This is a genomic window from Bradyrhizobium barranii subsp. apii (genome assembly GCF_011516635.5).
Taxonomy (GTDB): Bacteria; Pseudomonadota; Alphaproteobacteria; order Rhizobiales; family Xanthobacteraceae; genus Bradyrhizobium; species Bradyrhizobium barranii.
The window spans coordinates 2,008,795-2,464,426 of sequence record NZ_CP096255.1; the positions used below are offsets into that span (position 1 = coordinate 2,008,795).

At 63.4% G+C, this 455,632-nt stretch carries 414 protein-coding genes, 26 pseudogenes and 1 riboswitch (2 of these 441 running past the window's edge); of the genes and pseudogenes, 257 read left to right on the forward strand and 183 right to left on the reverse strand.

The genetic code is table 11. From position 1 onward, the window contains the following. The 4 genes from istB (HAP41_RS09630) to HAP41_RS09645 form a co-directional block, all read right to left on the reverse strand. Nucleotides 1-449, reverse strand: the 5' portion of a protein-coding gene (gene istB, locus HAP41_RS09630) for an IS21-like element helper ATPase IstB (RefSeq protein ID WP_166057122.1). The gene continues 304 nt to the left of window position 1, outside the view; 449 of the gene's 753 nt are visible here — the first part of the coding sequence; its start codon is at nt 447-449; its stop codon lies beyond the left edge, outside the window. 14 nt (nt 450-463) lie between these two features. Continuing rightward, the gene (gene istA / locus HAP41_RS09635) at nt 464-1,975 is read right to left on the reverse strand and encodes an IS21 family transposase (RefSeq protein WP_166105319.1); all 1,512 of its coding nucleotides are present in this window, start codon (nt 1,973-1,975) and stop codon (nt 464-466) included. Nucleotides 1,976-2,154: 179 nt separating this feature from the next. Then, complete coding sequence (locus HAP41_RS09640) at nt 2,155-3,279, reverse strand: MgtC/SapB family protein (protein ID WP_166103114.1); 1,125 nt, start codon at nt 3,277-3,279, stop codon at nt 2,155-2,157. Beyond that, nucleotides 3,276-4,301: an AI-2E family transporter gene (locus tag HAP41_RS09645; protein WP_166103108.1), complete on the reverse strand. Its 1,026-nt coding sequence runs from the start codon at nt 4,299-4,301 to the stop codon at nt 3,276-3,278. The genes HAP41_RS09640 and HAP41_RS09645 overlap by 4 nt, the downstream gene beginning before the upstream one ends. Before the next feature lie 312 nt (nt 4,302-4,613). Between HAP41_RS09645 and HAP41_RS09650 the strand changes: the two genes are divergently transcribed. From HAP41_RS09650 to HAP41_RS09685, 7 genes and pseudogenes are all read left to right on the forward strand, one after another. Further along, nucleotides 4,614-5,435 carry a universal stress protein gene (locus HAP41_RS09650; protein WP_166103104.1) on the forward strand — a complete coding sequence of 274 codons (822 nt, stop codon included), beginning with the start codon at nt 4,614-4,616 and terminating at the stop codon, nt 5,433-5,435. Nucleotides 5,436-5,582: 147 nt separating this feature from the next. Beyond that, nucleotides 5,583-6,419: a universal stress protein gene (locus HAP41_RS09655; protein WP_166103101.1), complete on the forward strand. Its 837-nt coding sequence runs from the start codon at nt 5,583-5,585 to the stop codon at nt 6,417-6,419. A 67-nt stretch (nt 6,420-6,486) separates the two neighbouring features. Further along, nucleotides 6,487-7,219, forward strand: a pseudogene (locus HAP41_RS09660) (ABC transporter ATP-binding protein). Next, on the forward strand, nt 7,216-9,579 hold the full coding sequence (locus HAP41_RS09665) for an ABC transporter permease (RefSeq protein WP_176400453.1): 2,364 nt from the start codon (nt 7,216-7,218) through the stop codon (nt 9,577-9,579). The pseudogene HAP41_RS09660 and the gene HAP41_RS09665 overlap by 4 nt, the downstream one beginning before the upstream one ends. Nucleotides 9,580-9,581: 2 nt before the next feature. Beyond that, nucleotides 9,582-10,781, forward strand: coding sequence for an efflux RND transporter periplasmic adaptor subunit (locus HAP41_RS09670; protein ID WP_166106109.1), 1,200 nt, complete (start codon nt 9,582-9,584; stop codon nt 10,779-10,781). 440 nt (nt 10,782-11,221) lie between these two features. Further along, nucleotides 11,222-12,056 (forward strand): annotated as a pseudogene (locus tag HAP41_RS50005) (IS5 family transposase). Nucleotides 12,057-12,222: 166 nt separating this feature from the next. Further along, nucleotides 12,223-14,520 carry a heavy metal translocating P-type ATPase gene (locus HAP41_RS09685; protein ID WP_166103092.1) on the forward strand — a complete coding sequence of 766 codons (2,298 nt, stop codon included), beginning with the start codon at nt 12,223-12,225 and terminating at the stop codon, nt 14,518-14,520. 38 nt (nt 14,521-14,558) lie between these two features. Here HAP41_RS09685 and HAP41_RS09690 read toward each other — a convergent pair whose 3' ends face one another. Further along, nucleotides 14,559-15,140 carry a hypothetical protein gene (locus tag HAP41_RS09690; protein WP_166103089.1) on the reverse strand — a complete coding sequence of 194 codons (582 nt, stop codon included), beginning with the start codon at nt 15,138-15,140 and terminating at the stop codon, nt 14,559-14,561. Between the two features lie 197 nt (nt 15,141-15,337). On the opposite strand from HAP41_RS09690, the gene HAP41_RS09695 reads away from it, so the two are divergent. Continuing rightward, nucleotides 15,338-17,932: a cation-translocating P-type ATPase gene (locus HAP41_RS09695; RefSeq protein WP_321576674.1), complete on the forward strand. Its 2,595-nt coding sequence runs from the start codon at nt 15,338-15,340 to the stop codon at nt 17,930-17,932. A 323-nt stretch (nt 17,933-18,255) separates the two neighbouring features. On the opposite strand, the gene HAP41_RS09700 is transcribed toward HAP41_RS09695, so the two are convergent. From HAP41_RS09700 to HAP41_RS09710, 3 genes are read right to left on the reverse strand one after another with little or no spacing between them, the layout of a single operon-like run. Further along, the gene (locus HAP41_RS09700; RefSeq protein ID WP_166103085.1) at nt 18,256-18,951 is read right to left on the reverse strand and encodes a VIT1/CCC1 transporter family protein; all 696 of its coding nucleotides are present in this window, start codon (nt 18,949-18,951) and stop codon (nt 18,256-18,258) included. 40 nt (nt 18,952-18,991) lie between these two features. Continuing rightward, nucleotides 18,992-19,558, reverse strand: coding sequence for a cytochrome b/b6 domain-containing protein (locus tag HAP41_RS09705; RefSeq protein ID WP_166103080.1), 567 nt, complete (start codon nt 19,556-19,558; stop codon nt 18,992-18,994). A 10-nt stretch (nt 19,559-19,568) separates the two neighbouring features. After that, nucleotides 19,569-19,841, reverse strand: a complete 273-nt coding sequence (locus tag HAP41_RS09710; protein WP_166103077.1) for a PepSY domain-containing protein — start codon at nt 19,839-19,841, stop codon at nt 19,569-19,571. Nucleotides 19,842-19,987: 146 nt separating this feature from the next. Between HAP41_RS09710 and HAP41_RS09715 the strand changes: the two genes are divergently transcribed. The 8 genes and pseudogenes from HAP41_RS09715 to HAP41_RS09750 form a co-directional block, all read left to right on the forward strand. Continuing rightward, nucleotides 19,988-20,299 (forward strand): PepSY domain-containing protein, encoded by a 312-nt coding sequence (locus HAP41_RS09715; RefSeq protein WP_166103072.1) that lies wholly within the window; start codon nt 19,988-19,990, stop codon nt 20,297-20,299. Then, nucleotides 20,299-20,964: a response regulator transcription factor gene (locus HAP41_RS09720; RefSeq protein ID WP_166106105.1), complete on the forward strand. Its 666-nt coding sequence runs from the start codon at nt 20,299-20,301 to the stop codon at nt 20,962-20,964. The genes HAP41_RS09715 and HAP41_RS09720 overlap by 1 nt, the downstream gene beginning before the upstream one ends. After that, nucleotides 20,961-22,379, forward strand: coding sequence for a sensor histidine kinase (locus HAP41_RS09725; RefSeq protein WP_166103067.1), 1,419 nt, complete (start codon nt 20,961-20,963; stop codon nt 22,377-22,379). The genes HAP41_RS09720 and HAP41_RS09725 overlap by 4 nt, the downstream gene beginning before the upstream one ends. A gap of 1,169 nt (nt 22,380-23,548) precedes the next feature. Further along, a complete protein-coding gene (locus HAP41_RS09730; RefSeq protein ID WP_166103064.1) occupies nt 23,549-24,673 on the forward strand; it encodes an efflux RND transporter periplasmic adaptor subunit in 1,125 nt (374 codons plus the stop codon). A gap of 2 nt (nt 24,674-24,675) precedes the next feature. Then, nucleotides 24,676-27,753, forward strand: coding sequence for an efflux RND transporter permease subunit (locus HAP41_RS09735; RefSeq protein ID WP_166103059.1), 3,078 nt, complete (start codon nt 24,676-24,678; stop codon nt 27,751-27,753). Further along, nucleotides 27,750-27,866 carry a DUF3240 family protein gene (locus HAP41_RS09740; RefSeq protein WP_224580904.1) on the forward strand — a complete coding sequence of 39 codons (117 nt, stop codon included), beginning with the start codon at nt 27,750-27,752 and terminating at the stop codon, nt 27,864-27,866. Before HAP41_RS09735 ends, HAP41_RS09740 begins: the two co-directional genes overlap by 4 nt. Nucleotides 27,867-27,902: 36 nt before the next feature. Next, nucleotides 27,903-28,745, forward strand: a complete 843-nt coding sequence (locus HAP41_RS09745) for an IS5 family transposase (protein ID WP_166060442.1) — start codon at nt 27,903-27,905, stop codon at nt 28,743-28,745. An 8-nt stretch (nt 28,746-28,753) separates the two neighbouring features. Then, nucleotides 28,754-29,008: pseudogene (locus tag HAP41_RS09750) on the forward strand (DUF3240 family protein); the annotation flags it as partial. A 45-nt stretch (nt 29,009-29,053) separates the two neighbouring features. Here the strand turns inward: HAP41_RS09750 and HAP41_RS09755 are convergent. Together HAP41_RS09755 and HAP41_RS09760 are read right to left on the reverse strand one after the other, a co-directional pair. Then, nucleotides 29,054-29,521 carry a tetratricopeptide repeat protein gene (locus HAP41_RS09755; RefSeq protein WP_224580903.1) on the reverse strand — a complete coding sequence of 156 codons (468 nt, stop codon included), beginning with the start codon at nt 29,519-29,521 and terminating at the stop codon, nt 29,054-29,056. 948 nt (nt 29,522-30,469) lie between these two features. Continuing rightward, a complete protein-coding gene (locus tag HAP41_RS09760; RefSeq protein WP_166103056.1) occupies nt 30,470-30,859 on the reverse strand; it encodes a hypothetical protein in 390 nt (129 codons plus the stop codon). A 409-nt stretch (nt 30,860-31,268) separates the two neighbouring features. On the opposite strand from HAP41_RS09760, the gene HAP41_RS09765 reads away from it, so the two are divergent. From HAP41_RS09765 to HAP41_RS50715, 12 genes and pseudogenes are all read left to right on the forward strand, one after another. Beyond that, nucleotides 31,269-31,475, forward strand: a complete 207-nt coding sequence (locus HAP41_RS09765) for a hypothetical protein (protein WP_166103053.1) — start codon at nt 31,269-31,271, stop codon at nt 31,473-31,475. 328 nt (nt 31,476-31,803) lie between these two features. After that, a pseudogene (locus tag HAP41_RS09770) lies at nt 31,804-32,639 on the forward strand (IS5 family transposase). 227 nt (nt 32,640-32,866) lie between these two features. Continuing rightward, complete coding sequence (locus HAP41_RS09775) at nt 32,867-33,460, forward strand: cobalamin-dependent protein (RefSeq protein ID WP_166103048.1); 594 nt, start codon at nt 32,867-32,869, stop codon at nt 33,458-33,460. Beyond that, complete coding sequence (locus HAP41_RS09780) at nt 33,447-34,805, forward strand: B12-binding domain-containing radical SAM protein (protein ID WP_166103043.1); 1,359 nt, start codon at nt 33,447-33,449, stop codon at nt 34,803-34,805. The genes HAP41_RS09775 and HAP41_RS09780 overlap by 14 nt, the downstream gene beginning before the upstream one ends. A gap of 28 nt (nt 34,806-34,833) precedes the next feature. Beyond that, on the forward strand, nt 34,834-35,367 hold the full coding sequence (locus tag HAP41_RS09785) for an FKBP-type peptidyl-prolyl cis-trans isomerase (RefSeq protein ID WP_166103040.1): 534 nt from the start codon (nt 34,834-34,836) through the stop codon (nt 35,365-35,367). A gap of 38 nt (nt 35,368-35,405) precedes the next feature. Continuing rightward, on the forward strand, nt 35,406-35,714 hold the full coding sequence (locus HAP41_RS09790; RefSeq protein ID WP_166103035.1) for a hypothetical protein: 309 nt from the start codon (nt 35,406-35,408) through the stop codon (nt 35,712-35,714). A 150-nt stretch (nt 35,715-35,864) separates the two neighbouring features. After that, the gene (locus HAP41_RS09795; RefSeq protein WP_166064748.1) at nt 35,865-37,139 is read left to right on the forward strand and encodes an IS256 family transposase; all 1,275 of its coding nucleotides are present in this window, start codon (nt 35,865-35,867) and stop codon (nt 37,137-37,139) included. 60 nt (nt 37,140-37,199) lie between these two features. Beyond that, a pseudogene (locus tag HAP41_RS09800) lies at nt 37,200-37,838 on the forward strand (IS5 family transposase); the annotation flags it as partial. Between the two features lie 173 nt (nt 37,839-38,011). After that, the gene (gene istA / locus HAP41_RS09805) at nt 38,012-39,553 is read left to right on the forward strand and encodes an IS21 family transposase (RefSeq protein WP_166063394.1); all 1,542 of its coding nucleotides are present in this window, start codon (nt 38,012-38,014) and stop codon (nt 39,551-39,553) included. A gap of 16 nt (nt 39,554-39,569) precedes the next feature. Beyond that, nucleotides 39,570-40,331 carry an IS21-like element helper ATPase IstB gene (istB, locus tag HAP41_RS09810; RefSeq protein WP_166063422.1) on the forward strand — a complete coding sequence of 254 codons (762 nt, stop codon included), beginning with the start codon at nt 39,570-39,572 and terminating at the stop codon, nt 40,329-40,331. A 100-nt stretch (nt 40,332-40,431) separates the two neighbouring features. Next, nucleotides 40,432-40,629, forward strand: a pseudogene (locus tag HAP41_RS09815) (transposase); the annotation flags it as partial. Nucleotides 40,630-40,681: 52 nt separating this feature from the next. Beyond that, nucleotides 40,682-41,650 carry a B12-binding domain-containing radical SAM protein gene (locus HAP41_RS50715; RefSeq protein WP_224580902.1) on the forward strand — a complete coding sequence of 323 codons (969 nt, stop codon included), beginning with the start codon at nt 40,682-40,684 and terminating at the stop codon, nt 41,648-41,650. A gap of 121 nt (nt 41,651-41,771) precedes the next feature. Here the strand turns inward: HAP41_RS50715 and HAP41_RS09820 are convergent, their stop codons facing one another. Further along, on the reverse strand, nt 41,772-43,076 hold the full coding sequence (locus HAP41_RS09820) for an IS701 family transposase (RefSeq protein WP_166065882.1): 1,305 nt from the start codon (nt 43,074-43,076) through the stop codon (nt 41,772-41,774). A gap of 105 nt (nt 43,077-43,181) precedes the next feature. Continuing rightward, nucleotides 43,182-44,017 (reverse strand): annotated as a pseudogene (locus HAP41_RS09825) (IS5 family transposase). 166 nt (nt 44,018-44,183) lie between these two features. On the opposite strand from HAP41_RS09825, the gene HAP41_RS09830 reads away from it, so the two are divergent. From HAP41_RS09830 to tnpA (HAP41_RS09885), 13 genes are all read left to right on the forward strand, one after another. Further along, entirely contained in the window at nt 44,184-45,026 is an 843-nt protein-coding gene (locus tag HAP41_RS09830) for an IS5 family transposase (RefSeq protein WP_166073871.1), read from the forward strand. Nucleotides 45,027-45,042: 16 nt separating this feature from the next. After that, entirely contained in the window at nt 45,043-46,062 is a 1,020-nt protein-coding gene (locus tag HAP41_RS09835) for a hypothetical protein (protein ID WP_166103027.1), read from the forward strand. 324 nt (nt 46,063-46,386) lie between these two features. Next, complete coding sequence (locus HAP41_RS09840) at nt 46,387-47,661, forward strand: IS256 family transposase (protein WP_166064748.1); 1,275 nt, start codon at nt 46,387-46,389, stop codon at nt 47,659-47,661. Nucleotides 47,662-47,750: 89 nt separating this feature from the next. Continuing rightward, entirely contained in the window at nt 47,751-48,353 is a 603-nt protein-coding gene (locus HAP41_RS50720) for a phytanoyl-CoA dioxygenase family protein (protein WP_414643368.1), read from the forward strand. A 144-nt stretch (nt 48,354-48,497) separates the two neighbouring features. Continuing rightward, complete coding sequence (locus HAP41_RS09845; RefSeq protein ID WP_166103021.1) at nt 48,498-48,785, forward strand: hypothetical protein; 288 nt, start codon at nt 48,498-48,500, stop codon at nt 48,783-48,785. A 181-nt stretch (nt 48,786-48,966) separates the two neighbouring features. Next, nucleotides 48,967-49,575: a class I SAM-dependent DNA methyltransferase gene (locus HAP41_RS09850; RefSeq protein ID WP_166103018.1), complete on the forward strand. Its 609-nt coding sequence runs from the start codon at nt 48,967-48,969 to the stop codon at nt 49,573-49,575. A 553-nt stretch (nt 49,576-50,128) separates the two neighbouring features. After that, a complete protein-coding gene (locus HAP41_RS09855; protein WP_166103015.1) occupies nt 50,129-50,437 on the forward strand; it encodes a hypothetical protein in 309 nt (102 codons plus the stop codon). 24 nt (nt 50,438-50,461) lie between these two features. Further along, nucleotides 50,462-51,490 carry a cupin-like domain-containing protein gene (locus HAP41_RS09860; protein WP_166103012.1) on the forward strand — a complete coding sequence of 343 codons (1,029 nt, stop codon included), beginning with the start codon at nt 50,462-50,464 and terminating at the stop codon, nt 51,488-51,490. A gap of 100 nt (nt 51,491-51,590) precedes the next feature. Further along, complete coding sequence (locus HAP41_RS09865) at nt 51,591-53,483, forward strand: LodA/GoxA family CTQ-dependent oxidase (RefSeq protein WP_206706221.1); 1,893 nt, start codon at nt 51,591-51,593, stop codon at nt 53,481-53,483. A 3-nt stretch (nt 53,484-53,486) separates the two neighbouring features. Next, on the forward strand, nt 53,487-54,596 hold the full coding sequence (locus HAP41_RS09870) for a tryptophan 7-halogenase (protein ID WP_166103005.1): 1,110 nt from the start codon (nt 53,487-53,489) through the stop codon (nt 54,594-54,596). Nucleotides 54,597-54,611: 15 nt separating this feature from the next. Then, nucleotides 54,612-56,396 carry a tetratricopeptide repeat protein gene (locus HAP41_RS09875; protein ID WP_166103000.1) on the forward strand — a complete coding sequence of 595 codons (1,785 nt, stop codon included), beginning with the start codon at nt 54,612-54,614 and terminating at the stop codon, nt 56,394-56,396. A gap of 207 nt (nt 56,397-56,603) precedes the next feature. Then, the gene (locus HAP41_RS09880) at nt 56,604-57,284 is read left to right on the forward strand and encodes an NAD(P)-binding protein (protein WP_166102995.1); all 681 of its coding nucleotides are present in this window, start codon (nt 56,604-56,606) and stop codon (nt 57,282-57,284) included. A gap of 41 nt (nt 57,285-57,325) precedes the next feature. Beyond that, complete coding sequence (gene tnpA, locus HAP41_RS09885; RefSeq protein WP_166055731.1) at nt 57,326-57,748, forward strand: IS66-like element accessory protein TnpA; 423 nt, start codon at nt 57,326-57,328, stop codon at nt 57,746-57,748. A gap of 89 nt (nt 57,749-57,837) precedes the next feature. Here tnpA (HAP41_RS09885) and HAP41_RS09890 read toward each other — a convergent pair whose 3' ends face one another. Genes HAP41_RS09890 through tnpB (HAP41_RS09900) form a run of 3 tightly spaced genes read right to left on the reverse strand, consistent with a single transcriptional unit; the run spans nt 57,838 to nt 60,332 of the window. Next, nucleotides 57,838-58,440, reverse strand: coding sequence for a plasmid pRiA4b ORF-3 family protein (locus tag HAP41_RS09890; protein WP_166055583.1), 603 nt, complete (start codon nt 58,438-58,440; stop codon nt 57,838-57,840). Then, nucleotides 58,437-60,002, reverse strand: coding sequence for an IS66 family transposase (gene tnpC / locus HAP41_RS09895; protein WP_166055670.1), 1,566 nt, complete (start codon nt 60,000-60,002; stop codon nt 58,437-58,439). The genes HAP41_RS09890 and tnpC (HAP41_RS09895) overlap by 4 nt, the downstream gene beginning before the upstream one ends. A gap of 51 nt (nt 60,003-60,053) precedes the next feature. Then, complete coding sequence (gene tnpB, locus HAP41_RS09900) at nt 60,054-60,332, reverse strand: IS66 family insertion sequence element accessory protein TnpB (protein WP_166102990.1); 279 nt, start codon at nt 60,330-60,332, stop codon at nt 60,054-60,056. Between the two features lie 116 nt (nt 60,333-60,448). Between tnpB (HAP41_RS09900) and tnpA (HAP41_RS09905) the strand changes: the two genes are divergently transcribed. Genes tnpA (HAP41_RS09905) through HAP41_RS09920 form a run of 4 tightly spaced genes read left to right on the forward strand, consistent with a single transcriptional unit; the run spans nt 60,449 to nt 63,434 of the window. Further along, nucleotides 60,449-60,871, forward strand: a complete 423-nt coding sequence (gene tnpA, locus HAP41_RS09905; protein ID WP_166055731.1) for an IS66-like element accessory protein TnpA — start codon at nt 60,449-60,451, stop codon at nt 60,869-60,871. Beyond that, nucleotides 60,865-61,218, forward strand: coding sequence for an IS66 family insertion sequence element accessory protein TnpB (tnpB, locus tag HAP41_RS09910; protein WP_166065968.1), 354 nt, complete (start codon nt 60,865-60,867; stop codon nt 61,216-61,218). Before tnpA (HAP41_RS09905) ends, tnpB (HAP41_RS09910) begins: the two co-directional genes overlap by 7 nt. Nucleotides 61,219-61,269: 51 nt before the next feature. Continuing rightward, nucleotides 61,270-62,835 carry an IS66 family transposase gene (tnpC, locus tag HAP41_RS09915; protein ID WP_166055670.1) on the forward strand — a complete coding sequence of 522 codons (1,566 nt, stop codon included), beginning with the start codon at nt 61,270-61,272 and terminating at the stop codon, nt 62,833-62,835. Next, entirely contained in the window at nt 62,832-63,434 is a 603-nt protein-coding gene (locus HAP41_RS09920) for a plasmid pRiA4b ORF-3 family protein (protein WP_166055583.1), read from the forward strand. Before tnpC (HAP41_RS09915) ends, HAP41_RS09920 begins: the two co-directional genes overlap by 4 nt. Before the next feature lie 3 nt (nt 63,435-63,437). On the opposite strand, the gene HAP41_RS09925 is transcribed toward HAP41_RS09920, so the two are convergent. The 4 genes from HAP41_RS09925 to HAP41_RS09940 form a co-directional block, all read right to left on the reverse strand. Then, nucleotides 63,438-63,854 carry an AAA family ATPase gene (locus HAP41_RS09925; RefSeq protein WP_166102982.1) on the reverse strand — a complete coding sequence of 139 codons (417 nt, stop codon included), beginning with the start codon at nt 63,852-63,854 and terminating at the stop codon, nt 63,438-63,440. Further along, nucleotides 63,851-64,153: a hypothetical protein gene (locus tag HAP41_RS09930; protein ID WP_166102979.1), complete on the reverse strand. Its 303-nt coding sequence runs from the start codon at nt 64,151-64,153 to the stop codon at nt 63,851-63,853. Before HAP41_RS09930 ends, HAP41_RS09925 begins: the two co-directional genes overlap by 4 nt. Nucleotides 64,154-64,354: 201 nt before the next feature. Next, the gene (locus HAP41_RS09935; RefSeq protein ID WP_248577192.1) at nt 64,355-64,870 is read right to left on the reverse strand and encodes a hypothetical protein; all 516 of its coding nucleotides are present in this window, start codon (nt 64,868-64,870) and stop codon (nt 64,355-64,357) included. 266 nt (nt 64,871-65,136) lie between these two features. After that, entirely contained in the window at nt 65,137-66,939 is a 1,803-nt protein-coding gene (locus HAP41_RS09940; protein WP_166102974.1) for a flavin-containing monooxygenase, read from the reverse strand. A 374-nt stretch (nt 66,940-67,313) separates the two neighbouring features. Between HAP41_RS09940 and HAP41_RS09945 the strand changes: the two genes are divergently transcribed. Then, entirely contained in the window at nt 67,314-67,691 is a 378-nt protein-coding gene (locus HAP41_RS09945) for a hypothetical protein (RefSeq protein ID WP_166102969.1), read from the forward strand. A 442-nt stretch (nt 67,692-68,133) separates the two neighbouring features. Here the strand turns inward: HAP41_RS09945 and HAP41_RS09950 are convergent. Further along, a pseudogene (locus tag HAP41_RS09950) lies at nt 68,134-68,969 on the reverse strand (IS5 family transposase). Nucleotides 68,970-69,178: 209 nt separating this feature from the next. Next, nucleotides 69,179-69,466, reverse strand: a complete 288-nt coding sequence (locus HAP41_RS09955; protein ID WP_166106103.1) for a PilZ domain-containing protein — start codon at nt 69,464-69,466, stop codon at nt 69,179-69,181. Between the two features lie 191 nt (nt 69,467-69,657). Here HAP41_RS09955 and HAP41_RS09960 point away from each other — a divergent pair, with 191 nt between their 5' ends. The 3 genes and pseudogenes from HAP41_RS09960 to HAP41_RS09970 all read left to right on the forward strand — a co-directional run bounded on the left by HAP41_RS09960 (nt 69,658) and on the right by HAP41_RS09970 (nt 72,944). Continuing rightward, complete coding sequence (locus tag HAP41_RS09960) at nt 69,658-69,873, forward strand: hypothetical protein (RefSeq protein ID WP_166102966.1); 216 nt, start codon at nt 69,658-69,660, stop codon at nt 69,871-69,873. A gap of 756 nt (nt 69,874-70,629) precedes the next feature. Next, nucleotides 70,630-71,465, forward strand: a pseudogene (locus HAP41_RS09965) (IS5 family transposase). Nucleotides 71,466-71,669: 204 nt separating this feature from the next. Then, a complete protein-coding gene (locus HAP41_RS09970) occupies nt 71,670-72,944 on the forward strand; it encodes an IS256 family transposase (protein WP_166064748.1) in 1,275 nt (424 codons plus the stop codon). Between the two features lie 3 nt (nt 72,945-72,947). Here the strand turns inward: HAP41_RS09970 and HAP41_RS09975 are convergent, their stop codons facing one another. Then, entirely contained in the window at nt 72,948-73,373 is a 426-nt protein-coding gene (locus tag HAP41_RS09975) for a hypothetical protein (protein ID WP_166102961.1), read from the reverse strand. Nucleotides 73,374-74,154: 781 nt separating this feature from the next. Here HAP41_RS09975 and HAP41_RS09980 point away from each other — a divergent pair. From HAP41_RS09980 to HAP41_RS10050, 15 genes are all read left to right on the forward strand, one after another. After that, nucleotides 74,155-76,725, forward strand: a complete 2,571-nt coding sequence (locus HAP41_RS09980; RefSeq protein ID WP_166102958.1) for an ATP-binding protein — start codon at nt 74,155-74,157, stop codon at nt 76,723-76,725. 426 nt (nt 76,726-77,151) lie between these two features. After that, a complete protein-coding gene (locus HAP41_RS09985) occupies nt 77,152-78,498 on the forward strand; it encodes an ABC transporter substrate-binding protein (protein WP_166102954.1) in 1,347 nt (448 codons plus the stop codon). Between the two features lie 103 nt (nt 78,499-78,601). Continuing rightward, nucleotides 78,602-79,561 (forward strand): carbohydrate ABC transporter permease, encoded by a 960-nt coding sequence (locus HAP41_RS09990; RefSeq protein WP_166102951.1) that lies wholly within the window; start codon nt 78,602-78,604, stop codon nt 79,559-79,561. Next, the gene (locus tag HAP41_RS09995) at nt 79,558-80,511 is read left to right on the forward strand and encodes a carbohydrate ABC transporter permease (RefSeq protein WP_028150087.1); all 954 of its coding nucleotides are present in this window, start codon (nt 79,558-79,560) and stop codon (nt 80,509-80,511) included. Before HAP41_RS09990 ends, HAP41_RS09995 begins: the two co-directional genes overlap by 4 nt. Continuing rightward, on the forward strand, nt 80,508-80,720 hold the full coding sequence (locus HAP41_RS10000) for a hypothetical protein (protein WP_166102948.1): 213 nt from the start codon (nt 80,508-80,510) through the stop codon (nt 80,718-80,720). The genes HAP41_RS09995 and HAP41_RS10000 overlap by 4 nt, the downstream gene beginning before the upstream one ends. Nucleotides 80,721-80,726: 6 nt before the next feature. Beyond that, nucleotides 80,727-81,824 carry an ABC transporter ATP-binding protein gene (locus tag HAP41_RS10005; protein WP_166102945.1) on the forward strand — a complete coding sequence of 366 codons (1,098 nt, stop codon included), beginning with the start codon at nt 80,727-80,729 and terminating at the stop codon, nt 81,822-81,824. Beyond that, nucleotides 81,817-82,824, forward strand: coding sequence for an ABC transporter ATP-binding protein (locus HAP41_RS10010; protein WP_166102941.1), 1,008 nt, complete (start codon nt 81,817-81,819; stop codon nt 82,822-82,824). The genes HAP41_RS10005 and HAP41_RS10010 overlap by 8 nt, the downstream gene beginning before the upstream one ends. Further along, the gene (dhaL, locus tag HAP41_RS10015) at nt 82,821-83,435 is read left to right on the forward strand and encodes a dihydroxyacetone kinase subunit DhaL (protein ID WP_063981217.1); all 615 of its coding nucleotides are present in this window, start codon (nt 82,821-82,823) and stop codon (nt 83,433-83,435) included. Before HAP41_RS10010 ends, dhaL begins: the two co-directional genes overlap by 4 nt. Further along, nucleotides 83,432-83,833 (forward strand): dihydroxyacetone kinase phosphoryl donor subunit DhaM, encoded by a 402-nt coding sequence (dhaM, locus tag HAP41_RS10020; RefSeq protein ID WP_028150082.1) that lies wholly within the window; start codon nt 83,432-83,434, stop codon nt 83,831-83,833. The genes dhaL and dhaM overlap by 4 nt, the downstream gene beginning before the upstream one ends. Further along, entirely contained in the window at nt 83,826-84,140 is a 315-nt protein-coding gene (locus tag HAP41_RS10025; protein WP_028150081.1) for an HPr family phosphocarrier protein, read from the forward strand. The genes dhaM and HAP41_RS10025 overlap by 8 nt, the downstream gene beginning before the upstream one ends. Nucleotides 84,141-84,145: 5 nt before the next feature. Further along, a complete protein-coding gene (ptsP, locus tag HAP41_RS10030) occupies nt 84,146-85,744 on the forward strand; it encodes a phosphoenolpyruvate--protein phosphotransferase (RefSeq protein WP_166102936.1) in 1,599 nt (532 codons plus the stop codon). Further along, nucleotides 85,741-86,166, forward strand: a complete 426-nt coding sequence (locus HAP41_RS10035) for a hypothetical protein (protein WP_166102933.1) — start codon at nt 85,741-85,743, stop codon at nt 86,164-86,166. Before ptsP ends, HAP41_RS10035 begins: the two co-directional genes overlap by 4 nt. Before the next feature lie 39 nt (nt 86,167-86,205). Further along, complete coding sequence (gene dhaK, locus HAP41_RS10040; protein ID WP_028150078.1) at nt 86,206-87,195, forward strand: dihydroxyacetone kinase subunit DhaK; 990 nt, start codon at nt 86,206-86,208, stop codon at nt 87,193-87,195. A 253-nt stretch (nt 87,196-87,448) separates the two neighbouring features. Next, the gene (locus HAP41_RS10045) at nt 87,449-87,979 is read left to right on the forward strand and encodes a DUF1269 domain-containing protein (RefSeq protein WP_166102930.1); all 531 of its coding nucleotides are present in this window, start codon (nt 87,449-87,451) and stop codon (nt 87,977-87,979) included. 359 nt (nt 87,980-88,338) lie between these two features. Next, nucleotides 88,339-88,527: a hypothetical protein gene (locus HAP41_RS10050; RefSeq protein ID WP_223153873.1), complete on the forward strand. Its 189-nt coding sequence runs from the start codon at nt 88,339-88,341 to the stop codon at nt 88,525-88,527. Between the two features lie 514 nt (nt 88,528-89,041). Here HAP41_RS10050 and HAP41_RS10055 read toward each other — a convergent pair. Then, entirely contained in the window at nt 89,042-89,233 is a 192-nt protein-coding gene (locus HAP41_RS10055) for a ParB N-terminal domain-containing protein (RefSeq protein WP_028150075.1), read from the reverse strand. Between the two features lie 1,077 nt (nt 89,234-90,310). Between HAP41_RS10055 and HAP41_RS10060 the strand changes: the two genes are divergently transcribed. Then, nucleotides 90,311-90,496, forward strand: coding sequence for a hypothetical protein (locus tag HAP41_RS10060; protein WP_166102926.1), 186 nt, complete (start codon nt 90,311-90,313; stop codon nt 90,494-90,496). A gap of 1,746 nt (nt 90,497-92,242) precedes the next feature. Here the strand turns inward: HAP41_RS10060 and HAP41_RS10065 are convergent. Both HAP41_RS10065 and HAP41_RS50315 read right to left on the reverse strand, forming a co-directional pair. Next, nucleotides 92,243-93,874 carry a winged helix-turn-helix domain-containing tetratricopeptide repeat protein gene (locus HAP41_RS10065; protein ID WP_166102923.1) on the reverse strand — a complete coding sequence of 544 codons (1,632 nt, stop codon included), beginning with the start codon at nt 93,872-93,874 and terminating at the stop codon, nt 92,243-92,245. Between the two features lie 193 nt (nt 93,875-94,067). Next, nucleotides 94,068-94,823: a hypothetical protein gene (locus HAP41_RS50315; RefSeq protein ID WP_166102917.1), complete on the reverse strand. Its 756-nt coding sequence runs from the start codon at nt 94,821-94,823 to the stop codon at nt 94,068-94,070. A gap of 113 nt (nt 94,824-94,936) precedes the next feature. Between HAP41_RS50315 and HAP41_RS10075 the strand changes: the two genes are divergently transcribed. Beyond that, a complete protein-coding gene (locus HAP41_RS10075; RefSeq protein ID WP_166102914.1) occupies nt 94,937-95,776 on the forward strand; it encodes a DUF1194 domain-containing protein in 840 nt (279 codons plus the stop codon). A gap of 427 nt (nt 95,777-96,203) precedes the next feature. Continuing rightward, entirely contained in the window at nt 96,204-96,380 is a 177-nt protein-coding gene (locus tag HAP41_RS10080; protein ID WP_166102911.1) for a hypothetical protein, read from the forward strand. A gap of 85 nt (nt 96,381-96,465) precedes the next feature. On the opposite strand, the gene HAP41_RS10085 is transcribed toward HAP41_RS10080, so the two are convergent. From HAP41_RS10085 to HAP41_RS10125, 9 genes and pseudogenes are all read right to left on the reverse strand, one after another. Continuing rightward, nucleotides 96,466-97,179: a class II aldolase/adducin family protein gene (locus HAP41_RS10085; protein WP_166102908.1), complete on the reverse strand. Its 714-nt coding sequence runs from the start codon at nt 97,177-97,179 to the stop codon at nt 96,466-96,468. After that, nucleotides 97,176-98,591, reverse strand: coding sequence for an acetate and sugar kinases/Hsc70/actin family protein (locus HAP41_RS10090; protein ID WP_166102904.1), 1,416 nt, complete (start codon nt 98,589-98,591; stop codon nt 97,176-97,178). Before HAP41_RS10090 ends, HAP41_RS10085 begins: the two co-directional genes overlap by 4 nt. 6 nt (nt 98,592-98,597) lie before the next feature. After that, entirely contained in the window at nt 98,598-99,605 is a 1,008-nt protein-coding gene (locus tag HAP41_RS10095) for an ABC transporter permease (protein ID WP_028150070.1), read from the reverse strand. Further along, nucleotides 99,602-100,606: an ABC transporter permease gene (locus HAP41_RS10100; protein WP_028150069.1), complete on the reverse strand. Its 1,005-nt coding sequence runs from the start codon at nt 100,604-100,606 to the stop codon at nt 99,602-99,604. Before HAP41_RS10100 ends, HAP41_RS10095 begins: the two co-directional genes overlap by 4 nt. Continuing rightward, a complete protein-coding gene (locus tag HAP41_RS10105) occupies nt 100,599-102,083 on the reverse strand; it encodes a sugar ABC transporter ATP-binding protein (protein ID WP_166102899.1) in 1,485 nt (494 codons plus the stop codon). Before HAP41_RS10105 ends, HAP41_RS10100 begins: the two co-directional genes overlap by 8 nt. 112 nt (nt 102,084-102,195) lie before the next feature. Then, entirely contained in the window at nt 102,196-103,197 is a 1,002-nt protein-coding gene (locus HAP41_RS10110) for an autoinducer 2 ABC transporter substrate-binding protein (protein ID WP_028150067.1), read from the reverse strand. A 286-nt stretch (nt 103,198-103,483) separates the two neighbouring features. Further along, nucleotides 103,484-104,084: pseudogene (locus HAP41_RS10115) on the reverse strand (transposase); the annotation flags it as partial. Nucleotides 104,085-104,221: 137 nt separating this feature from the next. Next, the gene (locus tag HAP41_RS10120; protein WP_166102895.1) at nt 104,222-104,644 is read right to left on the reverse strand and encodes an SseB family protein; all 423 of its coding nucleotides are present in this window, start codon (nt 104,642-104,644) and stop codon (nt 104,222-104,224) included. Between the two features lie 98 nt (nt 104,645-104,742). Next, nucleotides 104,743-106,620 carry a sigma-54-dependent Fis family transcriptional regulator gene (locus HAP41_RS10125; RefSeq protein ID WP_166102891.1) on the reverse strand — a complete coding sequence of 626 codons (1,878 nt, stop codon included), beginning with the start codon at nt 106,618-106,620 and terminating at the stop codon, nt 104,743-104,745. A gap of 337 nt (nt 106,621-106,957) precedes the next feature. Here HAP41_RS10125 and HAP41_RS10130 point away from each other — a divergent pair, with 337 nt between their 5' ends. The 10 genes from HAP41_RS10130 to groEL all read left to right on the forward strand — a co-directional run bounded on the left by HAP41_RS10130 (nt 106,958) and on the right by groEL (nt 116,872). Next, nucleotides 106,958-108,001 (forward strand): NAD(P)-dependent alcohol dehydrogenase, encoded by a 1,044-nt coding sequence (locus HAP41_RS10130; RefSeq protein ID WP_135215639.1) that lies wholly within the window; start codon nt 106,958-106,960, stop codon nt 107,999-108,001. Between the two features lie 57 nt (nt 108,002-108,058). Continuing rightward, nucleotides 108,059-108,430, forward strand: coding sequence for a hypothetical protein (locus tag HAP41_RS10135; RefSeq protein WP_166102888.1), 372 nt, complete (start codon nt 108,059-108,061; stop codon nt 108,428-108,430). Beyond that, nucleotides 108,430-108,696, forward strand: coding sequence for a hypothetical protein (locus HAP41_RS10140; RefSeq protein WP_224580897.1), 267 nt, complete (start codon nt 108,430-108,432; stop codon nt 108,694-108,696). The genes HAP41_RS10135 and HAP41_RS10140 overlap by 1 nt, the downstream gene beginning before the upstream one ends. A gap of 150 nt (nt 108,697-108,846) precedes the next feature. Further along, nucleotides 108,847-110,517, forward strand: a complete 1,671-nt coding sequence (locus HAP41_RS10145; RefSeq protein WP_166102885.1) for an aromatic/alkene/methane monooxygenase hydroxylase/oxygenase subunit alpha — start codon at nt 108,847-108,849, stop codon at nt 110,515-110,517. Between the two features lie 104 nt (nt 110,518-110,621). Then, a complete protein-coding gene (locus HAP41_RS10150; RefSeq protein WP_166102880.1) occupies nt 110,622-111,662 on the forward strand; it encodes a 2Fe-2S iron-sulfur cluster-binding protein in 1,041 nt (346 codons plus the stop codon). Nucleotides 111,663-111,711: 49 nt separating this feature from the next. Then, on the forward strand, nt 111,712-112,815 hold the full coding sequence (locus HAP41_RS10155; RefSeq protein ID WP_166102877.1) for an aromatic/alkene monooxygenase hydroxylase subunit beta: 1,104 nt from the start codon (nt 111,712-111,714) through the stop codon (nt 112,813-112,815). A 46-nt stretch (nt 112,816-112,861) separates the two neighbouring features. Continuing rightward, a complete protein-coding gene (locus tag HAP41_RS10160; RefSeq protein ID WP_028150059.1) occupies nt 112,862-113,218 on the forward strand; it encodes an MmoB/DmpM family protein in 357 nt (118 codons plus the stop codon). Between the two features lie 109 nt (nt 113,219-113,327). Continuing rightward, the gene (locus HAP41_RS10165; protein ID WP_166102874.1) at nt 113,328-114,371 is read left to right on the forward strand and encodes an amidohydrolase family protein; all 1,044 of its coding nucleotides are present in this window, start codon (nt 113,328-113,330) and stop codon (nt 114,369-114,371) included. Next, on the forward strand, nt 114,371-115,165 hold the full coding sequence (locus HAP41_RS10170; RefSeq protein ID WP_166102867.1) for a metal-sulfur cluster assembly factor: 795 nt from the start codon (nt 114,371-114,373) through the stop codon (nt 115,163-115,165). Before HAP41_RS10165 ends, HAP41_RS10170 begins: the two co-directional genes overlap by 1 nt. 78 nt (nt 115,166-115,243) lie before the next feature. Next, complete coding sequence (groEL, locus tag HAP41_RS10175; RefSeq protein WP_166102860.1) at nt 115,244-116,872, forward strand: molecular chaperone GroEL; 1,629 nt, start codon at nt 115,244-115,246, stop codon at nt 116,870-116,872. 95 nt (nt 116,873-116,967) lie between these two features. Here the strand turns inward: groEL and HAP41_RS10180 are convergent, their stop codons facing one another. Further along, nucleotides 116,968-118,893, reverse strand: a complete 1,926-nt coding sequence (locus HAP41_RS10180) for a sigma-54-dependent Fis family transcriptional regulator (RefSeq protein ID WP_166106101.1) — start codon at nt 118,891-118,893, stop codon at nt 116,968-116,970. Nucleotides 118,894-119,336: 443 nt separating this feature from the next. Between HAP41_RS10180 and HAP41_RS50010 the strand changes: the two are divergent. Continuing rightward, nucleotides 119,337-119,471: pseudogene (locus HAP41_RS50010) on the forward strand (hypothetical protein); the annotation flags it as partial. 115 nt (nt 119,472-119,586) lie between these two features. Here HAP41_RS50010 and HAP41_RS10185 read toward each other — a convergent pair. Continuing rightward, entirely contained in the window at nt 119,587-120,570 is a 984-nt protein-coding gene (locus HAP41_RS10185) for an HlyD family secretion protein (protein WP_166102857.1), read from the reverse strand. Further along, the gene (locus tag HAP41_RS10190) at nt 120,557-122,122 is read right to left on the reverse strand and encodes an ABC transporter permease (RefSeq protein ID WP_224580894.1); all 1,566 of its coding nucleotides are present in this window, start codon (nt 122,120-122,122) and stop codon (nt 120,557-120,559) included. Before HAP41_RS10190 ends, HAP41_RS10185 begins: the two co-directional genes overlap by 14 nt. A gap of 148 nt (nt 122,123-122,270) precedes the next feature. Here HAP41_RS10190 and HAP41_RS10195 point away from each other — a divergent pair, with 148 nt between their 5' ends. The 3 genes from HAP41_RS10195 (at nt 122,271) to HAP41_RS10205 (ending at nt 125,743) form a co-directional block, all read left to right on the forward strand. Further along, entirely contained in the window at nt 122,271-123,131 is an 861-nt protein-coding gene (locus HAP41_RS10195) for a tyrosine-type recombinase/integrase (RefSeq protein WP_029085027.1), read from the forward strand. Between the two features lie 20 nt (nt 123,132-123,151). Next, nucleotides 123,152-124,378 carry an IS91 family transposase gene (locus tag HAP41_RS10200; protein ID WP_166053869.1) on the forward strand — a complete coding sequence of 409 codons (1,227 nt, stop codon included), beginning with the start codon at nt 123,152-123,154 and terminating at the stop codon, nt 124,376-124,378. A gap of 418 nt (nt 124,379-124,796) precedes the next feature. Next, nucleotides 124,797-125,743 (forward strand): IS630 family transposase gene (locus HAP41_RS10205; RefSeq protein WP_166063836.1). Its coding sequence is split into 2 segments (ribosomal slippage): nt 124,797-125,136 and nt 125,136-125,743, totalling 948 coding nucleotides; the frame shifts between segments, so codons are not numbered across the junction. Here the strand turns inward: HAP41_RS10205 and HAP41_RS10210 are convergent. The 6 genes from HAP41_RS10210 to soxC all read right to left on the reverse strand — a co-directional run bounded on the left by HAP41_RS10210 (nt 125,679) and on the right by soxC (nt 130,378). After that, nucleotides 125,679-126,515, reverse strand: a complete 837-nt coding sequence (locus tag HAP41_RS10210; protein ID WP_224580893.1) for an ABC transporter permease — start codon at nt 126,513-126,515, stop codon at nt 125,679-125,681. The genes HAP41_RS10205 and HAP41_RS10210 overlap by 65 nt on opposite strands. After that, entirely contained in the window at nt 126,512-127,573 is a 1,062-nt protein-coding gene (locus tag HAP41_RS10215; RefSeq protein WP_166102850.1) for an HlyD family secretion protein, read from the reverse strand. Before HAP41_RS10215 ends, HAP41_RS10210 begins: the two co-directional genes overlap by 4 nt. Before the next feature lie 171 nt (nt 127,574-127,744). Next, nucleotides 127,745-128,062, reverse strand: a complete 318-nt coding sequence (locus tag HAP41_RS10220; protein WP_166102847.1) for a hypothetical protein — start codon at nt 128,060-128,062, stop codon at nt 127,745-127,747. A 32-nt stretch (nt 128,063-128,094) separates the two neighbouring features. Beyond that, entirely contained in the window at nt 128,095-128,562 is a 468-nt protein-coding gene (locus HAP41_RS10225; RefSeq protein ID WP_166102843.1) for a DUF302 domain-containing protein, read from the reverse strand. A gap of 9 nt (nt 128,563-128,571) precedes the next feature. Then, on the reverse strand, nt 128,572-129,120 hold the full coding sequence (locus HAP41_RS10230; protein WP_166102840.1) for a c-type cytochrome: 549 nt from the start codon (nt 129,118-129,120) through the stop codon (nt 128,572-128,574). Beyond that, entirely contained in the window at nt 129,107-130,378 is a 1,272-nt protein-coding gene (soxC, locus tag HAP41_RS10235; protein ID WP_166102837.1) for a sulfite dehydrogenase, read from the reverse strand. Before soxC ends, HAP41_RS10230 begins: the two co-directional genes overlap by 14 nt. Before the next feature lie 257 nt (nt 130,379-130,635). Between soxC and HAP41_RS10240 the strand changes: the two genes are divergently transcribed. Then, nucleotides 130,636-131,577 carry an AraC family transcriptional regulator gene (locus tag HAP41_RS10240; protein ID WP_166102831.1) on the forward strand — a complete coding sequence of 314 codons (942 nt, stop codon included), beginning with the start codon at nt 130,636-130,638 and terminating at the stop codon, nt 131,575-131,577. Here HAP41_RS10240 and HAP41_RS10245 read toward each other — a convergent pair. After that, complete coding sequence (locus HAP41_RS10245; protein ID WP_166102828.1) at nt 131,540-133,327, reverse strand: peptide ABC transporter substrate-binding protein; 1,788 nt, start codon at nt 133,325-133,327, stop codon at nt 131,540-131,542. The two genes, HAP41_RS10240 and HAP41_RS10245, sit on opposite strands and share 38 nt — an antisense overlap. A gap of 263 nt (nt 133,328-133,590) precedes the next feature. On the opposite strand from HAP41_RS10245, the gene HAP41_RS10250 reads away from it, so the two are divergent. Continuing rightward, on the forward strand, nt 133,591-134,148 hold the full coding sequence (locus HAP41_RS10250) for a hypothetical protein (RefSeq protein ID WP_166102825.1): 558 nt from the start codon (nt 133,591-133,593) through the stop codon (nt 134,146-134,148). A gap of 23 nt (nt 134,149-134,171) precedes the next feature. On the opposite strand, the gene HAP41_RS10255 is transcribed toward HAP41_RS10250, so the two are convergent. After that, a complete protein-coding gene (locus tag HAP41_RS10255; protein WP_166102822.1) occupies nt 134,172-134,750 on the reverse strand; it encodes a TetR family transcriptional regulator in 579 nt (192 codons plus the stop codon). 142 nt (nt 134,751-134,892) lie between these two features. Here HAP41_RS10255 and HAP41_RS10260 point away from each other — a divergent pair, with 142 nt between their 5' ends. Further along, a complete protein-coding gene (locus HAP41_RS10260; RefSeq protein WP_166102819.1) occupies nt 134,893-136,338 on the forward strand; it encodes an MATE family efflux transporter in 1,446 nt (481 codons plus the stop codon). Here HAP41_RS10260 and HAP41_RS10265 read toward each other — a convergent pair. Next, entirely contained in the window at nt 136,312-136,677 is a 366-nt protein-coding gene (locus tag HAP41_RS10265; RefSeq protein WP_166051235.1) for a hypothetical protein, read from the reverse strand. The genes HAP41_RS10260 and HAP41_RS10265 overlap by 27 nt on opposite strands. A 71-nt stretch (nt 136,678-136,748) precedes the next feature. On the opposite strand from HAP41_RS10265, the gene HAP41_RS10270 reads away from it, so the two are divergent. The 11 genes and pseudogenes from HAP41_RS10270 (at nt 136,749) to HAP41_RS10320 (ending at nt 149,032) form a co-directional block, all read left to right on the forward strand. Further along, a complete protein-coding gene (locus HAP41_RS10270) occupies nt 136,749-137,543 on the forward strand; it encodes a MetQ/NlpA family ABC transporter substrate-binding protein (protein WP_166106098.1) in 795 nt (264 codons plus the stop codon). Between the two features lie 123 nt (nt 137,544-137,666). Further along, nucleotides 137,667-138,701 (forward strand): putative FMN-dependent luciferase-like monooxygenase, encoded by a 1,035-nt coding sequence (locus HAP41_RS10275; protein WP_166102816.1) that lies wholly within the window; start codon nt 137,667-137,669, stop codon nt 138,699-138,701. 37 nt (nt 138,702-138,738) lie between these two features. Further along, nucleotides 138,739-139,362 (forward strand): CMD domain protein, encoded by a 624-nt coding sequence (locus HAP41_RS10280; protein ID WP_166102811.1) that lies wholly within the window; start codon nt 138,739-138,741, stop codon nt 139,360-139,362. A 12-nt stretch (nt 139,363-139,374) separates the two neighbouring features. Continuing rightward, nucleotides 139,375-139,947, forward strand: a pseudogene (locus tag HAP41_RS10285) (alkylhydroperoxidase domain protein); the annotation flags it as partial. Beyond that, nucleotides 139,927-140,979, forward strand: a complete 1,053-nt coding sequence (locus HAP41_RS10290; protein ID WP_349770487.1) for an ABC transporter substrate-binding protein — start codon at nt 139,927-139,929, stop codon at nt 140,977-140,979. The pseudogene HAP41_RS10285 and the gene HAP41_RS10290, both read left to right, overlap by 21 nt. A gap of 56 nt (nt 140,980-141,035) precedes the next feature. Next, nucleotides 141,036-142,859: an ABC transporter permease gene (locus tag HAP41_RS10295; protein WP_166102801.1), complete on the forward strand. Its 1,824-nt coding sequence runs from the start codon at nt 141,036-141,038 to the stop codon at nt 142,857-142,859. Then, entirely contained in the window at nt 142,859-143,707 is an 849-nt protein-coding gene (locus tag HAP41_RS10300) for an ABC transporter ATP-binding protein (RefSeq protein ID WP_166102797.1), read from the forward strand. Before HAP41_RS10295 ends, HAP41_RS10300 begins: the two co-directional genes overlap by 1 nt. Continuing rightward, nucleotides 143,704-144,444 carry an ABC transporter ATP-binding protein gene (locus HAP41_RS10305; RefSeq protein WP_166102794.1) on the forward strand — a complete coding sequence of 247 codons (741 nt, stop codon included), beginning with the start codon at nt 143,704-143,706 and terminating at the stop codon, nt 144,442-144,444. The genes HAP41_RS10300 and HAP41_RS10305 overlap by 4 nt, the downstream gene beginning before the upstream one ends. A gap of 180 nt (nt 144,445-144,624) precedes the next feature. Then, on the forward strand, nt 144,625-145,698 hold the full coding sequence (locus HAP41_RS10310; RefSeq protein WP_166102792.1) for a HoxN/HupN/NixA family nickel/cobalt transporter: 1,074 nt from the start codon (nt 144,625-144,627) through the stop codon (nt 145,696-145,698). Next, nucleotides 145,679-147,994 (forward strand): TonB-dependent receptor, encoded by a 2,316-nt coding sequence (locus HAP41_RS10315; protein WP_166102790.1) that lies wholly within the window; start codon nt 145,679-145,681, stop codon nt 147,992-147,994. The genes HAP41_RS10310 and HAP41_RS10315 overlap by 20 nt, the downstream gene beginning before the upstream one ends. 91 nt (nt 147,995-148,085) lie before the next feature. After that, nucleotides 148,086-149,032, forward strand: a protein-coding gene (locus HAP41_RS10320) for an IS630 family transposase (RefSeq protein ID WP_479686367.1) whose coding sequence is annotated in 2 segments (ribosomal slippage) — nt 148,086-148,434 and nt 148,434-149,032 — 948 coding nt in all. Because the reading frame shifts where the segments join, the coding sequence is not laid out codon by codon here. Between the two features lie 22 nt (nt 149,033-149,054). Here HAP41_RS10320 and HAP41_RS10325 read toward each other — a convergent pair. The 7 genes from HAP41_RS10325 to HAP41_RS10355 all read right to left on the reverse strand — a co-directional run bounded on the left by HAP41_RS10325 (nt 149,055) and on the right by HAP41_RS10355 (nt 158,549). After that, nucleotides 149,055-150,566 (reverse strand): helicase HerA domain-containing protein, encoded by a 1,512-nt coding sequence (locus HAP41_RS10325; protein ID WP_166102786.1) that lies wholly within the window; start codon nt 150,564-150,566, stop codon nt 149,055-149,057. A gap of 105 nt (nt 150,567-150,671) precedes the next feature. Continuing rightward, nucleotides 150,672-151,490, reverse strand: coding sequence for a YkgJ family cysteine cluster protein (locus HAP41_RS10330; protein WP_063981257.1), 819 nt, complete (start codon nt 151,488-151,490; stop codon nt 150,672-150,674). Nucleotides 151,491-151,732: 242 nt separating this feature from the next. Continuing rightward, on the reverse strand, nt 151,733-152,797 hold the full coding sequence (locus HAP41_RS10335; RefSeq protein ID WP_166102784.1) for a ketopantoate reductase family protein: 1,065 nt from the start codon (nt 152,795-152,797) through the stop codon (nt 151,733-151,735). A gap of 1,369 nt (nt 152,798-154,166) precedes the next feature. Continuing rightward, entirely contained in the window at nt 154,167-154,802 is a 636-nt protein-coding gene (locus HAP41_RS10340; protein WP_166102782.1) for a MarR family winged helix-turn-helix transcriptional regulator, read from the reverse strand. Between the two features lie 852 nt (nt 154,803-155,654). Continuing rightward, nucleotides 155,655-156,980 (reverse strand): flagellar protein export ATPase FliI, encoded by a 1,326-nt coding sequence (gene fliI, locus HAP41_RS10345; RefSeq protein ID WP_063981292.1) that lies wholly within the window; start codon nt 156,978-156,980, stop codon nt 155,655-155,657. Between the two features lie 36 nt (nt 156,981-157,016). Further along, entirely contained in the window at nt 157,017-157,745 is a 729-nt protein-coding gene (gene flgF / locus HAP41_RS10350; RefSeq protein WP_166102780.1) for a flagellar basal-body rod protein FlgF, read from the reverse strand. 3 nt (nt 157,746-157,748) lie between these two features. After that, on the reverse strand, nt 157,749-158,549 hold the full coding sequence (locus tag HAP41_RS10355) for a DUF1217 domain-containing protein (RefSeq protein ID WP_166102776.1): 801 nt from the start codon (nt 158,547-158,549) through the stop codon (nt 157,749-157,751). A 142-nt stretch (nt 158,550-158,691) separates the two neighbouring features. Here HAP41_RS10355 and motA point away from each other — a divergent pair. The 38 genes and pseudogenes from motA to HAP41_RS50325 all read left to right on the forward strand — a co-directional run bounded on the left by motA (nt 158,692) and on the right by HAP41_RS50325 (nt 190,603). After that, nucleotides 158,692-159,587: pseudogene (gene motA / locus HAP41_RS10360) on the forward strand (flagellar motor stator protein MotA). After that, nucleotides 159,584-160,525, forward strand: coding sequence for a flagellar motor switch protein FliM (locus tag HAP41_RS10365; RefSeq protein ID WP_028153460.1), 942 nt, complete (start codon nt 159,584-159,586; stop codon nt 160,523-160,525). The pseudogene motA and the gene HAP41_RS10365 overlap by 4 nt, the downstream one beginning before the upstream one ends. Then, the gene (locus HAP41_RS10370; RefSeq protein ID WP_063981296.1) at nt 160,506-160,820 is read left to right on the forward strand and encodes a hypothetical protein; all 315 of its coding nucleotides are present in this window, start codon (nt 160,506-160,508) and stop codon (nt 160,818-160,820) included. Before HAP41_RS10365 ends, HAP41_RS10370 begins: the two co-directional genes overlap by 20 nt. Nucleotides 160,821-160,896: 76 nt before the next feature. Next, on the forward strand, nt 160,897-161,271 hold the full coding sequence (gene fliN / locus HAP41_RS10375) for a flagellar motor switch protein FliN (protein ID WP_014492655.1): 375 nt from the start codon (nt 160,897-160,899) through the stop codon (nt 161,269-161,271). A gap of 2 nt (nt 161,272-161,273) precedes the next feature. Further along, the gene (locus HAP41_RS10380) at nt 161,274-162,314 is read left to right on the forward strand and encodes a flagellar motor switch protein FliG (protein WP_014492656.1); all 1,041 of its coding nucleotides are present in this window, start codon (nt 161,274-161,276) and stop codon (nt 162,312-162,314) included. Between the two features lie 13 nt (nt 162,315-162,327). Further along, the gene (gene flhB, locus HAP41_RS10385; RefSeq protein ID WP_039153365.1) at nt 162,328-163,413 is read left to right on the forward strand and encodes a flagellar biosynthesis protein FlhB; all 1,086 of its coding nucleotides are present in this window, start codon (nt 162,328-162,330) and stop codon (nt 163,411-163,413) included. An 85-nt stretch (nt 163,414-163,498) separates the two neighbouring features. After that, a complete protein-coding gene (flgB, locus tag HAP41_RS10390) occupies nt 163,499-163,879 on the forward strand; it encodes a flagellar basal body rod protein FlgB (protein ID WP_014492658.1) in 381 nt (126 codons plus the stop codon). A gap of 11 nt (nt 163,880-163,890) precedes the next feature. Next, complete coding sequence (gene flgC / locus HAP41_RS10395) at nt 163,891-164,307, forward strand: flagellar basal body rod protein FlgC (RefSeq protein WP_014492659.1); 417 nt, start codon at nt 163,891-163,893, stop codon at nt 164,305-164,307. A gap of 2 nt (nt 164,308-164,309) precedes the next feature. After that, the gene (gene fliE, locus HAP41_RS10400) at nt 164,310-164,639 is read left to right on the forward strand and encodes a flagellar hook-basal body complex protein FliE (RefSeq protein ID WP_014492660.1); all 330 of its coding nucleotides are present in this window, start codon (nt 164,310-164,312) and stop codon (nt 164,637-164,639) included. A 17-nt stretch (nt 164,640-164,656) separates the two neighbouring features. Next, nucleotides 164,657-165,445, forward strand: coding sequence for a flagellar basal-body rod protein FlgG (gene flgG, locus HAP41_RS10405; RefSeq protein WP_063981298.1), 789 nt, complete (start codon nt 164,657-164,659; stop codon nt 165,443-165,445). Between the two features lie 35 nt (nt 165,446-165,480). Then, nucleotides 165,481-165,936 (forward strand): flagellar basal body P-ring formation chaperone FlgA, encoded by a 456-nt coding sequence (gene flgA, locus HAP41_RS10410; RefSeq protein ID WP_063986113.1) that lies wholly within the window; start codon nt 165,481-165,483, stop codon nt 165,934-165,936. Beyond that, nucleotides 165,933-167,063, forward strand: a complete 1,131-nt coding sequence (flgI, locus tag HAP41_RS10415) for a flagellar basal body P-ring protein FlgI (RefSeq protein WP_135216095.1) — start codon at nt 165,933-165,935, stop codon at nt 167,061-167,063. Before flgA ends, flgI begins: the two co-directional genes overlap by 4 nt. 67 nt (nt 167,064-167,130) lie before the next feature. Then, nucleotides 167,131-167,901, forward strand: a complete 771-nt coding sequence (locus HAP41_RS10420) for a MotE family protein (RefSeq protein ID WP_166102756.1) — start codon at nt 167,131-167,133, stop codon at nt 167,899-167,901. Further along, on the forward strand, nt 167,902-168,597 hold the full coding sequence (gene flgH / locus HAP41_RS10425; protein ID WP_028153467.1) for a flagellar basal body L-ring protein FlgH: 696 nt from the start codon (nt 167,902-167,904) through the stop codon (nt 168,595-168,597). It abuts the gene before it with no gap. 42 nt (nt 168,598-168,639) lie between these two features. After that, complete coding sequence (locus HAP41_RS10430) at nt 168,640-169,083, forward strand: flagellar basal body-associated FliL family protein (protein WP_014492666.1); 444 nt, start codon at nt 168,640-168,642, stop codon at nt 169,081-169,083. After that, nucleotides 169,080-169,820, forward strand: coding sequence for a flagellar type III secretion system pore protein FliP (gene fliP, locus HAP41_RS10435; RefSeq protein ID WP_071909955.1), 741 nt, complete (start codon nt 169,080-169,082; stop codon nt 169,818-169,820). Before HAP41_RS10430 ends, fliP begins: the two co-directional genes overlap by 4 nt. Before the next feature lie 261 nt (nt 169,821-170,081). Then, complete coding sequence (locus HAP41_RS10440; protein WP_071909957.1) at nt 170,082-170,987, forward strand: flagellin N-terminal helical domain-containing protein; 906 nt, start codon at nt 170,082-170,084, stop codon at nt 170,985-170,987. Nucleotides 170,988-171,255: 268 nt separating this feature from the next. Next, nucleotides 171,256-172,174 (forward strand): annotated as a pseudogene (locus HAP41_RS10445) (flagellin N-terminal helical domain-containing protein). Between the two features lie 273 nt (nt 172,175-172,447). Next, entirely contained in the window at nt 172,448-173,356 is a 909-nt protein-coding gene (locus HAP41_RS10450; protein ID WP_166102753.1) for a flagellin N-terminal helical domain-containing protein, read from the forward strand. 308 nt (nt 173,357-173,664) lie between these two features. Then, nucleotides 173,665-175,293, forward strand: coding sequence for a flagellar basal-body MS-ring/collar protein FliF (gene fliF / locus HAP41_RS10455; protein ID WP_063981305.1), 1,629 nt, complete (start codon nt 173,665-173,667; stop codon nt 175,291-175,293). Next, a complete protein-coding gene (locus HAP41_RS10460) occupies nt 175,290-175,991 on the forward strand; it encodes a hypothetical protein (protein ID WP_135216099.1) in 702 nt (233 codons plus the stop codon). The genes fliF and HAP41_RS10460 overlap by 4 nt, the downstream gene beginning before the upstream one ends. A 6-nt stretch (nt 175,992-175,997) precedes the next feature. Then, nucleotides 175,998-177,338, forward strand: a complete 1,341-nt coding sequence (locus tag HAP41_RS10465) for a MotB family protein (RefSeq protein ID WP_166102747.1) — start codon at nt 175,998-176,000, stop codon at nt 177,336-177,338. After that, on the forward strand, nt 177,335-178,519 hold the full coding sequence (locus HAP41_RS10470) for a chemotaxis protein (RefSeq protein WP_135216101.1): 1,185 nt from the start codon (nt 177,335-177,337) through the stop codon (nt 178,517-178,519). The genes HAP41_RS10465 and HAP41_RS10470 overlap by 4 nt, the downstream gene beginning before the upstream one ends. Beyond that, entirely contained in the window at nt 178,516-179,841 is a 1,326-nt protein-coding gene (gene fliK / locus HAP41_RS10475) for a flagellar hook-length control protein FliK (RefSeq protein ID WP_166102741.1), read from the forward strand. The genes HAP41_RS10470 and fliK overlap by 4 nt, the downstream gene beginning before the upstream one ends. Further along, a complete protein-coding gene (locus tag HAP41_RS10480; RefSeq protein WP_135216103.1) occupies nt 179,792-180,373 on the forward strand; it encodes a transglycosylase SLT domain-containing protein in 582 nt (193 codons plus the stop codon). The genes fliK and HAP41_RS10480 overlap by 50 nt, the downstream gene beginning before the upstream one ends. A gap of 97 nt (nt 180,374-180,470) precedes the next feature. Beyond that, on the forward strand, nt 180,471-181,703 hold the full coding sequence (locus tag HAP41_RS10485) for a flagellar hook protein FlgE (protein ID WP_166102736.1): 1,233 nt from the start codon (nt 180,471-180,473) through the stop codon (nt 181,701-181,703). 34 nt (nt 181,704-181,737) lie between these two features. Next, on the forward strand, nt 181,738-183,213 hold the full coding sequence (gene flgK, locus HAP41_RS10490) for a flagellar hook-associated protein FlgK (RefSeq protein WP_166102732.1): 1,476 nt from the start codon (nt 181,738-181,740) through the stop codon (nt 183,211-183,213). A 3-nt stretch (nt 183,214-183,216) separates the two neighbouring features. Beyond that, entirely contained in the window at nt 183,217-184,263 is a 1,047-nt protein-coding gene (locus HAP41_RS10495) for a flagellar hook-associated family protein (protein ID WP_085405302.1), read from the forward strand. A 53-nt stretch (nt 184,264-184,316) separates the two neighbouring features. Further along, nucleotides 184,317-184,661: a flagellar biosynthesis regulator FlaF gene (gene flaF / locus HAP41_RS10500; protein ID WP_166102727.1), complete on the forward strand. Its 345-nt coding sequence runs from the start codon at nt 184,317-184,319 to the stop codon at nt 184,659-184,661. Beyond that, the gene (flbT, locus tag HAP41_RS10505) at nt 184,661-185,080 is read left to right on the forward strand and encodes a flagellar biosynthesis repressor FlbT (protein WP_063981315.1); all 420 of its coding nucleotides are present in this window, start codon (nt 184,661-184,663) and stop codon (nt 185,078-185,080) included. The genes flaF and flbT overlap by 1 nt, the downstream gene beginning before the upstream one ends. A gap of 15 nt (nt 185,081-185,095) precedes the next feature. After that, a complete protein-coding gene (flgD, locus tag HAP41_RS10510; protein ID WP_071909979.1) occupies nt 185,096-185,515 on the forward strand; it encodes a flagellar hook assembly protein FlgD in 420 nt (139 codons plus the stop codon). Continuing rightward, nucleotides 185,512-185,778 (forward strand): flagellar biosynthesis protein FliQ, encoded by a 267-nt coding sequence (fliQ, locus tag HAP41_RS10515; RefSeq protein ID WP_014492683.1) that lies wholly within the window; start codon nt 185,512-185,514, stop codon nt 185,776-185,778. The genes flgD and fliQ overlap by 4 nt, the downstream gene beginning before the upstream one ends. Nucleotides 185,779-185,854: 76 nt before the next feature. Next, nucleotides 185,855-187,936: a flagellar biosynthesis protein FlhA gene (gene flhA / locus HAP41_RS10520; protein WP_071909981.1), complete on the forward strand. Its 2,082-nt coding sequence runs from the start codon at nt 185,855-185,857 to the stop codon at nt 187,934-187,936. Further along, nucleotides 187,933-188,685 (forward strand): flagellar biosynthesis protein FliR, encoded by a 753-nt coding sequence (fliR, locus tag HAP41_RS10525; RefSeq protein ID WP_063981318.1) that lies wholly within the window; start codon nt 187,933-187,935, stop codon nt 188,683-188,685. The genes flhA and fliR overlap by 4 nt, the downstream gene beginning before the upstream one ends. A 5-nt stretch (nt 188,686-188,690) precedes the next feature. Further along, a complete protein-coding gene (locus HAP41_RS10530; RefSeq protein ID WP_166102722.1) occupies nt 188,691-189,110 on the forward strand; it encodes a hypothetical protein in 420 nt (139 codons plus the stop codon). After that, complete coding sequence (locus HAP41_RS10535; protein ID WP_166102719.1) at nt 189,107-189,598, forward strand: rod-binding protein; 492 nt, start codon at nt 189,107-189,109, stop codon at nt 189,596-189,598. Before HAP41_RS10530 ends, HAP41_RS10535 begins: the two co-directional genes overlap by 4 nt. A gap of 39 nt (nt 189,599-189,637) precedes the next feature. Further along, a pseudogene (locus HAP41_RS50320) lies at nt 189,638-190,148 on the forward strand (flagellar biosynthesis protein FlgN). Next, the gene (locus tag HAP41_RS50325; RefSeq protein WP_014492689.1) at nt 190,145-190,603 is read left to right on the forward strand and encodes a hypothetical protein; all 459 of its coding nucleotides are present in this window, start codon (nt 190,145-190,147) and stop codon (nt 190,601-190,603) included. The pseudogene HAP41_RS50320 and the gene HAP41_RS50325 overlap by 4 nt, the downstream one beginning before the upstream one ends. Before the next feature lie 122 nt (nt 190,604-190,725). Here HAP41_RS50325 and HAP41_RS10545 read toward each other — a convergent pair whose 3' ends face one another. Beyond that, entirely contained in the window at nt 190,726-191,496 is a 771-nt protein-coding gene (locus tag HAP41_RS10545) for a response regulator transcription factor (RefSeq protein WP_028147148.1), read from the reverse strand. A gap of 374 nt (nt 191,497-191,870) precedes the next feature. On the opposite strand from HAP41_RS10545, the pseudogene HAP41_RS10550 reads away from it, so the two are divergent. Together HAP41_RS10550 and HAP41_RS10555 are read left to right on the forward strand one after the other, a co-directional pair. Further along, a pseudogene (locus tag HAP41_RS10550) lies at nt 191,871-193,182 on the forward strand (IS1380 family transposase). A gap of 735 nt (nt 193,183-193,917) precedes the next feature. Beyond that, a complete protein-coding gene (locus HAP41_RS10555) occupies nt 193,918-194,850 on the forward strand; it encodes a hypothetical protein (RefSeq protein ID WP_166102716.1) in 933 nt (310 codons plus the stop codon). Nucleotides 194,851-194,863: 13 nt separating this feature from the next. Here the strand turns inward: HAP41_RS10555 and HAP41_RS10560 are convergent, their stop codons facing one another. Continuing rightward, nucleotides 194,864-195,445: a MarR family winged helix-turn-helix transcriptional regulator gene (locus HAP41_RS10560; RefSeq protein ID WP_166102713.1), complete on the reverse strand. Its 582-nt coding sequence runs from the start codon at nt 195,443-195,445 to the stop codon at nt 194,864-194,866. Nucleotides 195,446-195,990: 545 nt separating this feature from the next. On the opposite strand from HAP41_RS10560, the gene HAP41_RS10565 reads away from it, so the two are divergent. Continuing rightward, a complete protein-coding gene (locus HAP41_RS10565) occupies nt 195,991-197,217 on the forward strand; it encodes an MFS transporter (RefSeq protein ID WP_248577229.1) in 1,227 nt (408 codons plus the stop codon). A gap of 101 nt (nt 197,218-197,318) precedes the next feature. Then, nucleotides 197,319-198,206 carry a dienelactone hydrolase family protein gene (locus HAP41_RS10570; RefSeq protein WP_166102705.1) on the forward strand — a complete coding sequence of 296 codons (888 nt, stop codon included), beginning with the start codon at nt 197,319-197,321 and terminating at the stop codon, nt 198,204-198,206. A 58-nt stretch (nt 198,207-198,264) separates the two neighbouring features. Here the strand turns inward: HAP41_RS10570 and HAP41_RS10575 are convergent, their stop codons facing one another. Together HAP41_RS10575 and HAP41_RS10580 are read right to left on the reverse strand one after the other, a co-directional pair. Then, on the reverse strand, nt 198,265-199,533 hold the full coding sequence (locus tag HAP41_RS10575; protein WP_166102700.1) for a serine hydrolase domain-containing protein: 1,269 nt from the start codon (nt 199,531-199,533) through the stop codon (nt 198,265-198,267). Nucleotides 199,534-199,653: 120 nt separating this feature from the next. After that, nucleotides 199,654-200,502, reverse strand: coding sequence for an NAD-dependent epimerase/dehydratase family protein (locus tag HAP41_RS10580; protein ID WP_166102695.1), 849 nt, complete (start codon nt 200,500-200,502; stop codon nt 199,654-199,656). A gap of 142 nt (nt 200,503-200,644) precedes the next feature. Between HAP41_RS10580 and HAP41_RS10585 the strand changes: the two genes are divergently transcribed. Further along, on the forward strand, nt 200,645-201,400 hold the full coding sequence (locus HAP41_RS10585) for an HAD family hydrolase (protein ID WP_166106096.1): 756 nt from the start codon (nt 200,645-200,647) through the stop codon (nt 201,398-201,400). A 24-nt stretch (nt 201,401-201,424) separates the two neighbouring features. Here the strand turns inward: HAP41_RS10585 and HAP41_RS10590 are convergent, their stop codons facing one another. Then, nucleotides 201,425-201,832, reverse strand: coding sequence for a nuclear transport factor 2 family protein (locus HAP41_RS10590; RefSeq protein ID WP_014492699.1), 408 nt, complete (start codon nt 201,830-201,832; stop codon nt 201,425-201,427). A gap of 98 nt (nt 201,833-201,930) precedes the next feature. Continuing rightward, on the reverse strand, nt 201,931-203,415 hold the full coding sequence (locus HAP41_RS10595; protein WP_166102690.1) for a mannitol dehydrogenase family protein: 1,485 nt from the start codon (nt 203,413-203,415) through the stop codon (nt 201,931-201,933). 145 nt (nt 203,416-203,560) lie between these two features. On the opposite strand from HAP41_RS10595, the gene HAP41_RS10600 reads away from it, so the two are divergent. The 7 genes from HAP41_RS10600 to HAP41_RS10630 all read left to right on the forward strand — a co-directional run bounded on the left by HAP41_RS10600 (nt 203,561) and on the right by HAP41_RS10630 (nt 211,219). Then, entirely contained in the window at nt 203,561-204,370 is an 810-nt protein-coding gene (locus HAP41_RS10600) for a FadR/GntR family transcriptional regulator (RefSeq protein WP_071910006.1), read from the forward strand. A gap of 90 nt (nt 204,371-204,460) precedes the next feature. Continuing rightward, on the forward strand, nt 204,461-205,420 hold the full coding sequence (locus tag HAP41_RS10605) for a sialic acid TRAP transporter substrate-binding protein SiaP (protein ID WP_071917185.1): 960 nt from the start codon (nt 204,461-204,463) through the stop codon (nt 205,418-205,420). Nucleotides 205,421-205,653: 233 nt separating this feature from the next. After that, nucleotides 205,654-206,232: a TRAP transporter small permease gene (locus tag HAP41_RS10610; RefSeq protein ID WP_166102683.1), complete on the forward strand. Its 579-nt coding sequence runs from the start codon at nt 205,654-205,656 to the stop codon at nt 206,230-206,232. A 4-nt stretch (nt 206,233-206,236) separates the two neighbouring features. Next, a complete protein-coding gene (locus HAP41_RS10615) occupies nt 206,237-207,643 on the forward strand; it encodes a TRAP transporter large permease (RefSeq protein WP_085405292.1) in 1,407 nt (468 codons plus the stop codon). Continuing rightward, nucleotides 207,640-208,689, forward strand: a complete 1,050-nt coding sequence (locus HAP41_RS10620) for an L-idonate 5-dehydrogenase (RefSeq protein WP_166102680.1) — start codon at nt 207,640-207,642, stop codon at nt 208,687-208,689. Before HAP41_RS10615 ends, HAP41_RS10620 begins: the two co-directional genes overlap by 4 nt. 73 nt (nt 208,690-208,762) lie before the next feature. Beyond that, nucleotides 208,763-209,953 carry a mannonate dehydratase gene (uxuA, locus tag HAP41_RS10625; protein WP_166102678.1) on the forward strand — a complete coding sequence of 397 codons (1,191 nt, stop codon included), beginning with the start codon at nt 208,763-208,765 and terminating at the stop codon, nt 209,951-209,953. Nucleotides 209,954-210,067: 114 nt separating this feature from the next. Continuing rightward, the gene (locus HAP41_RS10630) at nt 210,068-211,219 is read left to right on the forward strand and encodes an alpha-hydroxy acid oxidase (RefSeq protein ID WP_063981332.1); all 1,152 of its coding nucleotides are present in this window, start codon (nt 210,068-210,070) and stop codon (nt 211,217-211,219) included. Nucleotides 211,220-211,239: 20 nt separating this feature from the next. Here the strand turns inward: HAP41_RS10630 and HAP41_RS10635 are convergent, their stop codons facing one another. Then, nucleotides 211,240-212,178, reverse strand: a complete 939-nt coding sequence (locus tag HAP41_RS10635) for a LysR family transcriptional regulator (protein ID WP_028160735.1) — start codon at nt 212,176-212,178, stop codon at nt 211,240-211,242. Between the two features lie 212 nt (nt 212,179-212,390). Here HAP41_RS10635 and HAP41_RS10640 point away from each other — a divergent pair, with 212 nt between their 5' ends. From HAP41_RS10640 to HAP41_RS10665, 6 genes and pseudogenes are all read left to right on the forward strand, one after another. Continuing rightward, a complete protein-coding gene (locus HAP41_RS10640; RefSeq protein WP_166102673.1) occupies nt 212,391-213,473 on the forward strand; it encodes an ABC transporter ATP-binding protein in 1,083 nt (360 codons plus the stop codon). A gap of 36 nt (nt 213,474-213,509) precedes the next feature. Continuing rightward, a complete protein-coding gene (locus HAP41_RS10645; RefSeq protein WP_166102669.1) occupies nt 213,510-214,226 on the forward strand; it encodes an HAD family hydrolase in 717 nt (238 codons plus the stop codon). A 15-nt stretch (nt 214,227-214,241) separates the two neighbouring features. Continuing rightward, nucleotides 214,242-215,549 carry an NAD(P)/FAD-dependent oxidoreductase gene (locus HAP41_RS10650; RefSeq protein WP_166102666.1) on the forward strand — a complete coding sequence of 436 codons (1,308 nt, stop codon included), beginning with the start codon at nt 214,242-214,244 and terminating at the stop codon, nt 215,547-215,549. Nucleotides 215,550-215,576: 27 nt separating this feature from the next. After that, nucleotides 215,577-216,623: an ABC transporter substrate-binding protein gene (locus tag HAP41_RS10655; RefSeq protein ID WP_166102663.1), complete on the forward strand. Its 1,047-nt coding sequence runs from the start codon at nt 215,577-215,579 to the stop codon at nt 216,621-216,623. A 68-nt stretch (nt 216,624-216,691) separates the two neighbouring features. Then, nucleotides 216,692-217,503: pseudogene (locus HAP41_RS10660) on the forward strand (ABC transporter permease). After that, nucleotides 217,500-218,276 (forward strand): ABC transporter permease, encoded by a 777-nt coding sequence (locus HAP41_RS10665; RefSeq protein ID WP_166102660.1) that lies wholly within the window; start codon nt 217,500-217,502, stop codon nt 218,274-218,276. Before HAP41_RS10660 ends, HAP41_RS10665 begins: the two are co-directional and overlap by 4 nt. Before the next feature lie 198 nt (nt 218,277-218,474). Here HAP41_RS10665 and HAP41_RS10670 read toward each other — a convergent pair whose 3' ends face one another. Continuing rightward, nucleotides 218,475-219,125, reverse strand: coding sequence for a TetR/AcrR family transcriptional regulator (locus HAP41_RS10670; RefSeq protein ID WP_063981336.1), 651 nt, complete (start codon nt 219,123-219,125; stop codon nt 218,475-218,477). A gap of 209 nt (nt 219,126-219,334) precedes the next feature. On the opposite strand from HAP41_RS10670, the pseudogene HAP41_RS10675 reads away from it, so the two are divergent. Both HAP41_RS10675 and HAP41_RS10680 read left to right on the forward strand, forming a co-directional pair. Then, nucleotides 219,335-220,676, forward strand: a pseudogene (locus HAP41_RS10675) (MFS transporter). A gap of 21 nt (nt 220,677-220,697) precedes the next feature. Further along, entirely contained in the window at nt 220,698-222,197 is a 1,500-nt protein-coding gene (locus HAP41_RS10680; RefSeq protein ID WP_166102656.1) for a carboxylesterase/lipase family protein, read from the forward strand. Here the strand turns inward: HAP41_RS10680 and HAP41_RS10685 are convergent. Next, complete coding sequence (locus HAP41_RS10685) at nt 222,166-222,627, reverse strand: GNAT family N-acetyltransferase (protein ID WP_166106094.1); 462 nt, start codon at nt 222,625-222,627, stop codon at nt 222,166-222,168. The genes HAP41_RS10680 and HAP41_RS10685 overlap by 32 nt on opposite strands. 32 nt (nt 222,628-222,659) lie before the next feature. Then, nucleotides 222,660-224,357, reverse strand: a complete 1,698-nt coding sequence (locus HAP41_RS10690; protein ID WP_166102651.1) for a GMC family oxidoreductase — start codon at nt 224,355-224,357, stop codon at nt 222,660-222,662. A gap of 267 nt (nt 224,358-224,624) precedes the next feature. Here HAP41_RS10690 and HAP41_RS10695 point away from each other — a divergent pair, with 267 nt between their 5' ends. After that, nucleotides 224,625-225,389 (forward strand): metallophosphoesterase family protein, encoded by a 765-nt coding sequence (locus HAP41_RS10695; protein ID WP_166106092.1) that lies wholly within the window; start codon nt 224,625-224,627, stop codon nt 225,387-225,389. Between the two features lie 42 nt (nt 225,390-225,431). On the opposite strand, the gene HAP41_RS10700 is transcribed toward HAP41_RS10695, so the two are convergent. The 4 genes from HAP41_RS10700 to HAP41_RS10715 are packed head-to-tail and all read right to left on the reverse strand — an operon-like array spanning nt 225,432 to nt 228,464. Continuing rightward, nucleotides 225,432-226,160 (reverse strand): aspartate/glutamate racemase family protein, encoded by a 729-nt coding sequence (locus HAP41_RS10700; RefSeq protein WP_166102647.1) that lies wholly within the window; start codon nt 226,158-226,160, stop codon nt 225,432-225,434. Between the two features lie 39 nt (nt 226,161-226,199). Beyond that, nucleotides 226,200-226,958: an amino acid ABC transporter ATP-binding protein gene (locus HAP41_RS10705; protein WP_166102644.1), complete on the reverse strand. Its 759-nt coding sequence runs from the start codon at nt 226,956-226,958 to the stop codon at nt 226,200-226,202. After that, nucleotides 226,955-227,617 carry an amino acid ABC transporter permease gene (locus HAP41_RS10710; RefSeq protein ID WP_166102640.1) on the reverse strand — a complete coding sequence of 221 codons (663 nt, stop codon included), beginning with the start codon at nt 227,615-227,617 and terminating at the stop codon, nt 226,955-226,957. The genes HAP41_RS10705 and HAP41_RS10710 overlap by 4 nt, the downstream gene beginning before the upstream one ends. Before the next feature lie 10 nt (nt 227,618-227,627). Next, entirely contained in the window at nt 227,628-228,464 is an 837-nt protein-coding gene (locus tag HAP41_RS10715) for a transporter substrate-binding domain-containing protein (protein WP_135216109.1), read from the reverse strand. 237 nt (nt 228,465-228,701) lie between these two features. Here HAP41_RS10715 and HAP41_RS10720 point away from each other — a divergent pair, with 237 nt between their 5' ends. From HAP41_RS10720 to HAP41_RS10765, 10 genes are all read left to right on the forward strand, one after another. After that, on the forward strand, nt 228,702-229,619 hold the full coding sequence (locus HAP41_RS10720; protein ID WP_166102635.1) for an NAD(P)-dependent oxidoreductase: 918 nt from the start codon (nt 228,702-228,704) through the stop codon (nt 229,617-229,619). Nucleotides 229,620-229,634: 15 nt separating this feature from the next. Continuing rightward, a complete protein-coding gene (locus HAP41_RS10725; protein ID WP_063981348.1) occupies nt 229,635-229,988 on the forward strand; it encodes a RidA family protein in 354 nt (117 codons plus the stop codon). Between the two features lie 9 nt (nt 229,989-229,997). Then, on the forward strand, nt 229,998-231,224 hold the full coding sequence (locus HAP41_RS10730; RefSeq protein WP_166102630.1) for a pyridoxal phosphate-dependent aminotransferase: 1,227 nt from the start codon (nt 229,998-230,000) through the stop codon (nt 231,222-231,224). Further along, on the forward strand, nt 231,221-232,882 hold the full coding sequence (locus HAP41_RS10735) for a thiamine pyrophosphate-binding protein (protein WP_166102627.1): 1,662 nt from the start codon (nt 231,221-231,223) through the stop codon (nt 232,880-232,882). Before HAP41_RS10730 ends, HAP41_RS10735 begins: the two co-directional genes overlap by 4 nt. A gap of 3 nt (nt 232,883-232,885) precedes the next feature. After that, nucleotides 232,886-234,151: an NAD(P)/FAD-dependent oxidoreductase gene (locus HAP41_RS10740; protein WP_176400454.1), complete on the forward strand. Its 1,266-nt coding sequence runs from the start codon at nt 232,886-232,888 to the stop codon at nt 234,149-234,151. 9 nt (nt 234,152-234,160) lie between these two features. Then, on the forward strand, nt 234,161-234,904 hold the full coding sequence (locus HAP41_RS10745) for an aspartate/glutamate racemase family protein (protein ID WP_014492734.1): 744 nt from the start codon (nt 234,161-234,163) through the stop codon (nt 234,902-234,904). A 108-nt stretch (nt 234,905-235,012) separates the two neighbouring features. Further along, complete coding sequence (locus HAP41_RS10750) at nt 235,013-235,717, forward strand: GntR family transcriptional regulator (protein ID WP_224580889.1); 705 nt, start codon at nt 235,013-235,015, stop codon at nt 235,715-235,717. Between the two features lie 327 nt (nt 235,718-236,044). After that, a complete protein-coding gene (locus tag HAP41_RS10755; RefSeq protein ID WP_166102618.1) occupies nt 236,045-236,587 on the forward strand; it encodes a thiamine pyrophosphate-binding protein in 543 nt (180 codons plus the stop codon). Next, complete coding sequence (locus tag HAP41_RS10760) at nt 236,587-237,177, forward strand: thiamine pyrophosphate-dependent enzyme (protein WP_166102615.1); 591 nt, start codon at nt 236,587-236,589, stop codon at nt 237,175-237,177. Before HAP41_RS10755 ends, HAP41_RS10760 begins: the two co-directional genes overlap by 1 nt. Nucleotides 237,178-237,234: 57 nt before the next feature. Next, on the forward strand, nt 237,235-238,014 hold the full coding sequence (locus HAP41_RS10765; protein WP_038934859.1) for an SDR family NAD(P)-dependent oxidoreductase: 780 nt from the start codon (nt 237,235-237,237) through the stop codon (nt 238,012-238,014). Between the two features lie 4 nt (nt 238,015-238,018). Here the strand turns inward: HAP41_RS10765 and HAP41_RS10770 are convergent, their stop codons facing one another. From HAP41_RS10770 to HAP41_RS10780, 3 genes are read right to left on the reverse strand one after another with little or no spacing between them, the layout of a single operon-like run. Further along, nucleotides 238,019-238,846 carry a carbohydrate ABC transporter permease gene (locus tag HAP41_RS10770; protein WP_166102610.1) on the reverse strand — a complete coding sequence of 276 codons (828 nt, stop codon included), beginning with the start codon at nt 238,844-238,846 and terminating at the stop codon, nt 238,019-238,021. Beyond that, nucleotides 238,843-239,691 (reverse strand): carbohydrate ABC transporter permease, encoded by an 849-nt coding sequence (locus tag HAP41_RS10775; RefSeq protein WP_166102607.1) that lies wholly within the window; start codon nt 239,689-239,691, stop codon nt 238,843-238,845. Before HAP41_RS10775 ends, HAP41_RS10770 begins: the two co-directional genes overlap by 4 nt. Before the next feature lie 6 nt (nt 239,692-239,697). Beyond that, nucleotides 239,698-241,038 (reverse strand): ABC transporter substrate-binding protein, encoded by a 1,341-nt coding sequence (locus tag HAP41_RS10780; protein ID WP_166102598.1) that lies wholly within the window; start codon nt 241,036-241,038, stop codon nt 239,698-239,700. 77 nt (nt 241,039-241,115) lie between these two features. Here HAP41_RS10780 and HAP41_RS10785 point away from each other — a divergent pair, with 77 nt between their 5' ends. Further along, the gene (locus HAP41_RS10785) at nt 241,116-242,171 is read left to right on the forward strand and encodes a LacI family DNA-binding transcriptional regulator (RefSeq protein ID WP_166102594.1); all 1,056 of its coding nucleotides are present in this window, start codon (nt 241,116-241,118) and stop codon (nt 242,169-242,171) included. A gap of 36 nt (nt 242,172-242,207) precedes the next feature. Further along, on the forward strand, nt 242,208-244,358 hold the full coding sequence (locus tag HAP41_RS10790; protein ID WP_166102588.1) for an ADP-ribosylglycohydrolase family protein: 2,151 nt from the start codon (nt 242,208-242,210) through the stop codon (nt 244,356-244,358). Between the two features lie 6 nt (nt 244,359-244,364). Here the strand turns inward: HAP41_RS10790 and HAP41_RS10795 are convergent. The 3 genes and pseudogenes from HAP41_RS10795 to HAP41_RS10805 form a co-directional block, all read right to left on the reverse strand. Then, nucleotides 244,365-245,158: pseudogene (locus tag HAP41_RS10795) on the reverse strand (IclR family transcriptional regulator). A 19-nt stretch (nt 245,159-245,177) separates the two neighbouring features. Further along, nucleotides 245,178-246,911, reverse strand: a complete 1,734-nt coding sequence (locus tag HAP41_RS10800) for an FAD-dependent oxidoreductase (RefSeq protein ID WP_166102583.1) — start codon at nt 246,909-246,911, stop codon at nt 245,178-245,180. Nucleotides 246,912-246,918: 7 nt separating this feature from the next. Further along, nucleotides 246,919-248,133, reverse strand: a complete 1,215-nt coding sequence (locus HAP41_RS10805; RefSeq protein WP_135214840.1) for an ABC transporter substrate-binding protein — start codon at nt 248,131-248,133, stop codon at nt 246,919-246,921. A gap of 371 nt (nt 248,134-248,504) precedes the next feature. On the opposite strand from HAP41_RS10805, the gene HAP41_RS10810 reads away from it, so the two are divergent. After that, complete coding sequence (locus tag HAP41_RS10810; protein WP_166102576.1) at nt 248,505-249,806, forward strand: MFS transporter; 1,302 nt, start codon at nt 248,505-248,507, stop codon at nt 249,804-249,806. A gap of 6 nt (nt 249,807-249,812) precedes the next feature. Here HAP41_RS10810 and HAP41_RS10815 read toward each other — a convergent pair whose 3' ends face one another. Then, nucleotides 249,813-250,469 carry a hypothetical protein gene (locus HAP41_RS10815; RefSeq protein ID WP_248577193.1) on the reverse strand — a complete coding sequence of 219 codons (657 nt, stop codon included), beginning with the start codon at nt 250,467-250,469 and terminating at the stop codon, nt 249,813-249,815. 2 nt (nt 250,470-250,471) lie between these two features. On the opposite strand from HAP41_RS10815, the gene HAP41_RS10820 reads away from it, so the two are divergent. Then, a protein-coding gene (locus tag HAP41_RS10820; protein ID WP_166063836.1) for an IS630 family transposase occupies nt 250,472-251,418 on the forward strand; the annotation gives its coding sequence in 2 pieces (ribosomal slippage) (nt 250,472-250,811 and nt 250,811-251,418; 948 coding nt in all). Here the strand turns inward: HAP41_RS10820 and HAP41_RS10825 are convergent. Both HAP41_RS10825 and HAP41_RS10830 read right to left on the reverse strand, forming a co-directional pair. Beyond that, complete coding sequence (locus HAP41_RS10825; RefSeq protein WP_224580887.1) at nt 251,365-252,399, reverse strand: hypothetical protein; 1,035 nt, start codon at nt 252,397-252,399, stop codon at nt 251,365-251,367. The genes HAP41_RS10820 and HAP41_RS10825 overlap by 54 nt on opposite strands. A 2-nt stretch (nt 252,400-252,401) precedes the next feature. After that, entirely contained in the window at nt 252,402-253,370 is a 969-nt protein-coding gene (locus tag HAP41_RS10830) for a LysR family transcriptional regulator (RefSeq protein WP_166102573.1), read from the reverse strand. A 136-nt stretch (nt 253,371-253,506) separates the two neighbouring features. Here HAP41_RS10830 and HAP41_RS10835 point away from each other — a divergent pair, with 136 nt between their 5' ends. The 10 genes from HAP41_RS10835 to HAP41_RS10880 all read left to right on the forward strand — a co-directional run bounded on the left by HAP41_RS10835 (nt 253,507) and on the right by HAP41_RS10880 (nt 263,674). Next, nucleotides 253,507-254,835 carry a cation:dicarboxylate symporter family transporter gene (locus HAP41_RS10835; RefSeq protein ID WP_166102571.1) on the forward strand — a complete coding sequence of 443 codons (1,329 nt, stop codon included), beginning with the start codon at nt 253,507-253,509 and terminating at the stop codon, nt 254,833-254,835. 18 nt (nt 254,836-254,853) lie between these two features. Then, complete coding sequence (locus HAP41_RS10840; protein ID WP_166102568.1) at nt 254,854-255,888, forward strand: PdxA family dehydrogenase; 1,035 nt, start codon at nt 254,854-254,856, stop codon at nt 255,886-255,888. Next, nucleotides 255,878-257,332, forward strand: a complete 1,455-nt coding sequence (locus tag HAP41_RS10845; protein ID WP_166102566.1) for an MmgE/PrpD family protein — start codon at nt 255,878-255,880, stop codon at nt 257,330-257,332. The genes HAP41_RS10840 and HAP41_RS10845 overlap by 11 nt, the downstream gene beginning before the upstream one ends. 17 nt (nt 257,333-257,349) lie before the next feature. After that, nucleotides 257,350-258,786, forward strand: coding sequence for an MmgE/PrpD family protein (locus HAP41_RS10850; protein WP_166102564.1), 1,437 nt, complete (start codon nt 257,350-257,352; stop codon nt 258,784-258,786). 40 nt (nt 258,787-258,826) lie between these two features. Next, the gene (locus HAP41_RS10855) at nt 258,827-259,798 is read left to right on the forward strand and encodes a Bug family tripartite tricarboxylate transporter substrate binding protein (RefSeq protein WP_166102560.1); all 972 of its coding nucleotides are present in this window, start codon (nt 258,827-258,829) and stop codon (nt 259,796-259,798) included. Between the two features lie 9 nt (nt 259,799-259,807). After that, on the forward strand, nt 259,808-260,596 hold the full coding sequence (locus tag HAP41_RS10860) for an SDR family NAD(P)-dependent oxidoreductase (RefSeq protein ID WP_166102557.1): 789 nt from the start codon (nt 259,808-259,810) through the stop codon (nt 260,594-260,596). Next, complete coding sequence (locus HAP41_RS10865; protein ID WP_166102554.1) at nt 260,596-261,414, forward strand: alpha/beta fold hydrolase; 819 nt, start codon at nt 260,596-260,598, stop codon at nt 261,412-261,414. The genes HAP41_RS10860 and HAP41_RS10865 overlap by 1 nt, the downstream gene beginning before the upstream one ends. Before the next feature lie 88 nt (nt 261,415-261,502). Further along, the gene (locus HAP41_RS10870; RefSeq protein ID WP_166102551.1) at nt 261,503-262,294 is read left to right on the forward strand and encodes a fumarylacetoacetate hydrolase family protein; all 792 of its coding nucleotides are present in this window, start codon (nt 261,503-261,505) and stop codon (nt 262,292-262,294) included. A gap of 37 nt (nt 262,295-262,331) precedes the next feature. Next, nucleotides 262,332-263,114 (forward strand): transporter substrate-binding domain-containing protein, encoded by a 783-nt coding sequence (locus HAP41_RS10875; RefSeq protein ID WP_166102548.1) that lies wholly within the window; start codon nt 262,332-262,334, stop codon nt 263,112-263,114. Between the two features lie 143 nt (nt 263,115-263,257). Continuing rightward, on the forward strand, nt 263,258-263,674 hold the full coding sequence (locus tag HAP41_RS10880; RefSeq protein WP_224580886.1) for a hypothetical protein: 417 nt from the start codon (nt 263,258-263,260) through the stop codon (nt 263,672-263,674). Between the two features lie 10 nt (nt 263,675-263,684). Here the strand turns inward: HAP41_RS10880 and HAP41_RS10885 are convergent, their stop codons facing one another. Genes HAP41_RS10885 through HAP41_RS10900 form a run of 4 tightly spaced genes read right to left on the reverse strand, consistent with a single transcriptional unit; the run spans nt 263,685 to nt 266,992 of the window. Then, on the reverse strand, nt 263,685-264,422 hold the full coding sequence (locus HAP41_RS10885; protein ID WP_166102545.1) for an IclR family transcriptional regulator: 738 nt from the start codon (nt 264,420-264,422) through the stop codon (nt 263,685-263,687). Between the two features lie 17 nt (nt 264,423-264,439). Further along, nucleotides 264,440-265,291 (reverse strand): HpcH/HpaI aldolase/citrate lyase family protein, encoded by an 852-nt coding sequence (locus HAP41_RS10890; protein ID WP_166102542.1) that lies wholly within the window; start codon nt 265,289-265,291, stop codon nt 264,440-264,442. Beyond that, complete coding sequence (locus HAP41_RS10895; protein ID WP_028160689.1) at nt 265,291-265,743, reverse strand: MaoC family dehydratase; 453 nt, start codon at nt 265,741-265,743, stop codon at nt 265,291-265,293. The genes HAP41_RS10890 and HAP41_RS10895 overlap by 1 nt, the downstream gene beginning before the upstream one ends. A gap of 46 nt (nt 265,744-265,789) precedes the next feature. Continuing rightward, nucleotides 265,790-266,992, reverse strand: a complete 1,203-nt coding sequence (locus tag HAP41_RS10900; protein ID WP_166102539.1) for a CaiB/BaiF CoA transferase family protein — start codon at nt 266,990-266,992, stop codon at nt 265,790-265,792. 225 nt (nt 266,993-267,217) lie between these two features. On the opposite strand from HAP41_RS10900, the pseudogene HAP41_RS50330 reads away from it, so the two are divergent. The 5 genes and pseudogenes from HAP41_RS50330 (at nt 267,218) to HAP41_RS10925 (ending at nt 272,610) form a co-directional block, all read left to right on the forward strand. After that, nucleotides 267,218-268,247 (forward strand): annotated as a pseudogene (locus HAP41_RS50330) (TRAP transporter substrate-binding protein). A 38-nt stretch (nt 268,248-268,285) separates the two neighbouring features. After that, a complete protein-coding gene (locus HAP41_RS10910; RefSeq protein WP_176400455.1) occupies nt 268,286-268,840 on the forward strand; it encodes a TRAP transporter small permease in 555 nt (184 codons plus the stop codon). A 12-nt stretch (nt 268,841-268,852) separates the two neighbouring features. Continuing rightward, nucleotides 268,853-270,166: a TRAP transporter large permease gene (locus tag HAP41_RS10915; protein WP_166102536.1), complete on the forward strand. Its 1,314-nt coding sequence runs from the start codon at nt 268,853-268,855 to the stop codon at nt 270,164-270,166. A gap of 13 nt (nt 270,167-270,179) precedes the next feature. After that, complete coding sequence (locus HAP41_RS10920; RefSeq protein WP_166102533.1) at nt 270,180-271,346, forward strand: acyl-CoA dehydrogenase family protein; 1,167 nt, start codon at nt 270,180-270,182, stop codon at nt 271,344-271,346. A gap of 31 nt (nt 271,347-271,377) precedes the next feature. Then, nucleotides 271,378-272,610, forward strand: coding sequence for an acetyl-CoA hydrolase/transferase family protein (locus HAP41_RS10925; RefSeq protein ID WP_166102530.1), 1,233 nt, complete (start codon nt 271,378-271,380; stop codon nt 272,608-272,610). A gap of 30 nt (nt 272,611-272,640) precedes the next feature. On the opposite strand, the gene HAP41_RS10930 is transcribed toward HAP41_RS10925, so the two are convergent. The 5 genes from HAP41_RS10930 to HAP41_RS10945 all read right to left on the reverse strand — a co-directional run bounded on the left by HAP41_RS10930 (nt 272,641) and on the right by HAP41_RS10945 (nt 275,866). After that, nucleotides 272,641-274,212 (reverse strand): AMP-binding protein, encoded by a 1,572-nt coding sequence (locus HAP41_RS10930; protein WP_166102525.1) that lies wholly within the window; start codon nt 274,210-274,212, stop codon nt 272,641-272,643. A 33-nt stretch (nt 274,213-274,245) separates the two neighbouring features. Then, a complete protein-coding gene (gene upp / locus HAP41_RS10935) occupies nt 274,246-274,881 on the reverse strand; it encodes a uracil phosphoribosyltransferase (protein ID WP_085405247.1) in 636 nt (211 codons plus the stop codon). 158 nt (nt 274,882-275,039) lie between these two features. Beyond that, nucleotides 275,040-275,168 carry a hypothetical protein gene (locus HAP41_RS50025; protein WP_256478590.1) on the reverse strand — a complete coding sequence of 43 codons (129 nt, stop codon included), beginning with the start codon at nt 275,166-275,168 and terminating at the stop codon, nt 275,040-275,042. Between the two features lie 90 nt (nt 275,169-275,258). Then, nucleotides 275,259-275,657 carry a hypothetical protein gene (locus HAP41_RS10940; RefSeq protein ID WP_166102521.1) on the reverse strand — a complete coding sequence of 133 codons (399 nt, stop codon included), beginning with the start codon at nt 275,655-275,657 and terminating at the stop codon, nt 275,259-275,261. Between the two features lie 17 nt (nt 275,658-275,674). Continuing rightward, the gene (locus tag HAP41_RS10945; RefSeq protein ID WP_063981384.1) at nt 275,675-275,866 is read right to left on the reverse strand and encodes a hypothetical protein; all 192 of its coding nucleotides are present in this window, start codon (nt 275,864-275,866) and stop codon (nt 275,675-275,677) included. A 201-nt stretch (nt 275,867-276,067) separates the two neighbouring features. Here HAP41_RS10945 and HAP41_RS10950 point away from each other — a divergent pair, with 201 nt between their 5' ends. Beyond that, nucleotides 276,068-276,361: a hypothetical protein gene (locus tag HAP41_RS10950; protein ID WP_166102518.1), complete on the forward strand. Its 294-nt coding sequence runs from the start codon at nt 276,068-276,070 to the stop codon at nt 276,359-276,361. A gap of 36 nt (nt 276,362-276,397) precedes the next feature. Here the strand turns inward: HAP41_RS10950 and dapA are convergent, their stop codons facing one another. The 4 genes from dapA to HAP41_RS10970 all read right to left on the reverse strand — a co-directional run bounded on the left by dapA (nt 276,398) and on the right by HAP41_RS10970 (nt 278,488). Further along, nucleotides 276,398-277,315 carry a 4-hydroxy-tetrahydrodipicolinate synthase gene (gene dapA, locus HAP41_RS10955; RefSeq protein WP_166102514.1) on the reverse strand — a complete coding sequence of 306 codons (918 nt, stop codon included), beginning with the start codon at nt 277,313-277,315 and terminating at the stop codon, nt 276,398-276,400. A gap of 18 nt (nt 277,316-277,333) precedes the next feature. Further along, the gene (locus tag HAP41_RS10960) at nt 277,334-277,588 is read right to left on the reverse strand and encodes a hypothetical protein (RefSeq protein WP_063981387.1); all 255 of its coding nucleotides are present in this window, start codon (nt 277,586-277,588) and stop codon (nt 277,334-277,336) included. 133 nt (nt 277,589-277,721) lie between these two features. Next, complete coding sequence (locus HAP41_RS10965; RefSeq protein ID WP_224580885.1) at nt 277,722-278,000, reverse strand: hypothetical protein; 279 nt, start codon at nt 277,998-278,000, stop codon at nt 277,722-277,724. Between the two features lie 20 nt (nt 278,001-278,020). After that, a complete protein-coding gene (locus HAP41_RS10970; RefSeq protein ID WP_166102507.1) occupies nt 278,021-278,488 on the reverse strand; it encodes a hypothetical protein in 468 nt (155 codons plus the stop codon). A gap of 380 nt (nt 278,489-278,868) precedes the next feature. Between HAP41_RS10970 and HAP41_RS10975 the strand changes: the two genes are divergently transcribed. The 7 genes from HAP41_RS10975 (at nt 278,869) to HAP41_RS11005 (ending at nt 287,256) form a co-directional block, all read left to right on the forward strand. After that, a complete protein-coding gene (locus HAP41_RS10975; protein ID WP_085965673.1) occupies nt 278,869-279,093 on the forward strand; it encodes a hypothetical protein in 225 nt (74 codons plus the stop codon). Between the two features lie 11 nt (nt 279,094-279,104). Further along, entirely contained in the window at nt 279,105-279,194 is a 90-nt protein-coding gene (locus HAP41_RS10980; RefSeq protein WP_041953522.1) for a K(+)-transporting ATPase subunit F, read from the forward strand. Between the two features lie 112 nt (nt 279,195-279,306). Beyond that, nucleotides 279,307-281,010, forward strand: a complete 1,704-nt coding sequence (gene kdpA, locus HAP41_RS10985) for a potassium-transporting ATPase subunit KdpA (RefSeq protein ID WP_166102503.1) — start codon at nt 279,307-279,309, stop codon at nt 281,008-281,010. A gap of 18 nt (nt 281,011-281,028) precedes the next feature. Continuing rightward, nucleotides 281,029-283,143, forward strand: a complete 2,115-nt coding sequence (kdpB, locus tag HAP41_RS10990) for a potassium-transporting ATPase subunit KdpB (protein WP_166102500.1) — start codon at nt 281,029-281,031, stop codon at nt 283,141-283,143. A gap of 57 nt (nt 283,144-283,200) precedes the next feature. Further along, a complete protein-coding gene (locus HAP41_RS10995; RefSeq protein WP_166102497.1) occupies nt 283,201-283,806 on the forward strand; it encodes a K(+)-transporting ATPase subunit C in 606 nt (201 codons plus the stop codon). A 40-nt stretch (nt 283,807-283,846) separates the two neighbouring features. Continuing rightward, complete coding sequence (locus tag HAP41_RS11000) at nt 283,847-286,570, forward strand: sensor histidine kinase (RefSeq protein ID WP_166102493.1); 2,724 nt, start codon at nt 283,847-283,849, stop codon at nt 286,568-286,570. Then, nucleotides 286,567-287,256 carry a response regulator gene (locus tag HAP41_RS11005; protein ID WP_166102490.1) on the forward strand — a complete coding sequence of 230 codons (690 nt, stop codon included), beginning with the start codon at nt 286,567-286,569 and terminating at the stop codon, nt 287,254-287,256. The genes HAP41_RS11000 and HAP41_RS11005 overlap by 4 nt, the downstream gene beginning before the upstream one ends. A 140-nt stretch (nt 287,257-287,396) precedes the next feature. Here HAP41_RS11005 and ku read toward each other — a convergent pair whose 3' ends face one another. After that, nucleotides 287,397-288,281: a non-homologous end joining protein Ku gene (ku, locus tag HAP41_RS11010; RefSeq protein ID WP_166102488.1), complete on the reverse strand. Its 885-nt coding sequence runs from the start codon at nt 288,279-288,281 to the stop codon at nt 287,397-287,399. Nucleotides 288,282-288,398: 117 nt separating this feature from the next. Here ku and ligD point away from each other — a divergent pair, with 117 nt between their 5' ends. Further along, nucleotides 288,399-291,065 (forward strand): DNA ligase D, encoded by a 2,667-nt coding sequence (gene ligD / locus HAP41_RS11015; RefSeq protein ID WP_166102485.1) that lies wholly within the window; start codon nt 288,399-288,401, stop codon nt 291,063-291,065. Nucleotides 291,066-291,171: 106 nt separating this feature from the next. Here ligD and HAP41_RS11020 read toward each other — a convergent pair whose 3' ends face one another. After that, nucleotides 291,172-291,336, reverse strand: coding sequence for a DUF3309 family protein (locus HAP41_RS11020; protein ID WP_007595743.1), 165 nt, complete (start codon nt 291,334-291,336; stop codon nt 291,172-291,174). 182 nt (nt 291,337-291,518) lie between these two features. Between HAP41_RS11020 and HAP41_RS11025 the strand changes: the two genes are divergently transcribed. Continuing rightward, nucleotides 291,519-291,836 carry a polyhydroxyalkanoic acid system family protein gene (locus HAP41_RS11025; protein WP_166102482.1) on the forward strand — a complete coding sequence of 106 codons (318 nt, stop codon included), beginning with the start codon at nt 291,519-291,521 and terminating at the stop codon, nt 291,834-291,836. Between the two features lie 3 nt (nt 291,837-291,839). Here HAP41_RS11025 and treY read toward each other — a convergent pair whose 3' ends face one another. From treY to HAP41_RS11055, 6 genes are read right to left on the reverse strand one after another with little or no spacing between them, the layout of a single operon-like run. Continuing rightward, the gene (gene treY, locus HAP41_RS11030) at nt 291,840-294,626 is read right to left on the reverse strand and encodes a malto-oligosyltrehalose synthase (RefSeq protein ID WP_166102480.1); all 2,787 of its coding nucleotides are present in this window, start codon (nt 294,624-294,626) and stop codon (nt 291,840-291,842) included. 1 nt (nt 294,627) lies between these two features. Continuing rightward, complete coding sequence (treZ, locus tag HAP41_RS11035) at nt 294,628-296,382, reverse strand: malto-oligosyltrehalose trehalohydrolase (protein WP_166102476.1); 1,755 nt, start codon at nt 296,380-296,382, stop codon at nt 294,628-294,630. Continuing rightward, complete coding sequence (gene glgX / locus HAP41_RS11040) at nt 296,379-298,457, reverse strand: glycogen debranching protein GlgX (protein ID WP_071910126.1); 2,079 nt, start codon at nt 298,455-298,457, stop codon at nt 296,379-296,381. Before glgX ends, treZ begins: the two co-directional genes overlap by 4 nt. A 3-nt stretch (nt 298,458-298,460) precedes the next feature. Further along, the gene (gene glgB / locus HAP41_RS11045; RefSeq protein ID WP_166102472.1) at nt 298,461-300,608 is read right to left on the reverse strand and encodes a 1,4-alpha-glucan branching protein GlgB; all 2,148 of its coding nucleotides are present in this window, start codon (nt 300,606-300,608) and stop codon (nt 298,461-298,463) included. Then, a complete protein-coding gene (gene treS, locus HAP41_RS11050) occupies nt 300,601-303,891 on the reverse strand; it encodes a maltose alpha-D-glucosyltransferase (protein ID WP_166102467.1) in 3,291 nt (1,096 codons plus the stop codon). The genes glgB and treS overlap by 8 nt, the downstream gene beginning before the upstream one ends. 10 nt (nt 303,892-303,901) lie before the next feature. Next, nucleotides 303,902-305,848, reverse strand: a complete 1,947-nt coding sequence (locus HAP41_RS11055) for a maltotransferase domain-containing protein (protein WP_166102463.1) — start codon at nt 305,846-305,848, stop codon at nt 303,902-303,904. Between the two features lie 204 nt (nt 305,849-306,052). Between HAP41_RS11055 and malQ the strand changes: the two are divergent. Together malQ and HAP41_RS11065 are read left to right on the forward strand one after the other, a co-directional pair. After that, nucleotides 306,053-308,013: pseudogene (malQ, locus tag HAP41_RS11060) on the forward strand (4-alpha-glucanotransferase). Between the two features lie 30 nt (nt 308,014-308,043). Further along, nucleotides 308,044-309,851 (forward strand): annotated as a pseudogene (locus HAP41_RS11065) (glycoside hydrolase family 15 protein). 56 nt (nt 309,852-309,907) lie between these two features. Here HAP41_RS11065 and HAP41_RS11070 read toward each other — a convergent pair. The 6 genes from HAP41_RS11070 to HAP41_RS11095 are packed head-to-tail and all read right to left on the reverse strand — an operon-like array spanning nt 309,908 to nt 317,423. Next, nucleotides 309,908-310,720 (reverse strand): HAD family hydrolase, encoded by an 813-nt coding sequence (locus tag HAP41_RS11070; RefSeq protein ID WP_166102449.1) that lies wholly within the window; start codon nt 310,718-310,720, stop codon nt 309,908-309,910. Nucleotides 310,721-310,745: 25 nt separating this feature from the next. Then, the gene (locus HAP41_RS11075) at nt 310,746-311,276 is read right to left on the reverse strand and encodes a gluconokinase (protein WP_166102445.1); all 531 of its coding nucleotides are present in this window, start codon (nt 311,274-311,276) and stop codon (nt 310,746-310,748) included. Then, nucleotides 311,263-312,012, reverse strand: coding sequence for a 6-phosphogluconolactonase (gene pgl, locus HAP41_RS11080; RefSeq protein ID WP_166102439.1), 750 nt, complete (start codon nt 312,010-312,012; stop codon nt 311,263-311,265). Before pgl ends, HAP41_RS11075 begins: the two co-directional genes overlap by 14 nt. Continuing rightward, complete coding sequence (zwf, locus tag HAP41_RS11085; RefSeq protein WP_166102436.1) at nt 312,012-313,523, reverse strand: glucose-6-phosphate dehydrogenase; 1,512 nt, start codon at nt 313,521-313,523, stop codon at nt 312,012-312,014. Before zwf ends, pgl begins: the two co-directional genes overlap by 1 nt. A 40-nt stretch (nt 313,524-313,563) precedes the next feature. Further along, nucleotides 313,564-314,562 carry a phosphogluconate dehydrogenase (NAD(+)-dependent, decarboxylating) gene (gnd, locus tag HAP41_RS11090; protein WP_166102432.1) on the reverse strand — a complete coding sequence of 333 codons (999 nt, stop codon included), beginning with the start codon at nt 314,560-314,562 and terminating at the stop codon, nt 313,564-313,566. Nucleotides 314,563-314,573: 11 nt separating this feature from the next. Next, a complete protein-coding gene (locus HAP41_RS11095) occupies nt 314,574-317,423 on the reverse strand; it encodes a bifunctional transaldolase/phosoglucose isomerase (protein ID WP_166102430.1) in 2,850 nt (949 codons plus the stop codon). A 304-nt stretch (nt 317,424-317,727) separates the two neighbouring features. Between HAP41_RS11095 and HAP41_RS11100 the strand changes: the two genes are divergently transcribed. From HAP41_RS11100 to HAP41_RS11115, 4 genes and pseudogenes are all read left to right on the forward strand, one after another. After that, a complete protein-coding gene (locus tag HAP41_RS11100) occupies nt 317,728-318,390 on the forward strand; it encodes an STM3941 family protein (RefSeq protein WP_166102428.1) in 663 nt (220 codons plus the stop codon). Between the two features lie 299 nt (nt 318,391-318,689). Continuing rightward, nucleotides 318,690-320,633 (forward strand): PrkA family serine protein kinase, encoded by a 1,944-nt coding sequence (locus tag HAP41_RS11105; RefSeq protein ID WP_063981411.1) that lies wholly within the window; start codon nt 318,690-318,692, stop codon nt 320,631-320,633. 28 nt (nt 320,634-320,661) lie between these two features. After that, nucleotides 320,662-321,939 carry a YeaH/YhbH family protein gene (locus HAP41_RS11110; RefSeq protein ID WP_176400485.1) on the forward strand — a complete coding sequence of 426 codons (1,278 nt, stop codon included), beginning with the start codon at nt 320,662-320,664 and terminating at the stop codon, nt 321,937-321,939. After that, nucleotides 321,936-323,469 (forward strand): annotated as a pseudogene (locus HAP41_RS11115) (SpoVR family protein). The gene HAP41_RS11110 and the pseudogene HAP41_RS11115 overlap by 4 nt, the downstream one beginning before the upstream one ends. Nucleotides 323,470-323,700: 231 nt before the next feature. On the opposite strand, the gene HAP41_RS11120 reads toward HAP41_RS11115, so the two are convergent. The 5 genes from HAP41_RS11120 to HAP41_RS11140 form a co-directional block, all read right to left on the reverse strand. Further along, entirely contained in the window at nt 323,701-324,141 is a 441-nt protein-coding gene (locus HAP41_RS11120; RefSeq protein ID WP_166102421.1) for a DUF1801 domain-containing protein, read from the reverse strand. A 2-nt stretch (nt 324,142-324,143) separates the two neighbouring features. Further along, on the reverse strand, nt 324,144-324,362 hold the full coding sequence (locus HAP41_RS11125; protein ID WP_166102418.1) for a hypothetical protein: 219 nt from the start codon (nt 324,360-324,362) through the stop codon (nt 324,144-324,146). 44 nt (nt 324,363-324,406) lie between these two features. Further along, on the reverse strand, nt 324,407-324,838 hold the full coding sequence (locus HAP41_RS11130; RefSeq protein WP_166102416.1) for an SRPBCC family protein: 432 nt from the start codon (nt 324,836-324,838) through the stop codon (nt 324,407-324,409). After that, nucleotides 324,835-325,158, reverse strand: a complete 324-nt coding sequence (locus HAP41_RS11135; RefSeq protein ID WP_028147048.1) for an ArsR/SmtB family transcription factor — start codon at nt 325,156-325,158, stop codon at nt 324,835-324,837. The genes HAP41_RS11130 and HAP41_RS11135 overlap by 4 nt, the downstream gene beginning before the upstream one ends. A gap of 218 nt (nt 325,159-325,376) precedes the next feature. Then, nucleotides 325,377-325,808 carry a DsrE family protein gene (locus tag HAP41_RS11140; RefSeq protein ID WP_175618536.1) on the reverse strand — a complete coding sequence of 144 codons (432 nt, stop codon included), beginning with the start codon at nt 325,806-325,808 and terminating at the stop codon, nt 325,377-325,379. A 231-nt stretch (nt 325,809-326,039) separates the two neighbouring features. On the opposite strand from HAP41_RS11140, the gene HAP41_RS11145 reads away from it, so the two are divergent. From HAP41_RS11145 to HAP41_RS11155, 3 genes are all read left to right on the forward strand, one after another. Continuing rightward, nucleotides 326,040-326,486 (forward strand): STM3941 family protein, encoded by a 447-nt coding sequence (locus HAP41_RS11145; RefSeq protein WP_224580884.1) that lies wholly within the window; start codon nt 326,040-326,042, stop codon nt 326,484-326,486. 399 nt (nt 326,487-326,885) lie between these two features. Next, on the forward strand, nt 326,886-328,472 hold the full coding sequence (locus HAP41_RS11150) for an SUMF1/EgtB/PvdO family nonheme iron enzyme (protein ID WP_166102399.1): 1,587 nt from the start codon (nt 326,886-326,888) through the stop codon (nt 328,470-328,472). A gap of 17 nt (nt 328,473-328,489) precedes the next feature. Next, nucleotides 328,490-328,936, forward strand: coding sequence for a DUF4399 domain-containing protein (locus HAP41_RS11155; protein WP_166102381.1), 447 nt, complete (start codon nt 328,490-328,492; stop codon nt 328,934-328,936). On the opposite strand, the gene HAP41_RS11160 is transcribed toward HAP41_RS11155, so the two are convergent. From HAP41_RS11160 to pqqA, 10 genes are all read right to left on the reverse strand, one after another. After that, on the reverse strand, nt 328,937-329,992 hold the full coding sequence (locus HAP41_RS11160; protein ID WP_014492810.1) for a 2-oxoacid:ferredoxin oxidoreductase subunit beta: 1,056 nt from the start codon (nt 329,990-329,992) through the stop codon (nt 328,937-328,939). Then, nucleotides 329,989-331,836 (reverse strand): 2-oxoacid:acceptor oxidoreductase subunit alpha, encoded by a 1,848-nt coding sequence (locus HAP41_RS11165; RefSeq protein ID WP_166102378.1) that lies wholly within the window; start codon nt 331,834-331,836, stop codon nt 329,989-329,991. Before HAP41_RS11165 ends, HAP41_RS11160 begins: the two co-directional genes overlap by 4 nt. Next, entirely contained in the window at nt 331,806-333,605 is a 1,800-nt protein-coding gene (locus tag HAP41_RS11170) for an FAD-dependent oxidoreductase (RefSeq protein WP_166102372.1), read from the reverse strand. The genes HAP41_RS11165 and HAP41_RS11170 overlap by 31 nt, the downstream gene beginning before the upstream one ends. Nucleotides 333,606-333,840: 235 nt before the next feature. Further along, nucleotides 333,841-334,518, reverse strand: a complete 678-nt coding sequence (locus tag HAP41_RS11175) for a DUF4286 family protein (protein WP_166102369.1) — start codon at nt 334,516-334,518, stop codon at nt 333,841-333,843. A 142-nt stretch (nt 334,519-334,660) separates the two neighbouring features. Continuing rightward, the gene (gene pip / locus HAP41_RS11180) at nt 334,661-335,647 is read right to left on the reverse strand and encodes a prolyl aminopeptidase (protein ID WP_166102366.1); all 987 of its coding nucleotides are present in this window, start codon (nt 335,645-335,647) and stop codon (nt 334,661-334,663) included. Then, nucleotides 335,637-336,830, reverse strand: coding sequence for a pyrroloquinoline quinone biosynthesis protein PqqE (gene pqqE / locus HAP41_RS11185; protein WP_166102362.1), 1,194 nt, complete (start codon nt 336,828-336,830; stop codon nt 335,637-335,639). The genes pip and pqqE overlap by 11 nt, the downstream gene beginning before the upstream one ends. Beyond that, a complete protein-coding gene (gene pqqD, locus HAP41_RS11190; protein WP_166102358.1) occupies nt 336,827-337,138 on the reverse strand; it encodes a pyrroloquinoline quinone biosynthesis peptide chaperone PqqD in 312 nt (103 codons plus the stop codon). The genes pqqE and pqqD overlap by 4 nt, the downstream gene beginning before the upstream one ends. A gap of 12 nt (nt 337,139-337,150) precedes the next feature. Then, nucleotides 337,151-337,906 (reverse strand): pyrroloquinoline-quinone synthase PqqC, encoded by a 756-nt coding sequence (gene pqqC / locus HAP41_RS11195; protein ID WP_175618535.1) that lies wholly within the window; start codon nt 337,904-337,906, stop codon nt 337,151-337,153. Nucleotides 337,907-337,926: 20 nt separating this feature from the next. Further along, a complete protein-coding gene (gene pqqB / locus HAP41_RS11200) occupies nt 337,927-338,856 on the reverse strand; it encodes a pyrroloquinoline quinone biosynthesis protein PqqB (RefSeq protein WP_166102354.1) in 930 nt (309 codons plus the stop codon). A 124-nt stretch (nt 338,857-338,980) separates the two neighbouring features. Next, entirely contained in the window at nt 338,981-339,061 is an 81-nt protein-coding gene (gene pqqA, locus HAP41_RS11205; protein ID WP_007595659.1) for a pyrroloquinoline quinone precursor peptide PqqA, read from the reverse strand. 248 nt (nt 339,062-339,309) lie between these two features. Here pqqA and HAP41_RS11210 point away from each other — a divergent pair, with 248 nt between their 5' ends. The 5 genes from HAP41_RS11210 (at nt 339,310) to tarD (ending at nt 343,267) form a co-directional block, all read left to right on the forward strand. Beyond that, nucleotides 339,310-339,567 (forward strand): DUF6894 family protein, encoded by a 258-nt coding sequence (locus HAP41_RS11210; protein WP_063981427.1) that lies wholly within the window; start codon nt 339,310-339,312, stop codon nt 339,565-339,567. Between the two features lie 211 nt (nt 339,568-339,778). Then, nucleotides 339,779-341,179, forward strand: coding sequence for an amidase family protein (locus HAP41_RS11215; RefSeq protein ID WP_166102347.1), 1,401 nt, complete (start codon nt 339,779-339,781; stop codon nt 341,177-341,179). 2 nt (nt 341,180-341,181) lie between these two features. After that, the gene (locus HAP41_RS11220) at nt 341,182-341,658 is read left to right on the forward strand and encodes a glutathione peroxidase (protein ID WP_166102344.1); all 477 of its coding nucleotides are present in this window, start codon (nt 341,182-341,184) and stop codon (nt 341,656-341,658) included. Then, nucleotides 341,655-341,912 carry a DUF3297 family protein gene (locus HAP41_RS11225; RefSeq protein WP_015684132.1) on the forward strand — a complete coding sequence of 86 codons (258 nt, stop codon included), beginning with the start codon at nt 341,655-341,657 and terminating at the stop codon, nt 341,910-341,912. The genes HAP41_RS11220 and HAP41_RS11225 overlap by 4 nt, the downstream gene beginning before the upstream one ends. Nucleotides 341,913-342,097: 185 nt before the next feature. Next, nucleotides 342,098-343,267 carry a D(-)-tartrate dehydratase gene (gene tarD, locus HAP41_RS11230; protein WP_166102341.1) on the forward strand — a complete coding sequence of 390 codons (1,170 nt, stop codon included), beginning with the start codon at nt 342,098-342,100 and terminating at the stop codon, nt 343,265-343,267. Between the two features lie 123 nt (nt 343,268-343,390). On the opposite strand, the gene HAP41_RS11235 is transcribed toward tarD, so the two are convergent. The 4 genes from HAP41_RS11235 to HAP41_RS11250 form a co-directional block, all read right to left on the reverse strand. Further along, nucleotides 343,391-344,326 (reverse strand): DUF418 domain-containing protein, encoded by a 936-nt coding sequence (locus HAP41_RS11235; RefSeq protein WP_248577194.1) that lies wholly within the window; start codon nt 344,324-344,326, stop codon nt 343,391-343,393. Between the two features lie 399 nt (nt 344,327-344,725). Beyond that, nucleotides 344,726-346,174, reverse strand: a complete 1,449-nt coding sequence (locus HAP41_RS11240; RefSeq protein ID WP_166102332.1) for an MmgE/PrpD family protein — start codon at nt 346,172-346,174, stop codon at nt 344,726-344,728. A 230-nt stretch (nt 346,175-346,404) separates the two neighbouring features. Then, nucleotides 346,405-347,757, reverse strand: a complete 1,353-nt coding sequence (locus HAP41_RS11245) for a malonyl-CoA decarboxylase (RefSeq protein WP_166102326.1) — start codon at nt 347,755-347,757, stop codon at nt 346,405-346,407. A 252-nt stretch (nt 347,758-348,009) separates the two neighbouring features. Further along, the gene (locus HAP41_RS11250; RefSeq protein WP_414643371.1) at nt 348,010-348,816 is read right to left on the reverse strand and encodes an AraC family transcriptional regulator; all 807 of its coding nucleotides are present in this window, start codon (nt 348,814-348,816) and stop codon (nt 348,010-348,012) included. 53 nt (nt 348,817-348,869) lie between these two features. Between HAP41_RS11250 and HAP41_RS11255 the strand changes: the two genes are divergently transcribed. Further along, on the forward strand, nt 348,870-350,042 hold the full coding sequence (locus HAP41_RS11255; RefSeq protein ID WP_166102319.1) for an MFS transporter: 1,173 nt from the start codon (nt 348,870-348,872) through the stop codon (nt 350,040-350,042). Between the two features lie 281 nt (nt 350,043-350,323). On the opposite strand, the gene HAP41_RS11260 is transcribed toward HAP41_RS11255, so the two are convergent. Beyond that, nucleotides 350,324-353,482: an efflux RND transporter permease subunit gene (locus HAP41_RS11260; protein ID WP_166102316.1), complete on the reverse strand. Its 3,159-nt coding sequence runs from the start codon at nt 353,480-353,482 to the stop codon at nt 350,324-350,326. A 13-nt stretch (nt 353,483-353,495) separates the two neighbouring features. After that, nucleotides 353,496-354,689 (reverse strand): efflux RND transporter periplasmic adaptor subunit, encoded by a 1,194-nt coding sequence (locus tag HAP41_RS11265; protein ID WP_166102313.1) that lies wholly within the window; start codon nt 354,687-354,689, stop codon nt 353,496-353,498. Nucleotides 354,690-354,929: 240 nt separating this feature from the next. Between HAP41_RS11265 and HAP41_RS11270 the strand changes: the two genes are divergently transcribed. Both HAP41_RS11270 and HAP41_RS11275 read left to right on the forward strand, forming a co-directional pair. Continuing rightward, nucleotides 354,930-355,721 carry an ABC transporter substrate-binding protein gene (locus tag HAP41_RS11270; RefSeq protein WP_166102309.1) on the forward strand — a complete coding sequence of 264 codons (792 nt, stop codon included), beginning with the start codon at nt 354,930-354,932 and terminating at the stop codon, nt 355,719-355,721. Nucleotides 355,722-355,827: 106 nt separating this feature from the next. Further along, nucleotides 355,828-356,253: a GNAT family N-acetyltransferase gene (locus HAP41_RS11275; RefSeq protein ID WP_224581043.1), complete on the forward strand. Its 426-nt coding sequence runs from the start codon at nt 355,828-355,830 to the stop codon at nt 356,251-356,253. Between the two features lie 38 nt (nt 356,254-356,291). Here the strand turns inward: HAP41_RS11275 and HAP41_RS11280 are convergent, their stop codons facing one another. Next, a complete protein-coding gene (locus HAP41_RS11280; protein WP_166102306.1) occupies nt 356,292-357,467 on the reverse strand; it encodes a lactonase family protein in 1,176 nt (391 codons plus the stop codon). Nucleotides 357,468-357,736: 269 nt separating this feature from the next. On the opposite strand from HAP41_RS11280, the gene HAP41_RS11285 reads away from it, so the two are divergent. Both HAP41_RS11285 and HAP41_RS11290 read left to right on the forward strand, forming a co-directional pair. Then, nucleotides 357,737-359,476: a phospholipase C gene (locus tag HAP41_RS11285; protein ID WP_166102303.1), complete on the forward strand. Its 1,740-nt coding sequence runs from the start codon at nt 357,737-357,739 to the stop codon at nt 359,474-359,476. Nucleotides 359,477-359,492: 16 nt separating this feature from the next. Then, nucleotides 359,493-360,836: a cytochrome-c peroxidase gene (locus HAP41_RS11290; protein WP_166102299.1), complete on the forward strand. Its 1,344-nt coding sequence runs from the start codon at nt 359,493-359,495 to the stop codon at nt 360,834-360,836. Between the two features lie 80 nt (nt 360,837-360,916). Here HAP41_RS11290 and HAP41_RS11295 read toward each other — a convergent pair whose 3' ends face one another. From HAP41_RS11295 to HAP41_RS11305, 3 genes are all read right to left on the reverse strand, one after another. Then, on the reverse strand, nt 360,917-361,990 hold the full coding sequence (locus HAP41_RS11295; RefSeq protein WP_166102295.1) for a hypothetical protein: 1,074 nt from the start codon (nt 361,988-361,990) through the stop codon (nt 360,917-360,919). Between the two features lie 102 nt (nt 361,991-362,092). After that, nucleotides 362,093-363,586, reverse strand: coding sequence for a flavin-containing monooxygenase (locus tag HAP41_RS11300; RefSeq protein WP_166102290.1), 1,494 nt, complete (start codon nt 363,584-363,586; stop codon nt 362,093-362,095). A gap of 106 nt (nt 363,587-363,692) precedes the next feature. Further along, nucleotides 363,693-364,142, reverse strand: coding sequence for a cupin domain-containing protein (locus HAP41_RS11305; RefSeq protein ID WP_063981444.1), 450 nt, complete (start codon nt 364,140-364,142; stop codon nt 363,693-363,695). A 186-nt stretch (nt 364,143-364,328) separates the two neighbouring features. Between HAP41_RS11305 and HAP41_RS11310 the strand changes: the two genes are divergently transcribed. Beyond that, the gene (locus tag HAP41_RS11310) at nt 364,329-365,354 is read left to right on the forward strand and encodes an AraC family transcriptional regulator (protein WP_166106084.1); all 1,026 of its coding nucleotides are present in this window, start codon (nt 364,329-364,331) and stop codon (nt 365,352-365,354) included. A gap of 11 nt (nt 365,355-365,365) precedes the next feature. Here HAP41_RS11310 and HAP41_RS11315 read toward each other — a convergent pair whose 3' ends face one another. Both HAP41_RS11315 and HAP41_RS11320 read right to left on the reverse strand, forming a co-directional pair. Beyond that, the gene (locus tag HAP41_RS11315; protein ID WP_166102286.1) at nt 365,366-367,222 is read right to left on the reverse strand and encodes an ATP-binding protein; all 1,857 of its coding nucleotides are present in this window, start codon (nt 367,220-367,222) and stop codon (nt 365,366-365,368) included. Nucleotides 367,223-367,356: 134 nt separating this feature from the next. Next, nucleotides 367,357-367,989 (reverse strand): cupin domain-containing protein, encoded by a 633-nt coding sequence (locus HAP41_RS11320; protein WP_166102283.1) that lies wholly within the window; start codon nt 367,987-367,989, stop codon nt 367,357-367,359. A 203-nt stretch (nt 367,990-368,192) separates the two neighbouring features. Here HAP41_RS11320 and HAP41_RS11325 point away from each other — a divergent pair, with 203 nt between their 5' ends. The 7 genes from HAP41_RS11325 (at nt 368,193) to HAP41_RS11355 (ending at nt 377,136) form a co-directional block, all read left to right on the forward strand. Further along, entirely contained in the window at nt 368,193-369,884 is a 1,692-nt protein-coding gene (locus HAP41_RS11325) for a peptide ABC transporter substrate-binding protein (protein WP_166102280.1), read from the forward strand. A gap of 27 nt (nt 369,885-369,911) precedes the next feature. After that, nucleotides 369,912-370,862, forward strand: a complete 951-nt coding sequence (locus HAP41_RS11330) for an ABC transporter permease (RefSeq protein ID WP_166102277.1) — start codon at nt 369,912-369,914, stop codon at nt 370,860-370,862. Further along, nucleotides 370,862-371,737, forward strand: coding sequence for an ABC transporter permease (locus HAP41_RS11335; RefSeq protein WP_071910219.1), 876 nt, complete (start codon nt 370,862-370,864; stop codon nt 371,735-371,737). The genes HAP41_RS11330 and HAP41_RS11335 overlap by 1 nt, the downstream gene beginning before the upstream one ends. Nucleotides 371,738-371,792: 55 nt before the next feature. After that, a complete protein-coding gene (locus HAP41_RS11340; protein WP_166102270.1) occupies nt 371,793-373,121 on the forward strand; it encodes an NAD(P)/FAD-dependent oxidoreductase in 1,329 nt (442 codons plus the stop codon). Between the two features lie 13 nt (nt 373,122-373,134). Beyond that, a complete protein-coding gene (locus HAP41_RS11345; RefSeq protein ID WP_166102267.1) occupies nt 373,135-374,061 on the forward strand; it encodes a 2-hydroxyacid dehydrogenase in 927 nt (308 codons plus the stop codon). 9 nt (nt 374,062-374,070) lie between these two features. Continuing rightward, nucleotides 374,071-375,939, forward strand: a complete 1,869-nt coding sequence (locus HAP41_RS11350) for an ABC transporter ATP-binding protein (protein ID WP_175618144.1) — start codon at nt 374,071-374,073, stop codon at nt 375,937-375,939. 273 nt (nt 375,940-376,212) lie between these two features. Then, nucleotides 376,213-377,136 carry a helix-turn-helix domain-containing protein gene (locus tag HAP41_RS11355; RefSeq protein WP_166102265.1) on the forward strand — a complete coding sequence of 308 codons (924 nt, stop codon included), beginning with the start codon at nt 376,213-376,215 and terminating at the stop codon, nt 377,134-377,136. Between the two features lie 120 nt (nt 377,137-377,256). On the opposite strand, the gene HAP41_RS11360 is transcribed toward HAP41_RS11355, so the two are convergent. Further along, nucleotides 377,257-377,496: a hypothetical protein gene (locus HAP41_RS11360; RefSeq protein ID WP_175618143.1), complete on the reverse strand. Its 240-nt coding sequence runs from the start codon at nt 377,494-377,496 to the stop codon at nt 377,257-377,259. Between the two features lie 254 nt (nt 377,497-377,750). On the opposite strand from HAP41_RS11360, the gene HAP41_RS11365 reads away from it, so the two are divergent. Both HAP41_RS11365 and HAP41_RS11370 read left to right on the forward strand, forming a co-directional pair. Continuing rightward, a complete protein-coding gene (locus HAP41_RS11365) occupies nt 377,751-378,266 on the forward strand; it encodes a hypothetical protein (RefSeq protein WP_166102263.1) in 516 nt (171 codons plus the stop codon). 313 nt (nt 378,267-378,579) lie between these two features. Beyond that, entirely contained in the window at nt 378,580-381,909 is a 3,330-nt protein-coding gene (locus HAP41_RS11370) for an adenylate/guanylate cyclase domain-containing protein (protein ID WP_166102260.1), read from the forward strand. 42 nt (nt 381,910-381,951) lie between these two features. Here the strand turns inward: HAP41_RS11370 and HAP41_RS11375 are convergent, their stop codons facing one another. Beyond that, nucleotides 381,952-383,175 carry a polyhydroxyalkanoate depolymerase gene (locus tag HAP41_RS11375; protein WP_175618534.1) on the reverse strand — a complete coding sequence of 408 codons (1,224 nt, stop codon included), beginning with the start codon at nt 383,173-383,175 and terminating at the stop codon, nt 381,952-381,954. Between the two features lie 169 nt (nt 383,176-383,344). Here HAP41_RS11375 and HAP41_RS11380 point away from each other — a divergent pair, with 169 nt between their 5' ends. Then, nucleotides 383,345-384,001, forward strand: a complete 657-nt coding sequence (locus HAP41_RS11380) for a glutathione S-transferase family protein (RefSeq protein ID WP_166102253.1) — start codon at nt 383,345-383,347, stop codon at nt 383,999-384,001. A 280-nt stretch (nt 384,002-384,281) separates the two neighbouring features. Here the strand turns inward: HAP41_RS11380 and HAP41_RS11385 are convergent, their stop codons facing one another. After that, on the reverse strand, nt 384,282-384,506 hold the full coding sequence (locus HAP41_RS11385; RefSeq protein ID WP_041953164.1) for a hypothetical protein: 225 nt from the start codon (nt 384,504-384,506) through the stop codon (nt 384,282-384,284). Nucleotides 384,507-384,691: 185 nt separating this feature from the next. Between HAP41_RS11385 and HAP41_RS11390 the strand changes: the two genes are divergently transcribed. After that, on the forward strand, nt 384,692-385,048 hold the full coding sequence (locus tag HAP41_RS11390) for a hypothetical protein (protein ID WP_166102249.1): 357 nt from the start codon (nt 384,692-384,694) through the stop codon (nt 385,046-385,048). Nucleotides 385,049-385,057: 9 nt separating this feature from the next. Here HAP41_RS11390 and HAP41_RS11395 read toward each other — a convergent pair whose 3' ends face one another. Continuing rightward, nucleotides 385,058-386,161: a mandelate racemase/muconate lactonizing enzyme family protein gene (locus HAP41_RS11395; protein WP_166102245.1), complete on the reverse strand. Its 1,104-nt coding sequence runs from the start codon at nt 386,159-386,161 to the stop codon at nt 385,058-385,060. Between the two features lie 170 nt (nt 386,162-386,331). Here HAP41_RS11395 and HAP41_RS11400 point away from each other — a divergent pair, with 170 nt between their 5' ends. The 4 genes from HAP41_RS11400 (at nt 386,332) to HAP41_RS11415 (ending at nt 390,756) form a co-directional block, all read left to right on the forward strand. Beyond that, nucleotides 386,332-387,177, forward strand: a complete 846-nt coding sequence (locus HAP41_RS11400) for an AraC family transcriptional regulator (RefSeq protein WP_063981459.1) — start codon at nt 386,332-386,334, stop codon at nt 387,175-387,177. 240 nt (nt 387,178-387,417) lie between these two features. Further along, complete coding sequence (locus tag HAP41_RS11405) at nt 387,418-388,344, forward strand: SMP-30/gluconolactonase/LRE family protein (RefSeq protein ID WP_166102241.1); 927 nt, start codon at nt 387,418-387,420, stop codon at nt 388,342-388,344. A 157-nt stretch (nt 388,345-388,501) separates the two neighbouring features. Continuing rightward, entirely contained in the window at nt 388,502-389,095 is a 594-nt protein-coding gene (locus tag HAP41_RS11410) for a GNAT family N-acetyltransferase (protein ID WP_071910241.1), read from the forward strand. A 14-nt stretch (nt 389,096-389,109) separates the two neighbouring features. Beyond that, nucleotides 389,110-390,756: a GMC family oxidoreductase gene (locus tag HAP41_RS11415; protein WP_166102237.1), complete on the forward strand. Its 1,647-nt coding sequence runs from the start codon at nt 389,110-389,112 to the stop codon at nt 390,754-390,756. 421 nt (nt 390,757-391,177) lie between these two features. Here the strand turns inward: HAP41_RS11415 and HAP41_RS11420 are convergent, their stop codons facing one another. Together HAP41_RS11420 and HAP41_RS11425 are read right to left on the reverse strand one after the other, a co-directional pair. Further along, nucleotides 391,178-391,648: a Cif family virulence factor gene (locus tag HAP41_RS11420; RefSeq protein ID WP_166102234.1), complete on the reverse strand. Its 471-nt coding sequence runs from the start codon at nt 391,646-391,648 to the stop codon at nt 391,178-391,180. A 282-nt stretch (nt 391,649-391,930) separates the two neighbouring features. Continuing rightward, on the reverse strand, nt 391,931-392,281 hold the full coding sequence (locus HAP41_RS11425; protein ID WP_224580882.1) for a site-specific integrase: 351 nt from the start codon (nt 392,279-392,281) through the stop codon (nt 391,931-391,933). A gap of 392 nt (nt 392,282-392,673) precedes the next feature. On the opposite strand from HAP41_RS11425, the gene HAP41_RS11430 reads away from it, so the two are divergent. Continuing rightward, the gene (locus HAP41_RS11430; protein ID WP_166102232.1) at nt 392,674-394,845 is read left to right on the forward strand and encodes a hypothetical protein; all 2,172 of its coding nucleotides are present in this window, start codon (nt 392,674-392,676) and stop codon (nt 394,843-394,845) included. Between the two features lie 66 nt (nt 394,846-394,911). Here HAP41_RS11430 and HAP41_RS11435 read toward each other — a convergent pair whose 3' ends face one another. Both HAP41_RS11435 and HAP41_RS11440 read right to left on the reverse strand, forming a co-directional pair. Continuing rightward, on the reverse strand, nt 394,912-395,754 hold the full coding sequence (locus HAP41_RS11435) for an AAA family ATPase (protein ID WP_063981465.1): 843 nt from the start codon (nt 395,752-395,754) through the stop codon (nt 394,912-394,914). A gap of 92 nt (nt 395,755-395,846) precedes the next feature. Next, nucleotides 395,847-396,092, reverse strand: coding sequence for a GlsB/YeaQ/YmgE family stress response membrane protein (locus HAP41_RS11440; RefSeq protein ID WP_028152331.1), 246 nt, complete (start codon nt 396,090-396,092; stop codon nt 395,847-395,849). Between the two features lie 123 nt (nt 396,093-396,215). Between HAP41_RS11440 and HAP41_RS11445 the strand changes: the two genes are divergently transcribed. The 3 genes from HAP41_RS11445 (at nt 396,216) to sseA (ending at nt 398,902) form a co-directional block, all read left to right on the forward strand. After that, nucleotides 396,216-397,391: a vWA domain-containing protein gene (locus tag HAP41_RS11445; protein WP_028156289.1), complete on the forward strand. Its 1,176-nt coding sequence runs from the start codon at nt 396,216-396,218 to the stop codon at nt 397,389-397,391. A gap of 56 nt (nt 397,392-397,447) precedes the next feature. Further along, nucleotides 397,448-397,861, forward strand: coding sequence for a rhodanese-like domain-containing protein (locus HAP41_RS11450; RefSeq protein WP_166102229.1), 414 nt, complete (start codon nt 397,448-397,450; stop codon nt 397,859-397,861). 186 nt (nt 397,862-398,047) lie between these two features. Then, complete coding sequence (gene sseA, locus HAP41_RS11455) at nt 398,048-398,902, forward strand: 3-mercaptopyruvate sulfurtransferase (protein WP_166102227.1); 855 nt, start codon at nt 398,048-398,050, stop codon at nt 398,900-398,902. Nucleotides 398,903-398,904: 2 nt separating this feature from the next. Here sseA and HAP41_RS11460 read toward each other — a convergent pair whose 3' ends face one another. Further along, a complete protein-coding gene (locus HAP41_RS11460) occupies nt 398,905-399,675 on the reverse strand; it encodes a hypothetical protein (RefSeq protein WP_166102225.1) in 771 nt (256 codons plus the stop codon). A gap of 366 nt (nt 399,676-400,041) precedes the next feature. Between HAP41_RS11460 and HAP41_RS11465 the strand changes: the two genes are divergently transcribed. Further along, nucleotides 400,042-401,238: a L,D-transpeptidase family protein gene (locus tag HAP41_RS11465; protein ID WP_166102223.1), complete on the forward strand. Its 1,197-nt coding sequence runs from the start codon at nt 400,042-400,044 to the stop codon at nt 401,236-401,238. Nucleotides 401,239-401,294: 56 nt separating this feature from the next. Here the strand turns inward: HAP41_RS11465 and HAP41_RS11470 are convergent, their stop codons facing one another. Beyond that, nucleotides 401,295-402,257, reverse strand: coding sequence for a D-2-hydroxyacid dehydrogenase family protein (locus HAP41_RS11470; protein WP_166102219.1), 963 nt, complete (start codon nt 402,255-402,257; stop codon nt 401,295-401,297). Between the two features lie 133 nt (nt 402,258-402,390). Continuing rightward, on the reverse strand, nt 402,391-402,606 hold the full coding sequence (locus HAP41_RS11475; RefSeq protein WP_166102217.1) for a hypothetical protein: 216 nt from the start codon (nt 402,604-402,606) through the stop codon (nt 402,391-402,393). A gap of 236 nt (nt 402,607-402,842) precedes the next feature. Between HAP41_RS11475 and ettA the strand changes: the two genes are divergently transcribed. Next, nucleotides 402,843-404,492 (forward strand): energy-dependent translational throttle protein EttA, encoded by a 1,650-nt coding sequence (ettA, locus tag HAP41_RS11480; RefSeq protein ID WP_166102215.1) that lies wholly within the window; start codon nt 402,843-402,845, stop codon nt 404,490-404,492. 7 nt (nt 404,493-404,499) lie between these two features. Further along, entirely contained in the window at nt 404,500-405,726 is a 1,227-nt protein-coding gene (locus tag HAP41_RS11485) for a lytic murein transglycosylase (protein WP_166102212.1), read from the forward strand. Nucleotides 405,727-405,826: 100 nt separating this feature from the next. Here the strand turns inward: HAP41_RS11485 and HAP41_RS11490 are convergent, their stop codons facing one another. Then, nucleotides 405,827-406,108 carry a hypothetical protein gene (locus HAP41_RS11490; RefSeq protein WP_071910256.1) on the reverse strand — a complete coding sequence of 94 codons (282 nt, stop codon included), beginning with the start codon at nt 406,106-406,108 and terminating at the stop codon, nt 405,827-405,829. A gap of 211 nt (nt 406,109-406,319) precedes the next feature. Continuing rightward, complete coding sequence (locus HAP41_RS11495) at nt 406,320-406,646, reverse strand: hypothetical protein (protein WP_166102207.1); 327 nt, start codon at nt 406,644-406,646, stop codon at nt 406,320-406,322. Nucleotides 406,647-406,781: 135 nt separating this feature from the next. On the opposite strand from HAP41_RS11495, the gene HAP41_RS11500 reads away from it, so the two are divergent. The 3 genes from HAP41_RS11500 (at nt 406,782) to bfr (ending at nt 408,132) form a co-directional block, all read left to right on the forward strand. Further along, entirely contained in the window at nt 406,782-407,078 is a 297-nt protein-coding gene (locus HAP41_RS11500; RefSeq protein WP_224580881.1) for a hypothetical protein, read from the forward strand. Nucleotides 407,079-407,239: 161 nt separating this feature from the next. Next, the gene (locus tag HAP41_RS11505; protein ID WP_166102202.1) at nt 407,240-407,512 is read left to right on the forward strand and encodes a (2Fe-2S)-binding protein; all 273 of its coding nucleotides are present in this window, start codon (nt 407,240-407,242) and stop codon (nt 407,510-407,512) included. Between the two features lie 131 nt (nt 407,513-407,643). Then, nucleotides 407,644-408,132, forward strand: coding sequence for a bacterioferritin (gene bfr / locus HAP41_RS11510; RefSeq protein ID WP_014492874.1), 489 nt, complete (start codon nt 407,644-407,646; stop codon nt 408,130-408,132). 177 nt (nt 408,133-408,309) lie between these two features. Here bfr and HAP41_RS11515 read toward each other — a convergent pair whose 3' ends face one another. Then, the gene (locus HAP41_RS11515; protein ID WP_166102198.1) at nt 408,310-408,912 is read right to left on the reverse strand and encodes a pyridoxamine 5'-phosphate oxidase family protein; all 603 of its coding nucleotides are present in this window, start codon (nt 408,910-408,912) and stop codon (nt 408,310-408,312) included. 171 nt (nt 408,913-409,083) lie between these two features. Between HAP41_RS11515 and HAP41_RS11520 the strand changes: the two genes are divergently transcribed. Together HAP41_RS11520 and HAP41_RS11525 are read left to right on the forward strand one after the other, a co-directional pair. After that, entirely contained in the window at nt 409,084-410,508 is a 1,425-nt protein-coding gene (locus HAP41_RS11520) for a S8 family peptidase (protein ID WP_166102193.1), read from the forward strand. 45 nt (nt 410,509-410,553) lie between these two features. Continuing rightward, nucleotides 410,554-410,796: a hypothetical protein gene (locus HAP41_RS11525; RefSeq protein ID WP_085405162.1), complete on the forward strand. Its 243-nt coding sequence runs from the start codon at nt 410,554-410,556 to the stop codon at nt 410,794-410,796. 5 nt (nt 410,797-410,801) lie between these two features. On the opposite strand, the gene HAP41_RS11530 is transcribed toward HAP41_RS11525, so the two are convergent. From HAP41_RS11530 to HAP41_RS11540, 3 genes are all read right to left on the reverse strand, one after another. Further along, nucleotides 410,802-411,155 (reverse strand): hypothetical protein, encoded by a 354-nt coding sequence (locus HAP41_RS11530; protein ID WP_028152315.1) that lies wholly within the window; start codon nt 411,153-411,155, stop codon nt 410,802-410,804. 165 nt (nt 411,156-411,320) lie between these two features. After that, nucleotides 411,321-411,662, reverse strand: a complete 342-nt coding sequence (locus HAP41_RS11535; RefSeq protein WP_166102188.1) for an MmcQ/YjbR family DNA-binding protein — start codon at nt 411,660-411,662, stop codon at nt 411,321-411,323. 18 nt (nt 411,663-411,680) lie between these two features. Further along, nucleotides 411,681-412,742, reverse strand: coding sequence for an alpha/beta fold hydrolase (locus HAP41_RS11540; RefSeq protein ID WP_166102179.1), 1,062 nt, complete (start codon nt 412,740-412,742; stop codon nt 411,681-411,683). A 242-nt stretch (nt 412,743-412,984) separates the two neighbouring features. Between HAP41_RS11540 and HAP41_RS11545 the strand changes: the two genes are divergently transcribed. Next, entirely contained in the window at nt 412,985-413,251 is a 267-nt protein-coding gene (locus tag HAP41_RS11545; RefSeq protein ID WP_028152312.1) for a DUF2277 domain-containing protein, read from the forward strand. 96 nt (nt 413,252-413,347) lie between these two features. Continuing rightward, nucleotides 413,348-413,587 (forward strand): hypothetical protein, encoded by a 240-nt coding sequence (locus HAP41_RS11550; RefSeq protein WP_028152311.1) that lies wholly within the window; start codon nt 413,348-413,350, stop codon nt 413,585-413,587. Here the strand turns inward: HAP41_RS11550 and HAP41_RS11555 are convergent. The 4 genes from HAP41_RS11555 to HAP41_RS11570 all read right to left on the reverse strand — a co-directional run bounded on the left by HAP41_RS11555 (nt 413,584) and on the right by HAP41_RS11570 (nt 415,655). After that, a complete protein-coding gene (locus HAP41_RS11555) occupies nt 413,584-414,039 on the reverse strand; it encodes a collagen-like protein (RefSeq protein WP_166102172.1) in 456 nt (151 codons plus the stop codon). The genes HAP41_RS11550 and HAP41_RS11555 overlap by 4 nt on opposite strands. A gap of 175 nt (nt 414,040-414,214) precedes the next feature. Next, a complete protein-coding gene (locus tag HAP41_RS11560) occupies nt 414,215-414,418 on the reverse strand; it encodes a hypothetical protein (RefSeq protein WP_166102168.1) in 204 nt (67 codons plus the stop codon). A gap of 16 nt (nt 414,419-414,434) precedes the next feature. Continuing rightward, nucleotides 414,435-414,683: a helix-turn-helix domain-containing protein gene (locus tag HAP41_RS11565; protein WP_071910270.1), complete on the reverse strand. Its 249-nt coding sequence runs from the start codon at nt 414,681-414,683 to the stop codon at nt 414,435-414,437. Nucleotides 414,684-414,887: 204 nt separating this feature from the next. Beyond that, entirely contained in the window at nt 414,888-415,655 is a 768-nt protein-coding gene (locus HAP41_RS11570) for an SDR family NAD(P)-dependent oxidoreductase (protein WP_166102164.1), read from the reverse strand. 111 nt (nt 415,656-415,766) lie between these two features. Between HAP41_RS11570 and HAP41_RS11575 the strand changes: the two genes are divergently transcribed. Then, entirely contained in the window at nt 415,767-416,252 is a 486-nt protein-coding gene (locus tag HAP41_RS11575; protein ID WP_166102157.1) for a J domain-containing protein, read from the forward strand. Nucleotides 416,253-416,358: 106 nt separating this feature from the next. On the opposite strand, the gene HAP41_RS11580 is transcribed toward HAP41_RS11575, so the two are convergent. The 3 genes from HAP41_RS11580 to HAP41_RS11590 form a co-directional block, all read right to left on the reverse strand. Continuing rightward, nucleotides 416,359-416,610, reverse strand: coding sequence for a hypothetical protein (locus HAP41_RS11580; RefSeq protein WP_166102154.1), 252 nt, complete (start codon nt 416,608-416,610; stop codon nt 416,359-416,361). 241 nt (nt 416,611-416,851) lie between these two features. Further along, complete coding sequence (locus tag HAP41_RS11585) at nt 416,852-417,112, reverse strand: hypothetical protein (RefSeq protein WP_028152305.1); 261 nt, start codon at nt 417,110-417,112, stop codon at nt 416,852-416,854. Between the two features lie 185 nt (nt 417,113-417,297). Next, nucleotides 417,298-417,681, reverse strand: coding sequence for a RidA family protein (locus tag HAP41_RS11590; protein WP_166102151.1), 384 nt, complete (start codon nt 417,679-417,681; stop codon nt 417,298-417,300). A 506-nt stretch (nt 417,682-418,187) separates the two neighbouring features. On the opposite strand from HAP41_RS11590, the gene HAP41_RS11595 reads away from it, so the two are divergent. Then, entirely contained in the window at nt 418,188-418,622 is a 435-nt protein-coding gene (locus tag HAP41_RS11595; RefSeq protein ID WP_166102148.1) for a hypothetical protein, read from the forward strand. 126 nt (nt 418,623-418,748) lie between these two features. Here HAP41_RS11595 and HAP41_RS11600 read toward each other — a convergent pair whose 3' ends face one another. The 3 genes from HAP41_RS11600 to HAP41_RS11610 all read right to left on the reverse strand — a co-directional run bounded on the left by HAP41_RS11600 (nt 418,749) and on the right by HAP41_RS11610 (nt 420,696). Next, a complete protein-coding gene (locus tag HAP41_RS11600) occupies nt 418,749-419,450 on the reverse strand; it encodes a glutathione S-transferase family protein (protein WP_166102144.1) in 702 nt (233 codons plus the stop codon). Between the two features lie 11 nt (nt 419,451-419,461). Then, entirely contained in the window at nt 419,462-419,854 is a 393-nt protein-coding gene (locus HAP41_RS11605; RefSeq protein WP_166102139.1) for a hypothetical protein, read from the reverse strand. 191 nt (nt 419,855-420,045) lie between these two features. Further along, nucleotides 420,046-420,696, reverse strand: a complete 651-nt coding sequence (locus HAP41_RS11610) for a glutathione S-transferase family protein (protein ID WP_166102135.1) — start codon at nt 420,694-420,696, stop codon at nt 420,046-420,048. Nucleotides 420,697-420,863: 167 nt separating this feature from the next. Here HAP41_RS11610 and HAP41_RS11615 point away from each other — a divergent pair, with 167 nt between their 5' ends. After that, nucleotides 420,864-421,301, forward strand: a complete 438-nt coding sequence (locus HAP41_RS11615; RefSeq protein WP_166102132.1) for a VOC family protein — start codon at nt 420,864-420,866, stop codon at nt 421,299-421,301. A gap of 190 nt (nt 421,302-421,491) precedes the next feature. Then, on the forward strand, nt 421,492-422,220 hold the full coding sequence (locus HAP41_RS11620) for an SDR family oxidoreductase (protein ID WP_166102129.1): 729 nt from the start codon (nt 421,492-421,494) through the stop codon (nt 422,218-422,220). A 95-nt stretch (nt 422,221-422,315) separates the two neighbouring features. Here HAP41_RS11620 and HAP41_RS11625 read toward each other — a convergent pair whose 3' ends face one another. From HAP41_RS11625 to HAP41_RS11660, 8 genes are all read right to left on the reverse strand, one after another. Further along, on the reverse strand, nt 422,316-422,828 hold the full coding sequence (locus HAP41_RS11625; protein WP_166102125.1) for a mismatch-specific DNA-glycosylase: 513 nt from the start codon (nt 422,826-422,828) through the stop codon (nt 422,316-422,318). Nucleotides 422,829-422,831: 3 nt separating this feature from the next. Beyond that, entirely contained in the window at nt 422,832-423,095 is a 264-nt protein-coding gene (locus HAP41_RS11630) for a peptidoglycan-binding domain-containing protein (protein WP_166102119.1), read from the reverse strand. Between the two features lie 830 nt (nt 423,096-423,925). Further along, nucleotides 423,926-425,824, reverse strand: coding sequence for a phosphomethylpyrimidine synthase ThiC (thiC, locus tag HAP41_RS11635; protein ID WP_166102115.1), 1,899 nt, complete (start codon nt 425,822-425,824; stop codon nt 423,926-423,928). Between the two features lie 182 nt (nt 425,825-426,006). Beyond that, complete coding sequence (locus HAP41_RS11640; protein ID WP_166102111.1) at nt 426,007-426,615, reverse strand: thiamine phosphate synthase; 609 nt, start codon at nt 426,613-426,615, stop codon at nt 426,007-426,009. Then, complete coding sequence (locus HAP41_RS11645) at nt 426,602-427,384, reverse strand: thiazole synthase (protein WP_166102107.1); 783 nt, start codon at nt 427,382-427,384, stop codon at nt 426,602-426,604. The genes HAP41_RS11640 and HAP41_RS11645 overlap by 14 nt, the downstream gene beginning before the upstream one ends. 156 nt (nt 427,385-427,540) lie before the next feature. Next, nucleotides 427,541-427,738 carry a sulfur carrier protein ThiS gene (gene thiS / locus HAP41_RS11650; RefSeq protein WP_028153774.1) on the reverse strand — a complete coding sequence of 66 codons (198 nt, stop codon included), beginning with the start codon at nt 427,736-427,738 and terminating at the stop codon, nt 427,541-427,543. Continuing rightward, on the reverse strand, nt 427,729-428,739 hold the full coding sequence (locus tag HAP41_RS11655; protein ID WP_166102103.1) for an FAD-dependent oxidoreductase: 1,011 nt from the start codon (nt 428,737-428,739) through the stop codon (nt 427,729-427,731). Before HAP41_RS11655 ends, thiS begins: the two co-directional genes overlap by 10 nt. Next, nucleotides 428,727-428,855, reverse strand: a riboswitch (TPP riboswitch). Its footprint overlaps the gene before it by 13 nt. A gap of 156 nt (nt 428,856-429,011) precedes the next feature. After that, complete coding sequence (locus HAP41_RS11660) at nt 429,012-429,548, reverse strand: lytic transglycosylase domain-containing protein (protein ID WP_071910304.1); 537 nt, start codon at nt 429,546-429,548, stop codon at nt 429,012-429,014. A 224-nt stretch (nt 429,549-429,772) separates the two neighbouring features. On the opposite strand from HAP41_RS11660, the gene HAP41_RS11665 reads away from it, so the two are divergent. Next, nucleotides 429,773-429,973, forward strand: coding sequence for a hypothetical protein (locus HAP41_RS11665; RefSeq protein WP_028153771.1), 201 nt, complete (start codon nt 429,773-429,775; stop codon nt 429,971-429,973). A gap of 8 nt (nt 429,974-429,981) precedes the next feature. On the opposite strand, the gene HAP41_RS11670 is transcribed toward HAP41_RS11665, so the two are convergent. Both HAP41_RS11670 and HAP41_RS11675 read right to left on the reverse strand, forming a co-directional pair. Further along, nucleotides 429,982-431,310: an ATP-binding protein gene (locus tag HAP41_RS11670; protein ID WP_166102098.1), complete on the reverse strand. Its 1,329-nt coding sequence runs from the start codon at nt 431,308-431,310 to the stop codon at nt 429,982-429,984. Nucleotides 431,311-431,323: 13 nt separating this feature from the next. Next, nucleotides 431,324-432,089 (reverse strand): annotated as a pseudogene (locus HAP41_RS11675) (response regulator). Nucleotides 432,090-432,269: 180 nt separating this feature from the next. Between HAP41_RS11675 and HAP41_RS11680 the strand changes: the two are divergent. Together HAP41_RS11680 and HAP41_RS11685 are read left to right on the forward strand one after the other, a co-directional pair. Beyond that, nucleotides 432,270-432,848 (forward strand): hypothetical protein, encoded by a 579-nt coding sequence (locus HAP41_RS11680; RefSeq protein WP_166102094.1) that lies wholly within the window; start codon nt 432,270-432,272, stop codon nt 432,846-432,848. 237 nt (nt 432,849-433,085) lie between these two features. Further along, entirely contained in the window at nt 433,086-433,610 is a 525-nt protein-coding gene (locus HAP41_RS11685; protein WP_166102091.1) for a PRC-barrel domain-containing protein, read from the forward strand. A gap of 107 nt (nt 433,611-433,717) precedes the next feature. Here HAP41_RS11685 and HAP41_RS11690 read toward each other — a convergent pair whose 3' ends face one another. The 3 genes from HAP41_RS11690 to HAP41_RS11700 all read right to left on the reverse strand — a co-directional run bounded on the left by HAP41_RS11690 (nt 433,718) and on the right by HAP41_RS11700 (nt 436,411). Next, the gene (locus HAP41_RS11690) at nt 433,718-434,926 is read right to left on the reverse strand and encodes an ABC transporter substrate-binding protein (protein ID WP_166106079.1); all 1,209 of its coding nucleotides are present in this window, start codon (nt 434,924-434,926) and stop codon (nt 433,718-433,720) included. Nucleotides 434,927-435,134: 208 nt separating this feature from the next. Further along, nucleotides 435,135-435,983: a hypothetical protein gene (locus HAP41_RS11695; protein ID WP_206706222.1), complete on the reverse strand. Its 849-nt coding sequence runs from the start codon at nt 435,981-435,983 to the stop codon at nt 435,135-435,137. Between the two features lie 101 nt (nt 435,984-436,084). Next, complete coding sequence (locus HAP41_RS11700) at nt 436,085-436,411, reverse strand: GIY-YIG nuclease family protein (RefSeq protein WP_166102086.1); 327 nt, start codon at nt 436,409-436,411, stop codon at nt 436,085-436,087. 265 nt (nt 436,412-436,676) lie between these two features. On the opposite strand from HAP41_RS11700, the gene HAP41_RS11705 reads away from it, so the two are divergent. Next, nucleotides 436,677-438,020: an IS1380 family transposase gene (locus HAP41_RS11705; RefSeq protein ID WP_166053720.1), complete on the forward strand. Its 1,344-nt coding sequence runs from the start codon at nt 436,677-436,679 to the stop codon at nt 438,018-438,020. 304 nt (nt 438,021-438,324) lie between these two features. Here the strand turns inward: HAP41_RS11705 and HAP41_RS11710 are convergent, their stop codons facing one another. Then, complete coding sequence (locus HAP41_RS11710; protein ID WP_176400456.1) at nt 438,325-438,501, reverse strand: hypothetical protein; 177 nt, start codon at nt 438,499-438,501, stop codon at nt 438,325-438,327. A 227-nt stretch (nt 438,502-438,728) separates the two neighbouring features. Here HAP41_RS11710 and HAP41_RS11715 point away from each other — a divergent pair, with 227 nt between their 5' ends. After that, nucleotides 438,729-438,947, forward strand: coding sequence for a hypothetical protein (locus HAP41_RS11715; RefSeq protein WP_166102079.1), 219 nt, complete (start codon nt 438,729-438,731; stop codon nt 438,945-438,947). Nucleotides 438,948-439,115: 168 nt separating this feature from the next. Here HAP41_RS11715 and HAP41_RS11720 read toward each other — a convergent pair whose 3' ends face one another. The 7 genes and pseudogenes from HAP41_RS11720 to HAP41_RS11750 form a co-directional block, all read right to left on the reverse strand. Then, a complete protein-coding gene (locus HAP41_RS11720) occupies nt 439,116-439,946 on the reverse strand; it encodes an ABC transporter permease (RefSeq protein WP_063981501.1) in 831 nt (276 codons plus the stop codon). Beyond that, nucleotides 439,943-441,204, reverse strand: a pseudogene (locus HAP41_RS11725) (ABC transporter permease). The gene HAP41_RS11720 and the pseudogene HAP41_RS11725 overlap by 4 nt, the downstream one beginning before the upstream one ends. A gap of 22 nt (nt 441,205-441,226) precedes the next feature. Then, the gene (locus tag HAP41_RS11730) at nt 441,227-442,285 is read right to left on the reverse strand and encodes an ABC transporter substrate-binding protein (protein ID WP_166102074.1); all 1,059 of its coding nucleotides are present in this window, start codon (nt 442,283-442,285) and stop codon (nt 441,227-441,229) included. A 56-nt stretch (nt 442,286-442,341) separates the two neighbouring features. Next, a pseudogene (locus HAP41_RS11735) lies at nt 442,342-443,467 on the reverse strand (ABC transporter ATP-binding protein). Nucleotides 443,468-443,596: 129 nt separating this feature from the next. Further along, nucleotides 443,597-445,165: a DUF4403 family protein gene (locus HAP41_RS11740; protein ID WP_166102068.1), complete on the reverse strand. Its 1,569-nt coding sequence runs from the start codon at nt 445,163-445,165 to the stop codon at nt 443,597-443,599. 137 nt (nt 445,166-445,302) lie between these two features. Continuing rightward, the gene (locus HAP41_RS11745) at nt 445,303-445,941 is read right to left on the reverse strand and encodes a Vgb family protein (protein ID WP_166102064.1); all 639 of its coding nucleotides are present in this window, start codon (nt 445,939-445,941) and stop codon (nt 445,303-445,305) included. Between the two features lie 28 nt (nt 445,942-445,969). Then, a complete protein-coding gene (locus HAP41_RS11750; protein ID WP_166102061.1) occupies nt 445,970-447,190 on the reverse strand; it encodes a helix-turn-helix domain-containing protein in 1,221 nt (406 codons plus the stop codon). Between the two features lie 150 nt (nt 447,191-447,340). On the opposite strand from HAP41_RS11750, the gene HAP41_RS11755 reads away from it, so the two are divergent. Both HAP41_RS11755 and HAP41_RS11760 read left to right on the forward strand, forming a co-directional pair. Then, entirely contained in the window at nt 447,341-448,135 is a 795-nt protein-coding gene (locus tag HAP41_RS11755; protein ID WP_166102054.1) for a DUF899 domain-containing protein, read from the forward strand. Beyond that, nucleotides 448,128-448,424 (forward strand): hypothetical protein, encoded by a 297-nt coding sequence (locus tag HAP41_RS11760; RefSeq protein ID WP_085405128.1) that lies wholly within the window; start codon nt 448,128-448,130, stop codon nt 448,422-448,424. Before HAP41_RS11755 ends, HAP41_RS11760 begins: the two co-directional genes overlap by 8 nt. On the opposite strand, the gene HAP41_RS11765 is transcribed toward HAP41_RS11760, so the two are convergent. After that, a complete protein-coding gene (locus tag HAP41_RS11765; RefSeq protein ID WP_166102049.1) occupies nt 448,418-448,915 on the reverse strand; it encodes a GNAT family N-acetyltransferase in 498 nt (165 codons plus the stop codon). The two genes, HAP41_RS11760 and HAP41_RS11765, sit on opposite strands and share 7 nt — an antisense overlap. 2 nt (nt 448,916-448,917) lie before the next feature. After that, the gene (locus HAP41_RS11770; protein ID WP_166102046.1) at nt 448,918-449,397 is read right to left on the reverse strand and encodes an Lrp/AsnC family transcriptional regulator; all 480 of its coding nucleotides are present in this window, start codon (nt 449,395-449,397) and stop codon (nt 448,918-448,920) included. A 132-nt stretch (nt 449,398-449,529) separates the two neighbouring features. Here HAP41_RS11770 and HAP41_RS11775 point away from each other — a divergent pair, with 132 nt between their 5' ends. Next, nucleotides 449,530-449,925 carry a nuclear transport factor 2 family protein gene (locus tag HAP41_RS11775; protein WP_166102041.1) on the forward strand — a complete coding sequence of 132 codons (396 nt, stop codon included), beginning with the start codon at nt 449,530-449,532 and terminating at the stop codon, nt 449,923-449,925. Between the two features lie 13 nt (nt 449,926-449,938). Here the strand turns inward: HAP41_RS11775 and HAP41_RS11780 are convergent, their stop codons facing one another. Continuing rightward, nucleotides 449,939-450,358 carry a c-type cytochrome gene (locus HAP41_RS11780; RefSeq protein ID WP_166102038.1) on the reverse strand — a complete coding sequence of 140 codons (420 nt, stop codon included), beginning with the start codon at nt 450,356-450,358 and terminating at the stop codon, nt 449,939-449,941. Between the two features lie 110 nt (nt 450,359-450,468). Next, the gene (locus tag HAP41_RS11785) at nt 450,469-451,176 is read right to left on the reverse strand and encodes a L,D-transpeptidase (RefSeq protein ID WP_166102033.1); all 708 of its coding nucleotides are present in this window, start codon (nt 451,174-451,176) and stop codon (nt 450,469-450,471) included. 275 nt (nt 451,177-451,451) lie between these two features. Between HAP41_RS11785 and HAP41_RS11790 the strand changes: the two genes are divergently transcribed. From HAP41_RS11790 to HAP41_RS11800, 3 genes are all read left to right on the forward strand, one after another. Continuing rightward, complete coding sequence (locus tag HAP41_RS11790) at nt 451,452-452,504, forward strand: glycosyltransferase family 4 protein (RefSeq protein WP_085405124.1); 1,053 nt, start codon at nt 451,452-451,454, stop codon at nt 452,502-452,504. Nucleotides 452,505-452,539: 35 nt separating this feature from the next. Continuing rightward, entirely contained in the window at nt 452,540-453,229 is a 690-nt protein-coding gene (locus HAP41_RS11795) for a class I SAM-dependent methyltransferase (RefSeq protein WP_166102030.1), read from the forward strand. Between the two features lie 238 nt (nt 453,230-453,467). After that, a complete protein-coding gene (locus tag HAP41_RS11800) occupies nt 453,468-454,127 on the forward strand; it encodes a hypothetical protein (RefSeq protein WP_166102027.1) in 660 nt (219 codons plus the stop codon). A gap of 376 nt (nt 454,128-454,503) precedes the next feature. On the opposite strand, the gene HAP41_RS11805 is transcribed toward HAP41_RS11800, so the two are convergent. Beyond that, nucleotides 454,504-455,632 carry the 3' portion of an aminotransferase class III-fold pyridoxal phosphate-dependent enzyme gene (locus tag HAP41_RS11805; RefSeq protein WP_166102022.1) on the reverse strand. 536 nt of this gene lie beyond the right edge of the window, so the window shows 1,129 of its 1,665 coding nt (coding positions 537-1,665); the start codon falls outside the window, past its right edge — the gene reads right to left on this strand; it ends in the stop codon at nt 454,504-454,506.

The following is a 455,632-nucleotide window of genomic DNA, read 5'->3' on the forward strand; positions in this document are numbered from 1 at the left end:
CGGCCATCGGCGCGGCCGAGTGCGAGAGCGGCGAAGAGACGCGGCACACGATGGTAGGCAACTGAGAAGTCGTCTCGGCAAGCCTTGTTGCCGAGGGCACAAGCGAGCCAGCTCTTGCCGACGCCGCACGGCCCGGTAACAAGGAGATTATGTCGTGCCCGGATCCAGTCGCCAGCGGCGAGTTTTAGAAAGAGCGTGCGGTCGAGGCCGCGGATAGCGCGGTAATCGACATCCTCGACGCAGGCGGCATGACGCAGCTTGGCGGCTCGAGCTCTGCTTTCGAACCGCTTTTGCTGGCGCAGCGTTTTCTCGTGTTCCAGGAGCAACGCCAGCCATTCGGCGTGTTCGAGGCTGCGCGCTTCGGACTGGGCATCGAGGTCCTTGAAGCCTTTGGCCATACCGTGGAGACCAAGGCTATGCAGCAGGTCGAGGGTGGGATGGGTGAGCATGCTGGATAATCCTTTCAATGGAAGTAACCGGGGCCGCGCAGATTGGGATGTTCGATGATCGCGTCCTCGGTATCGCGAGAACTGCGTTCGAGCTTGTTGGCGATGATGGAGGCGATGCTCTTGTAGGTCAGTGCGCTGACCGCGACCGCGCGGGCCGCGATCAGCTCGGCGCGTTCGGGATCAATATCCTTGAACAGCCGAAGCACGCCGAGACAGGTCCGGAATCCCTGTTCGGGATGAGGCCGATTGGCCAGGATGGCGAGAACGAGCCCCTCGGTGTTGGGCCCGATCGACCGCCCCCAGCGCCGGAATCGATCGGGAGTCCACTCGGCGTAACGCCGATGCGCACTGGGCATGTGATCGGGATCAGTGCCGTGCCGGCGGCCGCCATAACGGCGCTGGTGAGCAGCAACACGCAAACCCCGATGGAACAACTCGATGGTCCGGGTGGTGGCGCGAACGTCGACCTGCTCCCGGATCAGGCCGTGTGGAACTGAGTAGAAGAAGCCGTCGACCTCGACGTGATAATCGAGCGAGACGCGGGCCAGGAGCCATTCCGCGAACTGATAGTCGGCATCCGGCAACGGCGCCAGGACAGGCATCTCGACGGTCTCGAACAATTGTCGGCGGCTGACGCCGATCCGGCGCATGACGTGGGCGTTGATGCGCTCCAGCGCGGCGGCGATTGCCGCATTCGCCTCAGCCAGCGAGAAGAAGGTCTGCCGGCGAAGCCGCCCGAGGATATAGGTCTGGGCAAAACGCACTCCGGCTTCCACTTTTGCCTTATCCCGGGGCTTTCTTGGCCGTGCCGGAAGGATGCCAACGCCGTAATGGGACGCCATCATCCCGTAGCTGCGATTGATTTCGGGGTCGTAGAACGACGCCCGGTGCACGCCGGACTTCAGATTGTCAGGGACGACGAGGCGTGGCACCCCGCCAAAGAACCGGAACATTCGGACATGAGCCTCGATCCAGTCCGGAAGTGTCTGCGTCCAGGTCGCCTCGGCGTAGGTGTAATTCGAGGCGCCAAGCACGGCGACGAAGATCTCCGCGTCGCGCACAACCCCGGTTGCGCGATCAACGATCATGATCTTCTTGCCGGAGTAATCGACAAAGACCTTGTCGCCGGCCGGATGGTCCTGCCGCATCGTCGGAGACAGCCGCCGCTCGAATTCCCGGAATAAATCGCAGAACCGGCTGTAGCCATAACCTTCCGGATGGACCGCCCGGTACTCCTCCCACAGCACCATCAGATTGACGCCAGGCCGCTTCAGCTCACAGGCCAGCGAGGCCCAATCCGGCTCCCGGCGCCGGCGGAAGCCGCGCCTGACGCCGGCATGGGCAAACAGACGTTGTTCAAGAACGGCGTCGGTCAGATCGCCCGCCAAAGGCCACGCCAGCCCGGCAGTCGAGGCACGCTTGAGATTGTCCTGGATCGTGCTGCGCGCCACCCCGAGCGTGCGCCCGATCTCCCGGGCGCTCACCCCATCACGGGCAAGCCGCAGCATCTGTCGTATCTGTCGCATGGTCAGTTCTCTCTTGGCCGGCATCCGCTTCCCCTCGTGGATCAACGAGGGACTTGATGCCTGAAGGACTGACCCAAACGAAAACGCCGACTTCCAAAACCCGGCCGGCTTCAAATCGGAATGCCGGCCGGTTTCATTTCGGAATCGTGGCCGGCTTCAAATCGGAACGATGGCCGGCTTCAAGTCGGAATACCCGGCCGGAATAAATCGGAATCCGCAATCTTGGCGGAGGCAGCGAGGGTGGCTGCGGCCACGGCGGGCGAATGCGTATCAACGAGACCGGCCACAGCCGCGCTGACCACCAGGCCAATTTCCCCAAACGTCTCTCGCAAGCTGGCGGAAAGCAGGAGAACTCCAGAGAGCGTCAATGCCAGCAACACGGCCGACGGAAGGCTGAAAGCACGTCCGGGCTGCAGCTCGGCTGCAGGCGTCTCCCGCATGCCCTTGAGCGTGAAGATCGCGCCATAGATCGTCGCCGCCGCACCGGCGCAAAGCAACGGAACCAGTAGACTTTGCAGCGTAGACAGATTCGTTGCTGCGAGCACCGCGAAGAGCTGAACGATCGTTGCGACCGTCGAAAGCGTGGCGCCGGCGGTGGCAGCTCCCAGCAGTTCCGGCGCGCTGCGCGTACGGGCTCCCATTGCTCCGATCGTGGCTGTACTGGAGACGAAGCCCGAGGCAAAGCCAGAGATCGCGAGCCCACCTCTAGCCCCGAGCAGCCGTACCGAAACGTGCCCGACGGCGCCGATCGCCATTACCAGGATGACGATAATCCAGATTGCGCGCGGGTTGAGCGCGCCAAAGGGGCCGACCGGCTGGTTAGGAAGCAGGGGTAAGACAACGAGCGTGGCGGCAGCAAAGATCAGGCCGTCCTTTACCTCGTTGTCGCTGAGCACCGTGCGGACGAAGTCGTGCGAAGCCGCACGCGATGCAAGCAGAATGGCTAGGATGACGGCAACACCTGCGGCCAAAACGGGACGCTGGGTGGCTAGTCCGCCAAGCAGAACTGTCAGGATGAGTGCGGTTTCCGAAGTCAAGCCAGGGTCGTCGCTCTTGGACCGCAGATAGGCGGTCGCAGTCAGGACCATGATTCCGGCAGTTACAAGCGTCAGCAGGCCCTTGCCGCCGACCATCACGCTGACGGCGCCGGCGAGCGATGCTGCGGCAAACGTCCGAAGCCCGGCAGGCGAACGCCCCGGTCCCTCGCCCTTACGGCGTTCTCGCTCGAGACCGATCAGGAGCCCGATGCCGAGTGCAACGACGATGGAGATGACCTCGGGACTTCGGTTCAAAAAATCCATCATGGACACTGTACTGGGTCACGCTGCTTCGGAGGCGCTGCGATTGCTGCTGCCCGATCGCGCCAGATTTGCACCAGTGTCAGGGTGACCGCGAGCAGCAGCGGACCAAGCACCACGCCCGGCGCTCCGAGAAGAACCAGTCCGCCGACGACCGCTATGAACGACAGCACCGTATGCATGCGAAGCTTGTTGCCGACCAGGATCGGATAGACCACGTTGTCGACGAGACCAACGACGAGAGTGCCCCAGATCGTCAATACGATTGCGGACGTGTAGGCGCCGCTCAGCGCGAGAAAGACAGCGGCGGGCGCCCAAATCACGAAGGCGCCGAGAAACGGAACAATCGCGAGAAAAGCCATCAATACGCCCCAGAAGACAGGGGCGGGCAACCCCAGCCACCAGAACATAAGGCCGCCAAGCCCGCCCTGCAGCGCCGCGACGGCGACGGTGCCAAATACGGTGGCGAAGATCGTATCAATCACGCGGCGGGTGAGTTGCGAGAACTCCGGCTCCGACAGTGGCAAGTGGAGCTGCGCGGCCTCCGTTATCTGTTCCCGATCGCGCAGCAGGTAGAACAGGAAGTAGAAGGTCAGCAGCAAGTTGGCCACTCCCGAAAACGACGCGCGCAGCGCGGAGCCGCTCCATGTGGCGAGCGCCGAAGTCGCCGTTCGCATAACATCCGGAAAATCCACCTTGTCATGGATCCATTGTAACGCGGGGGCGAGCCAAGGATGCTCGCCCACAAAACGCATCCAGTCGTCTGAGTCGAACATTGGTACGACGAGCGCTGCGCTCCGGACGGCTTCGTTGAGCAAAGTCCCCGCTATAAGGATTGCAGGAACGACCACAATGCAGGCGGTGACCATAGTCGTGATCAGCGCCGAAAGGCTGCGGGACCGGAGACGCTTGCTAATGGCTAAATCGAGTGGAGCGAACAAGACTGCAAGCGTCGTCGACCAAACGAGAGCGCCCAGAAAAGGCTTCGCCATGAACGCGCAGAGAGTGACGCCCGACAGGATGACCACGGCGAGCGTGGTCGGAGCCGGCCTTCGACCGGAAAATTGCGGAGCATGAAGCATTGGCTGAGGTTGACTACCCTGTTACATCGGTCTTGCTATCGCGTGAAAAGCGTGGTGCCCGTCATCAGCACGCATGTACAAGGCCGCTGCCCCAGACACGGTCTGATCTTGTGGCACAGTCTCCATTATCATCAAGCGACGACCAAATGCTTGGAGGTCTTATCGGCGAGCCTGACGCGCAGCCTCTTGATTTGGGTCAATCGGGCACGCGCAGGAGGTGCCAAAATTAAAGGTGCGTCAACTAGCGGAGCTATGCCGATGACGATCGCGACCGTGATGGTCTACGTTGATCCCGAACAGCAGGCGGAACGTCAGGTACGCATCGCGCGGGATGCTGCAAACAAGTTCGGGGCCGCGCTGATCGGCATTTCCGCCTTCGCGGTCGAGCCTCCCTTTGTGGCGGAGGGCGTCATAATTCAGGAAACGACTGCGGATGACCTGAAGCGGATGAAGTCGGCGCTCGCGGATAAGGAGCAATGGTTTCGCAGCGTCGCCGGACTGCCGAAAGAACGGGTTGAGTGGCGCTGCAGCGTAGACTACCCCACCGCCTTCCTGACCAACGAAGCGCGATCAGCCGACTTGGTGGTGATCAGGCGCACTCAGGAAAAAATGGACCAATTCCATTTCATCGATCCGGCCGAGGCGATGATGCGGATGGGAAGGCCGACGTTGCTGGTGCCCGACCACGTTCCGGCGCTGAATGCCGATCACGTTCTGGTCGGATGGAAAGACACTCGCGAAGCAAGAATTGCTGTGCGAGATGCGCTGCCGTTCCTCTCGAAGGCTTCGCAGGTCACGGTCGTCGAGATCTGTACGTCGAATGAACAGGACGCGGCGCGGCGGCGTGTCCGCGATGTCGCGAAGTATCTGCAGGCCCATGCCGTTAAATGCCAGGTCGATGTGCGCGTGCACATGGCCGAGCCCGATGCGCACCAGCTTGTTCGCGTGGCCAAGGACGAGGGCGCTGATCTGATCGCAACCGGAGGCTATGGCCACAGTCGGCTCGGCGAGTGGATGTTCGGGGGTATGACTCGCGGTCTGCTGAACGAGGCGCCAGTCTGCGTGATGATGTCGCACTAGGATGCTACGTTGGGAGCGCGTTGCTCGCAAGTTTGTCGTCTGTTTCCGTCCGTAGGAGCGCTGGTGGCGGGGATATGAGCTAGATCAAGTGGTCCAGACCTCTCGCGGCTACCTTCGAGGAAGAAATCGCATCTCCGGAGGACTCCGATGGCCATCAGGGACGTTTTGCTCGCGCTCACCAGCTATCCGGATCCGACGCCGGTTTCAGTGATCGATCGCGCCGTCTCGCTGGCCTCAGCTTTCGGCGCCCGCATTGTGGCGATCTCATGTGAAGCTCATGTGCAGGTTCCCGGAAGCTTTCTGGGCGGCGCTGGCAATCTCGGGTCAATCGTGGCCAACGAGGCGCACAAGAGCAGAAAGAACGCGCAGGACCTGCTTGCGGCGTTTGAGGCGGCCGCTCGGAAATTCGGCGTGCTGCACGAGATTGTTCTCGAGCGTTGCCTGACGTCTGAAGTGCCGAACCTGCTGGTGGAATATGCGCGGTTGCGCGACCTCACCATCGTGTCGGTGCCAGAATCCTACGATCAATGGTATGCCGAAGCCATCATCTTCGGGTCGGGACGACCAACCTTGGTGGTCCCGGAAGCCCCGTCGTCCAGGGCGGTCGACCTGAATAAGGTGGTCGTCGCGTGGGACTTTAGCCGCGCGGCCGCACGCGCGGTTTCCGATGCCATTCCGATCATGGAGAAGGCGCGCGAGGTGTGCATCCTCACGGTGACCAACGAGAAAGCGATTCCAAGCAAGCGATCGTCATCCGAACTCGCCAAGAATCTTTCTCGGCATGGAATCGATGTGGTGATCGAGGAGGTAGATGCCGCCGGACGGGCCATCGGCGACGTTCTCGCAGCGCAGATCGAGTCCCGCAGAGCAGATCTTCTTGTCATGGGAGCCTATGGCCATTCGCGCCTCCGTGAGTTCATATTGGGAGGTGCAACCCGAAGCATCCTCACGAAGCCACCGATTCCCGTGTTGTTTTCCCACTGAACGGTGGGAGGCCGACAACGGCAGGCCGCAAGCGCCGCGTCATACTTCGCCCTTAAGCCCATGCGACGTGCATGCGCTTCGCGACGTCGATCTCGACATCTTCGAAGGCGAGTTCGTCGTCCTCCTCGGGCCGTCGGGGTCGGGCAAGTCGACCCTGCTGAACATTTTGGGAGGCCTGGATAGCCCGACTTCGGGCGAGGCTCATTGGCGGGACCATAACCTGGGACGCCAATCCACTGAAGGAGGATCGTACGAAGGCTCCGGTGTTTCACGCCCGGGGGCTTTCGAAGACCTATCGGATGGGAGAGATCGTCGGCGCGACAGACGCAGAACTGACCCGATACCGGCGCGAACACGTGGGCTTTGTCTTCCAGTTCTACAATCTCATCCCCAGCCTCACGGTTCTGGAGAACGTTGCGTTGGTGAACGAGATCGCCGAGAGGCCGCTCGACCCATTGGAGGTGCTCGCGCTCGTCGGGCTCGAAAAGCGGATCGACCACTTCCCCTCGCAACTATCCGGCGGCGAGCAGCAACGCGTCGCGGTCGCCCGCGCCATCGTCAAGTCGCCGGATGTGCTCTTGTGCGACGAGCCGACCGGGGCGCTGGATTACGAGACCGGCAAGGTGGTGCTGGAAGCGATCGCGCGAGCCAATGAGCGTCTCGGCACCACGACGATCATCATCACGCACAATGCTGCGATCGCGGGCATGGCAGACCGCGTGCTGCGGCTCGGTGGCGGACGGATCGTCAGCGAGGAGCGCAATGCACATCGGCTCTCGGCAGACGAGGTGCATTGGTGAGTTTGCTTGATCGCAAACTGTTGCGCGACATCAAGGCCATGCGAGGCCAAGTGCTCACGATCGCCTTGCTCGTTGCCGCCGGCGTCGCTGTCTTCGTCGGCTCGGTCTCGACCTACGATTCGCTCAACACGGCCGTGGAGCGCTTCTACGCGACTGCGCGATTTCCGCAGGTTTTCGTGGCGCTCAAACGTGCGCCGCTGTCGATCGTTCCGCAGCTCAACGCAATTCCCGGCGTTGCCACGGTCGAGCCGCGCATCGTTCGCGAGGTCATCGTGGACTGGCCGGCCGCTTCGCAGCCGGTCTCGGCCCGCATGGTGTCGCTGAACCAGGCGGGCGATGAAAGGCTCGCTCGCCTGCATCTGCGCCGCGGTAGGGCGCCCGAGCCGGGCTCGGCAAGGAGCGCGGCGATCAACGAGGCGTTTGCCGAGGCCAACGGCGTGAGCCCCGGTGACGACATCCGCGTGCTGCTCAACGGCAAGGTGGAAGCCTTTCACGTGTCCGGTGTCGCGCTCTCGCCGGAATATGTCTACGCCGTCAAGCGGGGCCTGCCCATTCCGGACGATCGGCTATATGCCATTCTCTGGGTCGACCGCAGTGCGGCGGAAGCCGCCTTCGACATGAAAGCGGCTTTCAACGATGCCGTCATTTCGTTGGCGCCAGGCATCGATCCGAAACCGGTGATCAACGAGCTGGATCGTCTGCTTGAACCGTATGGATCGGTCGGCGCTGTCGAACGGCGGGATCAGCCATCCAATCGCTTTCTCGAGGATGAGCTGAACCAGCAAAAGGTAATGTCGACCACGATTCCGTTCATCTTCTTCGGCGTTGCGGCGTTCTTGCTCAATAGCGCATTGGCCAGGCTGGTAGCGGCCCAACGCGAGCAGATTGCTGCGTTGAAGGCGCTCGGCTTTCCAACCGCGGCTCTGATCCTGCACTATCTGAAGCTGATCCTCGTCATCGTGCTGATCGGGTCGGCGCTGGGAATTGCGGCCGGCTGGGGCTTTGGAGAAGCGATGATCGCAAGTTATCAAGGGTTCTTTCGTCTGCCCGACCTGCCGTTCCAACTCACGCCTTGGTCGGCGGCGCTGGGTATTGCGATCAGCCTCGTCGCGGCCTCCCTCGGCGTCTTAACCGCATTGCGGCAGGTCGTCCGCTTACCGCCTGCAGTCGCGATGCGGCCGGCCGCGCCGCTCGGCTTTCGACGCTCCTGGATCGAGGCGCTCCTGCCACACAATGCCGCGAGATCACGCCGGATGATGATCCTTCGGAATACCGCGGGACGTCCGTTTCGTTCGTTGCTGACCGTGGCCGGGGTAGCCTTCGCTGTCCCAATGATGGTGCTGGGGATCTTTTGGCGCGACGCCATCAACGAGATGATCGACCTGCAGTTCAACCTGGTGGAGCGTGGCAACACGACGGTGACGTTTCCGCACCCCATGGATCGTTCGATCATGCGCGATCTGGCGCGCGAGCCTGGCGTCCTGGTGGCGGAAGGGCAACGCATCGTGCCGGTGCGCCTTCGCGCCGGACAGCGCAGCTACTTGACGTCCGTGATCGGCCTCTCCGTCGGGGATGAGTTGCGCAGGCCGCATGATACAAGGCTGCGCCCAATAGCGGCCGCGCCCGACGGGATCACGCTTAGCCGGCGCCTTGCCGAACGGCTCGAGGTGGAGGCCGGCGACGTCATTGCGGTCGAGGCGATGGAGGGTCGCCGGCGGAAGCGTGATCTCCCGGTCAGCGCCATCGTCGACGAGTCGATCGGAATGGCATCCTATATGGAGATCGAAACCCTGAACCGCTTCACCGACGAGGGAGCCGTAATTTCGGCTGCGAGCCTGTATGTCGAGCCGACAGCGATGCCGGCCTTGGGGCGAAAGTTCAAGAACCTCCCGACCATCGAGTCCGTGACGATGAAGGCGTATACGCTCTCGTCCTTCATGGAAAAGATCGCTGGTCTCGTCTTCGTAACGGCCGGCATCCTCGCCGCCTTCGCTACGATCATTACGGTCGGAGTCGTCTACAATAGTGCGCGCATCGGCCTGCAGGAGCGCGCATGGGAATTGGCCAGCCTGCGGGTGCTGGGCTTTACCCGCGGCGAGGTTGCGGGCATCCTGTTCGGCGAGTTCGCCATCGAGATCGCGTTGGGGATTCTAATTGGCCTGCCGTTGTCCCACGCGGTCATCGAGCTGATCGCTAGATTTCATTCGAACGAGAGCTTTCAGATACCTGCAGTGATCGCGCCGCAAACTTATTTCATCGCAGCCGGCGTGGTGCTGGCCGCTGCCGCAGCCAGTGCGTACATCGTCAAATGGCGTGTCGATGCACTCGATCTGGTCGCAGCTCTCAAGACCAGGGAATGAGCATGCGAATCACGGGCCGCCACTTGGGAATTGCTGCGGGACTTTTGGCAGGCGCGGGAATCGTGGCCTGGCTCTTGATCCCGGCGCCGGTGGCGGTCGAGACTGCCGCGGTGACGAAGGGAAAGTTCGTCGCCAGCGTGGATGAGGACGGCAAGACCCGGGTGCGCGAGCGATACGTGGTCGCCTCGCCGCTTGCGGGCCGGCTGAGCCGAATCCGATCCAAGGTCGGCGATCAAGTCCAGGTCGACGATGCCGTCGCGACAATCACCCCATCCCCGGCTCCGCTGATGGACCTCCGGACCCGCCGCGAACTCGAGGAAAGCCTGGGAACGGCCGAAGCCAATCTGGAGCGCGCCAAGGCGGTCGTCGAGCGGGCGCGGGCTCAGAACGATCAGGCCAACACCGACTTGGCGCGGACTCGAACCTTGGCCCAGCAGGGGGCCGCAACGGCGCAGGCCCTTGAACGTGCGGAACTTGCGGCGCGCCTTGCCGACCGAGACCTGCGTGCGGCGGAGTTTCAGGATCACGCCGCCGAGCATGAGATCAGCCAACTGCGCGCACTGTTGGCGCGATACGGAAATGACAGCAGCGGGCAACCGGAAAGCTGGGGTGTTACAGCGCCAGTTGCAGGTGTGGTGCTGAAGGTCGCTCAGGAAAGCGAGACGATCGTCCAGCCGGGCACACCGCTACTGGATATTGGCGACGGCAGGGATCTCGAGATCGTAGTCGACGTCCTGAGCACTGACGCCGTTGAGATCCGTCCTGGAGCCGATGTCACGATCGACCATTGGGGCGGGGAGGGAAAGCTGAAGGGCCGGGTTCGCCGGGTCGAGCCGGCAGCTTTCACCAAGATCTCGACGCTCGGCGTCGAGGAGCAAAGGGTCAATGTTCTCGTCGACATCCTGTCGCCACCGGAGCAGTGGGCGCGACTTGGTGACGCTTATCAGGTGGACGTGCAGATCACGGTCTTCGCGCGCGACGAGACAAATATCATTCCCGCCGGCGCGCTGTTCCGTCGCGAAGAAAGCTGGAACGTCTATGCCGTTAAGGATGGACGTGCCGAATTGCGCCAGATCGAACTCCTACGCCGGTCCGGCCGCCTTGCAGCCATCACTTCCGGCCTCGCTCCCGGGGAACAGGTGATTATCTATCCCAGCGACCGAGTTGCGCCGGGTATACGGGTTGCGCAACGATCGCGTTGAGACCGCAAATATTTCGTCCAGTGCGCTATGCCGAAGAACCTAGGCGTTGCGGTCCTTTAGTGACCTAGATTCTCGCTGTTGCTCCGCATCCGCCAGTCGCGGCCTGCTTTGCGGTGATCCCAGTCCCGCTGGTCCATCATTTGGTCCAGGCGATGAGTGTCATTTCGCCTTTGGTTCGTCGCTTTTGGCTGACCTTCTTCAAGCTCCTGCGAGCGCGTAGTCAGAGCTGGCGAGGAGTGTTCGGTCTTCCCCTTCTCGTTAGCGAAGCATGGCACGCCAGATGACAGGAGAGAAATCACCGCTACGGCTTGAGCTAGAGTACGCATGATAGCCTCCTAGAGAGAAGTATCTGCCTAAGTGTCTGTTCCAAAACATGTTGAGTCGAATGAATCGGTTGTGATTCAAGGTGAGCGGCCTGATTCGATGGGGACGCGCCGCCAATGTGGACTACCGAGAACCGTGCACGCTACGACCGCAGCCGCCTGCGCTATCCGAGCGACTTGACCGACGAGGAGTGGGCGCTGATCGCGCCTCGCATCCCGCCGGCCAAGCGCGGCGGCAACAAGCGTACGGTGGACCTGCGCGAGATTGCCAACGGGCTGATGTACATCCTGAGCACAGGTTGCCAGTGGCGCGCGATCCCCAAGGACCTGCCGCCGCGCTCGACGCTGTATGGCTACTTCGATCTGTGGAGCTGGAACGGCACGCTCGATAAAATTCATCACGCCCTCTATGTCGAATGTCGCGAAAGGGCCGAGCGCGAGGCTTCTCCCACCGCCGCCATCATCGATAGCCAGAGCGTGAAAAGCGCTGAAAAAGGGGGCCTCATGATCTCCATGGCTACGACGCGGGCAAGAAGATCAAGGGCAAGAAGCGGCACATTCTCGTCGACACGCAAGGCCTCTTGATGCACGCCATCGTGCATGCGGCGGACATCCAGGATCGCGACGGCGGCGTGCTCCTGATGGCAACGTTGTTCGGCCTCTATCCCTTTCTTCTGAAGCTCTACGCGACGGCGGATATCAAGGGCCACATTTCCAGAAGGGGCTGCGTAGCGCTCTGAAGCGCGTGAACCTCGAAATCGTCAAACGCTCCGATCAGGCTCACCGTTTCGTCGTCTTGCCCAAACGCTGGATCGTCGAGCGTACCTTTGCCTGGCTCGGGCGATGCCGAAGACTGTCCAAAGATTGGGAATGCTTCAATCACAGGGCGCTCGCCTTTCTCAAGCTGGCCTCCATCCGACTCATGCTGCGAAAGCTATGCAATCCAAGGTAATCTTTCCGGACAGACTCTAACGCTCGTACAGATGTTGATCCAGGTCATGGCCGGCTGTGAAGTAACCCCTTCTGTATCAGCGTTCTTCATCTCGGCGGTTGATTTTGCTCAACAACAACGCTGGTATCGGAGGACAGTGACGTTCGTGTAGCTGTGGAACCAAACCATGTCGTTTGAGCGGGTCCTGCGATGGACCCTGGTCGTGATTGCGATCGCCGGCTTGACGGCGGGCATTTTAGCGCGAGCCGCAGGCCGGCCTGATCTGGCCGATCTTGCTTGGGAGCTTGGCACCGCGCCCGTGATCGGAGGACTGGCGGTCTCGATCGTCAGGGATCTTCTGAGCGGCCGCCTCGGAGTGGACGCGATTGCGCTGCTGTCGATGAGCGCGGCATTGGCGCTTGGCCAACCCCTTGCCGGGGCGGTGGTCGCGTTGATGTATTCCGGCGGCAATGTGCTGGAGGACATCGCGATCGCGCGGGCGGAGCGCGACTTGCGATCCCTGGTTGATCGGGCACCGCGGCAGGCCCATCGCAAGACTGGCGAGCAGATCGAGGAAGTTCCGATCGAGGCAGTCTCGGTCGGCGAGGAACTCCTGGTCAGGGCCGGCGAGATCGTTCCGGTCGATGGTATCGTTGGTTCGGCCTCGGCCACCATCGACGAGTCCGCGGTGACCGGTGAACCCATTCCGGTGGAGAAGACACGCGGCAGCGCAGTTCTTTCCGGGTCGCTCAATGCCGGTGAGACCTTCGAGTTGACCGTGACCGCGCCGGCCGGCGAGAGCACCTACGCCGGCATCGTGCGCATGGTGACGGCGGCGCAAACAGCGAAGGCTCCCTTCGTACGGCTGGCCGATCGCTTTGCGCTGATCCTCCTGCCGGTCACGCTCGTCGTCGCCTTCGTGGCGTGGTGGATCTCCGGTGATCTGACCCGTAGCCTCGCTGTGCTGGTGGCGGCGACGCCTTGTCCCCTGATTCTGGCCGCGCCCGTCGCATTCATAGCGGGCGTGGCGCAAGCTGCGCGCCGCGGCATCCTGGCCAAAGGCGGAGGGGCGCTGGAGGCGCTGGCTCGGGCGCATACAGTGTTGTTCGACAAGACCGGCACCCTGACGGTGGGAGGGGCGCGGTTGCTTTCGGTTGAGGTCGCTCCGGGGGAAGACCCGGATGAGGTCCTCAGGCTTGGGGCATCGCTCGAGCAGGCCTCGCATCACGTGCTTGCCAAAACCGTCGTTGCCGCGGCCATCGAGCGCGGCCTGAAGCTGAAAGCGCCCGAACAAGTCAAGGAAACCATGGGCACTGGCTTGTGCGGCCTGATCGAGGGGCGCCTGGTCGCCGCGGGCTCGCGAGAGATGATTCTCTCACATGCCGAGCTGTCGCCTTGGGAGCTGAGGGCGATCCGGCGCGCCTCGTGGCGCTCGGCGTTGATCGTCTTTGTCGCCGTGGACGGGCGTCCGATCGGTGCGTTGTTGCTGGCCGACGAACTGCGGGCGGATACGCCGCGTGCGATCCGGCTGCTGCGCGATGCGGGCATCGCGCGAATGGTGATGGTCACAGGCGATCGCGCGGCGGCAGCGCACGCCATCGGTGCAGCGCTCGACCTCGACGCCGTGCTGGCCGACCGCGTTCCTTCGGACAAGGTCGAGGCGGTACGCACCGAACAGCGGTTGCATCCCACGATCATGGTCGGTGATGGCATCAATGACGCTCCGGCGCTGGCCGTGGCCGATATCGGAGTGGCGCTCGGCGCGCGCGGCGCCAGCGCCTCGTCCGAAGCGGCCGATGTGGTGATCTTGGCCGACCGGCTCGATCGCGTCGGCGAAGCGATCATCATCGCGCAGCGGGCGCGGCAGATCGCTATGCAAAGCATTGTTGTCGGAATGGGATTGTCGTTGGTGGCAATGATAGCTGCCACTGTTGGTTGGCTTGATCCGGTGCCGGCGGCGATCGTGCAGGAGGTGATCGATGTCGCCGTCATCCTGAACGCGCTGCGGGCGCTCACTCCGGCCCTCGGCACGGGCGGCCCGCGGATCACCGCAGAGCAGGGGCTGATCTTGCATCACGATCATCTGACCCTGTTCAAGGACCTCGACCGCTTGCGCAAGATCGTCGATGCGTTGGACGATGCGACGCCCGAGTCCGCCGCGGCGTTGATCGGGGAAGCTCAGCGCCTTGTTCAGAGTAGCGTGGTGAAGCACGAGCGCCAGGATGAGGACAGCGTCTATCCGAAGCTTGCGGAGGTGCTGCGCGACCGCCACGGCCTCGCTGCGATGAGCCGTGCCCATCGGGAAATACTGCACCTTGCTCGCCTGCTCGCTCGGATCGTGGAGGATCTGCCCTCAGAGAAGGTCGACCGCTACCTTGTCCGGGACGCCCAGCGGGTGATCGAGGCGATCGAAACACTGGTGCGCATGCACACAGCCCAGGAGGAGGATATCTACGAAGCCGTGGCGGCCCAAGCGGCGGCTTAGCCTTAAGATCCGCGCGCCTCTTACCGCTTGTAACGGCACTATTTGTCCTGGCAGGCTGCTACACCGGCTTCGCTCTGAGCGACGGCCCGAGTTTCGATAATGGCCTTTGAAATCCGTCGGTACAGATCGCGCCGGCGAACGAGCGGCCACCAGTCATAGAGAAAGATCTCCAGCGGGCGCCAGTTCGCAACCCACCCCAGGATCAAGAGACTCTCCTCCAGAAGACGCCGCAACGGGTTGGCGAACAGCGCACCAACGACGACGTGCGCAAAGAGCAGGCACGTGATCAGAATGGCGAGTCCGATGGCCAGCGACCAGCGGCCAATTCTGAACAGCTCGTTGAGGTCTCCTTGAGTTGCGTTCGCCCGATCTGAAAAATAGTGACCGAAGGCTTCGCGGAGCTCCAGCGCTGCTTTCGCTTGCGCATCAGTATCAGGATGTTGAACGCGAATCCGGATCGCTTGCCGGCCCGAGAGCTCTCGCGCCCAGCCGACAATGTAGTCTTCCGCCTCTTTGTCGAGGTCTCGCTCTCGAAACGGGAATGGGTCGAGCGTATGAAAGAGCTGGGCGATGTCGTCGACCCGAAGCTCAATCGTCTCTTCGGATGCCTGGGCAATCATCGGCTTTCATCGCTCCGGAGTCTCGTGGGCCTCGCTTGCTCCAAGTCAAGACCGGTTATCGAGGCCCGTCTATCTTAAGGGCCTGTTTTTCGGCGTAAAGGAGGCTTGCCATCGAAAGACACGCAATTGCCGAACAGGTCATTCTGCCGGAAAATCCGCATGTCCTGCCTGTCGCCGAACTGCTTCGGCAGTTGCGCGTGGCCGCTTCCGATGGCCTCTCCGAGGCTGAGGTCGAAGCGCGCCGCAAGCGCTTCGGTGCCAACACGATCAGTTCGCGCCGCCCCACCCGGGTGATGAGCCTGCTGTTGCACCAGTTCAAGAGTTCGGTCGTTTATCTCTTGAGCGTTGCGGCGGGGCTGGCGTTCTATTTCGGCGAACTGGAGGAAGGCAGCGCCATCCTTGCGGTCCTTGCCATCAACGCGCTGATCGGCTTCGTGACCGAGCTGAAGGCGGCGCGATCGATTGAGGCTTTGCGAGCGCTTGGAACGCGCAGCGCCCGCGTCCGACGCGGGGGGCGCGTTCGTGTCGTGCCGGCCGAGGAGCTCGTTCCGGGCGATATCGTCGTCCTGGACGCTGGCGATGTCGTGTCGGCCGACCTCCGCCTCATCGAGACGTCCCGTCTGTCCGCAGACGAATCGACGCTGACCGGCGAATCGGTCGCCGTCGACAAGCAGACGCGCCCGGTCGGCGCAGACACGCGTCTCGGCGATCGCGCGTCCATGGCGTTCAAGGGCACCGCCATCACGCGGGGGACGGGCACCGGGGTCGTCGTGGCGACCGGCCTCGGCACGGAGCTAGGCCGCGTGACGAGGCTCGTTCTCGAAGCCGACCCGGGCAGTTCGCCTCTCGAACGCAAGCTCGGGCGTCTGTCAACGCAGCTCGTCCTGGCGACCATCGCCGTCGCCGTTGCCATCGGCGTCGCCGGCCTGATCGGAGGTGAAGATCCCCTCGTGATGGTCGAGGCGGCGATCGCGCTCGCCGTGGCCGCGATTCCCGAGGGCCTCCCGGTCGTCGCGACGCTTGCGCTCGCCCGTGGCATGTGGCGCATGGCGCGGCAGAATGCGCTGATCGAGCGTCTTTCCGCGGTCGAGACGCTCGGGGCTACCACCGTCATCCTCACCGACAAAACCGGCACCTTGACCGAAAACCGGATGACGGTGCGGCGGCTCTGCACGGCCTCTGGTGAGATCTCGCTCGAGACGGAAGCGCCAAAGGAGGGGGAGCGCCTGCAACTCGCCGGCGACCGATCGGCCGCCGAACTGCTCCGCATCGCCGTTCTTTGCAACGATGCCCATCTCGACCGCGCGGACGAAGGCGGCGGCGGCGACCCGATGGAAATCGCACTTTTGCGCGCCGGATTCCACGCGGGCTTGAGACGAACGTCCTTGCTGGATGGGCACCGCATCGTTCGCAAGCATGCCTTCGATCCTGCCGCCAAGATGATGGCAACGGTGCACGAATGGGGAGACGGCGTGCTGGTGGCGGTGAAGGGAGCGCCGGAAGCGGTCCTGGCGGTGGCGACGCGCGCAACCACCGGGCATGGCGAGATCGCCCTTGACGACCACACACGAGCGGAGTGGCTGGGCCGGGCCGATCGGCTCGGCCATAGCGGCCTGCGCGTACTCGCCTGCGCGACGAAGAAGGACGAGCTGTCCGATGCCTCGCCATACGAGGGATTGGTCCTGGTCGGCCTTATCGGTCTGGAAGACCCCGCGCGTGCCGACGTGCCGCAGGCGGTTCAGGACTGCCAGAAAGCGGGAATTCGCGTCGTCATGGTCACTGGCGACCATCTCGTGACGGCGCGAAGTATCGGTCGCGCGGTCGGTCTCGGGGAGAGCATCGCGAACGTCATGGAGGGCAAGAAGATCGCTGAGGTGATCGAGACCGGGCAGCCTGCGCTCCGCGACGTCGGGATCTTCGCGAGAGTGAACCCCGACGAGAAGCTTGCCCTGGTCAGGGCCTATCAGGCCGCCGGCGAGATCGTCGCTATGACGGGTGACGGGGTCAACGACGCGCCGGCCCTGCGGCAGGCCGATATCGGCGTGGCGATGGGCCTGCGGGGCACCGATGTCGCGCGCGAAGCGGCCGCCATGATCCTGCTCGACGACGCGTTCCCGACCATCGTTGGGGCGATACGCGAAGGCCGCATCATCTTCGCCAATATCCGCCGTTTCGTCGCCTATCTCTTGTCCTGCAATCTCAGCGAGGTGATGGTGGTCGGACTAGCCGTGTTGTCGGCGCTCCCTCTGCCGCTGCTGCCGCTGCAGATTCTGTATCTCAATCTCGTGACAGACGTGTTTCCGGCCTTCGCACTGGCCATGGGCGAAGGTGAATCCGGTATCCTTAAGCATCCGCCGCGCGATCCAGGAGAGCCCATTTTGGGCCGTGGGCAATGGATCACAATAATCCTGCATGCCGGAGCGTTGAGCGCCGGCACGTTCGGGGCGCTGGCTGCGTCGTATCGGCTCGGTCTCGATGCCAGAGCGACGGTGACCGTCACGTTCCTCACTCTTGGATTCGCGCAGCTCTGGCACACGTTCAGCATGAGCGATCCGCAATCGCCGCTCATCGTCAACGAGATCACGCGAAATGGTTGGCTTTGGAGCGCGCTCATGCTTTGTGCAACACTCCTTGCCGTGCCGCCTTACCTGCCGCCGGCAGCGCTTCTATTGCACCTTGCTCCCCCCACCGCCGACATGTGGTCAGTCGTTCTTCTCTTTAGTTTGGCGCCGATGATCGTCACGCAGGTAGTCAGCGCTGTCGTCAGAGTATGGCATGCGAGGGTGCGATGACGACGAGGGCAGCTATTGTCTTTCTTGTTCCCAGTGCTTCTTCTGCCGTTCGGAGGCGTACAATTCCTCGCCGCATGCATCCCACTGCGGCGGGGCCGCACGGTCAAGGTTTAACCCTGATGCGGCCCCCCGTGCCAGTTGGCAGCCGAAGCGGCAAAAACAGAAACGGTCGGGGAGGTTGAGGTGAGGACGTTACTAACCTTTATGCTGCCTTACATCATTGGCATCATCTGCATCGGCGCTATCCTCTGGCTCATAAGCTACTGATAAGGTGCAGAGGCGCAGCATGACTGACCTCCTAGAGGGGGGTATGGGCACACGCCTTATCCGAACAAATGCGCGAGCCAATACGCTGCCCCGGCTGCCAATCCGCCAACCAGCAACGTTTGCAGCGCCGACTTGATCTTGTTGACGCCTGTGAAGTGCCCTTTGACGGCTCCGAAGCAGATCAGGGCCAGGCCGGTCGCAGCCACCGAAATCTGTAGGGCCGTCCCGATGTTCTGGGTAAACATGTATGGCACGAGTGGGATCAGACCACCGATCACATAAGAGCCTCCGATTGTCGCGGCGCTGATCGGCGCCCGTTTCGGATCCGGACGCTCCAATCCCAGTTCGAAGCGCATCATGAAATCGACCCATCGCTGCCTGTTCGAAGCGATCGCACCAACGACGGACTTCAGCGCGTCTCCTTCGAGGCCGTACTCGCGGAAGATCTGCTCCACTTCTTCAACCTCCCGTTCGTGCAGGTGATCGATTTCGTGGTGCTCGCGCTGCTCTTCGGCGGCGTAGTGCTCCGCGTCCGTGCGGGCCGCGAGATACCCGCCGAGCCCCATCGCGATGGCGCCGGCGACGACCTCGGCGAGCCCGGCCGTGACGATCACGTCCGTGTTGGCGACGGCCGCGGAAAGACCGGCTGCCAGCGCGAACGGGACGGTCAAACCGTCGGCCATCCCGATTACGACGTCCCGGACGCTTTCGGAGGAGGTGAAGTGCTTTTCGACGTGTGGGGTGGCGGGCACAGGACGCTCCTGTTTGCGGTTAAGGTTCGAAGAGGGCGGCCTAGTCAGCAGCCCTCTTGCGGCCGGAGATCATGGACGCGATCAGGTTCTCGCGATGCTCGAAGCTCGCGATCAACACGCCGAGGACATGCGCCACGACCAAGCCGACGGTCAGGTTGGCCAGGAATTCGTGGACGTGTTCGATCAGCTTGGAGCCCCAGTAGGCATCCGTGGTGATCATGTAGCCCGTAGCGCACGTGCCGGCCAGCGCGACGAGGAGCGCGATGATCATGGCACCGCCCGCCGGGTTGTGCCCGATGTAGCGCGGAGCTCTGAGCAGCGTGACGTCGCGGATATAGGCCAGCACCTCGCGCGGCGGCCGAACGAAGCTCGAAAAGCGCGCATGCCGCGGGCCGACGAAGCCCCAGACCATGCGGATCCCGAGGAGGCCGGCGATCGTGTAGCCGGCCCCGACGTGCACCCGTTCGATCTCGTCGCCGGTCGCGTAGGCGATCACGAAGGTGGCTACCAGCGACCAATGGAAGATCCGGACGAACGGATCCCAGACCTTGACCGTGGCCGGCGGCATCGCGCCGCCGGCTCCAATCGTGTTGCTCGAAGGTCTCATTTGCGCACCGTCACATCTGGCCGACGATCTGGCCGTTGGTCGGGTCCACGAATAGCTCGACCCGGTTGCCGTTCTTGTCGAGCGTGTAGAGCTCGCCGCAGGCGTTCTTGAGCTTGGCCTTCTGGACCTTGTAGCCCTTGGCCTCGACCTTGGCCTGCAACTGCGCCACCGGCAGCCACTGGGCCTCGGGGGCCGAGGTGCACGGCTTGCCGAGGCTGCCGGCCTGGGCGGAGGCCGCCCCGAGGGTCACGGCGGCGAGGGTAAGAATGGCAATCTTGCGCATAGGTATCTCCTGACGGTGGCCGGCCGCACCATGCGGCGGCGTGCGGGGCAACCTGCCAGAAGCGGCCTGACTGACGCCTGTTGAGCCAAGTCAGCTATTTGTCAGGTGATATCTGGCATCCATATCTCCGGGATGACGAGTTGCTCATGGATTTACCTCTGCACCCGGTTCGCGCCCTGATCCTTGCCGCCGTCCTGTTGGTCGCGGGCGGGGCGCCAGCGCTCGCCCGCGATCATGACGACGCGCGACGGGCCGTAGAGGCCGGCGAGATACGTCCGCTTGCCGATATTTTGAACAAGGTCAAGGGCAAGCTTCCGGGCGAGGTTGTTGGCGTGAAGCTCGAACGAGAGGCCGGTGCCTGGATGTACGAATTCCGGGTGGTCGACGAGAAGGGGCGGTTGTTCGAGATCCACGTCGATGCCCGCAGCGGCGAAGTCGAACGGGCCAAGGAGAAGTGATGCGCGTGCTTGTTGTCGAGGACGACCAGCGGATCGCGTCGGATGTCTCGCGCACACTCGAAGCATCCGGGTACGTAGTCGAAACGGTTGCCAACGGCGAGGATGCCTGGTTCCTTGGTGACACCGAGGATTACGGCGCCATCATTCTCGACCTGGGTTTGCCCGGCATGGATGGCCTTGCGGTCCTGAAACGCTGGCGCGCCAACGGTCGCCACATGCCGGTTCTCATCCTCACCGCACGAGGCAGTTGGGCCGAGCGCGTGGACGGCATCGATGCCAGCGCGGACGACTACCTGCCGAAGCCGTTCCGGATGGAGGAGCTGCTGGCCCGGCTGCGGTCAATCGTGCGCCGCTCGGCGGGACACGGCTCCTCACTCATCACGGCGGGTGAGATCACGCTTGACGAGCGGCAGATGAAGGTGACCCGCCGCGGCGTGCCAGTTGCACTCACACCGCTCGAATACAGGCTCGTTGCCCATCTCCTCCGGAATCGCGGGCGGGTCGTCTCGCAGCAGGAGATCGACGAGAACGTCTACGGCCACGGCGAAGACCACGATTCCAATACACTCGAGGTGCTGGTTGGCCGCGTGCGCAAAAAGCTGGGCGCCGACGCCATCGAGACGCGGCGTGGGTTCGGCTATCTGATGCCGGACGACCCCGAATGAAACGTCATTCGCTCAGACTAAGACTTGTCGCCGGCGGCATCGTCGCAATCCTGATTGCGCTTGGGCTCGCCGGCGGGGCGCTCGTCGTCGTCTTCGAGCGCCACGTCTCGCGTACCCTGGCTCAAGATCTCGACGTCCATCTGAAGCAGCTTCTCGCGAATATCGACGTCGACCCCCAGGGTAAGCTGGTTTTGATGCAGCCCCCCGTCGATCCACGCTTCGCGGATCCGCTCTCCGGACTGTATTGGCAGGTCGGCGATGACCACGGGCAGTTGTTTCGTTCGCGCTCGCTGTGGGATTCGGCCATGGAGCTCCCGGCGGATCGGCTGAGCCCTGGCGAAACGCACCAGCACGAAGCTTCCGGCCCCGGCGGCCAGCGCGTGTTGGTAGCCGAGCGCGCAGTCACGCTTTCCGCGGCTGGGAAGCCAGTAATCGTCCGCCTTGCCGTCGCCGAGGACTTGGCGAGGGTGTCGGACGCAAGCTCAGCGTTTGCCAAGGATCTCTCGATCGCGCTCGTCCTTCTTGGCTGCGTATTGACCCTCGCGACCTGGATCCAGGTCGGCGTCGGTTTGCGTCCACTGGTCGTACTTCGCCGCGGAGTGGCCGATATCAGAGCGGGACGAACCGGGTATTTGCCATCCTCGGTCCCGACCGAAGTCCATCCCCTTGTCGAGGAAGTCAACGCACTCATCGAGGCGCAGGAACACGAAATCGAACGGTCACGCGGTCGCGCTGCGGACCTGGCGCACGGGCTGAAGACGCCGCTTGCTGCTCTTGCCGCCGATGCCTTGCGCCTCCGGGAGCGGGGCGAGCACGACATTGCGCGAGACATCGACGCCGTAGGCGAAACTATGGGCCGCCACGTGGACCGCGAGCTCGCGCGCGCCAGGGTTCGCGGGCGGGCCAGAGGCGGCGCAGCAATATCCGCTGCCGTGAAGCCGCTCGTGGGGGCTATCCTCGCAACTCTGTCGCGCACTCCCGAGGGCGCGCATGTGAGATTCGAGAACCTTGTCGCCGATGATCTATGTGTCTCGCTCGACAGGACCGACCTTGCAGAAGTCCTCGGCAATCTGATCGAGAACGCTGCGCGCCATGCTGCCGGAATCGTTCGCATCACTGCCGATGACAGCCGGCCCTCCCTCGTCGTGGAAGACGACGGCAAAGGCATCGAACCGACCCACCTGTTACGCGTGCTCGAGCGCGGTACCCGACTCGACGAGCGAGGTGGAGCAGCCGGTCTGGGTCTTGCCATCGTCCAGGACGTCCTGGACGCGTACGACTGGAAACTGGAACTCTCGAACTCAGAGCTCGGCGGGCTGAAGGCGACAATTGCTCCGAGATCCGTGGTCCCTAAGCTTCCGAGCCCTTCCGCAGAAAAATCGACTGCGACTTCGACTACGCCGCAGCGAGCCTGACGCCTCGCCACGGGCGCCAGCGGCGCGAGAGCGCGACCTTGTCGGTTGCGCATGCGGTAGACGCCGCGTCGCCAAAACGAGATACTGACTTTTCGGCCATTCCCTGTACAACAGCCGCACACATGATAACACCCGCAATTGATCAAGTCCGAGAGAGCCAGTCAGACAGTCCCCGGTTGGATCCAATCACCTGTTTTGGCTGAACGGGATTTATTGTCCCAGCGGAAATACGAAAGGCACGATCGAGGATCATCCGCGCGAATGCCTTTGCTTCAGCTTCGTTAGGAAAGGTCCTGGTTTCGCGACGATAAATCCGGTCTGTTTCGCGGCTTGCGGGTTCGAAGGAGATGTACCACTTCGGCTTCATAGCCACTTCACCGAGCATCAATAATCGAACTTACCGGTTCTCAGTCCCAGCCCGGGGCACGAAGCGCGACCCATTCCAGCGCAGGAGCCGTCGCGCTCCGCTCGATTGGTCCTGTATCTCCAAAAAGGCGGTGTCTTGCTCACGCACTAAGCGGACATCCTGAGCGCGCAGAGCAAGTACCTTCCGGTACCGTCCTCCCACTTTCACGTACACTTCGTGCAGACATCCTGATGCGTCGCAAACGACCCCTCTGTTGCGGCACTGGAAATCGTCGAAGTGAAGAGCAACGAATTGAGTGCCAGGAGTCGTGAGGTAAAGTGCAAATCGTTGTGCCACAGCGATCGAGGCGCCACACGCAGCTTCCCACTTTTTCGCTTGGACTCGGATCTCCGAAGGCAAATTCGTTAGATGCGCGGGATTCCATGGATCTTGCGCTATCCCTCCGTGTGAGGACGCGGATTGGGGTAAACCTAATAAACAGAAAGCGAATGCAGTCGCCGCAAGAGCGCATTTCTTCAGCAGCACGGCGGGTCTCCCAAATACCTAACCGCCATCGCACAAGCGCGATCAGCAATTCATGATCGCACATCCGACCTTACAACTTGCTGACATGGATCAACAGCTTGCGGTCAGTGACGGTGCATCATGATGCAGCTGTGTAAAAGCACTCTGCTCCGCGTCGCCCGTCAGCGTCAGACTGGTGACGGGATTGATGAGCGTCAACCGCTGACCTGCAGAGCGGCAATATTCGGTCATAACGGTCAAAATCCTCAGTTTCGGTCGCTGCAATGGGATCTTTGCAATGTATCTGAGTTCATCAGCGCCCCCATGGCTGAACTGGACGCGCGTCCTGATCGCACTGGCGTTCCTGACCCTGCCGTCCAAATCGGTGGCCGAGGACCAGTTAAAGCTCAGCCCTGAGCAGGCAACGAGCCTGGGCATCCGCGTAGTTCATCCCGTTGCGAGCCCGACCGACAAGACGCTGCCCTATCCCGCCCAGATCGTCATTCCTACCCCGCAATTGTGGGTCGTTAGCGCTCCTGTGGCCGGCATGGTGACCAATCTTTCAGTGGCGCGGGGTGACCGTGTTGTCGCTGGACAGCCGCTCGCCACGATGGAGAGCCCAAGCTTCGTGTCGCAGCAGCGCGATTATCTGCATGCCGTTGCACAGGAAGTCCTCGCCGCCCAGCAACTCAACCGTAACAACCAGTTGTTTCAAGGTAACGCGGTGCCACAGCGCGTTCTCGAGGGGAGCCAGGCGGAGGCTCGGCAGGCGGCCATTGCAGTCGCGGAGCGTCGTCAGATGCTCCGACTCAGCGGTCTTTCCGAGGAGACAATCTCGAAACTGACAAGCGAAGCAGCGATAAGCGCGACCCTTAGGGTTGCAGCACCACGGCCGGCGACTGTCATCGATATTGCCGTATCTCCCGGCCAGCGCGTGGAGCAATCGGCCCCGCTGATCAAGCTCGCGCAGCTTTCTCCGCTGTGGGTCGAGATCGCGGTTCCGGCGTCGAACATCAAAGCTATTCGACAGGGCGTGAAAGTGGAGATCGACGGTTACGAGAGTCCGGGCCAGGTCGTGCTGGTCTCTGAAACGACCGATCCGGCCACACAAACCGTGCTAGTCCGGGCAGAGGTACAGAACTCCGGCGAACTGCGACCAGGGCAGACTGCCGCCGCTCGCATCTCCTTCACTTCCAAACGGGAAAGCGCCTGGGAACTCCCTTACAGTGCGCTGATCAGACGCGGCGAACAAGCGTCTGTATTCGTCTCGACGCAGGATGGCTTTCGTCTGATCCCGGTTACGCTCCTTGAGGAGGACCAGGACCATGTCGTGGTCTCCGGCACCCTCACGGATAAGGACGAAGTGGCGGTCAGCGGTATCTCCGCGCTCCGCGGAATCCTGCTGAAGCTGGGGGCGGGCTAGTCATGCTCGAACGCCTTGTCGCATTTGCGCTTTCCCAGCGGCTGTTCGTCGCTCTCGGCGTGCTCCTGTTGATCGGCGCCGGCCTCGTTATGTTGCCAAGCCTACCGATCGACGCTTTTCCGGATGTCTCGCCCGTCCAGGTCAAAGTCATCATGAAGGCGCCGGGCCTCACACCGGAGGAGGTGGAACAGCGGGTCACCGTGCCGATCGAACTCGAACTGCTCGGGTTACCAAACAAGAAGATCCTGCGCTCGACCACCAAATACGCGCTGGCCGACGTCACAGTCGATTTCGAGGATGGCACCGACATCTACTGGGCGCGCAACCAAGTGTCCGAACGCCTGGCCAACATTAGTCGCGACCTGCCAGAAGGGGTTGCCGGCGGACTAGCGCCGATCACCAGTCCGCTCGGCGAAATGTTCATGTTCACCATTGAAAGTGCGGATCTCTCGCTGGCCGAGCGACGAAGTCTGCTTGATTGGGTGATCCGTCCAGCGCTGCGGACAGTGCCGGGAGTGGCCGACGTTAACGCGCTCGGGGGATATGTTCGGGCGTTCGAGATCGTTCCGCTCAACGATGCGCTTGCAGCGCGCGGCATTTCCTACGAGATGTTTCGGCGTGCCATCGAGACGAACAGCCGCAATGACGGCGCCGGTCGTGTCAATCAGGGTGAAGACAGCGCTCTCGTGCGCATCGAAGGCAGCATTCGGACGATCGACGACATCAGACAGATCGTCGTCGATACCAAGGACGGCGTTCCGATCCGTGTCAAGGACATTGCCCGTGTCCAGTTGGGCTCGCTGACGCGATACGGCGCGGTCACCGCGGATGGTCACGGCGAAACGGTGGAAGGCCTTGTTCTTGGTCTGCGAGGTGCCAATGCGCGCCAACTCGTGGCTGACGTCCAGGCTCGCCTTGACGAGATCAAGCAATCGCTCCCTCGGAGCGTCAGCATCCAGGTGTTTTACGATCGCGGCCGGCTGGTCGACCGCGCGGTTGGCACCGTTGTCCGCGCGCTTGGCGAAGCAACGGTGCTAGTGGTCGTCCTTCTTCTGCTGTTTCTTGGCAATTGGCGAGCCTCCCTGGTGATTGCCCTGAGCCTGCCGCTTGCGATCGTCATTGCGCTAGTTGTCATGCGCATCGTCGGCATGTCGGCAAACCTGATGAGCCTGGGCGGCCTTGCCATCGCTATCGGCATGCTGATCGACGCGTTGGTGGTGGTGGTCGAGAACGTCGTAGGGAATCTCAGCAAGGAACCTCAGGGAAAGGCCGCCCCGCTCGTCCATACCATCTACCGGTCTGTGTGCGAGGTGCTCCAGCCGGTCGCATCGGGCGTACTGATCATCATGATCGTATTCGTGCCGCTGTTGACGCTGGAGGGGCTGGAAGGGAAGTTGTTCATCCCCGTGGCGCTCGCGATCATATTCGCGCTCGGCGGCTCGCTGCTCCTGGCGCTCACGGTCATCCCCGTGGCAACTTCGTTTCTGCTCAAGAACACGTCGCACCACGAACCATGGTTGATCAGAATTGCGTCTCGGCTCTACGCACCTGCACTTGATTGGGCTCTGCGCAACGAGCGTAAGGTCATCATCGCGGCCATTGCGGCCCTCGTCGCTGCCGGCTATGCCTACACCCAGCTCGGCAAGACCTTTATGCCGACCATGGACGAAGGCGACATCATTGTCAGCGTCGAGGCTCTGCCATCTATCAACCTCGATGAGATGATCGCAATCAATGCCAGACTTCAGTCGGCCATCCTCGCGAAAGTTCCCGACATCAAAAGCATCGTGGCCCGGAGCGGCTCCGACGAGCTGGGGCTTGACCCGATGGGACCCAACCAGACCGATACGTTTCTGGTTCTGAAGCCGGCAGAGGAGCGGAAATCGGTCGACAAATCTGCCCTGATTGAAGAGCTGCGGCAGGTCCTCGGCAATTTCCCGGGACTATCGCTCAGCTTCACCCAGCCGATTGATATGCGCGTTCAAGAAATGATCAGCGGCGTACGCGGCGATGTCGCAGTGAAGATCTTTGGACCTGATATCGCCAAGCTGAATGACATTGCGAGCAAGCTGTCCGCCATTTTGTCCAGCATCGCAGGCGCCGAGGACGTTTACACCACTCTCAACGAGGGCGCACAATATTACACGGTCGCGGTAAACCGGATGGAGGCCGGACGCCTCGGCCTGACCGTGGACGCTATCTCCAACTCGTTGCGTACCCAGATCGAGGGCCGCACGATCGGCACAGTGCTCGAAGAAGGGCGCCGCACACCGATCCTCGTTCGCGGCAGCGAAACCACCCGCGAAGCTCCGACACTGCTCGCAAGCTTGCCCCTGACTCTGGCCTCCGGTCAGCATGTGGCGCTCTCGCAAGTGGCCCGCATTCAACGGGTGGATGGTCCCGTCGTGGTCAATCGCGAGAACGGGAATCGGATGAGCGTCGTGCGCGCCAACGTTCGCGGCCGCGATATGGTCGGATTCGTTGATGCAGCCCGGCAGAAAGTCGCGGCGGAGTTACCTCTGCCGCAAGGCTACAGGCTAACTTGGGGCGGTCAGTTCGAAAATCAGCAACGCGCGGCCGCACGCCTTTCGATCGTGGTGCCGGTGGCGATCGGCCTTATCTTTGTGCTGCTGTTCACGACCTTCGGTTCGATCCGACAGGCGCTGTTGGTCTTGGTCAATATCCCGTTCGCCGTGATTGGTGGCGTCTTTGCGTTGGTGCTTAGCGGCGAATACCTCTCGGTGCCGGCATCTGTTGGGTTCATTGCGCTGCTCGGGATCGCGGTGCTGAACGGTGTCGTACTGGTCTCATACTTCAATCAGCTCCGCGCCCACGGCGTACCGGAAGGTCGCATCGTCGTGGATGGCGCCCAGCGCAGGCTAAGACCGGTCCTGATGACGGCGAGTATCACAGCCTTGGGTCTGATCCCCCTCTTGTTTGCGACCGGCCCAGGATCAGAGATCCAGCGCCCGCTCGCGATCGTGGTGATTGGCGGCCTAGTCTCATCGACTGCTTTGACGCTGATCCTTCTACCGATCCTTTATCGCCGGTTTGGCGGCATTGTGAAGGGGGCCAAATGAGTGCCGAATTCGTCTGCCTCACGCTGATCGCCGGCCGCTCGCTCCGCGACGAGCTGTTCGATTATCTAAGTGTCCGACCGAAAAATAAGTTGAGTGATATCAGCGAGTTCTGATTCCATCGGTGTTGCGAAGCATCAAAGGGATCGAGAATGTGGACTGATATCACCCGGGCACAGTTTGCCCGAGAGGAGCTGCGTTTGCCAAGCGACTTGACGGATGCGGAATGGGGCGTGCTGGAGAGGTTGCTTCCTGTGCGGGCCAAGCGCGGGCGGCGCCCGAAATGGAGCTATCGCGACATCGTCGAGGCAGTACTCTATCTGCTGCGCGGCGGATTGCCGTGGCGCATGCTGCCGCCCACTCTGTTTCCACCAATGACCACGGTGCAGTACTATTTCTACCAATGGCGCGACAGCGGATTGTGGCAATCGATCAACCACGCACTCCTGATGCTGGCGCGCGAGGCGATCGGCCGGGAGGCCTCGCCGACGGCCGGCGTGATCGACAGCCAATCGGTCAAGACCACGGAAAGTGGCGGCCCTCGCGGCTACGACGCGGGAAAGAAGATCAAGGGTCGAAAGCGCCACATCGTCACCGACACCCAAGGGCTCCTGGTCGGAGCGATCGTTCACGCTGCCGACGTCCAGGATCGTGACGGCACGCCAGATGTCCTGTGCAGCATTCGCTACCGCTTCCCCTGGCTGCGCCATATCTTCGCCGATGGCGGCTATGCCGGCGAAAAGCTCAAGGCGGTGCTGGAAAAGATCGGCCGGTGGACTGTCGAGATCATCAAGCGCTCCGATGCCGCACAGGGCTTCGAGGTGCTTCCGCGCCGCTGGGTGGTCGAACGAACCTTCGCCTGGCTCGGCCGCAACCGCAGATTGGCCAAGGACTTCGAGCGAACCATCGAAAGCGCAACTGCCTGGCTCTTCCTCGCCTCTGTCCAACTCATGACAAGGCGCATCGCAGCGATAAAAACAGCAATGCAATTTTGAGTCAGGCTCTAAGCGAACAGCGGGATCTCGTTTCCGGCTTTACGGCCTCTGACGCTGCGGGACACGGTCCCGACGTCCGATTGCAGACATCGGCCGAGCGGGTCAAAGGCCACGCCGACGAGTTGATGGTGCGCACGATTCTTCAGGTGCAAGAAGCGGCGCAGTTGCTCGAACGGCTAAAAGCGACCTTCGCCGGATCCAGGATCGTCTATTGGATCATGCCTGTCTCAGAATTTGGCGTGATCGATGTCCCCAACCTATGAGGCTTCCGCGATCTTCTGAGACTACGCTTCAGATCGGTGTGACTATCATCTGGGACGCTCTTGCGCGGCACCGCCGGAGGTAAGCGCCTCGGCCCGGCGAAAATCAGCTTCCGCGCCGGCCGCGTCGCCCATTTTGGCCTTCATCGTTCCGCGCTCGCGAATAGGAGCCGGATCCGTTGGAACAGCTTTGATAACCACATCGAGGTCAGCGATGGCTCGCTCGAACAAGCTCTTCCGGCGATGAGCCTCCGCTCGAGCGCCGAACGCTGCGAGGTAGTCCGACCTCAGTCGAATGGCACGATCAAAATCCGTGATTGCGCGATCCAGCTCGCCCTTGGCCATCAATGCCACGCCGCGGTTGCCGATGGCGACATGATGGTCGGGCATCAGGCGAATGGCCTGGTCATAATCCTCTATCGCGCGGTCCAGGTCTCCATTTGCCCTGAAAGCAAGGCCCCGATTGTTGTACGCTGCGACCAATTGGGCGAGAATTCGCTCGCCTGCCTTGATCACCGCAGTGCAACCCCTGATCGGACGATCGGACGATCGGACGACAGTTCGGCGGGACGCGCGCACGAATCCCAGTCTTCGTCGCTCAGGGCGGATGCCGGGGACGCGTGAGACGCAACCAGCAACGCAGTCACAGCTGCGGCTGCCAGACCGGCTCTGAGCGTTTTCCCGCGGGTAACTCTGGCCGAGGACTCCTTCAGTGCCTGCATTCTTTCCATTTGGGCGGGCGGCGCACCGGTAGAATTTGACGACACAAGCGCCCCCATAAAGCGCGGCTTCGATGACTTCGACGTCGCTCCAATATGGCGGGTGATAGCTGACATTTGACTGACATGGATCAAGCCGCATTGTCATCCGCCTTCCCTGCTGCAGGTGAAGACCGACCGAAAGGGGGGCGCGTGATGCGCGCAACAGGAACGCGATGCCGCCCAGGATCATGTTCGCGCCGAGCAAGAGTCCTGGAGCCCAAAGCGCGGTGTCCGGGAGATCGGTGAACATCCATGCCGCAAGCGCGAGATCGACGACGCCGCTTAAGCGAATCCGAAGGGCAGCTGCGTTGCTTGATCGATCGCTCGCTGCCCCATTTTCATTTGGAAACAGAAGCCAACCTATTGAAATTACTGGAGCGTGTTTCGACGATTTATTCCAAATATGCCTTGAAATCATTGAGTAATTAAGCGGATTTTGATTCCGCCATTCTGGCGTTCGCTCAGGGCAGACGTTCGTGCGGAACTCCTGGACTTAGCGCTCCAACCGGCTGTTCATTTGGAAACTAGGCATTTGGAGAGGCGCCGCCTTGCCGGCGGCCAGGACCCAGTCTCAGCCCGCATCCAACTATCTCAGATCGCCGATAACATCCGGGCCTCGGTGCGCTTGGCGTATCCCGCATAGCTCTCCCGGGTGCGGTGTGCAGATAGGGCACGTCCTTGGCCCTCGGTCAGTTCCGCCTCCTCAAGCTCGGTCATACCCTTGTGACGGCAGGCGCCCAGGGTGAACTCCTTCGGCAGGCCAATTGCCTTTCTCATGCGCCGGACAACCTTTTTGCATACCAGAGAAGGAGTAAGGCTTGGAAACTCCTTCCTCGACTTTCCGCAGAATCATGGGTGCGCCGCGACGTACGAGCGTCGCCAGCACCGCCTCGGCTTCCTCATAGAATTTGACAATCTCGCCGGTTGGCAGTCGCTCTTCCAGCGGATGGTCGATGACGGCTCCGGTCTTGTGGCGTTCGATTCGAATCGTTGGCTTTTGCCCGGCCCAGTAACCGGTCCATTTGATGTGGCCGGCAATTACATCTCCGGGCGCATCAACCACTCGAAACAGATGACCGCTGCAGCGCAACACTCCGGCTCGCCGTGCTCCACGCAACCGTGCGCGACCGGCGAACGTGGTGAACTCCCCCTGGCTACACCACGCAACGGGACACGATCGGCAAGTTGCAGAACACGATCAACGCTGAGAGTGGTGTAGAGGTTTTTCAGCCTGCTCACGGAGGCTCACATAATCCCGATAGGGCGGGTCTTCCGAGCCGGTCTAGTGCCTGTATCGGTGCGGCTCGCTGCCGGCCTTCAAGCGAGCGGCAGAATTTGAACTCGACCTTTTCGCTAAATCGGATCGTTAGGTATCGTGGCCAACTTCAGCCTACCCGGCAATCCCAACCGCGCCTGTTCTCAATCTGTGTTAGAAGCAATCTCTTGACTATCGGGATAATGGTGTTGGAAGATAATGGCGCAAATGGCGGAGGGAGAGGGGCATGCCAAAGAAGGCAGCAAAGGAAATAGCTTTCTCGATCAAGCTTGTTGGCTTTGATCTCAATAGCAAGCAGATCCAAGCCTTGAACGAAGTGGTTCGCAGTGCTGTAATGGTCGAAATTTCAAAAATGAATTTCCGTTCTTCAGACAAGATCACTTTTCGTGGCCCCGGTCCTCTGCCTGGTATTGAGGCTTCCGTGGAAGAATGAAGATGGCCGAGAGCGCGGGTCTTCTTTGTCCGAGTTCAGAGCCCGTTCCGGGCGCACTTCTCGTCGGTGTAGTACGGGGCCCCCGTGAAGTAGACATAGTTCCTGCAGTCGCCGTTGATGAACTATTTGTCGCCGAAGGCTCCACCGCTGGTCCATTAGACGACCGGTTTAGATTCGCAAATGGGTGTGTGAAAGAGAAGTGCAACAAGTGGTTTGAGGGACGGTGTAGGCTGATTGAAGTCTTAGTGTCTGTTCCAAAACATGTTGAGTCGAATGAATCGGTTGTGATTCAAGGTGAGCGGCCTGATTCGATGGGGACGCGCCGCCAATGTGGACTACCGAGAACCGTGCACGCTACGACCGCAGCCGCCTGCGCTATCCGAGCGACTTGACCGACGAGGAGTGGGCGCTGATCGCGCCTCGCATCCCGCCGGCCAAGCGCGGCGGCAACAAGCGTACGGTGGACCTGCGCGAGATTGCCAACGGGCTGATGTACATCCTGAGCACAGGTTGCCAGTGGCGCGCGATCCCCAAGGACCTGCCGCCGCGCTCGACGCTGTATGGCTACTTCGATCTGTGGAGCTGGAACGGCACGCTCGATAAAATTCATCACGCCCTCTATGTCGAATGTCGCGAAAGGGCCGAGCGCGAGGCTTCTCCCACCGCCGCCATCATCGATAGCCAGAGCGTGAAAAGCGCTGAAAAAGGGGGCCTCATGATCTCCATGGCTACGACGCGGGCAAGAAGATCAAGGGCAAGAAGCGGCACATTCTCGTCGACACGCAAGGCCTCTTGATGCACGCCATCGTGCATGCGGCGGACATCCAGGATCGCGACGGCGGCGTGCTCCTGATGGCAACGTTGTTCGGCCTCTATCCCTTTCTTCTGAAGCTCTACGCCGACGGCGGATATCAAGGGCCACATTTCCAGAAGGGGCTGCGTAGCGCTCTGAAGCGCGTGAACCTCGAAATCGTCAAACGCTCCGATCAGGCTCACCGTTTCGTCGTCTTGCCCAAACGCTGGATCGTCGAGCGTACCTTTGCCTGGCTCGGGCGATGCCGAAGACTGTCCAAAGATTGGGAATGCTTCAATCACAGGGCGCTCGCCTTTCTCAAGCTGGCCTCCATCCGACTCATGCTGCGAAAGCTATGCAATCCAAGGTAATCTTTCCGGACAGACTCTTAGCTGATCAACCAGAATTTCGACGAACGCCGCAATACTGTTCGATAAGGGGGTCTTGCCGATGGCACTCACAAGTTGGGGCGAGAGCTTGCACCGTTTGTCCCGCCGTTGTTCGGCAACAGCCGTTGAACGAAACGTTAGATACTTTCCGTGCGACAGGCTCGGCTTTTGAGACTCAAAAGCGAGAGTGACAACTGGGCCCGAGGTTCATGAGGATCAGCCCGACCCCATCCAAATCAAAGCTGTGCGCGCTGCTCGTGGAGTGTGCGCCGCAAGAGCCGACTGGTTACGCTATTAATTTGTTGAAGGCGGCTGCTCTAAGTAACCCGTCTGTCGCATCCGACTGGCAGATTGATTGCTTGACCCTCCGGGTCAAGGATTTTTCTGAAGTAGACGATGAGCGGCTTCGATCTCGCAAGCATCTTAGCGTTGTCAGTGAAATCGTGGCGCGAAACCCGTCTCTTGTGGGGTTCTCCGTATTTGTTTGGAACGTCTCAATAACAACTGCTCTGACACGGATGCTTAAACTCGCCCGTCCCGAAATCAGGGTGATATGGGGAGGCAAGCTGGTCGAGAACGATTGGCGGAGATTGGCCGAGTCTTGCTCTGAGATAGATTGTTTTTGCATCGGCGACGGAGAGGCAGTCTTCCCGGCAATTTTAGAGTCGAATTCGGGGAGCGACAATCAGGTGCCCGGCACCGTGATCCGGCGAAACGGCTCTCTAATCGAATTGCTGCCAACCGGCAGTCGGCAGTCGGCAGCAGACTGCGCCACCAAATCCCTACTTGATGGGATTGATTGACCCGCGAGTAACCCGTACCGCATTCATCGAAACCATAAGGGGGTGCAGATTCAACTGTTCTTTTTGTGATTGGGGCGGGAAGCAACGCATCTTATTCGACAATGAGCATGTTAAGTCCATTATCAAGAAATGCCTAGATGACGGCTTTCCGCTTATAGCGTTCCTCGACTCAATTTTTGGCGACAAGGCCGAGCGGCAGGCTGAGTTGCTTCGCTATTTGGTGGAGCATGTCACGGAGGACACGAAATTTGCTTTCGAGATTTATCTCGAGATGATGGACTCTGAATGCATCAAGCAAATGAGGAATCTAGCCCAGAGGGGGGCGGTCGCAAAGATCGAGATCGGACTTCAAAGTGCCGACTCACAAACCGTTCGGCGATCAAATCGGCCGCAAAACCTAAAAAAATTCGTTCAGCGGTATCACGCATTGGTCGAGTATTTGCCTAAGATCCGTGATGTCGTCCAAATTGACTTGATTATCGGCCTTCCTGACGAAACGATGGAATCGTTCGGTAGGGGCCTCAACTTGGTTTACTCCCTAGATCCCGGCGTGATTTCCGTTTTCCCACTTGATGTCTTCCCAGGGTCGGACCTGTGGTCTCAAAAGTCCCTCCTTTCGATCACAGCGTTCGATCAGCCCCCCTACAATTTGATATCAACACCGACGATGTCGCTGCACGAGATCGAGTTTCTGACGAGATTGGCTTGGTCTCTGCAAGATCTCCGTCTGCAGTTTCGGGATACTATATCGGTCTTGAATCACGTAGTAGATGGCGGAATTTTTCAGTTCATGTGCGATTATCTCAAGCACTCGAAGATGGCGTATTCGGCATACGATCCGAAGTTAATTGGAATTGAGCAATTTCTTGACTTTGCCCAGTTCGCTGCGGATCGTTCAACCCGGTTCGCTGTCTCCGATCAGTTGGCGGTCAAGCAGCATTTGCTATTTGATCTTGCTCCGGCTGCGCTCCTAAGCGGGCGTTTGCGCGAAATCGAATATTTGTTTGCTAGCGATAGTTGTGGTGCTTGGAGCCAGCTTGCCCATAGAAACGAGTTGCTAGTTGAATTCGACTCGCTTCTCGATGTTGATTCAGTGCGTCAAACAGCATCAACATGCGGCCGCCGCGCACTTCATCGTGGCGCGCTTTCGGTCGTCCTACAGGCACAGCGCGTTGGTTGTAAGCGGACTGTCCTTGATCGTGACGGCGCGCTGGCCGTCACGCGGGCATTCCCATCTTTCCCCATGCTTCGGGCCTGGGGAATGGAACGTCAGCCAAGTGGCGATCGAGCTGGCATAGAAGCAGGTTGCGCTGATAGCGAACAGGAGGCTCGGTGTGTCAGCTGAGTGCTCCTGCCTGGCTCTGCAGAACACGGTGGTTCGCCTGGGCGTTGAGTTTTCCATTGGCGGATTCACCTTTAAGCGCTTCACGGTAAATTCTCCCTTGGACTACCTCCATAGGATTGAGGCACCGATACTTGGTTTGGCGCAGGCTATCGATGGAAAGTCTGCTGGATTTTCGTTCCAGCAAAAGATCGCTCCCAAATTTGCCTTCGGCGAAGTCGATCCAGCTTTAGATCTCTGCATGAGCATCGGCCAGTTTCCAACTGGAGTGCGAAGCTCGCTAAAAGTCGGCTTCCAATTTGAGAGCGAGATACCGAACTCCGGCAAGTTGAGACAGTTTTCCGTAGTGAGAATCGCTGGGAGCACCGTCTTGGCAACCGGCAATCATCCACTCGCTGGAAAGGTCGTCGATATTGCGGGCGCGATACTATCCGTAAGGCATGCCGATGAACTGGAGCTACAGCACCAGCATGCCCATGGCCCTTTCACCCGCGTCCATGGGATAATTCCGTCGCAAGCCCCGACAAAACTTCAACAACATCCGTGCGAAACAGGATCAGAGTGATACGACGCAACTAGTATACACAACAGGAGAAAATCGGCATGTCTAACGAAGCGCCTGACGAAAGATTGTTGAATACAGAGGATGCCGTCCGACTGGCGGATATTCTCTCAGCTCATGTGATTGATGTTCAGCAGCTGAATACTCCACGGGAGCTTCCTGAGGGTGATGGACCAGAAACTCGCGTCTATCAGCTGCTGCAATCGCCGTGCTCTTTGCCTGGAAAGGTGCCGGTTGGCAGCAGCCCCGTCGAGGAAGCAGTTTTAAACGATCAGTTCCTGGAGGAAGCAGCGCGCAGAATCCTTAGTGTCCGACCGAAAAATAAGTTGAGTGATATCAGCGAGTTCTGATTCCATAGGTGTTGCGAAGCATCAAAGGGATCGAGAATGTGGACTGATATCGGGGATGTCCCGGGTTCTGTTGAATTTCTGAAGAGGTCGGCGTTGCCCACCTTGAGCCGGTAGGCTCGGGGTGCTGATTCCACAAAGGAGAGCAACGCCATGACGAGAGATATCACACCGGCTGGTTGGCCGGCGACCGGGGCTGTGGAGAAATCATTTGCGGAAGTGCGAGCGAGCTTCGATCGGTTCTGCCTTGCGGCAGGAATCGAGGCGCTCGGCACGATGATGGAGGCGGATGTGACAGCGGCCTGCGGGCCGCGCCACGGTCGTGATGCGGCGCGGCGGGCGCACCGTTGGGGCCGAACGCGGGGGCGGATCGGTTTCCACGGCGGCAAGATCGAGGTCGATCGCCCGCGGGTCCGGGGCATGGACGGCCGCGAGGTCACGATCCCGAGCTGGGAAACGGCGGCGCAGGAGGACTGGCTCGGTCGCTGGGCGATGAACCTGATGCTGATCAATGTGTCGACGCGCCGGTTCGGCCGCGCCGTCCGGCTGCCCGAGGGTGACGTGCCGGCACCGCCCGGATCGGGGATTTCGAAGTCGGCGGCCTCGCGGAGGTTCGTGGCTCTGTCGGCGGCGCGGCTGGCCGACTTCATGGCTGCCGATCTGTCCGCGCTCGACCTTCTGGTGGTCCAAATCGACGGGCTGCATCTCGACGACGATCTCGTGCTGGTGGCCGCGATCGGGGTTGACGGCGAAGGCAACAAGCATCCGCTGGCGCTGGTGGAAGGGGCGACCGAGAATGCAGCAACGGTTCAGGCCCTGCTGGACAACCTGGTCTCGCGCGGGCTCGACCCGACGGTGCCAAGACTGTTCATCGCCGACGGCGCGAAGGCGTTGTCGAAGGCGATCCGCCGCACCTTCGGTTCGGCCGCTGCGATCCAGCGCTGCCAGATCCACAAGGCGCGCAACATCATGGAACGCCTGCCGAAAGAGCATCATGCGGCCACCCGCCGGGTGCTGCGCCAGGCCTGGGAGCTCGATGACGCCGACAAGGCTGAAAAATTGATCCGCAATCTCGCGCGTCGACTCGACCAGCAATGGCCCGGCGTTGCGGCCAGTATCCTCGAAGGCCTCGACGAAATCCTGACTGTCGTCCGGTTGAAGTTGCCGAAGGAGCTTCGCCGATCGCTCGCCTGTACCAATATCGCCGAGAACATGATGGGCACCATTCGCCGCGTCACGCGCAACGTTAAACGCTGGCGGGATGCCGGTATGGCCTTGCGATGGGTCGCGGCCGGTATGATCGAGGCCAACAAGGGCTTCCGACGATTGAAGGCGCATAAGCAATTGTCGGTTCTGCGTGCGGCCCTTCAAGCTCACCACGATCGCATGACAATCAAGTCCGTTGCCCACGTCACGAGGGCTGCGTAATATTCATTCCGGCAACGTCGACCCGACGTAGTTCAACAGCGATCGGGACATCCCCCTGATATCACCCGGGCACAGTTTGCCCGAGAGGAGCTGCGTTTGCCAAGCGACTTGACGGATGCGGAATGGGGCGTGCTGGAGAGGTTGCTTCCTGTGCGGGCCAATCGCGGGCGGCGCCCGAAATGGAGCTATCGCGACATCGTCGAGGCAGTACTCTATCTGCTGCGCGGCGGATTGCCGTGGCGCATGCTGCCGCCCACTCTGTTTCCACCAATGACCACGGTGCAGTACTATTTCTACCAATGGCGCGACAGCGGATTGTGGCAATCGATCAACCACGCACTCCTGATGCTGGCGCGCGAGGCGATCGGCCGGGAGGCCTCGCCGACGGCCGGCGTGATCGACAGCCAATCGGTCAAGACCACGGAAAGTGGCGGCCCTCGCGGCTACGACGCGGGAAAGAAGATCAAGGGTCGAAAGCGCCACATCGTCACCGACACCCAAGGGCTCCTGGTCGGAGCGATCGTTCACGCTGCCGACGTCCAGGATCGTGACGGCACGCCAGATGTCCTGTGCAGCATTCGCTACCGCTTCCCCTGGCTGCGCCATATCTTCGCCGATGGCGGCTATGCCGGCGAAAAGCTCAAGGCGGTGCTGGAAAAGATCGGCCGGTGGACTGTCGAGATCATCAAGCGCTCCGATTGCATGTTTCGCGGGATCGTGAGCACGGATTTCAGGGGATCGTGAGCAGAGATTTCAGACGATCGTGAGCACGGATTTCGCGGGATCGTGAGCAGCTTTTCAGCAACTCAGCCCGCTTCGGCCGACAACTCAACCGGCTTAGGAACTGCCTCGTCAGTGAACGAGGAAGGCCGATGCCCACCCAGAGATTGTCGATGCGCCGGATCAAAGAGGTTCTCCGCTTAAAACATGTTCAAGGCTTGCCGGAGCGAGCCATCGCGCGCACCTTGGGCATCAGCAACGGCGCCGTGCACAGCTATCTACGCCGAGCCGGGGCTGCCGGGCTGAAGTGGCCGTTGCCGGCCGGAATGAGCGACGAGGACCTGGAGCTGCTGCTTTTCCCGGCGCCGAGGCCTGCGTCGCAGAGCCCCCAGCGGGCCGTTCCCGACTGGGGCTATGTCGACAAGGAGCTGCGCCGACGCAACGTGACCCGTCGGCTGCTGTGGGACGAGTATCGCGCCACCCATCCCGATGGCTTCGGCTACACCTGGTTCTGCACGACGTACGAGGCCTGGAAGGGGCGAGCCCGGCCTTCGATGCGGCAGACGCATCTGGGCGGCGAGAAGGTTTTCGTGGATTTCGCCGGCGACACCATCGACGTCATCGATCCCTCAAACGGGGAAGTGCAGTCGATGAAGCTGTTCGTCGCGGCGATGGGCGCCTCCAACTATACCTATGCCGAGGCCTGTCCAAGCGAGGGGCTCGCCGACTGGATCCGGGTCCACATCAATCTTTTCGCCTTCCTCGGCGGCGTGCCGACATTCGTAGTCTGCGACAATCTCAAGGCCGCCGTCACCAATCCCGACCGCCACGATCCCGGCCTCAACCGAACCTATGCCGAGATGGCGAGCCATTACGGCACGGCCATTCTCGCAGCCCGGCCGCGGCGCCCAAAAGATAAGGCAAAGGTCGAAGTTGCGGTGCAAGTCGCCCAGCGATGGATTCTGGCGCGGCTGCGCAACCAACGCTTCTTTTCGTTGGCGGAGCTGAACGCAGCCATCAAAACACTCGTCGTCGAACTCAATGCAAGGCAGATGCGCGACTTTGGCGCCAGTCGCGCCGAACTGTTCGCCGAGCTCGACAAGCCCAAGCTTACAAAGCTGCCGGACCAGGCTTACGCTTTCGCACGCTGGAAGCGATGCCGGATCGGCCCCGACTATCATATCGAGATCGATGGACACTGGTATTCCGCGCCGTATCGGCTCATCCGTGAGCTTGTCGACGCACGCATCGATGACAGAACGGTCGAGATCTTCCACAACGGCCGCAGGATCGCCAGCCACGCCCGCGCGCCCAACCGGCGGGGCCACACCACCATCGCCGACCATATGCCCAGCGCCCATCGGCGCTACGGTCAATGGACGCCCGCCGGAGTGATCGTCGCCGGCGAGCGGATCGGTCCGTCGACCGCCGCCTTCTTCCAGGCCGTGATCGCGGCCCGGCCGCATCCCGAGCAAGGCTTTCGCACCTGCCTCGGCATTCTGTCACTGGTCAAAAGCTACAGCGCGGAGCGCGTCGAAGCGGCCTGCCGGCGCGGCATTCTGATCAAGGCGCGATCCGTCGCCTCGATCCGCTCCATCCTCCAGAACGGTCTGGATCGTACCTTTCTCGACGAGCCCTCCGAACACCAACCCCTGCGCCACGGCAACATCCGCGGCCGCGATTATTTTCACTGAAGCCAAGGAGACCTGTATGCTCAACCATCCCACCCACGAACGCCTGATCGAGCTCGGCTTGAGCGGCATGGCCAAGGCCTTCGAGGAGCAGCGACGATCGCCTGATCTCGAAGCCTTGCCGTTCGAAGATCGCATCGGCCTGCTGGTCGACCGGGAAGCGGCGGAACGCGACACCAGGCGGCTCACCACGCGCCTCAAGCTGGCCTCGCTCCGCCAGAATGCCTGCGTGGAGGACGTCGATTTGCGCACGCCGCGGGGTATCGACCGGGCCGTCTTCGCCAAGCTCGCCAGCGGCGACTGGATCGATCGCCACGAGAATTTGCTCATAACCGGGGCGACCGGATTGGGCAAAAGTTGGTTAGCCTGTGCCCTCGGCCACAAGGCCTGCCGAGATAATCGCTCGGTCCTCTATCACCGCGTCCCAAGATTGTTCGAAGCGTTGGGGCTCGCGCGGGGCGATGGACGTTATGCCCGCTTGCTCAAAACCCTTGGCCGCGCCCAGGTTCTGATTTTGGATGATTGGGGATTGTCGGTGCTCACCGCTGCCGAGCGGCGCGATCTACTGGAAATCCTTGACGATCGCCATGGCCGCTCCTCCACCATCGTAACCAGCCAACTCCCTGTGGACACATGGCACGAAGTTATCGGAGATCCCACGCTAGGCGACGCGATTCTGGATCGCCTCGTCCACAACGCTCACCGCCTCCAGCTTGCTGGCGAAAGCATGCGAAAACGCAACGCCAAAACCATCACCCTTGACGAGCAGCCAGAACGCTGACCCTATCACCGCCTCGGCCGGAGCGAGGCTGCTCACGATCGTCTGAATTCGGCGCTCATGATCGCGCGAAATCGCTGCTCACGATCACTGAAATATGCACTCCGATGCCGCACAGGGCTTCGAGGTGCTTCCGCGCCGCTGGGTGGTCGAACGAACCTTCGCCTGGCTCGGCCGCAACCGCAGATTGGCCAAGGACTTCGAGCGAACCATCGAAAGCGCAACTGCCTGGCTCTTCCTCGCCTCTGTCCAACTCATGACAAGGCGCATCGCAGCGATAAAAACAGCAATGCAATTTTGAGTCAGGCTCTTAGGAATGTGGGAGAGCCGTAAGCGGGAGTTTGGGCGATCCGATGCTCCGGTCAGCGACATTAATCTCATACCCCGTGGGGACCGATCAGGGAGGTGATACGAGAACCGTTTCGTATCGCCCTCCCCTTGGCCTGCTGTTGGTTGCTGATCGGCTGGAAGCTTTGAACGTCAAGGTGAGGATCGTAGACCTCGCCTTGGAATGGGTTAAGTATCAAGACCTTTCTCAGAGAGAGCTCTCGTTTGCGGCGACTATTGCAGAGTCGCTAGCTCAGCACGACTCCGCCTTTTTCGGGTTCAGCAGTATAGCAGGCACGATGCCTCTCAGCGTTCGAATTGCTCAACTGCTTCGACCGCACATTCGAAAACGAGCGCAGATTGGATTTGGCGGTCCGGGGGCATCCTCTGTTGCGACAGAGTTGTTGCGGTACGTTGAGGAGATCGATTTTGTCCTATCTGGGGAAGTTGAAGGATCACTAGCGGAATTTGTTCGCCTATACGGGACGCCCGAGCTGCAACAATGTCCTAATCTGGTGTGGCGCGACCAAAGGGACGGGCGTAACGAGATCATTTGCAATCAAAGCGCGCCTTTACCGGACGACTTTCCTCAGCCGAATTTGAAACGGTGGTCATACGATGTAGGTTTGCCGGTTCTGCCGATTGAGCTTGGACGCGGATGCCCGTACGCTTGTCAGTTTTGTTCGACAAAGGATTTTTTTGGACGAGCTTACCGGCTAAAGCCGGTATCGACCTTACTCTCTGAGCTGAAGTCGTTGCTTGGTGACTCCTCGTCACCTATCGGGCTCGAGTTTGTCCATGACCTGTTTACGGTGAACCGCAAACTGGTTCTAAACATATGCAACGCCATTATATCCAGCGGACTACAATTTTCATGGAGCTGCTCTTCTCATATAAACTGCTCATCACCTGAGCTCATTGAGCACATGGCCAGGGCAGGGTGCCGGTCTATTTTCTTTGGAATCGAGTCTGGTTCTAATCTTACTGCGTCATAAATTTCGATAGCCACTTTGACTTGAGAGTGCCCTGATGCAACAAGGGCATCGAGATAGTGTGACGACGAGCGCAGCGCTCAATCTTCGTCGGACGGTCGCAATCGAATTCGGAACGTGTCGTTCAGGCCGCAATGGCGGATCCCCTCGGCCGATAGGTTGCGGGAATAGCAGCTTCCTTGAAGATTTTGGTGGAGGCTGCTTCTGAGGGGGGAATCGTCTCTCGCTCGGAGACTAGAAAACCGTAGGCGGCAATGCACAATGTTGCGTGGTGGTGGAAGCCACGCCAGCTTCGTCCCTCGAAGTGACCAAGGCCAACCTCCTGTTTGAGTTCGTGGTAGTCGCGCTCGATGCGCCAGCGCAGCTTGGCAATATCGACCAGCTGACGAAATCCAATGTTGGCTGCAAGCGTTGAAAACCAATATTTGGTTGGTGCTGCCTCGCCCTCTGGCCACTCGATCAGCAGCCATTCCTCGGGCCGGCTTTCGGCGAGCCAGTAATCTCGATGTGCCGGACGGACGCGCACACGGGCAAACCGCGAAGACAACGGTTCTGCCGTACCCTCACGCCACGTGATCTTGTGCCAAGCATGTGCTGGCAGACCGATCGCAAGCTTCTTGACCGAAATCGGTCGGTGTTTGCTGTCACGCCGTAGCAGTTTCGGAGGTCGTCCGTTCCCCGACCATGCCTTCGGCGGCCGCGGTCCGGTTCCGGGCGCCCATACCGAGGTTTGTGGCAAGATGCCGGCCACGTAGCTCAGGCCCAGTTCGGTAATACTCCCACGCAGAGCGGTGTCGGTGCCGTAGCCGGCGTCCATCAGGACCACGCCGCGCGGCAAGCCCACCGCACAGGCCCAGCGCAAATGATCAAGTGCAATTGCCGGCTTGGTCTTGAAGGTGATTTCCTTGGGGACTCCGGCTTTGCGCCGACGTGTACGGTCCGTCACCCACTCCTTTGGGAGATAGAGCCGATAGGCCACCGGCAAGCTCGCATGATGGTTCGCAAGCGAAAGAGATACGGCCACCTGACAATTGTCTTGCTTGCCCAACTGGCCGCAATATTGCCGCGCAACGCCGACTGAATGCCGCCCCTTCTTGGGAAAGCCCGTATCATCAATGATCCACGCTTCGATCGGCCCGCAGCGTTCGATGCCCGGCAGCACTAACTCACGGACCTTGGCCAACACCTGCTGATCCGACCAGTCACCTTGACCGACTAAATGCAACAACGACTGATGTTGCGCTGCTGTCCGCTCAGGTGCCGTGATTGCCGCCATCGGCTCGACGCTCTTGCGATCGCATGGCATCATCAGCCCGGTACAGTAGTCGCGCAGCGGTTTGGCGCGTCCTGCATGGCCGATCACACTCGCAAGGCCCTCAATATATGCCGAAAACCGCGACGCTACGTCTCCCGATTTTGTCAGACTCATCTCAGCCCCCGCATGACGAAAAGTGAGTCTTCTCAAATATATGATTCCTGTCGACAAGGGCCGCGACACTCTGACTCAGTAAGACTAAGAGTCTGTCCGGAAAGATTACCTTGGATTGCATAGCTTTCGCAGCATGAGTCGGATGGAGGCCAGCTTGAGAAAGGCGAGCGCCCTGTGATTGAAGCATTCCCAATCTTTGGACAGTCTTCGGCATCGCCCGAGCCAGGCAAAGGTACGCTCGACGATCCAGCGTTTGGGCAAGACGACGAAACGGTGAGCCTGATCGGAGCGTTTGACGATTTCGAGGTTCACGCGCTTCAGAGCGCTACGCAGCCCCTTCTGGAAATGTGGCCCTTGATATCCGCCGTCGGCGTAGAGCTTCAGAAGAAAGGGATAGAGGCCGAACAACGTTGCCATCAGGAGCACGCCGCCGTCGCGATCCTGGATGTCCGCCGCATGCACGATGGCGTGCATCAAGAGGCCTTGCGTGTCGACGAGAATGTGCCGCTTCTTGCCCTTGATCTTCTTGCCCGCGTCGTAGCCATGGAGATCATGAGGCCCCCTTTTTCAGCGCTTTTCACGCTCTGGCTATCGATGATGGCGGCGGTGGGAGAAGCCTCGCGCTCGGCCCTTTCGCGACATTCGACATAGAGGGCGTGATGAATTTTATCGAGCGTGCCGTTCCAGCTCCACAGATCGAAGTAGCCATACAGCGTCGAGCGCGGCGGCAGGTCCTTGGGGATCGCGCGCCACTGGCAACCTGTGCTCAGGATGTACATCAGCCCGTTGGCAATCTCGCGCAGGTCCACCGTACGCTTGTTGCCGCCGCGCTTGGCCGGCGGGATGCGAGGCGCGATCAGCGCCCACTCCTCGTCGGTCAAGTCGCTCGGATAGCGCAGGCGGCTGCGGTCGTAGCGTGCACGGTTCTCGGTAGTCCACATTGGCGGCGCGTCCCCATCGAATCAGGCCGCTCACCTTGAATCACAACCGATTCATTCGACTCAACATGTTTTGGAACAGGCACTAAGTGTCCGACCGAAAAATAAGTTGAGTGATATCAGCGAGTTCTGATTCCATCGGTGTTGCGAAGCATCAAAGGGATCGAGAATGTGGACTGATATCACCCGGGCACAGTTTGCCCGAGAGGAGCTGCGTTTGCCAAGCGACTTGACGGATGCGGAATGGGGCGTGCTGGAGAGGTTGCTTCCTGTGCGGGCCAAGCGCGGGCGGCGCCCGAAATGGAGCTATCGCGACATCGTCGAGGCAATACTCTATCTGCTGCGCGGCGGATTGCCGTGGCGCATGCTGCCGCCCACTCTGTTTCCACCAATGACCACGGTGCAGTACTATTTCTACCAATGGCGCGACAGCGGATTGTGGCAATCGATCAACCACGCACTCCTGATGCTGGCGCGCGAGGCGATCGGCCGGGAGGCCTCGCCGACGGCCGGCGTGATCGACAGCCAATCGGTCAAGACCACGGAAAGTGGCGGCCCTCGCGGCTACGACGCGGGAAAGAAGATCAAGGGTCGAAAGCGCCACATCGTCACCGACACCCAAGGGCTCCTGGTCGGAGCGATCGTTCACGCTGCCGACGTCCAGGATCGTGACGGCACGCCAGATGTCCTGTGCAGCATTCGCTACCGCTTCCCCTGGCTGCGCCATATCTTCGCCGATGGCGGCTATGCCGGCGAAAAGCTCAAGGCGGTGCTGGAAAAGATCGGCCGGTGGACTGTCGAGATCATCAAGCGCTCCGATGCCGCACAGGGCTTCGAGGTGCTTCCGCGCCGCTGGGTGGTCGAACGAACCTTCGCCTGGCTCGGCCGCAACCGCAGATTGGCCAAGGACTTCGAGCGAACCATCGAAAGCGCAACTGCCTGGCTCTTCCTCGCCTCTGTCCAACTCATGACAAGGCGCATCGCAGCGATAAAAACAGCAATGCAATTTTGAGTCAGGCTCTAAGAAGATGCAGCGGCAAATTCGGAAGAACATTGACCTCGACAAAGTGTTGCCGACGGCCTTCGAATGCGCAAAGAACGGAATATCGTTCAACTATGGTGTCATTATCGGATTCCCAGAAGAGCGCTACGAGGATCTTCGAGACACCATAAACTTGATGGTTGATCTTCTTTCAGTTCAAGAAACTCTCCCTGCGATAGGAATACTTTCGCCGCTTGGTGGTACAGAATATAGCCAGAAATATTCAGCCGAACTTCAGTTAGACACCATTCCCACCAAGGTGGCGTTTCAGGGTTCGGAATATCGAAAGGACGAATTTGATCTAATCCAGGAATACCCTTCGGTATTTCCTGAGTTCTATCATTTTCCATCGAAGAGTATTCCTCGTGAAGAGCTAAAATATCTGGAAGATTTCTTTACTGGTGCGCATCAGCGCGTCCGTTTTGCACTCGTAGCCATAAGACGTGTAGTTCCGGACTTCCTAGCATTCTGCCGGGACTGGTTCGCTTACGTTGGAAGAGCAAAGCTCAACCGTGCGCGGGCGGGCTATTACACTACCTGGCAATTCAAAGAGGAGTTTGTTTCATTTTGCCGAGAGCATCTCGCGGGTAAAGTGATGGAGTCTGGCGAGCGACGGTTCATTGAAGGGGTCCTCCAGTGTTACGATGGTCCCCTTGACGCGCTGCGGCGCCAATCCTCAAGTGAAATGCCAGTGCTCGCGTCGGGTGTAGCCGTGCGTCACGCTCCGATCTCGCTTCGTCGCTTCCCGCTCTTTCTCGACCGACGGCTTCCGATACCCGAAGAGGTGTTCAAGGAGGTCGCATATCTTCACGTTGTGAAAGACGATAAATTCAAAATGATAGAAATTCCCGAGTTGGCGGCCAGAGTGTTGGACGCGTGCAACGGGAAAAATCCCGAACTTAAGATCATCGAAGAGTGCTCCTCTGATCTGACGCCGCCGGATGTAAGCGCGGTAATAACGCATTATAGCCGCCTGGGAATTGTCCAAACGCGCGTTCTCCAATAGCGAAGACGAAAATGGTTGGCTCAGAGCTAGTTACGGATGCGATAAAGAATGCCTACCTGGAGCTTGGGTATTTTGTCTTCGATAGATGCCTTTGCGAGGCTGCGGTCAAAGATCTGCTTCGCAAGATTGATGATCTTGCGGGGGCCCAGCGTGCTGGAGGCTCATCGATGCTGAGGGCCATTCATCAAATTCACTTAGCGAGCGACGATATGGTGGAGACTTGCAGGGGATGTCCCGGGTTCTGTTGAATTTCTGAAGAGGTCGGCGTTGCCCACCTTGAGCCGGTAGGCTCGGGGTGCTGATTCCACAAAGGAGAGCAACGCCATGACGAGAGATATCACACCGGCTGGTTGGCCGGCGACCGGGGCTGTGGAGAAATCATTTGCGGAAGTGCGAGCGAGCTTCGATCGGTTCTGCCTTGCGGCAGGAATCGAGGCGCTCGGCACGATGATGGAGGCGGATGTGACAGCGGCCTGCGGGCCGCGCCACGGTCGTGATGCGGCGCGGCGGGCGCACCGTTGGGGCCGAACGCGGGGGCGGATCGGTTTCCACGGCGGCAAGATCGAGGTCGATCGCCCGCGGGTCCGGGGCATGGACGGCCGCGAGGTCACGATCCCGAGCTGGGAAACGGCGGCGCAGGAGGACTGGCTCGGTCGCTGGGCGATGAACCTGATGCTGATCAATGTGTCGACGCGCCGGTTCGGCCGCGCCGTCCGGCTGCCCGAGGGTGACGTGCCGGCACCGCCCGGATCGGGGATTTCGAAGTCGGCGGCCTCGCGGAGGTTCGTGGCTCTGTCGGCGGCGCGGCTGGCCGACTTCATGGCTGCCGATCTGTCCGCGCTCGACCTTCTGGTGGTCCAAATCGACGGGCTGCATCTCGACGACGATCTCGTGCTGGTGGCCGCGATCGGGGTTGACGGCGAAGGCAACAAGCATCCGCTGGCGCTGGTGGAAGGGGCGACCGAGAATGCAGCAACGGTTCAGGCCCTGCTGGACAACCTGGTCTCGCGCGGGCTCGACCCGACGGTGCCAAGACTGTTCATCGCCGACGGCGCGAAGGCGTTGTCGAAGGCGATCCGCCGCACCTTCGGTTCGGCCGCTGCGATCCAGCGCTGCCAGATCCACAAGGCGCGCAACATCATGGAACGCCTGCCGAAAGAGCATCATGCGGCCACCCGCCGGGTGCTGCGCCAGGCCTGGGAGCTCGATGACGCCGACAAGGCTGAAAAATTGATCCGCAATCTCGCGCGTCGACTCGACCAGCAATGGCCCGGCGTTGCGGCCAGTATCCTCGAAGGCCTCGACGAAATCCTGACTGTCGTCCGGTTGAAGTTGCCGAAGGAGCTTCGCCGATCGCTCGCCTGTACCAATATCGCCGAGAACATGATGGGCACCATTCGCCGCGTCACGCGCAACGTTAAACGCTGGCGGGATGCCGGTATGGCCTTGCGATGGGTCGCGGCCGGTATGATCGAGGCCAACAAGGGCTTCCGACGATTGAAGGCGCATAAGCAATTGTCGGTTCTGCGTGCGGCCCTTCAAGCTCACCACGATCGCATGACAATCAAGTCCGTTGCCCACGTCACGAGGGCTGCGTAATATTCATTCCGGCAACGTCGACCCGACGTAGTTCAACAGCGATCGGGACATCCCCGACTTGCAAGCAGCCCCCGTTTTCTGAATTGCTGATGAGGTTGGTGGGAGCGCATCTGCCTTATTGGGATGGCAGTACCAAGCTGATGCAATCGACTTATTGGACGAAAGTCCCGGGAGAAGCCGGTTATGCGTGGCACCAGGATGAGAGTTATGTACCCACGCGAGATAAGTCTCTCACAAGCATTTGGGTGGCACTCGAAGATGCTACACTGGAGAACGGTTGCTTATGGGTCGTGCCTGGATCTCATCGCATGGGATTTATGTATCCTAGCCGACGGACACAGAGTCCGAAGTTTCAGTCACATCATCCGGAATGCTACGGCTTCGATCTGGACAAGGCTGTTCCATTGGAAGTGACAACTGGAACAGTAGTTGTTTTCAATGGATATCTACTTCACTCCTCAGGAATGAACGCCTCGACTCGAACCCGAAAGAGCTTCGGCCTCCATCTGTGCAATAGCTGGTGCGTGTTGCCCTGGCGGATTGAAGGAGGGACGCATGCTTGGGCTGACGACCGGGGGATCGTGTCGGTCTCGGGGATCGATCCGTACTTCTGGAAGGGGAGCCGGAAAATGGGGAGCCCAATTTTTGTTTGGAGCGACAGTGATCTAGGTGCAAGCGACGCTATCCATTAGTCGAGCGTTCGAAAGGGAGGCAGCGGTGAGCGAAGAAGTGACAAATGACGCGACCAAGATCGACGGAAAGAATCGAGCGGGAGGCAACTACCTCTACCAAGGCGGATTTTGCATCCTGGCGGGCAAGTACGATGAGTTCGCGAAGTGGTGCAAAAAGAACGGCCAGGGGCTAAAGAAAGCCTGTCCGATGGGCATTTTGTGGGCATCTTCATGGTGCGCCAAACGTCGGAGAAAGAAGCAGGAGACTACCGCATCGTGTGGAGGCTCGATAATTACGCTTCCCTGGATACGTTCCAGACCGCAACTCAACCAGCGGGTCCACTGCATCAGCTCCTGACCGAACTCGGATCGTTTTCTGATCGAGGTGCTAATTGGTCGCAAATAATGATGCAAGACATGGAAAACGTTGTGTCGGGCCTCTTCTATGATTAGACGCTAAAATTGAGATGACTCGGGATCCTCAGGTCGGGGTGTAACCCTACATGAAGGCGGCCTGAATTCATATGACGGCTTCTCCTGGTTCTATGACACCTATTTCGCCCTTCCCATTATCGAGCCGCTGTGGAAGTTCATTGAGAACAAGTGTGTCAGGCGGCTGGCGTCGAAAGAGCTGGTGATTGACCTCTGCTGCGGCACGGGGCGATTGGCGAATAAGTTCCTGAGCGGTGGGTGGCTTTCGGTCATATGTATCGATCTATCGACGGACCAGTTAGCATTCGCACGTTGCGTCGCTCCCGATGCGACGTTTTCTTGCCAGGACGCCAGAAGCTTTAGTTGGCACGAGCAAGCCAATCTTGTTGTCTCCATGTGCGACAGCCTGGCTCATATGTGCTCGACAGACGATTTGCTCGCGGTATTCAAAAGCGTATGTCGTGCCCTAAAGCCCGGAGGCTTGTTTATTTTTGACCTTAACGATGACCAAGGATTTTCAGAGAGAAGGAATGGGCCATTTAATATTGCAAGATCCGATCATGTCGCGACAGGAATGTCAGTGTACAATTATGAGACGCGTAGAACAAATCTCAACGTGACATTGTGTTCGCTTGCCGATGAGAGATGGATCCGAGCTGATTTTGCGTTCGAGCAGACGTATTACGAGCGTCCTCTGGTTGAAAAGCTTCTGCGCGATGCCGGACTGTCTCTCGTGGATTGTTTTGATACCAAGCTTGATTTGAAGTTTGATTTCGAACTGGGGCGCCGAATGTACGTTGCGACCCGTTGACGTAAAACTGATGTTTGTCATCGCGGCGGACCGCAGCCGTCATTGAGTCGATTGCGACGACGTGTGGATACTGTCACTCATCCCAAAGCCAACCGCTGACTACGACAAGCAGTTCCAGCGAAATACTAAGTGACCCCGGTGTCCGATTTGCTAGGCGGTGGTAGTGCCAGCATCTGGCGCGGAGCCCTTGGAATAGTGCAGCGCTAGATCGCGGCGCGCCGGCGCGGGTAGCAGTCCGCCAACATCTGAGCGGAACGCGGCCCTGGGCCAACGTACGCATCCGGTGTAGCCCCCAGGCTGGTTGAATCATTCCCTTGCCGGCACGACGGGGTCGATGGCACAGCCGAAGCGTCCGATAGCTGATCTGGATCGGGCGCTATTGCCGCGGCTATGTCGACCAAACGACTCCTCAACAGATCACAGGTAGAAAGTTATTGACATGCAATCTTAATTGCGATGCTATCGATAAAGAAGATTTCAAAAAATGAATTTCATCGCGGCACGTCGCGCAAACCCCGCTTGTGCGTCCCGACGAAGATTGGAGCATTAAGGCATGCCAGTTGAGTCTAATCCGCCGAGAAAAACCGACGCGACTCCCGAAGACGCACTTTTGCCGACCTCGGCGAAGCCAGACGGCAATCCTGAGAAAGCGCTGCTCCCGACTGCGGCCAAACCGGATGCCAATCCTGAGGACGCGCTGCTTCCGACAGCGGCGAAACCGGATGCCGATCCGGAGTCCGCATTGCTGCCGACGGCCGCGCGCGCGGACGCGCCTCCCGAGGATGCCCTGTTGCCGACCTCTGCGCCGAAGGGAAAACCGGACGCGGCGCCCGAGGATGCGTTGTTGCCGACCAAGACTTGAGCCATAGCGGCAACGTGCTCAGACATGAAGCAGATGAGCTCGTTACAGCAAGAAGAGTGGATTGCCTGGATCGCTCGTAACTTGCTTCGCGGCGTTTCGAAATCGGAGATCGGAACGGTGATGACTGAAAAGGGGTTCAGCTCGACCCAGGCGGAGGATCTCGTTCATCGTGTCACGAACGATCCGATCTTCCGCGGCGTCGAGCCGCTCGGCCGCCGCGTTGGAAATCTCGAAGCACTTCTGGATGTCAGGCGTGCCCTTTCTCGCCAGGATCCCACGAACTCCTCGATTGAACGGCGCCGCAATCTGTCGCGTGAAGAGTTTCATCTGGAATATTATTGCCGCAACAGGCCGGTCATCATCACCGATCTGGTCGAGCGTTGGCCGGCGTTCGGTCTGTGGACTCCCGACTATTTCAGAAAGCAGTACGGCGACGTCATTGTGGAAATCCAGTCGAACCGGAAGACACATCCGGTCTATGAAGTGTTCTTGAAGGGCCACACGAAGAGGGTTCGGTTTGCCGAATATGTCGACCTGCTTGAGAAGGGCGGCGAGACAAATCAATATTATCTGACGGCGAACGATCGCTTGCTCGATAACGAGCAGATCCGTCCGCTGCTAAAGGATTTCTGGCCATTCCCCGAATACTTCTGCGAGGGTGATCGAGAGCAAAAGCAATTCTTGTGGTTGGGACCCAAGGGCGCGGTCTCGCCGCTTCATCGGGACCGGCTAAACGTATTCATGACCCAAGTTTATGGCCGCAAACGCGTCAAGATGATCTCCAGCGACGCGCTGCATCTGGTCTATAATTTCGAGAGCTTCTTTAGCGAGGTCGATGCCGAAGAGCCGGATCTGCAAAACCATCCGCGATTCGCCGAGGCCGAGATCATCGACGTCGTGCTCGAGCCGGGCGAGGCGCTCTTGATACCGGTGGGATGGTGGCACCACGTGCGTTCGCTCGACATCAGCATCAATGTCTCGCTCACCAATTTTCTCTTTGGGAATGATTTCGAGAATCTCTACCCGAAATCCAATCAAGGCAGGGTGGGTTAGAACGACCATTCGAGCGTGTTATGTGATCGGCGCAACGACCGATCCAGTGCGGGCGTACCAGATCGAGCTCTTCTTTTCGCGCATTCCGGGGAGACAATTCATGACCGACAGCGCAGCAGTAGATCAGATCGTCCGTGCAGTCATCTATCCTGCGATCGGTGTCGCACGCGTCGGAAACAGCGAGTATGAATATGTCGTCGGTCCCGAAGTGCCCGATCCTCCGCGGCTTCCAGCCGGCAGCTATCGCGACAAGGCCGGCGCGCTAAAGCGCCAAGCTGCCCGCTTTCGAATTTACGGTGTCAACGCCGCGGGCGAGATCGTTCGTGAATTGAGCGGCGAAGGCACCGGCGCAAAAATCACCTGGCATGTCGAACTCGCCAATGCGAAGGCGGCCTGGTACACGTTCCAACTGGCGCTCGATATTCCGGAGGCGGCATCCGCTCCAACGACCACGCTCCGCAATCCCACGGTCGCGGATCGCAGCAAGCTTTCGATTCTGCCCGGGCCGAGATCTGTGGCCGGTGCGAACGCCAAACCGGCGCTTTTCGACAACGGCGCGTTCATGGGCAGGACGGTCTATCTCGGCGAGATCTTCACCGATGCCGCCGGCCGCCTGCTGGTGCTCGGCGGGCGCGGCGTATCGGCCTCGCATGACGGCAGTGCGGCAAAGGACTTCGCCAATAATGACGGCTGGTTCGACGATACCTCGGACGGGCCCGTCACCGCCGAAGTCAGCCTAGACGGCAAGCCGCTCGACGTCACGCCGGCATGGGTCGTGGTTACGCCGCCCAATTATGGCCCGCGGCGGAAATCGGTGCGTACGATGTGGGATCTGATGCGCGACGTCGCGGTCAAGTCCAACAGCCTGGCGGTGCCCGAACGTCCATCGTTCATGCAGGACATCCTGCCGATCTTTCAACGTCTCGCCGGCCTGCAATGGGTCAATGCCGGCTTCGCCGCCGGCTTCGGCTGGAAGGGCGTGTTCGATCTGACCTCGTCCGAAGCGCTCTCGCGCCTTTCCAGTGCGGCACCGGAACATGCGCAAGAGCGGCAGACGATCTCCAACGCGTTCCGGCGCTTCGATGTCGATTCGTGGTCGCCGAAGCCGTGGCCGTGGATGTATGGCGATGCCATGAACATTCCGGCTGCGCCGACACCCCGTCAGAACGCAGCGCTCAGCGATCTGCAACTGTTCATGCTTGCGCAGTGGGCGAAGGGAAGCTTCGGGGCCGACTACGATCCGCACCATCGGCCGCCAGCGGTTATCGAGGATGTCCCGGTCAAGCAACAGGGCGACGTTCTGACCCGCGCGGCGCTCGAATTCTGCCTCGCCGACGCGTTTCATCCCGGCTGCGAGATGACATGGCCGATGAGGACCGCGTCGATGTACATGGCGCCGTTCCGCATTCTGCATGCGCCAAAGGGCTGGACATCTCCGAAGCCCCGCGGGAGGCTGACGAGCGAAAGTGTCAAGACACCCAACGGTCCGCTCTGGCAACAGCAGGCTGGCGGCATCACTCGTTGGATGGCGGTGCCGTGGCAAACCGATACGGCCAGTTGCCTCGGGGGATATGACAAATCCTACGATCCCTATGCCCCGACGTTCTGGCCTGCCCGGGTCCCAAATGAAGTCGTGAGCCAGGCAGACTACAAAATCATCGTGAACCCGAAGGAAAGCCTCGACGCCCGCAAGGCCGCCTTCGCCAAGCGCGCGAGCTGGATCGAACCGATCGACAATCCGGACTATCTCGTCAGGATCAACAACATGGTCGGCGAATTCGGCAAGCTGGGTGTCGTCGAGGAGCTCGACGGACCGACCGACACCGATGCGTTCCCACGTCTGATCGAGGTGGAAGACCAGCACATCACGCCTGCAACCGTGCAGGCCGCGGCGGGCGCTGCCCGCGTTGCCCCTGCCGCAACGCGAACGGATCAATCCGAGATCGTGAAGCTGCGCCGCTTCCCGCACGGACTGCCGGTCCAGGTCAGATAAGTCTTGGAATTCGATGTCATCATCATCGGCGCTGGAACGGCCGGGTCGGTTGCGGCCCTCAACCTGGCGCCATTCCGGCGCGTGCTCCTGCTCGAGGCCAATGCAGCGCCGGGCTGGCGCATTGGCGAGTCGCTGCCGGGCGCCGCCCGGCGCCTGCTCTCCGACATGGGCTTGCTCGACGCATTCGTGAGCGGCGGACATCTTCCCAGGCATGCGCTGTGTAGCGCGTGGGGAGGGACGGAGCCTGAGATTCGCGACGCACTGGCGAGTCCCGACGGTCACGGTTGGCAGATCGATCGCGTTGTATTCGAGCGGCAAATGCGCGATGAGGCCTCGCGGCGCGGCGCGGCGCTGTTGTCACCGGCGAAGGTGGTGCGCGTCGAGCGCGCGGGAGAAGGCTGGCGGGTGACGTTCGAACGACAGGGCGAGACATACCGCGCCGAGAGCCGTCTCCTGATCGATGCGGCCGGACGCGGGTCGCGCCACCTCACTGGGGTCACCGGTCCTCGTCATGTCGACGACAAGCTTGTTTGCGCGTGGATCCGAGCGCGAAATGTCGCGCTCCCGGCCGGCTGCGTTCAGGTTGAAACAGAGGCCGACGGATGGTGGTACGCTGCGCCGCTACCGGAGAAGGCGGGAATTCTGGCCTTCCATACTGATGCCGATTTGCCAGCCGCTCGGGACGGCCGGACGATCCCGATGCTGCTTGCGCGGGCGCGACGATTGCCGATGCTCGGAGGCCTGTTGCTTGATCCCAACTGGGACCAGGGCGAACGTGGCTATTGCGGGGCACAGGGCGCCTGGCTCGAAACGGCCGCCGGCGAAAACTGGCTAGCTGCGGGCGATGCCGCGCTCGCGTTTGATCCAATCGCAGCGCAAGGCCTGTTCAACGCGCTGTATCTCGGCCTTGCCGCTGCTGAGGCGGCGCAGCGCTGGTTCGAGGGGGAAAGTGATGCGCTCTCGGAATACGCCGGCGAGGTCGGTCGTATTCGGGACACTTATGTCAATCATCGCGCGGCCTTCTATCGACAGGAAATCCGATGGGTCAATTGTCGTTTCTGGGCGAATCGGCACCGGCATTCGAACGATCGGCATGTTGTTCTGCGTGGGTAGCAAAGGATAGGCCTCATGAACACGACAGCACCGCCCGACTCCCATAGGCTGAATAGCCTATTTGCGTTAGTCGCTTTGATCGTGCTGTTCGTTCTCGCGCACTGGATGCTTTGGTACTATTTGGAACTAGATTTCGATGCTCAGAAGATACTTGCGGAGACCGCGACGGGCGGCGTCATTGGCGTGATTTATGGTGTTCTTCCCTCGCTCAACAAGCGTTTCCTGCAACTCAGAACTCGTCGACTTCTGGCAAGCCCGCGCTCCCTGAAGACGGTCGTTGCGCTTTGCGCTGCAGTCTTCTTGGGCGGCATTCTGGTTAATCGCACTCAAATAAGATGGCCAGCTGGGCAAACAGAGATTGAAGTAAATGGCAAACCAATCGGATCGGATAGTTGGACCGAAACCGCCGCCAACTCAACCTCGGTCTATGGAATCATTTTTCAGTCGAAATCCCTTCGGGTCGGCGATTATTCCCAGGCTCTCCGGTTTCGACCCTTAGTGCCGCTAACCTACGATGTGCCGGAGACCGCCGTCTTTTCGTCGAAGCCCGAATATCAGCAAATCGTAACGCTCCTTGCGCTCGCATTCTTCCAGTCGACAGAGAACAAGTTCCTCACCGAAGCAAAGGGAAAGTTCGACTCCGATCAGACCAAAAAATTCGTGGACCTTAACGCGGTCTACCAGATCTTGAAGCTGTGCTTCACGGAAAACGACATTGCACGCATCGGTGACAAGACCTTGATAACGTTTCAACAGCAACGACCGAACTCCACGTGGATACCCCTTCTTAGATCCTGTCAGCATTACTCGCGAGCCGAGTTCGATCAGGCCGTGTCTGACATCGAGAAGGTCCCGGCGAACACGCGATCACCCCTTGTCGATGCATATGCGTTCTTTCGCGGCGTAAACTATCTAAAGAGCTTTATCTTGCTGTCGAACAGTGCGGGCCGACGGGATACGAATTTGCTGCAGAAGGCCCGAGCGAACTTCGTCTTGGCCGACAAAACATCCCAAATGTCGAATGACGAATACTTTCAGCAGATCGCGCGTCGCAGCGCTCAGATATTTCAGGGAATAACGTTTGTGTACGAACACGATAATGACAAAGCTTTCGATGCATTCAAGGAGGCTGCTAAGAGTACCTATCCTGAACTGCGGGCACGCGCGCTGAGCGACTTAGGCTATGTCTCGCTGCTGCGCGGGAATCTACCTGATGCAAAGGCATATTTTGTGAGTGCGTTAGAGGCCGATCCGAGTTTTCCGTACGCCGAGACTAACCTCGGGTATGCCTATCTTTCTGAGGGGCGTTACGATGCTGCTCGGGATCTCTTCGCTCGCCTAGCAAAAGACGAGAACCTCAAGAAGAACAGCGCCCGAGACGTCATCTTGTCCGAACTGGCCATCGCACATATCGATGCCGAGAAGGACGCGCTCCATGCGCCGAATCCCAACGCCTATTCCGCACCGCTGAAAGAGATGGGCATTTTCGACTACGAAGGCTTGGATCCACCGTTACTACGATTGGCAACGATACGCCTTGCACTGGCTGACCGCATCTATATGAGCCACGATTACTACGGACTGGAAATGTTCGCGCTCGCTATGTACGCCCGGGCTTACACGGAAGCGTTCAGCTTGAAAGGCAGCCAGCAGGCCGCTTTAGTCGCGCAAAAATCCTTGGCCTCATTTAAGACCGTGGCGCAAACCATCGATCCAAGATGCTTCATCTTTCATACTAACGAAGGAGTCTTTAAGCCGGTCGCGATTCTGGCGGCGGAGGAGGGACTTACCACGCGGTGAGAGAAATCAGGCTGACGGCGTGAATTGAAGGGCGACGTAGAATTAACTACAGAGTCGTGCCGCCCCTGTTTCCGAGAGTCGCGCCGGCAATCAGGCTGAAGCCACCGTCATAGGACAAGTACAGGGACCCTTGTGTCCATGTTACAGCTTCGGCTAGCATCATCCGCTTGTGCAGCAACCCCGGACCTCGCGTTCAGGAGCAGCGGCATGAAATTTAATGACGAAAGACAGCGGCAGCGCCGGGCATACGCGCGGTTGGTCCGGGCCGAACACAGCCGCAAGTTCGGAAAGAGCTTTTGCGAACTCACCCTGCGGGCCGCGGACGGCGCGACATCTCACATATATTCCGCGACCTTTTTTTCCCGATACAACATCTCGATTCCGGATCAGCAGTACCGGTCTCTGCGACTCTGTCACGCCTTGTGCGCCACAGGAACTGTCACGCATGACAAGAAGGTGGCCATCGTGGGAGCCGGCATCTCCGGGATGACGTGCGCTGTGGCGCTGTCTGCCCGAAGCGATTGCATCGTTCATATATTCGAATCGGACCATCTTCTGCTGCGCCGCTTCCGGGAAGCGCCATTCCGATATCTGCACCCGGACCTGAATCAATGGGCAGTCGAAAGCCCTATCAATCGGTATAATCCGACCAGGCGCACTCTGTTTCCCTTCATGAATTGGTCGGGCGGCTACGCCCCCATTGTTGCCGAGCAACTCGCCGGCGCTTTTCATCACTATAGATCCTGCCTGGGGATCGCTCTCTGTTTAGATCAGCCTGCGTTCCAGGTGTTTGGACGAGGCGGCAAGCCGATGCTTGTTCTGGACTCACCATCGTTTCAGGGTAAGCGTAGCGCCGAGGCCCGTCTGATTGTTTGTGCGGAGTCTTGAGAGCACCGTTAGAAGAGTCATCTTCTGGAAGGGTGCTCACAATGGACGACCATTCTGACGACATAAGACGACCGTTGTCACCGCGTATTGAAGTGTTCGCTGGCGCAGGTCGAAAGCGCTGGCCGGATGATTTGAAGGCGCAGATTGCGGCGGAAAGCCTCGAACCGGGGGCGGTTGTAACAGACGTCGCTCGTCGCCATGGCTGCCGGCCCCAGCAGGTGCATGATTGGCGGCGCCGGGCGCGTTTGGGCCAGTTGGTATTGCCGGCGTCGGCGGACACGCTGTCGTTCGTGCCGGTGGTGTCGGAATTAGCGTTGCCTGCGGCCGCAGAGCCCTCCGGTTCGCCGGAAGCAGCCATTGTTACGGTTGAGTTCCAGGGCGCGCGCGTGGAGGTGCGCGGGGCGCCTGGCCTTGCTGCGTTGAGCGATGTGTTCATTGCGCTGCGACGGACACGTTCATGCTGACGATGCCGGCGAGCCTCATGATCTACGTGGCGACGCAACCTGTGGACTGTAAGCGTAGCTCTGCGGCCCTTTTGAATGGCGCTTGACGCCTATTTTGTTCGCGTGGCGCGTCGCCGCGGCTTCCTTGTGTCGGACAACGCGTTGACGGCGGCTTCGAGTGCCTTCCGGTCGACGACGTTGGGATCGAACCGCTCCGGGCCCCAGAGGCGCATGTGTCCGTGCTCGGGATGGGCGGGGTCGCTGATGGCGGCGAGGTATTCGGCATAGCCTGGCGCACCGCCGACGTCTTCCGGAGGACAACGACCGGCGGCCTCGAGCAGGAAGGGAAGCCCCTCCGTCGTGGTGTTCTCGAACCATTTTTCGAGCTTGATCACATGGTCCCAGCTGTCGCCGAAGTCATAGAGATAGTGGATCGTCTTGGCGCCGGTCTCGCGAACGATATCGCACAGCCGCGCTTTGCGGGCATCCATGGGCTGGTGACCGTAATCATTGTCGGGGTCGGGAATCCCCCAATGTGCCTCACCAGCAAAGAACTCGAAGAGGTGACTGTTCGTCCAGCCGAATGCCTCCTGAAGCGTCAGATGCAGCCGATCAAGGCGCAGGGTGACGGGTACGACAAGGCGACGCATCACCTCCGGCTTCACATCCTTGAGGGTCACCTTGATCCGGACCGCGGTCGTGTTCAGGCTCATGCCGCCAGCCTCGGATCGCGTGTATGCATCGTATAGGTCGACGCCCAGGGAAGCAGTTCGTCCAGTCGCGCTGCAGGCCAACCATTGACGAGCTTGGCGAGAACGTCAGCGAGCCAGTGCTCGGCACTGACGCCATTGAGCTTACAGGTCTCAATGAGCGAAGCCAGCAATGCCCAATTCCCGGCGCCTTCGTCGCAACCGGCAAAAAGAGAGTTCTTGGCGTTGAGCTTGATCGGTCGCATCGCACGCTCGACAGCATTCGTGTCCATTTCGATGCGCCCATCATCAAGATAGAGCGTCAGGCCGTCCCAATGACGTAGTGCATAGCGCAAAGCCTTCGCCGTGTCGCTCTTCTGCGCAAGGTGATCGAGCTTGGCCTCAAACCACTGCTTCAAGGCTGCAACCAGAGGCCGGGTATGCGCTTGTCGGCCAGCACGGCGCTCGTCCGCAGATCGGCCGCGGAGGGCCTTCTCGACCGCGTAAAGCTGGGCGATGCGCTCAAGAGCCTCGCGGGCAACCGGAGCTGGCGCAGGCGCAGCCTCCCGCTCGATCTTCACAAACTGGCGCCGCAGATGCGACCAGCAGAAGGCGAGCGTCCCGGACAGGGCGTCCGCACGCGTCTCTCGGGTCATGGTCTTGTAAGCCTGATAGCCGTCGCAGTGGATGATGCCGCGATAGCCCTCCAGCAGCCGCAAGCCATGAACGGCGCCGCGGCCCGGTGCATAGGCATAGACTACCCCAGGCGGATCAGGTCCGGCCCAAGGCCTGTCATCGCGTGACAGCGCCCAGAAGTAGCCGGTTTTTGTTCTGCCGCGCCCCGGATCCAGCACCGGCGCCGGGGTCTCATCGACACAGAGCTTCGAGGAGGCGAGCAGAAGCTGGCGCAGACGATGCCACACGGGCTTCAATTCCTGGGCGGCATAGCCGACCCAGAAGGCGAGCGTGGAACGATCCAGCGCTATTCCGTGCGTCGCCAGCATCTGCGCCTGGCGGTAAAGCGGCAAATGCCAGTGATACTTGGCATCGATCACATGCGCGACCAGCCGCTCGGTGGGCAATCCTCCCCTGATCAATCGCTCGGGAGCCGCGTGCTGCAGGACGACGCCATGACAGGCGCGGCAGGCCAGCTTGGGACGGCGGGTGATGATGACGCGATACTGCGCCGGAACGACGTCGAGCCTCTGGCTCTCATCCTGACCAATCTCGAAGAGGTTGCCCTTACAAGACGGGCAGCAGCTCTCGGCCGGCATCATAGTCTCGATGACGCGCGGCAAATGCTCCGGCAGCTGACCACGGTTGGCTCTGCGCGCGGCAGCTCTCTTCTCGCCTGTTTTGGGATTGGCACGATTCTCGGCGGCTTCGAGAGCCGCAACGGCCTGATCGATATCCTCCAGAACAAGCTGCAGCTGATCAGCGTCCAGCTTTTCCGAGGACCGACCGAACTGCGCATCTTTCGCAAGCTTGAGCAACCGCTCGAGCCGGGCGCAGCGATCCAGCAGAGCCGCGGCAAAGGCACGCAACTCGGCTGGATCGCTCGGTAGCTCATCAGGCAAATCACTCATTGGCCCGAGCTTGCCATGCTTCGCGTCACGATGCAGCGATGATTTGCATTTTTACGCAAGCGCTTTCGGCTGCGGGATCCGAGGCGCGTGCATGCGCGTCCAATCCATGCCGGCCAGCAGTGCTGACAGCTGGGCCCCATTCATCCGCATCACACCGGCCACGATGGGTGGCCATTTGAAGCCGCTGCCATCGAGCCGCTTCCAGTACATCACAAGGCCGCTGCCATCCCAGACGACGATCTTCACCCGATCGGCGCGCTTCGCACGGAACACCACCGCCACGCCCTTCATCGGGTCATGGCCCAGCGTATCCTTCGCCAGCAGCGCCAAGCCCTCTGCACCCTTCCTGAAGTCCACAGTAAGCGTAGCGCCGAGGCCCGTCTGATTGTTTGTGCGGAGTCTTGAGAGCACCGTTAGAAGAGTCATCTTCTGGAAGGGTGCTCACAATGGACGACCATTCTGACGACATAAGACGACCGTTGTCACCGCGTATTGAAGTGTTCGCTGGCGCAGGTCGAAAGCGCTGGCCGGATGATTTGAAGGCGCAGATTGCGGCGGAAAGCCTCGAACCGGGGGCGGTTGTAACAGACGTCGCTCGTCGCCATGGCTGCCGGCCCCAGCAGGTGCATGATTGGCGGCGCCGGGCGCGTTTGGGCCAGTTGGTATTGCCGGCGTCGGCGGACACGCTGTCGTTCGTGCCGGTGGTGTCGGAATTAGCGTTGCCTGCGGCCGCAGAGCCCTCCGGTTCGCCGGAAGCAGCCATTGTTACGGTTGAGTTCCAGGGCGCGCGCGTGGAGGTGCGCGGGGCGCCTGGCCTTGCTGCGTTGAGCGATGTGTTCATTGCGCTGCGACGGACACGTTCATGCTGACGATGCCGGCGAGCCTCATGATCTACGTGGCGACGCAACCTGTGGACTTCAGGAAGGGTGCAGAGGGCTTGGCGCTGCTGGCGAAGGATACGCTGGGCCATGACCCGATGAAGGGCGTGGCGGTGGTGTTCCGTGCGAAGCGCGCCGATCGGGTGAAGATCGTCGTCTGGGATGGCAGCGGCCTTGTGATGTACTGGAAGCGGCTCGATGGCAGCGGCTTCAAATGGCCACCCATCGTGGCCGGTGTGATGCGGATGAATGGGGCCCAGCTGTCAGCACTGCTGGCCGGCATGGATTGGACGCGCATGCACGCGCCTCGGATCCCGCAGCCGAAAGCGCTTGCGTAAAAATGCAAATCATCGCTGCATCGTGACGCGAAGCATGGCAAGCTCGGGCCAATGAGTGATTTGCCTGATGAGCTACCGAGCGATCCAGCCGAGTTGCGTGCCTTTGCCGCGGCTCTGCTGGATCGCTGCGCCCGGCTCGAGCGGTTGCTCAAGCTTGCGAAAGATGCGCAGTTCGGTCGGTCCTCGGAAAAGCTGGACGCTGATCAGCTGCAGCTTGTTCTGGAGGATATCGATCAGGCCGTTGCGGCTCTCGAAGCCGCCGAGAATCGTGCCAATCCCAAAACAGGCGAGAAGAGAGCTGCCGCGCGCAGAGCCAACCGTGGTCAGCTGCCGGAGCATTTGCCGCGCGTCATCGAGACTATGATGCCGGCCGAGAGCTGCTGCCCGTCTTGTAAGGGCAACCTCTTCGAGATTGGTCAGGATGAGAGCCAGAGGCTCGACGTCGTTCCGGCGCAGTATCGCGTCATCATCACCCGCCGTCCCAAGCTGGCCTGCCGCGCCTGTCATGGCGTCGTCCTGCAGCACGCGGCTCCCGAGCGATTGATCAGGGGAGGATTGCCCACCGAGCGGCTGGTCGCGCATGTGATCGATGCCAAGTATCACTGGCATTTGCCGCTTTACCGCCAGGCGCAGATGCTGGCGACGCACGGAATAGCGCTGGATCGTTCCACGCTCGCCTTCTGGGTCGGCTATGCCGCCCAGGAATTGAAGCCCGTGTGGCATCGTCTGCGCCAGCTTCTGCTCGCCTCCTCGAAGCTCTGTGTCGATGAGACCCCGGCGCCGGTGCTGGATCCGGGGCGCGGCAGAACAAAAACCGGCTACTTCTGGGCGCTGTCACGCGATGACAGGCCTTGGGCCGGACCTGATCCGCCTGGGGTAGTCTATGCCTATGCACCGGGCCGCGGCGCCGTTCATGGCTTGCGGCTGCTGGAGGGCTATCGCGGCATCATCCACTGCGACGGCTATCAGGCTTACAAGACCATGACCCGAGAGACGCGTGCGGACGCCCTGTCCGGGACGCTCGCCTTCTGCTGGTCGCATCTGCGGCGCCAGTTTGTGAAGATCGAGCGGGAGGCTGCGCCTGCGCCAGCTCCGGTTGCCCGCGAGGCTCTTGAGCGCATCGCCCAGCTTTACGCGGTCGAGAAGGCCCTCCGCGGCCGATCTGCGGACGAGCGCCGTGCTGGCCGACAAGCGCATACCCGGCCTCTGGTTGCAGCCTTGAAGCAGTGGTTTGAGGCCAAGCTCGATCACCTTGCGCAGAAGAGCGACACGGCGAAGGCTTTGCGCTATGCACTACGTCATTGGGACGGCCTGACGCTCTATCTTGATGATGGGCGCATCGAAATGGACACGAATGCTGTCGAGCGTGCGATGCGACCGATCAAGCTCAACGCCAAGAACTCTCTTTTTGCCGGTTGCGACGAAGGCGCCGGGAATTGGGCATTGCTGGCTTCGCTCATTGAGACCTGTAAGCTCAATGGCGTCAGTGCCGAGCACTGGCTCGCTGACGTTCTCGCCAAGCTCGTCAATGGTTGGCCTGCAGCGCGACTGGACGAACTGCTTCCCTGGGCGTCGACCTATACGATGCATACACGCGATCCGAGGCTGGCGGCATGAGCCTGAACACGACCGCGGTCCGGATCAAGGTGACCCTCAAGGATGTGAAGCCGGAGGTGATGCGTCGCCTTGTCGTACCCGTCACCCTGCGCCTTGATCGGCTGCATCTGACGCTTCAGGAGGCATTCGGCTGGACGAACAGTCACCTCTTCGAGTTCTTTGCTGGTGAGGCACATTGGGGGATTCCCGACCCCGACAATGATTACGGTCACCAGCCCATGGATGCCCGCAAAGCGCGGCTGTGCGATATCGTTCGCGAGACCGGCGCCAAGACGATCCACTATCTCTATGACTTCGGCGACAGCTGGGACCATGTGATCAAGCTCGAAAAATGGTTCGAGAACACCACGACGGAGGGGCTTCCCTTCCTGCTCGAGGCCGCCGGTCGTTGTCCTCCGGAAGACGTCGGCGGTGCGCCAGGCTATGCCGAATACCTCGCCGCCATCAGCGACCCCGCCCATCCCGAGCACGGACACATGCGCCTCTGGGGCCCGGAGCGGTTCGATCCCAACGTCGTCGACCGGAAGGCACTCGAAGCCGCCGTCAACGCGTTGTCCGACACAAGGAAGCCGCGGCGACGCGCCACGCGAACAAAATAGGCGTCAAGCGCCATTCAAAAGGGCCGCAGAGCTACGCTTACGGTCTAACCCTGCCATGGGTATCACCTGCACCCCTTCAAGGTCGCGCAACTGGTGGCCGCTCTGAGCGATGATAGCGGCGAAACGGCGGTGCAATTCGTCGGCCTCATCTTCGGCAGTGTAGAGCAAGGTGGGACCGGGCTTTTCCACCGATCTGCCGAACCAATCGAGCTTCAGGGCGGTTGCCGCAATCAACTGCATCGCGGTCAGGGTTTTGCCGGTGCCACCGTCGCCGTAGTAGAGCGTGACCACCCGCATGGGGACTAGACCATCAACCAGCCAGTCGCGGGTCGGTACCGGCTTGTCCTGCCAGTCGCGAGGGTCGATCACCGGCAAGGGGTTGCGGGTGAGTTCAGCGGTAAGGAATTGGTCCCAATTCATTGCGGAGCACCGATCAGGCGTTGCGCGTATGCATCGAAGCTATCAAGACCCGGCCGGATGCCAACCGCGCGGCTGGTATCGGACAGGACATCATTCCAGCGCTCGCGATCGTCGAAATGGGGAGCGAGGGCGGCGCAGTGTTCGCCTGACAGGGAGACCTGTCCCGCTAGATCGCCAAGCCGCTCAGCGGCTGCAAGGTTGCGGGGATCGTTAGGAAAGCGTTGGGCGACGGCTCGGCGCCAACGCGCGGTTCTCTTGAGGCTGGCGAAAATCGCCGCCTCGATTTCGGTTCTAGTCATTGTTTCCGTTGAAATGAGCCGGAAGCACCCGGCCGGTGGCGCACGAAAAGAAAAACCCGCCGTGCGCGGCGGGTTTGGGGTTAGACAGAGGTCGGCATCAGGTATTCAGCGATACCGCTTCGATCCGAGACCGGGTCCACGTCCCAAGATCAACGATTCCAGTGGGATTTTGTCGGCTATCGCGACCAAGACGCCCTCCCGCTACCATCTTTCCCCACACCCCTTTGACTTGGTTTGGGAAAGCTTTTCCCCCAACAGGGCGTTTAACCGGCCTAATATCTCCACCGTTACGCCACCGATGCGTGATGGATCTCGGAACACGGTGACAGTGTCGATCAGGTCTCTGATGGCTTCGGCGGCCTCTCCGTCGCCCGAACTGATACCCTTCGTTAGCGCCTCCTCGAGCCGACCTAGCTGTTCTTCATATCGCTTGAGAATAGTTGGATGCAGCGCGACCTCTTTTGCGGCCGGCGGTTCACTCCGCAACTCTTCAGATATTCGCTCGCGTTCGGCGCCGAGGGCGGTCGATCGCGGACCGAGAATGGATGGATCGCCGTGCCCTTTTGCGATCGCATCCACCAGTCGTTCGATTTCTCGATTCAACTGTCTAAGCTGTTGTTCGAGGCGCTGCCTTTTTCCATTCGATGTGATTGCGAGGCGCTTTCGCTCTTCGAGATAAGTACGCACGTACTCCGCAATAACTTTCGGCGCGCTCAATTCAGCCCGCAAACCACTGAGAACTGCGCTCTCAACCGTGTCTAAATAGAAGGTCCAATTCCACTGGCGAGGGGAATTCTCTAGAACCGGTGACCTCCCTGTCACCAGCTTTGATGACACCCGGAGAGTGCAGAGGCACTTGGCCTAACCATTCCCGAGCCCTTTCTGCTGCGCGCTGACAAGGCGGCCATTGCGCTGGCGAGTGCGGAGACCCGGAAATGGCATGGGGCTCGCAATCCGCGAGCCCCGCTGTGCGCTCGGCAATTTCAGGCCTTGTGATGGACAGTCTGCAGGCCGTAGACCGGCGTCGGGATGCTCTCGTAGCGCGCCTTCAACTGCAGGGAAAGGAATTGCGAGTAATGTCGCGACTGATGCAGATTGCCGCCGTGGAACCATAGGCCTTCCTGCTGCGTCGGCTTCCACATGTTGCGCTGCTCACCTTCCCATGGGCCGGGGTCCTTTGTCGTATTCGAGCCGAGGCCCCAGACCTTGCCGACTTTGTCGGCCATTTCCGGACTCACGAGATCGGCGACAAAGCCGTTCATCGAGCTGTAGCCGGTGGCATAGACGATCACGTCCGCCGGCAATTCCTTGCCGTTGTCGAGCTTGACGCCGTTGGGCGTGATTTCCTCGACCTGTCCAGCGAACAGTTTGATTTTGCCGTCAATGATAAGCTGTGAGGCGCCGACGTCGATGTAATAGCCCGAGCCGCGGCGCAGATATTTCATGAATAGCCCGGAATCGTCGTCACCGAAGTCGAGCCTGAAGCCGGCCTTCTCCAGCCCGGCATAGAAAGCGGCGTCGTCCTGACGGATCTTGTCGTAGACCGGCTTTTGAAACTGATTCAAGATCCGGTAGGGCAGTGAAGCGAAGATCAGATCGGCCTTTGCCGTCGTCATTCCGCCGCGGACGGCGCGTTCGGAGTAAAGATCGCCGATACTCTCCATCAGCGAATCCGAGCGCACAATGTGCGTCGTTGAACGCTGCACCATCGTTACGTCGACGCCGGCCTCGTACAGCGCAGCGCAGATGTCATGGGCCGAATTGTTCGAGCCGATCACCGCCACCTTCTTGTTCTTGCCTTTGTAGCCGCCGGAGCCGGGATGGCGTGAGGAATGGTGTTGCTCGCCCTTGAACGTTTCCATGCCTTTGATTTTCGGCATGTTCGGCTTGGCCGACATGCCGGTCGCGAACACAAGCTGCCTGGGCCGCAGAGTAATCTCCTTGCCATCGCGTTCGACGATGACGGTCCATTCCTTCTTGGTGTCGTCCCAACTGGCGTGTTTGGCCGTGGTGTTCGACCAGTAGTTCAGCTCCATGACCTTGGTGTACATTTCCAGCCAGTCGCCGATTTTGTCCTTGGGCGAGAACACAGGCCAGTTCTTGGGGAAATCGATGTAGGGCAAGTGATCGTACCAGACGGGGTCGTGCAGGCAGAGCGACTTGTAGCGGTTGCGCCAGGAATCGCCGGCGCGTGCGTTCTTTTCGACGATGATCGTCGGCACACCGAGTTGGCGCAGCCGGGCCCCGAGCGCAATGCCTCCCTGTCCGCCGCCGATGACAAGCACGTAGGGCTGGCTCTTGAAACCAAGTTGCTCGACTTCCTCGTCACGCAGTTCCTTCCAGGTCTTGGCGCCGGGATTGACGCCATGCCTGGCGCCGAGCGGTCGGCTGAAGCCAGCCTTTTCCTCATGGGCCTTCAGTTCGGCCATGGTTGTCAAGAGCGTCCAGATCTGACCATTCTGCAGGCGGATGAGTCCATATCCGCGCGCGACCTCGGTTTCGAACGTGATCCAAGATTCGGTCACGCCGCCGGCCTCGGTTGGCGTTTCACCCTCGGCGATTTTCCAGTTGCGCGGCTTCACATGCGCGAGGCAATGCGCGAGCATGTCGCGGACCTGATCGCGGCCTTCCATGGTCTTGATGTTCCAGGTGAAGGTAACGAGGTCGCGCCAGTAGCATTCCGGAGCGAACATTCCTACGGCGGCGTCGAGATCGCCCGCCGCAAGCGCGGCTTCAAACTTGTCGAGGAAAACCTGGACGCGCGCGCTAAGCGTGGTGTCGAGCATCACTTCCTCCCGGGTGTTGTTTGCAATTTTTCTACGCAGGCAGCGTAACCTTACCCCAACCATCGCGGGAATCCAGACTCGCGCGGCAGGGTTCCCGGTCGGCTTCAGCGCCTCTCAGCGCTCGCCTGCAACAACGCCGCTTCGCCCACCGACGATGGGGTAGACTAAGAGCTCTATTTGCTGCGGTGCATGCGTCCGGAATTTGGCCCGCAGGCTCCTGTAACGGAGGGGCGGAGCATGTCCGCTCTACCCCGGACAGCTCACGACCGCCATGATTCGGCGGACTGCAACCCGATGCCAGTCCCCCACTGAAATCAACGAAACTACTGCTCACCGATTCGCGCTAAGCTGCGGCATGATCCGGGAGATCAACGATGCGATTGTCTAGCCTTGCCACTCTGGCGCTTGTCGCGGGAGCTTCCAGCCCAACTTATGTTTCTATCGTCCTGGCGGCTTCGGAATGTTCCAGATCAATGGAATTGGCGGATTGGGGCGAGAACTCGACCGGCGACATCAGCGTCGCGTCTGGGGACAGTTGCATCTTCCCGATCACGTTGCGCGGCGCGGCGAGTAGCTCGGAAATCTCGCAAAAGCCAGCACACGGCAAACTGAAGAAGCTCGACGTTGCGACTTACGAGTACAGGACGAAGGCGAGATACAAAGGAAGTGACACCTTTGCCATCAAAGCAACCGGCAAGGGGCCGAAGGCTTCTGGCACATCGGTCATCACAGTGCACGCGACGATCAAGTAGGCGGGTCGAGCATTGGCGTGACGCCGAGTTGATGCGCGTCGCGTGAGGGCAGGGAGCAATAAGCGTGCCTCAACCCGTCCGAGACGCTCCCAGAACAGCACCCGGTGGCGGATCGTGATCAGGGCCTGGTTGAGAACGTAAGCCAACAGCATCGGCGGAAGTGATTTGAAGGCAGGATCCGGAGTGGCCTCAATGCGATTGCGGTCTCGCGGGGGATGCTCCATCCGCAACTCCGCGAGCTGCTTAAGCGGGTTGGGCCCAGACGCAAACTTGGTTTTGTCGGTATTGCAGCTAAGCTGCTCTCCGCTATGCCCAGAAAGACCCAGCCTCGGAGAGTTGGTTTTCGTTTAGCCAGAGGAGTGCCTGACGAAGACTCAATGGGACCAGTCGCTCCCTACCAAGAGGCGGTGGGGCTCCATCTGTTAGAGTCTGTCCGGAAAGATTACCTTGGATTGCATAGCTTTCGCAGCATGAGTCGGATGGAGGCCAGCTTGAGAAAGGCGAGCGCCCTGTGATTGAAGCATTCCCAATCTTTGGACAGTCTTCGGCATCGCCCGAGCCAGGCAAAGGTACGCTCGACGATCCAGCGTTTGGGCAAGACGACGAAACGGTGAGCCTGATCGGAGCGTTTGACGATTTCGAGGTTCACGCGCTTCAGAGCGCTACGCAGCCCCTTCTGGAAATGTGGCCCTTGATATCCGCCGTCGGCGTAGAGCTTCAGAAGAAAGGGATAGAGGCCGAACAACGTTGCCATCAGGAGCACGCCGCCGTCGCGATCCTGGATGTCCGCCGCATGCACGATGGCGTGCATCAAGAGGCCTTGCGTGTCGACGAGAATGTGCCGCTTCTTGCCCTTGATCTTCTTGCCCGCGTCGTAGCCATGGAGATCATGAGGCCCCCTTTTTCAGCGCTTTTCACGCTCTGGCTATCGATGATGGCGGCGGTGGGAGAAGCCTCGCGCTCGGCCCTTTCGCGACATTCGACATAGAGGGCGTGATGAATTTTATCGAGCGTGCCGTTCCAGCTCCACAGATCGAAGTAGCCATACAGCGTCGAGCGCGGCGGCAGGTCCTTGGGGATCGCGCGCCACTGGCAACCTGTGCTCAGGATGTACATCAGCCCGTTGGCAATCTCGCGCAGGTCCACCGTACGCTTGTTGCCGCCGCGCTTGGCCGGCGGGATGCGAGGCGCGATCAGCGCCCACTCCTCGTCGGTCAAGTCGCTCGGATAGCGCAGGCGGCTGCGGTCGTAGCGTGCACGGTTCTCGGTAGTCCACATTGGCGGCGCGTCCCCATCGAATCAGGCCGCTCACCTTGAATCACAACCGATTCATTCGACTCAACATGTTTTGGAACAGACACTTAGATAGAGCATAAAGCCGTCTTTGCTTCGGAAAAGTGCTTCTTTCGCCTCACAACATTCAAGGGACTCTACGTCAAGAGTAGGCAAGCTGCGCTGGACGATCAGCTCCATGTTTTGCATGGCGCTCACGACGCAGACTTCCTCTTATCGTGGATGAAATGCACGCCAGCGGCTGGTCCATCCAACCAGACCGACTGACAGCGACGAAATGCGAGGCCCGTTGACGATAGAACTAGGAAGAACTTTCGCGAGGTTAGGACGTCAGTCGAGCCCTCAACCTCTAGCTTTGCCCCCGTTACTGAAATGTCTTTGAGAACGCAGACTCGGCTCCAAGTGCCATCCACAGCCATCAAGTTGACGGCGTGCTGATGGGCAAATTGAACACGGTCCGATTTTCTTCGACCAAAGGCCATGCGCGGCAAAAAAATAGAAGTATGAAATATCTGACGTAGAGCGTGTGCCCCAATGATTAACAAGAGTTAGCGATTCGCGCTTTGCAGCTCGACTAATCGCTAGCGAAAATTGGCGAACTTCAGTGAGACAGTGCGTGCCGCCAAAAACGGTCGGAGCCATCGCATCCTCTGGCGGAGCCAGGAGGCGAACGATGCGATCAGTCATTGCCATTGTTGTAGCGGTGGGGGCGTCCTCGCCTGTGTTCGCCCTGACGCAGGGGGAGATTGAGGCCAAGCTACCTGCCGCGGGCTATTCGCAGATTCAGGAGGTCCCGAGCGGCAAGATCAAGACCTACCGAGCAATCAAGGAGGGTACGGAGCGGTCGCTCATCGTCGACAGCACCGGCCACATCAAGGAGCTTCGGTAGCGCTCTCGCTGGGTGGCCAGTGTTCGGTCAGGGACGCTGCCGAATACTCGCGCCAGGCGGCCCGCCTACCATTTGTATCGGTTCACCTGCCGCACGGTCCAGCGGCGGGTGTGGCCTAGCGAGGCCTACCGTTCCGGGAGCTGCGTCGTTGCTGGCCGTACGAGTATCGAGGCGCTCTGACGTGATTGCCGATCCAATGGCGATGGCCAGAGCGATAGCAGATAGGAGTAAAGCTGCTCGATTCGGGTCCATCATTAGACCTCCGCGAAACGGCTCCATAGTGCCGGGATAACGCCGATCTGGTGATTTGGTTCTTAGGTTCGCCCACAAAGGTATCCGAACAACACTCGCGCAATTACGTGTTGGTCGGATAGCGAGGCACAACGATAACGATTGATCAAAAGTCGGAAGCGGTTTTGTGGGTCGACCGCGCAACAGTGTTGCACCGATTTGGAGTTCAGCGATGAGAGACGTACCGCATCCAACAATCACGACCCGTCGCTCGCTGCGTCTTTCGACCGCTGCCCTTGTCGTTACGACGGCTGACGCGCCCGCAGACGGTCATCTTCGGAGAGCGGGGAATATTCGAGGGAGTACATCGCCGTTACGAGGCCATCGCGCGCCTTCTCGCCCCACTGACCAACCGTAGGGCTGAGGAGGTCGATCCGTCTTAGTGTCTGTTCCAAAACATGTTGAGTCGAATGAATCGGTTGTGATTCAAGGTGAGCGGCCTGATTCGATGGGGACGCGCCGCCAATGTGGACTACCGAGAACCGTGCACGCTACGACCGCAGCCGCCTGCGCTATCCGAGCGACTTGACCGACGAGGAGTGGGCGCTGATCGCGCCTCGCATCCCGCCGGCCAAGCGCGGCGGCAACAAGCGTACGGTGGACCTGCGCGAGATTGCCAACGGGCTGATGTACATCCTGAGCACAGGTTGCCAGTGGCGCGCGATCCCCAAGGACCTGCCGCCGCGCTCGACGCTGTATGGCTACTTCGATCTGTGGAGCTGGAACGGCACGCTCGATAAAATTCATCACGCCCTCTATGTCGAATGTCGCGAAAGGGCCGAGCGCGAGGCTTCTCCCACCGCCGCCATCATCGATAGCCAGAGCGTGAAAAGCGCTGAAAAAGGGGGCCTCATGATCTCCATGGCTACGACGCGGGCAAGAAGATCAAGGGCAAGAAGCGGCACATTCTCGTCGACACGCAAGGCCTCTTGATGCACGCCATCGTGCATGCGGCGGACATCCAGGATCGCGACGGCGGCGTGCTCCTGATGGCAACGTTGTTCGGCCTCTATCCCTTTCTTCTGAAGCTCTACGCCGACGGCGGATATCAAGGGCCACATTTCCAGAAGGGGCTGCGTAGCGCTCTGAAGCGCGTGAACCTCGAAATCGTCAAACGCTCCGATCAGGCTCACCGTTTCGTCGTCTTGCCCAAACGCTGGATCGTCGAGCGTACCTTTGCCTGGCTCGGGCGATGCCGAAGACTGTCCAAAGATTGGGAATGCTTCAATCACAGGGCGCTCGCCTTTCTCAAGCTGGCCTCCATCCGACTCATGCTGCGAAAGCTATGCAATCCAAGGTAATCTTTCCGGACAGACTCTTAGACCGAACCGATCTAAGATTCCGCCGACTTAAGCCGATCGTTTGCGATGGTTCTTGCGGTGTTTGCCTTGGGGGCGCCCGTGCGAGGGGATGTCCCGGGTTCTGTTGAATTTCTGAAGAGGTCGGCGTTGCCCACCTTGAGCCGGTAGGCTCGGGGTGCTGATTCCACAAAGGAGAGCAACGCCATGACGAGAGATATCACACCGGCTGGTTGGCCGGCGACCGGGGCTGTGGAGAAATCATTTGCGGAAGTGCGAGCGAGCTTCGATCGGTTCTGCCTTGCGGCAGGAATCGAGGCGCTCGGCACGATGATGGAGGCGGATGTGACAGCGGCCTGCGGGCCGCGCCACGGTCGTGATGCGGCGCGGCGGGCGCACCGTTGGGGCCGAACGCGGGGGCGGATCGGTTTCCACGGCGGCAAGATCGAGGTCGATCGCCCGCGGGTCCGGGGCATGGACGGCCGCGAGGTCACGATCCCGAGCTGGGAAACGGCGGCGCAGGAGGACTGGCTCGGTCGCTGGGCGATGAACCTGATGCTGATCAATGTGTCGACGCGCCGGTTCGGCCGCGCCGTCCGGCTGCCCGAGGGTGACGTGCCGGCACCGCCCGGATCGGGGATTTCGAAGTCGGCGGCCTCGCGGAGGTTCGTGGCTCTGTCGGCGGCGCGGCTGGCCGACTTCATGGCTGCCGATCTGTCCGCGCTCGACCTTCTGGTGGTCCAAATCGACGGGCTGCATCTCGACGACGATCTCGTGCTGGTGGCCGCGATCGGGGTTGACGGCGAAGGCAACAAGCATCCGCTGGCGCTGGTGGAAGGGGCGACCGAGAATGCAGCAACGGTTCAGGCCCTGCTGGACAACCTGGTCTCGCGCGGGCTCGACCCGACGGTGCCAAGACTGTTCATCGCCGACGGCGCGAAGGCGTTGTCGAAGGCGATCCGCCGCACCTTCGGTTCGGCCGCTGCGATCCAGCGCTGCCAGATCCACAAGGCGCGCAACATCATGGAACGCCTGCCGAAAGAGCATCATGCGGCCACCCGCCGGGTGCTGCGCCAGGCCTGGGAGCTCGATGACGCCGACAAGGCTGAAAAATTGATCCGCAATCTCGCGCGTCGACTCGACCAGCAATGGCCCGGCGTTGCGGCCAGTATCCTCGAAGGCCTCGACGAAATCCTGACTGTCGTCCGGTTGAAGTTGCCGAAGGAGCTTCGCCGATCGCTCGCCTGTACCAATATCGCCGAGAACATGATGGGCACCATTCGCCGCGTCACGCGCAACGTTAAACGCTGGCGGGATGCCGGTATGGCCTTGCGATGGGTCGCGGCCGGTATGATCGAGGCCAACAAGGGCTTCCGACGATTGAAGGCGCATAAGCAATTGTCGGTTCTGCGTGCGGCCCTTCAAGCTCACCACGATCGCATGACAATCAAGTCCGTTGCCCACGTCACGAGGGCTGCGTAATATTCATTCCGGCAACGTCGACCCGACGTAGTTCAACAGCGATCGGGACATCCCCCCGTGCGATCGCTCCAGTACTTTCGGCAGAGAAGCCGCCGCTGGCGGAGCTATTGGCGAGGCTTGCTCGACCTCAACCGGCTCGGCTGGGTCGGGGGGCCGTATGGCTGGCGTTGCACCCAAGGCAGCCTCCTCGAGTTTGGCAAGGAAGTCGCGTCCTTGGTTCGTGATAGTCCATGCGCCGCGTTCACGAGTGATGAGTCCTTGGCTGAACGCATCAAGATCCGGCGCAAGTTCCGCGAGACGCTTCATACGCAACGTCCATTCAGGGCCGCTCGTATAGAAAACCGCGAGATGCAGCTTGATAAGCTCAAGGTTTCCCCGGCCGTCTGGCTGCCCTGCCAAAATCTTCAATATGGAAAGCTGAAAACTCACGCGCGCCACTCGAACGCAACGACTCAATCCTTACAATCTATCGGTTCTGGCCAACGGCTCATAGATCGGCCGTCAAGCTTCTCGCGGAGATGCTTGCTCGGTAAGCCTAACCGCCAAGGTTAATCGTGCCTGGAGGGTCAAAGGCAGACTTCGACAAGATAAAGGCGCTTGTAACGGAACCGATCCAGGTGGCCCCTTCCGTTACCGAAACACATCCGCCGATTCGTTAGACCATAACTCCATCACCGCCAGCTTTTCCAGGATGGTTGGGCCATGAAGTACCGGCGCTTGCCGGTATCGCTGGCGTGGTCCAGATCGGATCTGTGATCGCCTGGCATTTCATGAGCGATGATGAGCAAGGCGATGCTTTAAGCAAAGTAGGTTTGGTCTTACCGACGCAATACTCCGACGCCGCGGCGCGATCGCGCCCGACGCATTCGAACCGTCGTGCCACAGGTCGAAGTTACATCCGAGTTGCCGTTGGTCTTGGCAGATAGATGCGCGATGCCCGCTCAAAAAAAACAGTACCAAGATTGTCGATTTTGGCTGTACCACCGCGCGATGTCATGGCGCTCGCGAGTAGGGCGGGATTGCAGGGGCGAACATGCAGCATGTGTCATTTGAATGCGGGTGCGGATGAAGCTTGCGCCGCCGCGCATGTTCAACGAGCGGTCACTCGTGGTTCTCACGATCGTGATTGGAATAACGAACGCCTATAAGCGTATGGCCATTGGGATTGAAATGCACAGCAAGCTCCAGGACGATTTGAATACGGCAGAGAATGACCATCTTGTCGCGCCTGTTGGCGCTTGTCGCAGTCGCGTTATTGCCCGCTATCTCGATTCAGGCGTACAACGAAGTTAACCTTCGACGCGCGCGCCAGGTGGACGTACAGAATCAGGCGCTCGGTCTCGCTAAGCTCGCCGCCGAACAGCAGCAACAGATCGTTCAGGGCATTCGGCAGGTCCTGATTGCGCTGTCCGAACTCCCTGCGATAAAGGCGAAAGATAGCAAGGGGTGCAATGCGGCGATGGCAGGGATGAGGTCCCGGTTTCCGGCTTTCCTCACTTTCGTCGCTACCGATCTGAGTGGCCAGCCCTTCTGCGATACAAACACGGATCGCAAGCCGGTGAATGTCTCCGGGCGTCCCTACTTTGCGGACGCGTTGAAGACGGGCGCGTTTACGGTGGGACAATTCTCGATCGGTCTGTCCGTCGATCGGAAACTCATTCAGTTCGCGCTGCCTTTCTACGGAGATGATGGTCAGCCAGGGGGCGTCATCATTGCGCCTCTCGGCCTGGACTGGTTAGCGGACTACATCGCGCGCGCGGGTGTTCCGGCGGGAGACGCGCTGGCCATCACGGATCGCAACGGCACCTACCTTGCCCGCTATCCGGACAATGACCGATTTGTCGGTAAGAAATTGGTTCGCGCTGGTGATGAGAGGCAGTATGGCGACGGTCTCGCAGCCGACCTGGTTGATGTCGACGGCGTCGAGAGGATCGTGGGTTTCTCGGCTCTCGGGCCCGATTCCGGGGGACTTCGCGTCAGCTTCGGCCTCGACAAGGCGAACGCCTTTGCCGAGATCCAGAGCCGGACCCGACACGACATCTTCCTCATCGCCCTCAGCGCCATGATGGTGCTGGGCCTGACGCTGCTCGGCGCCCGGCAATTCATCCATCGGCCGCTCGGGCTATTAGTTGACGCCGCGAATCGATGGCGCCTCGGCGACTATGCTCGCCGGGTGAACATCCGCGGCAGTTCTGAAATCGCAGGCGTAGCCGGCGCCTTCAACACCATGGCCGATGCGCTGGATCGCCGCGAGCAGGAATTGTCCGATGCAAAAGAGAAGGCCGAGGACGCCGCGGCCCGGCTTACGATGCTCTTCGAAAGCACGACAGACAGCGTCGTGATCGTCGACCACGATTGGCGGATCAGCTTCTTCAACCAGAGGGCCTGGTCTCAGATCGCTCAGGGGCGTGATCTGATTGGAATGCACCTGCAGGCGTCGCTTCTGGATGCCCGCGATACGGGAATCGTCGAGCAGCTTCGGGAAGTCATGTCGAACCGCCGTCCGGTTTCGTTCGAAGCGCACTGTCCTCGTCGTGCCGCATGGTATGCGATCAACGCGTTTCCTTCTGGCGAAGGGATCGCGATCTTCTTTCGAGACGTCACCGAGCAAAAGCATGCTGTGGAGGCGCGCCAGCGCATCGAAGAGCAGCTTCATCAGAGCCAGAAGATGGAGTCCGTCGGACAGCTCACGGGCGGTGTTGCCCATGACTTCAACAACCTGCTTGCCGTCGTTTCGGGAAACCTTGATCTCATCGAGCGCGCGGCAAATGACGGCAAGATCCGGCGCTTCGCCGCGACTGCGCGGCGTGCCGCCGACCGGGGGGCGAAGCTCACCGCACAGCTCCTCGCTTTCTCTCGACGGCAAAAGCTCAACCCTAAACTGATCAATGCCAACGAGCTGATCTCCAACTTCCAGGGGCTCGTCCGTCAGGCGGTCGGCGCAGAATGCGAGGTCAGGCTGAAGATCGACGAGCGATTGTGGCTCTGTCAGGTGGATCCATCCCTGCTGGAGACTGCCCTTCTCAATCTAGCGCTGAACGGCCGCGATGCGATGCCGGGCGGCGGAGTGCTCGAGATCGAGGCGCGGAACGTCGTTCTGGATGGGGAAGCCGTCGCTGGATGTCCGGCCGGATCATATGTGAGGCTGTCCGTCTCGGATACGGGGCAGGGGATGTCTCCCGAGGTGCGAGACCGGATTTTCGAGCCCTTCTTCACTACCAAGGAAGTTGGCAAGGGCACTGGCCTCGGTCTCAGCATGGTGTATGGCTTTGTCCGGCAATCCGGTGGCTATATTTCAGTCGAAAGTGCCCCTAACGCCGGCACCACGATCTCACTGTACCTGCCGAGAGCCAATCAGGAGGCTCGCGACGAGGTGGAAACCGAACAGACCCGGGCTATGCCGGGAGGCTCCGAGCGAATTCTTTTGGTCGAGGACAATGAAGATCTGTTGGAAGTCGTGTCTGCAATGCTGACGAGCTTTGGCTATCGGATTCGCCTTGCTCACAACGGTACCGAAGCCATCCGAATTCTCGACAGCGATCAGGGGTTCGATCTTCTGTTCAGCGATGTCGTCATGCCGAATGGTCCCAATGGCGTCGAGCTTGCTCGCGAAGCAAAGCGGCGGAACAGCAGGATCAAGATATTACTTACGTCGGGCTACGTGGGAGACGTGCTCGCGCGTCACGGGGCGACAGACGAGTTCCCGATTATTCACAAGCCCTTTGGCGTGGCCGAACTCGCTCAACGTCTGCATTCTCTTCTTCAGAAAGAAGATAGTTAGTTAGGCAGGCACGAAGCCAGACGGCATCGCCGTCCATAGCGACAATGCGTATTCGTCTCTAGAGCCAGCCATCTCGCGGTTCTTGCAGATCAGGTCGAGGCAGCCGTGCGCGAACGCAAAGTCCCTGATGTAACTTAAGGTGGCGCAGATCGCATAGCCAGCACCGGTTGAGCGCATGGTCGCTGCCTCAATTTCGCGAGGGGCACCATGACCGAGCGACTTAAGAGCGTGCTTGCAATGTTTAGTATATAGTGTTTCACTAAACAAATCGAGCTTGGCTGAATCCCTAAGAATCCAGGCAGGCGCGAGGAAACGTCCGTTTAGTCGTTCAGCCCGTGAAGGACTGTATCGCTCTGCTCGAAGCATTCGAGCGGGTTGGAGAGTCGCGCCATGTCGATGGCCGGCCCCACTGGGAGGGAAAGCGTTATGAAACAGACAGTAAAGGCGCTTCTTACTACGTTCGGAGTTCTCGCATCCGCGCTCGGTGTCGGAGTGGGGACTACTCCTGCGCATGCGCAGGCCAAGACCATCACGCTGTGCTGGGCCGCGTGGGATCCTGCCAACGCCCTGGTCGAACTGTCGAAGGATTTCACCGCCAAGACCGGCGTCGGCATGAAGTTCGAGTTCGTGCCGTGGACCAACTATGCCGACCGCTTCCTGAACGAGCTCAATTCGCATGGCTCGCTGTGCGATCTCATCATCGGGGATTCGCAATGGATCGGGGGCGCCGCCGAGAACGGTCAGTACGTCAAGCTCAACGATTTCTTCACAAAGGAAGGAATCAGCATGGACGACTACATGCCGGCGACAGTGGTCGGCTATTCCGAGTGGCCGAAGAACAGCCCGAACTATTGGGCGCTGCCCGCCATGGGTGACGCGGTGGGCTGGACCTATCGCAAAGACTGGTTTGCGCGGCCTGAGATCCAGGCCGATTTCAAGGCCAAGTACGGCCGCGATCTCGCCGTGCCGAAGACGCTCGATGAACTGCGCGACATCGCAAAATTCTTCCAGGGCCGCGAGATCGACGGCAAGAAGGTCTATGGCGCTTCGATCTATACCGAGCGGGGCTCGGAAGGCATCACCATGGGCGTGTCGAACTACCTCTATGATTACGGCTTCCAGTATCAGGATCCGAAGAAGCCGTATTCAATGGACGGGTTCGTCAACTCGCCCGGCGCCGTGAAGGGGCTCGAGGCCTACAAGGAGCTCTACAAGTGCTGTACGCCCCCCGGAGCATCCAACTCCTACATGTCCGAAGGGCTTGATGCGTTCAAGTCGGGGCAAGTCGCGCTGCAGATGAACTTCTTCGCCTTCTTCCCGGGCCTCTACAAAGATCCGAACGTCGGTGGGGACAGGATCGGCTTCTTCAGCAATCCCGCCGGCCCCGCGACCCGGGCGACGCAGCTCGGTGGGCAGGGCATCTCGGTCGTTTCTTACTCCAAGAACCAGGCCGAGGCGCTGCAATATATCAAATGGTTCTCCGGTGGAGATGTGCAGAAGAAGTGGTGGGCGCTGGGCGGCTATTCCTGCGCCAAGTCAGTGTTGAACGATCCGGGCTTCCCGAACAGCGCGCCGTTTGCCGGCGAGTTTTTGAAGTCGATGGGAATGGTCGTCGACTTCTGGGCCGAGCCTTCCTATGCCCAACTCCTGCAAGCCGAACAGAAGCGCGTGCATGACTACGTGGTGGCGGACAAGGGCACGGCGCAGGAAGCGCTCGATGGCCTGGTAAAGGACTGGAAGGCGATCTTCAAGGAAGAAGGCAAGAAGTTCTAGGGCAAACGCCTGGAGCGCACGCCGAGCGCGCTCCAGGCTCTCTTCGGTAGAACCCGCAGGCGTCGCATAGTCGACCATCGCGACGCCAGGATTGACCAGGGCCATGAACGATTTGAGCACTTCGTCGCAGATCACCTACCGGGCCGTCCCGATCCGACCAGGCGTGATACGTCGTATCCGCGGCCTTTCGGACCAGGCGCTCGCATGGCTCTTCATCACACCGACGATCGTGCTGCTGCTGGCGATCAATATCTTCCCGCTGGTATGGACGATCTACCTGTCATTTACCAACTACCGCGCCAATCGGCCGAACGCGCCGACGCTATGGCTGGGGACCGATTGGTACCAGTCGATCCTGGCCGATCCGGATATCTGGGCGGCAATGCAGGTCACGGCGCATTTCGTGGTTTGGACCGTGCTGATCGAGACTGTGCTCGGATTCGGCCTTGCGTTCCTGATCGACAAGAAATTCCGTGGCCATGGCCTGTGGACCACGATCATTCTGTTGCCGATGATGCTCTCACCAGCGGTTGTCGGCAATTTCTGGACCTTCCTCTATCAGCCGCAGATCGGGCTGTTCAACTACGTGGTCGCCTTCTTCACGGGGCGCGGCGCTTCGTCGTTCCAGATGCTGGGAGACGTGACCCTCAGCCCGTGGGCCATCGTCATCGTCGACGCCTGGATGTGGACGCCTTACGTGATGCTGATTTGCCTGGCGGGGCTGCGGTCGATCCCGGATTACATTTATGAGGCGGCGGAGGTCGACCGCGCGTCGAATTGGCGGCAGTTCTGGTCGATCACGCTGCCGATGGCTCTGCCGTTCATCATGCTCGCGGTGCTCTTTCGCGGGATCGAGAATTTCAAGATGTTCGACATGGTCAACCTCCTGACCGGAGGAGGGCCGGGCTCGACCACGGAAGTCGCTTCGATCACACTGAAGCGCGCGGCCTTTGAGAGTTGGCGAACCGGCTATTCCTCGGCCTTCGCGATCATTCTGTTCGTGACAGTGTTTGGCCTTGCCAACATCTACGTCAAGGCGCTGAACCGGGTGAAAAGCAGATGAGCGCCTCAAATGCAGCCCACTCAGTTGTCGAACCGTCGACTGGTACTCGCCGCTTTGCCGGCCTGCTCGTCATACTCTATGCCATCATAACGATGGTTCCGCTGATATGGATCGTGCTCACCTCGTTCAAGTCGCCTGACGATGCGATCTCCTATCCGCCGAAGGTCCTCTTCAAGCCCTCCCTTGAAGGCTATTGCAATGTCTTCACAACACGCTCGCGTCAGACTCAGGAGTTTATCCAGACGCTGGGGCCGCCGCAGGGGCTTTGTGACAACATCGCGCGCAGCCGCAACATGGTTGTCGCCGGGCCGTCGAACTACGTGCCGCGCTTCATCAACTCGCTGATCATCGCCTTTGGCTCGACGGTGCTTGCCGTCGCGCTCGGTACGCTCTCGGCTTATGGTTTTTCGCGCTTCCGCGTGCCTCTCAAGGACGACCTCCTGTTCTTCATTCTGTCGACCAGAATGATGCCGCCAATCGCGGTCGCGATCCCGATCTACCTGATGTACCGGACCGTCGGGCTATCGGATACCCGTCTCGGGATGATCCTGCTCTACACGTCGGTGAACGTCTCGCTCGCCGTCTGGCTACTCAAGGGCTTCATCGACGAAATCCCGCGTGAATACGAAGAAGCGGCAATGATCGATGGCTATACGCGCTTTCAGGCGTTCGTGAAGGTGGTTCTACCGCAGGCGACGACGGGGATCGCGGCGACGGCGATTTTCTGCCTTATTTTTGCGTGGAACGAATACGCCTTTGCTGTGCTTCTGACCTCTGGCAACGCTCAGACCGCGCCCCCATTCATTCCGATCATCATTGGCGAAGGCGGCCAGGATTGGCCGGCCGTAGCCGCCGGCACGACGATCTTTCTTGTGCCGATCGTCGTGTTCACGGTGCTGCTTCGCAAGCATCTTCTGCGCGGGATTACCTTTGGGGCCGTTCGCAAATGAACCTTGATGTGAACACGTCAACGCCGAACGTTAGCCTGACGAGCAGAATGTTGCGGCGCGGTCCGCTGGAGGCCATCGCGACGGCGATCATTGCCGCAGGCGTGGTCATGCTGATGCAGCCGTTTTTTCTAACGCTTTATTCCTGGTCTTTCGCGGTCACTCTCTTTGGGACGGTGATGTTCATGATCGTCTCGAAGGTCCGGGAGTAGCGCTCGATGGCACAGATCAGGGTCGAAGCGCTCAACAAATCCTTTGGAGAGTTTCACGCAGTCAAGGGCGCGAGCTTTACGGTGGATGACGGACAGTTCCTTTGTCTGCTTGGGCCGTCCGGCTGCGGCAAAACGACAACGCTACGGATGATTGCAGGACTGGAATTGCCGACATCCGGCACGATCAGGCTCGACGGTGAGGACGTGACGATGAACCGTGCCTCCGCGCGAGATATCGCCTTCGTCTTCCAGCTGTTTGCGCTCTATCCGCACATGAATGTCCGGCGCAATATCGGCTTTCCGCTTAAATGCGAGGGCATCGGAGCCGCGGAGTGCGACCGGCGCGTGGTGGAGGCCGCTCGGATCCTGCGTATCTCCCACCTCGTTGATCGGTCGGTTTCGACCCTCACCGGCGGCGACCGTCAGCGCGTCGCGCTTGGGCGGGCGATCGTCCGCAAGCCGAAGTGCTTCCTGATGGACGAGCCGCTCGGAGCGCTCGATACCGAGATGCGCGAGGCGATGATCCAGGAATTGCGCGCGCTGCATGACCGGCTTGGCGCGACCACCGTTTACGTCACGCATGATCAACTGGAGGCCATGGCAATGGCGGACCTGATTGCGGTGATGAACAACGGCGTGGTCGAGCAGATTGCGAGTCCGCGCGACATTTATGACCGGCCTGTTTCGCTCTTCGTCGCGGACTTCATCGGTTCTCCAGCGATGAATTTCCTGCCGTTTCGCGGCAGCCTGCAAGCCGGGGCGCAGGCGATCCGGCTCGGGGATCGCGACGTTGCGATACCCACCGCACGCGAGGCTCTGGTGGAGAGCGACCTTGTCCTGGGCGTCAGACCCGAGCATGTGCGTTTTTCCGATAGCGGCATGGTGCGGGGCGAGATCTATGGGTCGGAATATCTCGGCACGACGCAGATCGTGACGGTGACGACGCCTTACGGCGCTCTCAAGGCCCGCTCGCCCGCCAGCATGCCCTTTCGGATTGGGATGAATGTCGGGCTCGATTTTCGGCCCGATACGTTGTCGCTCTTCGACCAGGGGTCGGGACGGGCAATACGCACCGCATTGCACGAGGGAGGCAAGCATGGCTGAAGTCGAGATCGGGGCGGTCTCCAAGGCGTTTGGCAAGACGCAAGCCGTCGTCGATCTGTCCCTCACCATTGGAGATGGCGAATTCGTTGCGTTGCTGGGGCCGACCGGCGCCGGCAAGACAACCACGCTGCGTCTCGTTGCCGGATTAGAGGCGCCCGACAGCGGCTCGGTCCGCATCGACGGACGCGATGTGACCAGTGATGCGCCGGCGGATCGTGACGTCGCCTTCGTATTCCAGCAATATTCGTTGTACCCGCATCTGACCGTGTTCGAGAACATGGCCTTTGCGCTACGCGCGCCGACTCGGCGCCTGTCGGATGCCGAAATTCGCGCAAAGGTCGAACAGGTTGCGCGTCTTCTCCATATCGAGGCCAAGCTCCACAGCAAGGCGACCCAGCTATCGGGCGGGCAGATGCAGCGCGTTGCAATTGGCCGCGCTCTGGTGCGCTCGCCCTCGATCTACCTGATGGACGAGCCGCTTTCTTCGCTCGATGCCAAGCTGCGCGGTGAAATGCGCCTGGAGCTTAAGCGGATCCAGATCGATCTCGGCGCGACGATCCTCTACGTCACCCACGATCAAACCGAGGCTATGACCATGGCATCGCGCATCGGCGTGATGGAGGCCGGGCGGCTGATGCAGATCGGCACGCCGCGCGAGATTTACGAGAACCCGGTCAACGCCTATGTCGCTGCCCGGCTCGGCCAGCCGATGATCAACCTGCTGCCGGCAACTCTATTTGCCGGCGTTCCGCCCGGCGTTAAGACGATTGGCGCTCGTACCGAGCACCTGGCAATCGCACGCAGCGGCGGGGACGTGTCGGCCACCGTCACGCGGGTCGAACATCTCGGCGACCAGAGCCATGTCCATCTCGATCTCGGCGGCCAACCTGTCGTGACGTTGGCGGACCCTGAGGCGAGGTTAGACGTTGGCGACGTCGTGTCGCTACGCCTTAACAGGCCGCTGTTCTTCGATGCGGCCGGCGGGAGGGTCGCGGCATGAGTCTCGATCGAACCTCTAGGGAGAATCTGGTGCGGGCGCTTGCGGAATCGGTGATCCAGCACGCCGACGAACTGACCAGCCTCGACCAGGCGATCGGTGACGGCGATCATGGGCTGAACATGAAACGCGGCTTCGAGGCCGTGCTCGCGACGTTGCCCGGCCTTGCGGACAAGTCTCTGCCAGAAATGCTGAAGTCGATCGGAATGACGCTGGTCATGAAGGTCGGCGGGGCTTCTGGGCCGCTGGTTGGCACCTTCTTCATGGAGTTGGGCAAGGCGCTTCCAGAGCAGCCAACACGCGCGGAGTTTGTCGCGGCTACGGATATGGCAATCAATGCCGTAAAGGCGCGCGGACGCTCGGAGGCAGGACAGAAAACCTTGCTGGATGTCCTGGTGCCCGTGCAAGCGGTATTGGCTGCAGGCGGCGACGCGCGGGCGATTGCGTTAGAAGCGGTGCAGGCGGCAGATCGCACGACGCCGATGCTCGCTATTCGCGGCAGGGCTTCTTTTCTCGGCGAACGCTCCATTGGTCACATGGACCCCGGTTCGCGCTCAACGTCCCTGTTGATCGGGGCTGCAGTCAAAGTATTGGAATTCGAGGCAAGGTCATGAACAATCCAAATGGCGGCAATGTCGGAATCGTTATCGTTTCACATTCGCCCAAGATAGCGGAAGGCGCGGCAGATATGGTGCGCCAGATGGTGGGCAATGCGGTGCCGCTCGCCTGGACCGGCGGCGATGTCGATGGAGGGCTCGGCACGAATGTTGCTGGAATCCTGGAGGCGATCGAGGCGGCGTGGTCCGCAGCAGGTGTGGCTGTGCTCGTTGATCTCGGTGGAGCGGAGACAAATTCCGAGATGGCGGTGGAAATGTTGGCTGAAGATCGAAGGGCGCGCGTCGTCGTCTGCAATGCTCCGGTGGTCGAAGGAGCGGTGATTGCAGCGACGGAATCCTCGGGTGGCTCATCGCTCGCAGCCGTCAAGCGTAGCGCGGAGGAATTCTATGCATGATGCCCACGCCAGCCGGGCAGGTGAGACGTCGGTGCCGCTGACCGCCTCGGCGGTTCTCGTCAACAAGGTCGGACTTCATGCGCGGCCGTCGGTCAAGCTCACGCAGTGTGCGAAGAGGTTTGCCGCAAAGATCGAACTCGCCCTCTCTGGAGACGGGCCTTGGACGGATGCCAAGAGTCCGGTGAAGGTGATGCGTGTGAAGGCCCCACAAGGGGCGACGCTGCATTTCCGGGTCGCCGGACCGGACGGAGAGGTGGCGCTTGCTGCCATGCTTGCACTTGTGCATGACGGTTTTGGTGAGGCTTAACGGCAGTGGCAGAGATCCAGCTTATCGGCCGTGCCGCATCGCCTGGCCTCGCGTTCGGGCCGGTCGCCGTGCTGACTGCGGCCGTGGCCGGGCGAATGGCGAGCGAGGATCCGGAGCAGGAGGCTGCAGCGCTGCGGGCGGCGATTGGGGGGGCGAGGGCGCAACTCGCCGAGCAGATCAAGACGATTCAGAGTGAGGCGGCAGACATTCTGGAGTTCCAGGCCGCCATGTTGGAAGACGATGCACTAACAGATACGGCATATGAACTTATCGCGATCGGGATCGCTGCCGACCATGCCTGGCGCCGGGCGCTCGACCTAGAGATCGCCGGCTATCGCGCGGCTGAAGATGAATATTTCCGTGCCCGGGCCGTTGATATCGTTGACATCCGCGATCGCGTGCTTGCGCATCTGGGCGGTGTGGACGTTGTCGCCGGAATCGCGGGCGGTTCGATTGTTGCGGCTGAAGATATCACGCCTTCGACCTTTCTTGCGACTGACTGGTCGCAAGGCGGCGCGATCGCGCTGGCCAGTGGCTCACCTTCCTCGCATGTCGCGATGTTGGCGCGTGCGCGCGGGGCGCCGATGGTCGTTGGATTAGGTCCGTTGTCGTGGCATGGACAGCCACCAGTCTTGGCGCTGGTAGACGGCGACGCCGGAAGGGTCATCTTCGATCCGGAGCCGGAGACCATCCGTCTCTTTGAGCTGCGTATGGCGGCTGCGAAGGCCGAACTGGCTGTCGTCGAGGCGACCAGCCTTGCGCCTGCCTTCGTCGCCAATGGTCGGCGGATAGCGGTTCTGCTCAATGTCGCCGGGCCTGAAGACCTTGCAAACCTTGATTCCGCAATTTGCGACGGCATCGGCCTTGTACGCACGGAATTCCTGTTCGAGGCGGCCCACGGTCTGCCGGACGAGGAAACGCAATACAGGGTCTATCGAGACATTCTCGTCTGGGCCCAAGATAAGCCGGTGACGATCCGGACCTTGGATGCAGGCGGAGACAAGCAGGTTCCCGGTTTGACGGTCGAAGGTGAGAGCAATCCGTTTCTCGGCCTCCGCGGTATCCGCCTCTCGCTCGCGCGGCCGGAGGTGTTTCGCATGCAGCTCCGCGCGCTCTGCCGTGCGGCTGTCCATGGCACGCTGAAAGTGATGTTGCCCATGGTTGCGGTCCCGTCGGAATTGGACCGCGCGAACGAAATACTTGACGCGGAGTTCACTGCCCTCCAAGCGAAAGGAGTTGCCTGTGCTCGCCCGCCGCTCGGCATTATGGTCGAGGTTCCAGCGGCGGCGCTCTGTGCAGCGGATTTTGGCGCTGCATTCTATTCCATCGGTTCGAACGATCTCACCCAGTACACCATGGCGGCGGCGCGCGACATCGGCGCAGTCGCTGACCTCAATGATACCAGCAATCCGGCTGTGCTGGCACTGATAGCCGCGACCGTCGAGGCCGGGCTAAAGCGTGGCGTCGAGGTTTCGCTCTGTGGCGACGCCGCGGCCAACACTCACCTCACGGCGGCGCTGCTCGCGACCGGATTGACAACTCTCTCTGTGTCGCCGATTGCCGTCGCACGGCTCAAGGCCGCAATCGCAAAGGTGAGTTCATGAAGGACGATGTCGGCAAGGACACGCCCGGTGACAAGAATGTCGCAGAATACAAAATAATCCTGCGAAAGGTACTCGACAATCGGCCCTCGGGGACGCGCCTGAAGCTTGCGGCGGCGCTGGGCAAGAATCGTTCATTCGTGAGTCAAATCACGAATCCGGCTTATCTGGTGCCGATCCCGGCGAAGCATGTCGCGGTCATCTTCGACGTCTGCCATCTGTCCAGCGCCGAGCGTGCGGCATTTCTCGATGCGTATGGCCGCGCGCACCCCGGAAGACTGCGCGCACCCCACCGCGAAGCGCGCACGCGTGTCATTGCGGTGACCGTTCCTGAACTTGGTGACGACAAGAAGAATCGTGCGCTCGAGCAGCTCATCGTGGATTTAGCCGCGCAGCTCGCGCGCTTTGCGGAAAGCGTCGGTTAGCCATTGAATCGAACTTTAGACCGGACTGGGAGAACGCTCATGAAAAAGCTGATCAACAGCGCCGATACTGTACTCGAAGAAAGTCTTGACGGCCTCGCCGCAGCGCACGCCGATATCCTGCTTCTCGGCGCCGAGCGCAAATTTGTGCGCCGTCGCACGTTGAAACCAGGCAAGGTCGCGCTGATTTCGGGAGGCGGCTCGGGACATGAGCCGCTGCATGCGGGCTTTGTCGGCCTGGGCATGCTCGACGCGGCTTGTCCTGGCCAGGTCTTCACCTCGCCGACGCCAGATCAGATGATCGAGGCTGCGGAGGCCGTCGACACCGGCGCAGGTGTGCTGTTCATCGTCAAAAACTACGAAGGCGATGTGATGAATTTCACCATGGCAGCGGAGATGGCCGGCCGAGAAGTCGCAAGCGTGGTGACGAACGACGACGTGGCGGTCGAAAAGTCGACCTACACGACCGGTCGTCGCGGTGTCGCTGGAACGTTGATCGTGGAAAAAATGGTCGGCGCCGCTGCCGAGACCGGAATGCCGCTTGCCGCGCTCAAGGCGCTCGGCGATGAAGTCAACCGGCGTACGCGCTCGATGGGGGTAGCTCTATTGCCATGCACTGTGCCGGCCGCCGGACGGCCAAATTTCACGTTGGCCGACGATGAAATGGAAATGGGCGTCGGCATTCATGGCGAGCCTGGCCGGCGCAGGGTACCGTTGGCTTCCGCCGATGCGATCGCCGCCGAGGTGCTCGACGCGATCCTGAAGGATCTTGCGCCGAGCAAGGGCAGTGAAGTGCTGCTTCTCATTAACGGATTTGGTGCGACGCCTCTGATCGAACTCTATCTGATGGTCAATGCCGCAAAGCGGACTCTGGATCGCGCGGGGATCACGGTGACGCGCTTCCTGACCGGTTCCTACGTCACATCTCTCGACATGGCCGGTGTCTCGATCACCGTATCGGTGCTCGATCGCAAAGCCACGACATTATGGGATGCCCCGGTGCAGACCGCAGCTCTGCGTTGGGGCGTCTGATTTCCGCGCGCGGCTCATGTTTTGCTGATATCGCAAATCTGCGTCGTGTGGGGAGAGGCGTTAGCGGTCTCCTGACTCGCACCCTGACGCCTCATCTTGTCGGTTCTCGCGAGCCGGTCCGCCCGTGCCGGGTGCGCCTCCCGTTGTGCCCGGAGCCCCGTCATCCGCTATCCGTAGCGGCTTGCCTGTCCCGCGCGACCGGGCGCATCCTCTCTCTCATGGGCAGCAATCGTTCGAGTAGAGGAGCACAACGATGAGTGACCTTGTCGTAATTGCATTTCCAACCGAGGCGAAGGCGGAGGAAGTTCGTCAAAAATTGCTGGCCATGCAGAAGGAGTATTTGATCGAACTCGGCGATGCCGTGATCGCGGTGAAAGACAGCAACGGAAACATCAAACTAAATCAACTGATCAATACCACGGCTGCTGGTGCGGCTACTGGCGCCTTCTGGGGCACGCTGATTGGCCTGATCTTTTTGATGCCGCTTGCTGGTGCTGCCCTTGGCGTCGCGTCCGGCACACTCAGCGGATATTTAACGGATGTCGGCATCAACGACAAATGGATGAAAGAGACCGCTGCCGCCGTTCAACCCGGAACCGAAGCGCTCTTCGTACTGGTGCGCAAAGTCACGGCAGACAAGGTTCTTGAGAGGCTAAAAGGCGAAGGCGGCACGGTGCTAAAGACTTCTCTCGACCACACTAAGGAAGCCGCCTTGCAAGCGGCGCTGGCGGAGGTCAAAGCGGCGGTACCGGCGGCTTCGCCTCCTGATTTGCCGGGCGCTTGAAACGATGGCGACCGCCTGCCGACGACCGCTCAAGGCATTACCGCAGCCCTCTCTGGCCCAGTGACGCCGCGCCGGGTGCGGTCATTGGTGCAGTTCCGGGTCCTTTGTGAGGGCCAGAGGCAAGTGCCGGGACCGCGCGACCGCGCCGTATGAATATATTTGCAATTCATCATACCGCGTTAAATTTAGTGCGATCCGTTCACGTGCCTGAGCCCGAGGCACAGCGTTGACCTAGATCAAACCATTGATGGCGGTGACGTTCTTCTGAACGGAGAGGGCCGCCGGGTGAGTGTCCGGCTGGGCTTGTTCTTTAATTCCCAGGATTTTGATCTATTTCGCCAAATGCGTGAGGGATGCAGATGTCGGACAATCCCATCGACGTGATCGAAGCCGCCATTCGCTCCGCCTTCACCAGTTACCCAAAGGAAGACGACCCGGATTGGAGAAGTCCGCACTGGATCAAGTCTGAAGAGTGCACGCACTTGGCACAGGGCATACTGCTGGAATTGCACGCAAACGGATTTGAAATCGTGAAGAGGCAGACCTGATAGATCGGCGGCGGGCCCGCGCAATTGGTCATTTGAGGTGACCAGATCTCGCGACGTGACACAGGCTCGACCCAGGCGGCCAAGGCGCGCCGCTCGACCGGCACCTTGCGGGCGTTACCATTCTTGCCCGTGCGCTTCCCAACTGCGGCAGATGTCGCAGTTGATTTCTTTCGCTCGAACCTTCGTTGCGGCATCGCCTCTGCGCCAGTGCCGCCGGCCGCACCGCCTCGACCGCCTCGATCACGCCAGAGGCGCGTGGGAAAGGGAGGGAGAGCTTAAATGGAGCGGGCTGATGGCAAGAGCGGTCAGACGCGAACCAACGATGCCCCTATTTGCTTTCCGGGGTCCCTCGGAGACCAGGGCCAAACGGGGGTGATCGATTGTCGCACTTGCGCCACATCGCGCGCCGCCTTTGTGTACGGGACCGCATAAAATTAAACCAGGAATGCGCGATGGCAAAAATCCTCGTTGGCGTTGTTGCGATGCACCGAACAACGTACGCTCGGCGAGCGGCTCAGGCTGTATGTCGAAGAGAACTTCCATAATGCTTGAAGAAGTTATCGAGCTTCACTGGTTCGCCGGTATCCCGCCAGAACAGTCTTTTACCGAGGCTGGCCGCCACTGCGAGGCGGTGGTGGCCGCCGATTAAAGTATGGTCATCGGATGCTGTTGCGATGATCTCGCCGTCTTCGTCCACGATTTTCATGTGCTGCCTCCAATCCAGCGTGCGGCCAGGCCGCCGCGATGGTGCGCAATCTATCTAACCTTATGCGGGCTCTGGGCGTTCCAACCCATGAAGATCACGGCTTCCGTATTCGACATGCGCCACATCGCCGCCCTTTGTGTACCAACTGGCAAGGCCCGATTGCGGAGGGCGCGCGCCAGCACTCGACGGTCCCGGACCTGGAAGCCGCCCGGCGATGACAAATGGGCAAATTGTTTGTTGTGGATCAATTCCAAGGTGCCCAGACAGTCGTACGCTGCGCCGAAAACGAGGGAGGTTCCACATGGCATCAATCTTCTCGACGCCCCATCCAGAAAAATGCCCTCAATGTGGTTCTGGGTTGGTCCATCTAGAGTGGCGCGAGCGCGTCAATGCCCAAGAAATCCATGACCTTTGGCGCTGCTTTAACTGCAAAAGCGAGTTTGTCACCGCCGCCACTCCTGATGAGAGAGAACCCTCGGTCGTCGAGATAACCAAGCCCTTCTTTACGAGCCTAATAGTCTAATCGACTGGCGTGGCTCGCGCTTTACTTGACGCCTTGACCGCCGACGCGCGCCGTTCGGCGGAGATCGTGCGGCGTGAAGCGCTTGAGGCCCAATAAATCACAGAGCCGGGGCGTCTTGCTCTTGTCCTCGTTCCGGCGCCAAACGCCACTCTTTGCGACGATTGGGCAAATAGGTCCTTGCCGTTACCTACTGTGAGCTTCGTCAGGCAGGATGCGAACGAGCAAGCGCATCCGGTCCTCCACTGGCCCAGGAAACAGGCTAAGGTCGCAGCCCCCATCAAGGGTCAAAAGGACAAGCTCGATGACCACAATCAAGTTCTTGGCGACTGGATTGATCGCGATCACCGTCCTTACAACGACCGCCGTGGCTCGCGAGAAATTCGCAGCCGGGCCAACGCGCATCACGGTGTACGGCAAGCCCTGTCATATATTCAATACCGGCCCCGGCGGCTGCTGGATTGTCTGGGAGGGCATTCCAATATGGTTCGGTCCGTCGGTCCGGGGCGTGCCCGGCCGCATTTGCGACAATGGCGACAATCCGAGGATATGTTGAGATGCGGACGATAGGAGGTGCGCAGCGGTATCCGAGGCAATCGCTGCGCGGTTCGGCCCTCGGCGGCGTCGGTCAGCGCGGTGGCGGCGAGAAGTACGCGCGGGTGCTTGTGCTCGCGTTTCGGCACCGTCTCGCTGAAGTGCCGGATCGCATCGGGCAACGTGATGAGCTCGGTGCCGCTGGGTAGCACGATCCGAGTGTCAAAGCGGCGTAAGCAACCATCGGATTCAGCCACGCTGACGCCAGTCCGACGGTATCCGTTCGCCGCAATCAAAGCGCGCGTATTTCTCGCGAGTCCACGCCTCATGAACGCGCGAGGCCCGGAAATTGGCCTCTGTGCTTTTGGGCAGATATTCGCTCCATGCCACCTCGAACGCCGCGCGGCTCGAACGACGGCGCCGAGCCTTTGCAGTGCTCGCCGGGCTTCGAGCCGGGATAGAAGCCGCACTGCCATTGCCAAACCTCGGACGAGTCTGGGGTTTCCGACGGCTTTCGTGATGTCGTCAAAGTGGATGTGCCAGCAATCGCTGCGGTGCGGATCGCGCCGGCGGGTGAGGACGGGCATAGGCGCATTTGAGCGGGGCCGGCAAGGTGCGGCGACCCGGATTGGCCGCGCCCGCTACTGGTCGAGCGGCCCCTTCCAATCTGTAAAGTCGTATACGGCCCACCATCGATGCAGTGTCTGCCCGCACGCTTTGCAATCGAAGCGCCCGCTTGCCACGACCGGCCGCCTTATTTGGATAGCGCTGTGAAGCGTCCCGCAAAACAAGCAACTAAAAAAGACGCGCATTGGTCATCGATCCCCGGTCGAAGTGCACCCCGTGCGTTGGGCCAACTGGGTCGCCATAGTAAAAAGGGCAGTTTGTATCTTGGCAGTTCAGGCCGAATATTTGTGAGTTCGCGCCAACGAGGGTCCTTGGTCGCGATGCGGCGCGGTGGGCCCAAGTGCAGTGAGTGCACATAATTCACAAAGGACAAAAGGCCCGGCTGGGCCGGGCCCCATTGCATGCCACTCGCGTCGGTGACTTGTGAGTTCAGAGGCCAAAGGACCAACCGATTGCGAGACGCTGGCTCACTGGCGAATCAGTACCGTAATTTGTCGACACAATTGAGGCCAACGACGGTCGTCCCCGAGCATCTCAAGCTCGGCACTATGCGGCAGTCACGGCCATGGCAGCGATCCTCACGGCCTATCCCTTCGGCGGCTGCAATTCCCCAGCAAACCACCTGGCGACCTCGGGCGACGTGATCGGATCGGCTTCCTCGCAATGCAAGCATGTCGGCCGGAGTGGGCCCTTGCCATCCGGTCGCGCTATCAGGACCAGCGGCTTGCCGCAACGCGCACAATTTAAGGTTTTGGATATCCCGTCCATCGCCTCATTATGGCGCGTGGAACCGGAGAGTCCAGATATTGATGGCGATCTCCGTGACTGACACGCACACAAATTCGCGAATGCCTCATCAGGCTACCGCATCGTCCAGCCACAGTTCGAGCAGCGCGCGATGTGCGTCGCATCCCCTCGGCCGCCAAGAGCACCTGGGCGCGCGCAGGCGCGGCATGCACCTGCGGCAGGTCGGTAGCGCAAGCATGGATGACGCTTATTGCCGCTGGCTTCGCCTGGGATCGAATCAACATCTATCTAGCAATGGTTGGCCTGGGCCTAGCGGCGGCGTCTTGGCTGATCGGGTACGCGCTTCGATACGTTCTCACGGGCGGAGATGATGTCATGTCGAAATTGAAGAGAGACAGTTGAATAAAGCCCACTTCAGTTGGTAGCTTCTGGACGTCGCCTGTTGGCCCTTAGAACGAGCTGACACCGGCCTCAAACGGCAAAGCGACGCGGATCACTCCATCCGGAACGGCCTCGAAGCCGCTTCTGCGCCGAAAAAGGCCAACTTGGAATGATCACATTAGGTTCACGCGCCTGAAGCTTTACTGGGCCATTGCCGAGGTGTTGCTCTTGCGAAGTCTGTCGAGGTCCTCATCAACCGCCAGAGCCATCGGCGTATTCCGCGGCGTCATCCGGTACGTCTGCAAAGAGGGTGCGGCCGCGACCAAAGCGGGCCACGCCGCCTCCGCGTCGGCGGCATGGCCGGTACGAATAAGCGACGATAGCCAGACCGCCTTGCAGACACCTATCGCAGGTGTTCGATCCATACATTCGCGGGCGAAACGCAGCGCATCCTCGTAATCCTGCACGGAATAGCGCAGCCTTGCCCCGTAGAGCGCGTAGTGTGCTGGGCGTACCGGGTTCCAGGAGATCGCCTTCTCGAAGGCTTCAATCGCTGCCTGGGTTCGACCGGCATAATGCAATGCACCGGCAAGGACGACCCAGTTGTCCGGATCGCCAGGGCCGAGCTCGATCGCCCGCTCGGCCGCGCTCACCGCTGACTCAGGGTCCTGACCTGCGTCGGTTACCAAGGACAGCACTCGCCACGAACTGGCACGCAGCGGGTCCAGCGCAATCGCGCGCCTGACGTCGGCGATCGCCTGCGGCAAGTCCTGACGACTGAGCCCAGGATCGTGATGGCCAAAAATCAGCATCTTCTTCACCAGTCCGAGTCCCGTCCACGCGGGCGCGTAGTTCGGATCAAGCCGGACCGCCAGTTCGAGTTCCTGCCGCGCTTGGCGGAGGCTCTCGGAACTTGGTGCCATGGTCAGCGCAAGCGTGCGCAGCACGCGCGCATGCACATCAAGCGAGGCCGGCGCGCGGCTCCGTAACGCCGCCCGGTCCGACTCGCGCACGGTTGCACCAAGCGAGGCGCTGATCCGAGAGATCAACGTTTCAGTAACGTCGGGCAGGTCCTGCGCAGTGGGTTCGAACCGGCCGCTCCAGACGATGCGGTTGTTGCTGGAATCGATCAATTGCACGTGGAGCTGCAGCCGGTCGCCGCGTCTCTCTGCGCTGCCATCCACAAGGTAGCGAGCGTGGGTCATCGCGGCGATCTGGGCCGGCGGCAGGTTCTTGCCGCTAAGCTCGGCTGTGGCGAGGGTTGAGACGATGTGCAGGTCGGGGTTGCGCGCAAGTTCGGAGGCAATCATGTAGGCTAATCCGTTGCCGTCCGGACTGCCTTCCTGAGAGGTGTTGAGTACGCGCAGGGGTAGAACTGCAACGTCGGCCACCATCCTGTTGCGTACCTTGGGGGGCCCGGAGCCGGCGCCGAGCAGTAGAAGTTGCCAGACCAGCACGATCGCGACTGCCACCATCGCAAGGGCGGCGGCCAGGCGATAGAATCTTCGCACATCGCGCGGCGCCGTGTCGGCTGCGTCAACGATCAGAAGGTAACCACGTCGTGGCATCGTCCGCACGACTTGCTGCCGGCTGTCACCGAGCGCGCGCCGGATCTCGACCACGCATTGCACGAGCGAGTCGTCGGTGACCGAAACGCCCGGCCACACTCGCGTACCGAGATCGAGTTTTGTAACCAGCTCTCCGGGACGGCGCCCCAATTCAAGCAACACTGCCAGAGCCTGAGGCCGCAGCTCAACGGCCTGGCCGTGCCGGTCAAATAACTGCGCCTGATCCAAATTGAGCGTGTATCCGTTCAGCCGCAGGCAGGTCATGCGCGCACCTCCCGCCATTGATCTTAGCGGACCTGAAAGTGCGTCTCAAGGCAGCGGCAGAGCCCGATTTCGTCCTTTATCGTGCCTTTTCGTACGGTTTTGCCGCAGACCTGCACTACGTTGACAACCGGAGAACCGCTGCCCGGAGCCCGCGGTAACCGAATAGCGCGATACCGAGAAAGCTGCACCGCGCTCACAGGGCGCGGAGTGTGTCCAGTGCGCAGCAGCAGACGATGGTTTCTTTCTTCTCGCGAGATTGCAAATGCGGAAGAGGTTTTCGATAGCCATCACAGCGGGAAGGGCGCATTGCGGCGGAGTCGACCGTCATTCGCGCGCGCGCCGGGGCAGCCGTTACTTCATTGTGTCGATACTGTGCGCGGCCTGCATCGTTCAGTTCGAAACCAATCCAGCGCGGGCTCAATGCACGGCTCGCGATGTCTTGCAAAACCAGCTGAAGCTCAAGACGCGCCCCGCCGAAGTGTCCCAGCAACTCATTCAGTCCGGCCGCGATGTGGCGACATGGAAGACCATTACCATTGGTACCTTCGCTGATCCGCTTGGATTGCGCAATAAGCTGGACGGCATGGGCTGCGGTATCGGGGGGCAGGCCGCTGAAATACTTGCTCGACCGACATTCATCCTTGGCTCTCGCAAGACAGACGTGGAGCTTGTCCTCGTATCGCCAGCCCAGCTTGGATTCACTTCCGATACCGTGACCTTGGCTGATGTTTACGCGCGTGCTCGACAGCTCGGCTTCGAACTCGCGGCAGCCGAAGTCGGCCCGCAATTGCGCATCCAATATCTTGACCAGCCTATCGGTGAATTTCTCATCATCGGAATGGAGCCAATCAAGACGTGGAGTGGCGAGCCGATGGTTCTGAATGTAGCAAATGGCGGCGCCGGATTGATCCTCATCGGCCAGGACGGCAAAGCCGCCTCCGAAATACATGTGACATCTCGGTTCGTCTTCGCGCGCTCGCATCAATCCGCACCCGGCACTGGACCGATCGATCAGGCAGCGGCGTTTCTGCCACCATGAAGAGGAACCAGCGCGAGGCTACCATGCTTCATCGTGTCTCCATCGCAGCGGCATTGATCGCTGGAGTGATCGCCGGAGGTGAAGTCGCCAACACGGCCGCCCTCAATTCGGGGTACCGAGTGGTTGCCGGCAGCGAGCATCCATCGGTCGATGTCGAACTCGTTCTTGCTGTCGATGTCTCCTATTCAATGGATCCTGGCGAGCTTTTGCTTCAGCGCGAGGGTTACGCGGAGGCCATCGTTTCCAACGAATTTCTCCAGGCGCTCAAGGCCGGGCCGAACCGAAGGTTGGCCCTGGTCTATGTCGAATGGTCTGGACCGAACGATCAGAAAATCATCGTGCCGTGGAGATTGATCGACAGCCGCGAATCTGCAGCTGCGGTGGCGGCGGAAATCGCGAAAGCGCCGGTTCGCACGGGCTCACGCACCTCGATCTCTGGCGCGATAAATTTCGCATTGCCGCTGTTCGATGCGGATCCGTATCGTGGACTGCGGCGTGTGATCGACGTTTCCGGCGATGGCGTGAACAACGACGGAAGCCCAGTTACCACCGCACGCGATGCGGCGCTGGCAAGGGGCATTACCATCAACGGATTGCCGATCATGCTCGAAGGAAGACTTTCGTCGCAAATGGACATCGACGAACTCGATCTCTATTACGAGGATTGTGTGATTGGCGGGTCAGGCTCGTTTATGGTGACGATCAGAAGCCGTGACGGGTTCAAGGAGGCGATCCGAACAAAGCTCGTGCTCGAGGTTGCCGGCGGCGTGCCCAGGGACCGGATCGTTTCGGTGACCGAAAGGGAGCCGCGAATATCCTGCCTCATTGGTGAGGCAATATGGGCGAAACGAAGCCGGTGGTGAGCGCTTCGGTACCTTTTGGAAGGCGCACAGTTCGATCCGCGTTGAACGAGCGTAGTACGTCTGCTCATGGCCCTCAGCCGACATAATTGGCGTTATGGCTGACTTCCGCTTTACGGAGATGTCCGACTTCATCATCAAATGCGGAAACCGCTTCCGTCGACCGGAAAGGCAAGGATCGTGGATGCTGTCACCTCCCACTCATCAGCAGGCGAGCTTGCCTGACACCCTCGCGGGCCGTGCACGAACGAAAAGAGCACGTATCCGGTGTGGTCGTCGCGCTGGGGGTAGCGAAGCTCGCTCCGGGCTGTTGTATTGGCGCGGCAGCTTCGGGCCTGGTGACCCGGAACGGACCTTGTCAAGCGAACGCGGCCGTTGCAGACGATCTGTACAGCGCGTACCGTCGCCGATGCCGATACAAGGAGCCCCAATGACTGATCGAGAAAAGATTCTGATTGCCCTTGGCGAAAAGCCTCTGAAGGTTTTCGAAATCATGAAGCGCGTGAACATAAAGCATGAGGACGATTGCCAATCGCTCTTGTTGAAGATGCGTGACGACGGCGCCGTGAAGTTCGATATTCACAAGGGATATTGGCTCGCTGTCTGACAATTTTCGCTTGATCACCAGCGGCTGGTAGAGTTGCTTGCAAGTTTCCTTAGCGAAGACTAGCCGCGTTCAACGACACTCTGAGTCAATGTGGCGCCAGTTTCGACTGAGGCATGGCGCGTGGAACATCACCGACGTCGTCAAGATCGGGCGCCTGGCCGTAGCCCATGCGTTTCATCTGTTCGTGGACCTGTGCCATTTCGGTCTCGCTGAGGCGCGGAGGTTCGCCGATCGCCAGCGCGTGGACATACATCTTCGCCAGGGTCTCCACCTCCACGGCAAGCCAAAGCGCCTTTTCAAATGTCTGCGCCGTTACGATCAAGCCATGATGGCCGAGCAAGCAGGCATTTCGTCCTTCGAGCGCATCGACGGCGTAATCCGACAGCGCTTGTGTGCCGAAGCAGGCATAAGGCGAACAACGGATATCGTTGCCACCGGCTACCGCGACCATGTAGTGGAAGCAGGGAATGCCACGCTCGTGCACGGCGAGAATGGTGCTGAAGGTGGAATGCGTATGAAGCACGACGTTTATGTCGTCCCGCGCTCGCAGAATATCGCGATGAAAACGCCATTCTGAAGAAGGGCGATGGCTGCCCTGGTAATTCGCGGCAAAATCCATCGCGACAATGTCTTCTGGCCGCATGCGCTCATAGGGCAAGCTTGTCGGTGTGATTAGCATGCCGTTTGGAATCCGGTGCGAAAGATTGCCGGAAGTCCCTTGGTTGAGACCGTTTCGGTTCATCTCCTTGCAGGTATCGACGATGCCCTGGCGGAGATCGGCATGATTGCGGTCTGTCATGATGGGTGCTCCGAAAAAGAAATCCAGGATTGATAGGCGGCGGAAAGGGTGCGTTTGCACTCATCCTCGCCGAGCGGCGTGACAGCTTCAAGCACCACGCTCGAAACCGGAATCGTACGCGAAAATCTCCGCCACAGCAGCGCCGCGCCGAGCGCCGTTCCATCCCGAGATTGGCTCACCGAGACGCTCTGCGATGGCCGCAACGCGGCCAGAGCGCGCGCGAAGGGCAGGTTGGCGGCGAAGCCACCGTCGATGACGATGTGTTTCGAGCTGCCAAGCGCATCTAGACAGCGGTTTGCGCTGAATGCGGCGTAGAGGACTGCCAACCCCTGCCATTCGGTTGGCGTCTCGGGCCGCGGTCCGATAATGCGTCCGCGGTGAGCTGCACCGGGGAACAGTCCGTCATCCCCAACGAAGGAGGGGAGTGCCAGGGTTCCAAGGGCCAGTAGACTCGGCAATGCGGTGAGGACAGCTGCATCAGAAGCGTCGTGGTCTCTGCTGATCAGGTCGTATTCGCGGCCTGTCGCGATCAGCGTGGAGGGTACGTTCTCACCGTCGACATCGATATTGAGCACCATGCCGCGTGTGGCGTCGAGCTTGTCTAGCGCGAGGCCGCGCTGAAAGCCGATCATCCAGGTGCCTGTTGATAGGATCGAGGTATCGGCCATGCCGGCGGCCTTGTAGCGGAACAGGTTGGCGTTGGAATCATGCACGCCGCAGAGGATTTCGGTCGAGCGCGCCAGGCCGGTACGCTTGGCTACGGCCTCCGAAACCCTCCCTAGCACCGCACCGGCGGATGCCCGCTCCGGCAGAAGACGGTCCCAGCCGCGCTTGCGCATCAGGGAGGAAGGCTGATGGTGGAAAAGGTCCCAGATATGGCTCTGAGCCGCGAGCTGTGAAATTTCACTTGCAGCACACCCGCCGAGCCGCAAGGCGAAATACTGCGCAGTCGTAAGATAGGTCTTCGCGCGGGCGAATTCGGCGGGATATGCGCTTTCCTGCCAGAGCAATTGCTTGCCGAGCCGCATCGCGCCGCTGATACCGCAAAACACTTCATCATAGGCAGGCGCAATCCGGGCGTAGGCCTGGTCGATCTCAGGCGGCGAGACCGCATCATAGTCCATCATAGGCAGCACTGGCTCGTCACCTTCGACAAGAACGGCGCCACACCCATGCGCGCTCGCGATCACCGCGCCGATGGTGTGGCGTTTCGCCACCACGGCCAAAGTGTCGAGGAACCACTCTTCCAGCCCGGCAAGATCATAGGCGAGGTATGGTCCTGCCGTGGTCGGCACATTCGGGATCGAAAGTGTTTCGAGCGGCCAGCCGTCCTCACTCGCGACCAGCAGCTTCAGATTCGTCTTGCCAATGTCGAGAACCGCGATCCGGGGAGAGGTTTCCGATCTTGTCATCGTTGTCTACCGGGGCGCTTTGCCGCCCAGATGAGGAACCGCGGCAACGGCAATCAGGATGCCACCCCAGATCGCCAGAGTGAGGAACTGGCTGAGATTGAGAAGGTTGAACGCCGAGGAGATCACCTGAAGGATTATCAGCGCAAGCAGCAATCCGCCGACTTTGCCAAAGCCGCCAAATGGATCGACGCCACCGAGCACTGCTGCAAGAATGGTGACGAGCAGATAGCTCTCGCCATATGCCGCGTTGGCTGAATTGAAACGTGCCAGCATGACGACCGCTGCGACACCGGCGAGCAGGCTCGAGAGGACATATAGCTTGAGCAGGACGGCGCGGGTATCGACGCCGGAGTAGCGGGTTGCCTTCTCGTTCGAGCCGATCATGTAAACCCTTGCCCCGAAGGGCGTTGCGTTTAGCATGAGCGCGACCGGCAACGCACAGAGCGCCAGCACGATCAGGGCAAAAGGCACCCCGAGAACCGTTCCATTGCCGATGAATACAATGGGCTCCGGAAATCCGGAGATGACATTGCCGCGCGTCAGGCCGATCGCAAGTCCCTTGCAGAGTGTCATCGTGCCGAGGGTGGCGAGGATCGGCGAAACGCCGAGATAGGCGATGACAAATCCGTTGACAAGGCCGACCAGTGCCGCGACGGCAAACCCTGCCGCAATCGCCAGCACCTGTACGCCGGCCCAGGCAATGCCCTGAGTGCCCGGAATGTAGTGCGTCAGCAGGAAGGCAATGGTCAATCCGGAGAGATTAGCGGTGGCGATGATGGAAAGGTTGAGGCCGCCAGATAACAAGGCCAGCATCATCGCAAGCGAAAGGATGCCGAGCTCCGGCATCTGGAAAGCCATCGATTGCAGCGTGTTGACGGAGAAAAACCGGTCGCCGATGGTAATGGCGAACACCAACCAGAGCGCGACCAACAACAGCATCAGGGTTGCGATCGTCCCGCTGCCGGCAAAACGGATCAGGCGTCCGCGAAGGGCGAGGGTGGACTCATTTCTCATGGCCGCGCGCTCCGGGTCCGCCGTTCTCGCTGCGACCAGGCTGTTGCCGAGACCGAGATCAGAATGACCAACCCGACAAAAAATGGCGACCAGTAGGACGAAACGCCCAGCAAAATGATTCCATTCTGCAGGATGGCGAGCAGTGCCAACCCCAGAAACGTGCCGAGAACGGTGCCGACGCCGCCCATCAGGCTGGCGCCGCCGAGCACGACGGCCGCAACCACATCGAGCTCCTTGCCCACCAGCACCGTCGGAGCGACGGACTGTGCAAGCTGCGCCTGGACCAGCGAGGCGATACCGGCCATGACTCCCATGTAGCAATAGACCAGCATGTTGAGGCCGAAGACATGGAAGCCAAGTCGCTGCGCGGCATCGGTATTGCCCCCCATGGCGTAGATCTGACGACCGATATTGCTACGATTGAGCAGGAGCCAGGTGAACAGAAATGAGAACCCGAGCGCGAGGATCTGCAGGTTGACGCCGTAGGACGTATCCTTGCCCCAATCGAACTCGAACCAGAATATCCCGGTCGCGAACCAGTCGGGTAACGAATAGATGTATTTACCGCCCGTGAAGAAAATCAGCAGCCCATAGAAAATGTTCAACGTTGCGACGGACACGATGATTGATGGTATCCGAAGCTTCTGGATGAAGATCGCGTTGAGGGCGCCGAGCGCACCGCCAATGCCGATCGCGATCGCAAAAACGCAGATCCAGTTCGCGCCGTATGCGTTCGCCACCGTAAGCGTGACATATTGCGCCACCGATGCCGTCGCCGTGAAGGAGATGTCGATTCCGCCGGCGATCAGCACCACGAGCAGCCCGAGGGCGAGGATGCCTACGAATGCGTAGGAGGTCAGCAGGTCGAACAGATTCTGCATGGTCAGGAACTGGCCGTTCGCCGCGCCCAGGCTGGCGCAGAGCACGAGGATCACGATCAACAGCCAGAACTCATGGCTGCGCCGAAACCTGCCAAATGAAGCAAACCGCGATTCAGGCATTGACCGCCTGCCGAAGCGCATCTTCGGAGGTGTCTGCGGCCATCACGTCAGCGGTCAAACGCCCTTCGCGCATCACCAGCACGCGATGGCTGTGATAAAGTACCTCGGGGATTTCGTCTGATATCATCAGCACTGCGACGCCCTCGCGGGCCAGTCGCCGGATGATCTCATAAATCCCATCCTTGGCGCGGATGTCGACACCGACCGTTGGGCTATCGAGGATAAGCACTCGTGGGTTGGTCGCCATCCATTTGGCGAGCACGATCCGCTGCTGATTGCCGCCGGAGAGCGTCTTGACCGCGTTGTTGGGATCAGAGACCTTGATTCCGAGTTCGGCGACCCATCGCGCAACATGGCTTTGCCGCGCGCGTGCGCCAATCAGGCCGAACGCGCCGGCGAGACGTTCCAACACAGTCAGCGTGACGTTCGACGTGATCGACTGGTCAAGGATGAGGCCAAGTGTAAGCCTGTCTTCAGATACGTAGGCGATGCCTCGACGGATCGCGTCTGCATTCGTGTTCAGCGCGATGCGGTGGCCGTCAAGCGCCATGGTGCCTCGATCGGGTGGGTTCATGCCGAACAGCGACAGTGCGAGCTCGGTTCGGCCCGATCCAAGCAATCCGGTAAGGCCCACGACTTCTCCGGCGCGTAATTGCAAGCTCACATCGTCGTAGTCACCATCGCGGCCAAGGCCCTGGACTTCGAGAACAACGGCACCCACGGCAAGGTCGGGCACCTGTTTCTGATACTCGAAAGCCTTCCCGGTCATCAGGTGACTGAGTTTGCTGCCGTTGATGGTCGCTGCGGCAAAGGTGCCTACCTTGGCGCCGTCCCGCAACACCGTCACGCGTTCGGCAATCTCAAGCACCTCGTCGAGGCGATGGCTCACGAATACGACGCAGATACCGCTTCTCTTCAGGTCGCTGACGAGCTTGATCAAGGTGTTGACCTCGTGGCGGGTCAGCGACGCCGTCGGCTCATCCATGATGAGAAGTTTGGCATCCGCCGCCAGGGCCCGGCAGATCGCGACCAGCTGGCGTCCGGCAATGCTGAGTTCGGAGACTTTTGTTTCTGGATCGACCTCAACGCCGACCTTCGCCATTGTGGCCATGGCGATGGCCCGCATAGAGGACCAGTTCACCGTGTGGACGCCGCCAAGATGGTGCGCCATGGCGATGTTCTCGACGACGGTGAGGTTGGAGAATAGCGATAGATCCTGATAGATGACCTGAATGCCGCAATGGGTGGAGTAGACCGGGCTTAGTTTTGGGTACTCCTTGCCGGAAATGACGATCCGGCCTCCTGGTTCCGGCGCCTCGACGCCGGAAATGATCTTGATCAGCGTGGACTTGCCAGATCCGTTTTCGCCGACAAGGCAATGCACCTCTCCGACCTCCAGCGTCAGATCGACGTCGCGAAGCGCATGCACGCCGCCGAAACGTTTTGATATGCCGGACATCTCCAGGAAAGTCGTCAAGGCTTCGTCCTGTAATGGGACCGCTCGTCAAGCGATCGCCTCGACGAGGATCGCATTCCCGGCCGGAAAGCCGGGAATGCAGCGCGGCGAGGCGGCTGGGACCGGTGTAGTTCTAGAGTCCTCCGGCGATCAATCCGTCGATGGTTTCTTTGTTGATCCGCATGATCTTGTCGACCTTGATCTGCTTGCCGGCCACATCGACCGCAGCCTTGCCGAGGCCGGGAACATCGACGCCATCCGTGATTGGCTTGCCATCAAGCACGAGCTTGGCAACTGCAACCATGGCGTAACCTGCATCGGTGGGATTCCACAGGAAACCTTCGCGGATGGTATCATCCGCGATGAGCGATTTCGCCTGGCTCGGCAGCACCGTGCCGACCACGGCGATCTTCTTGCCAAGGCGTTGCTGACGCACCGCATTGCCGGCCCCGATCGGCCCATTCGAGCCGAAGCCGAGAATGCCGCGCAGGTTCGGATAGGCCTTGATCACGTCAAGCGTCGTGCGCTGGCTGGTATCGATCTCGTCGGCGCCGGGGAAACGGTCGGCGACGAGCTTCATTTTCGGGAAATTCTTCTGCTGATAGGCAATCGCGGCGTCGGCCCATTTGTTGTGAAGCGGCGTCGTCAACGTCCCGACATAAACCACGTAATCGCCTTCGCCGCCCATGTCCTTGGCGAGACGCTCCATCTGCACTTCACCGAAGCGAACGGAATCGATCAATTCGACATTCCAGTCACGGCCTTCTTGTTCGGGGCCCTCATGGGTGATGACTTTGATGCCGGCCGCCTGGGCGCGCTTGAGCACCGGCTCGCACACTTTGACGTCCAGCGGCACCAAGCCGATCACGTTGACCTTTTTGGCGATCAGGTCATCGAGCAGCTTTACCTGTTGTGCCGGATCGACGTTCGCCGGTCCAACCATGGTGGCATTGATGCTGAAGTCCTTGGCGCCCTTCTGGATTCCCTTTTCAAGAGCGTTGAACCACGGAATGCCGGCGATCTTCACGACCGTGACCATTTCCTTTTGAGCCTGCGCAAAAGCAAATCCCGGAAAACCGGTACCGGCGATCGCCGCCGCACCACCAAGCATTTTGATTGTCTGGCGTCTGTCCATTGTTCCCTCCCAGGAAGCTATTTTTAGCCTCTGCTCCTTTACCCGGCACTCGCCTGGCGGAGCAGTTGGCCTTATTCTTGATTGGCGGCGAAAATTTCGCCTCCAGCCTCAGGACTTGCCTGGGGATTAGAGACCAACGCTACGAGAGGTGTCAAGCAAGCGACATGTCAGCCAGCCCCGCCTGTGGCGATGTCCGGGCATGGCCGATTTTGTTGCAAAAGTCGGTTGTAACCGACGGATGTCTTTCGGCCATTCGGTAAGGCCGACCGGCTTTGATCCGCCGACCCTAACGCGCGAGGCGCCTCAGATTTTGAGCGATTGCAGCAAGAACAAACTCGTCCTGGGCGCCCCGTGGGCCACGAAGCCGAAGCCGACCAAGCCTCAGGATGCGCTTCAAATGCGCAAACCGCATCTCGATCTTCTTGCGCTGACGTCGCGACGTCTCGAATCCCTCGGTGCCAGCGAACGACCGGGCGACGTCCCGGGCGTGCTCATGTATGTTGCGCGGGATCCTGCGCGATGGTTCTTTTGGACAGCACTGCGGTTTAAGCGGGCATGCGTCGCAGTCGAGCTTGCTCGCACGATACAAAAGCGTTTGGCCCCCGTGCACGGTGCCGCTCGTCCCGAGCCGCTTTCCGGCCGGGGCAGTGGTAGACGTCGCTGGTCGGATCATATCGAAAGTCGCTGCGCGAGAAGGTACCGTCATCTCGCTTCGACTTGTCGAACACGGGGATATGTGGTGCGATGCTCTTCGCCTCGACCAGCCAGTTCAGCATCGGAGCAGCCCCGTAAGCGGTATCCCCGGCAAGCCGCTCCGGCTTGAGACCAAGGCGCTCCTCTGTTCATTCGATCATTGTCCTCGCCGCTCCGACCTCGGCCTGACGAATTCCCATCCGTCCGGCTCGCCACGAGCCTTTGCGGGCACACTTCAGGAAATCAGGCAGATGGTCTAGTGAACTGATGTCGCTGCGCCGTTTTCGAAATAATTCCGCTTGGCCGACAGCATCTGGCAGGAAGTCTGCGCCTATCGCGCGGACTTAATCGGCATGTCAAAGATCTTGCCACTCATGAGGAGAGCGATCTCGGCGGCGGGCAGCGGCTTCTGACATTCGGACAACGGATTGAGCCAGAAATTAGAGTCAGGCAACATTTCGAACAGATTGCGCGCGGCGGCGCCAAGGCACACCTCAGGCTGCTTTATATAGTCGTAGATGCGCTTCTTTGAGGTGAAGGTGGGGTGCCATTTCATGTTCTGGAAGTCGACCGTTGCAACGTTGATCTCCTCCTGAAATTTGAGCGAGCGACGGCGTCCAGGTTTCATCGGCGCTTCCGGCGTCAGAATGTAGATCTCCGTCTCGAGCAACGCGCGATAGAATGCTGGAACGATGCTGGCGTCCCTTGCGGCAGCCTGCATCAGGGCTTCGAGACCGTTTTCCGGTTCAAACATGGCGACACTCCCAATTGAACCCGACGAGGGGCTGGACTTCAGCGCCTCCAGTTACAGCCGGATCGCGCTGCCGCCGCAGAGCCTTCGCCACGATTGTGCTAATCCTTGTTGCCGCGCAGGGCACGATAGATCGTATTGCGCGACACGCCCAGGCGGCGCGCGGTCTTGCTGATGTTGTTGCCCGTTTCCGCATACGCGGTCAGCACATGCGAGCGCTGAATCTCATGCAGATTGGCCTTGAGCCCACCACCCACCGCCTTGCCGGTCAAGCGCTCGCCGCCTGAATGTGCAAGTACGGACTCGACCGATGTCTCGTCGATCAGATCTCCCGGCTCGGCCAGTGACAATCGGGAAAGCACGTTGCGCAGTTCGCGGATGTTTCCATCCCAATCGAGTTCGGCCAAACGATCGATCGCCCCTGCGGTCAAATCCATCAAGGGATCGATCTTGTGGATCAAATAGCGCGCGATCTCGGCGAAATCGGAACGTTCGCGCAAAGGCGGTAACGTCACCTCCAGCGTGTTGAGACGAAACAGCAAATCGGATCGGAATCGGCCCTTCGCAATCGAGTCGTCGAGATTGGCATTGGTGGCAGACACCAGGAGAACGTCGACCTGACGTTTGGTGCCACCGACCGGCCGGACAGTCCAATCGTCCAGAAAGCGCAGCAGCACGGCCTGCAACGTCACCGGCATGTCGCCGATCTCGTCGAGGAAGAGCGTTCCGCCGTCCGCTTCCTTGAACAGTCCTGCAGCCCCGCCCTTTTTTGCTCCCGTGAAAGCGCCTTCGGCATAGCCGAACAGCTCCGCCTCGATCAGGCTGTCAGGGAGCGCTGCGCAATTCACCGGGACGAAAGCGCCGGCCCGTCCACTGGCGGTATGAGCATGGCGGGCGAGTTGCTCCTTGCCGGTGCCGGTTTCGCCACGGATCAGGATCGGCATCTTGCGGACCGCCGCGACTCCCACCCGTTGGACAATGGAAGCGATCGCCGGATCGGCGGAGACGAACTGGGTGGGGACGTCCTTGGGCGTCGACGGCCGAGGCCGCGAGATGGCCTGCATCATCGAGAACTGGCGCGCGTTCTCGATTGTTGCGACGAACTGGCTACCGACCTCGTCCTCGAGGCGCTGGCGTTCCTTGCGCCGGCCTTCATCGACAAAGGCGTTGAATTTCGTACGAAAGACGTCGGCGAAGCGACGACCCGGCAAGGCTGGCAGGCCATGCAGCAGGACGCTTGCGGCCCTGTTGGCTGCAAGGATCCTGCCCTCGTTGTCGACGGCCAGCAGGCCCGCGCTCAACGTATGCAGATATTCGCCGCGGCTATGGAAAGCGATCAGGATGTTTCCGCGGTGATGTTCGCGGAACAGACCATTCTCGATCTGGGTTGCCGCCATCGCGACGAGCGCCTGGGTATGCGCCTGCCTCGACATGCAATCCGATGACGCATCCAGTATTCCGGCCAGTTCGCCATCGGGCGCGAAGATTGGCGCCGCGATGCAAGTAAGATTGTGGTAGCGCGAGAAGAAGTGCTCGCCCCCGTGAACGACGATGGCCCGCTTGAGATACGCAGCGGTGCCGAGGCCGTTGGTGCCGCAAATGGCTTCAGTCCAGATAGTGCCGGGCCGAATGCTCGCTGCGTTCGAGGCATCACTGAAGCTCGAGTCCGAGATGATGTCGAGCAGCAGGCCGTTGGCATTTGCAAAGGCGATCATGAAATTGGAGCCGGCAATCTGCTGATGCAGCGTGTGCATCTCCGCGAGCGCCAGGCCGCGAATCAGTGAGCAGCGCTGCTGCTCCTGGCGCAAAACGGCGGTGCTCACGAACTCAGGCGAAGGAGGGCGCAATGTATCGAGACCAAGCGAAATGCAGCGCATCCAGCTGTCGTAGATATCGGCCGATAGCAGCTCTGCCGGCGGCGCGCCGCGCTGATCGAGCGTCATCCAAGCATTGTCCATGCGTCGGCTGGCGGTCAGCATCATAGCTCCTCCGGGAGTCGCTGCTTGGCGATTTCCTCTTGGTCGTAGCCCGGTTCGGGTCGTTCTCGCGTGTGGCGCGGTTCTCACTATCATAGATCAAACAATCAAAAATCCAAAGTTCTGCTCACCCGCTGTTGCCGCCGTCGAACTGTTCCGTCTCGGAACAGTCGCGCGCAAAGTCTGCTCCGAGGCGGATCGGCGCGCGCACTCCCGAGATCGCAAGAACAATAGAAAGATCAGGCCGTTGTGCGCTTGGCACAGCCCTTGCTGACCTGCTCAGCGGGAAGGCGATCGCGTCAGATCGACAGAATAAAAATTTTGCCGGGGAGGCTGTTTAATGAAAGCGGCGGTGCTTCATGAGTTCGACGAGAAGCTGACGGCGAAGGAGTTCGTCAAGTTCGATGACGTAACTGACCCGAAGATCTCGCGCCCGATGGACGTGATCGTGCGCATCGGTGGTGCCGGCGTCTGTCGCACCGATCTGCACATCGTTGAGGGCATCTGGCGCAGCAAGGTCGACGTCAAGCTTCCATACATCATGGGCCACGAGAACGCCGGCTGGGTCGAAGCGATCGGCCCGGGTGTCGAAGGGATCAAGGTTGGCGACAGCGTAATTTGTCATCCGCTGGTGACCAGCGGGCATTGTCTCGCGTGCCGGCGCGGCGACGACATGCATGCGCTGGACAGCTCGTTTCCCGGCATCAATGCCAATGGCGGCTATGCGCAGTATCTGCTGACGGGGCAGCGCTCCCTGATCAAGCTGCCGAAGTCGCTCGCACCGAAGGATGTTGCTCCCTACACCGATGCCGGGCTGACGGCTTATCGTGCCGCGAAGAAGGCATCCCGTCATCTGTTGCCCGGCGAACATGTCGTGGTGATCGGCGCCGGTGGGCTGGGCCATATCGGCGTCCAGGTTCTCGCAGCGCTCTGCGCGGCAGAAATCATCGTGGTCGATCGCGCCGAACAGTCTCTCGAACTCGCCAAGAAGTGCGGTGCACATCATGTCGTGAAGGCAGACGGCAACGAAGTCGAGGCGGTGCTGGCGCTGACCGACGGGCGCGGCGCGGAGGCCGTGATCGATTTTGTTGGCGAGGGTGACGCTATCGCCAAGGGCCTGTCGATGACAGCGAACGCCGGCTACTACTACATCGTCGGGTATGGTGGGAAGATCGATATCCCGACCATCGACATGATCACATCGGAAAAGACCATCGTCGGCAACCTGGTCGGCACATACGCCGAGCTGGTGGAGCTGATGGCGCTCGCGGATCGCGGCCTCGTCGAACTCCACACCAAGGAATACAGGCTGAGCCAGGCCAATGACGCGCTTCACGATCTGCATCATGGACGCATTCATGGCCGCGCGGTCCTGATCCCGTAGGGCATGTGCCGCGACATGCAAAGCCTCGGTCCAGATCATCGAACGAGAGTGGCGCGAGTGACAAAGGACAGCCGATGCCGGCCACCGATCACCGCCGAGGAAGCCGCTGAATTGCAGCGCTCCCGCGATCGGATGATTGCCCGGGACAGGCTGATCGACGAGATGGTCGATAACAACGAGATGCAAATCAAGAATGAGTACGCGCGCGGCGGAGCCGAAATCGAACTCGCGTGCGCCGTGCGTAGCGCGGCGCGCGCCGACGCCGGAAGCGACGCGCATGCTGAACTGGAGCGAGCGGTCGTGCGCCTGGAGATGCTCCGGGAGGAGCATCGACGCCTGGTGGCCGAGCGTGAATGGCTCGACACGTCCCTGCTGGAGATCGACAACGGTCCTTCGTCCGGCGACCACCAACGTTCGGGGCACGCATGATGAGCAGGAACAACGCAACCATGATTGCATCAAAGCAACAGGCACAAATGCCGTCTCCGCAACCGGACATGAGCGAGGAAGCCGGGTCGAAAGACGCCTTCTTCATTCAGCTGGCCGAGATCGCGGAGGCCATGATCGCCGCGCACGGCAGGGATTTCGCTACTGGTGCGCTGGTCCTCTCGGCGAAATTCGTTGCCGAAGGAAAACCTCTCATCAAACGAGCCAACGGAGGTGACGAGACCGTCAGCGCCGAGAAACCGGGCTGACGTGAAACGACGAGTCAGCAGATCAATCAATCCATTTAACGGACTTAAAGTGTGTTTTGCGGCGGAGAATTTCAACAAGGCGATCCAGGGGTTTGACCCGGAACCGAAGCGAGAATGCCGAAGATAACGCAACGTTCAAAGGAGCTGGAAATGTCTGCAAGTCTGACACTGAACAAGATCACCGCGCAGAAGGGGATCAGCATCGCTGAAGCGGCCAACCGCGTCGCGGACCTTGGTTGGACGCCAAGCTACGTGCAGGAGGCGATGACTTTCCCAACCGACTACAAGATCTCGAAGACACCGCGCGATCCGATGAAGCAGGTCCTGCGGTCATATTTCCCGATGCAGGAAGAGAAAGACAACCGCGTCTATGGCGCGCTGGATGCGGCGTTGCGCGGCGACATGTTCCGCAATGTCGAGCCGCGATGGGTCGAATGGATGAAGCTGTTCCTGGCGATCATCCCGTTCCCGGAGATCTCGGCGGCGCGTTCGATGGCGATGGTCGGGCGGTTGGCGCCCGGCGAGGAATTGCGCACCGGCTTCACCATGCAGATGGTCGACGAGTTCCGGCACTCGACGATCCAGATGAACCTCAAGAAGTGGTACATGGAGAATTACATCGATCCAGCCGGGTTCGATATCACGGAAGCCGCGTTCGGCAAATGCTATGCGACCACGATCGGCCGCCAGTTCGCCGAGGGCTTCCTGACCGGTGACGCGATCACCGCGGCCAACGTCTATCTGACGGTCGTCGCGGAAACCGCCTTCACCAATACCCTGTTCGTGGCGATGCCGTCGGAAGCGGCGCGCAACGGCGACTATGCATTGCCAACCGTGTTCCTGTCGGTCCAGTCGGACGAATCCCGTCATATCGGCAACGGTCACTCGATGCTGATGGCGATGATCAACGATCCGTCGAACCACCAGCTGCTGGAGCGCGATCTGAAATACGCCTTCTGGCAGAATCACGCGATTATCGATGCCGCGATCGGGACGTTCATCGAGTACGGCACGACCAACCGCGACAAGAACAAGGAGTCCTACGCCGAGCTCTGGCATCGCTGGATCTACGAAGACTATTACCGGACCTACATGCTGCCGCTCGAGAAGTACGGCATCAAGATCCATCACGATGACGTCGCCGCCGCCTGGGATCGGATCGTCAAGAAGAACTACGTCCACAAGACCGCGCAGTTCTTCACGGTCGGATGGTCGGTAAACTTCTGGCGTATCGAGGCCCAGACCGAGCGGGACTTCGAGTGGTTCGAGCACAAATATCCGGGCTGGTATGCCGAATTCGGCGACTTCTGGAAATGGCACGCCAAGCTCAGCGTGCCCGGCGAGACCAACATCCTCTTCAACAGCGAGGTGGGCTATTCATACCCGCATCGTTGCTGGAGCTGCATGGTCCCTTGCCTGATCCGCGAGGACTTCGTCTGCGACGAGGTCGACGGCAAGATCTACACTTACTGCTCCGAAGGTTGCCGTTGGACCCACAAGGTGGCGTTCGCCGCGGAATACGAGGGCCGCGCGACGCCGGCAATGGGCCGCTTCAGCGGTCGCCGTGAATGGGAGGACTGCTATCACGGCTGGGACGTCGCCGACGCGATCAAGGATCTCGGTTTTGTCCGGCCCGACGGCAAGACCATGATCGCGCAACCCCATCTGCGCTTCGACTCCAAGGACATGTGGACGCTCGATCACGTGCGCGGACACACGCTTGGCAGCCCGTTGCGTGGCTTCAGAGCGCTTTCGCCGATCGAGCGCGAGGTGGCGACGGCCGAATACCGTAAGGGCTTCAAGATCAATCCCTGCCACTAAAGAGATGATGAGGGGAGGGGCCGCTTTCGGCGGCCCCTCTTGCCGGGACCGGCAACGGTTTGCCGATCGTTCTGTACAACTGCTGCGACGATAGGGCCGCGATAATGACGGACGTGCGGGTTCACAAGGTTCGTTTCGAGCCAGTGGGTATCGAGATGGAAGTGGAAGAGGGTGAGACCGTACTCGATGCCGCGTTTCGTCAGGGCATCTCGCTGATGCATGGCTGCAAGGAAGGTCAGTGCGGCAGCTGCAAATCAAAGCTGGTTGAGGGGGACATTGAGCTTCTGAAATACTCGACCTTCGCTCTGCCGGATTACGAGAGCGAGACCGGCCACATCCTGCTGTGCCGGACGCATGTCTACAGCGACATCGGTGTTGAATTGCTCAACTATGACGAAGACCTGCTCAGCCGTTCGATCGCGGCGAAGGCATTTTCCGGCCGCGTGGCAGGGATTAGCGCGCTGACGTCAGACATCAGATTGCTGGAGATCGAGATCGAGAGGCCGATGAAGTTCTGGGCCGGCCAGTACGTCGATCTGACGCTTCAGGATGGCACCATCACCCGCGCCTTTTCGATGGCGAACCCGCCCGGAGAAGGCACCAATCTCCGCTTCATCATCAAGAAATATCCGAACGGGGCATTCTCGTCCCAGCTCGATGGGAAATTGGCCGTGGGCGACGCCGTGATCGCCAAGGGGCCGTATGGCACCTGCTTCCGGCGCGAAGAACGTCCGGGGCCGATGCTGCTGATCGGCGGCGGCTCGGGCATGTCGCCGCTGTGGTCGATCCTGGCCGATCACATCGGGAGCGGCGAGCAGAGACCGGTCCGGTTTTTCTACGGAGCGCGTACCCGCGCCGACTTGTTCTACCTCGATGAGCTCGCGGCCATCGCGGCGCGGCTGAACGATTTCAAATTCGTGCCGGCACTGTCGCATGCGGAGACGGGTGACGGCTGGGACGGCGAGACCGGACTGATCCACGAGGTCGTGCTGCGCTATCTGCGCGAGGAGAAGCTGAGCGGCGCCATCGACGCCTACGCGTGCGGGCCGACGCCGATGATCGACGCCGTATTGCCCGTGCTGCAAATGAACGGCGTCGAGCCGGACCACATCTATTTCGACAAGTTTACGCCGGCGGTGCGATGACGGCGTTCGAGGTTCGTCGCAGAACAGAATGGCAGAAAGGGAGTAAGCAATGAGCGCGCAAACGAGCAGAGCAGCAGCGACCAAGCCTGCGGCAATCGTCAAATCCGGAGCCGCGGGGGCCGCGGTTTTCCCGGGCTCCGACAGCCGCAAGTACAACTACTTCGAACCGAAGGGGCGCAAGGCGACCCATTACGAAGACATGACGGTCGATGTTCAACCCGATCCGGAGCGCTATCTGCTGCAGGATTGGATCATCTCGTTCCCTGACGGAACGCCGACCTATTCCAAGGACTGGACGGCGGCAAAGAGCTCGAACTGGCACAAATTCCGCGCCGTCGACCAGGAGTGGGAGCGTACCCATTACCAGCGCCAGTCGACGATCTGCGGCATGGTGCAGAACACCATCGAGAATGGCCGGAAATCGGGCGCGCCGACCCGCTTCGATCCCGCCTGGGTGAAGATATTGCAGAACCATCTCGGGGCCTACAAGCATGCCGAGTTCGGTCTTGGCACCTCGACGATGCAGGCGCAGCGTTACGGCTACACGCAGATGGTCAACAATGCGATCTTGACCAACTCGTCCTACAAGCTTCGCTTCGCGCAGGACATCACTCTTTATCTGAGCGAAATCGGCCTCGACCTTCCAGGCTTCGACATTGCCGCCGGCAAGAAGCACTGGCTGGAAGATCCGATCTGGCAAGGCGTGCGCAAGTCGGTTGAATCAGTGATGGGTTCAAACGACTATCTCGAGCAATATTTTGCGACCAATGCGGTGTTCGAGCCGCTGGTCGGCGAACTCTTCCGCTCAGGCTTCCTGATGCAGGCGGCATCTGCGCAGAACGACTTCATCACTCCGGCTGTCGTCTCCGCTGCGGAAGCCGACTATGAGCGCAATCTCGCCAACACCGTCGAGCTGTTCCACATCCTCGGCGCTGATCCGACCTTCGGGGCGCAGAACCTTGCGTTGTTCAACAAATGGTTGGCCAATCATGCCGATCTCGCGCTCGATGCCGCCAATCATTTGCAGCCCATCTGGTCGCAGCCTCGGGTCAAGGTCGCGGCTTTCGCCGATGCCATGGCACACGCGAAGAATCGTATCAGGGGTATCGCCACCGAGCTTGGCCTGACGGTTCCGGCCGGACTGGCGTCGTAATCGGCATCGCTTCACGCCCTCACACTCAATCCTTCTGGAGACCGACATGCTGCACGAGAATGACAACATCTTCAAATCGATGAAAGACATCACGTTCGAGGACACGGTGTCGCATCAATGCGGAGTGACAATGAACGATAGCGTCGAGGCGCGCGCTATCGCCGAAGTCATGAGCCGTCATGAACACATCAAGGTGACCTACATGCCGGCGATGATCCGTATCGATGGCGACGGCAAGATGGAATTCAAGATGGATGAGATTTCCGAAGAGTTGGGCCGCGTCATGACCCCGCATCTCTTTGAGATTTCAACCTCGACGCATTACGGCCGCATGGTCATGACGGATGACAACACCGTCATGCTGTTCGGCGACATGAACGAGATGATGAAATACATCGTTTAATGATCGCCAGCGAACCAGCCTGGGCGGCACAGCGCCGGCCGGGCTCAATCGACGACATCAATCGCGCCTCACAACAATACGCAATATCCAGCGGAGCGGGAGTAACGCCATGTACAGGACGGCCAAGGGTGAAGAGATTTTTGTCATCGATGGGCATACCCATTTCTGGGATGGTAGCCCGGCAAACCAGAAGAACATCCACGGCAAGCAGTTCATCGAGTGCTTCTACGCCTATCACTCGAATCTGAGCCCGCCGTCGGAGAAATGGGAGAAGGAGAAGTTCGAGAAGTACGACGCCAAGACGATGTTCGACGACCTGTTCGTCACCGGTTGCGACGACATGGCGATCCTTCAGCCGACCTATCTCACCGACTTCTACAAGAACGGCTTCAATACCACCGAACGAAACTGGGCGATGAAGAAGAGCCATCCGGACCGCTTCATCCTGAACGGCGCCTTTGATCCGCGTGACGGTACCAAGGGCATCGAAGACCTTCATGCGCTCTCCGAGAAGCACAAGCTGAAGGGTGTCAAGCTTTACACCGCCGAATGGCGTGGAGAGTCGAAGGGCTACAAGCTCACCGACAAGGCGTCCTACCAGTATCTCGAGGCGGCGCAGAAGCTCGGGATCAAGAACATCCACGTCCACAAGGGGCCAACGATCATCCCGCTGAACCGGGATGCGTTCGATGTCGCCGATATCGATGACGTCGCCACCTCGTTCCAGGATTTGAACTTCATCGTCGAGCATTGTGGCTTGCCGCGCCTTGACGATTTCTGCTGGATCGCGACCCAGGAAACCAACGTCTATGCCGGCCTCGCGGTGGCGTTGCCCTTCATCCATTCGCGGCCGGGGTATTTCGCCCACGTCATTTCCGAACTGCTATTCTGGGTCGGACCGGACAAGATCCTTTACGGTAGCGATTATGGCATCTGGACGCCGAAATGGCTGATCGACAAGTTCATGGCATTTGAAATTCCGGCCGACGTCACCAAGGAGACCGGTTCGGTGCTGTCGATGGAAACGAAAATCAAGATCCTCGGTCTCAATGCCGCGCGCATCTACGGCATCGATGTCGAAGCGCAAAAGAAGAAGATCCAGGCGGGCGGCGGTTATGCCCACTTGCCCGAAGCCGTTCACGCACCGAGGTGATGGCCATGAAGCGTGGCGTTGAGGGGAGGGAGCGGCCGAGAAGCCATTCGTCAGATGACAGGCAGGCGCAGATATGGGCCTGCCTGCGAGACGTGATGGACCCGGAACTCGACGAGTCCGTCATCGACCTGAATTTCGTGACCAGGGCCGATGTCGACGCGAAGGATCGGGTCCACATCGAGTTCCGCTTGCCGACCTATTGGTGCGCTGCCAATTTTTCGTTCCTGATGGCGGACGACATGCGCCGGTCCATCAGCGCGTTGGACTGGGTCAAGGGCGTCAGCGTGGTCTTGGGTGAGCACATGTATGCCGACAAGATCAATGCGGGCCTCGCGCAGGGGCACTCGTTCCAGGAAACGTTCGGCGCCGAGGCCGATGGCAGCCTCGATGATCTGCGTCAGACATTCCTCGTCAAGGCGTTCCAGCGCCGGCAGGTTGCGCTACTCAGTCACCTCATCGCGCTTGGGCAATCGCCGGCGGAGATCGTGAGCCTGACGTTGACGGAGCTCGGTTGCCTGCCGCTCGACGATGCAGGTGAGGCGCTGATTCAGCGCTATCTCGAGCGACGTGCCGTCGTAGGTCCGGCAAGCGGTGGTGAACCCGCCTTTGTCGATGCGAACGGAGCGCGGCTGAAAGCCGACGGCCTTGCCGCATACCTGTCGAATCTACGTCGCGTGGGCATCAATGCTGAATTCAACGGCGCACTGTGCCGCGGCCTGCTTGCCGCGCGGTTCGACCTCGATACACCGTTCGTACCGAAATCGAGGACGATGCCGGCGTCGCCGGGCACGTAACAGGTGCCGTGATGCGGGTGCGCAGCATCGATAACAAGTCCAGACCAGACGACCTCAAGGCAAAGTCGGGGATATAGAATGCCGAAGATCATGTTGCACGATGAAGCTGCGCGGGCCGCGCTGGGCCGGGGCGTCGCCAAGCTCGCCAAGGCGGTACGCGGAACGCTGGGTCCGAGGGGCATGAACGCGATCATGGACCGACCGATCGGCACGCCGATCGTGTCGCGAGATGGCGTCAGCATTGCCAGCGAAATCGAACTTGAATGCCCGTTTGAGAATATGGGCGCGCAGGTGTTGCGTGAGGTTTCAGCGCGAACCAATGAGGTGGCGGGGGACGGCACCACCACGGCCACCGTGCTGGCCGATGTTCTTGTGCAGGAAGGCCTGAAATGTTTAGCGGCCGGCGCCAATCCGGTCGAGCTGGTTGAAGGGCTGGAGCTGGCGGTTAGTGAGACCATCACGGCGTTACGACGGTCGGCGAGACCGCTGCAGGGGTCTGCTGGCCTGCGGGCTGTTGCGAGCATTGCCGCCAACGACACAGCGCTTGGCGATATGGTCGGCGAGGCCTTCGAACGTGCCGGCAATCACGGAATCGTCGCGGTGGAATTTGGCAACACGGTCGAGACGACGCTGGAAATCGTTGAAGGCATGGCCTTCGATCGCGGCTATCTTTCACATCATATGGTCACCGATGTCGAGAAAATGCAGGTGGTTCTCGACAGTCCGTTCATCGTCATGACCGATCTCAAGATCCAGACCGGGGAGCAACTGGCTGGTGTGATCTCGCTCATCGAAAAGAGCGGGCGACCTTTGCTGATCATCGCCGAGGAAGTGGCGCCATCTGTCATCATGCAATTGCTGGCGCGTCGGGAGAAATCCAATTTCAAGGTCGCCGCGATTCACCCGCCGGAGTTCGGCCATTGGCGCAAGGCGATGCTCGAGGATATCGCGATCGCGACCGGAGGGCGCGTTATCTCGGCCGATCTAGGCGGAAGGCTCGAGAAGGTGGAGCTGCACGACCTCGGGTCCGCGCGCCAAGTGCGCATTTCCGCCTCGAAGACCCTGATCACGGCGGGAGGTGGCGATCAGAAGACCATCGCGGCGCGACGCGAGCAGGTGTTGCGCCAATACGATGCCGCTCCCGAGAATATTGAGCGGGACAAGTTCCAGGAGCGCATCGCGAAACTGTCCGGCGGCACAGCGATGATTCTTGCCGGCGGCGCGACGCCGGTCGAGCAAAAACGCCGGACCCAGTTGATCGAGGATGCGATCAACGCGACCCGCGCGGCGATCGAAGAAGGCATTGTGCCGGGCGGCGGAGTAGCCTTGCTCAGGATCGCTGCGAGGCTCGACGAATTGATCAACCGTCTGGACGGAGGCGCCAGGCAGGGCGCCGAGCTGCTGCAACGCGCGCTCAGCCGGCCGCTTTTCTACATTGCCGCCAATGCCGGTCTGAATGGAGAGGCGGAAGTTGCGCGAATTGCCAAGGCCACGAATGGCCACGGGCTCGACGTGCGCAATGGTTCGGCGGTCGATCTTGTCGAAGCTGGCATCATCGACCCGGTCAAGGTTTGCTACAGCGCGGTTCGCAATGCGGCATCGGTGGCCGGACTGATCCTGACGACTCAGACCTTGATCGCCAAGAAGCCGGATGACTACGATCCGACCGCCGGCCCGGCTCGAGGTGGTGGAGCTGAGCTGCTTTGAGCGGAGCCGATCATCGGTTCGAAGCGACCGGCGCTCTGTCCATAACTGGGCATGCTGCGATACTCGCAGCATCGGCGCTTCGAGGCACTATGGCATCACTCGGGCTTCTTCTGCCCCAGTGCGCGATAGATGGTGTTTCTTGAGACGCCGAGGCGTCGCGCGGTTTCGCTGACGTTTCCGGCGGTCTCGGCATACACCACAAGGATTCGCGCGCGGTGGATGTCGTGGAGCGATCCGGACTCCGCTCCGGAGTGTTGAACGATGCTCTCCGCGCCGGCTTCGTTGATAGAGCCGTCCGCAGCGGCAAGGGTGAATCGCGCCAGGACGTTGCGGAGCTCGCGGACGTTGCCAGGCCAGGGACGTGCGGCGAGATGCGCAATGTCCGTCCGCGTGATCTCGCAATTCGGGTCGATCGCATTGAGCAGATGGCGAACGATGGCATCAAAGTCGTTGCGATCCCGGAGCGGTGGCAGGTTGACCTCGAGCGTATTGAGACGGTAGAGCAGGTCGGATCGGAACCGGGCTTCGGCGATCGCCTTGTCCAACCTGGCGTTGGTGGCGGAGATGAGAAAGACATCGACCTTCGATCTGACGCCGCCGACGGGGCGCACGGTCCAGTCGTCGAGCAGGCGCAGAAGCACCGCCTGCAGCGCGACGGGCATGTCGCCGATCTCGTCAAGGAACAGCGTGCCGCCGTCGGCCTCCTTGACCAGTCCAATCGCGCCGCCGCGCCGCGCCCCGGTGAATGCTCCCGCGGCATAGCCAAACAGCTCGCTCTCGATCAGACTTTCCGGCAGGGCGGCGCAATTCACTGGAACGAACGCGCCGGTCCGCCCACTCGCCATATGGGCGTGACGGGCAAGCTGTTCCTTGCCGGTTCCGGTCTCGCCTCGGATGAGGATGGGCATCTTGCGTGCTGCCGCGGTCTCGACTTGACGGACGATCGCTCGGACCGCAGGGTCGTCCGCAACGAAGCCGGCGGCCATGCTCTGAAGAGACCGTGGTTCCGGCTTTGAATCCTTTCGGGCAGATGATGAGCTCGCGGTCTCGCGACCGTCAGATTCGGATCTCGATTTCTGGACGTCGCGATGCGTGATCAACTGGCGTCGTCGCGCATGCAGCACCACGATGGCGCCGATGCCGGAGCGTTCGTTCTCGACGAAGTTGAAGCTCGCGTTGGGAAGCAGCTCTTTCAACCTGCTCGGCCACTCATCGAAGGGAACCGTCTTCAAAAAGCGGGTTGGCGCGTCGTTGTGAATGCCGTGGCGATCATGCTGGAGTGCGTTCAGAGCACGCTCGGTGGCGTGGAGGATCATGCCACGACGATCGAGCACGATGCATTCATCGTTCGCCCATTGCGATCTCCTGCCGAGAAAGCGGCACAGCAACTCCTCATGTTCCTGTCGGACTGATTGGGCCAGAACGCTTTCCACGTGATGGCCGACCGCGACGGCCAAAGCCAAGCTCTGCGGATTGAAGGTGCTTGCAGGACCCGAGATGTCGACCACGCCAAGCAGTTCGCCATCGGTCGGGTCATGAACCGGGACGGCAGCGCAAGTCCACCGCTGCACCTCCGAGCAGAAATGCTCTGTACCGTGAATTTGGACAGGTTTCGATTCCGCTATCGCGGCGCCAATCGCGTTGGTGCCGATGTCGGCCTCGCTCCAGCGTCCTCCGTGTTCGAGATGGACTGCGCGGCCGGCGTCGATGACCCTGTCGTCGCCCTGCGTATCGATGATCAGCCCACTCGGATCGGTGAGGATCATGATTGAGTTTGCATCGCGCAGAAATGTTTTTGAGTTCTCGAGAGCGCAGCGGGCGGCATGACGGAGCGACGCGTATTTGGAGCGATGACGAAACAACTCGGCGTCCGCGACGAGCGGCGCTCGCGCACGGTCGACGGTGACGTGATGGTTCCTGGATCGCTGCCACGACGCCGCGACCGATGATCTCAAGTCGGATGACAACGCTCCGCGCTCGACGAACTTCTCCCACGCCGCCAGCACTTCTCGTTGGTCCATCCCGGCTCCTCCGACGTGAAAGGTGCTGGACCGCTCATGACGGACCCTGCGATCATTCACCTGAATGCGGGGGAGTGCCTGGCGCAACTGCCGGTTCGCTCACGTAAAGTCCGACGGTAAGACCCTTCCAGGCCGCCGTGACGGCCGTCTGAATCGGATTCCATATCCGTCGCACCCGCCGTGAAGACGACCGCGCCTTCCGATCAAGCAACCCCTTCAGCGTTCCACGTCCCGAACGTCCCGGGCCTTTCTCTCAAGCCCGTTGACCAGATCAGCCTATACATTTTGAATGGTTCTAGCAAAGGTAGCGATCGAAGTTCCGCTGGGCCGCGGCTCGATCTATTCGAAAATCCGGGCTAGGCGCGCAGTAGTGCGGCGCAGCATCAGGGAATTGGGCGGCGCGGGCTAGTATCTTCGGCCATCCCGCAGCTATGGACATCGGGGTGATTCACTTCCTGAAGAACGTGATGATGGCGGGCGGACTGCTCCAGATCGCGGCTTTCGGTGCGGGCGCTCTCAGCATCGACAACCGCGGGAAGAATACGGCGCCCTGCACCGAAGCCGCCGTCACCAGCTAGGTTGAATTCGAATTCCGCAAGGCTGTGAAAAACCCCAGTGGTCTCAATGACTGCTGGGGCTTCATTTTGCAGACGGTCGGAACAGCTTGGTTCCGCGAGCTCAAATCACCGGGGTTTAGGGGCCGATCCAGACGGTCATGCCCGGCTCAAGGCCTGCTAACTCTCCCTTGTCTCCCTTGGGGTCGAGGCGCAGGCGAAGCGTGTTGCGGTCATGATCGCCAATCACCCGCTCGGCCTGCCAGGTGGCAAACACGCCGAGCGGTCGAAGTTCAGTGATGACCGCCTTCGTCGCGACATCGGCGCCGTTCCGCATCACATTCGCTGTTTCTCCCATCGAGAGACGATCGAGATGATCCTCGCGCACGTTGAACGAGAGCCATTGCCTGCCCGCCGCCTCGACCATCAGGATCGGTTGGCCCGCGCGAACATTTTCGCCGACCTCGGCGGCGATGACGCTGACCACGCCGTCGGCCGGCGCGCGCAACACCATCTTGTCGAGGCGGCGCTCGAGCACGGTGACCGCGGAGGCCGCAGCCTGCACCTGCGCGTCGGCGATCGCGCGCTCTTCCCGGGTCGGTCCCGCCACGGCCGCATCGTAATTGGCCTGGGCCTCCGCCACGCCGGCACGCGCGCTTGCAACGTCATTCTCGGCCTGGTCGAGCGACTGTTGGGATTCGAAGCTCTGGCGCGCCAGCGTGCTGGTCCGGGTGAGCTGAGCCTGCACGTAGTCGAGGCGGGCGCCGGCCTTGGCGATGGCGGCTTTCAGCGAATCGACCTGTTCGCGGCGCACGCCGGCATAGACATTGTTGCGGCTTGCGACGGCGGACGCGAGCGCGGCACGCGCCTGGTCCGCCTGCGCCGTCAACTCCACCGCCGAGAGCCGCGCCACGACGTCGCCGGCCTTCACAGAGGCCCCCTTCTCGACCGCGATCGAGACCAACTGGCCGTTGACCTCCGGCTCGACCCTGATCTCGGTCGCGCGCACGACGCCGACGATGGCTGCCGGCGGTGCCGAGTGGCGCATGACATAGAGCAGCGCGCCCGCCGCGACCAGCGCGAGCGGAATCGCGACGAAGGCGGCAGGTCTAAGGTTGGACATGTCCCTGTCTCCTCCTGACGGCAAATGCCGAGATCACCGCGAGCGCGAAGTAGCCGAGCGCCAGGCACCACAATGCGAGCCAGTCATGCGCAACCTCCCAGATGCCGGCGCCGAGCTGGTTGACGCGCACGAGGCCGTCGATCGCGGAGTCGGCCGGGAACAACCGGCCGAACGCAAGGGCCACGTCCGGAATTGCTTCGCGCGGCCACGCGAAGCCGGCCATGAAGAACTGCGGCAGGCTCGTCGCCAGCAACAGGATGGTTGCGTTCTCCGGCCGCGTGAACCAGGCCCCGATAGCCTGACCCATGAAGCTCGTTGCCAGCAGAAAGACACTCGCGAGCGCGAGGATCTGCGGAAGATGGCCGAGCGTCGAAAAACCGTAGATGCGGGGCAGCACGACGACGTAGAGCGCGAGCGCAGGAAGGTAGACGGTCAGATGCGCGATGCCGCGGCCGAGCACGCCGGCAAAGGCCGCGCCGCCGCTCGCCAGCGCGGTGCCGGTTAGCATAGCTGCGCCGATCAGCAGGGTCTGCTGCAGGATCAGGATGAACGCCGCCGGAACGACGTAGCTCGCATAGCCGCCCACCGGGTTGAAGATCGGCTGCAGCAACACGTCGGCCGTGCTCGACGTCGCGAGCTTCGCCTTGACGAGGCTGCCATCCGAGCGCGCGCCGCGCGAAACCAGCTCGGACGTCAAGGTTCCGATGGCGGTGGCGACCCCGCTGGCGCTCGATCTGAAGATGAACAGATAGGTTGCGTCCGCATAGACGGGGATGTGGGCGGTGATGCCCTTGAGCACGTCGCGTTCGGTGTCGGGCGGAATCTCGACGGCGGCAAAGGCCTGCCCGCGATCGATCGCGCTGCGCGCCTCGGCGAGCGTTCGGGCGCGAACCGTCACGCTCAATGCGCCGCTCGCATCCAGCGTCTCGACGATCTGCCGGCTGAGATCGCTGAGATCGTTGTCGACGACCGCAATCGGGAGCTTGCGAAGGATCTGGTTCAGATAGGGCTGCGGATAGTAGATGCCGTAGACCAGGGGAGCGAGAAACAGCAGAGCGAAGGCGCCCCGCGTTCCCAGCACGCGCCGCCACTCCGCCACGAAGGCGCCGCCGACGCCGCGCGGTGTGGAGATGGCCTCGGATGGCTCGACAGGCCGCGCTGTTGCAAACCATCCCTTGCGGGTGACGTTCGCCATGCGCATCCACGCCAGGCCGGCAAAGAGCAACGCCAGGCCCGCAAGCGCCGCGAAGGGAATAGCGGAATCCGCGACCGGCAATCCCCGCGCGGCTTGTCCCAGCAGGACGGCCATGTACCAGCGAAGCGGCAGGATCGCGCTCCATGTCTGCGCAAAGGCATTCATGCCGATGGTGGGAAAGCCGACGCCGGCATAGCCGAATGCGGGCGAGGCAATGAGGCCCGCAAGCCCGAGTCCGGTGGCGAGATCGCCGACCAGAAGCTGGAGCAGGGCGCCGAGCGACAGATAGGCGATGATCAACAGCGACGCAGCAGCGATCATCAACGGCAAGTCGCCCTTGAAGGGAATCTCCAGCACGCCCTCTAGAGCATTTTCCGACCGGAAAGAATCGGGTGGGGATTGAACGAAGCCGCTGCCGCGGCGTAGGGGGCAAGGTGGCATAGATCGCCTCCTGGCTGAGAGGATGTGGGTGTTGGAGCCCACCCCCTCAGACAGGAGTATCGAGATGGCCGATTTGAGCCCTCTTCGCCGCCGCATGATCGAAGACATGACCGTCCGCAATCTGTCGCCGGCGACGCAAAGATCCTACATCAGCGCGGTTTCGAAGTTCAGCCGCTATTTTGGCCGATCGCCTGACCGGTTAGAGCTGGAAGACGTCCGCGCCTTCCAGGTGCATTTGGTCTCGACCGGCATCTCATGGCCGGCGCTGAACCAGATCGTCTGTGCGCTACGGTTTTTCTACGGCGTCACGCTCGGCGAGGCGCTCATCCCAGAGCGCATTCCCTATGCGCGAGAACCGCGCAAGCTGCCGGTCGTTCTCAGCGCCGACGAAGTGGTTCAGTTTCTTGAAGCGGTATCGAGCCTGAAGAGCCGCGCCGCGCTCACCACCGCCTATGCGGCCGGGCTCAGGGCCTCGGAGGTTGCGGGACTGCGGATCGAAGACATCGACAGCGCCCGCGGCGTCATCCAGGTGCGCCACGGCAAGGGCGCGAAGGATCGCAACGTGATGCTGTCGCCCCAGCTGCTGGGCATCCTGCGCACCTACTGGCGGCTCGCCCGGCCGCGGCTTTATCTGTTCCCTGGTCGTGACGAAGATCATCCGATCGATCAGACCGTGCTGCATGCCGCCTGCCGGTCGGCGGTGAAGGCTGCGGGCCTGACCAAGCGCGTCACGCTGCACACGCTGCGCCACAGCTTCGCGACACATCTTCTCGAGAACGGAACCGATATCCGGATCATCCAGGTCTTGCTCGGGCACAATAATTTGTCGTCGACAGCGCGCTACACGCAGGTCGCCACCGATACGATCCGAGCGACGCAGAGCCCGCTCGATCGCCTGTCGCTGGAGGTGACGCCACCTGGATGACCCGCAGCGGGATGCGGGTCATGACCCGCTCCGACATCCGCTCCAACAGGCCCGCCATCGAGATTGCCGATATTCTGCGCCGGCATGGCGACGCCTATCGCCGTGTACATGCCGGTCATCTGGGGCGGGTCGAGCGGCGCGTGATGAGCGCGATCGTTGCGTGCCGGACCGAGGCGCTCGGCGGCCACATGCAGGCTTGCGACGACTGCGGCACGACACGCGTTGCCTATAATTCCTGCCGCAATCGGCACTGTCCGAAGTGTCAGGGGAGAGCCCGAGCCGCGTGGCTCGCCGCGCGTCAAGCCGACCTGCTTCCGGTTCCCTATTTCCACGTCGTCTTTACACTTCCCGCACCGATCGCCGCGATCGCTTTCCAGAACAAGGCCGTCGTCTATGCCATCCTGTTCAAGGCTGCCGCCGAGGCGATGACGACGCTCGCCGCCAATCCACGCCGGCTCGGCGGTGCGATCGGCGGCGTCGCCGTCCTCCACACCTGGGGACAGACGCTGATGCATCATCCCCACGTCCATTGCGTCGTTCCGGGTGGCGGCCTCTCGCCCGATGGCGCGCGCTGGACCGCTTGCCGACCGAACTTCTTCCTGGCCGTCAAACCGTTGTCCAGACTATTTCGCACACTTTTTCTCAAACGTCTGTCGGCAGCCTTCAACTCCGGTGCCTTGCGTTTCTTCGGCGATCTCGGAGCTCTGGCCGAGCCGGCTGCCTTTGCGGCCCACCTCGACGCCATGCGACGCATCAACTGGGTTGTTTACGCCAAGCGGCCCTTCGGCGGACCCGCACAGGTCCTGGCCTATCTCGGCCGCTACACCCATCGCGTCGCGATCGCCAACAGCCGGCTCGTCGCACTCGACGACGATCATGTCGCCTTCTCATGGAAGGACTATCGCCAAAACAGCGCGACAAAGATCATGAATCTCAAGCCCGATGAGTTCATTCGCCGTTTCCTGCTTCATACGCCGCCTGACGGCTTCCACCGCATCCGCCACTTCGGCTTCATGGCCAACCGCCATCGCGCTGCCAAGCTCGCCCTTTGCCGCGAACTTCTCGATCATGAGCGAACAGCCCCAAACGATGGCCAGCCGTCGCCTGTGGATTCGGAGGCTCAAACCTGGGCCGAGGTTCCTGCCTGTCCCGATTGTGGTGGCGTCATGCGCATCATTGAGCGCTTTCGACATAGCTTCAGACGCCCCAGCCCTCGAACATCACCGTTCCGATGCGACACATCGTGAGCCAAGTCATGTCGTGCACGACGATCATCATTCGTCATTTCGCTCCCAGCGTCTCGATCATCGCGGACGATGTCGAATCCGTGCTGTCACACTGCGCGACAACAACCGTCCGATGCAGCAAAAGGCCTATCGCGATCTCAGGCGAAGCGCGTCTGATCTCAACTCTTCCAGGATGCGCACTCCTGTGTCTCTGCCTCACGCGCCGAGCCAGCAGATCGGGCATGGCGATCTCGAACAATCCCCATAGCTGCAAAACCGCGAATAGCCTCCCGCGCCTTCGTTCAATCCGGCTTCAATGAGGTCGCGTCATAAGCGCCTGCCGCGCCCTCGCGTGAGCGCGACCTCACAGAACCCTCCAGATTCCCAAAACGGCGCGAGTCAGATTCAAGCTGCATGCTGGCGAGGGAGGCCAGCATGTATGGCCAGGGCGCTTTCGGTTGATCTTCGCCAAAGGGTGGTAGCCGCGATTGACGGTGGCATGTCCTGTCGACAGGCTGCTGAGCGCTTTGGTGTCAGCGCGGCCAGTGCAATCCGCTGGCGCGGTCGCCTCAAGAAAGTTGGCGACATCGTTCCTAAACGCCAGGGCGGTGACCGCAAATCGCAGCGCATCGAAGCGCATTCGCAATTGATTCTGGAGGCGGTGACAGCGAGGCCGGATATCACGCTTGCCGAGTTGCGAGAACTGTTGAAACGTCGTGGAATATCGACTGGCATCGCGTCGCTCTGGCGTTTTTTCCAGCGCAGAAAGATCACACTTAAAAAAAGACAGCGCACGCCGCCGAGCAACGGCGCGGCGATATAAATGCCGCACGTGAGGAGTGGTTCGAAGGGCAAATCGACCTTGACCCTGAGCGTCTCGTCTTCATCGACGAAACCAGCGCCAACACCAAAATGGCGCGGCGTTACGGGCGCTCGCCACGCGGCGAGCGATGTCGTGCAGCTATCCCACACGGACATTGGAAGACGACGACGTTCACCGCTGGATTGCGCTCCGACGGTCTGATCGCGCCGCTTGTTCTGGACGGTCCAATGGATGGCGACGCTTTCCTGGCCTACGTCGAGCAATTGCTCGCCCCATCGCTGCGGCCGGGCGATACCGTTATCATGGACAACTTGCCCGCTCACAAGGTCCATGGCGTTCGAGAGGCCATCCAGGCGGTCGGAGCTAGCCTGCTCTATCTTCCGCCCTACAGTCCAGACTTCAACCCGATTGAAATGGCCTTCTCCAAACTGAAAGCGCTGTTGCGGACCGCCGCAGCCCGCACCATGCCCGATCTCTGGCAAGCAATCGCCAACGCTCTCAAACGCTTCTCACCCGAGGAATGTCAAAATTATCTCGTCGCGGCTGGTTACGACGCAACGTGATCGGAAAACGCTCTAGGAACAGCGGTTCGGCCAGCATGATCAAAATGAAGAGGCAGAACAGCGGCGCGAGCTTGCCGGCCAGCGCGACAAGCGGATCACCGCCGGCGCTTTCGAGCCAGGCCCGCGCGTCGCGGCGGCGGAATTCGGAGCCAACGGAATAGCCGGCGGCAAGGGTAATCACCACATGGATGATGGTCGGCAGCAGCGCGCGCAGCAGGAACTGCGCGTAGTTCTTCTGCGGATTGACGAGCGCCATGGTCTCCGCCTTGAGCGCACCCAGGGACGCTGGCGCAGGTGCCGCGCGACTGGCCGGAGCGGCCACCGCTGCCGCTGCGGAAAGTGAATCGCTCAGACCCGAGGATGCGATGCCGGAGGGAGTCAAAAACTGCTGGTTATAAAATCCGACGATCTGCGGGCGGCGCGCGGCCTTCAGGTCGCGCTCGAAATCCGGCGGGATGTGGACGGCCGAAATCGACTTGCCGGAGCGTATGTCCTGCACGGCCGTGGACAGCGTGCCGGAGCGGTCGACGATCTTCAGGCTTGGCGACGCCGCAATGTATTCCACCAGGGCGCGCGACGCGTCCGACTTGTCCTCGTCGACGACAGTCACGCCGAGCCCGCGGATGACCGGATGGCTAAAGACCGTGGTGAGAACCACGAACGCAAACAGCGGCACGCCGAAGATCAGCAGCAGCGCCACACGATCGTGAAACAGCCAGCGGCACTCGCGCCGCGCGACCAGCAGAAATCCGGGCTTGGGCGCGGGCCTCATGGCCGCGACCGCCAGTCGAGATAGGCGCTCATTCCAGGTCGCAGCTCGGGCACGGGCTGAACGGGATAGGCACGGATCGAAAACGTTCGCAGGTCGAAATCGCCCGAAGCACGCGTGGCTCGCCAGCTTGCATATTCGCCCTTGGTCGCGATGAGCTTGACCTCGACCGTGACGGGGCGGTCGCCGAGGGCGGGGATGCGGACATCGAAGCGATCGCCGACCTTCAGGCCTTTGACGAGATCCTCGCGAAGATCGAAATGCACCCAGAGGTCCGCCAGATTGATCAAGGTGACGAGCGGGACGCCCGGCGAGACGTATTCGCCGGGTTCCACATTACGCTGATAGATCTGCGAGGCTACGGGCGCATAAACCACGAGCTGGTCGATGATCGACTGGACACTTTGGATATCGGCACTGGCCTTTTCGACATTGGTATTCGCAATGGCCCGCTCCTCCTTGGTGTAGCCATTGACCGCCTGCTCATAGGCCGATTTGGCCTGATCGACCGCGCGTTCGCTTTCATGCAGCGCATCGGTTGCTTGGTCGAGGCGCGCTTGCGGCGCGTTGCCTTGCTCGGTCAATGTGTGCGTGCGGTCAAAGGTCTTTTGCGCCAGCACCAGCGCCGCCTGGGCGCGCTCCATTTCCGCCTTCCGTGCGGCAATGACTTCCACCCGCGTTCCGACCAGAACGTTGGCGAGCTGGGCGTCCGCGACAGCCTTGGCCGCCTTCATCTGCTCGTGCTTGGCCAGCGTTTCCGGATTGTCGATCTGGACCAGCACCGCGCCCGCAGCAACGTTCTGGCCGCGTTCGACGGGAATCTTGCCGACCCGTCCGTCCACGCGCGCCGCGATATCGAGCCGCGTTGCATCGACCTCGCCTTGAACGAGCAATGGTTCGGGTCGTAAGAGATAGAAGGCGGAAAGCGCGACGACGGCAGCCGCAACGACACCGACGATGATGGAAGGAGTACGTGTCGGGTTGCGCGTGGTTTTCGCCTGTTCGTTAGCCGGCTCGTCGGGTGTGTTTTGAATGTCCTTGTCAGAGCTCGGCGCGTCCATGCCTGACTCCCTTTTTCGTGACGGGATGGCCCACTCTATTCGGTTGCCAGGCCCAGTCGCAATCGCGAAGCGGTGCGGTACTTTCAATACTCCGCGACGTGCCGGCGGCCACCTTATTCGGATTGCTCGTCGGGCAAAACACCCGTCACCCCGTCAACCCCTTGTTGCGGCTTAGCGCGGGCCGCTCTGTCCATCCTCCGGATCGTTCTCCGGCTCCCGGATCAGCACCACCGGTTCGTCATAGCCTTTGCGGCTGCTGTAGAACACCAGCGCCATCAGGCCGACGCCGACGACCAGCGAGAACACGACGCCGAGCACCAGTGCGACATAGCCGGACGCCGGCACGCTGGTATCCGTGCTGGTCCAGCCGAGATAGCCGAGAACGCTCGCGGCGACGAGCATCGCGCACAGCACTGCAATGACCAGCCATCTGGCGAGCTTGCTGTCTTGCGCCTTGGGCGGCGCCGGTTGCCCGCTGGTCACGTTCATGAACCTCTCCTCGCGCGGCCGTCGTGCAGCGCTTACGGCGCGGTGGCCTTGGTCGCGATCGCATGCAGTGCGGCGGTCATCGCGCCGATGGCGGTTTTGGCCGGCTCGCCGGCGCCGTGACGGCCGGCGAGATAGGCCGGATCGTTGTACGACAGCCAGGTCGCGCCTTGCTCGTCCTGCCAGACCAGCGCCTTCAGCGGCAGGTCGATGCCGACGGTCTGCGCCTGCTGCATCAACGGCGTGCCGCCCTTGGCGTTGCCGAAGATGAGGAGATCGGTCGGCCGCAGAGTCATGCCGACGGCGGCAGCGCCCGCGGCGTGATCGACATGGGCAAACACGGTGAGGCCCTTGGCCTTCACCTCGGTCTCCAGCCGCGTCATTGTGTCCTGCGGGCCAAAACTGCTCTTGATGGTGATGAGTCCGTCTGTAGCCATAGCCTGCGTCTCCCAGAAACATGTCGCGACCAGCGCGAAGATCCCGACCAGTGAGATGAGCCTCATGATGTCAGCTCACTTCTTGCGGAATAATCGCGCCGGGTCGAATTCCGGCTCCGGAATGAAGCCATCGCGATTTGGCATCTTGATTTTCGGCAAGGAGTCCTTGTCGACTTTGCCGTCGGCAGGAACGATGCCGTTGAGGCTCAGGATATAGGCCGTGACGGCATAGGTCTCTTCGGTGCTGAGCGAGCCCGGCGTCGGATACGGCATCGCGCGATGAATGTAGTCGAACAGGGTCGTCGCATAGGGCCAGAAGCTGCCGACGGTCTTGACCGGCATGTTGGAGGCGAGCGTGCCCTGTCCGCCGGCGAGGCGATCCTTGATGCCGCCCTGGCCGTTGTCGCCATGACAGGCCGCGCAATTGTCGGCAAAAATCTGCTTGCCCTGCACCGCCGTGCCGCTGCCGTCGGGCAGGCCCTTTCCGTCGGGGCCGACGTCGATGTCCCACAGCTTGATTTCCTGCGGCGTTGCCGGACGGCCGAAATCGAACGCCAGCGCGGGGGCGGCGAGCAGGCCGGCGGTGAGGATGCCGGCGAGAAGCAGCTTATCATGCGAGGACATTGCGGACCCTCCCGGCTTCGTCGATGCTCCAGGTCTGCTGGGCGTTGTAGTGAAACAGCGCGTTGGTCCCCATCGCGGCGATGAAGGACTGTCGGTCCGGCTGAACGTTGCCCTGGTCGTCGGTCGAGCGGCTCACGATTTTTGTCGGCTTGCCGTCCCAGACCCAATCCATCTGGAATCGCACCTGCGCCTTGGACAGCACCGGCTGGCTCAATTGCGCGGGCTTCCAGGTCCTGGCGCCGTCGGTCGAGATCTCGACCTTCGCGATCTTGCCATGGCCGCTCCAGGCAAGACCCGAGATGCGGTTGTAGCCCGGCTGGATCTGCATCATGCCGGAGGGCTGCGTGATGACGGAGTTGGTTTCCATCCGCAGCTGAAACTGCCGCGCCTTGCCGTTGGCCAGCAGCTGGGTGTAGCGCGCCGTCTCCCAGCGCGTCATCCAGGGCTCGCTGCCGAACTTGAGGCGGCGCAGCCATTTGATGTTGAGGTTGCCTTCAAAGCCCGGCATCACCAGCCGCATCGGAAAGCCGTGCGCGGGCCGCAGCGGCTCGCCGTTCTGGCCGTAGGCGATGAAGGCCTCGTTCACGATCTCGTCGGTGAGGGCAATGCTGCGATCGACGCCCGCGCCGTCGCCGCCCTCCGCCAGCATCCAGTTCGAGCCCTTGTCCTTGGCGACGAGGTCGATCAGGAATTTGAGCGGAACGCCGGTCCATTCATTGGTGCTGACGAGGCCATGCGTGTTCTGCACCGTCACGTCAGGATCGGCCTTTTTCCAATTCTCCCAGCCGTTGCCGGTGCATTCGATGAACACCACGCGCGTCACCGATGGCATCCGCTTCAGATCCTCGACGCTGAACACCAGCGGCTTACCGACCATGCCGTGGATCAGCAGCCGGTGCTGCGCGGGATCGATATCGGGCACGCCGGAATGGCTGCGCTCGTAATGCAGATCGGTCGGCGTGATATTGCCGACGAGCTTCTGATGCGGCGTCTTGGAATTGATGGCATCGCCGGGATCGACGTTGCGCTTGCCCGGCGTGGCCTCGGGAATGCGATCGAGTTTTGCAAACCGGGAGCGTTCGCTGTGCGCGCTGAGATCGGCGCCCGGCCCGCGATCGGGGACGTCGGCGAGCGTCTCGGCGCCCGCCGCCTCGGTTGCCACCGCGCCAAGGATGCCCGCCGACAGGCCTCCCACGAAGCCGCGGCGCGACACATTCGCAGGCCGTGGCAACAACTCGACTGGCGTCTTGGACGTCATATGATCTCCCCTTGATAACCCTGTTTTTTGGAAATCCCTGCCGCCTTCATGCCGTGACATTACCGAACGCCGTGAGGATTGCTCGTTAGGATATGTTAAAAGCCATGAGTACTGGTCCACTCATGCGCGGGACGGCCCGCTCATACGGTAGATGCGCTTGGCTGTTCCATGGAATGGCCGGGCGGCTCGGAGACATGTCCGGGCGGATCAAGGGGAGAGGGATGTCGGAGGCGGACGCGGCGGAATTGTTGAAGGCGATGGTGCCGCTGTTCAGGATCCGTCCAATATTCGAGGATTCCTGCAAATTTGGCGGCAGCTGGGAGTCGCTACACGCGCCGAACGGCAAGGGATGGGCGCAATTCCACATGGTCACGCGCGGCGCGTGCGTGGTCGAGCGGCCGGGCCTGGGCCCGCAGCGGCTGGAAGCCGGAGATATCCTCTTGCTGCCGCACGGCGACAGTCACGCGGTTCGCAGCCGGACGGGCGGCGCTGTCGGGCGTGTTACGACCGAGGTCCGCAATGGTGTCCGCCAGCGCGCGACGGTCGAGGCCGAGGTCGATACCGAACTGCTGTGCGGCCGTTTCCTGTTCGAGACGTCGGATGAAAATCCGCTGATCGCCGCGCTTCCCGACGAGATCGTCCTGCGCACGGCGGAGGAGCCGCTCCTGGAACGGTTTCGGCGCCTGCTGATCGACATCCGCGAGGAGCTCGACGCTGGACGGGTTGGATCGGAGGTGGTCGCGGCCGACCTCGCGAGAGCGTTGTTCGTGATGATGCTCCGCGATCATCTTTCGGACGATGCCTCCGGGAACGGGACGGTGTCGCTGTTGCGCGACCGCGTGACGGCCCGTGTGGTGTCGGCGATCCTCAACGATCTCGCCCGGGACTGGACGCTCGACGACATGGCGGCGGTGGCGATCGCCTCGCGCGCGACGTTGGTGCGCGCGTTTCAAAAGCGCGCGGGGGTCGCGCCCATGACGTTCCTGTCCGATCTGCGATTGACGGTCGCGCGCAAGCGGCTGGCCGGCACCTCCGATCCGATCGCCAAGATCGCCGGCGAGGTCGGCTATGCGTCCGAAGGCGCGCTGAGCAAAGCCATCATGCGCAGATACGGCATGCGGCCCGGCGCTTTGAGGGAGCCGGGTCCTCAGGCGCCGGTTGTCAAACCCGATACCAGCTCCCCAGATTCCAGGTCGTGACGTCCCAGCCCGAGATGTCGGCCATGAGGCTATTGACGCCGGCGCCAACGATGTTGCGGGAGAGCAGCGGCACGAGAATATTGGCTTCGCAGAAGATCTCGTTGACCTTGATCAGGAGCGCGGCGCGCTTGACCGGATCGAGCTCCTGCTGCGCGGTCTTGTAGGCCTTGTCGGCCTCGGGATCGGACCAGCGCGAGATGTTTCGGCCGAGCCACTTGTTCTCCTTGTTGGCGATCTCCCAGGAGACGCACTGGTTCAAGAACCGCTCCGGATCGGGCTGCGGCTGCGTCGTGTTGTACATCTCCATGTCGCAATAGAGTTTCGAGTAGGTGTCGGGGTTGCCGACGTCAGACGAGAAGAACACCGATGCGGTGACCGACTTCAGCTCGATGTCGATACCGGCCTTCTGGCAGGCCTGCTTGATGATGGCCTGCGTCTTCTGGCGCGGGGCGTTGATCGAGGTCTGGAAGACGTATTTGAGCTTCTTGCCGTCCTTCTCGCGGATGCCGTCCGCGCCCCGCTTCCAGCCGGCCTCGTCGAGGATTTTGTTCGCCTTGTCGACGTCGAAGGCGTAGGCCAGCTTGCCCGACTTGAACTGCTGGGGCTGGTTGACGAAGCTTGCCGTGGCGATGCCGCCGCGGCCGTAGATGAATTTCTGGATCGCCTCGCGATCGATCAGGAGGTTGAACGCCTGGCGGACGACCGGATCGGACAGCGTCGGGTGCTTGGTCTTGACGCTGGAGCGCTCGCCGTCGACCTCGGTCCAGGGGTCCGTCGTGTTGAGGATGATGAACTCGACGTTGCCGGACGGCGTGATGTCGACCCTGCCTTTGCCGCTGGCCTCCATGCGCTTGAGGACCTCCTCCTCCACCAGCAGGTTCCAGGCATAGTCGTATTCGCCGGTCTGGAGCACGGTGCGTGCCGCAGAGACCGCGTCGCCGCCGCCCTTGACCTCGAGCGTGTCGAAATGCGGCTGGTTCTTGACGTGATAGTCGGGGTTGCGTTCGGCCCGGATCAGGTCGCCCGGCTTGAACTCAACGAATTTGTACGGGCCGGTGCCGACCGGCTTCAGATTGCCCGGCGCCTCGCGCGACTTTGCGCCGGCATAGTCGCCGAAGTGATGCTTCGGCAGGATCTGGCCGACCGAGCCGACGAAGGGGTCGGCCCAGAACGGGGTTGGGGCCTTGAACAGCACCTTGACGGTGTGGTCGTCGATCTTCTCGACGGTGATGTCCTTGTAGGATCCCGTGCTGTAGGCGGCGGTCGCGAGGTCCGCCGCGTAGGCCCAGGTGAAGACGACGTCGTCGGCGGTGAAGGGCTTGCCGTCATGCCACTTCACGCCCTGCTTCAGCTTCCAGATGACGCTCATGCCGTCGGCTGCGAGGCTCCCGTTCGCCTTGGTCGGAATCTCGGCGGCGAGGCAGGGGATGAGGTTGCCGTCCTTGTCCCAGCCGGCCAGCGGCTCGAAGAAGATGCGCGAGGCGACCTGATCCTTGGTGCCGATCGCGAAATGCGGATTGAGCAGGGTGGGGGCCTGCCACAGCAGGATCTTGAGCGGGCCGCCGCCGCCGGCCTTGGTCGGCTTGTATTGCAGCGTGGCGTCCGCCATCGCGACGTCGTTCCAGAGAAGGATCTGGCTCGCGACCGGCGCGGCGATCCCGGCCGCAGCCATGGTCCGGATGAACGAGCGTCGCGACAGCGTGCCTTGCTTCACCTCCGCGATGGACTTGCGTATCTCGTCTTCGTTCATCGAATGACCTCTACCTCGAAGAAAAATCGTCGCCGCCACCCCATCATGTTGCATCGCGCGCGAGGCGGCAATGCCGGCGAGGCCGCAAGGCCCTGCGACGAAATGGCGAACGTGGAGATGGGCAGCTTCTGCCGGGACATTGTTGCCGGCGTGAAGGCTATGCCGGCCGGATTTCGCGATAAGCCCTTGATGGCAATGAGGCTCTCATCTGGCATGCGCGTTGCACGCAAAGCGTGCGTTCGCAATGACAGTGGAGTGCGGGTATGAGCGTCGGCAGCATGAGCAGCATCGGTGGTGGAAGCGCGGCGGGGTCGCCTTCATCCACCAGCCAGTCGAAATCGGCCGGTTCACAAGACGGCGCCTCGATGTTCTCGTCTCTGCTGGAGAGCGGCACGCCCTACGACGAGGTCAAGGTGAGCCTGCCGAACGGCATGTCGATCGGCATCGTCCATTTCGGTGGCGGCGGCTTCGACAGCAGCGCGCTCAAGTCCATCGAGGATTTCGTGCAGAAGCTCGCGAGCCAGCAGATATCAGGTGATCCGGCGTCCGGCGCCGACCCGGCGCAGAACGGTGACACGCCCGACGCCGTCGGGATCGACAAGGTTCATGTCGATCTCCCCAACGGAATCTCGTTCGAGGTGCTGCATTCCTCCGGCGGCCGGGCCACGGACAGCGACGCCGTCCTGAAGGAGCTCACCGAGGCTGCCGAAGAACTCGCCGAATCGCTGTCGCACTATTCACCGGCATCGGCCGCAGCTTCCGCTTATGCCTCGCAAGCAAGTTCGTCCGGTCGCAGCAGCCAGCTCGACGCGAGGACCTGAGCAACACGCAGGCCGCCCTGGGGCTAGCGCCCCTTCGCGAGCGCCAGCGCAGCTTCCACCGCGTTTTCGAGAATCTCCTCCGACAATTGCCTGTCGCTCACCGCGCGCGACAATTGCAGCGCGCCGACCATGGTGGCGTAGGCCGCGATGGCGCGGCGGCGCCGCTCCGCCGGCGTGCCCTCAGGCATTTGCGCTGCCATCAGCGCGAGGATGTCGGACATCTTGCCGGTGAACGCCTCGCGCGTCGCCTTCGGATGCCGCGCGATCTCGGAGACGAGGGCCGCGGTCGGGCAACCGGTCGCCGCCCGATCGCGATGCTTGGGCGAGAGATAGTCGCGGACCACGGTCTCGAGCGCGACGCCGTTTTCGAGATTGTCCTTGTGCCGCTGCTCGCGCCGCTCCAGCGCGTCGAGCAGCACCGCGCGCACCAGATCCTCCTTGGAGGCGAAGTGCGTGTAGAAGGCGCCGTTGGTCAGGCCCGCTTCCGCCATGATGCCGGCGAGGCCGACCGCCGCGATGCCGCTTTCGCGGAACTGCGATGATGCGACATCGAGAATGTGCCGCCGCGTCGTGTCCCTGTGTCCCTTGTCATAGCGCGCCAATTCCGCCTCCTGCGAACCCGCCGCCCCCTATGCCACAAAATCGTGAGGTCTGTCCTATTGCATTACGTTCATACTAATACATTATGATCATAATGCAATGGGCAGCCGACTGGGCGGTCCGAGGGAACCACAGGATCGAACCATGTCCGTCGAAGATGCCGCCGCGCCGGCCTTGTCCGCCGCGCCATTCGTGGCCCACGCCGCGGCGCCGCTTCGCCAGGCGGCTACGCCCGCACCAAGCGCGGCTGAGCAAAGACGCGCCGCGCTCCTGACCGCGCCGATCTTGCCGACGCTGCTCAAGCTCGCGCTGCCGACCGTGACCGTCCTCGTGGCGCAGACCGCGGTCAACATCGCGGAGGCCTATTATGTCGGCTATCTCGGCACCGATGCGCTCGCCGGCGCCGCGCTGGTGTTCCCGATCTTCATGCTGATGACCATGATGTCGAACGGCGGGTTCGGCTCCGGCGTTGCGTCCTCGGTGGCGCGCGCGGTTGGAGCCGGCCGCCGCGCTGACGCCGAGGCGGCGCTGTTTCATGCCGTGGTGCTCGCGATCATTGCCGGCGGCGTGTTCACGCTCGGCGTCGTCCTCGGTGGTCCGCATCTCTATCGCGCCCTCGGCGGCACCGACGGTGCGCTTGCCGCTGCCACCACCTATTCCAACTATCTGTTCGCCGGCGCCATTCCGGTGTGGATCGTCAACCTTCAGGCTGCCGCGCTGCGCGGCGCCGGCAACGTCAAAGTGCCGGCCCTGGTGACGCTGGTCGGCGCCATCGTGACCATTCCGGTCTCGCCGGCACTGATCTTCGGGTTCGGGCCGATCCCGCGGCTCGGCATCGGCGGCGCCGGCATAGCCTTCGGCCTCTATTACGGCGCGGCGATGCTGTTCCTGCTGCGCTACATGTCGACGGGCGCGACTGGCCTGAAGCTGCACATCGTGCCGTTGCGCGCAAAAATCTTCGGCGACATGCTGAAGGTCGGCATCCCCACCGCGTTCAACGCGGTGCTGACCAACCTCACCGTCATTCTCGTCACCGGCGCGGTCGGCCTGTTCGGCACCTCCGCGCTCGCCGGCTACGGCATCGCCTCGCGGCTGGACTACATCATGATTCCGCTGCTGTTCGGGATCAGCACGGCGACGCTGACCATGGTCGGCGTCAACATGGGCGCGGGCCAGACCGCGCGGGCACGAAAGATTGGCTGGATCAGCGGCGTGGTCGGCATGATCATGACCGGCACGATCGGCTTGCTGGTTGCGATCTTCCCGACGGCCTGGCTGCACCTCTTCAGCCATGACGCGGACGTCGTCAGCGAGGGCATGACCTATTTGCGCATCGTCGCGCCCGCCTATGCCGCGCTCGGCTTCGGTTTTGTCAGTTCGTTCGCGGTGCAAGGCACCGGCCGAGCGATGGGGCCGCTGGCTTCGTCAGTCGCGCGCATCTTGATCGCGGCCGGCGGCGGCTGGATCGCGGTGGCGAGTTTTGGCGCGGGCATGGCGGGTCTCGCCACCATGGTCACGGCCTCGCTCGCCGCCTATGCCGCGATCTGCGTCCTGATCATGCTGTCACCGTGGACGTGGCGCTCCGAGTAAACAGGCATCACTGGATGTCGCTAGCGCCGACAGCAGCAGCAGATTGCTCAGCAACTTGAGCGGCGACGCGTTGATCAGCTTCATCGTCAGGGCGACGCCGGAATTGAACGGCACGCCCTGGAGCAAGGGATAGAGCCTTCGAGGCGGTTCCGGCTGGCGAACTTCGGGGCGGCGAGGCCGGTCATGACTGAACTCCTTGCTGATCTTGCTGCCAATCTCGCATCCGGAGTGACACTTTGCCGTGATGCCCATCACGCTTGCGCAACGCGCCCCATGACCTGCGAATTCGTTTCCTATTTTGCGCCAAATGGAGAACGAGAGTCCGCCGCCGGTAGTCATTATGGATTTTCATTTCATTGATTTCGCCTCACGGAGAAGCGAATACGGTTCCACTGAATGCCGCCCGCGTGATGGAGACCAAGATGTCGTTTCGCCTCCCCCTGATCCTCGCAGCCGCGCTTGCAGCCTGGTCGGCCGCAGCAACCGCCGAGACCATCAAGATCGGTGTGACGCCGGGCCCGCATGCGCAGATCTTCGAGGCGGTGAAGCCGATCGCCGCCAAGCAGGGCCTCGACATCCAGCTGATCGAGTTCTCCGACTACGTCGTGCCGAATGCCGCGCTCGATGCCGGTGAGATCCAGGCCAATTCGTTCCAGAACCAGCCTTATCTCGACAACCAGAAGGCCGACCGCGGCTACAAGATCGAATCCGTCGGGCTGACCGTGAACTTCCCGATCGGCGTCTATTCGAAGAAGCACAAGGCCTTCGCCGATATCCCCGAGGGCGGCAAGGTCTCGATCCCGAACGATCCGACCAATGGCGGCCGCGTGCTGCTGCTGCTGCGCGACAAGGGCGTAATCAAGCTGAAGGACGGCACGGGCTTCAAGCCGACGGTGCTCGACGTCACCGAGAATCCCAAGAAGCTGAAATTCATCGAGGTCGATGCGGCGCAGGCGCCGCGCGCGCTCGACGATGTCGATGCCGCCGCGATCAACACCAATTATGCAACCCAGGCGGGCCTCGATCCCGTCAAGGATCCGATCCTGCGCGAGGACCCGAAGGGACCCTACGTCAACCTGATCGCGGTACGTGCCGCCGACAAGGACAAGCCCTGGGTCAAGATCCTCGTCGACAGCTACCACACGCCCGAGGTGAAGGAGTTCGTCCTGACCAAGTTCAAGGGCGCGGTGCTGCCGAGCTGGTAGGCAATCTGCCTAGCCAAGGTCCAGCGCGGGGGCGATCCGGCGGGCAGCCTTGCGCAATGCCCGCTTGTCTGGAGCTGCGGCAACCGACATCATCGGGGCCCATCCTCGCCCGACAGGGGTCGTATGAAGCGCTTTGCAAACCTGAAACGACTGGGGTTCTTCACGCGCCTCCTCGATGAAGCCCCGCCCGCGGAGCGCTACCGCTTTGCCGCCGAGCAGATCGTGCGCGCAGAGAAAGCGGGCCTCGATTCCGCGTGGATCGCGCAGCATCATTTCCACGAGCGCGAGGGCGGCCTGCCGTCGCCCTTCACCTTCCTCGGCTACGTCGCGGCGCAAACCTCGCGCATCCGTCTCGGCACCGGCATCGTCACGCTGCCGCTGGAGAACGCGGTGCGGGTGGCGGAAGATGCCGCCGTGCTCGATCTCCTCTGCAACGGCCGCTTCGAGCTCGGCGTCGGCACCGGCGGCAATCCGTCGGCCTTTGCCGCCTTCGGCCTCGACAGTGCCCAGCGCAACGAGATCTTTGCCCGCAATCTGGACGTGGTCCGCACCGCCCTGGTCGGCAAGCCGCTCACCGGCGGCGATACGCTCTATCCGCAGCGGCCCCAATTGGACAAGCGGATCTGGCAGGCGACGTTCTCGGTCGCCGGTGGTGCGCGCGCGGGCAAGGCCGGCGATGGCCTGCTGCTGTCGCGCACCCAGCCCCGGACCAAGGAGGCGCCGAAGGCCACGCTCGCCGAGATCCAGAACCCGGTCATCGATGCATATCTCGAAGCGCTGCCGCCGGGATGTGAGCCCCGGATCATGGCCTCGCGCAGCGTCTTCGTCGCCGACGACCGGACTGAAGCGATGCGCCTCGCCGACATCGGGCTGCGGCGCGCGCTGCCGCAGTTCCTCAAGGGCGGTCATGCCAGGCCGGGCGAGACGCTGGAGGAGATGATCACCGCATTCGACACGCATGTCGGCGCGGCCGACGACGTCATCGCCTCGCTCCGCGCCGATGCCACGCTGGAGCGGGTGACCGACCTCGTCTTCCAGGCGCATTCGGTGGACGCGCCGCATCCTCATATCCTGCGCTCGATCGAGCTCGTCGCGGAGAAGGTCGCGCCGGCACTGGGCTGGGCCCGGACGGCGGCTGACGTGGCTCTGGCGGGCTGATCGGTGTGAACATGATCGCGTTGCACGAGGCTGAATGATGGCTACGAAAGATATCATCGACACGCTCGCCGGGATCGAACCGGGCACGGCTCTGGATGGCATTCGCGCACGCCGCCTGCAGGCGCGCGAGAACGCGCAGAAGAGCTATCTCTCGCTGTTCGAGCCGATCGACGCCGGCGATTTTTCGCTTGTGGAGCGCGCCGCAGTCGCGCTCTTCGTGATCGGCCTTCACCGCGAGCCCACCATGGCCGCCTTCTACCGGGCGAAGCTCGCGGCGACCGCCGATGGTGCGCGCCTGGCCAAGGCGATCGAGGTCGAAATCGGGCGCGGCGAGACGTCAGGCCCGTACGGTGCGTATCCGGCCGGACCGCTGTCAGTCGAGAACACGGCCGGCCTGATCTATCGCGTGAGCGCAGAGGGCAGGTCCGTCCTTGGCGCCAGGCTCGCCGCGGCGCTGGAGCATGCGCATCTGCTGGTGTTCCGCCCGCGCGATGCCGCGTCCGCCGATATGAAGGCACTGCTGGCCGCCGGCTGGTCCGACACCAGCATCGTCACTTTCTCTCAGCTCGTCGCGTTCCTGTCGTTCCAGGTGCGCGTCGTCACGGGCCTGCGCGTGCTCGGCGCCTCGCTGGGCACCGCAAGCGCTGCGGCCGGCGCGTAAGGAGACTGCATCATGAGCGCTGCAAACAACGTCAATCCGCCCGTCGTCTTCACCCAGGACGAGCTCGGCTGGGTCTCGTGGATCGACCCGCTGCCCGAGGCCGAATTGACCGAGCGGCATTTCGCGGGCCTGGTCGATCGCTCCCGTGCCAAGTCCGAATACTTCCGCCTTCTCGTGCGTGATCCCGAGGTGCTGGAAGCCCGAACCAAGACCGACAAGGACATCTTCTACAACGTCGCCGATGGCCTGCCGCGCGCCGAGCGTGAGCTCGCGGCGGCCGCGACGTCGCGCTACAACGGCTGCATCTATTGCGCCTCCGTGCATGCGCGTTTCGCCAGCACCTATTCCAAGCGCCGTGACGACGTGCAGCGCCTGCTCGACGAGGGCGTCAAGGTCGACCTCGGCAATCGCTGGAACGCGGTGGTCAAGGCGTCGGTGGCGCTGGCGGCGACGCCGATCGCGTTCGGCCCTGAGAATGTCGAAGAGCTGCGCCGCGCGGGCCTCGACGACGCCGAGATCGTCGACGTCATCAACGGCGCCTTTGCGCAATCCGCCGAGCCGATCCTGCTCGGCGTCAGCGGCCCCCTGACCGGGCCGAACGCGCAATATGGCACGCAGTGGAAGCAGGGCTTCGACCTCGCGCTGGACGAGATCCAGGCGGCCGGCGGCATCAACGGCCGCAAGCTCACCTACAATTTCGAGGACAGCCAGAGCGATCCGCGCCAGTCGGTGGCGATCGCGCAGAAGTTCGTCTCCGATCCCCGCATCGTCCTTGAGCTCGGCGACTTCTCCAGCCCGGCCTCGATGGCGGCCTCGCCGATCTATCAGCGCGCGGGCCTCGTGCAGTTCGGCTTCACCAACTCGCATCCTGACTTCACCAAGGGCGGCGACTTCATGTGGAGCACCTCGGTCAGCCAGGCCGACGAGCAGCCGCTGCTGGCGTCCTATGCGGTGAAGCGCCTTGGCCTGAAGAAACTCGCGGTGCTGCACCTCAACACGGATTGGGGCCGCACCAGCCGCGACTATTTCGTCAATGCTGCAAAGGAATATGGCGCGGAAATCGCGGTCACCGAGGGTTATATCGCGGAGGAGCGCGACTTCCGCTCTACCCTGGTGCGCGTCCGCGACGCCAACCCAGATGGCTTGATCCTGATCTCCTACTACTCCGACGGCGCGCTGATCGCGCGTCAGGCGCGACAGGTCGGGCTCAAGCAGGTGATCTGCGCGGCGAGCTCGGTCTACTCGCCGAAATTCCTGGAGCTGGGCGGCGAGGCGGTCGAAGAGGTCCATGTCGGCACGCGCTACTTCCCGGAAGACCCGCGGCCCGAGGTGCAGAAGTTCATCGTGGGCTTCAAGAAGAAGTACAACGGTCTGGAGCCCGACGCCTTCAACGCCTACGCCTATGATGCGATGAACATGGCGGCTGCCGTGGTGAAGATCGGCGGCACCGACCGCAAGGCGGTCCGTGACGCCTTCACCAAGGTCAAGGACGTGCCGAGCGTCATCTTCGGCGCCGCGACGTTCGACGTCGCGACCCGCCGCGTCAAGGGCGCCATGAACGCCGAGCTCGTCGTGCGCAAGGGCCAGTTCGCGCTCTGGGACGGCAAGCCGACCTGACATGATGGCCGGAGCGGGGGCTCCGGCCGCTTTCCTCTCTACGTGGTGATATCAGCGTGTCTTCCTGGCTCGACTACACGATCAACGGGCTGATCGTCGGCAATGTTTACGCGCTCGTTGCGGTCGGGCTTGCGCTGATCTTCGGCGTCAGCCGGCTGATCAACTTTGCCCAGGGCTCGATCTATCTCGTCGGCGCCTATATCGGCTGGGTCGCGGTGGTGCAGCTGCATACGCCGCTGCCGCTCACCATCATCGTGGTGGCGGTGGCGGCCGCGATCGTCGGACTGATCATCGAACGGTTCGGCCTGCGTCCGCTCCAGAACTCCGTGCGCATCGCACCATTGCTCGCGACCATCGGCATCAGCTTCGTGCTCGATCAGCTGGTGATGCTGACCTTCTCGCCCAACCCGCGCGCGCTGCCGAGCCAGCTGCCCGACGTTCGCTTCCAGGTTGGTGGCGGCACGATCGGACCTCTTGATCTGCTGATCGCCGGCGTCGGCCTCACCAGCGCGCTGCTGCTGTTCGTGTTCCTGCGCTACAGCAAGCTCGGCTGGGCGGTGCGCGCCACCGCGCAGGACCGCGATGCCGCGATGCAGATGGGCGTCGACGTCAACCGCGTCAATCAGGCCGTATTTGGCATTGCGGCGGCGCTCGGTGGCGTCTCCGGCCTGCTGGTCGGCATGTACTACAACCAGATCGACACCGCGATGAGCCTGCAGGCAACGCTCAAGGGCGTCGTTGCGGAAGTGGTCGGGGGTGCCGGCAACGTGCCGGGCGCCGTGATCGGCAGCTTGTTGCTCGGGCTGGTCGAGAGCTACGGCGTCGCCGTGTTCGGCACCAGCTACCGCAATCTATTCGCGTTCCTGCTGCTGGTCGTCGTGCTCGTGCTGCGTCCGAACGGCCTGTTCGCCAGCGCGCGGCAGGCGCCACCCGAGCCGCTCACCGGCACTTTCATCGCGCCGAGCCGCCCGGTGCGGATTCCGCGTTGGGCGCTGCTGGTCGCCGTTGGCGTGTTCGCGATCCTGCCGTTCTTCCCGGTGTCCTTCTACGTGCTCCAGACCCTGATCAACGCCTGGCTACTCGGCATGCTCGCGCTCAGCCTGACGCTGGTTGCGGGCACGGTGGGACAGGTCTCGCTCGGACATGCCGCGCTGCTCGCGATCGGCGCCTACACCTCGGCGCTGCTGTCGCTGAATTTCTCCGTCCCCGTCGGCCTCTCCATCATCGCCGGCGGCCTGATGAGTGCCGCGCTCGGCACGGCATTGATCTCGCCGTCGTTCCGCCTGCGCGGGCATTACGTGTCGATCGCGACGCTCGCCATCGGCGAGATCGTGTCGCTGGTGATTTTGAACTGGGAGAGCGTCACGCGCGGTCCGATCGGCATCTCCGGCATTCCGCCGCTGTCGCTGTTCGGCTACGATCTGGTCAGCCCGACCTCGATCTACTGGTTCAGCTTCATCGTGATGGTCGTGCTGGCGCTGCTGCAGGGGCGGCTGCTCGGCTCGCATCTCGGCCGTAGTTTTCGCGCCATCCGCGACGACGACATCGCCGCGCGCGCCTATGGCCTCAGCCTGAACCGCTACAAGTCGCTGGCCTTCATCTTCGGCGGCTTTGCCGCCGGCGTCAGCGGTGGCATCGCCGCCCATCTCTATTCCTACATCAACCACGAGACCTTCAACACGCAGCAATCCATCCTGGCGCTGACGGTCGTGATCCTGGGCGGTCTCGGCAACGTGGTCGGCGCCATCGTGGGGGCGGTCGCGCTGGTCGGCCTGCCGGAGGTGTTCCGGATCGCGGCGGAGTATCGCATCCTGATCTATGGCATCGTGCTGCTGCTGCTGGTGCGGTTCAGGCCGCAGGGCCTGTTGGGGACGATATGATGGCGGAGCAGCACACGCCCATGCTGTCCCTGCGCGGGCTGACGCGCCGCTTTGGCGGCCTGACCGCAGTGGATGCCATCGACCTCGATCTCGCCAGGGGTGAGCTCATCAGCATCATCGGCCCGAACGGGGCCGGCAAGACGACGCTGTTCAACCTCGTGACCGGGCTCGATCGGCCCGATGCCGGCCATGTCCACTTCGAAGGGCAGGACATCACGGGTCTGTCGCCGGAGCGGCTCGCGGCTGGAGGCATCGCGCGCACCTTCCAGCTCGGCCGCGTCTTCGGCAATCTCAGCGTCATGGACAACGTCCTGATCGGCGCGCACACGCGGCTGCGCGCGGTGAAGCCCGCGGTGCCAGTGATCGGCCCGCTGCTGGAATTGGGACTGGCGCTGTTGCGTCCGGCCAGCGTTAGAGACGAAGAGGAACGACTGCGCGAGGAGATGAAGGCCATTCTCGCACGCTTCGGCGAGCGGTTGCTGCCGCGGATCGACCAGCCGGCCTATAGCCTGTCCTATGCCAACCGCCGCCGCGTCGAGATCGCGCGCGCGCTTGCGCTGAAGCCGCGCCTGTTGCTGCTCGACGAGCCGACCGCCGGCATGAACCCGACCGAGACCGCGGAGATGCAGGGCCTCGTCGCCGAGCTGAAGGCCGAGGGGCTGACCATCCTCCTGATCGAGCACAAGCTGGAGATGGTGATGCGCCTCTCCGACCGCGTCATCGTCATGGACGAAGGCAAGAAGATTGCGGAAGGGCCGGGCGAAGTGGTGCGTGGCGATCCCAAGGTGATCGAGGCCTATCTCGGCCATGGCCTGTCGGAGACGCCGGAGCGGGAGAGCGTGGTATGACGACTGGCGCATCCGAGCCGCTGCTGGCGCTCTCGAACGTCAACACCTTCTACGGCCAGGCGCAGGTGCATTTCGACCTGTCGATCACGGTCGGCCGCGGCCATATCGTCTGCCTGCTCGGCGGCAATGCCAGCGGCAAGTCGACCACGATGAAGATCATTTTGGGCCTGGTGAAACCGCGCTCGGGTGACGTGACCTTCGACGGCGCCTCGCTGCTCGGGCTGACCACTCCGCAGATCGTCCGCCGTGGTATCGCCTCTGTTCCCGAGGCGCGGCGGTTGTTCGCGGACATGAGCGTGCGCGAAAACATCCTGATGGGTGCCTTCGTGCGCAATGACCGCGATGCCGTGGCGCAGGATCTCGACAAGATGCTGACGCTGTTCCCGAAACTTGGGCAGCGGCTGTCGCAGCGTGCTGGTTCGCTCTCTGGCGGCGAGCAGCAGATGGTCGCAATGGCGCGCGCGCTGATGGGCCGTCCCCGGATGATCGTGATGGACGAGCCGACCATGGGCCTGTCGCCGCTCTATGTCGACCGCGTGCTGGAGTTGATCCGCACCATCAACCAGGAAGGCGTGTCGGTCTTCATGGTCGAGCAGAACGCCAGCCTCGCGCTCGAGATCGCGCACGAGGCCTATGTGCTCCAGACCGGCAAGATCGTGCTCTCAGGCCCGGCGCGAGCGCTGAAGGACGACCCCCGCATCCGCGATGCCTATCTTGGTGGCTCCGAGGCCGCGTAGCTTGACCTCGGCCTGATGGTTCGCCCGGCGATGCAGAGCATCGTCCGGACGCCCGCTGCGCGGGCGTCTCGAAGGATGGTTACAAGCATTCCTGCAAAGCGGCCCCCTGGAATCGCATTGGTTAGTGTGATCATTTTATGAAAAGATCATACCGTTGCCGCGAAGGGGCGTGCGAACGGAATGATTGTCGTGACGAAATGGTCCCTACGGGCGGTGGAGCCCGCCACCGTGCTGCTGTTCGGCGGGCTCATCGCCGCCAACGTCGCCGCATGGGCCTGGGCCTTCGCGGCGTTCGGTGACCGGCCGACGGTGATGGCGACCGCGCTGCTGGCCTGGGTGTTTGGCCTCCGCCATGCCGTCGACGCCGACCACATCGCCGCCATCGACAATGTCGTGCGCAAGCTGATGCATGCGGGCGAGACGCCGCGCAGCGTCGGCCTCTATTTCGCCCTCGGCCATTCCACCGTGGTCGTGGTCGCGACCATGCTGCTGGCACTCGGCGTGGTGAGCCTCGGCGGCGACAGCCTGCTCAGGGATATCGGCGGCGTCATCGGCACATCGGTGTCGGCGCTGTTCCTGCTCGTGGTCGCGGCCATCAATCTCGCCATCTTCGTCGGCCTGTGGCGGACGTTTCGCATCGAGCGCGCGCAGGGCGTCCACGACGCCGCGCAGCTCGATGCGCTGCTGGCGAGCCGTGGATTCCTGGCGCGCCTGCTCGGCCCGATGTTCCGCCTGGTGACAAAGCCCTGGCACATGCTCCCGCTCGGCTTCCTGTTCGGGCTCGGCTTCGACACCGCGACCGAGATCGGCCTGCTCAGCATCTCCGCGACCGAAGCCGCGCGCGGCGCTTCGCTCGTCGACGTCATGGTCTTTCCCGCGCTGTTCGCGTCGGGCATGGCGCCGGTCGACACCGCCGATTCGGCGCTGATGGTCAGCGCCTATCGCTGGGCCTTCGTCGATCCCCTGCGAAAGCTCTGGTACAACCTCACCATCACCGGCGCCTCCGTCGCGGTGGCGCTGTTGATCGGCGGCATCGAGGCGCTCGGCCTGATCGCCGACCGGCTTGGTCTAAGCGGCGGCGTGTGGGCGCTGGTCGACGGCCTCAACGAGTCGCTCGCCAACGTCGGCTTCGCGGTGATCGCGCTGTTTGCGATCGCCTGGCTCGTTTCGGTCCTGCTCTATCGCCGCATGTTTGCGGGCGCCGCGTCCCGCGCGAATGTACTTCGGGGCGCCGATGCGACCGAGGCGGCCTGAGTCTGGCCGTCGTTGCGGAGCGTTGACGGCATTTTCGGCCATCATGCTTCTCGCGGATGACGGCAGCGCCTTCGCGCAGAGCAGTGGCGCCTCGCGCGAACTGCCGCCGATCGAGGTCTCCGGCGGCGAGACGAAGCCTCACAAGAGACTGCCCGCATCGCGGCGAGCCAGCAAACCGGTCCCGGCCAATCGCGGTCACGTGGCTCAGCCGACGCAGGCTCCGGTCTCGGACGCCCGCAGCGTCGCCTCCGGCGCAAAGAGCCCGCCGGGCATGGCGAGCGCGATCACCGTTTCCGGCGATGAGGTCAACGCACGCCCTTTCATGCGGCCGGGTGAGGCGCTCGAAGTCGTGCCGGGGTTGATCGTGACCCAGCATTCCGGTGAAGGCAAAGCCAACCAGTATTTTCTGCGCGGCTACAATCTCGACCACGGCACCGATCTCGCCATCTATGTCGATGACGTCCCCGTCAACATGCGCACCCACGCGCATGGCCAGGGCTATGCCGATCTCAACTGGCTGATCCCGGAAACCATCAGCGCGATGGATGTGCGCAAGGGGCCGTACTTCGCCGACGAGAGCGATTTCGCCTCTGTCGGCAGCGTGCGCATCGGCCTGATCGACCGTACCGAAAAGGGCCTCGCGCAGGTGACCGCCGGCAGCTTTGGCTATCGTCGTCTTCTCGGCATGGACTCAGCGAAAGTCGGTGATGGTTCGCTGCTCGTCGCGGGCGAGCTCGGCACCTACAATGGCCCCTGGGAAAATCCGGACAACGTGCGCAAGCTGAACGGTCTCGTGCGCTACAGCCGGGGCACCGCGACCGATGGCCTGACCATCACCGGCATGGCTTACGCGAACAAATGGAATTCGACCGACCAGGTGCCGCAGCGCGCGATCACCGGCGGTTTTATCGACCGCTTTGGCTCGGAAGATCCGAGCGACGGCGGCAACACCAACCGCTTTGCGCTCTCGGGCCGCATCGCGCAGAGCGACGATGTGGGGTCGTGGAAGGCCAACGCCTATGTCGTGAAGAGCCAGCTCGACCTCTTCAACAACTTCACCTATTTCCTCAGCGATCCCGTGCTCGGCGACCAGTTCCACCAGCACGACGACCGCCTGATGGCGGGCGCCAACATCTCGCGCACGCTGAACGGGTCGTTCGCCGGACTGCCGATGCAGACCACGATTGGCCTGCAATCGCGCTATGATTCGATCGATCTGGCGCTGAGCAACACGTTCCAGCGCGGCTTCCTCTCCAACATTCGGAGCGACAAGGTCGGCGAGGGCAGCGTCGGCGTCTATGCCGAGAACACCGTGCGCTGGACCGATTGGCTGAGGACCACTGTCGGCCTGCGCGGCGACTATTATGCGGCCGACGTCACCTCGCTGTTCAATGCCAACAATTCCGGCCGCTCTGACGCCGCGCTCGGCAGCCCGAAATTCCGCATGGTGCTCGGCCCGTTCAACCAGACCGAATTCTTCCTCGGTGCCGGCACCGGCATGCACTCGAACGACGCGCGCGGCGCGACCACGACGGAAGATCCGAGCGACCCCGCCACGCGACTGACGCCGTCGCCGCTGCTGGTACGTACAAAGGGCGCGGAGGTTGGCGTCCGCAGCAAGATCGTTCCCGGCCTCGACACCTCGCTTAGCCTCTTCATCCTCGACCAGGATTCCGAGATCCTGTTCTCCGGCGATGCCGGCGATACCTCGGCGACCCGTGCCAGCCGCCGCTACGGTTTCGAGTGGACCAATCATTACCGCCCGCGCTCATGGATCGACATCGATGCCGATCTCGCCATGACGCATGCGCGCTTCCGCGGCACTGACGGCGAGCAGGCGGAGGTCTGCGCCTCGCTCGCGGGCTATCCCGAGGCGCAAATCGGCAACGCGCCCGGCAACTACATTCCGAACGCGCCGGCGATGGTGGCATCGGCCGGCATCACGCTCGGCGAGAAGACCGGCTGGTTTGGGGCTTTGCGCTGGCGCTATCTGGCGTCGAGCCCGCTGACGGAAGACAATGCGTTCCGCTCGTCCGCGACCAGCATCTTCAACAGCCGCCTCGGCTATCGCATCGACAATGGCTGGCGCATCCAGCTCGACGTGCTCAATCTCTTCAACACGCAGGCGAACCAGATCACTTATGCCTATGGCTCGCTGCTCAAGACCGACACGCTGTACAATCTCTGCACCGGCGGCGTCGCGCCGACGGCGGTCTGCCAGAACGGCGTGATGGATTACGTGCTGCACCCGGTCGAGCCGCTGACCTTTCGCCTGACTGTCGCCGGGACGTTCTAGAGCATTTTCCGACCGGAAAGAATCGGGTGGGGATTCCCAAAACGGCGCGAGTCAGATTCAAGCTGCATGCTGGCGAGGGAGGCCAGCATGTATGGCCAGGGCGCTTTCGGTTGATCTTCGCCAAAGGGTGGTAGCCGCGATTGACGGTGGCATGTCCTGTCGACAGGCTGCTGAGCGCTTTGGTGTCAGCGCGGCCAGTGCGATCCGCTGGCGCGGTCGCCTCAAGAAAGTTGGCGACATCGTTCCTAAACGCCAGGGCGGTGACCGCAAATCGCAGCGCATCGAAGCGCATTCGCAATTGATTCTGGAGGCGGTGACAGCGAGGCCGGATATCACGCTTGCCGAGTTGCGAGAACTGTTGAAACGTCATGGAATATCGACTGGCATCGCGTCGCTCTGGCGTTTTTTCCAGCGCAGAAAGATCACACTTAAAAAAAGACAGCGCACGCCGCCGAGCAACGGCGCGGCGATATAAATGCCGCACGTGAGGAGTGGTTCGAAGGGCAAATCGACCTTGACCCTGAGCGTCTCGTCTTCATCGACGAAACCAGCGCCAACACCAAAATGGCGCGGCGTTACGGGCGCTCGCCACGCGGCGAGCGATGTCGTGCAGCTATCCCACACGGACATTGGAAGACGACGACGTTCACCGCTGGATTGCGCTCCGACGGTCTGATCGCGCCGCTTGTTCTGGACGGTCCAATGGATGGCGACGCTTTCCTGGCCTACGTCGAGCAATTGCTCGCCCCATCGCTGCGGCCGGGCGATACCGTTATCATGGACAACTTGCCCGCTCACAAGGTCCATGGCGTTCGAGAGGCCATCCAGGCGGTCGGAGCTAGCCTGCTCTATCTTCCGCCCTACAGTCCAGACTTCAACCCGATTGAAATGGCCTTCTCCAAACTGAAAGCGCTGTTGCGGGCCGCCGCAGCCCGCACCATGCCCGATCTCTGGCAAGCAATCGCCAACGCTCTCAAACGCTTCTCACCCGAGGAATGTCAAAATTATCTCGTCGCGGCTGGTTGCGACGCAACGTGATCGGAAAACGCTCTAGACGATCTCAAGCCGAGGCCGCGCTCTGCACTGGCTCCGCCGGCAGGTCGTCGCCGTTGGGATCGCCCGGCGCGGTGGCCCAGGCCAGCTCCACCAGCGTCACGATCCGGCGGCCGCCGCCGTCGAGCTGGCAGACGATCAGGCCCTGCTCCTCCATGTAGCCGAGCAGGCGCTGGGCGCGGCGCAGCGAATGCGAGCCGTAGGCGCGCGCGATCGCGGCGTCGCCGGGGCAGGGCCAGCCTTCCTTCGCCGCGCGTGCGATCATCATGAACACGCCCTGCATGTCGTCGGGCAGGATCGAGGCGCGCAGCGACACGTCCTGCCAGACGTCGTCCTCGGCATGCTCGGCGCCGAGCCCGGCGCGTGCGCGTGTCAACATGCGGCGGAATTCGTTCAGATCGGGCACCGCGGAGCCGAGGCCCTCGATGCGGCAGCGAACCACGAACTCCTGATAGAGCACGCCGACGGCGCGGAAGCCGGCATCGGGCTCGGCGAGCACGGCGCGAAGCGTACGATCGACGCGCTCGCGCCGCTCGGCGAGCTCCTCGGCGCTGATCGGCACCTCGGCCACCTCAGGCCGGATCTCCGGCGCGGCCGCCTTCGCGGCGCGGAGCTGCTCGAGCAGATCGGGCGCGGGCCGGCGCTGCGGGCGGCTGGCATCGGGCGGCGGTGCGGCCAGGATCACGGCGCGCATATCCTCGAGCGCGGCTTCCGGCATCGGCATCAGCCGCGGCGTGGAATTGCGCGCGTGGGTGTCGGTCGGGCCGATATGCAAACGCAGGGGGCGTCGCGACAACGCCGGGCCGAGCGCCATGAACTGTCCGCGCTCGAGATCGCGAAAGGATTCGGCCTGCCGCCGCTCCATGCCGAGCAGGTCGGCGGCGCGCGCCATGTCGATGTCGAGGAAGGTCCGGCCCATCAGGAAATTGGAGGCTTCCGCCGCGACGTTCTTGGCGAGTTTTGCCAGGCGCTGGGTCGCGATGATGCCGGCGAGGCCGCGTTTGCGGCCGCGGCACATCAGATTGGTCATCGCGCCGAGAGAGAGCTTGCGCGCCTCGTCCGAGACCTCGCCTGCGACTGCCGGCGCGAACAGCTGCGCCTCGTCGACCACCACCAGCATCGGGTACCAATGATCGCGATCGACGTCGAACAGGCCGCCGAGGAACGCCGCGGCACGCCGCATCTGGTTCTCGGCGTCCAGCCCTTCAAGATTGAGCACGGTGGAGACGCGATGCAACCGCGCGCGCTCGCCCGCGACCTGAAGGCCGCGCTCGGTGTGATCCTCGGCCTCGATCACCAGATGGCCGAATTGCTCGGCCAGCGTGACGAAGTCGCCTTCGGGGTCGATGATGGCCTGCTGCACCCAGGGCGCGCTCTGTTCGAGCAGCCGCCGCAACAGATGCGACTTGCCGGAGCCCGAATTGCCCTGCACCAGGAGCCGGGTCGCCAGCAGTTCCTCGAGGTCCATGGCGGCCGCGGCGCCTGCCGTGGTCTGCCCCATCTCGATCGCAACTGTCATGTCCCCGACTCAAGTCCCCATCATTCGCGGACAGGGGCTTATCAACCCGGCCGGGGCGCGTCGAGCGGCACCGTGCGAATCATGCGGTGTTGCCCACGGCGGAGTTCAGGCGTGATTCGATTGCCGTAAAAGTGCGGGCCGATAGGGCGCCTGCGGATCGTCGTCCTCGTTCTCGGGGATCGCACAGGAGCCGAATTCCTGCCGGATACGCTCGATCTCGGCGATGCGCTCGTGCAGCCGCTGCAGATGCTCGGGCGATGTCGCGCGCCAGAACCGGAAGGTGTCGGTGGTGAGCGGCAGGAACGCCGTTCCGAACAGCGTCGGCTCGGGAACGATGGTGCGTCCGAGCAGCAGGAACCGGTTCTCGCCGGAGACCACGAGGGTCGCGTAGCCGCGGTTACCGATCCGCCTGATCCCGTTCAGCGACCATTCGACGAGCTTGCTGAAATAAGGCTCCTCGCGCCAGCGATCGGGGCAGTGGTCGTCGACCGTCACGTTGACCGCGTCCTGGCTGAAATGCACGATGATGCCGGACGTCGCCGGAAACCACGCATCATCGAGATGACCTTGCAGCCAGGCGCAGACGAACGACCGGCACATCTGCGGGCGGCGGTCGTAGATGGTGCACCCGGTTCCCGTCTGCCAGTGTCTGCACAGCTGGTTCACCGGCTTGTCGACGGCGGCCACTTCAAGGATATCGCAGCAGGCGTTGCACGATCCGCACTGCCGGGTCAGCGGCGCCGTTTTCGGCAGGCCGGTCGCGCGAAAACCCTGGCCGTCGCGGACCAGGAGCTTTTGCTTCTCCAGCGTGCTCAGCGCGCGCTCGACCTTGAGGCGGGACAATCCGGTCGCGTCAACGATCCCCTTCATCGTCGTCGCGCCGGCCTCCACCGCGCGAGCGACCTGCAACGCCGTCTGATCCATCGTCTTCTACTTGTTCTTCAGCCCTTCGATCCGGCCATCGCGCTGCCCCGGAACCTGCGGAAATCGGCGCCCGCGTGACGGCTAGCAGTCGCATGTATGCGGGATTTACGCAAACGGACTGCTGAGCAGGATCGCCCGTATTGGGCCAAATTGTAAGCCCATGCTGAGGGGCGATCCGATCTGCATCGACAATTCGATCAGTGCAGGCCGGCGCGACCTATGACGGCAGCGCCGGCACGCTGCTACTGCGCGCCAGATCCGCCCTGCACGATCTTCTCGTTCAGCTTCAGGTCCACGGTCTCGACCGTGCGGTCGATCTCGGCATTGGGGGTGCCGAGCTGATGCGAGATCAGCTTCACCAGCAGGTCGACGCGCTCGATGAAGGGCGCGCCGCTCGCGACCGCGCGCGCCGCCGATGACGGCTTGAGCAGGCTCTCGGCGGCCTTGGCGTATTTCGCGAACGGTACCTGGTCCTGCGGATCGGCGCCGAGACGGCGGGCGATCGCGTCGACATGGTCGTAGATCGTCTGCGAGCGCGCGAGATCGCCGTGCACGGCGTCGCGGATCGACTGCGGCTCGTGCGGCGTGATGCAGCGATAGTTGCCGGTCAGCAGCATCGACCATTTCGCCAGCGGCACGAACAGCGAGTCGAACACTTTCAGCTTCACCGGCACGTCGTGACCGTCGAGCGTCACCGCGTCGATGTCGGCTTCGAGCTCGCGCAGCACCTTGTTGTGCTTCTCGTCGGCGAAGGCCGATGCCTTGAAATTCGTGGGCAGGCCGACATGAAGCACGTTGGCGGCTTCTTCCGGCGGACGGAAGGCCTGCGGGTCGGGCGAGCACAGCGTCACCAGGCCGGGCTCGAAGCGCTCCCACACCTGCGCATTGGTGTAGGCCTCCTCGAGATCCATGTCGGCGAGCGACGGGATCCGCTTCAGGTAGGGCAGCGGCGGCATGTTCATGATCGACAGGCACGGCAGCTTCGCCGCGGCGATCTTGACCATGAGAACGCGGACCGTGTGGTTGGTGTATTGCGGCTCCTGCATCGCCAGGCCGACAATGTCGTAGCGCGAGAGGTCGACATTGCCCGGCGTCACTGCGTCGAGCTTGCCGGGCAGGTCGCGCGAGAAGATCGCCCGGTGCACCGCCTCGTCGCGCAGCTTGATGCGCACCTCGGTACCGTCACGGTTGATCAGCTCAGCGGTCTTGGCGCGGCAGACCAGGGACACGTTATGGCCCGCCATCAGCAGCTTCGTGCCCAGCAGGGAACCGTAGGAAGCCCCGAGAATCAGGATGTTACGCGCCATATTCCGTCCCTTTGAAAATGTGTGTGATTTTTGAGCCCCGGCCGTCATCCGCGGGCGAGTTGCCGGCATGTAAAGCGAAGTCCGCGGGGATGGCAACTGGGATAATGCATACAAGGCGGACGGCGGACTGCCGGGCGGGCGCGGGTGATCGGTCGCCCGGATGGAGCGCAGCCCGATCCGGGACCGCTCGTCCGGCGCCCACGCCTTTCCCGGATTGCGCGGAGCCTGTCATCGGGCGGCGCTTCGCGTCGACCCGTTGGCTCCATCCGGGCGACGGGGCTCTCGTTGCCCGACGGGCAAAACACCCGAGAGGGCGTCAAGCCGCGCGGGCGAAAATATTCCACTTTACCGAAATTCGGAATTGGCGTATGTGTCGCCCATCTCGGCTCACCAAGAGGGGCGATCTTGTGTCGTCACTGTCGCGAGCCGGGTTGCGGTGGACGCGGCAGCGTTGGGCGCGAGAAGTGCGGGTAGGGCGGATTGCTCTCCGTGAGCCCAAGACTTCGTGCCGGATGAGCGGCGCTGTCAGGTTCGTCTCGTCTGTAAGTTTCCGGCTCCGTCGACAGGGCTGGAAAAACTGCGGCGAAATGGCGGGCCGTGCGTACGGCAAAACCGTGTGGTCCTGGCCGTCGTTGCTACGGTCAAGTGCTTTGCGAATGCGGCAGTCGCGTCAACCGGCGCGGTGTCGGTGACTTTCGCAAGCGTGAGGGAGACCAGAAGGAACTCGGCTCCCGGGAGAGCACGGCATAAGCCGTCCAACCATCGCGCAGGGAAGGCCGAGTGATTGGCACCACCTGTATGCTGCTGTGCGGTTTCCTTGCGCACCATCTTCGCGCAGCGGACCGCGGGTGCGAGGTCAGCACCCGGCCTTCCCTGCGCCCTCTTGGCTTCGAGGGTGGAGAGATCAAGCAAAGCTCGGGCGAACATGCCGCGAGGACGCGAAGGTGTGTCTGCGACCAGGCACTCGCTGTCGTCGCCCGGCTTGACCGGGCGATCCAGCATTCCAGAGACGGCTGTGATTGAGCCGAGAGGCCGCGGCGTACTGGATTCCCCGCTTGCCGCCTACGCTAAAGCTTCGGCGGCCCTGGACCTCAGCCCCGGCGAAGCCTTGGCGTAGCCGGGTCGCGGGGAATGACAGGGGGACTTGGAGGACGACGCCGATGTCTCATACTTCGTCATTGCTTTGCTGCGCTCGTAACGACGTGGAGGCAGCGTGCGCCACTATGCCCCCGTGCTTGGTCAGCGCATCCGGGAGACCGGAGGAAACGAGCGTGTTTCAAAGAACGATCCCGCTGAGAAACTTTACGCAAGCGCCGGCGATCGCATCCGCCCGAAACTTGCGCGTTCCATCACGTCGCGAACTCCCGCCTCATCCCTGGCTCGCCATGCGCGCGCGGTCGAGATGCCCCTCGATCTTCGGACGGTCGCGGGTGCGCTCGAAGCTGGTGCAGAGGAGCTCGGTCTCCTCGAGGGAAACCGGGGCGCGGTACAGCCGGCACATGAATTCGGCACTCGCGCGTCCCTTGCCCGTGCCGGGACTGCGTTCGGCGAGAAACATGCAGTCGCGGCAGATGCTGGCATCGAGCCGCTGATGGGCCGCGTCGAGGTGATTGAGGATCTCGCGCAGCGAGTCGCGCAGCCTGATGCATTCGTCGGTGCCGAGAGACGTGACCGCGTTCACCACGTCATTGATCGGGTCGTGCTGGCTCAGGCATTTCTCGCCTTGCGCGGTGACGTGCAGAACGACGGACCGCTTGTCCTCGTGCGACGGCTTTCGCACCAGGAAGGACTTGGCTTCCAGCGTCTTCACGATCTGCGATGCCGTGGCGCGGGTCGCGCCGATGAAGCCGGCCAGCGCGGACGGTGTGCGCGAGAATCTGTTGGCGCGGTGGAGAAAGCGCAACGCCATCCATTCCCGGTCGCGCAACCCGTGCTGATTGCCTTCGAAATACCAGGCTCTGGCCGCCTGAACCAGCAGCTCGACGGCCTCGCGTGCCAACGGCATAAATTCCTACCTTGCCCCGGATATCACGTCTGCGGCGCCCCGGAGCCGCCTTCCGTCGTTGCGTACCAGTCCTTCGCGAGAAGCCGTACCAACCACAATCGACACATACGCAGGCGCAGGGCCCGCCTCTCGCGCGAAAGCACGGACCGTTCTGCCGCCGATCTCGACAGATGGACCCTGCGAGATACGGCGCGAGAAGCTGTGTCGATGATGGTGTGCCAATCGTGGCGTCGTCGAACGAAAGCCCGAGTTGCCGTCACAGCCGGACGATGGATCGGTATTGTTCAACCGTAGCCCCTGAAGTTCAAGTCACACGCAGACGTTTCTTGTATTCCATCGAAACGATGAATGAGCTTCTCAACAAAATCAAGTAGAGACGCTCCTGAAGACTGGCTGTCGCTCGAAGCGATTGTAACGTTCAAGACAATCTCGTTCGTCAGGACACATCATGGTGATCGCAATACGCAGTGTAACAAGCTACTTGCACGCAAATGTGCGACGGTTTGATTGCACGCCTGCTGCTGTTCGCCGTTGATGCAAATTGATGGAAGCTTGTGCATGACGGTGACGCGCAGCGGCGCGTCATCCACAACTTGTGCGATCCGTCACAGAATCGGCAATGGAACTCGTAGGGATTGCACGCAGCGGTTGTTGTGATAATGACAGCGAGACGGGTTCGCCGGATCGCTTTCGCCTCGGCGGCGCGATCTCCACCGAACGGCCGATGCTAGCGCGCGACGGAAAGCGGCAGTCGGCGACGGGTGCGCATGCGCCGGAGGCGCAGCGGTATGCGTGATCGACTGTCGCGATAATGAGCAGGTCGACGACGACGGGCGCGCCGGCCGCGCCCGTCTAGTCGCCCTTGAGCATGTCTCGCAGCTCGCGGAATGGATCGGCGCTCGGCCCTGCCGAGGCGTCCTGCCGCATGGCGCTGTAGATCTTCGGGACCATGTCGACGGCCTGGTCGAGACCCGAATCACGCCCCGTCTGATATCCGCCCATCAGGCGAAGATCGCGCGTGTCCTCGTATTTGGCGATCATGGTGCGCAGCTTGCTCACCAATTCGCGCTCCTCGGGGTCCCAGACGTTGTGGGCGAGGCGGGAGACCGAGGCCAGAACGTCGACGGCGGGATAGCGCGCCTGGTCGGCAATGTGCCTCGAGAGCACGATGTGGCCGTCGAGGGTGCTGCGGATGGTGTCGGCGATCGGCTCGTTGTGATCGTCGCCGTCGACCAGCACGGAGAAAATGCCGGTAATCGTCCCGGATCCCTCCTCGCCGGGGCCGGCGCGCTCCAGCAGGCGGGGCAGGTCGGTGAAGACCGTCGGTGCGTAACCGCGTGCGACCGCAGGCTCGCCGGCGGCGAGGGCGACCTCGCGGGCGGCATGGGCAAAACGGGTGATCGAATCGACCACCAGCAGGACCGATTCGCCCCGGTCGCGGAAATATTCGGCGACCGCCATGGCGGTCTTCGGTGCCAGCCGCCGCATCATCGGGCTTTCATCTCCCGTCGATACGATGGTGATGGCGCGGCTGCGGTTGGCGCCGAGCACGTCCTCGATGAATTCGCGCACCTCGCGGCCGCGTTCGCCGACGAGCGCCAGCACGACGGTGTCAAAGCCCTGGCTGCGGGCCAGCATCGCCAGCAGCGTCGATTTGCCGACACCGGAGCCGGCAAAGATGCCGACGCGCTGGCCGGCGCAGATTGGGGCGAACAGGTCGATGACGCGCACGCCGGTGTGCAGCGGCTTGTGGACGCGCGCCCGCTTCATGGCCGCCGGCGCCTCGGCTTCCGCCGAGACGGTGCGCGATCCCGGGGTGAGGGGACCTTGTCCGTCGAGCGGCGCGCCGAGCGCGTTGATGACGCGGCCCTTCCAGCTCGGATCGGGCGCGAAGGACAGTGGCGGCATCCGGTAAGCAACCGAGCCGAGGCCGCCGGCGAACTGCCGGTCGAACGGCTTGGCGATGATGCCCTCGCTGTCGATCCGCACCACCTCGCCGATCTGGGGCTTGCCGCCGGAGTTGACGCCGATCAATTCACCAAGCCTGACGAAGCGCGACAGGCCGGAGACGCGGAAATGCGTCGGAGCGATCTCGGAGATCGCGCCGCTGACGCTGGCCAGGGGAGTGCTCTGCTGAAGCTCCAGCAGCGCCCACTCGAGTTGCCGAAGAGCGTTCAAGGAAACCGTCCACCCTCAATGCGCATGCAGCGCAGTCTATTTGCCCGGCTCGCCCAGCGTCCGGATTGCGTTCTGGAGCGAGCTCTCGGTGCCCTCGATCATCGAATTGGTGCCGTCGAAGGCGCGCGAAGCCGCGATCAGCTTCGTCAATTCCATCATCGGATTGGCGCCGGAGCCCTCGACATAGCCCTGCTTGAAGCCGTCGCGGGAGAAATCGGCGATGGCGGTCGCGGGCCGGTCCGGCGTGACGCCGGAATTGCCGTAGCGCTCGAGACTGGCATCGGCGGGAATGTTGAACAGGCCGATGGAGCCGATCTCGTTGTTGTCCTGGGTGATCGCGCCGCTGCGGGCGATCGCGATCGGTCCGCCGTTCGGGTCGAGCGTGATCTGCGCGCCGCCGGCATCGATCACGGGGAAGCCGGACACGGTCTGAAGATCGCCGTTGGGGGCGATCTGGAGGCGGCCGTCGCGCGTATAGACCGTGCCGTTCGGGCCGGCGAAGGCGATCCAGCCCTGTCCGACCACGGCGACGTCGAGGGGGTTGCCGCTCTCGGTGATGCTGCCAATCTCGCGCGAGATGATGTTGTCGCCGGGCGAGGAGAAGGCGACCGGGTTCGCGCCGGCCTTCGACAGCACGGTCTCGAACTTCACGACGTCGGTGCGGAATGCCGCCGTGTTGACGTTGGCGACGTTGTTGGCGATCGTCTGGAGGCGCTTTTCGAGGGCGACCTGCGCCGACAATCCCACATAGAGGGCCGATTGCATGACTTACTTTCCGAACCGGATGGACTGAAGCTTCGTGAGCATGTCGGTATCCAGGCCGGCCATCGACGACGCGCCGCCGATCAGGACCAGCGCGGAGTTGGTCGAGTTGCCATTGTTGATGTCGTTCTGGGCCTGGGTCGCATCCCACATCGCGGCGAAGCGCTGCACGAACTTGGTGACCTTGGCCGGGTCCTGGAAATCGGTGAGGTCGATCTTGCTCGTGATCAACTTGGCCTGGGCGTCGATGTCTGCCGCGCTGATGGTCGACGGCAGTCCGAGCGCGGTCTGGACCACCTGCGTCATCGCCTTGTCGGCGAGGATCTGGTAGGAGGTGCTGATGGTGGAGGCCTTGCGGGTGAAATAGAGCGCCAGCCGCAGACCCTCGTTCTGGTCGCCGGCCTTCTCCTCCATCGTCTGCGTGACGTATTGGGTCGCCGTACCGGTGGTGGCGGCGGCGGTCTGGGTCGCTTTGTCGCCGAGGGCGGCGAAATTGAAGGCGGCGGCGAATTGCCGGTAGCGGGTGTCGGTCAGCTTGTTGGCGAAGCTCTTGGAGTCGGAGACGCCCTCGGTCAGCACCTTGCGCATGAACGCCTTGGCATAGGTCATGTCGCTGAGACCAAAGGCCTTCATCGCGTAGGAGTAGAGGCGATAGTCCTTCAGGAAGTCGTCGATCGTCTTCACATTGCCGATATGGCTGAGAAAATAATCGGTGTCGCGGCTGACGTCCGGCTGGGCCGCGACCTGCGTCAGCGATTTGCCCATGTCCTTGGTCAGTCTGGTGTAGTTCGCGATCGTGGATAGCATGGCACGCGCCCCTCTGGCCGCCGTTGCGACTTCGTCTCAAGCTGCCGCCAATTGCTTGCGCGGGGCTGGCGACCACGAAGCCAGCCTCGCGCAAGCGTCGCCGACTAGATATTCCCGATGGGATCGGCGATGGAGTGGCGCGTTGCTCAGTTTCGTGGGGATTTTCATCACGGTAGCGGCACTGCTCGGCGGATTTGCCGCCATGGGCGGGCATCTGGCCGTGCTCATGCAGCCGTGGGAATTCGTGATCATCCTGGGCACCGCGATCGGCACCTTCATCGTCGCCAATCCGTGGAAAACGGTCGTTGATACCGGCGTGCCTGCATGCAGGCCATCACCGGCGCGGTGCCGAGTGAGCGCTATTACCTCGATCTGCTCGGAGCGCTCCATGCCCTGATGCGGGAGCTGCGGGGCAAGGGCCGCAACGAGGTCGAGGCGCATATCGACGATCCCGCGTCCTCGGAGATCTTCAAGGCGTTCCCGAGCGTGCTCGGGGACCCGCCGTTGCTGCAGTTCATCTGCGACTATGTCCGCCTCATCATCATGGGCAATGCGCGCACGCACGAGATCGAAGCGCTGATGGACGAAGAGATCCACACCATCGTGAAGGCCAAGCTGGCGCCCTACAATTCGATGGTGGTCGTGTCCGAGGCGCTGCCGGCGCTCGGCATCGTCGCCGCCGTGCTCGGCGTCATCAAGGCCATGGGCGCGCTCGACCAGTCGCCGAAGCTCCTTGGCGGCTTCATCGGCGCGGCGCTCGTCGGCACCTTCGCCGGCATCTTCCTGTCCTACGGCGTCCTCTCGCCCTTCGCGATCAAGATCAAGATGACGCGAGAGAAGCGCTGCCGGCCCTATATCATCGTCAAGCAGACGCTGCTGGCGTTCATGAACAGCGCCATGCCGCAGATCGCCGTCGAGCACGGTCGCAAGATGATCGCGAGCGGCGAACGGCCGTCGATCGACGTGGTCGAGAACGAGACGATCGCGGGTCCCAAGGCCGTCGCGACCGAGGCTGAACCGAAGGCTGCCCGCGCATGATGACGGAAGACCTCGACGTCGATCAGCGGAAGCAGCTGCCGAACTACCTGCTGGACGCCGCCGGCATATCGATCGAGCGCATGCCGATGCTCAATGTGATCTTCGATCGCATGGCGGCATCGTGCACCGACAGCCTGCAGCCGATGGCGGGAACGCCGTGCTACTTCTCCGTCAACGGCATCACCAACGACCCGCTCGGCGACATCATCAAGGACTACGAGGGCAACGCGGTTGCCGCCGTGCTCTATGCCGAGCAGTGGGACTCGCGCGTCATCATCATGCTGGATCGCGACTTCGTGTTCACGATGGTCGAGGCGATGTTCGGCTCCGACGGCGCCGAACCGCCGCTCGACGTCGAACGCACCTTCTCGAACATCGAGATCCGGCTGGTCCAGGCACTGTTTGAGCGGTTCGCCAAGGCGCTGCAGGGCGCCTTCGCCGGCACCTCCAATGTCACCTTCCGTGTCGAGCGAGTCGAGACGGCGATGGCGTCGCTCGCGATTGGGCGCGCCAGCAATATGTCGATCTGCGCGAACATGATGGTGCAGGCGCTCTATCGCGGCGGCCAGATGTTCCTGATCATTCCGCACTCCGCGCTCAATCCGCTCAGGCAGAAGCTCGCCCACGTCGTCGTCAGCGACGGCCGCGCGGCTGATCCGCGCTGGCGCGAGCAGATGGAGAGCGAGGTTCACCGTACCGAAGTGACGCTGAGCGCGGTGCTCGACGAGAAGATGATTTCCCTCGAGGACGTCGTGCAATTCAAAGTGGGGCAGGTTCTGGAGCTCGAGGCCACGCCGCGCACGCTGGCCCGGCTCGAGAGCAACAACCAGGTGCTGTTCTGGTGTCAGATCGGCCAGCTCGATGGCTATTACGCCATGCAGGTGGCGGATCCCGTCGATCAGAAGCGGGAGTTCGTCGATGATATCCTATCTCGTTGATGCCGTGCTGCTGATCGCGCTGGCCTTCACCAGCATGAGGGTGACCCGGATGCACCGCGAATTGGCGCGGCTGCGCAGTTACCAGGGCGAGTTCTCGACCATCGTCCACGAGACGGCGGGCGCCTTCGACACGGTCATCACCGCCGCGCATGATTCCACCGCAAATCTCGGCCGGCTCGCCAATGTGCTGAGCACGAAGATAGATCAGGCCCACGAGGCGATCGCGGCGCTCGACGCGCGGAGCGGGCTCCAACCGGCCTCAACCGTGAGCGGCGCCGAGGCGAACAAGCATTGAATTCGGGACTTGAAGGACACGTGCGATCGGACCGTCGCGGCGCTCCGGGAGCGGAAATACCAAGAGGCGATACCAAATGGCGCAATCTTTCGAATATGAGTCTGCATCGGCATCGGGAGAGACCGATGCGTCTCCGCTGGAGCGGCTGGCGGAGATCGCCGCGCGCACGGCGGAGGAAACCGGCAAATTCGCCAATGTCGATGCCATCCTGCGCATTCCCGTCACGATGCAGGTGGTGCTGGGATCAGCGACCATTCCGGTCGCGAACCTGATGAAGCTCGGCCGCGGCGCGGTGGTTCCGCTCGATCACCGCGTCGGCGAGCCCGTCGACGTCGTGGTCAACGGCCGCGTCGTTGCCCGCGGCGAAGTGGTTGTCGTCGAAGAGGACAATTCCCGCTTCGGCGTCTCGCTCACCGAGATCGTCGGACCGCTGGGGCAGGGTGATACCTGATCATGGCGGCACAGGTCGGCGTCGCTCCTATCAAGCAGCGAGGCGTTGCCACGCTGGGCGGAACGGAAAAGGTCGCGGCACTCCTGCTGGCCATGGGCCGGCAGGCGGCCGCGAGCGTGCTCTCGCAGTTCGAGCCGCAGGATATCCGCATCGTCACCAAGGCCGCGGCCGAGCTGCGGCCGATCACCGCGCAGGAGCTCGAGTCGATCGTCGAGGAGTTCGCCCAGCAATTCTCGATGGGCGCCAACATTCTCGGCACCATCGGCGGTCTTGAAGCCGTGCTCGGCGACGTGCTGCCGGCCGACCAGGTCTCGGCAATCATGTCGGACCTGCTCGGCAATTCGAGCCGGTCGGTGTGGGACCGCGTCTCGTCGGTGTCGGAAAACTCGCTGGCGACATACCTCTCCAAGGAGCATCCGCAAACCGCGGCGCTGATCCTGTCCAAGGTCAAGCCGTCCTGCGCCGCCAAGGTAATGAGCCAGCTGCCGTCGAGCCTGCGCAACGAGCTGATGCGGCGCGTCCTCAGCCTCAAGCCGATCGTCGACGACGCCATGAAAGTCCTCGAGAAGACCTTGCACGAGGACCTGACACTCAATTTCGCCCGCAACCTCGGCGCCGACACCTACGCACGCGTCGCGGACATCATCAACAAGATGGAGCGCGGCCATATCGAGGACATGCTGAAGAGCTTGTCGGAGAAGCGCCCGAAGTCGGCCGAAGTTCTGAAGGAACTGCTGTTCACCTTCGACGACGTGGTCAATTTAACCCCGAAGGCGCGCACCATGATCTTCGACCAGGTGCCGACCGATCGCATCGTTATCGCGCTGAAGGGTACGGATAAGCATTTCCGCGAACTTATCCTGTCCTCGGTTGCCTCGCGCGTCCGCCGCGTCGTCGAGCACGAACTCGCCATCGGCGAGCCGTCGAACCAGCGCGACGTGCTGGAGGCGCGCCGCGTCATCACCGACCTTGCACTCGACCTGGCGGAAAAGGGCGAAATCGAGCTCAACCCCGAGCAGGAGGATGAGCTGGTCTTCCGCTGACCGCTGAACGGGCATGGCAGAAACATCCGATCAGGAGAGCAAGACAGAAGAGCCGACCGAGAAGAAAGTCCGCGATTCGCTCGAACAGGGCAAAATCCCGGTCTCTCGGGAGGCTTCTATCTTTGCCTCGATGGCCGCGCTGATGGTGATCCAGGCGTTCCTGATCGGCCAGGGCGTACAGCAATTGACGCCGACGCTGAAGAGCCTGCTCGACGATCCCGAAGGCTTCCCTCTCAGCAACGGCGCGGACGCGCGCAACCTGCTCACGGTGGTGGGCCTCGAGGCGTTGCGATTCCTGGTGCCGCTGGTCGTCACCCTGGCGGTGTTCGGCCTCGCCGCATCGTTGCTGCAGAATGCGCCGCGCCTGGTGCTGGAGCGCATCAAGCCGCAGCTGTCGCGAATCTCCCCGATCAGCGGCTGGAGCCGGCTGTTCGGAACGCAGGGCCTCGTCGAATTCGCCAAGTCGCTGTTCAAGCTCGTCTCGGTGACGGTCGTCGTCGTGTTCGTGCTGCGCTCGTCCGAAGCCAGGGCGTTCGAGGCGATGTACACGGATCCGGTCGCGCTGCCGGAGATGATTCTCAACATCGCGATGCGGATCGTGTCGGCGATCTGCATCGCCACCATCGTCCTGGTCGCGATCGATCTTGCCTGGGCGCGCTTCCACTGGCGGCGCGAGCTGCGCATGACCAAGCAGGAGATCAAGGACGAGCACAAGCAGGCGGAGGGCGATCCACTGATCAAGGCGCGCCTGCGCTCGCTGGCGCGCGACCGCTCGCGCCAACGCATGATCGCGTCCGCCTCGCGTGCGACGCTGGTGATCGCCAACCCGACGCACTTCGCGATCGCGCTGCGCTACAAGCGCGAGGAAAACGCAGCGCCCATGGTGGTCGCCAAGGGCATGGACGTGATCGCGCTCAAGATCCGCGAAGTCGCGGAGCAGAACCGGATCCCGGTGATCGAGAACAAGGCGCTGGCGCGCGCGCTCTATGAGGCGGTTCAGGTCGACCAGGTGATTCCGGCGGAATTCTTCCGGCCGGTCGCCGAGATCATCTACTTCCTGCAGTCCAAGCAGGCGCCGCGGACCGAGAAGGTCCAGTAGATTTCCGAGCATAGCGTCGGCTGCATCAGCCTGACGAAAGCTTGCGGCCCTAAACTTAATCTTAAGAAATCAGCATGGGGCCGTCGTGGGACCGCTTTATCTCTTCGAACTCGCATCGTCGCAGGCGCGGTACCTCGAGCTCCGCCAGTCGACCATCGCGACCAACGTCGCCAACGCCAATACGCCGGGCTTCAAGGCGCGCGACGTCGAGCCCTTCAACAAGGTGCTCGACGCCACGCCGGTCAGGCTCGCGACGACGTCGCCCTCGCACATGCAATTGTCCGCGGCCGAGACCGATACACGGAAGACCGCGAAGAAGGACAGCTGGGAAGTGGTTCACTCCGGCAACTCCGTCAGCCTCGAGCAGGAAATGATCAAGGGCAGCGACGTCAGTCGCGACTACTCGATGAACTCGGCAGTCGTGCGGTCGTTCCACCGCATGCTGCTGTCGAGCGCGAAGAGCTGAGGTGAATTGACATGCTGGACTCACTACAAGCGTCATTGACGGTCGCGAGCTCCGGGCTCGAAGCGCAGTCGACGCGCATGCGCATCGTTTCGGAAAACCTTGCCAACGCGACCTCGACGGGGCGCACGGCCGGCGCCGATCCGTATCAGCGCAAGACCATCACCTTCGATGCCGCCATGGACCGCGCCTCGGGCGCGCAGCTCGCGAAGGTCAAGGAGATCGGGGTCGACACCACGCCGTACCGCGTGGAGTACGAGCCGGGACATCCCGCCGCCGACAAGGCCGGTTACGTCAAGCTGCCGAACGTCAACATGATGATCGAGATGGCCGACATGCGGGAAGTCAACCGGTCCTATGAAGCCAATCTCCAGGTCGTGAAACAGGTGCGGTCGATGCTGGGCATGACCATCGACCTGCTGAGGAGCTGACAATGCTTGAGGCAATTTCATCCACCGCGATTTCCGCCGGGCAAGCGGCGAGCCGCGCGACCGAGACGCAGGCCATCGCGCCGGCGGCGCCGACCGCCATTCAGTCCACCGACGATGTCGGATTCGAATCGGTGATGAAGCAGGTGACGACGGACGCGATCGGGACGCTGAAGGCGGGCGAAGCGGCGTCGATCTCGGCGATGCAGGGCAAGGAATCGACCCGGAAGGTCGTGGAGGCGCTGATGTCGGCCGAGCAGGCCTTGCAGACCGCGGTCGCGGTTCGCGACAAGGTCGTGCAGGCCTACCAAGAAGTCGTCCGGATGTCGATTTGATCTGAGGGAATGAAACTGTGAAATCGCTCGCCATTGCGGCCACGGGCATGAACGCCCAGCAGACCAACATCGAAGTCATCGCGAACAACATCGCCAACATCAACTCGACGTCGTACAAGCGTGCGCGCGCGGAATTCACCGATCTGTTCTACCAGATGGACCGCATGCAGGGCGTCGCGAACGTCAATGGCTCCTCGCCGATCCCGGAAGGCTCCAATCTCGGCCTCGGCGTCAAGTCGACTGCCATCCGCAAGCTGCACATCCAGGGCGCGCTCACGCAGACCGGCAATCCCTACGACCTCGCGATCAACGGCCGCGGCTGGTTTCAGGTGCTCGGCCCGAACAACGAGGTGCAATACACGCGCGCCGGCTCGTTCAGCCCCAACGCCAACGGCCAGCTCGTCACCACCGACGGCTATCTGCTGGATCCCGCAATCACGATACCGCAGGGAACGGTTCAGGTCGTCGTCAACCAGACCGGACAGGTGTTTGCCAAGCTGGATACGGAAGTGAACCCGCGGCAGATCGGCCAGCTCAACCTCGCCAATTTCGCCAACGAAGCGGGTCTCGAGCCGCTCGGCAGCAACCTCTATCGCGAGACCACGGCGTCCGGCACGCCGGTCGTCGGGCTGCCGGGCGATTCCGGATACGGCAAGATCAACCAGCAATATCTCGAAGCCTCGAACGTCGACCCGGTCAAGGAAATCACCGAGTTGATCTCGGCGCAGCGCGCCTACGAAATGAACGCCAAGGTCATCCAGGCCTCGGATGAAATGGCCCAGACGGTCTCGAAGGGCATGCGCTAGTTCCGGTGTTCTCGATGTCGAACAGGGTGGACTTGATGGTGCGCGGGTTGGCCGCCGTGCTGCTGGTTCTCGTCTCGGCGCGCCTCGCCGCGGCCGAGGAGAAGCGGCTTCCCGTGCCGGCCGTGTCGATCCGCGCCGGCGAGCTGATCCGGGACGACATGATCACGGAACGCGCCTTCGCGCCGAATGTGCTCGGCGTTGCCATGTTCATCGAAGGACGCCAGATCCTGGTCGGACGCATGGCACGGCGCGCGCTGCTGCCGGGCCAGCCGATTCCGACCAATTCGGTGGAGGATCCCTGGACGATTGCCCGCGGCGCCATGGTCAAGGTCGTGGTGGAAGACAGCGGCCTGTCGATCGTCACTTACGGCGCGGCGATGCAATCGGGCGCGACCGGCGCGCTCATTCCGGTGCGAAATACCGACACCGGCGTGATCATCAGGGGCGTCGTCCAGCCGGACGGCACCGTCAAGGTCGTGGATGGATCATGACCAGATTCCTGCTTGCGCTCGTCCTGCTCGTTTCCGCCGCCAGCGCCCAGGCGGCCGTCCGCATCAAGGACATCGCGGACATCAAGGGATTGCGCGAAAACCAGATCGTCGGTTACGGCCTCGTCATCGGCCTGAACGGCACCGGCGACACGCTCCGCAACGCTCCGTTCACGGAGCAGTCCCTGCAATCGATGCTCGAGAACATGGGCATCAACGTCAGGAACGAGACCACGAGCACCAACAATCCCCCGCGTCCGACGACGCTGCGCACACGCAACGTCGCAGCCGTCATGGTGACGGCGGATTTGGCGCCCTCGATCGGGGCGGGCGAGCGCATGGACGTGACCGTATCGTCGCTCGGCGATGCGACCTCGCTGCTCGGCGGCACGCTGGTGATGACGTCGCTGCGGGCGGCGGACGGCGCGGTCTATGCGGTGGCGCAAGGCGCGGTCACGGTCGCCGGTTATAGTGTGGGAGGGCAGGCACAGAACGTCAGCCAGGGCACGCCGACGGCGGGTCGCATCCCGAACGGTGCGCTGGTCGAGCGCGAGGTGCAGGGAAGCCTCCACGAGATGGAGTTCCTGGTGCTGGAGCTCAAGAACCCTGATTTCGTCACCGCGACACGCATTCTCGACGCCATCAACGGTTACGCCGGTGGCCGCTACCGCGCGCAGATCGCCTTCGAGCGCGACTACCGCACCATCGTGCTGTCGAAGCCGCGCCATATCGGCCCCGTTCGCTTCCTCGCTGAAATCGGCGAGTTGACGGTCGAGCCGGACACGCCGGCGCGAGTGGTGATCAACGAGCGGACCGGCACGGTGGTGATCGGGCGCGACGTGCGCATATCGACCGTCGCCGTGACGCATGGCAACCTGACGGTTCGTGTCACCGAGCTTCCCGTGGTGTCGCAGCCGGCGCCGTTCTCGCGAGGGCAGACGGTGGTCGTTCCCCAGACCGTGGTCGAGGCCAACGAGGCCGGATCGCAGGTGGCGATCCTAAGCGGCGTCGACCTCCAGCGCCTGGTGCGCGGGCTGAACCAGATCGGCCTGAAGCCGTCGGGCATCATCGCGATCCTTCAGGCGATCAAAACGGCCGGCGCACTCCAGGCCGACGTCATCGTGCAATGATGCACAAGCGTCGTGCAAGCTTGGTCGCTCAATGCTCAGGTCTCGACCGAGAATCGCACGCGGCCCGATGCTGAAGCTGGATCACAAAGCCAAACTCCTCCTCCTGGTCGCGGCCTGCGCGTTCGGATGCGCTTCGCCCGTTCTGGCGCTGGATGAGGCCAAGCCGTCGAAGCCGCTCAACCTGTTGTCGTTCGCGCGTGCCCGCGCGGCCGGACCGCAGAAGCCGTATCCGGCGGCCTCGTCGATACCGGGCGACAATGCGTCGTTCCGGGCGACGGCGTGGGCCGCCGAAGATTCCGGACCCGCAATCACGGGGGCCGTGCCGGCTGCCGAGAAGCCTGCGCCGGCGCCCGCAGTCGCGCCCGTGCGCCCGGCCAAGCCGGGCAGCGTCACGGCGCCGCCGAAGCCCGCACCGGCACAGGCTGCGGTACCTGCGGACAATGAGGTCGCCCTGTTCTGCAGCAATGTCGCCGACCCCGCCGTCGATGCGCGGCTGGCCTGGCAGCTCAGGGAGCTGGAGAAGGCCGAGACCCAGCTCCGGGAGCGGATCGCCGAGGTCGAGGCCAAGCGCGCCGAATACGAGAAGTGGATGGCGCTGCGTGACGACTTCCTGAAAAAGGCCGAAGCCAGCGTCGTCGAGATCTATTCGCGCATGAAGCCGGATGCCGCGGCGACCCAGATCGCCGGGATGGCGGACGAGACCGCCGCCGCCGTGCTTGCAAAACTCAGTCCGAGGAGCTCGAGCGCGATCTTCATCGAGATGGAGACGGCACGCGCGGCGCACCTTGCTGATCTGCTCGGCGGAATGCGTCGCGTGGATGACGGAAAGACCAAATAGATGAAGAATCTGATCCTCATCCTGCCGCTCCTGATGCTGACCGGGTGCATCGGCGATCCCGCGGAAGTGCTGACCGGTCCGCGACTGTCGCCGGTCGGCACCGGCCTGAGGACACAGGCCGATCCGATTCCGGTGACGCCCCGCATGCGTACGCCCGTCAGCTATCGCTCGACCTGGGACGACGGCACGGATCTCTACCGCGATCCCCGTGCCCGGCGCACCGGCGACGTTGTGACCGTCATCATCTCGATGCAGGACAAGGCCAAGCTCGACAACAAGACCGATCGTTCGCGCGATTCGCAAATCAAGTTCGGGCTGGATTGGCTGATGGACGTCGCCGGATGGCAGGACAAGGGCTCGACCAGCGCCAATCTGAACACCAACACCCAGATCAAGGGGAACGGTCAGATCGATCGTACCGAAGACATCAAGCTGTCGATTGCCGCCATCGTCACCGACGTGTTGCCCAACGGCAATATGATGATCAGCGGCTCGCAGGAGTTCAAGGTCAATACCGAGATGCGCGTGCTCAACGTCGGCGGCATCGTGCGTCCGCGCGATATCTCGCGCACCAACACGATCTCCTACGAGAAGATCGCCGAGGCACGCGTGGCCTATGGCGGTCGCGGAAATCTGTCTGACGTGCAGCAGCCTGGATGGGGACATCGGATCTATGACGCCGTGGCACCATTCTGAGAATCGCGCCGACCGCGCCGCGCCGCGAGGGCAGGGGACGTGATGCGCCTGATTGCGGCCATTGTGGTGCTGACCCTGATCGCGATCGGTGCGGGCGCGGTTGCAGGCCTGCATCTGTTCGCGGCCGCGGAGCGCGTCGCCGACGCAAAGAAGACCGCCACGCCGCCGCCCCTTGCCACGAGCTACGCCGGCAGCGCACGGCTGAGAAAGCTGTCCCCGATCGTGACCAATCTCGCCGCGCCGGCCAACAACTGGGCCCGTGTCGAAGCCTCCATGGTGACCGATAGCATGAGCGACGAGGATGCCGGCATCCTGGCCGCCCATATCAGCGAGGACATCGTGACCTATCTGCGGTCGGCATCGGTTGGCCAGTTCGAGGGATCGCGCGGGCTTCAGCATCTGCGCGACGACCTGACAGAGCGCGCCAATATCCGCTCGTCGGGCAAGATCCGCGAATTGATCATTGAGACCTTGGTGATTCAGTGAGAGTGAGAGTCCTGCTGCTCGCGTTGGTTCTGGTCGTGCTGCCCGAGGTGGCGCTGGCCCAGATTCCGGACCTCAACTCGCTGCTGCCGCCGGGCAACGGCTCGACCAGCGGCCGCATCATCCAGTTGATGGCGGTGATCACGGTGATGTCGGTGGCGCCGGGGCTGCTGATCATGGTGACGAGCTTCACGCGATTTGCGGTGGCGCTGTCGTTCCTGCGCTCCGGTCTCGGCCTTCAGACCACGCCGGCCAATCTGGTGCTGATCAGCCTCGCACTGTTCATGACCTTCTACGTGATGGCGCCGACCTTCGACCGTGCCTGGGAAACCGGCGTCCAGCCGCTGATGAAGAACGAGATCTCGGAGGAGGAAGCCTATCTGAAGATCACCGATCCGTTCCGCGAGTTCATGCTGGCCCATGTCCGCGACAAGGATCTCCAGACCTTCGAGGCACTCGCCGCGGAGAGCTTTCGCAAGAAGTTCGACGACAAGCGCATCGACATGCGCGTCATCATTCCGGCCTTCATGATCTCCGAGCTCAGGCGCTCGTTCGAGATCGGATTCCTCATCATCCTGCCGTTCCTCGTCATCGACATGATCGTGGCGACGCTGACCATGTCGATGGGCATGATGATGATGCCGCCGACGATCATCGCGCTGCCGTTCAAGATGCTGTTCTTCGTGTTGATCGACGGCTGGAACCTGCTGGCCTCCGGACTGGTGCGGTCGTTCTCGTAGCGACCGCGATCGCCGGCCGGTTATGGTTAGCGAAAAGTGCCGGTCTATGGTTAGCAGAGGGTAATGTTAACTATATGATATTACAGCGAAATTCAAGCCGATCTTAATCTCGGCGCAAGATTCGACGTGCTAGCAATGCGGCACGGCGGGTTGGACCCCACCCACATCAGTCCAAAGGCATGATGCCGTCCCTCCGTACCGGTGAAAGCCCGGTATGTCCCCTCGTGAAAATGTAACGCGTACATCAAAGGGACATTCGCAATGTCAAGCCTGCTTACGAACTCGACCGCCATGACCGCGCTCCAGACCCTGCGGTCTGTCAGCTCGCAACTCTCCACCACGCAGAACCGGATCTCGACCGGCCAGCGCGTGGCCACCGCCTCCGACAACGCCGCCTACTGGTCGATCGCGACGTCGATGCGCGCCGACAACGCCGCGCTCTCCGCCGTCTCCGACTCGCTCGGTCTGTCGGCTGCGACGGTCGACACCGAATATACCGCTCTGACCACGGTTATCGGCAACAAGGACTCCGGCCTGACCAAGCTGCAGGCGCTGCTGGTCGAAGCCAAGACCGCTGGTATCGACCGCACCAAGATCCAGGCGGACGTCACCCAGATCCAGCAGCAGATGAAGGCGACAGCCAATGCGGCGACCTTCAACGGCGTGAACTGGCTGAGCACGACCGCCACTACCCCGGCGACCGTGAACCTGGTGTCGTCGTTCTCCCGCGTCGGCAGCACGCCGACCACGGGCTCGATCACCCTGACCACCGCCAACTACTCGCTCTACACCGCGACCCAGGGCGGCTTCCTGGACAAGGTGAGCGGCGCGGCGTCGATCGACACGCTCAGCATCGCGGCGCTGACCGACTCCGCGGCTGACCAGACCACGCTCGATGGCTACATCGCGCAGGTCACGGCCGGGATCAACTCGGTGGCCTCGGCCGCCGCCGACCTCGGCGCCGTCAAGACCCGTATCTCGACCAACACGGACTTCGTGAAGTCGCTGATGGACTCGGTTGATCGCGGTATCGGCCAGCTCGTCGACGCCGACATGAACCAGGAGTCCACCCGCCTGGCGGCCCTCCAGGTCCAGCAGCAGCTCGGCGTGCAGGCGCTCTCGATCGCCAACAACAGCAGCCAGAGCATCCTGTCGCTGTTCCGCTGAGCCTTAGACCATCTGGGGAGGGCCGCGCTTCTCGCGAAGCGCGGCCCTTTCGTTTGGTGTGTTGCCGCGCGCACGCCGCAAATTCGGCTGCCCTGTTGCAGTCCGGGCACAGAGCCACAAGCCTCGCACAAGCTTCGCGCGCTATCGTCGCCGCTACGACAGGTTGGGCCTGCTTTTTCGCCGCCCAAAGGCATGACGCCGCCCTGTCGTACCGGTGCAAGCCCGGTATGTCCCCAAAAACAGTTCAATCTTCAAAGGGACATCAAAAATGGGTTCAAGTCTGCTCACCAACTCGTCTGCAATGACTGCGCTGCAGACCCTCCGCAATGTCAGCTCGCAGCTCGCAGCTCGCGACCACGCAGAACCGGATCTCGACCGGCCAGCGCGTGGCCACTGCTTCCGACAACGCCGCCTACTGGTCGATCGCGACGTCGATGCGCGCCGACAACGCCGCGCTCTCCGCCGTCTCCGACTCGCTCGGTCTGTCGGCTGCGACCGTCGACACCGAATACACCGCTCTGACCGCGGTTGTCGGCGACAAGACCGGCGGTCTGACCAAGCTGCAGGCGCTGCTGGTCGAAGCCAAGACCGCCGGTATCGACCGCACCAAGATCCAGGCCGACATCACCCAGATCCAGCAGCAGATGAAGGGTACCGCCGCGGCGGCGACCTTCAACGGCGTGAACTGGCTGAGCACGACCGCGACCACGCCGGCGACCTTCAACCTGGTGTCGTCGTTCTCGCGCGTCGGCGGCACGCCGACGATCGGATCCATCAGCCTGACGATTGCCAACTACTCGCTCTATACCGCGACCCAGGGCGGCATCCTGGACAAGGTGAGCGGCGCTGCATCGATCGACACGATCAGCATCGCGGCGCTGACCGACTCGACGGCTGACATGACCACGCTCGATGGCTACATCGCGCAGGTCACGGCCGGGATCAACTCGGTGGCCTCGGCCGCCGCCGACCTCGGCGCCGTCAAGAACCGCATCTCGACCAACACGGAATTCGTCAAGACCCTGATGGACTCGGTGGACCGCGGTGTTGGTCAGCTCGTCGACGCCGACATGAATGCGGAATCGACCCGCCTTCAGGCCCTGCAGACCCAGCAGCAGCTCGGCGTTCAGGCGCTCTCGATCGCCAACCAGAACAGCCAGAGCATCCTGTCGCTGTTGCGCGGCTAAGCCTCAAAACCATCCGGGAAGGCCGCGCTTCTCGCGAAGCGCGGCCTTTTCATTTGGCGTACGCTCGTCACGCGTCGTGACCTCCTGGCTCACCGTGTTGCGGTCCAGCCACGTCGCCACAAGCCTCGCACAAACTTCGCGCGCTATCGTCGCCGCTACGACAGGTTGGGCCCGCTCTTCGGCCGCCCAAAGGCATGATGCCGCCCCGCCGTACCGGTGCAAGCCCGGTATGTCCCCAAAATCAATTCAATCCGTTTCAAAGGGACGTCAAGAATGGCCTCGAGCCTGCTTACCAACTCCGCTGCAATGACCGCGCTCCAGACCCTCCGGAGCGTCAGCTCGCAGCTCGCGACCACGCAGAACCGGATCTCGACCGGCCAGCGCGTGGCCACCGCTTCCGACAACGCCGCCTACTGGTCGATCGCGACGTCGATGCGCGCCGACAACGCCGCGCTCTCCGCCGTGTCCGACTCGCTCGGTCTGTCGGTTGCGACCGTCGACACCGAATACACCGCTCTGACCGCGGTTGTCGGCGACAAGACCGGTGGCCTGACCAAGCTGCAGGCGCTGCTGGTCGAAGCCAAGACCGCTGGTATCGACCGCACCAAGATCCAGGCCGACATCACCCAGATCCAGCAGCAGATGAAGGGTACCGCCGATGCGGCAACCTTCAACGGCGTGAACTGGCTGAGCACGACCGCCGCCACTCCGGCGACCTTCAACCTGGTGTCGTCGTTCTCGCGCGTCGGCGGCACGCCGACGATCGGGTCCATCACCCTGACGATCGCCAACTACTCGCTCTATACCGCGACCCAGACCGGTATCCTGGACAAGGTGAGCGGCCCGGCGTCGGTCAACACGATCAACATCTCCGCGCTGACCGACTCGACGGCTGACCAGACCACGCTCGATGGGTACATCACGCAGCTCACCACTGCGATCAACTCGGTGTCCTCGGCCGCCGCCGACCTCGGCGCCGTCAAGAACCGCATCTCGACCAACACGGAGTTCGTCAAGACCCTGATGGACTCGGTGGATCGCGGTGTCGGTCAGCTCGTCGACGCCGACATGAATGCGGAATCGACCCGCCTGCAGGCCCTTCAGACCCAGCAGCAGCTCGGCGTTCAGGCGCTCTCGATCGCCAACCAGAACAGCCAGAGCATCCTGTCGCTGTTCAAGTAAGCTTCGGCTTTGGAAACAACCGTGCTCCCCCGGGAGCACGGTCCCTGCCATGACCGGCGGGTGTGGCGGCACAAGATGTGCCCGTAATGGAAGTTCTTCCGACGCCAGACGTCATGCAACACGCCGCAGCCGATTGCGCTGCCATGCGCCCGTGCGCCTGCTTGTTGCTGCTGAGTTGATCGCGTCGTCCAGGATTCTTGTAAAATTGCAACGCCTCGCCCGCGAACCGACACATTCGTCTCCTTGCGCAACCTTCAGACAAGGTTGGCAGCGGAGTGTCCCATACGTTCGCATTGGTACGAGGTCACATGCTGCTCAGTCGTGCGCAGGTACAGCAACTGCTCAACAATCTGCTGGAGCTTGGGCCGCGACGCCTGATGGCCTTGGGACTGATCGGCTTTGCCGTTCTCGTCACCGTCGTCGGCGGCGCCTATTATCTGAGCCGGCCTGAGTTCGAAACGCTCTATACAGGCCTGAATCGCGAAGACGTGACGCGCATCGGCGCCGCGCTGCGCGAGCAGAATATCACATTCGACGTCAATACGGCCGGCGACGCCATCTCGGTGCGCCCGAGCCAGACCATGCAGGCGCGGATGCTGCTTGCCGAGAAGGGGCTGCCGACCAGCGCCAATTCCGGCTACGAGCTGTTCGACAAGATCGGCTCGCTCGGTCTGACCTCGTTCATGCAGGAAGTCACCAAGCTGCGGGCGCTGGAAGGCGAGATCGCGCGCACCGTGCAGTTGATGAAGGGCGTCAAGGCGGCGCGGGTGCATATCGTGATGCCGGTGCGCGGCTCGTTCCGGGCGACGCAGCAGCCGCCGTCGGCGTCGGTCGTGCTGCGCACCGACGGCGCGATCGAGGCGCGCACGGCGCAGTCGATCCGCCACCTCGTCGCGGCGGCCATTCCCGGCATGAGCCGCGACAAGGTGACGGTGCTGGATGCCGACGGTTCGATGCTGCTGGCCGAAGAGGACGAGGCCAGCGCGGCCCCGACCAAGATGGCGAGCCTCCAGAAGACGGTCGGCGGAATGGTGCAGGAGAACATCCGCAAGGCGTTGACGCCATATCTCGGCCTGGACAATTTCGAGGTGAGCGTCGCGCCGCAGCTCTCCACCGATAAGCGGCAGACCAACGAGACGGTCTACGACCCGGAGAGCCGCGCCGAGCGTTCGGTCCGGAACGTGCGCGAGAAGGAATCGTCGCAGAATGCGGACCGTTCGACGCCGACCACGGTGCAGCAGAACTTGCCCGACCAGCAGGTGAATTCCGGCGGCACAAAGAATTCCAGCGAGGACAAGACCCGCCGCGAGGACGTCACCAATTTCGAGGTGTCGTCCAAGACAACGACGACGGTGAGCGACGGCTATTTGGTCAAGAAACTCTTCATCGCGGTGCTGGTCAACCGCGCGCGGCTCGTCGCCGATCTCGGCGACAAGAGCAACCAGGCGATCGTCGACAGCAAGCTCGCCGAGATCAGCCAGCTCGCGGCGACGGCAGGCGGACTGGACAAGCAGCGCGGCGACCAGATCCAGGTCACGGCCGTCGACTTCATCGAAGGCTCGCGCGAACTGGCGCCGGTGCCGCCGATCAGCTTCGTCGAGATGATCAACAAGCAGCTCGGCAGCGTCATCAATGCGGTCACCATCCTGGCCGTTGCCTCGATGCTGGTCTGGTTCGGCCTTCGCCCCGCGGTCAACGGCATTCTGACGCATCGCGCAGCGCAGGAGCAGACCGAGGCGGCCGAGGCCGCCGAGCTTGAAGCTGCCACGGCGCTTGCATTGGCCGACAGTCAGGACCCCGAGCTCAACCTCGTCGAGGATCTCGAAGGCAAGATGCAGCGGACGCCGCAGAAGCGGCTGGAGCAGATCGTCCGGCTCGATCAGATGCAGGCGGCAGCAATCCTTAAAGACTGGATGCGACGCGAGGAGGCAGCATGAACGCGGCTATCGGAAAACTCCTGACGCAGTTCGACGCGAATGGGCGGGCCAAGTCTCCGCCGCCGCCTCCGCCCCCCAAGATCCAGGATGTGCTGACAAGGCCGATGGAGGTGCGGCGCGAGCCTCAGCCTCAGCCGCCGCGTCAGGTCCAATCGCAGCCGCCGCTTCAATCGCCGCTTCCGGCGCCCGAGGCGGAAGCTCCGTCGGCCAATCTTCTCGAAGATGCCTATCGTCGCGGTCACGCCGCCGGTGTCGCGGAAGGCGATGCCAGGGTTGCCGAGGAGCGCGTTCGCAGCGCGATCCGGCTCGGCGAGGAGCGGGCCAAATGGTCCGACCAGCAGGCGGCCACGATCGTGGGCGGCTTCGAGACGGCCTGCCGCGAGATCGAAACCAACATCGCAAGCTCGGTTGCGCGGATATTGCTGCCTTTCCTCGCCGACGCCGTCCGTGACAAGGCGATCGGATCGCTGGTCGAGCAGATCGCAGCGCTGACCGGCAATTCGCCGGTGCCGGTGTTCAAGATCACCGGCCCGGGCGAATTGCTCGATCTGGTGCGCTCGCAGCTCCAGACGGCCCGGCGAACCGGGATTGAATACGAAGCCGCCGAGACTTTCGAGGTCCGCGTCGTCGCAGACCAGACCGTGATCGAGACGCAGATTGCGGCGTGGAGCGAACGTCTGAACGAGGCGCGCCGGTAGTCCGCCATGGAAGAAGTCAAGCACGAGCTGGTGATCATCCGCAGGCGCAGCGCCTTCGCCGAGGAGGCGCATCACGGTGGCGTCTGGAAGATCGCGTATGCGGACTTCATGACCGCGATGATGGCGTTCTTTCTGGTCATGTGGCTGCTCAATGCGCTCAACCAGGACCAGAAGCAGGTGGTCGCGAGCTATTTCAACCCGATCAAGCTCGCGGAGAACGCACCCGCTCCGAAGGGCCTCAAGGATCTCAGCAAGAAGGAGCCGACGCAGTTCGAAGGCCAGGACGGCAAGCGTCAGCCGGCCGGGCCGAACGAAGAACGTCGCGGAGACTCGCCGACGGCGGAGAAGCCTGCCTCCTTCGAAGAGAAGGTTCTGTTTCGCGATCCCTACGCGACGCTTGCCGAGATCGCCAACAGCGCGAACCAGTCCTCGGGCCAGCGCCGCGCCGGCGCGCTGACCTCCGCCGAAGAGGACGGCCTCAAGGGCGGCGATGCCTACCGCGATCCCTTCGATCCCGGCTATTGGAAGTTGACGCCGCAGACGTCCAAGGATGCGGATCACTTCGTCGACAGCGAGCCAAAGCCGAACGCGTCCGCGCGCGACAATGCGTCCGGGACAGGTCAGGGCGAGCCGCAGGCGCAACGTGCCAAGCAGGACGATGCCGGCGGTAGCGTGGCTCCAAACGCGGACGCGTCGTCTGCAAGCCTGTCGCCGCTGCTGCCGCCCGGGCCTGCGCCTTCGCAGGCTCAACGCGATGGCAGTGCTCAGGCGAATGCGCCGCAACCGGGCGCCCAGGCTGGCGCTCAAGCCAATGCCGCCGCGCAGCCACGCCCCGGCGATCAAGCAAAGAATTCCGATCCGCGCGCTGCGGCACAGACCCAGCAGCCGACCGTCAAGCAGCTACAGTCCGCGATCGCGGATGCGCTGTCGGACATCAAGGCCGGTGCGGGCCCGGTGGCCGAGGTGCGTCAGGTCGAGGAGGGCCTTCTGATCAGCCTGACCGACGATGCGAGCTTCGGTATGTTCGCGGTCGGCTCGGCCGAGCCACGGCCCGAACTGATCCGCGTGATCGACAAGATCGGGCCCCTGGTGACGAAGCGCCAGGGTGTGATCATCGTGCGCGGCCACACCGATAATCGGCCGTACAAGTCGGAGACCTACGACAATTGGCGGCTGTCGACGGCGCGCGCACAGATGGCCTATTACATGCTGGTTTGCTCCGGCGTCGATGCGCAGCGGATCGAGCACGTCGAAGGCTATGCCGATCGGCGGCCGAAACTGACGAATGATCCTGCTGCCGCTCAGAACCGCCGGATCGAGATCCTGATCCGGGAGAAGCGCCCTTGATCAGGCCGCTCCTGCGCGCCGCGCTGCTGCTGCCGTTCACGACGGTATGCGCGTTTGCCGATCCGGCACCGTCCCCGGCATCGACCTCGGGCGAGCCCTATGAGCTCGTGCGCACCTTGCAGGCGGTGCAGGATGGCATTGCCCGTGGCGACACCGCTGCGCATGGCAGCCATATCGCGCTGACCCGGCAGGTCGGCGAAAAGTTCCTCGCCGCCGATCCCGGCGTGTGGAGCAACGCGCAGAACGGCCAGGCCGTCATCATCTATTTGCTTAGCGGCGGCGGGCCGCAGGTCGTCCGAAAGCTGCCGCGCGACAAGCTGAACGTCGACGAGCGGCTGTTCAACGGTGCGCTGGCCTATGTCGAAGGCCGCCAGGACGAAGCGCGCGAACTGCTCAAGGACGTCAAGCCGCGCACGCTGCCAACGGGCCTGGGCGGACAGGTCGCGCTGGTCCAGGGCGCGCTGTTCGCGCGCGCCGAGGCATCGCTCGCGATCGAGCGTCTGGACGACGCGCGGCTGCTGTTGCCGGGCACGCTGGTGGAGGAGGCGGCACTGCGGCGCGAGATCCTGCTGGTCGGGCAGGCCGAGGATTTCGACAAGTTCGAGTTCCTGACGCTCGCCTATATCCGCCATTACCGCAACTCGGTCTATGCCGGGGACTTCTGGCAGCGTTTCGCCTCCGGCCTGACGCAATCGAGCATTGCTCTCGACGAGCGCCGCTTTGCGCGGATCGTCACTCTGCTGGAGCAGATCGACCGCGCGAGCCGCCTCAAGCTTTATCTCGTGATCGCGCGCACCGCGATGGTGCATGGACGGCTGGCGGTGACCCGGCTTGCAGGCGAGCGTGCGCTGACGCTCAGCGCCGACGCTTCGGAGGATCGCGAGCGCGCGCATTTCTTCCGCGGCGTCTCGCGGGCGCTCACTGACGAGTATGACGGCGGTGTCGCCGAGTTGAAGGCCCTCGACCGCTCGAAGTTGCCCGAGCGCGACGTTCCGTTGCTGAATGCGACGTTGCAGCTCGCACTCGATGTCCGCAAGCCGTTCGCGGGCGGATCCACCGCCGCCGCCGACAAGCCTCCGGTCACGCCGGCGCGTCTCGATCTCGCCGCGTCGACCGAGACGCTTGCGCGCGCGCGGAAGCAGCTCGGCGAACTCGAACGCCTTACCAGGGATCGCCCATGACGAAGCTCAGTGGAACCTCCGGACAGGTCTTTTCGGGTCTCGCCGAAAGCCTCAACGTGCGCGGCGCATCGCGCTCGGGCAAATCCGCCGGAGCGAAATCGCCGGCAGATTCGTCGTTCAACGATCTGCTGCACACCGTCTCGAATCTCGCGAAGCGTGCGCTCAACGACGAGGGCGGCAACACGAGCGCGAAGGCCGGATCGTTGCGAACACACCTCGCGCGCCCGACCGACAAGGACAAGACGGTGCGGGAACGCATCGATGCCGATGACGAGCCCGAACCCATTCGCAAATCGTCCGACGAGAAAACGGAAAAATCGCCGGAGACGCAAACTCCGGTCGACCACAGCGCGAAGACCGATGTTTCGGCCCGATCGAGCATTCCGGCGGTCGTCGAACAGCAGTTCGCCGCCGTGCCGGCCGTGAAGCCGCAGCTGCAATCGCCGGCGGGCGACAAGAAGGACGCGCCTGCGCGCGACGAGCGCTCTGCCTCGACGAAGCGTGAGGTCCAGGGTACCGCGAAGGTCACGTCTGCCGAGCCCGCGCCGCCCGCTGCCGCTTCAACGGGCACGCGCTCGCAGGCCGCGCCTTCGCAGGCGGCGGCAGCCGCGCAGCAAGGCAGCGATGCGTCCTCGAAGGCAATGCCCGCGACGCAAGGCTTCGAGGCCGTCACGGCCAATGTCGAACGCGCCGTCAAAGCCTCGGCGCGGGACGCATTGCCCGAAGCGACCAAGGTCACCGTGGTCCAGCAGGAGACCCATCTGCCGCCGGCGCAGTTCAGCGCTCCGCAGCAGGTCGCCAACGCAGTCGTCGCCGAGCTGAAGGAGTCGCCGGCTCCGACGGCGTCCACCGCCCCCGATCTCGCGACGTCGCAGACCAATGCGCCTGAGCCGCTCAAGATCCTGACGATCAATCTCGAACCGCCGGCGCTCGGCAACGTCACGGTACGCCTTCGCCTCGTCGGCTCGGAGGTTTCCGTTCACCTCGCGGCCGCGCGCAAGGACACCAGCCTGATGCTGGATCAGCAGCGCGAGTCGATCCGCGATCTCATGCAGTCGGCGGGCTATGTCGCCGACGTCGCGCCCGTGCAGCACGGCTCGCTGGACGGATTCCAGAGCGGCTCCGGCCAGCCGCAGCCGCAGCTCTCCGGCCAGCAACAGCCATCGTCGCAGTCGCAAGGCACGTTCGGCGGCGCCGGCACGTCGTCCGGGCAATCGGACGGCGGTGCCAAGCAGGCCCGGCAGGAGCGCCAGTCCAACCAGGAGACGCGTCATGACCAGGACGTGGGCCCGCAGATTCGTCGCGGTCCTGTTTATCTGTAACGCGGGCGCCGCGGCAGCGGCGACCGACAACGCGCGCCCGTGCGAGCGCGAGATGGCGCGTGCGTCCCAGCAGCACGGCATTCCGCTCGGCATTCTCTATGCGGTCGGTCTCACCGAGACCGGGCGGCGCGGTGCGCTCTATCCTTACGCGCTCGGCGCCGACGGCCAGACCGTGTTCGCCAAGGACATGAACGACGCGATCGCGAATTTCGAGACGATGCGCAGCAAGGGCATCAAGCTGATCGACCTCGGCTGCATGCAGATCAACCATTATTATCACGGCGACAAGTTCACGTCGGTGCGCGCGATGTTCGATCCCGCGAAGAACGTCGAATACGCCGCTCGCTTCCTGAAAGAGCTGAAACAGCGCGAGGGCAGCTGGACCATGGCGGTCGCGCGCTACAACGCAGGCCCCAACAATCAGCCCGCGCAGAAGCGCTACGTCTGTCACATCGTCGCGCATCTCGTCTCCAGCGGCTTCGGCGCGTGGACCGACAAGGCGCGCTCGTTCTGTCAGCCGAAGACAACGTGACCGCTACAACCTGAAAGTTGTGCACGGATCCTAATCATCAGCTCCGCGCAAGCAAGAACCCGCATTGTAGATACAACCTGACAAAGGAGCCTACTTCATGAGCCTGTATGGTGTTATGCGCACCGGCGTTTCCGGAATGAGCGCGCAGTCCAACAAGCTGTCGACGGTTTCGGACAACATCGCGAACGTCAACACGACCGGTTACAAGCGGGCTTCGACGGAATTCTCGTCACTGATCCTGAAGAGCGGCTCGGGCAATTACGACTCCGGCGCCGTCGAGACGACGGTTCGCTACGCCATCAGCGACGCGGGACACACGCAGTTCACCACGTCGACCACGGACCTCGCCGTGCAGGGCAACGGCTTCTTCGTGGTGTCGAACGCCGCCAACACGCAGCAATATCTGACGCGCGCCGGCTCGTTCGTGCCGGACGCCCAGGGCAATCTGGTCAACGCGGCCGGCTACTACCTCCTGGGCCAGCCCGGTAAGGTGACCAATTTCTCGCAGAACAGCCTGTCCGGCATGCAGATCGTCAACATTGCCCAGGTTTCGCAAGTGCCTGTGCCGTCGACGGCGGGAACGCTCACGACCGGCAATCTGGATCCGAAAGCGGCTGTGATCGCCGGTCCGCCCGGGCCGGCGTCATATTCGTCGAAGAGCTCGATCGTGGCCTACAACAATATCGGCCAGGCCGTTACGCTCGACGTCTACATGTCCCACACGGCGACGGCCGCCGGCTCTGACACCTGGCAGCTTCAGGCTTACAACTCCGCGACAGGTGCGTCGGTCGGCGCCGCCACCACTTTCACCTTCGATACGACCGCAGCCGGCAAAGGCACGCTGGCCGCGGCGAGCCCGACGACTCTCGCCCTCACCGTTCCCGGCGGTGCGGCGATGAGCCTGGACCTGTCGAACATGACGCAGGTCGGAACCGACTTCAGCTTCAAGGCGACTGTCAATGGCAGCGTTCCATCGGCCATCGACAAAGTCGATGTCGACGATTCGGGCTTCGTGACGGCGATCCTCAAGAACGGTCAGCAGCTGACGCTCTACACCATCATGCTCGCCGACGTCGCGAGCCCCGACAACCTGACGCCGGAGCCCGGCAACGTCTATTCGACCAACATGAATTCCGGCAACGCGCAGGCCGGGAATGCTGGTACCGGCGGTCTCGGCACTGTCCAGTCAGGCGCGCTGGAAGACTCCAACGTCGACCTCGCGGACGAACTCACCGGGATGATCGAGGCGCAGCGCGGCTTCACTGCGAATTCGAAATCGTTCCAGACCGGCGGCGATCTTCTCGACGTCGTCGTCAACCTGAAGCGCTGAATCCTCAAGCGCTCATTCCGGGCAAGAGCAAATCATGTCCCTTACCGCCGCTCTCGACTCCGCTCGTGCGTCGCTCATGGCGTCGGGTATCCAGTCGTCGACGATCTCGCGCAACATAGCCGGTGCCAGCGCCGCCGGCTATTCGCGCAAGATCGCCGTGCTGGACAATCTCCCCGGGGCCGGCGTCTATGTGGCGGCGATCCAGCGCGCCGCCAGCTCGGGTCTCTATAATAACGTCCTGATCGCGACGTCTGGGTCCGCCAAGCAGAATGCGATCCTGGACGGTCTTCAGAAGATATCGGCCTCGACTGTGGACGATCCCGAACTTGGGCAGTCGCCGGCCGCCCAGCTCAACAAGCTGAAGCAGGCGCTCCAGCAATATGCCAACGCTCCGGACAACACCACGCTGGCGCAGGCGGCGGTCACGTCCGCCAAGGACATGGCGACCGCGCTCAACCAGGCCACCAAGACCGTGCAGACGCTGCGCCAGGGAGCGGACGCCGACATGGCGACTTCGGTCGGGAATATCAATCAGCTCCTGACCCAGTTCGATAAGGTCAACACCGCGATCGTGAAGGGGACGATCGCCGGCGACGACGTCACCGATTATCTCGACCAGCGCGACAACATCGTCTCGAAGATGTCGCAGGAGGTCGGCGTCTCGATGACGCTGCGCGCCAACGGCGACGCGGCGCTCCACACCGACAGCGGTGTCGTGCTGTTCGACAAGACGGCGCGCTCGGTCAGCTTCGCTGCGACCAACATCTATACGCCCGGGACCACCGGAAATGCCGTCTATATCGACGGTGTCCCGGTCACCGGCGCCAATTCCGTGATGCCGATCAAGACCGGCAAGCTCGCTGGCCTCGCCCAATTGCGCGACAACGCCACGGTCACGTATCAGAGCCAGCTCGACGAGGTCGCACGCGGCCTTGTCGAATCCTTCAAGGAGGTCGACCAGTCCGGCGCCGCGCTGCCCGACCGGCCCGGCCTCTTCACCTATCCCGGCTCACCCGCGATGCCCGCAAGCGCGACCGTCTCGGTCGGCCTGGCCGGCTCGATCAGCGTTGCCGCGTCGGTCGACCCGGCCCAGGGCGGCAATCCCAACCTGCTGCGTGATGGCGCGATCAGCGGCAACGTCGCCTACAGATACAACACCACCGGCAATGGCGGCTACTCGACCAGGCTGCAGCAGCTGATCGGCAACATGGATGCGTCGCAGCCGTTCGATGCAACCACGCAAGGCAAGCCGAGCGGCAGCTTGATCGACTTCGCTGCGTCGTCGACGAGCTGGATCGAAAACCAGCGCAAGGCCGCGGACGACAACGCCACCTACCAGAACACGCTGCTCGACCGCAGCTCCGCGGCGCTGTCGAACGTCAGCGGCGTCAACATGGACGACGAGATGTCCTTGATGCTTCAGGTCGAACGTACCTATTCGGCGTCGTCGAAGATCATCTCGACCGTCGACCAAATGTTGCAGAGCCTGCTGGCCGCCGTGGGGAACTAAGTCATGATGAGCGCCAACTACATCTCGACCCTGATGCTGTCTTCGTCGTTGAGGTCCTCGATCACGAACAATCAGGCCGCGCTGACCAAGGCCTCGAAGGAAGCCACCACCGGCCGCTTCGCCGATGTTGGCCTCGAGCTTGGTGCCACGACGGGAAGCGACATCACCCTGCGGGCGGACCTGAGCTTCGCCGATCAGCTCGTCGATACCAACGGGCTCGTCTCGGGGCGCCTGGACACGACGCAGAACCGGATCACCCAGCTGGGCGCAACCGCAACCTCTTTCCTCAAGGACCTGATCGCGGCCCGCAGCACCGACGGCGGCGGGCGGATCATCCTGCCGCCTGCGTCCGCCAACCTCCAGGATCTGATCGGCGCGCTGAACGTCTCCTATAATGGCTCGTATCTCTTCTCGGGGGTCAACACGCAGAACACGCCGATCACGGCTTACACCGCGGGTTCGGCCAGCAAGAACCAGGTCGATGCCGATTTCCTTGCGACCTTCGGCTTCTCGCAATCCTCGGCCAGCGTGAGCACCATTACCCCGGCCCAAATGCAGACTTTCCTCAACACCACCTTCGATGCCGAGTTCGCGAGCCCGGCCTGGAACACCAATTGGTCAACGGCCACCGACCAGACCATGCAAAGCCGTATCTCCACGACCGAGATCGCCGATACGTCCGTTAGCGCCAACCAGATCGGCTTCCGTAGGCTCGCCGAGGCCTACACCATGATGGCGGATCTTGGGAACGCGAACCTGAGCCAGGACACGTTCCAGGTCGTCGTGGACAAGGCCATCGGCCTCGTCGGTAACGCCATCACTGACCTCGCTACGCTCGGCGGCGGCGTCGGCACGGTCCAGCAGCGGGTCACCGGCGCCACCGAAAAGCTCAAGACGCAGCAGGACATTCTGAACAATCAGATCGTCAAGATGGAGGCCGTCGACCCGACGGAGGCCTCGGTCCGGGTCAACACCCTGCAGACCCAGATTAAGACGGCGCTGTCGCTGACGTCGCAGCTCCAGCAGATCAGCCTGATCAACTATCTCTGAGCCGGGGTCTGTAACTTTGTCTTGTTGTTCGGTCTCTGCGCAGAGTGGTTCTGATGACGTTTGAAGCCTATGAAGCGGTCGTCGATGATAGCGCCTCTGAGGCGCGGGGCCGCGAGCGGCAGGCGCTCAGTCTCGGCATCGACCGGCTCGAGCGGGTCCAGGGCGGGCGCTTCAGCTTCGAAGATCTGGTCGAGAGCCTGCTCTACGTGCGGCGGCTGTGGACGATCTTCATCGAGGATCTCGCCCATCCGGAAAACGCACTCCCGGAAAAGCTGCGCGCCGACATCATCTCGATCGGCCTGTGGGTCGTCAAGGAAACCGATCGGCTTCGCGAGGAGAAGTCGAACGACGTGATGCAGCTCATCGAAATCAACCGCCTGATCCGAGACGCGCTCTGATGAAAATATCCTTGCGGGCGGGTGAGCGGATCTACGTCAACGGCGCAGTGCTGCGCGTGGACCGCAAGGTCTCCGTCGAGCTCGTCAACGACGTGATGTTCTTGCTCGAAGGGCAGGTCATGCAGGCTTCCGACGCCACTACGGCGATGCGGCAGCTCTATTTCATCGTCCAGCTCATGCTGATGAACCCGACGGATATCGGCGCCGCAGTCGCGCTCTACGGGGAGCATCACGCGGCCCTGCTCGCGGTTTGCGAGAGCCGTGAGATGCTCGACGGGCTCGCCACGATCCACGAGCTGGTCCGCACGACCCGCTATTTCGAGGCGCTCAAGCGGATCCGGGGACTGTTCCCGGTAGAGGACGCAATCCTGGCCGGCCTGGCCGGCGTCGCCACCGAGATCCCATTCGAGGCTGCCTGACAGCGGAGAGGCTACATGAACGTCAACAGCGCGACCGACAGCACCAGCAAGTCCAATGCGACCAGTTCCACGAAGAACACGGCGAGCAACACCGTCGACTACAATACCTTTCTTCAGCTCCTCGTCGCCGAGATGAAGAACCAGGATCCCACCAATCCGATGGATACCTCGCAGTACATGAGCCAGTTCGCCCAGCTCTCGACGGTCGAGCAGGCCATGCAGACCAATTCGAAGCTGGATGCGCTGCTGTCGTCGCAGTCGCTGTCGCAGGCCAACGGGCTGATCGGAAAGACCGTCAGCTTCACCGACGCGACCGGAGCGACCTTCAGCGGCAAGGTCGTTTCGATCTCCATCAACAACGACGGCTCCATCGCAACCCTCGAGAACGGCACGAAGGTCGCGGTCGGGCCCGGCCTTACGATCAGCCAGTCATGAACGAGCGGGACGCCCTCGACATCGTCCAGGCGGCGATCTGGACCATCATCGTCGCCTCCGGCCCCGCCGTTGGCGCCGCGATGCTCGTCGGCACCGCCATTGCGCTGATCCAGGCGCTGACCCAGGTCCAGGAGGTGACGCTGACCTTCGTGCCGAAGATCATCGTCATCCTCCTGGTCGTTGCCGTCTCCGGTTCCTTCATCGGCGCCCATCTCTCCACCTTCACCGAGATGGTCTATTCGCGGATCGAGCACGGCTTCTGATCCGCGCGAGCCCGGCCACCACCCTCGCGTAAGCTTTGCACGGCAGATTGCGGGGCGGACCCTCTGCCGGTGACCCATGGCCGATACATTAGCTGCTAGCCTGCCGACCCCGCGACGATTGGGGGCCGACGCCTTTTTCGCGGGCGGTATCGTGGCCATGCTCACGATCCTGTTCCTGCCCATACCGCCGATCCTGATCGACCTCGGCCTCGCCTTCTCGATCGCGCTGTCCGCGCTGATCTTGATGGTCGCGCTGTGGATCCAGCGGCCGCTCGATTTCTCCGCCTTCCCGACCGTGCTGCTGATCGCGACGATCCTGCGGCTGGCGCTCAACGTCGCGACCACACGTCTGATCCTGTCGCGGGGCGGGGAGGGCGAACAAGCCGCGGGTCACGTCGTTGCCGGCTTCTCGAAGTTCGTCATGGGCGGCGACTTCGTCATCGGTCTGATCATCTTCGCGATCCTGGTGACGGTGAATTTCGTCGTGATCACCAAGGGTGCAACGCGTATCGCCGAAGTCGGCGCCCGCTTCACCCTGGACGCCATCCCAGGCAAGCAGATGGCGATCGACGCCGATCTCTCCGCGGGCCTCATCGACGACAAGGAGGCCCAGCGCCGGCGCCGCGAGCTCGAAGAGGAGAGCGCGTTCTTCGGCGCAATGGACGGTGCTTCGAAATTCGTCCGCGGCGACGCAATCGCCGGCCTGATCATCACGGCGATCAACATCTTCGGCGGCATCATCATCGGCGTGACGCATCACGGGCTGACGTTGTCGCGTGCCGCCGACGTCTACACCAAACTCTCCGTCGGCGACGGTCTGGTAACGCAGATGCCGGCACTGATCGTGTCGCTGTCGGCGGGCCTCCTGGTCTCCAAGGGCGGCACCAGGGGGTCGGCGGAGCAGGCCGTGCTGAGGCAGCTCGGTGGCTACCCGCGCGCGGTGTCAGCGGCGTCGTTGATGATGTTCGTGCTCGCCTTGATGCCTGGGCTGCCGATGGCACCCTTCGTGCTGCTCGGCGGTGCCATGGCCTTCGTCGGCTACTCGCTGCCGCGGCGGCAGGCAGCGCGGGAGAAGAAAGAGCATGCGCGCAAGGCCGACGAGCGCGCCCAGGCCGATGCCAAGGAATCCGTCAAGGAATCGCTCAAGACCGCAGAGATCGAGGTGTCGCTCGGCGGCCATCTGTCGGTCCATCTGCTGGGCGCGCGCACCGAGCTTGGGCACCGGGTCAGCAAGCTCCGCAAGAAGTTTGCCAAGCAATACGGCTTCGTCATTCCGGAGATCAAGCTCAGCGACAATCTGTCGATCGATCCCAAGGGATACCAGATCCGGATCCACGACACGCGTATCGCCCATGGCGAGCTGCGGCTCGGCGAGGTGCTGGTGCTCGTCGACAAGGACGGCAAGCCCGACGTGCCCGGCGAGGAGGTGATCGAACCCGCTTTCGGCATGAAGGCGCTGTGGGTGACGGAGGCGTTCACCGACGAGGTCAAGCGTCAGGGCTGCAAGCCGGTCGACAACCTGTCGGTGCTGCTCACGCATCTGAGCGAAGTGCTCAGGGCAAATCTCGCACAGCTGCTGTCCTACAAGGACATGCGCGGGCTGCTCGACCGTCTCGATCCCGAATACAAGCGCCTGGTCGAGGATCTCTGCCCGTCGCAGATCTCCTATTCGGGCCTGCTGGCGATCCTGAAGATCCTGCTCGCCGAGCGCGTGTCGATCCGCAACCTCCATTTGATCCTGGAGGCCATTGCCGAGATCGCACCCCATGTGCGGCGCTCCGAGCAGGTCGCGGAGCATGTGCGGACGCGACTCGCCCAGCAGATCTGCGGCGACCTTTCCGACAACGGTGTGCTGAACGTCGTCCGCCTCGGCAACCGCTGGGACCTGGCGTTCCACCAGAGCCTGAAGCGCGACGCCAAGGGCGAAGTCTTCGAATTCGACGCCGATCCTCGCCTGATCGAGCAGTTCGCAACCGAAGCCAGCGCCGCGATCCGAAAATTCACCGAGAACGGCACCAGCGTGGTTCTGGCGGTCACCCCCGAAGCCCGCCCCTATGTCCGGATGATCCTGGAGCGGGTGTTCCCGACCTTGCCGGTCCTGTCGCATGTCGAGGTCGCGCGCAGTGCCGAGATCAGGGCGCTGGGGGCCATATCGTGATCAGCGGCCTCGCCGACAGCGTGCTGGTCACGTTCATCGTGTTCTGCCGCATCGGCGCCTGCCTGATGCTCGTGCCCGGCTATTCCAGCGTCAACGTTCCGGCCCAGGTTCGCCTGTTCGTCGCGCTCGTCACGACGTTTGCGCTGACGCCGATCCTGATCTCGGTCCTGAAACCTCTCACCGACAACGCCGCGCCGCTGACGCTTGCGCTTCTGATCTGCTCCGAGCTTGTGGTCGGCAGCGTCATCGGGCTCGGCGGGCGCGTGTTCTTCCTCGCGCTGCAGACCATGGCAACCGTGATGGCGGGCGCGATCGGGCTGAGCAACATCCCGGGAACGCCGGTCGGCGACACCGATCCGGCGCCGGCTCTGGTCCCGCTGATCATGGCAGCCGTCACCACGCTGTTCTTCATGACGGACCAGCACTGGCAGGTCCTACGCGGGTTGATGAACTCCTACGACGTCTGGCAGCCCGGCAACAGGATCGGCGGCAGCATGGCGCTCGAACAGCTCGTCAGCCGCCTGTCCGAGGCGTTCGTGCTGACGCTGCGGATCACCAGCCCCTTCATCGTCTATTCGGTCATCGTCAACCTCGCGGTCGGCCTGATCAACAAGCTGACGCCGGCGATCCCGGTCTATTTCATCTCGGTGCCCTTCGTGCTGTTCGGCGGCTTCCTGCTGCTCTACCTCACCAGCGACGAGCTCCTGACGCAATTCATGCTGGGCGTCTCGTCGTGGCTGGCGGAGTGATGGTCATGACGTCGCGCGCGGACAAGCTCGGCCGGATGGTCTCGCTCGTGAAGCTTCAGCTCCGGTTGTCCGAATGGCAGCTCGCGCATCTGCGGCAGCAGGAGCGCAGCTTGCAGGACGAGCAGGAATGGCTGGTAGGAACCCTCAACGAGGGCAAACCGCCGGCGGGCTCGTCGAGCGATTCAATCGCGCGGCGCCTGAACAGGACGAGCGCCGGTGCGCGCGCGGTCCAGGCGCAGGCGTCGCAGCAGCTCGACCAGGTCCGCGCGGACGCCCGCCGTGTGAAACAGCTCGAGCAGGTCGCGAAGGCCGCGCTCGCAGACAAGCTTCGCGACGCGGAGGCGCGCTCGCTCGAAGAGATGACGGGAATAAGCCCCGCCGTGCGCGACTGGACGCCACGGCCAGCCAGCCGGAACAAGACATGATCGTGACAGCGACGCCCGACCTCGTTCTCGATGTCCTCGATGCCGCCGACCCCGTGACGCAGCGGGCGGCGACCGCGAAGCTCGATGCACTGAAATCGTCGGACGCCGATTTCGCCGCCACCATGGACGCGGAGGTCGGCAAGGCCAAGGCGGCGACTGCCGATCAATCCGCGGCGCAAGCTGCCGAAGCGCAGCAGCCGGGTGTGGTGAACGGGCCGCCGGTGCGGGTGATCAAGGCGCCCGCATCCGGCGAGGTGTACCGGAAGTTCGAGGCGTTCATTCTCCAGACCTTCGTCGAGACGATGCTGCCGAAGGAGTCGGAGGAAGTCTTCGGCAAGGGCACGGCCGGCGGCGTCTGGAAGTCGATGCTGGCGGAGCAGCTTGGTGCTCAGCTGGCAAAGGGCAAGGGCATTGGCATTGGCATTGCCAAGCAACTCGCCGCTGCGCAGCCGGCGGGGCCCGGCGTTACGGAAAAGACCGGATCATGATCCGGGAATGGGTGACAGAAGTTGAGGGGTGAATTTCCTATGCAAGCACAAGAAGGTGCGGCGGTCCTGGTGGTGGAGCAGCCGGTCGTGGACGCCGAGGCGATGACGCTGGAAGCGACAGAAGGCGATGCGTTCTTGCCTGCGCTGCTGCCGAATCTCGGCGGTGACGTGGTGAACGACGGCACCGACGCGGCGAGATCGGACGAGGTGCGTGGCCTGCTGTCTGCGATCCGCCGGCTCGAGAACATCGTCGAGGAGGAGACGGTCGCGCTCTCGACGGGCAAGAAGATCGATTTCGACGACTTCAGTGCCCGGAAGAGCCGGAGCATGCTCGAATTCGTCCGCTTGATGCGGGCACGGATGCATCTCGGCAACGAGCTCGAGATCACCGAGGAGATCCAGCGGTTGCGCGAGAAGCTCGAGCGAAACCGTTCCATCCTCGAAATGCATTACGATGCGGTGCGTGAGGTCGCGGCCATCATCGTCAAAGCGATAGGAAGCCGAGTCGGACGGCACCTATACCGGTCGCACAGCACAGGACGGAAAATGATCAGACTCGTGCTGGCCGGGCTCTGGGTATGCATCCTCACCGCGGGCACGAGCTATGCCGTGGCCTATTGGAAGGAAAACGGCAGCCTTCTGCCGGCGAAGGACGAATATCTCGACGGCCTTCAATACCAGAAGACGCGGGCGCTGAGCGTGCCAATGGTCGAGGGCGGCAGCGTGCAGGGCTACATCGTGGCGCGCTTCGTCTACACCGTTGAGGCGCGGATCATGCACCAGCTCAACGTCCCTCCGGAGCCGTTCGTCGTCGACGAGGCCTTCCGCAGGATCTATGCCGACGACCGCCTCGATTTCAGGAAGCTCGCCCGTTACGACCTTTCCATCCTCACGACGGCCATCAAGCAGCGCGTCAACGAGCGGATGCAGGCCGACGTCGTCCAGGACGTCCTGGTCGAGGACTTCAACTATGTTTCGAAGGAAGAATTCCAGCAGAAGCCGTAGCTGTCGCGGCGCCGGCATCGCGAGGCCGTTGTTCCGCCATCCCTGCCGCTGAAAGTGCAACGGCCTCTGCGAAGGGTACTCCGCAGAGGCCGTTGTCGTTTTCGTGGCGGTGCCCTGCCGCGTCAGTTTCCGGCCGGGTACGCCGCCGGGGCGGCATGTGCCCTGTTCAGGAGGATGCCGACCTCGTCGAGTTCCTGCATCGGCACGTCGATGGTCTCGCCGGCCGGGATGTTGAGGCGGTATCCGACGTAGCGCCGGGCCACGATCGCGTCGAAGCCGAGGCGGTCGCGGAGTTTCTTGCGCAGCTTGCTGACGTGGCTCTCGATCACGCTCTCGTCGAAGGTCGACTCGAAGATGCCGTAGACCGCGTTGAAGATCTGCGTCTTGGTGATCCACTTGCCGTGGTTGCTGACCATATACTCGAGAATGCGCAGCTCGCGGCGGGGTAGGGTGAGAGCGTGGCCCGCGATCTCGGGGTCACGTCCGTTGAAGAAGACCTGGATCCTGGTCTCGCAGGGCCTCGGCAGCTCGCCCACCCGGCGGCGCGCGATTGCGGCCGTTCGGGCGAGGATCTCGCGCAGGTGAATCGGTACATGGACGACGTCGTCGACGCCCGATTCGAACAGCTCAAGCGTGTTCTTGAGCATCTTCTGGCCGCTCATGGCGATGATGGGCGCCGAGGAGCGCTTGCGCATCGCCCGCGGCAGGCTTCCGCGGGCATCGCAGTCCCCGAGGAGAAAGGCGTCGACCGCCGCCAGATCCGGTTCGCTCGCAGATTGCAGCCAGTCCCAGAATTCTCCGGAGGAGAAGCCGATCGACGATACACCTTCGCGAACGAGCCCTCCAACGTAGCTGTTCGTGACGCTCTCGCGATCATCAACGATAATATACATTAGTCTTTCGCCCCTGTTTCGCACTTGTTGCGGCCGGATGGTTGTTGTGATGCCCGGCTCGGCAACCATGCTGTTTGACGATATTTCCATCCCACGAACCGTTACTATGGTTTCGATATTCGCGGGTAGCCCTACGCATTCAGTGCCTGCGTGTGCAGGCCTGCTACTTCGACTCGATACTGAACGCTTACTGCGTGAGGCTCGGCGGGTGTCTTACGGATCACCTCGCGGAGCGGATTGAGACAGACCTAGCCCGTCTTATTCGTCAGAGGGCGCCCGAGAGGCTGGCGAGCGTGGTGTAAAGCGCTGAAGCGGCGTAGGATTCGGTTGCAAAGCCAACCCCATCACCTTCAGCCGCGAACAGCACGGCCGCCATGACCGATGATACGATTCTGCCCTTCTCGTTTCCAGCCGTTCACGCCAAGAAAGTCACAGCTGCCTTCGATGGCGGTCGGCTGACCTCGAACGGGGGCGTGATGCTTCTGGCGATGGCCGAGCGGCGCCTCGGCTTGGCCGACAATTTGGCCCGCGTGTTCCCGGATCGGCGCGATCCGACGCGGGTCGTGCACAGCCTTGTCGATATGTTCCGCGCGCGCATGTTCGCGATCTGCTGCGGCTACGAGGACGCCGACGACCTCGATCATCTGCGGTCCGATCCCGCATTCAAGCTGGCCTGCGGACGGCTGCCGGACACGGGTCGCGATCTGTGTTCCCAACCGACGCTGTCGCGGCTGGAGAATGCTCCGCGCCTTCGACGCATGGATGGATAGCTACCCGCGCGAGCCGGCATCCGTCACGCTCGACATCGATGATACCTGCGATGTCGTCCACGGCCATCAGCAGCTCTCGCTGTTCAACGCTCATTATGACGAACGCTGCTTCCTGCCGATCTACGTCTACGACACGGAGAAGAGCCGGCCCGTGGCGGTCGTGCTGCGGCCCGGCAAGACGCCGGGCGGCGTCGAGGTGCGTGCCCATCTGCGCCGCCTGATACGGCATATCCGGACGCGGTGGCACAACACGCGAATTACGTTCCGTGGCGACGGGCGCTATGCCCGGCCGGAGGCAATGGCGTGGTGCGAGACCAACGGCATCGACTACATCTTCGGTCTGTCCGGCACCAAGCCGCTCGCCAGAAAAGTCGACGAGGCCGCCGACGGCATCCGCACGCGACGCGCCATCGAGAACCTGCCGGTTCTGCGTGGCTATACCGAGACGCGCCACAAGGCAAAGTCCTGGGATCGCGAACGACGTACCGTCGCCCGTATTGAGGCGACGATGCTCGGCCTCGACATCCGTTTCGTCGTCACCAGCCTCGATGTCGGCTCGGCCGAGTGGATCTACGACAGCCTGTATTGCGCGCGCGGCCAAGCCGAGAATCTGATCAAGCTGCATAAGACGCAGCTCGCCTCCGATCGCACCAGCTGCCGTTCGGCGCTCGCCAATCAAGTCCGCCTCGTTCTCGACACCGCCGCTTATTGGCTGATGCTGACCGTGCGCGACGCGATTCCCAAAGCCCGGGAATTGGCCACAGCCGAGTTCGCGACGCTGCGTCTTCGTCTCTTGAAACTCGCTGCCCGTGTCGTCGAGACCACGAGCCGCATTCGCCTTGCGTTTGCCGCGGCATGTCCCGAAGCCGACCTGATCCGCGGCTTGCCAGGCGCGCTGCTGCCGCTCGGTCCTTGACCGGCGAGGCGTCCGCCCCCGTTCGCCCAACCTACACCTCAAGCGCGTTGCAAAGTGCCGGTCGTCAGGCGGTGAAAGGCCGAAGGCAATCCCGCGCGCCTCGTCAGAGCAGATGTGCGGCCACATCAATCGGACCAAAAAAACGCACTCTCACGAATAGGACGGGCTAGAACAGTTGCGCCAACTTGCCGATTGCGTCCGAACGCACCTGAACCGTGTCGATCTCCTCGCCAACTGGCGAGAATCACTTGAGTAGGACCGTAACAATTGCCGATTTCCGATCAAGCGCGCGCAGCAAAGCGGTTGCTATGCGTGTTTGATGCTGTTGATTCGTTTCTGGTTGTTTCTTTGTATGTTCGATCGCATCAGTTGATTTGGCAATCGAACTAGTTTTGCACCGTAGCGTTTCTAAGGTTCCGCATCCCCGCGTAATCACAGCTGTTTTGCGCGGTGCTGCGGGTCATGCGCATAGCGGGGTTTTCAACCCGGGATTGACTCTCCTGCTGGTGTTTCCCCATGCGACAATTCGACTCATGTATGGCGAGGCGACTCCAGCTTGGCGAAATCTTGGCGTGTGTGTGTCTTTCGAGTCGCACTCTCGCCACGTCCATGACGCTTTTGACTCATGCGACGTCGCATCGGGCGCGATGAAAAGTTTTCGCTGCGCACGTTTCAGGCAAGCTTCGGCAAATAACTTCACCGTTCGATAGATCGAACCGAACGGAGCATTTTCACATGTTGTCCGATGGACAAGCTCGTCCCAACGCGACCGCTGATGTTTCCGCGGCGGCGAAGCCGGCTCCGGATGCGCGCGATACAAGCACGACACGGACGGCCAAGCCCGCTGCAAGCGCGAAGCGTGTGTCGGCTGCGGCGAACGACGAGACTCTGGCGAAAGAGGCGCTCGAGGGGCTGAAGCGCATTCGCGCCAAGGCGCGCCTCGACAAGATGGCGATACCGAAGCCTGCGCCGACCGTGATGAAGCCGGCCGTGATCGTGGCCAAGCCGCCGCCGCCGCGTCCGACATGGGTCGCGCCGCTCGCAACATTGGCGGTCGCTGCGATCCTGGTGGTCTGTGCCTGCACCGGCGTGATCGCCTATCTCACCACGCAGCCCGCCCAAAGCAACGTTGCCGCCAATACGGAGATCAGGAATCTGCGCGAGACTGTCGCGCTGCTGCGCAAGCAGGTGTCGGGCGTGTCCGAAAATCTCGACGGCCTGCGCACCGCGGTCGATCAGTCGAGCAAGGCGACCAACGATCGCTTCGGCAGGTTCGCCGAGAATCTGGACCGTATCGAGCGGGTGAGCTCGTCCTCGACGGTGAAGCTGGACAAGCTCGCCCAGGCTCAGGCGCAAGCGCCGGCACCGGCGGCCGTTGCTTCGCAGCCGCCCTCGCAGACGATGCCGATGATGGCCTCGGTTGCCGCGCCCGAGATCACGGGTTCGGTTCCTCCGTCGGCGCCGCGCAAGGTGGTCAAGGGCTGGTCGGTCCGCCAGGCCTATGAGGGAATTGCGATCCTGCAAGGTCCGAACGGCGTCATCGAGGCTGTGCTTGGTCAGCAGGTACCCGGCCTTGGCCGCATCGAAGAGATCAAGAACGAGAACGGCCGTCTGGTCGTGGAGTCCAGCGGTGGCGTCATCTACTCGTCACGCAAGGCGACGCCGTGATCAGGGCCGTCTCCTATTGGCGATGATGCTCGAAGCTGGTGCATAGCAGATCGATCTCCGCCTCAGCGATCGGCGCGCGAAACAGGCGGCAGCTGAACTCGGCGGCGCCGGGCTTGCCGTCCGTGGCGGTGCGATCTTCGCGCAGGAAGATGCATCGCTTGCAGACGTCGGTATGGTGCCGCTGCTCGGCCGCGTCCGCCTGATCGAGCACGTGCCGGAGCGTGTCGCGAAAGCGGATCTTGGTCTCGTCGTCGAGGACGGCGATCGGCTCGAGGAGAACGCTGATGGGGTCGCGCACCAGGAACTTCTTGCCCTGCTGCGTCACGCTCAGCGTCACCGAACGCTTGTCCGTCGCGGAGCGCTTTCGCTCCAGATATCCGAGCCGCTCCAGCTCGCCGATGATGAAAGAGGCGGTGCCGCGCGTGGTGCCGACGTAGCTCGCGAGCGCCGAGGGCGTCCGCGAGAAACGGTTGGCGCGGGACAGAAAGCGCAGGGCCATCCATTCGCGGTCGCGCAAGCCATGCTTGGTGCCTTCGAACCACAGGATGCGGGCCATCTGTCCCAACAATTCGATCGCTTCGCGAGCTAAAATCATTTCAGTTCCAGGTCGGACAAGCTTTATTCAATTGAGCCTTTGGTAGCGCAATCTGGGTGGACGAGAATGAAGTTCTCGGGCGATTCTTCGTCCGTTGCCGGATGGAGGGACCGCGCTCGGGAAGTTGCATCCGTTGTGCAGATGGAACTTCCGGCCGTGGAACTAGAGCGTCACACAGAAAGTTCGAGTAAATCGCACGGCTCAACTCTTCTGAAAATTTCAGTCAAATCACGACAGCTTGCGCGTGAATTGACGGTGATGTGCGACGCCTGAGCAACATGATGTGTCATTGTCGCCACTGCGAGGCCCATTTGTTGCGGCCTGGAGTTTCGAATACGCAAAAGGGCGCATCACCGGCAACGCCTGGCGATGTGGCTGGCCGGGAGAGAACCCTCTCTTTCGGTTAATGGATGTTGCGACGCAATGCAGCCAGACGGTTAAGTCCGGCAAACGAGCGAATCCAGGGAGTCAAAGTGTCGTTGGGAATTGAGCAAGCGGCGCCGTTCAACGTCAAACGAGCAGCATTCGCAGCCACCATCGGCAACATGCTCGAATTCTACGACTTCATTACCTACAGCTTCTTCGCCATCCAGATCGGCCATACCTTCTTCCCGACCGGAAGCGAGTACGGCAGCCTGATGCTGTCGCTGGCGACCTTCGGGGCCGGCTTCGTGACGCGGCCGATCGGCGGGATCGTGCTTGGCATCTATTCCGACCGGATCGGCCGTCGGCCCGCCATGCTGCTGAGCTTTGCGTTGATGGGAGCTGCGATCCTGACCATCGCGCTCACGCCGTCCTATCGCATGATCGGCGTCGCCGCGCCCATCATCGTGATTGCGGCGCGCATGGTGCAGGGCTTCGCCCTCGGCGGCGAGGTCGGACCGACCACCGCCTATCTCCTCGAGATTGCCCCGTCCGAGCATCGGGCGCTGGTCGTGGCATGGCAGCCGGCGAGCCAGGAGATCGCGGCGACCGCCGGCGCGCTGGTCGGCGTCATCCTGAGCATGACCATGGCGCCGGAGATGCTGGACTCCTACGGCTGGCGGGTGGCGTTCCTGATCGGGGCCGTCTGCCTGCCGTTCGGGCTCTGGATGCGGCGGACACTGCCCGAGACGATTCCGCATGCCGATGCCGGTGTCGCAGCGAAACAGCGCACGGGTCACCTCTCGCAGGCCCGGCGTCACCTCGGCGTCATCGCGCTGGCGCTGATGATCCTGGCCAGCGGCACGATCTCGACCTATGTCACGCAATACATGACGACCTATGCGCAGAATACCCTGCACGTGTCGTCGACACTGGCTTTCGCCGTGTCGCTCGTCAGCAACGGCATTCAGTTCGTCGGCGCACTGGTCGGCGGATGGCTCGCCGATCGTCTCGGCCGCAAGCCGATCATGATCTGGCCGCAGCTCGCAACCCTCCTGCTCACCTATCCGACCTTCCTGTGGATCGTCCATGCACCGGGCGCGCTGTCGCTCCTGATCGGCTTCGGCGTGCTATCGATCATCGGCTCGCTGCCGTTCACCGCGTTCTATGCGACCTTCACCGAAGCGCTGCCCCAGAACATCCGCGGAGGCGTGTTCGCGACCGTCTACGCGGTGGCGATCGCGAGCTTCGGAGGTACGGCGCAGCTCGTGGTCACCTGGCTCCTCCACGTCACCGGCAATCCGCTGGCACCGGCCTGGTACCTCCTGCTTGCGGCGATCGTCGGACTTGTCGCAATGAGCCTGATGCCCGAAACGGCGCCGGTGAAAAGACGTCAGGGCCTGGCCTGAACGCGAACATGCTCGCAGGCTGGTGATTTGCGTTTCGCCGGCAATTATCGGCGAATGCGCCGCCTGAGGAATCAGGGCCAAGCATCAGGAAGGATCGACCGATGAGCTTCGAAACCACCATGACATCCGACGTCGTCGGGCTGACGAAAGTCGCCCCGGTCTCGCGCCGCGGATTCATGAGCGCCACCGCGGCCGTCGCTGCCGGCTACACGCTTGCGGCCGGTCCGGTCCGTGCCGAAATCATCACGACAGATACCGGCGGCCTCCAGGCTGGCGACACCAGGATCAAGGTCGGCTCCGAAGAGATGCCGGCCTATTTCGCGCGCCCGGCCGGCAACACCAAGGCGCCGGTGATCATCGTGGCGATGGAGATTTTCGGCCTGCACGAATACATCAAGGACGTGACACGGCGCCTCGCCAAGCTCGGCGCATTCGCGGTCGCGCCCGACTATTACTTCCGCAAGGGTCTCGATCTCACCAAGGTCACCGACATCAAGGATCTGCTGCCGGTCGTCAATGCCAAGCCGGACGCCGAGCTGCTGTCCGATCTCGATGCGACGGTGGCGTGGGCGGGATCGCAAGGCGGCGACACCACGAAGCTCGGCATCATCGGCTTCTGCCGGGGTGGCCGCAATGTCTGGGAATACGCTGCCCACAGCGGCACCCTCAAGGCTGGTGTCGCGTTCTACGGTGCGCCGGTCGATACCGCCAATCCGGTGTGGCCGAAGAGCCCGCTTCAGCTCGCCCCAGAGATGAAGGCGCCGGTGCTCGGCCTCTATGGCGGCGCCGATACCGGCATTCCCGTGGCCCAGGTCGAGCAGTTCAAGGCGACGCTCGAGCAGGACAAGAAGGTCGCCGAATTCAAGATCTATCCGCAGGCGCCGCACGGCTTCCATGCCGACTATCGCGGCAGCTATCGCAAGGATGCGGCGGAAGACGCCTGGAAGCAGGCGCAGGCCTGGTTCAAGAAGTACGGCGTGTTGAGCTGACGCCAGATTCGAAAAGGGCGGCCCGAGCGGCCGCCCTTTCTATTCCAGCGCGCCGGTCTCACTTCACCATCGCGCCATAGACGATGTCCTGCACCTGCTCGCGATAGTATTTCCTGAGCTCGCCCGGCGCCGCCGTTCCCACCACCACGACGAGACGCTCCTTGGGATCGCAGAAGAACTGCGTCCCGTAGGCGCCGTTCCAGGTGAACTCGCCGGGATTGCCGGGGACCGACGACAGCCCCTCGCTGGTCCGGACCGCGACCGCGAGACCAAAGCCGAAGCCGGCGCGATGCGGCTCGATGTTGGCCACGTTGTTCTTGATCTCGGGACCGAGGTGGTTGGTCGTCATGTGATGCACGGTCTTCGGGGAAAGAATGCGCTGGCCGTCGAGCTCGCCGCCGTTGAGCAGCATCTGGCCGAAGCGGATGTAATCGCCCATCGTCGCGAACGAGCAGGCACCGCCGCAGTCGAACTTGGTCGGGGTGTCCAGCAGCTTGATGGCTTGCGGCTTCCCGGTCAGCGGATCGTTGGCAAACGGGCGGGCGAGGCGAGGTCGCTGCGCGTCGGTCGGGTGGAAGGTCGCGTCCTTCATGCCGAGCGGCTGCCACACATTGGCGGCGAGATAGTCGCCGAGCCTCTGCTCGCTGACCTTCTCGACGACGGCGCCGAGCACGTCGATCGAGAAGCCGTATTCGAACTCGGTCGAGGGCTGATGTGCCAGCGGCAGTTTCGTGATGCGGCCGATGAAGGTCTCAGTGTCGCCTTCCACCGCCGGGGCGACGCCATCGGGGTATTGCCGCGCCACCGGGCTCGATGAGTCGGGGCGGCCGCCATACATCAATCCGGACGTATGCCGGTAGAGATCGTGGATGAAGATCGGGGAGGCCTGCGGTTCGAGCTTGAGCGAGCCATTGGCCTCGGTCGCGCCGACCTTCATGTCGGCAAAGCCTGGATAGTAGTCGGACAGCTTCGCCTGGAGCGGCAACTGGCCTTTTTCCATCAGCGTCAGGCCGGCGACCGCCGCCATCGGCTTGGTCATCGAGGCCAGCGCGAAGATCGCGTCGACCGGCATCGGCGTGCCCTTGTCCGGATCGAGCATGCCGTAAGCCTTGTAGTGCACGAGCTTGCCGTTCCGCGCCACCGCAACGACGGCGCCGGGGACGCGCTTGGCGGCGATCTCGCGCGCGAAGAAGCTGTCGAGCCGCGCGAGACCCTGCTTCGAGAAACCGGCGTCATCAGGGTTGGCTTCGGGCAGTGGTGCGGCGCGCGCCGCACCGAACGTGATGACGGCAGCCGCCGCCGCGATCATGGCGATCGTCTTGTTCATTGGATTCTCCCAAGGCGAGCTCGTTCTGCGGTGGCTCGCCGAGCGCTTAGATCACAATTGCACCAGAGCGAAGTCAAGCGCGGGCGCGGCATGTCTGGGACGCGCCGAGATAGCCGGAACCTATCGTCCTTGCCCTGCGCGCCACAGCGCATCCAGGCCATGCCGATAGGTGGGATGGGCAAGCGTGACACCGAGCTCGTGCTTCAGTCTCTCGTTGGAGACCCGGGCACTGCTGGCGTAGAAGCTGCGGGCCATCGCCGACATCTCGGCGGTCTCGAACGGCTCTTCGGGCGGCGGCGCAAGGTCCATCAGCTTCGCCGCATAAGCGATCACATCCTGCGGCGGAGCCGGCTCGTCGTCGCAGACGTTCCAGGTGCCGCCGTCACCGTGCTTCACCGCGGCCATGATCGCGCTCGCGATGTCGTCGGCGTGGATGCGGTTAAAGACCTGTCCCGGCTTGACGATGCGCCGGGCCGTCCCCGCCCGCAGCGTCATCAGCGCGTTGCGGCCGGGCCCGTAGATGCCCGCAAGCCGCAGGATCGCGACGTCGCCGCGCGCCGCGGCGGTCCAGGCTTGCTCCGCCGCAACGCGCGTTCGCGTGCGGTCGAGGGTGGCCTGCGGCGGCGTGCTCTCGTCCACCCAGCGGCCTGCGTGATCGCCATAGACGCCGATGGTGGAGAGATAGACGATCTGCCGCCGCCGGCCCGCGAGCGCGTCGCCAAAGGCCGTAACTGCGGGGTCGCCCGCGCTGCCGGGCGGGATCGATATGAGAAGGACATCGGCGTCGCGGACTCGCTCGACCACCTCGCGGGCCGGACTGCTGCCGGAAAAGGCGTGCATCTCGATGCCGGCAAGGTCGTTTCGCTTGCCGGGATCGCGCACGGTGCCGGCGATATGCGAGAAGGCGCCGCCGAATTGGCCGACGAAATGCCGGGCACTGTAGCCGAGGCCGAGGATGAAGAGCCGCATGCGTCTGCCGTGCTGGAGTTCCGCTCGCGCGAGCTGCGCGCCGTTCGCTCATAAGGGATTTTTGGGTCCGGCAAAAGATATTGCAATTTTACTCGGCCACCAGGGCAGGCGATGCTCGCTTGTCAGGAGGGAGGCGTCGGTCATGCAGGCAGAAGCGCCGGCCGCAGTGCCATGCGGTGCCGCGGAGTTGATCGGGCGCGCCGCCGCGCTGATCTTCGATGTCGACGGTACGCTGGCCGAAACCGAGGAGCTGCATCGCCAGGCCTTCAACCACGCCTTCATTCGCCACGGTCTCGACTGGCAGTGGGACCGGGCCGTCTACAAGGAGCTGCTGCGTGTCACCGGCGGCAAGGAGCGCATGCGTGCCTATCACACGGGGCTGCAGGTCGCGCCGCCATTGCCGGATGCGGACATCGCAGCCCTTCACCGCATCAAGACCGCGCATTACGCCGAGCTGATCGAAACCGGCTGCTGTCCCTTAAGGCCCGGCGTGGCGGATCTTCTCACTGCCGCGATGGCCCGCGGCCAGCGGCTTGCGATCGCGACCACCACCTCGCACGGCAATATCGATGCGCTGCTGTCGCAGGCGCTGGGAACGCGCTGGGCGGCGGATTTTGATGCGGTCGTCGCCGGCGACGATGTCTGCCACAAGAAGCCGGCGCCGGATGTCTATCTGGAAACCCTGGCGCGACTGAAGCTGGGCGCAGCCGACTGCGTCGCGATCGAGGATTCCCGCAACGGGCTGATCGCGGCCTCGCGGGCGAACATTCCGGTGCTCATCACCAGAAGCATGTTCTTTCGGGACGATGATTTCAGTGCGGCGCAGGTCGTGCTGGACGATTTATCGGAACTCGGGGGCTCAAGACAAAAAACTGAAAAACAACCCCATGCACAGTAGCAAGCGCCGGCCGGCCCGCCGCGGTCAGTGGACGCGGTGGCTCGTTCTATCGTCTTCAGCCTGCTCGACAATCTGCGCGATTGGGCTCGACTGATGGTGCACCAGCCGCCAGCCGTCGCCGACACGGCGAAAATGGTTGGCCGCGGCCAAGGCGGTGCCGTCGACGATCTCGATGCAGAGCACGCGCGCGCTGTCGCCGTCGACGATCGCCTGCGGTTCGGCACAAACGATCTGCGGCCGCTCCGGATTTTGCAGGATGTCGCGCCAGCTGCCGATCACCGTGGCCCGGCCGATGATGGCCGGCCAGCCGGGATGGATGCAGGAAATGGCGTCGTCATCCGCCCACATCCGCTCCATTTCGTCGAAGTCGCCCGTTGAAAAGGCGGCGTAGAAGGCCGCGTTCGCGGCGATGACCTTATTGTCCTTTGCCATGCCTCTCGGGTGGGGCAATGGCAGGCAAAAATCAAGCGCGACTTCCGTCCGACTTTGCGTTCGATTTGGACCGCAGTGCAGCATTGCCTGCTTTGTGGTCACGCCGAGACAAGTGTCTCCACCGCCCGCCGCGCACCATCCATATAAAGACGGCCGAGCGCCGTGGTCACGGCCTCGCGCAGGCGCGGTTCGGTGCCCAGCGGTCCGAACACTTTCTCGATCCCGAGCAATGCGGGCGCAAGGCGTTCGGCGACGGGACCGGCCTCGCGCGCCAGCGCGGCAAACTCGGCGGCGAGCGGATCGCGAACGTCGATGGCGCCGCCCTGCTCGTCGCGTGCGGTGACGTAACGCATCCAGCCGGCCACCGCGAGCGCATGCGTCGCGATCGGCAGGTTGTTGCGCAGGCGATCCTGCATCGCGCCGAGCAAGCGCTGCGGAAGCTTTTGCGAGCCGTCCATCGCGATCTGCCAGGTGCGGTGATGCAGCGCCGGGTTGGCGAAGCGCTTGAGCAGCGAGGTGCGATAGGCGGCGAGATCGGTGCCAACAGGCATCGTCAGCGTCACCGCGGCCTCTTCCATCACCTGCGCGGCGAGACGGGCGAAATGCGGATCCAGCATGGTGTCGGCGATGGTCTCGTAGCCCGCGAGATAGCCGAGATAGGCCAGCGCCGAATGGCTGGCGTTGAGCAGCCGCAGCTTCATCAGCTCGAACGGCTTGACGTCGGTGACGAGCTCGACACCGGCGGCGGCGAAATCGGGCCGCCCCGCCGTGAAGCGGTCCTCGACCACCCATTGCGTGAACGGCTCGGTCATCACAGGCCAGGCGTCGCGCATGCCGAGCGCGTTCGAGACCGCATCCCGGTCGGCGTCCGTCGTCTCCGGCACGATGCGGTCGACCATGGTCGACGGGAAGGCGGTGCTATCGGCGATCCATTTGCCGAGGTCCTTCGAGCGGAGCGCGGCGAACTGCGTCACGATCCGCTGCACGGTGTGGCCGTTGGCGGCGAGATTGTCGCAGCAGAGCACAGTGAAGGGCGCCAGCCCCTGTGCACGCCGGCGCGCCAGTGCGGCCACGATGAAGCCGGGCGCCGAGCGCGGCGCGTCAAAATTGTTGAGATCGTGCACGACATCCGGATGCCGCTCGTCGAGATCGCCGGTCTGCGGCGTGTGGCAATAGCCCTTTTCGGTGACCGTCAGCGAGACGATGCGAATGGCGGGATCGGCCATCCGTTCGACCAGCGTTGCCGGCTTCTCGCGCGCGACGACGCTGTCGAGCAGCGCGCCGATCACGCGGTGCTCGGTGCCTTCGGCGGCTCGCACGGCGATTGTGTAGAGATGGTCCTGCGGGGCGAGGGCGTCGCGCGTATCCGGGCTGCGCAAGCTCGCGCCGACGATGCCCCAGGACGAGCTGCTTGCGGCAAGGCAGTCGTCGATGACGACGGCTTGGTGCGCGCGATGAAAGGCGCCCAGGCCCAGATGCACGATGCCGGGCGTAACGCGCGAACGGTCATAGGCCGGGCGGCGGATGGCGGGGGGCAGCCGGTCGAGATTGGCGCGGCCAAGACGCGTTGAATTATGGCGCATGGTCGTCTCTCCCTGTGTTTGGCCGCTGCTTGACATGGCGCCTGTCCTCGGTCAAGCTTCGGTCAATTGGTAAGACCAATTTTCCAAAATTGGCGGGCCGCCGGGACGCGATGCTTCCCGGCGAGACCCTTTGGGGGAGGCCAGCGTGCCGCTGGAAGCTGTGGAGGCGAGACGGCTTTACCGCCAGGTCGCCGATCAATTGCGAAGCCTGATCGACAGCGGCGAGTACGCGGTCGGCAGCCGCTTGCCGACCGAACGGGAACTCGCCGAGCAGCTCAGGATCTCGCGGCCGACGGTGCGCGAAGCCCTGATCGCGCTCGAGGTCGAGGGCCGCGTCCGCATTCGCGTCGGCTCCGGCATCTATGTGACCGAGCCAGCGGACGCCGCGCCTTCGCTTCCGGCCGCCGGCATCGAAGGCCCGTTCGAGCTCTTGCGCGCCCGCGAATTCCTCGAAAGCGCGATCGCCGAGCAGGCCGCGCGCGTGGCGACCAAGGACGATATCGCCCGCATCAATGCGTCGCTTGTCGCCATGGAGAATGTCGAGCATCCCGGCGAGGCCTCGATGGTGCACGACCGTGCCTTCCACGTCGCGATCGCCGGCAGTCTCGGCAATGCCGTGCTGGTGCGCGTGGTCGGCGAGCTGTTCGACCAGCGCCTCAATCCCTATTTCGCGCAGCTTGCGCATTACTTCGAGAGCCCGGGCACCTGGCGCACTGCGCTCGACGAGCATTGCGCCGTGCGTGACGCGATTGCGGCGCATGATCCGGACACTGCCCGTGAGGCCATGCGGAAGCACTTAGCGCGCTCGCAGGAGCGCTTTGCGCAGAATTTTGGTGCCGAGACCGCCGCGGGATCGCCCGCGGAGCGAGGCCGGGCCGCGCGCACGCCGGCGAAACCGGCAAAACCAAAACGCGCAAAGACGCAGGCCAAAAGCGGCAGCGTGCGGCGGCGATGAGATTGGGCGGCTCGTCCCGGTTTTTGGGGCGGGCGAACAAGAAGCAGACTTTAGTCAGTGGAGGATAAGTCAGTGTTGAAGAAGATGACGATGGTGCTGGCGACTTCGGTCGCGGCAATGTTCGCGGCGACCAATCCCGGCATGGCGCAGACCAAGCTCAAATGGGCCCATGTCTACGAGACCTCTGAGCCGTTCCACACCGCTTCGGTCTGGGCCGCGCAGGAGATCGGAAAGCGCACCAACGGGCGCTATACCGTCGATGTCTATCCGGCGTCGCAGCTCGGCAAGGAAGCCGACATCAACCAGGGCCTCTCGCTCGGCTCGGTCGACATCATCATCTCCGGCTCGAGCTTCGCGGCCAAGAGCTTCCCGCCGATCGGCGTGACCTACTATCCCTACACCTTCCGCGACGCCGACCATCTCCTCGCCTACACCAAGAGCGACATCTTCAAGGAGCTCGCCAAGGGCTATGAGGACAAGAGCGGCCACCACATCGTCGCGGTGACCTATTACGGCGTGCGCCAGACCTCGTCGAACAAGCCGATCAAGACCTGCGCAGACCTCAAGGGCCTCAAGATGCGCGTGCCCGACGTTCCGGCCTATCTGGCGATGCCGCGCGCCTGCGGCGCCAACACCGCGCCGATCGCGTTCGCCGAAGTCTATCTCGCGCTTCAGAACGGCACCGTCGAGGCGCAGGAGAACCCGCTGACCACGATCGAGGCCAAGAAGTTCTACGAAGTGCAGAAGCACATCGTGCTGACCGGCCACATCGTCGACCACCTCAACACGGTGGTGGCGGGCGCGCTCTGGAAGAAGCTCAGCGACGAGGACAAGAAGATCTTCACCGACGTCGCGCAGGAGGCCGCTGCGAAGGCGACCGCGGAGATCAAGCAGAACGAGGCCAAGCTGGTTTCCTTCTTCAAGGAGAAGGGACTGACCGTGACCGAGGTCGACAAGAACGAGTTCCGCGACATCGTGCTGAAGAACGTTGCGTTCGAGACCTTCGGTTATCGCAAGGCCGACTGGGAACGCATTCAGGCGGTGAAATAACTGAGACCCTCATGGTGAGGAGCGCGAAGCGCGCTCCGGACGATGCTTCGCATCGCCGGGCGAACCATGAAGGCCCGGATGTCGCTCAGGCGCCGCCCGAGGCCATCCTTCGAGACGCTTGCTTCGCAAGCTCCTCAGGATGAGGAGCGGAGTTCGTAGAACTAAGTCGTCGTTCCGGGTTCGGCTCTTCGAGTCACCCCGGAATGACGATTAAGAGGTTGAGGAGTAACCCCATGTCCACCGTCGAAGTGCACCGGCAGATCACCGGGGACGAGATCGCCCACACCTTCGAGGAAGAGGCGGTGCCGAAGGTCGATCTCGGCGTCTACGCTTTCGAGGACTGGGTGGCGCTGGTGATCTTCTGGGTGATGGCGCTTGCCGTCTTCCTCCAGTTCTTCACCCGCTACGTCCTCAACGACAGCTATGCCTGGACCGAAGAGATCGCGACCTACTGCCTGATCGGCGTGGTCTTCATCGGCTCGTCGATGTGCGTGCGGCTGTCGCGGCATATCCAGGTCGATCTGATCTACCGCTATCTGCCGCATGTCGTGGCGCGCGGGCTGTCGACCGCGATCGACCTGATCCGGATCGCCTTCTTCGGCTACGCCATCAAGCTGGTCTGGGTCTACATCCAGATCATCGGCGACGAGTCGATGACCACGATCAATCTGCCCAAGGACTACGTCTATTACGCCGTGCTGGCGGGCTTCGTGCTGATGTTCGTGCGCTCGGTGCAGGTGGCCATCCAACATTTGCGACAGGGCTATTCGATCCTCGAACGTCCCGGCGCCTACGACGGTTTTGAGGGGTAAAGTTATGTTGCTGTTGCTTGGAGGCTTCCTCGTCCTGATGCTGCTCGGCGTTCCCGTGGCGATCGCCATGGCCGCGTCGTCGCTGCTCTACATCCTGGTCAGCGGCGTGACGCCCGATGTCACGCTGGCGCAGCGCATGATCGCCGGCGTCGAGAGCTTTCCGCTGCTCGCGGTGCCGTTCTTCATCCTGGCCGGCAATCTCATGAACATCGCCGGCGTGACCGGCCGCATCTATAAATTCGCGGTCGCGCTGGTCGGCTGGATGCGCGGCGGCCTCGGCCACGTCAACATCATCGGCTCGGTGATCTTCTCCGGCATGTCCGGCACCGCGATCGCGGACGCCGCCGGTCTCGGCACCATCGAGATCAAGGCGATGAAGGACCACGGCTATTCCACCGAGTTCTCCGTCGGCGTCACCGCGGCCTCAGCCACGCTCGGGCCGATCATCCCGCCGTCGCTGCCTTTCGTGATCTACGGCATGATGGCGAACGTCTCGATCGGCGCGCTGTTCCTGGGCGGCGTCATTCCCGGCATCGTCATGACGCTGCTGATGATGGCCACCGTCACCTATTTCGCGCACAAGAATAAATGGGGCAGCGACACGCCGTTCTCCTGGCCGCAACTCGGCTCGGCCGGCCTCGAGATCGCCATCGTGCTGGCTTTCCCGCTCGCGATCTGGCTGATGGTGCTGGCCGGCATGTCCACCAACATGGCCGTTGTCATCGGCCTCGGCGCGTTGCTGGCGATCGACTGGTACTTCGACTTTTCGGCGGTGATGGCGCTGATGGCGCCGGTGATCCTGATCGGCGGCATGACGCTCGGCTGGTTCACGCCGACGGAGGCCGCGGTCGCAGCCGTGATCTGGTCGCTGTTCCTCGGCCTCGTCCGCTACCGCACCATGACCTTGAAGACGGTGGCGAAGGCGACCTTCGACACCATCGAGACCACGGCCTCGGTGCTGTTCATCGTCACGGCGGCCTCGATCTTCGCCTGGTTGCTGACGGTGTCGCAGGCAGCCCAAATGCTCTCGGACTGGATGCTCAGCATCACCCACAACAAATGGGTGTTCCTGGCGCTCGCCAACGTCCTGATCCTGTTCGTCGGCTGCTTCATCGACACCACGGCGGCGATCACCATCCTGGTGCCGATTCTGCTGCCGATCGTGCTCAAGCTCGGCATCGATCCGATCCATTTCGGTCTGATCATGACGCTGAACCTGATGATCGGCCTGTTGCATCCGCCGCTCGGCATGGTGCTGTTCGTGCTCGCCCGCGTGGCAAAACTCTCGGTCGAGCGCACGACGGTCGCGATCCTGCCCTGGCTGGTGCCGCTGATGGTCGCGCTGATCGCGATCACCTACATTCCCGAACTGACCCTCTGGCTGCCTAAATACATGGGACTCTCCAAATGACCTCCACCGCTCTCGCCGCAACCCTGTTCGGCCCCGAAGATCTGCGCATGATCGAGCATCCGCTCGACAAGCTCGCTGACGGCATGGTGCGCATCCGTTTCGGCGCCGGCGGCATCTGCGGCTCCGACATGCACTATTTCCGTCATGCCCGAACCGGCGATTTCGTCGTGAAGTCGCCGCTGGTTCTTGGTCATGAGATCTCGGGCGAAGTCGTGGAGATCGCAGGTTCCGCAGCGAACCTGAAGGTCGGCGACCGTGTCGCCGTCAATCCGTCGCGCTGGTGCGGCCATTGCGTCGCCTGCCGCGAGGGCCGGCCGAATCTCTGCGAGAACATCTACTTCATGGGCTCGGCCTCGAAGACGCCGCACATGCAGGGCGGTTTCGCCAACTATTTCGACGCGATCCCCGCGCAATGCGTGAAGATCCCCGACCATGTGTCCTATCAGGCCGCAGCGCTGGCCGAGCCGCTCGCGGTCTGCCTCCATGCGGTGGCGCGCGCCGGCAACATCGAGGGCAAGCGCGGCATCATCTTCGGTGCCGGCCCGATCGGGCTTTTGACCATGCTCGCGGCACAACGCGCCGGTATGGCCGACATCACGGTGGCGGACATCGCACCGGCGCCGCTCGCCTTTGCGACCCGGCTCGGCGCTTCGCATGTCGAGAACGTCTCGGCCGGCGAGGAAGGACTGAAGGCACAGGCCGCATCGCGTCCCTATGACGTCGCGTTCGAGGTCTCGGGCACCGCCGCGGGCCTTGCCAGCGCGATCGGCATTGTCAGGCGCGGCGGCATTGTGGTGCAGATCGGCAATCTGCCGGGCGGCCAGATTCCGACGCCGTCGAATGCGGTGATGGCCAAGGAGATCGACCTGCGCGGCTCGTTCCGCTTCGGCTTCGAGTTCATGACCGCGGTGGAACTGATTGGCGCAGGCAGCGTCGACGTGCTGTCGCTGGTCACTGCCGAGCGGCCGCTCTCGACCGCGCCGGACGCACTGCGGCTGGCACTCGACCGCTCGCAGAGCGTAAAGGTCGTGCTGACCGCGAACTGATTCTTTGTTTTGACGCGTTTTCTTCACGCGAACCGGTATCCACTTCGCTCGAAAACGCTTTAGGAGAATTTCGATGATGCTCGAGGGATGGCGCTGGTACGGTCCGGATGATCCGGTGTCTTTGGACGATGTCAGGCAGGCCGGGGCGACGGATATCGTCTCGGCGCTGCATCAGGTGCCGATCGGCGAAGCCTGGACGCGCAAGGCGGTCGAAGAGCGCAAGAACTTCATCGAGCACGGCCAGCCCGGCCGCTCGCAACTGACGTGGTCGGTGGTGGAGTCGATTCCGATCCCCGACGACGTCAAGCGGCTCGGGGCCAAGGCGACGGCCTCGATCGACGCGTGGATCGCGAGTCTCGAAGCGGTGGCCGCGGCCGGCATCAAGATCATCTGCTACAATTTCATGCCGGTGGTGGACTGGTGCCGCACCGATCTGGAGTGGGAGCTGCCGAACGGCGCCCGCGCCATGCGCTTCGACCAGGACCGCTTTGCCGCGTTCGAGCTGCATATCCTGAAGCGTCCCGCCGCCGTGCAGGAATACTCCCCCGAGCAGCAGGCGCGCGCCAAAAAGCTGTTCGACCAGATGAGCCAGGCCGATATCGACTACCTCGTCATGGTCATCGCCAGCGCGCTGCCGGGCTCGACAACCGAGCCGATGACGATCCCGCAGTTCCGTGACCGGCTGGAGACCTATCGCGACATCACGCCAAAGATCCTGCGGCAGCATCTCGCCGAGTTCCTGGGCCGCGTCACGCCGGTCGCCGAGCAACTCGGGGTGTCCCTGACGCTGCATCCCGACGATCCGCCGCGCCCGCTGTTCGGCCTGCCGCGCATTGCCTCCAGCGCCGAAGACTATCAGGCACTGTTCGATGCCGTGCCATCCAAGGCCAACGGCATCTGCCTATGCACGGGCTCGCTCGGCGTGCGCGCCGGGAACGATCTGCCTGCGATGGCCGAGCGCTTCGGACCGCGCATTGCGTTTGCCCATCTGCGCGCGACCAAGCGCGAGGCCGACGGCCTGTCCTTCTACGAGTCCGATCATCTCGACGGTGACGTCGACATGGTCGCGGTGCTGAAGGCGCTGTTGAAGGAGAACGCGCGGCGTTCGCCCGACAAGAGAATCGTATTCCGTCCCGACCACGGCCATCGTATGCTCGACGATCTCTCCGCCACCAAGCGCACCAATCCCGGCTACACCGCGATCGGCCGCCTGCGCGGCCTCGCCGAACTCCGTGGCGCGATCAGGGCGATCGAGCATCGATAGGAGACCGGCGGTGCCATCAGGCGAGAGATCGCCGCGATGGCGGCCGCTGACAGCATCGGCGGCGCGATGGCTAGATGATCGACGCGCAGAACATGCCGTGAGCGGAGTTGAGAAATGCGCCTGACACAGTGTCATAATTTCCACGATTTCCGGCGGCTGGCGCGCCGCCGACTGCCCGGTCCGATCTTCGACTATATCGACGGCGCGGCCGACGATGAGACCACCCATCGCCGCAACAGCGCGAGCTTCGAGCATTGCGACCTTCTGCCCAACGTGCTGCGCGGCGTGCAGGACGTCGATCTCTCGGTCACCATCATGGGCCAGAAGCTCGCGCTGCCGTTCTACTGCTCGCCGACCGCCCTGCAGCGCCTGTTCCATCATGAAGGCGAGCGTGCCGTCGCCGCTGCCGCGGCGAGCTACGGCACCATGTTCGGCGTCTCCTCGCTGGGCACGGTGTCGCTCGAGGAATTGCGCAAGGCCCACGACACGCCGCAGGTCTATCAATTCTATTTCCACAGGGATCGCGGTCTCAACCGCGCCATGATGCAGCGCGCCAGGGACGCGGGCGTCGAGGTGATGATGCTGACGGTCGACAGCATCACGGGAGGAAATCGCGAGCGTGATCTGCGCACCGGCTTCAGCATTCCCTTCCGCCTGACGCCTGCGGGGATGCTCCAGTTCGCGATCAAGCCGATGTGGGGTATCCAGTATGTCAGCCACGAAAAATTCAGGCTTCCGCAGCTGGAGGAGCATGTCGACATGAGCGGCGGCGCCATGTCGATCGGTCGCTACTTCACTGAAATGCTGGATCCCGCGATGAATTGGGACGATGTCGCGGAGATGGTGCGGACCTGGAACGGCCCGTTCTGCCTGAAGGGGATCATGTCGGTGGAAGACGCGCGCCGCGCGGTCGATATCGGCTGTGCCGGCATCGTCCTTTCCAATCATGGCGGCCGCCAGCTCGACGGCTCCCGCTCGGCTTTCGATCAGCTCGCCGAAATCGTCGATGCCGTGGGCGACCGCATCGACGTGATGATGGACGGCGGCATCCAGCGCGGAACCCATATCCTGAAAGCGCTGTCGCTCGGGGCCAAGGCGGTGGGGCTTGGACGATACTATCTCTATCCGCTCGCCGCCGCCGGCCGCCCCGGCGTCGAACGAGCCCTCGGCCTGCTGCGGGCCGAGCTCGTGCGCGATATGAAGCTGATGGGATGCACGTCGATCAGCCAGCTATCGCGCGCCAATCTGCGCTTCCGACCCGGGTAGCGCGCCGTGATCGTTCGGCATCAATAGCAGGCAGCCATCGCGCCGAGCTTCGGATAGAGCCGGTCGATCGCGGCGATCTCGCTTTTCATCTGCGCGATGATCCAGTCGCGGATCTCGGCGGCGATGGGGCGCATCGGCCGGTTGCGCGGCGGCAGGAATTCGCAGATGCGGCGTGTGGTGGTCAGCCGGTCGGAGGCCGGCACCAGCGCGCCGGTCAGGAGCCAGTGCGAGGCCACCGTCAGCCAGCCGAGCGCGATGCCCTGGCCGAGCAGGGCGGCCTGCATGACGACGGCATAGTCGGTGAAGCTCAGCGCCTTGGCCGCACCGCGGCGGCCGGTGAGAAGCGAGGCGTAATCCGCGGCCCAGTCGCCCGGCGTCTCGGCGAGGCGAATGATAGTGTTGCCTTCAGCGGGATCGGTCTCGCCGAGATAGCCGGGGCTGCACATCGGCAGCATGACTTCCTTCATCACCAGCGTGCCGCCGGATGACGGCTCGTCGCGGTCACGGAAGCGCATGCCGAGGTCGACATTCTCCACCGGCCCGCGCAGCGCGCCGGAGATCAGCTGGAAGCGCAGATCGACCTCGGGAAACTGCTTCTGGAGCTTGTCGATGCGCGGCATAAGCCAATGCGTGGTGAAGGCGGAGGAGACCGACAGCGTCACCGTCTCGGTGCCCTTGCGGCGCCGCTCGATCTCGACGAGCCCGGTCTCGATGCTGCGAAAGCCTTCGAGCACGCGGCGATAAAGCAGCTCGCCTTCCTCGGTGAGCACCGCGCGCCCCGCAGTGCGGTCGAACAGGCGGACGCCGAGATGCTCCTCGAACTGTCCGAGCATCCGGCTCACCGCCGGCTGCGTGACGTTGAGCTCGGCTGCTGCCGCCGTGAAACTGCCATTGCGCGCCGCTGCGTCGAAGACGAACAGGGCGTTACTGGAGGGCAGCATCCGGCGCAGCTCAGGCATAACGCCATGTTATGGACGCGGTGAGAATTTGGCAATTGCCGAGTTTTGCCAAGTCTGGTGTCATTGGCATCACAGCCTAAAGACAGGGCTTGCGAACGAGGATTTGGTGCGGTGCACGCTTCGGCCGTGAGTGCCCAAAATTCCTGTCTATAAAGCAGGCTTATGGCGCGCAGTGAGGCACGCCATTGCAGGGAACGAGGCGAGGTCGATCGTTGGACAAACGAGCGGAAAGCGTCGAGATCAGGTCCGCGAGCAAGGCGTATGGCGCCGTTCGCGCTCTCGACGACGTCTCGCTCAATGTCGGCGCCGGCGAGTTCGTCTCGCTGCTCGGCCCCTCCGGCTCCGGCAAGACCACGCTGCTTGGAATTCTCGGCGGCTTCATCCTGCCATCGCGCGGAACCATCCTGTTCGGCGGTCGTGACGTCACCTGGATGCCGCCGCACAAGCGCGACATCGGCGTGGTGTTCCAGAACTACGCACTGTTCCCGCATATGAGCGTCGGCGAGAACGTCGCCTTTCCCCTGCGCGCACGGCGCCTGCCGAAAGCGAGTTGGCCCGACAAGGTGCGCGCAGCGCTCGCGATGGTCGGTCTCGCCGGCTATGAAGAGCGCGGCATCGCGCAGCTCTCCGGCGGCCAGCGCCAGCGCGTGGCGCTTGCGCGTGCGATGATCTTCGAGCCGCGCCTGATCCTGATGGACGAGCCGCTCTCCGCGCTCGACAAGCAGCTCCGCGAATCCATGCAGATCGAGCTGCGCGCGCTGCACCGGCGCATCGGCGCCACCATCATCTACGTCACCCACGACCAGCGCGAAGCGCTGACCATGAGCGACCGCGTTGCCGTGATGAAGGACGGCCGGCTGATCCAGATCGACGCGCCCGAGCGGCTGCACGATCATCCCGCCGATTCCTTTGTCGCGAGCTTCATCGGGGAAGCGACGATGCTGCCGGTTCGCCGCGTCGATGCCTCCAGCGTCGCGCTCGGCAATGCGCTGCTGCGCAGCGCCCGCGCCATTCCCTCTGGCGATGCCTTGATGCTCGCCGTGCACAGTGAAAAACTCTTGATCGACGACGGCGCGCAGGATGCCGCCTGCAACCGGCTGACCGGAACGGTCACCGACATCGTCTACCAGGGCGAGAGTCTCCGCATCTTCCTGGCGCTCGCCGATGGCATCGCGCTCAGCCTGCGCCAGCCGAGCTATCACCAGGCCTACAGCCGCATCCCGCCGCTCGGCGGCAGCCTCACCGTGACCCTTCACCCCGAGGACACCATCGTTGTCCCCAGGGCGGGGGACTGAACTCAAGCCTTGTTCAACCGAGAGAAGAAACCAAAGATGTCGTCAGCAGCCTCGTTCAGCAATTTCAAGGTTCTCACCTTCGACGTCGTCGGCACCTTGATCGATTTCGAGACCGGCGTACTCTCCGCGGTACGCAAGATCTCCGGCAAGTCGCCGGCCGAGCTCAGCGACGAGCAGATCTTCGAGCCCTACAAGCGCGGCCGCGACAAGCATTATGAGCGCTCGAGCGAGGCGATGTTCCACGTCTATCGCCATCTCGCCAAGGAGCTCGGGCTTCCCGCGGACGATGCGTGCTGCGATGTGTTCCAGCTCTCGGTGCTGCGCTGGGGGCCGTTCGCGGATTCGGTCGAGGCGCTCAAGCGCCTGCGCACGAGGTTCCGGCTGGTGGCGATGACCAATGCGGACCGCGTCGCGCTCTCCTGCTACGCGCACGCGCTCGGCAATCCCTTCGACGACACCGTCTGCGCCGACGATACCGGCGTTGCCAAGCCGAACCCGGAGTTCTTCGCCTACAACAAGGGGCGCCAGTCCGCCTTCGGCTACAAGCAGTCCGACATTCTTCACGTCGCGCAGAGCCAGTACCACGACATCGGGATCGCGCGAAAGCTCGGCTACAAGGTGTGCTGGATCGAGCGCCGCCAGGGAATCGTCGGTTTCGGCGGCACGCCGGCGGTGGAGACGCTGACCAAGCCGGACTTCCACTTCCCGACGTTGAAGGCGCTGGCGGACGCGGCGATCGGACCGGCGGCGTAAGGCATGAGCGGCGGCATGACACGGGACTGGAGCGCATTGCCATCGGCCAACTCGCTGTGGGAAGCCACGGCGGAGCCGGCGCGCGCGTTTCCCGTGCTGTCGGGCGAGCAACAGGCGGATGTGGTGATCATCGGTGCAGGCTACACGGGCCTGACCGCCGCGCACCACATCGCCAAGAGCGGCTTGTCGCCGGTCGTGCTGGAGGCCAACCGCCCCGGCTGGGGCGCGAGCGGCCGCAATGGCGGGGTGATCACCGCGAAATTCCGCCTGTCGTTCCGCGAGATCGACGCCACCCATGGCCGCGCCATGGCGCAGCGCATGTACGAGATCGCGCATGAATCGACTGACATGGTCGAGGAGCTGGTGTCCGAATTCGACATCGCCAGCGCGGCGCTGACACGCACGGGCCAGGTCAAGGCCGCGCATAACGAGACGACGCTGAAAGCCGCGATCGACGAAGCCAACTGGATGACGCGCGAGATGGGCTCCGCCGAAGTCCGCATCCTCGACAAGCGCGGGGTACGTGACGAGACAGGCTCCGACATTTTTGTCGGTGGCGTGCTCAATCCCGGCTCCGGCGGCATCCATCCGCTGAACTATCTGCGCGGGCTCGCCGATGGCGTCGCGCGCCGCGGCGTTCCGATCTTCCAGGAGTCGCCGGTCGTGAAACTCCGGCGCGAGAATGGCGGCATCGTCGCCGAGACGCCGCAAGGCGCGGTGCGCGCCAAACAGGCGATCATCGCCACCAACAGCTACTCCGATCTCACCAGCGCGACCGCGCACATGCAGCGCACGCTGATCCCTTTCCGCAGCGCCATGGTCGCGACCGAGCAGCTACCGCGCAATCTCGCGGGAAAGCTGATGCCGACGGGGCGCACCTACACCGAGACCAAGCGCATGATGCGCTGGTTCCGCATGGTCGACAACCGCGTCATCTTTGGCGGCCGCGGCGCCTTCGGCAAGCAGGACTCGCAAGCTGCCTTCGACGCCTTGCGCAAGGCGATGATCGGCATCTTCCCGGATCTTGCCGATGTGCCGCTCGCCTATAAATGGTCGGGCCTCGTCGGCATGACGCTGGACTCGGTGCCGCATATCGGCCGGCTCGACGACCGCACGCTGGTCTCGATGGGTTACAACGGCGCGGGTGTTGCGATGTCGAGCCTGATGGGCCGCTATCTCGCCGCCTTTGTCCGCGGCGAGACGCCCGAGGTCGGGCTGCTCGATATCAGGCGCATGAAGGCGATCCCGTTCTATCCGCTGCGCGAGCCCGCCGTGCGCATGGTTGCCGGCTGGTACCAGTTTCTCGATGCGATCGGTCAGTGAGATTATTTGGTGATGGAGGAGGCGAGGATGATGACGAAGCGGAATTTTGGATTGGGCTGTGCCGTGCTGGGCGCAATCGGAGTTACCACCGCGGCGAGCGCCGCCGAGCAGATCACCTTCGTCTCGCAAGGCGGTGCCTATCAGGCGGCGCAGACGGTGGCGATCCTCGATCCCTCCGCCAAGAAGCTCGGCATCACCATCAACCAGGACTCCATCCCCGACGCCTGGCCGGCGATCAAGACGCAGGTCGGCAGCGGCAAGCCGATCTGGGATGTCGTAGATACCCCGACCGGCAACTGCCTGCGCGGAGGCGAGCAGGGGCTGATCGAGAAGCTCGACTTTTCGAAGATTCCAAACGGCGCGGCGATGCCGGAGGCCTATCGCAGTCCCTATTCGGTGTCATACGAGTTCTATTCCAGCGTGCTGGCCTACAGCCAGAAGACGTTCCCGAAGGACGCGCCGAACAGCTGGGCCGATTTCTGGGACGTCAAGAAATTTCCCGGCCGCCGTGCGCTGCGCAATCACCCGATCGCCACGCTCGAGGCCGCGTTGATGGCCGACGGCGTCGCGCCCGACAAGCTCTACCCGCTCGACGTCGACCGCGCCTTCAAGAAGCTGGAGGAGATCAAGCCGCACATCACGGTGTGGTGGACCTCAGGCGCGCAGTCGGCGCAGCTCCTCAATGACGGCGAGGTCGACATGGAGATGGCCTGGAACGGCCGCGTCAGCGCGGTGGCCAAGGAGGGTGCAAAGGTCTCCTTCACCTACAACCAGGGCGTCCTCCAGAGCACCTCGCTCTGCATCCTCAAGGGTGCGCCGAATCTGGAGACGGCAGTCAAATTCGTCAACGAGGCCGTCGATCCCGTGCACCAGGCCAATCTGCCGCTCAACATCGACTACGGCCCGGGCAATCCGAAGGCGTTCGAGACCGGCGTGATCAAGCCCGAGCGCGCCGCGCAATTGCCGAGCGAGCCGGCGAATGCGGCCAAGCAGGCGCTGATGTCCTACGCCTGGTGGTCCTCGCCCGCGGGCGAGGCCGCCGAGAAGCGCTGGGCGTCGTTCATGCAGAAGTGAGCGAGGCAGCGTTGTCGACATCCGTGCCAGATTCCTCCCAAAAGCATCAGCGCCGCGAGCATGCGCTGATGCTGGCATTGGTGTCGCCGGCGCTGCTCGTGATTCTTCTCCTGATCGTACTGCCGGTCGGCTGGCTCGCCTGGCAGTCGATCTACCATGACGGCTTCACGCTGGAGAACTATCGCCGGGTCTTCACCGAAGACATCTACTGGCGCAGCTTTGCGCTGACCTTCGAGATCAGCCTCGCCGTCACCGTGATCGCGCTGCTGCTCGGCTATCCCGTGGCCTATCTCGCCAACGCAGTGCCGAAAGGATGGAGCATCCTGATCCTGTCGCTGGTGGTGCTGCCGTTCTGGACGTCCGTGCTGGTCCGCGCCTATGCCTGGCTGGCGCTGCTCCAGCGCACCGGCGTGATCAACCAGCTCCTGCGCTATCTCGATGTCATCTCCGAGCCGCTCGCGCTGGCGCACAACACGTTCGGCACGGTGGTTGCGACCGTGCACATCCTGCTGCCGTTCATGGTGCTGCCGCTCTATGCCACCATGCAGAAGATCCCCGGTGATTTGATGCAGGCCGGCGCGAGCCTGGGGCGAGCCCGTCGCTCACCTTCTTCCGCGTGTTCCTGCCGCTGTCGCTGCCGGGCGTGCTCGCCGGCTGCACCATGGTGTTCGTGCTCTGCCTCGGCTTCTACATCACGCCGGAATTGCTCGGCGGCGGCCGCACCGTGATGGTGTCGATGCTGGTGAGCCGCAATGTCGAGCTCTACAACCAGTTCGGCGCCGCGAGCGCGGTCGCCGTGGTGCTGCTCCTCAGCGTGCTCCTGATCTTCTTCGCCGTCAGCCGCTTCATCTCGCTCGATCGCGTGTTGGGGCAGAAATGACGCGCACTTCGCCCGCACGGATGGTCCTCTACGTGATCAGCGCGCTGGTGCTGGTCTATCTGATCCTGCCCGTGCTGATCATCGCGCCGATCTCGTTCTCCAGTGCGCGCTTCCTGACGTTCCCGCCGCCGTCGTTCTCGCTGCGCTGGTACCAGCAATATTTCGCCAATCCGGCCTGGATGCAGGCCACGCGGGTGACGCTGACGGTCGCGTTCTTCACGGTCCTGATCGCAACGCCGTGCGGGGTCGCGGCGGCCTACGCGATCAGCCAGTCGAAGCTGCGCATCATCCACATGGCGCTGCTGCTGCCGCTGGTGGTGCCGATCATCATCACTGCGGTCGGCATCTTCTTCGTCTATGCAAAGGTCGGCCTGGTCGCGACCATGCCCGGCCTCGTGCTGGCGAATGTGATGCTGGGCCTGCCCTACGTCGTCATCTCGGTGCTCGCGGGCTTGCAGAGCTTCGATCCGGCGCAGGAGATGGTGGCGCGCAGCCTCGGCATGAACCGCCTGCGCAGCTTCTTCGCGGTGACGCTGCCGCAGATCAAGTCGAGCGTGGTCGCGGGCGGCATCTTCGCCTTCATCTCGGCGATGGACGAGACCATCGTCGCGCTGTTCATCTCCGGCGGCCAGTATCAGCCGCTGACCAAGCGCATGTTCACCGCGCTGCGTGACGAGATCGACCCGACCATCGCCGCGATCTCGACGCTGATGACGGTGGCGTCGTTCATGCTGGTGCTGCTGGCGAGCACGCGGGGGAAGAGGGGCGGGTGAGGGGGGCTCCGGTCTCCGCCGTCATCACCCGCGAAAGCGGGTGATCCAGTATTCCAGAGCCGGTAGTGGTTCCTCGATAGGCCGCGGCGTACTGGATTCCCCGCCTGCCGCCTACGCTAAAGCTTCGGCGCCCCTGGACCGCAGCCCCGGCGAAGCCTTGGCGTAGCCGGGTCGCGGGGAATGACAGCGAGTGTGCTGTTAAGCCTTCGCCCCAAGCCACGCCAGGATCATCTCCACGATCTGCGTCCGGCTCGTCGCCAGCACCCTGGGCTCGCTGAGGTCGCGGTCGAACAGGGCGCCGAAGGTGTGGCGGTTGGCGACGCGGAAGAAGCAGTAGGAGGAGATGGCGAGGTGCAGGTCGATGGCGTCGACGTCGTCGCGGAAGACGCCTTCGCCGCGGCCGCGCTCGAGGATGCCGTCGAGTGTCGCGATCACGCTGGCGTTGAGCTGGCGCAGTTGCAAATTCTGCTTCAGGTGCTTGCCGTGGTGGATGTTCTCGATGCTGACGAGACGGATGAAGTTCGGATTGCGCTCGTCATGGTCGAAGGTGGCTTCGATCAGCCGGCGTAATCCCTCGCGGGCGTCACAGCTTTCGATGTCGAGCTGGTCCTCCAGCGCGCGGATGCTGCGATAGGCCTCCTCCAGCACCGCGAGGTAGAGCTGCTCCTTGCCGCCGAAATAGTAATAGATCATCCGCTTCGACGTGCGCGTCCGCGCCGCGATCGCGTCGACGCGGGCGCCGGAATAGCCCTCCGAGGCGAATTCGGCCATCGCCACTTCGAGGATGTCGCGCTTGGTGCGCTCAGGGTCGTTGGTGCGCTTCGATGGGGGCGGCATGCGCTCGAGCATCACTGTTTCTCCCCGCCAGTTTCCACGGATCACCTTGAAGGTGAAGGCAAATTTCGCCCGTCGGGGCATTGATCCAATGCGCATTGCATAAACGTACTAGTTCGTACATTATTGTTCCAAACTAGGGTTGCGGCAACCAGAACCAGAAAACGCGCGCGAGGCGATCTGCCTGACGCGAACCGCACCGGCCACATGGGGAGGAGCCTTTAATGACGTTGACGTCAACCGCACCGCTGCGCGCATCATCCAGCGCGGAAACCACGCCGAACAAGCTGCCGAAGCGCGCCGCGCTGGTCAGCTTCGTCGGCAGCATGCTCGAATACTACGACTTCTTCATCTACGGCACCGCTGCGGCGCTGATCTTTCCGAAAGTGTTCTTCGCCAATGTCGATCCCTCGACCGCGACGCTGCTCGCGTTGCTCTCCTTTGGCATCGGCTATATCGCTCGGCCCGTGGGCGCCGTCATCCTCGGCCATTTCGGCGACCGTATCGGCCGCAAGACGGTGCTCTTGTTCACACTGGTGCTGATGGGCGGCTCGACGCTGGCGATCGGCCTGTTGCCGGATGCCAAGACGATCGGCAATGCCGCGCCTGTCATCCTGACGCTGCTCCGCCTGTTGCAGGGCCTGTCGGCTGCCGGCGAGCAGAGCGGAGCCTACTCGCTGACGCTGGAGCATTCCGCCAATTCGAACCGCGCCTTCTTCACGAGCTTGACCCTGAGCGGCACCCAGGCCGGCGCGATCCTTGCAACACTGGTGTTCATCCCGGTGTCGAGCCTGCCGGAAGACCAGTTGTTGAGCTGGGGCTGGCGCATTCCGTTCCTGCTCTCCGCAGCTCGTGCTGCTGGTCGCCTACCTGGTGCGGAGGACCATGCCGGAAACGCCCGTCTTCGAAGACATCAAGGACAAGGCGCAGGTGGCGCGCTTCCCGGTCGTTACGCTCATGCGCGACTACTGGCCGGACGTGCTGCGCGTCATCGTCTGTGCGCTGATCGCCACCGTGAGCACGATGACCGCGGTGTTCGCGCTCGGCTATGCCACCAGCAAGTTCGGCGTCGCCCGCCCGACCATGCTGTGGGCCGGCGTGCTCGGCAATGTCACCGCGCTGATCACCCAGCCGCTGTGGGCGCTGCTGGCCGACAGGATCGGCCGCAAGCCGGTGTTCATCGGTGGTGTGCTCGGCTGCGCGGTGCTGGTGTTCCCGTACTTCATGCTGGTGACATCAGGGAATACGCTGGCGATCTTCGCCGCGGCGATGATCCTCTCGGGCGTCATCTACGCCGCGCCGAACGCGATCTGGCCGTCGTTCTATGCGGAGATGTTCGACGCGCGCGTGCGTTACTCCGGCACGGCGATCGGCACGCAGCTCGGCTTCCTCGCCGCGGGCTTCACGCCGCTGGTGAGTGCGAGCCTGGTCGGCGAAGGGCCGAACGGCTGGATTCCCGTGGCAATCTTCGTTGCCTGCTGCTGCGTGATCTCGGCGGCATCAGCGGCCACCGCGCGCGAAACCCACAATGTCGACATCGCCGATCTCGGCAAGCAGCGCGCTTGAGTCGGGATGAGTGAAAGTCGCATGTTGACCAACGCAGTTTCGACCGCCAGCGGGCCGATCATCGGCGCCGAGCAGAACGGCATACGCGCCTTCAAGGGCGTGCCGTTCGCGACCGCGCGGCGCTTTGCCAGGGCGACACCGCCGCTCGCGTGGACGGAGCCGCGCCAATGCACGGACTACGGCGCTTACGCGCCGCAGCCCGGCCATCTCGATCATGCTGACGAGGAATCCTGTCTCAGCCTGAACATCTGGGCGCCGGCGGCGGATCACCCGCTGCCGGTCAAGTTCTTCATCCATGGCGGCGCCTTCGTCACCGGCGGCGGCGCCGACTATGACGGCTCCTTCCTCGCCGCCCACGGCCCGGCCGTCATCGTCACCATCAACTACCGGCTCGGGCCGCTCGGTTTCCTGCAACTGCATCGCCACGGCCTCACCGAAGCCAACAACCTCGCGCTCCAGGATACGCTCGCAGCGCTCGATTGGGTCCGTGCCAACATCGCGAACTTCGGCGGCGATCCGGATGCGATTACGCTGTCGGGACAATCCGCCGGCGCCTCCATGGTGATCGCGCTCGCAACCCTGCCGCAGGCAAGAGGCAAGTTTATCCGTGCGCTCGCGCTGAGCGCGCCAGGGCGCGACATCATGAGTGGGGGGCACGCCGATGATGTCGCGCGCCACGTGCTCGAGGAGCTCGAGCTTGCGCGCGATCCCGGCGCGATTGCGTCCGTGCCGCTGCCAAAGCTGTTCGCGGCGGTCGAGCGCGTCGGACGCAGGCTCGCGGACGAGACGGAGGCAGGCACCGTGTTCGGTCCTGTGCTCGACGGGACCGTGATCCCGCGCGAGCCGCGCGACGTCTTCGCCGACGGAACTTTGGGCGGCATTCCGCTCTGGCTCGGCTCCTGCCGCGACGAGATGGTGATGTTCCTGAAGAACGCGCCGCCGGCGGCGATGATCCGCGCCACCGAGCGACAAGTGCGCGCGGCGTTCGGCGATGCCGGCTGGTGCCGGCTGCTATCCTATTATCGCGCCACCGCGCGCCTCGACGAGGATCCGTACGAGGCGCTGCTGTCGGATGCGTTCTGGCATCGCCCCATGGCCGATCTTGCGCGGATTCATGCTGCGGCCGGCGGTGCCGTGTGGCTGAGCCGGTTCGACCATCGCCCGGCGCTGGAGCCGTTCCTGTCGCAGGGGCCGACACACGGTGCGGACAACGCCTGCCTGTGGGCGCATCTGCCTGATTTCATCGATCGGCCGATCCTCAAGCGCAAGGGCGGGCCGATGACGCCGGCCGACATTGATGTCGCGGCGCGGTTTCAGGCGAGCGTCTTGCGCTTCGTCACGACCGGCAGGCCGGATGTCGCGCAAGCCTGGCCGCGGTTCGAGCCGGGCCATGAGCCGCTCGCGATCTTCGGCCAGCCGTTTCACATCGTGCCGCTCAACGACGGCGCGCGCTTCCGCGTATGGGCGGAGCTATCGGCGCAGTCCGGACCTACGAAACAGCAGCGAGCGATCGCTCCATGATGATCGTGCGCTCATCGCCAAAGTAACTGTCACGCACGGCCTTGAACCCGAGCCGTGCGTAGAAGGATTCCGCGGTGACGGAAGACGGGACGGTCAACAAAGCGATCTCTCGCTCGCGCGCGATGCGTTCGATCTCGGCCATCAGGAACTTGCCGATCCCCTGCGCCTGAACGTCGGGAGCCACGAAGACCGTGCGGACGACGCTTCCGTCAAGGCTCGCCGTTCCAACGACGCGGCCGCCAAGGGCGGCAACAAGGACCGTGCGTTTGCGGATCAGCTCCAGAACGGCGGTCGGGCTGAAGCTATGCTCGACCCGCTCGATGATCTCGTCTGTGTAATCCCTCGCATTTGTCTCGCGCAGTGCGCGCAGAATGACGGCGCTGATTTCGCCGCTATCCTCTTCGCGCGCCGGGCGGATGCTGCAATCCATTGATCCCTCCACCTCCCGGCAGTCGCTAGCCCTCACTGCATTATCGCCGCAGCGATCTTCTCCGCCGACATCAGCACCGGAAAATTGGTGTTGGCGCACGGCACCACGGGGAAGATCGAGGCGTCGACGACGCGCAGGCCCTGAATACCTTTGACGCGGCCCTGGTTGTCCACCACCGCCATCGGATCGTCGGCCCGGCCCATGCGGCATGAGCACGAGGCGTGCCACACCCCGATGGTCGCCTTGCGGACGAAGGCTTCCAGTGCATCGTCGTCGTTCATCACCTGGTCGAAGGTGAAACCTTCGACGACGAAATTGTCGATCAGGTAGTGGCGCAGCGCCGCCGGCCCGTCCATCAAGGTCGCGGCGATCTTGGTCAGGATCCTGTTTTTGGTATTGACCACGCCGATCTTGCGCACCTTGTCGGTATAGGCGGCCGGAAACGGCTTGTCCGTCACCGCTTTCACCACGTCGCTCATCTGCACGGCCGCCATCTTGCGGAAGCCGCTCATCAGGCGGTCGAGGTCGCGGCGGTCGGACAGCAGATTGAACTCGACGATCGGCTCGGCGGCGGGATCGCGCGAGGCGAGCTTGACCTGTCCGGTCTCGGAATAGGTCTTGTTGACGAAGGTCAGCAGCGAGCCGATCTGCTCGCCGACCGCGTGCCAGGCCGATTTGCTGAGCAGGACGACGAACATGTCGCCCTTCGGTACGCCCGACAGCCCGGATGAATAACGCAGGCCAAGCTGCATGTGGCGCCTGGTGTGCTCGTTCATGCGCGCGCCGCGGCGGACAAAGGACGACAGCGAAATCGAAGGATGATCCATCAGGCGCTGACCGACGCCTGCCAGCCCCATCAGGACGGGAATGCCCATATCCTTGAGGTGACCGACCGGGCCGATGCCGGCGCGCAGGAGATGCGCCGGCGAATGGATCGCGCCGCTGGAGAGGATGATCTCGCGGCCGCGGAATTCCTGTTCCCGTCCGTCGACCATCGCCTTCACGCCGACGCATTGCGTGCCTTCGAACAGCAGCTCTCTGACCTGCGTGTTGGTGGAGATGGTGAGATTGGCGCGCTTGCGCGTGTCGCGATCGAGATAACCCATCGCGGCCGAGACGCGTTGCTCGGCCTGATTGGAATGCGTCACCGGAAAATAGCCGTCGACGAACTCGCCGTTCTGGTCCGGCACGAACTGATGGCCGGCTTGGTGGAAGGCGTTGGCGAACGCCTGCGAATGCCGCGTCCAGTGTTCACGTGGAATTCTGCGTACCGGAATTCGGCCGTCCTTGCCGTGGTACGGGCCGTCGAAATCGAGGTCGCGCTCGACCTTCTTGAAGAAAGGCAGCACGTCGTTCCAGCTCCAGCCGTCGGCGCCCCGCGCGTCCCATTCATCGTAGTCGGTCGGTGCGCCGCGGTTGGCCATCTGGCCGTTGATCGACGAGCCGCCGCCCAGCACGCGCGCCTGCTCGTATCTGCGTAAGGGAGGACGCGCTTCGTTCGGATTGTTGTGGCTGACGATCTGGGTCGTGACCTTGAGTTCGGTCCAGTGGAAGCGGGGATCGAAATAGGCCGTGCCCGGATAGCTGTCCCTGATCTCGGCGGGCTCGTTGCCGGGCGGTGTGTCCTGTCCGGCCTCGCACAGCAGGACCTTGTTGGCGCTCTTTGCGGAGAGTCGGTGGGCCAGCACGGACCCCGCCGAGCCGCCGCCGACGATAATGAAGTCGTACACGATTGGCGTTTCCTCTTGGTCTTGTCCGGGAAACGTAGCGCGTTATTTTCCCGAGGTCACGTCGGCATTGCCGCGACAGTTCGTAACTCCCATTGCTTGCCTGGCAACCACGATCGTGCAATTCTTCTGGCAGCGCCGATTTGATCCTCAGCTTGCGGGCGCTTCTACAAATGCAGCTAAAGAGACGTAGCTAAATTGACTAGCCAGTCCTGCATCCCCCGCATAGCGAGAACGATCGGCCATTCCGAATGGGAGGGGCCAAATGAGATTGCTGCCATCGCGGACGTGCATGGGAATCGTCCGGCACTTGAAGCCGTCCTTGCGGACATTGCGATGCTCGGCATCGACGAGGTCGTGAATCTCGGCGACCACGTCAGTGGCCCGCTCGAGGCAGCGAGGACCGCGGATCTGTTGATGGCGCGAGGCTTTCCGTCGATACGGGGCGATCAGGATCGAATCCTCGTCGAGCTCTGGCAGGCCGGCGGCTCCCCTCGCAGCGATTTCCGTGAGCTCGCGCGCAAGCATTTCGACTGGATGGCAAGCATGCCGTCCACGCTCACGTATAAGGAACGGGTGTTCCTGTGCCATGGATCGCCAACGGACGACGCTGCTTTCTGGCTCGACCACATCGCCGACGACGGCTGCCCGCGCCCGAGCGGCATCGACGCGATCGAGGCTGAAGCTGGGGGGATCGACGCCGAGATCATCCTGTGCGCCCACACCCACATTCCGCGCGTGGTGCGTTTGAGGGATGGCCGGCTGGTCGTGAATCCCGGCAGCGTCGGGTTGCCCGGTTATGACGGGAAGGCGCCCGTGCCCTACGTGGTCGAGGTCGGTACGCCGCATGCGTGCTACGCGATTCTGGAGCATGCCGGCGCAGGCTGGTCCGCGACGATCCGCTACGTGCCCTACGACACCGCGGCCATGGCCGCACTGGCGCGCAGCAAAGGCATGCTCAGCTGGGCAAGCGCGATTGCGACGGGTTGGGTTCAGCGGGAGGGGAGGGAGGCCGACGCCTCCGTCACGCCCTGACGCGTCTCGTTCCGGCCGGCAACGAGGGGCAGCGGGGCTCGTTCAGCGCAAGAATGGCACGGGATGGGCCGCGCGATAGAAGAAGTTGATCAACGTGTTGATGTCGAACACCGGAAGGCCCGAGACTTCGGCGACGTCCCGCGAGAACGGGCACATGTTGGTGCATTCGAACAGGATCGCGCCCGGGTTTTTGCAGGACGCCATGAAAGCTTCCGTCATCTCGATCATCTCGGCGCGCAGCACGTCGGTGTCCAGTTCCTCGCGGCCGAGAATGTAGGTTGCGGGAAACTGCGCATCGGGCTTCATGCCCTGGATCTGGACGGGAATCTCGTCCGGCGACCAGCCGACCCCGCGGAAATGCCCCTCGTTCATGTGGTGGCCGCGTTCGGTGAAGATGCCGATGACCTTGCCCGGCGGCAGCATGGCATGGATCAACGGTGCCTGGATCAGGCTCGAGGTGAAGACCGGGATGTTCACGGCTGCCGCGAGCTGCTGCTGAAATGGCGCGAGGAAGCCGCAGCTCGTGGTGATCGCCTTGACGCCGTCGGCTTCCAGCTCGCGGGCCGCCGCGATGAACGGCTCGAGCAGGGCGGGATCGGGATGGTCGCCCATGATCCTTGTGGCGTGTGCGCCGCGCACGATCTTGTAGCGCACCGGGAAATCATAGGAGAGCGCATTGCCGATGTCGCCGCGCGGGCGCGGGAAGCGGGTATCGAGCATCAGGATGCCGATCGTCTCGCCGTAATTCGTGAAGCCGCCGCGGAGTTTCATGGGTGTCCCCACCGATTCGGAATGGTCGTGCCAGGCAGTCTAATGCGTCTCGTGAAACCGGCTGAGGAAGGACTTCAGCCGTTCGCTGCGGGGCTGGCGGATGGTCTCTTCGGGCGTGCCGATCTCGGCCATGATGCCGTCGTTCATGAAGCCGACGCGGGTGGAGACGTCGGCGGCGAAGGCCATCTCGTGCGTCACCAGCACCATGGTCATGCCTTCGCTCGCGAGGCTGCGGATGACGGACAGGACTTCGCCGACGAGTTCGGGATCGAGCGCCGAGGTCGGCTCGTCGAACAGCATCACGTCTGGCTTCATCGCGAGCGCCCGCGCGATCGCGACGCGCTGCTTCTGGCCGCCGGAGAGGCGGCTCGGAAAGGCGTCGGCCTTGTCGGCGAGGCCGACCTTGGCGAGCAAATCGCGGCCAAGCGCATCGGCGTCGTTTCGCGCCATGCCCTTCACCTGCACCGGCCCCTCTGTGACGTTGGCGAGCACCGACATGTGCGGGAACAGATTAAAGTGCTGGAACACCATGCCGACGCTGCGCCGAAGCAGCGCGAGCTGCGCATCGCCGGCGGCGCGCATGCCTTTGCCGAAGGCGAATTTATGCGTGCCGATCGCAAGCGCGCCCTGCTGCGGCATTTCCAGGAGATTCAGGCAGCGCAGGAAGGTGGACTTGCCCGAGCCGGAGGCGCCGATCAATGTGACGACCTCGCCGCGGGCAACCGAGAGCGAGACGCCCTTGAGCACCTCATGGTCGCCGAACGCCTTGTGGATGTTGTCAGCGATCAGAGCACTCATCGATGCGCCCCCATTTTCAGCTCGACCCGGTCGGCAACCAGCGTCAGCGGGAACAGCACGACGAAATAGAGCACGGCAATCGTGGTGTAGACCTCGAGCGGCTTGTAGCTCGACGCCGTGATGACCGTGCCCTGATAGAGGAGGTCGCCGACCGCGACCACCGACACCAGCGAGGTGTTCTTGAGCTGCATGATGGTCTGGTTGATGAAGGAGGGGATCATCACCTGCGTCGCCTGCGGCAGCACGATGCGGCGAAAGATCTTGCCGCGGCGCATGCCGATGGCGCGGCCGGCCTCCCACTGGCCGGTGTCGACGGCCTCGATGCCACCGCGGAAGATTTCCGCATAGAACGAGCCGGCATAGAGCGACAGCGCGATGAAGCAGGCCATCGCCGGCGACATGTCGACGCCGATCAGCACGGGCAGGGCGTAGTAGACCCAGATCAGCTGCACCAGCAGCGGCGTGCAGCGGAACACCTCGATATAGAGACGCAACGGCACCGTGACCCAGCGCGGTGCCGTCGTGCGCAGGATGCCGACGAACAGTCCGATGGCGAGACCCGCGACCACCGTGGTCACCGTGTAATACACGGTGACCAGGAGCCCTTGGCAGATCAGGCCCCAATACGGCTTGAGCGCCGCGAAGTCCCAGACGTACATCGATCGACCGTCAGAACTGCACTTCGGGCGGGAGATCGTCGGCGGTGAGGCCGACCGCCTCAAAACCCTTGAGCATCCATTCGCGGGTCTGGCCCATCGCGCGGTTGTAGTCGGCCCAGGCGCTGAGGAAATCCTTGTAGCGGCGGTCGCTCTCGGCGCGGATACCCATGTTGGTCGGCAGCGTCAGCAGCGGGCGCGGAATGGCGAGATCGCCGAGGTTCGGGTTCTTCTTCAGCGTCGAGACCGAAAGCACCGCCAGCGAGACGTTGCAGTCGGCACGTCCCGTCGCAACCGCCAGGATCGCCTCGTCGCGGTTCTTGAAGCCGAGGATGGTCGCCTTCGGACAGTAGCGGCGCGCGATCGTCTCATGGGTCGAGCCGATGTCGACGGCGATCTTGACCTCGGGCTTGTTGAGCTCGGCCCAGGTCTGCGGCTTGGCAAAGCCCTTCTTGGTGATGACGGTGAAGGAGTGCACCAGGATCGGCGTCGAGAAGTCGATGACGAGCGCGCGCTCCGGCGTCGGGTTCACGGCGAAGGCGAGGTCGACCTTGTCGGCCTGGAGATCGAGGATCTGGTTGCCCCAGGTCGATTCCAGCGTCTCGACCTTGGCGCCCAGCTTGCCGGCGATGTCCTTGGCCATGTCGATGCAGGCGCCCGACCATTCGTTGGTGGCGAGGTCCTTATGGAAATAGGGCTCCTGGCCGACGATGACAGCGACGCGCAGCACGCCATTCTTCTTGATGCGGTCGAGCGTGGAGGCCGGCGCATCGGCCTTGGCCGAGCCGCTCGCGGCGGCGATCGCTGCGCCTGCCAGCGCGACGGTGGTGAGAGCATCCCTGCGATTCATGGTCTTTGTCTCCCTGGAATCTGGGTCGGATCGTGTCCGGCCTCTGGATTATTTCTGTATTCAGGATAAAATGCAATACGGTATTTCGAGTTGCTGGCCATTTGGGCGGCAAGGCAGAAATGAGCCCAATATCTTGGCAGGATTGCGCAAAATTCCTGATAGGGAGGGGTTGTAAATTGCATTTAAGTCTGAATACAAGACTGAACGCAATGTGGAAGTGAGCTGAAGGAGAGGCCTGTGCGCGCCCTATTCGTCGATGCGAACGAGACCCTGGCAGCGGTGACCGACAAGCTGCTGGCCTCGCAGAAGCTGCCGGTCAGCATCAACCGCAATCCCTCGATCAAGCCCGACGATCTGCCCGGCCTGCTCGGCGATGCCGAAATCATGATCGTCGACCACACGGCGGTGCCATCAGCGATTGCCGAGAAGTGCGCGAAGCTGAAGCACGTCGTCTTCCTCGGCACCGGCGCGCGCAGCTACATGAATCCGGAAGAGCTCGCCGAGCGCGGCATCTCCGTCCACACCATCAAGGGTTATGGCGACACCGCGGTTGCCGAATGCGCGATCGCGCTGATGTGGGCTTCCGCGAAGAGCTTTGGCGAGATGGATCGCGGCATGCGCGAGGGCAACTGGCTGCGCCGTGATGCAATGCAGCTCACCGGCAAGACGCTCGGCCTGATCGGTTTTGGCGGCATCGCCGCGGAGGCCGCCCGCATGGCGGCGGGCTGCGGCATGAAGGTGATCGCCTGGAACAGGACGCCGAAGACCCATCCCGGCGTCGAGTTCGTTTCGCTGGAGAAGCTGCTGGCCGAGAGCCACGTCATCTCGCTGCACCTCCTGCTCAACGACGAGACCAAGGGTCTTCTGTCGCGTGAGCGCATCGCCCAGATGCGCCCCGGCAGCATTCTGATCAACACGGCGCGCGGCGCTGTGGTCGATGAAGACGCAATGCTGGATGCGCTGCGCTCCGGCCACATCGGTCACGCCGGTCTTGACGTCTTCACCGTCGAGCCGCTGCCGGCGGGGCATCCCGTTACAAAACTGCCGAACGTGACGCTATCGGCGCATTCGGCGTTCCGCACGCCCGAGGCGAGCGACAACCTCATTGGTGCTGCGCTCGACCACTGCCGCCGCATCATCGCCACCGGCAAGTAAAGTTAAGGACATCCCATGTCGGATATCACCCGCATCGACCAGAACGCCCGCCGCAGCCGCGCTTCCGTGTTCGGCGATCTCGTTTTCCTCGCAGGTCAGGTGGCGGACACCAAGACCGCTGATATCACCCAGCAAACGAAAGAGGCGCTGGCGAAGGTCGACGACATGCTGGCGCGCGCCGGCACCGACAAATCGCGCCTGCTCAGCGTGCAGGTCTGGCTTAGGAACATGGACGATTTCGACGCCATGAACGCGGTCTATGATGCGTGGGTCGTGCCGGGCAACACGCCGACCCGCGCCTGCGGCAAGGTCGAACTCGCCGATCCCGCCTTCCGTATCGAGGTGATCGCGATCGCCGCGCGCAGTTGAGGCTCGGCCGTGACTGTCCAGGCGCCCGCATCGACCTTCCGCCCCGCCCAGCGCATCAGCGCGATCGGTGTCTCCGAGATATTGAAGATCGGCGCAGTCGCGCAGCGGCTCAAGCGCGAGGGGCGACCGGTGATCGTGCTGGGCGCCGGCGAGCCTGACTTCGATACGCCCGATCATGCCAAGGACGCGGCCGAGCGCGCCATCCGCGCGGGGCAGACCAAATACACGATCCTCGACGGCACCGTGGAATTGAAGGCGGCGATCGCCGAAAAATTCCGCCGCGAGAACGATCTCGTCTATGCCGCCGACGAGATCACCGCCGGCGCCGGCGCCAAGCAGGTGATCCACAACGCCTTCATGGCGACGCTCAGTCCCGGCGACGAGGTCATCCTGGCCGCGCCTTACTGGACCAGCTATGCCGACATGGTGCGGATCGCCGACGGCACGCCGGTGGACGTGCTTTGTCGCGAGGAGAACGGCTTTCGCCTCGATGCCGCCGATCTCGAACGCGCGATCACGCCGAAGACGCGCTGGCTGCTGCTGAACTCGCCGTCCAATCCGACCGGAGCCGCCTATTCGGCCGCGCAGCTTCGCCCGATCCTGGATGTGCTCAAGCGCCATCCGCTTGTCTGGTTGATGGCGGACGATATCTACGAGCACCTGATCTATGACGGCATGCCGTTCGTGACCGCAGCGGCGCTCGAGCCGAGCCTGAAATCACGCACGCTGACCGTGAATGGTGTTTCCAAGGCCTACGCCATGACCGGCTGGCGCGTCGGCTATGGCGGCGGTCCGCGCGAATTGATCGCGGCGATGGCGGTGGTGCAGAGCCAGAGCACGACCAATCCCTCCTCGGTGAGCCAAGCCGCTGCGATCGCCGCGCTGACGGGGCCGCAAGGCATCCTGATCGAGCGCCGTGCCGCGTTCCAGCGCCGCCGCGACATCGTGGTCGATGCGCTCAATGCCATCGACGGCGTCACCTGCCGCCGGCCGGAGGGCGCGTTCTACACCTATGCCAGCTGCGCCGGCCTGATCGGCCGCCGCACGCCGGATGGTACCGTCATCGGCAGTGACGCGGCGTTCTGCCGCTTCCTGCTGGAGAGGCATGACGTGGCCGTGGTGCCGGGCAGCTGTTTCGGCCTTGCACCTTATTTCCGCCTGTCCTACGCCACCTCGGAACAAAACTTGCGCGAGGCCGTGATGCGCATCGCCAAAGCCTGCAGGGAGCTGTCATGACCATTCGCAACACCCGCACCGGGGGCCGGATCCTGATCGATCAGCTCGTCGCCCAAGGCGTCGACCGCGTCACCTGCGTGCCGGGCGAGAGCTACCTCGCGGCGCTCGACGCGCTGCATGACAGCCCGATCGACGTCGTGATCTGCCGCGCCGAGGGTGGTGCTGCGATGATGGCGGAAGCCTATGGCAAGCTCACCGGCCGTCCCGGAATCTGCTTCGTCACCCGCGGCCCCGGCGCCACCAATGCCAGCCACGGCGTCCACATCGCGATGCAGGATTCGACGCCGATGATCCTGTTCGTCGGACAGGTCGACACCGGCATGCGCGAGCGCGAGGCGTTCCAGGAGCTCGACTACAAGGCGGTGTTCGGCACCATGGCGAAATGGGCCGTCGAGATCGATCGCCCCGATCGCATTCCGGAGCTGGTCGCGCGTGCCTTCCGCGTCGCCATGCAGGGCCGTCCGGGTCCCGTGGTGATCGCGCTGCCGGAGAACATGCTGACCGAGACGGCGGCCGTTGCCGACGCCATGCGCATCGAGCCGGCCGTGAGCTGGCCGGCACCATCAGATCTCGAGCGCGTCGGCGCCATGCTCGCGAGCGCCAAGGCGCCGCTCGTCATCCTCGGCGGCTCGCGCTGGACGGATGAGGCGACCAAGAGCATCGCGCGCTTTGCCGAGCGGTTCGACCTGCCGGTCGCGACCTCGTTCCGCCGGGCCTCGCTGATCGACGCCGATCATTCGCATTATGCCGGCGATCTCGGCATCGGGCCGAGCCCAGGCCTGAAGGCGCGCATCGACAACGCCGACGTCATTCTCCTGATCGGCGGCCGCATGTCGGAGATGCCGTCCTCGTCCTACACACTGTTCGACATTCCGACGCCGAAGCAGAAGCTGATCCACGTGCATCCGGGCTCGGAAGAGCTAGGCCGCGTCTACCAGCCTGAGCTCGCGATCCAGGCGACGCCCGCCGCGTTCGCCGCCGCCGTCGAGACGCTGAAGCCATCAGGCGCGGTCGCCTGGAAGGGCGAGGCCGCCAAGGCGCACGCCGATTACCTCGCCTGGACCGACAAGGCGCGTGAGCTGCCGGGCACATTCCAGTACGGCCAGGTCATGACCTGGCTGCGCGACCGCCTGCCGAAGGACGCGATCGTCTGCAACGGTGCCGGCAACTATGCCGGCTGGATCCATCGCCATCACCGTTTCCACAGCTTTGCCGCCCAGCTCGCGCCGACCTCGGGGTCGATGGGCTATGGCGTGCCGGCGGCGGTGCTCGCAAAACGGCAATATCCGGATCGCGTCGTCGTCGCCTTTGCCGGTGATGGCTGCTTCCTGATGAATGGCCAGGAATTCGCGACCGCCGTGCAGTACGACGCGCCGCTGGTGGTCATCGTCGTCGACAATTCGCAGTACGGCACCATCCGTATGCACCAGGAGCGTGATTATCCCGGCCGCGTGGTCGGAACCCAGCTCAAGAACCCTGACTTCGCGATGTATGCGAAGGCATTCGGTGGCCATGGCGAGCGCGTCGAGCGCACCGAAGAGTTTGCGCCGGCGTTCGAGCGCGCGCTCGCTTCGGGCAAGCCGTCGATCCTCCACTGCATCATCGATCCGCGCGCGATCTCGGTCGGCAAGGATTTCGCGCCGGCGGTGAAGGCGTAGCCGATGTCGGAAGGCCGCCACGTCGCTATCATCGGAGCCGGCGCGGTCGGCGTGATCGGCGCCATCGAGGCGCTGCGCGAGGGGCATCGCGTCACGCTGATCGACGCAGGCGAGCCCGGTGGCGAACAGGCGGCGAGCTACGGCAATGCCGGCTGGCTCTCCTCCCATTCGGTGATTCCGCCGGCCGAGCCGGGCCTCTGGAAGAAGGTGCCGGGTTATCTGATGGACCCGCTCGGCCCGCTCGCGATCCGCTGGTCTTACTTGCCGAAGGCGCTGCCCTGGCTGATCAAGTATTTGCTCTCGGGCTGGACCGAGGCACGGGTCGAGAAGACGGCGTTTGCGCTGCGCGATCTGCTGAAGGACGCGCCGCTGCTGCACAAGAAGCTCGCGGAAGAAGCGGGCGTGCCCGAGTTGGTCGAGCGCAACGGCGTGATGCATGTATTCCCGTCGCGCGGCAATTTCGACAGCAATCTCGGCTGGCGCCTGCGCAAGAAGGTCGGCGTCGAATGGATGGAGCTGAACGCCGACGAGATGCGTCAGCGCGAGCCGGATCTGCATCCGCGCTACACCTTTGGCGTGGTGGTGGAGGAAGCCGGCCGCTGCCGCGATCCCGGCGCTTACGTTGCGGCGCTGGCCCAGCATGCGCTCGCGAGCGGTGCCAAGCTCGTTCATGCCAGGGCGACCGGTCTGAAGCTTTCAGGCAACAAGCTCGTTGCCGTTCTCACCGAGACCGGTGAGATTGCTTGCGATGCCGCGGTGGTCGCCGCCGGCGCGCGGTCAAAACAGCTCACCGCATCCGTCGGCGATCCCTTGCCGCTCGAAACCGAGCGCGGCTATCACGTCATGATCGAGAACCCGGAATCGGGTCCGCGCAGCTCGATGATGGCGTCCGACGTCAGCATGGTGGTGAACTGGACCGACAAGGGCCTGCGCGCCGCCGGCACTGTCGAGATCGCCGGCCTCGAGGCCGCGCCGAACTGGAAGCGCGCCGAAATCCTGCGCAACAACCTCTTCAGCATGTTCCCGAAACTGCCGAAGGACATTCCCCCCTCGCGCATCAAAACCTGGTTCGGCCATCGGCCGAGCATGCCGGACGGCCTTCCCTGTATCGGCCATGCGCGTGCCTCGCGCGATATCGTCTACGCCTTCGGCCATGGCCATGTCGGCCTGGTCGGATCGGCCCGCACCGGCCGTCTGGTCGCGCAGCTTCTGAGCGGCAAGCAGCCGGAGATTCCGCTCGCGCCGTTCGCGCCCACTCGCTTCCTCTGAGAACGCACCATGACCTATCCAGCCAACTCGTCCTCTCGCATCGCCCGCGGCGGCAAGGCCATCTATGGCGCGCCGCTCGGCATCTTGATGCTGGAAGCGCGCTTTCCCCGCATTCCCGGCGACATGGGCAACGGCACGACCTGGCCGTTCCCCGTGCTCTATCGGGTGGTGAGCGGCGCTTCGCCGGAGAAGGTGGTGCTGAAGGGCGCCGCCGGCCTGCTGCCTGACTTCATCGATGCGGCCAAGGACCTGGTCCGGTTGGGCGCGGAAGCCATCACCACCAATTGCGGCTTCCTCTCGCTGTTTCAGAAGGAGATCGCGGCCGCCGTCGGCGTTCCCGTAGCGACCTCGTCGCTGATGCAGGTGCCGTGGGTGCAGGCGACCTTGCCCCCAGGCAAGCGCGTCGGCCTCGTGACGGTGTCAGGCTCGACCTTGACGCCGGCCCATCTCGAAGGCGCCGGTGTGCCGCTCGATACGCCACTGGTCGGCACCGAGCACGGCAAGGAATTCTTCCGCGTCCTGATCAAGGCCGAGAAGGACGACATGGATGTGGCCCAGGCCGAGCGTGACGTGGTCGAGGCGGGCAAGGAGCTGGTCGCGAAAAATCCGGATGTCGGTGCCATCGTGCTCGAATGCACCAACATGCCGCCTTATGCGGCAGCCTTGCAGGCTGAAGTTGGATTGCCGGTCTACGACATCTATTCCATGATCACCTGGTTTCATGCTGGACTGCGCCCGCGCGCGTTTGCCTGAGTCCGGCTGTCGCAAAGCTCTGCACAAGATGTGCTAGGCAGCTGTTTGGATTGCAATCGTCCATGCAGCCCCGGTATATTGGGCTGTGTTCGGGCATGAATGCAGCTTATGAAGAGCAACGTGGAACTAGCTTCCGATAGTATCGTCGATCGCGTCTATGAACAGCTCAAGGCGATGGCCGTGAGCTATGAGTTCAAGCCGGGCGAACGGCTCAACGAGGGCGAGCTGGCAAAACGCCTCGGCGTTAGCCGCACGCCGCTTCGCGAAGCGCTCAACCGTCTCAACACCGAGGGCTTCCTGCGCTTCACGCCGGGCAAGGGCTTCTTCTGCCGCGAGCTCGACGCGCACGAGATCTTCGATCTCTACGAGCTGCGCAAATCGATCGAGGTCGCCTCGGTCCGCCTCGCCATCAAGCGCGCCAAGGACGAGGACATCGACGCGCTGCTGAAATTCCTCGAAGCCACCGGTCCCGATCCCGGCGAGCGCTCCTCGGTGGAGCTGGTCGAGCTCGACGAGACCTTTCACGAGCGGCTGATGGCGATGTCGAACAATGCCGAGATGCTGCGCGTGCTCCGCAACGTCAACGCCCGCATCCGCTTCGTGCGCTGGATCGACATGGATCGCATCAACCGCTCCAACACCCAGGCCGAGCACCGCGCAGTCGTCGAAGGATTGAAGGCGCGCGACGAAGAGGCCTGCGTCTCGGTGCTGGAGAAGCACATCGACCGCCGATTGGATCGCATCACCTCCGCGATCAAGGAAGGCTACGCGCAGATCTACATGCCGGCTGCGGCAAGGTCCGCGGCGAATTGAGTCGCTAGTCCAGGCGACAGTGTCTCTTCCCTTCTCCCCTTGCGGGAGAAGGTGGCGCGAAGCGCCGGATGAGGGGTATCTCTCCGCGCATATCGATGCATATGAATGCGCCGAGAGATACCCCTCACCTCAATGAATTTGTATCTTCCTGCGGTGATGCCCTCTCCCGCAAGGGGAGAGGGCGCAGTCATGCGCATCGTGCTCTGGTCCGCAACGGACAGCGGAAAAGCCAGCTATACAATCCTTCAATATCTGATCCTGCCAGACGGTCAGAGCTTTCGTATCAGAACATCGCTAGCGTGCCGCCCGAAATCACGGAGACAAGCGGTGCACAGCCCCAAGCCCAATCCCGAAACGCGCAGCAGCGACGACTGGCCGTCCGAGCTCTATCGCGTTCTCAAAGCCGCCGACGTCAGGCAAATGTCCTACGTTCCCGATGCCGGCCACAGCCAGCTCATCCGCATGTTCTCGGCCGACCGCGATGTCACCACCAACGTGCTGACGACCGAGGAGGAGGGCATCGCCATCGCCGCCGGCGCCTGGCTCGGCGGTCAGCGCAGCGTGCTGCTGATGCAGTCGAGCGGGGTCGGCAATTGCATCAACATGCTGTCGCTGTCGGCGATCGGGCGATTTCCGCTGCTGATGCTGGTGACGATGCGCGGCGAATGGGCCGAGTTCAATCCATGGCAGGTGCCGATGAGCCGGGCGACGCAGCCGTCGCTGGAAGCGATCGGCCTGAAGGTGATGCGCGCGGAGACGGCGGAGGATCTGGTCGAGACGGTCGAGTCGGCGGCATCGCTCGCCTACGAGTCCGATCAGCAGATTGCGGTTCTGATCGGGCAACGCCTGATCGGCAAGAAGAAGTGGTGATGCCGATGCAAGCTCAACTCGATCGTCGCGCCGCCGTCGCCGCGCTCCTGAAGGACCGCAAGGACACGCTGGTCGTCTCCGGGCTCGGCTCGCCCACCTATGACCTGCATTCCGTGGGGGATCACGCCGGTAATTTTTATCTCTGGGGCGCGATGGGCGGCGCCGCACTGATCGGTCTTGGGCTCGCGCAAGCCCAGCCGGCAAAGCGCGTCCTTGCGTTGACGGGCGATGGCGAGCAATTGATGGGTCTCGGCGGCATCGCCACCATCGGCGTCGCGCGCCCGCGCAATCTCGACATCGTCGTGATCGACAACCAGCATTTTGGCGAGACCGGGATGCAGGCGAGCCACACCGGCCGCGGCGTCGATCTTACGGCAATTGCGGCCGCCTGCGGCTTCGCCGCGACCGCGACCGTGCGGACGCTCGAGGAGGTGCAACGCCTCGCCGCGCAGATCGCCGAGCCGGCCAATGGCCCGCGGCTTTTTGTCATCAAGGTTCTGGCGGAAAATCCGCCGCGTTCGCTGCCTTCACGCGATGCCGTCTTTATCAAGAACCGGTTCCGTGCTCATCTCGGCTTCGCGGCGGTTTGAACCGGGGTCCTCTCCGGGATAGCTCGCTGCCCAAGCAGCTATCCTGGAGTGAGACCCATGAAACTATCCGGCAAGGTCGCCGTCATCACCGGCGCGGCGCGCGGCATTGGCAAGGCGTGCGCAAAACGGTTCCTCGACGACGGCGTCAAGGTCGTCATCTCGGACGTCGATACGGATGAGCTCGAGAAGACGGTCAACGAGCTGGGCAAGCCCAAGGAATTGTATGCCGTGCCATGTCACGTCGCACGGCGTGCGGACGTCGATCGCGCGGTGGCGACCGCGGTCAGAGAATTCGGCCGGCTCGACATCATGGTCAACAATGCCGGCGTCGCCCGCAACCGCGACATCCTGGAGATTTCGGAAGAGGAATTCGACGAAATCATCGGCATCAATCTGAAGGGCGCGTTCTTCGGCGTCCAGGCGGCGGCCAAGCAGATGATCGCGCAGGGCGGCGGCGGGGTCATCATCAACATGTCCTCGGTGAACGCCCTGCTGGCGATCCCGACGCTTGCGACCTACGCCATCTCCAAGGGCGGTATGAAGCAGCTGACCTCGGTCGCCGCGGTCGCGCTCGCCCCGCACAACATCCGCGTCGTGGCAGTCGGGCCGGGCACGATTTTGACCGATATGGTGGCGTCGTCCATCTACACCTCGGAGGATGCCCGCAAGACCGTGATGTCACGCACGCCGGCTGGCCGTGGCGGCGAGCCGAGCGAGGTGGCTTCCGTCGTGGCGTTCCTTGCGAGTGATGACGCGTCTTACATCACCGGGCAGACGATCTATCCGGATGGTGGGCGGTTGATCCTGAACTACACGGTGCCAGTGAAGGAGAAGTAGGGCTTCAAGACTTCACCGCGCCCGACGTCATGCCGTCGATGAACTGACGCTGCAGCAGCACGAAGATCGCAACGATCGGCAGCACGATGGTGACGGCTGCGGCCAGCATCTCGCCCCAGTCGGTCGAATACTGGCCGGTCAGATTGTAGAAGCGCACGATCGCGGTGACGTTGCTGTCGTTCTGCAGGAACGTCACGGCGATGACGAACTCGTTCCAGGCGTTCAGCCCGACGATGATGGCGACCGTGAGAAGCCCGGGCCGCATCATCGGCAGGATCACGTACCAGAAGGTCTGCCACGGCTTTGCGCCGTCAACTTGGGCTGCTTCCTCGAGCGCGACGGGAATCGCGAGCGCGTAGGTGCGCAAGAGGAAAATCGAAAACGGCGAGAACATCGCCGTGTAGATCAGCGCCACCGCGGGGATCGAATTGACCAGCCCCAGCTTCGCGAAGATGAAGTAGAGCGGGTAGAGATAGAGCTGCACGAGCACGGTGATCGTGGCCATGAAGTAGAAGGTGATGAAGCGCCAGAATTTTCCCTTCTGCCGCGCCAGCACATAGGCGCAGGGCGTCGCGGTGACGCACACCATCAGAATGGTCAGGATCGCGACTTCGGCACTGTGCAGCAGGCTCGGGCCAAGCTGGGCGTTGCGCCAGGCGGAGGAAAAATTCTCCCAGTGCAGCTGGGTCGGCAGCGCGAGCGGATTGCTGCCGATCTCGACCGTCGTCTTCAGTGCGTTCATTACGGCAAGCACGATCGGCAGCAGGGAGCTGAACGATGCGATGCCGATCAGCCCGAGGCTGAATGTCCTGCTCCAGCGATCCCCGATCATGTCGATTGCGCGTCGTCGGTGATCTGGAGCCAGAGATAGACGGCGGTGGCACACAGGCCGAACAGGCTCATGACGCAGGCGGCGGCTGCAGCCTGGCCGACATCGCCTTCGAAGAAGGCGTGGCGGTAGGCAAATGTCGCCAGCACCTCGCTGCCATAGGCGGGGCCGCCGCGGGTGACGATGAAGATGAATTCGAAGACCTGGAACGACCAGATCACGGTCAGGATCAGCATCAAGGTCAGCGTCGGGCGGATGCCCGGGATCAGAACGTAGCGGAACAAAGCAAAGAAGCCGGCTCCGTCGAGCCGCGCGGCTTCGATCTGGTCGATGCTGATCTGCCGCATCGCCGACAGGAACACGACCGCGAGAAAGCCCCACCAGTGCCAGATGTCGACCGCGGCGACAGCATAGAGCGAGCGGTCGGGATCGGCGAGGGGATCGGAGATCGAAAAGCCGTGCTCGTTCAACCAGGCGAGGACGCCGGTCGCGGGGCTGAAGATCATGCCCTGAAAGATGCGGCCCGTGACTGCGACAGCGATGATGCGCGGCAGGAAGATGATGGACTGGACCACGATGCGCGCCTTCGGCGCCATCAGCAGCGCTGCTGCCATCACGAGCGCGAGGCAGACCGGCACGGTGAGGAAGATCGCCGTCCAGATGAAGTTATTTGTCAGCGCCGACCAGAAGACGGGATCGGCGAACATGTTCTGGAAGTTGGCCAGTCCCGCCCACGCCGGCTTTCCGACACCGTCCCACATGAAGAACGCCGCCGTGAATGTCAGCACGGCGGGAACCAGGATGATGCAGACGTTAATCAGGAGCGCTGGAAGCGCGAAGAGCCACATCGTGCGTCAGGCCGTCCGCGGCGGCAGCGGCGGCACCTTGCCTTCCTTTGCTTCCTGGCTGAAGAGCGTCTGCATCCGCGTGAGGTAAGCGTCCGGCGTAATCTTGTTGAGCCAGACCTGCTCGATGCCTTCGATCAGATAGGAGTTGGTGGCGCCGGGCCAGAACGTCCAGGTGGTGAAGCCGTACTGCCCCTTGCTGAACGCTTCGTGCAGATTCGCGATCGTCTTCTCGAATAGGGGATAGCCGATGCCCTGGAGCATGTCCGGCGGCAGGTCCTTCACCGGGAGTGCCCATTTGCCGGGCCAGTCGCGGTTCATGGTCTCGTAGAACTTGCGCGTCAGCATGAACTCGAACACGGCGGCTGCACCTTCCGCATTCTGCGAGTTCTTGGCGATCGACAGCGTCGCGCCGCAGGCGAGATGGACCAGTGATCCCGTGAAGGCCGAGCCGAGGGTCGGCGTCGGCATGACGTCCATCACGGTATCGGGCTTCGACATGCCGTAGGATTTGGTGCCGAACGACCAGGTGCCGCTGAACGCCATCGCCGCCTTGGCGTTGACGACCTGGAGGAAGCTCTGCTCGATGGTCAGCGAGAAATAGTTCTTGCCGAAATAGCCTTTGTTGTACCACGCCTTTGACAGTTCGACCGCCTCGATGAACGGCGGCGCGGTCCAGGGCAGTTCGCCGGCAAGTGCCTTGCGGACGTTGTCGGGGCCAGCGACGTTGTTGAAGAACACCGTCATCAGCCACTCGTTCACGCCCTTCCAGTCGGCATTGCCGGCGCCGAAGGGGATGATGCCTTTGGCGAGCGCTGCGTCTGCAATCGCCTCCATCTCCTGCCGGTTGGTCGGCTGCTTCCAGCCGTTCTGCTTGAACAGCTCCTTGTTATAGAACAGGTGCATCGACTCGTAGTCGCGCGGCAGCGCGTAGAGCTTGCCGCCGTAGACGCTGGTGTTGAGCAGCGGCGCCAGGAAGCGATCCTTCCACTTATACTTCTCGGCGAAATCGTCGAGCGGAAGCACCTGGCCGGCATTCGCGATCGCGGTGAGATAGGCGGGACCCGCTGTCTGCACGATGTCCGGGCCGTTGCCGGCGACGAGTGCGACCTTCAGGAGGTTGTTGACGGCGGCGCCCTTCACCTCGAGCTGGAGCAGATATTTGTCCTGCGAGGCGTTGAACGCCTCGACCAAATCGTTGCGCAGCGCGGCCTGGCCGTCCGAATTCGCCTGGCCGAACCAGAACGTCACGACCTTGCGCCCGTCCTCGGCGCGAACGTCGCGCGGCAAGCTAACGGCAAGCGCGGCAGCGGGGATGGCGGCAACAAGCTGGCGTCGGGTCATGGTCATGGCGATGAACCTCGGTTTCCTCAGGTCATTGGCGGTGATTGTTGATTTTCCTTTAGTAATACGTATAACTAAGCCAAATGGCGACGTCAACAACGAGGACGAAGCGGGGGAAGGGGCGCGACAAGCAGGCGCCAGCCCGCCCCACGCAGAAGGATATTGCGCTCGCGGCCGGTGTTTCGCAGGCCGCGGTGTCGCTCGTCCTGAACAAGACGGAGACGCCGTCCGTTCCGCCTGCGACGCGCACGCGCATCCTCCAGGTCGCGCAGGAGCTCGGCTATCAGCCGAACCATCCGGCGCGGATGCTGCGCAGCGCGCGGACCATGACGTTTGCCTGTGTCATTCCAGATATCACCAACCCGTTCTATCCGGGCCTCGTCCGGGGATTGCAGACGGTCGCGGCGCCGGCTGGTTACGACGTCCTGATCTTCGACACCGACGGGCGGCCGGAAGGCGAGGCCCGCGCCATCGACTGGTTGCTCCAGGGGCGGGCCGACGGCGTCGTCGCAACGTTCTTTCATCTGCGGGCGCCCCAGCTCGCCGTGCTCGCGCGTAAGGGCATCCCGCTGGTGCGGCTGGAGAGCCAGCACAAGCCGGACGGACCGCTCGCGATCGACAGCGTCTATATCGACAATGCCGAAGCGGCCGCGGAAATGACGCGGCTTCTGATTGCGCGCGGGCACCGGCGTATCGCCATGATTCAGGCCGAGTTCGGCCCGAGCCAGCGGCGCGCGCAGGGTTACGGCGCGGTGATGCGGGAAGCGGGACTTGCGCCTGATTTCATTACCGACAGCGCCTATTCCGAGGAATCTGGCGCGCGTGCGATGAAGCGGCTGCTCGAAAGAAAGGGCGATCGCCCGACCGCCGTGTTCGGCGCGAGCGACGTGCTGGCGCTCGGTGCGATGGAGGCGGCGCGTGCTGCCGGGCTCTCGATCCCCAGCGACATTGCAATCGCCGGCTTCGACGATATCCCGGTCGCAAAGCTGCTCGGGCTCACCACGGTGCGGCAACCGGAGTTCGATCTCGGCGCGCTTGCGGCGGAGACGCTGGTCAAGCGGTTGCAACCGGGCGGGCTCGTGGCGCCGGGCCGGAGCCATGAACTGAAATTCGAGATCATGAAGCGCTCGTCGGTCTGACCCGCGAGCCAAGCAATTGGATATGGGAGTGAACTCGTGACAGCTATTCCTCATGACTACGCGGAGCGGGTCTACGCCGGCGTGCTTGGCAAGCTCATCGGTGTCTACCTCGGCCGGCCCTTCGAGGGCTGGACCTATGAGCGCATCATGAAGGAGCTTGGGCCGATCAACTACTATGTCAACGAGCGTCGTGACGTCGCGTTGCGATCCCATCATCTCGTCGTCACCGACGACGACGTCTCCGGCACTTTTGCGTTTCCCCGCGCGCTTGCCGACAATGGCTATCCGAAGCGTCTCACCTCGAAGCAGATCGGGCAAGCCTGGCTGAACTACATCGTCGAGGAGCGCGCCATCCTGTGGTGGGGTGGCATCGGAAATTCCACCGAGCACACCGCCTATCTGCGGCTGAAGTCCGGTATCCCGGCGCCGCAGAGCGGCTCGATCGCGCTGAACGGAACGACCGTAGCCGAGCAGATCGGTGCGCAAATCTTCATCGACGGCTGGGCGATGGTGAGCCCGGGTAATCCGGAGCAGGCCGCTTATCTGGCCGAGCAGGCCGGGCGCGTGAGCCATGATGGTGAATCCGTGCATGCCGCAAAACTGCTCGCGGCGATGGAGGCGCTGGCCTTCGTCGAGCACGACGTGCAGAAGCTGATCGATGTCGGGCTCGGCTTCGTGCCGAAGGACGCGCTGATCCGGCGCGTCGTCAACGACGTCCGGGAATGGCACGCCGGCGACAACGGCAACGACTGGGAACGGACCCGCACGCTGATCGCCGATCGTTACGGCTACGACAAATTCCTCGGCAATTGCCATGTCGTGCCCAACCACGCGCTGATCATCCTGGCGACGCTCTACGGCGGGAACAGCTTTCAGGAGGCGATGCGCATCGCCAACACGGCCGGCTGGGATACCGACTGCAATGCCGGCAATGTCGGCTGCCTGTTCGGCATCCGCACCGGACTTGCCGGCCTCGACGCCGGGCCGGACTTCCGCACCCCCATCGCCGACCGCATGTACATCTCGACGGCCGATGGTGGCGCTGCGATCTCCGACGCCGTGATCGAGACGCAGTCGCTGGTCGCGGCCGGGCTTGCGCTCGCCGGTGCGCCGGCGCTGGCGGTCGCGAAGGCCGGCGCGCGCTTCAACTTCAACTTTCCGGGCAGCCTGCAGGGCTTCCACGTGAAGGGTGGCTCGCCCGCACGGCTCCACGAGATCGAGCTCAGCAATGTCGCCGGCCACAGCCGCACTGGGGAGCGGAGTCTGGCGATCGACTTCCGCCGTCTGGCGCCCGGACGCGTGGCGCGCGTTGCGAGCCCCACCTTCTTCGACAAGGAGGTGTTTACGATGCCGACCTACCAGCTTGTGGCCTGTCCGACGCTGTATTCGGGGCAACGGGTGGAGTGCCGGATTGAATCGGAAGCGGATAGCGGCACCGTGGCGGTGCGACTGTTTTCCAGCGTCTATGACGAGCACGACGAGCTGATCCAGATCTACGGCGATGCGCAGGAACTGACCGGCGGCTGTCACGCCGTGCTGAGCTGGGAGGTACCGGAGACCCATGCCTATCCGATCTTCGAGATCGGGGTGGAGATCGAAACGCGCGATCCGCTCGGCGTCGATGGCACGCTCTATCTCGACTATCTGACCTGGGGTGGCGCGCCTGACACCGTGCTGAAGCGGCCGGACAACAATCTGAGCACGATGTGGAAGCACGCCTGGGTCAACAATGTCAGCCAGTTCCAGACCCGCTGGGAGGGCCTGCGCGTTACCAATGGCGACGGGCTCGGCTTCATCGCGCAAGGTACGCGCGACTGGAAGGATTATCGCGTAACGTCCGAGATCATGCCGCTGCTGGCGAACGCCTGGGGCCTCGCGGCGCGGGTGCAGGGACGCGAGCGCTATTACGCGCTGATGTTCGACCGTGCCGAGGGCGGCCGCGTCCGTTTGGTCAAACGCGTGCATGACGAATTCGTGCTCGCCAGCGAACGCTTCGACTGGCAGCTCGACCGGAGATATCGGATTGAGCTGCGCGTGGCCGGAAGCGACATCGAAGCCCATGTCGATGGTAAAAAACTCTTCAGCGTTCAGGACACGGGCGATCTCCCATTGACCAGCGGCGCCGTCGCGCTCGTCGTCGACAGCGGATCGATCTCCGCGGAGGAGGTGCGCGTGTCGCCGGCCTAACAGGCCTCACTCCGCCGCGATCGTCATCCCGTAGCCGAGCCGCTTCGAGATCCCGCCGGCGCAGTCGCGCAGGGCATGGGCGATCGGGCTGTCCCAGCGCGCATCAAACGTGCCTTCCGGCCCCATCGCGGTGATCACCAGCGCGACATGGCCGGAATGGTCGAACACCGGCGCCGAGAACGCATTGACGCCGGGCAGGGGATCGCCGAGCGCGCGGGCGAGGCCGTGCTTGCGGACCTCGGTGAGCATCTCGGCGACCTTCGCGCCTTTCACCGCCCGCTTCGGATTGTAGCCGACGCCATGACGATCGAGGCCGCTTTCGAGCGCCGCGTTGATCGTCTTCTCCGGCAGGAACGCTGCAAAGGCGCGGCCGGTCGCGGTTTCAGCAGCGCCATGACCGAACCGGCGCGCATCACGATGTGCACGGGCTGGCCCGGCTCTTCGAGCTGCACCACGGTCGGGCCGTGCGTGCCCCAGACCGCGAGCGAGACGGCATGGCCGATCTGGCTCGCGAGACCTGCGATCTTGGGACGTGCGATGCGCACGCCGGAGAGACGGCGCAGGCTGATCAGGCCGAGCTCGAGCGCCAGCGCGCCGATCTCGTAGCGGCCGGTGGTCTCGTCCTGCTCGATCAGCCCGATGCGGGAGAAGCTGGCGAGATAGGGATGCGCCTTGGCCGGCGTCATGCCGGCCTCGCGCGCGAGATCGCGCAGCATCATCGGCTCGCCGCATCTCGCGAGCGCGCGAAGCAATTCTCCGCCGACCTCGATCGACTGGATGCCGCGGCTTTCTCTCTTCATGCGTCTCCTGGCGCGTTGCTTACGCCGCGTTGCGCTTGGCGGCGCTGTCGGCGAGATGACGGCCGGCAATGTAGCCGAAGGTCAGCGCCGGCCCAAGCGTGATGCCGGCACCGGGATAATTGCCGCCCATGATGCTCGCCATGTCGTTGCCCGCGGCATAGAGCCCGGGAATCACCCGGCCTTCGGCGTCCAGCGCCCGCGCGTTCTCGTCGGTGACGATGCCGGCATAGGTGCCGAGATCTCCGATCACCATCTTGATGGCGTAGAACGGGCCGTTCTCGATCGGTGCGATGCAGGGATTTGGGCCGTGCATGGCATCGCCCTGGTAGCGGTTATAGGCTTTTGAACCTTTGCCGAAGGCGGCGTCGTGCCCTTGCGGCGCAGTCGCATTGAACTGCCTGACCGTCTCGGTGAACGCCGTCGCATCGATGCCGGCCTTTGCCGCGAGCGCCTCCAGCGTGTCGCCACGCATGAGATAGCCGGTATCGAGGTGATGACCGAGCGGCATCGGGAACGGCGGCACGCAGCCGAGGCCGTATTTGCGCAGCGTCGGGTGATCGCAGACGAGATATGCCGCGATCTCCTCGCCGCGCTTTGCGGCCTTGATCATGGCCTGGACGAAGTCGTGATAGGAATTGCCCTCATTGGCAAAGCGCTTGCCGTCGCGCATCACCGCGATCACGCCGGGTTTGGCGCGGTCGATGAAATGCGGCATCACGCCGCTCGAACCGTCCTTGCGCTTGGTCACCGATACCGGCACCCAGGCCGCCGCGTTCGGCAGGCGGTCCTCGACGTGGCCGCCGGCGCTCTCGGCAAGGCGCAGGCCGTCGCCGGTGTTGCCGGTCGGTCCCGGCGAATAGTGCTCATGGCCGGTCGGTGCGTGTGGAAACATCTTCTTGCGGCGCTCGACGTCATGCGGGAAGCCGCCGCAGGCGAGCACGACGCCCTGTCGCGCGCGGACGCGCACCTCGCGTCCTTCGCGGGTGACGATGGCGCCGGTGACCGCGCCGTTCTCGACCGTCAGCTCGCGCACCGGCGAGGACAGCCACATCGGAATCTTCAGGTCCTGCGCGGATTTCGCGAGGCGACCGGCCAGCGCGTTGCCGTTGGTCAAGGTCATGCCGCGGCCATAGCGCAGCACGTCCATCAGGTGCCGTGACAGGCGCTTGGCGACGTATACCGCCGAGGTCAGCGACTTCGTCACGCGCATGAAATGGATGATCTCCTTGCCGGAGCCGAGCATCATGCCGAACACGGTCAGCTCGGGCTGCGGCATACCCAGCGTCTTGATCTGGTCACCGAGCTCGCGGCCGTCGAACGGGCGCGTCACCATGGAGCGGCCGCCCTGCGCGCCGCCCGGCGCTTCGGCATGATAGTCCGGAAACACCAGCGGCATGTCGAAGCGCAGCGCGGTCCTGGTGGTGAAGAAATCGACCGCCTCCGGACCCGCACTCAGGAATGCATCGACCCGCGCGGCATCGAAGTTGTTGCCGGCTTCGTGCCGCAAGTAGGTGCGGGCCTGCTCCGGCGTCTCCTCGATGCCGTAGGCCTTCGCCAGCGAGGTGCCGGGGATCCAGAGCCAGCCGCCGGAGCGGGCGGTGGTGCCGCCGAAGCGCGGCTCCTTCTCGACGATCAGCACGTCGAGGCCGCGATAACCCGCGGTGATCGCGGCCGACATGCCGGAGGCACCCGATCCGGCCACGAGCACATCGCACTCGTAAGTCTCAATTGCGTTGCGCTCGTTGCCGGTCATGCGGGCCTCATTTCTTCAGCAGCGGACATTTGGATTCGGAGACCGGGCGGAAGGCGTCCTCACCCTTCACGGTCTTGACGATCTCCAGATAGTCCCACGGCTCCTTGGACTGCTCGGGCGATTTCACCTTGGCGAGATACATGTCGCGGATGACGCGGCCGTCCTCGCGCAATTTGCCGCCATGGACGAAGGTATCCTCGATCGGCAGCTCGCGCATCTTTGCCATCACCTTGGCGGGGTCGTCGGTGCCGGCGGCCTTGATGCCCTTCAGATAATGCAGCACCGAACCGTAGACGCCGGTCTGGATCATGGTCGGCATCACCTTGGTGCGCTCGTAGAATTTCTTCGACCAGGCGCGGGTCGCCTCGTCCATGTTCCAGTAGGACGCCGTTGTCATGTAGGTGCCCTGCGCGGCCTTCAGGCCGACCGCATGCACGTCGGTGTCGAACATCAGGAGACCGACCAGCTTCTGGCCGCCCTGCACCAGGCCGAACTCGCCGGACTGCTTGATGGCGTTGTCGGTGTCCTGGCCGGCATTGGCGAACGCCACCACGTCGGCCTTCGAACTCTGCGCCTGGAGCGCAAAGGAGGAGAAGTCGGCTGTGTTGGTCGGATGCTTCACGCCGCCCAGCACCTTGCCGCCCATCTCGTTGATGAACCGCGTGGCGTCCTTCTCGAGCTGCTGGCCGAAAGCGTAGTCCGCGGTGATGAAGTACCAGGACTTGCCGCCTTCCTTGATCACGGCGGAGGCCGTCACCTTGGACAGCGCGTAGGTATCGTAGGTGAAGTGCACGGTGTTCGGGCTGCACAGCTCGTCGGTGAGCGAGCTCGCGCCGGGGCCGGAGAGCAGCGCGATCTTGTTGCGTTCGCGCACCATGTTGTGCACGGCGATCGCGATGCCGGAGTTGGGGATGTCGACGACGGCGTCGACCTTGCCGTTGTCGAACCAGCCGCGCACGATCTGCACGCCGACATCGGTCTTCATCTGGTGGTCGGCGCTGATGATCTCGATCGGCTTGCCGAGCACGGTCGGCCCGAACTCCTCGACCGCCATCTTGGCCGCCTCGACCGACCCCGGCCCGCTGTTGTCACGGCCCCAGCTCGACAGATCCGTCAGCACGCCGATCCGCACCGCGTCGTCGGAGACTTGCGCGCGCGCCGCCGTGGTCATGGCAGCCGAAGTCATGGCCGCGAGCAAGGTGCAGGCCAAAAGCCCTCTCATCGTCGATCCCTCTCTTATTGGCCGCTTGGCGCGGCTGGTTATTCTGGGGGCAAATTAGATATTGGCGAATGAGTTTGTCAATGGCGAATAAGAGGGGTCGATGAGTTCCATGGTCGCCCGGGAGACATTGCCGGAGGCGGGCGCGCAACTGCCGCCACACCCGTCATTGCGAGCGCAGCGAAGCAATCCAGACTTTCTCCGCGGAGGCAGCCTGGATTGCTTCGTCGCAAGAGCTCCTCGCAATGACGGAGTGCGGGAGCAGCGACGCGCAAAAATCTCGCATCGTAATCTCGCACAGAGATCACACCTCCGCAGGTTGCAACCGCGATCGCGATTGGCCATGATGCCGTCAGGAATCTTTGGGGCAGGGCATGACGGCAGCAACGGGGGTCTCCGCGGCCGCGGAGAGATCGACGACGGCGCATGTGGTGTGGGCAAGCGCGCTCGGCACCGCGATCGAGTGGTACGATTTCCTGATCTACGGTACGGCAGCTGCGCTGGTCTTCAACAAGCTGTTCTTTCCGAGCTTCGATCCCTTCGTCGGAACGCTGGTGGCGTTCTCGACCTATGCGGTCGGCTTCGTGGCGCGTCCGATCGGCGGCGCGATCATCGGGCATTACGGCGACCGGCTCGGCCGCAAGACCATGCTGGTCGCGACCATGATCGCGATGGGGCTCGGCACCTTCCTGATCGGCTGCCTGCCGACTTACAGCCAGATCGGCGTCTGGGCGCCGATCCTGCTCATCATCCTGCGCTTCGTCCAGGGCATTGGGCTCGGGGGCGAATGGAGCGGCGCGGTCGTGATGGTGATCGAGCACGCCGGTGATCGGCGCGGCTTCTACGGCAGTCTGGTACAGATCGGCTTTCCGGTCGGCGTCGCCGCCTCGACCGGTATCTTCGCCCTGATGACGCAACTGCCCGAGGCCGACTTTTTGAGTTGGGGCTGGCGCGTGCCGTTCCTGATCAGCATCCTGCTCGTCGGCGTCGGCTTCATCGTGCGGCTCAAGCTCGCGGAAACGCCGCATTTCAAGGAAGTCGTCGAGCGCAAGGAAGTGCTGGCGCAGCCGGTGCTGGAGGTGCTGCGCCGCGACTGGCGCAGTTTTCTGCTCGCGATCGGCATCACGGTGTCGGAGGTCGGGCTCGCCTATCTCCTCACCGTCTTCACCGTGGTCTATGCGACGACGAAACTCGGCCTGCCTCGCCAGGTGATCCTGAACGCGGTGGTCTATGCCGCGCTCGTCGAGTTCGCGACGCTGCCGCTCGCCGGCTGGCTCTCCGATATCTTCGGCCGCAGGGCGCTGTATCTCGCCGGCGGGGTGTTCTCGGTGGCGCTGGCGTTTCCGCTGTTCTGGTTCCTCGACACCAGGGAGCCGGCGCTGATCACGTTCGCGCTCGTCGTCACGATGACGCTGACGCACGCGCTGCTGTTCGGGCCGAAGGCGGCGTTCATGCCGGAACTGTTCCGCACCCAGGTGCGCTACAGCGGCGCATCGCTCGGCGCCAACGTCGCGGCCGCGCTCAGCGGCGGCTTCTCGCCGCTGATTGCGACCGCGCTGCTCGCATGGGCCGGCGCCTACTGGCCGGTGTCGGTCTACATCATTGCGCTCTCGATCATCACGATCATCGCGACGCTGATGGCGCCGGAGACGGCGCGCGACGCACTGAAGTCGTAAGCGCGGTCACCGGCAGGCGGGGTTTGCTGCGTCCGGAAACGCCAGGAAGGTGACGGTCGCCGGCACCAGCCGGATCGCTCCCGCAGGTGTTGCGCGCGGCTCAAGTCGGGGCAGTTCGTCGTCGGCACTCAGCGCGAGCGTCTTGCCGTTCAGCTGAACTGTCGCGTCTTGCAGCCGCGTCGCATGCATCGTGTAGCGCTCGGCGGGGTGTGACAGCGTCAGGGTCGATGATGCGTGCCGCGACGCGTTGATTGCGAGCACGGACACGGCGCCCCACATGCCCGGATGGCAATGCGCGTAGAGATGGAGATCTGGCGCGGCGACCGGGTTCGCGTCGAGCACGATCGTTCCCATCAGCCGATGCCAGAGCAGCGCAGCCCAGTAGCTCGGCCGCGGACGAAACGTTCCCTCGTCGAGCAGGCCGTAGTCGCTGGCGGCCAGCGTGTTGTGCATCACCACCTGGACGCCGGCCCTTGCGAGGCGTCCGTGCTGGTCGAGATAGCGGAAGGTGTCGAGAAAGGTCTTGTCCGATGGATTGCCGCCGCAGGCGGAGTTTGCCGTCTCCGTCAGCCAGAGCATTTTCCGACCGGAAAGAATCGGGTGGGGATTCCCAAAACGGCGCGAGTCAGATTCAAGCTGCATGCTGGCGAGGGAGGCCAGCATGTATGGCCAGGGCGCTTTCGGTTGATCTTCGCCAAAGGGTGGTAGCCGCGATTGACGGTGGCATGTCCTGTCGACAGGCTGCTGAGCGCTTTGGTGTCAGCGCGGCCAGTGCAATCCGCTGGCGCGGTCGCCTCAAGAAAGTTGGCGACATCGTTCCTAAACGCCAGGGCGGTGACCGCAAATCGCAGCGCATCGAAGCGCATTCGCAATTGATTCTGGAGGCGGTGACAGCGAGGCCGGATATCACGCTTGCCGAGTTGCGAGAACTGTTGAAACGTCGTGGAATATCGACTGGCATCGCGTCGCTCTGGCGTTTTTTCCAGCGCAGAAAGATCACACTTAAAAAAAGACAGCGCACGCCGCCGAGCAACGGCGCGGCGATATAAATGCCGCACGTGAGGAGTGGTTCGAAGGGCAAATCGACCTTGACCCTGAGCGTCTCGTCTTCATCGACGAAACCAGCGCCAACACCAAAATGGCGCGGCGTTACGGGCGCTCGCCACGCGGCGAGCGATGTCGTGCAGCTATCCCACACGGACATTGGAAGACGACGACGTTCACCGCTGGATTGCGCTCCGACGGTCTGATCGCGCCGCTTGTTCTGGACGGTCCAATGGATGGCGACGCTTTCCTGGCCTACGTCGAGCAATTGCTCGCCCCATCGCTGCGGCCGGGCGATACCGTTATCATGGACAACTTGCCCGCTCACAAGGTCCATGGCGTTCGAGAGGCCATCCAGGCGGTCGGAGCTAGCCTGCTCTATCTTCCGCCCTACAGTCCAGACTTCAACCCGATTGAAATGGCCTTCTCCAAACTGAAAGCGCTGTTGCGGACCGCCGCAGCCCGCACCATGCCCGATCTCTGGCAAGCAATCGCCAACGCTCTCAAACGCTTCTCACCCGAGGAATGTCAAAATTATCTCGTCGCGGCTGGTTACGACGCAACGTGATCGGAAAACGCTCCAGATCGGCTTGCGAGGCTCGAATGCGTCGCGCAGGGCGCGGTAGGTCGCGAACGTCGCGTCGGTGCGTGCCAGCCAGTCCGAGGAGAGCGTCTGCGCCGGATCATCGCGGCCGCCGCAGCGCGGCGAGAGCGTGTTGTAGTGATGATAGGAGAAGCGATCGATGCCGGGGGCGGATGCGGCGAGCAGATCGTGCGTGGTGATGCCCGACCCGGATGGCGACGGCGCGTCGCCGGTCGAACCCGGGCCGACGATCAGCGTCTCGGGCGCCGCGCGTTGCATCCATTCGCGAAAGATCCTGAAGTCCCGGCCATAAGCGGCCGCATCATATCCCGGCGGTGCACCGTTCGTCGCCGCAAGCGTCGGCTCGTTCATGAATTCCACCGCCGCGATGTGGCCACCCAGCGAACGCGTCGTGTCGATCAGGCGCTGCGCCTGATCGGTCTTCCACACGCCATCCGCATCGCGGCTGCCCGGACTGATCGCGAAGGAGGTGACGATCTCCGCGTCGACTGCGCGGGCAAAGTCGATGACGTCGCGCCATCGGTTGAGGCTGAGCACGTCATTGAATCCCGGCGGGGGCTTGGCCGGCGCATGGTCCGTGTCGGCAAAGAACGTCGCATTGGCCCAGGTGCCGCTCACGCGCAGATAGGCCGGCGCCAAAGCGGCGGCGAGCTTGCGCAGCCGCGCATTGGCAAGATCGATCGGCGGCCTCTCGCCGTAACGATCCCGCTCATCGAGCGCGCGCATCGTTCGCGGATAAGGCTTCCAGAACCGGCCGCCGGTCACCTCCACCATCTCGATATTATAGGATTGAAAGCGCGCATCGATCGTGCCGATCGCCTTCAGTTCCGCGGGCGCGACGGATGCGTCGCCGGCGCGCGCCGCGTCTAGCGTTGTGGCAGCGAGCAGGCTCATCAGCAGCATCTGCGGCCGAAGCAGCCCGAAGGTCGGCTTGATCCGCGACACGGTCATCTGGTCCGCGGCGCAGCGGCGATGGATTTCCCTCCCGGCCGGCCCTTGCGCACCGAATTCCAGAAATTCTCGGCCGCCCGGGTCATGCGGGCCCGCGTGCGGAACAGCGAGACGCTGATCGGAATGTCCCAATCCGCGCCGCCGGCGCGCAACAGGCGGCCGCTGTCGAGATCGGCGCGGACGAGGCTCATCGGAGCCCACGTCACGCCGCGCCCTTCGCGCGCCATGTCGACCAGCAGCATGACCGGCGCGGCGAAGCCGGGCGCCAGCCACGCCGTCGAATCCTTCGCGGCCAGGAACGAGGTGACGAGCCGCCCCACGCCCGAGCCGGGGTGATAGGCGAGATAGGGCAGCGGCGCGCCCGATGCGCCGGGCAGGGCGTAACGAGGCTGTGCCTTTTTGCTGCTGCGTCCACCGCGGCCCGGTTTTGCAGCCGGCGCACTGATCGGGATCAGCACGTCGGTCGCGAGATCGACGCGCTGGAAGCGGTCCATGTCGAGCCGGCTCACCAGCGTCGGATGGTAGTGCGCCAGCATGAAATGGGCCTGCGCGTCCAGAAGTAGCTTCTCGCAGCCGGCGAAATTGGAGGCGACGAGCTGCACGGCGGAGTCGGCCCGCGCGCTGTCCGAATTGCGGATCCATTCCGGAAAGAAGGTCTGCGACAGTGAATGCGTGGCGGCGAAGGTGATGGTCTCGGCCTTCAGCCGCGCCATTTCGAGCGCTTCCTCGCGTCCGACCAGGACCCGGCGCAGCACGTCCTCCGCGACGGGGCGGAAACTCTCGCCGGCCGGCGTCAGCGTGATCGTGTGGGTCGAACGTTCGAACAGCGGCGTGCCCAGCCACTCCTCGAGCGACCTGATGCGGCGGCTCAGCGCCGGCTGGGTCACATGCCGTCGCTGGGCGGCGCGCGAGAACCCGCCCTCCTCGGCGATGGCAAGGAAATCCTCCAGCCAGACCAGGTCCATGATGCGGTTTTGTCCTCAAATCATACCGATACGGCATTAGCGCCTGACACGCCGCTGGTCCAATGTAAACGGCATCGCAAGACAAGAACAAAGCGCCGCCTTCGCATGGCGCGACGATGCCGTTGGAGGAAGCAAATTGCAGATCGCCGCAACGCCGCTGTCTGAGCCCATATCGACTGAGCCGATGTCGCGCCCGGTTTCTGAACGCCGCCGCAAGCCGCTCTGGCGCGAGCAATATGTCCTGGTCGTCGCCGGCGCCGCGCTCGGCGCACTGTTCGGCTTCCTGCTTCCGACCGTCGCCGTCGACTTCAAGCCGCTCGGCGATGCCTTCATCTCGCTGATCAAGATGACGATCGCGCCGCTGATCTTCCTGGTGGTGGTCACCGGCATCGCGCAGGTCGGTGACATGAAGGCGGTCGGCCGCATCGGGCTCAAGGCGTTCGCCTATTTCGAGGCGGTGACGACGATCTGCCTGTTGATCAGCTTCGTGGTGGTGCGCTGGGTGCAGCCCGGCGCCGGCGTGGCGCATGCCACGGCGCAGCAGGCGGAGACCGTCGCGCGCTATTCGCAGGCCCATGTCGGGTCGCTGTCAGCCTACATTCAGCACATGATCCCGGAGAGTTTTGTCGGCGCGTTTGCGGCCGGCGACGTGCTCCAGGTGCTCGTGCTCGCGCTTCTGTGCGGCATCGGCTTGCTGCTGCTCGGCGAAAAGGCCGCGCCGCTGCGGACGGGCCTTGAGCGGATCACCGAACTCGTCTTCAGCGTCGTGCATGTCGTGGTGGCCTTGGCGCCGATCGGCGCCTTTGGTGCCATGGCTTTCACCGTGGCGAAGTTCGGCGCCGCCACGCTCTATGCGCTGGCGCTATTGGTCGGCACCGCCTGGGCGATGATGGCGTTCTTCATCTTCGTCATTCTTGGCATGATCTGTCGCCTCGCCGGTATTCGCCTGATGGATTTGCTGCGGCTGCTGCGGAACGAGCTGCTGGTCGTGCTCGGCACCTCCTCGTCGGAGACTGCCATCCCCGGCATGATGGAGAAGCTGCCGAAGGCGGGTGTGGGGCGGGCAGTCGCTGGCCTCGTCATTCCCTCCGGCTATTCCTTCAATCTCGATGGCGTCGCGCTGACGCTGCCGCTCTCCACGATGTTCGTCGCACAGGTCTACGGCATCGAACTGTCGGCCGGCCAGCAATTGAGCCTGTTCGTGGTGATGCTGTTCACCAGCAAGGGCGCCGCGGGCGTCACCGGCGGTGCCTTCGCCGCGCTCGCCGCGACCGTGATTGCCGCGGGGCTGCCGGCGGAGGGACTGGCGCTGCTGCTCGGCATCGACCGCTTCATGTCGCTGGCGCGCTCCATCACCAACACCATCGGAAACGCGGTCGCCGCGATCGTGGTCGCGAAGTGGGACGGGGAATTCAACCGGGAGGACTGGGCTCAGTCCGCCGCTCAAATCCAAGAAGTGAAGTAAGGATCCAAGGCTTTCAATATGGCTACCAACACCAACGAACTGCCCGTCATTGCGCTGACCCCTGGCGACTGTACCGGCATCGGCCCCGAACAGATCGCGCGCATCCTCTCCGACGACCGGCTCGCCGATGCCGCCCGCCTCGTCGTGGTCGGCGATGCCCGCGTGCTCGAGATGGGCATGGCGCATGCCGGCGTGAAGCTGAAGGTCGAGCGGATCGCTTCGCCCAAGGCTGCCAATTGGGGCCACGGCGCTGTGCAGCTCGTCGACCTCGGCAACACCGATCCCGCCAAATTCCCGACCGGCAAAGCCAGCGCGGAATCGGGCCGGCTGACCGGCGAGACGCTGTCGCGTGCGATCGATTTCGCCAAGGGGGGCGAGGTCGATGCGATCACGTTTGCGCCGCTCAACAAGCGCGCGATGTTCGACGGCGGCTGGAAGTTCCCCGACGAGCACAAGATGTTCGCGAGCCTGCTCGGCCACAAGACTTACTTCTCCGAGATGAACGTGCTCGACGGGGAATGGATGTCGCGTGTCACCGGGCATCAGTCGCTGCGTGAGGCGCTCGACGGCATCAATCCGGCGAGCATCACCGATTCGATCGAGCTGGTTGACCGCATGATGCGGAGGGCTGGCGTCGCCAGGCCGCGCATCGCGGTCGCCGCGCTCAATCCGCATGCCGGCGAGAACGGCCTGTTCGGCCGCGACGAGATCGAGATGATCCGACCGACCGTCGAAGCCGCCGCGAAGCGCGGCATTGCCTGCACCGGGCCATATCCCGCCGACACCGTCTACGTCCGCGCCTTCGCCGGCGAGTTCGACAGCGTGGTCGCGATGTATCACGACCAGGGCCAGATCGCGACCAAGCTGCGCGGCTTCAACCGCGGTGTCACCGTCACCGCGGGCCTTGAGACCGTCTTCACTACGCCATCGCACGGCACGGCGTTCGATATCGTCGGCACCGGCGTCGCCAAGACCGGCGCGCTCGAAAGCGCGGTCCGCCTCGCAGCGCAACTGGTATCGATCAAGGTCAAGGAGGCTGCCCATGCAAACTGATCGCAGGACCCTGCTCCAGGCGGCGGCCGCGCTGCCACTCGCAACCGTCGGCGCCAACGCCGCCTTCGCGCAGACGCCGGCCGCAACGCCCGCCGCCGCGCCGCCCAAGGAGGTGACGCGGGCGCTGGCACATTATCTCGTGACCGCGAGTTATGACGACCTGCCGGCCAATGTGCGCAAGGAAGGCGTGCGCACGCTGCTGAACTGGGTCGGCGTCGCGATCGGCGGATCGCATCACGAGACGGTCGATATCGCGGTCTCCGCGCTCGGTCCGTTCTCTGGGCCGCAGCAGGCCTCGCTGTTCGGGCGGCGCGAGCGGTTCGACATCATGAACGCGGCCTTCATCAACGGCGTGTCGAGCCATATCTTCGACTATGACGACACGCATCTGAAGACAATCATCCATCCTGCGGGCCCCGTGGCCTCGGCCATTCTCGCGCTGTCGGAAATGCAGCCGGTCTCCGGCAAGGAATTCCTGAACGCGCTGGTGCTCGGCGTCGAGACCGAGTGCAGGATCGGCAACGCCGTCTACCCGAACCATTACGACGTCGGCTGGCACATCACCGGCACCGCTGGCGTGTTCGGCTCGGCCGCGGCCGTCGGCAAGCTGTTGAAGCTGAACGAGCAGCAGATGATTTGGGCGCTTGGACTGGCCGCCTCGCAGCCGGTGGGCCTGCGCGAATCCTTCGGCTCGATGAACAAGAGCTTCAATCCAGGCCGTGCCGCATCAAGCGGCATTTTCGCGGCGATCCTGGCCTCGAAGAATTTCACCTCGTCCGACGCCATGATCGAGGCCAAGCGCGGCTGGGCCAACACGATCAGCACCAAGCAGGACTACAACGAGATCCTGGGCGACCTCGGCAAACGCTATGAGGCCGCGCTCAATACCTACAAGCCATTCGCCTGCGGCATCGTCATGCACCCGGCGATCGACGCCGCGATCCAGCTCCGCAACGAGAGCAAGGTGACTGCGGACCAGATCGAGCGCGTCGACCTCAAGGTCCATCCGCTGGTGCTGGAACTCACCGGCAAGAAGACGCCGAAGGCGGGCCTCGAAGGCAAGTTCAGCATCTATCACGCGGTCGCGGTCGCCATCGTCGAGGGCGCCGGCGGCGAGAAGCAGTTCAGCGACCGGGCCGTGACCGATCCGACCGTCGTCGCGCTGCGCGGCAAGGTGAACCCGGTGATCACACCCGGCATCAAGCCTGAGCAGGTCGATCTCACCATCGTGCTCAAGGACGGCCGCAAGCTCAACCGCTACATCGAGCATGCGATCGGCAGCGTCGAGGTGCCGATGACGGACAAGCAGCTCGAAACCAAATTCTCGGACCTTGCAGAGGGTGTCATCCCTGCTGCGACGATCCGGCGCGTGATGGACGCCTGCTGGAATGTCGAGAACCTGCCGAACGCGGCAGAGATCGCAAAGATGTCGGTCGCAACCTGACCGCGGAGGAGAACAACATGCCGTCACGCCGCGGTTTCCTGCAGTCCGCCGGTTCGGTTGCCGCATTGGTCGCCACCGGCGGCCGTGCGGCTCTCGCGGCGAGCCCAGGTGTCACCGAGCGTCTCGCCCGCTACATGGTCGCCGCGCGCGACCAGGAGCTGCCGGAGCAGGTGCTGCGTGAATGCAAGCACCGCATTCTCGATACGCTCGGCGCGATGGTTTCGGGCTCGCGAATGAAGCCGGGCGAAATGGCGCTGAAGTATGTGCGCACCCTCGGCGGCGATGCCCAGGCGTCCGTCGTCGGCTCCGATTTCCGGACCACGGCTGTTAACGCGGCGTTGGCGAACGCGATGTGTGCGCATGCCGACGAGACCGACGATTTCGAGCCCGTCACCAAGGCGCATCCGGGATGCTCGGTCGTGCCGGCTGCACTCGCGATTGGCGAGCGCGAGCATCGCAGCGGACAGGATTTCATTCGCGCCGTCGCGCTCGGCTACGACCTGACCTGCCGGCTGCTGTTCGCTCTGGGTCCCGACCTCGTCCGCGGTTCGCATCGGAGTGCCGAAGGGACGTCATCGACCTTCGGCGCGCTTGGTGCCGCCGCTTCGCTGGCGCGGTTAGATGAGAGGGGAATGCGCTACGCGATCTCCTACTCGTCGCAGCAGGTGTCCGGCCTCTGGAGCTGGGTGAAGGACCACGACCACATCGAGAAGGCGTTCGACTTCGCCGGCATGGGGGCCCGCAACGGCGTCATGGCGGTCGACATGGTGAAAGCGGGCCTCACCGGCGTCGACGACGTGCTCGATGGCACCCACAATCTCTTCATCGCGCTGTCGACCGATCCGAAGCCGGAGGAGATGGTGAAGGATCTCGGCAAGCGCTTCTATGTCACGGAGACCGCAATCAAGACCTTCTCGGTCGGCTATCCCATCCAGTCGCCGCTGGATGCGATGCTGACGTTGCGCAAGCAACACAGCCTCGCGCCAGATAATGTGCGTAGCATGCTGGTCAAGTTGCCGACCGATGCGATGGGAATTGTGGGCGAGAGCGCGATGCCAGACGTCAACTGCCAGCATCTCGTCGCTGTCGCGCTGGTCAAGGGCGCCGTGTCGTTCAACGACAGTCATGATGTCGCGCTGATGCACGATCCGAAAATCCTGGAGCAGCGCGCCAAGGTGACGCTGGCCGGCGACAAGGCACTGATGGACCCGGCAGCGCCACGCGGCGCTGTCGTCGAAGTGACATTGACCGATGGCAAGAAGGTCGAGCACTTCACGAAGTATCCGCCGGGCACCAAGGAGAATCCGCTGAGCACGGAAGCAGTGGCGGCCAAGACGCGGGATCTGATTGCACCGGTATTGGGCAGTGACAGGGCCGAGAAGCTGATCGAGCAGATCGGCCATCTCGAACGGCTTGACGACGTCGGCAAGTTGAGGCCATTGCTGACGGCGTGATGAATCAATCAACAACAAGACAAACATCAAGGAAGTGCCCATGCGCGGCGTTATGCGACGCACCTTTCTGGCCGCCTGTGCGGCCGTTCTGTTCTCCGGCGCGGCTCTAGCGCAGGATTATCCCTCCCGCCCCGTCAAGATCATCGTGCCGTTCCCGGCCGGCGGGTCCAACGACATCATCGCCCGCATCGTCGCGCAGAAGCTGACTGAACGGAACGGCCAGACCTTCCTCGTTGAGAACCGCGGCGGCGCCGGCGGCAATACCGGCGCCGAGACGGTGGCGAGCGCTGAGCCCGATGGCTACACCCTGCTGCTGACCGCGCCGCCTCCGCTGACGATCAACGGTTCGCTCTACAAGAAGCTGCCGTTCGATCCCGCCAAGGCCTTTGCGCCGGTGGCGCTGATCGCCTCGGTGCCGATTGTGCTGGTCGTCAACCCGTCGGTGCAGGCGAAGAACGTCGGCGAGCTGATCGCGCTCGCCAAGGCCAAGCCCGGCTCGCTGAATTTCGGCTCGTCCGGCATCGGCTCGACCAACCACCTCGCCGGCGAGCTGCTCAAGAGCATGGCCGGTGTGGACATCGTCCATGTGCCCTATCGCGGCGCCGCGCCGGCGATGAACGATCTGCTCGCGGGCCAGATCCCCTTCATGTTCGACAACATGCCGGCGGTGCTGCCGCAGGTGCAGGGCAAGGCCATCAATGCGATCGCGGTTGCTGGTACCAAGCGTGCGGAGGCGCTGCCTGATGTGCCGACCGTGGCTGACACCATTCCCGGCTTCGAGGCTTCGTCCTGGTTCGGACTGGTGGCGCCGGCCAAGACGCCCGCGCCCGCGCTCGCCAAGCTGAGTGGCGAACTCGAGACCATTCTGAAGATGCCGGATGTCAAGAAGCGGCTTGCCGAGCTTGGCGCCGAGCCCGGCACGGTGTTTGGTCCGGCGTTCGGGCAGTTCATGGCGGACGAAACCACGAAGTGGGGCAAGCTCGTCAAGGCGTCCGGCGCCACAGTGGATTAGGGTAGCGTCATGGATCTCAATCTGGGCGGCAAGGTTGCCGTCGTTACCGGCGGCAGCATCGGTATCGGCCGTGCCATTGCCGCCGAACTCGCGCGCGAGCAGGCGCATGTCGTCATCGTCGCCCGCGATGCCGAGCGGCTTGCGGCGTCGGCGCAGGAGATGTCGCGGGACACCGGCCGGCGCGTGATCGCCTGTGCCGGCGACATGACCAAGCCTGACGACATAGCCCGTGCAATGACCACCGCGCGCGAGGCCTTCGGCCGCATCGATATCCTCGTCAACAACGCCGGCGCCTCGCCGATGGGCCGGATCGCGGAGACGCCCGACGCGACCTGGGCCAAGTCGATCGAGCTGAAGCTGCTCGGCTACATGCGCTGTGCACGCAATCTCCTGCCTGAAATGCGCGACCGCCGCTGGGGCCGCGTCATCAACATCATCGGCCGCAGCGGCCACCAGCCGCGCGCGGCCTATATGGCCGGCGGCGCGGTCAATGCCGCGCTGCTGAACTTCACGCTGGCGCTTGCCGAGGAATGCGCGCCGGACAATGTGCTGGTCACCGGCGTCAATCCCGGACCGGTGCAGACCGATCGTTGGGACAGCCTCATCTCTCAAGGTGCGGCGATCGCGGGCCAGGATCAGGGCGCGACCAATGCTGCGGCGATCGCCTCGGTTCCGCTCGGCCGCGTCGGGCAGCCGCATGAAGTGTCCGGCATCGTCGCGTTCCTCTGTTCAGACCGCGCATCCTTCATTACTGGTACCTGCATCAATGTCGATGGCGGTGGAACGAGGTGTATCTGATGGGTAGCGAACTGCGGAAGATCGGTGTCGGAGAGGATTGCGAGCTTGCGGTTCGCATCGACGACTATCTGCTGCCGTGGGACATCAAGCCGCCGGTCGTGATGCTGCACGGGCTCGCCGAGAGCGGCGAGGCGTTCCGGCGCTGGGTGCCGTATTTCGCCACGCATCATCTGGTGGTGCGGCCTGACCTGCGCGGCTACGGCGATTCGACGCCGATGCAGGGCACCTATGCCTATCGTTTCGCCGGTCTCGGCGACGACATCATCCGGATGCTGGACGCGCTGAAGCTCGATCGCGTTTTCCTGGTTGGCGGCAAGATCGGCGGCACGCTGGCGATGCACCTGACCGCAAAACACCCGGATCGCGTGATCGCAGTCGCCGCGGTCGGTGCGCCGGCCTCGCTCACCTCGTTCAACGAGCGTGCGCCGACCTGGCGCAAGCAGATCCGCGAGCAGGGCGTCGAGCCCTGGGTGCGCGAGACCACCGCAGGCCGTCTCGGCTCGTCGCTACCCCCGGCAGCGCTCGACTGGTGGATCAAGCTGATGTCGAAGACCAAGGCTTCGACGCTGGAGGCATTCCTCCAGATGGTGCCGACCGTCGACGTCACCGACGAACTTCCGTCCATCAAGCGTCCGACGCTGGTGATCACCACGACCGGCTCCGGTCTTGGCGACGTCGCCTCCGTGAAGGCGTGGCAGGAAACGATTCCGGGCTCGAAGCTGGAAGTGCTGCCGGGCGATTCCTATCACGTCGCCGCGACTGACCCGGACGCATGCGCGCAAAAAGTTCGCGCGTTCTTCGATCGCGTCGCGACTTAAGACGTACAGGGCGGGCCATTGGCCCGCCCTGCATTTGGCTCTAAGACTACCGTTCGACAAGAAACGGCAAATATCAGGGAGTGAAGCCATGACAAAAACCACGCGACGCAGCGTGCTCACGGCCGCAGCCGCGATGACGGCGGCGGGCCTCACTGAGGTGACGTCGGCTGCGGCGCACGTCGCACCCAAGCCGATCTTCCCGGTGCCGATGGTTTCGATCCCGATCGTCGGCGAAACGAGTGTGTTCCAGGTCCGCCGCATCTACTGCATCGGCCGCAACTATGCCGCGCACGCGATCGAGCGGGGCTCGGATCCGAACCGCGAGCCGCCGTTCTTCTTCCAGAAGCCGACGGATGCTATCCAGAACGTTGCGGTGGGCGAGGTCGCCGACCATCCCTATCCGTCGCTGACCAAGAACTATCATCACGAGGTCGAACTGGTCGCCGCGCTGAAATCGGGAGGCACCAACATCCCGGCCGACAAGGCGCTCGATCACGTCTATGGCTACGCGCTCGGCCTCGACATGACCCGGCGCGATCTCCAGAACGGCATGGCCGCGGAAAAGAAGCCCTGGGAGATCGGCAAGAGCTTTGACCACGCCGCGGTGATCGGGCCGATCCATCCGGCCAGCAAGACCGGCCATTTCGAGAAGGGCGCCATTTCGCTCGCGATCAACGGCACGGTGAAACAGAACTCGGATCTCAGCAAGATGATCTGGAGCGTCGCCGAGCAGATAGCAAAGCTCTCCGAAGCGTTCGAGCTGAAAGCCGGCGACATCATCTATTCCGGCACGCCGGAGAATGTCGGCCCGGTGGTGAAGGGCGACGTGCTCTTGTGCAAGCTCGAGGGCTTGCCGGATATGTCGATCAAGATCGTTTAACCGATCCCTGCAGCCATTATCGCGTCGGGAGGTGCTCATGTTGCAGCATGCTGTGATCGCCACGTTGGGTCTGACCTTTGCGATCACCGTTGCAAAGGCCGAAGGCCCCGTCGACGTCGCGCCGACGGGAGCGCTCCGCGTAGCGGTGGCCGTCGGCCCGGCCGCGTCGGCCTTCTGGACCACGCGCGATCCTTCCACCGGAAAGCCGCGCGGCGTCACCGTCGAGCTCGCTAGGGCCGCCGCTGACAAGCTGCACGTTCCGCTCCAACTCGTCGAATATCAGAGCTCCGACGAGATCGCCGCGGCCAGCAGTAAGGACGTCTGGGATCTCTCCTTCATGCCGGCGGACGTCAAGCGCGAGGCGTTCGTGGACCAGGGTCCGGCTTACGTCGCCTATATGAGCGGCTATCTCATCCGCGCCGGATCGGTCATCCGCTCGGTTGCGGATGTCGATCGCGCCGGCATGCGGGTCGGCTGCATCGAGGGAACATCGACGTCACGCACGGTCGAGAAATCCTTGAAGCAGGCGAAGCTGACAAAGTTCGTGAAGCCGGAAGAGGCGGCCGAATTGATCGGCAAGGGGCAGCTCGATGCTCTGGCGATGGGCATGGGAGCTCTGGAAGACCTTTCGCGTAAGCTGCCCGGAACCAAGGTGCTGGATGAGGTGATCCAGTCGACCGGCGTGGTTGTGGTCGTTCCCAAGGGCAAGGCCGTGGCGAAGGCCTGGGCGGCGCGCTTCCTGGATGAAGCCAAGGTAGACGGCACCGTGCGTCGTGCGCTCGATGGTAACGGATTTACCGGCGACAAGATCGCGCCGTGATCTGGCCCCGCTGGAACCGCGAATGGCGGCGGGGGTCTCTGAATTGCCGGAGTTCCATCGGCCATTGCCCCGTGTTGGGCAACGAACAAACCTCGTGCGGCCATATTTGAGTAAGAGTGATCTCCCGAGAGGGAGGCGCTCCGATGAAGAAAGTTTTGATCACTGCGGTCGTGCTGCTGGCTGGCGTGCCCGCGAGCGCCGTTGCGCAGGAGCGCGCTGGTGCTGCGGCGATAGGCGCCGTGTCCGGGGCCGTCGTGCTCGGTCCGGTCGGTGCGGTCGCGGGTGCAGTGATTGGCTATACCGCCGGTCCTTCAATCGCGAGGTCATGGGGCGTGAGAGGTTCGCGGTCGGCAAGACACCAGCAGCCGCCACGCCGCGAGGCGTACCGCGCAGCCGCGACCGGCGCTCCGCCGCGCGCACGTGAGGCGATGAATGCCAACGGCCAGATCAGAGCTGCCAGCAATCCGCCGGCTCAAGCCGCGCCCCCAGTGCAGCCAGTTCAAGCTGCCCCGGCTCCGCCGGCGGAGACTTCGACCCCGCCCGTTCAGGGACTCGAATGAGGCTCCGGCTTTAGGCCGCGGTCGTCTTCGGCCGCAGCCGGTCGACGGTCCGTGCGATCAGGGCGGCCACCTCCGGCACTTTTGGACCAATGCGAAATTCCGGCCCTGCGACGACGACGGAGAGCCGGCGATCACCGATCGGCAGTGGGATCGCCGCGCCGGCGAGGTCGCGGCTGTAATCGGCGAAGCTCTGGCAGTAGCCGCGCGCGATCGAATTGCGCAGCTCGATCTCGACCGCCTCGATGCTGATCGGCGTCGAGGGCCCGTATTGCTTGAACTCGATCTTGCGATAGACGGAGTCGCGCTCTTCCTGCGAATATTGCAGCAGCAGTGCGCGGCCGCTGGCGTGGATCGGCACGCGGTGGCCGATGGTCGCGAAATAGCGGATCGCGGCCTGGGATTCGACGACGTCGATGAACACCGCCATCACGCCGGCCGGCGCCACGATGGATGCAGTCTCGCCGGTCTCGGCGGAGAGATCTGCGATCAGCTGATGCGTCCACGGCGGCAGCGGCTCGACCTCGGAGATCATCCGTGCCATCGCCAGCCAGCGCGGCGTCGGATAGAATCCGGCGCGCGGCCGCGGCTCATAGAGGTAGCCCTTCTCGGACAGCGTCGCGAGCAGGTTGAAGGTCGACGAGCGCGGCCAGCCGAAATGATCGGCGATCTCGGCAAGCGTCGCCGGCTTCCTCGTTTGCGCGAAGAATTCCATGATCTCCAGGACGTTGGCGGCTTGGCGAACGATCATGGTGGCGGCGTTCCAATCTAGGTCTGGCCGAGGATCTTCTTCGCGGCGCGAAGGTGCGGCTTGTCGATCATCTGGCCGTCGAGCCGCAGCGTGCCGGAGTTCGGATTGTTCGCGAATGCGGCGATCACTTTTTCCGCCCAGGTGCGCTCAGCCTCGGTCGGCTCGAATGCCGCGTTGACGACGTCGACATGTTTCGGATGGATCAGCGCCTTCGCCGAAAAACCGTCACGCCGCGCGGCGCGCGTTTCCTGCTCGAGGCCGGCGAGGTTGTCGATGTCGGTATAGACGGTGTCGATCGGCGCGACCTCGGCCGCGGCCGCCGCCATCAGGCAGAGATCGCGCGCGAGGCGGTAGGGGCTGTGGAACACGCCGCCCGAGGCCTTTTCCGTGGCGCCGAGCGAGGCCGAGAGATCTTCCGCACCCCACATCAGGCCTGCGAGGCGGGGGGAGCAGCCCTTGTAGCTGCCAAGCCCAAAGATCGAGCTGGCGGTTTCGGTGGCGACGCAAACGATGCGGGTCGCGCCGACGGTGATGCCGGCGGCTGCTTCCAAGGCTTCGAGCCAGGTCGCAACCTGGCGCACGTCATCGCCGCCTTGCGATTTCGGCAGCACGATGCCGTCGGGCTTGCCGGGCATCACCGCGGCGAGATCGGTGAGCGTCAGGCCGGTGTCGAGCGCGTTGACGCGGACATAGAGCTGATGCGGGCCGGGGCGGCCCTTCAGCATCGCAAGCGTCAGCCCGCGCGCTTCCGGCTTCTTGTCGGTGACGACGGAATCCTCGAGATCGATGATCAGCGCGTCGGCCTTGCCTTCGCTCGCCTTCTCGAATTTGCGCGGGGAGTCCCCCGGCACGAACAGCATCGAACGCATCAGACCGGCCTCTTGTGCATCATCGCCATGCGGCGGCATTTGCCGACGATCTCGTCGTTCTGGTTCAAGGCGTGGTGCTCGAACTCGACGATACCCGCTCTCGGGCGCGATTTGGATTCCCTCAACGAAAGCACCTTCGTCGTCGCCCGCAAGGTGTCGCCATGGAAGACCGGTTTTGGGAACGTGACGTCGGTCATGCCGAGATTGGCAACGGTGGTCCCCATGGTCGTATCATAGACCGTCATGCCGATCATGATGCCGAGGGTGTAAAGGCTGTTGAAAATGCGCTGGCCGAACTCGGTCTTTTCAGCGAAATGCGCGTCGATATGCAGCGGCTGCGGGTTGAGCGTCAGCAGGCTGAACATGGTGTTGTCCATCTCCGTGACGGTCCGGGTCAGCGGATGCCTGAACTCCTGGCCCACGGAAAAGTCCTCGAAATAAAGTCCGGCCATCGCGGTTTCCTCCCTGTATTGCTGCGATTCTGGCCAGCGCTGTCCCTTAGGGCGGCGCGGCCAGGTGAACTGCTTCTTGCTCCGCGAGCTGTTCGATTTCCTCGGTCGAGAAGCCGGCCTCGCGCAAAATGTCGCGGCCATGCTGGCCGAGGGTCGGTGCGGGGCCCGCGGCTTCCGGCTGGGTCACGCTCCAGGTGGAGGGCACGCGCATCTGGCGGATCCGGCCTTCGACGGGATGATCCACCGTCCGGAAGAAGTCGATCGCTCGGAGATGCGGATCGTCGAGGATCGTCTCCAGCGTGTGCATCGGCATCACCGGAATGTCCGCGCGCTCGAGCAGCTCGCGCCACTCAGCGGTGGTGCGTGTGAGGAAGATGTGGCCGATCTCCTCGTAGATCTCGTCGATGTGCTTCGTCCGCGCGGCGTGGTTGGCGAAGCGCGGCTGATCGAGGAAATGCGGCTGTCCGATCGCCTCGAAGCAGCTGCGCCAGTGCTTGTCGTTGTAGATGAGGACGCAGAGATAGCCGTCGCTGGTCTTGTAGGGGCGGCGATAGCGCGACAGCAGGCGGGCATAGCCGCCATGGTCGAGCGGCGGATCGTAGGTGAGGCCGCCCAGATGATCGACCAGCACGAACTCCGTCATCGATTCGAACATCGGCACGTCGATGCGTTGGCCAACGCCGGTGCGGCTCTGATGCATCAGCCCGCCCATGACGGCATTGACCAACATCAGGCCGACGATGCGGTCGGCGATGGTGACGGGGACGTAGCGCGGCGTGCCGTCGCCGGCCGCCGCAAGCAGCGTCGGAATGGTGGCGGCGCCCTGGATCAGATCGTCGTAGGCGGGCTTTGCGGCATAGGGCCCGGCCTGGCCGTAGCCGAACGCGCCGACATAGACGAGCGCGTGGTTGATCTTGCGAAGTGTCTCGTAGTCGAGGCCGAGACGCGCCATCGCCTGTGGTCGCACGTTGTAGACGAGCGCGTTGGCGTGCTTCGCCAGCCGCAGCAAGGTGTCGCGGCCTTCCGTCTTCTTCAGGTCGAGCACGATGCTGCGCTTGCCGCGATTGGCATTGAGGAACATCCCGCCCATGCCGGGCGTGCGGCCGGGGCCGATCTGGCGAACGATGTCGCCCTCAGGGCTTTCGACCTTGATCACGTCGGCGCCCATGTCCGCCAGCACCTGGGTGCCGTAGGGGCCCATCAGCACCGAAGTCAGGTCGAGAATGGTGAAGCCGGCGAGCGGTCCCATGAGGCCTCGTTTGATGAATTCATATACGTGGAGTTAGGGTTCATAAAGTGGCCGTGTCAATTCGACGGCTCCGGTCCGTGGCGCATAGCGCCATGAATAGTTCATATGCTTGACAGATAAATTCACATATATGTACATTTTCGAGCAAGAAATGGAGCGAGGGCCGGACGGCGCCGCAGCAATTCGCTGCCGCATTCGGCGTGGGGACGCGTCAAGGAGAACGACATGAAGAAGAATCTGGCCCGGGCCGCAGCGGTGCTCGCTCTCTCGCTGCCGGTCTCGACAATGCCGGCGCAGGCCCTGGAGCTGAAGGTCGCCGATAGCTTCCCCGCCGGTCACTATCTCGTCCGCCTGATGCTCAAGCCCTGGATGGACGACGTCACCAGGCGCACCAATGGCGCGGTGACCTTCACCTATTATCCGAACCAGCAGATCGGCAAGGCCGCCGACATGCTGCGTCTGACGCAGTCCGGCGTGGTCGACATCGGCTACATCGGACCGTCCTATGTCTCCGACAAGATGCCGCTGTCGGAAGTCGCGCAATTGCCGGGCGCGTTCGCGACCAGCTGCCAGGGCACGCTCGCTTATTGGAAGACCGCGCGTGAAGGCATTCTCTGCCAAGCAGGAATACGCGCCGAACAAGATCAAGCTGCTGCTCGCCGTGGTGCTGCCGCCCTACCAGGTGTGGACCGTCAAGTCGAAGGTGGAAACCACCAAGGACATGCAGGGCCTGAAGCTGCGCACCACGGGCGGCGCGCAGGATCTGACGCTGCGTGCGCTCAGCGCCGTGCCGGTGCGCATGGCTGCGCCCGATGCCTATGAGTCGCTCTCGCGCGGCACCATGGACGGCCTGCTGTTCCCGCTCGACAGCGTCGTCTCCTACGGCCTCGACAAGCTGGTCAAGCACGCCACCGAAGGCGTCAGCTTCGGCAGCTTCATCGTCGCCTATTCCATCAACCAGTCGGTCTGGGACAAGCTGCCCGACGACGTGAAGAAGGCGATGAACGAGGCTTCGGAGGCGATTACGCCGCAAGCCTGCGCCGGCGTCGAAAAAGAAGGCGAAGTCACCAAGAAGCAAATGCAGGACGAAGGCATCAGCTTCGATCCGCTCCCGGATGCGACGCGCACCGAGATCAAGGACAAGCTCAAGGGCGTCGGCAAGGAGTGGGCGAGCGGGCTCGACAGCCGCGGCAAGCAGGCGTCTGCCGCGCTGAAGGAGTTCGACGATCTGCTCGCCACCGGCGGCGCAAAGTAGCGCCAGGTAGTCCGACAACCAAGAGGGAGGCGCGGAAGGTGATCAAGCGGGCAGGAGATGTGCTCGGCGCGCTGGAGCGCGCGCTGACGGTGATCGCGGTGGTGTTCATGTTCGTGATCATGCTGCTGGTGGTGGCCGACGTGTTCATGCGTTACGCGCTGAACAGCCCTTTCTCCTTCACCTATGATCTGATCGGGCTCTATCTCCTCGCCGGCGTGTTCTTCTTCACGCTGTCGGATGCGTTGCGCGAGCATGTCCATGTCGGCGTGGACATCCTCCTGTCGCGCTTCTCGCTGACGGGGCGGCGGCTGTCCGAGATCGTCACCGCGCTCGCCGGCCTGTTCGTGTTCATCCTCATCTGCAAGGTCGGGTTCGAGCGGGCGCTGGAGAATTACGAACAGCACGACGTGCTCTCCGGCGCGATCCCCTGGCCGCCCTGGATCTCGGCGGCGCTGGTGCCGTTCGGTTGCGGCGTGCTGGTGTTGCGGCTCGCGCTCCAGTTGGTCGGCAATGTGTTGAGCCTCGTCAGCGGCCGCGACCTCTATCCGCTGCCGCCGGTGACCGGCGTCGGCGAAGCACGCGGCTTCGAGTAACGGGCGATATCCATGACACCTTTCATCGTTCTCGCCCTGCTGTTCGGCCTGCTTGCCCTCGGCACGCCCGTCGGTTTCGCCATGGCCTTCTCCGGTTCGGTCGGCCTCGTCATGGTCGGTGGATGGGGCACGCTGCTCGGCATCCTGCAGACAGCGCCGCTCTCGACCGTCTCGGCTTACGAGCTGATCACCATTCCGATGTTTCTCTTGATGGCAGACCTCGTGCTGCTGTCGGGTGTCGCGGACGATCTGTTCAAGACCGCCTCGGCCTGGGTCGGCCGCATTCCCGGCGGCCTCGGCATGGCCACCGCACTCGCCGGCGCCGGTTTTGGCGCGATCTGCGGCACGTCAACGGCCTCGGCCGCGACGCTGTCCTCGACCAGCCTGCCGGCGATGATCCGCCAGGGCTACGAGCCGAAGATGGCCGCCGGCGTGGTTGCGATCTCAGGCACGCTGTCGATGCTGCTGCCGACCAGCGTTGCGCTCGTCATCTTCGGCCTGCTGGCCGAAGTGAACATCGGCAAGCTGCTGATCAGCGGCATCATCCCGGCGATCCTGGTGACGTTCACCATCATGGCCACGATCTATTTCCTGGTCTGGCAGGATCCCTCGCGCGCACCGGCCGCGAAGTCGGTACCGTGGCGCGAGAAGTTTGCGCTGCTGTGGCAGGTCTCGCCGATGGTGGTGCTGTTCTCGATCGTGACGGGCACGATCTATCTCGGCGTCGCGACGCCGACGGAAGCCTCCGCCTTCGGCGCGTTCGGCGCCTTCCTGCTCGCCATCGTCAAGGGCAAGATCACGCCGTCCTCGCTCTATGCGACGCTGCTGCGCGCCTGCCACGGCACCTGCATGATCATCATGATCCTGGTCGGTGCCTCGATCTTCGGCTATTTCTTCACGCTCACCCATGTCACGCAGGACCTCGTCGCCTGGATCGGGTCCTTGCCGGCCTCGCGCTGGGTGATCATCACGCTGATCCTGTGCGGCTACATCGTGCTCGGCTCGTTCATGGACCAGATCGCGATCCTGGTGCTGACCGTGCCGATCGTGCTGCCGCTGATCAAGACGCTCGGCTTCGATCCGATCTGGTTCGGCGTCATCAAGATCGTCACCGCCGAGGTCGGCATGATCACGCCGCCGGTGGGACTCCACTGTTTTATTGTCGCCCGCTACGCCAAGCGGCCGGTGGCGGAGGTTTTCCACGGCACCTTCCCGCACTTCATCGCGCACCTGATTGCGATCGCGATTTTGGTCGCGTTTCCCTCGATCATTCTCTGGCTGCCCATCACAGATGGGGCGCTAGGATCGGAGCCCGGCTCCCAATAAGGAGATCAAGAACATGGATTTCGCGCTCACCGATCAGCAGGAAGCCATTCGCGCCGCCGTCGCAAGAGTTTGCGAAGACTTTCCCGACGCCTATTGGCTGAAGAAGGACCATGACGGCGGCTTCCCGCACGACTTCCACAAGGCAATGGCCGATGCCGGCTGGCTCGGCATCTGTGTGCCGGAGGAATATGGCGGCTCCGGGCTTGGCATCACCGAGGCCGCGATCATGATGCGCGCCATCGCGGAATCCGGTGCCGGCATGTCCGGTGCGTCTGCGGTGCATATCAACGTCTTCGGGCTCAACCCCGTCGTCGTGTTCGGCACCGAGGAGCAGCGCAAGCGCATGCTGCCGCCGATGGTCGAGGGCCGCGAGAAGGCCTGCTTCGCCGTCACCGAGCCCAACACCGGCCTCAACACCACGCAGCTCAAGACGCGTGCCGTGGCCAAGAACGACCGCTACATCGTCAACGGCCAGAAGGTGTGGATCTCCACCGCGCAGGTCGCACACAAGATCCTGCTGCTGGCGCGCACCACGCCACTGGAAGAGGTGCGTTCGCCAACCCATGGCCTCAGCCTCTTCTATACGGATTTCGACCGCAAGAAGATCAAGGTCCACGAGATCGAGAAGATGGGCCGCAAGATCGTCGATTCCAACGAGCTGTTCTTCGAGGATTTCGAGATCCCGATGGAGGACCGCATCGGCGAAGAGGGCAAGGGCTTCCAGTATATCCTCGAAGGCATGAATCCGGAGCGTATCCTGATCGCCGCCGAAGCCGTCGGCCTCGGCAAGCTCGCGCTGTCGCGCGCGACCGAATATGCCAAGACGCGCGTGGTGTTCAACCGTCCGATCGGCAAGAACCAGGGCATCCAGCATCCGCTTGCGGTGAACTGGGTCGAGCTCGAGGCGGCCTGGCTGATGGTGATGCAGGCGGCCTGGCAATACGACAAGGGCTTGCCTTGCGGCGCTGGCGCGAACGCCGCGAAGTATTTTGCAGGCGAAGCCGGCTACCACGCCTGCGAGCAGGCGGTGATGACCCATGGCGGCTTCGGCTACGCCAAGGAGTTCCACGTCGAGCGTTATCTGCGCGAGGTCCTGATCCCGCGCATCGCGCCGGTCAGCCCGCAGCTCGCGCTCAGCTTCATTGCGGAGAAGGTGCTCGGACTGGCGAAGTCTTACTAGTCTTCGCGCGAATCGCTGAGCGGGGACGCCAATGGACCTCGACTTCTCCGGCCTGATCCGGGAGGGCGACAGTGTCGTGTGCGGGCAGGCAACGGCTGAGCCGGTCACCCTGACCGAAGCGCTGGTCGCGCAAGCCGGGCATCTGCCGGCGTTCCGCATGATGGTCGGTCCAATATTCTCCGACACCTTTTCCGCGGCGTGCGCGCCCAACATCTCGGTCCAGAGCTATGGTGTGATCGGGAATGCGCGGCGGCTCGCGAAAGCGGGACGGCTCGACGTGATCCCGAGCAATTACAGCGCCTTCTGCGCCGATTTCGCCTCACGGCGCCACCGTGCGGATGTGGTGCTGGTGCAACTCGCCGAGTCCGGCGATGGTCGATTGAGCGCAAGCCTCTCCAACGATCATGTCATCGATGCCGCACGGGGCGCGCGCGTCGTCATCGCCGAGATCAATCCGGATGCGCCCTGGACGTTTGGCGCGGAATGGCCTGCGGACGCGCCGATCCATCTGCGGGTCGCCGCTCGCCGTCCGCCCGTCGAACTGCCGTCGGCGCCACTTGATGACGTCTCACGGAAAATCGCGTCACATGCGGCGAGCCTGATCGCCGACGGCAGCACGCTTCAGTTCGGCGTCGGCCGGATTCCGGATGCGATCCTGTCTTCGCTATCGCATGCGCGCAATCTCGGCATCCATTCCGGCCTGATCAATGACGCCGTCGTCGACCTGATCGAGCGCGGCGCGGTGACGAATGCGCAGAAGGGAATCGATGCCGGGACCACGGTGACGAACCAGGTGATCGGCACGAAGCGGCTCTATCGCTTCGTGCACGACAACAAGGCTGTTTCGGTGCGACCGACGTTGTACACGCACGGCCAGAACGTGCTGGCGCGGATCAGCCGGCTGGTCGCGATCAACTCGGCGCTCCAGGTCGGGCTCGACGGCAGCGTCAATTCCGAGACGCTGAACGGCGTCGCGATCGGCGCCATCGGCGGGCAGCTCGATTTCGTGCGCGGTGCCAATGCATCGCCCGGGGGCAGGGCGATCATCGCGCTGCCGGCGACGGCGTCCGACGGGACCAGCCGCATTGTCGTCAATGTGGAGACCGTGACGACGCCGCGCGCCGACGTCGATGCCATCGTGACCGAATGGGGCGTTGCGGAGTTGCGCGGCTGCGGCCTTGCCGAGCGCGCGCGCCTCATGATCGCGATCGCGGCGCCCGGGCACCGCGACGCGCTGTCGGCGCAGTTTCGCGCCGCGCGCTAGAATCTCGCGAGCTATCTGAAACAGGCGGGCCTATTCGGCGGCAATCCGTTCCATCGCCATGGCGCGAAGCCGGGCGCGCTGGATTTTCACACCGTTGGCGCTGTCGGTGACGGGGAAAGCATCGACGATATAGATTCGTGCCGGCACCTTGTAGCCGGCGAGCCGCTCGCGCAGGCGCGCCACCAGCATCTCCTGCTGCGGCGGCTCCTCGGCCGGAATCACGAAGGCGACGCAGCGCGCCTGCCCCTTGAGATCGATCGCGACAACCTGGGCGTCGGCAACCCCCGTGCAGGCTTTGAGCTCGTCCTCGATCTCGCCGGGGGCAACCAGGAAGCCGCCGAGCCGCATCGCATCGCCCGCGCGGGTCTCGTAGACGAAGGCGCCGTCGCCGCGCATCCGACCGATGTCGCCGGTGCGGAAGAAGCCGTCGGCGGTGATCGCATCGCGCGTCGCATCCGGGTTGTTGAAATAGCCAAGGAAGCACGAGGGCGCGCTGATCTCGATCTCGCCGGAGACGCCTTGCGCCGCCAGCTCCCCGGTCTCGGTGTCGCGCGCGCGCACCTTCGCGTCGGGAGACATCGGCCACCCGCCGCCTTCGATACGATTGGCGAAGGCATCATCGGGGCGGGTGATCGAGAACAGCGCCTGCACCTCGCTCGAGCCGTAGAGGCCGAACAACGGCATGCCGCGCGCCTCGGCCTCCGCGGCGAGCTCGCGCCAGCCGGACTGGAACGCGGCGAAGCCGCAGACTTCGAGATGCGGGAATGGCCGTGGTGTGTCGGCGAGCGCGAGGATGCGGCGGAACATCTCGTCGGAGCCGAAGGCGTGCGTGATCTTGTGCTCGCCAAGGACCTTCGACGCTGATGCCGCCTCGAAAGCATCGAGCACATGGATGGTCGCGCCGGCTGCGACGAAGCCGAGCAGGCTGGTCATGCCAAAGGTGCCGCAGAACGGCAGCATGGCCAGCAACGAATGGCGCTGTGGCGAGAGTTTGAGCGCCTTGGCGACGGAGGCGGCGTGCGTGGCGAGCGTCCGCTGCGAATGCGCGACGAGCTTCGGTCCCTTGGTCGTGCCTGATGTCGTGTAGAGCAGTACCGGCAGATCGACATCTGCCTGCGCCGGCGGTGCTGGCGGATAGGACGTCTCGAACGCATCGAAGCGCACACAGGGCCAGTGTGCGGGGATCGCATCCCCGCCGACCACCGCGAGCCTTTGCAGCGCGGGTACTTCGTCCCTGGTGACCTCGGCGAGGATGGCGGCAAAATCGATCGAGCGGAACGAGGCCTCGACCACCATCAGCCTGGCGCCGGACACCTTGAGCAGATGGCCGACTTCCGCGCTGCGGTAGCGGGTATTGACCGCGGCGACGATCGCACCGCAGCGGGCGGCGGCGAACAGCAATGCGATCCATTCGACCCGGTTGACCAGCCAGACCGCGACCACGTCGCCCTGGCCGATGCCTTGCGCGGCAAGCCATGCGGCGGTCTGCTCGACCTTCCCGGAGAATTCCGCGCGCGAGACCGGCCTGCCGTCAAACACGAAGGCGGGCTCGGCACCTTCGGCACCGATCAGCGATTGAAGCGAAAATTGGTTGACGCTCATGGCAACCGGACTAACCCGATCGCGCAGACCTGTCTACTTGGTGCCGAACATCCGGTCGCCGGCATCGCCCAGGCCCGGCACGATGTAGCCGTGGTCGTTGAGCCGCTCGTCGATCGCGGCGGTCCAGATCGGCACGTCGGGATGCTCGCTCTGGAACTGCGCGATGCCTTCGGGCGCGGCCAGAAGGCAGACGAAGCGGATGTCGCGGGCGCCGCGCGCCTTGAGCAGGGAGGCGCCGGCGCAGGCCGAGTTGCCGGTCGCCAGCATCGGGTCCATCAGGATCACGGTGCGGTCGGACAGGTCCTGCGGCGCCTTGAAGTAATATTCCACGGCCTGCAATGTCTCGGGATCGCGGTAGAGCCCGATATGGGCGATGCGCGCCGACGGCATCAGCGCCAGCATGCCGTCGAGGAAGCCGACGCCGGCGCGCAGGATCGGCGCCAGCGTGAGCTTCTTGCCGGCGATCTTCGGTGCCCGCATCGGGGAGATCGGCGTCTCGATCTCGACGAGTTCCAGTGGCAGATCGCGCGTCACCTCGTAGCCGAGCAGCATCCCGATCTCGTTCAGGATCTCGCGAAAACTCTTGGTCGAGCGGTCCTTCTCCCGCATGAGGGAGAGCTTGTGCTGGACCAGGGGGTGGGCGACGACGTTGACGCTGCTTGTGCTCATGAAACCGATCTACACGGTTCCGTGAAATAGCGCCAGATCGGCCAGATCTTTTCGCGGGGATACGCGGCCTCACGCGGGCATCGCGACAGCGCTACGTACCCGGCTGCTCGCCTCGTAGGCAGCCATGGTCAATTCACGGTCCATCGATGTGCCGGGTTCTAAACTCCCAGCCCGCGTGCCACGAGCGTGATCACGATTGTCAGGACCGCGCCCCAGATCAGGCTCAGCGTCATGGTCAGGATCGTCGTCGTGACCGCCTGCTCCAGATTTCCCTTGAGGAGCTGCATGCTACTTGTCCGTGGCAGGCGCGACGCCGATGCGCAGGCCGAGCAGCAATGCACCCATCACCGCAACCAGGATGGCGATCTTGAGCTCGATCATATCCGCAGCCTTGTCGCCGCGCGGGCCAGGAGCCGTCTCGCACCCTCCGCTAGCGCGATCAGCGGATTGCCGCGGTTCTCGATATCGAGCTCGAAGGTCTCGGCGGGAAACACCAACGCGCATCTTGCGAGGCCACTCTGCCGGTTGGCGAAATCGACCGCTGAGCTCTTGAACAGAAAGAGACCGCCGACGCGCCCATGCGCCTCGCGCGCGACCCAGAGGCCGGCGCCGTTGCGCCCGATGAAGAAGGCGGGGATGGCGGTGCTGATGACATCCGGGTCGATCGGTCCAAGGCATGCCGCGGACGCGGCCATTGTCGGTCGCTCGGGCTGGCGACGCGTGGCTTGAAGGGCGATCGCGGTCATCGCGGCTTCCTCACACATCTGCAAGGTCATGATGGTCTCCCATGCCGTCAGGCGTGGAGGTGCCAGACATAGATCGCGGTCTTCAGCGCGATCAGCGCTGCGAGCACGCTGCCCATCGAGAGCAGGGTCAGCGCGCTGAGCGCGATGCGCTTGAGCTGCGCCTTGCGCTCCGGCGAGATCCGTGCGGGGCGTTCGGCCCAGCCAAGGGAGCGCTCAACGCCATGTGTCAGCATCGACATGTCTGCATTCCTTCGTCAGCGTGGCGGTGGCCGAGGCCGCCGCAATCTGCCTCGTATGATGTCCATCGTTGCGTAGGATTGCGAGATGAGCGCCGAGGCACCAGTATAGGAATGCTATAAGGATGCCGACCGTCGCGCCGGCAGCCCTCTGAAGAGACCGGGGTTCCGCTTCGGCCGGGCCTGAGACGGCGCAGGATCCGAATGCGTCATCCCGATCGCTGCGGCAAAGGCGTTCCGCAGCCGCGGTTCCTCGATCTGCTTGCAGAAGCATTCCAGCGTCGCTTCCACACTCTGCCGCTGCCCGCTGATGGCCGCACAGAGTTGCGAGCTGGTCCGCCGAAAGAAGTGGAGGGAGTCCCTGGCGCCGCCGCCCAGATGATCGAGCTCGGCCGCAAGCGCGGCGACATTAAGCCTGTCGGACTCATCGAGCGTCACGGCAAATCGCAGCAGCGCGAGCTGCCAGGCGCGGAGCAGCCTGTGAGGCCTTTCGATTGATTGCCGCATGGGGATACCCGGATGCCGTGCGACGCCTCAGGCGCCGACGCGGTCGATCAGCTCCTCGTCGGCGATCGCAGCGAATGCGCGTACCACTTCCCTCTCCGCGGCTGCGTCCAGCGGAACGATCGGAAGCCTTGTGGCGGGCGACATCAGGCCAAGCACGCCGAGTGCACATTTAAGTGCGGCCGGGCTCTCCTTCCCGAGGCAGGCGATCAAGGGGATCAGGCGCCTGTGCAGGTACCGGGCGGATTGCAGCCGGCCCTGCCTGACATGTGAAAAAATCGTGCGGCAGAGATCCGGCGCGACGTTGGCAACCTCCGAGATCGCGCCATCGCCGCCGTCCGCGATGAAGCCGAAGGCGGTGCTGTCGTCGCCGGATAGACAGCGGAAGCCGGCAGGCAAGTGGCGGGACAGGCGCATCGGACGGGTGATGTCGCCGCTCGCATCGCGCAGGCCCACGAACTGGCGCGATTCGACGAGACGCAGAAGCGTCTCGTCGGCGAGCGGGCGCAGCGTGCGGGAGGGTGCGTCGTGCAGGATCACTGGCAGTCCGATCGCGCCGGAAATGGCGCGGAAGTGCGCGAGCATTCCTTCCTGCATCGGCTTGTTGTAGGCGGGCACCACCGACATCACGGCATCGGCGCCGGCGGCTTCCGCGCGCCGCGCGAGTTCGATGGCGTGGCTCGTTGAATTCGAGACGGCGCCGGCAATGATCCGCACGCGGCCACGCGCGACATCGACCGCGGTGCGAATGATCAGCGCCTGCTCGGCCGGCGAGAGCGTCGGTGCCTCGCCGGCGGTCTCACACACCACCAGTGCGGGTACGCCGGCTGCGATCTGACGCTCGCAGAGCGCGGCGAACGCCTTCAGGTCGATCGCGTCGGCCGAATCGAACGGCGTCGGCAGGTCCGGTATGAACCCGGTGAACCAGGCGGAGGGCGGGATGAACATGTTTTTTTGCCGAGGAGCTCAGGCGGCGCGCTTGGGTGCAGCGGCATCGGGCCTACTGCCCATGTCGAGCTCGATCTCGCGTGGCAGCTCGATGATGGTCTCGGGATGCTGTCCGTTTTCGAACAGCGCATATTTGATGGCCTGGGCGCGGTTGACGAACAGGCCACCGTAGAGGCCGTTCTGCTGCTGGGCGACCCACTGTCCCCTGTGGTTGCGGCCGATGAAGACGATGGTCGAGGGAGAGCTGCACGAGGGAGGTTCGACGAGTTTCACTTTCGTATTCCTTCCGATTGACGCGGGCGGCGGGTGCGTGTCCCGCGACCACCCGATCAATATCTTTTCAAGCGAATATGATTTCGAGTGAGGCTGCGCGACGATCTCATAGGAAGGTCATAAAGCCCGATGTTCAGGCCAGCTCGTTGACGACCTGAACCAGCGCGAACAGGGCGCCGAAGGCAACGCCCTCGTCCCAATGATTGAGGACAGCACCGAACAGCGGCTCGCGCCTGACGAGGCCGGCGAGGGCGCACAGGATGATCGACATCCAGAGCAGGGCGGAGAGGCTGCGTGCAAAGCCGACGCTGCCGAAGGCTGCAAAGGCGAGGAGCAGTGCGATGCGGACGGCAAAGCGCGCGATCAACCGCGTCGGGCTGAGGCCCCGCGACATGTCCGAAGATTGCGGCAAGGCGCGAACCTCCGCTTGGCCTAGCTGAAATTCTCGCAAGCGACCGGCTGATAGAGCGGGTCCGGGGCGGGGCGCACGGTGGGAACGCTCGGCCGCGATGCCTCCACGGCCAATGCCTGTACCTCGATGAAGGCCGACAGCAATGCCAGCGCGAGATCGGCATGCCGGGCTTCGACAGCGGCGTCGAGCCAGTCCGGCAATTCGCGCTCGCGCGACAGCGCGCAATGCCACTCGCCCTCGTCATAGGCGACGCGGCGGACCTGCCACAGCGGCAGCTCGAACTCGATCAGCGCCAGCGCGGCGTCGGTCCAGGCCTCGGCATCGACCAGGCGCATGATACGCGCGCTGCGCTCGCTCCGTCCGCGCGACGGGAAGCGCCGGCAGGCCTGATCGATGATGCCGAGCATCAGCGGACGCGTCATTGCCGGTGCCGCGCGAAGCTGCTGGTTGAGGGAAGGTGGGGCTAGGCGTCGGAGAACGGCGGTCATGTCAGGCCTCCTGGAATTGGCGTCGGTCAGTCGGCCGGCCTCTCCAAGATGGCTGGAAGCGCATTTGAAAACGAGATGGGGGCGGGACGGGAGATATAAGGATTTCATAAGTGCACGGAATCTTCCGGATAAGAGCGACAGATCCCCGGCCGCCGTCGCCGCCGAAGGTCGAGGCTTATAGAAGCAGGGCTTTTTGAAAAGACCCTCGCCATGGCCTGCCTTAACAACGGTAGTGAAAGCAACGGTGGCTTGTGTCGCTGCGCTGCCTGCTCGGAACGACCGCCCGGAATACAGTGTCGGTGCCACATGGCGAACAGCCACGACGCGTCGGCACTTATGGAATTCATATAACTTCGCCATAGGCCTCATCTCGAAAACCTATGCCGGTGGTGGCACTTCAACACGGTCAAAAGTCCCGGCTGGTGCCGTGGAAATGCTTTGCATTTCCTTCGTTCCACGCGCTCGCCGGACGCCTGAGAAACGGTTGCGTCCGACATAAAGCCGCAACGAGGAGCATTCCCATGATGGACATTCTGATGCTGGCGCTGGGCTTTGGCTTCTTCGCGCTCGCGATCGGCTACACCTACGCCTGCGAACGGCTGTGAGGGAGCGGACCATGACCTTCGATTATTCGCTCGCCGCCGTCGTCTCGCTCGGTCTCCTGTTCTACCTCACTTACGCGCTGCTGCGGCCCGAGCGGTTCTGACCCGTGCTGCTGCTTCTCGAATTGCTGCTCGCGGACGCCGCGCTCGTGGCGTGCCTGCTTGCCCTGATCCTGCCGCTCCTGCGCAGGACAAACGTCCTAAAGGGTTGATGCCATGACTATGATCGGTTGGCTCCAGATCATTCTCTTTTGCGCGATTATCGTCGCGCTGACAAAACCGCTCGGCGGGTACATGACGGCTGTGTTCAACGGCGAGCGGACGTTCCTGTCGCCGGTGCTGCGGCCGATCGAGGCCGGCATCTACTGGTTTTCCGGCGTCGAAGAGAGGCGCGAGCAGCATTGGCTGACCTACACGGTCTCGATGCTGCTGTTCCATGTCGGCGGCTTCCTCATCATCTACGGCGTGATGCGGCTTCAGGCGGTGTTGCCCTTCAACCCGGCCGGCCAGGGCGCGGTCGCCCAGGATCTCTCCTTCAACACCGCGATTTCCTTCATCACCAACACCAACTGGCAGAATTACGGCGGCGAGAGCACGGTATCCTATCTCGTGCAGATGCTCGGCCTGACGCACCAGAATTTCCTGTCGGCGGCGACCGGCATCGCGCTCGCGGTGGCCATGATCCGCGGATTCTCGCGCGCCTCGATGCGCACGGTCGGCAATTTCTGGGTCGACGTCACCCGCACGACACTTTACGTGCTGCAGCCGATCTGTGTCGTCTACACGCTGTTCCTGGTCTGGCAGGGCATCCCGCAGACGCTCGGTGCTTACGTCGAGGCCACGACGCTCGAAGGCGCCAAGCAGACCATCGCGGTCGGCCCGGTGGCCTCGCAGGTCGCGATCAAGATGCTCGGCACCAATGGCGGCGGCTTCTTCAACGCCAACGCCGCCCATCCCTTCGAGAACCCGACCGCGCTGTCGAATCTCGTGCAGATGCTCTCGATCTTCCTGATCGGCGCGGCCATGACCAATGTGTTCGGCCGCATGGTCGGCAACCAGCGCCAGGGCTGGGCGATCTTCGCGGTGATGGGCGTGCTGTTCATCGCCGGTGTCTCCATCACCTACTGGGCGGAAGCCAACGGCACCTCGATGATGCATGCGCTCGGCCTCACCGGCGGCAACATGGAGGGCAAGGAAGTCCGCTTCGGCATCGTCGCGTCCTCGCTGTTCGCCGTGGTGACCTCGGCCGCCTCCTGCGGCGCGGTCAACGCCATGCATGACAGCTTCACCGCGCTCGGCGGCATGATCCCGCTGATCAACATGCAGCTCGGCGAAGTCATCATCGGCGGCGTCGGCGCCGGCCTCTATGGCATGCTGCTGTTCGTCGTGCTCGCGATCTTCGTCGCCGGCCTGATGGTCGGCCGCACACCGGAATATGTCGGCAAGAAGATCGAGGCGCGCGAGGTCAAGATGGCGATGCTCGCGATCCTGGTGCTGCCGCTGATGTATCTCGGCTGGACCGCGGTCGGCGTGGTCTATCCGGCGGCGGTCGCCTCCATGGCGAATGCCGGCCCGCATGGCTTCACCGAGGTGCTCTACGCCTTCACCTCGGCGACCGGCAACAACGGCTCGGCCTTCGCGGGCCTCACCGGCAACACGTTGTTCTACAACCTCACGCTCGCATCCGCGATGTTCGTCGGCCGGTTCTTCATGATCGTTCCGGCGATGGCGATTGCGGGCTCGCTGGCCGCCAAGAAGTCGATCCCGCCGTCGGCGGGCACGTTCCCGACCACGGGTGGGCTGTTCGTCGGCCTCGTCGTGGGCGTGATCCTGATCATCGGCGGCCTGACCTTCTTCCCGGCACTCGCGCTCGGCCCGATCGTCGAGCAACTCGCGATGAACGCCGGCAACGTCTTCTGATTGTTTGGAGTGACCTCCATGGATACGATGAAACTGCAAAAACGTGCCCCGATGTCGGCAATGCTCGATCCCAAGATCGTTCTGCCCGCGATCAGCGCGTCCTTCACCAAGCTCGACCCGCGGCTGATGATCAAGAACCCCGTGATGTTCGTGGTCGAGATCGTGGCCGCGCTCACCACGGTGATCTTCCTGCGCGACCTCGTCGCCGGCGGCGAGAATCTCGGCTTCACCTTCCAGATCATCCTCTGGCTCTGGTTCACGGTGCTGTTCGCCAACTTCGCCGAAGCGGTGGCCGAAGGCCGCGGCAAGGCACAGGCCGAATCGTTGCGCAAGACCCGCACCGAGAGCCAGGCCAAGCTGCTGAGCGGCGCGGGCCAGGCCTTCACGCTGGTGCCGGGCACCAGCCTGAAGGTCGGCGACATCGTGCTGGTCGAGGCCGGGGACACCATCCCCTCCGACGGCGAGGTGATCGAGGGCGTGGCCTCCGTCAACGAAGCCGCCATCACCGGCGAGTCCGCGCCGGTGATCCGCGAGTCCGGCGGCGACCGGTCGGCGGTGACCGGCGGCACGCAGGTGCAGTCCGACTGGATGCGCGTCCGCATTACGGCCGCGCAAGGCTCGACCTTCATCGACCGCATGATCAAGCTGGTCGAGGGCGCCGAGCGGCAGAAGACGCCGAACGAGATCGCGCTCAACATCCTGCTTGCCGGCCTCACCATCATCTTCGTGTTCGCCACCGTCACCATTCCGAGCTATGCGGCTTATGCCGGCGGCTCGATCTCGGTGGTCGTGCTGGTCGCACTGTTCGTGACGCTGATCCCGACCACGATCGGCGCGCTGCTGTCGGCGATCGGTATCGCCGGCATGGACCGCCTGGTCCGCTTCAACGTGCTGGCGATGTCCGGCCGCGCGGTCGAGGCTGCCGGTGACGTCGACACGCTGCTGCTCGACAAGACCGGTACGATCACGCTCGGCAACCGCCAGGCGACCGCCTTCCGCCCGGTTCGCGGCGTCACCGAGCAGGAGCTCGCCGATGCGGCGCAGCTCGCCTCGCTCGCCGACGAGACGCCGGAAGGCCGCTCGATCGTCGTGCTGGCGAAGGAGAAGTATTCCATTCGCAGCCGGGACATGGCCGAGCTTGGCGCCACCTTCATTCCGTTCACGGCACAAACCCGCATGAGCGGTGTCGATGCCGGCGGCTCGTCGGTGCGCAAGGGTGCGGTCGATGCCATGCTCAACTATGTCGGCGGCGGTGCGCCGCTGGCCGTTGCCTCGGGCAACACCGCGCGCGCCATCCAGCCTGCGGTCCTTTCCGACGTCGGCCGTGAAGTCCAGACCATTGCCGACGAGATCTCGAAAGCGGGCGGAACGCCGCTTGCGGTCGCCAAGGACGGCAAGCTGCTCGGCGTCATCCAGCTCAAGGACATCGTCAAGGGCGGCATCCGCGAGCGCTTCGCAGAACTGCGCCGCATGGGCATCCGCACCATCATGATCACCGGCGACAACCCGATGACGGCCGCTGCGATTGCCGCCGAAGCCGGCGTCGATGACTTCCTCGCGCAGGCAACGCCCGAGGACAAGCTGAAGCTGATCCGCGACGAGCAGGCCAAGGGCAAGCTGGTCGCCATGTGCGGCGACGGCACCAACGACGCGCCGGCGCTTGCCCAGGCCGACGTCGGCGTCGCCATGAACACCGGCACCCAGGCCGCCCGCGAGGCCGGCAACATGGTCGACCTCGATTCCAACCCGACCAAGCTGATCGAGGTGGTCGAGATCGGCAAGCAGCTGCTGATGACACGCGGTGCGCTGACCACGTTCTCGATCGCCAACGACGTCGCAAAGTATTTTGCGATCATCCCGGCAATGTTCCTGGCGTTCTACCCGCAGCTCAACGTGCTCAACGTCATGAACCTGTCGAGCCCGCAGAGTGCCATCCTGTCGGCGATCATCTTCAACGCGCTGGTCATCATCGCGCTGATCCCGCTGGCGCTGAAGGGCGTGGCCTATCGCGCGGTCGGTGCCGGCGCATTGCTGAGGCGCAACCTCCTGATCTACGGCCTCGGCGGCATCGTGATTCCCTTCATCGGCATCAAGGCGATCGACCTCGTCGTCACCGCCTTGCATCTGGCTTGATCGTCGTCGCGGGGCGCACCGCGCCCCGCGCAATGACGAAAGATTTGGAGACCTAACATGCTCAGAGAAATTCGCCCCGCCATCGTCCTGCTGCTGGTGCTCACCGCCATCACCGGCCTGGCCTATCCGCTCGCAATGACCGCTATTGCCGGTGCGATCTTCCCCTCGAAGGCGCAGGGCAGCCTGATCGAGCGGGACGGCAAGGTGATCGGCTCCGCCCTGATCGGGCAGGAGTTCAAGGAGGACAAATATTTCCACGGCCGCCTCTCGGCGACTTTGGCGCCGGACCCGAATGATTCGACCAAGACGGTGTCGGCGCCCTACAACGCGGCCAACTCGGGCGGCTCCAACCTTGGCCCGACCAGCAAGGCGCTGGCTGACCGGCTCAAGGAGGATGTGGACAAGCTGAAGGCTGAAAATCCGAACGCCGCCGTGCCGGTCGACCTGGTCACCACCTCGGCCAGCGGCCTCGACCCGGACATCTCGCCGGAAGCGGCTGAATTTCAGGTGCCGCGGGTGGCGAAGGCGCGGAATCTGCCGGACGATCAGGTCAAGCAGCTCGTGGCCTCCAACACCCAGGGCCGTTTGCTCGGCCTGATTGGCGAACCGCGGGTTAACGTTCTGGCACTGAACCTCGCGCTCGATCGCGCCACCGCGAAGTAGCGGTCTAGGCTGGGGGCGGGCGGATGATTATATTGGCCTGATGGTCCGAGAGCGCCGCGATCCCGAACAACGTCCGTCCCCTGAGGCGCTGCTTGAAGCCGCGCGCCGGGAGGAGAGCGCGAGCGGCAAGCTGAAGATCTTCGTCGGCGCCGCCCCCGGCGTCGGCAAGACCTACGAGATGCTGCAAAGCGCCCATGCCAGGCGCAAGGCGGGCATCGACGTGGTGGTCGGCTTTGTCGAGACCCATGGCCGCGCCGAGACCGAGGCGCTGGTGCGCGGGCTCGAGGTGGTGCCGCGCAAGAGGTTCGATTACCGCGGCCAGATCGTCGAGGAGATGGACCTCGATGCCGTGATCGAGCGCCGCCCTCGGATCGCGCTGGTTGACGAGCTCGCTCATACCAATGCGGCCGGCACCCGCCATCCCAAGCGCTATCTCGACGTCGAGGAGCTGCTGTCCCACGGCATCGACGTCTACACCGCCGTCAACATCCAGCATATCGAGAGCCTGAACGACGTCGTCGCTCAGATCACCCATGTGCGGGTGCGCGAGACCGTGCCGGACTCGGTATTCGATCGCGCCGATGCGATCGAGCTGATCGACCTCACGCCCGACGATCTGATCCAGCGGCTGCGGGAGGGCAAGGTCTATGTGCCCAAGCAGGCCGAGCGGGCGCTGGAGCACTATTTCTCGCCGGGCAATCTGACCGCGCTGCGCGAGCTGGCGCTGCGGCGTACGGCCGAGCGGGTCGACGAGCAGCTTCTCAATCACATGCAGGCGAATGCCATCGCCGGCCCCTGGGCCGCGGGCGAGCGCATCCTCGTCTGCATCAGCGAGGATCCGCGCGCGGCGGGGCTCGTGCGCTACACCAAGCGGCTGGCCGACCGGCTGCATGCGCAATTCACCGCGATCTCGATCGAGACCCGGCGGTCGCTCCAGCTTTCGGACGAGGAACGCGATCGTCTCGCCGATACGCTGCGGCTTGCCGAATCGCTGGGCGGTGAAGCGCTGACCATCCCCGCTGTCGGCCGCCGCATCGCCGACGACGTCATCAACTTCGCGCAAGGCAACAACGTCACCCAGATCGTGATCGGGAAATCGACGCGATCGCGCTGGTTCGAACTGACGCGCGGCTCCGTCGTGCATGATCTCGTGCGCAGTTCCGGCAATATCAGCGTTCACGTCATTCCCGGCGATGAGCTCGCGGCCGAGCCGGCGCCGAAGACGGCGGTCCAGACCGCGGCACGGGCAGAGGCGTTTGATGCACGTCCCTATTTGAAGGCGCTCGGGATCACCGCGCTCGGCCTTGCCGCAGCGGTGGCCATCAAGCCGTATTTCGGCATCGAAAACGTCGACCTGATGTTCCTGACCGCGGTTGTCGCCGTGGCTGTTCGCTACGGGTTGTGGCCGTCGCTCCTTGCGAGCGTCGCGGCGTCGCTGGCGTACAACTTCTTTTTCCTGCCGCCGGTCTACACTTTCACGATTACCGACCCGACCAATGTTGCGGCGTTCTTCTTTTTCATGTTGATCGCGTTCGTGGTGTCGAACGTCGCCGGGCGGGTGCGCACGCAGGCGGACACCGCGCTCGGCCGCATCCGCACGACCGAGCAGCTCTATGCGTTCAGTCGCAAGCTCACGGGCACCGGTACGCTCGACGATGTGCTCTGGGCAACTGCCTATCAAACTGCGTTGATGCTGAAGGTTCGCGTGGTCCTGCTGCTGCCGGAGGAAGGGCTGCTCACGGTGAAGTCCGGCTATCCGCCCGAGGACCAGATCGACCAGGCCGATCTCGCCGCCGCCAATTGGGCCTGGAGCAATGATCGTCCCGCCGGCCGCGGCTCGGACACGCTTCCCGGTGCCAAGCGGCTGTTCCTGCCGATGCGCACCGGGCGTGGTCCGATCGGCGTCATCGGTATCGACAATGATCGCACCGGTCCGCTGCTGACCCCCGACCAGCGCCGGCTGCTCGATGCACTCGTCGACCAGGGCGCACTGGCAATCGAGCGCGTGCTGCTGGTCGAGGACGTGGATCGCGTCAAGCGCACCGTCGAATCCGAGCGGTTGCGCTCTGCGCTGCTGACCTCGATCTCGCACGATCTCAAGACACCGCTCGCCTCCGTGCTTGGCGCCGCCTCGACCATGCGCGATCTCGCCGGTGCGCTCTCCGACACCGAGAAGCGCGATCTGCTCGCCACCGTGATCGACGAGTCCGAGCGCCTCAACCGCTTCATCGCCAATCTGCTCGACATGACAAAGCTCGAATCCGGCGCCATCGTGCCCAACGCGGCACTGCACGATCTCGGCGAGATCGTCGGCAGCGCGCTGCGGCGTGCGAGCAAGATATTGACGGCGCACAAAGTGGAACTGGTGCTGGCCGCCGATCTGCCGATGCTTCAGCTCGATGCCGTGCTGTTCGAGCAAGTGTTGTTCAATCTGCTCGACAATGCGGCGAAATATTCGTTGCCCGATACAACGATCTCGATCCGCAGCCGGCGCGAGGGGAATCATGTTGTGCTAGAGATCGCCGACCAGGGTGGCGGCATTCCGCCTGACGAGCTCGAGAGCGTGTTCGACAAGTTCTATCGCGTGCAGAAGGGCGACCATGTCCGCCCCGGCACCGGGCTGGGGCTCGCCATCTCCCGCGGCTTCGTCGAGGCGATGCAGGGCACGATCTCGGCCGCCAACCGCGGCGACCGCAGCGGCGCGATCCTCACCATCCGGCTGCCCGTTCCGGCACGGACCCACGCATTGGATACAGCCGCATGAGTGCCGCCCCGATCAAGGTTCTGGTCATCGACGACGAGCCGCCAATCCGAAAATTGCTGCGGATGGGGCTCTCGACGCAAGGCTACGAGATCCTGGAAGCGTCGAACGGAAAGACCGCGCTCGAGAAGCTCGCGGAAGAACCCGCGCTGATCATTCTCGATCTCGGCCTGCCCGACATCCAGGGCCACGAATTGCTGCGCACCATCCGCGGCCGCAACGAGGGCGTGCCGATCGTGGTGCTGTCGAGCCGCGGCGATGAGGTCGGCAAGGTGCAGGCGCTCGATCTGGGCGCCGACGATTACCTGACAAAGCCGTTCGGCATGGACGAGCTGTTGGCGCGCCTGCGCGCGGCGCTGCGGCACCAGCTCCAGGTCAAGGGCGAGCGTCCGGTGTTCCGCACCGGCGATCTCTCGGTTGATCTCGTGCGTCGCATCGTCAAGGTCGGCGAGCGCGAGATAAAGCTGTCACCGAAGGAGTACGATCTCTTGCGCGTGCTGGTGCAGCACGCCGGCAAGGTGCTGACCCATCGTTTCCTGCTCAAGGAGCTCTGGGACGAGCTCACCGACGCACAATATCTGCGCGTCTATGTCCGCCAGCTCCGCCAGAAGATCGAAGCCGATCCGGAGCGTCCGCAATATGTGCTGACGGAGACGGGGATCGGGTACCGGCTGAAGGCGGGGGATTAGCTTTCGATCCTCATCCTGAGGAGCGCGGAACGCGCGTCTCGAAGGATGAAGGCCCGACTGCAGCAGCGAGGCCTGCATGGTTCGAGACGGCGCTTCGCGCCTCCTCACCATGAGGGCAGAGCGTGGGTCGCGCGGCGAAATCACCCCGCCTTCCTCTGCCGCGCCGTCGAGCGCGGCGTCTTCTTCGCCGCTCGCTGGCGCCCGGTGGCGCGACGCGCATGGGACTTCGCCGCCGTCTTCTTCCCGCCGCGTCCCTTCAGGCTCTGCTTCAGCGCATCCATCAGGCTGACGACGTTGCTCGGGCGCTCGTCGCGCTCCGGCAGCTCGATTGTCTTGCCGCTGGCCTTGCGCTTCACCAGTGCCTTCAGCGCGGTCTCGTACTCATCCTTGAACTTGCTCGGGTCGAAATGTGCGGCCTTGGTACGCAGGATGTGGCCGGCGAGCTCGACCATGTCCTTGGTGATCTTGGGGCTCTTGATGCCGTCGAAGAACTGGTCCTCGTCGCGGAGCTCATAGGGGAAGCGCAACGTGGTGCCGAGCAGGCCCTTGCCGAGCGGTTCGATCGCGATGATGTGCTCGCGGTTGGTGAGCACGATCTTGGCGAGCGCCACGCGGTCCTGGTCCTTCATGGCGTCGCGGATCACGGCGAAGGCATCGACCGCAGCCTTGCCGTCGTGCGCGATATAATAGGGATGATTGAGATAGCGCTGGTCGATCTCGTCGCTCGGCACGAAACTCTCGATGTCGATGGTGTGGTTGCTTTCGATCTGGACCGCCTCGAGCTCCTCCGGCTCGATCTCGACATATTTGCCCTTGCGCAGCTCGTAGCCGCGTCCCTTCCGGCCGCTCTCGACCACGTCACCGGTCTCGGAGTCCACCATCTGCTGCTTGAGCCGGTTTCCGGTCTCGCGGTTGATCATGTGAAACCGCGTCTTCTCGGCCGCGGTGGTCGCCGGATAAAGCGCGACCGGGCAACTGACCAGCGAGAGCTTTAACGTTCCCTTCCAATAGGCGCGCGGGGCCATTCCGTTCTCCAGCGTTTCAAGGCATTTTGGAACCCCAACAGCCCCATCGGGTTTTGGTTCCGGGTGGGACTTCCGCCGTGATAGGCTTCAACGCCGAAAGAGAATGCGGGACCGGTCGTGCTGCGAAAACTCTCCACTTACCGACAGAAACGCGATTTCGAGAAGACACCGGAGCCGTCGGGCAAGACCGCGGTGGCGCCATCGGCGCAGCGGCGCTTCGTGATCCAGAAGCACGATGCGACGCGACTGCACTATGATCTGCGGCTCGAGTTCGACGGCGTGTTCAAGTCGTGGGCGGTCACCAAGGGACCCTCGCTCGATCCGCATGACAAGCGGCTGGCGGTCGAGGTCGAGGACCATCCGCTCGACTATGGCGATTTCGAAGGCACGATTCCGGAAGGGCAGTATGGCGGCGGCACGGTCATGCTCTGGGACCGCGGCACCTGGGAGTCCGAGGATCCCGAGCGCGGCTTCCAGAAGGGCGACCTCAAGTTCACGCTCCACGGCGACAAGTTGCATGGCAGCTGGGTGCTGGTGCGGATGAGGCATGACCGCACCGGCGGCAAGCGCACCAACTGGCTCCTGATCAAGCATCGCGACGAATATGCCAGCGAGAGCGACGACATTCTCGGCGAGGACAAGTCGGTGGCCTCCGGCCGCGCGATGGCAGAGATCGCCGATGGCAAGGGTCGCGCACCAAAACCGTTCATGCTGGCGAAGGGCGCCAAGGCCAAGGCCGATGCGGTCTGGCAGTCCAATCGTGCCGAGGAGCCGAAAGGGCGCACCGTCAGGCCGGCGCCCGGTGCGGCGTTGAAGCGCGGGACGGGCGCAAAGACGAAAGCGACGACCGCGACAAACGCGAAAAAAGTCTCGGAAATGCCGGACTTCGTCGCGCCGCAGCTCTGCACCCCGGTCGAGCGGCCGCCGGCGGCCGACGGCTGGTGCCACGAGATCAAGTTCGACGGCTATCGCGTCCAGCTCCGCGTCGAGGACGGCGAGGCGACGCTGAAGACGCGCAAGGGCCTCGACTGGACCGACAAGTTCGCAGCCATCGCGAAGGAGGCGGGAGAGCTTCCCGACGTCATGATTGACGGCGAGATCGTCGCGCTCGATCACAACGGCGCGCCGAATTTCTCCTCGCTCCAGGCCGCGCTGTCGGGCGGCAAGACCGAGGACCTGATCTTCTTTGCCTTCGATCTCCTGTTCGCCGAAGGGCTCGATTGCCGGCGCCTGCCACTGGGCGAGCGCAAGTATCGCCTCAGGCAAGTCCTGGACGCAGGCAAGAAGAAATCGGGCCAAATCCGCTATGTCGAGCATTTCGAGAGCAGCGGCGATGCCGTGCTGCAATCGGCCTGCAAGCTCGAGCTCGAAGGTGTGGTGTCGAAGAAGCTCGATGCGCCTTACCGGTCGGGGCGAACGGAAAGCTGGACCAAGGCCAAATGCCGCGCCGGCCATGAGGTCGTGATCGGCGGCTGGAAGACCACCAACGGCAAATTCCGCTCGCTGATGGCCGGCGTGCACCGCGGCGATCATCTTGCCTTCGTCGGCATGGTCGGCACCGGCTTCGGCGCGGACACGGTCAAGCGCATCATGCCGTCCTTGAAAGCCATGGAGGCCAGGCAAAGCCCCTTCGGCGGCAAGAACGCGCCGAAAAAGACGCGCGACGTGCACTGGCTGAAGCCGGAGCTCGTCGCCGAGATCGAGTTCGCCGGGTTCACCGCCGACGGCAATATCCGCCAGGCCGCCTTCAAGGGCCTGCGGCAGGACAAGCCGGCCGAGGAGGTCGAGGCGGAAACACCCGTCGATACCGAACTCGCAAAACCCTCGACCAGGAAGCCTGCTGTGCCGAAGGCAGGCAAGCGGAAGGATGCCGGTACGGCCGAGGTGATGGGTGTCGTCATCTCGAAGCCGGACAAGGAGCTGTGGCCGGATGGCGGCGACGGCGCGGGCGTCACAAAGCTCGATCTCGCGCGCTATTTCGAGGCCGTCGGCGCCTGGATGATCGAGCACATCAAGGGCCGGCCCTGTTCGATCGTGCGTGCGCCTGACGGCATCGGCGGCGAAAAATTCTTCCAGCGCCATGCCATGCAGGGCACGTCGAACCTGCTGGAGCTCGCGAAGGTCTCGGGCGATCGCAAGCCGTACCTGCAGATCGATCGCGTCGAGGGGCTCGCCGCGGTCGCGCAGATCGGCGGCGTCGAGCTGCATCCCTGGAATTGCGCCCCGGACGCCTACGATACGCCGGGCCGGCTGGTGTTCGATCTCGATCCCGCGCCGGATGTCAAATTTGCCGATGTCGTGGACGCCGCCAAGGAGATGCGGCAGCGCCTCACCGACGTCGGCATGGAGAGCTTTTGCAAGACCACCGGCGGCAAGGGCCTGCACGTGGTGGTGCCGCTGCTCCATGGCGCGCGCGACAAGGTGAGCTGGAAGGAGGCCAAGGCGTTCGCGCAAGGCGTTTGCCAGTGGATGGCCGACGACGATCCCGAGCGCTATCTGCTCAACATGTCCAAGAAGCTGCGCAACGGAAAGATCTTCCTGGATTATTTGCGCAACGATCGCCTGTCGACGGCGGTAGCTCCGCTGTCACCCCGTGCGCGCGATGGCGCGACCGTGTCGATGCCTGTGACGTGGGCGCAGGTGAAGGGCGATCTCGATCCGAAGCGGTACACGGTGCGGACGGTGCCGGGTCTGCTGGCGCGCTCGAAGGCCTGGGATGGCTATGACGACGCGGCCACATCGATCAAGGCGGCGGCGAAGAAGCTCGCGGGGAAGAAGAAGTAGGGTGGGCAAAGCGAAGCGTGCCCACCAGCTTTCTTATTGCGGCGAAGAGGTGGGCACGGCGCGTTGCGCCTTTGCCCACCCTACGAGGCCGCTACAGCTCCTTGCGCTAGATCCGTCCGAGCAACAGCAGGATCAGCAGGATGACGATGACGAGTCCGAGGCCGCCGCCGCCGTAATAGCCGGTGCCGTAGAACGGGCCGCCGCCGATACCGCTGAAGCCGCCGAGCAGCGCGATGACCAAGATGATCAGAATGATCGTACCGATAGACATGCTAGTCTCCTCCAGCCCTTTGTTGAAAGGGTCGTTTGCACCTGTCCCGTGGTGCGAGGGCAACTTGCCGCAGGTTCTATAGTTCCGACGATGAAACACGGCGAACGGGGCGAACTTGCATGGAACCTTTGCCAGTCCAGGCGGCATGACTATGTGAGGATCAGTCACCACAGGGCAGCGCCATGTCAGCACCGCTTGTCGTCTCCATTCCGCATCGTCTCGGCCGCGAGGAAGCCGTGCGCCGGCTCAAGACCGGGCTCGGCCGCGCCGCAGCCAGCATTCCCGTGATGCAGGTCGAGGAGGAGCGCTGGAACGGCGACAGCATGAATTTTCGCATCCGCGCGCTCGGGCAGATCGCGAGCGGTCAGGTCGATGTCGCCGACGACCACGTCAAGGTGGAGGTGGTGCTGCCGTGGCTGTTGCAGCGCTTCGCCGAGATGGCGCAGGCGACCATCCGCAAGCGCGGGCAGCTGCTGCTGACCAAGGACAGGGGCAAGTAGCCGTCAGCTACGAGCGCGCTGTTGCCTGGGTCTCGCCGTGCTTGCGGCGCGTGCTTCGATGACCGCAGCGGGAATATCCCGGAAGGCTTGCGCGAGCGGCAATTGATTGCCGGCAAAGTCCGGCCCGGTGTAGCCTGTGATGTCGATCGTCGCGTCAACGCCCTCGAACGCGGGCCATTGTCGGCCCTCTTGCGTGAACGGCGCAAACTGGCGCCCGACCACGACGATCGCAGCCGTGCGGCCGTGTCGGCGGACAAAGGCAATGACGTGGTCTGCGTGCGCGCCCTGGACCTGCAGCGGCTGATACTCGCCCTGCGCGAACACATCGGCGAGTTCGTTGCGCAATTTGAGCAGGTGCCGCGTCCAGGCCAGCTTGAGCTGGCCGTTCGGCCAGGTCTTGATCAGCCCGCGCCAGTCCGGCGCTTCCAGTGACGTCAGCGCCGTCTGCCGCGCGGCAAAGTCCACCGGGCGGCGGTTGTCGGGATCAACCAGCGACAGGTCCCAGTATTCGGTGCCTTGGTAGAAGTCCGGCACGCCGGGCAGCGTCGCCTTGAGTGTGAGCTGGCTCAGCGAGTTCAGGGCGCCGAGCAGCGCGACGCGGCGTGCCAGGGTCTGCAGCGCCTCCAGGAACTCGCTGGATTGCGCTGGATCGAGGATCTTCCCGATGAAGCTCCCGACGCCGTTCTCATAGGCCTCGTGCGGGTTGAGCCAGCTGGTCTCCTCCTTGCCCTCGCGCGCGGCCTTGAGCGCATAGGCCTGGATGCGCTCGACGAAGCCGGCATCGGCTGTCTCCCCGAGCGACCAGGCGCCGAGCAGGGTCTGGTAGAGCATGTATTCGAACGTCGCCGACGGGGCGCGCAGATTGCCGTCGAGCGCGAGGTGCGGCGCGTTCAGCACCTTCCAGCGTGCCACCGTGCTGGTCCATTCGCCGGGAATCTCGCTGAGCGCCGCGATGCGCGCGCGCGCGTCCTCGCCGCGCTTGGTGTCGTGGGTCGCGGTCGCCGTCATCCCTTGCGGCCATTCGTTGGCACGCGCGCGCATAGCCTCGTGGAAGGTAGGTATCGTGAGGCCGTTGCTCGCGGGGTCGCCGCCGACCTCGTTCAGGGCGAGCAGCCGGTGGAATTGATAGAACGCGGTGTCCTCCAGCGACTTCGCCATCATCGGTCCCGTGAACTGCTGCACCTTCAGCGCGAAGCGGCGCACCCGCGGGGCGCTGTGCGGGGGACGGCCGGGTTTGAGCAGGTCCATGGTCAGGGCATCGTGCAGGAAGTCGAAGATGCCTTCATCCGCGGCGAACCATTCCGCGCGGGCCCGTTCGATGGTGTCGTCGATCAGCTTGCGGTCGAGCGCGGTCGGGCCGCTATGCGTCAAATAGGTGCGATAGACCGGGAAATGCAGCACGTATAATTCGAGCGCCTGCCGCAGACTGTCGGCGGAGAAGTCGCGGGTCGAGTAGTGGCCGTTGGCGATGCGCGCGAGCAGTCGGGTCAGCACGGTGAATTCGCTGGTCAGCAGCGTCTCCAGCACGCGCCGCTTGGCATCCTTGACGTAAGGAGCCAGCCGCGGCGGGCGGTTGCTGATCTGCCGCCAGGTCTCGTTCAGCGCCTCCAGCCCTTTCGCGTCGACCAGAACCTGGGTGATGACGTTCATCCACTCATAGCCCGTGGTGCCCTGAACGCCGGCAAAACGCGGCAGGCGCTCGTGCTCGCACAGGATCTTTTCGATCACGGTATAGAACGGTTTGGTGTTGCCTTGCGCGTCGCGCACCAGCCGGCGCAGCCGCTGGCAATATTGCGCGGGATCGCGCAGGCCGTCGATGTGATCGAGGCGGATACCTTGCAGCTTGCCGTCGGCAATGAGCTGCTTCACCAGCCGGTGCGTGGCGGCGAACGTGCTCGCGTCCTCGACCCGCAGGCCCGCAAGCCCGTTGACGTCGAAGAAGCGACGATAGTTGATGTCGCTGGAGGCGAGCCGCCAGTGCCCGAGCTTGTAGTGCTGGCGCTCCAGCAGATGATGCAGCGCCAGCGTCTGCGCTGGACGATCCTTGGCGGAACGATAGGCGGCGAGGCCGCGTACGATGATGTCGGCGCTGCCTGCGATCTCCCTGAGCTCCGCCTTGAAGCCGGGCGCCTCCCTGCGGTTGGGGCGACGCAACCCGGTGTAGCGGGCCGCGAGCGCGAACAGGCTCTTGCCGGCCTCGGTCTCGGCGGCGTCGGCCTCCTTCACGATCACGCGCAGCATTTCGCCGTAGCGTTCCGGCGCGATCGGCAGGCGATGCTCGAAATACCAGGCGGAAAAACTGCCTTCATCGGCATCGTAGCGCAGCTCGATGTCGCCGCGCTCCAGCGCCTCGCCATAGGGCGAGCCGAGGATCGGCAGCAGCACGCCGCCCCGGGCGCGATAGGCCAGTTGATCCCAGTCGATGTCGAAGGAAACCGCATGCGGCGAGGCCTGGCCCCATTCCAGCACGTCGAGCCACCAGGGATTGTCGGCAAAGTGCACGCCGACATGGTTCGGCACGAAGTCGATGATGAGGCCGAGGTCGTGCTCCTTGAGGGCATCACTCAGCCGGGCAAAGCCGGCCTCGCCGCCGAGCTCGGGATTGAACTGGCTGTGGTCGACGGTGTCGTAGCCGTGGGTCGAGCCCTTGCGCGCCTTCATCACCGGCGAGGCGTAGAGATGCGTGATCCCGAGTGCCTTGAGGTAAGGCACGACCGCGGCGGCCTTGTCGAAGTCGAAATCCGCGGTGAGCTGAAGCCGATAGGTCGCAAGAGGAATGGCAGGAGGCATGCTAACCTCCGAGATGCCAGATCACCGACCAGGGTGGGAGCCGATCGCCGCTGACAGAGCCCCAGATCGGCGTGCCTGTCGCGTCGCTGGGACGTGCGATGTCCTTGTCCGAGAGATTGGCGGTCAGGCGCAGCCTCGCGCCGTCGCCCATGCGCCAATGCGCGGTGAGCAGGCCGCTATCGGCCGTCTCGGCATCGCCGAACCTCGCACCCTTCAGCCGCGGTGCGATCTCCTTGTGACGCAGCGCGAGCAGCTCCCGCACCAGCGCGAGCCGCGCATCCTGCTCCGGCGTGTGGCCGGTCCAATCCAGCAGGGCCGATTGCAGCGTTTTGGGATCGAGTGGGTCGGGGACCTCGTCGCCGTATTTCTCGTAGGCCCAGGCATATTCCTGCTTGCGCCCCTTGCGCACGGCATCGGCAAGGCCACCCTGGAAATCGCAGAAGAACGGGAAGGGCACCGTGGAGCCCCATTCCTCGCCCTGAAACAGCATCGGCACCATCGGTGCGAGCAGGGTGACCGCGAGCGCGGCTTCGATCTGCCGCGGTGATGCCAGGCTCTCGAGCCGGTCACCCAATGGGCGATTGCCGATCTGGTCGTGGTTTTGCAGGAAGTTGACGAAGGTCGCCGGCGGCAGCTCGCCGCTCGCCTCGCCGCGCGGCTTCTTGCCCCAGAACTCCGAGATCTCGCCCTGGTAGACGAAGCCCGAGGCGAGCGCGCGCGCGAGATCCATGCGCGGCGTCTGGTAGTCGGCGTAATAGCCCGCGAGCTCGCCGGTCAGCATCACGTGCCAGAGGTGGTGATAGTCGTCGTTCCACTGCCCGCGATATTTGCCGTTGGGCGGATCCTGCGCGGCATCGAGCAGGCTCGCGCGGTTGTCGCCGTTCTCCAGCACGAGATGGATGTGCCGCCCGGTGGCCCTGGCAAGCTCGCCGGCGGCGACGCTGAGGTCCTGCAACATCGACTGCTCGCCCGGGATCGCCATGATGTGGTTGGCGGCATCCAGTCTCAGGCCGTCGAAGCGGTAGTCGGTGAGCCAGGACAGCGCGTTCTCGACTGCGAAGGCCCGGACCTGCGGCACGCGATAATCGATCGCGCTGCCCCATGGCGTATGCGCATCGGTGAAGAAGGCCGGCGCATAGCGGCCGAGATAGTTCCCCTCGGGGCCGAAATGATTGTAGACGACGTCGAGGAACACCGTCAGCCCGCGCAGATGCGCCTCGTCGATCAGTGTCTTCAGGTCGTCGGGCCGGCCATAGGCGCTGTCGGGCGCGTACCAGAGCACACCGTCATAGCCCCAGCCGCGGCTGCCGGCGAAATCGGCCAGCGGCATCAATTCCAGCGCAGTGATCCCGGTCGCAACGAGATGATCGAGCTTGTCGATCATGGCGCGGTAGGTGCCCTCAGGCGTGAAGGTGCCGACATGGGTCTCGATCAGCACCGTCTCTTCCCAGGGACGTCCGCGCCAATCGCGCGCGCGCCACGCGAAGGCATCATGATCGACGACTTCGCTCGGGCCAAAAACGTCGTCCGGCTGGAAGGCCGATGCGGGATCGGGCACGTCGATCTCGTCGTCGATCCTGAACTGGTAGGGACTGCCGACGGGCAGGCCGGCAATCTCGGCGACATACCAGCCATCCTGCCGGCGTTGCATCGCGTGCCTTCTGTCGAGCAGGAGATCGACTCGGCGAGCACCGGGCGCCCACAGCCGGAACGACACGCCGTCCTTGGTCGGCCTCGCCCCGAAGGATGGTCTCATAGCGCCCCCGCGAAGGCGAGCACGGAGCGCGGCGGCGCCTTGCTGTCGCTTCCGGGCTGCAGATCAACACTGTTCGGTCTGGCATCGGTGGTGTTCAGGATCTGCTGCCAGCTTTTGTACTCGGCCATTTTGGGCAATTTGAATGCGATCTCTTCGGGGGCGGCGTTCAGTACGATAAAGATCGCGGCGCTCCCCGGTTCCATCGGTCCCATCACATACGAGAGGAACCGCCCTTCCGGGAATTTCCAGTCGTTCTCCGTCATCTCGTCGCCGGCGGGCGTCAGCCACAGCGCGCCGTAGGAGACGCCGTCCTTGGGCCGGCCGTCGAGCCAGCGATGGCTGCGAAGCTGCGAGAAGCGGCGGCGGATCTCTGCGAGCCCGGCGACGAAATCGACCATGTCGTCGCCATCCTTGCCGAGATTGTCCCAGCCGACCCAGCCGACCTCGTTGTCCTGGCAATAGGCGTTGTTGTTGCCGGACTGCGAATTGCCGACCTCGTCGCCTGCCAGGATCAGCGGAACGCCCTGCGCCAGCATCAGGCAGGCCAGCACGTTCTTGCGAAGCTGCCGCCGCAGCCCGAGAATCCCGGGATCGTCGGTCGGACCCTCGACACCGCAATTGTTGCTGTGGTTGTCGCTGGAGCCGTCGCGATTGTCCTCGCCATTGGCCTCGTTGTGCTTCTCGTTGTAGCTGAAGAGGTCGGCGAGCGTGAAGCCGTCATGCACCGTGATGTGGTTGATGCTGGCGCGCGGCCGCCGTCCGTCATGGTTGAACAGGTCGGATGAGGCCGTCATGCGGCTCGAGATGTCGCCGATCAGGCTGCCTTCGCCGCTCCAGTAGCGGCGCATGGCGCTGCGATACCGATCGTTCCACTCCGACCATTGGGAAGGGAATGCGCCGACCTGGTAGCCGCCGAGCCCGAGATCCCAGGGTTCGGCGACGAGCTTCACCGCTGCCAGCACCGGGTCCTGCCGGATCGCCGTCAGGAACGAGCTGCCGCGATCATAGCCGTTCGGTCCGCGCGCGAGCGTGGTCGCGAGGTCGAAGCGGAAGCCGTCGACATGGCAGACCTCGACCCAGTAGCGCAGCGAATCCATCACCATCTGGAGCACGCGCGGATGGGTGAGGTTCACCGACGAGCCGCAGCCGGTGAAGTCGTCGTAATAGCGCGGGTTCTCGCGGTTCAGCCAGTAATAGGAGGCATTGTCGATGCCGCGGTAGCACAGGGTCGGACCGAGATGATTGCCTTCGGCCGTGTGGTTATAGACGACGTCGAGCATCACCTCGATGCCGGCATCGTGCAGGCGCGCGACCGTGGTGCGGAAGGAATCGAGCGCATTGTCCTGGGCGTAGCGCGGTTCGGGCGCAAAGAAGGACAGCGTGTTGTAGCCCCAGTAGTTGACGAGCTTCTTCTCGACCAGAATGCGGTCGTCGATGAAGCTGTGGATCGGAAGCAGCTCGACGGTGGTGACGCCGAGCGTTTTCAAATGCTCGATCATCGCCGGCGACGACAGGCCGCCATAGGTGCCGCGCAAATTCGGCGGCACGTCGTCGCGCTTCTGCGTCAGGCCCTTGACGTGGGCCTCGTAGATGATGGTGTCTTCCCAGGGGATGTTGGGCCGGATCTCGCGACGGCCCCAGTTGAAGGTCTCGTCGACGACGACCGCCTTGGGCATGCCGCGCGCGTTGTCGCGCCGGTCGAAGGAGAGGTCCTCGCGCGGCGAACCGGTGCGATAGGCGAAATGGGCATCGCTCCAGACCAGCCGCCCGGCGAGCCGTTTGGCGTAGGGGTCGAGCAGCAGCTTGTTGGCGTTGAAGCGGTGGCCGTGCTCGGGCTCGTAGGGGCCGTGCACGCGATAGCCGTAGAGCTGGCCCGGCGAGATGTCGTTGAGATAGCCGTGCCAGACGTCCTCGGTCCGCTCGGGCAGCTCGACACGCTCGAGTTCGCGCCTTCCTTGCGTGTCGAACAGGCACAGCTCGACCTTCTGCGCATTGGCGGAGAACAACGCGAAATTGGTGCCGCGTCCGTCCCAGCTTGCGCCAAGGCGTGCGGGCGATCCAGCAGTCAGGCGCATCGGTCAGCTTTCCGGAACGAGGAAGATCGCGGCGAGCGGCGGAACGGTGAGGCGAAGCTCGGGCACCTTGCTGCCAGCGGCATGAACCTCGCCGATGTTTCCGACATCGGTGCCGCCGTAATGGGCGGAGTCCGAATTGAACACCTCTTTCCACTTGTCGGCGAAGGGCACGGGGACGCGATAGTTGCGATAGACGTTGGGCGAGAAGTTGATGATCACGAGACACCGTGCGTGCTCGTCGAATCCCTTGCGCAGCCAGGCGAACACGTTGCGGTTGGCGTCATCCGTGATCAGCCATTCGAAGCCGGCCGGTTCGCAATCCATCTGGTGCAGCGCCGGCACCGCGCGATAGAGCCGGTTGAGGTCGCGGATCAACGCTTGGATGCCGGAATGGTACTTGTATTCGAGCAGGTGCCAGTCGAGCGACTGGTCGTGATTCCATTCGCGGCTTTGCGCGAGTTCCGCGCCCATGAACAACAGCTTCTTGCCGGGATGGCCGAACATGAAGCTGTAATAGGCGCGCAAATTCGCAAACCTCTGCCACTCGTCGCCGGGCATGCGGCCGAGGATCGAGCGTTTGCCGTGCACGACCTCGTCGTGCGACAGCGGCAGAATGAAGTTCTCCGAGAACGCGTAGTGCAGACCGAACAGGATATCGCCGTGATGATGCTTGCGGTGGATCGGATCCTTGCTGATGTAGTTCAGCGTGTCGTGCATCCAGCCCATGTTCCACTTGTAGCCGAAGCCGAGCCCGCCGAATTCGACCGGGCGCGAGACCTGCGGCCACGCGGTGGATTCCTCGGCCGCCGTGGTCGCCTGCGGGAAGCGCGCGAACAATTCGGTGTTGAAGCGGCGCAGGAACGCGATCGCCTCGATGTTCTCGCGGCCGCCATACTGGTTCGGAATCCAGGCGCCCGGCGGGCGGCTGTAGTCGAGATAGAGCATGGAGGCGACCGCATCGACGCGCAGCCCGTCGATCGCGTAACGCTCGAGCCAGAACAGCGCATTCGACACCAGGAAGTTCGTCACTTCGGTGCGGCCGTAATTGTAGATCAGCGTGCCCCAGTCGAGGTGGCGGCCCTGGAGCGGATTGGCATGCTCGTAGAGCGAGGTGCCGTCAAAGCTGCCGAGCCCGTGGGGATCGTCAGGGAAATGGCCGGGCACCCAGTCGAGCAGCACGCCGACGCCCTCGCGATGGCAGGCATCGACCAGCGCGGCAAAATCCTCAGGCCCGCCGAAGCGGCTGGTCGGCGCATAGAGGCCGGTCGGCTGATAGCCCCAGGAGCCGTCGAACGGATGCTCGCTGACGGGCAGGAATTCGAGATGGGTAAAGCCCATGTCGCGAGCATAGGCCGGCAGCTGCTCGGCCAGCTCGCGATAGGTGAGCCATTCGTCGCCGTTCTTGCGGCGCCAGGAGCCGAGATGGACCTCGTAGATCGACATCGGCGCCGAGAGCGCGTTGATGCCATCCGGCGCCGGGCGCGGGCGCGCGAGATGTGCCTCGTCGAACACGATGGAAGCCGTCTTCGGCCGCACCTCGCTCGCAAAGGCCATGGGATCGGACTTCAGCGGCAACTGGTGGCCGTGCGGCCCGATGATATCGAACTTGTAGTGGTCGCCGCCCTTGGCGTGCGGGATGAACAGCTCCCAATAACCGGCACCGCGGACCCGCATCGGATGGCGCCGCGCGTCCCAGAAATTGAAGTCGCCGACCACGGACACGCGCCGCGCATTCGGCGCCAGCACGACGAAGCCGATGCCGTCGATGCCTTCGAGCCGCATCGGATGCGCGCCGAGCTTGTCGTAGAGGCGCTGATGGGTGCCTTCGCCGAGCAGATAGAGATCGAAATCGGTCAGGATCGGCGGGAAGCGATAGGCGTCCTCGAACTCGACGATGTTGTCGCCGAACCTGGCGCGGAGCTGATAGCGCTTCGAGCCGTTCGGCAAGGCGCCGATGAACAGGCCCGAAGCGTGGACGCGATCGAGCTTCGCCACCTCGCCATGTTCGCCCACCGCCTCGACATTGGTGGCCTCGGGGAGGAACGCGCGCACCACGCTCTTGCCGCCCTCGGGATGCAACCCGAGATAATGGAAGGGGTCGGAGTGGCGGCCCTCGATGATCGCGTAGGCCTCGGCTGGCAGTTTAGGCATGGGCTTCGCTCTCATTGGACAGAATGCGAAGCAGTCCGGTCAGCGGCGCGCGGAGCCCCTCAGGCCGGTGGGACAGCTCGTACTCTACTTCGTCGAATGCTTGATCAAGCAGGAAAAACCTTAACAGGCCTTCCGCGGATTGCCGATCTTCCGGCCACAGCCGGCGATCGGTCATGGCTTCGCGGTAAGCGTTAAGGAATGTCGCGGCGGCGCGTTCGCGCCATTCGCCGAGTGCGGTCGCGAGCCGGTCCTGCTCGTCGGATGCGCCCGTCAGCGCGCGGCTAAGCGCTGTGTTAACCGAAAGCTCAATCGAGCGGATCAGGCCGGCGACGTCGCGTGCGGCCGGTGCCTTACGCCGCTTGTCGGCCAGCGGCAGACGCGGATCGCCGTCGAAGTCGATGATGAAGATATCGTCCTTCACGATCAGAATTTGCCCGAGGCGGAAGTCGCCATGATGACGGATGTTCAACCCGACGATGTCGGATGGCAAGAGCGCATTGAGGTGGTCGGGCAGGGTCGCGCGCACCGCGACGAGCTGGTCGATCAGAGGCCGGTCGGTCTCGCGCAGGCCGTCGCGGCTGTCGGCCAGCCGTTCGAAGATCCGCTCGGCCCGTGCCTTGAGCTCGGATGCCCAGCGCTCGACCTGCGCGGGGCCGATCGGCTCCGGCGCGAGATCGTCGGGCCTTGCGGCGGCGAGAGCCACGTGCAGCTCGGCGAGCCGCCGGCCGATCTGCGCCATGAAGTGCAGGTAAGGCGCCTGCTCCTGGGTCTCTCGAGGCGCTTCGCTCATCGGCGCCAACCGCTGCTCGTCGATATAGCGGTCGAGATAACCCGTGGTGACGGCCCAGCCGTCGCCCTGGTTTTCGACATAGGCGTGCAGAACGCCGACCGCGCTGCTTCGATCGCCTTCGACCAGCTCGACGCTGCCGAGCAGCGCCGGCGTATTGGCAAAGTGCGCGACGTCGGTGAGGTAGGAGCCAATCTCGATCTCGGGATTGATGCCGCCTTTGAGCTGGCGATAGATCTTGGCGACGTACTGGTTGTCGACCAGCGCCGTGCTGTTCGACTGCTCGATGGCGCGGATGCGTTCGGGCTCCTTGATGATGTAATCGGCGAACCGGCTGGTCGCCTTGAACTCCAGACGCAGATTGTTCTCTTCCACCACCAGGTTCTGCGACAGATTGCGCAGGAACAGGCCGATGAAGATCTGCTCGGTCGCAACGTCGAGCAAGGTACCTTCGCGCGCGCCCTGACGCACGGCGGCGAGCGCCTTCGGGTTGAAGCGTTCGCGGTCGAAGCGCACCCATTCGATCTGCATCGGCAGCACGTAGCGCGCCGTGGCATCCTGTTGCGGGGTTTCGAAGACCGCGATCCAGGGCCTGTTGTCGCCGATGTCGCAGAACGGCACCGCCGAGGTCAGCGTCGGCTTGATCTGCTTGGGATCTTGCTCGGGATACCAGCGCGTGCGCGACAGGAAGCCTGGCAGCACCTCATGCTCGAACACGCCGCGCTCGCGCGCCAGCGACACCCAGGTCGAATTGACCGGCACCACCAGCGTCTCGAACTCAGGCACCGCGCGCGGCGTCACCGGCTCGGACTTGTTGCGCTCGGTGAGCTGGAACCAGTAGAAGCCGTAGGGCCCCAGCGTGATCATGTAGGGCACCTCGCCGATCGGCGGAAAACGCGTGCGTCCGAGCATCTCCTGCGGAATGCGGTCCTTCCACGGCGACAGGTCGAGCTCGGTCGCCTGGGCTGCGCGCGAGAGGTTGGCGACGCACAGGATCACCTCGTCGTTGTACTGCCGGACATAGGCCAGCACGGCGCGGTTGGCCGGGCGGATGAAGGTCATGGTGCCGCGGCCGAAGGCGAGGGTCGATTTGCGCACCGAGATCAGGCGCTTGGTAGCGCTGAGCAGCGAGGACAGGCTGCGCGACTGCGCCTCCACGTTCACCGACTCGTAGCCGTAGACGGGGTCCATGATCAGCGGCGCGTAGAGACGGGCGGGATCGCAGCGGGAAAAGCCGCCATTGCGGTCCGGGCTCCACTGCATCGGCGTGCGCACACCGTTGCGGTCGCCGAGATAGATGTTGTCGCCCATGCCGATCTCGTCGCCGTAATAGATGATCGGCGTGCCCGGGAATGACAGCAGCAGCGAGTTCATCAGCTCGATCTTGCGGCGGTCATTGTCCATCAGCGGCGCGAGGCGCCGGCGGATGCCGACATTGATGCGGGCGCGGGGATCGTTGGCGTAGGTGGTCCAGAGATAGTCGCGCTCGACGTCGGTGACCATCTCCAGCGTCAGCTCGTCATGGTTGCGCAGGAACAGCGCCCATTGGCAGCTTGCGGGAATGTCCGGCGTCTGGCGCAAGATGTCGGTGATCGGAAAGCGGTCTTCCTGCGCGATCGCCATGTAGATGCGCGGCATCAGCGGGAAGTGGTAGGCCATGTGGCACTCGTCGCCGCGGCCGAAATATTCCTGCACGTCCTCCGGCCATTGATTGGCCTCGGCCAGCAGCAGCTTGCCCTTCGAATAGGAATCCAGCTCCTGACGCAGGCGCTTGATGATGGCATGCGTCTCGGGGAGGTTCTCGTTGTTGGTGCCGTCGCGTTCGCAGAGATAGGGGATGGCGTCGAGGCGGAATCCGTCGACGCCGGCATCCAGCCAGCGCTTCATGACCTGGATCAGGGCGCTGACCACACGCGGATTGTCGAAATTGAGGTCCGGCTGGTGCGAGAAGAAGCGGTGCCAGTAGAACGCCCCGGCCTCGTGGTCCCAGGTCCAGTTCGACTTCTCGGTGTCGGTGAAGATGATCCGCGTGCCCTGGTATTTCTGGTCGGTGTCGCTCCAGACATACCAGTTGCGGGCGCTCGAGCCCGGATGGCTGCGGCGCGCGCGCTTGAACCATTTGTGCTGGTCGGAGGTGTGATTGACGACGAGCTCGGTGATGACGCGCAGGCCGCGCTTCTGCGCTTCCTGGATGAAGCGCTTGAAGTCCTTCATCGTCCCGAAATCGGGATTGACCGAGCCGTAGTCGGCGATGTCGTAGCCGTCGTCGCGTCCTGGCGATGGATAGAACGGCAACAGCCACAGCGCGGTGACGCCGAGCTCCTGGAGATAGGGCAGCTTCTCGGTCAGTCCGGCGAAATCGCCGATGCCGTCATGGTTGCTGTCGGCAAACGCCTTGACGTGGAGCTGGTAGATGATGGCGTCCTTGTACCAGAGTTCATCCACGATCTCGGCTGCCTCGGCTTTTTGGGTGTCGACGGAAGACAAAACATTCATGGCGTGATCCTTACGCCAGGCAGCGGAACAGCAGCGCCGGGTCGCGGTCGGGATCTATATGTAATTTGATCCCGCCCCATTCGATGCGGGACAGTTCGCCTGTGATGAGATTTTCGAGTGCGGTGACGTGGCGGTGTGCGCCGCCGGCGTCGATGGTGAGGTCGCCGAGCGGCAACCAGACTTCGCGGACATGGCCCGAGAGGGCGATGACCGCGACGACGGTGTTGGCTGGATCGGCCGCCTCCTTGGCAAAGGCGATCGTCTCGCCGTCCTCGACGCCGAGGAAGCGCAAATTCTCCATTTGTTGAAGTGCGGCGTTATCGTTGCGGATGCGATTGAGCGCGGCGATGTAGGGCTTGATGTTGCCGGGCCGGTCCCAGTCGCGCGGCTTGATCTGGTATTTCTCGGAATCGAGATATTCTTCGCGGCCGGGAATCGCGTCATGCTCCAGCAGCTCGAACCCGCTGTAGATGCCGTAACTGCCGGACAGCGTCGCGGCCAGCGCGACCCGCGACTTGAACGCCCAGGGCTCGCCGCCCTGGAGATGATAGGGCAGCAGGTCGGGCGTGCTCACGAACAGGTTCGCCCGGTAGAAATCGCGCTCGGGATAGCGCGTCAGCTCGCCCAGATATTGCTCCAGCTCCCATTTCGCCGTGCGCCAGGGGAAATAGCTGAAGGACTGTGCAAAGCCGAGCTTGGCGAGGCCCTTCATCAGCTTCGGCCGCGCGAAGGTCTTGGAGAACAGGATCACCTCGGGATGGCGGCGGCGGATGTCGCTGATCAGCCACTCCCAGAACGGAAGCGGCGCGGTGTCGTGATTGTCGATGGCGAAGATGGTGACGCCGTGGTCGATCCAGAACAGCATGGCATCGCGAAACGCGTTCCACAGCCCGGCCCTGTCGACGGAGGCGAAATCGGGGACGACGATGTCCGAATAGGGATCATCCGCCGTCCGCACCGAGCGATCCGGCCGCCATTTGAACCATTCCGGATGCTGCGTCAGCCAGGGATGGTCCGGCGAGCATTGAACGGCGAAGTCGAGCGCGAGCTCGAGGCCGTATTCGAGACAGGTCGCGACCAGCGCGCGGAAATCCTCGATCGTGCCGAGCTCGGGATGCAGTGCATCGTGCCCGCCCTCGGCCGTGCCGATCGCATAGGGCGAGCCGGGATCGCCTTCGGTCGCCACCGGCGCATTGTTGCGGCCCTTGCGGCGGGTGCGGCCAATGGGGTGGATGGGCGTGAAGTAGAGCACGTCAAAGCCCATCGCGGCGATGTCGGGCACGCGCGCGATGCAGTCACGCAGCGTGCCATGCCGGCCGGGACTCTGGCTCTGGCTGCGCGGCATCATCTGATACCAGGCGCCGAAGCGCGCTTTGTCGCGGTCGACGATCAGCGGGAAGTTCTGCGAGCGGGTCAGGTCGGGCCGCGACTGGCTCTCGGCCATGGCCGCGCCGAGATCGGCTGCAAGCAGCGAGCCAACATCGCCGGTCTGAAGATAATCCTCGCATTGCTTCACGATGACCGCCGCGGCGTCCTGCCGGGCGCCATGTGCCTTGGTCAGGAGGCCGGCGCCCTCGATCGCGTCGAGGCTGACGTCCGCGCCGGCGCGTCGCTTGCGTTCGACCCCGTGCGACCAGGTGGCGAATTCGTCGGTCCATGCTTCGATCGCATAGACATATTGGCCGGGCTCGACGGGGGTGAACGCGCCGGACCAGCGGTCATTGCCGTGATGGATCATCGGCTCGCTCCGCCATTCTCGGTCCTGCTCTCCTCGCCAGATCAGCGCGGCACCGATCACCGCGTCGCCGTCGCGATAAATGTCGGCCCAGATGTCGACCCGTTCGCCCGCAATCCGCTTCACGGCGAAACGGCCGCTGTCGATCGAGGGATAGATATCTTCGATGAGGAAAGCGCCGCCGGCTGCGGCACTCTCGACAGTTTGAATTGTCTTGTTCACGGTGATGCCATTGACAAGAAAGCAGGAGCCCGTTTCCCTTGTCGGGAACCTACGCTTGATACCAATATAGAAAGCCGCTTGTGTGTCATTGGTTCCCTTGGGAACGGCAGGCACGGTCTGCGAGTTAGCCCCGACTAACCTCTTCCACGACCTCGTTAAATTCCCTGCCCCCGGCCGGATGACGGCCTGCAAGCTGCGTGCCGAATGGATCTTTTAGCTCAAGCCCGGATCAAGGGCGTTCAGTCCGAATTCGTCGATGCCCTCGGAAAGCTGCGGGTCACCGATCCCGTGGCCCTCAAATCCATCCTCGAGGCCCTGCCGGAGAAGCGGGTTTACCGCTTCGTCGGCGGGCCCGTGGTGGTGCGCGCCCTGGGACATCCGCGCACCGAATTGACGACAATCGGCGCGCCGCCGCTGCAATGGACATTGCGCGCAAACGGCAATGTGATCGCGCAAGGCGAGACCCACGAGCCTGTGATCGCCTGGCCCGCCGGCCTGCCGCTCGGTTATCACCGGTTGACGCTGACCGATGCCAAGGGTGTTGCGGAAGAGGTGCCGATGATCGTGGCGCCCGAACGCGCCTTCGGCGGCGATTTAGCCCGAGGCTGGTTGCTCGCCGTGCAGCTCTACAGCGTCCGCTCGGAGCGCAATTGGGGCATCGGCGATTTCACCGACCTCGCCGATCTCGTCCGGCTCGCCAGGCAGCTCGGCGCCGATGGCGTCGGGCTCAATCCGCTGCATGTCCTGTTCGACAACCACCCCGCCGATTGCAGCCCCTATTCGCCGAACAGCCGGCTGTTTCTCAACCCGCTCTATATCGACGTCGAGGCGATCCCGGAATTTTCCGCCGACCTCGTCCCCGACGCGGCTGCGACCACCGCGCGGCTGCGCGAAGGCGATCGCGTGCCCTATGCGGACATGGCGGCGCTGAAATGGCTCGGCCTGCGCGCCGCCTACAACAGTTTCGTGACAAGCGCGAGCGAGGCGCGCCGCAAGGAATTCGACGCCTTCCGCGCGGACCGCGCGCCGCTGTTGTCCCGCTTTGCCTGCTTCGAGGTGCTGCGGCATCGCTTCACCGGGCCTTGGTGGGAATGGCCGCAAGAGTGGCAGCAGCCGGATGAAGCCAAATGCGCCGAGCTCCGCAACGGTCCCGACAAGCGTGAGGTCGAGTTCGTCGAATTCGTGCAATGGACGGCCGATAGCCAATTGCATGCCGCCAAGGAATTGGCCGGCCAGCTCGGCATGCGCGTCGGGCTCTATCTCGACGCGCCGTCGGCGTGCAGTCCAACGGCTTCGACGCCTGGAACGAGCAGATGGCGATTTCGCGCCATCTTGCCGTCGGCGCGCCGCCCGACGTGCTCAACACCGTCGGGCAGGATTGGGGCCTTGCCGGCTTCAATGCCGGTGGTCTGGAGGCGCAATCCTTCGTGCCGTTCGCCGACATGCTGGCCGCCTCGATGCGCCATGCCGGCGCGATCCGGCTCGATCACGTGCTTGGCTTGAAACGGCTGTATCTGGTGCCGCGCGGCTTCAAGCCGGACAACGGCGCCTATGTGCAGATGCCGTTCGAGGCGCTGCTCGGCGCCGTGGTGCGCGAGAGCGCGGCGCACAAATGCATCGTGATCGGCGAGGACCTCGGCACCGTCCCGGAAGGTTTCCGCGAGACGATGCAGGATTTCGGCATCTGGTCCTACCTCGTCATGATGTTCGAGCGCGACGATGCCGGCCGCTTCCGCAATGCCGACCATTACCGGCCCAATGCGCTGGTCACGCTGAACACGCATGATCTGTGCACCTATGCCGGCTGGCGCTCCTTCGGCGATCTCAAGATGAAGCGCTCGCTCGGGCTCGACTCCGGCGAGAACGACCAGGCGCGCTGGGATGCGCTCGGCAGGCTCGACGAGATCCTGCGCCAGAACGGCATCAACGCCAACGATCTCTATTCGGTGCTCGCCTTCCTGTCGCGGACGCCGTCGCGTCTGCTGGCGGTGTCGCTGGAGGATCTGCTCGGCGTGATTGACCAGCCCAACATTCCCGGTACGATCGACGAGCATCCGAACTGGCGCCAGCGCCTGCCGGTGGCGCTCGACAAGATCGCCGCCAAGGTCGATGTTACGGCCTTGAAGGCGGCGACGCGGGAACGCTCGTTGACCGGCGGGAGTTGAAACGGCGGATTTTCCGGGGCTCGTGACACATTGGCTCAGAGGATCGAGGACTATGCGCTGATCGGCGATTGCGAGACCGCAGCGCTGGTCGGGCGCGACGGCTCGATCGACTGGCTGTGCTGGCCGGCCTTCGATTCCGATGCCTGCTTTGCCGCGATCCTCGGCACGCACAAGAACGGCCGCTGGCTGATCGCGCCGGGCGAAGACACGACCTCCATCTCGCGCCGCTATCTCGGCAACACCCTCATCCTCGAAACGCGCTTCGAGACCAGGAGCGGCGCCGTTGCGCTGATCGACTTCATGCCGCCGCGCGGCAAGGCCTCCGACATCGTGCGGCTGGTCCGCGGCCTCACGGGCACGGTGAAGATGCGGATGGAGCTCGTCATCCGCTTCGGCTTCGGCGTCGACATTCCCTGGGTGCGACGCATCGACCATTCGCTGCTGGCGATCGCCGGCCAGGACATGACGGTGCTTCGCACCCCGGTGGAGACCCGCGGCGAGGATCTGACCACGGTCTCCGACTTCGACGTGAAGGCCGGTGAGACGGTGCCGTTCGTGCTGACCTACGGCCCCTCGCATCTCGATCCGCCCGCGCCGATCGATCCGGAGATCGCCTTCCAGGAGACAGAGAAATTCTGGAACGAATGGTGCAGCCGCTGCACCCGCGACGGCGAATATCACGATCTGATCGTACGCTCGCTGATCACGCTGAAGGCGCTGACCTTCGCCCCCACCGGCGGCATCGTCGCGGCGCCCACCACCTCGTTGCCGGAAAAGCTCGGCGGCGCCAGGAATTGGGATTACCGCTTCTGCTGGTTGCGCGATGCGACCTTCACGCTGCTGGCGCTGATGAACTCGGGTTACACCGAGGAAGCGTTGGCCTGGCACAATTGGCTGCTGCGCGCGGCGGCAGGCTCGCCGGCGGACATGCAGATCATGTACGGCATCTGGGGCCAGCGGCGTCTGCTGGAATGGGAAGCGGGCTGGCTCGACGGTTATGAGGGCGCCCAACCGGTGCGCGTCGGCAACGCCGCGCATGCGCAGCTCCAGCTCCAGCTCGACGTCTACGGCGAACTGATCGACGCCTTCCACCAGTCCGCATGGCGAAGCTGAAGCTCGACGACGAGACGACCTGGGCGCTGGAATGCGCCGTGCTCAACCATCTCGCCGAGGTCTGGGACCATCCCGACAACGGCATCTGGGAGCTGCGTGGACAGCCGAAGCACTACGTGTTCTCCAAGGTCATGACCTGGGTCGCCTTCGACCGCGGCATCAAGAGCGCCGAGACCTTTGGCTTCAAGGCGCCGCTCCTACATTGGCGTGCCCTGCGCGAAGCCATTCATCGCGATGTCTGCAACAAGGGATTTGACGCGGAGGAGAATGCCTTCGTCGACTTCTATGGTTCAAAGCTGCTTGATGCCAGTGTGCTGCTGCTGCCGGCCGTCGGCTTCCTGCCGCCATCGGACCCGCGCATTCGGGGCACCATCGCCGCCGTCGAGAAACACATGATGCGCGACGGTTTTGTGCTGCGCCACGATCCACGCGAAGTGTCCGAGGAGACGCAGCCGATCGAGGGTGCGTTCCTGGCGTGCAGCCTGTGGCTGGCCGATGCGCATGTGCTGGCGGGTGATCTCGACAAGGCGCAAGCCTTGCTCGATCGCGTGGTCGGCATCGCGAACGACGTCGGCCTCTTGGCCGAAGAATATGATTCAGGCGCCCAACGCCAGACCGGCAATTTCCCGCAGGCCTTGACCCACATCGCGCTGATCAACACCGCGCACAATCTCTCGGCCGCGAGGCAGGAGAGCGAGAAGCCGGCGGTTCAGCGGTCGAAGTAAGGGGGGAGGGAACGCACCTCCGTCGCGGCGTCAGTCGAGTCTCATCTCATCAGATCTCAGCCCACCCCGTTCCGCTTCAAAATCACCTCCATCGCCTCCGCGAAGCCGTCCTGTTCGTTGGTTGCGGTGACGTGGGTGGCCTGGTCCTTGACGCTGTCGGTGGCATTGCCCATGGCGATCGAGGTGCCGCTGACGCGGAACATCGCAAGGTCGTTCTGCATGTCGCCGATGGTGGCGACCGCGTCGGTGGAAATCCCAAGGCGCTTGGCCATGGCTTGCACGAAGGTGCCCTTGTCGAAGCCGGGCGGGGTGATGTCGAGATAATAGGTCTGCGAGCGCACCGCGGTGGCCGCGCTGCCGAGCGCCTCCTGCATCGCCTTCTCGCAACGCTCCAGGCCGGCGGCATCGGCGCTGGCGCCGACGATCTTGCAGGCGCTCGCAAGGTACGGCGAAAAATCCGTTACGATGGTGGGATCGGAGCGGATCGTGTGCTGCTCGTGCGCGACGTATTTACCATCAGGGTTGTCGATCAGCCATTTGTCGGTGGTGAAGAGCCAGATGTCGGCGCCGAACTCCCGGAGGATCTGCAAGGACCGCTCGGCGGCGCTCGCCGGGATCAGGTGCTGCTCGACCGGATGCATCTCGGGATCGACGATCGAGGAGCCGTTGAACGGGCCGATCGGCAGCCAGAGCGCCAGCGGCTCGACCAGGAACCGCATGCCGATCGCGGGGCGGCTGGAGGTGATGGTGAAGCCGATGCCGGCCTTGTGCAGCCGCTGGACCGCGGACCGCGCGCGCTCCGTCAGCGTCTTGTCCTTGGTCAGCAACGTGCCGTCGACGTCGGAGACGACCAGTGAGATTTTCGTCATGGCAGGACCTCAGGGTTTGTCGGCCTCAGCGTTTCGCCCCGCTCAGCTTCAATTGCCGGACCACGCCGTCCACGATCGCCTCGACAGATTCGTCGATCGAGACGGTGACGACGTGCTCGCCGGCCTCGGGCGGCTCCAGCGTCGTGAATTGGCTCGTCAGCAGTCCGGGCGGCATGAAATGGCCCTTGCGTTGCGCGAGGCGGGCGGCGATCAGCTCCTTGGTGCCCCTCAGGAAGACGAAGCGGACGTCGTCGCGTCCGCGCAGCAGCACGTCGCGATAGGTGTGCTTCAGCGCCGAGCAGGCGATGATCACGTGCTCGCCCTTGTCGCAAACCCGGTCGATCTCGTCGGCGATGGCGTTGAGCCAGGGCCAGCGGTCCTCGTCGGTGAGGGGATGGCCCGCCCGCATCTTCTCGACATTGCTGGCTGGGTGAAAGCTGTCGCCGTCCTCGAAACGCCAGCCGAGCCGCTGCCCGAGCGCCTCCGCAACCGTACTCTTGCCTGAACCCGACACGCCCATCACGATCAACGCACAAGGTGCTTCAACGCCCGCCACGAATTCCCTCCGGAAGCGCGGCCTGGTCGACCAGCCAGACGGTCTCACCATTCGAGCGCGCGCGTACAGCCGGCAGAGTCTCGCCATTGAGCAGGCGCGTCAAGATCGGCTGCTTGTCGTGCCCGGCAATCTCGAACAGCATTTCGCGGCAGGAGGCCAAGGCGGGCAGGGTCAGCGACACCCGCGGCACGAACGGCGCGACATTGGCCTTGGGGACGCCGACCACCCAGCGTGCGGTCTCCTCGATCGCGGGGTAGCCGGGGAAGAGCGAGGCGGTGTGGCCGTCCGGGCCCGCGCCCATCAGGACCATGTCGAACAGCGGCCGTGCCGGATCGAGGTTTTCGGCGCCGTAGAAGGACTGAAGCTCGCGCGCATAGGCCTCGGCACCCGCTTCGGGGCTTTCAGCCGTGGTCGGGATCGGGTGAATATGCCCGGACGGCGCATTGCGGTCGAGAAAGGTCGCGCGCGCGACTGCCATGTTGTTGAGGGGATCGCTCGAAGGCACGAAACGCTCGTCACCGATGAACCAGTGCACGCGGTCCCACGGGATCTTGCCGCGATACGCCTCGCTGCCGAGCAATTGATAGAGCTTCTTCGGGCTGGAGCCGCCGGTGAGGCAGATCGCGATCCGCCCGGGATTGGCTGATATCCGCGCCATCACCCGTTCGGCTGCGGCCTGCGCCAGCGCCTCGGCATCGGCCTCGACGATCAGCTTCGGCTGGTCGGCCGCTGCCATCACGTAAACTTCCGCCAGCTTCGCCCGTCGCGCCGGAGCAGCTCATCGGCGCAGGCGGGGCCGTCGCTGCCGGCGGAGTAGGTCTCGATGCCGTTGGTGCCTTCACTTTTCCAGGCGTCCAGGAACGGCTGCACCGCCTGCCATCCGGCCTCGATGCCGTCGGCGCGCTGGAACAGGATGTTGTCGCCGATCATGCAGTCGTAGATCAGCGTCTCGTAGCCGGTCGAGGGGTCGGCGCGGAAATAGTCGCCGTAGCGGAATTTCATCTCGACGCCGTCGATGGTGATGCTCGGCCCCGGAATCTTGGCGTTGAACTGCAGCTCGATGGTCTCGGTCGGCGCGATGCCGATGGTGAGGAAGTTCTGCGACAGGCGGTCGACATCCGTGCCTGAGAACATCGACAGCGGCGCCTGCTTGAACTTGATCGCCACTTCCGTGCGCTTGTGGCCGAGCGCCTTGCCGGTGCGCAGATAGAACGGCACGCCGGCCCAGCGCCAATTGTCGATCATCAGCTTCAGCGCGACGAAGGTCTCGGTGGTGCTGCCGGGCTTGACGTCCTCGGTCTTGCGATAGTCCGTGATCTCGTCGTCGCCGATGCGGCCGGCGAGATATTGCGCGCGCACCGAATTCTTCAGCGCCTCTTCCCGGGTCGGCTCCTGGATCGACGTCAGCACGTCGGCCTTTTCGGAGCGCACGGAATGCGCATCGAACCGCGCCGGCGGCTCCATCGCGACCAGCGACATCAGCTGGAACAGATGGTTCGGCACCATGTCGCGCAGTGCGCCGGTGGCATCGTAGAAGCCGCCGCGATGGCCGACGCCGAGCTTCTCCTCCACGGTGATCTGGATGTGATCGATATGGTTGCGATTCCAGATCGGCTCGAACATGCCGTTGGCAAAGCGCAGCACCAGGATGTTCTGCACCGTCTCCTTGCCGAGATAATGATCGATCCGGTAGATCTGGTGCTCGTCCATGATCTTCAAGAGCTCGGCATTCAGCGCCTTGGCTGACGCGAGATCGGTGCCGAACGGCTTTTCGATTACGAGCCGACGCCAGGCGCCGTTCTCCTTCATCATGCCGGTGCGGCCGAGCTCGCGCGCAGTCGGCGCGAACGCGGCAGGCGGCGTTGCCAGATAGAACAGTCGGTTGCCGCCGGTGTCCTGCGCGCATTCCAGCGAATCCAGATGCGCGCGCAAGCGGTCGAAGGACGGGGGATCCTTCGGATCGGCCTCGACGAAGGTCACGCATTCCAGCAGCTTTCGGGCGATGTCGTCGTCCACGGGACGGGTCGCGAACTGGCGCAGGCCCTTCAACAGGCTGTCGCGCAGCTCGTCATCCGACTGACGGTTGCGGGCCACGCCGACGACGCAGAACTTCTCCGGCAGCAGGTGCTCGGCGGCGAGATTGTAGAGCGACGGCATCACCAGCCGATGGGTGAGGTCACCGGTCGCGCCAAAGATGACGAAGGCGCAATTTTCGGGCTTGCGCTTGGCCTGCGGGTCTTTTGTCACGAATGATCGGCCTTCGCTCTGTTACTTGTTACTTCGGCTCTTATTTGGGTTTCGAAGCGCCCGGCTGCTTCGGCTCCTTGTGGCCGCCGAAACCCGCGCGCATTGCGGAGAGAATTTTTTCGGCGAAGGTGTGTTCCTTGCGGGAACGGAAACGTGTGTAGAGGGCCGCGGTCAAAACTTCGGCCGGCACGGCCTCGTCGATCGCCGCATTCACGGTCCAGCGGCCTTCGCCGGAATCCTCGACGAAGCCGGAATATTCCGCCAATGCAGGGCTGTCGGCGAGCGCCGTCGAGGTGAGGTCGAGCAGCCAGGACGGGATCACGCTGCCGCGCCGCCAGACCTCCGCGATATCGGCAAGGTCGAAATCATAGCGATGATCCGCCGGCAAGGCCTCGATGTTGGCATTCTTGAGGATGTCGAAACCTTCGGCATAGGCCTGCATCAGGCCGTATTCGATGCCGTTGTGGATCATCTTGACGAAATGACCGGCGCCCACGGGGCCTGCGTGGATGTAGCCCTGCTCGATGCGGGGATCGCGCCCCTCACGTCCCTCCGTGCGCGAAATGTCGCCGGCGCCGGGCGCAAGCGCGGCGAAGATCGGATCGAGCCGGTCGACCACCTGCTTCTCGCCACCGATCATCATGCAATAGCCGCGGTCGAGCCCCCAGACACCGCCTGAAGTGCCGACGTCGACATAATGGATGCCGCGCTCCTTCAGCGCCTTGCCGCGGCGGACGTCGTCCTGCCAGAACGTGTTGCCGCCGTCGATGATGACGTCGCCGGCCTGCATCACGCCCGCGATGGTGTCGATCGTCGTCTCGGTGATGTGGCCGGCCGGCAGCATCACCCAGGCTGTGCGCGGCCGCTCCAGTTTGGCGACGAACTCTTCCAGCGTCGCCGAGCCCTGCGCGCCGTCTGCGGCGAGACCCGCGACGGCCTTGGCGTCCTTGTCGTAGACCACGGTCGTATGACCATGGCGCATCAGGCGGCGAACGATGTTGCCGCCCATCCGGCCGAGGCCGATCATGCCGAGTTGCATCGAGATATTCCTTAATTCAGCGCATCGTTAAGCGCGGCGTTGAGCGCCGCGAGGCCTTTCTTGAGCCCGCCCTTGAGGTGGACCCTGAGCGCGCGCCGGCCGCGCTCGGTGAGCACGTCGAAGTCGCCGCGCGCCTGCGCGGCCTTGATCACGCCGAAGCTCGCCTTCTGGCCCGGCACCGACAAGTCCTTGGCATCGTCGGCCGTGATCTGGAGAAACACGCCGCTGTCGGGCCCGCCCTTGTAGGCCTGCCCGGTCGAATGCAGGAAGCGCGGCCCGAACTCGGCGCAGGTCGCGACGTGACGCTTCTCGCGCACTTCGAGACGCATCGTCTGGAGTGCGTCGATCGTCGCCTTGTCGCGCGCGATGTAGCCGAGCAGGGCGACATAGTCGCCATGGCCCGAGCGGGAGAGATGCGCTTTCAGCCACGAGGTGAGGTCGCCGTTGGCGCCGGCGGCGCGCAGCGCCGTGGCGTTGGCCTCGTCGGTGTAGAGATCGGCCTCGTCGGTGCTGACCACCGGCTGTTCGGCCGGCAATGCGCCGGTCCTCTCGAACGACGCGGTGAGCTCGCGGGTCTTGATCTTGGCCGCTTCCACGTCCGGCTGGTCGAACGGGTTGATGCCGAGGATGCTGCCGGCGACCGCCGTCGCCATCTCGAAGCGGAAGAACTCCTGACCGAGATGGTCGATCGATTTCATCACGATGCGCACGACGGGATGGCCGGCGGCTTCGACCGCGGCAAGCTTGGAGTCATGCGCTGGGTCCGCTTCGCCTTCGGTGCGAATGTCGATGAAGAAGCGGTCGTTGCCGTAGAGCGCGGGCTCGCCGAGCGGTTCGCCGGCGATCGGGATCAGGCCCTTGCCTTCCTTGCCGGTCGATTCCGCGATCAGCTGTTCGGCCCAGGCGCCGAAATCGGCGATCTTCTTCGACGACAGGATCGTCACCTTGTCGCGCCCTTCGAGGCCAGCGAGGCCCATGGCAAGGCCGAGCTGGACGCCCGGGTTCTCACCTGGCGGCACGTCGGGTCCGCAGGAGCGGGCCATGGAGAGCGCGTGCTTGATCAGCGTCTTGACGTCGATGCCCGCGGTCGCCGCCGGCACCAGGCCGAACGGCGAGAGCACCGAATAGCGGCCGCCGATCGAGGGTTCGCCATGGAAGATGCGGGCGTAGTTGAGGCTCTTCGCCGCCTTCTCCAGCGACGAGCCGGGATCGGTCACCGCGATGAAGCGATGGCCGGTCTTCACTTTCGGCCCGACCGCCTGTGCGACGCGTTCGTGGAAATAATCCTTCATCGCGTTCGGCTCGGTGGTCCCGCCGGATTTGCTGGACACGATGAACACGGTGTTGGCGATGTCGATCCTGGCCTCCATTGCCCGGACCTGTGCCGGATCGGTGGAATCCAGCACGTGCAATTTCGGGAAGCCGGACTTCCGCGCAAAAGTCTCGGCCAGCACCTCGGGGCCGAGGCTCGATCCGCCCATGCCGAGCACGACGGCATCGGAGAACTTTTGGCCCTTCACGCGGCTCGCATAGTCCTCGTAGTCGGCGACGTCGGCCTTCGCCGCGCTGTCGAGCCAGCCGAGCCATTTGTCCTCGTCGGTGCCGGTCCAGACCGATTTGTCGCGCTGCCACAGCCTGCGGATCTTTGCCGAGGCGCGCCATTCCTCGGTGCTCTTGGCCACCGCCTTGCCGAGGCCGTCGCCGAGCGAGAGAAGCTGGTGGTCGATCGCAGGCCCGAGCACGGTCGCCCGCTTGTGGGCGACGGCGCCATAGAGCTTGTCGGCGGCATCGGCGAACTGCTTGACGCCGTCCTTGACGAGCTCCTCGGTGATCGCCTCGAGCGAGACGCCGGAGCGCTCCAGTTCTTCCAGCACGCGGCGGGCGTCGTCGACGTTCTCTTCAAGGCTGTCGCGCGGCTTGCCGTGGTCGCGGAACGCGTCGAGCGTCGCCGGCGGCACGGTATTGATGGTGTCGGGACCGATCAGCTCCTCGACATAGAGGACGTCGCTGTAGTCCTTGTTCTTGGTGCCGGTGGAGGCCCACAGCATCCGCTGCGGCTTGGCGCCCTTGGCAGCCAACTTGTCCCAGCGCGCGCCGGAAAACAGGCGCTTGTAATCCTGGTAGGCGACCTTGGCGTTGGCGATCGCGACCTTGCCCTTCAGCGCGGCGAGCCGCTCCTTCTCGGATGGATCGTTGGCGCGGGCGATCTTCTCGTCGAGCTGCTTGTCGACGACCGAGTCGATGCGGCTGACGAAGAAGCTCGCGACGCTCGCCACGTGCGACGGGTCGCCGCCGCCGGCGACATATTTTTCCAGACCGGCGAGATAGGCCTCGGCGACCTGGAGGTAGACGTCCCTGGCGAACAACAGCGTGATGTTGATGCTGATGCCGTCGCCGATCAGCGTCTCGATCGCCGGCAGGCCCTCCGGCGTCGCCGGCACCTTCACCATCAGGTTCTTGCGGTCGACATCCTTCCAGAGCCGCCGCGCCTCGGCGACCGTGCCGGCGGTGTCCATCGCCAGATAGGGCGAAACTTCCAGGCTGACATAGCCGTCGCCGGCCCTCAGGCGGTCATAGACCGGGCGGAGCACGTCCGCGGCGTTCTGGATGTCCTCGATCGCGACGGCCTCGAACAGGTCGGCCACGGTCCGGTCGCCGCGCTTCAGCGCCTTGCCGATCGGGGCGTCATACTCGTCCGAACTGCCGATCGCCTTCTCGAAGATCGACGGGTTGGAGGTGACGCCCTTGACGCCGTCGGTGTCGATCAGCCGCTTCAGGTCGCCCTTGGCGATGAAGCCGCGGGCCAGGAAGTCCAGCCAGACGGCTTGTCCGTGCTTTTCCAGTTCTTTGACGGGATTCATGATGTTTATTTATCTCCAAGCCTGCGGGCGAGGGGTTTCCGCGCCGGTCCTGACGCGCTATCCTCTAGCCTACATGCTCCCGGGAGGGAACCAATCAAGGGGACTAAGGCGTCTACCCTCCAGTGTAACTCCGTCGCGATCATGGCGATCCAGGCGGAAGTAGCCGTGTTGCGTAAAAAGTCGTCGGCCGGAACAATGGCCAAGGGCTCGTTACCAACGTAGCCGCTTCGTCTCGTCAGCCCAGTCTGCGTGGAGTGTCATCAGCGGATTACGGTCCGCCTGATAGATCGTCGCTCGGCCGCGAATGGCCATGCTGGGGAAAAGCATGCACGCACATCATGACCGCCTTACGCTCGCTGTTGCCGACAGCCCGCAATCGGTCGCGCCGGCCGCATGCATCGATGCGACCCACGATCTCGAAATCAGTCCATGTACGACCCAGCTGCGGCTGCTGGTCGCGGCGGGTTTCGCATTGACCCTGTTCAGCGCGACCCTTGCCTTCGACTGGTGGGACGGTCTGGGCGACTACGATACGACGGTCGGCTATGCCGGCGTCGTGCTGTTCGGCCTGGTGACCGGCCGGCTGATCTGGCTGCTGCCCGCCGAGCGGGGACCGGTGGTGATCGTCACCCCCTATGGCATCCGCGACCTCCGCATCGGCAACGAATTTCTGCTGTGGGACTCGATTGCGGAGATTTCGGCTGAGGAAGGCCGCGGCCACAAGGCGATCGTGCTGACGCTGACGCCGGCCTTGCAGCGGCAGCTCTGCACCATCAGCACCTTGGCGCCCCGCGCGGAGAATGAACGGCAGAATGAACGGATTGTCATCCGCTCCGAGGGTTTGGCGACCGATTTTGATACACTGCTGCGCGCTTGCCACGATTGTCATGCTGCGAGCGCTGCGCGCACCGCATTGCAGCAGGAAGATGAACGCGGCACGCAAGGCTTCGCCGTACAAGCGTCATAAGATTGCCGCTCGCAGATCGCTCCATGTTGCAGTGCCGGATGGGCTCATCCCCGGTAATGCCCGGATGTTGCGACCAAGTGACATTTTCTGGAAATGAGCGAAGATAGATACAGATTCGCACAAATTACAGGCATGTGCCTGTTCGTAACTCAACGAGTGCCTACGTTGTGCGTTGCGTCGTGTTGGCACCAGGGTGTCCAATGATCGTCATGTGCTCACGCTGATTCGAGACGGCCTGAGGAACGGTCCGGTAACTGCTTTCGTTTCAGCTTGTGGCGGAACTCACGCGGAGAGGGATCATGTATAACGATTCTCTATTCAACGCTTTCGCTAAGTCGTTCGAGGCGAGAAGCCAACACGACATGTCGATGGCGGAATATCTGGAATCGTGTCGAAGCGATCCCATGAAATACGCGAACGCGGCCGAACGACTGCTAGCAGCGATCGGTGAGCCTCAGACGATTGACACGGCCAAGGACCCACGCCTTGGCCGTATTTTTTTGAACCGCACCATCCGGACCTATCCGGCCTTCGCCGGCTTCTACGGCATGGAAGAAACCATCGAGCGCATCGTCGGTTTCTTCCGTCACGCGGCGCAGGGGCTCGAAGAGCGCAAGCAGATCCTCTATCTGCTCGGCCCGGTCGGCGGCGGCAAATCCTCGCTCGCCGAGCGGCTCAAGTCGCTGATGGAAGTGCAGCCGATCTACGTGCTCAAAGCCGGCGATGAATTGAGCCCGGTGTTTGAAAGCCCGCTCAGCCTGTTCGATCCCGATCATCTCGGACCAATGCTGGAAGAGAAGTACGGCATTCCGCGCCGTCGCCTCACCGGCCTGATGAGCCCGTGGTGCTACAAGCGGCTGGAAGCCTTCGGCGGCGACATTTCTCAGTTCAGAGTCGCAAAAATCCAGCCGTCGCGGCTGCGCCAGATCGCGGTCTCCAAGACCGAGCCTGGTGACGAGAACAACCAGGACATCTCCTCGCTGGTCGGCAAGGTCGATATCCGCAAGCTCGAGACCTACGCGCAGAACGATCCCGACGCCTACAGCTATTCGGGCGGCCTCAACCGCGCCAACCAGGGCATCCTTGAATTCGTCGAGATGTTCAAGGCGCCGATCAAGATGCTGCACCCGCTGCTCACCGCAACGCAGGAGGGCAACTACATCGGCACCGAGAATATCGGCGCGATCCCGTTCACCGGCGTGATCCTCGCGCACTCGAACGAAGCCGAGTGGTCGAGCTTCAAGGCCAACAAGAACAACGAGGCCTTCATCGACCGCATCTGCGTGATCAAGGTGCCGTACTGCCTCCGGGCCACCGAAGAGCAGAAGATCTACGAAAAGCTGATCCAGGGCTCGGAGCTGGCGGCCGCGCCGTGCGCACCCTCGACCCTGGAGACGTTGGCGCGGTTCTCGGTGATGTCGCGCCTGCGCAAGCACGAGAACTCCACGTTGTTCGGCAAGATGCGGGTCTATGACGGAGAGAGCCTGAAGGAATCCGATCCGAAGGCACGGAGCGTCCAGGAATATCGCGATGCCGCCGGCGTCGACGAAGGCATGGACGGCGTCTCCACCCGATTTGCCTTCAAGATCCTGGCTGCGACCTTCAACCACGATCCGCAGGAAGTCGCCGCCGACGCCGTGCATCTGATGTACGCGCTGGAGCAGTCGATCCGCCGCGAGCAACTCCCGGAGGAAGTCGAGAAGCGCTATCTCGAATTCATCAAGGCGGACCTGGCGCCGCGCTACGCCGAGTTCATTGGCAACGAGATCCAGAAGGCCTATCTCGAATCCTACTCGGATTACGGCCAGAATCTGTTCGACCGCTACGTCGACTACGCCGATGCCTGGATCGAGGATCAGGACTTCAAGGATGCCGACACCGGCCAGCTGCTCGATCGCGAGCTTTTGAACCAGGAACTGACCAAAATCGAGAAGCCGGCGGGCATCGCCAACCCGAAGGACTTCCGCAACGAGGTGGTCAAATTCTCGTTACGGTCGCGGGCCCAGAACGGAGGCAAGAATCCGACCTGGATTTCCTACGAGAAGATTCGCGACGTGATCGAAAAGCGGATATTCTCGCAGGTCGAGGACCTGCTTCCGGTCATCTCCTTCGGGTCGAAGAAGGACGGCGAGACGGAGAAGAAGCACGGCGAGTTCGTCGCACGCATGGTGGAGCGCGGCTACACCGAGCGTCAGGTTCGCCGGCTCGTCGAATGGTACATGCGTGTGAAGCAGGCCGGTTGAGGCGGATGGAGCGGATGGAAAAGTGCCCATTCACATTATTGACAGGCGCCTGAATCCAGGCGGCAAGAGTCTTGAGAACCGGCAGCGGTTCTTGCGTCGGGCCAAATCCCTGGTGCAGGGCGCCGTCAAGAAGACCTCGCAGGAACGCGACATCAAGGACGTCCTGGAGGGTGGTGAGGTCACGATACCGCTCGACGGCATGCACGAGCCGCGTTTCCGCCGTGAAGGCGGAACGCGCGACATGGTGTTGCCCGGGAACAAGAAGTTCATCGAGGGCGATTACCTCCAGCGATCCGGCCAGGGCAGCGCCAAGGATTCCGGTCCCGGCGAAGGCGACAGCGAGGACGCGTTCCGCTTCGTCCTCTCCCGCGACGAGTTCGTGGATCTGTTCCTCGACGACCTTGAGCTGCCGGATCTTGCCAAGCGCAAGATCGCGCAGACCGAGAGCGAGGGCATCCAGCGCGCCGGCTACACCACGTCCGGCTCGCCCGCCAACATCTCGGTCAGCCGGACGGTGAAGCTCGCGCTGGCGCGGCGCATCGCGCTCAAGCGTCCCCGCAAGGAGGAGATCGAGGAACTGGAAGCCGCGATCGCGGCATGCACCGACGAGGACGAGCGTGTGCTGCTGCTCGCCGAGCTCGAAAAGCTGAAGGCAAAGACCAAGCGCATTCCCTTCGTCGATCCGCTCGATATCCGCTATCGCCGCTACGAGAAGGTGCCGCGGCCGGTCGCGCAGGCGGTGATGTTCTGCCTGATGGACGTCTCCGGCTCGATGTCCGAGCACATGAAGGATCTCGCCAAGCGCTTCTACATGCTGCTCTACGTGTTCCTGAAGCGGCGCTACAAGCATGTCGAGATCGTCTTCATCCGCCACACCGACCGCGCCGAGGAGGTGGACGAGCAGACTTTCTTCTACGGTCCGGCCTCGGGCGGCACGCTGGTCTCCAGCGCGCTCCACGCCATGCACGAGATCGTGCGCGAGCGTTTCAATCCGGCGGACTGGAACATCTACGCCGCGCAAGCCTCCGACGGCGACAATTCCTATTCCGACGGCGAGCTCACGGGCATGCTGCTGACCGACAAGATCCTGCCGGTCTGCCAGTTCTTTGCCTATCTCGAGGTCGGGGAGGCCGGCGGCAGCGCCTTCGATCTCTCCGACTCCTCGCTCTGGACCCTCTACGACCGCCTGCGCAACAGCGGCGCACCGCTCTCGATGCGCAAGGTCAGCGAGCGCAGCGAGATCTTCCCGGTGTTCCACGATCTGTTCCAGCGCCGCGAAACTTCCCAGGAGAAAGCCGCTCCATGACGGAACGCTTGTTCGAAGGCGCCGATTGGGATTTCCGCACGTTGCAGCGCATCACCGATGCCTGCGAGGAGGTGGCGACGAAGGATCTCGGGCTCGACGTCTATCCGAACCAGATCGAGGATCACCGCCGAGCAGATGCTGGATGCCTACTCGTCCGTCGGCATGCCGCTGTTCTACAAGCACTGGTCGTTCGGCAAGCACTTCGCGTTCCACGAGGCCTCGTATCGCAAGGGCCTGATGGGGCTTGCCTATGAGATCGTGATCAACTCCTCGCCCTGCATCTCCTATCTGATGGAGGAGAACACGGCGACGATGCAGACGCTGGTGATCGCCCACGCCGCCTTCGGCCACAACCACTTCTTCAAGAACAACTATCTGTTCAAGCAGTGGACCGACGCCGACGGCATTCTGGACTATCTCGACTTTGCCAAGAACTACGTGATGACCTGCGAGGAGCGCTACGGCCGCGTCGAGGTCGAGCGCACCCTGGATGCCGCGCATGCGCTGATGTCGCACGGCATCGACCGCTATCCCGGCAAGAAGAAGCTGGATCTGCGCGCCGAGGAAAAGCGGGCGGGGCGCCGCCGTCAGCACGAGGAGGAGGTCTTCAACGACCTCTGGCGCACCGTGCCGAAGGGGGCGTCGAAGACCCGCTCCGCGCTCAGCATCGAACGCCGCCGCAAGCTGCTCGGCCTGCCGCAGGAAAACCTGCTCTACTTCCTGGAGAAGAGCGCGCCGCGGCTGGCGCCCTGGCAGCGCGAGCTTTTGCGCATCGTCCGCCACATCGCGCAATATTTCTATCCGCAGAGCCAGACCAAGGTGATGAACGAGGGGACGGCGACCTACGTCCACTATCGCATCATGACCAAGCTGCATCAGCAAGGCCGCATCTCCGACGGCAACTTCCTCGAATTCCTGCAGTCGCACACCAACGTGGTGTTCCAGCCCGAATTCGACGATCCGCGCTTCTCCGGCTTCAATCCCTATGCGCTCGGCTTTGCCGTGATGCAGGATATCGAGCGCATCGTCACCCGGCCGGAGGACGAGGACCGCGAGTGGTTCCCCGACATTGCCGGCAAGAACGACGTGATGGGTGTGCTGCGCGACGTCTGGGCCAACTACCGCGACGAAAGCTTCATCGCGCAGTTCCTGAGCCCGAAGCTGATGCGGCACTTCCGCATGTTCCACCTGCACGACGATCCCGAGGAGCGCGCCGGCATCCGGGTCGATGCCATTCACGACGATCGCGGCTTCCGCCGGGTGCGGCGCGAGCTGGCGCGGCAGCATGATGTCGGCTTCATCGATGCCAACATCGAAGTGGTCGACGTCGATCTCTCCGGCGACCGCCGGCTGATCCTGCATCACCACGTCATCAAGGGCTCGCAGCTCAACGAGACCGACGCCAAGCGCGTGCTCCAGCACCTCGCCGATCTCTGGACTTACGACGTCTCGCTGATCGAGGTCGATGCCAACGACATGGTCCTGCGCGAATATGTCGTAAGCCCGCGCCCGATCCCGGTGGCGGCCTGAGGCGGCTGGCAGCTACTGGAACATCGACGTGGCGGATAGCTCGCCCGCGGCCAATCCTTCGAGACGCCCGCCTCTGGCGGGCCCTCAGGATGAGGACGGAGTGTGCGGGAGCTATGTCGACAGACAGCGCTTCTGCTTAGCCTCATCCTGAGGAGACCGCGGAGCGGTCGTCTCGAAGGACGAGGCGCTTGCTCTGGCCGTCACCAAGAATTTGCGTCGACTTGACGTGGTCTAAGTCGATCGCTTCTTCGCCGGCTTCTTCTTGGACCCATTCAGCTCCACCGCCGCGCGCATGAGTGCCTTCAACGCTTTCTCGTTGATCTTCTCGCCTTCGCGAATGTCGATCGCGCGCCGCACGTTTCCGTCGAGGCTGGAATTGAACAGGCCGGCCGGGTCGTCCAGCGCCGCGCCCTTTGCAAAAGTCAGCTTCACGACGGCCTTGTAGGTCTCGCCGGTGCAGATGATGCCGTCGTGCTCCCACACGGGAACGCCGCGCCATTTCCATTCCTCGACGACCTCAGGATCGGCCTGCTTGATCAGGCCGCGGATTCGCCCCAGCATCTCGCCGCGCCAGTCGCCGAGTTCCTTGATCCTGCCGTCGATCAGTTTGGAAGGCGAAGCGCCGTCCGTCTTGGTCGCGCTGCTTGTGTTCGCGGTCACGGCCTTCTTCATGATCACGCCTCTTGCCGCGCGCCGCTGCGACGGCTGACATGGGGCAGCGCGAACATGTAGAGCCCGGTCGCGAGCAACGGAATCAGCGGGACGAATGCCAGCAGCCCGATCCACGTGGCCTGGATTTGCAGCGCCAGGGCAACAATGTTCGCGATGACGGCGAGCGTGAAAGCAAGCGACAGCCAGCGATGGATTTGTCGAACCCACATATTTCCGGTCAATGAAACCTCCTCTTGAGATGATCGAATGAAGGCCGGCGACGGACCTAGTCAGCCCGCGCCAGCACCTCGTCCAGCTTGGCGAAAAACTGCTTCCAGCCGGCATGCGCGCCGCCATAGGCCTGTTTCAGCGTCGGGCTGAAGCCCGCCTGCTCGACGCGCAAATGCGTGCCCGCGTTCGTCGGTGTCAGTGTGAAGGTCGCCACGCTTTTCAGATCGAACGCCGCGTCCTCATGCGAGAAATTCCAAGTATAGGCGAGCGCGCGCTGCGGCTCGATGGTGAGGACCTCGCAGTCCAGCACGCCGCCCCATTCGCCGCGAAGATTGAAGCGATGACCGACGACCGGCTTGAAGTCGTTCTTCATCAGCCATTCCTCGATCAGATGCGGCTGCGTCAGCGCGCGCCAGATCCGCTCGGCCGGGAAGGCAAATTCGCGCTCGATCACCACGGAGCGCATCTCGGCGGCAGCTTCGGTCATTGGTCCATCCTCTTCAGGAGATCGTCGAGAGCATCGAGCCGGTTCTGCCAGAAGCCTGCCATCTGGCCGGTCCAGTCGATCAGCGGATTGAGCGCGCCGGGCTGCGCGCTGTAGTGGGTCTGGCGTCCCGCATGGCGGTCGCGCACCAGCCCGGCCTGCTTCAGCGCGCCGAGATGTTTTGAGACCGCCGGCTGGGAAACGCCTGACGTCGCCGTCAGTGCCCCGACCGTCTGCTCGCCCTCCCGGCACAGCCGCTCGAAGATCGCCCTCCGGGTCGGATCGGCGAGCGTCCTGAACAGAAGATCGTGCGCGGCGGACATGTGAAATCCATAACCCATAAGTTATGGATAAACTCATAACCGTAGAGTTATGGGTAAGTCAAGTGCGATGGGAGGATGCGGCGCTCGCCGGCGCAACCCTATCGACCGTCATTGCGAGGAGCCCTTGCGACGAAGCAATCCAGTCTGCCTCCGCGGAGGGACTGGATTGCTTCGCTGCGCTCGCAATGACGGAGAATGTGGCGGCGCCGCGCGCAGCCCTAAGGCCGCAGGTAGAGATAACCCTGCGACTGGAGTTCGGCCAAACGGACCACGCCGCCTTTCTCCGCGCTGACGAAGCCCGGCAGCAAACCCGTCAGCGTGACGTTCTGCGCCTTCATGGTGTTGGCGCACGCCGCGAGCTCGACACCGTCCTTGGAGAAATCGCCGACGCGCTTGCCGACGTCGGGGTTGGCCTGCGCCCGGTGGAACGCCTTCAGCGCCGGCCCGTGAATCACCAGCGCGATGGTGACGTGTTGGGGACCGCCGACGCCGTCAATGTGGTTCTGGATGTTGCCGAGCACGAAATTGACCTTCTCGGCGTCGCTGAGGTGATAGACGACCTTGAGTTTGTTGCCCGTGCCGGCTTCCGTCGCGGCCTTCGCGCTGGAGCCGCCAAGCGCCGCGCCCAGGGCCGAGACGGCGCTCCACAAGATGCTCCGGCGGTTTTCATGATCGCACCGGGCGCGTGAACCATTGACGGCCGCATCGGAGGGGGGGGTGAGAGCCGACTGGCGGTTAGTCGCAAGCCGAACGCCGAGCATTCAAGTGCCGATGCCTTGCATTCCCGTGGGCAGCCTCGCGCAAGGTTCCAGTCCTAATAACTCGGGAGAAGGGGCGTTCGTAAACCCAGGGTTGCTGCAAAAGGCTGGTGGCGGTCGAACATGTCCGTAGGTCAGAACTTGCCCAACATTACGATCGGCTATTCCCGGGGACGGCTGCTGGTGTTTTTCGGCGCCGGTCTGCTGCTGACGCTGCTCTGCGCTGCGCTCGCATTCATGTGGCAGCAAGGCAAGAACATCACCACGTTCGAGGTCGCCGCCTGCTATGTCGGTGCGGTGTTTTTCGGCCTCGCCACCTTCAGGATGCTCTGGAGGTTGATCTCGGCCAGGTCGCCGGTCGTCTTCATCAGCCGTGTCGGCATTCGCGACCTCAGGCTCGCCGACGAGACCATCGCCTGGAGCTCCGTGCGGAAGATACAGATCTGGGAGCAGCGCCTGCAGAAGTTCGTGGTGCTCAAGCTCGATCCTCTTGTCGCAGGGCGATTCTCCGGGGGCTTCCTGAGGCGTGCGGTGTCGCTGATGAACAAGACGCTTGGCGCTGACAGGTGATCGTCAATGCGGGCGGCCTGACCATGGACGTCAAGACATTGCTCGAGACCTGCAAGCAATATTGGGGCGCCGGACGACCGGCCCCTTCGGACCACTCCGTGCCGGAGCCTGAACCGGCGCCCGAGGCTGTCAGCTGAAGCGGGCGAGGAATCGCCAGCATCGGGTAAGATGCCGCGCATCGCAGCGGCGGTCGAAGCAGGCATAGGCTGCGCTGCCGGGTGGTCGCGCGAGGCTTAGTCCGCTGTCGGTCCGAGAAGGTTCAATCCTTGCGGCGATTCTGCCCGGGAACTCGGCGCCGCTGATTTCTACGAGATTGTCGCGGATCATCAATGTGATAGTCTTCACAGACAGCTGAAATTCGATGTCGTAAGCTCACCCGCGTTTGTGGAGTTCCCCGCAATGGGCGAGATTCGTAACTTCAGATCCGGAAATCATGACGAGCCGCCTCCACACGGCTCGATGCCTCGTCGTCTCGCCGCAATCATCGTCGGTGACATCGCTTCCTACAGTCGCTTGATGCAGGCCGACGAGGAAGGCACGCATGTTCGCGTCAAGCGGATCGAGCGGGATCTCATCGAGCCCAGCATCGTCGAACACCATGGAACGTTGGTGAAGACGACGGGAGACGGCTTCATCGCGATCTTCGACAGTCCGGTCGAGGCCGTTCGCTGCAGCATCGTCATTCAGCAGAATCTCGTCGGGCGCAACGCTTCGCTTCCGAAGGACTCCCGGATCGAATATCGGATTGGCGTCAATCTCGGTGACGTCATCGTGGAGCCGGACGACGTCTACGGCGACGGCGTCAACATCGCCACGCGCATCGAGGGTATCGCCGAGCCCGGTCAGGTCTACATCTCCGGCGCGATCTACGAGCAGATCAAGCACAAGGTGGTATGCGGCTATGAGTCGCTCGGCGACCGCAAGGTCAAGAACATCACCGATCCGGTGCGCGTCTATCGCGTGCTGCCGGACGCAGATGCGGTTGGGAGGACGCGAGGCCGGCGCGAGAATACCCTGATCTTCCTTCTGGGCGTCACGCTCCTCGTGATCGCTTCCGGTGTGTTGTGGTATCTGCTGGCGCAGCCGTCGGGCAGGGCGAACCAGCAGGCCGCCGCGCCGACTGCTGCTCCGGTCGCATCGCCGAGCCCGCAACCTGCACCGCGAGAAGCCGCGACACAAACGCCGCAGCCGTCTCCTTCATTGGCGGCATCGTCTCCATCGCCCGCTCCGGCGCCAAGTGCTCCGGCGCCAAGTGCTTCCGCGCCAAGTGCTTCGACGTCGAGTCCAGCACCAAGCCCATCGGCCACGTCGCTCCGCGAACCCGAGATGATCGCCATTCGCGGCGGCAGCTTCGCGATGGGAAGCAATGACGATCCGACCGAACGTCCCGTCCACCAGGTCACGGTCAAGCCGTTCTCGATCGGAAAGTATCCGGTGACCGTGCGGGAATGGAACGAATGCGCGGCTGCAAAGGCGTGCGGCTTCACTGCCATCGGCAAGGACGATGCGCCGATCACCAATGTGAGCTGGACCGACGCGCAGCAATATGCGGCCTGGCTCGCGCGGACCACGAAGAAGTCGTATCGGCTTCCGAGCGAGGCCGAATGGGAATACGCGGCGCGCGGAGGGACGCAGACGAAATATTGGTGGGGCGACAAGCTCCAGCCGGGCATGGCGGGATGCAAGGATTGCGGTGACCTCGCGGCCGAGCAGCCGGCGAAGGTCGGCAGCTTCAAGCCGAATCCGTTCGGCCTCCACGATATGGGTGGCGGTGTCGATCAGTGGGTCGAGGACTGCTGGCGCAGGACCTATCAGGGCGCACCCGGTGACGGCTCGGCATGGACCGGCGGGGACTGCTCGTCGCATGTCCTGCGCTCGGGTTCATGGAAGAACGATTCGAGATATGTGAGGCCGTCCAACCGCGATGGCTACGACACCAATGTTCGTTATCCGACGCATGGATTCCGCGTTGCGCTAAGTCCTTAAGTGGTGGAGTCATTTCGATGCAGATCATTCGTTGCGCCGCCCTGGCGGCGGCGCTCGCATTGCTTCCAGGCGTCGCCTATCCGCAGGGCAAGACCGCTCCCAAGGATGCCAAGCTTTATTTCATCACCCCGCGTGACGGGCAGAAGGTTCGCGGCGGGTTCTGGGTCCGGTTCGGCTTGCGCAACATGGGCGTGACGCACGCCGGCGACGAGTACCAGAACGCCGGCCATCATCATTTGCTGGTCGACGTCAACGATCCCATCGATCCCAAGGAGCCGATCCCGCAGGACAAGTCGCATCTGCACTTTGGGGCGGGGCAGACCGAAACCCAGCTCGAACTTCCACCCGGGACGCACACGCTGCAGCTGGTGCTGGGCGACGCGAAGCACTATCCGTTCGAGCCACCTGTCGTATCGGATAAGATCACCATACGTGTCAGGCAGCCGGGCGAGCGCGGTAGATGATCACCGCAGGCTGGCGTTGAACTTGTCCAGCGCCGCCGAGCCCGGGCACAGCGTGTCCGCTTCCAGCGTATTGAGCGGCGTCTCGACCGTGTTGAGATGCGCGTGCAGATCTTCCGCATCGGGATCGACGTAGAGCAGACCGGTGACGATCTGGCCCTTGGCGGCGTGCTTCTGGAGGAAGGTCTGGGCACCGAGCCGGTCGTGCGGGTCGTAATCCGCGTCGATCTTGCGCAGCGCGATCTTGCTGCCGTCGTGCTGCTCGACCACCTGAACCGTTCCCGGCGCGTAATCGACGGCGATGGGATCGCGGCCGACCAGCACGTCGAGCCGGTTCACGGCGTCATTGTGCTCGCGCACATAGTCGAAGCTCTTTGTCGAACCGGCGTGGTTGTTGAAGGCGATGCAGGGGCTGATGACGTCGATGAAGGACGCGCCCTTGTGGCGGATCGCGGCGGCGATCAGCGGCACGAGCTGGGTCTTGTCGCCGGAGAACGAGCGCGCGACGAAAGTGGCCCCTAGCTGCAGCGCGATCGCGACGAGGTCGATCGCGTTGTCGGTGTTGGTGACGCCCTTCTTGGACTTCGAGCCGCGGTCGGCGGTGGCCGAGAACTGGCCCTTGGTCAGGCCGTAAACGCCGTTGTTCTCGACGATATAGGTCATGTTGACGCCGCGCCGGATCGAATGCGCGAACTGGCCAAAGCCGATCGAGGCGGAATCGCCGTCGCCGGAGACGCCGAGATAGATCAGATCGCGATTGGCGAGGTTGGCGCCGGTCAGCACGCTGGGCATGCGGCCGTGCACCGAGTTGAAGCCGTGCGAGTTGCCGAGGAAATAGTCCGGCGTCTTCGACGAGCACCCGATGCCCGAAATCTTCGCGACCCGGTGCGGTTCGATCGAGAGCTCGTAACAGGCTTCGATGATCGAGGCCGTGATCGAGTCGTGGCCGCAGCCGGCGCACAGGGTCGAGATCTTGCCCTCGTAGTCGCGGTGCGTGTAGCCGAGCTCGTTCTTCTTGAGGCCCGGATGATGAAACTTCGGCTTTGCAATGTAGGTCATGACACGGCCTTGCGGAGCGGGGTCACCTTGAGGTGATCCTGGTGGTCGCCAATGGCTTTTGCGATGAAACGGGCGGTGATCGGTGTGCCGTCATAATGCACGATCGGCACCAGGCGCACCGGGTCGATGCCGTTCTCGTTGACGATGAGCTGGCGGAGCTGGGCGTCGCGGTTCTGTTCGACCACGTAGACGAAGTCGTGCTCGGCGAGGAAGCTCGCCACGCTCGAGTGGAACGGGAAGGCGCGGATGCGCAGGCGGTCGAGCTGATGTCCGCGTGCCTCCAGCAGGCCGATCGCCTCGTCCATCGCCGGCGAGGTCGAGCCGAAATAGATCACGCCATATTTGGTCGGCCGTTCCGCGTTGGCCTGGAGCGGGCGCGGGACCAGGTCCTGCGCGGTCTCGAACTTGCGCACCAGACGCTGCATGTTGTCGGCATAGACCGAGCCTTCCTCGGAGTAGCGCGCATAGCGATCGCGCGAGGTGCCGCGGGTGAAATAGGAGCCCTTGGTCGGATGCGTGCCGGGATAGGTGCGGTAGGGAATGCCATCGCCGTCGACGTCGAGATAGCGGCCGAAGTCGCGGCCTTCCTCCAGCATCTCCGTGGTCATCACCTTGCCGCGGTCAAACTGTTTCGCGTCGTCCCACTTTAGCGGGCGGCAAAGACGGTGGTTCATCCCGATGTCGAGGTCGAGCATCAGGAAGATCGTGGTCTGGAGCCGTTCGGCAAGATCGAATGCGGCCGCCGCGAACTCGAAAGCCTCAGCCGGATCTTCCGGGAACAGCAGCACGTGCTTGGTGTCGCCATGCGAGGCATAGGCGCAGGCGATGATGTCGCATTGCTGGGTGCGGGTCGGCATGCCGGTCGAGGGACCGGCGCGCTGGATGTTCATGATCACGGCCGGAATCTCGGCGAAATAGGAGAGGCCGATGAACTCGGTCATCAAGGAGATGCCGGGGCCGGAGGTCGCGGTGAAGGCGCGGGCGCCGTTCCAGGAGGCGCCGATGACGATACCGATTGAAGCCAGCTCGTCCTCGCCCTGCACGATGGCGTATTTCGCCTTGCCCGTTTCAGGGTCGTGCCGGTACTTCTTGCAGTGGGCGGTGAAAGCTTCCGCCACCGACGAGGACGGCGTGATCGGATACCATGCGCAGACGGTGGCGCCGCCATAGACCGCACCGAGCGCGGCGGCGCTGTTGCCCTCGATGAAGATGCGGTCGCCGACCTTGTCGGTTTTCTTCACCCGCAGCCCGATCGGGCATTTCAGGTTCTGCAGCGCCCAGTCGCGGCCGAGATGCAGCGCATGGACGTTGGAGGAGAGCAGCTTCTCCTTGCCCTTGTACTGCTCGCCGATCAGCTGCTCGATCAGCTTCGGGTCCATGTCGAGCAGCGCCGAGAGGCTGCCCAGATAGATGATGTTCTTGAACAGCTGGCGCTGGCGCGGATCGGTGTAGGTCGAGTTGGTGATCGCGGTGAGCGGCACCCCGATCACGGTGATGTCATCGCGGAATTTGGTCGACGGCATCGGCTTGGTGGAATCGTAGAACAGATAGCCGCCGGGCTCGATGCCGGCGATGTCCTTGTCCCAGGTCTGCGGGTTCATCGCCACCATCATGTCGACGCCGCCACGGGCGCCGAGATGGCCGTCTTCCGTCACCCGCACCTCGTACCAGGTCGGCAGGCCCTGGATGTTGGAGGGGAAGATGTTGCGGGGGGAGACCGGAACGCCGTGACGCAGGATCGCGCGCGCGAACATCTCGTTGGCGCTGGCCGAGCCCGAGCCGTTGACGTTGGCGAAGCGGACGACGAAGTCGTTTACGCTGCTGAGCGGCTTTTTATCGGACATGTCGAACCTGAGTAAGTCATCTCGATGAAATATTTCTGCATGTCCCAGGCTCCGGTGGGACAACGCTCGGCGCACAGCCCGCAATGCAGGCAGACGTCCTCGTCCTTAACCATCACGCGCCCGGTCTTGAGATCAGAGGACACGTAGAGGTCCTGGTCCGGATGCGGCGAGGGCGCCTTCAGGCGCTGGCGTAGGTCGCTTTCCTCGCCATTATCAGTGAAGGTGATGCAGTCCATCGGGCAGATGTCGACGCAGGCGTCGCACTCGATGCAGAGCGAGGTCGAGAACACGGTCTGGACGTCGCAGTTCAGGCAGCGCTCGGCTTCGCCCAGCGCCAGCTTGACGTCGTAGCCGAGCTCGACCTCGGTTCGGATGTCCTTCAGCGCAATCACCTTGTCGCGATGCGGAACCTTGAAGCGCTTGTCGTTGGAGATGTCGTTGTCATAGCTCCATTCGTGGATGCCCATCTTCTGCGAGGAGATTTGCACCTCCGGCAGCGGCCGTTCGGTGATGTCATCGCCCGAGAGCATCTTGTGGATCGACAGCGCGGCGTCGTGGCCCTGCGCCACGGCCCAGATGATGTTCTTCGGGCCGAACGCGGCGTCACCACCGAAAAACACTTTCGGATTGGTCGAGACGAAGGTCTTCGGATCGACCTTGGGCATGTGCCATTTATCGAACTCGATGCCGCAATCCTGCTCGATCCAGGGGAAGGCGTTCTCCTGGCCGACCGCGACCAGCACGTCGTCGCAGGGAATGGTCTGATCGGGGTCGCCCGAAGGCACCAGATTGCGGCGGCCTTTGGCGTCGTATTCGGCTTTGACGTGCTGGAAGGTGACGCCGATGAGCTTGCCGGCGACATGCTTGAATGCCACCGGCACCATGTAGTTGAGGATCGGGACGTCCTCGTGGATCGCGTCTTCCTTCTCCCAGGGCGAGGCCTTCATCTCCTCGAAGCCGGAGCGCACAATGACCTTCACGTCTGCGCCGCCGAGGCGGCGCGCGGTGCGGCAGCAATCCATCGCGGTGTTGCCGCCGCCGAGCACGATCACGCGCTTGCCGATCTGGTCGGTGTGGCCGAACGACACCGAGGACAGCCAGTCGATGCCGATATGGATGTTGGCGGCAGCTTCTTTCCGGCCGGGAACGTCGAGCTCGCGTCCGCGCGGTGCGCCGGAGCCGACGAAGATCGCGTCGTATTTCTCCGCGAGCAGCGCCTTCATGCTCTCGATGCGGTGGCCGCCTTTGAATTCGACGCCGAGATCGAGGATGTAGCCGGTCTCCTCGTCAATGACCGAATTGGGCAGGCGGAATTTCGGGATTTGCGTGCGCATCATGCCGCCGGCCTCGGGATCGCCGTCGAACACGGTGCAGTGATAGCCGAGCGGGGCAAGATCGCGCGCCACCGTCAGCGAGGCGGGGCCACCGCCGACGAACGCAACGCGCTTGCCGTTCTTCGGCGAGGGGCGCGGCAGCCGCTGCCTGATGTCGTCCTTGAAATCAGCGGCCACGCGCTTGAGGCGGCAGATCGCGACAGGCGTTTCCTCGACGCGTCCGCGACGGCACGCCGGCTCGCATGGACGATCGCAGGTGCGTCCCAGAATTCCGGGAAACACGTTCGATTTCCAATTGATCATGTAGGCGTCGCTGTAGCGGCCTTGTGCGATCAGTCGGATGTATTCGGGAACCGGGGTGTGTGCAGGACAGGCCCACTGGCAATCGACCACTTTGTGAAAGTAGTCGGGGGCCGCGATATCGGTCGGTTTCATTCCTACCCTGTCCGCACAGGCCCAAAGACCCGGCGGCCTTTTCTTGAGCTTGGCGAACGCTAATGCGCGTCGATCTGGTTTATGAATGACGTCATTGGGTTAGCTTATTAGAACCGTTCCGAAGTACAACGGCAAATTTACGCGATCACCTGCTTTCATAGGTGCTGCGCGCGCTCAGCATTAACGGCCGCGCGCAAGATGCGTGCGGTGCAATATGTTGCGTTGCGGATGGCCGCTAGCCGGGCGCGATATCGCTCTTCGCGAGATCCCACATCAGGCTGTAAGTGCCGACGGAGACGGGAAGCGGGAAGGGCGATGCTGCGGGACCGGTGAAGCGTTCGGCAATGACCGCGGAGACCGCGCCGACATGCGTGCCGTCGATCAGCACGAACCAGTCGCGCGCGCCCTCATTGCGCTCCGCCGGAATGTCGGCCGTTGCGCCCGACAATTCCGGCTCGCTTTCGAGCAGATGCATCGAGATGATGCCCTCGCGCTCCCCGGGCGTCAGCTTTTCGTGCAGTGCATCACGCCATGTCCCGGCGTTGTCGGCGCTCGGCCGGAGCCGCACCAGCCCGAGTGCTGCGCCGCGACCGGTGCCCTTGCTGATGGTGATGCGCGCGACGACGCGCAGCATGTTCTTGAAATGCGCCATGGTCCGCCGCGACCATTCGGTCTGGTTGGCGAGGCGGGCCCGGTAGGCGGGACTGTCGAGCACGTCGAGCGTCGCGGTCGAGTACAGCGAGAGATATTTGGGATTGGCGGCATGCGCGACATAGCGCCGCGCCTCCAGGAAACCCTCGATCGCGACGCGCTCTTCCAGATGCTCGCGATCGTACCAGCGGTTGAAATCGGCCTCATCTGGAACGTCGATGTTCATCGACGTCAGCAGCATGCCTTGCCCGGCGAGCGGCATTGTTCTTGTCCTTCCATTCAGACCCTCATGGCGAGGAGCCACGAAGTGGCGTCGCGAACCATGAAGGCCCCGGTGCTAGATCCGGGCCTTATCCTTCGAGACGCGCTCCTTTTGGAGCGCTCCTCAGGATGAGGAGATGGATCTAGCGCGCGGCTTTCGACGCGAGATCGGCGATCGACTTCATGACTGCGTCCCGCACGCCGGCATCATAGAGCGAATGTCCGGCTTCTTCCACGATCCGAATCTCGGAACCCGGCCAAACTTTCGCAAGCCGCTCGGATGTCTCAGGAGGGCACAACAGATCGTAGCGGCCCTGCACGATGATGCCGGGAATGCCGGCGAGCTTGCCCGCATTCCGCAACAGCTGGTTGTCCGTCATGAAGCTGTCGTGGACGAAATAATGCGCCTCCATGAACGGCGTCGCAGGCAGCGTGCGCCACACGTTCAGCGATGCGAGGTCCAGCCGCGTCTTGGCCGCCTTGTGCTCAGACAGGACGCGCTCGGTGTCGTGCCAGGCCCGCGCGGCGGGACCATGCACGGCCGGATCGGCATCGAGGATGCGGCGCCAATAGGCGTCCACCGGGTGTGCGCGCTCATCGGGCGGCAGCACGCTCAGAAAATCCTCGAAGAGCGCTGGATAGAATTGTGACAGGCGCGATGTGAAAGCGGTTTCGACCTCGGCGCGGGTGCCCAGGAAGGTTGCGCGGAGCGCAATGCCGGAGACACGCTCGGGATGCGCCTCGGAATAAGCCAATGCCAGCGTCGCACCCCAGGAGCCGCCGACCACCATCCAGCGGTCGAAGCCAAATTTCTCGCGGATCTTCTCCATGTCCGCGATCAGATGCGCCGTCGTGTTGTGCTCGCGCGATCCCTTGGGCCGGCTGCGACCGCAGCCGCGCTGGTCGAACAGCACCGCGCAGAAGCGCTCGGGATCGAACAGCTTGCGATGGTCGGGTTGGCAGCCGCTGCCGGGCCCGCCATGCAGATAGATGGCGGGGACGCCGTCAGCACGACCGACGCTCTCGACATAGAGCTCGTGGCCGTCGCCGACGTCGAGCATGTCGGAGGTCAGCGGCGCAAAGGGATCGGCGCGTTTGGCCGCTGCGGCCGCGTCGGCGTCAGGCATCATTCCCGGATTCCAGAGTGCCGCCGGCAAAATTGCGATAGAGGAAGCGGTTGGTCTCGCCCTCGGCCTCGCGCTCGGCCTGCTTGAAGATGGTCTCGTGCAGCGGCGACAGCGCGCAGGCCGGATCGGTGTTGGCGGCGTCGCCCGTCAACGCAAAGGCCTGGCAGCGGCAGCCGCCGAAATCGATCTCGCGGAATTCGCAGGTCTTGCACGGCTCCTTCATCCAGCCGGTGCCGCGATAGCGGTTGAAGGCGTCCGAGTTCTGCCAGATCCAGGCGATCGAATGGTTGGAGCGCACGGATTCGAACTCGAGCCCGGTGATGCTCTCGGCGGCGTGGCAGGGCAGCACCTTGCCGGCGGGCGAGATGTTGAAGAACTGGCGGCCCCAGCCGCCCATGCATTTCTTCGGCCGCAGCGCGTAATAATCGGGAACGACATAGTCGATGGCGAGTGTGCCCTTCAGCCGCTCGCGCGCCTCCTCGACGAGGCGGGTGCATTCGTCGAGCTGCGCCACGGTCGGCATCAGCGCGGCGCGGTTCTTCAGCGCCCAGCCGTAATACTGGACATTGGCGACCTCGAGCCGGTCGGCGTCGAGGTCAACAGACATCTGGATGATGTCGGGGAGCTGGTGCAGGTTCTGCCGGTGCATCACCGCGTTCACGGTGAGCGGCAGATCGAGCTCGCGGGTCCATTTCGCCACTTCTAGCTTCTTGCGGTGACCGTTCTTGTAGCCGGCGACGCGGTCGGCGATGCCTTCCTCGACACCCTGGAAACTGATCTGCACATGGCAGAGCCCGGCATCCGCAAGCTCGCTCAGCCGCTCGCGCGTCAGCAGCACGGCCGAGGTGATCAGATTGGTGTAGAGGCCGGCGTCGCTGGCATGCTTGACCAGCTCGACGAGGTCTTTCCGCGCGGTCGGCTCGCCGCCGGAGAAATGCACCTGGAGCACGCCGATCTCGGCGAGCTCGCTCAGCACCTTCTTCCACTCCTCGGTCGTCAGCTCCTTGCCGGAGCGGTCGAGCTCGACCGGGTTGGAGCAATAGGGGCATTGCAGCGGGCAGCGATGGGTGATCTCGAGCAATACGGCGAGCGGAATGCCGAACGTCTCCGCTGTCGAGCGTTGCTTCTCCAGCACCGCTAGGCTGTCGCTGATGTCGGGCGGAAGATTGCCGAGCAGGTCGCTCATGACGTCTTCTCCCGGGCCTCGGTGAGAAAGCCCTTGTCGGCGAGATCCTGGAGCATAACGATGACGTCGGCCAGGATCGCTTCGCGCGGCGCGGCGTATTTCGCGGCCAGCTGGTCCGCGACGTTCCCGACATTGCGCTCGCCGTCGCAGAGCTGCAAGACCTCGACCGCGATCTCGTCGGGCGCCAGCACCCGTTCCGGCGCCAGGATCACCCAGACCTGTCGCGTCTCGTCATATTTCAGCTTGGCATGCCGCGGCAGCACCGGGCGGCTTGCCTCGCTGACGCTGATGTTCCGCGGCCCGGCCATTGCGCTTGTCCCTCAGCTCGCTTTGGGCACGAACGCGCCCGGCGGAATGTGGCCCTCGACATAGGCGTGCTGGAGTGCGTCCAGCTGCACCCACAGCACGTTGGTCTTGAAGATCAGCGCGTTGCAGACGGAGGCGCGCTGCTCCGGCGTCGTGGCATGCGCCTTGACGTAGTCGAGCGCGAAACCGGCATCGCGCGGCGCCTGCGCCAGCCGCCGCTTGAAGTAGCTCATGATGTCGGGATTGACGAAGTCGTAGTGCTCCAGCATGCCGGAGATGCGCTCCTCGTGAAGGTTCGGCGCGAACAATTCGGTGAGCGAGGAGGCGATCGCCTCCAGCGGGCTCTTCTCGCGGCAGTAATGGACATAGGCTTCGACCGCGAAGCGCGTCGCCGGCAAGATGCCTTCGGTCGATTCCACATAGGCCGTGTCGAGGCCGAGGCCTTCGGTCAGCTTCAGCCAGCGCTCGATGCCGCCCTCGCTGCCGACGTCGCCGTCATGGTCCTCGATGCGGTGGCGCCATTCCAGCCGCGTGGCGCGGTCGCGGAAGCGCGAGATCACCACGGCGTCCTTGATCGGGATCGTGCTCTGGTAATAGTAGCGATTCAGCGCCCAGGCCTGCACCTGGCCCTTGTTGAGCTTGCCGCCGTGCAGCAGCTTATGGAACGGATGCAGGCTGTGATAGCGCGTAGCACCAATGTGGCGCAGCGTCGCCTCAAGCTCCTCGGCCGAGTTGAGCCTGATGTCCTTGCCAACAGAGAGCGCGGTCATTCCAGTCAGTGACGCGGCATTCACAGCACGATCTCCGTTCCGTCGGCGGGTATCCGCCAGCCCGCGGCCTCAAGCGCTTTACGCTCGGGCGTATCGGGCAGCAGCGCGGGATTCGAGTTATTGATATGCAGAAACATCTTCCTGTCGAGAGTGAGGTCGGCGAGGCGCGCGATCGCGCCATCGTGACCGGACATCGCGACATGGCCCATGCTCTTGCCGGTCTTGTGGCCGAGCCCGGCCTTGATCATCTCGTCATCCTGCCAGACCGTGCCGTCAAAGAACACCAGTGCGGCGCCGTCGATCTCGGCCTTGAGCGCATCGGTCACCTCGGCGCAGGCGGCGATGAAGTAGAAGCACTTGCCGGTGCTCTTGTCCGTGATCTTCAGGCCCAGCGTATCGCCGTCGCCGGTCTCGCCGCCGGGATGCGCCTTGCCTTCCAGATACCACGCCGACTTGCCGGGCACCGCGAAGGGCAGCACCTCTATCCCTGAGCGCGCGCCATCAGGCAGCCGCGGCTCGAACGGCTCGTGGATGGAAATCGGCTGGCGCTGTACGTTTTTCTCGTTCAGCACGTTGAAGATGCTGTTGCTCTTCAGGATCGCCAGCACCTTCTGATGCGCATAGACCGTGAAGGGTGAGCCCTCGCGCATCGACAGCAGACCCGCGACCGCATCCACCTCGCTGTTGGTCAGGATCACGCCTGCAACAGGCGTATGGCGCAGCGCGCCGGCCTTGGGATGCAGCTGCGGCGTGGCGTTCAATTGCTCGCGAAGGTCGGGGGATGCGTTGATCAGGAACCAGTGCTCGCCATCGCCACTGAACGCGACCGAGGCCTGGGTTCTCTGAAGCTCCTGGCCGTTTTCACGGGCCGCCCGGCAGCCCTCGCACCCGCAATTCCATTGCGGGACTCCGCCGCCGGCCCCGGCGCCCAGGACGACGACGCGAAGCATAATACGTCTCCTGGAGGGAACGTCGCGAGGTGGATCTCAGGCCGACACGGACGCCGACAAAGTTCGTGTCTTCCGGAAACCGATCGTGACCGAAAGATCCACCTGCGCAGAAACCACCAACCGCTTACTTGCGGGTGGCGCTCACATACATGTTGATTTCCATGCCACAGGGCACTTCGACGATCTTCGGGGCTTTCCAAGCCATTTTGGCTCTCCATTTTCACGAATTCGGACGTATCCGCCCAACGGTTAAAGTAATGCGAGCAGAAAACTTCGCTAGTGAAATCTTCCCGAGAAAGCCATGTTGCGCCGCGAAAATGATGGTGGAACATCACTTCCCGTGATGCTGCCTTGCGCGTGGCGCATTCGGTCGCGAACCCTGTCCTGATAAAGCAGTTGTGAGTGCAGTGCAGCTTTCAATCCGGTACAGGCCTCCCAATTTGGACCCTCGTGATGCCCAGATACTTCTTCAACACCCGCATCGGCGACGAATTGATCGTGGATCCCGACGGAGAGGACCTGCGTAACCCCGATCGCGCCTGGGAGGTCGCCCGCCAGATGATCCTGGAGGTGGTGAAGTCGGAGGGCGCCCAGCCGGCGCTCATGGAGGCCGTCATCGAGGTGACCGACGACGACGGGGAGATCGTGCTCGAATTCCCCTTCACCGAGGCCCTGCTGGACATCCCGGATCAGTCCGCGACCAGGCATTGAGGCCCCCGCTCTCCCCGGTCATTGCTAGGAGCCCTTGCGACGAAGCAATCCAGACTGTCTCCGCGGAGGGATTCTGGATTGCTTCGCTGCGCTCGCAATGACGGAGAATGAGGCGCCACCCCGACGCCAAACCCGCTCTTCCTCCCCGCGAAATCCGCATGGCTTTGCCGCGTTCCCGGCGCTAAAAGACGCCGGTTAAACGGAGCAAGCCATGCAAGATCTCTGGCGCCTGTCGGCCGCCGACCTCGCTACCCTCGTCAAATCCAAGAAGGTCTCCGCCAGGGAGGCGGCCAAGGCCGGTTTGGCCCGCCTGGACGCCGTCAATCCCCAGCTCAACGCGGTGATCGACCACCGGCCGGAGGACGTGCTCAAGCAGGCTGACGCCGTCGATGCCGCCATCGCGAGGGGTGAGGATCCCGGCGTGCTCGCCGGCGTGCCCGTCACCATCAAGGCCAATGTCGACCAGGAAGGCTTTGCCACCACCAACGGCCTGAAACTCCAGCGCGACCTGATCGCGCGCGAGGACAATCCGGTGGTCGCCAATTTCCGCAAATCCGGCGCCATTCTCCTTGGCCGCACCAATTGCCCGGCCTTCTCCTATCGCTGGTTCACCACCAATCTGGTCCATGGCGACACCAAGAACCCCCGCGACGCCTCGCTGACCCCGGGCGGCTCGTCCGGCGGCGCCGGCTCGGCGGTCGCGGCCGGCATCGGCCATATCGCCCACGGCACCGATATCGCCGGCTCGATCCGCTATCCCGCCTATGCCTGCGGCGTGCACGGCCTGCGCCCGACCTTGGGCCGCATCCCCGCCTTCAACCCGGCGCTGCCGGAGCGTCCGATCGGGCCGCAGATCATGGCCGTGTCGGGCCCGCTGGCGCGCACGGTCAACGATCTCAGGATCTCGCTCGAGGCCATGTCGGCCCGCGACATCCGCGACCCCTGGTTTGTGCCGGCGCCGCTGGAGGGCCCCGCGCGGCCGAAGCGCGCCGCAATCTGCCTCAACCCGGACGGGCTTGCGACCAAACCGGAGGTGAAGGCCGCCGTGACTGACGCCGGCAAGCGGCTGGAGCGTGCCGGCTGGACTGTCGAGGTCATCGAGAACACGCCGCCGATGCGCGAGGCGGTCGAGTGGCAGAGAAAACTCTGGCTTGGCGACGGCTATGAGGCGCAGCTGGAGATGGCTGAGCGCGAAGGCGATCCCGGTGCGCTGGCCTGCCTGCGCGGCAATCGCGCCAAGGTCACGCCGATGGACCAGGCGGACTACGCCAAGGCGCTCACGCGCCGCGCCACGCTGACCCGCGACTGGATGCTGTTCTTCGAAAAATATGCCGTGGTGCTCACGCCGGTGTCCGGCGAGTTGCCGTTCCCGGATCATCTCGACCGCAAGGACAGTGAGTCCTTCGAGCGTGTCTGGGAGGCGCAGATGCCGCAAATCGCGACCCCGTTCATGGGACTGCCGGGCCTCGTGGTCTCCACCGGTCTCGTCGGCAAGGCGCCGGTCGGCGTGCACATCGTGTCCGGGCGCTATCGCGAGGATCTGTGTCTGCTCGCAGGCGAAGCGATCGAGGCGGGCGGCGTGCCGCCGTCGCCGATCGATCCCGTGGGTTAGCGATGTCTGTGATCTACGACTTCAAGGCCAACTCGCTTCTCGGCGAGGAGGTGCCCATGCGCCGTTTCGAGGGGCAGGTGCTGCTGATCGTCAACACCGCGAGCAAATGCGGCTTCACGCCGCAATATCGTGGGCTCGAGGATCTCTATCGCGACCTCTCGCCGCGCGGCTTCTCGGTGCTCGGCTTTCCCTGCAACCAGTTCGGCGCGCAGGAGCCGGGGCCGGCGAGCGAGATCCTGGCCTTCTGCTCCACCAACTACGACGTCACCTTTCCCCTGTTCGAGAAGATCGACGTCAACGGCGCCCATGCGCACCCTCTGTATGACTACCTGAAACGCCAGCAATCCGGCCTGCTGGGCGCCTCCATCAAATGGAATTTCACCAAATTCCTCGTGGACCGTGCCGGCAAGGTGATCGCGCGCTACGCGCCGACCGCCCGTCCCGAAGGATTGCGGCAGCAAATCGAGACCCTGTTATGAGCGAGACAATCATGAGCGACGAATTTCCGGACCGCCTGTCGGTCGACCCGAACAGCCCCTACTACAACGCGGACATTCTTTCGCGCGACGTCGGCATCCGCTTCAAGGGTGTCGAGAAGACCAATGTCGAGGAGTACTGCATCAGCGAAGGCTGGGTCCGCGTCACCGCCGGCAACGCCAAGGACCGCCACGGCAATCCGCTGACCATCAAGGTGCATGGTCCGGTCGAGCCGTATTTTCGAGACAAGAAGTAAGCGCGCCGCGCTCGCTCCTCGTCATTGCGAGGAGCACGCTCTCTCCCCGTCATTGCGAGCGACTTGTCCGCCATAGCTCGAAGAGCGACGGCGGAAGCGAAGCAATCCAGAATCTTTCCGCCGTGACAGTCTGGATTGCTTCGTCGCTTCGCTCCTCGCAATGACGAAAGTGAAAGGCCAAGCCCATGTCCGTCCGCATCGTTGACGTCCGCGAGATCACCAAGCCGATCTCTTCGCCGATCCGCAACGCCTATATCGACTTCACCAAGATGACGACGAGCCTCGTCGCCGTCGTCACTGACGTCGTCCGCGACGGCAAGCGCGTCGTCGGTTACGGCTTCAACTCCAACGGCCGCTACGGGCAGGGCGGCCTGATCCGCGAGCGCTTTGCCTCGCGCATCCTGGAGGCCGATCCGAAGTCGCTGCTGAATGCGGCCGGTGACAATCTCGACCCCGACAAGGTCTGGGGCGCGATGATGACCAACGAGAAGCCGGGCGGCCATGGCGAGCGCTCGGTCGCGGTCGGCACCATCGACATGGCGGTGTGGGACGCGGTGGCGAAGATCGCAGGCAAGCCGCTGTTCCGGCTGCTCGCCGAACAGCACGGCGTCAAGGCCAATCCGCGCGTGTTCGTCTACGCCGCCGGCGGCTACTACTATCCCGGCAAGGATCTCTCGATGTTGCGCGGCGAGATGCGCGGCTATCTCGATCGCGGCTACAACGTCGTGAAGATGAAGATCGGCGGCGCGTCGATCGAGGACGACCGCACCCGCATCGAGGCGGTGCTGAAGGAGATCGGCAAGGACGCGCAGCTCGCGGTCGATGCCAACGGCCGCTTCGATCTCGAGACCGGCATCGCCTACGCCAAGATGCTGCGGGACTATCCGTTGTTCTGGTACGAGGAGGTCGGCGATCCCCTCGACTACGCGCTGCAGGCCGCGCTCGCCGAATTCTATCCGGGCCCGATGGCCACGGGCGAAAACCTGTTCAGCCACCAGGACGCGCGCAACCTCATCCGCTATGGCGGCATGCGTCCCGACCGCGACTGGCTGCAATTCGACTGCGCGCTGTCCTATGGCCTCTGCGAATACCAGCGCACGCTGGAGGTCCTGAAAACCTACGGCTGGTCGCCAAGCCGCTGCATCCCGCACGGCGGCCACCAGATGTCCCTCAACATCGCCGCCGGCCTCGGCCTCGGCGGCAACGAGAGCTATCCCGACCTGTTCCAGCCCTACGGCGGCTTCCCCGATGGTGTGCGCGTCGAGAACGGCCACATCACCATGCCCGACCTGCCGGGCATCGGCTTCGAAGGCAAGTCGGATCTCTACAAGGAAATGAAGGCGCTGGCGGAGTAGCCCGACTGCTGCACCACACTCCGTCATTGCGAGCGCAGCGAAGCAATCCAGATTCTCTCCACGGAGCCAGTCTGGATTGCTTCGTCGCAAGGGCTCCTCGCAATGACGGCGGAGGGACCTTGGTCACTGCACGCCCTCCACCCGTGACAACAACATCGGCTGCAGTGCACCATACATCAGCGTGCGCCACAGCCATTCGATCGGGCCGTATCGGTAGTGGCGCAGCCACCATGCGCTGAACAGCACCTGTCCGACGTAGACGGCGATGCCGATAGCGAGGGCCTGGGTGATGCCGAGCCGTCCGAACAGGCCAAGGCCGTAGCCGTAGAAGATCCAGCCGAAGATGAGCGATTGTGCGACGTAGTTGGTGAATGCCATCCGGCCGAGCGGCGCGGCCCAGCCGAGCAGCCTCTTGCCGCGTCCGAAACTGGCGATGAAGAGGATGGCGGCACCATAGCCCAGCGCCAGCAGGATGTTGCCGAGCGGCTCGATGCCAAAGTAAAGCAAGGCCGCGCCGAGACAGATAGCCGGAAGCGCGATGACGAGCAGGCCGCGGGCATTTTGCAGAATGCCGCTCCGCCAGGCCAGCGCTCCGACGAGAAACAGCCCGATCGTGCGCAAGAAGACGAACGCGTGCAGGGACGCGATGAGAGGAATTTCGCGGAGACGAAACGCCAGCACGTCGAGGAAGCCGCCCGTCGCATAGATGCGATTTGCATCCATGACGTCCCGCCAGATCGCGGTCCTGCCGGGAAACAACCCCGCGGGCGGAAAGGCCTGCATGGCCAGATACAGCGCGAGAGACGCCAGCGCGGCGAGCGTCAGCAACCAGCGCGGGCCAAACAGGAACGGCAGCACGATGAATCCCGCCAGTGCATATTCGGTGAGGATATCGCCGTTCCAGATCAGGCACAAATGAATGACGCCGAACACCAGCAGCACAGCGAGCCGCCGCAGGAGCAGGAAAGTGCGGCGCTCGCTGTTCGCGAGCCGGTCGAATTGAATGGCAAGGCCTGCGCCGAACAGCAGCGAGAACAGCGCAAACGCCTTGAGCTCCACGGCCTGCGTCAGGATCGTTTCGACGGCGCGATCAACCGGCGAAGCAAGCGTTCTGGCACCAAGAAACTGCTCGAAGATCGAAATGCGAAATTCCATGACCACGTTGATGGCCATGACGCCGAACAGGGCAATGCCCCGCAGCACGTCGATGGCGTCGATTCGGTCCGAGGGGCTTATTGGCCGGGGAGATGCGGCACCATCGGATGTCATGGAAGAATTCCAATTGTAGCTCGACGACGCGTGGCGCGGGGCGAGATGCCTGCCACACGCTCCGTCATTGCGAGCGCAGCGAAGCAATCCAGAATCTCTCTGTGGAGGCAGTCTGGATTGTTTCTTCGCAAGAGCTCCTCGCAATGACGATGTGGCGAAAGTCTGCCATTCCTTACGAAATTTCGCTCCTCACACGCGTTGCAGCAGCGGCCGCAAGCTGCGGATGTCGGTCACAGCCTCAATCTCATACACCGACTTGATCAACCGCTCGGCCTTCTCGCCGCCGACCACTGGGGCAATCAGATCGCGCGCCTTGTCGATGACCTCGTCGCGCGTCATCGGGTTGCGCGGCGTGCCGCGCACGGCGGTGACGCGCTCGGAGAGGCGGCTTCCATCAGTGAGCTCGATCTCGACGACGGCGACGCGCACCGGCAATAGTTTGGCCAGCTCCTCGTCGCGCACCAAATTCACCTTGGCGCGCTCCTTCAAAACCGCCGCGTCCTGCATGCGCGGCTTGTCGTGCGCGGCGTGGAACGAGGCGGTCTTGTCGAGCAGCATCACGGCGACCATGTGCTGGAGACAGATGTCGGGGATGTCGCGGTTGTCCACGACCTCGGCGACCGACGGCGCGAGGCGCACGGTCACGCGCTTGACCTCTCCGGCCTCGAACGCCTGCTTGCTGCGGATGGCGTAGACCGCATCGAGCGGTCCCTGGATCGGTGAACCCACCGTCCATTTCTTGATGTCGGTGCCTGCGATCTCGTAACGCTCGCCAAGCTTCTCCACGAGTTTGCCGGTCGCAGCCTTCGGCGCATAGGCCAGGAAGTAATTGTCTGGCCCTGAGAACACGTCGTCGACGCCGTTCCAGTCCGAACGCACCAGCAGTGCCGACGTCACGCCGTTTCGGGCCGGCATGCCGGCGAACACAAACCCTTTCTCGATATGGTCGACGTCGCGCCGCCACACGATGAAGCCGGAGGATTGCTGCGCGGCATAGTCGAGCACCCAGCGCATCCGGCGCGCGTCGAAGCCGGCGACGCTAGCCGCCGCAGCGGAAGCGCAGAACGTGCCGGAAATGCTGTGCGTGCTCAGCACGCTTTCATAGCTGAAATCGGCCCCGCCCATCGCCATCACCACGCGCGTGCCGACGTCATAGCCGAGCGTCACCGCACGCAGAAAATGGGCGCCGTCGATTCCGAGGTGTTCGCCGAGCGCAAGTGCCGCGGGAACAGTCGAACTGCCGGGATGCGAGCGCGACGGGCTGTGCGAATCGTCGGTCTCGTCGGCATGCGCCATGACGCCGTTGGCAAGCGCAGCCTCGACTGGCGACGCGGTGAGCGATGTGCCGGCAATGGTCGATGTCCCCTGCGCAGCATTGGCGCGAATGTAGCGCTGCGCCGCCTGACCGGGCGGCAGCTCCGATCCTGATATCATCGACGCCAGCGTATCGAGGATGTGGTGCTTTGCTTGTTCGACGACTTCGGGTGGCAGCGCGCGGGTTTTCGCAGCGCTCATGTAGTCGCACAGCGCCGTCATTTCTGGCCCGGAGCCAGATCCCTCCGCGAAACTCCGTGCGGGCGCGAGGGCGAGGCTGGTGGCAGCGGCCGCGGTGAGGCCGAGGAAGTCGCGTCGGTTCATGGTGTCCCGTTCTTGAATGCAGGAATCCGATGAACCGTCTAGCGCTCAAGACGGCCGCATGTCCAGTCGGCGCCGCATCCACAACCCAGCTGTCATGCCCCGCGAAGGCGGGGCATCCAGTACGCCGCGGCGAATGTGGTTAGGGCGAGCTCTTCAACGCCGGCCTCTGGAATACTGGATCGTCCGCCTTCGCGGACGATGACACCGTCTCTGGAGCGACATCTCCGCGCTTACGACAGCCGCATGTCCAGCAGCCTGCGCCCCTCGCCCTTGAGCAGCTTCTTCACCGCGCTCGACGCCACGACCTCGCCGTCGTTGGCGTAGGCTTCGTGGTTCTTCTCGATGTCGTCGAGGCGGTAGAGGTAGTTGACCATCACGCCGGCGGACTCGCGCGCGCCTTTCGGCGAGAGGTCGCCGAGCCAGTTGATGCGCTCGAGCCGTGCGCCGTTGCCGAGATGGAAGCGGGCGACGGAATCGATCAGCTTGCCCTTCGGCGTGCGCGCCTTCAGGAAGTAATAGGCCGCGAGCGGCTCGATCACGGTGCGGAGCAGCGTCGTCGTCTCGGGGTTCTCGAACCATTTGGGATCGTCGAGGCGCTTCAGCACCTCGCGGTCCTCGTCCGAGAGCGGCAGGTCCCTGTCCTGCTTCACCCATTGCATGAAGCCCGGCACCGGCGAGAGCGTCACGAAGGTGTCGAGTTTTGGCGTCTCGCGGCGCAGCTCTTCGACCACCTGCTTGATCAGGAAGCTGCCGAAGGAGATGCCGCCAAGCCCGCGCTGGGTGTTGGAGATCGAATAGAACACCGCGGTGCGCGCGCGCTCGATCGGCAGATGCTGGCGGTCGACCGCCAGCAGCGGCGCGATCGCACCGGGGATCGTCTCGGTCAGCGCCACCTCGACGAAGATCAGGGGCTCGTCGACCATGGCGGGATGGAAAAAGGCGTAGCAACGCCGGTCGACCGGGTCGATGCGGCGGCGCAGATCGTCCCAGTCGCTGATCTCGTGCACGGCTTCGTAACGAATGATCTTTTCGAGGATGTTGGCCGGGGTCGACCAGTCAATCCGGCGCAGCACGAGAAACCCCCTGTTGAACCACGACGAGAGAAGGTGCGAGACGTCGCGATCGAGCGCGGCGAGATCGGTGTGCCCGTTCATCATGCCGAGCAGATCGGCGCGCATGTTGACGAGATCGCCGGTGCCGCCCGGCGCGCGGTTGAGGCGGCGGATCAGCTCCTGCCGGCGCGGCTCGGAGGCGAAATGCAGCGAGCTCGCGTCTTCGTCACTGGGACTGGCGCGCCATTTTTCGATCGCCTTGGACAGGCGTTCGCGATCGGGGCCGAAATCGCGCACCAGGGCTTCGAAGAAGGCGTGGCGTCCTGCCGCATCCAACTCCTGGTAGATGTCGAGCACCTCACGCGCCATGGCGGTGCCCGAAGCTTCGCCACGACCGGACAGCAGCGCACCGCAGAGCTCGATCAGGCCTTCGGCATCGTGCTTGGTGTCGTCGGAATCCCCGCGGCGCAGCAGCGTGCGGCCGCGATCGGAGATGGTGGCGAGCAGGTCTGAGAAGAAGGCGTTGGCCATCTGGTCGTTTCGATTCCGGTTTGTGCGCTGCGGAAGCTTACACGGGATTTAGGCGGAAGCCGATCACAATCAAGCAGGGGAATTTTGTATCTTTCGTGGTGCCATGCGCCACCAGGAAAGCTGTCATGCCCCGCTACGGCCTGTCATGCCCCGGCCTGACCGGGGCATCCAGTACGCGGCGGCCTCTCGGCTCAATCACGGCCGTCTCTGGAATACTGGGTCGCCCGGTCAAGCCGGGCGACGACACCGTGACTATTTCCCCGCAAACTCCGTCGGGGTCCGCCCAGTCACCTGACGGAATGCTGCCGAAAACGCCGGCACGCTGGCATAGCCGAGCTGGGTGGCGAGCTGCTTCACCGACACATTGGCGTCGGTCGACAGCCGCTGGATCGCCGCCGCAACCCTTGCGCGCTGGCACCAGCTCTTGAAGCTCAGTTGCGTCTCGGTCGAGAACAGCCGCGACAGCGTGCGCGCCGAGGTTCCGACTTCGCGCGCCAGCGTGTCGATGTCGTGCAGGCCGGTGGGATCGTCGAGCACGATCATCGCGGCGCGCCGGCAGCGCGGCTCATGCGGCAATGGAACGAAGGTCGCGGAATCCTCGGCCTCGTGCAATTCCAGCATCACCAGGCGGACCAGCAGCTCTGTGCGCTCCTCGGTGTTGCGTGCGTCGAATAGCGCCAGGATCGCCTGATTGAGCAGCGGCGATACCCGTACCACGAATTCCTTGGTGAGCCCCTCATAGCGTTGCTCGTGCTTGAGCCAGGGCAGGTCGAAATACAGCGTGCGCATCTCGATGTCGGCGAGCAGGTCGATGGCATGCTCGAGCCCGGCCGGCACCCAGACGGCGCGGTCCGGCGGCACCAGCCAGCGTCCCCCGGGCGTCGTCACCTGCATCGTGCCCTTGGCGGCATAGATCAGCTGCGCCTCGCGGTGCATGTGCAGATCGATCCGCATGCCCTTGGGATAGTCGCGGGCGACGAGGTGCACGCCCGCGGGCGAGCGATGGTTGCTCCGGACCTCCCTGAGAATTGGCGTTTCCAAGACAGTCATTGGCAGCATCCCGTCATGCCCAGGACATATAACTCATTTCGGAGCAGGAGAGGATTCGGGAAATGAACAGCCCCAGCCGGGTGATCAGTTTCGTCAACGCAGGCCATTTCGTCGACCATTATTCGATGCTGATCTTCGCCGCCGCCGTGATCATCATGGGGCCGGCGCTCGGCATGGCCTATTCGGAACTTCTGCCCTATGCGACGCCGGGCTTCGTCGCCTTCGGCGCCGGCTCGCTGCTCACCGGCTGGCTCGGGGACCGCTGGAGCCGCCGCCACATGATGCTGATCTTCTTCGTCGGCATCGGTGCTTCCATGATCTCGGTCGGCTTCGTGCAGACTCCGGCTCAGCTTGGCGCGGCGCTGTTCGCGATCGGCATTTTTGCCTCGATCTATCACCCCGTCGGCACCGCGATGATCGTGTCCTATGCCGACCGGCTCGGCCGCGAGATGGGGATCAACGGCGTCTGGGGCAATCTCGGCGTTGCCTCCTCCGCGCTGGTCACCGGCGTGATTGGCCAGTATCTCGGCTGGCGTTTTACCTTCATCGTGCCCGGTGTCGTCACCATCATGATCGGCATCGCCTTTGCGATGATGGTCGTGCACGAGGACCGCAAGGGCTCGAAGCAGGCGGCAGCTCAAGCGCGCGTGGCGAAGAAAGACATGTGGCGCGTGATCCTGTCGCTGCTGATCGTGGTCATCGCGATCTCGACCACGTTCAATGCGGTCACCGTCGCGCTGCCAAAACTGTTCGCGGAACGGCTTGCGGACCTGACGAAAAGCCCGGCGCTGCTCGGCGTCATCGCCGCCTGCGTCTACGTGTTCGGCGCGATGACCCAGTACACGATCGGCCGGCTGCTCGACCGCTACTCGCTGAAGACCGTGGCGCTGCCGCTGTCCTTCATGCTGGCGCCGTTTCTGTATCTCGCCGCGAGCCTGTCCAATCTGCCGCTGATCCTGGTCTCGATCGGCATCGTCATGGGTGCGTTCGGGCAGGTCACGGTGAACGATGCCATGGTCGGCAAATACACCAGCGAGGAATGGCGCTCGCGCGCCTATGCGGTGCGCTATTTTATCGGCTTCACCGCCGCGGGCGCCTCCGTCGGCCTGGTCGCCTGGCTCTACGAGCAGGGCGGCTTCGTCACTATGCTGCACGCCTTTGCCGCGCTCTGCCTGCTGGCGATCGCCGCCGCGATCATCCTGCCGCGCGAGATCAGGACGCCGGCGGCGGCATGAGGGATTGAGGCGGGCGACCGCCGCCACATCGTCATTGCGAGCGCAGCGAAGCAATCCAGAATCTGTCCGCGGAGGGACTCTGGATTGCTTCGCTGCGCTCGCAATGACGGGGAATTTGGCGGCACATCGTGCATGCCACCCATCATGCCATTCTGCCAGTGTTTTGCCCGACGTGTCAAAGCACTGGAACGCTCCAGAAACCCCAATGCCATCAGCGCCGTTCTACTGTGCATGGGGTTGTTTTCGACTTTTTTGTTCGAGCAGGCTTCCGCGGACGATACCTAAGGCTTCACCTCGGCCACCGTCTTTGCCTTCGGCGCCTTCTTCGACGCGCGCCAGTTCTCGAAGCGCTGCACCACCACGAAGAAGGCCGGCACGAACAGCACCGCAAGGCAGGTCGAGGCCAGCATGCCCGAGAATACGGTGATGCCGATCGACTTGCGGGCGCTGGCGCCGGCGCCGGTCGCGATCACCAGCGGCACCACGCCGAGGATGAAGGCGAACGACGTCATCAGGATCGGCCGGAAACGGGCGCGCGCCGCCTCGATCGCGGATTCCAGCACCGGCTTGCCGTCGCGGCCGTGCAGCTCGAGCCCGACCTCGACGATCAGGATGGCGTTCTTGGCCGACAGCGCGATCAGCAGGATCAGGCCGATCTGGCAATAGAGGTTGTTGTCGATCTTCAAGGCGTTGAGGACCAGCATGGGCCCGATCAGCGACAGCGGCACCGCGAGGATCACCGAGATCGGCGCGTACCAGCTCTCGTACTGGCCGGCGAGCACGAGATAGACCAGCAGCATGGCAAGGCCAAACACCCAGTAGATCTGGTTCGAGACGGCTTTCTCCTGATAGGACATCGCGGTCCACTCATAGCCCGTGCCCGGCGGCAGAGTCTTGTCCGCGATCTCCTCCATCAGCTGCAGCGACTGGCCGGACGAGTAGCCCTGCGCCGGCAGGCCGACGATGGTCGAGGAAGGGTAGAGGTTGTAGAGGCTGATCAGCGACGGGCCGGTGGCCGGCGTGATCGTGGCGACGGTGCCGATCGGGATCATGTCGCCGTTCGAGTTGCGTACCTGCATGTTGGCGATGTCGCGCTCGGTGACGCGGAATGCCGGATCGGCCTGGGTATAGACCTGGAACACGCGTCCGAACTTGTTGAACTGATTGACGTAGGACGAGCCGAGATAGGTCGACAGCGCCGCGAACACCTGATCGGTGGTGACGTGCAGCGTCTGGGTCTTGATGCGGTCGATCTCGACGTTGAACTGCGGCACCGAAGAGCGGAACGAGGACGATACGCGCTGCAGCGCGCTCTGGCTCTGGGCGTTGGAAACCATCGCGCCGGTGATGGCCTGGAGCTTTGCAAAATCGCTGTTGCCGTCGCGCAGCTCGACCTGCATCGAGAAGCCGGCCGCGTTGCCGATGCCCTGGATCGGCGGCGGCGGCAACACCAGGGTGCGTGCCTCCATGATGGTCGCGAGCTTGTCGTTCAGCCCGTAGACCAGCGAACGCAGATCTTCGCCGGGCCCTTTGCGCGCCGACCAGTCCTTCAGGATGATGTAGGCGACGCCGGCATTGGCAAGGCTGGCGCTGTTGTCGAGCGCGGAGATGCCGGCGATGGTGATGACCTGCTGGACACCCGGCGTGTCCTTGATCAGCTCGCTCGCTCTGTCGAGCACCGTCTGGGTCCGCTCCAGCGCGGCGCCGTCGGGCAGTTGCACGGCGGCGATCAGATAGCCTTGGTCCTCGATCGGCAAGAAGCCGGTCGGCACCCGCGACAGGCCGTAGCCGCCGATCCCGATCAGCACCAGTGCGAATGCGACCGAGATCGTGCTGTTCCTGCACAGCACGCCGATGAGGCGCGTGTAGCCCCGCTCGACACGGTCATAGACGGCGTTGAAGCCGCGGTAGAAGAAATTGCGCTGCTCCGGCGGCACCGTCGGCCGCAGCCAGAGCGCGCATTGCGTCGGCTTCAGCGTGGCCGCGTTGATGGCGGATAGCAGCGCGGTCGCCGCGATCACCAGCGCGAATTGCGAATAGATGCGCCCGGTGAGGCCGGCGAGGAACGAGGCCGGCAGGAACACCGAGATCAGCACCAGGGTGATGCCGACGATCGGCGCGAACAGCTGGTCCATCGCCCTGATCGCGGCGTCGTGGCCGTTCATGCCCTGCTCGATGTTGTGCGCGGCGCCTTCGACCACGACGATGGCATCGTCGACGACGATGCCGATCGCGAGCACGATCGCGAACAGCGTCGACATGTTGATGGTGAAGCCGAGCGCCGCCATCGCCGCGAACGCGCCGATGATGGTGACGGGCACGGTGGTCGCCGGCACCAGCATCGCGCGCCAGTCCTGCAAGAACACCAGGATCACGACCAGCACCAGCAGGCCGGCCTCGATCAGCGTCATGTAGACCTCGTGCACCGAGGCCTCGACGAATTTGGTGGTGTCGAACGGCGTGTCGTATTTGATGCCTTCGGGGAATCGCTTTGCAAGCTCCGCCATCTTCTTCTCGACGGCCTGCTCGACCTGGAGCGCGTTGGCGCCCGGCGACTGGAATACGCCGATGCCGGTGGCCGGATGATTGTTCAGCGAGAAGATCTGGCTGTAGGTCTGCGCGCCCAATTCGACCCAGCCGACGTCGCGCACGCGCGTGACGTCGCCACTGGTGCCGGTCTTGACGATAATGTTCTCGAACTGGGTGGTGTCGTCGAGCCGGCCGTTGACGTTGAGGGTGTACTGGAACGCCTGTCCCGGCGGCGTCGGCGGCGCGCCGACCTGGCCGGCCGAGACCTGCTGGCTCTGCTGCTGGATCGCCGTGACGACGTCCGACGGCATCAGTCCGCGGACCTGGAGCTTGTTCGGATCGAGCCACACCCGCATCGAATACTGGCCGGCGCCGAACACCGTGACGTTGCCGACGCCGGGCAGACGCGAAAGCTCGTCGCGGATGTTGATGGTGGCGTAGTTGCTCAAATAAAGGCTGTCGAACGTCTTGTCCGGCGAGGTCAGCGTCACGAACAGCAGGATCGAGGTCGATTTTTTCTGGACGGTGACGCCCTGGTTCTGCACGGAGGTCGGCAACTGCGACAGCGCGCTGGAGACACGGTTCTGCACCAGCACCTGCGCGAAGTTGAGGTCGGTGCCGATCTTGAAGGTCACGGTCAGCGTATAGGTGCCGTCGGAGCCGCTGTAGGACTGCATGTAGAGCATGTCCTCGACGCCGTTGACCTGCTGCTCGATCGGCAGCGCGACTGTGTCGATCACGGTCTTGGCGCTGGCGCCGGGATAGCGCGTGGTGACCTGCACCGTCGGCGGCACCACATCGGGATATTGCGCGACCGCGAGGTTGAACAGCGCGACGCCGCCGATCAGGATCATCAGGAGCGCGATGACGTTCGAGAGGACCGGCCGCTCGATGAAGAATTTCGAGATCATGGCTGACGACCCCTCACTTGGCCGACGCCTGCGGCTGGTCGATCTTCGTCGGTTGCGGATCGATCTTCTGGCCCGGGATCACGCGCAGTAGCCCCGCGATCACCACGCGATCGTCCGGCTTCAAGCCGCTTTCGATCACGCGCAGGCCGTTGTCGACCTGACCGATCTGCACCTTGCGCTGCTCGACGATGTTGTCGCTATTGACCACCAGGAGATAGCGGCCGCCCTGGTCGCTGCCGAGCGCGGTGTCGGGGACGAGGAGGGCGTTCTTGTCCTGGTCGAAGGGCACCCGGACCCGGACGAAATAGCCGGGCAGCAGCGCTCGCTTGTCGTTGGGCAAGACGCCGCGTACCGCGAGCGTGCCCGTTGATGTATTGAGGGTCGGCGAGACGTAGTCGAGGTGGCCTTCATGCGGATAGCCGGTCTCGGTCTGGAGGCCCACCTGGATCGGCAACTGTTTGAGGTCGGCCACGGTCAGCCCGCGACGGGCCGCTTCGGCGCGGATGCGAAGGACGTCCTGCTCACTGACCGTGAAGTTCACCCAGATCGGATCCAGCGCGACGATGGTTGCGAGCTGGGTCGGGGAGGAGACGCCGACGAGCTCGCCGATCGAGACCAGGTGCGCGCTGACGATGCCGTCGAACGGCGCGCTCACCTTGGTGTAGCCGTAATTGACCTCGGCGAGCCTCGTATTGACCTGGGCTTGCTGGAGACTGGCCTGGGCGTTGTCGCGGGTGGATGTCGAGGTGTCGAGAGTCGCCTGCGAGACAGCCTGGCGCTGCACGAGGTCGACCTGCCGCTTGAAATCGGCCTCGGCCTGCTTGAGCGTGGCCTGCGCGCCGACCTCGGCCGCCTGCGCCTGCTCGAGCTTGAGCTTGTAGGTCTCAGGCTCGATTAAGAAAAGCTGGGTGCCCTGCTTGACGAAGCTGCCGTCCTGATAGTCGATCGATTGCAGGAAGCCCTGTACGCGCGCCACCAGATCGACGCTCTTGACCGGCGCGGTGTTGCCGGTGGCTTCGACATAGCGCGTCACGGCCCGCTGTACCGGCGTGGCGACGTCCACCTTCGGCGGCGGCGGCGCCACGAACGTGTTCTTGTCCTCGCAGCCGGCGAGCGCCACCACGGCCGCCGCGGCAACGAGTGCCCGCCCGACATGTCTCCACGCTCCGTTCCGTTGTGCGAGATCAGCGGGATTCGCGCAGGTCATTCGGTGGCCCCCGATTATTGTCTGTCGGTGTGGCAGGCTACCAACAAATGCCCGGCCGTGGAACACCATAGCCATGGCGGTCACCAGCCTTGCACTGCAAATGGCGCAGTGGCCTTTGACACGTTTGTCATGGCAAACCGCTTTTCATCGGGTGCATGATCGACCAGAATTGTGTCAAAGTCCGAGTGACGGAAACGAAGCGGTCGAGAAGCAGAGAAGAAAAGGTGAGGAGAACATGACATGCCCACGTCCCTCCAGGCGGCCCTTGCCGGCCTCGCTTTCGCAGCGGCAGTCGCCATGCCCGCGCTAGCCGATGGCCTCAAGGACGAGATCGCGCCGACCGGCAAGCTGCGGGTCGCGATCGCGATCAGCCCGGCGGGCGGCGCGTTCTGGTCGACCAAGACCGAAGCCGGCTATGCCGGCGTGCCGGTCGACCTCGGCAAGGAGATGGCCGGCCAGCTCGGCGTGCCCGTCGAATATGTCGTGCACCAGAATTCCGGGCAGATCACCGACGCGGCGTCGGAGGGGACCTGGGACGTCACCTGGCTGCCAAAAGATCCTGAGCGCGAGACCAAGATGATGTTCGGTCCGATCTACGAGGTCGCGGATGCCACCTACATCGTCGAGCCCGGCTCAGCCATCACCAACTTCGCCAGCCTCGACCAGCCCGGCATCAAGGTCGCGGCCGTCAACGCCACCACGACCATGCGCGGGGCGATCGCGCACCTGAAGAATGCGAAAGTCACGGGCTATCAGACCTATGACGAGATCTTCGGCCTCCTGAAGAGCGGCGAGATCGACGCCTTCGCGCTGTCGCGCGACCAGCTCAACAAGATGGCGCAGAAGATCCCGGGCACGAAGGTGCTGGACGAGACCTTCAAGAAAACGGTGACGGCCGTCGCCGTCCCGCTCGGTCATCCCCAGGCGCTGACGTTCGTTTCCAGGTTCATGACGGAAGCCACGACGAACGGCACCTTGCGCAAGGCCTATGACAACAACGGCCTGAAGGACACGCCGATCCGGACTGAGTAGCGGCAGCGGCTCCATGGCAAGCGAGATTCGGTTCCGCGCTTTCTTGCCCGCCGATGCAGCCGCCGTGCGCGAGCTGTTCATCTAGGTCAATCGCCTGTTGGCGCCGGTGCATTTGGCGGAGGCGTTTGAAGGATACATCACCCGCTCCCTCGCGGAGGAGATAGATCGTCTCGCCGATTATTATTCGGATCGGAGCGGCGGTTGCTGGGTCGCCGTCGATGACGATGAAATCGTCGGCATGTTTGGACTGGAGGCCTCTGGCGAACACGCGATGGAGTTACGGCGCATGTACGTTGCTGCCGGAGCGCGGCGCCGGGGTATCGCGCGAAAGATGCTGGCGTTTGCGGAAGAGGAGTCCCGCCGCCGCAATCGTCCGGAATTGCAGCTGAGCACGTCCGAGCTTCAGCAGGATGCGCTGACGCTGTATCGAAATGCGGGATACGAGAAGGTGCGCGAAGAGATCGCCGATGCCGCCAGCAACAAGACGCTAGGTGGTGGCATTCGTCGCTACCATTTCACCAAGCGGCTCTGACGGCATCTCGGGGCGCTTCGCCCGTTATTAGGGCTGACTCACGGCTCCGCGGTGCGAATGCCTGCGGGGCTCACCTGCAGCTTGAGCGTCGAAGTCCTGGTCAGCGCCTTGCCGTCGAACGAGAATGCGATCAGCTCGTTCTCGACCATGCACTGCGCCACGACATGTTTTGAGTCCTTTGACCACACCATGCCCTGGCACCAATGGCCGATCTTGGCCTCCGCCACCGGCGTGAGGTCGGTGCCCGAGATCCTGTAAACCTTGAGCAGGCCGAAATCGTTGAAGAAGGGCGAGGCCGATGGCTTGTTCGAGCCGTTCATGACGGTGACGGCGACATGGCTGCCGTCCGGCGACATCTTCACGGCCTCAGGTGTCTGTCCAACGGTAACCGTCGTGACGACGCGGATCGGCTTGGCGGTCATGTCGATCAGACTGATCGTGTCACTGTCGCCGCTGCTGGCACCGACATTGCCGACGACGGCCACCGCGCTGCCGGTGAGGTCGATGTCGTAGGGGCGGATGCCGGCGGAGAGGTCGCGCTTGGTGTATTCGACCTTGGTCCCGTCCACGCTCAGAAGCGAGATCTTGCTATCGCCGTCGCGGGTGACCAGCGCGGTGGCTCCGTCGCGGGAGAACACCACATGGCTGGGGCCGGACTTGGCATCGCCGAGTTGAATCTTCCCGCCTGCTGTCAGCGTATTGCCGCTGATCGCGAAGACCGAGACGGTGCCTTCGCTGCGGTTGGCAACCAGCGCCAGCGTACCGGCACGGTTGATCGAGACGCCGGCGGCGCCTGGGCCGGCCTGCAATGTCGCGAGCACCTTTGGCGGGGTGGATTTGAGGTCGATCACCGAGAGCTTGTCGTCGGGGACCGTCTTGGTCGTATCCGCGGGATCGAGCTTCATCGCACCCGTGACCAGCGCAAGCGAGCCGTCCGGCGCAATCGCGACGCTCGGCGGCGGCCCGACTACGCTGGCGGGTGCCGGCACCTCGCCCAAAAGCTTCAGCGCGCCATCGGTGAGATCGATGACGCTGACCGTGTCAGGTAGCGGCTGCTTACGCACCACGGCATTGCCGTTCTCCAGCATCATCTTGCCGTCATTGGCGGTGACGACGATCTCGGCATGAGCGGCGAAATTTGCAAAGCCGGCAAAGGACGTTGCGACCAGAGCCGACGCGACATCGCGCGTGCGCCTGTGAACAGCGGCTTTCATGTTTCCCCCTGAGACTTTGTTCTTGTCCGGTCAAGCTAAATGCAACCGGGGGCATTGCGCAACAATCTGAACGCGATCATTTTTGCCTTCGCCGTTGGAATAAAACGGCAAGACGCGCTTCGGCACGGCCGAAGCGGGTGGCTGCATAAAAAATTATGCCTCGACCACTGCGCAAAGTGTCTCGTGCGTCAAACTGACACGGCTCTGTCACTCGCGATGTTTAGAACGTTTCTGATCGTAAACATCCTCATTTCCGGGGCGTCAAAAAAATGAAATCGAGACTACTGACGACGGCTGCGATTGTCGCGGCCGCGAGCGCGCTCGCGTGCACTCTTCCCGTCCTTGCGGACGATTTCGGCCGTGACCGCGATCACGGGCATGATCAAGGTCGCGACAACGATCACGACCGTGATCATCACCGTCATCCGCATGACATCCACACCGAGACGCCGATCAAGCATCTCGTGATCATCTTCAACGAGAACCGCTCGTTCGATCATTACTTCGCGACCTATCCGAACGCGGCCAATCCGTCGGGCTCGATCCCCTTCGTGCCGAAGCCGCATACGCCGAAGGTCAACAATCTCGCCAACGCGCATTTGCTGGTGAACAATCCGAACAACAGCGCGGCCAACGGCACCGGCGCGACGGATCCGTTCCGCCTCGACCGCACTCAGGCCAACACGCGCTCGCAGAACCACTCCTACACGCCCGAGCAACAGGCCGTGGACAACGGCAAGGAAGACCTGTTTCCGAAATTCACCGGCCGCGGCACCGCCGGCGGCGCCGGTGCGTTCGGCACCAACGGTCAGGTCATGGGCTATTTCGACGGCAACACCACCACCGCCTTCTGGAACTACGCCCAGCACTTCGCCATGAGCGACAATGCCTGGACCGACACTTTCGGTCCGTCGACGCAGGGCGCGCTCGCGGTGATTTCCGGCCAGACCAATGGCGCGCAGAACATCGTCGGCACCTCGGCGTCGATCGCCGACGGCCAGGGCGGCCTGACGCTGATCGGCGACACCGACCCGGCCTACGATTCCTGCTCGAGCACGAGCAGCACCGTGCTGATGACAGGCAAGAACATCGGCGACCTGCTCAACGACGAGCGCATCAGCTGGGGCAGCTTCATGGGCGGCTTTGACCTGACGCTCAAGAATGCCAACGGCACCACCGGCTGCGCGCGCACCACGTTCTCCAGCAACGTGAACGGCACGATCGTGGACTACAGCCCGCACCACGCCTGGTTCCAGTACTACAAGTCGACCGCCAACCCGACCCATGCGCGGCCGAGTTCGGTCGATGCGATCGGCCACACCTACGAGAAGGGTGGCAAGACCGTCGATCCGGCCAACCACGCCTACGACCTTGAGGACTTCTACGCCGCCGTGAAGGCCGGCAATTTCCCGGCCGTCTCCTACATCAAGATGTCGGCCTACCAGGACGGTCACGCCGGCAACTCCGATCCGCTCGACGAGCAGGTCGGCAATGTCGAGCTGATCAACTTCCTCCAGAAGCAGCCGGAGTGGCGCGAAACCGCGGTCATCATCACCTATGACGACTCCGACGGCTGGTACGACCACCAGTACGTTGCGCCGAAGACCGCCTCCTACGATCCGACCGCCGATCAGGTCAACGGTCCGGGCCTGTGCGGCCTCGGCCCGCAGAAGCAGCCGGCACCGAAGGGTCTCTCCGGCAAACCGGTGAACGGCCGCTGCGGTCCCGGCACGCGCATTCCGTTCATCGTGGTCTCGCCCTACGCCAGGACCAACCACGTGAGCAGCACCTACATCTCGCAGGCGTCCGTGGTGCGGTTCATCGAGGACAACTGGCTGCGCGGCCAGCGTATCGGCGGCGGCTCGTTCGATGCCAGCTCCGGCTCGATCATGGACCTGTTCGACTTCGATCAGGATCACAGCCATGACTACCGGACCGACGCGCTGTTCCTTGATCCGACCTCCGGCACGGCGATCACCAGCCCACCGGACGAGCACCACCACCACTAGTCCAACGGGACGCTTGATGAACAGCCGCACCATGTGGCTCCTCGGCGCCGGCCTGCTTTGTCTGGCCGGCGCCGTCTTTGCGGCCGGGACGCAAGGACTTGCGGAGACGAGCCAGCTCGGCGCGAACCCGAATCCGGTTCGCCTCATGCGCCCGCCCGTCGCGCCATTGTCCGCGATGGCGCAGCTCGGCAAGGAGATCTTCTACGACGCCTCGCTGTCGTCGTCCGGCGCGCTGTCCTGCGCGTCCTGCCACAGCCCGGATCACGCCTACGGTCCCCCCAACGACGGACCGGTGATGCTCGGCGGCGCTGCCCTGTCGCGGCAAGGCGCACGCGCGGTGCCGTCGCTGACCAATCTCGATCGCCATCCGAATTTCAGCATCGGCCCCGACAAGGGCGACGACGACAATGTCATCGACCTCGCGCAGATGGCCGCAATCGGCCAGCAGGCTGCGCGCACGACGAAGACGGCCGGCGGCAGCGGCGCATCGGCGAACATCGTGCCGCAGGGTGGCCTGTTCTGGGACGGCCGCGCCGACACGCTCCAGGACCAGGCGTTGTTCCCGCTGCTCGACCCTAACGAGATGGACGGCGGCAGTGCCGAGATCGTCGCGGACAAGCTGCGCCGTGCGCCTTACGCCAATCGCTTCGTCGAGTTGTTCGGCGCCGGCGTGCTCAAAAATCAGCGGCTCGTGATCGCGGAGGCGATGTTCGCGGTGGCGCGCTATCAGGTGGAGGAAGTCAGCTTCCATCCCTACACCAGCAAGTACGACTACTGGCTCGAGGGCAAGGCGCGACTGTCCGAAAGCGAGCTGCGCGGCCTGCAGATGTTCAACGACCCTGACAAGGCCAATTGCGCCGGCTGTCACACCTCGGCGCCGACCCGCGACGGCCTGCCGCCGCTGTTCACCGATCACCAATACGAGGCGCTCGGCGCGCCGCGCAATGCCGCGCTCGCCGGCAATCGCGATCCCAGCCATTTCGATCTCGGCGTCTGCGGCCCGCAGCGCACCGACATTTCCGAGCAGACGCAATATTGCGGCATTTTCCTGACGCCGACGCTGCGCAACACGGCGACGCGCCACGCCTTCTTCCACAACGGCGTCTTCAGCACCCTCGAGCAGGTCCTGGACTTCTACAATTTCCGCGACACCAATCCCGAAAAGGTTTTTCCGCGCGGCGCCGACGGCGCGGTGCGGAAGTACGACGACCTGCCGCAACAATATCATGCCAATGTCGACGTCACCGATCCGCCCTTCGATCGCCACCTCGGCAACAAGCCGGCAATGACGGAGCAGGACGAAGCCGACATCATCGCGTTTCTGAAGACACTGACGGACGGCTACAAGCCGGAAAACTAAGCCGTTCTCTCGGCGTGCCGCGGGGCGCGGAGGTATGGGCGTGGCAGCCTGCAGTGTCCAGGACGGCTACAACCGATCCCTCAGCGCCCCTTGATCTCCGAATATTTCACCATCGCGCGCTCGAACTTCCGGTTGAACAGCCACATCGCAGCGAGGATCTCCCGGAAGCTGGCCGAGTTGCGCGCCCGGTCGGCCTGTCCGAACGCGAAGATGCTGTTGTTGCGCAGGTGCTTCATGATGGTCGGGCTGGACACCCTGTAATTCAGGACATCGCCTGATTTGAGCGCGGACCGCGTCGGGGTCGGCACGATCTGGATCAGTTCGAACAGCTTCATTTGGTCGATCGGATCGGGCAGCGTCTTCACGATTCCCGGGATCTCCCGAAACACCTCCGCATGCGCGTTCATCAGGCCGTCGCGCACGTTGGTCCAGTGGTTGAAGCGATAGTCCGTGCCGCGGGCGCGCGCCTCTTCCTTGTCGTCGCGGGCGCTCAGCTCGGGGTTGGCCGCCGCGATCTCGCTCTTGATCGCCTCCCACTTCCTGCGGCCGTTGCGGTCCTCGGACGGGCCGGTCTGGAAGCTGCCCATATAGGTATTCGAGCGCCCGTTGCGGACATTCTGCTTGCCGTTGGTCTCGGCGAAGAACAGCCCGAGGCTGATCCGGCCCGCAGCTTCGGCGTGAGCCGGTGCAAGCCCCTTGGCGCGCGCGATCGCTGTGGCGAGATCGACGACGTCCTTGAACGGCGTCGCCGAGTTCTGCGCGCCCGCGGGCGGCGCCTCCATGACGTCGAACAGCTTTGAATATTCGTCGATCAGCGGCTCGATGTCGGCGTCGAAATAGGCCGGTGGTATCTCGAACTTGTTGGGCTTGCCGATTCGCGACGGCATGGCGTCGGTGAGATCCTTGTAAGAACTGATGACCGCGACGCGTGCCAGATAGAGCGCCTGTCCCGGCAAGTTCGGCAGCGGCTCCTTCGCCTCGATCTGTCGGCGCCGCTCGGCAAGGATGGATTTGAAATCGCCGAGCGCGCGATCATAGGTGGCGAGCGCCTCCGATTGCTTCGCGTTAGGCGTTTGTGCGTGGCTGACTGTGAACGTCGTGAGGATCAGCCCAAGCACCGCCAGGGCTATGGCGGCGTGACATCGTCGTCCCATGGCCGGTTCCCATGTGCCGGAGATTCGTCGGTCACGGGATCGTAAACATCAAACGCGCGGACTGGCGAGTTGCAAATCACGCACAGTCCGGGTTCTCCGACCTTACGCTGTGGCCCGGTACTCCGGCGCCGTCGCCAGGAACTTCGCATAGGCATCCGCATCCGGCGGCTGGAAGTGTCCGGCGAGCCCGCCGCGTTTCTGGTTCTTGGCGCCGATATCGGCCATGAGCTCGTCGAAATGGCGATAGTGATAGGGCGCGACGCAGAGGCCGCCATAGACGCCGGCAGCCGGCCGTTCGACCCGCTTGAAGTGCAGCATCATCTCGACATTGTCGCGCATCGCTTGCGCTGTCGGCTGGTTCGCGAGCTGTCCGTCGGCATAGCGAACCAGCCAGTTCGCCGCGAGGTCGGCACAGAGCACGGTGCAGAACGACGAGTTGAAGCCGACGAAGCCCATCTCCGGCAGATCAGGGTTGGCGATCAGGCGGTAGAGCCGGTACTGCCCGTCCGCATCGACAAGTTTCTGCCGATAGGCCGCGGGCAGGAAGGGTACGCCGAGCTTGTAGCCGATCGCGAGCACGGCGACGTCGGCGGCGACGCGCTCGCCGCCGCTCATCACGATGCTGTCGCCTTCGTAGTGATCGAAGCTGCCGAACACCGCCTTGATGCGGCCGTCGGCGACCATCGGGTAGAAGTTCGGCGTTGCGATCGGCACCGAGCAGTTGACGCCGTCCTCGATCCGCTCCTTCGGCACCATCTTGCAGCGGTTCAGCTTGAGCTGCGCCTTCAGCAGGCTCTCCAGCCCGCGCCAGTTCGCCCAGATCAGCGGCGCGGCGATGCGGTGCGCGAGCCGTGCCATGGAGCTCGCGCCCCAGCCCGGAAACATCTCCTCCTGCGCGCGGATGTAGAGGATGCGCTTGAAGTTCACGAGCCCGCCAATGAAATAGGGGATGCGCCACACCGGCTCGCGCATCACGATGGTGACCTCGCGCGCGCCCGATTTCACCGCGTTCACGGCGATGTCGGTCGCGGACTTCGAGCCGCCGAGCACGACGACGCGCCGCCCTTTCGCCAGCGTCGGATCGCTGTATGTCGACGAATGCTGGATCTGGCCGCCCTGCGCCAGAAAGCCGTCCTCGCCCGGGCGATGCAGCTCGCGCGGCTCGTTGAACTGCCCGGTGCAGACCGCGACGAAATCGAAATTCTCGTTCGTGGTCGCGCCGTCCTTGCCTGATAGCGTGAGCGTCCAGCCCGGTTTGCCATCGGCGCGGCGCTCCATGCCGGCGACCCCAGTGTTGAGGCGCAGCATGTGGTTGAGGCCAAAGTTTTTCGCATAGTCGCAGAGATAGGCATGGACCTGCGGCCCGGTGGGCCATTCCGGATAACTGTCCGGCATGGCGCGATCGGTGTAGCGGTAGAGCTCCTTCGGGCTCTGGGTCTGCACGTCAGGGTACGAGCGGGCCGGCTCCCAGACGCCGCCGAGATCGGCACTGCGCTCGACGATGGTGACGCGGTGGCCGTGGCTGGAGAACGCCTTTGCGGCGGCGAGGCCTGAGACGCCGGCGCCGATCACGCAGACATGCTTGGGGCTGACCATGGGATTCCTCGCGATCAATGTGTTTCGGGCGCAAGCGGCCACGTTCGGCCGCAATGCGCGGCCGGCGGACCTGCAAGCAGATGAAAGTGGACGGGGAGGCCGCTGCCTAGTCGTTGGCCTCGGGCGGCAGGAAGTCGACCTCGTGCAGCGCCGAGATGCGCACGACCTCGGCGGGGTCGGTCAGATTGTGGAGCTGGTTGAACAGCGCCTCCAGCTTCTGCATCGGCGAGACCCAGAACAGCGCGCGGCACGGCTTGTCGGACTTGTTGAAATAGCCGTGCGGGATGCCGCGCGGCATGCGCACCAGATCCCCGGCATGGGCCTTGACCCATTGGCCGTCGAGCTTGAGGTCGAGCGTGCCTTCCTGCACCAGGATGAACTCGTCCTGGGTCGGATGGATGTGCACCGGCACGAACTGGCCGGGCTCGCTGTTGGTCTCGAACGCGAAGGTGGAATCTGTGACGGCCTTGGGAAAATAGACCTGACCAAGGATGTTCCAGCTCTTGCCACCATAGCCCGTGCCAACAGCGGTTATGCCCTTTTCGAGTGCAGTCATGGCTCGCTCCTCATGGATTCCGGCGAGAATGGAGCTTCGACCCGTCGACGGTCGGTGTCTATCCGCTAAACGAATCCGGACGCGACTGTTGCCGTGCAGCATGATGATTTTGCGACGCGGCCCTTTCCGCGTTCGAGGAACCATTATAGGCTTAAAGCAATTCCGTGACGCGAAGCGTGGTCGATGATGTCCGCAGCCGTGCTGGAAATGACCGCAAGAACGTCTGCAGCCGAACGGCTTGCGGACTTCGCCCGCGTCACCACGGACGATGTCGACGAAGCGGCAGAGCAGATCGGACGCATGTTCTGCCCGCACAATCTCGAGCCGGTACGGCCGCGCGGACCCGGTTTCTCCGCCCGGCACAATTGCGCGGCGTTCGACGGCTTCTCCATCAACTATGTCGCCTATGACGGGTCGGTGAGCATCGATCCCGGCTGCCTCGAGCGCTTCTTCCTGGTGCAGGTCCCGCTCACCGGCACCGCCCGCATTCGTGCCGGCGTCAGCGAAATCGATGCCGCGCCGGGCCGGACGGCGTCGCTGCTGTCGCCGACCATCCCGACCCGGATGATGTGGAGCGACTGTGCGCAGGCGATCCTGCTGCTCGACCGTCGCATGGTCGAGCAACGCGCTGCGTCGCTGTCTGGCAGGGTGGCCGGCCCAGTCGAGTTTGATGCCGCGATCGACCTCGACGCACCGGCGGGGCTGGCCCTGCAGACCAGCCTTGCCGAGCTGATGCTGCTCGCCGAGCGTCTCGGGCCGTCCGGCAGGCTTTCGCCGGTCGCAATGGCCGATTGGCGCGAGGTGCTGCTCGATCATCTCCTCAATGGCCAGCGCCACGGCCTGTCGGATGCGATCAGGAGGTTCTCGGGGCAAGCCGAGCGTCTGCCGCGTGCACTGCGCGCCGCGCGGGACCATCTTGCGGAAAATGCCGGTGAGCCGCTCGACCTCGCGCAGCTCGCCTGCGCGTCCGGGATCGGCGTCCGCGCGCTCCAGCTCGGCTTCCGCCGCCACTTCGGCGTATCGATCTCGGAGATGCTGCTCGACATGCGCCTCGCTGCTCTGCACGCCCGGCTCGCGCAGGCTTCGCCGGGTGTCTCCATCACCGAGATCGCCTTCGATCTCGGCTTCACTCATCTCGGCCGCATGGCGGGTGCCTACCGCGAAAAATTCGGCGAGACGCCGTCGGCAACGCTGCGGCGGAGGATGAGCTAGGCGGCAGGCATCTATTTTCGCGATCGCGTCGTGCCGCTGTCTTCAGCCGCCTGCCTCCGCAAAAAGCCCTCGACATCCGCCTGCACCGAGTACGGCGTCGGGATCGGATCGCCCGCTGCGTCGACGGCGGTGTCGAGGGAGCGGCGCAGCATGCGCGCGAGCTCGGCTTTTCGGTACGGCTTTGCCAGCAGCGGCGCGCCCATGGTGGCGCGCCCCTGCGCGTGCAGCGAATCGTAGGCATAACCCGACGTGAACAGCACCCGCAGCGAGGGCCGCGCAGCCACCATCTGTTCGGCGAGCTCGCGTCCGTTGACGCCGCCGGTCATCACGATGTCGGTGAAGAGCAGATCAAACGGCGTGCCTTCGGCCACGATGGCGAGCGCTTCGGTCGCGTTGGCGGCGGAGATGACCTTGTAGCCGAGGCTTTCGAGCTGGACGGTGACATATTGGCGGACGTCGCGATCATCCTCGACGCAAAGGATGGTCTCCGTGCCGCCCACCACCTTGCGCTCGTCGTAGCCGGTCGGACGGAGCGTGCTGGTCTCGGCCTTCGGCAGGTAGATCGTGAAAATCGTGCCGCGGCCTTCTTCGGACGTGACCTTGATGCCGCCGCCGGACTGCTTGACGAAACCGAACACCATGCTGAGACCGAGCCCGGTGCCCTTGCCAACATCCTTGGTCGAGAAGAACGGATCGAAGATGCGTTCGAGGATGGCTTGCGGAATACCCGTGCCGGTATCGGCGATCTCGATCTCGACATAGTCGCCGGCATAGCCGGCGCCCACCGCCACGGCCTCGCGCACGCCGAACACCACGTTGCGCGTCGTCAGCGTGAGCTTGCCGCCATCCAGCATCGCGTCGCGGGCGTTGATCGCGAGGTTGAGCAGCGCCGCGCTCAGTTGGCCGCGGTCGGCGAAAGCCAGCCAGACGTTGCGGTCAAGCCTGGACACGATCTCGATCTTCCTGTCGAAGGTCGCCAGCAGCAGCTTTGCCACCTCTTCGAGCAGCTCGTTGACGTCGATCTCGGCCGGCTGGAGCGCCTGCTTGCGGGCAAACGACAACAGGCTCGACGTCAGCGCGGCGCCGCGATCGGCCGCTTCGCTGATCAGCTTGGTGATGGTCGCAAGCGGCGGATCGTCCTTCACGGCGTCGGCGAGGATCTCGATCGTGCCCGTGATCACGGTGAGCATATTGTTGAATTCGTGCGCGATGCCGCCGGTGAGCTGGCCGACCGCCTCCATCTTCTGGGCCTGGATCAGTTGCTCCTCGGCAGCGCGCTTCCGGGTGACGTCCTTGACGAAATTGTTGATGATGGTGCGCCCGCCGAGCTGGAGCGCCGTGCTCGACGCCTCGATCAGGATCCGGTCGCCGTTCCGGTGCAGCAGCGTCGCTTCGAACCGGATGCCGATCGGCGTATCCGACAGCTCCGGCAAAAGCCGCATCATGCGTTGCCTGAAGCCGTCGCGGAGCGGCTCGGCGATGAGGAGGTTGACGACGTCGGCGCCGAGCGCCTCCTTGCGGGTCCATCCGGTCAGGGCCTCGGCCTGGACACTCCACTCCAGGACGATGCCGTTCGCATCGGTCTGAACGAAGGCGTCGAGCGCGGTCTTGATGACGGCCTGGGTCATCTGTGCGCTGGCCTGGGCCTGCTCGGCCAGTTGCGCGGCGGCGCGTTTGTCCTGCGCCGTTTCGATCGCGCGCGTGCACAGCCGTGCGAGCAGCACCGCAACGGCGCCGCTTGCCAGCAAAGCGACGACCTGGGCAAAGCCGAACCCGGTCCCGGTCGCGGCATAGGAGGCGAGGAGGGCCACGGCGGTCACGGCGACCTGCGCGGCCAGCGCGAGTGTCAGAAGCGGTCTGAGTTTCATGGTCTCACACCAGCGACGTCAATCGCGGGACCCTCGCGTTCGCGCTGTAGATTGCTCCAGCTTCACGTCAGCTACAGGCTCCGCGGGCCTGCGTCGAGGGGCAATTTCCGGTGGGGCGCCGGCGTTCCTCGCGCTCAACCTGCCGGCGAATCGGTCTGGCGCAGCGTCGTGACCCAGATCACACGTGCGGCCTGCTGGGTCGGGTTGTCGAACATGTGCGGCACGATGCTCGGAAAGCGGAAACTGTCGCCGGCCTCGAGCAGATGAGCCTGGTTGTCGAGCCACAGCCGCAGGCTGCCGGACAGGATGTACCCGGCCTTCTCGCCGGTGTGCTGCAAGAAGTCGGTGCCGGACGAGGCGCCGGGGTTGAGCGTCAGCTCGTAGAGTTCGAGCTGGCCCTCGTCTGCCGGCGTCAGCGCTTCCTTGACGACGCCGCTGGCGGTGAGCCGCAGCAGGCGCCGGCTGTTCTTGCGCACGATGTAGCGCTGCACGTCGGCGGGATCGGTGGTCTCGAAGAAATAGGAGATGGGCACGTCGAGCGCGATGCTGAGCAGGCGCAGCGTCCGTATCGACGGCATGGCACGCGCGCGTTCGAGCTGGCTGATCATGCCGTTGGAGAGCCCGGTCTTGGTGGCGACGTCCTGGATCGAGAGGCCGGCGCGCTGCCGCAGCAGCCGCACGGTCTCGCCGAGCCTCTGGTCGACCGCATCGTCGGCCTCGATCGCCGGGGCGTCCTTCGGGCCGTTGGTATCGCCGCGACCATCCATGTCGCTCTCCCATGCATTGCCTCGCCGCCGGAATGGCCGGCGGCGTGAAAAGGTCGCGCATCCTAGCAATGTGATTGACAGCTGTATTTAGTCATGATGAACTTTTGACTGAAAAATTTAGAAGCACTAAAGCCCACTCCTGTCCCTTTGCCGGGTCTCGGGGGCGCGGGAGACGGTGCCGTGTGCGGGAACGGAGACTGGTCATGGCAGACAGCACCGGCAAGTTCGGCGTTGGCGGACTGCGTCATCTCGGCATTCCGAATCGCCGACAATTCTTCCAGCTCGGCGCGGGCGCCGCGGCGGGATGGACCCTCGCAGGCGACGCCTTTGCGCAGAGCGAACGCCCGACCAATCCGCCGGACAAGCCGCGCGGGCAGGTGATTGCGGCGCTGTCGCAGGAGCCGACCGTCTTCCATCCGCTGATGCCGGGCATCGAGGTCGATCAGGGCATCTGGTGGCAGGTGTTCTCGCCGCTCTGGTTCATCGAACCCGACGGCAAGTTCGTCCCTGATCTCGCGCGCGAAGTCCCGACCGTCGAGAATGGCGGCCTGTCGGCCGACGGCCTGACCTGGAAGATCAAGTTGCGCAGCGACGTGAAATGGCACGACGGCACGCCGTTCACGGCCGAGGACGTGAAGTTCTCGCTGGACCTGATCAACAATCCCGACTTCCGTGTCCGCAACCGCGTCGGCCACAACCTCGTCAAGGACATCAAGGTCGTCGCGCCCGACGAGATCCACTGGCGGATGGAGGCTCCCTATTCGCCCTACATGTCGATCCTGTCGCTCACCTTCATCGTGCCGAAGCACATCCTGGAGAAGCTGTCGGATCCGAACGCCTCGCCGTTCCACAATGCGCCTGTCGGCACCGGGCCGTTCCGCTGGGGCGAGCGCGTGCCCGGCGACCACATTCAATTGAATGCCCACGCCGGTTACCACGGCAAGGGACCCTACGTCGAACGCGTGGTCTTCAAATACATTCCCGACCTCACCGTCCTCTACACCCAGTTCCGCACGGGGCAGGTCGACTACACCGGCCTGCAAGGCATTTTGCCGAACTTCGTGCAGGAGGCGAAGACGCTGAAGGGCCGCAAGATCTTCGTCTCCGCGACCTCGTCGGTGGAGCACGTCGCGCCCAACCTCGAATTCGGCCCCTTCGCCGATCGCGCGGTGCGCGAGGCGCTTTACCTTGCCATCAACAAGCAGGCGATCATCGATGCGCTGAACTACGGCCTGCCGACCCAGACCGAGAGCTTCGTGCCGCAACAGGCCTGGTCGTTCCAGCAGGGCCTGCCGCAGCACAAATACGATCCGGCCAAGGCCAACGCGTTGCTCGACGCAGCCGGATGGACCCGGGGCTCCGGCGGCATCCGCGAGAAGGGTGGGGTCAAGCTCGAATTCACCAATTCGACGACGTCGGGAAATGCGGTGCGCGAGCAGACCCAGCAGCTCCTGATCCAGGACTGGCGCGCGATCGGCGCGGCGATGCGGGTCAACAACATGCCCGCCGCCGTGATCTGGGGCGATTTCTGGCAGCAGTCGAAGTTCAATTCGGTGCTGGTGTCCGTGAACTTCATGCTCGGCAGCGACCCCGACGTGACGCCGCGCTTCGGCTCCGGCGCTATCCCTGCCAAGGGCGGCCGTGGCTTCAACACCTATCAGTACAACAGCGCCGAGGCCGATCGTCTGCTCGCCGAGGGCGCCAAGCAGTTCGATCTCGCCCAGCGCAAGACGACCTACGGCGATCTGCAGAAGCTGATCCGCAACGACCTCGCCATCCTGCCGCTGTTCCAGGGTTTTATCGCCGAGGGCGTGAAGGAGGGGCTGCAAGGCTTCCGTCCCAACATCAACACCTCGATCAATTGCTGGAACATCCGCGAATGGTATTGGGCCTGATGCGCTTGGCGCACTGGATCGCCTGAGATGGCCCGTTACGTCGTCAACCGCCTGGCGCAAGCGATCATGCTGCTGGTGATCGTCTCCGCGATCGGGTTTGCCATCCTGCATCTGGCCCCCGGCGGTCCGCTGTCGCAATACGCGGCGTCCGCGCAGATGACGCAGGAGGACCTCGACCGCGTCACGAGGCAGCTCGGCCTCGATCGCCCGTTGCCGATCCAGTATCTCGACTGGTTCGGCCGCATGCTGAAAGGCGATTGGGGCAAGTCCTATCGCGACGGCGAGGCGGTGCTGTCGGTGATCTCCTCCCATCTCGGCGCCACGCTGGAGCTGATGGCGACGGCGACCATCATCGCGGTTTTGCTCGGCTGCTGGATCGGCGTGCTGGGCGCGCTGCGCCGCTATTCGCTGTTCGATACACTGGCGACCGTCGGCGCCATGATCGCGCTGTCGATCCCGACCTTCTGGTTCGGCCTCGTCACCATCTACGTGTTCTCGGTGAAGCTCGGCTGGCTGCCGGCCGGCAATCGCCAAACCGTCGGCGATGGCTCCTTCCTCGACCTGCTGCATCATCTGATTGCGCCGGCGCTGGTGCTGGCGCTGGTCGAGACCGCGATGTGGGGCCGCTTCATGCGCTCCTCCATGCTCGAGGTGATCAACCAGGACTACATCCGCACCGCGCGCGCCAAGGGCATGCCGGAATGGCGCATCCTCACCGTACACGCGCTGCGCAACGCCCTGCTGCCGATGATCACGGTGGCCGGCCTCCAGTTTCCGACGCTGCTCGGCGGTGCGCTCGTCGCCGAAACCGTGTTCACCTGGCCCGGCATGGGCCGGCTGTTCCTGGATTCCATCGGCTACCGCGACTATCCCGTGGTGATGGGCATCCTGATGTTCTCGGCGACGATGGTGCTGATCGGCTCGCTGCTTGCCGACATCCTCTATGCCGTCGTCGATCCGCGCATCCGGGTGGGCTAATGACGGCTGCGACCCTCTCGACCGTTCAGCTCGCGCCCGGCCAGGCCGCATGGCGGCGCTTTCGCCGGCACCGGCTTGCGCTCGCCGGTGCTGTAATCATTCTGGTTCTCGTCCTCGGCTCGGCGTTCGGTCCTTATCTCCTGCCGTTCGACGACACCTATATCGACATCATGAAGCGGTTCGCGCCGCCCTTGTCGGGTGCACATATCCTCGGCACCGACGAACTTGGCCGCGACGTGCTGGCGCGACTGATGATGGGCGGACGCGTCTCGCTCACGATCGGCATCGTCGCGATGGTGATCGCGATGGCGGTGGGAATCGCCGTTGGCGCCTTCGCCGGCTTCTATGGCGGCGTGGTCGGCGCGGTCCTGATGCGGCTCGTCGACGCCGTGCTCTGTTTCCCGACGATCTTCCTGCTGCTTGCGCTCGCGGCGCTCACCGAGCCCGGTCTCGCCACCACGACCGTGCTGATCGCTGCCACAGCGTGGATGGCCGTGGCGCGCGTCGTCGAAGCGCAAGTGCGTTCGCTGCGCGAGCGCGAATTCGCGGTTGCCGCGCTCGCCTTCGGCTCGTCGAATCTGCGGATCATGTTTCGCGAGCTCGTGCCCAACGCGATTGCGCCGATCGTGGTGGCGGCGACGCTGAACGTCGCCAAGGCGATTCTACTCGAATCCTATGTCAGCTATCTCGGCTACGGCATCCAGCCGCCGGCCGCGAGCTGGGGCAACATGCTCAACAATGCGCAGATCTACCTCACCAGCGCGCCGTGGCTTGCGATCGCGCCGGGCGTCGCCATCACGCTCGCGGTGACGAGCTTCAATTTCCTCGGCGACGGCTTGCGCGACGCGCTCGACCCGCGAATGAACATCCCATGACGAGCCTGACCCCGAGCCGACTTGCTTCGATCGAACTGAATAGCTGGAGTGTCCCATGTCCCCGCCGCTCACCCGTATAAACAGCGACGAACGCCTGCCGGCGCAGGTGGACGTCGTCGTCATCGGCGGCGGCGTCATCGGCGTTTCCGCGGCCTATCATCTGGCGAAGAAGGGTCTCTCCGTTGCACTGGTCGAGAAAGGCCATGTCGGCGGCGAGCAGTCGAGCCGCAATTGGGGCTGGTGCCGCCAGCAGGGCCGCGCTCGTGAGGAGATCCCGCTGGCCCGCGAGGCGCTCCGGCTGTGGGAGGACATGCAGAACGACGCCGGTGTCGATGCCGGCTTCCGCCGCACCGGCGTGCTGTTCCTGACCAAAAGCAAGGACGAGCTGGCCAGTTGGGAGCGATGGGCCGCAACGGCGCGCGAGATGCAGGTCCACTCGACCGTCCTGACGCCGGCGGAAGTCGCCGAGCGCCTGCCGGGCAATTCCGAGAAATGGATCGGCGGCCTGCACACGCCGAGCGATGGGCGCGCCGAGCCGTCGATGGCCGTGCCGGCGCTCGCCACCGCCGCACGCAAGCACGGCGTGACCATCCACCAGGGCTGCGCTGCGCGCGGGCTGGAAACGCAGGGCGGACGGATCAGCGCCGTCGTCACCGAGAAGGGCACCATTCGCACCCAGTCCGTGCTGCTGTCGGGCGGCGCGTGGTCGTCGCTGTTCTGCCGCCGTCATGGCATCGAGCTGCCGATCGGTCTCGTCAACGCCACCGCATGCCGGACCACGCCGGGACCGGAGATCACGTCCGGCGCGCTCGGCACCGACTTCTACTGCATCCGCCGCCGCCTCGACGGCGGCTTTACACTGGCGCTGCGCGGCCGCGGTACTGTCGAACTGTCGCCAGACCTGTTCCGCTACGCGCGCACCTTCTGGCCGACCTACCTGCATCGCAAGAACGGGCTGAAACTGTCGTTCGGCAAGTCGTTCTTCGACCAGATCGTGCGCGGCACGAGCTGGAGCTTCGACAAGCCGTCGCCGTTCGAGACCGAGCGTGTGCGCGATCCGGCACCTGACATGTCGCTGGTCAACGCGGCGCTGGCTTCGCTGATCAAGTCGAATCCCGAATTGAAGGACATCGAGATCGCGGAAGCCTGGGGCGGCACGATCGACTGCACGCCGGACACCATTCCTGTGATCTCGCCGGTCGATGCCTTGCCCGGCTTCTTCCTCGCGACGGGCTTCTCCGGCCATGGCTTTGGCATCGGTCCTGCGGCCGGCAAGCTCGCCGCCGACATCGTGACCGGCGCGACGCCGCTGGTCGATCCCGCGGCCTACAGCCACAAGCGCATGATCGACGGCCGGCGTCTCGCGCCGGTCAGCCCGTTCTGAGAGTGCTGGTGGCATGACGGTTCTCTACAAGGCCAACATGGTTCGCGGCGCCGAATGGGCGCGCTTCTTCGCGGAGCGCGCGCCCGATGTGCCGTTCCGGCTCTGGCCCGACATCGGCGATCCCGCAGAGGTGCGCTACCTGGTGGCGTGGGTACCGCCTGATAACATCGCGACGACCTTTCCCAATCTCGAGCTGGTCTTTTCGGTCGGTGCGGGCGTGGATCAGTTCGATGCCACGAAAGTTCCGGCGCACATTCCGCTCGTCCGCATGTTGGAGCCCGGCATCGCCGAGACCATGGTGGAATACGTCACCATGGCCGTGCTCGCCCTGCATCGCGATCTCCTGCACTTCATCAGCCAGCAGAAGGAGCAGGTCTGGCGCGAGATCCGGATCACGCCGGCCAAACGTCGTCGTGTCGGCGTGATGGGGCTGGGCCAGCTCGGCCAGGCCGTGCTCGACCGGCTCAAGGCGTTCGACTTTCCGCTTCTCGGCTGGAATCGTTCGCCGCGCGAGATTGAAGGCGTCACCTGTTACGCCGGTACGGACACCTTGCCAGAGTTTCTCGCGCAGGCCGACATTCTCGTCTGCCTGCTGCCGCTGACCGACGAGACCCGCGGCATCCTCAATGCCGATCTGTTCGCGCGCCTGCCGCGCGGAGCAGGGCTCGTCAATGTCGGGCGTGGCCCGCATCTCGTCCAAGCCGATTTTCTCGCGGCGCTCGACAGCGGCGCGCTGTCCGGTGCGGTGCTCGACGTCGCCGATCCCGAGCCGCTGCCCGCCGGCCACCCGTTCTGGAGCCATCCGCGCATCTTGCTGACGCCGCACAATGCCAGCATGACGACGCCTGATACGGCCGTCGCTTTCGTGCTCGACGTCATCGCACGCCACCGCCGCGGCGAAGATCTGCCGGGGCGCGTCGATCGTAGTCGCGGCTATTAGGGCAATCGCATGAGCACCGGCGCAAGCAGGCCTGATCCGATCGTTGCCGAAGCGAAGGCGCCCGTGTTGTCGGTCGCGGGCCTGACCACGTCCTTTCTGCGCGAGCGGCAATGGATTCCCGTCGTCCGCGACGTGTCGTTCGATATCGCGGCCAAAGAAACCGTGGCGATCGTCGGCGAGTCCGGTTCGGGCAAGAGCGTCACCGCGCTTTCCATCATGCGGCTCATTCCGAAGGAGAGCGGCCGCGTCGAGGGGCGCGTCACGCTCGCGGGCCGCGATCTGCTGACGCTGTCCGAAGCGAGCATGACGGATGTCCGTGGCAACGATGTCGCCATGATCTTCCAGGAACCGATGACGAGCCTCAATCCGGTGCTCACCATCGGATTCCAGATCGCCGAAGCGCTGATCCAGCATCGCGGCCTGTCGCGCGCGGCGGCGGAGGCCGAGACCATCCGTCTGCTCGATCGTGTCCGCATTCCCGCGGCGGCATCACGCTTCCACGAGCATCCGCATCGTTTCTCCGGCGGCATGCGCCAGCGCGTGATGATCGCGATGGCGCTCGCCTGCAAGCCGAAGCTGCTGATCGCCGACGAGCCGACGACCGCACTCGACGTCACCATCCAGGCGCAGATCCTGGAGCTTCTGAAGGAGCTCCAGCAGGAGGAGGGGATGTCGATCCTCTTCATCACCCACGACATGGGCGTGGTCGCCGAGATCGCGGACCGTACCGTGGTGATGTATGGCGGGCAGGCCGTCGAGACCGATGCGACCGCGCGCATCTTCGCAGCACCCTCGCATCCCTATACAAGCGCGCTGCTCGCGGCCGTACCGCGTCTGGGCTCGATGGGTGGGCGGACGCGGCCGATGCGTTTTCCGATCGTCGACAAGGTGACGGGCACCTCGGACGAGCCAACGGAGACACCTGAGACGGTCTCAACCGCGGAGCGGCCGCTGCTCGAAGTCGCCAATCTTACCACGCGCTTTCCGATCCGCTCCGGCTTGTTCGGCAAGGTTTCGGGCCGCGTCCACGCGGTCGAGAACATCTCCTTCACCCTGCGCGCCGGCGAGACGCTGGCGCTGGTTGGCGAATCCGGTTGCGGCAAGTCCACGACAGGCCGTTCCATCCTCAAGCTGACGGAGCCGGACAGCGGCACCGTCCTCGTCGACGGCCAGGACGTCCTCGCCATGAACGCCCGGACCTTGCGCGACTTCCGCAAGCAGATGCAGATCGTATTCCAGGATCCGTTTGCGAGTCTCAATCCGCGCATGTCGGTGGGGACGGCGATCGCAGCACCGCTGCTCGCCAACGGGCTCGCCACGGCATCGCAGGCGCGCGACAAGGTCGCCGACCTCCTCGTGCGCGTCGGCCTGACCGCGGATATGGCCGCGCGCTTTCCACACGAATTCTCCGGCGGCCAGCGCCAGCGCATCTGCATTGCGCGCGCGCTCGCGCTCGGGCCGAAGCTGATCGTTGCGGACGAAGCGGTCTCCGCCCTCGACGTCTCGGTCAAAGCGCAGGTCGTCAACCTGATGCTCGACCTCCAGGCCGGCATGGGCCTTGCCTATCTCTTCATTTCCCACGACATCGCGGTGGTCGAGCGCATGAGCCATCGCGTCGCGGTGATGTATCTCGGCGAGATCGTCGAGACCGGCCCGCGCGCAGCCTTGTTCGGCAATCCGCAGCATCCCTACACGAAGAAGCTGATGGCCGCGGTGCCGGTGCCCGATCCATCGCGCCGCGGCACGAAGCGCGAGACCTCGAACGACGAGATCAGAAGCCCGGTGCGCGCACCGGATTATCAGCCGCCGGTCCGGCAGTATCGCGAAGTCTCGCCCGGCCACGTCGTCCAGGTCTGGGGCGAGGAATGGTCGGCCTAGCGGCGCAAAGGCGCGCAGCGGATGCTTTCCAGAACGCACGATAAAATCGTGCCCTGATCAGCCGCACACGTTAACGCTGTTGTCCTTCGCGATGCCAAGCCTGTGAAATCGTGCTGAAATCACAATGAATTCACCTCGTCGCGACGGAGTGCGACCGCCTGCCACAATCTATGTGCTAATCCGGCGAAGCTGGACCGTCGGCCGTCGATCTCTGATAATGCATCGACTCGGAAAGGCCGACGCAGACGTGCCTTTCACGGATGGAATATTGAAATGACACAAGCAGGCGTCTACGGGCAGAGGCTCGGGCGGGGCCTTCACGTGAAGGAAGCTCCGGTTCTGATCACGCGCTCGCTGCGCAGCGCGGAGCTCGCGGTCACCGAAGTCCGCAATGACAAGCCGACGTCCGAACTTTCCGGCTCGTTGCCGGCTGAAGATGCTTACCTCGTCAGCCTGAAGCTCCGCGACTATCCCGCTTGCGAATGTTGGGAGGAAGGCCGCTACGTCACCAGGGAGGATATTCGTGCGGGCGCGACCTATCTGTACGACCTCAAGCGCGACCCGCGCTATGTGATCGACAAGCCGTTTCACTCGCTCTTCTTCTATTTGCCGCGCTCGGCCCTTCACGACATGGCGAGGCAACCCGGCGCGCCGCGCATTGGCGAGCTCAGTTACGAGCCCGGTGTGGGCCATGACGACGGGGTCATCCGTCATATCGGCGCCACCTTGCAGGAAGCACTGCGTCGGCCTGACGAGACCAACCAGCTTTTCGTCGATCATATGATGCTCGCGCTCACCGCGCACGTCGCCCAGACCTATGGCGGGCTGAAGCCTGTCGCAGAGCCTAACCGCGGCGGCCTCGCGCCATGGCAGGTGAAGCGCGCCTGCGACCGGCTCGAATCCGATCTCCCAGGCAAGGTCGCGTTGGAGCAGATCGCGACCGAGCTCGGCCTTTCGGTCAGCCACTTTTCACGCGGATTCCGGATCTCCACCGGCCTGCCGCCGCATCAATGGCTGCTGCGCCAGCGCGTGAAGGCGGCCACGCAGCTGATGACGGTCCGCAACCTGCCGTTGTCCGAGATTGCGATCTCGGCCGGATTTGCCAATCAAAGCCATTTCACGCGGGTGTTCACGCAGATGGTCGGCGTCAGTCCGGGCACATGGCGCCGCGAAACCCATGGCGGGCCGGACGCGTAGAGCGTTTTTCCGTCAAAATCAGAATCCAAATCTGGGCCGCTTCGCCAGCGAGATCGCCTGCTTCGTGCCCGTGAAATTCGTGAGGCGCTGCGCTTCAGGGCAAGCATCCCGGCCATTCCTTCAGCAGGCGGCTACATCACGCTGAGGGAGGCCGAAGCCAGGGTGAAGTCCACCGATTTCCTGCACGAGGATTTCGCGCGGCGCATCCCAGCCGGCGATATCCACCTCAACGGGATGGCCCTGCTCGACCGTCCCGGCGATCCGCTCCCGAGTATGCAACGATGCAAACTTAGTCCTCCTGAGATCGTGACTGGATGGAGCGACAGGGAACAGGAGTATGTGAACAGTCTCATAGTCCATCACTCTCTTTTCGAGCTAACTCTCCCCCAAGAAATTGCTGCACCCGGAGCTGACTGACAGACACGGGTGAGATGCAATGCCTGCGAAGCCGCGAGCTCGCAGCTTTGGACTGGCTCTCGTCTTGGTTACGAGCAAGCCAGCCCCATCACTCAGCCACATCTTTTGGAAATTGGAATCAAGGGCATCGCGAAGCGCGTCCACGCAGCTTCTAATCGGGGTCGGCCGGTAGGCTGCTACTTATTGAGGAGCCCCCAATGAAGATAGGCAACGCAGTTTCCAGCGCATTTTCCCTAACGAGGTACGCCGGTAATCTTGGGATCGCCCGTTCCAGTCTTATCAAGTCGGCCCATCTCCTCGAAAGAATTGGGCTAGCAGCCGTTGGGGCCTCTTGCGGCCTCTATGTGGGTGCGACCCTGTTGCGTCAGAAAGGCGGGCTTTTTGAAAGCGGCTGGATCGTGCTGCTAACAATGCTCTACGGAGCTCTCAGCTATTATGTTGGAATTGATTTGTCCCGGTCTGTCGCTCGGAGGTCGATTTCGAGCACGTCGGAAGAATACAACGGCTCTGAGGTTGCTGAGATCATGAGTGCGGCCGGTACGTTCGGCGCGGCGATTGCAGCAACTCTGTCCGTCAGCATCCTTGTCCTTGATCAAAGCCTACCCAATGGGCTGATAGCGTTTCTCGCCGGCTGTTGGGTCGTTGGGTCTTCGCTTCAAGTTGCGGCGGGAACGATGGCGCGCAACTACGTAGTGCCCAAGGACGAAGAATGAAGACAATTGTGCTCACGGAAAAGCGTCTGCTTGGCGTCGTCATGTAGGCACCAGAGCCAGTGCTGACGTCAGGTCTGAAGGCGAGTGGTTGACGGCTCATCGCAACTTCTGTCGTCCAACGCTGCGTGCAGACGATCTTTAGTAGCGCCGCCGTTTGCATCGAGCAATGTCCTTGCTGGAAGCGGCATCGGTACTGAGCAACCTAAGTTATCGCGCAACAAACAAGACGTGCCATCATGGTGGCGTTGAGATATTGTCCCCGCGCCGTGGTCCAAAATTCTGCTAATTGTCAACCACACGATCGGTGGAGCCAATGCAGATTGCGGAGTGGCTCGAGAAGCTGGGGCTTGGACAATACGCAGAGCGTTTTGTCCAAAATGGGATCGACATGGGCGTCCTTCCCGAACTGATGGCCGAGGACTTCGATAAGCTCGGAGTCCTGCTTGGCCATCGCCGCAAAATGCTGCGTGCCATTGCCGACCTCGATCCAGCCGCGTTGATCGCATCGCCGGCTCCTCCTCACGACGCCGAGCGGCGTCACCTGACCGTTATGTTTTGCGACCTGGTCGGCTCGACGGCGCTCTCCGCGCGTCTCGATCCCGAGGATATGTGGGAAGTGATCCGGGCCTACCGCGCCGCTTGTGCGGGCGTCATCGCTGCTTATGACGGCAGGATCGCCAGGTTCGTCGGTGACGGAATACTGGTCTATTTCGGCTATCCCCGCGCCCACGAGGACGATGCGGAGCGCGCAGTGCGAGCGGGCCTCGACACCATCGCTGCGGTCGGGCGACTCAGGACGGGCGCCACTGAACGGGTTGAACTGCGGATCGCAATCGCGACCGGGCTTGTGGTGATCGGCGACCTCATCAGCGGCGATGCGTCGGAGGAGCACGCAACGGTCGGCGATACACCAAACCTTGCTGCCAGGCTTCAGAGCCTGGCCGAACCGGGAGTGGTCGTCGTCGCCTCGTCGACGCGCCGGCTGCTTGGCGATCTCTTCACTTTTCGCAATCTCGGCCGCCGCGAGGTCAAGGGGATAGCCGAACCCATCGCGGTCTGGGCGGTCGAGGGGGCGGCCGCATCGGAAAGTCGCTTCGAGGCGGTCCGCGCAGCGCGTTCGATCGGCTTTGTCGGTCGCAAGGAGGAGATCGAATTCACGCTCTCGCGCCAGCGGTTGGCATGGCAGGGGCAGGGCCAGATGGTGTTGATCTCCGGCGAAGCAGGCATCGGCAAGTCGCGCATTGTCGCAACGCTGTCCGAAAACCCCGCGTTGGGGGCGCATCGCCGGGTGCGATATCAGTGTTCGCCCTACCACACCAACAGCGCGCTTCATCCCTTTGTCGCGCAGCTGGAGCGCGCAGCCGGTATCCGCTCGCACGACATGCCGGAGCAAAAGCTCGACAAGCTTGAGGCAATGCTGGCGCTTGGAACGCAACAGGTCGCCCGGGCGACACCGCTCATTGCGGCTCTCCTTTCGATTCCAACCGGCGACCATTATCCGCCGCTTGGTTTGAGCCCGGCGCAGCAGCGGCGACAGACATTTGCCTCGCTTCTCGATCAGCTCGAGGGGTTGGCGCGAGAGCAGCCCCTGCTGGTAATCTGCGAGGATATGCATTGGGCCGATGCCACGACACTTGAACTGTTCGATCTCGGCGTCGACCGGATCAGGGGACTGCCGATACTCATGCTCATGACATCCCGGCCAGAGTTCGAGCCCTCCTGGTCGGGCCTCGCCAACGTCAGCCTGTTGCGGCTCGACCGGCTCGACCGGCAGGACACGCGTGCGCTGGTCGAGCAGGTGACCGTTGGCCGCCAGCTGCCGCGCGAGATGATGGAGCAGATCATCGACAAGACGGACGGCATCCCGCTATTCGTCGAGGAACTGACCAAGATGGTGCTGGAGTCCGGACTGCTCGTCGAGGATTCCGGACGCTATCGCCTCGATAGTCCTCTCCCGCCGCTCGCTATTCCCGCGACGCTGCAGGATTCGCTGATGGCGCGGCTCGACCGGCTGGCTCCCGTCAAGGAGGTGGCGCAGATAGGCGCCGCCATCGGCCGCGACTTTTCATACGCGCTGCTAAAATATGTGACAGGACGCGATGATCTGACGCTGAGCGCCGCGCTGGGGCAACTCGAAGAGGCGGAACTGCTGGTGCGTCGCGGGACACCGCCCGACGCAAACTATAGCTTCAGGCACGCTCTCGTTCAGGAAGCGGCCTATGAAGGCCTGCTCAAGAGCAAACGGCAGGTGCTTCACAAGCGCATCGGCGATGTCCTGCGCGAGAAGTTTCCCGTCGTTGCCGAGACTGAGCCGGAAGTTCTGGCACACCACTTCACCGAGGCGGGGCTGAGCGAGATCGCCCTCGAATGGTGGCGCAAGGCGGGCCAGCAAGCGCTGAAGCGCTCGGCCTATTCCGAGGCGATCGCGCATCTCGGCAAGGCGATTGCGTCCGCCGATGAGGTGCCGGATGATCCCCGCCGGATGATGAGCAGGCTGCATCTTCAAATCGAGTATGGCCGTGCATTGCGAGGCAGCCTCGGCCACAGCGCTCCCGAAACGGTAGCCGCATGGACGCGTGCCCGACAGTTCGCTGCCGACATCAATGATCCCGTTGAACTTGCGCCGGTCCATTCGGGTCTCTTCAATGCCTGCCTGACACACGGCGAACTCGCTCCGATGCGTGAGCTCGCGGATGCCATCATGAGCGCCGCTGACCGACGACCGGACTCACCGGTGGCCGCCGTCGTCGCACATTGGACGGGCGGGGCTACATGCTGGTTCGGGGGCGACTATTTGAACGCGAGAACGCATCTTGAGCAGGCACTAGAGATCTACGGCGCCGAGCGGGATCCAGCGACGTTCAGGGCTTCGGCACTGGATCTCCCGTTCGTGATCATGAGGTTTCTTGCCCTGGTGCTTTGGCCGCTTGGCAGGATCGCGCGTGCACGCCGCCTCGCTGCCGAAGCGGTGAGTGCTTCGGGAGAAAAACGGGCGCTGTCCCAGGCCAACGCGCTGGTTCATCGCGCCGTGTTCGACGGACTATGCGGAGGCGTGTTGCAGCAAACGGAGACGATCTTGGCGCTCGGTCTCGCGCGCGACCACACGATGCCGTTGTATGTGGCCGCCGGCACCTATCTGAATGGCCTCGCCAAGTGGCGTGCAGGCGACCAAATGACCGGACTGACGGAAATGCGTCGCGGCTGGACTTTGCTGCACGAGAATGACTGCTATCTCTGTGAGCCGTTTTGGGGGATGCACGTCGCCTTGGCGAACGCAGCGTCGGGCCAACTCGAAACCGGGCTGGAAATCTTGAGCGAATTGATCGCGTGGACCGGGCAATCCGGCCAGCATTGGCTTGATGCCGAGTTGCATCGCGCCCGCGGCGAGCTTTTGTCGCGTCTTGATCCTTCGGACGAAGCCAGTGCCGAAGCTTCCCTCAACCGAGCGCTTGAGATCGCACGACACCAGCAGACGAAGACTTTCGAGCTGCGCAGCGCCCTTGGACTTGCTCGCCTGCACAAGAGAAATGGCCGAGCAGGCGGGGTATCCGAAATGCTCGCTCCCGTGCTGGCCGAATTCGATGTGGAGCGAAATCTTTCTGAAGTCGTGGAAGCGAAAGAGCTGCTGGAGCAAGTGCATTAGGCACGTGCCGTTTTCCCCCAGTCGATGGGCAGGGAATGACAGTCAGGAATTCACGTGCACGAAATCCCGCAGCAGCGGATAGATCTCGTTATTCCACCGCTTGCCCGAGAACACGCCGTAGTGGCCGACGCCGGCCTGCATGTGGTGGACGCGGCGATAGGCGCGCACACCGGTGCAGAGGTCTTGCGCGGCGAGCGTCTGGCCGATCGAGCAGATGTCGTCCTTCTCGCCTTCGACCGTCATTAGCCCCATGCGGCTGACGGCCTTGGTGTTCACGGGACGGCCACGGTGCATCAACTTGCCTTGCGGCAACAGGTGCTCCTGGAACACGTCACGCACGGTCTCGATGTAGAACTCGGCCGGCAGGTCCATCACGGCGAAATATTCGTCGTAGAAGGTCTTGATGCTCGCGGCCTTCTCCTTCTCGCCCTTGGCGATATGGTTGGCGAGATCCATGTGCTGCTTGATGTGGCGCTCGAGATTCATCGAGACGAACGCCGTGAGTTGCACGAAGCCGGGATAGACCTTGCGGAGCGCGCCGCGGCATTGCACCGGCACGTAGTTGATCAGGTTCTGGTCGAACCAGTCGATCGGCCTGCTCTTGGCGAACTCGTTGACCCTGGTCGGCTGGATGCGCGTGTCGATCGGACCCGCCATCAGCGTCAGCGTCGCAGGCCGCGAGGGGTGGTTGCCCTCGCACATGACCGCGGCGGCCGCGAGTGCCGAGACCGAGGGCTGGCAGATTGCGACCATGTGCGGACGCGGGCCCAATTGGCCGAGGAAGTCGATGAGATGATCGGTGTAATCGTCGAGCCCGAAGCGGCCTTCGCGGCGTGGAATGTCGCGCGGATTGTGCCAGTCGGTGATGTAGACGTCGTGATCCTGCAGTAGCGTTTTCACGGTGCCGCGCAGCAGCGTGGCGAAATGGCCCGACATCGGCGCCACCAGCAGCATGCGCGGCTGCTCCGGCACGCCGTCCTTCCTGAAGTGCAGCAGCGAGCCGAACGGCGTCGCGTAGGCGACCTCCTCGGTGACGCCGACCTCACGGTTGCCCACCATCACGCTGTCGATGCCGTAGGCCGGACGGTGATAGGTGAGGGTGGAGCGCGAGATCAGCTCCAGCGCGGCGGAGAGCCGGCCGACGACCTGATCCGATAGGCCCTGCGGCACCAGATTGAGGAATCTGAGTGCGGACGAAGCTCCCGCCCGCCACGGCGCGGTGAGGTCCATATGGTTCTGAAAGGCCTGATAATACATCGACATCATACTGAAACGCCCACCCTCCCGTGCTGTCATGCAATATCGAAGCCAAACGGGCGCCCTACCGCCCTCAAAACTGGCACATCGCTTGCTCCTCCATTTGCGGGAAGCACAGGTCATGAGCACTCCCGCGGGCCGGGCAGGGGGCGAGTCACAGGCGTAGGGAAGAGGCCATATGGCGAAGGCGACACTGACCATCAGCAGCAAGAACTATTCGTCCTGGTCGCTGCGCGGCTGGCTGCTGACGAAATTTTCCGGGCTCGATTTCGAGGAGATCGTCACCGCGCCGGACGACGCGTCGGCGCGCGCGGAGATCCTGCTGCTGTCGTCGTCGATCCTGGTGCCATGCCTGCGCCACGACGGCGCCGTGGTCTGGGATACGCTGGCGATCGCCGAATATCTCAACGAGGCGATGCCGGAAGCCGGTCTGTTGCCTGATGACCGCGTCCAGCGGGCGCATTGCCGCTCGATCTGCGGCGAAATCCATTCCGGCTTCACGACGCTGCGCGCTTCGCTGCCGGTCAATCTGAAGGGGCACTTCCCCGGCTTCAAGATCTGGTCGCGCGCGCAGGCCGACATCGACCGCGTCTGGTCCATCTGGCGCGACTGTCTGGAGAAATCCGGCGGTCCCTTCCTGTTCGGCGCGAGGCGCACCATGGCGGATGCGATGTATGCCCCCGTGGTGACGCGCTTCGTGACCTATGACGTCAAGCTCGAGCCCCTGCTGAAGGCCTATGCCGATACCATCATGGCCATGCCCGAGTTGAAGGAATGGATCGCGGCGGCCAAGGATGAGCCGGCCGAAATCGAGGAGCTCGAGGTCGAATATTAGGCAGGCCTGACGCCCGCCTGCCTGTTTTGGGAGCGCGGCCCGGGCTGCCGCACCCGGCCGCCATGCCATTGAAGCCGTTAACTTTTAGCACCCGCAGCCGGCTCGGGCCGGCCCACGTGCTGCGCAGATATTGTATACGCGTGCGGGCTTGTTGCGACATCTAGCCGTGAACAGCCGCGTACACGGCGTTCCGGCTGATTCGGACGTGATTCGTTCGGGCCGCGTTCCGTTAGTTAAGGCAGAGCGCGGCCCCGTTGCATTTTGAGACAGACGCCGCTCGTCAGGCGAAGCCCGAGTGCTTGGCGCGCGGCACGCGCCAGCCGATCACAGTGGCTTCCACCGGGACGCCGGCCGCGTCGTTCTGCCAGCGGCCCTCGACATAGCGGCAGGCGAACGGCAGTTGATACGTTCCGCTGTGGTCCTCGCACAGCACCTCCACCGGCAGGCCAGGTGGCGGTTCGCCGGCGCCATCGAATTCCGCCAGACGTCTATCGCGCGTTGCCATTCCAAAAATCTCCCCTAATCAAAGTCGCGGAAAGAGCGCCCACTTTCTTCCGCGCACAGTTCACTGCTCCCCGTCCAAGGGAACAAGCCAAGCTCAACGCGAGAATGCGGTACGAGTGTGGTAGCCTCCGGCGTCGGCGAGCAAAAAGCGCACATTGCCGTGATTGATTTGGACGAGGAACCTGCATGCTGCTTCGAAGCGCCGGCGTTTGTTTCGCGATGTTGTTGCTCGCCCCGCTGGCGATTGCGTCGGTCCGCGCGCAAGACGTGCCCGGCATCGAGATCTGTACCGTCGAGAAGACCATGGAGCGGCGCACGAGTTGCCTGCAGAGCAACGTCGACTTCCTACAGAAGACGATCACCAAGCTGACGCTCGATCATCAGCAGAAGCTCGATGCCGCCAACCGCCAGATCGACGCGCTGAAGACGCTTGTGGCCGGCCTGCAGAAGACGCTGGGCGATCTCCAGGCTGCACAGGTGAAGATCGCGGACGATCTGAAGAAGAAGCAGGACGCGCCGCCACCGAAGGATGCGGCGAAATAGGCGTCGCGGTCACGCCACGCGGTAGCGCTCCATCACGCCGCGATCGGGCTCATAGCCGAGCCCGGGTCCCGAGGGCACCGCGATGTGGCCGGTGGCATCGACATCGGCGCGGCCGCCCCACAGACACGCTTCGCGTTTCAGATAGAACATCTCGACCAACCCGTCGTCACGCGTCGCCAGCAGGTGCAATGTCGCCAGCAGGCCCGGACCGAAATACGGGGAGTGCGGGACGATCTTGACGCCGAGCTGATCGGCGAGTGCGGCGACCTTCAAAAATTCCGTGATGCCGCCGACCTTGGTCACCGACGGTTGGGCATGGCTCACCGCGCCTGCATTCATCATCTGGCGGAATTGATACTCCGTGCAGGCGTTCTCGCCGGCGGCGACGCCGAGCCCGCCCTTGCGGCGGACCTCGGCGAGCGTGGCAAAATCCTCCGGCGGCCATACCGGCTCTTCCAGAAACATCGGCTGCGCGTCCTCGCACGCCTTCGCGAATGCGATCGCCTGCTCGCCTGTGAGCGGGCAGTTCATGTCGACCATCAGCGGGATGCCGGGCCCAATGGCCTCGCGCGCGGCAAACACCGCCGGCGTCGTGGTCTCATGCAGCTTGATGGCGCCATAGCCGAGCGCGAGCGCCTTCTTGCATTCGCCGGCGATGTTCTCAGGCGAGCCAATTCGCAACAGGCTCGCATAGGCGGGAATGGACGAGCGCCTGGTCTCGCCGATCAGGCGATGCAGCGGCGCGCCCTCGATCTTCGCAGCCAGGTCCCACAGCGCGATGTCGAGCCCTGATATCGCGAACATGGTGATGCCGTAGCGGCCGAACAGATGCAGGTTGCGCTGGATCTGTTCCATCACCGCCGGAATGCCGGCGGCATCGGGAACCTTCAGCCCGCGGGCCTGCGGCGCGATCATCTCCTCGACGGCGCTTCGCGTGGTGCGCGGGGAGACATAGGCAAAGGCATCGCCCCAGCCGGTCAGTCCGGCATCGGTCGTGACCTCGACCAGCACCATGTCGAGCGCGGAGATTGCGGACGCGCCCTGGCGAAAGCTCGCGACACCGGCGTCATAGGCGATGCGGATATGGTGCGCCCGCACATCGGTGATTTCCATGACGCGGTTCCTCTTTCTGGTGAGCGGTTGCAATGAGTGTAGCTGCCAATGCCGGGGCGTTGCCAGTGGCTATTCCGGAACTATTCTCATGCGAGGACAGCAATGCCGATCAAGCGAGGCGGTGGCCGGCAGCGCATCATCGCCAGACTTCGAACGAGGGCCCTTGACGCATGAACCCAGCCCAGCGCGCGCTCTGGTATATCGAGAGCCATCTGGCCGAGCCGATGACGCTCGACGAGATTGCGGCGATATCAGGCGTGTCGCGGTTCCACATTGTGCGGGCGTTTGCCGCAGCCACCGGGCTTCCGGTGATGCGCTACGTGCGCGCGCGGCGGTTGACGGAAGCGGCGCGCAGTCTTGCGAACGGCGCGCCGGACATCCTGTCGCTGGCGCTGGAGGCGGATTACGGCTCGCACGAAGCGTTCACCCGCGCGTTCCGCGACCAGTTTGGCACCACACCCGAAGCGGTGCGGGCGGCAACGTGCCTCGACAAACTCAAGCTTCAGGAGCCGATCCTCATGGACTCCACCATGCTCGACCATCTGGTCCCGCCGCGTTTCGAAACCGCGAAGGCCTTCCTCGTCGCCGGCCCCGCCGAGCGCATCTCCTGCGACAACGGCGCCGCCATTCCGGGACTGTGGCACCGCTTCCATCAGGAAGTCGCCGACATTCCCGCGCGCGTCGGCCAGGGAAAATCTCAAGTCGCCTATGGCGTCTGCTGCAACGGCGATGATTCCGGCAATTTCGACTACATCGCCGGTGTCGAGGTCGCCGATTTCTCCGACCTGCCGCGCCGCTTCGGTCGCATCCGCATTCCCGAGCAGCGCTACGCGGTGTTCACCCACACCGAGCACGTCGCCTCGATCCGCCGCACCGTCAACACGATCTGGAATCAGTGGCTGCCGGCGTCCGGCCTGAAGGCTGCGGATGCGCCGAACTTCGAGCGCTATGACGAGAAATTCGATCCCGCGACCGGCAATGGCGGCTTCGAGATTTGGATACCAGTGCGGGAGTAAGCACGATCCGGACCCGAAGGGCCGCGTTCGCGCAAAGTGCGCAGCGATTTTCCGAAGAGATCATGCTCAAACGAGACCTAAGGCGCGATATGTCATCGCGCTCTACGTTGCAACGCTGGCATACCATCCCGCTTGCTTGGCAAGCCCCGGCGACTTTGTCATAACCGCAGGCAAATCTTGCGTGTGGGGCCCGTGCCGGACATCCCGTGCAAGCCATAACAAGCAGCCGGGAGGGTCCCCATGTCCAACGTTCGCGTTCTCGCCACCGACCTCGAATTTCCCGAAGGGCCGGTGGTGATGCCGGACGGTTCGGTCGTGCTGGTGGAAATTCGCGGCCAGCGCCTGACCCGAATCCATCCCGACGGCCGCAAGGAGGTCGTCGCCAAGGTGCCGGGCGGCCCGAACGGCGCAGCCCTCGGCCCCGACGGCAAGATCTACATCTGCAACAATGGCGGCTTCTCCTGGATTCCGACCGGCAAGATGATCATGCCCGGCCCGCAGCCGGACGGCTATCTCGGCGGCTCGATCCAGCGCGTCGATCTGCAATCGGGCAAGGTCGAGACCGTCGTGACCAAATGCGGCGAGCACGATCTGCGCGGGCCGAACGACCTCGTCTTCGACAAGCACGGCGGCCTCTGGTTCTCCGATCTCGGCAAGCGCCGCGCCCGCGAGATGGATGTCGGCGGCATGTATTATCTCAAGCCCGGCATGACCGAGATCGTCGAGGTCGTGCATGGCGTGCTGCCGGCCAACGGCATCGGCCTGTCGCCGGACGAGAACACCGTCTACATCGCGGAGACCCCGACGGGGCGGCTCTGGGCCTATGAGCTCTCCGCGCCCGGCACGCTCAAGCCGCGCGAGGTGATCTACCGTGGCGAGCGCGGCAAGCCGATCTGCGGCCTCGGCGGCTACCAGATGTTCGACTCGCTCGCGGTGGAGGCGAACGGCAATGTCTGCGTCGCCACCCTCGTCTCCGGCTGCATCTCGGTGATCGCGCCTGATGGTACGCTGGTGGAGCAGGTCCCGACCGGCGACCGCGTCACCACCAACATCGCCTTCGGCGGCGAGGGGCTGAAGACCGCCTACATCACGCTGTCGGGCAAGGGCGAGCTGATCGCCATGGACTGGCCGCGCGGCGGTTTGCCGTTGAACTTTCTGAATAAGTGAATGTATCTGAGCAGCCGTGCCGATGCGTCCGTCGTCATTCCGGGATGCGTGCGCCAGCACGCAGGCCCGGAATCCATAACCCCGAGCGGTGATTATGGATTCCGGGCTCGCGACGTCGTCGCGCCCCGGATGGACGGCAGTCATTATGGAGAGAGAAATGCCCTGGCCTGATCCCGTCACCCTGCGTGGGCAGCACGCCCGTCTCGAGCCGCTGTCGAAAGAGCATCGCGAGGGGCTGGTGGAGGCCGTGAAGGACGGCGAGCTCTACACGATCTGGTACACCGCGATCCCGACGCCGGAGAACGTGGCCAAGGAGATCGACCGCCGCTTGGGCCTCCAGGCCGCGGGCTCGATGCTGCCGTTCACCGTGTTCGATGCCGGCGGCAAGATCGTCGGCCAGACCACCTATATGAACATCGATGCCGCCAACCGCCGCGTCGAGATCGGCTCGACCTGGTATGGCAAGAGCGCGCAGCGCGGGCCGCTCAACACGCAGTGCAAGATTCTGCTGCTGACCCACGCCTTCGAGACGCTGAACTGCATCGCGGTCGAATTCCGCACGCATTTCTTCAACCACCAGAGCCGCCGCGCCATCGAGCGCTTGGGCGCCAAGCAGGACGGCATTCTGCGCAGCCACCAGGTCACGCCCAACGGCACGCTGCGGGACACCGTAGTTTACAGCATCACCGCCGCCGAATGGCCGACGGTGCGGACGCATTTGAATTATCAACTCAACGACAAGCCGCGCTGAGCGGCCGAGGCACCATGGACAGATTCGATTATGTGATCGTCGGCGCGGGCTCCGCCGGCTGCGTACTGACCAGCCGGCTCAGCGAAGATCCGAACGTGAGCGTCTGCGTGCTCGAGGCGGGCCCGAGCGACTGGCATCCCTACATCCATCTGCCGGCGGGCTTCATCAAGACCTTCCACATGAAGAGCATCAACTGGGCCTACCAGCAGGAGCCGGGGCCCTACACCGGCGGGCGCAGCATCTATGCGCCGCGCGGCAAGACGCTCGGCGGCTCGTCCTCGATCAACGGCCACATCTACAATCGCGGCCAGCGGATGGATTTCGATACCTGGGCGCAGATGGGCAATCGCGGCTGGGGTTATGCCGACGTGCTGCCTTACTTCAAGCGGCTGGAAAAGCGGGTCGGCGAGGGCGAGGACACCTATCGCGGCCGCGACGGCAATCTCACCGTCACGACCATGGAGTGGCGCGATCCGCTCTGCGAAGCCTTCATGGAAGGCGCGGTCTCGCTCGGCATTCCTCGCAACCCCGATTACAATGGCGCTAAGCAGGAAGGCGTCTCCTACTGCCAGCGCACCATCGACAAGGGCCTGCGCGTCTCCGGCTCGACCGCGTTCCTCAAGCCCGCGATGAAGCGCCCGAACGTGCATGTGCACACCCACGCGCACGCGACCGAGATCATTTTTGAAGGCAAGCGCGCCGTCGGCGTGCGCTACAGCAAGGGCGGCCGCGGCGGCACGCCGGTCGAAGTGCGCGCCAACAAGGAAGTGATCCTGTCCGGCGGCACCTATAATTCGCCGCAGCTGCTCCAGCTCTCCGGAATCGGCTCACCCGATCTGCTCGGCGCGCACGGCATCGCGGTGCGCCATGCGCTGCCGGTCGGCGAAGGTCTGCAGGATCACTACGCCCCGCGCACCGTGGCGCGCGTGAAGGACATCAAGACCATCAACGAGCTCCGCCGCGGCTTCTCGCTGTGGATCGAGGCTCTGAAATGGGCGACCGCGCGCCGCGGCCTGCTCTCGCTGTCGCCGACCATGGTGTATTGCTTCTGGCACTCCGGCGAGAGCGCCGACAGTTCTGACCTCCAGCTCACCTTCACGCCGGCGAGCTACAAGGAGGGCGTGCAGGGCCAGCTCGAGGACGAGCCCGGCATGACAGTCGCCTCCTGGCAGCAGCGCCCCGAGAGCCGCGGCTATGTCCGCATCCGCTCGGCTGATCCGTTCGCGCCGCCGATCATCCAGACCAACTATCTCGACGCCGAGCTCGACCGCCGCGTCATCGTCGGCGGCATGAAGCTCGCGCGGCGTTTGCTGAAGAGTGCGCCGTTGTCGCCTTACTACGCCTACGAGGATTTCCCCGGCCCCAACATCAACACCGACGACGAATTCCTCGCCGCCGCCACCGAACGCGGCACCACCACCTTCCACCCCGGCTGCACCTGCCGCATGGGCCCGGCGGACAGCACGTGGGCGGTGGTCGACGACCAGCTCCGTGTCCATGGGTTGGAGGGCCTCCGCGTCATCGATGCCTCAGCGATGCCGCGCATGATCTCGGCGAACCTCAACGCCTCCACCATGATGATCGCCGACCGTGCGTCGGACCTCATCCGCGGCAAGCAGCCGATGGAAGCCGCGCGCGTGCCGGACGCCGCAGTGGCGTGAGGTGCTTGAGCCCTGGCGTCCAAGTCATCGATGAACGGGAGCGCCTTCTTCTGGAAGAGGAGTTAAGGAAGGAGATTGGCGACCGGCACCCGCTTGTCGGTTTGGAGATCAAGGTGCTTGGTAGGCGAGATGACCGTGACGACGTCCTTGCCTCGCTGGAAGATGGAAGAGTGGCCGAAGTTCACTTGACGTGGTCCGGCGGGAAGGAGGCTCATCCAAGCTGGCCCAGAACCGCCATTTTTGAATCAATGGACAAGTGGCGGACAGGGGCTGATCTGACGTAGCCCCATGGAGCGAAGCGCAATCCGGGCTACAGACGTGACTCGTCAGGCAAAACACCGCGCCAGCCGTCGTGCAACGAGATCAAACGCCCACCCTCAAAAGAGGATGGGCGCGCGGTGACTTATGACTTGATGACGTCCTACTTCTTCTCGGCGCTGGCTTCCTTAGCTGGGGGCGGCTTTATGCCGACGGTCAACTGGCGGATTTTTAAAGCGCCGCCTTCACGGATGTTGATGGAACCCCAGAACACCGTGACCCTAGTGGCGTCACCGCTCTTAGGATCCTTGCCGAAGATGTCCGTCTCGCCGTTGGCAACGACCAGATCGTTGTTGATGACCGACATGTTGCCGACTCTGATCTCAATATGATCGGTGCCGTTCTTGAAGTTGTTTTCGTATACGGTCTTGAGATCGGAAAACACACCGCCCGGGTTGATCTGGACCCCGTCCTTTGTATAGAGCGCAGCGACACAGGCCGCGTCTTTCTTGGCGACGCAGTCGGTGTAGGCGACGGCTATCTTATCAGCCTCCTGCTTGACCTCATCGGCCAGTGCCGGTGCAGAGATGAAAGCGGAAGAACACAATGCCAAGAGCAATGAACGTCGCTTCATAACAACTTCCCCTCTGGTTGTGATGCACAATTGCATCGCGACGTCCTCCAACGTAGGACGCTGCGTTGCATTTGTTCCGAGGGGCGTCTTCTTCGTCAGGCTGAAACACTACCGGTTTGCGAGTATACACCATTTTGCACGGCTTGACGCGCCAACCTTGACCATCGACGACGGGGCGCGGGCATTCCTCGAGAATGCAGCGATGCGGGTACTGTTTTGGGAAAGACAGGCACATTGACGCATGCCACAGATGAAAGTGTCTTGCTCGACGCGCGCGGTGGCCTACTTGTTCGTCATCCGGCGGAGCTTCCAATCGACATCTCTGGCGTTCTCTCCCGCAACGGCCTGCTTCACCATCGTCATTACGTTCGGTCCGACGACTCCTGGCGGACGCGCCTTTGCGGGTCCTTTATGATCCGCCTCAACTCCGCGGCTACGCCATCCAACACCGCGCGCTTTTCCCTTCATCCGCTTGGAGTGATTGTAGATCTTGCCGGTGACGGTCGGCACGATCACGTCACCCTTCTTGCTGACGGCATGATCGAGGCACTTCGCGATCCACGGATCGTCGAAGCCGAGGTCGCCGGCCAGGGTTGCCGCTGTCCGGCGCAGGTCATGCGGCAGTTGCGTCAACCGGCGCGATGCCGGCGAATTCCGCGAGGGCGAGGGAGGCCAGAACGAACTCGGCTCCCGGGAGAGCACGGCATAAGCCGTCCGACCACTGCGCAGGGAAGGCCGTGTGTATGGCTTCACCTGTATGCCGCTGTGCAGTTCTTCTGCGTGTGCTTTCGCACAGCGGACCGTGGGTGCCAGCCGGCACCCGGTCTTCCCTGCGCCCTCTTTCCTGGAGGGCGTGACGGAGACAGCAAAGCTCGGGCGAAATGCGCCGCGAGGATGCTGCGGCGTGTCTGCGCTCGCAATGACGATGTGGAGAGCGAGCGCTTTCCCTCTTTCCCCGAGCGCAGGCTCCTCGGGACATTCACCCTTAAATTGCAGGATGCGCCTTGACGTAGTAGAAACAGCAGATGCGCTTCATCTCAATACTCTGCCTCTTGATCCTCACGATCTCTCCCTGCCTTGCCCAATCTCCCCGGGCTTCCGCAGAGGTGACGACCCTGATCAGCCAGGAACCTCTGCTCGCGGTGCTCGATCATGACAATTCATCCGCGCTTTCGCTGGTGACCCTGTTCAGGAAAGTTCACGCCGCGCAAAAGCTGCCGCAGCCGTCGGTCGCCGACGGCCCGACGCGGGCGAGCGATTTGTCTCAATTCAGTGGGACCTACGCGCAGTTCGCTGCCGTGATGTCCGCCGACATCACGCGTATCACAGCGGGACTCGGCATCGATTGGGAAAAGGAGGTCCTGAAAACCTACGACCCGAAGTCGGCCAAAACGGACGCTGGCAAGACGCTGCGGCTGAATGGCAATGTTGCGCGCGTGTTTAACGAGAAATGGCTCGGTTCTAGCGACGGATTGTTCCTCCTGTCGGGCGTAGTCAATCGGATGGACCGCCGCGATTTCGATTCCGCGCATTGCGGCGAATTGCGCTTCATCTACCGGCTCGGCTACGAAGTGAGGATGAACGGCAAGACCTACGCGTCGCGCATGCCGTTCACCGTGAACATGGTGTTCAGTTACGCGGATGACGGCAGGAATTGCCAGGACGTCGCCTCCCTCTGGCGCGTCGCCGGGATCGATACTGACGATCCGGCGGTGGTTGCCCAACGCCTGCTGCAGGGGCCGCTGGATTTTTCGCGACTGATCTTCAAGCAGATGGAGATCAATGCGCAGGTGGTGCGCTTCCCATCAGACCTCGAAAACATGGAGAATCGCAAGTTCGCCGGACAGGCGATCTACTGGATGCGGATCTTCGCGCTGAGGGATGGCAAGTTTCAGCCGACGCGGCTGGAAAATACGCCTGATGTGCAGGCAATCCTGAAGGATCCCGCCAAGCAGAAGCAGTTGCAGGACTATCTCGCCGGCCACATCGCCGAGATCGACAACGGCACCTTCAGGATACCGGAGAGCCTGGAGGCCGATATCGCGCTGAGTTTTTCCACTGCCGGCAGCGCGCGCATGGCCAATCGTCCCTTCGATCTCGCAATCGGCAGCGAGCAGGCGGCACGGATCGTCGCGGCGGCGGGTGTCCCCGGGAGGTCACAAAAATTCGTGCAATCCGGCGCGGGTCTGCTCGAACGCCTGAACACGTCGTCCTGCATGGGCTGCCATCAATCATCCTCGACCGCCGGATTCCATTTTCTCGGCGTGGACCGGTTCGATTTCGGCCGCGACGCGGACGCCATCAGAAACGCCCTTGACGGTAACGAGTTGCAATTGCCGTTCTCGCCCCATGTCTACGCGGAACTTGTTCGCCGCAAGAACTATGTCGAGCGGGTTTCGCTCGGTCAGGCGCCGAACAGTTTTCGCCCGCATCCTTCGGCGCCCCCGGCGGCCTGGGAAAGCGGAAATCCGGCTTATGTTGTCGCCGGCGACAACATGCCGTGCCCTTTGAATGCGGACCTGGCGCAGGCCGCGAAATGGAGCTGCAATGCCACGCGTAACCTCACTTGTCAGGCGTTGGTGACGAACGCTGCGACTTCCTCCAATCTCGGCCAATGCGTGCCCGCGGCACAGAATGTCGCCGCGGGTTTGAGCTGCCGCTCAAACGTCATCGAGGACTCCACAGCGAAGACCGCCGCCAACAACCCGCTCGGCTTCAACCTGCGCGCGTTCAGCGACCGCGTCAGCAAGGAAGAACTCGTCTACAAGCTGCCGGAAGGAAAATTGAGCGGCTACGGCTACAACTGCCGTCCAACGAAGATCGGCGTGCCGCTGGGCCGCGTCACGCGCCCCTGCAAGCCCGAGGAGGCGTCGCTGGCGGTGATCCGGCCGGGCAGCGCGCCCGAGGAAATCTGCGCGATCGTCGGAGGCAAGGGCTTTGAGCAGATGGCCAAGGGATATTTCGACAGCGGCATTTTCGCCGCTGGCGTCGGCCGCGGCCTCCTGAACACATGCTCGGCGTCGCGGTTTTGCCGCGAGGACTATATTTGCCAGCAGATGCCGGATTTTGTCACGAGTGCAAGGTTCAACGTCAGTGTCCCGGCGTTGAATAATTTGAGAAGCCGACAGATCGGGTTCTGTACCCCAACCTATTTCGTTTATCAGCTCCGCCTTGACGGTCATCCGAATCCGAGATGACGCGGGGAAGCGCGGCCCAGAGTAGCAGTAGGAATTGCGGTCAGGTTGTCTCTGCGCGCTGGCAGATCAAACCTCCCTCCGGCTCAAAAACGCCAGCCGCTCGAACAGGTGCACGTCTTGCTCGTTCTTGAGCAGCGCGCCGTGCAGCGGCGGGATCAGCTTGCGCGGGTCGCGTTCGCGCAGTTGCTCCACGCTCATGTCCTCGTTGAGCAGCAGCTTCAGCCAGTCGAGCAGCTCGGAGGTTGAGGGCTTTTTCTTCAGACCGGGCACCTCGCGCACTTCGAAGAAGATGCGCAGCGCTTCCTCGACCAGGCGCTTCTTGATGCCGGGGAAGTGGACGTCGACGATGCGGCCCATGGTGTCGGCGTCGGGGAACTTGATGTAGTGGAAGAAGCAGCGGCGCAGGAAGGCGTCCGGCAGCTCCTTCTCGTTGTTGGAGGTGATCATCATGATCGGGCGCTGCTTCGCCTTGATCGTCTCGCCGGTCTCGTAGACATGGAATTCCATGCGGTCGAGCTCGAGCAAGAGGTCGTTCGGGAATTCGATGTCGGCCTTGTCGATCTCGTCGATCAGGAGCACCGGGCGCTGCTCGGCGGTGAAGGCGTCCCACAGCTTGCCGCGCTTGATGTAGTTCCTGATGTCGGAGACACGGGCATCGCCGAGCTGGCTGTCGCGCAGGCGCGACACCGCGTCGTATTCGTAGAGGCCCTGCTGCGCCTTGGTGGTGGACTTGATGTGCCAGGTCAAAAGCGGCGCGTTCAGCGCCTTCGCCACTTCCTCCGCCAGCACGGTCTTGCCGGTGCCGGGCTCGCCCTTGATGAGCAGCGGCCGCTCCAGCACGATTGAGGCATTGACGGCGACCTTGAGATCGTCGGTCGCAACATAGTCCTTGGTGCCGGTAAATTTCATCGCGCGTCCTTGTTGGTCGTCGGCCGGGCATCGCCCTGGTCCAACAAACGGAACGGCCGCTCATGGCGGCCGTTCCTGGTTCGGTCAGGCTTTCAGACCCGTTTTATCAGCGAAAGGATGACGAGCACAATCACCGCGCCGATGGTGGCGTCCACGATCGCGCCGATCGTGCCGGTGGCCAGCGCAATATGCAGTTGCGGCAGCACCCAGCTCGCCACCAGCGCGCCGATGATGCCGACCACCATGTTGCCGATCAGCCCAAATCCCGCCCCATGGACAATCTTGCCGGCAAGCCAGCCGGCGATCGCGCCAATGATGAGCGCTGCGAGAATTCCCATTGCAAACGTCCCCAAAACAACCCCGTGAGACGGTCAATTCTAGAGCAAAAAGCCGACCGGTCCAGCGTCCCGCGGCGGGCTCGGCCCCTTGACGTTCGCCCCCCGACGGGCAATCTGTCACCCATGTTCCTGCAATTCTTCACTTCTCTGCGCGATGCGCAGGTCCCCGTGACGCTGCGCGAATACCTCACGCTGATGGAGGCGCTCGACGCTGATCTGTCGGACTACTCGGTCGAGAATTTCTACTATCTGTCGCGCACCTCGCTGGTGAAGGACGAGCGGAACCTCGACAAGTTCGACCGCGTCTTCGGCACGGTGTTCAAGGGGCTGGAAAGCCTGCTCGACGCCATGGAGAAGGCGGAGATCCCCGAGGAGTGGCTGAAGAAGCTTGCCGAGAAATACCTCAGCGAGGAGGAGAAAAAGCAGATCGAGGCCATGGGCTGGGACAAGCTCATGGAGACGCTGAAGAAGCGCCTCGAGGAGCAGAAGGGCCGGCACCAGGGCGGCTCGAAGTGGATTGGCACTGCCGGTACCTCGCCGTTCGGCGCCCACGGCTACAATCCCGAAGGCGTTCGCATCGGCCAGGAGAAGAACCGCAACAACCGTGCCGTGAAGGTGTGGGACAAGCGCGAGTTCAAGGATCTCGACGGCAATGTCGAGCTCGGTATCCGCAACATCAAGGTGGCGCTGCGGCGCCTGCGCAAATTCGCGCGCACCGGCGCGCCTGATGAGCTCGATCTCGACACCACGATCCGCGAGACCGCCAATCACGGCTATCTCGACGTCCACATGCGGCCCGAGCGGCGCAATGCGGTGAAGCTGCTGGTGTTCTTCGACATCGGCGGCTCGATGGATTCCCATATCGAGCAGGTCGAGGAGCTGTTCTCGGCGGCGAAGAGCGAGTTCAAGCACATGGAGTATTTCTACTTCCACAACTGCCTCTATGAGGGCGTGTGGAAGCAGAACAAGCGCCGCTTCACCGACCGCACGCCGACCTGGGATGTGCTGCACAAATACCCGCACGACTACAAGGTCGTGTTCGTCGGCGACGCATCGATGTCGCCTTACGAGATCATGGTGCCCGGCGGCTCGGTCGAGCATGTCAACGAGGAGCCCGGCTCGGTCTGGCTCGACCGCATCATCCGCACCTATCCGCATACGGTGTGGCTCAATCCGGTGCAGCAGAAGCACTGGGACTATTCGGAATCGACCACCATCATCAAACGCATCTTTGCCAACCGCATGTACCCGATCACGATCGAGGGGCTCGAGGGTGCGATGAAGGAATTGACGCACTAGCTGTACGCGCCGTCGGTTCGGACGGCCGCGCAGAGGCCGACAAGAGGGAGAACCACATGCCCCAGACCATCACCCGCGGCATCAAGGCGCTGATCGACGAGGCCAATGCCGAGATCGAGACGCTCAACGCCAAGGAGGCCATCGGGATCTCCAAGAACGGCGATGTCGTCATCGTCGACATCCGCGACCCCCGCGAGATCGAGCGCGACGGCCGCATCCCCGGCGCGTTCGCCTGCACCCGCGGCATGCTCGAATTCTGGATCGATCCGCAGAGCCCCTACGCAAAACCGATCTTCCAGGAAGACAAGAAATTCGTCTTCCATTGCGCCGGCGGCATGCGCTCCGCGCTAGCGGCGAAGACCGCCAAGGACATGGGCCTGAAGCCCGTCGCCCACATCGCCGGCGGCTATGCCGCCTGGCGCGATGCCGGCGGTCCGGTGGAGCAGTGGGAGCCGAAGAAGAAGGGGTGAGGGGTGCTTCGCTGCCACTCCAATCTCCGCTGTCATTCCCCGCTTTCGCGGGGAATCCAGTACGCCGCAGCTTCTCGGCTCAATCACAACCGCCTCTGGAATACTGGATCGCCCGGTTAAGCCGGGCGATGACAGCGGAGTTTGATGCGCATTGCTTCAACTTCGGAATGACAAGAAAGATCTCGCATGACCGCCACCGACCCCCTCGTCTCCACCGAATGGCTCGCCGCCCACATTGGCGACGCCAACGTCAAGATCCTCGATGCCAGCTTCAAGCTGCCGGGCGTGCTGCCGCTGCCGAAGGACGATTATCTCGCAGCGCATCTGCCGGGCGCCGTGTTCTTCGACGTCGATGCGGTGTCGGATCATTCCAACCCGCTGCCGCACATGTATCCGAGCGCCGAGCAGTTCGGCCGTGACGCAGGCCAACTCGGCATCTCCAATGCCGACACCGTCGTCCTCTACGATGCCGGCGGCTGGGTTGCTGCTCCCCGCGCATGGTGGATGTTCCTGGCCTTTGGCCACAGCAATGTGCGCATCCTCAATGGCGGGCTGAAGAAGTGGCGCGCCGAGGGGCGTCCGGTCGAGAGTGGCGAGGTGAAGCCGAAGCCCGCGACGTTTAGGGCGAGCTACGATTCAAAACGCGTGCGCAGCATGCAGCAACTGATCGCCAACGTCGAAAGCCGGGCCGAGCAGGTGATCGACGCACGCGCCGCCGACCGCTTCGAGGGCCGCGCGCCCGAGCCGCGCGCGGGCATCCGCTCCGGCCACATCCCCGGCGCCCGCAACGTGCCCTATAATCAGCTGTTCGATGCCGCGACCGGCGAGATGAAGCCGCTCGACGATCTCCGCGCCGCCTTCGCGAGCGCCGGCGTCAAGCTCGATGCGCCGATCGTGACGAGCTGCGGTTCGGGCGTGTCCGCCGGCGTGTTGACGCTCGCACTCTATCGCCTCGGCATCACCGACACCGCGCTCTATGACGGCTCGTGGTCGGAATGGGGCCAGGCCGGCGGCCCGCCGGTCGCGACCGGGCCGGCGTAACCTTACTGGCGCGTGCGCGTGGCCGTTGTCGCCAGCATCTGCTGCTGGCCGAACGGATCATAGCTCTGCCGCAACTGCTGAGGCGGAGGACGCTGCACCATGCGGTGTCGCTTCTTCGCCTTCGCTTGGCGCTTGGCCGCTTTGCTGTCCGGGGCGCTGCTGTCCGCCTTCGCGTCTCCCTTGGCCTTCGCGGGCGCATCCTTCAAGGCCGGCGCCGCCGGATCGTTCAGCGCGGCCACCTTGGCCGGGGCAATGTCGGGCGCCGGGGAGGCGAGGGCCACACCGGGATCGGCCGGCGCCGGTTCGCTGGCGGTCACGGCAGGCGTGGCCTCGGTGATCGATGCCGTGGTGTCGGCCGGGGTGAGCGTGTCGGCAGGAGCCGGCGCGATGGCTTCCGTCGTGGCCTCGGCCTGCACCGGTTCGGCGGCGGGAGGCGCGGCCTCGGTGACCTGCGGCGGCACGTCGGGCTCGGTCGTCAGGGCGGCCACCTGTTCGGGCTCGTTCGTTGGCAAGCCGATGGTCGGCACCCGGTCGCGCAGCGATGGCGTGGGCTCGGCGGCCGCCTCAGGCTCGGCGCGGAGCGCCGCGAGCACCGGCTGGGCCTGCTCGGAAACCTGCGCAAACACCTTCTCCTGTGGGCCGTTCCGCCAGGAGGGGTTGCTGACATACTGCTCGTGGGTGGCCCGCAGCAGCGCGGCGGCACCTAGGCCGAACACCAGGATGGAGGTTGACAGCAGGATCGCGGCAAACAGGAAGCGAAAGCCGGGAAGCATCGGACGGGTTACGAATTTCCGCCCCGGCGGGTGGCGGCCGGGACCCAAGAGCCATCTGAACGCGGTGACGGTACTGATTGCCGTTCGCCACGCCGGGACAGAAGCTCAGAGCGGAGGCGAATCAGGCTGATTCGAACATATCGCAACGCCTCCGCGCCGTTCCCTTAAATTCGGGGCCGGAGACTCCGGCAATCTGCGGCCCGATGCGATTTCCGCCCCCTGATGCAACGAGGCAACTGTGTGTGCCTGCATCACAAATCGCTAACTCAGGCACAAATCAGCCTGTAATGTCTTGAATGTGCCGCTATCTTCGGTCATCTGGCCGTTAACGGTCCGGATGGGCTCGGGGACTATACAAGAGCGATGATGATCAAACATTTTCTGACGATATGCGCTGCCGCAACAGTCGCTGCGGCGGGAACCTCGCTCGCACAGGCTCAGAGCTATCCGGTCCAGCAGGCGCCGAGCTATGGCGCTCCGGCCGAATATCGCCCCGGCGACCGCACGCCGAATTTCGACTCGCTGGACGACGAAGACGACGCGATGCCGCAGGCGTCGCTGCCGCCGCCCGGTCCGGCCGACGATCCGCGTTACGGCCGCCCGGCTGGCCCTCCGCCGGTCTATTCCGCCGCCCCGCCGCAGGGGCCGGTGATGTCGCCCGATGATCCGCGCTATGGCCGTCCGGCTGGCGCTCCGCCGATCTATTCGGCGGCGCCGCCGCAGGGCCCCGTGATGTCGCCCGACGATCCCCGCTACGGCCGCCCCGCCGGCCCGCCCGCGGTGATCTATGCCGATCGTCCGGGTCAGGCACCCGGCAGGGACGGCCTGCGTCCGCCGGAGGCCGTTGGCGGCCCCGCCGCGACCGGAACGGTTCAGTCCGGCCAGCCGCCCGTGGGCAACGATGGCCGGCCGATGGCGATCGCTTCGCTGCCGCCCGAGGAGCAGCCCGACGCTGCTCCCGCGCAGTTGTCGCCGAACCTGCGCCGTCAGGAAGTCTCGCTGGCGACCAAGGAGCCGGCTGGAACGCTCATCGTCGATACCCCGAACACCTACCTCTATTACGTGCTCGGAGGCGGCCGTGCGATCCGCTACGGCGTCCGCGTCGGCCGCGATGGCTTCACCTGGACCGGCGTGCAGAAGATCACCCGCAAGGCCGAGTGGCCGGATTGGCATCCGCCGACCGAGATGATCGAGCGTCAGCCCTATCTTCCGCGCTTCATGGCCGGCGGCCCCGGCAATCCGCTCGGCGCACGAGCGATGTATCTCGGCTCGACCGTCTACCGCATCCACGGCACCAACCAGCCTTCGACCATCGGCAAGTTCGTGTCGTCGGGCTGCATCGGCATGCTGAACGAGGACGTCTCCGACCTGTTCGACCGCGTCAAGGTCGGCACCCGCGTGGTGGTGATGCCGGGTGGCCCGCCGCCGGGAACGGCGACCGCCTCCGCTGCGCCGACGTCGGGCGCTGCCGGTCCGGCTCCGATGGCTGCCCAGGCTGGCCCCGTCCCGGGCACCCAGCCGACCGTGGTGCCGCCGCTGCCCGCGCCGGTCACCGTGCGCTAAGCGCTTCGAAATAGCTCAAATCGCGAAGGGCGTGCCGTCGGCACGCCCTTTTCGTTTCAGGCCAGCTTGCGCGGCAGCTCGCGACCCCCGGTGAAGGCGTCGATCGCCTCGACCATCTGCCCGTAATGGATGCGCAAGCCGTCCTCGGTGGCGTAGCCGAGATGCGGCGTCAGCACGAGATTGTCGAGCTTGCGGAAGGGATGGTCGACCGGCAGCGGCTCGACCGAGAATACGTCGATGCCGGCGCCCGCGATCTTCCGCTGCTGCAAGGCCTCGAGCAGCGCCTGCTCGTCCACGATCGGACCGCGCGCGGTGTTGACGAGGAAGGCCGTCGGCTTCATCCGCGCGAGATCGGCAGCTCCGACCAGTCCGCGTGAGCGATCGCTCAGCACCACATGGATGGTGACGATATCGGCCTTGGCGAACAGCTCCTCCTTGGTGGCGTAGCCGACGCCGGCCGCCGCGCACTTCTCCGGCGTGAGGTTCGGGCTCCAGGCGATCACGTTCATGCCGAATGCTTTCGCGATGCTCGCCATCTTGCTGCCGAGCTTGCCGAGCCCGACGACGCCCAGCGTCAGTCCCTCGATCTCGACACCGGCAAAGGTCTGCCAGGGCTCGCCCGCATGCATGCGCGCATTCTCGCGGCCGATGCCGCGGGTCAGTTCGAGGATCAGGCCCATGGTCAGCGGCGCGGTCGGATCGCGGGAGTATTGCGTGCCGCCGATGGCAACGCCCTGCGCCTTCGCAGCCTCCATGTCGATCGAGGCGTTGCGCATGCCGGAGGTCAAAAGCAGCTTCAGCTTCGGCAGCGACGCGAACAGGCTCTTGGGGAACGCCGTGCGCTCGCGCATCGCGCAGATGATCTCGAAATCGGCCAGCGCGCTCGCCGCGGCCTGCTCCGAGGCAAAGGGATGGCTGAACACGGTGACGTCGACGCGGTCGGACAGTTTTTGCCAGTCGGCGACGTCGAGGGCGAGGTTGAAATAGTCGTCGAGAATTGCACAGCGCAGCCGCGTCATCAGCTTTCATCCATGGCGAGAGGTGATGGCGCCAGGCGGGGAGCGCCATCGTCGGAACCTGGCCATGGTTGCGCGCAATCACGCCTGCGCGCAAGCAGCTGACGTGTTCAAAAATCCGATAGGAGAGAAGGGCTCAGAGGTCGCGGGGCTTGAGGCGGAGCGGCGTATCCATGCCGTGCTTGGCGCGCCAGGCGGGGCCGGGCCCACGCATGTAATGCAGCTCGGGGCGGTAAGGGTTGAAAGCGGTGGCGAAGAAACGCTTCCAGAAGCCCTTGATCTCCGTGACGAGTCCGGAAGCGCTACCGGCTCGTGCCGGAACGGCCATGGAATTGGTCTCGATCAGAGCCATGATGCGGCCTCGCTGTTCTCCCCGCCGCTTCTGCCGCGGGTGGCGTCTTTTTCGGCGCCATGACGAGCTTTGGCCCACTTTATTAAAAAATGGTTTCAATTGTCCGGATCGGCGGCCGGATGGTGTCCATTCCGTATTGATCCGTGGTGAACGGAGGGAAAACATTGCCCTTTGGGGGCGGGATCGTTACATCGGCGGCAAGCAAATTTCCTCAAATCGAAGGTTTCACGGGACCGATGGCGCGCCAGTTCATCTATTTCATGCAGGGCCTGACCAAGAGCTACCCGACCCGGAAGGTGCTCGATAACATTCATCTGTCGTTCTACCCGGACGCCAAGATCGGTGTGCTCGGCGTCAACGGCTCGGGCAAGTCGACGCTGCTCAAGATCATGGCCGGCCTCGACAAGGAGTATAACGGCGAGGCCTGGGTCGCCCAGGGCGCCCGCGTCGGCTATCTCGAGCAGGAACCGCATCTCGATCCGGCGCTCTCCGCGCGCGAGAACGTCATGCTGGGTGTCGCCAAGCAGAAGGCCATCCTCGATCGCTACAACGAGCTGGCGATGAACTATTCGGAAGAAACCGCCGACGAGATGACCAAGCTGCAGGACGAGATCGAGGCCCAGGGCCTCTGGGATCTCGACAGCAAGGTCGACCAGGCGATGGACGCGCTGCGCTGTCCGCCCGACGATGCCGATGTGACGAAACTGTCGGGCGGTGAGCGCCGGCGCGTCGCGCTGTGCAAACTGCTGCTCGACCAGCCCGAATTGTTGCTGCTCGACGAACCGACCAACCATCTTGACGCCGAGTCCGTGTCTTGGCTGGAAGGCCATCTGCGCAACTATCCCGGCGCGATCCTGATCGTTACCCACGACCGCTACTTCCTCGACAACGTCACGAGCTGGATTCTCGAGCTCGACCGCGGCAAGGGAATTCCTTACGAGGGCAACTACTCGTCTTGGCTGGTGCAGAAGCAGAAGCGGCTCGAGCAGGAAGGCCGTGAGGACGCCGCGCATCAGAAGACGATCGCGCGCGAGCAGGAATGGGTCGCGTCCTCACCGAAGGCGCGTCAGGCCAAATCCAAGGCGCGCTACCAGCGCTACGAGGATCTGCTCAAGCAGGCGAGCGAGAAGCAGACCCAGACCGCGCAGATCATCATCCCCGTCGCCGAGCGGCTCGGCGCCAACGTCGTCGATTTCGAAACGCTCAGCAAAGGCTATGGCGATCGCCTGCTGATCGACGACCTTACCTTCAAGCTGCCGCCAGGCGGCATCGTCGGCGTGATCGGCGCCAACGGCGCCGGCAAGACCACGCTGTTCAAGATGATCACCAAGCAGGAAACGCCGGACAAGGGCACCATCACGGTCGGCGAGACCGTGCATCTCGGCTATGTCGACCAGTCGCGCGACGCGCTCGACGGCAACAAGAATGTGTGGGAGGAGATTTCCGGCGGCAACGAGCTGATCCTGCTCGGCAAGAAGGAAGTGAACTCGCGCGGCTATTGCTCGTCGTTCAACTTCAAGGGCGCCGACCAGCAGAAGAAGGTCGGTGCGCTCTCCGGCGGTGAGCGCAACCGCGTGCATCTCGCCAAGATGCTGAAGTCCGGCGCCAACGTCCTGCTGCTCGACGAACCGACCAACGATCTCGACGTCGACACGCTGCGCGCGCTCGAAGAGGCGCTGGAGGATTTTGCCGGCTGCGCCGTCATCATCAGCCATGACCGCTGGTTCCTCGATCGCATCGCGACCCACATCCTGGCCTTCGAAGGCGAGAGCCACGTCGAATGGTTCGAAGGCAACTTCCAGGACTACGAGAAGGACAAGATGCGCCGGCTCGGCCAGGACAGCATCATTCCGCATCGCGTGAAGTACAAGAAGCTGACGCGGTGATGAGGGCATGATGCGGCGGGCGCTCATAGCTGCGGTGATCACTATCATCTGCGGCCTGTCGCCCGCCCGCGCTGCCGACGCCGCCTTCACGCAGTTCATCGCCTCGCTCTGGCCGGAGGCGCAGGCCGCCGGCGTGTCGCGCGCGACATTCGATGAGCAGACGCGCGGGCTCGAGCCTGATTACAAGCTCCCCGACCTGATCCTGCCCGGACGGCCTGCCACCGGCGCACCGTCGCAGGCCGAGTTCGTGCAGGTGCCGGCCGACTACGTCAAGGAAGCCTCGATCGCGCGGCTTGCGGGCGAGGGGCAGCGGCTGCTGCAAAAATATCGTCCGGCGCTGAGCGAGATCGAGAAGAAATCCGGCGTGCCGGCCACCATCATGCTCGCGATCTGGGGCCGCGAGACCGATTACGGCCGCTACACGCTGCCTTACGATCTCGTGCGCGTGCTGGCGACGCAGGCCTATGTCGGGCGACGCAAGGACACCTATCGCAACGAGTTCATCCTCTCGCTGAAGATCCTCGGCGAGGGCGTGGTGACGCGCAAGGACATGCGCTCGTCCTGGGCAGGAGCCACCGGGCTCACGCAATTCCTGCCGTCCGAATATTACAAGCACGGTGTCGACTTCGAAGGCGACGGCCGCATCGACATCTGGCATTCGGTGCCGGATGCACTGGCCTCGGCCGCGCAACAGCTCGTCAACAAGGGCTGGCAGAGCGGCGTGCGTTGGGCTTACGAGGTGCAGGCGCCGGCCAAGGTCGATTGCACCAGCGGCGTGCCCGAGGTGACGAAACCGATCGGCCAGTGGCTGCGCGAAGGTTTTGTGCCGGTGCGTGGCGAGAAGCTGAGCGCTGCCGAGCAGGCGCAGCCGGCCTCGCTGCTGCAGCCGGAAGGCATTTACGGCCCGTCGTTCCTGACGACGAAGAACTACTTCGTCATCAAGGAGTACAATTTCTCCGACCTCTACGTGCTGTTCGTCGGCCATCTCGGCGACCGCATGACGAGCCCGCTGCCGTTCGCGACACAATGGGCGGCCTCCAAGCAGTTGCGCACCAAGGACGTCGAGACCATGCAGCGCGGGCTCACGCGCGTCGGGCTCTACAAGGACAAGATCGACGGCAAGGCCGGGATGCAGACGCGCGCGGCGCTCGGCGCCTACCAGAAGTCGGCAGGCATCAAGGTCGATTGCTGGCCGAGCGAAGAGGTGCTGCGCTCGATCCAGGCGGCGCGGTAACGGGCTCAACTCTTCACCAAAGAAAAAAGCCCGGCCGAGGTGCTCGGCCGGGCTTCGATCGCGGCGCGGATGCGCCATGCGATCGGATCCTGCGATCAGATCAGTAGCAAACGCGAACCGGGCGGACGACCCAGCCGTAACCGTCCCAATAGCGCTGGCGCTGCCAGTAGCAGGGCGCGGGCGGCGGGGGCTCGGCAATGTAGACCGGTCCGCCATAGGCGGGACGGCTCGACGCGATGGCGCCGCCGACGATGGCGCCACCGATCAGGCCGGCTGCGATGCCGGCGCCGACGCCGTCATGGGCCTTCGCGGACGGAGTGGCGGTCACCAGCGAACCGGCGATCGTCGCAACCGTGAGGGCGGCAACAAAAGTCTTCTTCATGCTCTTGGCTCTCCTGGGAGATGGACGTCCCTTGTTAGGAGCGCCCGGGTTTCAAAGGTTCACGCACACTCTGATGAAATCGACCGTGCAGCTAGGAAGCGCGCAATTGGTCAATCCACGGTAAACGCGCACGGAGCTGTGACGAGAAAAAGCGGTCTTTTTCAGGCCCGGAGATGAACGGCGCGTCCGTAGCGAACCTGTTCAGCGCGCCTCAGCCACAGACTCTGACGCGGCGGGTGCGCCAGGCGTAGCCATCCCAGAAGCGCTGCCTCTGCCAGACGCAGCCGTCGCCGTAATAGTCGTCGGCGACATAGCCGGGACCCGGCGCGTAGTAGCGCGGCGGGTAATAGCCGGGGCCATAGGAGTAGCCCGGACCGGGTCCGTAATAATACGGAGACGCCAGCGCGCCGCCGACAATGGCGCCACCGATGATCCCGGCGGCCACGCCGGCGGCGACACCACGCTGAGCGTGGGCCGGTGTCCCGGCCGCGAGGGCCAGGGTGGCGACGGCGGCGACCGTCAGTAAGAACTTCTTCATTGGCGTGACCTTTCGCACGAACAGGTGGGAACTCTTTGGGGGGTAAAGTTCCATACTTCGTTTGAATGATCAATGAACGGCACCTTTGTCGGGAGCGACCAATTCATGGATCGCAGGTCCGCGAGGGAGACGACGATGGGCAACGCGATGATGAATACTCTGATCGCTGCCGGGGTCATTTTCGCGATTGGCTATGGCTGGTTCACCCATCTCCAGAACCGTGGACGGCGCTCGCGCGCGGGGGCCGGCAGTGACGGAGGGAGTAACGGCGACGGCTATTCAGGGGCCAGCGACGGCTTCTCGCTGGGGAGTTGGTTTTCCAGCGACAGCTCCGGGAGCTCGAGCGACAGCTGTTCCAGCAGCGATAGCGGTAGCAGTGGCGGGGATTGCGGAGGTGGCGGCGATGGTGGTGGAGGCGGTGGCGGGGACTAGGTCCGCCAAGATCTTGATCCAGCACAATTACCTATTTTAGAGCCGTTCTAGGCTGTTTCCGGGCCAGTTTGGAATAGCTTCAAATACCGGTTTTTCCCTTTGCATCCGGACGGCCCCTTAAATATCGATGATGACGCATCACCGAAGGGCCTGCCGCTTCCATGATCGTTTGTTCCTGTAACGTGCTGAGCGATGACGACATCCGAGCCGCGGTCGCCGAGTCGGACGACGCCGTACGTCATGCCAAGCAGGTCTATGGATGCCTCGGCTGTAGCGCCGAATGCGGCCGTTGCGCCCGTACCATCAAGACCATCATCGACGAAACGCTTGGCCCCTGCGCCAAGTCCTGCTGCTCGGGCTGCCCGCACAGCCACACCGTGGCCGCCAATGACGAGACGGCCGAGCTCACCCGGTTCGCCCTCGCGGCCTGCTGAAAACTTCCGCAATTTCGACTGAGCTTTTCCCCGGCTGCGTCCCCGTGGCCGGTTGCTCTCGTCCTTAAACTGATTTAGAAGCGTTCTAAAGTCGGTTAGGGCCGATTTGGACGCAAGATTTGGAGTGCATCATGCAGGGCGACGCAAAAGTCATCGACTATCTCAACAAGGCGCTGCGCCACGAGCTGACTGCAATCAACCAATACTGGCTGCACTACCGCTTCCTCGACAATTGGGGCCTGCGGGACATGGCCAAGGTCTGGCGCAAGGAGTCCATCGAAGAGATGGAGCACGCCGACAAGCTCACCGAGCGGATCCTGTTCTTCGACGGCTTCCCGAACATGCAGGTGCTCGATCCCCTGCGCATCGGCCAGAACGTCAAGGAGATCATCGAGTGCGATCTCGCCGCCGAGATGAGCGCGCGGGCGCTCTACCAGGAGGCCGCCGGCTATTGCAACGGCGCCAAGGACTACGTCACCCGTGACCTGTTCGAGAAGCTGATGAGCGACGAGGAGCACCACATCGACTTCCTCGAAACCCAGCTCGACCTGATCGGCCGCATCGGCCTCGAACTGTACACGCAGAAGCACGTCGGCGGGCTCGAGGGCGAGGGGCACTAAGCTCCGGCGTTAGCCGCATACTCGGTGTCGTCCCCGCGAATGCGGGGACCCATAACCACAGGGAGTAATTGCGGCGCGAGCTGGTAACTCCGAGTCATCGTCAAACCACGGCCTGTGGTTATGGGTCCCGGATCGGCGCTGCGCTTGTCCGGGACGACACTGTGGTTGGTGCCAGAGCTACAGCTGCGTCTTGTAGCGCTCTTCCACGATCTCCTGGCTCTCCGGCTCCCCCAGGCCCGTCTGGTCGTGGATGACCTGGCCGATGCTGGGCATCACCGAGCGCTGCACCTTCTCCGGTGACCATAGCTTCGAGCGCATCAGCGCCTTGCCGCAGTGGAAATAGACTTCGCTGACCGCGACGTTCAAGACCGCGCGCGGCGGCTTGCCGAATTCCACCATCGATGCGAGCAGATCCGGATCGGCCGAGAGCGTGCCGCGTCCGCCGACGCGCAGCGTCTCGTCGATGCCGGGGACGAAGAACAGCAGATGCACGAAGCCCGAGCCTTCGACGACGTTGCGAAAACTGTCGATCCGGTTGTTGCCGGCACGGTCGGGCATCAGCACCTGGTTGGGGCCGGCGACATGGACGAAGCCAACCCCTCCGCCGCGCGGCGATGCATCGACGCTGCCGTCGACGCCTGACGTTGCAAGCACGCAGAACGGCGACATCTCGATGAATTTCTTCGCATGCGCATCGATCGCGGGACGCGCCTTTGCGACCACGCGTGGGCTCGGCTTGGCATAGATGGTGGCGAGGTCTTCGGCGCAAAGATCGGTCACGAAGGTCTCCCTGATTGAGGGCCACAAGATAGCATTCTCCGGCTCGATCGCTATCCCCGAAATAAGCAGGTGCGGCCCAGTGTAGCCACGGCATGACGCAGGTGGCGTAGACCAGAAATTTCGCTTATAACGGGTGTCGTACTTTGTTGCTTTTCAAGCGAGGAATTCGTCATGGCCCCAACGCAGGCAATGCGGGTGGCGGGCGATCGGCCACGCCGTCGCAAGCATGTCCCGGGACAATTGATCGTTCGGTTGAAGCCGGCCGCTGCCCGGCAGATCGCGGCAGCCTCGCTTCAGGCGACAACGTCACGCGCGCTGATGGCTGCAATGCCCGACGACGTCAGAGGTCCGATCGATTTCCTGCGCGACAATTTCGGGCTTCAGTCGATGAAGCCGCTGTTCGTGGTCGGCGACGATGAGGCACCCGCGCAGCCCCAGGCGATGGCTTTGGCCGCGGTTCACCGCTCGATAGCACGCTCCGCAACGGCGCCGCCGCGGGAGGCGCTGGCCGGATTTCAGATCGTGCAGTTGAAGGACGGGAAGGTCGATGCGGGCCTCCTGAAGCGCCTGCGTGCTTCCAGGGCGGTGGATCTGGTTGAGCCCGTTCCCAACCGGTGGCTCAGTGCCGCCGCCGATCCCATGAAGATCAGGCAGTGGGGGCTTCGCGCCATCAGATGGTTCGATCGACCGCGGCCAGGTGCGGGGCGGGTTCATGTCGCTGTGCTCGATAGCGGTGTCGACGCCGGACATCCCGATCTCGTGGACGCGATCGAGGAATATCGGCACGACGGCAACGGACCGCGTGATTTTCTCGGTCATGGCACCCATGTCAGCGGCACGATCGCGGCCGTGGTCAATAACTCGGTCGGTATCGCAGGCCTGGCCAATTGCCGGTTGCACTGCTGGAAGGTGTTCGACGATCCCAAGCGCGCAGGCGACGACGAGAATTTCAACTTCGATTTCTACAGCAAGGCGCTCGCGGCCGCGCTCGATTCCAACATCAAGGTCATCAACCTCAGCATTGGCGGCGAGGACCATTCAAAGACGGAAGCGACGGCCTTCGCCGAACTGATCGAAGCCGGCGTCGTCATCTCCACCGCGATGGGGAACGAGTTCGAGGACGGCAATCCGAAGGAATACCCGGCGGGCTACGTGGACACGATCGGAGTTGGCGCCGTCGACGAGTCCCATCGGCGCGCTTCGTTCTCCAATACGGGGAAGCACATCAAGCTGGTCGCGCCGGGCGTCAACATCCTGTCGACGGTGCCCCAGGTGAAGGCAAGCTTCGCCGACCATACAAGCTACGATTCCTGGCCCGGAACGTCGATGGCAACACCGCATGTGACCGGTGCCGCTGCGCTCGTCTACATCAACAAGGCAAAATCCAGGGCGTCCGGACTTGCGGTCGCCAAGCGCCTGATCGCGACTGCGACCAAATTGCCGGCGATGCGAGGCAAGGATTTTACGCCGGAATACGGCGCCGGCCTGCTGGACGTTGCCGCTGCGCTCGGCCGCGCGAAAGCGGCAGGGAAATCGGGCAGGAAGACTGCCAAGAAGGCTGCAAAGGCGAAGCCGGCGAGAAAGGGACGAAAATAGATTCCGCGACCTTGATCGGGTGCCGCGAGCGGCTAGCTTTGCATCATGTCCGTGCAATTCAAATTCCACGACCATGTCGATCAGCGCCGGCGGCGCAAGATCATCAAGACGCTCGGCGATGCCGGCTATGCCGCCGAGAGCCTGTTTCCGGGACAGAAGCGGCAAAACCTGGCCGCGATCTTCACAGTCGCCGAGGCCGACGCCAAATCCGTTCGTGCCGCGCTCGACGATTTCGGCGATGACATCGAATATGTCGAGGCCTCGCCCAGGCGAGACCTCAAGGCCTGAGCGGCCTACACCGCATCGGCCGGCACGAAGCAACTGATGATGATCGCGCCGCGATGGTGGACGTACCACACAACGGCCTGGCCGACCGGATTGCCGCGATCGCGGATGATGGCGCGCTCGGGCACCTCCATCCACTGTCCCTCGATCGGTACCCAATAGGTGCCGCCCCGCACATCGTAGTCGGTGCGATGGCCGTCGGAGATGTCGCAGCAGGGCACGCCGTTCGGCGCGATCACGCTCTTGAACCAGGCGCGGATGTCGGGCGGCACATGGTCGTATTGGCCGTTGTCGAACGCGAACGCGGCGCTCGTCTGCGCCATCGTCGCGGCCAGCCAAACGCACAGCGCGAGCCTGTGCATGCGATCCTCCGTCGCGTTCGATTCGTATCGTTGATGCGATTAAGCCCGAGCTGTCAGCGCAATGCATGCTCAAATAATATGCGGCGCGAGAGGCGCCGCATATGATGCGTTGCGGTATGGGCGGCCAGCCAGACGCACAGTGCGAGCCTGCACGTACGGTCCTTCCTATCGCGTCTCAAGCGATGCAAGCAGCGACTTAGGCGCGACATTGCGCCATGCCATCTCGAGTGCGCTCCGCAACGTCACCCGATCGATCTTCGCCAGCTTCACATTCGTGCTGCCGCTCCTGCCCCAGGCGCCGGGGACCGGACGAAACATCTCCGGTTCCGCGTCGATGAGCACGGCCTGCTGGTCGGGAGTGAGCTTCACCATGCCCCATTTTTCATCGGGATAGCCCAGCGTCGCGAACACGCGCTTGCCGACACGAAAGTCGGCATGGCCGTGATGTGCGCCCTCGATGACGCCGGGAAGCGCCAGCGCAGCCTTGCGAAAGCGAGCATTCGACATGCGGTCTTGCCGCTCCGCTCACATCGTCCGCTGCGGCGCGGTTTGCAGCAATTGCCTGACCTGCTCGACGTAGAATTTCGCGTTGCCGGTGGTGCCGTGGCCGCGCGTCTCGGTGCTCGCGGGGATCAGATACAGCTTGCCGCTCTTGACCCGCTTCATCGCGGCGTCCGTGATGCCGGTCTCCGGCGGGTTGCGCTCGTCGTCGGCGGAGTTGATCAGCAGTAGGGTCGCCTCGATCTGCTCGAGCTTGTCACCGGCATTGTAGTCTTGCGAGGAGCCCCACTGGTAGAGGAAGTCGTTGGCATCCGCCGTGATCGGTGTCGCCAGCCGTTCGTCGACGATCTTGTCGGCCTTGGCCGCGGTCGGCGCCTGTTGCTGATAGGCGAGAGTGCCGCCGATGCTGGCGATGCCGTAGGCGGTGATGGCGTATTTCATCATGCGCGGCTGGCTGGTGTAGTTGCCGCCGTTGTAGTCGGGATCGTTGCTGATGGTGTCGAGCATGATCCGCCGCATCATCCAGTTGCGTGAGGCCATCTCGGTCGGCTGCGAGGCCATCGGCACCAGCGCGTCCATCTCCTGCGGATATTTCTCGCCCCACAGCCAGGTTTGCATGCCGCCCATCGAATTGCCGATCACGAGCCGCAGATGTTTGACGCCGAGGCCTTCCTTCACGAGGCGATGCTGCGCCTCGACCATGTCGTCGTAATTGTATTTCGGGAAGCTCGTCTTCATGCCGTCGAACGGTTTTGACGATTTGCCGTGGCCGATCGCGTCGGGGATGATGATGTAATATTTGGACGCATCGAGCGGCTGTCCCGCACCGAACAGCTCGCCGGCGAAGGCGGGCGACAGCATGCTCGCGCCCGAGCCGCCGGTGCCGTGCAGCACCAGCACGGGCTGGCCAGAGGGCTCGCCGACAGTGGTGTAGTGCAGCTTCAATTCCGGCATGGTCTCGCCGGTGTGCAACTTGAAGTCCTTGGCGATCCAGTCGCCCTGCTTCGGCGCTGGATAATCGGCGGCCATAACCGGCGTTGCGATGGACAGCAGGATGGCCGCTAGCGCCGCGCAAGACGTTTTCATGTTTCTCTCCCCATGCGGCTCATGGTCGGCCGCGTTGGACGCGATCTTATCAGCTGGTCACGGAGGATCGAGACCGGACCCATCATCGCCCCCCGAAAAACATTCCCCGATGGTGCGGCGCGCAAGGGGAATAATTGCGGATCAGATATGGCTGGTCCTGCCTATGACACGGCTGCGCCCGGGATGTAGGATTTCGGCCTCGCCGATCGTCCTCAGGGGAACACCGCTACGGGAGAGCCTGCATGTGCCGCAACATCAAGACGCTGTTCAACTTCGAGCCGCCCGCGACGGAGGACGAGATCCACGCCAGCGCGCTCCAGTTTGTGCGCAAGCTTTCCGGTTTCAACAAGCCGTCGCAGGCCAATGAAGAGGCGTTCGAGCTTGCGGTCGCGGAAGTGTCGGCGGCTGCGCGAAAGCTCCTGACTTCGCTGCACACCCATGCGCCGGCGCGGGACCGTGAGATCGAGGCGGAGAAGGCCAAGGAGCGTTCGCGGCTGCGGTTCGGTTAGGCGGTCTCTGCGTCCATTCCGTGATCTGGCTCACGGTGAGAGCGGCCTCAAATTGCGATGACGTCCGCCGGGGTTTTGACAGCCCGGAGCACGACCATGAGCCGCCCCCTTATTCCTCTCAGAGCAGGTGCCGTCACCTTCACCGTGCTGTGGACCGCATGGATGATGTGGTGGAGCGGCTCCTACAGCAGCGTCAACCTTGTCATCCTGACGCTGCTCGGCACGCTGGTCGGCTATCTCTGGTACCGCGCCATGCGCTGGCAGTTCGAGCGCATGGGCATGCTGCCGCGCAAGGATGAGTCCTCCGGGGCGTCGAAGCAACTTCCGCCCGGCTAGTCCTTGTGGCCGTGCTTCTTCTTTCTCTTCTTCTTCCGGTGATCGTCGCCTTCGCCGTCGTCGGCCTCGTCATCGACGATCGCCTCTTCAACCTCGTGCACGGCGGCTTCCAGCGCCTCGCGCTCGGCGGCTTCACGCTCGCGCTGGCGGCGGCGCTCGTCCCAGGCGTCGAAGAGTTGATCGAGCCACGGCAGCACCTGCTCGATCGACGGCAGCTGGCCGGGCGGTCCGGGCTCGCCGCGTGGGCCTTGCGGCCCCGCCGGCCCCTGCGGTCCGGCCGCGCCCCGAGCACCGGATTCGCCGGGCTTGCCCGGCAGGCCGGCCTTGCCCTGCGCTCCGGCCTTGCCGGCCGCCCCAGGCTTGCCTTGCGGTCCCGGCTTGCCACGCTGGCCGTCCGGCCCTCGCTTCCCCGGATGACCCTGCGGCCCCTGCCGTCCCTGATCGTCTGCCACGCCACTACTCCCTCTAAGGAAGCAAGCTACTTAGCGGCGTTTGACGACAGCAGCAATTCCGCCCGCGCATCGCGACGGGCTTGATCAACATCAATCGACAGCAGGAGACACCGTGTCATTGGATAGCGTGGAGCCACAACCTTGCGAGGAGCGACCCATGCGTGCAGCGTGGAAACTATTCTGCATTTCGGTAGTCATCCTTGCGGCGGCGCTCGGCCTCGCTCATCTGCTGGTGCCCGATATCGTGCCGGTCGCGTTCGCCGAGGAGCCGCAGGCGGCATGGGCGGTCTTGACCGCCTTCATGCTCCGCGCCATCGAGATGATCGCGGCCGCGGTCGCGACCATCTCGCTTGCGGTTCTTGCCGGCGGAACGATCCAACTTGCGTGGTCGCGTGCTAGTCGTGATACGCGGGGACGTCGATGCCGGACGCTGCATAGATCCTGATCTTGTTGCGCAACGTGCGCACCGACAGGCCGAGCACGCGCGATGCGCGCGTGCGGTTGCCGTCGCAGCGTGCGAGCGTCTGGAGCACGAGCTCGCGCTCGACCTCGTCGACGGTCGCACCGATCAACAGCGGAACGATTTGGTTAGGGGCAAGAAATTGCGCGCCCGGATCGGACGCAGCGACATGAACAGTGGTCATCAACACACCTCCCGATCAACGCCCGCTTCCATCTTTGGAAGCGATCGAGAACCAACGGCCCCCTAGCCGTAGATCTACGGTGGGCGGGTTTGGTTAATCAAAGGTTAATCGCGGACGATCGCACCAATTGACCTTGGGATTGCCGCGAAGGTGCCGCGATTGGCACGGGATGCATAGCGATGCGGGCCGATTTTGCGCGCCCGCTCACACCGTCCGGTACCCGCCGTCCACCATCACGATCGTCCCCGTGACATAGGCCGACAGATCCGACGCCAGGAAGATCGCGGGGCCCACGATGTCCTCGGGCTTGCCGGTGCGCGCCAGCGGGGTGTGATCGACGAAGGCCTGCACCAGCGCCGGATTGGTCGCGCGCACGTTGGCGTTGATGTTGGTCTCGATGAAGCCCGGCCCGATCGCGTTGACGCGCACGCCTTCCTTGCCGAGCTCGACGGCGAGCGCCCTGGTGAAGCCGAGCACGCCGTGCTTCGAGGTCGTATACGCCGCCGAGCTCGGCGTGCGCAGATGCACGAAGGACTGGATCGAGCCGATGTTGACGATGCGGCCCCTGGCGGCCCGCAGCGGCGCGAGGAACGCCTGCGTCACGTTGAAGACGCCGTTGAGGTTGAGCGAGATGATGTCGTTCCAGTCCTTCGCCACCGTCTCCGTGTCCGCGGTGAAGGCGTTGCGGCGGGTGATGCCGGCATTGTTGACGAGGATCGAGACCTGCCCGACCTTGTCGGCGACCTGCCTGGCGAGCGCAAAGCAGTCGTCACGCTTGGTGACATCGAGCGCAAAGCTCTCGGCCTTGCCGCCGGCCTTGCGGATCTCCTGCGCGGCCTCCGCGACCGTGTCGGCGTTGACGTCGAGCAGCACCACTTGCGCGCCCTCGCGGGCGTAGCCGGCCGCGATCGCCCGGCCGATGCCGGATCCGGCGCCCGTGACGACGGCGATGTGGTTTGCGAGCAATGCCATGACAATTTCCTCCCGGATTCATTTCGAAGTTTCATGAAAGGCTAACTCGAAATTAAGGGGTCGGAAACGGCCGCCTTGGCATACTGATCTTCATTGCTAAACGTTGCGCGCATGATGGGACGGCTTGAATCCTGGAAACTCGCTCTCGAACGCCTGCGGTCGGCGCAGCCGGCCGACTGGCCCGAGGCGGGCCGGCTCGTAGCCGAGATCGTGCGCATGAGCACGGATGCCACGCTGCGCCAGGCGGCCGAGCAGGCGCTTCCGGTGCTGCGCCAGGCCGCGGACAATGACGATCACAGCATCACGCTGGCGGCCCAGCGCCGCGTCGGCGTGATCCTCGAGGTCGTCCATGATCTCACCGCGCCACGCTTCGGCCGCCGCAACGCCATGCCGAAGAAGCTCTCCAGCGAGGATCGTGCCCGCAGGATGCTCGGCCTGCCGCTCGCCGTGCAGCTCACCTGCGACGACATCAACCAGGCCTATCGCCGCGCCGCCAAGGGCAAGCATCCCGACCAAGGCGGCAGCGCGCAAGCCTTCATCGACCTCGCCGCCGCGCGCGACATCCTCATCCATCCCGGCGCGCACAAGGACGCGTGAGAGCGCGCTGTCGCTGCACCTCGCCGGTCCGCTCTGTGCAGGCCATAAAAAGAGCGGGCAAGAACGCGTCGCGCCCTTGCCCGCTCGTCGTCCGCCGATCGAAATTTTACCAGGTGCAGTGACCGCTCTTCAACGCGTGATCCTTCAGCACGAGTGCGTCGACGAAGGTCGGCACGGTCGTGCTGACGCGGGCGTAGTCAGAGGGCCACGGCGCGGTCGGGATGCTCTCGTCCCAGATCTGGCAGAAGCCGGTGTCCTGCCCGCGGATCAGGTGATAGCTGGCTTCGGCAGGGCTCGCGGCGACGAAGGCAGTGACGGCAAAACCCGCAGCAGCGCACAGCACGGAAATACGACGCATGATCAGCTCCTCAAATGAAAGATGTGATGCACCTCCCGACAATGATGGGGAGGCATGGTGTGGGGCGCTTTTGGGGATGCGCCCCGGACAAGTTGTGAGTAGCTCCGCCGGCTGATCAGGTTCAAAGCGTGCGCGCTTGAAATGCGCCATTTGAGCCGGAAAAAGCCTGCGCGCGCCTGCAAAGGAAAAGGGCGGGTCGCTCGCGCGGCCCGCCCTCAAAATCAAATTCGTCGCGTGACGCTCAGAGCGTGCAGCGGCGCTCCGAGCGCAGCTTGATCTGGAGATCCGAAGCCGCGGTGAAGGTCGGGACCGGCTTGCTGACGACCTTGTAGGTCGACGCGCCCCACTGGAACGGCTTGTACTTCAGGTCCTCGTTCCAGACCTGGCAGATGCCGGTGTTGTCCCAGCGGATCACGTAATAGCCGGCTGCTGCCGACGCCGGCACGGCAAACACGGAAGAGGCGATGCCGGCAACGGCACAGAGGGCGAGAACGCGACGCATGAAAAAATTCTCCTTGTGGGGAAGTGTGACCCGAAAATTCGTGCGGTAAAAGCAGGTCCTTGGCAAGCCGAGGGGCGGCCGTTTCACGGATATGTCAGGGGGAGCCGTGCACTTGGTTCGGCCGAGTGCCCGGCAAGACACATACGCCAAGACACATGCGCCAAGACACATGCGCTAAGCGTGGCTCACTTCGCCAGCGATGCAATTGCCTCGATCTCGATCAGCATTTTCGGGTCGGGCAGGGCCTGCACCACGCAGGTGGTGCGCGCCGGGTAGGGCGGCGGGCCGAACGCGCCGGCATAGAGTGCGTTCATCGTGGCGACGTCGGAGGCGCGCGTGAGCAGCACGTTGACCTTGACGAGATCGCGGACCGTCGCGCCGGCTTCGTCCAGCACGCGCTTGATGTTGACGGCGACGTTGGCGAACTGCGCCTCGAAACCGTCCGGCAGCGCGCCATTGCCGTCGAAGCCGGGAATGCCGGAGACGAACAGGAGATCGCCGACACGCGTGGCAAAGGACAGCGGCGGCGCCTTGACGTGCGGTGGGGGTGCGAAATGCTGAATCGACATGGGATCACCTCGGATGGAACGGTCGCGTCGCCCGCACGAGCGTAGCGACATGCGGGGGAGTTGCAATCGGCATTGGGGAAGGCGGGCAAAACAAAAAACGCGAAAACAACCCCATGCACAGTAGAAATCGTGAGTGTTTCAAATTCGGTATAGCCGAACAATTCACTTGCTCCGTCGGGCAAAACAGGGGCAGGATGGCATCATGACGGTGGTGCTGGTTTGCGCGGACTGTTCCTTCGCCTCGTCCCGCTTGCGGGGAGAGGCCGACGCGCTCGGCAGCGCACTTGCGCGCCTGAGCGCGGCGGGTGAGGGGGACTCTCCGCGAGTCCAACTCCTACCGCTTATGCCGAAGTAGCCCCTCACCCCAACCCTCTCCCCGTAAGGACGGGGCGAGGGAGCGCACCGCGCAGGCCTCACGCTCCATCATGTTGCCGCCGCGATCCATCGGATACATTCGCTGCGTCTGATTCGATCCTCCCTTGAAAAATAGCCCCCGGAGACGCCCCATGAAGCTCGCTACCACCTTCCGCGCCGCGCTGGTCGCCATTGCCGCTCTGGCCGGCCTTTCGACCTCGGCGCTGGCCGACGGCGGCACCGTGGTGCTAACGATCTACAAGGCGGGCTGGATCATCGGCGGTTCGGGCGGCTCGGGCGTGCTGAACTTCCGCGGCCGCTCCTATTCGCTCTCGACCGGCGGGCTCGACTACGGCCTCGTGTTCGGCGGCTCCAAGACCGTGCTGCGTGGCCGCGTCTCCAACATCAACCGCCCCTCCGACGTCGCCGGCGTCTATGGCGCGGCCGGTGCAGGCCTCGCCGTCGGCCGCGGCGCCCGCGCCATCGTGCTGACCAACCAGAAGGGCGCGGTGCTTGAGCTGTCGGGCTACCAGACCGGCCTGATGGCGAACGCGGATCTGAGCGGGCTCGCGATCACGATGCGGTAGGGCGCGGAGTGTAGGCGTAGGGTGGGCAAAGCGAAGCGTGCCCACCATTCGTGCCGCAAATGCGGATGCATGGTGGGCACGGCGCGCAATGAGCGCGCCTTTGCCCACCCTACGAACTAACCCACCCTACGAATTACGCCCGCTCACCGCTGCATGAATCCGCTCGCAATGCGCGACGAGATTGGCATGCGCATCGACAAAAGCCTTCAGCGGCGTCGGGATCGGAAAATAATAGATGTTGGCGATGAAGCCGTAGATGCCGGCATCACAGCTGGTCGGCACGGCGCCGTGGACGAAGCCCACGGCGGGAACGATCTCCGCCAGCACTTCCAGATCGGCCAGGCCCCGCGCGTAAGCCTGCTCGGGCGTGTAGCGGCCGATGCCCTGGAAATAATAGCGCTGCGAATTATACGCCTTCGCCTTTTCCAGTCCCTCGGCATCGAGTTGCGGATGCTGCGCGATGAAGGCGTCGCGGAACGCCGGATAGTAGCGATCGTCCTTCCAGCGCGAATACGACATCACCCAGTAGAGATCGTCCAGCATGCGGGTGACGAGATGGTTGGTCCGCCGTGCGTCCTGCGACAGCGCGGCATCGATGGTCAGGCGATATTTGGCGATCGCATGCGCAATGATGGTCTCGCTGTCGCCGATGGTCTCGCCGTCGTCGACGACGTAAGGCAGCTGCCCGCGCGGTGCGGCAGAGGCATCGAAGACGTGTTCGTGCACGAACGGCACGCCTGCGAGCTTCAGGAACGCGTAGACCTTGAGGCCGTAGCCGTTGTTGTCGGCGACTCCGAACAGTTCCGGGTAGGAATAGAGGGTCAGCATGGTTGCTCCCTTCAGCGCGATGGCACCTTGGCGTGTTGCTCCGTCGTGGCCGCTTGCGCGGCCTTGCTGGCGCGGATCATCAGGAACGCGCCGGAAGAGCCAGGCAGCCGCCAGCGCCCGTCGATTTCGGTCGCCTCGGCGTTCACCGTGCCTTCGTAATGGACCGTGTCGTATCCGTGGCCGGGCGGCTCGTAGTGTTTGACGAACGAGACCGCGTTGCCGGAGCGCTGACCCGCGATCGAGGCGTTGTGGGTGCGGAGCGGGCATCGCGGGTTCGAGCAGGGCTCGGTCACGCTTCCGCTGAGCGCGCCGCCGGTTTCGACCAGAGTTGCGGTGAAGGTGACCATTCCGGTGCCCGGTTGAATGTAGCTGCCATCCCAGACGCCGGAGAGATCGTTGCTCATGCGGTGCCTTCCTGGGATGATGCGGGCCGGTTGATATCAGGCTCTTCCATCTCAAGTCGTATCGCCGGAGCGACGGGCTGGCAACAGTCCTTGCGCATTGTGCGCAGCGTCATTCGATCGGAGGACGCCCGGCGTCGCCCGTTCGACGTATGGGATCGGAAATGTACCGGCTTCAGTGAGAGGCGCGGGCTCTATTTGCCGGTCGATGCGGCGGTGAACACCGCCAGTTGCGCATCGAACGCCCGCCGGAATGCAGGCCGCGCCTCGCCGCGGGCGACATAGGCCGAGAGGTCGGGATATTCCTCCAGCAGGCGAGATGCATTCAACCGGCGCAGCACCGTCACCATCATGAGATCGCCGGCGCTGAACGCGCCGTCGAGCCACTCGGCCTCGCCGAGGCGACGCGACAATTCGCCGAGCCTGATACGGACGCGATCCTTCAGGACACGCAGCCGCTCCTCGTACCAGCTCTTGTCGCGCTCAAACAGCATCGCCATCCCGAACTCGACGATCGGCGGCTCCAGCGTGTTGAGCGCGGCAAATATCCATGCGATCGCGCGGCTCCTCGCATTCGCATCCTTTGGCAACAATCCATCGTGGCGCTCGGCGATATGCAGCACGATCGCGCCCGACTCGAACAAAGCGAGATCGCCGTCCTCATAGGTCGGAATCTGCCCGAACGGATGCAGCGCAAGATGGGCGGGGTCCTTCATCGCCGCGAACGACACCAGGCGGACGTCGCAGGGCAGGCCCACTTCCTCCAGCGCCCAGCGAACCCGCGTATCGCGCGCCTGTCCCTTGCCGCGGTCGGGCGAGTTTTCGAAGGCTGTGATGGTGGGCATCTGGCGGCTCCGGGGTGATCGGCGTTGCATTCAAAGGACGAATGGCCGGCTCGGGTTCCGACAGGGGGCGCCGTAAAAAGTCCTGCGCCCGTGTCGGAACTCCGTTCCGCCGCTCGTCCTTGGAGCGATGGTCGCGCGTCCGGTCCAAGACGAAAGGATACAACTTCATGACGTCAATCACGCCGTTCCTCTGGTTCGCCAACAACGTCCCGGAAGCCGTCGCCTTCTACAACGAGGTGTTCCCCAACGCAAAAGTCGAGACCGTCAGCGACTCCATGGCGGTGTTCGAACTCGAAGGCCAGCGCTTCCACGCGCTCAACGGCGGGCCGCAATACCGCTTCACCGAAGCGGTCTCGTTCTTCATCAGCGTGGAGACGCAAGCCGAGGTCGACTACTTCTGGAGCCGCCTCACCGCCGACGGCGGCGAGGAATCCCGCTGCGGCTGGCTCAAGGACAAATTTGGACTGTCCTGGCAGGTGATCCCGTCCGCGCTCGGCCGCTACCTCGGCGATTCCGACCGCACCAGAGCGAACCGTGTCATGCAGGCGATGATGGAGATGCGGAAGATCGTCATCGCGGACCTCGATAGGGCGTATGCGGGGTGAGGGGCTGACGGTGTCGTAGGGTGGGCAAAGGCGTGCTCTTCGCGCGCCGTGCCCACCGTTCGTCCGGATTTGTGGAGAGATGGTGGGCATGGCGCAAGAGCGCCTTTGCCCACCCTACGAGGCCAGTGATCCGCATCGCCAAATCGCCTTGTATCGCTATACTGCCGACCATCAGCAGGATGGTGACCCCATGGGAAACGAATTGGAAGGCAAGGTTGCTGCCGTGACCGGGGCCGCGTCGGGCATCGGGTTGGCGAGTGCGGAGGCAATGCTGGCCGCGGGCGCGCGCGTGGTGATGGTCGACCGCGACGAGGCCGCGCTGAAGGCGCTCGGCAACAAGCATGGCGACGCCGTGATCCCGCTGGTCGTGGACCTCCTGGATCCCAGGGACTGCGCATCGTTGCTGCCGCGCGTCCTGGAGCAGGCAGGCCAGCTCGACATCCTGCATGCGAATGCCGGCACCTATGTCGGTGGCGATCTGGTCGATGCCGACAATATGGCCATCGACCGGATGCTGAACCTGAATGTCAACGTCGTGATGAAGAACGTGCACGACGTGCTGCCGCACATGATCGCGCGCCGGAGCGGCGACATCATCGTCACGAGTTCGCTGGCGGCGCATTTTCCGACGCCCTGGGAGCCGGTCTATGCGTCGTCCAAATGGGCGATCAACTGCTTCGTCCAGACGGTGCGGCGCCAGGTCTTCAAGCACGGCATTCGCGTCGGCTCGATCTCGCCAGGCCCGGTCGTCAGCGCACTGCTCGCGGACTGGCCGCCCGAGAAGCTGAAGGAAGCCAGGGAAACGCGCAGCCTGCTGGAGGCCAGTGACGTGGCTGAGGTCGTGATGTTCATGCTGACGCGGCCGCGCGGCATGACCATTCGCGACGTGGTCATGCTGCCGACCAATTTCGATCTTTAGGGCGCATGCTCTCGTCGTGCCGTAGGGTGGGTTAGCGCAACCACTCCTGTCTCCGCGGGGACAGACCTCGGTGGATTACGCTGCGCTAATCCACCCTACGATCTGATCCACGCCGCGAGTTCTCGCCACGGCTCCAGCGTCCAATGCCCGGACGCGGCGCCGGACGGCGAGGGAAGCACGAACATGTCGGGAAGCTTCTCGTCGCGTTGCTGCCGCCCCAGCGCAATCCGGCTCGACGGCCTGCCGTAAAACAAGCTCGCGGCCTTCTTGCTCGTGAACGCAATCGTCCGCGGCCGATATTTTTCGATCTTGGCCCTGAACCCCGGCACGTCGATCGTCTCCGCCGCGATCTGGTGATCCATCCCCGCGGCCGACTTGGAGAGATCGGTGAAGCCGATCCCGAGTTCGATCAGCGTCGCGAATTCGCTCGGCTGATAGCGCCGCGGCGTGATGCCGGCCTCGTGAAGCGCGCGCCAGAAGCGGTTGCCGGGATGGGCGTAGTAGTGTCCGACCGCGGCCGAGTGCGTGCTGGCGGCCGTGCCGACGAAGACGAGGCGGAGGTTGGGGCGGAGCTGGTCGGGGAGGCGGTGGGGTGAAGAGGTGAGCAAATGCTATCGCAATCCGTGGTTTTCTTGATGACCGCGGCAGACATCAGCGGAATAATCCTGCGCCAATTTGACGATGTATCTCTGGAATACCTTCGAGTTCCAGTTCACCTTGACGCTATAGAAATGCTCAAAGCGTTGTTCTGCTCTTATCGTGGCAACGCCTCTAACGCCGTCAATGGCTCCAGGATCAAAGCCGGCTGCCTTCAAGCACAGCTGGCGAGACTTCCACACCTCTTTAATTCGAGTTGGTGTCGACTGCTGGCTCAAGCCCAGATCATTCGTGGCCTCACTGATTAGGCTTTCAGGATCTCCTGGAATGCTGCCATCAACCGTACAGACGTAATGCACGGGTGGAGGCGGTGGTAGTTCAGCGTGGTGTGGGACATGACCAAACGCTGTTGAGACCAACAGATGAGCAACTACCGCTATGAAGAGATCCCTGCTGAAATGTTTAGCGCTCTCAATTGTTATCGACGCCCGAAACTTTGAAAAATAGGACCCGGTGACGGCTTGGTCCAGATTCTCGATACTGAATTTAATCTTTCCGCCGAGAAACGGAATGGCTAGAAAGTCGTCGCCAAAACTTATCCCGACTTCGCTAAAATAGCTGTCCTGCTTCGACTAGAGGTCGTCTAGCGAACCGTCGTCCTGGGAAATTACATAAGGATAGATCGGTCCGGTTTCTGACGTTGCAGGTCGAACCAACGTTGGAATATCAAATAGAGCTAGCGCGCGAGCGGTTTGGTCCACCAATCGCTGGCGGAGAAAAAACCTCGCCATCCTATCGTATTGGTCGGTGGTCTTCAGGTCGAGTTGTGGCCCATCGAGTAATGAAACACTGAGCAAAATACTTTTCATCATTCCAACACTCCAACTACAGCTCTACAGAGCTTTGTTTTGCACCTGGAATAACGCGGCCTCAAACGTCTAGTGCTCTTCGGGGAGAATGGTCCTCGAAAATTACTGAGTTGCTGATGGATATCTTATCTACCAAGGGTAGGTTGGTCAAAAACCAAAAAGCAAAAAAGCCGGGCAGTCGCCCGGCTTTTCACCCTCATTAGGTATTCAAGATAACCTTGGAGGCATCCCGAGGTCTCTCACAGCACCCGGTTACTCTCCTTCACCTTCTCCGCATCCAGATAAACGCTTGAGCCCATTTCCTTGAACTTCGCGCTCATCTTCGCCATGCCGTCCTCGGCCGTGCCGCTCAGCGACATACCCACGCTGTTCGGATCATTCAGCGTCGCCGCATAATCCCGCACGTCCTGCGTGATCTTCATCGAGCAGAACTTTGGCCCGCACATCGAGCAGAAATGCGCGACCTTGTGGGCTTCCTTCGGCAGGGTTTCGTCGTGGAAGTTCTTGGCCGTATCAGGGTCGAGGCCGAGGTTGAACTGGTCGCTCCAGCGGAAGTCGAAACGGGCGCGGGAGAGTGCGTCGTCGCGGAGCTGGGCGGCCGGGTGGCCCTTGGCGAGGTCGGAGGCGTGGGCGGCGATCTTGTAGGTGATGACGCCCACCTTGACGTCGTTACGGTCAGGGAGGCCGAGATGCTCCTTCGGCGTGACGTAGCAGAGCATGGCGCAGCCGAACCAGCCGATCATGGCCGCACCGATGCCCGAGGTGATGTGGTCATAGCCCGGTGCGATATCGGTGGTCAGCGGTCCGAGGGTGTAGAACGGGGCTTCGCCGCACTCCTTGAGCTGCTTGTCCATGTTGATCTTGATCTTGTGCATCGGCACGTGGCCGGGGCCTTCGATCATAACCTGGCAGCCCTTGTCCCACGCGATCTTGGTGAGCTCGCCGAGCGTCTTGAGTTCGGCGAACTGCGCGCGGTCGTTGGCGTCGGCGATCGAGCCAGGACGGAGGCCGTCGCCGAGCGAGAACGAGACGTCATACTTGCGCATGAGGTCGCAGATCTCGTCGAAATGGGTGTAGAGAAAACTCTCCTTGTGATGCGCCAGGCACCACTTCGCCATGATCGAGCCGCCGCGCGAGACGATGCCGGTGACGCGGTTGGCGGTAAGGTGGATGTAGGACAGGCGCACGCCGGCGTGGATGGTGAAGTAGTCGACGCCCTGCTCGCACTGCTCGATCAGCGTGTCCTTGTAGAGCTCCCAGGTCAGTTTGACCGGATCGCCTTCGCACTTCTCCAGCGCCTGGTAGATCGGCACGGTGCCGATCGGGATCGGCGCATTGCGCAGAATCCATTCACGAGTGGTGTGGATGTTGCGGCCGGTGGAGAGGTCCATCACGGTGTCGGCGCCCCAGCGGATCGCCCACACCATCTTGTCGACTTCCTCCTCGACCGACGAGGTCACCGCCGAGTTGCCGATATTGGCGTTGATCTTGGTCAGGAAGTTGCGGCCGATGATCATCGGCTCGAGTTCGGCATGGTTGATGTTGCAGGGGATGATGGCGCGGCCGCGCGCGATCTCGGAGCGGACGAATTCCGGGGTGATGAACGCAGGGACTTCGGCGCCGAAGCTCTCGCCGTCGGCGAGCGCGGCTTCCGCGCGATCGAGCTGCTTTTTGCGGCCGAGATTTTCGCGCTCAGCGACGTAGATCATCTCCTTCGTGATGATGCCGGCGCGGGCGAATTCGAGCTGGGTGATCTTGTGGCCGTCGAGGCCGCGTAGCGGCTTGTGGTGCGCGGTGAAGGCCTTTGCGGCATGCGAGGCGCCGACGTTGCCATTGTCCTCCGGCTTGATATCGCGGCCCTGATACTCCTCGACGCCGCCGCGTTCCCTGACCCAGGCAAGGCGGTTGCGGGCGAGACCGGCGTTGACGTCGATCGTCACGGACGGGTCGGTGTAGGGCCCCGAAGTGTCGTAGACCGGCAGGTTCGGCTCGCCGGCGCCTTCGGAGAGGATGATCTCGCGCAACGGCACGCGCATGTCGGGCGCAGCGTCCGGAGACGCGAAGATTTTTCGTGACGAGGGCAGCGGGCCGGTGGTGACGGCGGGAACGGTCTTTTCGGGGTTGGAGCGGATGTTCATGGGATCCTCCGGTTAATTCGCGTGTGTCGCTGTGCGAGAGACAATTACCGCCGTCATCCCCGCGAAAGCGGGGATCCAGTACTCCGAGGCGATGCGGCTAGAGCCGAGAGGCTGCGGCGTACTGGATCGCCCGGTCAAGCCGGGCGATGACAGTGGAGTGCGTTGAGGGAGCGGGGCGTGCATCACGCGGCCTCCTTGGATTGGCCGAGCCACTGCCGCACCCGCGCATCCGGGTCGGCATTTTGCGTGACGTCGCTGACGACGGCGATGGAATCGGCGCCGGCGGCAAAGATCTCCGCGGCGTGCTCGAACTTGATGCCGCCGATCGCGACCAGCGGGATGGTGCCGATCCGCTTCTTCCATTCCGTGATCTTCGGAATGCCCTGCGGTTCGAAGCGCATCGATTTGAGCGTGGTGAAGAAGATCGGACCCAGCGCGACGTAGTCGGGTTCTGCGGCGAGCGCGGTCTCTAGCTCCGCATCGTCATGGGTGGAGACGCCGAGCGACAGGCCGGCCTCGCGGATGGCCTTGAGGTCCGCGTCCGCCAGGTCTTCCTGGCCGAGATGCAGATATTTTGCGCCGGCGACGACGGCCGCGCGCCAATAGTCGTTCACGACCAGCTTGGCCTGCGTGTCCTTCGTGATCGCCAGCGCATCGGTGACGATCTGGAGCGCGTCGGCGTCGTTGAGGTCTTTCGCGCGCAGCTGGATGGTGCCGACGCCGAGCTTGGTCAGGCGTTCGACCCATTTGAGGCTGTCGACGACGGGATAGAAGCGATCAGGATACGGCATGCCAGAATGGTGTCCCAACGACAGGGGTGGAGGGGGAGGCGAAGTCGCGGGCGTTCATCAGCCCGGCTTCGTAGGCGGTGCGGCCGGCATCACAGCCGAGACGGAAGGCATTGGCCATCGCGACGGGATCGGCGGCTTTTGCGATGGCCGTGTTGAGCAGCACGGCGTCGTAGCCGAGCTCGAGCGCCTCGGCCGCATGCGACGGCGCGCCGATGCCGGCATCGACCACCAGCGTGATGTCAGGCAGCCGCTCGCGCAGCAGTTTCAGCGCGTCGCGGTTGGTGATGCCGCGGGCCGAGCCGATCGGCGCGGCCCAGGGCATGACGACCTTGCAGCCGGCATCGACCATGCGGTTTGCGACCGAGAGATCCTCGGTGCAATAGGGGAACACTTCAAAGCCGTCCTTGATCAGGATGGCGGCGGCCTCGACCAGGCCGACGACGTCGGGCTGCAGCGTGTCGTTGTCGGCGATCACTTCCAGCTTGATCCAGGACGTGCCGAACAGCTCGCGCGCGAGTTTTGCGGTGGTCACAGCTTCGCGCACGCTGCGGCAGCCGGCGGTGTTCGGCAGCACGCTGACGTCGAGCTCACGGATCAGATTCCAGAAGGCGTCCCCGGTCTTGCCGCCGGCGGCTTCGCGGCGCAGCGACACCGTGACGATGCTCGAGCCGGAGGCACGGATCGCCGCCTGCATGATCGCCGGCGAGGGATACAGCGCGCTGCCGATCAGCAGGCGGGAGGGGAAGGTTTTGCCGTAGAAGGTCACCATGTCCAAGGTGTCTCCTCAAATGACGGTGTCATCCCCGCGAAAGCGGGGATCCAGTATTCCAGAGGCCGTGCCGTGATACGGAGAAGCCGCGGCGTACTGGATCGCCCGGTCAAGCCGGGCGATGACAGCGGAGTATGTGGCGAGAGCATCATTCCCTCACCCTCCCTGCCGCGGCGTGATGATCTCGATCTCGTCGCCGGCCTTGAGGTGGGTTTCGGCCCAGCGGCTCTTCGGCACGACGTCGTAATTGAGCGCGATCGCGAAATGGGTGCCCTCGTAGTCGAGCTCGGCCAGCAGCGCGTCGACGCTTGCGGAATTCACCTCGCGTTGCTCGCCGTTGACGATCACGCGCATTGCATCACCTCATTGTCGATCTGGCCGCGCTGGACGTATTGCAGCGTCAGCTCGGCGAGCGCCGGCGCGATCAGGAAGCCGTGGCGGTAGAGGCCGTTGACGGCGATCCTCTCGCCACGAATGCCGATGCGCGGCAGATTGTCGGGGAAAGCCGGGCGCAAGCCCGAGCCGAATTCGACGATCCGCGCCTCGCCGAAGGCCGGATGGACGGCATAGGCCGCACCCAGCAGCTCCAGCGCCGAGCGCACGCTGACGCCGGTGTCCTCGGCCTCGATCGAGGTCGCGCCCAGCATGAACAGATTGTCCTCACGCGGGATCACGTAGAGCGGCCAGCGCGGATGGATCAGCCGCACCGGGCGCGCCAGCCGCACCTCGCCGGTCTCGATCAAGATCATCTCGCCCTTGACGCCGCGCAACTCCGGCTGCTCGTCGCGCGCGCCAAGGCCGCGGCAGTCGATCACGATGCCGTCGAGGTCTTTGGCGGAGACGTCGCTATCAAACTTGATGGTGCCGCCGGCGGCGCGGATGCGCTCGTGCAGCTTCGGCAGCACGCGGCGCGGCTCGACATGGCCCTCGGTCGGGAAGAACAGCGCATCGCGGAAGCGGCCCTCCAGCGACGGTTCGAGCTCGGCAAGGCTGGTCGCATCGAGCCGGCGGTGGCCTTCGGTCATCCGCGCAAAACGCTCGAAATCGTTGCGCTCGCGCGGGTGGGCGACGACGAGCGAGCCGTTGAAGGGGGTGTCGGGCAGCTCGCGCCGCCAGATGTCCAGGGAGCGCTGGCCGAGCCTGGAGATGATGGGTTCTGCGACCTCCGCCTCGCACCAGGGCGCGAGCATCCCGCCGGCCCAATGGCTAGTGGAATCGGTCATCGCGGCGTCACCGCGCTCGTGTAGCGTCACGGCATGGCCGGCCTGCGCGAACAACAGCGCCTGCCAGGCACCTGCAATGCCTGCGCCGATAATGGATACCGGGGAATCCGGTCGCTTGGTGGTCTGCAACATCCCTGTCCCTTCGCCGGCATGACCCGGATCAGGTTCAAAGGGTCACCGCGGTCCTGGGCCTTCTGACCCATTTAGCGGTATCTCAGCTCCTCCTCGGAGCACCCCTCGGAACGGCTCTAATGTATGCCAGCGGGACGGGGTGGTCAACGCGCTAGCCACAGGGCTGACATTCCGGCGCGGTCCGCCGGACCGAACCCCGGGTGCGCAATTGCGCACCGGGGAAGCTCGAGATTCCGGGCTCGATGCTTCGCATCGCCCCGGAATGACGCTGGCTAGTGGTTGGGAACCTGCGCCCGCGCATTGCTGACGCGCTGGGCCAGCTTCTTATGCGGCGCCGTCCCGAGCATCGGCTGCGGATTGCCGTTCGGCTCGAGCCAGGTGTCGCCCATATTGGCGACCTGCACGGCCTCCTGACGCTGCCGCTTTGCAACGTAGTAATAGCCGCCCGCGAAATAACGCACGGCTCGGGCGTGGTCGCCATTGGCGGCGCGATAGGCGCCGGCGAGGTATTTGACGGCGTAGGTGAGGTTGGTGTTGGGATCGCGCAGGCCGGCGGCGTCGCCGGTGTAGCCGACCCCGCGGGCGGTTGCGAGCTTGATCTGCATCAGGCCGATGGTGCCGCCGCGACCGATCAGGCCGGGCTGATAGCGGCTCTCGCGCATGATGACGCGATGCACCAGCGCTTCCGGCACGCTGTTGGCGCGGGCATGGGCCGCGACCATCTCGGCATATTCGGCTTCGCCCGCGAATGCGGCCTGCGGCAACATCAGCCCGGCCGCAGCGACCACGGCAATACGCAAAATTTTCATTGAATTATTCCTCGGCAGAACGAACCTGCACCCGTGCGCGTTAGGCCGTGGGAACACGGCGATGATGTGGCGAAACGCCGCCAGCGGCGATTTTCGCGGGGCCGTCGTTTTTACGACTCAAACCCAGGTTAGGATTGCACTTGGCGATGTGCGTTACGCGACAGCAGGTCTGTCTATTCGTGCATTCGCCCAAAAATCGCTATTCAAAATTCGGGAGAACGTCCATGACCCGAGCAGACATCGGCGACATCCCCAAGCAGAACCCCTGTGCGCAATGTGGGGCACCGATCCCGTCTCCGGACTGGATCGAGCCGGGCGAAGGCCGCGTTTCCTATCTCTGGAAATGCCACGCCTGCGGCTACCGCTTCGAGGCGGTGGCGATCTTCGATGAGCACCCGATCGAGCATCCGCCGCTCGCCGCCTGAGGCGTGCCTTACGCCGCCCGCCGCGGCTGCTGCCACACCGGCAATTGCATCCGTACGATCAGCCCGTGCGGCGCGCGGTCGTGCAACGACAATTCGCCGCCATGAGCGATCGCGATCGCGCGCGCGATCGACAGACCGAGCCCGAAGCCGGTGTGCTCGTCCATGGTGCGCGCGTCGTCGCCGCGCGCGAACGGCTCCAGCATCTCCTGCTTGCGCGCATCCGAGATGCCGGGGCCGTCGTCCTCGACGTCGATGACGAGCCTGGTGCCGGATACGTCGAGGCGGATCGTCACTTCGGCGCCGAAGCGCACCGCGTTCTCGACGAGGTTGGTGACGCCCCGATGCAGTTCGTCGGGCCGCGCGGCGGCCGTCGCCGAAGCGGGGCCGTCATAGTGCACGACATGACCCATGTCGCCGAACTGGTCGGCGATGACCTGGAGCGTGCTCGCGATGTCGACCAGCGTCACCGCCTCGATCTTGCGGTCGTTGCGCAGCAGCGACAACACGGATTCCAGCATCGAGCGCATCTGGTCGAGATCGATCAGCATGCGCCTTCGGTTGCCCTCGTCCTCGATGAACTCGGCGCGCAGGCGCAGCCGGGTGATCGGCGTTCGCAGGTCGTGGCTGATCGCCGCCAGCATCCGGGTGCGATCCGACATTAGCCGCGCGATCCGTTCATGCATGCGGTTGAGCGCGCGCGCGACCGAGCGGATCTCCTCCGGGCCGCGCTCGGGCAGCGGATCGGCCGCCCCGTCCAGGCTGAAATTCTCGGCGGCCCTGGCAAACGAGGACAGCGGCGCGGCCAGCGCGTAGGCCGCCCACAGGCCGAGCATCGTGACGCTGATCAGCGCGAACAGCAGCGTTATCACCCAGGGGCCGCCCCAGAACCGCGGCGGATGCGGGCCCTGCTCGACGCGGCCCGCGATCACGCTGCCGTCGGGAAGCTCGACCGCGACGCGGTGTACGCCGAAGTTCGGGGCCAGCGCGACCACCTTGTACTGATGGCCGAGGTGCCGGCGCACGTTGCGCAGATGCGGGCCACCGCTGTCTTCGGCGACGGAGAAGGTCCCCGGCGCGAGGAGCTCGATGCCGGCATTCGGAAACGCACGCACGATATTGGCGAGGATGCGCGGCCGCTCGCTCGCATCCGTGCCGTTGAGCAGCAGCGCCGCGTCCGCGAGCTGATGGGCGGCGTCGGGCGGCGGCTCGGCCCGGTCCGGCCGGCTGATCAGAAAGCTGGCGGTGAGGATCAGATGCAGCGCGACGATCGACGCCACCACCAGCGCGGCGATCTGTCCGCCGATGCTCTTGAGGTGGAAGAAGCGGAACGGCGTCATGACGACCGCTCCACTAACTGCTCAGGGTCGCCGCGACCGCTTCATTGCCAGCTGCTTCAGTCCCGGCCGCCTCAGTTCTGGGCGTGAACAGATAGCCGCCGGAGCGCACCGTCTTGATGATGGTGGGATCGGCCGGATTGGGCTCGATCTTGCGGCGGATGCGGCTGACCAGCACGTCGATCGAGCGCTCGAACGAGCCGGTGTTGCGCCCTTGCGTGAGGTCGAGCAGGCTGTCGCGCGACAGCACGCGGCCGGGCCGCTCGCAGAACGTCCGCAGGAGATCGAACTCGGCGCTGGTCACCGCGACGCGCGCGCCTTCCGGATTGCGCAATTCGCGCAGGCGCAGATCGATGCGCCAGCCCGTCGAAGACGAGCGTGGAGGCGCCCTCGATCGAGCTTGCCGCCTGGGCTGCCGCCTGGCGGCGCAGCACCGCGTTGATGCGCGCGAGCAGCTCGCGCGGGTTGAACGGCTTTGGCAGATAGTCGTCCGCGCCCATCTCGAGGCCGACGATGCGATCGACGTCCTCGCCGCGCGCGGTCAGCATGATGATCGGCGTCTGCGCCTCCGAGCGTACCTTGCGGCACAGGCTCAGGCCGTCCTCGCCGGGCAGCATGACGTCGAGGATGATGAGGTCGACCCTGTGATCGGCCAAGGCACGCGACATCTCCCGGCCATCGCTCACGGTGGTGACGTTGCAGGCGTTGTTGCGCAGGTACTTTGCAATCAACGTCCGGGTTTCGCGGTCGTCCTCGACGACCAGGATGTTGGGATTGGCCATGCGCTTTGTTTGTCCAAGATTCGGGCCAAATGGCGAAGATTTTTGTTTCGGATTGTTTCTGCCTGTCCGGGCGCAACAGCAGGCAATACCCGGGCAGGGAAGCGGCAAGGTCTCGTTAAGGCCGCTAACCATACCGTGGCGGTGTCGCTTACGAAACCCCGCAAAAGCCACGGAGCCATTATGACCTCGATTTCGGCGGCCTCCGCCGGTAACTACCAGTCGCCCCTGCCGCGGCTTCAGCAGCAATTGCAATCGGACGTTTCCGACGGCACGATCTCGTCGTCGGACCAGTCGGCGCTCTCGACCGCGCTGACCGACATCGACACCGCCTTGCAGTCGAGCCGATCCAGCGATCAGTCGAGTGGCACGCGTCCTTCCAAGGACGAGATGAAGTCGAAGATCGACGATCTCATCGCCAACGAAGTGTCGAACGGGACGCTGACCTCGGACCAGGCGGACGAACTGAAGAACGTGTTTCAGTCCGCTTTCGCCAAGGGGCCCGGCGGCGCCGGTGGTCCGGGTGGTCCCGGTGGTGCGGGCGGACCGCCGCCCGGTCCGCCGCCGGATGACAGCTCGTCGGATTCGTCCTCGACGGACTCGACCAGCAGCACGTCGACCAACACGACCACGGCGGACATTCTCCAGCAATTCCTCCAGGCGCTCCAGCAGTCGCAATCGTCGAGCGCGTCCTACGGCGCCAACGGCAGCTCATTCGGCGGTTCGGATTTCTCCGCACTTCTGATCGACTTCAAGAGCTGACCTGAGCGACGCAGGTCGGCGCGTTCCTCGCCGCGATCGTGCTTCACCCAGGGCGCATGATCGTCGGCGGGGAACTGTGCATCAGGAACGTTCCTCATCGAACGTTCCTGAGTGACGCAGGAACTTTCTTCGCAGCGCAGCGCCATCATCGCGTGACGAAATTGCCGCAGAAAAGGAACTGCGGATGATCGCCGCTGTTCTCTCCGCATAAGCTTTCTGCTGAAGGAGAGGACAACAATGTTGATGAAATCGATCGCCGCCGGCCTTGCCGGCACCGCACTGCTTGCGACCGTTGCGTTCGCGCAAAACCCGACGGCCACCACCGACAAGGCGGCGCCCGTGGCCACCACCACAACGACGACGACTGCGTCGGGCGAGTGGCGTGCGTCGAAGATGTCGGGCCTGAAGATCTACAACGATGCCAACGAGAACATTGGCTCGATCAACGACCTGCTGATGGACAAGAGCGGCAACATCAAGATTGCCGTGATCGGCGTCGGCGGCTTCCTCGGCATGGGCGAGCATCTGGTCGCCGTTCCCTACGAGAAGCTGAAGTTCGTCAACGAGGCCGTCGCCTACACCGGCACGGGCGCGAAGCCTGCGGCGACCACGACCACCGGCGCTGCGACCGGCACCGAGAAGACCACGACGACGACGGCTACGACCGCCTCGTCCACGTCGAAATGGTATCCGGACCACGCCGTGTTCAATGCTAGCAAGGACGAGCTGAAGAACATGCCCGAGTTCAAGTACGCGGAGTAATGCTGCTCACGTGACGGCCGAAACGAAGCGCGCCCGGTTTTCACCGGGCGTGCTGTCGTGTCTTTCGTCTCTCCCTCGCCCCGCTTGCGGGGAGAGGGAGAAGACGTTCAGTGCGTCACCAGCGGGCAGCCGCCCTTGTCGAGCGGACGGAAGGCTTCGTCGCCGGGGACGGTGGCGATCAGCTTGTAGAGGTCCCACTCGCCCTTGGACTCCTCCGGCTTCTTCACCTCGAACAGATACATGTCGTGCACCATGCGGCCGTCGATCCGGATCTTGCCGTTCCTGGCGAAGAAGTCGTTGACCGGCGTTTTGCGCATCTGCTCCATCACCTTCGGCGCCTCGTCGGTCTTGATTGCCTCGATCGCCTTCAGATAGTGCATGGTCGCCGAGTAGAGACCGGCCTGGATCATGGTCGGCATATGACCGACCTTCTCGTTGAACCGCTTCGAGAAGGCGCGCGTCTCCTCGTTCATGTCCCAGTAGAACGCGTCGGTGACGATCAGGCCCTGCGTCGCCTTGATGCCGAGCGAATGGGTGTCGGTGATCTCCTGGAGCAGCGCGATCATCTTCTGGCCACCCTGAACGAGACCGAATTCGGCCGCCTGCTTCAGCGCGTTGGTGGTATCGCCGCCGGCATTCGCCAGCGCGACCACCTTGGCCTTGGAGGCCTGGGCCTGCAGCAGGAAGGACGAGAAGTCCGAGGAATTGAGCGGATGGCGGACCTCGCCGAGCACCTTGCCGCCGCTCTCCTTGACCACGTTGGCGGCGTCGCGCTGCAGCGCCATGCCGAAGGCGTAGTCGGCGGTGACGAAGAACCAGGTGTCCTCGCCGCGCTTCACCATCGCCTTGCCGGCGACATTCGACAGCGCATAGGTGTCGTAGGTCCAGTGCACCGTGTTGGGCGAGCAGGCGACGCCGGTGATGTCCGATGACCCGCCGCCGGAGTTGATGTTGATCTTGTTCTTCTCGCGCGTCAGCGCCGAGATCGGCAGTGCCACCGAGGATGTCGGCACGTCAAAGATCGCGTCGACCTTGTCGTTGTCGTACCAATTGCGGGCGATGTTGACGCCGACGTCGGGCTTGTTCTGGTGATCGGCGGCGACCACCTGTACCGGCTTGCCCGCGACCCTGGCGCCGTAATCGGCAACCGCCATCTCGACGGCGGCGAGCGAGCCCTTGCCGGTCGCGTCCGCATAGAGGCTCGACATGTCCGTGAGCACGCCGATCTTGACGACATCGTCGGAGATCTGCGCGTGGGCCGTGCCTGATGTGGCGGCGAGAGCAAGGCCGGGGATGTGCGAGGTGGCGTGAGAAATAAGTAGGGGGCTGCGGTGTTCACGCCGACATGAGAGCGCTGGACCAGCCCTATGGCGATCCACGCGGCGCGCGGGAGGCCGCCGAACTGGCGCTGCGAATGCAGCGCTGTGGAATCTCGCGTTGGCACCCAAGCCCGATTACCGCCTGCGAAGCAATCGAGCACCCGGCGACTGATTCAGCTTAGTTGCAGCCCTCTCGCTCACGTCGCTAAAACGGGAATTCATCCACTTTGACGTCTAAATCGACGGGAAAATCGAAGGTGCCTTCGGTGGTCACAATGCGAACTGTGGCTCGTCCCGCTATCTTGTAACTTTCCTTCAAAACGACCGGTTCTTGATTGGCTCCGTAAGCATTTTCTAAAATCCTTTCGCCAGTAATTTTTATCTGGGCCCATGACTTAGCTTGCAACCGTCTAAGTGGTGGACGCACAAAATAGCTGCTGACGCTTTTGTCCGTTTCGCTTTGACGCACTGCGCATTCTTGGCCGTCTTGGGTAAACGTCCATCCCCTTCCAGCTTCAAAATAGATGGCCTCGATTTCGGGAGAGGGAACTGTCGTGTCATTATTCAAGTCAAAAACCACATCGACCGTGCCCTTGGCGGACCATTTAGTCTTCGTGAGCAAGCCTGATGTGCGATTCAATCGCACAGTGAGGATGGATTTCCGGTTAGCGAACTCGGACTTCAACCAGTCTAGGTCCTTCTCAAGCGCTTGCCGTAAGTTCTGTATTGAGTCCCCGTAAATCAGATGACGGTGATGCTTGAGGTCGAACGGGATGTCGTCAGCTCTCGAAGTAAGAAGCAGACATAGCTTGCCTTTGGCGTGGGCATATCCCGTTTCGTAGAACACGTTGGGATTGCGGCCAGTCATGTCAGCTATGATGATGTCGGCAGCATCTATCTGGCGGTAAATGCGCTCTAGGATATTCTCTTTGTGAAATATCTGCTCGTCAACGCGCTCGGCTCGAATGCCGAGTTTCTCAGCCGTCTCCTTGATCCCGAGTTTGTATACATCGTCAAAAGCAGCATCGAATGGCATTAAAACGAATGCAAACATTAGTGATCATCCCGCGAATCGGTCATTCACACGATGGCACAATGCAGGGTAGCAAGACGAAGGTTGGGGCGCTTGTCCCGGTTATTCACAGGCTGCCTTGATCACCGAAAGAGCTGTGCACGGGCTTGAGCAATTGCCGCCTTGGCTTGGTCAAGCGTGACGTTGAACCATTCGCCCCTCACACGATGTTCAGCCAGAATTCGATGCACCATCGGCTCAAGAGCAGGAGCTTCGGCGTCGTCCTCACAACAGTGGGTATGAACGATTGTGAGTTGATGCGGCGTTCCAGTTTGAAATTGGCTCAATCGGCCTTCCGGGTCGAAGGCCTTACCGATCTTGAGAAAGCCGCTGCCAGGATCTTGGATCACATAAAGCTGCCTATGCTCCCTGACCGGAGGCAGAAAACGCCGCGACCAATCGGCACTCATTTCAGCTAACGCCTCATCCGCGTTAGTTGGGCCATCCGGGTCCGGGTTGGGGTACGGCACAGGCTCAAAGCCAGTCGAAGCATCGCACAGTCGTGCCGTCGCATCGGCCAGCTCATCATTACCGGCGTCGCGAAGGCGTCTAGCCCGTCTTATTCGTCAGAGGGCGCCTGAGAGGCTGGCGAGCGTGGTGTAAAGCGCTGATGCGGCGTAGGATTCGGTTGCAAAGCCAACCCCATCACCTTCAGCCGCGAACACCACGCCCGCCATGACCGACGATACGATTCTGCCCTTCTCGTTTCCAGCCGTTCACGCCAAGAAAGTCACAGCTGCCTTCGATGGCGGTCGGCTGACCTCGAACGGGGGCGTGATGCTTCTGGCGATGGCCGAGCGGCGTCTCGGCTTGGCCGACAATTTGGCCCGGGTGTTCCCGGATCGGCGCGATCCGACGCGGGTCGTGCACAGCCTGGTCGATATGTTCCGCGCGCGCATGTTCGCGATCTGCTGCGGCTACGAGGACGCCGACGACCTCGATCATCTGCGGTCCGATCCCGCATTCAAGCTGGCCTGCGGACGGCTGCCGGACACGGGTCGCGATCTGTGTTCCCAACCGACGCTGTCGCGTCTGGAGAATGCTCCGCGCCTGCGCGACGTGATCCGACTGACCTACACTTTGGTCGACGCATGGATGGATAGCTACCCGCGCGAGCCGGCATCCGTCACGCTCGACATCGATGATACCTGCGATGTCGTCCACGGCCATCAGCAGCTCTCGCTGTTCAACGCTCATTATGACGAACGCTGCTTCCTGCCGATCCACGTCTACGACACGGAGAAGAGCCGGCCCGTGGCGGTCGTGCTGCGGCCCGGCAAGACGCCGGGCGGCGTCGAGGTGCGTGCCCATCTGCGCCGCCTGGTACGGCATATCCGGACGCGGTGGCACAACACGCGAATTACGTTCCGTGGCGACGGGCACTATGCCCGGCCGGAGGCAATGGCGTGGTGCGAGACCAACGGCATCGACTACATCTTCGGTCTGTCCGGCACCAAGCCGCTCGCCAGAAAAGTCGACGCGGTCGCCGACGACATCCGCACGCGACGCGCCATCGAGAACCTGCCGGTTCTGCGCGGCTATACCGAGACGCGCCACAAGGCAAAGTCCTGGGATCGCGAACGACGCACCGTCGCCCGTATTGAGGCGACGATGCTCGGCCTCGACATCCGCTTCGTCGTCACCAGCCTCGATGTCGGCTCGGCCGAGTGGATCTACGACAGCCTGTATTGCGCGCGCGGCCAAGCCGAGAATCTGATCAAGCTGCATAAGACGCAGCTCGCCTCCGATCGCACCAGTTGCCGTTCGGCGCTCGCCAATCAAGTCCGCCTCGTTCTCCATACCGCCGCTTATTGGCTGATGCTGACCGTGCGCGACGCCATTCCCAAAGTCCGGGAATTGGCCACTGCCGAGTTCGCGACGCTGCGTCTTCGGCTCTTGAAAATCGCCGCCCGGGTTGTCGAGACCAAGAGCCGCATTCGCCTTGCGTTCGCCGCGGCATGTCCCGAAGCCGACCTGATCCGCAGCTTGCCCGGCGCGCTGCTGCCGCTCGGTCCTTGACCGGTGGGGCGTCCGCCCGCGTTCACCCAACCCATCCCTCAAGCGCGTTGCAAAGTACCGGTCGTCAGGCGGTGAAAAGCCGAAGGCAATCCTGTGCGCCTCGTCAGCGGAGGTGTGCGGATGCACCAGTCGGACCAAAATACCGCGCTCTCACGAATAGGGCGGGCTAGATAGGATGGACAGCAGAAATTCGAGATTATGCACTTTCAATTTCTCCGCTATCGGTTCGTCGTAAACCTCCCGATACTGCGCCCGCCCGCATCATAGATTGTCGTCGTGTTGCCGCTCGTCGTCTCGCGGCTGATCACCTTGCCTCGTGCATCGTAGTTCGTGACCGTGCCGCTGGAGTCGGTCGCCGACCGTCTGGGGTACCGCCAAACGAGTCGTAGAACGTGCGCTGCTGCCCGACAGTACCGTCGGGCAGCGACTGCGCCGAGGCCGCGCCGGTCAGCAGCGCGAGCGTCAGCAGTGTAGCCGTCATGATTTGCCTGTAAATCGTGGGGAACGACATCCCAATTCCTTGAATCCGGGTGCCATCCGCGCCACCTTGCGCGACCATGACGGCTTTGGCCTAATTGGCGAGTGATTTGGCAGTTTGCCGAATCACGCATGGAAAAGCCGAGCACACTTCGCAGGCGGGCTCGGCTTTCCGTGGCTGTTTTCACCGGAGATGCTTTCGGATGTCCATCACCACGAGGAGACCCTAGCTTGGCTAGTCCTGTCGTTCAAGACAACCAACCCCGCAAAACCAAGTTCACATTCGAAGAAGCTGTTGACGTGTGGCTGCGCCGCTGGAGTGGCCAGTACCAGCACGAGATCGCGGCGGCCTATGTGATCAACCCGCGTGCCGTGAACCACGTTCTCAAGGGCATCACGCACGCCGGAAGCAAGGACGAAGCCGCCCAGCGCACCGGGCGCACGGCATAGTCAGCGCGACGGCTCGGCGAGCGGCTCCGGTCGCTCGCCTGTCGCTTCCGGCAAAAAAATCTGCTTTTTACACCGGCCTGACACCGACGCGCTGTCATACCGATATTATTGAGCTTTTACCGCTCATCACTCTCCCACAACAAGGAGAAGGAAGAAGAATACCACCGGTCAGGCGCTGCTGCCCTTGAGCCGTTCGTTGCGTCGGCGCAGGCCTTCCAGGGTGGCGAGGAGGATGACCGATACCGTCGTCAGAATCACCGCCGCTGCCGTGATGGTCGGACTGATGTTCTCGCGGATGCCGCTGAACATCTCGCGCGGCAGGGTGCGTTGCTCCGGACCCGCCATGAACAGCACGATCACCACCTCATCGAAGCTGGTCGCGAAGGCGAAGAGCGCACCCGACGCAAGGCCGGGCAGGATCAGCGGCAGGATCACGCGGCGGAACGCATAAAGCGGCGAGGCGCCGAGCGAGGCGGCGGCGCGTGCCAGATTGGTGTCGAAGCTTTGCAGCGTCGCGCCGACCGTGATCACCACAAAGGGCGTCGCCAGCGCGGTGTGGGCCAGGATCAAGCCGAGATAACTGCCGGTCAGTCCGATCGGCGCGAAGAAGAAATACAGGCCGACCGCGGTGATGACGCCGGGCACGACGACCGGCGACAGCACGAAAGCCAGCACGAGCGGTTTGAACCGGCTCTTCCACTGCGCCAGCCCCAGCGCAGCCAGCGTGCCAAGCACCATCGACAGCAGGGTCGAGGCGACGCCGATGATCATGCTGTTCTTCAGCGAATTCATCCAGCGCGGCGAATTGATGAAGTCGTCGTACCAGCGCAAGGAGAGGCCCGGCAGCGGATAGGTGAGGTACGAGCCCGAACTGAAGGACAGCGGCATGATCGCAAGGATCGGCGCGATCAGGAAGATGAACACCAGCGTGGAGATGACGATGGTCGCGGTCCACGCGATACGCTGGCTGGGCGTGCGGAGGGAAGAATGATCGCTCAATTCTTCATTCCTCCCGTGACCTGCTGCCCCTGCACCAGCTTGCCGTAGACGAGAGCGAGCAAAAGAGTGGCCAGCAGCAGCACCGCTCCCAACGCCGAAGCAAGGCCCCAATTGGCCGTCTCGGTCGTGTAGAGCGCGATGAAGTAGCTGATCATCTGATCGGCGGCGCCGCCGACGAGTGCCGGTGTGATGTAGTAGCCGAGCGCCAGGATGAAGACGAGCAGGCTTCCCGCGCCGATGCCGGGCAGGGTCTGAGGCAGGTAGATCCGCAGGAAGGCAGTGGTCGGTGGCGCGCCGAGCGAGGCGGCGGCACGCATGTACGCAGGCGAGATCGCTTTCATGCTGCTGTACAGCGGCAGGATCATGAACGGCAGGAGAACGTGGGTCATGGCCACGCAGACACCGAAGCGGTTGTAGATCAGCCGCAACGGCTCGTCGATGATGCCAGCCAGTGCAGGCTGTCGTTCACGATGCCCTTGCTCTGCAGCAAGACGATCCAGGCGCAGGTGCGGACCAGAAGCGACGTCCAGAACGGCAGCAGGACAAAGATCATCAGCAGGTTCGACCGGCCCGGCGGCAGCGTTGCCAGCAGGTAAGCGACCGGGAAGCCGAGGATCAGGCAGAGTGCCGTGACGCTGAAGCTGATGAGGAAGGTGCGGGCGAAGACGTTGCGGTAGATCGCCTGGTCTGATGCGGCCGCGACGATCGCACCATCGACGTTCCGCGTCAGGTCGAGCGCCGCCAGCAGATAGAAGCCGGTCACCGGGCCACTGGCATCCTTGATCGTCGTCCAGGTGGCCCGTTCGCGCCAGGCCGGATTGATCTTGCCCGGTGTCTCCCTGGCGGTGCCGGGCTCCGGCTGCGCCTTCAGATTGCGTGCGGTGCTGGTCAGGATCGTACGAAAACCGTTCAGGGCGTAATTGAGCCGCTTGGCCGCGATGGCGATGATGCCGGAAGCGCGCGCCGCCAGGATGTCGCTTGCCAGCGCTGCAAAGGCCTTTTCATCCGGCAGGTCCTTGCCGTCCCAGTCGGCGAGAGCCGCGACGGTTTGCGGCAGAACCTGACGCACCTCGCGGTCATCGACCGCGCGCCACAGCATGCCGGCGATCGGGCCTGCGAAGGTGAACAGCAGGAAGACGAGAAGCGGCAGCACCAGCGCCAATGCCTTGACCTGGCGTGTCCGCTCCGCACGCCGCAATCGGCGCTTGAGCGGCACCTCGGTCGACGCATTGGCGCCGGTCAAGCGCGCATCCGTCATTGGTCGAGCCTTGCAGGGCGCGTTACTTCGCGGCCCATTTGTTGAAGCGCTCGGTCAGGCGGTCGATGTTCTCGAGCCAGAAGCCAACGTTGATCTCGACCGCGTTCTTGATGTTGTCAGGCGCTGTCGGCAGGTCCTTGAGAACGGCGGGCGCGAGCAGGGCGGCTGCGTCCTTGTTCGAGGTGCCATAGGCAATGTTCTGCGACAGCTTTGACTGGTTCTCCGCCTTGCCCGCGAAGTCCAGGAACTTGTAGGCCGCATCCTTGTTCGGGCTGCCCTTCAGGATGACCCAGCTGTCGAGAGTGAAGAGGGCTCCGTCCCATACGATGCCGAAATTCTTCTTGTCGTTCTTGTTCGCGGTGTCGATGCGGCCATTGTAGACCGAGGTCATCGCCACCTCGCCGGAGGCGAGCAATTGCGGCGGCTGGGCGCCGGCCTTCCACCAGACGATGTCGCCCTTGATGGTGTCCAGCTTCTTGAACGCGCGCTCGACGCCCTCGTCGGTCGCCAGCACCTTGTAGACGTCCTTCGGTGCGACGCCGTCGGCCATGAGGGCGATCTCCAGCGTGGTCTTCGGGCCCTGACGCAAGGCGCGCTTGCCCGGAATCTTTTTGGTGTCGAAGAAGTCGGCCCAGCCGTTGGGGGCGTCCTTCAGCTTGTCCTTGTCGTAGCCGAGAACGAAATCGTAGAGGATGGCGCCGACGCCGCAGGGATTGACCGACGGCGGGATATAGGCGGCCTCGCCGCCGATCTTGGAATAATCCATCTTCTCGAACAGGCCTTCCTCGCAGCCGACCGCGAGTTCGTCGCTCTCGACCTGGACGAGGTCCCAGGTGGCGGCACCACCCTGCACCTTGGCGCGCAACACGCCGACGCCGCCGTCCCAGGACTCGTCGTTCATCGCGACGCCGGCTGCTTTCTTGAACGGCTCGAAATAGACCTTCTTCTGGGCATCCTGGTAGGCGCCGCCCCACGACACGACGGTGAGGTCACGCGCCTGCGTGACCGTGGCCAGCGCGGCGCTGGCGCTGAACGCCACGGCGAACCCCAGAGCAATCTTGCCAGTCTTGCGCTTCAGCATGGTCCTTGTTCCTTCTTCATCTGCGTTGCGTTGAGGTTGATCGATGCCGGTCCGGATCAGACGGGATCGAGGGCCAGGCAGTCCTCGGGACGGAAGGTGATGAATACGCTTTCACCAGATCTTAGATTGCCATGTCTCAATCCGTCATGCGCCCCCGGCTGAACCTTGACCATGAACTCCCCGTTGCCGGCGACATCGAGCACGGCCAGTGCGTGGTCGCCGAGATAGATGGTGTTCTGCACCTTGGCCGGCAGTCGGTTCGGTCCCTCGCTGGAGGTGCCGTCCGGGATGATGGCGATCCGCTCCGGCCGCACCGACAGGGAGGTCGATGCGCCCGCGCCCGATACGTTGACCGCCCGTGCGGTCACGGCGCCGCCACCAGCCAGCGTGACGCGGCAATAGTCCTTCTCGATCGTCTCGACGGTGCCGGACAGCACGTTGTTCTCACCGATGAAGTGAGCGACGAAGCTGTTCACCCGGATGCTCGTACAGCGCGTCGGGCCGGTCGATCTGCTGCACGATGCCGTCGTTGAACACGGCGATGCGATCCGACATGGTGAGCGCTTCGCTCTGATCGTGGGTGACGTAGACGACGGTGATGCCCATCGTCTCGTGCAGCTGCTTGATCTCCAGTTGCATCTGCTCCCGCAGGCGCTTGTCGAGGGCGCCAAGGGGTTCATCCATCAGTACGAGCTGCGGATTGAAAACCAGTGCGCGGGCCAGCGCCACGCGCTGCTGCTGACCGCCGGACAGCTGCCCGGGCCGCCGGTGCGCCAGGGTTTCCATCTTGATCATGCGCAACGCCGCGTTGACGCGCTCCTGCGCCTCGGCCTTGGCCGTGTTGCGAACGGATAGCGGGAAGGCAATATTCTCCGCGATCGTCAGGTGCGGGAACAAGGCATAGTTCTGGAACACCATGCCGATGTCGCGCTTATGCGGCGGCACGTTCTTGATCGGCCGTTCCGCGAGGTAGATTTCGCCATGGGTCGGAACCTCGAAGCCGGCCAGCATCATCAGCGTGGTCGTCTTGCCCGAGCCCGACGGGCCGAGCAGGGTGACGAACTCGCCCTTCCTGATTTCGAGATCGAGGTTCTTCACCACGAGGTGCTCGCCATCGTAGGTCTTTTGAATGCCGGAAAAGCGCACCAGCGCCGGCGCAGGCGTGACCATGCCGGCTTCCATGTTGTCCTCGCGTTGTCCCCTGCAGTGCTGTCAGCACCTCGTTCGAGGTTGCGGGAAACAGCTTAGCATCCTCCGACGAGAATGCCAGCGGCGCAAGCGACGCGCGCGGGTCCGGCGAGTGAAGACGCGCTACATCCCCGACAGCTTCGTCACGTAGACGTTCAGCGAACCGCCGGCTTCCGCGACGATGCGCAGCGTCTTGGAATCGAAGGCGATGTCGGCGAGGGTCAGGCTGTCGATCTTGGCGTCGACCTTGAGGCCGTCCTCGCTCTTCTGGTAGTCGGCGATCGCGGCCGCGATCTTCTCGCGCGCATTGGCGGCGATCGGCTTCAGATCGAGCGTCGCTTTCTGCACCAATGCCTGCTGCATCTGCGGCACCACCGCGCGTGCGGCCGCGCCGAGCAGGCCGAAGGCGGCCTCGGACTCCACCGCGAGCTGGATGTCGGCGAGCCGCAGCGTCTGCTGCGCCTGGTCGAGCATCGGCCGGCCCCAGATGTGCACGGTCGCTTTGGCGCCGAGACCGAGCCAGCTCTTCTTCTCCTTGGCACGCACCAGCAGCGAGATCAGGAGACGATCGCCCGACGGCACCACGTTGACGCCTTTCACGGTGACGTCGACCGGACCGGAGCCGTCCTCGGGATAGGTGTGGCCGACTATCTGCGCCGCGATCAGCTTGTTGATCTCGGTGAAGGGCACGTCGATCGGCACGCCGATGTTCACGCCGGTGCCGGTCGGCGGTACGATCGAGATCTTGTCGGGGAAGGGACAGTCCGGTTTGGTCGACGTCGAGGTCACGCGCGTCTCGAGCTCGAGGCCGAGCAGCAGCGTCACGTTCTGCGCGTCGACGCGCGGCTGCGCCGCGATGGCACGGGTCGGTTTCATCTCGAGCCAGAGCGGCGGCAGCGCGGCCGATGAGCCCGAGCCCTGCAGCGGGATCGAGCGGCAGGCCTTGGCCCATTGCAGCTTCGCATTGTCGCGCAGCGAGGGATCGTTGCGGATGCGCTCGGAGACGATGTTGATCTGCTCGCCGACATTCTTGTCGATCAGCGGCTTCACCTGCGCCGGCACGTTGACCTTGGCGCCGGAGACGTTGAGGTTGGTGTCGCCGAGATTGACCTGGGCGCCGAGATTTGGCTCGAGATGCCAATTGGCCGCGAGCTTCGGGCGCGAGGTGACGACCACGTTGCCCTTGATCTCGGCGCTGGCGTTCAAATTCTTGATGTTAACCGCGCCGATCCGTTTCGCTGCGTCACCGCCGAGTACGCTGCCGAGCGCGTCGCCAAGCGCGCCGGTGGCTTTCGACGACAGCGAGCCCGTCACGTTGAGCTTGCCATTGAGCGGCGTCGAGATCGTCAGCACGTCCTTGTCGCCGGCCGCCGCCATCGGCCCGCGCACGGCGGACCAGCCGATGTCGGCATTCTCCAGGATCTGCGAGATTGGATTATCGGCCTTGCCGGCGAAATTGCGCGGCGCGGCTTTCTCGGCCTGTTCGCGGATCGCCGACAGCGCGATCGCAACCGGCGCCACCACGATCGAGCTCTTCGCGACCGGTGGCAGCGGCGGCAATTGCGCGACCGGCGGCGCAGTCGTCGCCGCGCGCGGCGACAGCCAGTCCATCGCCTTCAGGCTGACGAAAAACGACGCCGCGAGCACCGCCACGGCGATCAGGACAGTCTTCAAGTTCAGCGTCAGTCGCATCAATCCCCCAAGCCGCCCAGGGCCGGAAGTCTACAGGGCAGGCGAGGAGGGCGCTAGAGCGCACCGGTGGGGTGGAATTGGGGCGAACAGATTAACGGTTGCGGCAGCATCGGTGCCGCGCATCCGTCATCGCGCACCTAGCTGCGCCTCGGGCGGCGAACCGCCCTCACATTGCCGCGATCGCCACCGCCGCAGAAGAAGCGGTCGCCGCCGTCGGACTCCAATCCTGACACCATCGTCCCGGCGGGCAGGTCGAGCTGCTCCAGCACCTTGCCGGTCTCAGGATCGATCCGGCGCAAATCGCTTTCCTCGCCCTCCCAGGTGCCATGCCAGAGCTCGCCGTCGACCCAGGTGACGCCGGTCACGAAGCGCTTGCTTTCGATGGTGCGGAGGATCTTTCCTGTTTCCGGATCGACCTGATGGATCTTGCGCTCGCGATACTGACCGACCCACAGCGAACCCTCCGCCCAGGCCAATCCGGAATCGCCGCCGCCGCCCGGGGCAGGAATCGTGCTGATCACCTTGCCGGTGGCGGCGTCGATCTTCTGGATGCGATCCTCGGCAATCTGGAACAGGTGCCGGCCGTCGAACGCCGTCCCCGCATGCGCGGCGACATCGATGCAGCGTGCGATCCTGCCGTTGGCCGGATCGACCGCATTCAGCTTGTCGCCGGATGCGAACCAGACATGGGTCCCGTCATAGGTGACGCCATGCACGGCCTCGACACCCGCAAAAGGTCCGTACTCCCTGACGATTTCGGCGGCTGAACGCTTCATGTGCTTGATCCCTCTGATGTGATCCAACTTACGCCTTCAGGAGCGGTCCGGGGAGTAACAAGCCTGTCGGGAAACCCGGGACGGGCGGGGTCATCCAGCGCCGTGCCCGGCCGTGTCCGAACGATTGCACCTTGTTCGACCGCGCCAGCTCGTCGAGGGCCCGCTGCACCGTGCGCGCGCTCGTTCCCAGCGCCAGCGCGAGCGCCGAGCTCGACCAGGGCTCGCCGTCGGAGAGGACGGCGAGCACCGCGGCGTGCTTCTCCTCGACGGGACGTGCCAGCACGAGGACGTCGCGCGTCTTGCGCGGCGCCAGCACAAAACCCTGTTTCGTCGCGCTGATGTCGGCCAGCGGCTCGAGCTGGGTGCGGAGCCGCCCGATCTCCACGCGCAACCGCGCGCGATGCGATTCGTCGGCGTGCTTCGCCCGGAACGCGCCTGATATCAGCTCCTCTCGCGAGACGTCCGCGGGCCATGCCTGCGCCAGGAGGCGGGCGAGCGCGAACAGCACCGGCCGCGTTCCGAGCGAGACGATGCGGCCTTGCCTGCGCAGGGCATGATGAAAGGTGTCCACGACGAGCGCCGTCGAGGTCGCCAGTCTTTCGACCTCCCCGAGCAGCAACGGGTGCTCGCTGCCGCGCGCGATCAGGCGCGCCGCCGGCGTGTCGAGGATCAGGTTCGCGCTGTCGACCTCGGCCACGAGCGCCGGGATCTTGGCCTGCCGCGCTGCGAGAGCCGCGCGGTTGAGCGCGGCGCGCGCATCTTTCGCTCTCAATCGTCTGATGGCGATGCCGGCGACCACCAGCTCGCGGACGACTTGTGATGCAGGCGGGAGCGGGGAGGGGCTGAGCTCGGCCAGCGTGCGCTCGGCTTCGTCGAGCTGCCCGACGAGGAGGAGGCGGCGCGCCTCGATGTGCCCCGCATGGGCTGCATTGGCGAGATCGCCGTGCTGTTCGAGCGTCGCGCGGGCCGCCGCGAGCGTTTTCACCGGCCAGCTCAGGTCGCGCGAGACGAGCGCGATCTCGGCTTCGGCCACCACGCATCTCGCGCGCGCCACCGCCTCTCTTGGACCGAACGCGCGCGCGGCGCTCCGCAGCAGCGTCTTCGCTTTCGCGAGATCGCCGAGCTGCGCCATCGCGATGCCGCGTAGCGCCAGCGACGGTGCATCGTTGCGCAGCGCAACGCGGTTCAGCGCGCCGAGCGGATCGCCGGCCTCTAACGCGCGCGCGGCGGCCGTGATCAGCGACTCCATTCAAATCCCGCCACACTTGTTACTCCCACCGCGCAACCGCTTGGTGCCAGAAATCGTTGACGACCGACAATGTGCGGCGAGGGTCGAGCGGTTCCGCGTCCGTCGTAGCGCGACGCGGAATGACCGCCCGGACAAGAGGAATGGAGAGCCATGATGACATCAGCAGACAATGCAGGAACTAACGGACAGGCCGCCATGCAAACACCGCCGGTGGTGTCGCCGCAGGACTGGGAGGCCGCCCGTCAGCAACTGCTCGTGAAGGAAAAGGCGCATACCCGTGCCCGCGACGCCCTCGCCGCCGAGCGCCGGCGCATGCCGTGGATGGAAGTCACCAAAACCTATGCGTTCGAGGGGCCCGGCGGCAAGATCAGTCTGGTGGATCTGTTCCAGGGCCGGCGGCAGCTGATCGTCTACCGGGCCTTCTTCGAGCCGGGCGTGTTCGGCTGGCCCGATCAAGCCTGCCGGGGCTGCTCCATGGTGGCCGACCAGGTCGCCCATGTCTCGCACCTGAACGCCCGCGACACCACGCTCGTGTTCGCCTCGCGCGCGCCCCAGGCCGACATCATCAGGCTGAAGCAGCGGATGGGCTGGACCATACCCTGGGTCACCGTCACCGACAGTTTCGACGCCGATTTTGGCGTCGACGAATGGCACGGCACCAACGTGTTCTACCGCGACGGCGACCGCATCTTCCGCACCTATTTCGTCAAGAGCCGCGGCGACGAGCAGATGGGCGGCACCTGGAACTATCTCGATATCACCCCGCTCGGCCGGCAGGAGGTCTGGGAGGACTCGCCAAAGGGCTATCCGCAGACGCCAACCTACAAATGGTGGAACTGGCACGACAGCTACGCGGAAGGCGCCGCGCCGGACAAGAAGTGGGTCGAGATCTCGACGGCCGGCGAGAAGGCTTTTCGCGAGGAGGCCGCGGAAGGCCGTGACTAGTCCCGCCAACGTGGCCACCGGCGCGAGCCGCGACGGCGTGGTGGCCGCACGCCACCTCGCCAGATGGCTGGCTCTGGCGGCAACGCCGACCTTCGCGATCATGGCCGTGTTGACGGCCGTGCTCGGCGGCCCGGCGGACATGCTGTGTGCCGCCGGGTACGGCTCCGTGCTGAGTGGGATGGTGCCGATGTATCTGCTGATGAGCGCGTTTCATTCAGCGGCCTGGCTGAGGCTGGTTTCGGAGCGGCGGGGCGCCATCCGGCGAGATACGGATGGCGTCAGTCATTGACCGCTGTCGTTGAGGAACAATGCCATCAGGATTTCGTCGTAGTATCGGTCGGCGTGCTTCAGTGCTTTCACCTCACGGCCGTATTCGACAAAGCCGGCAGCGGTGTAGAGGCGGATGGCGGCGGCGTTCTCGCTGACGACGGCCAGCTGAAGCTGTTCAACTTGCCCTGTGGCATGTGCCACGACCGCGTCTACAAGGCGCCGCGCCGCGCCGGATTTTCGCGCATGGGGCCGCACATACATGCCCCAGAGAAGAGCCTTGTGCTCGGTCTTCGCGCCGTCCTGCCGCTGGAAGCCGGCAACGCCGACGAGCTCGTGCGCGACGAAGGCGCCGAAAACGTCCGACGCTGCAAGGCGCGCCTCGAACCAGGTGAGGGGCTTTTCCTGCTCGCGTGCGAACGTGCTGCCAAAAGCTTCGGGATGCGTTACGAGCGCTTCCAGCCTGATCGCACGGTAGAGAGCCGCGTCGGCGGGCGTGAGCAGTCTGATCATGGCTATGAGAGATGTGCCAGCGGCAGCGGCGCGCCGGCCTTCAGTGTCTGGATCGCAATGCTGCTGCGAACCTCCCGCACGATGGGCAGGTTGAGCAGCTTGTCGACGAGGAAGCGCTGGTAGTCCTCGAGCTCGGGCACGACGATTTCGAGGAGATAGTCGGCTTCGCCGGAGACGAGGTGGCAGGCAACGACCTCAGGCATCGCCACAACGGTCCGTTCGAAGCCCAGCGCCTGGTCGTTGGCATGGCCGTTGATCTTGACGCCGAGGAAGGCCGAGAAGCCGAGCCCGAGGCAGCCACGCCGCAAGGAGGCCCGGTAGCCGTCGATATAGCCGTCCCGCTCCAGCCGCCGCACTCGTCGCAGGCAGGGTGATGGCGACAATCCGATCTTGTCCGCCAGTTCGATGTTGCTCAGTCGTGCGTTGGCCTGGAGTTCGGTGACGATGCGCCGGTCGATCGCATCCAGTTCGCATTTTGGCATGAACCGCATCCTGTGGGATCGAGAAGGGCGCAATATTGCGCCCGAGCCGCCGAGACTAGCCCAGTTCGCAAGGACATGCCTTGGCTTTCCGTGGGATGGATTGCTCCGACTTTGCTGCTGATGGAGTGAGCCATGACCGAGAGCCCGAACCTTGCGCCTCTGCTGGAGGCTGTCGAACGTTACTTCACGCTGATGTACGACAGCGATGTTTCGCAGTTCGACCGCGTCTTTGCGCCGACTGCGCAACTCCACGGATTTCGCGACGCCGAATTGCGGATCCTGCCCGTTGGCGACTACAGAGCGATGTTGGCTTCGACCCCGTCGCCCAAATCCAAGAATGCCCCGCGCCTTCAGGAGATATTGCTGATCGATCTGGCGTCGTCAGCGCAGGCACTGGTGAAGGTTCGCGTTCGGATCGATGTGCACCAGTACGTTGATTATCTGGCGTATCACTGCATCGAGGGCACTTGGCTCATTACCGCGAAATCGTTCCATGTGGAGCGCCGGTATGAGCCGACCGGCACGTAGCGCCTCCGCAATCTTATTGCCCGCCTGCCGCCTGAAGATAAGCAACGATCTTGCTCGCTTCGTCAGCGGAGACACCACCATATGGCTGCATCTTGTTGCCGGACACGACCTCATCCGGCTTGACCATGAAGCGGGTCATCTTGTCCTGATCCCAGACGAAGCCGGCGTCCTTCATCGACGGAGAGTAGTTGTAGTTCGGCAGCGAGCCGGCCTTGCGTCCCACGATCTTGTTGAGATTGGGACCGAGGCGATTGTCGCCATCCTTCACCGAGTGGCAGGTGCGACAGGAATTGTTGAAAGCCTGCTGGGCCGCCTCGTCGTTCGCCGGCTGCTGGGCGAGCGACGAGGGCGCAGACAGGAGCAGCGTCAATGCGCCGGCAGCTGCGATCGAGCGCAGCCATGGACCTGGCGACATTTGCAGGCGTGATCGCATCCGCGCCTCCGAACAGCGCTTCTCCAAGCGAGGCCGCCCGGAGAGCATGATGCAAACGAAAACGGCCCCGGTGGGTTCCGAGGCCGTTTGCGTCACAATGTCCTGTCGCGTTAGCGCGTCGCGGCGCCGAGGTCCGCGCGGCGTTCCGTCATCGGCAGCACGATCACCTTGGTGCCGACGTTGACGCGGGAGTAGAGGTCGGTGACGTCGTCGTTGGTCAGGCGGATGCAGCCGGACGAGACGTGCTTGCCGATCGTGTCGGGGGCGTTGGTGCCGTGGATGCGGTAGATGGTGCCGCCGAGATACATGGCGCGCGCGCCGAGCGGGTTGCCGGGGCCGCCGGCCATGTGGCGCGGCAGATAGGGCTGGCGGGCGATCATTTCCGGCGGCGGGGTCCAATCCGGCCACTCGGCCTTCTTGGTCACCGACTGCACGCCGGACCAGGTGAAGCCGTCGCGGCCGACGCCGATGCCGTAGCGAACGGCCTGGCCGTTGCCGAGCACGTAATAGAGATAGGTGTTGGGCGTATCGATGATGATGGTGCCCGGCGCCTCACGCGTCGCATAGGAGACGGTCTGGCGGCGGAAGCGCGCCGGCATCTCGACCGGGTCCTGATCCTCGGACGGCGCGGCCTGGTAAGGCGTGGCCTGATAGGGCTGGTACGGCTGCGGCGCGGCCATCGGCGGCAGCGGCTGGAAGAACGGGAAGAGCTGCACGGGCGCAGCCTTGGCCGGACCGGCAAATGAGATTGCGGAGATCGCCACGGCGCTGAGCGCAACGGCGCGCGAATACGTCTTGAACGTGTCCAGATTAATCATTGATCGCCCCTGTTTGATCGGTGTTTCTTGACCACCGCGGCACCGTTTCGGTGCTCCGTTGCCCAAATCACTAACGACAAAACGTTTCGGGAGCTTTGCGCGGAAAACCGAAAACGGTTTCATGGCGGAAAGGATTTGTTTCATGACGGTTTCGTGGCGGCGCGGACCCGTTAACCAACAAAACAGCGGGCCGACACTTCTGTGACGTCACACGCCTGAAATATCCGTGGTTGATGGTCCTAAGCCGAGAATCATCAAACTCTCGGGATTTCCCCATGCGGGTATTAATCGCGACTGACGCCTGGCATCCGCAGGTTAACGGTGTGGTCCGGACGCTGACCTCGCTGGCGAACGCGGCCAAGGCGCTCGACGTCGAGATCGACTTCCTCACCCCGGACGGTTTTCGGTCCTGGCCGCTGCCGACCTATCCGGGCCTGCGCATCGCGCTGCCCAGCGGTAAGGAGATCGCGCGGCGGATCGAGAAGGCGGCGCCGGAAGCCTTGCACATCGCGACCGAGGGGCCGATCGGCTGGGCCGCGCGCGCCTATTGCCGCCGCAACCGCCTTGCCTTCACCACCTCCTACACGACGCGTTTTCCCGAATACGTCTCGGTGCGGACCGGTATCCCTGATGCCGTCGGCTATGCCGTGCTGCGCCACTTCCACGACGCTGCCGCCATGACCATGGTGGCGACGCCTTCGCTGCGGCAGGAGCTCTCCGAACGCGGCTTCAAGCGACTCGGCTTCTGGACGCGCGGCGTCAACACCGAGCTGTTCCATCCAGACAGTCCGGCCAAGCTCGACCTACCGGGTCCGATCTTCATGACCATGGGCCGCGTCGCGGTGGAGAAGAACCTCGAAGCGTTCCTCTCGCTCGACCTGCCCGGCACCAAGGTCGTCGTCGGCGACGGCCCGCAGAAGGCGGCGCTCGAAAAGAAATATCCGGATGCCGTCTTCCTCGGCGAGAAGAAGGGCGCGGATCTGACCGCGCATCTCGCCGCCGCCGATGTCTTCGTCTTCCCGAGCCTGACCGACACGTTCGGTGTGGTGCAACTCGAGGCGCTCGCCTGCGGCACGCCGGTGGCGGCGTTTCCGGTGACGGGCCCCAAGGACGTCATCGCCGATCATCCGATCGGCGCGATCGACCATGATCTGCGTACCGCGTGCCTCCGCGCGCTCACCATGTCGCGCGAGACCTGCCGTAACTTCGCGCTGGAGCGTTCCTGGGAAAACAGCGCGCGGCAGTTCGTCGGAAACCTCACCTCACTTCAGCCCAGCCGCATCCTGCGCGCCTCGCCGGTCATGGCGCGGCGGCCGGTGCGCGGCTGATCTGCAACGTTTGACCCACAGCGAGAACCTCATCGATGGCTAAGATCATGAACCTTGACGGTACCCAGCAGCTCGACCTCACCCGTGGCACGGTTGAGCAGGCCTATGACCGCTGGGCGCCCGTCTACGATCTCGTGTTCGGCGGCGTGTTCGCCAAGGGCCGGCAGGCCGCGATCGCGGCCACCAACAAGATCGGGGGCCGTGTGCTCGAGGTCGGCGTCGGCACCGGCATCTCGCTGCCGCTCTACGCGCCGCATCTGCGCATCTTCGGCACCGACATTTCGGAAGCGATGCTCGACAAGGCGCGCCAGCGCGTCACCGAGGGCAATCTGAAGAATGTCGAGGGCCTCGCGGTGATGGACGCCGAGAAGCTCGAATTCCCCGACAATTCCTTCGACGTCGTGATGGCGCAATATGTCGTCACCGCCGTGCCGAACCCGGAAGTGGCGCTCGACGAATTCGCCCGCGTGCTGCGCCCCGGCGGCGAGCTGATCATCCTCACCCGCGTCAGCGCCGATACCGGCATGCGCCGCTTCATCGAGCAGAGGCTCCAGCCGGTGGTGCGCCCGCTCGGCTTCCGTACCGCCGAGTTCGCCTGGTCGCGTTATACGAAGTGGCTGGCCGGTGCCAACGGCATCGAGCTCGCCGAGCGCCGCCTGATTCCGCCGCTCGGCCATTTCTCGCTGGTGCGCTTCCGCAAGGTCGACGTCGCCAAGGCAGCCTGACCGTCACTCCTCATGGCGAGGAGGCGCGTAAGCGCCGTTTCGAACCATGAAGGCCCGTGCTGATGCAGCTCGGCCTTCATCCTTCGAGACGCGCGTTCCGCGCTCCTCAGGATGAGGGGAGAGAGTAACACGTGCGTCATCGCGCCGCTGCACATCGTCACATGACAAAATGATGATGTCACACGGCCTACATCGAATCCCTGTAAATCCAGAACCCGAAAGCATTTTGGGGGAGAGCATGATCAAGAATTATCTCGAGCAGCTGCGGATCCAGCGCTGGGACGACCATCGCTACTATCACCACAGCCGCATCAATCAGAGCCTGCACTTCGTCAGCGCGCTGAGCTTTCTCTTCGCCTTTGTCTGGCTGTTCGTCGATCCCATGATCTCGGCGCTGGTCGGCTGGCTGGTCTCGATGACCTCGCGCCAGGCTGGTCACTTCTTCTTCGAGCCGCACGATTACGACCACATCAACCAGGCGACGCACGAGTACAAGGAAGACATCAAGGTCGGCTACAACCTTCAGCGCAAAGTGGTGCTGATGGCGATCTGGGCGCTGTCGCCGCTGGTGCTGGTTGTCGATCCGACGCTGTTCGGCCTGTTCACGCCCTGGGCGAGCGCGACCGATTTCATGCGGCAGGTCGCCAAGATCTGGCTAGTGATCGGCGGCGGCGGTCTGTTGTTCCGCACCGTGCACCTGTTCTTCATCCGCGACGTCGAGACCGGTCTCGTCTGGATGACCAAGATCCTGACCGATCCCTTCCACGACCTGATGCTCTATCGTAGCGCACCGCTCGCCCTGATGCGCGGCGAGCTGATGGACCCCGGTCTGCACCTCAACCCCGAGCACACGCTGGGCCTCATCTCCGAGCCCACGCTCGAAGAGCAGCACGCCTGAGCACGCTGTTCTCACACAACACTCCGATGTCTGATGGTTACGTCATGCCCGGCCTCGTGCCGGGCATCCACGTCTTGGGGATACCTTTAAAGTGACTCAGCGGAGCCCAGCGCTCTCTTCACCTCGCCCCGCTTGCGGGGAGAGGTCGGCTTTGCGCGTAGCGCAAAGCCGGGTGAGGGGGGCTCTCCGCGGTGGTGCTGCTTCCGGATCGTTCGCTAATTCTCACCGCGCGCGCGGAGAGTCCCCCTCACCCCGACCCTCTCAGCGCGAGCGTAGCTCGTCGCGGCCCCGCATCCGCCTTCGCCAAGGCTTCGGCGGACAAGGGCGGGGCGAGGGAGAAGGGCGGGCGGTGATCAGGGTTAAGAGTGAGAAAGCCTCAGCGCCCAAAACGCTTGGCCAGCATCTCTTTCAAAATCTGCCGCTTGATATTCTTGTTGGTGAGCACGCCGTCGTGCCACCAGAAGCCGTCGGCTTTCATCTTCTCGGCCGCGCGGACGAAGCGCTCGGCGACCTCGGTGAAATCGGCGTCGGTGTAGTTCAGGCTGAAGATCAGCCGGCCGGTGCCGACCCAGCTGAGCGACAGGCCTTCGGCGCGAAGGTAGTATTGCAGCATCCAGTTGTAGCGGGACGGGGTGGTGTATTTCACCGTCCAGATCGACGAGAAGTTCGCAAACTGCACCGGCAGCTTGGCGTCCGTCATCATCTGGTTGAGCTTTTGCGCGCGGCCGTTCCAGGTCGTGTCCAGGCCGTCGTAGATGGCACGGAAGTTCGGGCTGGCGAGCCGGCTCAAGAACTCGTCCATCGCCGTCATGACGTAGGGGTGCGAGTTGAAGGTGCCGCGGGCGAAGCAGATATCGGCGGGGCGATCGTCGCGGAAGCGACGCATCAGCTCGCGTTTGCCGCAGACGACGCCGACCGGCAGGCCACCGGCAAGGCTCTTGCCGTAGGTCACCATGTCGGCCTTGACGCCAAAGTACTCCTGGGCGCCGCCGGCGGCGAGACGGAAGCCGACGAAGACCTCGTCGAAGATCAGCGCGATGCCGCGCTCGGTGCAGACTTCGCGCAGCTTCTTCAGCCACTCGGTGTACGCCGCGCGGTCAAAGTTGCCGCCGCGGGAGGAATCGACCAGCGAGGAATCGCCGGGCGCGTTGCCGTTCGGATGCAGGCCCTGCAACGGATTGACCAGCACGCAGGCGATGTCCTTGCGCGTGCGCAGCACGTGCAATGTCTTCTCGGACATCTCGGCGAGGGTGTAGGTCTCGTGCGCGGGAATGGGGTTGCCGACGCCGGGCTGCACGTCGCCCCACCAGCCGTGATAAGCGCCGGCGAAACGGACGAGATGCGTGCGCTTGGTGTGGTAGCGCGCAAGCCGCACCGCCTGCATGACTGCCTCGGTGCCGGACATGTGGAACGAGACTTCGTCGAGGCCCGAGATCTGGCAGAGCCGTTGCACGTTCTCGAGGATAACGGGATGGTAGGGGCCGAGCACGGGTCCGAGTGCATGC

Coding starts and splice junctions, on each gene's coding strand:
- istA (WP_166105319.1), bottom strand. CDS start 1,975: ATGCGACAGATACGACAGATGCTGCGGCTTGCCCGTGATGGGGTGAGC.
- HAP41_RS09640 (WP_166103114.1), bottom strand. CDS start 3,279: ATGATGGATTTTTTGAACCGAAGTCCCGAGGTCATCTCCATCGTCGTT.
- HAP41_RS09650 (WP_166103104.1), top strand. CDS start 4,614: ATGACGATCGCGACCGTGATGGTCTACGTTGATCCCGAACAGCAGGCG.
- HAP41_RS09655 (WP_166103101.1), top strand. CDS start 5,583: ATGGCCATCAGGGACGTTTTGCTCGCGCTCACCAGCTATCCGGATCCG.
- HAP41_RS09670 (WP_166106109.1), top strand. CDS start 9,582: ATGCGAATCACGGGCCGCCACTTGGGAATTGCTGCGGGACTTTTGGCA.
- HAP41_RS09685 (WP_166103092.1), top strand. CDS start 12,223: ATGTCGTTTGAGCGGGTCCTGCGATGGACCCTGGTCGTGATTGCGATC.
- HAP41_RS09690 (WP_166103089.1), bottom strand. CDS start 15,140: ATGATTGCCCAGGCATCCGAAGAGACGATTGAGCTTCGGGTCGACGAC.
- HAP41_RS09705 (WP_166103080.1), bottom strand. CDS start 19,558: ATGAGACCTTCGAGCAACACGATTGGAGCCGGCGGCGCGATGCCGCCG.
- HAP41_RS09710 (WP_166103077.1), bottom strand. CDS start 19,841: ATGCGCAAGATTGCCATTCTTACCCTCGCCGCCGTGACCCTCGGGGCG.
- HAP41_RS09715 (WP_166103072.1), top strand. CDS start 19,988: ATGGATTTACCTCTGCACCCGGTTCGCGCCCTGATCCTTGCCGCCGTC.
- HAP41_RS09720 (WP_166106105.1), top strand. CDS start 20,299: ATGCGCGTGCTTGTTGTCGAGGACGACCAGCGGATCGCGTCGGATGTC.
- HAP41_RS09725 (WP_166103067.1), top strand. CDS start 20,961: ATGAAACGTCATTCGCTCAGACTAAGACTTGTCGCCGGCGGCATCGTC.
- HAP41_RS09730 (WP_166103064.1), top strand. CDS start 23,549: ATGTATCTGAGTTCATCAGCGCCCCCATGGCTGAACTGGACGCGCGTC.
- HAP41_RS09735 (WP_166103059.1), top strand. CDS start 24,676: ATGCTCGAACGCCTTGTCGCATTTGCGCTTTCCCAGCGGCTGTTCGTC.
- HAP41_RS09740 (WP_224580904.1), top strand. CDS start 27,750: ATGAGTGCCGAATTCGTCTGCCTCACGCTGATCGCCGGCCGCTCGCTC.
- HAP41_RS09745 (WP_166060442.1), top strand. CDS start 27,903: ATGTGGACTGATATCACCCGGGCACAGTTTGCCCGAGAGGAGCTGCGT.
- HAP41_RS09765 (WP_166103053.1), top strand. CDS start 31,269: ATGCCAAAGAAGGCAGCAAAGGAAATAGCTTTCTCGATCAAGCTTGTT.
- HAP41_RS09775 (WP_166103048.1), top strand. CDS start 32,867: ATGAGGATCAGCCCGACCCCATCCAAATCAAAGCTGTGCGCGCTGCTC.
- HAP41_RS09780 (WP_166103043.1), top strand. CDS start 33,447: ATGGGATTGATTGACCCGCGAGTAACCCGTACCGCATTCATCGAAACC.
- HAP41_RS09790 (WP_166103035.1), top strand. CDS start 35,406: ATGTCTAACGAAGCGCCTGACGAAAGATTGTTGAATACAGAGGATGCC.
- HAP41_RS09795 (WP_166064748.1), top strand. CDS start 35,865: ATGACGAGAGATATCACACCGGCTGGTTGGCCGGCGACCGGGGCTGTG.
- istA (WP_166063394.1), top strand. CDS start 38,012: ATGCCCACCCAGAGATTGTCGATGCGCCGGATCAAAGAGGTTCTCCGC.
- istB (WP_166063422.1), top strand. CDS start 39,570: ATGCTCAACCATCCCACCCACGAACGCCTGATCGAGCTCGGCTTGAGC.
- HAP41_RS50715 (WP_224580902.1), top strand. CDS start 40,682: ATGCTCCGGTCAGCGACATTAATCTCATACCCCGTGGGGACCGATCAG.
- HAP41_RS09820 (WP_166065882.1), bottom strand. CDS start 43,076: ATGAGTCTGACAAAATCGGGAGACGTAGCGTCGCGGTTTTCGGCATAT.
- HAP41_RS09830 (WP_166073871.1), top strand. CDS start 44,184: ATGTGGACTGATATCACCCGGGCACAGTTTGCCCGAGAGGAGCTGCGT.
- HAP41_RS09835 (WP_166103027.1), top strand. CDS start 45,043: ATGCAGCGGCAAATTCGGAAGAACATTGACCTCGACAAAGTGTTGCCG.
- HAP41_RS09840 (WP_166064748.1), top strand. CDS start 46,387: ATGACGAGAGATATCACACCGGCTGGTTGGCCGGCGACCGGGGCTGTG.
- HAP41_RS50720 (WP_414643368.1), top strand. CDS start 47,751: ATGAGGTTGGTGGGAGCGCATCTGCCTTATTGGGATGGCAGTACCAAG.
- HAP41_RS09855 (WP_166103015.1), top strand. CDS start 50,129: ATGCCAGTTGAGTCTAATCCGCCGAGAAAAACCGACGCGACTCCCGAA.
- HAP41_RS09860 (WP_166103012.1), top strand. CDS start 50,462: ATGAAGCAGATGAGCTCGTTACAGCAAGAAGAGTGGATTGCCTGGATC.
- HAP41_RS09865 (WP_206706221.1), top strand. CDS start 51,591: ATGACCGACAGCGCAGCAGTAGATCAGATCGTCCGTGCAGTCATCTAT.
- HAP41_RS09875 (WP_166103000.1), top strand. CDS start 54,612: ATGAACACGACAGCACCGCCCGACTCCCATAGGCTGAATAGCCTATTT.
- HAP41_RS09880 (WP_166102995.1), top strand. CDS start 56,604: ATGAAATTTAATGACGAAAGACAGCGGCAGCGCCGGGCATACGCGCGG.
- tnpA (WP_166055731.1), top strand. CDS start 57,326: ATGGACGACCATTCTGACGACATAAGACGACCGTTGTCACCGCGTATT.
- HAP41_RS09890 (WP_166055583.1), bottom strand. CDS start 58,440: ATGAGCCTGAACACGACCGCGGTCCGGATCAAGGTGACCCTCAAGGAT.
- tnpC (WP_166055670.1), bottom strand. CDS start 60,002: ATGAGTGATTTGCCTGATGAGCTACCGAGCGATCCAGCCGAGTTGCGT.
- tnpA (WP_166055731.1), top strand. CDS start 60,449: ATGGACGACCATTCTGACGACATAAGACGACCGTTGTCACCGCGTATT.
- tnpB (WP_166065968.1), top strand. CDS start 60,865: ATGCTGACGATGCCGGCGAGCCTCATGATCTACGTGGCGACGCAACCT.
- tnpC (WP_166055670.1), top strand. CDS start 61,270: ATGAGTGATTTGCCTGATGAGCTACCGAGCGATCCAGCCGAGTTGCGT.
- HAP41_RS09920 (WP_166055583.1), top strand. CDS start 62,832: ATGAGCCTGAACACGACCGCGGTCCGGATCAAGGTGACCCTCAAGGAT.
- HAP41_RS09925 (WP_166102982.1), bottom strand. CDS start 63,854: ATGAATTGGGACCAATTCCTTACCGCTGAACTCACCCGCAACCCCTTG.
- HAP41_RS09930 (WP_166102979.1), bottom strand. CDS start 64,153: ATGACTAGAACCGAAATCGAGGCGGCGATTTTCGCCAGCCTCAAGAGA.
- HAP41_RS09940 (WP_166102974.1), bottom strand. CDS start 66,939: ATGCTCGACACCACGCTTAGCGCGCGCGTCCAGGTTTTCCTCGACAAG.
- HAP41_RS09945 (WP_166102969.1), top strand. CDS start 67,314: ATGCGATTGTCTAGCCTTGCCACTCTGGCGCTTGTCGCGGGAGCTTCC.
- HAP41_RS09955 (WP_166106103.1), bottom strand. CDS start 69,466: ATGGCCTTTGGTCGAAGAAAATCGGACCGTGTTCAATTTGCCCATCAG.
- HAP41_RS09960 (WP_166102966.1), top strand. CDS start 69,658: ATGCGATCAGTCATTGCCATTGTTGTAGCGGTGGGGGCGTCCTCGCCT.
- HAP41_RS09970 (WP_166064748.1), top strand. CDS start 71,670: ATGACGAGAGATATCACACCGGCTGGTTGGCCGGCGACCGGGGCTGTG.
- HAP41_RS09980 (WP_166102958.1), top strand. CDS start 74,155: ATGACCATCTTGTCGCGCCTGTTGGCGCTTGTCGCAGTCGCGTTATTG.
- HAP41_RS09985 (WP_166102954.1), top strand. CDS start 77,152: ATGAAACAGACAGTAAAGGCGCTTCTTACTACGTTCGGAGTTCTCGCA.
- HAP41_RS09990 (WP_166102951.1), top strand. CDS start 78,602: ATGAACGATTTGAGCACTTCGTCGCAGATCACCTACCGGGCCGTCCCG.
- HAP41_RS09995 (WP_028150087.1), top strand. CDS start 79,558: ATGAGCGCCTCAAATGCAGCCCACTCAGTTGTCGAACCGTCGACTGGT.
- HAP41_RS10000 (WP_166102948.1), top strand. CDS start 80,508: ATGAACCTTGATGTGAACACGTCAACGCCGAACGTTAGCCTGACGAGC.
- HAP41_RS10005 (WP_166102945.1), top strand. CDS start 80,727: ATGGCACAGATCAGGGTCGAAGCGCTCAACAAATCCTTTGGAGAGTTT.
- HAP41_RS10010 (WP_166102941.1), top strand. CDS start 81,817: ATGGCTGAAGTCGAGATCGGGGCGGTCTCCAAGGCGTTTGGCAAGACG.
- dhaL (WP_063981217.1), top strand. CDS start 82,821: ATGAGTCTCGATCGAACCTCTAGGGAGAATCTGGTGCGGGCGCTTGCG.
- dhaM (WP_028150082.1), top strand. CDS start 83,432: ATGAACAATCCAAATGGCGGCAATGTCGGAATCGTTATCGTTTCACAT.
- HAP41_RS10025 (WP_028150081.1), top strand. CDS start 83,826: ATGCATGATGCCCACGCCAGCCGGGCAGGTGAGACGTCGGTGCCGCTG.
- HAP41_RS10035 (WP_166102933.1), top strand. CDS start 85,741: ATGAAGGACGATGTCGGCAAGGACACGCCCGGTGACAAGAATGTCGCA.
- dhaK (WP_028150078.1), top strand. CDS start 86,206: ATGAAAAAGCTGATCAACAGCGCCGATACTGTACTCGAAGAAAGTCTT.
- HAP41_RS10045 (WP_166102930.1), top strand. CDS start 87,449: ATGAGTGACCTTGTCGTAATTGCATTTCCAACCGAGGCGAAGGCGGAG.
- HAP41_RS10050 (WP_223153873.1), top strand. CDS start 88,339: ATGTCGGACAATCCCATCGACGTGATCGAAGCCGCCATTCGCTCCGCC.
- HAP41_RS10055 (WP_028150075.1), bottom strand. CDS start 89,233: ATGAAAATCGTGGACGAAGACGGCGAGATCATCGCAACAGCATCCGAT.
- HAP41_RS10060 (WP_166102926.1), top strand. CDS start 90,311: ATGCGGACGATAGGAGGTGCGCAGCGGTATCCGAGGCAATCGCTGCGC.
- HAP41_RS10065 (WP_166102923.1), bottom strand. CDS start 93,874: ATGACCTGCCTGCGGCTGAACGGATACACGCTCAATTTGGATCAGGCG.
- HAP41_RS50315 (WP_166102917.1), bottom strand. CDS start 94,823: ATGTATTTCGGAGGCGGCTTTGCCGTCCTGGCCGATGAGGATCAATCC.
- HAP41_RS10075 (WP_166102914.1), top strand. CDS start 94,937: ATGCTTCATCGTGTCTCCATCGCAGCGGCATTGATCGCTGGAGTGATC.
- HAP41_RS10080 (WP_166102911.1), top strand. CDS start 96,204: ATGACTGATCGAGAAAAGATTCTGATTGCCCTTGGCGAAAAGCCTCTG.
- HAP41_RS10085 (WP_166102908.1), bottom strand. CDS start 97,179: ATGACAGACCGCAATCATGCCGATCTCCGCCAGGGCATCGTCGATACC.
- HAP41_RS10090 (WP_166102904.1), bottom strand. CDS start 98,591: ATGACAAGATCGGAAACCTCTCCCCGGATCGCGGTTCTCGACATTGGC.
- HAP41_RS10095 (WP_028150070.1), bottom strand. CDS start 99,605: ATGAGAAATGAGTCCACCCTCGCCCTTCGCGGACGCCTGATCCGTTTT.
- HAP41_RS10100 (WP_028150069.1), bottom strand. CDS start 100,606: ATGCCTGAATCGCGGTTTGCTTCATTTGGCAGGTTTCGGCGCAGCCAT.
- HAP41_RS10110 (WP_028150067.1), bottom strand. CDS start 103,197: ATGGACAGACGCCAGACAATCAAAATGCTTGGTGGTGCGGCGGCGATC.
- HAP41_RS10120 (WP_166102895.1), bottom strand. CDS start 104,644: ATGTTTGAACCGGAAAACGGTCTCGAAGCCCTGATGCAGGCTGCCGCA.
- HAP41_RS10125 (WP_166102891.1), bottom strand. CDS start 106,620: ATGCTGACCGCCAGCCGACGCATGGACAATGCTTGGATGACGCTCGAT.
- HAP41_RS10130 (WP_135215639.1), top strand. CDS start 106,958: ATGAAAGCGGCGGTGCTTCATGAGTTCGACGAGAAGCTGACGGCGAAG.
- HAP41_RS10140 (WP_224580897.1), top strand. CDS start 108,430: ATGAGCAGGAACAACGCAACCATGATTGCATCAAAGCAACAGGCACAA.
- HAP41_RS10145 (WP_166102885.1), top strand. CDS start 108,847: ATGTCTGCAAGTCTGACACTGAACAAGATCACCGCGCAGAAGGGGATC.
- HAP41_RS10150 (WP_166102880.1), top strand. CDS start 110,622: ATGACGGACGTGCGGGTTCACAAGGTTCGTTTCGAGCCAGTGGGTATC.
- HAP41_RS10155 (WP_166102877.1), top strand. CDS start 111,712: ATGAGCGCGCAAACGAGCAGAGCAGCAGCGACCAAGCCTGCGGCAATC.
- HAP41_RS10160 (WP_028150059.1), top strand. CDS start 112,862: ATGCTGCACGAGAATGACAACATCTTCAAATCGATGAAAGACATCACG.
- HAP41_RS10165 (WP_166102874.1), top strand. CDS start 113,328: ATGTACAGGACGGCCAAGGGTGAAGAGATTTTTGTCATCGATGGGCAT.
- HAP41_RS10170 (WP_166102867.1), top strand. CDS start 114,371: ATGGCCATGAAGCGTGGCGTTGAGGGGAGGGAGCGGCCGAGAAGCCAT.
- groEL (WP_166102860.1), top strand. CDS start 115,244: ATGCCGAAGATCATGTTGCACGATGAAGCTGCGCGGGCCGCGCTGGGC.
- HAP41_RS10180 (WP_166106101.1), bottom strand. CDS start 118,893: ATGGACCAACGAGAAGTGCTGGCGGCGTGGGAGAAGTTCGTCGAGCGC.
- HAP41_RS10185 (WP_166102857.1), bottom strand. CDS start 120,570: ATGTCCAACCTTAGACCTGCCGCCTTCGTCGCGATTCCGCTCGCGCTG.
- HAP41_RS10195 (WP_029085027.1), top strand. CDS start 122,271: ATGGCCGATTTGAGCCCTCTTCGCCGCCGCATGATCGAAGACATGACC.
- HAP41_RS10200 (WP_166053869.1), top strand. CDS start 123,152: ATGACCCGCTCCGACATCCGCTCCAACAGGCCCGCCATCGAGATTGCC.
- HAP41_RS10210 (WP_224580893.1), bottom strand. CDS start 126,515: ATGAGGCCCGCGCCCAAGCCCGGATTTCTGCTGGTCGCGCGGCGCGAG.
- HAP41_RS10215 (WP_166102850.1), bottom strand. CDS start 127,573: ATGGACGCGCCGAGCTCTGACAAGGACATTCAAAACACACCCGACGAG.
- HAP41_RS10220 (WP_166102847.1), bottom strand. CDS start 128,062: ATGAACGTGACCAGCGGGCAACCGGCGCCGCCCAAGGCGCAAGACAGC.
- HAP41_RS10225 (WP_166102843.1), bottom strand. CDS start 128,562: ATGAGGCTCATCTCACTGGTCGGGATCTTCGCGCTGGTCGCGACATGT.
- HAP41_RS10230 (WP_166102840.1), bottom strand. CDS start 129,120: ATGTCCTCGCATGATAAGCTGCTTCTCGCCGGCATCCTCACCGCCGGC.
- soxC (WP_166102837.1), bottom strand. CDS start 130,378: ATGACGTCCAAGACGCCAGTCGAGTTGTTGCCACGGCCTGCGAATGTG.
- HAP41_RS10240 (WP_166102831.1), top strand. CDS start 130,636: ATGGTGCCGCTGTTCAGGATCCGTCCAATATTCGAGGATTCCTGCAAA.
- HAP41_RS10245 (WP_166102828.1), bottom strand. CDS start 133,327: ATGAACGAAGACGAGATACGCAAGTCCATCGCGGAGGTGAAGCAAGGC.
- HAP41_RS10250 (WP_166102825.1), top strand. CDS start 133,591: ATGAGCGTCGGCAGCATGAGCAGCATCGGTGGTGGAAGCGCGGCGGGG.
- HAP41_RS10260 (WP_166102819.1), top strand. CDS start 134,893: ATGTCCGTCGAAGATGCCGCCGCGCCGGCCTTGTCCGCCGCGCCATTC.
- HAP41_RS10265 (WP_166051235.1), bottom strand. CDS start 136,677: ATGACTACCGGCGGCGGACTCTCGTTCTCCATTTGGCGCAAAATAGGA.
- HAP41_RS10270 (WP_166106098.1), top strand. CDS start 136,749: ATGGAGACCAAGATGTCGTTTCGCCTCCCCCTGATCCTCGCAGCCGCG.
- HAP41_RS10275 (WP_166102816.1), top strand. CDS start 137,667: ATGAAGCGCTTTGCAAACCTGAAACGACTGGGGTTCTTCACGCGCCTC.
- HAP41_RS10280 (WP_166102811.1), top strand. CDS start 138,739: ATGGCTACGAAAGATATCATCGACACGCTCGCCGGGATCGAACCGGGC.
- HAP41_RS10300 (WP_166102797.1), top strand. CDS start 142,859: ATGGCGGAGCAGCACACGCCCATGCTGTCCCTGCGCGGGCTGACGCGC.
- HAP41_RS10305 (WP_166102794.1), top strand. CDS start 143,704: ATGACGACTGGCGCATCCGAGCCGCTGCTGGCGCTCTCGAACGTCAAC.
- HAP41_RS10310 (WP_166102792.1), top strand. CDS start 144,625: ATGATTGTCGTGACGAAATGGTCCCTACGGGCGGTGGAGCCCGCCACC.
- HAP41_RS10315 (WP_166102790.1), top strand. CDS start 145,679: ATGCGACCGAGGCGGCCTGAGTCTGGCCGTCGTTGCGGAGCGTTGACG.
- HAP41_RS10325 (WP_166102786.1), bottom strand. CDS start 150,566: ATGACAGTTGCGATCGAGATGGGGCAGACCACGGCAGGCGCCGCGGCC.
- HAP41_RS10330 (WP_063981257.1), bottom strand. CDS start 151,490: ATGGATCAGACGGCGTTGCAGGTCGCTCGCGCGGTGGAGGCCGGCGCG.
- HAP41_RS10335 (WP_166102784.1), bottom strand. CDS start 152,797: ATGGCGCGTAACATCCTGATTCTCGGGGCTTCCTACGGTTCCCTGCTG.
- HAP41_RS10340 (WP_166102782.1), bottom strand. CDS start 154,802: ATGCCGTTGGCACGCGAGGCCGTCGAGCTGCTGGTTCAGGCGGCCAGA.
- flgF (WP_166102780.1), bottom strand. CDS start 157,745: ATGCAATCGGCCCTCTATGTGGGATTGTCGGCGCAGGTCGCCCTCGAA.
- HAP41_RS10355 (WP_166102776.1), bottom strand. CDS start 158,549: ATGCTATCCACGATCGCGAACTACACCAGACTGACCAAGGACATGGGC.
- HAP41_RS10365 (WP_028153460.1), top strand. CDS start 159,584: ATGATGACGGAAGACCTCGACGTCGATCAGCGGAAGCAGCTGCCGAAC.
- HAP41_RS10370 (WP_063981296.1), top strand. CDS start 160,506: ATGATATCCTATCTCGTTGATGCCGTGCTGCTGATCGCGCTGGCCTTC.
- fliN (WP_014492655.1), top strand. CDS start 160,897: ATGGCGCAATCTTTCGAATATGAGTCTGCATCGGCATCGGGAGAGACC.
- HAP41_RS10380 (WP_014492656.1), top strand. CDS start 161,274: ATGGCGGCACAGGTCGGCGTCGCTCCTATCAAGCAGCGAGGCGTTGCC.
- flhB (WP_039153365.1), top strand. CDS start 162,328: ATGGCAGAAACATCCGATCAGGAGAGCAAGACAGAAGAGCCGACCGAG.
- flgC (WP_014492659.1), top strand. CDS start 163,891: ATGCTGGACTCACTACAAGCGTCATTGACGGTCGCGAGCTCCGGGCTC.
- fliE (WP_014492660.1), top strand. CDS start 164,310: ATGCTTGAGGCAATTTCATCCACCGCGATTTCCGCCGGGCAAGCGGCG.
- flgA (WP_063986113.1), top strand. CDS start 165,481: ATGGTGCGCGGGTTGGCCGCCGTGCTGCTGGTTCTCGTCTCGGCGCGC.
- flgI (WP_135216095.1), top strand. CDS start 165,933: ATGACCAGATTCCTGCTTGCGCTCGTCCTGCTCGTTTCCGCCGCCAGC.
- HAP41_RS10420 (WP_166102756.1), top strand. CDS start 167,131: ATGCTGAAGCTGGATCACAAAGCCAAACTCCTCCTCCTGGTCGCGGCC.
- flgH (WP_028153467.1), top strand. CDS start 167,902: ATGAAGAATCTGATCCTCATCCTGCCGCTCCTGATGCTGACCGGGTGC.
- HAP41_RS10430 (WP_014492666.1), top strand. CDS start 168,640: ATGCGCCTGATTGCGGCCATTGTGGTGCTGACCCTGATCGCGATCGGT.
- HAP41_RS10440 (WP_071909957.1), top strand. CDS start 170,082: ATGTCAAGCCTGCTTACGAACTCGACCGCCATGACCGCGCTCCAGACC.
- HAP41_RS10450 (WP_166102753.1), top strand. CDS start 172,448: ATGGCCTCGAGCCTGCTTACCAACTCCGCTGCAATGACCGCGCTCCAG.
- fliF (WP_063981305.1), top strand. CDS start 173,665: ATGCTGCTCAGTCGTGCGCAGGTACAGCAACTGCTCAACAATCTGCTG.
- HAP41_RS10460 (WP_135216099.1), top strand. CDS start 175,290: ATGAACGCGGCTATCGGAAAACTCCTGACGCAGTTCGACGCGAATGGG.
- HAP41_RS10465 (WP_166102747.1), top strand. CDS start 175,998: ATGGAAGAAGTCAAGCACGAGCTGGTGATCATCCGCAGGCGCAGCGCC.
- fliK (WP_166102741.1), top strand. CDS start 178,516: ATGACGAAGCTCAGTGGAACCTCCGGACAGGTCTTTTCGGGTCTCGCC.
- HAP41_RS10480 (WP_135216103.1), top strand. CDS start 179,792: ATGACCAGGACGTGGGCCCGCAGATTCGTCGCGGTCCTGTTTATCTGT.
- HAP41_RS10485 (WP_166102736.1), top strand. CDS start 180,471: ATGAGCCTGTATGGTGTTATGCGCACCGGCGTTTCCGGAATGAGCGCG.
- flgK (WP_166102732.1), top strand. CDS start 181,738: ATGTCCCTTACCGCCGCTCTCGACTCCGCTCGTGCGTCGCTCATGGCG.
- HAP41_RS10495 (WP_085405302.1), top strand. CDS start 183,217: ATGATGAGCGCCAACTACATCTCGACCCTGATGCTGTCTTCGTCGTTG.
- flaF (WP_166102727.1), top strand. CDS start 184,317: ATGACGTTTGAAGCCTATGAAGCGGTCGTCGATGATAGCGCCTCTGAG.
- flbT (WP_063981315.1), top strand. CDS start 184,661: ATGAAAATATCCTTGCGGGCGGGTGAGCGGATCTACGTCAACGGCGCA.
- flgD (WP_071909979.1), top strand. CDS start 185,096: ATGAACGTCAACAGCGCGACCGACAGCACCAGCAAGTCCAATGCGACC.
- fliQ (WP_014492683.1), top strand. CDS start 185,512: ATGAACGAGCGGGACGCCCTCGACATCGTCCAGGCGGCGATCTGGACC.
- flhA (WP_071909981.1), top strand. CDS start 185,855: ATGGCCGATACATTAGCTGCTAGCCTGCCGACCCCGCGACGATTGGGG.
- HAP41_RS10530 (WP_166102722.1), top strand. CDS start 188,691: ATGACGTCGCGCGCGGACAAGCTCGGCCGGATGGTCTCGCTCGTGAAG.
- HAP41_RS10535 (WP_166102719.1), top strand. CDS start 189,107: ATGATCGTGACAGCGACGCCCGACCTCGTTCTCGATGTCCTCGATGCC.
- HAP41_RS50325 (WP_014492689.1), top strand. CDS start 190,145: ATGATCAGACTCGTGCTGGCCGGGCTCTGGGTATGCATCCTCACCGCG.
- HAP41_RS10545 (WP_028147148.1), bottom strand. CDS start 191,496: ATGTATATTATCGTTGATGATCGCGAGAGCGTCACGAACAGCTACGTT.
- HAP41_RS10555 (WP_166102716.1), top strand. CDS start 193,918: ATGTTGTCCGATGGACAAGCTCGTCCCAACGCGACCGCTGATGTTTCC.
- HAP41_RS10560 (WP_166102713.1), bottom strand. CDS start 195,445: ATGATTTTAGCTCGCGAAGCGATCGAATTGTTGGGACAGATGGCCCGC.
- HAP41_RS10565 (WP_248577229.1), top strand. CDS start 195,991: ATGCTCGAATTCTACGACTTCATTACCTACAGCTTCTTCGCCATCCAG.
- HAP41_RS10570 (WP_166102705.1), top strand. CDS start 197,319: ATGAGCTTCGAAACCACCATGACATCCGACGTCGTCGGGCTGACGAAA.
- HAP41_RS10575 (WP_166102700.1), bottom strand. CDS start 199,533: ATGAACAAGACGATCGCCATGATCGCGGCGGCGGCTGCCGTCATCACG.
- HAP41_RS10580 (WP_166102695.1), bottom strand. CDS start 200,502: ATGCGGCTCTTCATCCTCGGCCTCGGCTACAGTGCCCGGCATTTCGTC.
- HAP41_RS10585 (WP_166106096.1), top strand. CDS start 200,645: ATGCAGGCAGAAGCGCCGGCCGCAGTGCCATGCGGTGCCGCGGAGTTG.
- HAP41_RS10590 (WP_014492699.1), bottom strand. CDS start 201,832: ATGGCAAAGGACAATAAGGTCATCGCCGCGAACGCGGCCTTCTACGCC.
- HAP41_RS10595 (WP_166102690.1), bottom strand. CDS start 203,415: ATGCGCCATAATTCAACGCGTCTTGGCCGCGCCAATCTCGACCGGCTG.
- HAP41_RS10605 (WP_071917185.1), top strand. CDS start 204,461: ATGGTGCTGGCGACTTCGGTCGCGGCAATGTTCGCGGCGACCAATCCC.
- HAP41_RS10610 (WP_166102683.1), top strand. CDS start 205,654: ATGTCCACCGTCGAAGTGCACCGGCAGATCACCGGGGACGAGATCGCC.
- HAP41_RS10615 (WP_085405292.1), top strand. CDS start 206,237: ATGTTGCTGTTGCTTGGAGGCTTCCTCGTCCTGATGCTGCTCGGCGTT.
- HAP41_RS10620 (WP_166102680.1), top strand. CDS start 207,640: ATGACCTCCACCGCTCTCGCCGCAACCCTGTTCGGCCCCGAAGATCTG.
- uxuA (WP_166102678.1), top strand. CDS start 208,763: ATGATGCTCGAGGGATGGCGCTGGTACGGTCCGGATGATCCGGTGTCT.
- HAP41_RS10630 (WP_063981332.1), top strand. CDS start 210,068: ATGCGCCTGACACAGTGTCATAATTTCCACGATTTCCGGCGGCTGGCG.
- HAP41_RS10635 (WP_028160735.1), bottom strand. CDS start 212,178: ATGCCTGAGCTGCGCCGGATGCTGCCCTCCAGTAACGCCCTGTTCGTC.
- HAP41_RS10645 (WP_166102669.1), top strand. CDS start 213,510: ATGTCGTCAGCAGCCTCGTTCAGCAATTTCAAGGTTCTCACCTTCGAC.
- HAP41_RS10650 (WP_166102666.1), top strand. CDS start 214,242: ATGACACGGGACTGGAGCGCATTGCCATCGGCCAACTCGCTGTGGGAA.
- HAP41_RS10655 (WP_166102663.1), top strand. CDS start 215,577: ATGATGACGAAGCGGAATTTTGGATTGGGCTGTGCCGTGCTGGGCGCA.
- HAP41_RS10665 (WP_166102660.1), top strand. CDS start 217,500: ATGACGCGCACTTCGCCCGCACGGATGGTCCTCTACGTGATCAGCGCG.
- HAP41_RS10670 (WP_063981336.1), bottom strand. CDS start 219,125: ATGCTCGAGCGCATGCCGCCCCCATCGAAGCGCACCAACGACCCTGAG.
- HAP41_RS10680 (WP_166102656.1), top strand. CDS start 220,698: ATGTTGACCAACGCAGTTTCGACCGCCAGCGGGCCGATCATCGGCGCC.
- HAP41_RS10685 (WP_166106094.1), bottom strand. CDS start 222,627: ATGGATTGCAGCATCCGCCCGGCGCGCGAAGAGGATAGCGGCGAAATC.
- HAP41_RS10700 (WP_166102647.1), bottom strand. CDS start 226,160: ATGAAACTCCGCGGCGGCTTCACGAATTACGGCGAGACGATCGGCATC.
- HAP41_RS10705 (WP_166102644.1), bottom strand. CDS start 226,958: ATGAGTGCTCTGATCGCTGACAACATCCACAAGGCGTTCGGCGACCAT.
- HAP41_RS10710 (WP_166102640.1), bottom strand. CDS start 227,617: ATGTACGTCTGGGACTTCGCGGCGCTCAAGCCGTATTGGGGCCTGATC.
- HAP41_RS10715 (WP_135216109.1), bottom strand. CDS start 228,464: ATGAATCGCAGGGATGCTCTCACCACCGTCGCGCTGGCAGGCGCAGCG.
- HAP41_RS10725 (WP_063981348.1), top strand. CDS start 229,635: ATGTCGGATATCACCCGCATCGACCAGAACGCCCGCCGCAGCCGCGCT.
- HAP41_RS10735 (WP_166102627.1), top strand. CDS start 231,221: ATGACCATTCGCAACACCCGCACCGGGGGCCGGATCCTGATCGATCAG.
- HAP41_RS10740 (WP_176400454.1), top strand. CDS start 232,886: ATGTCGGAAGGCCGCCACGTCGCTATCATCGGAGCCGGCGCGGTCGGC.
- HAP41_RS10745 (WP_014492734.1), top strand. CDS start 234,161: ATGACCTATCCAGCCAACTCGTCCTCTCGCATCGCCCGCGGCGGCAAG.
- HAP41_RS10750 (WP_224580889.1), top strand. CDS start 235,013: ATGAAGAGCAACGTGGAACTAGCTTCCGATAGTATCGTCGATCGCGTC.
- HAP41_RS10760 (WP_166102615.1), top strand. CDS start 236,587: ATGCCGATGCAAGCTCAACTCGATCGTCGCGCCGCCGTCGCCGCGCTC.
- HAP41_RS10765 (WP_038934859.1), top strand. CDS start 237,235: ATGAAACTATCCGGCAAGGTCGCCGTCATCACCGGCGCGGCGCGCGGC.
- HAP41_RS10770 (WP_166102610.1), bottom strand. CDS start 238,846: ATGATCGGGGATCGCTGGAGCAGGACATTCAGCCTCGGGCTGATCGGC.
- HAP41_RS10775 (WP_166102607.1), bottom strand. CDS start 239,691: ATGTGGCTCTTCGCGCTTCCAGCGCTCCTGATTAACGTCTGCATCATC.
- HAP41_RS10780 (WP_166102598.1), bottom strand. CDS start 241,038: ATGACCATGACCCGACGCCAGCTTGTTGCCGCCATCCCCGCTGCCGCG.
- HAP41_RS10785 (WP_166102594.1), top strand. CDS start 241,116: ATGGCGACGTCAACAACGAGGACGAAGCGGGGGAAGGGGCGCGACAAG.
- HAP41_RS10800 (WP_166102583.1), bottom strand. CDS start 246,911: ATGACCGGCAACGAGCGCAACGCAATTGAGACTTACGAGTGCGATGTG.
- HAP41_RS10805 (WP_135214840.1), bottom strand. CDS start 248,133: ATGAGAGGGCTTTTGGCCTGCACCTTGCTCGCGGCCATGACTTCGGCT.
- HAP41_RS10810 (WP_166102576.1), top strand. CDS start 248,505: ATGACGGCAGCAACGGGGGTCTCCGCGGCCGCGGAGAGATCGACGACG.
- HAP41_RS10815 (WP_248577193.1), bottom strand. CDS start 250,469: ATGCTGGCCTCCCTCGCCAGCATGCAGCTTGAATCTGACTCGCGCCGT.
- HAP41_RS10830 (WP_166102573.1), bottom strand. CDS start 253,370: ATGGACCTGGTCTGGCTGGAGGATTTCCTTGCCATCGCCGAGGAGGGC.
- HAP41_RS10840 (WP_166102568.1), top strand. CDS start 254,854: ATGGCTACCAACACCAACGAACTGCCCGTCATTGCGCTGACCCCTGGC.
- HAP41_RS10845 (WP_166102566.1), top strand. CDS start 255,878: ATGCAAACTGATCGCAGGACCCTGCTCCAGGCGGCGGCCGCGCTGCCA.
- HAP41_RS10850 (WP_166102564.1), top strand. CDS start 257,350: ATGCCGTCACGCCGCGGTTTCCTGCAGTCCGCCGGTTCGGTTGCCGCA.
- HAP41_RS10855 (WP_166102560.1), top strand. CDS start 258,827: ATGCGCGGCGTTATGCGACGCACCTTTCTGGCCGCCTGTGCGGCCGTT.
- HAP41_RS10860 (WP_166102557.1), top strand. CDS start 259,808: ATGGATCTCAATCTGGGCGGCAAGGTTGCCGTCGTTACCGGCGGCAGC.
- HAP41_RS10865 (WP_166102554.1), top strand. CDS start 260,596: ATGGGTAGCGAACTGCGGAAGATCGGTGTCGGAGAGGATTGCGAGCTT.
- HAP41_RS10870 (WP_166102551.1), top strand. CDS start 261,503: ATGACAAAAACCACGCGACGCAGCGTGCTCACGGCCGCAGCCGCGATG.
- HAP41_RS10875 (WP_166102548.1), top strand. CDS start 262,332: ATGTTGCAGCATGCTGTGATCGCCACGTTGGGTCTGACCTTTGCGATC.
- HAP41_RS10880 (WP_224580886.1), top strand. CDS start 263,258: ATGAAGAAAGTTTTGATCACTGCGGTCGTGCTGCTGGCTGGCGTGCCC.
- HAP41_RS10885 (WP_166102545.1), bottom strand. CDS start 264,422: ATGATCGTTCGCCAAGCCGCCAACGTCCTGGAGATCATGGAATTCTTC.
- HAP41_RS10890 (WP_166102542.1), bottom strand. CDS start 265,291: ATGCGTTCGATGCTGTTCGTGCCGGGGGACTCCCCGCGCAAATTCGAG.
- HAP41_RS10895 (WP_028160689.1), bottom strand. CDS start 265,743: ATGGCCGGACTTTATTTCGAGGACTTTTCCGTGGGCCAGGAGTTCAGG.
- HAP41_RS10900 (WP_166102539.1), bottom strand. CDS start 266,992: ATGGGACCGCTCGCCGGCTTCACCATTCTCGACCTGACTTCGGTGCTG.
- HAP41_RS10915 (WP_166102536.1), top strand. CDS start 268,853: ATGACACCTTTCATCGTTCTCGCCCTGCTGTTCGGCCTGCTTGCCCTC.
- HAP41_RS10920 (WP_166102533.1), top strand. CDS start 270,180: ATGGATTTCGCGCTCACCGATCAGCAGGAAGCCATTCGCGCCGCCGTC.
- HAP41_RS10925 (WP_166102530.1), top strand. CDS start 271,378: ATGGACCTCGACTTCTCCGGCCTGATCCGGGAGGGCGACAGTGTCGTG.
- HAP41_RS10930 (WP_166102525.1), bottom strand. CDS start 274,212: ATGAGCGTCAACCAATTTTCGCTTCAATCGCTGATCGGTGCCGAAGGT.
- upp (WP_085405247.1), bottom strand. CDS start 274,881: ATGAGCACAAGCAGCGTCAACGTCGTCGCCCACCCCCTGGTCCAGCAC.
- HAP41_RS50025 (WP_256478590.1), bottom strand. CDS start 275,168: ATGCAGCTCCTCAAGGGAAATCTGGAGCAGGCGGTCACGACGACGATC.
- HAP41_RS10940 (WP_166102521.1), bottom strand. CDS start 275,657: ATGACCTTGCAGATGTGTGAGGAAGCCGCGATGACCGCGATCGCCCTT.
- HAP41_RS10945 (WP_063981384.1), bottom strand. CDS start 275,866: ATGTCGATGCTGACACATGGCGTTGAGCGCTCCCTTGGCTGGGCCGAA.
- HAP41_RS10950 (WP_166102518.1), top strand. CDS start 276,068: ATGCGTCATCCCGATCGCTGCGGCAAAGGCGTTCCGCAGCCGCGGTTC.
- dapA (WP_166102514.1), bottom strand. CDS start 277,315: ATGTTCATCCCGCCCTCCGCCTGGTTCACCGGGTTCATACCGGACCTG.
- HAP41_RS10970 (WP_166102507.1), bottom strand. CDS start 278,488: ATGACCGCCGTTCTCCGACGCCTAGCCCCACCTTCCCTCAACCAGCAG.
- HAP41_RS10975 (WP_085965673.1), top strand. CDS start 278,869: ATGCCGGTGGTGGCACTTCAACACGGTCAAAAGTCCCGGCTGGTGCCG.
- HAP41_RS10980 (WP_041953522.1), top strand. CDS start 279,105: ATGACCTTCGATTATTCGCTCGCCGCCGTCGTCTCGCTCGGTCTCCTG.
- kdpA (WP_166102503.1), top strand. CDS start 279,307: ATGACTATGATCGGTTGGCTCCAGATCATTCTCTTTTGCGCGATTATC.
- kdpB (WP_166102500.1), top strand. CDS start 281,029: ATGGATACGATGAAACTGCAAAAACGTGCCCCGATGTCGGCAATGCTC.
- HAP41_RS10995 (WP_166102497.1), top strand. CDS start 283,201: ATGCTCAGAGAAATTCGCCCCGCCATCGTCCTGCTGCTGGTGCTCACC.
- HAP41_RS11000 (WP_166102493.1), top strand. CDS start 283,847: ATGGTCCGAGAGCGCCGCGATCCCGAACAACGTCCGTCCCCTGAGGCG.
- HAP41_RS11005 (WP_166102490.1), top strand. CDS start 286,567: ATGAGTGCCGCCCCGATCAAGGTTCTGGTCATCGACGACGAGCCGCCA.
- ku (WP_166102488.1), bottom strand. CDS start 288,281: ATGGCCCCGCGCGCCTATTGGAAGGGAACGTTAAAGCTCTCGCTGGTC.
- HAP41_RS11020 (WP_007595743.1), bottom strand. CDS start 291,336: ATGTCTATCGGTACGATCATTCTGATCATCTTGGTCATCGCGCTGCTC.
- HAP41_RS11025 (WP_166102482.1), top strand. CDS start 291,519: ATGTCAGCACCGCTTGTCGTCTCCATTCCGCATCGTCTCGGCCGCGAG.
- treY (WP_166102480.1), bottom strand. CDS start 294,626: ATGCCTCCTGCCATTCCTCTTGCGACCTATCGGCTTCAGCTCACCGCG.
- treZ (WP_166102476.1), bottom strand. CDS start 296,382: ATGAGACCATCCTTCGGGGCGAGGCCGACCAAGGACGGCGTGTCGTTC.
- glgX (WP_071910126.1), bottom strand. CDS start 298,457: ATGCGCCTGACTGCTGGATCGCCCGCACGCCTTGGCGCAAGCTGGGAC.
- glgB (WP_166102472.1), bottom strand. CDS start 300,608: ATGCCTAAACTGCCAGCCGAGGCCTACGCGATCATCGAGGGCCGCCAC.
- treS (WP_166102467.1), bottom strand. CDS start 303,891: ATGAATGTTTTGTCTTCCGTCGACACCCAAAAAGCCGAGGCAGCCGAG.
- HAP41_RS11070 (WP_166102449.1), bottom strand. CDS start 310,720: ATGACGAAAATCTCACTGGTCGTCTCCGACGTCGACGGCACGTTGCTG.
- pgl (WP_166102439.1), bottom strand. CDS start 312,012: ATGGCAGCGGCCGACCAGCCGAAGCTGATCGTCGAGGCCGATGCCGAG.
- gnd (WP_166102432.1), bottom strand. CDS start 314,562: ATGCAACTCGGCATGATCGGCCTCGGCCGGATGGGCGGCAACATCGTT.
- HAP41_RS11095 (WP_166102430.1), bottom strand. CDS start 317,423: ATGAATCCCGTCAAAGAACTGGAAAAGCACGGACAAGCCGTCTGGCTG.
- HAP41_RS11100 (WP_166102428.1), top strand. CDS start 317,728: ATGGCCATGCTGGGGAAAAGCATGCACGCACATCATGACCGCCTTACG.
- HAP41_RS11105 (WP_063981411.1), top strand. CDS start 318,690: ATGTATAACGATTCTCTATTCAACGCTTTCGCTAAGTCGTTCGAGGCG.
- HAP41_RS11120 (WP_166102421.1), bottom strand. CDS start 324,141: ATGAAGAAGGCCGTGACCGCGAACACAAGCAGCGCGACCAAGACGGAC.
- HAP41_RS11130 (WP_166102416.1), bottom strand. CDS start 324,838: ATGACCGAAGCTGCCGCCGAGATGCGCTCCGTGGTGATCGAGCGCGAA.
- HAP41_RS11135 (WP_028147048.1), bottom strand. CDS start 325,158: ATGTCCGCCGCGCACGATCTTCTGTTCAGGACGCTCGCCGATCCGACC.
- HAP41_RS11145 (WP_224580884.1), top strand. CDS start 326,040: ATGTCCGTAGGTCAGAACTTGCCCAACATTACGATCGGCTATTCCCGG.
- HAP41_RS11150 (WP_166102399.1), top strand. CDS start 326,886: ATGGGCGAGATTCGTAACTTCAGATCCGGAAATCATGACGAGCCGCCT.
- HAP41_RS11155 (WP_166102381.1), top strand. CDS start 328,490: ATGCAGATCATTCGTTGCGCCGCCCTGGCGGCGGCGCTCGCATTGCTT.
- HAP41_RS11160 (WP_014492810.1), bottom strand. CDS start 329,992: ATGACCTACATTGCAAAGCCGAAGTTTCATCATCCGGGCCTCAAGAAG.
- HAP41_RS11165 (WP_166102378.1), bottom strand. CDS start 331,836: ATGTCCGATAAAAAGCCGCTCAGCAGCGTAAACGACTTCGTCGTCCGC.
- HAP41_RS11170 (WP_166102372.1), bottom strand. CDS start 333,605: ATGAAACCGACCGATATCGCGGCCCCCGACTACTTTCACAAAGTGGTC.
- HAP41_RS11175 (WP_166102369.1), bottom strand. CDS start 334,518: ATGCCGCTCGCCGGGCAAGGCATGCTGCTGACGTCGATGAACATCGAC.
- pip (WP_166102366.1), bottom strand. CDS start 335,647: ATGATGCCTGACGCCGACGCGGCCGCAGCGGCCAAACGCGCCGATCCC.
- pqqE (WP_166102362.1), bottom strand. CDS start 336,830: ATGAGCGACCTGCTCGGCAATCTTCCGCCCGACATCAGCGACAGCCTA.
- pqqD (WP_166102358.1), bottom strand. CDS start 337,138: ATGGCCGGGCCGCGGAACATCAGCGTCAGCGAGGCAAGCCGCCCGGTG.
- pqqC (WP_175618535.1), bottom strand. CDS start 337,906: ATGACCGCGCTCTCTGTTGGCAAGGACATCAGGCTCAACTCGGCCGAG.
- pqqB (WP_166102354.1), bottom strand. CDS start 338,856: ATGCTTCGCGTCGTCGTCCTGGGCGCCGGGGCCGGCGGCGGAGTCCCG.
- pqqA (WP_007595659.1), bottom strand. CDS start 339,061: ATGGCTTGGAAAGCCCCGAAGATCGTCGAAGTGCCCTGTGGCATGGAA.
- HAP41_RS11210 (WP_063981427.1), top strand. CDS start 339,310: ATGCCCAGATACTTCTTCAACACCCGCATCGGCGACGAATTGATCGTG.
- HAP41_RS11215 (WP_166102347.1), top strand. CDS start 339,779: ATGCAAGATCTCTGGCGCCTGTCGGCCGCCGACCTCGCTACCCTCGTC.
- HAP41_RS11220 (WP_166102344.1), top strand. CDS start 341,182: ATGTCTGTGATCTACGACTTCAAGGCCAACTCGCTTCTCGGCGAGGAG.
- HAP41_RS11225 (WP_015684132.1), top strand. CDS start 341,655: ATGAGCGAGACAATCATGAGCGACGAATTTCCGGACCGCCTGTCGGTC.
- tarD (WP_166102341.1), top strand. CDS start 342,098: ATGTCCGTCCGCATCGTTGACGTCCGCGAGATCACCAAGCCGATCTCT.
- HAP41_RS11240 (WP_166102332.1), bottom strand. CDS start 346,174: ATGAACCGACGCGACTTCCTCGGCCTCACCGCGGCCGCTGCCACCAGC.
- HAP41_RS11245 (WP_166102326.1), bottom strand. CDS start 347,757: ATGGCCAACGCCTTCTTCTCAGACCTGCTCGCCACCATCTCCGATCGC.
- HAP41_RS11250 (WP_414643371.1), bottom strand. CDS start 348,816: ATGCTGCCAATGACTGTCTTGGAAACGCCAATTCTCAGGGAGGTCCGG.
- HAP41_RS11255 (WP_166102319.1), top strand. CDS start 348,870: ATGAACAGCCCCAGCCGGGTGATCAGTTTCGTCAACGCAGGCCATTTC.
- HAP41_RS11260 (WP_166102316.1), bottom strand. CDS start 353,482: ATGATCTCGAAATTCTTCATCGAGCGGCCGGTCCTCTCGAACGTCATC.
- HAP41_RS11265 (WP_166102313.1), bottom strand. CDS start 354,689: ATGACCTGCGCGAATCCCGCTGATCTCGCACAACGGAACGGAGCGTGG.
- HAP41_RS11270 (WP_166102309.1), top strand. CDS start 354,930: ATGCCCACGTCCCTCCAGGCGGCCCTTGCCGGCCTCGCTTTCGCAGCG.
- HAP41_RS11280 (WP_166102306.1), bottom strand. CDS start 357,467: ATGAAAGCCGCTGTTCACAGGCGCACGCGCGATGTCGCGTCGGCTCTG.
- HAP41_RS11285 (WP_166102303.1), top strand. CDS start 357,737: ATGAAATCGAGACTACTGACGACGGCTGCGATTGTCGCGGCCGCGAGC.
- HAP41_RS11290 (WP_166102299.1), top strand. CDS start 359,493: ATGAACAGCCGCACCATGTGGCTCCTCGGCGCCGGCCTGCTTTGTCTG.
- HAP41_RS11295 (WP_166102295.1), bottom strand. CDS start 361,990: ATGGGACGACGATGTCACGCCGCCATAGCCCTGGCGGTGCTTGGGCTG.
- HAP41_RS11300 (WP_166102290.1), bottom strand. CDS start 363,586: ATGGTCAGCCCCAAGCATGTCTGCGTGATCGGCGCCGGCGTCTCAGGC.
- HAP41_RS11305 (WP_063981444.1), bottom strand. CDS start 364,142: ATGACTGCACTCGAAAAGGGCATAACCGCTGTTGGCACGGGCTATGGT.
- HAP41_RS11310 (WP_166106084.1), top strand. CDS start 364,329: ATGTCCGCAGCCGTGCTGGAAATGACCGCAAGAACGTCTGCAGCCGAA.
- HAP41_RS11315 (WP_166102286.1), bottom strand. CDS start 367,222: ATGAAACTCAGACCGCTTCTGACACTCGCGCTGGCCGCGCAGGTCGCC.
- HAP41_RS11320 (WP_166102283.1), bottom strand. CDS start 367,989: ATGGATGGTCGCGGCGATACCAACGGCCCGAAGGACGCCCCGGCGATC.
- HAP41_RS11325 (WP_166102280.1), top strand. CDS start 368,193: ATGGCAGACAGCACCGGCAAGTTCGGCGTTGGCGGACTGCGTCATCTC.
- HAP41_RS11330 (WP_166102277.1), top strand. CDS start 369,912: ATGGCCCGTTACGTCGTCAACCGCCTGGCGCAAGCGATCATGCTGCTG.
- HAP41_RS11335 (WP_071910219.1), top strand. CDS start 370,862: ATGACGGCTGCGACCCTCTCGACCGTTCAGCTCGCGCCCGGCCAGGCC.
- HAP41_RS11340 (WP_166102270.1), top strand. CDS start 371,793: ATGTCCCCGCCGCTCACCCGTATAAACAGCGACGAACGCCTGCCGGCG.
- HAP41_RS11345 (WP_166102267.1), top strand. CDS start 373,135: ATGACGGTTCTCTACAAGGCCAACATGGTTCGCGGCGCCGAATGGGCG.
- HAP41_RS11350 (WP_175618144.1), top strand. CDS start 374,071: ATGAGCACCGGCGCAAGCAGGCCTGATCCGATCGTTGCCGAAGCGAAG.
- HAP41_RS11355 (WP_166102265.1), top strand. CDS start 376,213: ATGACACAAGCAGGCGTCTACGGGCAGAGGCTCGGGCGGGGCCTTCAC.
- HAP41_RS11360 (WP_175618143.1), bottom strand. CDS start 377,496: ATGGACTATGAGACTGTTCACATACTCCTGTTCCCTGTCGCTCCATCC.
- HAP41_RS11365 (WP_166102263.1), top strand. CDS start 377,751: ATGAAGATAGGCAACGCAGTTTCCAGCGCATTTTCCCTAACGAGGTAC.
- HAP41_RS11370 (WP_166102260.1), top strand. CDS start 378,580: ATGCAGATTGCGGAGTGGCTCGAGAAGCTGGGGCTTGGACAATACGCA.
- HAP41_RS11375 (WP_175618534.1), bottom strand. CDS start 383,175: ATGATGTCGATGTATTATCAGGCCTTTCAGAACCATATGGACCTCACC.
- HAP41_RS11380 (WP_166102253.1), top strand. CDS start 383,345: ATGGCGAAGGCGACACTGACCATCAGCAGCAAGAACTATTCGTCCTGG.
- HAP41_RS11385 (WP_041953164.1), bottom strand. CDS start 384,506: ATGGCAACGCGCGATAGACGTCTGGCGGAATTCGATGGCGCCGGCGAA.
- HAP41_RS11390 (WP_166102249.1), top strand. CDS start 384,692: ATGCTGCTTCGAAGCGCCGGCGTTTGTTTCGCGATGTTGTTGCTCGCC.
- HAP41_RS11395 (WP_166102245.1), bottom strand. CDS start 386,161: ATGGAAATCACCGATGTGCGGGCGCACCATATCCGCATCGCCTATGAC.
- HAP41_RS11400 (WP_063981459.1), top strand. CDS start 386,332: ATGAACCCAGCCCAGCGCGCGCTCTGGTATATCGAGAGCCATCTGGCC.
- HAP41_RS11405 (WP_166102241.1), top strand. CDS start 387,418: ATGTCCAACGTTCGCGTTCTCGCCACCGACCTCGAATTTCCCGAAGGG.
- HAP41_RS11410 (WP_071910241.1), top strand. CDS start 388,502: ATGCCCTGGCCTGATCCCGTCACCCTGCGTGGGCAGCACGCCCGTCTC.
- HAP41_RS11415 (WP_166102237.1), top strand. CDS start 389,110: ATGGACAGATTCGATTATGTGATCGTCGGCGCGGGCTCCGCCGGCTGC.
- HAP41_RS11420 (WP_166102234.1), bottom strand. CDS start 391,648: ATGAAGCGACGTTCATTGCTCTTGGCATTGTGTTCTTCCGCTTTCATC.
- HAP41_RS11430 (WP_166102232.1), top strand. CDS start 392,674: ATGCGCTTCATCTCAATACTCTGCCTCTTGATCCTCACGATCTCTCCC.
- HAP41_RS11435 (WP_063981465.1), bottom strand. CDS start 395,754: ATGAAATTTACCGGCACCAAGGACTATGTTGCGACCGACGATCTCAAG.
- HAP41_RS11440 (WP_028152331.1), bottom strand. CDS start 396,092: ATGGGAATTCTCGCAGCGCTCATCATTGGCGCGATCGCCGGCTGGCTT.
- HAP41_RS11445 (WP_028156289.1), top strand. CDS start 396,216: ATGTTCCTGCAATTCTTCACTTCTCTGCGCGATGCGCAGGTCCCCGTG.
- HAP41_RS11450 (WP_166102229.1), top strand. CDS start 397,448: ATGCCCCAGACCATCACCCGCGGCATCAAGGCGCTGATCGACGAGGCC.
- sseA (WP_166102227.1), top strand. CDS start 398,048: ATGACCGCCACCGACCCCCTCGTCTCCACCGAATGGCTCGCCGCCCAC.
- HAP41_RS11460 (WP_166102225.1), bottom strand. CDS start 399,675: ATGCTTCCCGGCTTTCGCTTCCTGTTTGCCGCGATCCTGCTGTCAACC.
- HAP41_RS11465 (WP_166102223.1), top strand. CDS start 400,042: ATGATCAAACATTTTCTGACGATATGCGCTGCCGCAACAGTCGCTGCG.
- HAP41_RS11470 (WP_166102219.1), bottom strand. CDS start 402,257: ATGACGCGGCTGCGCTGTGCAATTCTCGACGACTATTTCAACCTCGCC.
- HAP41_RS11475 (WP_166102217.1), bottom strand. CDS start 402,606: ATGGCTCTGATCGAGACCAATTCCATGGCCGTTCCGGCACGAGCCGGT.
- ettA (WP_166102215.1), top strand. CDS start 402,843: ATGGCGCGCCAGTTCATCTATTTCATGCAGGGCCTGACCAAGAGCTAC.
- HAP41_RS11485 (WP_166102212.1), top strand. CDS start 404,500: ATGATGCGGCGGGCGCTCATAGCTGCGGTGATCACTATCATCTGCGGC.
- HAP41_RS11490 (WP_071910256.1), bottom strand. CDS start 406,108: ATGAAGAAGACTTTTGTTGCCGCCCTCACGGTTGCGACGATCGCCGGT.
- HAP41_RS11495 (WP_166102207.1), bottom strand. CDS start 406,646: ATGAAGAAGTTCTTACTGACGGTCGCCGCCGTCGCCACCCTGGCCCTC.
- HAP41_RS11500 (WP_224580881.1), top strand. CDS start 406,782: ATGGGCAACGCGATGATGAATACTCTGATCGCTGCCGGGGTCATTTTC.
- HAP41_RS11505 (WP_166102202.1), top strand. CDS start 407,240: ATGATCGTTTGTTCCTGTAACGTGCTGAGCGATGACGACATCCGAGCC.
- bfr (WP_014492874.1), top strand. CDS start 407,644: ATGCAGGGCGACGCAAAAGTCATCGACTATCTCAACAAGGCGCTGCGC.
- HAP41_RS11520 (WP_166102193.1), top strand. CDS start 409,084: ATGGCCCCAACGCAGGCAATGCGGGTGGCGGGCGATCGGCCACGCCGT.
- HAP41_RS11525 (WP_085405162.1), top strand. CDS start 410,554: ATGTCCGTGCAATTCAAATTCCACGACCATGTCGATCAGCGCCGGCGG.
- HAP41_RS11530 (WP_028152315.1), bottom strand. CDS start 411,155: ATGCACAGGCTCGCGCTGTGCGTTTGGCTGGCCGCGACGATGGCGCAG.
- HAP41_RS11535 (WP_166102188.1), bottom strand. CDS start 411,662: ATGTCGAATGCTCGCTTTCGCAAGGCTGCGCTGGCGCTTCCCGGCGTC.
- HAP41_RS11540 (WP_166102179.1), bottom strand. CDS start 412,742: ATGAAAACGTCTTGCGCGGCGCTAGCGGCCATCCTGCTGTCCATCGCA.
- HAP41_RS11545 (WP_028152312.1), top strand. CDS start 412,985: ATGTGCCGCAACATCAAGACGCTGTTCAACTTCGAGCCGCCCGCGACG.
- HAP41_RS11550 (WP_028152311.1), top strand. CDS start 413,348: ATGAGCCGCCCCCTTATTCCTCTCAGAGCAGGTGCCGTCACCTTCACC.
- HAP41_RS11565 (WP_071910270.1), bottom strand. CDS start 414,683: ATGACCACTGTTCATGTCGCTGCGTCCGATCCGGGCGCGCAATTTCTT.
- HAP41_RS11570 (WP_166102164.1), bottom strand. CDS start 415,655: ATGGCATTGCTCGCAAACCACATCGCCGTCGTCACGGGCGCCGGATCC.
- HAP41_RS11575 (WP_166102157.1), top strand. CDS start 415,767: ATGATGGGACGGCTTGAATCCTGGAAACTCGCTCTCGAACGCCTGCGG.
- HAP41_RS11580 (WP_166102154.1), bottom strand. CDS start 416,610: ATGCGTCGTATTTCCGTGCTGTGCGCTGCTGCGGGTTTTGCCGTCACT.
- HAP41_RS11585 (WP_028152305.1), bottom strand. CDS start 417,112: ATGCGTCGCGTTCTCGCCCTCTGTGCCGTTGCCGGCATCGCCTCTTCC.
- HAP41_RS11590 (WP_166102151.1), bottom strand. CDS start 417,681: ATGTCGATTCAGCATTTCGCACCCCCACCGCACGTCAAGGCGCCGCCG.
- HAP41_RS11595 (WP_166102148.1), top strand. CDS start 418,188: ATGAAGCTCGCTACCACCTTCCGCGCCGCGCTGGTCGCCATTGCCGCT.
- HAP41_RS11600 (WP_166102144.1), bottom strand. CDS start 419,450: ATGCTGACCCTCTATTCCTACCCGGAACTGTTCGGAGTCGCCGACAAC.
- HAP41_RS11605 (WP_166102139.1), bottom strand. CDS start 419,854: ATGAGCAACGATCTCTCCGGCGTCTGGGATGGCAGCTACATTCAACCG.
- HAP41_RS11610 (WP_166102135.1), bottom strand. CDS start 420,696: ATGCCCACCATCACAGCCTTCGAAAACTCGCCCGACCGCGGCAAGGGA.
- HAP41_RS11615 (WP_166102132.1), top strand. CDS start 420,864: ATGACGTCAATCACGCCGTTCCTCTGGTTCGCCAACAACGTCCCGGAA.
- HAP41_RS11620 (WP_166102129.1), top strand. CDS start 421,492: ATGGGAAACGAATTGGAAGGCAAGGTTGCTGCCGTGACCGGGGCCGCG.
- thiC (WP_166102115.1), bottom strand. CDS start 425,824: ATGAACATCCGCTCCAACCCCGAAAAGACCGTTCCCGCCGTCACCACC.
- HAP41_RS11640 (WP_166102111.1), bottom strand. CDS start 426,615: ATGCCGTATCCTGATCGCTTCTATCCCGTCGTCGACAGCCTCAAATGG.
- HAP41_RS11645 (WP_166102107.1), bottom strand. CDS start 427,384: ATGGTGACCTTCTACGGCAAAACCTTCCCCTCCCGCCTGCTGATCGGC.
- thiS (WP_028153774.1), bottom strand. CDS start 427,738: ATGCGCGTGATCGTCAACGGCGAGCAACGCGAGGTGAATTCCGCAAGC.
- HAP41_RS11655 (WP_166102103.1), bottom strand. CDS start 428,739: ATGTTGCAGACCACCAAGCGACCGGATTCCCCGGTATCCATTATCGGC.
- HAP41_RS11660 (WP_071910304.1), bottom strand. CDS start 429,548: ATGAAAATTTTGCGTATTGCCGTGGTCGCTGCGGCCGGGCTGATGTTG.
- HAP41_RS11665 (WP_028153771.1), top strand. CDS start 429,773: ATGACCCGAGCAGACATCGGCGACATCCCCAAGCAGAACCCCTGTGCG.
- HAP41_RS11670 (WP_166102098.1), bottom strand. CDS start 431,310: ATGACGCCGTTCCGCTTCTTCCACCTCAAGAGCATCGGCGGACAGATC.
- HAP41_RS11680 (WP_166102094.1), top strand. CDS start 432,270: ATGACCTCGATTTCGGCGGCCTCCGCCGGTAACTACCAGTCGCCCCTG.
- HAP41_RS11685 (WP_166102091.1), top strand. CDS start 433,086: ATGTTGATGAAATCGATCGCCGCCGGCCTTGCCGGCACCGCACTGCTT.
- HAP41_RS11695 (WP_206706222.1), bottom strand. CDS start 435,983: ATGTTTGCATTCGTTTTAATGCCATTCGATGCTGCTTTTGACGATGTA.
- HAP41_RS11700 (WP_166102086.1), bottom strand. CDS start 436,411: ATGAGTGCCGATTGGTCGCGGCGTTTTCTGCCTCCGGTCAGGGAGCAT.
- HAP41_RS11705 (WP_166053720.1), top strand. CDS start 436,677: ATGACCGACGATACGATTCTGCCCTTCTCGTTTCCAGCCGTTCACGCC.
- HAP41_RS11710 (WP_176400456.1), bottom strand. CDS start 438,501: ATGACGGCTACACTGCTGACGCTCGCGCTGCTGACCGGCGCGGCCTCG.
- HAP41_RS11730 (WP_166102074.1), bottom strand. CDS start 442,285: ATGCTGAAGCGCAAGACTGGCAAGATTGCTCTGGGGTTCGCCGTGGCG.
- HAP41_RS11740 (WP_166102068.1), bottom strand. CDS start 445,165: ATGCGACTGACGCTGAACTTGAAGACTGTCCTGATCGCCGTGGCGGTG.
- HAP41_RS11745 (WP_166102064.1), bottom strand. CDS start 445,941: ATGAAGCGTTCAGCCGCCGAAATCGTCAGGGAGTACGGACCTTTTGCG.
- HAP41_RS11750 (WP_166102061.1), bottom strand. CDS start 447,190: ATGGAGTCGCTGATCACGGCCGCCGCGCGCGCGTTAGAGGCCGGCGAT.
- HAP41_RS11755 (WP_166102054.1), top strand. CDS start 447,341: ATGATGACATCAGCAGACAATGCAGGAACTAACGGACAGGCCGCCATG.
- HAP41_RS11765 (WP_166102049.1), bottom strand. CDS start 448,915: ATGATCAGACTGCTCACGCCCGCCGACGCGGCTCTCTACCGTGCGATC.
- HAP41_RS11770 (WP_166102046.1), bottom strand. CDS start 449,397: ATGCCAAAATGCGAACTGGATGCGATCGACCGGCGCATCGTCACCGAA.
- HAP41_RS11775 (WP_166102041.1), top strand. CDS start 449,530: ATGACCGAGAGCCCGAACCTTGCGCCTCTGCTGGAGGCTGTCGAACGT.
- HAP41_RS11780 (WP_166102038.1), bottom strand. CDS start 450,358: ATGCGATCACGCCTGCAAATGTCGCCAGGTCCATGGCTGCGCTCGATC.
- HAP41_RS11785 (WP_166102033.1), bottom strand. CDS start 451,176: ATGATTAATCTGGACACGTTCAAGACGTATTCGCGCGCCGTTGCGCTC.
- HAP41_RS11790 (WP_085405124.1), top strand. CDS start 451,452: ATGCGGGTATTAATCGCGACTGACGCCTGGCATCCGCAGGTTAACGGT.
- HAP41_RS11795 (WP_166102030.1), top strand. CDS start 452,540: ATGGCTAAGATCATGAACCTTGACGGTACCCAGCAGCTCGACCTCACC.
- HAP41_RS11800 (WP_166102027.1), top strand. CDS start 453,468: ATGATCAAGAATTATCTCGAGCAGCTGCGGATCCAGCGCTGGGACGAC.